Raw genomic sequence first — 461,373 nt, 5'->3', positions numbered from 1 at the left:
AGTAAGAAAGGAGATATTTCCATGTTCTTAAGAAAATTAACCGAAAACCAGTTAATCACTATTGATTATTATGATTTAAATGTAAATCACCGGTAAACGAAACAAACATAATAGTACAACAACATTAGTGGATAAGAATATTAGTTTTGCAGAAGGGGATAGAGCATCGTTTGTATAAATGATAAGTTTTTAGAAAATTCAGTTTTGTGGTTGCGTATTGCGATGTTTGTTTAAACAGGCCAATTCTATTCATATAGAAAATTTTTATCCTTGTTGTATTTGAATATGAATGAGGTATTTATGCCAAGGAATATAGGTGATTTTATATAGATTATGATAGATAAATTTTTGGTATGGAGTGATAATATGGAAAGATTTTTTGTAGAGTTAGTCGGATCAACAAATGATTTTTTATGGTCTAAATTGTTAATTATTATGCTTGTTATTTGCGGAATTTATTTTACATTTAAATTGAATTTTGTACAGTTTCGAATGTTAAAAGAGATGGTCCGTGTATTAATGGAGGGGAAAAGTGGTTCTAAAGATCAAATCTCTCCTTTTCAAGCGTTTTGTATTGGTATGGCAGCCCGTGTTGGAACAGGGAATATCACAGGAATTGCGATTGCAATTGCATTAGGTGGTCCTGGAGCTGTATTTTGGATGTGGATTATTTCTATTATTAGCTCGGCCTCCAGTTTTGTCGAAAGCACATTAGCACAGATATATAAAGTAAAAGATAAAACTGGTTTCCGCGGTGGTCCATCCTATTATATGGAAAAAGGGTTGAATAAACGTTGGATGGGAGTATTATTCTCTATTTTAATCACAATTACTTTTGGTCTTGTATTCAATTCAGTACAATCAAATACAGTTACAATTGCTTTTCAAAACTCATTTGGTACAGATCGTCTAACAGTTGGGATAATCATGGCCATTGCTTTCGCTGCGATTATTTTTGGTGGTGTACAACGTATTGCAAAAATGGCTGAATACAAGGTGGTATTTTTAGCGGTATTATACATTGGAGTTGCATTATTTGTTGTAGTTACCAACATATCAAAAATGCCGGAAGTTCTTTCTCTTATTGTTCAAAACGCATTTGGTTTTAAACAAATAGCAGGCGGTTCAATTGGTGCAGCACTTATGAATGGAGTTAAACGTGGTTTATTTTCAAATGAAGCTGGTATGGGAAGTGCACCAAACGTTGCCGCAACAGCAACAACAAGTCATCCGGTGAAACAAGGACTGATTCAAGCATTTGGTGTATTAACGGATACACTGATCATTTGTACTAGCACTGCCTTTATTATTTTGCTGTCTGATGCATATAAACAACCGGGGTTAAATGGTATTGCACTTACACAAGCAGCATTAAGTGAACACATAGGTCTTTGGGCATCGGGTTGTCTTGCTATCTTTGTTTTTTTATTTGGATTTGGTGCGTTAATTGGCAACTATTATTATGGTGAAACAAATATTCGCTTCTTACATACAAGTAAAGTGTGGTTAATGATATACAGAATAAGTGTGTTGGCTATGATTGTATTTGGTTCTGTTGCAAAGATTCAAATTGTATGGGATTTAGCGGACTTATTTATGGGCTTTATGGTTATTATTAATTTAATTGCTATTACCTTACTTTCAAAAGTAGCATTTGCGGCGTTACAAGATTATATAAACCAGAAAAAAGCTGGTAAAGATCCTATTTTTTATAAAGAAAACATTAAAGGGCTTGAAAATATTGAATGTTGGGATAGTTATGAGAAAACTTCAAAAAAGAAAAGTGTGTAATAAGAAGGATATTCAGACTGCAATATGTCTGAATATTTTTCTTGGTTCTAGTGCAAATAGTATTGATTATAGTAAAGAAAAAATCATTCTATATAAAGTTAATAGTACGGGGGAATATGATTAAATGATAAAGGATTCTAGCGTTCAAGTTGAGGGTCAAGAAAAAGTTTGCTTAGATCAATGGGTAGCTCATTATCGAGCGTATGCAGCTAAGGGAAGAAGCGCCAGTTATATTCCCGCTCTGGGGGAAATGAATGTATCGCAGTTAGGTATTTGTATAGTAAAGCCAGATGGAACAATGATAAAATCAGGAGATTGGGAGATACCTTTCACATTACAAAGTATATCAAAAGTAATCGGTTTTATAGCCGCTTGTTTAAGTCGCGGTATTTCTTATGTATTAGAACGAGTTGACGTAGAGCCAACTGGAGATGCCTTTAATTCAATTATTCGTTTAGAGATACATAAACCAGGAAAACCTTTTAATCCTATGATCAATGCTGGAGCGATTACGATAGCTTCACTTTTGCCAGGGACATCGGTGCAAGAAAAATTAGAATCTCTATACGTATTAATTGAAAAAATGATAGAGAAGCGTCCCGCTATTAATGAAATAGTATTTCAATCAGAATGGGAAACGGCTCATCGTAATAGAGCATTAGCATACTATTTAAAGGAGAATGGTTTTCTAGAATCAGATGTGGAGGAGACACTAGAGGTTTACTTAAAACAATGTTCGATTGAAATAAATACAGAAGATATTGCCTTAATAGGGCTTATACTAGCACATGATGGATATCATCCTATTCGCAAAGAACAAGTGCTCCCTAAAGAAGTAGCTAGGTTAACAAAAGCTTTAATGCTAACTTGTGGAATGTACAATGCTTCTGGAAAATTTGCTGCTTTCATTGGATTACCAGCTAAGAGTGGGGTATCCGGCGGAATTATGACACTTGTTCCCTCAAAATCTAGGAAGGATTTATCGTTCCAAGATGGATGTGGTATTGGTATTTACGGACCAGCCATTGATGAATATGGGAATAGTTTACCAGGAATTATGTTGTTAGAACATATTGCAAAAGAATGGGATTTAAGTATATTTTAAAAAGGAGCACAGATATTTTGGTGTTAGAGCGAGTCCAAAAGTGTTCAGACCTTATATTGTGTCTGAACATTTTTGGGTTATAAAGTATCTTTCTAAAGTAGAAGGTTGTAATGAATACTCACAATCTATAATGCTTTCGTTTATATCTTATTTATCAGTTTTTGAAAAAAATAGAGTAAGTATTGTATTAATGCAAATAGGTTTGTATACTGACTGTTAGGCGAAAGTGAGAAGTGATTATTTTGAATCTTAGTAATTTATTAAAAAAAGACATCTATATTCTCGTTTTAATGATACTTACAGTACCCTTAGTAGGTGAAATAAAGTCATTTCCCTTAAATGAAACATTTAGAATGAGCTTTGGCGCACCAACATTTTTCTTTTTTTTGTTATTGTTTCGACGAATTCCAGCATTTTTACCGGGTTTTTTAACAGCGATAGTCGTGGTAGTATTTCGTATCTCAATGGATGTCATTATAAAGGGAAATATGGATTGGCTAGCCGCTTTTCATACTCACTATCCAAGTTTTTTCTTTTATTTTACTTATTCGTATCTCTTTCATTTAGCAAAAATCAAACGTTTTTATCATCAACCACTAATGATTGGTTTTATTGGTTGCATGATTGAAATACTGTCAGACTGTGTGGAATTAATGATTCAATATTTCGTATTAAAAACATCGATCACATCCGAGGCAATAAATGAGATCATTGTTATCGCATGTTCCCATAGTTTTATAGTTCTAAGCTTTTTCAATATGATGAAATTGTATGAAGCGCAATCAAGGGAGAGACATATAAAGAAGCAAAATGAACACATGCTCATGCTTATCTCTAATTTATATGAAGATGCTGTTCATTTAAAGAAAACATTACAAGATGCTGAGAATATAACAAAAAAATCCTATGATTTATATAAAACCTTAGACTCTTTTGAGCACAAACAGATGGATTTTCAGTTTGAAGATTTAAGGCAACAGGCATTACAAATTGCTGGTGAGGTCCATGACGTTAAAAAGGATAACCAACGTATTTTTGCGGGACTTTCAAAATTAATTTCTGATGAAAGTTTTACAGATTATATGTCTGTGCATGAACTAGTAAATATCATTATACGGGCAAATACGAAATATGCACGGTTGCTAGAGAAAGACATCCAATTTGTGTATAAAATTGATGGTGTGCATCCTCATTATCATATTTACACAATCTTATCTATTATAAATAATATCGTTACAAACGCTGTAGAAGCTATCCAAGGTATGGGAACCATCACAATTGACATTAATAAAGAACACCATTTTGTTGAATTTCAAATAGGCGATAATGGTCCTGGTATTTCTTCAAAATATAAAGATTCAATTTTTGAGCCTGGGTTTACTTCTAAATATGATGATTTAGGCAACCCATCGACAGGTATCGGATTATCGTATGTTAAAGAAATGGTCGAACAACTTGAAGGTGATGTTACGCTTGAGGACAGAACCGAAGGAAAAGGATCAATTTTTATAATTAGATTAGGGATTGATCATATAATTTCGAAAGGGTGATTGTATGTATTTTTATATAGTAGATGATGAAAAAGCGGTTCGCTCAATGTTGGCTCAAATTATCGAGGATGAAGATCTTGGGGAGGTTATAGGTGAAGCTGAGGATGGTTTATCTTTAGAGCAACAAATGCTAACCCTTAAAAATATAGACATTTTATTTATCGATTTGTTAATGCCGATTCAAGATGGAATAAAAACAATCCGTCAAATAAAACCTTCGTTTAAAGGGAAAATCATCATGGTCTCTCAAGTAGAATCAAAAGAATTAATTGCTGAAGCTTATTCGCTTGGTGTTGAATACTATATTATTAAGCCAATTAACCGGATTGAAGTATTAACAGTTGTTCGGAAAGTCATTGAACGAATTCGTTTGGAAAAATCAATAAAAAACATTCAAGAATCGCTTAATATGGTACTAAAATTGGATAGTAATTCAAGTGTGCAAGAAAAATACCGTAATGAAAAACATTTAAATACTTTCAATCATTTTCAAAATTCCATTCATTTTCTTTTGTCTGAATTAGGAATAGCCAGTGAAAGTGGAAGTAAAGATTTAATGGATATGCTAGATTATTTATATAAATATGAACAAGATAACACGTTGGAACAAGGCTTTCCCTCACTAAAAGAGATTTTTATGAATTTGGCTCAAAAAAAACTTGGGGATTCAGCTGAAGATGCCGAATTAAAAAGGTTCATAGAAGCTTCCAAACAACGGATTCGGAGAGCAATTTATCAATCATTAAACCATTTAGCATCCCTTGGACTTACTGATTTTTTAAACCCGAAGTTTGAAAATTATGCTTCTAGATTTTTTGATTTTACTACCGTAAGAAGAAAGATGACAGAATTGAATAATGAACCAACATTACCTGCTCGTATTGATACGAAAAAGTTTATTCAAGTTCTTTATTTTGAAGCAAAACGAATACACTTGGAGTTAAGATGATAAACTCTTGCTAAGTATTATTTTTAATTGATAGATTGATAATAATTTTTCTTTTTATTCTCCTTTATTTCATATTAGTTTTAAAATCAGAAAATTCCGTATCGATTCGGTAGAAGTGTATGAATTTAGAACAAAAGAATATGTATTTTTTATTTTTTTAAACATTAATATTCATTAAAAAAAACGAGTATTTTCACAATAAAATATAAATACATAGTAAGTTGAATTTAAAAAAAGATGCTATCTTCTAGCATCTTTTTTTCTTTAAGAGGGAATATCATTGATCCTTATATTATTTGAAATTCAAATGCGGGCATATAAATAAGGGAAAAGGAGATAATATTTAACAAATTATAATTGGAAATGGTATTTTAGGTCAGAAATGTTTTTATACTAATTAGGTTATTGGTACTAAATAAGCATAATGTCTCGCTTTTCTGCTCTTTAATCTTATAGTTATTTTTTATTAAGTACATATCGTTTTTTAGAAATCTCAATCCTAGCAGAGTATATAAATTGGGTGATAAAAATGTGGAACATAATTACTTCTTATCTTCCAGATTGGAAAGTCTTTGTACAAGCTTTTATCTTGTTTTTAATTCCGTATACTATCTCAAGATTTTTTCATTGGGTTCGTATGGCAGAGAAAGAGTGGGAAGAATGAGTTGGTGGAAGTCAAGAGACAAACAAGTGAAAAAAAATAATATTCAAAATAAAACGAAACAAGATCATAAACCATCTCAAAATGCAAACGTTCATTTCACAAATGATTTTGCCTCTAACTTAGAACTTATAAAGCAACAAATCGGACATAATTCTGATGTTCGCTTTCGGAAGTTTAATATTGGACGCACAGATATTCAAGCTGGGATCGTTTTTGTTGATGGTCTATCAGATAAAGAGATAATTGACAAACATATTATGAAATTACTAATGGATGATTTTTCTGATGAATATAAAAATGAATCTTCTTATGTGGAGGGGACTGTTTCAAAAGAATATATTAAAAATAAAGTTCTTACAATTAGTGAAGTAGCAGAAGTCCATTACATAAAAGAATTAATACCAAAAGTATTGATAGGTTCAACAGCTCTTTTAATTGATGGTTTAGCAGATGTGTTTATTCTTGGTACAACAAAAGCAAATAAACGAAACATTGAAGAACCAGTATCGGAGGCATTAGTCAGAGGGCCACGGGTCGGTTTTACTGAAGTATTAAGTGATAATACCTCACTTTTGCGACGACACTGTGCGGATGAGAGCTTATCATTAGTAAAGCTACCAGTAGGAGAACGTGCAAAGAAAGAGTTAGTCGTCGCATTTATTAAAGATCTTGCTAGTACAGAATTGGTGGATGAAATAAAAAACAGAATTCAGAAAATTGACATAGACAGTGTACTCGAATCTGGTTATATAGAGCAACTCATTGAAGATAATTATCTCAGTCCCTTTCCGCAGATTCAAAATACAGAACGACCTGATCGTGTTATTAGTGCTTTGATGGAAGGTCGAGTAGCTATTTTGTTAGATGGAACACCATTTGTTTTAATTGCTCCAGTTACATTTAGTATGCTGCTGCAATCACCAGAAGATTATTATGAAAGGTGGCTTCCTGGTACGCTTCTCCGCTTATTACGCTTCATGACAGCTTTTGTTTCATTATTTGCTCCAGCACTGTATATTTCTTTTATTTCATTTCATCCAGGATTAATTCCCACTAAGCTCGCTATTTCTATTATCGGATCGCGAGAAGGAGTTCCTTTTCCCGCTTTAATAGAAGCGTTAATTATGGAAGTAGCTATCGAAGTTTTGCGAGAAGCAGGTTTACGTCTGCCTAAACCGATTGGACCTGCAATGGGAATTGTGGGCGGTTTAATAATTGGTCAGGCTGCCGTAGAAGCAGGAATTGTTAGTCCAATAATGGTTATCGTTGTTGCGGTAACAGCTATTTCTTCTTTTACTATTCCGCAATATAGTGTGGGAATTACGTTACGCATTCTTCGTTTTGTAGCTATGTTTTGTGCTGCGATATTTGGCTTGTATGGTGTTATTCTCTTCTTTCTTTTACTTTGCAGTCATTTAGTGAAACTGAAAAGTTTTGGCGTTCCTTATACTAGCCCTGCTGTTCCGTATCGATTTAGTGACTGGAGAGATTTTATGGTTCGCATGCCATTAAAAATAATGAGACGTCGACCGAAAATAATGCATACCAAAAAAACTATCCGCAAAAGGTAGCTGATGACGAAAGGAAGTGGCCTTCAGTGATTACGAAACCTAAAGACCGAATAACAACTTCGCAAGCAGTTGTTATTATTGTAAATTACATACTTGGGACAGGAATTCTCACTTTGCCTAGAGCATCTGTGGAAAAAGTGAAAACACCAGATGTATGGCTAAGTGTTATATTAGGTGGGATACTCGCAATGGTTTCAGGAGTAATTATGGTCAAATTAAGTCAGCAGTTTCCAAATAAAACATTTTATCAATACAGTCAAGATATTGTAGGGAAATGGATAGGCAGGTTGCTTAGTTTTCTTATTATAGGGTATTTTCTTACAACTTCAGCATTTCAAATTCGTTCAATGGCAGAAGTAATAAGCTTTTTTTTGCTAGAAGGAACCCCCACATGGGCTATTGTTATGCCTTTTATGTGGATAGGTCTCTATTTGATTATGAGTGGTATTAACTCGATTGCACGGATGTTTGAAATAATATTTCCTATTACTTTTTTTATTTTTTTACTCATTTCCTTTATGAGTATCGGAATATTCGAGATAGATAATCTCCGTCCTGTATTAGGTTTGGGAATTAAACCAGTGTTAGATGGGATAAAAACAACGTCTCTCGCATATACAGGTCCTGAAATTATGTTGATTCTTTTGGTGTTTATGGAACAACGAAAGAAAGCAGTAAAAGCTATTTTAGTTGGAATTTCAATTCCGTTAATCTTTTATGTAATAACTGTTGTAATGGTCATTGGTGCATTATCAATTGATGGGGTTGTAACAAGAACATGGCCGACAATTGACCTTATGCGCAGTTTTGAAATTTCCGGATTGATATTTGAACGTTTTGAATCTTTACTGCTTGTAATATGGATTATGCAAATATTTGCTACATATACGATTAGTTATTATGCAGCTGCATTAGGATTAGCGCAACTCTTTAAAAAGAGTATTCATCCGTTTATTTTGGCTTTGATTCCAATCATTTACATCATTGCTATGACTTCGAAAAATATAAATGACTTGCTTAAATTGGGGGATATGCTCGGTAATGCTGCTTTATTTTTATTTGGTTTACTGCCACTGCTTCTTCTCATTATTACGCGATTAAAAGGAGGAGTAGTGTGAAACATAAATTTAATTATATGCGGTTCTATTTGGCTTTGTTAGGGACGCTTTTGCTTCTATTTTTAACAGGATGTTGGAGCAGTAAAGAAGTAGAAGAGTTGAGTTTAACTGCAGGTATAGCACTAGATAAAGGGAAGGATTCAACAATCGAGAAAGAGGATGAGGAAGGAGGTTATCCTAAAAGAAATCTTATAACAGCTACTTATCAAATTGTTAGTTCGCAAGCACAAAGTAAAGGAAACGGACAGCAAAAACGTTATATAAATGTTTCTGAGACCGGTGATTCCATTCATCAAATTGTTCGTGAGTTTTCATTGAAAAGAGAGAGCACAATGTTCAGCCCACATTTAAAAAACATTGTTATTAGTGATAGACTTGTACGTACATACAGTTTAGAACAATTACTTGAACAGTATCTCCGTGACAATGAAGTTCGGCTTAGCTGTATGCTCTTAATTAGCAAGGGTCTAGCGAAGGAGGTACTGGAATCAAACAAAAAAGGAGAAATCCCAGCATTTCGTTTGTCTGGAATTGCAGATAATAGAAATAGAACAACAAGGATTTTACCTCCTGTATCGCTCGCTAAATTGGAAGGAAAGATGCGGTCAGGGTCCAGTTTTCTTTTGCAAAATGTAATCTCGATAAATGGGGAAACAAAATTTGCAGGAGCTGCTGTAATTAAAGGGAAGACAAAAAAGTTGATGGGCTTTTTAAATGAACAGGAATTGGAAGGAGTAGTATGGATAAACGGAAAAAGGAATGGTGGTGTGGTAAAAACTTTTGATAAAGAATCAAAGAAACTGATTATATACGAAATAAAGTCAATAAAAAGCAAAATCATACCACAGGTTAACGGAAATAATATTTCCTTTGATGTAAACATTGAATCAGAAGGGCGTTTGTCTGAAAATTGGATGCAATCAGGAAAAGATTTTGAAAATGAATTTTTAAAAAAGGAAGAAAAATCTATTGAAAAAGAAGTAAAGCACTTAGTACATCATGTTACAAAAAAAATACAAAAAGAATACCAAGTCGATATTGCGGGTTTTGGCAACCAATTAAGAATTAAACACCCGAGAACATGGGAGAAAGTCAAAAAAAATTGGGATCAAACATTTAGTAAGGTATCGATTAAATATCATATAAATGTAACTATACAAGATTATGGAGCGTCAAGTTTAAAACGGTGAGATACCTTAATTGAAATTATATTTGCATCAAAACAAAAAGTTACAAAAATTTTAATTTAAAAATTTTTGTAACTTTTTGTTTTTTTATGTCCTTCTTATTATAGATTAAAGAAATGATTTTATCCGGCTATTTGCCGGGCAGTAAGACCCCCACCTCAAAATTCAGCGAAAGCAAAGAAGTTATTAGAGGTATATGTAAGCTCTATATAGGAAGGAGAATTTTGAAATTCTATTGATAAACCAAGTAATTGTAATAGCCCTTATTTAGAATAATAATTTCAAAATCAATAAAAATTAGAGTAGAAGGAGCAAGAGCAAATTATTATGAATAAACAAATAGGATTCATCGGATGTGGAAACATGGGTATTGCTATGATAGGTGGGATGATTAAAAAAAATATAGTTTCTCCGGATCAAATAATTTGTTCAGATTTAAACGTCATTAATTTAAAAAATGCTAGTAATGAATATGGCATAACTATAACTACTAACAACAATGAAGTCGCTAACAGTGCTGATATTTTAATTTTATCAATCAAACCAGATTTATACTCATCGGTAATTAACCAAATAAAAGATCAAATAAAAAATGATGTAATCGTTGTAACTATTGCTGCAGGAAAAAGTATTAAGAGCACTGAGAATGAATTTGGTAGAAAGTTAAAGGTTGTTAGAGTAATGCCTAATACACCGGCACTTGTTGGAGAAGGAATGTCTGCGTTATGTTTTAATGAAATGGTTACAGAAAAAGATATAAAAGAGGTACTTAACATATTTAATATTTTCGGCCAGACGGAGGTCGTAAATGAAAAACTAATGGATGTTGTTACATCTATTAGTGGTTCTTCTCCAGCATATGTGTATATGTTTATAGAAGCCATGGCAGATGCTGCTGTACTTGGCGGTATGCCGAGAAAACAAGCTTATAAATTTGCGGCTCAGGCTGTATTAGGTTCTGCAAAAATGGTATTGGAAACAGGAATACATCCAGGTGAATTGAAGGATATGGTTTGTTCTCCAGGTGGAACGACGATAGAAGCTGTAGTAACGCTAGAAGAAAAAGGTTTAAGAACAGCTATCATTTCAGCTATGAAACGTTGTACGCAAAAATCTATGGAAATGTCTAGTTTAACTAGTAAGTGAGAAGCGAATTTATATAATATTTCAAATCTATTTAATGTAAAAGAAATATTATGAGGCTAGTTAATAACTAAGTAAATTTATATACAACACTAAAGAGAAAAACAAACCTTATTTTAAAGGGGATACAGAAAATATGAGTAATTTACTAAAAAAGAAATCCGTTACACAATTGTTAGAGCATAATCAAAGCAAGACTTTAACGAAAACATTAGGAGCATTTGATTTAATTATGTTAGGGATAGGCTCGATAGTTGGAACAGGGGTTCTTGTGTTAACTGGATTAGTAGCAGCAAGAGATGCTGGTCCAGCAGTTATTTTTTCATTTGTACTTGCAGCAATTATATGTGGATTTATAGCATTATGTTACGCAGAAATTGCTTCCACACTCCCGGCATCTGGTAGTGTGTATACGTACTCATATGCAACAATTGGTGAGTTTGTTGCTCATCTAGTAGGTTGGTCATTGCTGTTAATATATATCGTGGCAACAGCGGCTGTCGCTGCTGGATGGACAGGCTATTTCCACAATTTAATAAAGGGGTTTGGATTAGAGATACCTAAAGCTCTAGTAAGGATTCCTTCGCATGGTGGTATTGTGAATCTACCAGCAGTAATCATTACATTGATATTAGCATGGATGTTATCCCGTGGTACGAGGGAAAGCAAACGAATCAATAATATAATGGTATTGATTAAAATTGGAATGATTTTGTTGTTTATTACGGTTGGTATATTCTATGTAAAACCAATGAACTGGATACCAATTGCACCATACGGTTTAAGTGGAGTTTTTACGGGTGGAGCAGCTATTTTATTCGCTTTTACGGGTTTTGATATATTAGCAACTTCAGCAGAAGAAGTAAAAGATCCGAAACGTAATCTTCCGATCGGTATTATTGCATCGTTAATCATATGTACAATTATTTATGTTATGGTATGCCTTGTTATGACAGGAATGGTTTCCTATAAAGAATTAAATGTTCCTGAGGCGATGGCTTATGTAATGGAAGTTGTAGGACAAGGAAAAGTCGCTGGTGCAATTGCTGCAGGTGCTGTAATTGGCCTTATGGCTGTTATTTTTTCCAATATGTATGCGGCAACACGAGTATTCTTTGCAATGAGTCGTGATGGATTGTTACCGAAATCATTTGCGAAAGTTAATAAGAAAACTGGAGCACCCACTTTTATAACTGGATTGGCAGGAATAGGGAGCTCTATAATAGCTGGGTTTATTGATTTGAAAGAATTAGTTAATTTAGTTAATATCGGTAGTTTAGTGACGTTTGCGTTAGTTTGTCTATCAGTTATTATCCTTCGTAAATCACACCCAAATTTAAAACGTGGATTTATGGTACCTTTTGTACCTGTATTACCATGCGTTGCAATTGTATGCTGTGTGTTTTTAATGCTAAATTTACCGTTAAGGACATGGGTGTACTTTAGTATTTGGATTACTATTGGGGTAGTAGTATATTTCCTTTATTCGATAAAACACAGTAATTTAAATGAGGAAACGATCTCGAAATTACATGATAAAATTGCGAGATAATAACGATCGAAAATTTTATTAATAATCATATTGAAAGTTGAGTAACATAGAAACAGTTTTTTGACATTTAGCAAGAGATAAAATAAGAGATGCTAGGGCAGCTAAGTACTTTTTTAGAAACCTTGCTTGTTTTTTACGATTTAAAACTGCTAAGGAGAGAGAATTATGAGTGAATTGCATTTTATGAGTATAGAAGAATTGGATAATAAATTGAAAAAATCTGACAGTGGTATTTATTTCATTAAAGACTATAATGACAATATTATTTATGTAGGCAAGGCTTTTAGTATAAAAAGTAGAGTATTAGCTCATTTTAATAGTTATTCCAATATTGAGGAATATGTACATTTATTTAATAAAGTAGCGTATCTCATTGAAGATAGTTTGTTAAAACGCTCATTGTTACAAGTTACTTACATGATTAAATATAAACCAGTATTAAACAAAGAAGTACAAAAAGAATTCCCAGAGTTGTATACTCAATACATTAAGCAGACAAATAAAAAATCCATGTTGTTAGAAATTGATGAAGCTAAAGAAAAAAGGGATGAGTTAAAGAATAAATTAGTAAAATTAGTGGGTGGAAAAACTATGTTTTATGACATAATTTCTCTGTTAAACAATGGGTATAACTATCATGTCCTCGCAAAAGTATTGAGCATAGAACTTCAAACTTTAATTATAATAAAAGAACACCGAAATAAATTCCCGATACCACATAATTATAAGAGGACAATAAAACATCAAGATATAATGTATGCTTTATCTGGAAAAAAGAATTTAAGTACTTCAAGGTTAAACACTTAACTTTAAAATAGTAAATTCGTTGCTTTTGTAGCTTTTATTGTTATATTGAAATGCAATGTACATTCGTGTTTCAAATTTAATTGGTGGAATAAGGGGAGGGAAAGGGTTCCTATAAAAACACTGGAATAAATTAGGTTACTTGTGCGTAAATAGCATAATTAGGCACATGTTATTTATAAATATTCAAAGATACGAAAGTAATACAAATGAAATTCTTATTTCTGCTACTACAAGTACTATTGAGCAAATGAAGTATGAAATTGCTTTTGAACTAAGAGTCACACTGGGACCTGATACATCACATCATCTGCAAATGGTTCGGATCGGTGGAGAGATTACAAAACGCTTAGTTTGAATGGCTGAAAAACAGTTAACAGGTCAATACAGATTACACTAAGAAAATAATCCGTATATATACGGATTATTTTTCCTTTAATTTACAAAAAAATAAATTTCGAAATTGAAAAAACCTCTCAGATTCCTTTGTAATAATCTTTTTTAGTTGTGTTAATGACATAGGTATTGAAAGGCGATAAATTCGATACGAACAATGTATAAGCCCTTAAAAGGGTTTTGGTGTTATTTATAATTTTAATTCCATAATACTTAAGCCGATATAATAAAATGTTTTATGTCTAAATCGATATAAAGGAATAGTTTTTAAGTGATATTTCTTTTTTATAGAATAAGCAAAACCTGATATTGTAGTAATTATTGTTTTGAGGTCAATTTACTGTGCACCTTGGTTATTGAAGTTTTTTGTTGATTAACAACTATTGTATTTGGAAATTATTAATAAGTTTATCTCGCTATTTGCCGGGCAGTAAGACCCCCACCTCAAAATTCAGCGGAAGCAAAGAAGTTAGGTGGGAGTCTTACTGCCCGTAAAAGCCCGATTGGTGTGGGCTAATAATCAGTGGGGGATGAACAAAACCCCCACTGATTAAAGTTTCACTTTATGTGATGCGGTAATAAAACTATCTAGTTTGCTATTTTTAGTATTTGTAAAGTCCATATATATTTTCCTCTTTTGTGGAAAGTAAAACTAATGTTGCGACCAGTAATATAGTGTCATTTTTTTGAATATTCCATTCGTTTTTTTATGTTTAGTTGAGTACTTGAATTTCCTCCACCTTGTACTTTTCAAAGCATAGTGCTTCAAAAATAACCGTATCGCTTTCATCTGTTTCCAATTTCAAAACTTCTTTATTATCTTTTTTTAAAATTTGGAGCAAAATAGTTTTTCAGTTTCATATTTAAATTAGCAGTATTTATTTTTTGAATTCAATTTGTATAAGTGATTGAATTGGAACTTTGACTGTTGTTTCTTGCGGTGGTACAGTATCTCCTGTTACTTTCGCTGTATTTTAAATCTTTTTCCAGCTTGGTCCTCGCATTGACTACCACTGTATTTTGTAGTACTTCACTGTTTTCTCAAGTTCAATAATTATATCTTGTAGAATTAAGAAAAGAACTTAACTTATTTCATTTACTTATCTACTCTGATGTTTAGATGCTAACTACAATTAAATAATATATGATTTTTATAAAAAAGATATAGTAATATTTTGTTGTGAATTGTACTAATTTGATATTTTATAGTATTATTTGTCGTGAATTATATCTAACAGAATATATTTTATGGATCTATAAAGGAGAATGTAATGAATACTTCTATCGATATACAACACTTGTGTGATCTTGCACATAAAGCATTTAATGCCCCTGTACATATTTTATCTGCAGACAGAAAAATTTTATATCATTCTACATCTGATAATGTTTGTAGTCCTTTTTATTCTTCAAAAGAAGAACATCTTAGTGATATTTATCAAGAAAACGATCCCTTTAACTTGCCACTTTTTCGAAGTAACAACTATCTTGAAAATTTTGTTCTAATTCATATAGAAAATCATGATGATATTAAAGGGACTATTATAATCGGTCCTACTATACATCCAAAAGATTCAGATGATATGATCATAAAATTTCAGAAAGAATTTAAATCAAATGATAACATTCAAGAAAGACTTGCCTATTATCAGTGTTTATCTGAGATTAAAAAAACTACATTAATTGATATGGGAATTTTATTACATTACATGATTTTCAATGAAAAGTTAGATGTAGATATTGTCTTGGAAAAAAATAAAGTACTAGAGGAAATTCCTAATAAAAATGTGAAACCTGATTTATATATTTTAAAACGCCGACAAAACAAACCTAAAACGCACAATATGGCATTAGTAAATGATTTCTTTTCGACTATTAAAGAAGGCAATAAAAAAAAGTTAATACAGTATATGTATGCGGTTTCGCAAGAAGATGTTGAACTTATGCTAATAGAGGATCCGCTCAGGAATCAAAAAAATCTTGGGATTATTGCGATTACCTTAGCCACTCGATATGCAATAGAAGGAAACCTGCCACCAGATATTGCTTTTGCTCATAGTATTTTATATATACAAACCCTGGAACAATTAGATAATGTAGAATCTGTAAAGCGATTGTCAGGGGATGCTTTACGTACTTTTGCAGATCGTGTGAAAGAATACAATGCAAAAAAGTATTCTTACGCGGTTACTACATGTATAAAACATATTAATAAAAATGTTTACGATGGAATATCTCTGAATGAACTTGCTAATCATTTAGAAATTACGCCTACTTATCTGTCTAAACTATTTAAAAAAGAAATGGGAATTACTTTAAGCGAATATATTCAAAGGGAACGAGTAGAAGAAGCAAAGAAATTATTAACACTCACTACTTATTCGTTATCAGATATCTGTGCTTGGCTTAACTTTAATGACCAAAGTTATTTTATAAGAGTTTTCAAAAAAATCACTAGCATGACTCCTAGGCAGTACCGTGAAAAATATACAATAATATAAGTTTGTTATCTACTGTCTCCAATGTAAAGACTTAAACATGGGTGTAAGTATCCAAAAAGATGAAAATACTGAACTACCTGATATTATCTTGTTAGCGGAACAGTTTCAATTTTTATAACAATCATGTGCTGAATTTATAGGTATAGTTTTATTTTTGATAAACACTAGTCTGACGTCAGCTCAAACAAATAGCTCTTGAAGATTTGATAAACACATATGTGAGCAAAAGCTCAATGGAAATGTTTGTACCGTACAGTTAACTTGAAAAATACACTAACCGTTATTTTGCTAAAGAAAACAAAAAGACAGAAGGCTGCAAAGTGTTTCAAGTAAGCTTTGCAGCTTTTTTGTAATTTAAAACCTACGTTTATAACGAAGATAAGTTTATAGGCTAATATCTTCATATTATATATTTATTAATAAAAATATTAGGGTTTTTTGTAAAAAAATCAACAATATAACATATATTACTAAATATATCTACATTTTATGCAATTATACATAACTAAATAAAGGTAAAAAAGTATAAAAAGACCTATTATATTATTCTATAAGTATTTTTTCTAAAATAAAATTTCTTGGTTGAGCGAAAATAGTTATTTTTAACCGTATACACATTAATTTGTAATCATTACAATTACAGAAATGAAATTTACGAATAACTATATTTATATAATTTTTTTCGGGACATATTTTTATTTAACAGTAAATTATCGAGCTTAATCGACAAAATTTTTCTATTTACGCATTAAAAATTTAATGTTTTAATGAACAACATAACTGGTATGACCAGACAGAAAGGAGAAGGTTACGCTAATAGGAATTATAGTGAAGTTGTAAGTAACATTATGTCGAAAATAATTTTCCGAATAGTAAATTTATTTACAAGAGGTTAAGAATCAAATTTGTAATAAACGTGTTCTAAGTTTCTGCATAACAAAAGTGAAGTTATTCCGCAATAAAAGTATAAGCGATGTACAGTATAATTTCACCTTTTGTTGTCTAGTAAGGAGTTTGCTGACAAAACTGAGAGTTATATTAGGGAATTTTAATTAAACAATGTTATGACAAGATTAACTGTAAGTAGTGGTATATTGATTCTCGCGGTTCTGTAAGTTAAAACGCAATTCTAGGGAAGAATTAATAATTTACTATTCATAGGGTGCTTGATTCAAATATAGTTAACAAATTTTTTATGTTTGAAAAAATAGAGTATCGAAATGAGAGATAAGTAAAATCCTTACATCCTATTAGAAGTAAAAAATAACGATATTACCCTATCTGAAAGATTTCTCCTTCCAAGCCAGTTTACAAAGAGAGAGGTCGTACAAGTTATATGAATTAAGTTATAAAAACAATGGTAAAGGAGTGTACGGAATGAAAACTAAAATAATTACAGGATTATTAGTCACATCCATTGTAACTGGAGGAAATATTCCTATCAATACTCTTGCAACACCAATCGTTCAAGCGGAAACTCAACAGGAAGGCATGGATATTTCCTCTTCATTACGAAAATTAGGTGCGCAATCTAAATTAATCCAAACGTATATTGATCAATCTTTAATGAGTCCTAATGTACAGTTAGAGGAAGTCACAGCTTTAAATACAAATCAATTCCTAATCAAACAAGATATGAAGGAATGGTCATCGGAACTCTATCCACAGTTAATTCTATTAAATTCAAAAAGTAAAGGATTTGTAACAAAATTTAATAGCTATTACCCGACATTAAAATCGTTTGTAGACAATAAAGAAGATAGAGAAGGGTTTTCGGATAGACTTGAAGTACTTCAAGAAATGGCTATGACGAATCAAGAAAATACGCAACGGCAAATCAATGAATTAACAGATCTTAAATTACAACTTGATAAAAAATTAAAAGATTTTGATACCAATGTGGCAACTGCTCAAGGCATACTAAGTACAGATGGAACAGGAAAAATAGATCAGTTAAAAAATGAAATATTAAATACCAAAAAAGCAATTCAAAATGATTTACAGCAAATTGCATTAATACCAGGGGCTTTAAATGAACAGGGATTTGCTATATTCAAAGAAGTTTATAGTCTTTCAAAAGAAATTATTGAACCAGCTGCTCAAGCAGGGGTGGCAGCGTATAACAAAGGAAAAGAAATTAACAACTCTATTCTAGAAGCTGAGAAAAAAGCAGTGCAAGAAGCAACAGAGCAAGGTAAAACTGCTCTAGAGATTGAATCAGCAAAAAAAGCAGCTCGTGAAGCAATTGAGAAAAGCAAACAAGGTGAAATAGCAGCCGCAGCCGCAGCAAAAACACAAGAGTATGACCTGATGAAGGTCATTGATACCGAAAAGATTAAGAAAACATTTGGCGTTTTTGCTGAAGTAAATAAATTAACAGCAGAACAGCGAGCATATTTAGATGATTTAGAGAAACAAAATCAAAAAATATATGATTTAACAACGAAATTATCAATAGCTGATTTACAAAAATCAATGCTTCTTCTTACACAAAATGATTTGCATACGTTTGCAAATCAAGTAGATGTAGAACTTGATCTACTAAAGCGCTATAAAGAAGATTTAAATCTAATAAAAAATAGCATTACAAAATTATCTACTAATGTTGATACAACTAACGAGCAGTCTCAAAAAGATACATTAAGACAATTAAAAAATGTAATAAGTTACCTTGAAGAACAAGTATATAAATTTTGATATTGCGTTTTTTCAGAATTCATAAAGATTATAAGCATTTAGCGAAAGAAGGAGAATAGTCATGAAAAAATTTCCATTCAAAGTACTAACTTTAGCTACATTAGCAACTGTTATAACTGCTACTACCGGTAACACTATTCATGCATTTGCACAAGAAACGACCGCTCAAGAACAAAAAGTAGGCAATTATGCATTAGGCCCCGAAGGACTGAAGAAAGCATTGGCTGAAACAGGGTCTCATATTCTAGTAATGGATTTATACGCAAAAACAATGATTAAGCAACCAAATGTAAATTTATCTAATATCGATTTAGGGTCAGAGGGCGGAGAGTTGCTCAAAAATATTCACCTTAATCAAGAGCTGTCACGAATCAATGCGAATTACTGGTTAGATACAGCGAAGCCACAGATTCAAAAAACTGCTCGTAATATTGTAAATTACGATGAACAATTTCAAAATTATTACGACACATTAGTAGAAACTGTACAAAAGAAAGATAAGGCAGGTCTAAAAGAGGGTATAAATGATTTAATTACTACAATCAATACAAATTCAAAAGAAGTTACAGATGTGATTAAGATGCTACAAGACTTCAAAGGGAAACTATATCAAAATTCTACAGATTTTAAAAATAATGTTGGTGGTCCGGATGGGAAAGGTGGATTAACTGCAATATTAGCAGGTCAACAGGCAACCATTCCACAACTTCAAGCTGAAATTGAGCAACTTCGTTCCACTCAGAAAAAACATTTTGATGATGTATTAGCATGGTCAATTGGTGGTGGATTGGGAGCAGCTATTTTAGTTATTGCAGCTATTGGAGGAGCGGTAGTTATTGTTGTAACTGGCGGTACAGCAACACCGGCTGTTGTTGGTGGACTCTCGGCTCTTGGCGCAGCTGGTATCGGTCTAGGAACTGCGGCTGGTGTCACAGCATCTAAGCATATGGACTCCTATAATGAAATTTCTAACAAAATCGGAGAATTAAGTATGAAGGCAGATCGTGCTAATCAAGCAGTTCTTTCGCTTACTAACGCGAAAGAAACATTGGCATATTTATACCAGACTGTAGATCAAGCGATATTGTCTCTAACAAATATTCAAAAGCAATGGAATACAATGGGCGCAAATTATACAGATTTATTGGATAATATCGATTCTATGCAAGACCACAAATTCTCTTTAATACCAGATGATTTAAAAGCCGCTAAAGAAAGTTGGAATGATATTCATAAAGATGCAGAATTCATTTCAAAAGATATTGCTTTTAAACAGGAGTAGAACTGAAATTTAAAACCTAAATTGGAGGAAAATGAAATGATAAAAAAAATCCCTTACAAATTACTCGCTGTATCGACGCTATTAACTATTACAACTGCTAATGTAGTTTCACCAGTAACAACTTTTGCAAGTGAAATTGAACAAACGAACAATGGAGATACGGCTCTTTCTGCAAATGAAGCGAGAATGAAAGAGACCTTGCAAAAGGCTGGATTATTTGCAAAATCTATGAATGCCTATTCTTATATGTTAATTAAGAATCCTGATGTGAATTTTGAGGGAATTACCATTAATGGATATGTAGATTTACCTGGTAGAATCGTACAAGATCAAAAGAATGCAAGGGCACATGCCGTTACTTGGGATACGAAAGTAAAAAAACAGCTTTTAGATACATTGAATGGTATTGTTGAATACGATACAACATTTGATAATTATTATGAAACAATGATAGAGGCGATTAATACAGGGGATGGAGAAACTTTAAAAGAAGGGATTACAGATTTACGAGGTGAAATTCAACAAAATCAAAAGTATGCACAACAACTAATAGAAGAATTAACTAAATTAAGAGACTCTATTGGACACGATGTTAGAGCATTTGGAAGTAATAAAGAGCTCTTGCAATCAATTTTAAAAAATCAAGGTGCAGATGTTGATGCCGATCAAAAGCGTCTAGAAGAAGTATTAGGATCAGTAAACTATTATAAACAATTAGAATCTGATGGGTTTAATGTAATGAAGGGCGCTATTTTGGGTCTACCAATAATTGGCGGTATTATAGTGGGAGTAGCAAGGGATAATTTAGGTAAGTTAGAGCCTTTATTAGCAGAATTACGTCAGACCGTTGATTATAAAGTAACCTTAAATCGTGTAGTTGGAGTTGCTTACAGTAATATTAATGAAATGCACAAGGCGCTTGATGATGCTATTAACGCTCTTACTTATATGTCCACGCAGTGGCATGATTTAGATTCTCAATATTCGGGCGTTCTAGGGCATATTGAGAATGCAGCTCAAAAAGCCGATCAAAATAAATTTAAATTCTTAAAACCTAATTTAAATGCAGCGAAAGACAGTTGGAAAACATTACGAACAGATGCTGTTACATTAAAAGAAGGAATAAAGGAATTAAAAGTGGAAACTGTTACTCCACAAAAATAGGGAAATATTAATTCTGTTGTAAAGTGAACTAAAACATAGAAAGTCTATGATTACACTGTTAAACAGAAAAGTAATAATTAATAAATCCTTATATAACAGAAAGGCGGAGTCTCATTAAAGACTTCGCCTTTCAATTATATATAAGTATGATTCAAATATAAAATAACCTTGTAGTTTAATTGCTTTTTTAAAATTTGCAACAGAATTGGTTAATTTGAAGCAGATTATATACATTTTCTTTACTACTTAATAATTTGAAGGCTGCTAAAGAAAGTTCAAACGATACTGATAAAAGATGTAGAACTCATTTTGAAAGACATCGCTTTTTAATAAGATTAGAACTTGAAACCATACCTTATATAGGAGGAATACGAAATGATGAAAAAAATCCCTAATAAACTACTCGCTGTATCAGCGTTTTTAACTATAACAACTACTTATGCAGTCATACCACTAGAAACTTTTGCAATTGAAATTGAACAAACGAACACTGAAAATATGTCTCTTTCAGCAAATGAAGAACAGATGAAAAAAGCTTTGCAAGATGCTGGTTTATTTGCAAAAGCTATGAATGAATATTCTTATTTGCTAATTAATAATCCAGATGTGAGTTTTGAAGGAATAACTATTAATGGAAATGCAGATTTACCTAGTAAAATTGTACAAGATCAAAAGAATGCAAGAGCACATGCTGTTACATGGAATACACAAGTAAAAAAACAGCTTTTTGATACATTGACAGGCATTATAGAATACGATACAAAATTTGAAAATTATTATGAAACATTAGTAGAGGCGATCAATACTGAAAATGGAGATACTTTAAAAAAGGGGATTACAGATTTACAGGGAGGAATTCAACAAAATCAAAAGTCTGCAAAAGCATTAATAGAAGAATTAATTCAATTAAAAAATGCTATTGGAGAAGATGTTAGAACATTTGGAAGTCATAAAGAGACATTGCAATCGATTTTAAAAAACCAAGGTGCTGATGTGGAGGCTGACCAAAAGCGTCTAGAGGACCTTTTAGGACAAGTAAAATATCAGAAAGACATAGAATCTAAGGGGTTAGACATGGTGAAAATCCCCTTTATTCCAACCTTGATTGCTGGTGGCATAATGATAGGTGATGCAAGAGGTAAGTTAGGTTGGCTAGAACCTGAATTAGCAAAATTGCGTCAGACTGTAGATTATAAAATAACATTGAATCGTGTAGTTGGAGTTGCATTTCATAATATTAGTGATATGCATAGTATGCTTGATAGTGCTATCACTGCTCTTACTTATATGTCTACGCAATGGGAGGATTTAGATTCTCAATATTCGGGTGTACTGGGACATATTGATAAAGCTGATCAAAAAGTTGATCAAAATAAATATAAATTCTTAACCCCTAGCTTGAATGCAGCGAAAAACAGTTGGAAAACATTAAAAACAGATGTTGTCACTTTGCAAGAAGGGATAAAAATTGCAGAGAAAAAAGAACAGGATTTTTTGAATCAGCTTCGTCCATCAAACATTTTCTACTTTTATAAAAAAATTCATAACGCATACACTTTTGAAATAAAGACTGGAACAAATGCGCCAAATGCGTCTTATAAAGTTATGAATTTAACTAAAAACACTGTTCATAATATGTGGAGTGGGGGGGCTAATACTAGCATGTGGGCTGATTGGCTTTCATTCAATCCAAATGATGAATTTGCGGTAGTAGCAGTAGTGGATGGTAAAGAATATGTTGTGTATAAAGACAAAGTACAAAATATAATGAACTGAATCTGAAAGTAACGAAGTAATTGGAGCTGGAGAATAAACTAGACACCAAGTTAATTGAAAAATCTCCTTATATCCTAGAATATTTTGCTCAAGAAAAAGAATTTGTTCAGCGAAAAAGTAAATATTGAACCCAAGGAGTTAGTTGTATTATGTGTATGGTTTTACCGAAAGGTTTCAAGTACATTACTCATACAATTATGTAGTTATCCTGAAGCATCTATAGGTGTTCTTATCGAACTTGAAGAACTACTTAGCTTTCTAAGGGGAGTAATTTTATGCAAAATTAAGTGAACGTTTTTGTACATAGATTAGTTGACATTCATATAGATTTTTTCCATTTTCATAGATAGTTTTGTTTTTTATGTTATTTTTCAAAAATTACTGCTGAAATTTCTATATTCATGACTCAGCATATAATCATTGTTCCATGAAATGACATACCACGTCCCTTAAAGTTTCAGACATATTACGATAACTTAAAGAAAAAAGATAATAGTAGTCAACGGTTACTATTATCTTTTTTTAACTATTTTTCATTAAAATATCTCATCTGCTGTGCTCCTTATTTACTTTTCTAGATTTTATCCTAGTTTAAAATTTATGCATTTGAACTGTTTATACAATTTGTAGGATTTTTAGCTTTTTTGTCGAATACACTTAATGCAAGGAGGGACATTACATGATTATTAAAGATTATTTCATCAACCTTTCTATTTTTTCTTTATTAGTTAGCGCAGCAATATTTATTCAAGTGTTTACAAGTAATTCTAGTCGATATTTCGAAAAGCTCTATGGAGGGATTATTGCAGTTACGTTAATGTTCTTTTCTTTTCCATACATGGGATTTTCCTACGATCTTCGAGTTGTTCCTCTTATTCTATCTTTTATTTACTTTGGTCGTATTGCTGGTTGGATTACGTTAATTAGCATAATTGTAATGCGTATCTTTTACATTGGAGGGTATTGGGAACCCCCTGTGATTGCTTATTTATGTATGGGAATTCTATTTTCTACTTTTAAAACTTATTTTAAAAAACTACATCCTTTTAAAAGTGCATCTTTCTATTTTTCTGTTTTTATTGGAATAAAGTGGTTAGTTGGCGTATTATTTAATACTACATTACTTTACACAGGAGGCTTATTATATATAGCGTTAGGGCTTTTAATTGGGCTATTTCTTATGGAAGCCTACCAGAGATTGTATTATTTAACACAGGACTTATCTAAAATGAATCGAGAATTAAAAAAATCGAAGCAAGAACTTACAGATACCGTACATGAGCTTCAAGGAGGAATTTTTAAATTTAAAAAAGTGGGTAAGCACTTTATACACACTTTATGTGATGGACAGTTTTATTATCAAAACGGATTTTATTCTGAACAGGTGGTAGGAAAAAGCTTACGTACTATTGATGCTTCTATTGTTCCTCCACATTTAGTTCCACAATTGATGAAGTACTATCTTAAGGCATGGGAAGGAAAAGAAATTATATTTGAATTACCTTGGCCAAATGATAAAACTATTATTCTTATTGCGCTTAGGCCGATTAAACGAAATGGACAAGTTATTGAAGTTGTTGGTTCTACAGTTGATATAACCGAAAGGAAAAAGGTAGAATCAGAATTAAGCGCTACCAAAGAATTATTAGAATCATTTATAAAGCACAATCTAGATGCTATTACTATTTCTGATCGAGAAGGGCATATTTTACAAGCCAATAAAGCTTATGAAAAGATATTTGGGTGGTCATCGCAAGAAATCATAGGTAAGAGATTACCTTGTGTACCAGATTTTTTAATGGAAGAATCGCTTAAAAATATTCAGAAAATTCTAACGGGCGAATCTGTGGTTACTAGATTAGAAACTGTTAGACAACGGAGCGATGGGGGTCTTCTTGATGTCAGTCTGACAGTTTCTCCTATACTAGATGTAAGAGGGAATGTGATAGCTTTATCAGCAATTTGTAGAGACATCTCTGAAAGAAAACAAGCAGAAAGAGAGCGGCATCGATTACACCAGCAATTAAGAGATAGTGAAATGAAGTACCGTGCACTAATCGAACAAGCAACTGATGCGGTATATGTAGTAGAGCTGAATGAAGATAATGCTCCAAGTCGATTTATTGAGGTAAACCCTGTTGGGTGTAGAAGATTTGGGTATAGTAGAGAAGAGTTGCTCTCCTTATCATTTTCAAATATAGTACCACAAGATTCTCAAATAATCGTAAGGTTATTAGAAAAAATTAAAAAAGGACAAACTTCCTTCACTTTGCAAGATGAATATGTTTTTCCAACAGGAAAAATAATAACAACTGAGTTTAGTGTTCGTGTTTTTAACTTAAATGGTAAAAAAGTTTTCCTAAGTATTTCTCGTGATATCACTGAACGGCTAAAAACAGAAGAATTATTACGAAAATCTGAAAAACTTGCTGTTGTAGGACAATTAGCGACTGTAATGGCTCATGAGATTAATAATCCATTAACTGCAATGAAAGGGTTCATGCAATTACTAAAATCAACGGAAAATGAGAATAATCAGGGTTATATTAATATAGTATCATCAGAGATTGAGCGTATAGAGAGCATTACAACTGAATTTATGGCGGTAGCCAAACCACAGGTGGTAAAAATACAACCTAATGATATTAGTGTGCTAATGGATCAAGTTTTAATGCTACTACAACCTCAAGCAATGATGAATAATATAAAAATTAGAATCGACCTTAACCCTGGTATTCCATTGATTTCATGTGAAGGAAATCAATTAAAACAAGTATTTGTTAATATATTAAAAAATGCAATTGAATCTATGCCGATGGGAGGGGAAATTCTGATTCAATTAAATATACTTGATAATAATCAATTAAGCATTCGTTTTATCGATCAAGGGTGTGGGATTCCAAAAGAACGTATACCATACCTCGGAGAACCTTTTTATAGTATTAAAGAAGAGGGGATTGGCTTAGGGTTAATGATTTGTTATAAAATCATTGAAACACATCAGGGAAAGGTATTTATTGAGAGTGAAGTGAATAAGGGGACTATAGTTGAAGTCACTCTCCCTATTTGCACACTTCAAAATTAATATATTCTTTTTACTGAAATTTTTTAAGAAACCATACAAAATGTAATGTAATGTTATTGACACTTAATGAAATAATAAAGAGAAGAACACTGGTAAAATGTACCCTATAGAATAGACACTTGAAAAATCCTGTTATAAAAACAACCTTTCTTTAGTACCAATACCAAAAGAAAGGTTGTTTTTAATATCGTAATTCCACTTAAAACATTTCTAATTTTTACTTGTAATACATTTTTTAACTAATTTTGGTTAAGTTATTTTCAAAGGCTTTATTATTAATTCAATAAGTATATTTATATATCACCATCCCTAATTTTAAAAATAGCAATTTCCTGAAAACTATATATAGTTTCTTTCTGAAAGGAAGGGTATTATCAATTGAAACCACATGAAAGAATATCTGTTTACTCTATAGAATCTTTGCAGGATTTAATGAAATTACTAAAAAACCTAAAGATTTTATAACGTTGGAAATTGCTTCTAATAATTCCGCTATAGTCATTTCATATTTTAGAACATTAATCGATGTAAATATATTTCATGAAGAGGTTTTGACTTATATAAAAAAGAAGAGCTTCGATTCGTTACAAGATACTCAGTCTGTCTTACCCTTTGAGAATTCAAAAATAACAAATCAAATGGAAGATATTCAGGATAGTATTTTAAATGGCTATATACTTATTCAGTTCGATACAGATAAATTAAATTGTTTGTTAGTAAATGTGTCAAAGAAAGAAAAAAGAGATATTACAAAAGCTGAAATTGAATACAATATTGTGGGTCCGCAAATCGCATTTGTCCAAGATTTAGATGTAAATTTAAATTTAGTACGTAGAAAGCTTCCAACACCTTATTTACAAATGGAGGAATTGAAAGTAGGATCTCTCTCTAACACAACTGTTGCGATTGTATATGTAACGCGAATTTCATGAATCCTTATTTGTAGTCGAACTGGTCCTTAGGGCAATTTAGAGTAGACTTGAAACAGCATAGATTCTCTTAAGCTGAATATCTTATTGTAGAGGCAATCTTTATTACATGGGGGAGTCTGCATGGGATACTTAATACCTGTTGAATCTGATGTAAGAATTTTTGTAGAAGATATAAATCCGAAAGGTAAGAAAATAATACTTTTTATACATGGGTGGCCATTAAACCATAAGCAATTCGAATATCAGTACAATGTACTTCCAGCAATGGGATATCGATGTATAGGAATTGATTGGAGGGGGTACGGCAATTCAGACAAACCATACAGTGGATACAATTTTGATAGATTGGCAGATGATATAGCAGTAGTAATTAAAGCGTTACAGCTTAAAGATGTCACACTAGCAGGACACTCCACAGGTGGTGCAATTTCGATTCGTTATATGGCTCGTTATCAAGGATTTGGAGTATCCAAATTAGTCCTAATTGGTGCTGCATCTCCAACTAGTGTGGAAAAAGGGATTGCGAATAAGTTCATTACAGACACACTGAACGATCGCCCTAATATGTTGCAGGGGGTAACAGATCAATTTTTCTTTCAGAAAATCACTGGACCATTTTTCGAATGGTTTCTACAGTTAGGATTGGAAGCGGCTAGTTGGTCGACAGCTGCGATTATGAGAACATTGAGAGATGAAAATGTGTATAGCGATCTTGGTAAAATAAATGTACAGACGCTAATTATTCACGGTATTCACGATAAAATTGTTCCATTTACTAAGGGAGAAGAGACGCAAAAATTATTGGAAAATGCACAACTTGTACCTTTTCAATTCAGTGGTCACGGCACATTCTGGGAAGAGCGGGAAAAGTTTAACCAGGTTTTAATCCAATTTATTGGATAATAAAATACACTATGTAATATGTACGTAGGCTAAATAGTAAGTAATAAAAGGAACGCACTTGATTAAAAACTCTATTCTGAGAGTTCCCTTTATTTTCAGCTATTCACTTCATCCAAAGTTGTATGAGAAGGGGAGCAGGATTATTTCTTCTTCAGACATTCAAAAATATGAACTTCTGATTATAGTAAAAATAAACCTTACTGATACACAATTACTAAAGATATAAACTTTATTTTTTTGTATAATATTCGATTTTGAATATTTTATTTGTTATCTATCTTGTCTCTTATTACTTGTATCTTCCAGCCACTTAGAAACAGATTCTTGCATACGAGATTCTAATGATTGAATCGTTTCATTTGAGATAGTGAGTGCTTGATCCGCATATTTTTTCGGGAACATGTTGCGCAAAGTAGGTTCATTTTCAGTACCATCTCCTGGTTCACGGTAATCTTCAATGATGTAATCATCCCCATTTTTTATGACTGTCACACGGACTGGAAGTAAATGTCCTGCTTGAGAAACTGTCTGTGTTTCGCGGTCGTATCCTTGCATGAGGGAATGAAGGTAGACATACATTTTTTCATCCTTCATTTCAGTTCCATAGATTACATGCGTCTCAAATTGTTTTTCTGTATGATTTAATTTGTCTTGGTTCCAGGCAATGACACTTTCTGAAATAAGGGATTCTAATTTGTTGTTTAGCGGAATCTCCGTTACATCCTTTGCATCATTTTGGACAGAATCACCCCCTGTTGCCATGAAAACGAGTATGACAATGCTTACGGTAATCATTATCTTTCTCAAAATCTTATTTTCATATGTTAATGCAAAACGTCTGCTCATTAATTCACTCCATTTCTCTTCATGCCAATCATCCACTGACATCAATCATTTATATGACAATAGTAAAATTGACTTCAAACTAGAAACTTATTCTATCCAAAGAAATATATTGAATTATATAATACATATTATACCATTCTTATACATAACCGGAGAGACTCTATGAGAATAGTTATCATGTATTGCGGGATCTTTATTATAATTCTTTTAAGCGGTTGTGTCCGATTCGGAAAAGACACTACAGATACCATTTATCTCATTCCAGAAGCATACAAAGGAGACCTTTTGGTTCTATATAATGTTCCAGGAGCTGAGTTGTTGCCAGAAGAAGATGGGTTTCGTGTTGTTACTTTTTCTACAGACGGGACCGCAGTGACATCAACAGTTAATATGAAATATGGAGAAGTCAATGACACATATTACACGGTTAACAAGGAAGGTAAGCGCACCAAACTTGACGAAAGCTGTATACACGTTGGTTCAAATGGAGGCACTACTGAAAACATTGGTAAAGAAAATGAGCATACATTCTCATACGCGAAATTGGAAGTCACACCTAGTGCATGCTCACAAATCTTCTCATCATACGGGAGAGAAGTTCCAGAAAATCAAGAACACCCTGCAGAGAATAAGCTGAGGGACTTACTAGCTCATGTAAAAGAGAAGTATATGAAAGTGAAGGGCTAAATTTTAAAATTCTAAAAAAGGTGAATGGATGGATGATGTTAGGCAAGTTGTAAAGCATGGTTATTATAATAAAGTGGTTCATAGGCAAATAAAGAATAGTGTTTCATAAAAAAAGTGCTCCTATATAAATGTAGGAGCACTTTTTTATGGAGAGAATTTCCACAAAGAATTTTTTTGTCTGAGGTATACAATTTTTATATGCAAATACGTTTTGAAGATATTTTCTTATTTGTTAATTAATAATTTTTTCAATCTTTATAGCTGTTATGGATTTAAAATATTATTCATAAAAATTTTACATAATTTTATTGAAAAGAAAAATACTAATACTTGTTTTAATACTTTACTTCGAGTTATTAAAACAAATTTACTAACTACGAAACAAGGAGGCATCACTGTGGACATTCGTGAAGGATTAATTCCAACAGCTTTAGGTACAGCAGTGACAGCAGCAGGTTATGCTCTTAAACAAACTCGTGGAACTAATAAAATGATTGCAAATACAGTATTTGGTTTTGGTTTAGCACACGTCGTTTTAGGTGTAATCGATCTTGTTGAACATCGTCGTTAGAACGAAAGGCAAGCATTGATATATGCTTGCCTTTTTGGGAGTACATTTATTATTCATTTTTCAAAATATGTTTGTATGACGTAATCATTATCAATGTAATTAAATAGTTACACTACAAGGAAATTAGAAAGTAAAACTGTGAGCATTGAATTTTATGAAATGAGATGGTGATGGAATGGAATTTTCTTCTGAAAGTAATACGTATCATGCTGGTGACATTGTTTATATTTTTTACCGAAATCCTCATACTCAAGACGTAGCTAACATACAAGCTGCAGCAGTTGTAAATAATCCTGAAAGACCTAATGAATTAGCGCTATTTCTTTACGAAACGTATTATCCACTAACAAATGAGATGGCTATATATGCTACCGAAGATGAGGCAAACCAAGCTTACACTTACTATTATGGTGATATTTCAGAGGGGATGTTAGAATGAATAAGCCATTTATGCCTAAGCTCGTATATTTTGAACCGAAAGCACTAGATTATCCTTTGGGGAAAGAGCTGTTTGAGAAGTTTTCAAAGATGGATGTTGAAATTCGACATACTACTTCTCATAATCAAGTAAGAGATTTGCCAGGGGATAACGATTTTCAAAAGTATCGAGTAGCAAAATCCACGCTGGTTGTTGGTGTTAGAAAAACACTGAAATTCGATACTTCCAAGCCTTCAGCAGAGTATGCAATTCCTTTTGCAACGGGATGTATGGGACATTGTCATTATTGTTATTTACAAACAACGATGGGAAGTAAGCCTTATATACGAACGTATGTAAATGTTGAAGAAATTTTAGAAGCTGCTGATAAATACATGAAAGAGCGTGCACCTGAAGTAACAAGATTTGAAGCGTCGTGTACTTCAGATATTGTAGGAATCGATTATTTAACGCATACCCTTAAACGGGCCATTGAGCATTTTGGAGAATCTGAATATGGGAAATTGAGATTTGTTACGAAATTCCACCATGTAGATCATTTACTTGATGCTAAACATAATGGAAAAACAAGGTTTCGCTTTAGTGTAAACGCTGATTATGTGATTAAAAACTTTGAACCAGGAACTTCTCCCTTAGCGAAACGAATTGAGGCAGCAGGAAAAGTAGCTAGAGCTGGATATCCTCTTGGTTTCATTGTAGCTCCTATTTACCTGCATGAAGGCTGGAAGGAAGGATACTATCATATGTTTGAACGCCTAAATGCTGAATTACCTCTTGATGCACGGGATGATATTACATTTGAATTTATTCAACACCGTTTTACAAAGCCAGCTAAAAGGGTTATTGAAAAAAACTACCCAATGACAAAATTAGAATTAGATGAAGAGAAAAGAAGGTATAAATGGGGGAAATATGGAATCGGAAAATACATTTATCAGAAAGAAGAAGAAGAGGATATAAAAAACTATCTGTATTCCTATATGAAACAGTTCTTTCCTAATGCAAAACTAGAATATTTTACATAAAAGAAAAAAACAAAATTTATTACATCATCAATCTAAAAATTACTCACTCAGAAAGTGATATTGGTCAACAATTCGCTAATAACTCATTTGAAAAATTTATATACGAAAGTCTTTTATGTAAAAATATGTTTCATTATGAGCTGAATCCCAACAGTTAAATAGAAAAATAAAGCGGTTGTATGAATATAAGTCCGGTATTGTACCGGGCTCATTCTTTTTAACGGTGCATCAATTATTTTGTGAATATAATTATCTCAATCTCGCTTAAAATGTTCCATATTCTCAAATTCTTTGAAGTGATAGTTTTTTAGTTATTCACATTTGTAATGTAGTCTTAGAAATTTTAGAAAATCACATTCACATATTCAATGTTTTTATTATAATATAAATCGATTTCTATTTTATAATCACAAACTATATTTCTTTAATTTGAATGGTGGCAGTACCTTTTAATAGAATTTCCTCCTTGGTTTAACAAATATATTTTTGTAAATAATATATTTGTTAAACCATTAATTAAGGGGGACTAGTATGCCGCAGGATCGAAAAGAAGAAGTTCAAAACGATACATATGAAGAAAAAGAGATTATGCCAGATAATCCACAATATCTACCGCGTCATGTGCAAATGGAGCTGCCTCCCGAATTTTCTATAAATCCTCTGTTTGCCCGCAAAGGAGAATCAGTCGTTCCGCGATTTAACATGCCTGATGAAGGCATGTTACCAGAAACAGCGTATCAAATCGTCCATGATGAAATTACTCTAGATGGCAATGCACGCTTGAATCTTGCAACGTTCGTTAGCACCTGGATGGAGCCTACCGCAGAGCGGCTATATGCTAAATCATTTGATAAGAACATGATTGATAAGGATGAATATCCACAGACAGCTGAAATTGAGGAGCGGTGTGTTCGCATTTTAGCCAATCTCTGGCATTCCCCTAGCCCCCTTACAACTATGGGCGTTTCAACAACTGGATCGTCGGAAGCATGTATGCTCGGGGGGCTTGCGTTAAAGAGACGCTGGCAAAATGCACGCAAAAGAGAGGGGAAGTCGGTGGATCGGCCTAATATTGTGTTTAGTTCTGCTGTTCAAGTCGTTTGGAAAAAATTCGCGAACTATTGGGAGGTTGAACCACGCTATGTAAAGGTTAGCCCTGAGCATTCCCGATTGGATCCTCAGGGGGTCATTGCAGCCGTGGATGAAAATACGATTGGTGTGGTACCGATTCTCGGTGAGACTTATACCGGACGTTACGAACCGGTTGCTGCCATTGCAAAAGCGTTGGACGATTTACAGGAGAGGACGGGACTTGACATTCCTATGCATGTGGATGCGGCTTCGGGCGGATTTATAGCCCCGTTTCTTCAACCAGATTTAGTCTGGGATTTTCAATTGCCGAGGGTAAAGTCCATCAATGTATCCGGACATAAATATGGATTAGTCTATCCTGGATTGGGTTGGATAATTTGGAGGGAAGCGGATGATCTCCCTGAGGATCTAATCTTCCGCGTCTCCTATTTAGGCGGCAACATGCCAACTTTTGCCCTGAATTTTTCACGTCCTGGTGCACAAGTACTCCTGCAATATTACAATTACCTGCGTTTGGGGAAAAGGGGGTACTATGATGTCCAAAGGGCTTCTCAGAAAGTCGCTCTTTTTCTTAGCAAGGCGATTCAAAAGATGGAACCTTTCGAACTTTTGTCCGATGGTTCGGATATACCGGTTTTCGCTTGGCGACTGAAAAATGGTCACACATCAAACTGGAATCTTTATGATTTATCTCGACAATTGCGTGTGTTCGGTTGGCAAGTACCTGCCTATCCATTGCCTCCAGATCTAGAAGCGGTGACGATTATGCGCGTTGTGGTTCGAAATGGATTTTCCGTGGATCTCGCGCATTTATTTTTGAGAAACCTCAAACAGGCTGTTGCCTTTTTGGATTCCCTGGATGGGCCTATGCCTCATGATACGAAATATGATAATGGGTTTCATCACTAATTGGGGGTAGCTCCCGTCGTCGTTAAGTTGAGCTCAACACCCATAACTTTTCGAGCTATTCACTGGGAAGCGGTACAGAAAAGCTGATGGTTTCAACCAAGGGATACATGATGATAGGTGATGAACAAATTGATGCCAGAGGGCTTTACAATATCAAATCATACGCCCGGTTTGCAGAAATCTATTGGCTTTTTTTCTAATTTCGAAAGATGGCTTGAATTACATAGAGTTAATGAAGAACTATCTGTCATAAACCGAATGAAACATTTGAATTCTATTCAGATTGCCTCCTGTGAACACCTTTTTGATTAAATTTTTTTGAAAATGGATTTTTACATTTGCTATTAAAAAAGGCTTAAAGCACTTTTTTATCAATTTTTATTTCAAAGCTAAATGGACCTCTACGGTTATCATTCAAAGGAGTGAACAGTCGATTCACTCCTTACTTTTATTATTCCCTACTGAAATTTTTCAAGAACTTTCTGGTCAATGAGGACATGTAACGTTCCTTGATTCAAATTGCAACGATTCTGGTCTGGAGGGAAGGACTGTCGCTTTCCAGACTACTGTGGTTCGCCAGCTCAAACGCGGATTTCGGGATGATTCCTATGCTGAGGCTGCCTTTCGAACAAGTCTCGTGGATCAGCTGGTCGAATCAGCTGATTACATATGAAATTCATAAGTTACACCGAAAAATAAAGGTTTTTACTGAAAATAATACAAAGAGGAAATATGTTACTGAAAAGTAAGGAGACAAATCATTACTTTTCTAAAGAGTAATTAGGTCCGTACAATGACGCATTAAAGTGATTCATAAGGGATGCTGGATGCTAAGAGAGTGAAAATGAATTAAAAAAGAAAGGTGCGTAGGCGCCTTTCTTTTTTGAAGGGAATTTTTGTTATGAGTTAGTACAAAATTGGGTTCAGGGGGTACTATAAAATTTTAGCTTGATGGCAATGGGGGAGCAACCACGTCTATCAACGTCACTACACCTATATTTAATACTGGGTTACGTACCTTTAATCAAGTGAAAAACAAGACTCATTTTGTAAAAATTGAAACCAACGTTTTCTAAACTGAACTTGAGCCATATCTGCATGAACATGGGCCTCCATTTTTAAAGCTTCTGGTATAGGCCTAGGATGTTGACTTTCTACAATAATTTGATCCTCTTTTAGTACTCTTAAACTAAATTTAGCTAAAATTTGGTCTAGTAAAGGGAAGTACTTTAAAAATGTCCTTCCGGTATATCCCATAATTAATGTCTCTTCTTCATCAATTGGTGTAAATGTAATGTACTGAATAAATGACTCTTTCTCCTGTTTGCCACTGTGAAGCATCCATTGATGTGGGAATTTGTATTCAAGGTAAGCATCGCCATTTGAGAATATAAACTGATCCAGTGTTCCCTCCAGCTTATAATTGGTTGAATCAGCTTTTGTTTTTCTACCAATCGTTTTTTTATGTACATAAGCAAGGTGAGCAATATCCAGCACAGATTCGATTGATCGAGTAAGGTGTGCATTCCAAGTGGCGTGGAAGGAAGAGAGTTTAAAAGGAGTGTTCTCCATTACATGAAAAGTTTTCCATTCAGGTGGAGTTTCCTCACTATTAGGGTATATCCAAATCAATCCAATCTTTTCTTTTACAGGGTATGAGAAGGTATGAGCAAATTTCGGGATAGGTTTATTGGGTTGGGATGGAATTCTTACACAAGTACCACAACTATCGAACTCCCAACCATGGTAGGGACAGACTAGTTTACCATTTACTACTTGTCCCAGTGATAAGTCAGCGCCACGATGAGGGCAGTAAGGTGATAGAGCCTGAACTTCGCCTTTTTGATCCCGATATAATACAAAATCTTTGCCAGCAACTCTTTTTTTTACTGGAATCTTTTTTATATCTTTTGAATAACTCACAGCATACCAATTACGTGGGAATACTCTATTTATATTTAGAGTCATTTATTTTCTCCTTCTTTTTTATTTACCTAGTAGATATTAATGGTATCTACTGCATACTGTCTATTCTATGCTATAAAATATTTTAAATGTTCGTTTAAAATTAAGAAATCTACAGTTTGATCAAATAATTATGAAAGCCTGTATACTCTCTCTAAATGTAACAAAAATGACTATAGTACAATAGATTTTAAAAAGAAGAAAGTAAACAAACCCAGATTCACTGATAAATAGGATCAAAAAGAGAGGGGATTATTTTTATGGAACGATACAGCATTTCAGATACGGTGACACATGTATAACCATTGTTTTTAAGGTGGATCAGGATGTTTTCTAATGCTTCAACTGTCTGAGATGTCTCAGAAAATTCGCTACCATTCCAATCATGAAGTAGAATGATATTTCCAGGCTGTACTCCTTTTATGATATGCTTTGAAATTTTGCTAGCTGCTGGACTCCTCCAATCTTGGGGATCCTGATACCACGATCACAAGATTACAAGTTTTCCGTTTTGTATGGCTGTATTAATAATTAAATCATTATGTAGCTCTCCAACAGGACGATACAGAGTTGGCTTATAACCAGTAATTTTCTTGATAACTTCATCCGTTTGATTTAATTCTGATGTTAATTTAGCTGCAGTAATGTTTTTATTATAAATGTGATTATAAGTATGATTAGCAATTTCGTGTCCTTCTTTTACCTCCCTTATTATAATAGCGGGGAATCTTTTACCTTTATTACCTGCTACGAAAAAGGTTGCTTTTGCCTTGTATTTGGCTAATATATCAAGTATTTGAGGTGTGAAAACAGGATGAGGACCGTCATCAAATGTTAGTGCAACTATTTTTTCTCTTGTATTTACTTCCAAAATTACCTTCCCTGTTTTTTCATTTGCCATACTACTATCTGTAAAAGCATATATGGATATTGGCTTGGAACAAAGAGAAATTATAAAAAAATGAGGAATATCGAATTTTTTTCAAAACTAATACACTCCTATGAGATACAAATAAGTTTAGTTTATGGAGTTATTACTAAATTATTTAATAAAAAATTTTTAAATGGTAGCTTGCAAATAAAGAATATAAAGACTTGAAAGAACTAACTTTTGATCAGAAAAAAATGAATGTTCAATATGAAGGGGATGTATGGCTATCTCCGCATCGTGGTGGATCCAACGTAATCCTATTAATTGTAGAGGATACATTATTCAAAGAAATAAATGGGAAAGAAAAAACTAGACAGATTCTATCTTTTAATAAATCTTTTGGAAATCTTAATTTAGTCAATCAAGGGAAAGCACCAGAATTAAGCAAGGAAATAGATAAAGTGAATACGGCGTTAGGTACTGAGGACAAGAGAGCCGTGAATTTTATAAATATTACAGAAAATTAAAAATAGTCTATATGGGTAGAATCGCATCACCATTAGATCAAGAAAAATAAATCTAATTATTAACGGCTCGAAGTGATGAAAATAACACTTATACCCTAAGTGATTTTTGATATTTATTGATATAGAATCCTTATTATTAGGATTCTATTTTTTGTTTCAAAATATCTATAAAGAAAAAGGTGAAATCGGCGAAAACGAACTAAAAGGTATTTTAAATGAATTTTTCAAAACACCACTAATAATGATAACGTTTGCTAAATATAGATGTTCCTTAAGCTTGTAAGAAGCTTACAAACTTCCCTCTTCTAATGCAACTTAAGTGTAAATTTATTTTTTTGTAAATATGGAACAATGTCATTACTTAAAATGTCTATTAAGCGTTGAAACATTTTTTATTTAATAAATTAAGAAAGGAAAAATGATTTTTAATTAAGGGAGAAGATTGAATTGAAAAAATTATGGATGCTGCTTTTCTTTTGTTTTGCAGTTATGTTGGTAGGATGTAATAAAAACGAATCGCCAAAACAATCATTTGAAGAATATATAAATTTATGGAATGATAGAAAATTTGCAAATATGTATGATCATTTATCAGAACATGCTCAAAAAACAATTTCTAAAAAGGAATTCACAGAGAAATACCAAAAAATTTATGAAGGTATTGGCGTTAAGAATTTAAAAGTTAAAACGAAAGGAGAGAATACTAAAGATAAAGAACTTTTTCTTTTTGAAGTTAAGATGGATACGGATGGAGGACCAGCTTTATTTATCCATGAAGCAAAACTCGTGAAAGAAAAGGAATCTTGGAAAATAGATTGGACACCAGATTTCATTTTTCCAGGTATGAAAAAAGATTACAAAGTACGTATGCAAATAGAACAAGGAAAACGTGGAGAAATATACGATCGAAATGGGAAGGGTCTAGCAACGAATGGTAAAGCGACTGAGGTTGGAATTATTCCAGAGAAACTAGGCGCAACGGCGGCACAAACAAAAGAAACAGTAGCGCAGTTATTTGATATGTCTATAGAAGAGGTTGATCAGAAGCTTACAGCGAAATGGATAAAACCAAATTCTTTTGTACCAATTGGGATTTTAAAAGAGGGAACTAGACAGAATGATTATATTGAATTAGAAGGAGTTGCTTCTCGCCCAGTGAATATTCGTTCGTATCCATTAAGAGAAGCAGCCGGACACTTAACGGGATATATAGGAAAGGTGAATGAAGAGGAATTAAAATCGCTTCAAAAAAGAGGTTATCAAGCTGATGATTTAATAGGTAAGACAGGTTTAGAGAAAGTACTGGAGAATAAATTGCGTGGTGAAAAGGGTGGACGCGTATTTATAGAAGATGGAAACGGGAAAGAAATTAAAAACGTAGCCAAAAAAGAAGCGAAAGCAGGGGAAAATGTTACATTAACAATTGATGCTGCAATTCAAGAAAAAATCTATAATGAGATGAAAAATGAAGCCGGCTCTAGTGCAGCGATCAATCCTAAAACAGGTGAAACAATCGCGCTTGTAAGTAGCCCTGCGTATAATCCAAATACAATAGTTAGAGGAGCATCAAAGGCCCAACGAGAAGCATGGAATAACGATTCGAAACTACCAATGATGAATCGCTTCACAAAAGCATTTGTACCAGGTTCCGTATTTAAAACGATTACAGGTGCAATTGGTTTGGAAACAAACATAATAAATCCTAAGGAAGAATTTAATATTCAAGGATTAAAGTGGACAAAAGATTCAGCTTGGGGGAATTATTATGTAACACGTGTGAAGGATGCAAGTCCAATTGATTTTGATAAGGCAATGAAGTACTCTGATAATATTTATTTTGCTCAACAAGCTTTGAAAATGGGAAAAGATCAGTATGTGAATGAATTTAAGAAATACGGATTTCATGAAAAATTACCAATTGAATACGAATTTCCTATTTCAATCATTGCAAGAGATGGGATAAAAAATGATATTCAACTAGCAGACACGGGATACGGACAAGGGCAAGTATTAATGACACCACTTCATTTAGCATTAACATATGCATCGATTGTGAATGAAGGGAATATTCCGTCGCCTCATCTTTTAAAAGAAGCAAAAGTTACGGGGAATTGGAAAGAAAATGTGATTTCTAAAAAGAATCAAGACATATTAAAGAGTGCATTAATCAAAGTGATTAATGACCCTGATGGCGCGGGGAGAATTGCTAAGGTTGATGGTGTAACTCTTGCTGGTAAAACAGGTACAGCAGAATTGAAAGAATCGAAAGAGGCAGACGGAAAAGAAATCGGATGGTTTGCAGCTTTTGATGCAAATGAGCCAGACATGATTGTAACCATGATGATTGAAGATGTAAAAGGAAGAGGAGGGAGCAATGTTCCAGGCGAAAAAGTAAAACATGTTTTTCAGAAATAATAGCTTATCATAAGGTGAAATCTTCTAGTAAATTCACTATATGTTTGCTTAACTCAAAGGTATAAATTGCGTGAAATATAGAACAAATATATTTTAAAAAAGCATTCTTGCTAGTCGAGAATGCTTTTTTACTGTGGCTACAGAAAGTTGATAACACATCTTCATTTTCATTTTTGAAAGGTTGACATTGTAAATAGTAAATAGAAGAATAAAACAAAATGAAATGGACAAGTTTTAAAATTAAACAAAACAGTTATTTAGTAAAACATAAATAGAGCACACAAATAAGCATTCTCAAGAGGATTTTTCTATCAAAAAAAGATAAACAATGGAACAAATGAAATTTGTATCTTGTCTATATATTGAAACCATAATAAAAGTGAGGGCAGTTTTATGTTTATTCAAATAAGTTTGAGGTGTGGAAATGGAACAGACGTTTATTGAAAAGTGTAATCATGATGAGCTGGACTATGTTATAAAAGATTATTGGCAAGATGTATGGAATTATTCATTTATTATTACGAAAGATCCACACTTATCAGATGATATCACGCAAGATGTATTTATAAAGGTATTTAAAAATTGGAATTCATTTCGAAAGGAGTCATCTATTAAAACGTGGATATTAAAAATCACAAGAAATACGGCAATAAACTATTTGAAATCATCTTATTTTAAAAGAATATCTTTAGTAGGTTTTTTTAGTGACGATAAGCAAACTGTGTCGGCAGAACAAGAATTTTTTAAGCAAGAAGAAATGAATGATGTGTGGAAAGTTGTATTAAAACTACCTAAAAAGCACCGTGAAATAATAATATTGGATGCAAAATATGAATTATCTTATGAAGAAATGGCTGAAACATTAGGAGTATCCATTGGAACTGTAAAATCTAGATTAAGTAGAGCAAGAAGTAAGGTTTCAAAATTAATAGGGGAGGGTAGTAGTGATGAACAATAAACAAAATCCTGACTGGTATAGAAAATTAAAAAAAGGCCCAATGGAACACCGTAAAAACGAAGAAGAATATATTTATAAAATAAAGCAATCTATATATGAAAGTAATGAGGGAGGCTCTCTAAAACAAACAAGACGATTTCGTAAAAAAGCATTGCCAATTGTTGTGGTTTTAGCGTGTACATTTTTATTTTTTATTGTTCAACAACCTTGGCTTGATGATAATAAATCACCGGTACAAAGTAGTACACAAATTAAGCCTAAAACAAAAGATGAGTCTGCTCAAGATCCAACATTAAAACAATTCATGAATGAGTTATATCAAAGTACAAATGTAAAAAATAAAAATGAATTGTATAAAGCGTTAAACGATGAAGTTCAATTTAAAGGGAAGAGCTATAAGAAGGATGAATTGAAGTTTGATGAAGATATTTTTCATGAGTTGCAAGTCGCTCTTACAATGGGGGGAGAATTTGCAAATGATACAAAACATGTATATAAAGTACCAAGTGGATTGACAGAAAGTAACCAACCAAAGCAACCTCATTTTATATATGCAACTGTTACTGGAAATAAAACGAAAATTTTAGCTGAACCAAAGCGAGAATCACAAGTTTTATATGAAGTATCTAATGAAATGGTAAAAGCTTGGATTCCAGAAAAAGTGCAGAAGGATGAATATATAAAAATATCGACAATTAACGGTAATACTGGATATGTACAAAAAGAGTATGTTTTAACTGACATTAAATACTCATTTATGTTTGAAAAGAATAATGAAGGTGAATGGAAAATAATAAATATAGATTCTATTTGGTAAAAAAGGAAGGTTCATTAAAGTGAACCTTCCTTTTGGTTTTTATTCTCTTTTTGAAGAGTATTCCAGGACTCTAAAATTTCTGATGTAACGAGAGCAGCAATGTTTTTTTCTGAATTACTACCAGGAATAACGACAGAAACGGCAATCTGTGGATCTTCGGTAGGAGCATATGCAATGAATAGAGAATGATTGATCATTCTTGCTTGCTCATTCGGAAAACCTGTAATACCTGTTTTACCAGCGACGTCGAAGGGCAACTTTTTAATCTCCTCTATATTTTGACTCATTCCACCTTGTACGACACTCCAAAAGTTCATTGGGTAACGATTTGAACTTTCTAAAATTGGTTTAAACTTTTTTGTTTCTTTACCATCTTTACCAATAATAGCACTTACGATTTGAGGTTTATATTTATCACCTTTACTTGCTAAAGTTGCTGCATATTGAGCAAGTTGAAGAGGAGTATGCACTTCATTTCCTCCCCAAGAGGCATTTAATAAAGCGGAAATTCCATTTTCAAACTTATTAGAGGGATGGAATTCATATTGTCCGTCTTCTTCAAAGGGTAAATCAATCCCGGTTTTAGAACGTAGGCCGAATTGCATTAAATAATCTGTCCATATATGTGCCACTTTTTCTATATTTCCATTATTTTGGTTGAATAAGGGCAAAGCTACTTTTGCTGTCATAAATGTGTTAGATGAATTAATGATAGCCTGCCTCGGTGTAATCTCACCTGTTGGTGTTCCAGGTGCATTCGTAATATTATTTTGAGTATCATACTGAAAAGTACCCTTATCTAAGTAAGTATCTTCAGGTTGAAAAAGTTTTTCGTTTAATCCAATTAAAATAGTAAGTGGCTTTATAGTAGAAGCCATATTTACATAAGATTCACCATACTTTAATTTTTGAATTGCTTTATTTTGCGAAAGTGATTTTATGTTATCTATTTTAGTTGATACATGTGTATGTAATATATTTGGATCAAAAACTGCTGAGTTGGCCATAGTTAAAATTGCGCCAGTTTTTGCATCGCTCACTACAGCATAACCAGCTTTAGCATCAGGTGTTTTCTTAATTTGAGACTTTAATGCTTCCTCTGTTTTTTGCTGCAACTCATAGTCTAAAGAAAGCCGGACATCTTTTCCTTTTTGTACTTTTTGAATGTTCCATAAGAACTTTTTATTATTCAATTTAAAAATAAGAGTTTTACCCGGTTTTCCTTTTAAATCATTTTCATATTGCAACTCAACCCCGCTTTTTCCAACAGCCATATACTTTGAATTAAGGTCATGTTCTACATACCCAATTACCTGTGAACCAATTTCATGTTTAGGATAATAACGTATTACTTCATCTTTAATTATTACATTTTTGGGTTTGTTTTTGTTTATGAATGCAAGTTCGTTCTCAGTTATGTCAGAGTATAACGGTATATCATTCATAGTTTGCTTTTTACAAGATTGTTGTAATTGAGATTTTATATTCTCTGTAGAAATATGATGTTGAAACTCGTTTGAAAATTGATTAAAAAAAGCTAATGTGTTTGCTGTATCTTGTTTCGATAGCTTGTCCTCATTAGAAGTGCAATATAAAGACTTAACTTTCTTATTTGTAGCTAGTATTACACCATTTTGATCAAGTATTTCTCCTCTTTCAGCTGAAGAAGTTTCGGTAGTAATTGAAACGAAATGGCTTTTTAATAAAATGATTAAAATAACACCTACAATAGAAATAATCGCTATAAATCTCCATCTTTTTATTTTTGTATGTAACATAAAACCCTCCCTTTTTAGCCTATTTCATATTATAGTTAATTATTTTTTTTGTAAATGTGGAACAACTTTATTATTTAGATTGTCTATTAAGTATTACAGCATGAAGAAAGGAATAAATAGTATGAAATTTTACTTTTAAGATGAGTCGTTATACAGTGTAGCATTTCTAATGCAAACGACAAAAAATAGAGAGAAAACAAGACAGGAGAGTTTTGAACTACGTAGCAAAACGAAAAGAAATGGATGCTTACAATGGTTTAGTGAAAAAGTCGAAACGATATTTATCCCGCTATTTGTCGGGCAGTAAGACCCCCACCTCAAAATTCAGCGGAAGCAAAGAAGTTAGATGGGGGGATCAATTGCCCGTAAAAGCCCGATTGGTGAGGGTTGATTAAAGTTTCACTTTATAATCGGCCATCGTTACGTAATATATAAGCAAATATATGGAGGATTTATGGAAAAGCAAAAAGGAAATAAGAAGACATATATATCTATTCGATTAAATATCATGTTCCTTTGTATATTTTTACTATTCTCAGCTATTATTATGCAGCTAGGGAAAGTACAAATTGTTGAGGGAGAGGCTTATAAGAACCAAGTGGAAAGTAGTCAAAATGCAATAACGAGTATTCCAGTTCCACGTGGACAAATTTTAGATCGAGAAGGGAAAACAGTCGTTAATAATAAATCTCTTCGCACAATTACGTATACAAGGGTAAAGGGGATTACGAGTGAAGCTATTTTAAAAACAGCAAAAGACTTGGCGGAAGTACTTGAAATGCCCGAACAAGATATAAATAAATTAACCGATATCGATAAAAAGGATTTTTGGATGCAGTTGAATACGAAACGTACGGAAACAATGATTACGAAAAAAGATATAGAAAAGTTTAAAGAAAAGGGAATAGAGGGAAAAGAGTTAGATAAAAAAATAGAAGATTTAAGACGAAGTCGCGTTACAGAAATAGAATTGGGTGAGTTAACAGAACAAGATTTAAAGGTGTTAGCTATTAAAAGTAAAATGAGTTCAGGTTATCAACTAACACCACAAATTATTAAAAAAGATGTAACAGATGAAGAGTATGCGCGGATAAGTGAAAATCTTGCGGATTTTCCAGGAGTAGATGCAACGGTTGATTGGGAGCGCAATTATGTAAATGGTGATTTATTTCGTTCCGTGTTAGGTAATATTACGAGTAGTGAAGAAGGTTTGCCAAAAGAAAATTTAGATTCTTATTTAGTACGCGGATATAACCGTAATGATCGTGTAGGGAAAAGTTACATTGAACAACGATATGAGGATGTGTTACATGGCACAAAAGAAGAAGTGAAAAATATTACAGATAAATCAGGAAATATTATAAACACAGAAATAATTTCTAAAGGAAAAAGTGGTAATAGTTTAACATTAACGATTGATATGGAATTACAACAGAAAGTGGAAGAAAGTTTAGAGAAAAATTTGAGAGCTTTTAAGAGTTCAGAGCCACTATTGGACCGAGCTTTTGTTGTTATGACGAATCCGAATAACGGACAGATTTTATCTATGGCAGGCAAAAAGATTGTAGAAAAAGAAGGGAAAATGGAAATCGAGGATTTGGCATTAGGTAATATGACAACTTCGTATGAACTAGGATCAGCTGTAAAAGGTGCAACTTTATTAACTGGATATGAGACAGGGGCAATACAACCAGGAGATCAATTTTATGATGCACCGATGAAATTTAAAGGTACACAAGCTAAGAAATCGTGGAATGTATCCGGATTTGGTAATATTAATGATTTACGAGCTCTACAAGTATCTTCGAATGTATACATGTTCCAAACAGCTTTAAAAATTGCGGGCGTTCATTACGTACCAAATGGTTCATTGGATATAAAACAAGAAGCATTTAATACGATGCGCTATTATTTTAAGCAATTTGGCTTAGGAGTTCCTACGGGTATTGATTTACCGAATGAAATAATTGGACAAACTAGAAAAGTAGATAGCCAGCCTGGGTTTTTACTAGATTTTTCTATCGGGCAGTATGATACGTATACACCATTGCAATTAGCACAATATATTTCAACGATTGCGAATGGCGGTTATAGAATGCAACCTCAAATTGTACAAGAAATACGAGAGCAATCAATAAAAGAAGAGGTTGGCAAAGTTATTCGTTCTATAGAGCCTGTCGTATTAAATCGAATTGATATGAAGACAGAGCATATTGATCGAATAAAAGAAGGGTTTAGATGGGTATTCCAAGAAGGTGATGGAACTGGCGTGAAGCATTTCAAAAATGCTTCATACAAGCCAGCAGGAAAGACAGGGACAGCTCAAACTGTATATGGCGGAGAAGACCCAATTGGCAGAAATGCAAAAGGAGAACGTATGGAATGTTACAACTTAACATTAGTTGGATATGCTCCATACGATAATCCAGAAGTAGCGTTCTCAGTAGTAGTTCCGTGGCTTCATAATGATAAAAGTGGAATTAATTCTATAATTGGAAAGGAAGTTTTAGATGCATACTTTGATTTAAAACAGAAACGTATACATGGTGAAGCTGCTAGTACAGATGGTTCTAAGTAAAATTAGTAATATTCGAGTGCTTTTCTCAGGGAAGAGAACCTGTTTATATAAAGGTATTTATAAGTGGAAAATGAGATGTGAAATAAGAGATAGCGGCGATCATAGCTACTATTTCTTATTTTGTTAATAACTCTCATACTAATTATAAATTTTTTAGTTTATGGAACAAATTTGTTTCAGTGATTGTCTATTATGTGTACGTATAAAGAGGTATTAAGAATTTGAAAGGAATGATGATTTTGAAAAACAAGAGTATACTAAAGATAGGAATATGCGTTGGTATATTAGGTTTAAGTATTACAAGTCTACATGTTTTTAAAGGAGAGACATTGCAAGTTGAAGCGAAAGAAAAGACTGGAAAAGTGAAACATAAAAATCAGGCGACGCATAAAGAGTTCTCTCAACTTGAGAAGAAATTTGATGCACAATTAGGTGTATATGCGATTGATACTGGTACAAATGAAACAATTTCTTATCGACCTAACGAAAGATTTGCCTTTGCATCAACTTACAAGGCTTTAGCGGCAGGAGTATTGCTACAGCAAAACTCAATTGATACATTAAATGAAGTTATCAAATTTAGGAAAGAAGACTTAGTGGATTATTCACCTATTACAGAGAAACATATAGATACTGGAATGACGCTAGGAGAAATTGCAGAGGCTGCAGTTCGTTATAGTGATAATACTGCAGGAAACATTTTATTTCATAAAATAGGCGGACCGAAAGGGTATGAAAAAGCGCTTAGACAGATGGGGGATCGGGTTACTATGTCTGATCGCTTTGAAACAGAATTAAACGAAGCTATTCCAGGAGACATTCGTGATACTAGTACAGCGAAAGTAATTGCTACGAATCTTAAAGATTTTACGGTCGGAAATGCGCTTCCAGATGATAAACGTAAAGTACTTACAGATTGGATGAAAGGGAATGCAACTGGAGACAAGCTTATTCGTGCGGGCGTACCAACTGACTGGATAGTTGGAGATAAATCGGGTGCTGGCAGTTACGGTACAAGAAATGATATTGCTATCGTTTGGCCGCCAAATAGATCACCAATTATCATCGCAATTTTATCTAGTAAAGATGAGATAGAGGCTACCTATGATAATCAACTCATTGCAGAGGCGGCTGAAGTTGTCGTTAATACTTTTAAGTGATAATCTCTCAATTCTTTATGTAATGTAATTGAAAATATGAACTTGGAAAGCGATTCTTTTTAATGTGAAAAGAATCGCTTTTTGTATTCCTAATACATTTATAATCCAGCTAACAAAAGAATTAAAGATTTTATATGTAGTATTACGAATAGCTATACTGGTTAAGATTCCTATGAAGGCGCTTTATCAGTAAGAGAAATATGTAATTATACATATTTCTTTTTTATAATGTTTTTATATACAAAATCCCTTACATATGCATTATCGATTATATTCAAAATGTCACAGGCCTTGATATGTCTGTAAAAACGTATCAAAATTTTACTTTAAGACACACGGTATATAAATTTTTGATTGGGCAAATTCCTCTTTTTTAGGAAGAGTAAAAACACCTACTATAAAAATTTTCACAACAGAGCCAGATAACGTGATAAAGTATTTATTGCTGTGCATGTAAATATCAAAAAAAGCCTTACAAAATGATGTTTGTATTGGTGTAGCTTATACAATTTTAGGAAATTAATAGCATTTTATGACGTTATTATTAACCTAGTTTTCAAGAAATAGAGGTGAGTGTAGGATGACTAAACCTTTTAAAAAAAATAGTCGTTATATGGTAGGGTTGGACAGTCTAAGGGGTCTAGCTATACTAGGTGTTATTTTGTATCATATTAATTTTAATTGGATGCCTGGAGGGTTTTTAGGAGTTACAGTATTTTTTGTACTTTCAGGTTATTTAATTACAGATATTCTAGCCATGGAGTGGAAGAGAAATAAGAGAATTGATTTGAAAAAATTCTGGCTTAGTAGGGCAAGAAGATTGCTTCCAGGAATGCTTGTTATGCTCGTTATAACATTGGCATGGATTACGATTTTTCATAGCTCTTTACTTGAAAAAATGCGTGGAGATTCATTAGCGGCATTATTTTATGTTAGTAACTGGTGGTATATATATCATAAATTATCCTACTTTGATAATTTTAACCAGATTTCGCCATTAAATCATTTTTGGTCGTTAGCAGTCGAGGAACAATTCTATGTTGTCTGGCCGTTTATTATTAGTTTAGGACTTTACTACATAAACAAACAATCCCGTATGATTTTATTGATTTGTCTAGGAGCATTTGCTTCAGCTTTAGCAATGGCAATTTTGTATGAACCTGGAGTTGATCCGAGCAGAATATATTATGGTACAGATACGAGGGCCTTTTCATTACTTATTGGAGCGGTACTTGCCTTAGTTTGGCCAAGCAATAGGCTTGCTAATAAAATTATCCCGAAGGCGCGTTTCATTCTTGATGTAGTGGGTGGCATTGCTCTTATTATTATTTTGCTTATGTTTTGGAAGACCAATCAATATGATCCATTTCTATACAAGGGAGGAATGGTTCTCTTATCAATTGCAACAGCATTGTTAGTGGCAAATCTAGCTCATCCAGCTAGTCGCATTGCTCAATTTTTACGATTTAGACCTTTACGTTGGGTAGGGATAAGATCGTATGGCATATACCTCTGGCATTATCCAATTCTGACATTAACGACTCCAAAAGTAAATGCAGGGGATTTTTCAATAATAAGAGCAATCCTTCAATTTCTTCTAATAATATTGATTGCGCAAATTTCATGGAAGTTTATCGAAAAACCAATCCGACAAGGTGCGCTCCGGAACATTCAGTTTAAGAACTTAAGACTTCAAAATGTCACTTTAGGTGTTAAGTTAGCTTTAGTTTGTTCATTATTCTTTACGTCAATGGCAGTTTTAGGCTTATCAAATGCTAGTAAGGCTAAGGGGAATTATCAACAAGATAAGGTGGAAGCAGTACAAACACAACCGGCGCCACATCCAGTTGCTGTTTGGGAAAAACCAAATCAAGAAACGCCTCTAAATCAAGGGGAATCAAAAGAAGTAAATTCTGCACACCCTAAAAATCCGCTCACAGTTACTGCGATAGGCGATTCCGTTATGATTGATATTACTCCATATTTAAAAAATACTTTTCCTGATATTAGGATTGATGCGCAAATTGGCCGTCAGCTGTCAAAAGCGATTCCAGTAGTTGAACAATTAAAAAATGAAGGGAATTTAGGAAACTATGTCATTATCGGATTAGGTACAAATGGAGCCTTTACTACTGAGCAACTTGTTTCATTAATAAAATTAATTGGAAACGAACATAAAATAATATTTATTAATACGAGAGTGCCACGTCCGTGGGAATCAATTGTGAACGAGAGACTGAAAGTAACAGTAACTAAATATCCTAATGTAACTCTAGTTGATTGGTATGCAGCAAGTGCTGGAAAGAAAGACTACTTTGCACCTGATGGTGTTCATTTAACCAATGTAGGTGCAGAAGCATACGCAGTCCTTGTGGCTAAAGCGGTTAATCAATAATTAATTATATTTGATCAAATTCTTTTGCAAAGTTAGCTGAAATAAAAAAGATCTATGTTTGAAGAAATAAACTTTTGGCATTTAGCAATAATTCCTGTAATTCATAATACAATGACAAGCGAAGTTTGGTTGAAGACTTCGCTTTTTTGTACAGGACATGAATGGTCTCTATACCTTTTACTATACCATAACAAAAATGTTGAATTCCTGTGGTTTTAACAAAATGGTTGTCACTTTATATGTTAATAATCCTGTTCTGTAGGGTTCGCCGTTTTTTATTATATGTTATGTTGTAGTTTTTATATAAAGCATATTAAAAAGTGAGCGTTTCTTTCTGATAAATTTTGGGGTTAATTTACTAAGGACTATGACAAATTTAAGAACAAGAAGAAAAGTATTTGATACTAGAATTCTGGAAGCGCTAGGATAGAAATTAAATGTTTTTGTAAAAAAAGAATTGACTTATATACTAGTTGTAACTAGAATAGTTACACGAATGTGTAATCAAATAAGTTACATATGGTGTCTGCTTTTTGAAAAAAATGTGCACAGTTATCTTTTGTTAAAAATCAAATTTAATCTTTTTTGAAAGGGTTAGTTTTGAAAAATATATTAAGGTAACTAAAAAAAGAACAAGATATAAAAAGATGTACTTATATAAACCCGAAATTTAGCTGAGCTGGATAATAAAAATAAAGGTAGGAGATTTAAATGGAGACGAAACAAGATAACCTTATTTATGTATGGGACGCTTATTGTGGATGGTGCTATGGCTTTTCAGAAAGTATTAAAGGGTTTTACAAAAACCACACTGAAATACCGTTAACCGTTTTATGTGGAGGTTTATTTTTAGATAATTTACCAATGAAAAATTTCTCATATATAGAAGAGGGAAATAAAAGAATTAATCAACTCACAGGTGCAGAATTTGGTCCTTCATATCAAAAATTGGTGGAAGAAGGTACTTTTAAAATGAATTCGAAAGATGCTGCAATTGGTTTTTCGGCATTACGCTCATTAGCTCCAGGCCGTTTGTTAGAATTCACTTCGGCTATGCAAAAAGCGTTTTATTATGAGGGACAAAGTCTAAGTGATCCTGAGACATATCGTAAGATTGCAATCGAGCATGGTTTGGACCCTGAACAAGTATTAGAACGCTTAAACGCTCAAGAAACAGTAATAGATGTCCAAAATGATTTCAATAAAGTTCGACAGCTTGGTGTTAATAGTTATCCTTCATTACTTTTACAAAAGGATAATCAAATTATTCCTATTGGTGGCGGGGTAATGACGCCAGATAAAATCGAAGCACGTTTTAAAAGTTTATATTAAAAAATCTTAAGCTACAGTATATTGCATGTAACGTTTTAAGAAAAACTACTATAAGTAAATGGACTAAACCTTTTTTATAATAGTTGGTTTCAATTTGTATTTAAATAGTCCAATTTTATTATAGGCCATAGTAATAAACATATTATCTTACACCAACTGACATTTATCTCCCGAATAAATGTTTGTGCTGTCACACTTTCAGGTGAATTGAATAGGGAGTTTCTATTTGAACAAGAAAAAATGTGTGATTTATTTCATAACTTTAACAAAAGGAGAGAAACATTCTATGTTTAAAACAATCGATACAAATCAAAAAGATGTAAAATTGACGGTGTTTAGTTGAGACGAAAAAAGTTTCATGGTCACTGCAACCTTAGTTGAGAAAGCAGGACATGCATTTTTAATAAACTCAAAATTTACTCAGTCTGATTCGAAAGAAATAATTGATTATCTGAAAAAAAATAGCTTATCTCTAGATAAAATCTTTATTATTCATGGGGATCCAGACTACTATTTTGGATTAGAGAGCATTAAAGCTGCTTATCCAGAAGCTATAGCGTATGCTACAGAGTCTACTGTTGAACATATTGTTCATTCTGTCTTAGGAAAATTAAAAGTTTGGAAAGATGCACTTGGAGAAAATGCACCAAGTAATGTGATATTACCTCAAGTGTTTAAGGAAAAATCTATTGGTTTTCAGGGACTAACATTTGAACTAGTAGGCTTAGATCATTACAGAACTAGCCTGTTTAATAAAGAGCTAAAATTATTAATTGGTGGTATTGATGTATTTAACGAAATACATGTATTCTTAGCAGATACTAGTTCAAAAGCAGCAATGGAGGCATGGATTGAGAACTTGAAAGTGTTACAAGCATTACAAGCTGACGTAATTGTACCTAGCCATGGATCAATTGAAAAATCATTAAATAATCAAGCAATTACTGAAACTATGGATTATTTAAGAACTGCAATTCAAGCTTCTGAGGAAAGTAAGAATTCAAAAGATTTTGTAGCAAAACTTGATGCAGCATATCCAGGCTATGCAAATAAAGGTGTATTAGAATTAAGTGCAAAAGTTGTAACAAAAGAAATGCCTTGGGGTTAATGCTATGAATGAATATCAAAAACTATTACACGAAACGTATGTGTTAACTGGCGAAGGAAAATTAGATACTTTTAAAACGTATTTAAGTGAAAATATATCTTGGACAGAAGCTGCTGGGTTTCCATATGTGGGCACTTATGTAGGTCCTGATGAAGTAGTTAAAAATGTACATGAACGTCTTGGGACTGAATGGGATAACTATAGCGATAAAGATGAAATTTATGCTTTTAATAACAATACTGTTATCGTGTATGGAAAATATAGTGGAACGTATAAAGTAACAGGGAAATCATTTGTAGCAGATTTTTGTCATCTTTATGAGTTTGATGAGAACGATAAGGTTAAGAAGTTTATTCAAATTGTGGACAGTGCAACTGTTAATGAGGTATTAAGTTAGGATTACTAGTTTCTAACATGCCTCGTATAAGGAGTATTGTTAGAATAAATGTGTTTTCCTAACAATATCTCTTACATCACATTATGGGAAAGATTTTTCCTGTATCAAAGGTTTTAACGAAGATGAATTATAAAATTAGAAGAGGTAGGTATATATGAAAGTAGAGAAAAATTTAATAGTAATAATTATTTCTGTGTTTATTTTAGGAATTGTGTCGACTTTGATATTTCAAGCTTCAACTGGTAATACCAAAGGTCATTCAACAAAGAGCGAGAATGTTGCAACAGTATCTAAAGATAATGTGACAGAAAAAGAAAAGAATAAAAAGATGGTAGTCGATTTCTATAATGAAGTTTTTAACAAACATAATATCGATATTATCCCTAAATATGTAAGTGAAGATTATAAGCAACATAATCCTTTTGTTGCTGATGGACGAAAAGCCTTCATGGATTTCTTTAAGGAAGACTTTGTAAAAAATCCAAACTCTTCTGCAGAGATTAAACGTGTAGTAGCTGAAGGAGATACAGTTGCTCTTCATGTACATTCACGTACTAATTCTCAAGATAAGGGAGTTGCTATAGTGGATATTTTTCGTATAAAGGATGGAAAGATTGTTGAACATTGGGATGTAATTCAAGAGATTCCAAATGAAGCCGCTAATAATAATACGATGTTTTAGGTAGAAGATATCTCTAATATTTGTTTAATTGTTAGAGATATATATAATCTTGAAATTTAGACAAGTTATGTTTTAAGATGAGTAAAAATAAAGGGATGTCCTAGATATGTTACTAGGACATCCCTTTTTGTTTTAATAAGATTTAATCTAATATGATGTATAGGGTACTTATTGTATGTATTTTTTATCATTAAATCACTTCATGATTAATGACAATCGCTTATGTCTTGAAAAACTATTCATTTATTTGAAATATAGTTTCATCAGGTCTAGAGAATCCATACAATTTCCTTGCGAACTTTAAAATACCTTTTTCGCTCTCTGTTAAAGTTTTAATATCGTTTTCATAATAACGTCCTATGAGTTCTAATTCAGACAATCTTTTCTTTTCTTTATTTAGTGTAATTTGTTTTTCTTGAATCATTTGTTCTTGCTTATAAATGGAGATTTGAATGGAAATAACCATAGGTAGCATAAAAGCAAGTGCTAATAAAAGGCGACGTCTTAGCTTTTTATTCGTTTGTGGGTTCTTGCTAGGATTAATTTGTATTTTTGAGATTGATTGTTGTGGTAGTGAATTTGGGATACTCCCCATTTTAATGCCTCCATTACCTATGTATAGAATTTAAACTGCTTAAAAGTATTATATATGCTAAATAGATAATTTTGAACTTATTTTTGTAAAGAGAAGTTTTATGAAATTTTAAAAAAATCTCTATTTAGTTGCAAATAAAAAGCGCCATAAAAGGTGCTCAATAACTACCACTGAGTTGATCATGATTATTTTACGTATGTTCCTGATAAATGTGCATTTTTGTATAAAAACTTTATTTTATCAATTTGTAGGTTGATACAGTTCCCCAAACGAAAAGAACCAAGTAAAAAAGTCTTTGTAGTAGGCCTGCAGGTAAGGGGAAAAGAAAAACAAGTGAGATAAGGATTGTTATTACTATTAAGCTTAGTAAACAGAAATATGTCCATTTTCCATCTTTTTTAAGATTCTTAGCAAAAATAAATAATCCAGGAAATACAGTAAGCATACCTATCCAAACTAGAATAGAATGTCCAATTAGGTTTATATCTGCAGGGATTAATCCTGAAACTATAGTAGAGACTCCTATTATAAGTATAAAAAATGTTGCTATTTTATTAATTTTTGTTTTTTCTAGATGTTGTGAAATAAATAGTACTCCAATACAAAATGTTATTCCATTAAGAATAAAGAGTAAATTCATCCAAAAGTGATTAGGGGAGCATATTTCATAAGGCGCTATTTCGTAGGTGAATTCTCCACAGGTTGTTACACCTAGGTCACTCATTGCATGATGCAAATAGTTATAAGGTGCTGTAGAAGTGAAAATAAAGAAAGGTTCAATTAAAAAGTATAGGCAAGTTGCAATCCAGCTAAATAAGCCAATCCTATTTGATATATACATTAGATTCCTCCCTTGAAAAAGTATAGTTCCATTATAGATGGTTACAATATTGAAAGTGAAAATTGTAAATTGAGAGTCGATAATTCTGTTCAATAATATAGGATTTTCTGGACAAATATGCTTAGCGGAAAGACGTATAAAAAATGGATGGAGCAAAACTTAACAAAATAGTTATTTGAAAATAACTAACGGCAAAAACGTCAGGCAAACAATTAAGTTGCCTGACGTTTTTGCATGGTAAAGGATAGATTCCTCTACAAAGGAGAGAAATAAAGAAAAATGTTTTTAAATGAAATTCATAAAAGATTGATAGGCACTAACGAGGGAAAATACCGTAGCTATCGCATGTGCAGTCCATTTAGGCTATTTAATTTTAATATGGTGTTGTGTAAGATTCTGTATACGATATAAATGATCAATACAAATGCAATTAATTGAAGTGCTAACAAAAATAGTGGTTGTTCTAAAGCACTAAAGTCAAGTTGTTCCATTAATTTATCACACTCTTCATTTAATATATTAATATAATTAAAATAAAGGGTGTGAAGGTTTTTACTATAAAGTTTCAAATCTGTATATATTTGATGGTAGATAAGTGAATGTTAACCAAAACCCTACTGTATAAAAAGGAGAAGCGCTTAATCCGGACGCTCCTCTTAATGCCAATATACAATAACTATTCCATTATAATGTATAAGCGTAAAATATTTAACAATTAGCTATGTGGTAAAAATTTCATTTTGTATTAGTTTAAAAATAAAAAAGAGCACTTAATAAAGTGCTCTCGTGACGAGATACATTTTGTAAAGACTATTTTATAAAGAAAGGAACACTGAATATTATATGTGCGTGCATTTAATTGAGTTCGTTTTTTACAAAAAAGAGCAGTTAGTTAAAGCTAACTGCTCCAATCATGGAATATGGTTCGAATTGGGTTGTCTATATTATTGACGGAATATTAAGTTTTATTCAGGGGTACCTAAAGGTTTTCTTTTTAACTTAATCCATATACCACAAACAAAATAATGGCTAAAAATACAGATAATGAAAATGTCAGAAAGACTGTTATTATACTCCTGAGCATCGCTTTCCAGTTGCTTACTTTAGTTGTGTTCTGCCATTATGGTGAGATTTGTAATTCTATTAAAAATAGTAACAGCTCGTCCAAACTTATCTAATCTATCTTACATAGTATGTAGTAATAAATTTAAAGGAGGAATCTAGTATGTCTTATTACTACGATGATTATTGTAAGGATTCCAAAAAGAAATATCATGACTGTCATAAAAGCAGTAAGAGTTATGACAAATGTGATAAAAAGCATAAGGAAAAGCCTTGGTTTAATGTAAAAGTGAATTGTTGTTCTGATGATAACGGATATAATCTTGTAAGAGCATCTGCTTTTAGAGCTGTGAGTACAGTTAATCAAAATTTGCCAGCAAATACATTTGTTAAAGTTTTATTCCAAAATGAACAATTTGATTTAGCAAATGAATATAACCCAGCAACATCAATTTTTATACCAAAGACAAGAGGTGTTTACTCTGTTATTGGAACAATTGCGTTCATTCCCAATAATCTAAACGTGAACTATAGAGCGCGGGTAGAAATTCGTGTTAATGGGAATCCGGCAATTGCAATAGATAATGATTTTTTTGGCCCAATAAACTTTGCTAATGTTGTAGCTGTTTCATCGATAATTCAATTGAATGCAGGGGATATAGTTGAGGTTTTTGCACAAAGTAGCGTAGCTGGAGTTATTTCAAATGTAGAAAATAGTACGCATTTTGAAGCCGCAAGATTCCCGTCTCCACAAGTATAAGTAGTATGAAATCTTGTCAGTAATTTTATCTAAATAAAGTCCCTAATTTATATTTGCCCTGCATAAATGCAGGGCTTTTTTTTTGTAAAAAAGTCATTCGAAGAGGAAAATAAACGAATTTCTTCCTAGTTGTATAGAAAGTGGTGGGTGATATGAAGTGAAGCAAAAACACGTGTTAGCTCAAGAAGATTACATGAAAGGTATGAAGTACAAGGAACTGGCTGAGAAAAAAAGCATGGTTGGAATCGAAAAGGGCTGCACCTAGATGCCTAAAGGTGAAAGAACAAATTGTTTGGCAGTAACATTGCAAACTTATCAATCTATTCTAGGGTTTGTTACAGGGTACGATGAAACTAAGAAGTTCTTAAAATTGAAAAAATCCCCTTAATAATGTTAAAGAGACCTTGCTCACGCAAATAATCTGTAAATCAATTCATTTTTGATATACAGATCATTTGTATGATAATATTTATAAAGAATGAAATTACATAAATGCTTTTAGAAGTTCTTGAATTAATGGGATTGCTCCACCAATAAATTTTAAAACTGCCATTGCGATTTCCATAGTATTCTCTCCTCTGTTTTTGTATTAAGATGTGTGAATCTTTATAACTTTATTATAGTAAGCGTTTTCATTTATAACAATACATTTTTGTATGCAATATTGCATATTTATACGTTTAGACAAAAAATAGGCTCTATTAGTCATTCTTTAATGGTATCATATCGAGGAGTGAGTCTTTAAGGGTTTTCACTAATAGGAGGAAATATGGAAAGAGTACAAGTAATTTACAGAAATCTGAAAATTAAAATTTGGGCTAAACAGGTATTAGCTGTAGGAGGAATATTAGGTTTCTGCTACTTGGTGTTATATGTTTTTAGTTTCTTAGTTGTTATGTAAATATTATATAACCAAACTAGTATAGTCTTGCCTTGCCTAGATAGGTAAGGCTCTTTTGTTTTTATCTGTGATGAGCAAACTACATACAAAACCTCTCAAGTTTGTCAGATACTATGTATGGTGCCTTATTTCTCTATGTTTTAGAACGGCTAACCCCTATCATTGAAAGTAAATAAACTTCTATTTAAAAGTTTCCATTTATATTGAAAACACAATTGTATTGATAAAAAATGTGTTTTTACTAGATACATCTTAAAAAGACAAGCATAAGTTATATTACGTTTTGATAAAATCTTTTTATCTTTGAAAAGAATTTAAATCTTACTAATAGATTTGATCCCTTTCTGTATACCGTAATTCTTATATTACCATATAAATATAATATATTGAAAATGATTTAAAAGCAAGAATATTAGTAGGGTCCGCCACATGCCCATCAACTTAAGGTTTTAAAGTAGCCCCTAAATGAAGAATTTTTAATGTTGATGTATTAAAATGTATAATTGTATATTTTAATACAAAAAGAGAGAGGGAAGATAATAAAACGTTCCTTATATGGGGACGGCTGTCCAATTAACATGTGCTGGAGTTTGATCTCAATGGCATGAGATGTCTTCTCTAAATAGTATGAACAAGAGATTTTAAGATAAAAGTGCAAATAATTAAGTTACCTGCCTGTTCCTAGCAGATACGGAGGGAAGAGCCCGTTTTGAAAGAGTGCAGTCAATGGGGGGAAGGCACTCTATGAGTAAGGAGTGTATCGAAAGTGATACTCAATAATTAATAATGAGATAATCATGATTAGTGTATGTACATTTTTAATGTATATGAAGTCTTTATTTTATAACAAGAGAAAGAGAACACCTTGTATAAGTGCCCTTTAAAAAATGTCACAAGATAATTACTACATACTTAATTAACTGTAATATTTATGGCAAGAGTGGTTTTCACTATTCTAAAAAACCGAATAAAAACGTTATTTTAAAAGGTATTCTTTGAATTTCTATTTATACTAATATAAATAAAAAATGAATAATCTTGATATAACATACAAAAGATTGTTCAAGAAAGCGCAATATCTATAATAACATTTGGAGGTAGCATTATGATTGAAAATTTAAAAAGACACCCTCATTATGGTCACACTTTAGCTGACCATCCTATGGAGCATCATCGTCATCCATTATCACATCACGGTCCTATTGTTCATGTTAAAGGAATCATAAAACAAGTGGAAGAAGATGATACAAACCCTCAAGGGGGTACTCATCAACATATTATAGTTGATCAAGTAGAACTTATTGATGCTCATGGATTACCAGAATCATTAACTATCGATACGATAGTATTTTGTGCAATTCGTTATGGGGATACTTTAGGAATACCAAATCGTATCCCAGATTTAGAAGAGGGAGAAGAAATTGAATTACAAGGTGAGTATTTAGATAAAACTACTGCGACTCCAAGCGAAGGTAACCCAGGGTATGCGGTAATACACTTTACTCATCGTCCTGTAGGATTTATTAAGTATCATGGGAAAGAGTACAGATAGAGATTTGAATAACAGAAAAAAACAAAACTAATTTCCAATTTGTTGAATGGAATGTATCACATGTAAGTGATACATTCCATGAATTACTTTATTACTAAGAAGTATTTTATATTTTAACGTTTCGCATATCTTTACTCGAACTTTATGGGTGGAAGAGTTAAGGAGGAATCATAGATGAAGAAGGAGTTGAAATTAGCATTTTCTGGAGGTGGGTTTAGAGCGACTTTTTATGCATTAGGGGGATATAAACGTTTAGTTGAATGTAAGCTAGATCATTGTGTAAATAGCATTAGTTCTGTTTCAGGTGGCAGCATTACTGCCGCCGCTATTATGCTTGCATTACATAAAGGTGGATCATTCCGTAATGTAAATGATTTTGAAGAACGTGTAGTGAATCCGTTGGTAAAATTAGGACAAATAGACCTTCGTACAAAGTTACTTACAAATTCGTTTACAAAACAAGCATTGTCTTTCAAGTCTATTCGTGAAAAATGCAGCAAAGCCTTTCCGACAATGTTAGATAAATATTTATGTCAAGGGGTAAGAATGAAGGAATTAGAAAATTCCCCTATCAAATGGTACTGTAATACAACTTGTTTAGATACGATGAGAATGTTTTATTTTTCCAACCAAGAAATATATGGAACACTTATTGGAAAATCAAATGATTTTGATGATATTACAGTTTCTTATGCTGTTGCGACCTCAGCTGCTTTTCCAATTTTATTCGCACCTATATCACTATCATTAGAGGGAAGAAATTTTAGTGATCCAGAAAATAGGATGCAGGGGAATCCTTTGTTGAAATTTGACACACTTTGGTTTTCTGATGGAGGGGTATTTGATAATATCGGGACTGAGCCGATATTAATATCAGATGGTGATAACAAAAACAGTAGTTCTCCTTCAAATACAAAACATAGAAAAGAGCCTATGAAATTTATTCCCGATCCAGACGCAAGTATTGATGAAATTTACCTTGTTTTAGACGCTTCTGCATCTGAGAAATTTTGGAAAGAAGATGAAGTACCTTCGCATTTTGAATTAACGAAACGGATTTTAGATACATCTAATAGTCAAATTGTAGTTTTAAGGAGAAGACTATTAAAAACCTTAGATCCCCAAATATACCCAGGATTGCAACTTATTCTTAGTAAACCTATTCAATCTTTATTCGAAAAAAATAATAATCCTTTTTATAATGATAAAACTTCTTTACCCGATTATAAATTACCAAATCGTTCTAAGGATGTTGAAAGTCTGTTAGCTGGTCTTCGCACTGATTTAGACAGCTTTCATGATAGTGAGATTAATACTTTAATGCGTGCGGGCCAAATAAGAATGGATATCGCGTTAAGATCGTTATTACCTGAGTACATGGAGAATATAAATACCGTGCCTATTCCTGTATTTCCTTCGGAAGATATGGATGGTCTAGAAAAAATATTACGCCGGGGTGGAAAACATAGATTTACGGGAGGATTTTTTGAGAATTTACATGATGTAGATAAATTTTAAAATAATGAAAATCTTTTGTGTAATTTTTATTATTTTAAAAATACTAATGATATTCATACGCTTGTAGTTTGAAATTATCAAATGGGGAATTTTAAAAAAATAAATTAAAATAGCCAAAATGAGAATTAGTTAAATCAAACAATAGATAAAACTGAATATTATGTTGATAAAAGAAAATCATAGTTGTCATGCATGAGTTATAAAGTTAATCAAAAGAAATTAATAACTTTTAGAAGAGGGATTTTAAATATTATATAGTCCGACTAGAAAACTAGAGGGCATCAATTCATTAAAGTAGCAATGAAAGCTGTTTTAGGAATAGGTGTTCTTTTTATTATGAAAAAAGAGATGAGAAATTGAAGGTATTAAGAGATCAGTTACGTGAGTAAAAAAGCAATCCAAGAAAAGAAAGAAGAAAAAACAAAAAGAGAAATTAAGTACTCGTGAAATTGGGGGAATGGGGATGCATAGTCCTTATTATGAACGTAGACGCGAAGCGTTAAGACAAAAGTGATTTTAAAATAAAAAGCAGTGGTTTTACATGATTAAACAATTATCTTTCTTACCAAAAACCGATAGATTAGCAATGCAAGGGTAGTTAGAGGGTGTTCTTATATAAATAGTTAGGAATGATTCGTAAGGAAATGAAAGTCACTACTCCTTATGAAAGGAGAGAACGTGGCCCTATACATACTGTTGGAAAGGCTTTGGAGGATATAGCGATTGCAAATTTGCAATAAAGCGGGCATGAAGAGTGGTTGGAGTCAATGTCATTCCGTATTGATTAGTTTTTAAGCCGATTAGGTCATGGCTGTACTGGTAGGATGTAGAGGGAGATTATTAATGAAGGAGAATCTGTATGTGATTATATGGTCTATAGCGAAATTGGAATGGCTGAACGTATTTATCATCGTTGGAAGTTGAGAGCAATTTCTAATTTCGCTTTTGCCCTTAAATTAGAAATTAAGAAGTAATTGATTTAAAGCCAAAAAAAGACCACCCTTTTAGGCGGTTTTCTTTTTCAGATATTTGTATCACAATTATTTTTTTGTATGTGGTTAAAACTAGTTTTTAAGAAGCATATGCTTTAGCAACTGCAGAAATTCTTTATCACTTTTATCATCTTTTATATAATCCTGTTCATAGTTAAAAATCATTCGTACTAACATAAATGCTGTTAGCGGTAAAGGTACCTTATGCAAAGCTCCTTGCTGATAACCTTTTTCGAGCAAATTACTTATCATTTTAATTGCTTCTTCTTCAGATTTTTTAAAACAAGCTGTAATTTCAGGTGAATGGTACTCTTTATATTCTTGAAAGAGTGTAGAAACAAAGGGATCTTGATGATATTCTAGGCTGATATAATGAAGGATTTTTTGTATTCGAAGTAAAACATCTTTTTCCTCTTTATATAAATCAAATAATTGTGAGCGTTTAAGCTGAATATGACGCATATAGCAGTCACATAATATTTCAGTTTTATCTGTATAGTAATAATAAATAGTTCCTTTACCAACTTTAGCTTTTTTTGCAATTTCATCAACCGTTGTGTTACGGACACCACGCGTAGAGAACAGTATTGTGGCAGATTGAATGATTTTCTTTTTTTTATTTTCTTTTTCTAATTTGATCATTGTCTACACCCTATCCTTGAAATATTTAGCGAAGTTTTCTTTCATTACATTCTCTATCAGTCTATTTATCATTTTTTAACGCCTAATAGAAAGTCCCCTAGTTGCTCCTTATAGAATAACACACATCATTCATATTTCTAGTATATAACTATAATAGAATACAACTTTATAGCTTAGGATAAAGGTGAAAGTTTAAGTTAATAATTTTTTAATCGGACGATGAGAACTCAAGTGAAATGGGAAAGTGATTTCTTTATCGATTGAATTATTTGATTTTTCATTCGATTCATTTTATTATATAAACATGACTAAAAGATGTTTTTAGTCGGATTTTTTTACGAAAAACCGACTGATATCTGATTTTAGTCGATTTCTATACTATTTGAGAGAAGGTAGACACTATGTGTGGAATTGCAGGGTGGATAGACTGGTCTAAAGACTTGTCTAATGAACAAGAAACGTTAAAAAAAATGACAGATGCTATCATTCACCGAGGACCTGACGCAGAGGGGCATTGGTTTTCAAAACGAGCGGCATTAGGTCATCGACGTCTCATCGTCATTGATCCTGAAGGTGGCCTTCAACCTATGCTGTATAAAGATGGAAATGATACGATTGGCCTTACGTTCAATGGAGAAATTTATAACTATCAAGAATTACGTAAAGAACTTGAGGAGAAAGGTCATGAATTTCAGACACAGTCTGATACAGAGGTATTACTACATGCTTATTTAGAATGGCAAGAAGATTGTGTTCAACACTTAAATGGGATTTTTGCTTTTGGTATTTGGGATGAAAGATTTGGGAAATTGATACTTGGTCGTGATCATCTAGGGGTGAAGCCTTTATTCTTCGCTCAAAGAGGGAGTGCAATTCTCTTTGGTTCAGAGTTAAAAGTTTTACTTTCGCACCCGCTTGTAGATGCAGAAGTAGATAAAGAAGGACTTTCTGAAATATTCTGTCTTGGACCAACACGTACTCCTGGTCATGCTATTTTCAAGGATATACATGAAGTGCGTGCTGGCCATTATATGACGTTTACCTCTAATGGCTCGACTACGACACAGTATTGGAAACTTGAAAGTAAAAAACATGTAGATGATATTGATACAACAGTCGAGACAATCCGCTCCATTTTACAAGATACGGTTAAACGTCAGTTAATTGCTGATAAACCAGTGGTATCTATGCTTTCCGGAGGTTTAGATTCCAGTGGTTTAACAGGTTTAGCAGGAAATGAATTTGGGAATAAAGGGGAACGCCTTCATACATATTCCCTGAATTTCATCAATGATGAAAAAGACTTTGAGCAAGACTTCCTTCGTTTTGATCGTGATGAACCTTGGGTGAAACGTGTGGCTGAATATGTAGGAACAAAGCATCACTCTATAGAGTTAGGATCAGATAGTTTAATAGAGTATTTATTAACTCCAATGCGAGCGCGTGATCTACCAGGGGTTGGAGAACTAGAAACGTCTCTTTATTTGCTATTTAAGGAAATGAAAAAAGACGCAACAGTTGCACTTTCAGGCGAATCTGCAGATGAAGTATTCTCAGGATATCCATGGTTCCATCAAGCAAAGTTTTTAGATGCAGAGATATTCCCTTGGAGTGTTAATTTATGGTATAGTACAGAAATTTTATCAGAGGATTTTAAAGCGAAGATTAGCCCTGAAAAATACCAAACACAAAAATTTGAAGATGCGGTTGCTGAGGTTCCCTTTTTAGAAGGTGAAAGTGATCTGCAAAGGAAGCAACGTCAAATGTCTTACATGTTTATTACACGTTTCTTGCCATTTATGCTAGAACGAAAAGATCGCACAAGTATGATGAATGGCTTTGAAGTACGAGTTCCATTTTGCGATTACCGGCTTGTAGAATACTTATGGAATGTCCCATTCGAAATGAAAAGTATAGACAATATTGAAAAAGGTATTTTACGTCGAGCTTTTGAAAATGTACTTCCAGAGGATGTACGTTATCGCAAAAAAAGTGCATATCCAAGCACAAAGGATGCCTCTTATCTACAAGGTATTAGTGAAAGGATGTTACATGTGTTGAACGATCCTGAATCACCTATTTTGCCATTAATTAATGTAGAAAGAGTCCGTGCTATTGCAGAAGGAAAAGACGAAGTAATTTCAGGTAATGATGCACGAGGTATAATAGATTATTTACTTCAAGTTAATGGTTGGCTTCAGGAATATAATATTAAATTAGTATGGTAGATGTAATTTTCAAATAAAGAGAATAGCTGAAACATCAATGACCTAAGTGAACCGCACCTTCAATGTATTAGATAGTTATCTAACAATTGGAGATGCGGTTTTATTATTTTGATTTGCAATAACCCTAATCATTTAGTCAATTAGGATCAAATAAGAAACATAGAAATAGAGGAAATAATATGAATTGGTGGTTCCATTCTGAGAGTAGGAAGTCTATTTGAACTCGCTACCGATAATCAAATGATATGTTAATTAGATTTGATTACTGTATGCATCGTCTTTTCTTCAATAAATATAAAGTGTTAAACTTCATATTTATTATATAAGGAGATTATCTCATGGGTTATTTGCAAATATTAGATGGGGAGTATTTGACACCTGCATAACCTAAGGATTTAGATGAAATTAATATAGATAAGTATTTACGATTGCCTTCCTATTTTTCTTAGAATTCTTTTAGTGAATCAAAATTTGAATTGCGTATACATCTTTTGTACTAGTAGACTTAAGTCTAAAAGTATGTACAATTACACCATTTGACTAATGGGTAAACTTTACAAACTAATATATACTAGTATTGTGTCTTGCCTTTTTAGGTGCAGTACACAGCCGGTGATTGGCTAGTGGATGTTCTTCCATTTTGCCAGTGCCGGTTTTTTGTTGGATAATAGAGAAAATGAAGTTTTTATAAAGAAAGAAGGGGTTGTTTTGAAAGATGTAAATTCTATCTTTATGAGAGAAAAGATTGCTAGTACTTATCTTTATTTTATTTCTTTTCTTGGTTTGGTTACTATAACTATATCTTTACTTGAAATTAAAATCCCTTCTCATCCAACAATACTCATATTGTTGTTACTATTTATGGGGATCGCAGAGTATTTTCCTGTAAGATTTTGGAGAGGAACTAGTTCGCTTACCTTTCCGATCATTTACGCTATGAATTGGCAGTTTGGAATCCATATAACTATTATTGCTATTGTACTCGTAACGCTAATTATTCACCTGCATCGTCGTTCACCGATACAAAGAATGTTATTTAATAGTACTCAGCATGCACTAAGTTTGATTTTGGCCGAATGGTTTTCAAACAAATGTATGTCCTTATTCATTACTACGATAGATATATCAGTTCTGTATGAAAATTTAATATCTTTGTTATTATTTTGCGTGTTTTTTTGTTTTTTCAACAATCGTTTTTACGATTTGTTAATGATACTCCTTCCGCAGCCATATTCAATCCATCAGTGGTATAAAAAAACTGTAACGGTATTTCTTTGCGAAACTTTTGGTTTCTCTTATTCGGCACTGATGCACGTATTAATTAGTACATATAGTGTGGAGGTAAACGAGATTACAGTACTGTTTTTCTTTTTTCCACTTGTAGCAACTTCTGTTATTAGTTCTTTTTCTGTACGGATAAGGATGGAGAAGGAACGATTATATGAGTTATTTCTTATTACGACCGAAATTAGTCGAGGATTAACCGGAGGAAACTTGAAACATATTAAACAAGCACTTAAAGGTTTTTTTGGCATACAAGCATATGTAATTTGGACAAAAGATGATGAAAACTGGAATATTCTGTTAAAAGATGGGAAAGTCTGCGCTGATATACCTGATGATTCAGAAAAGTTAAGGGGGTTTGAGGAACTTTCTAAAAATCTTGTATTGAATGATTGGAAAATTGGTACGGCTCCTGGAGATGAAATATTTGATAGTGTTATACGCTCACTTGTATATTTTCCTCTTATAGTAAATGATGAATTAGTCGGAATGTTTGTTGCAGGGAAAAGTAGAAATGCAGGTTTCTTTCCGGAGGATGTACAGTCGTTAGCTACATTTTCTAACCAATTAGCTAACGTTGTTAAAACAAGGATATTGATTTCTGAACAGGAAAAAAGAATGATCTTAGAAGAAAGAAATAGAATCGCCCGTGAAATTCACGATGGTATTGCGCAAACATTAGCCGGGCTGATATTCCAACTAGAATCCGCGCAGAAAAAATACCGTGATAAATCAAAAGATATGCAGCAAGTAGTAGAGAAAAGCATAAAAGATTTAAGAGGAAGCCTAGGAGAAGTTCGCTATTCAATTTATGCTTTAAAACCATATCCGACAGAACAATTAGGTCTTAAGCAGGCAATAGCAAGTAAAATAAAATCTTTAAAACAAGAATATGAACTAGACATTACCTATCATGAAAGAGGTCATGCACGTGCGCTTAGTTTTTCAAAAGAAAGAGTTATATTTGATACATTACAAGAGAGTTTGCAAAACATTGTAAAACATGCACAAGCAAAAAAGGCTGATGTTTTACTCAGTTATCAAAGTGAGCACGTGCTTTTAAGGGTTAAGGATAATGGAGTTGGCTTTTCACTATTTGAGTCTATGGTTAAAACAAAGAATGAGCCACATTATGGTATATTACATATGAATGAACAAGCTGACCAATTAGGAGCTACTTTACAGATTGATAGTTCTGTAGGGAAAGGGACAGAAATTACACTGTTAATTCCAGATTCACAAACAAGGGGTGCGTAAAATGATTAAAATATTAGTAGTAGATGATCATGCTTTTTTACGAGATGCAATTCGGAGCATACTAGAGGACGAATCTGATATGAAAGTCGTTGGAGAAGCTAGCTCTGGGGATGCAGTATTGGGAAAAGTAGAAAAATGTCGACCAGATTGTATTTTGATGGATATTAATCTTCCAGGGAAAAATGGGATTGAAGTTACAGAGTTAGTGAAGAAAAATTATCCGAATTGCCGAGTACTTGTGTTTACAATGTATGAACATGATGAGTATTTAATGGATGCACTTCAGGCCGGTGCTGATGGTTATTTATTGAAGGATTCCTCATCAGAGCAGGTAGTAGCAGCAATTCGAATGTTATACCGAGGTGATTCAGTTATTCATCCGCGTATGACTAAAAAATTAATTACATATCATCAGCAAAAAATGAAAGTAGAATCAAATGAAAATGAACTGACGGAACGTGAAAAGGAAATTCTCTTTGAACTAGTAAAAGGACTTAGTAATAAAGAAATTGCTGAAGTTTTATATATTAGTGATAAAACAGTTAAAATACACATCAATAAAATTTTTAAAAAACTAAATGTAAAAAGTCGATCGCAAGCAGTGATTTATGCAGTACGAAATCAATTGGTTCCGCTAGATTAAATAAGAAATCTATCAAAGAACTATCGTGTCGTTTTATTCTGTATCACAAAGAATAAAGGACAAGGTAGTTCTTTTGTACTATGTAGGCATAGAATTCTTACAGAAAAGATACTCCTTTTGTTTAATTTTCAGAATAATCAAAATGTGAAATAATAAAAATGGAATTACATTTTAATATTGTTAATAATTCATTTTGTGAAAATCTTTTGTTGGGAATAAATGATAGGGGCTCTTATAGAAAGAGTAAAGTGAGTGATTAGCTATATGAGGTATGGGGATGGTAGTAGTGTTGGAAATCTTTCATGATACAAAAGATTAAGATTAATAGAGTTTCCAATGCTAAATAGGAATGTAAGAATCAATTTGTTTCAAAAATAATATGTATAATGGGGAGATGCAATATGAAACGAGGGAAATTTGGAAAGATTCTTATTGGAACGTTAACAGTTGGAATGTTATTGTCTCAAGGAATTCCATATAACGTATTAGCGGAAGAGGTAAATACATCTACTTTAACTGGAATTGATGATGCAAATGCTATCTTAAAAAGCCTTACAAAGGAACAACGTAATGCCTTAAAAACGTTAGATACAAAACCAGGTTTTGTTATTTCGCCAGGTATCAATACAGCAAGTCCTGATAATGTGAATGTGATTATAGAATTTAAGCAAGCACCTAGCAAAATTGAAGTACTAAAACAAGCGGCTAAAGGGAAAAAGGTAGCTCTTTCAAATGCGGAACAAAAGGTAGAAGCATCACATAAAGGATTTAAAGCAGAGCTTGAACAGCTTCAAAAGAATAAAGAGAAAGGGACAACTGTAAATTCTGCAAAGATAACAAGAGAATATAAAAATGCTTTTAATGGTGTAGCGATTTCTTTACCAGCAAATATGATCGAAGACTTAGTTCGTACCGGTATTGTTAAGCGCGTATGGGAAGATCATGAGGTTAAAATTGATTTGCCGAAAGACACAGCTAAGACTGCTGTTGAACCGAAAATGGCAGATAGTGTACCGCAAATTGGTGTGGACAAGCTGCATGATGAAAAAATAACAGGTAAAGGAATTAAGGTAGGTGTACTGGACACAGGAATTGATTACAACCACCCGGATTTGAAAGATGCATATAAAGGGTATCGTGCAAAACAAGGTGAAGATCCGAGTAAAATAGATCCGAACTCAATAAAAGGATGGGACTTTGTTAATAATGATGCTGATCCAATGGAGACAACGTATAAGGATTGGCAAAATTCTGGAGGATATCCTGAGATTTATGAGGGAAGTGCATATTATACATCCCATGGTACGCATGTAGCTGGGACAATTGCTGCAGACAAACAGAATAGTGTGGATTATGCAGTGAAGGGCATTGCTCCAGATGTAGATTTATATTCATATCGCGTATTAGGTCCATATGGAAGTGGACAAACAAGCGGTATTCTTGCTGCGATTGATAAAGCAGTGAAAGACGATATGGATGTTATTAATTTATCACTAGGAGCATCTATTAATGATCCGTTATATCCTACCTCTGTCGCAGTGAACAATGCGATGTTAGCTGGTGTTGTTACAGTAGTAGCAGCCGGTAATAGTGGTCCGGGAGAAGGTACCATTGGATCACCTAGTGCAGCGGCACTTCCAATTACAGTTGGAGCCAGTGACGCTGCAATGAATATCCCAACGTTTTCCGCCGATGCAGGTGATGTACATGTAGATAAGATGATGCTACTTGGAAAAAGCTTTACTGATAAGATTGAAGATTTGAAAGGACAATCCTTATCGGTTGTATATACAGGGCTTGGGAAATCAGGTGATTTTACAGGGAAAGATGTGAAAGGGAAGTTAGCTCTTATCCAACGCGGTGAGATTACATTTGATGAAAAAATTAAAAATGCTAAGGAAGCAGGTGCAAAGGCAGTAATTGTATATAACAATGTAGATGGGGAAATTACAAGTTATCTTGGGGAAAGTACTTCATCTATTCCTTCGTTCCGCTTAACAAAAGTAGATGGTGAGAAATTACAAGCAAAAGCTGTACAAGGAGATGTGTCGTTAGCGTTTGGGGAACTTAGTAATATAAAAACAGAGGGAGATCACTTAGCTGATTTTAGCTCCCGTGGTCCTGCAACTAAAACAGATGATATTAAGCCAGATATTGTAGCACCAGGTGTGTCTATTTTCTCAACTGTCCCTGAATATATTAATGATCCAAAGGATGGAGAAAATTATCCGGTAGCGTATGGACGTATGTCAGGTACATCTATGGCAACTCCTCATACTGCAGGAGTTGCAGCACTCATTTTACAAGAACATCCAAACTATAGTCCATTTGAAGTAAAAGAAGCACTTATGAATACCGCGGTTGACCTAAAAGAAGAGCGTTCTGTATTTGAAGTGGGCTCAGGACGAATTGATGCATATCGTGCAGTTCATGCGGATACATCTATCGAGGTTGTCGATAAAACATCCAACGTTGTAGATGATGAAGAAGTAGAAATTGAAGAAAAAACAGGTTCTATTGCATTTGGGTATAAAAACCAACTCGAAAATGGACCTATTAAAGATAGTCGAAAAGTCTTAATAAAGAACAGCAGTAAAACAGAGGGGAAAGAGTTTAAATTAGAAGTGGAGTTTTCACCTACAAGTGTAGGTGTGCAAGATGCAGCGAAGAATGGTGTGAAGCTAAACGTAAAAGATTCTATTAAAGTAGCTCCTGGTACATCAGAAGAAATTAGCCCTGAAATTATCATTCCAGATAACGCTGAATTTGGTAGATATGAGGGATATATTCATATTTCAAATAAAAGCAATGAAAAAGAAGTATATCAAGTACCATTTGCAGTTAAATTCACAGAAAAAGGGATTGCGTCTGTAGATTTACTGAGAGATGCAATGGCAACAGATGCATCGAAATTCCATCCATTTATGGAGAGACCAAGTTCGCCTTTGACATTTAAAGTAAATAGTCCTCTTGAAACTATTGATGCAGTTGTGAAGGACCGTAAGACAGGGAAGGCATTAGGAGTCGTTGGTACACTTGATGCAAGTAGTCTAACACCGAATGTTGAATATATGATGTTTTCTGGTATGGGAGGGTATGTACTTCCATTTACAGGGGATCCAGCTCATCCAATTGGGGATAAACCTGTTATGTTGCCTGATGGAGATTACGAATTAAACTTCGTTGGATATGATAAGGAAGGAAAATCGTATACAAAAGGCGATAGCATTATCATTGATAATGTTATACCGGAAATGAAATTTAAGGATGTACAACCTGGTATACACGAAGTAAATGATTCTATGTTTAAAGAAGAAGACGGCCAACATGCATTATGGGTGCATGGTAATATTTATGATTCTACAGTAGATGCATTAAAAGCAAAAGGCTTGCAGTATGATCAAAAAGCGAATCAAATTGTATATTATCAAAACTCAGCCTTCCCATCAGGTTGGTTGAATACAATTCAAGCAAATGGTGATTTTAAATTTGGAGTACTTCCAGAGGAAATAAATGAGCCGTTAAATTTAAGATTATTTGGATATGACCTTGCCACTGCGGGGAATATGGCAACTGGATATAAAGATTATGTCTTTGTAAAAGAAGGGACAGAATACGCTGTTCCAAGTTATGACAAAGATAAAATAAAATTAGGTGAAAAAATTACGTTAACTTTGAATCTCAATAATGTAAAACAGCTTATGTCAGGTACATTTGAAATTCCTTATTACAAGCAGCTCTTTAAATTTACAGATGTGAAACCAAATCCAGCACTTACGGAATATGTAAAACAACATGGACTGAACCTTAAATTAGAAGATCCGAAGGTAAGTGAAGAAGGAGCTTGGGAAAACAAGGTAAAAGTTGGCGCGTCATTGGAAGGAAAAGAATTTAAAGGATTAGATGGAGATACACCATTTTTAGATGTTACATTCGAGATGACGAGTGATGAATACTTTAATGATTTAACTGCATTTGGAGTAGATAAGTTCTCTTATACAAAAGTTGGTGCAACAGAAAGCAATGAGATTCCTGTGTTTAAAGATAAATCTTTTGCGATTGTTTCGAAACATTCAACGGTTACAGGATATATTGGTCCGGAAGCTTTCTTGAATGAAGAGGGCTATTTAGGTAAGAAAGACTATACAAAACTAGGAGCAAAAGTGTACGCAGTTGGCAAGGATGGAAAGAAATATACAGGAACGATTGATGATAACGGGCATTTTGAGATTCATAGTGTTCCAGTAAGCGATAAAGAATATGATATTTTCGTAGAAATGCCAGGTCATTTAAATAGTAAATTAACAACAAAAATAGGGAAAATGCAGGATGGAGAATTAGTAGGACAAAACTTTAGAGCTGACATAGATGATAACCCTGCAGGTGATGTAAATGGCGATAAAATGGTTGATATTCAAGATGCTAGAATAGCAGCTTTATCGTATGGAAAAGGAACAGTATCTGTAAAAGATGGAGATATAAATCAAGATGGTGTTGTAGATGAAACAGATATTCGTTTTATCGAGAAAAACTTCTTGAAAAAGGGTCCAGATGCTAAAGAAAATCAGAAACCGAAAGAAAATGTAGGGCCAGTGACATTAGATAAAATCTTACGTTCTATTGGCTTAGAACCAAAAAAATAAGTGGACAAACTTCTAGAGTAAATAATGCAATCAGACAATGAATAGTAAATGAAATGAGATTGGCTAACAAATAACCGGTAATGATATACGGTAACATTACCGGTTATTTTAAAAGTAATAGTCGTTGGGGTACGTGAAGTGACTAGTTTAAAGAGTATTTACTTTCGTTATGGAACAAGGTAGTTGCTTAATGATTATTGTTTGTGGGATGAAAATAAGGATTGTAGTTTGAACTTTAAAAATAGGGGGACTTGTGAAATGAGCATAAAGAAAAAACTTGGTATGGGTGTTATAACTGCAGCGCTGGGCTTATCTTTAATTGGTGGGGGAACATATGCGTATTTTAGTGATAAGGAAGTATCACAAAACACGTTTGCAGCGGGTACTTTAGATTTGAGTGTAAATCCTGAAGTGGTTATCAATGTCGACAATCTGAAACCGGGTGATGAAATGGAGCGTGGTTTTCAATTAGTTAACAAAGGAACCTTAGCAATAGGAGATGTGAAACTCCTGACAGATTACAGTGTAATCGATGCGAAGGGGGATAATGGAAATGCTGATTTTGGTGATCATATCCGTGTGGACTTCTTGTGGAATTTGGATAAAAATGAGGTTCCAATTTGGTCTACTACATTATCTGAATTAAAGGTAGCTACGGAAAATGGAAGTATTCCTGACCTTGTAAAGAAAGGTATTGTAGATCGAGAAGGAAATGGACTTGCTCCTGGTGATGATGATACCTTTTATGTAATGTTCACATTTGTAGATAGTGGTGAAGACCAAAATGTATTTCAGGGAGATGCATTGAAATTAAATTGGACGTTTAATTCCATGCAAGCAAGCGGTGAAGAAAAGTAAGTGTAATGATTTGTATACTGTATGTTTAAGACGTATAGTATTCGATTAAAAGAACGGTACTAAAATTGAAGAGTTTATCGTGAATGGTAAAGCTCCTCATAAATATATAGATTAGAAAACTGATGACGATTTCGCTTTTATAATACATCGTAAAATATATTTTACGATGTATTTTGTTGTAAGTTGAATAGTATAGGAATATTAAATAATTGTTCAGCTTTTGAGATGCCTTGAGGGAATTTAGCGCTTTACGCTAGCTTTGCAGCTTTCCTGGCCCTTTATCCCCAAAAACTAAAGTATTTACTAAAGTCTTTATAAGGAGATAAAAAGCTTTTTAATTCTTGACTAATATCTTCTAGATTCCCATATATATTATCTGCGGCTAAATTTATTTCCTCATTAAAATTATATAGCTGTTCATCTACATAACTGAATCCATCACAGCAATTATTATGTATCAAATTAGATATAAATGGTTTTATTTTCAATACATTTTCTGCATTTAGAATAAATTTATCCCATAACAGTCCCAGTATTATTTTTACGGGTAATTTTTTATCATACGTTCCTTTTACATTTTTTAATTTAGGTACGATGTCAACCAACTTATCATTACTAGATAGAGAAACTTCTATAATTTCAATAGAAGGGCTATCTAATGCTTCAATTGTCTGATCAGCCCAATCAATTATTTCAGTTTTTGAAAATAAACCAATTTGTAACCCAATACTCAGAACCTCAGCTATTATTTTTATATTACCCATATATATAACTCCTTAGATTTCTTTGGTAATTATACATCACAGTAACCTAAAATTCAAAAGGTTGTTGCTAGTATGTAGTAACTACAGGGGTTTATAAACTTAGGCTCCCTTCACATTGTTACCAAGCCATAAGATAAAAGCCCTCCTAAAACGAAAAAAGATGAACAAAATAATAAAAAAGATTCATTTCTATTTCTTTTTAGTTTCTATTCTTTAGTAAAAGAACTTAGTAGATGAAAAGGGTAGATTGTACAATTAATTGGGGGATAAGTATAAGTAACTTTGAACAATATTAAGTTCACCATTTTTATGATGCCGCTTTTTCTATAATGGTAAGTTCAAATTATGTTTCTATTAAATAAAAAATACATCCTTATAAGGATGTATTTTTTATTTAATGATAATGTTATAAATTATTCTACATGAACCGATATGCTTTTAGATAATACTTGCATTGAGAAAGGAACTCTAGCTTCAAAAGCTATAGTGTTTGTTGAATTTGGTGTATTTGAGAAGATGTACGAATCTTTGATACGTAATCTAAATGTTTTTTCAGATCCGAATGGACCAGTATAAGAACTGACTTCGTCTAAAGAACTTCCTGCATATCTAATACCATTAATAGTTAAAGCTTCTGAATATGAATCCGGTGTACCTATTTCACTAACTTTAACATAAAGGTAATCGCCCTTAAGAACAGGAATAGATAAGTAAGAACTTAATTCAAGAGCTCGGGAAATGGCTGCTAAAAAGGGATATAAACCAGGATCTAAAGAATATAACGAACTATTTTCTAAAATTGATCCTCGTGGTATGACACCAAATGTGGTTGAAGATATTATCAAAACTGGTTCTCGTTCTCCGGGTGATAAACCAGGAACTTGGAAACATAGTAGAGCAGATGGTTATGTTATACTTAATGACAACGGGGATGTAATAACAGCTGTTCCCGCAAAGAAGGACAAATAAATAATATTTTACGTTGCAAAAGGTTGGTTACAAATAGTGGATATTAAATATGATGAATACGAACTTTTAGAGCTATTCGAGAGTGAACCAGAAGACTTTTTAATTTAAGTCTTTCTTATAATGAAGGATGTGTATTTGATGTTAATATGGAATCCGTAGAACGTGTCTATACACGTAATGATATACTTTATATTCAGTGCTCTGAAGAAAAAAAAGCGATAGAAGTGAGATTCAAACCGCACTTTGCCATTAATATTAGAGAATTCTAATAAAAAACCGTGGGAAATAATTATTTTCTACGGTTTTTATTGTATCAATTTGAATATTTTCCTAGAGTTTCCTTTCATAACCTGAATCGTTTCTATACCCCGTTCACGATTTATGAAGAGGTCATTATACATTGAAAAGATACTTCAATTTTAATAGGTAAAACAAGAAATTCGTATTAATAAAATTCATTTTCGTAGCTTAGTTTCATGCTTTTTGTAAACCTATTTAAATACTTATATTATTGTTTAACTATGCTAGCGACCATATGGTCCAGAAGATTATGCGTGGGGTACACTGGCCGTGACGTTAGGGTCATTACTAATGGTAAAGGTGATGTAGTAACCTGTTGTCCCTTATTAAGGATAAAAGGAGCCATTGCGATGGGAATTATTTATGATGAATTGGAATTGTTAGAGATTTTCTGCAATGAACATGAGGTTATAGATGCTGATGCAAGTATATTTAGTTACAAATCGATAGATACGTTAGGATATACCTTGGAATTATTTATATCTGTTCATGAAAATTATGTAAGCTTTGAATTGACGCATGAGAACTTAAAATCGGTTATTTACGATATTGTAGTGGTTAATGTAAATAAAATAAAAACTTGGGAAAATACTTTGAAAGTTTACGATGAAAGTGAAAAACAACTATTACAAGTTGCTTTTAAACCCAATTTTTCATTACAGACTAAGTTTTAAAATAATAAAAAGGGTCATTTTTTTGATCCTTTTTATTTTTAAGACCTAGAACACCTTGCATACCTTGAACATGATATAAAAAAGTGAGGCATAACCAAACGTCTGCATATTAAGTTATATTTACCGTAATAATGAAGGTTTATTACCAAGTGCTCCAAATAGGACTTGGGATGAAGCGAATATAAATTATATATCAGGGTATGGAGGAAATGATAGAATTATTTATTCTAGTGATGGATTAGTGTATAAGACTTCGGATCATTATAAAACGTTTACCGAAGTAGAATAGGAAATAGAGGGATTAAATTTATGGAAATAGTAAAATTGGATGGAAGAAAATTCACTAGTAAAGAAGTATTGCATCAAACATTAAAAAAACAATTAGATTTCCCTAGTTTTTATGGGGAAAATGCGGATGCTTTGTGGGATTGTTTAACTGGGTTTATAGGTCTTCCTATAACAATAGAATGGGAATTTTTCAAGAGTACTCAAAAGATGTTAGGACCTTATGCAGATTTAATTTTAAAAATATTTCAAGATGCACAAAATGAAATGCCTGGTAAGTTCTATATTGTTGTAAAATAATTTAAAGAGCCTTAAGTAAACATAAAAACCGTAGAAATATTTGATTTCTGCGGTTTATATTATATCAATTTAATTCGTTTTTATATTGGTCCTTCATACTTCAATCCGTTTCTATACCTCTGCAATATTATGAATCTCTTTTTAAACGATATGCTTGTTATAATCAAGCATTAGATGTGGGGCAGGGGAAATGGTTGAATTTTAAGTTTAAAGATAAAAATAAATAAGGGGAATATGTTATGAAAGTAACTTGTTTATATAATACCGGTAATGACCTATCTAAGGTAACAGAGGAAACATTTAATTTAACCATTGAAAAAGAGTATATTGTTTATGGAATCTGCAAATTACAAAGTGGTGAATTAACATATTTAATCTTAGGAGAACGTGAAAATATGCCATCATGGTATCCAGCAGAACTATTTAAAATATCCGATGCGCTACAACCTTTAGAATGGTATTGTGCAGAACATAGACATGTTAAAGATACAACTATAGATTATATATGGGGATATAAAGAGTTAGCCTTGGATAATACACATGCTCTTGGTTTAATAGAAAGAGAGAATAAGGATATGGAACTATTTCTAAAGCGTAAAGCTGAAATTGATGAATTTGAGGAATTGTAATAGTAAATGAATTGATTAACCTATAAAAAACGTAGAAATTAAATATTTCTACGTTTTTTGTACATAACATTAAAAAAACAGCTTATTTTTTGAAAAAGTTGAAAGATGTCATTTATATTGGCGTGAATATCTATTACAATGTACTTTATATAAAAAAAGTAGCTGCAAGTGCAACTACTTTTTTCACAAAAACATTATTATTCAAATAACACCTCTAGCGTAAACTTGCGCTTAATGGTACTTGAGAATAAACTGTGAAATTGTTACCATAAGTACCGTGCCTTGAAAATGAGGAAGAAATTGAACTGTTCCAACTTTTGTAGGTAGACCCAGATGTATCTGCTCTTAGAAGTACATTTGAAAAGCTAGCTTGGCTAAAGGAGTTACGTCCAGTATCTTCGACTCCTTGAACCATTTTTACTGGTTCATATTGAGAAAATGAGCCATATACAGGCTGATTTGCATATCTAGGATTTCCATTTACATACATAGTAACCGTACCATTTCCGTTATTAACAATTTTAAGGTTCACTCGATCACCATCTTTAATTGACGCATCAAACTGTGTGTTCCAATACTTACTGTTTTGACCTGATTCATTATATCCTGAATTTAGAAATACTTTATATCCACTTGGTGTTTTGGAAATACCACCCTCAACTTTAGATGCTCCAATACCTAAATACCAATTCACATATCCATCTTTAACAACAACTGATTTTGGTAGATTTATATCAGCTGCAATCCCAGTATAGGTACTATTTGTAACACTTTTTACAGCACCTTCTGTAGCTGCAAAACTAGTAGTTGAAAACATTGATAGAGAAATTAGAAGTGAACCAACTAGATACATCATTTTTTTCTTACTTTTCCTTAATACTTGATTCATGTTAGATCCCCCATATTTTAAATTATTAAATTGTATGGAAAGTTGGCCAACTAACTACAACTTACAAATTAAAGATATATCAGGTTTTATTTAATGTATATATTTTCCTGTTATAAGTCATTGAAATGTCAAATAAATTTGATTTTTTATATTTATCAATATAGATGGAGTTGACAGAATAAAGTAGTATGCCTATTTAAATGTAAGAAGATTTTGTTAAAAAATATAAAAACCTATAAGTGTGTTGGGGATAGTATGTACTACGATTTATTTAGGAGAGAGAAATATGGAATGAATATAGTCTTTTTCAATGGGTAGATCTGAAATATTTAGAAATAGATTAAAAACAAAGGAAATAAATGAATCGTTTTTCTTAAGGAATTCATTGAAATAGTTCGTAGATGAAAGGAAATATATGATTTATAAGACATGGATTTCCTATATAAAAGAAGAAAGGGGATCCAGCTATGGGAATTACAAATACAAGATCGAAGTTAGATAATGCAGCTATTGAAGAGGCTATAGAGGCATTAAAAGATGAAAATGAATGTTTATGTATGGAAATCGATTACTTAAAAAAGTTAAAGGCCTTCCTTCAAAAAGAGATGGAATTACAGAACAAGACAAAGTAAAAGTAATTTATCTTACAAAATTCGAAGGTATGGAACAGATTAAGATAGTATTAGATAATTATAGAGGTCATTACAATCGCAAAAAAAATCAAAGTACACTTAAAAGGAATGAGTCCAGTACAATACCGGACTCACATTGAAACAGCCGCTAAATTTTTGTTTAATTCTTCAGGTTCACATCATAGGCGATCGATTGTTGGCTTGCTACGCGTAGTGATTGTTATTTTTTAACCCATCTCATATTACGTTAGTTTAAGTATTGAGAGTAAAAGAATAGGAATTGAAAAATTAATGTTTTACTAAATAATCTATTAAAGAAACTTAAAGGAATAACAAGTTCTCCTATTGTAAGGATTTTAAGTGTATCCTTATTTAGTCCTTTTATTAATTCTTTTAATGTTTGGAAGTTTATTTTATTAACGAAAGACCAACTTGGCACAGCTTTTGTATCTGAACCTATTTTGAAAATGATATGAATACTATGTGCATGAAAACCGCTTATTATTAAAATAAGCATAAATCCTAAAATAATGAACCAAGTCATTTTTCAACATCTCCTTTCAGTATCTAATATTAAGATATTAAAACTGTTGAGAAAGTGTGCTGTTGTCCATGAAAAATATTGAGAATTTGTTGAGGGAACGTTGAAAATGTTGCAATGCTATTGAATTTAGCGGAGTTAATAACGCTTGTCATATTATATCTGTGAAAAAAGGAAATAGGAAAGAGAACAGTTGCGTAGACTGTTCTCTTAAGGAGCGGAAGCGCTGAACATTTTCAATGACAATGATTCAACCATTCCGCTAATAGTATGTGCAAATATTTATAATCCATACAAGAAAGGCCGTTAGAAAAAATAACCGCCTGGCCTCAGGGAGAATTCAAGAAAATTAGAGATTCATTATGGATACAGATTGGCTGTTACCAATCTATTCGTAGTATTGGAAATAATTCCATAAAGGATTTAATTATAGCATTCTTAAGTTTTTAAATAGAGAATTTAAAGAACAAGAAGTCAAGTATATAAGATTCAATTATCTTGGAGGTTTTGACAATATAATTGATGAGAATCAATTAAATCTAAATAACATTGAATTTGCGTTAAATAGGGACAAGAATAATTCATTGACAGCACTAATGGATATAGAGGCTATGGTGGTAAATGGTGCACTAAAGATAAATATTATCTACAGTAAAAATAGATTTAAAGATGAAACGATCCAAAAGTTTATTGAAAGTTATGTGAATACTTTGAAGCTAATTTTACATAAGTGCATAGAAAAGGATTTCAAGGAGTTCACTCCATCGGATTTTGATGCTGTAGAAATTTCACAAGAAGATTTAGATGCGTTGTTTAATTAGAATTTACGCAAGGGGTATATTATTATGAAAAAATTAAGATACTTGTTAGTTATACTTAGTGTTTTTCTCAGTATAGTTGTATTACCACTTAAGGGATATGCATTAGACAAAGAGGTTGAGCAGATAAGTTTATTAACAAATGATACAAAACTAAAGATAGAAAAGTTTATAGAAGAAAATATGGATAAAGGTAAGGTTCCAGGACTAGCAGTTACCTTAGTTAAAGGTGATAAGACTGTTTATCAAAGAGGATTTGGATATTCAGATATAGATGCTAAAAAGTCAGTTACTTCTAAATCCCTGTTTGAAATAGGATCTAATAGTAAAGCATTTACTGCTTTGGGAATTTTTAATTTAGAAAAAAATGGACAAATTAAACTTGAAGATGAAGTAACTAAATATATACCATGGTTAAAAGTTAAATATAAAGGTAAGGAAGCTTCAATAACTATAGAACAATTATTACATCAAACAAGTGGTATACCTTTTAAAACGATAGATAAGATACCAGTTTCTAATGAAGATAATGCACTTGAAGAAACAGTTAAAACCTTAATTAATATAGAATTAGATAGTGAACCAGGTAAGGATTTCCAGTATGCAACTATAAATTATGATGTTTTAGGGTTGGTTATTGAAAAAGTGACAGGGAAATCTTATGAAGGCTATATTGAAGAAAATGTCTTAAAGCCATTGGGTTTACATAATACTTATCTTTATAAAAATGAGATTGTTAATGAATATATCGCTAAAGGGTATAAACTCGAATTCTTAAAAAATGATGTATATGATGCGCCTGTGTATAGAGGGAATAAGCCGGCTGGGTATATTATCTCCAGTGCTCAAGATATGGCTAAGTGGCTTAAGATTCAGCTGGGCACTTTAAATGATTTGAAATTTGATAAAGACATAGTTGGAAAATCTCAAGAGGCCAATCGTACAGTTAGACCATTAAGTGATGGATCATTCTATGCTAGTGGTTGGTTCATTTATCCAAAGGGTGAAAATCAAATTTCACATGCCGGGAATAATCCTAACTATTCTTCATTTATAGTATTTAATCCTAAGGATAAAGTCGGGGTTGCAGTACTAAGTAATACGAACTCACAATATGTAGAACTTATAGGTCAAGGTATTAATAAGATTTTAGAAGAGGGCACTTACAATAAAAATATAATAGATTTAAATAAAGGCGCAGATACAATAGCTAGTGTAATTATATGTATTTCAATTTTAATAGTTTTAAGCATATTATTTTTTACATTAAAAGCATTAAAAGCAATATTAAATAAACAAAGGTATTTAAATACAAATGGAAAAAAGAGTTTGTTAAAGCTTGTTTTTTCTTTTCTGTTCATGCTGGGAATAAGTTACTGTATATATTTAATTCCATATGTCCTGTATAGAGGAGTATCATGGGAATTTGTTTTTGTATGGCTTCCTAATAGTATTGAAGTTGCACTTTATTTTGTTTTTACCAGTGTATGGTTAGTGTATATATACTTAGTATTTATAAGCTTTTTCAAAAAAGACAACGATAAGGGAATATTTTTGTTATCTATAAAGCGTTATTAGTGGTTTTGGTAATGCGCTTATAATTTTCACTATTAATCTGGCTGTAACAAGTAATAATGCGTTAAAGATTAAGCTGTTAATGTATTTCGTTTTAGGAATTATTCTTTATGTCTATGGGCAAAAGGTTATGAGGGGGAAATTAATAGAGTTAACCAATGAAATAGTATATTCAAAAAGAATGAAAATTCCAAAAAATACCAGGATCTTCTTATAGCAAGTTTGAAGAAATTGAAAAGGGAAGAATTCAGTCCATTATATGAAAGATTATAAAGAAATTGGTATTATTTTTTGTGTGATAAAGATCGAAAAACTCAGAAAAAATCGATGAGTTATTAACTAGAAAATAGGGGGGAGTTTAATGAGAAAAATAGTATTATACAGTGATCAAGTACAAGAAGATAGAAAATTGGATTATGAACTATTAAGGTTGTTAAATAAAGAAAATCCTTCATTAGCATATCTTCGAGCATCTTCAGATGTAACAGGAAAATATTTTAATTATGTAGTTAAATATTATAGATATTTAGGAATTAATAATGTGAAATATTTTGATTTAGACAAAGAATACGATGAAAGAAAGGTTAATGACATATTTAATTATGATGGAATACATCTTTCTGGTGGAAATACATTCCGCTTTTTATATTCCTTAAGAAAAAGAAATTTATTGCATTCATTAAAATCATATTTGAAAAATGGTGGAGTTTTGATTGGTGTTAGTGCTGGTAGTATAATAACAACTAAAAGTATTGATACAGCCCAATTTTTAGACGAGGATATTATAGGACTAGAGGATAGAAAGTCCCTAGGTATTGTAGATTTTGATTTTATGCCTCATTGGAGCGAGGAACAAAGTGAGAAATATTTAGATTTATTAAAAGATTATTCTGAGTTGAAAAGTAGGGAGATTTATGCTTGTAAAGATGGTGATGGGATAGTTATTGATGGAGAAGAGATTAAATTGATTGGTGATATTTTGAAAATCTAATTTAGTTTCAATTTATATTAACAAAGAAGAAACTCTTTTCGGTTTCTTCTAAGGAATCATGTATAAAACCATCTCCTTTATGCTTATAAATTGAGGAACAATTATGTTGAAACTATAGAAGAAGAGTCCTGTTAATACAGGACTCTTCTTTATTTTTATGAATGTAATTATTAGAGATATTAGTGAACTACTTGCCACTTAGCAAAGCTTGAATTGGGAGCTTCTCAGCTCCACGATGAAAGAAACCTTTCGACTCCCTGAGCGTTACATCTAGATGTTCAACGCTGGGACGCTCTCTGTATACGGTTGATATTTTAAGCAGTTACCGAATAGCTTGGTTTTCGTACTCTATTTTCTTCCTGAAACCTCCTATATCAAGCTATCAAAGAACTTCAGATAGCTAGTATATCAAAAGTTTTTTGCTATACCAAACCGAAATTCATCTCCCCCTACGGTTTGGCTATCGCCCTTCACACGCTTGAGGAAGGAGAATTCTTCCGGTAAATTCATTAAAAAATTCCTCCTGTGTACCAAGAAGCAAAATATTTTTATGATAAAATATAGAAAAAGATGATTAAGAAGGGATAATTAAAGTGAAACCAACAATTTATGATGTTGCGGAAAAAGCAGGTGTATCAATAGCGACTGTATCCAAGGTAATTAATCAAACTGGGCGTATTAGTGAAAAAACAATAAACAAAGTAAATCAGGTAATGGATGAACTAGATTACCAGCCAAGTAGTGTAGCAGCGGCGTTAACAGGCAAAAAAACATATACAATTGGGGTACTTGTCCCAGATATCTCAAACCCATTTTTTGCTGAAGTAGCAAGAGCGTTTGAAAATAGTGCACGAGAATCAGGGTATACACTCATTTTATGTAGTACAGACCATCAAACAAAACGTGAACACGAGTACATTGATCTATTATTTAAAAAGCAAGTAGATGGCATTATTATTGCAACGGAGTTAAATGATTATAAACTTGTAAAAAAAATCGTGAATCGAGATTTGCCACTTGTATTATTCACTGTAGATCATCCTTCCATCACGACTCATGTTGTGACAACTGATGATATGAGGGGAGGCTATCTAGCTGGAAGTTATCTAACACAGAAAGGCCATACATCTTTAACGATTATGATGGAGAAGGATAGAAAAAGTAGCTTAGGGAGATTGAATGGTTTCAAACAAGCCCTTACGGATTCAGGGATTTCGTTAGATGATGAGGCTATCATTAGTTGCTATTCGACAGTGGAAGATAGCAAACGTGCAAGTAAAGAGTTACTTCATTTGCCTAACAGACCTACAGCCGTTTTTGCTTGTACAGATTTGATTGCTATATGCCTTATGAATGAAGCAAGAAAACAAGGACTTTCAATTCCGGAAGATTTATCAATAATCGGATTTGATAATACAATCTATGCTGAGATTGCAGATCCAGGGTTAACAACAATTGAGCAGCCAATTAAACAAATGGCAGCCTGTACGTTTGAACAACTGCTAAAAACGATGGAAATGAAGGAGCATGCTAAGCAAAAAATTACAATTATTCCTCAGTTAGTAGAGCGATCCTCAGTAAAGGATATTACATGATAACTTTTTTACAAGTCTATTTGAATGTAACAAAAGAAGGTCATCGTAACTAAGTATAGTTAGGATGACCTTCTTTTATATATAGGATTTAGACAGAGAATTGCTCACCGCTTTTCGTATTTAAATCCTGATCCATCTCATTTTCCTTTGGAATAGTAAGGAAATGAGTTAAAAATGCACCAAAGAAGTACAAACCAGCAAAAATCCACATCACGCCGCCAACACCTAATGGCCCGATGAAGGCAGTTACTACTAATGGTCCAACAAATGCTGATAATCCTGAACCTAAATTTAAAACAGACATTGCAGCTCCTTTATTTTCAGGAGATAAAGATGGGACTAATGCTGTAAGAGGTACATAACCGGCGAGTGTTGCTCCGTAGCAACAGGCAACAAATAATATTGCCCAATAATTATGTCCTACCATTTGTGGTACATAATAGAGTGCAAGAGTTACAATTCCGCAACCGACTCCTCCGAACCATTTAATTGTATTTACCCAACCAAACTTGTCTCCAACAATACCAAAAATAATATTAAACACCATATTTACAAAGAATAGAGTACCCCAAATTTGAAGCCATTCAGTCATCGTAAAATTATATTTCATCATATAGGTAGGTAGGAAAACAACAAATCCAAACTGAGCGGCCGAGTTTATAATTTTTACAATACCACCTATACCAACTTTAGGATTTTCAAATGCGATGGTAATGCCTTTTAGTAATTCACTTGATTTGTTAGCGCTTACGGTTTGTGCTTTAAACCTGTCCTTATTTACAACAATTGAGAATAATCCACCGACGACAACAAAAATTAAAGCACTCCATAATGTAGCGATTTCTCCGATTTTAGGAACCATATAGCTAGAATAAAAGGCTCCTATAACACTAAGCCCCAGCTGGAATACGAACCAGAACCAGCCAACTGCTCTTGAAAGCATTTGTTGAGGAGTACTGTAAGATACCCAAACTAGAAAAGAATAAGCAAATAAAGGATAACCGAACCCTCGTAGGGCATAGCAAATTAATATTACGGGATAATTCATATGTTGAATTCCTATACCTATGAACCCGATTGAACCTAAAATGAATGATACTAAACCAAACGTCATGACTTTTCTTGGTCCCCACATTTGTACAAATACCCCCGAAAACCAAGAAGAAGCAGATACAGTAATTCCGTAAATAGTAAACAGGAAAGCAGCGTGTTCTAGCGTTAATCCTTTTTCAACGAGATAAGGGGATAACCATCCCTGTTCTAAACCGTCCCCAATCATAAAAACAATAATCCCTATGTATCCCCAAGTTAAATTAGAAGGGATTCCAATCCTGTCCATAAATGTTTTGTTTGAACTAATAGCGTTCATTCTCCCACCACCGATAAGTTATTTTTTGGTTAAGCGCTTAATTCTTTTTGATAAAAAAAGTATACGCTTACATTATGAGGTCGTCAATTAAATTTTTTGACAATTTACAACTTTCTTTTATAGGGGCATTCTATTTACTTATCGGACAATAAAATAATGGTGAATATGAAAACAAAGAAATACCTTATAGATAGGAGTTTAGACTTTGAAGGGCTTTGTTTTCTTTGTTATATCAGTATTTTAAAAGAATATATTTGTAGCTTTTTAGAGTGTGTATTTCTAATTATTAATTTTTATTTTTATGTAATACGTATATTGAGGGAATGTAAAATTCAGATGTAAAGAAAAGTATTCAAAAAAATAAAAATGTTTTCAATTTAGAATCAAGTGTGTATAATGAAGAAAAATAGGGAAAGCGCTTAACTGATTTGATACGCTAAACCCTATAGACTTTCATTTCGTTTCTTAAATTTTAATATAGAGGGAGAAATCATATGAACGTTTTAAAGATTGGGATTATTGGTGCTGGACGAATTGGGAAACTGCATGTTGATAATTTGCAGCTTATGCCACAAGTAAAAATTAAAGCGGTTTCAGATGTAGCGATTAGTCATCTAGAAAAGTGGGCCGAGGATAAAGGGATTTCCACTCTGACTACAAACTATCAGGATTTATTAGCAGATCCAGAAATTGATGCTGTATTTATTTGTTCACCAACAAATACACATGCGCAAATTATTAAAGAAGCGGCTCTTGCGAAAAAACATATTTTCTGTGAAAAGCCTGTTAGTTTCTCAGTAGAAGAAACATTAGATGCATTAGAAGTAGTAAAAGAACAAGGAGTATCACTTCAAGTAGGTTTTAACCGCCGTTTCGATCCTAACTTCAGAAAAGTCTATGATCTTATTCAACAAGGAGAAGTGGGACACCCACATATTTTAAAAATTACGTCTAGAGATCCACAACCGCCAAGTATAGAATATGTTCGTTCTTCAGGTGGATTGTTTATGGATATGATGATTCATGATTTTGATATGGCTAGGTATGTGATGAATAGTGAAGTTGTTGAAGTATTTGCATATGGAACAACATTAATTGATCCGTCCATTCAGGAAGTAAATGATGTTGATACAGCAATTGTCACATTAAAATTTGCGAATGGAGCTTTAGGGGTAATTGATAATAGCCGCCAAGCTGTATATGGATATGACCAGCGCGTTGAAGTATTTGGTGAAAAAGGCGCGGTTGCTGCGGATAATTGCTGCCCGACAACAGTTCAAGTGTCAAAAACAGAAGGTATTGTAAAAGATAAGCCGCTGTATTTCTTCTTAGAGCGCTACACGCAAGCTTACATTGAGGAAGTAACACAATTTACAAAGTCAGTTATAGAAGGACAAGCTGTTATTTGCAGTGGTAATGATGGATTACAAGCAGAGCGAATTGCGCAGGCTGCGAAGGAATCCTTACTAACAGGAAAACCTGTACAAATTGAACATAAACAGCCTGCATTAAATCAATAAAGAGAGCGCTTACTTCTAGATGGATAAAGAGTAATTTGTCGGAAAACGATAAAGCATGGGAGGTAGTAATAATGAATCCACTTATTTTTAAAGAAGATCGTCCATTGGACCTAATTGCAGTTGGACGTTTATGCGTTGATTTAAATGCCAATGAAACACAACGTCCAATGGAAGAAACAAGAACGTTTACTAAATATGTAGGAGGTTCTCCTGCGAATATTGCGATTGGTGCTGCACGTCTTGGCTTACAAACAGGATTTATTGGTAAAGTATCTGATGACCAAATGGGCCGCTTTATTACGGGGTACCTAAAGGACAACAATATTAATACAGATCAGATATGTATCGATCGTACTGGTGCAGTGACAGGTTTAGCATTTACAGAAATTAAAAGCCCTGAGGATTGCAGTATTTTAATGTACCGCGACAATGTCGCAGACTTAAACCTAGATCCAACAGAGGTATCTGAGGACTATATTAAACAATCAAAAGCACTCTTAATTTCAGGAACAGCTTTAGCAAAAAGCCCTTCTCGCGAGGCGGTATTTTTAGCGCTAGAATATGCGCGTAAACATGATGTAGTTGTATTTTTTGATGTAGATTACCGCCCTTATACATGGCAGTCAGAAGCTGAAACGGCTGTGTATTACAATCTAGCGGCTGAAAAATCTGATGTCATTATTGGAACGCGCGAAGAATTCGATATGATGGAAAAACTATTAAACTACGAACAATCTAATGACCAAGTTACGGCTGAAAGATGGTTTTCTCATCATGCGAAAATCGTTGTAATTAAACACGGCGGGGATGGTTCAATCGCTTATACGAGAGACGGTCAATCTCACCGCGGCGGTATCTTTAAAACAAAGGTGTTAAAGACGTTTGGCGCTGGCGACTCGTATGCTTCTGCGTTTATTTATGGCCTAATGCAAGGGCTTGAGATTCCTCAAGCGATGCGATTAGGTGGCGCTTCTGCTTCGATCGTTATTTCTAAACATAGCTGTTCTGATGCAATGCCAACAAGGGCAGAGATTTCTGCATTCATGGAAACGGCTGAGGAATTGGTATAGAAACGTCATGAATCAATAATCAAGTAAGGGCGTATCCTATTGGACGCCTCTACATTACATAAAAGGGAGAGAATGAATATGACAGTACAAACAGCACAAATTGTAAAAAACTACATTGGCGGCGAATGGGTAGAATCTATTTCAACTAAGATGGAAGATGTATATAATCCAGCAACAGGGGAAGTAATCGCCCAGGTACCACTTTCAACAAAAGGAGATGTTGAACAAGCTGTATTAGCAGCAAATGAAGCGTTCAAATCTTGGTCTAAAACTGCTGTGCCAAAACGCGCTCGTATTCTATTTAAATATCAACAATTACTAGTAGATAACTGGGAAGAGTTAGCGAAACTTATTACGATTGAAAACGGAAAAAGCTATAACGAGGCTTACGGTGAAGTTCTTCGCGGTATTGAGTGCGTGGAGTTTGCAGCAGGTGCTCCTACATTAATGATGGGAAAACAGCTACCTGATATTGCAACAGGTATTGAGTCTGGTATGTATCGTTACCCAATTGGTGTTATAGGCGGAATTACACCTTTTAACTTCCCAATGATGGTTCCATGCTGGATGTTCCCACTTGCGATTGCTTGTGGTAATACATTTGTGTTAAAACCATCAGAGCGTACACCACTTCTAGCAGCAAAATTAGTGGAACTAGCTGAAGAAGCTGGCTTGCCAAAAGGCGTTTTAAATATCGTAAATGGCGCTCATGATGTAGTAAACGGTCTTCTTGAACACAAATTAGTGAAGGCAATTTCATTCGTAGGTTCCCAGCCAGTTGCAGAATATGTATACAAAAAAGGAACAGAAAACTTAAAACGTGTGCAAGCATTAGCGGGTGCGAAAAACCATTCCATTGTATTAAGTGATGCGAATCTTGAACTAGCAACAAAGCAAATTATTAGTGCTGCATTCGGTTCAGCCGGTGAGCGTTGTATGGCTGCTTCTGTTGTAACAGTAGAAGAAGAAATTGCAGATCAATTAGTTGGAAAATTAGTAGAAGAAGCGAACAAAATTGTCATCGGAAATGGTCTTGATAAAGATGTATTTTTAGGACCAGTTATTCGTGATAACCATAAAGAGCGCACAATTGGTTACATCGATTCAGGTGTAGAGCAGGGCGCTACATTAGTTCGTGATGGACGAGAAGATACAGCTGTAAAAGGAGCTGGATACTTCGTTGGTCCAACAATTTTTGACCATGTTACAAAAGAAATGAAAATCTGGCAAGATGAGATTTTTGCTCCTGTTTTATCGATTGTTCGTGTGAAATCATTAGATGAAGCGATTGAAATTGCAAATGAGTCTCGTTTTGCAAATGGAGCTTGCATTTATACAGATAGCGGGGCAAGTGTACGTCAATTCCGTGAAACAATTGAATCAGGTATGTTAGGTGTGAATGTTGGGGTTCCGGCGCCAATGGCATTCTTCCCATTCTCTGGCTGGAAAGACTCTTTCTACGGTGATCTTCATGCGAATGGTACTGACGGCGTTGAGTTTTATACAAGAAAGAAAATGCTTACATCACGTTGGGAAAAGTAATCATTAAGAGAGAAGTAGAATCTCTCTAGTTGCTTATAAGCAAAAGTAAGGGAAGTAGTAAAAGATAAGAAGGAAGTATTAGGAGTCTATCAAATTCCTAATACTCCTTTTTCATATGCAGAATGACTGATAGAGATAGAAAGGAGCAAATCATATGCAAACTGTTAGAATGACGACGGCGCAAGCATTGGTGAAATTTTTAAATCAGCAATACGTAGAGTTTGATGGAAAACAACAAAAGTTTATTAAGGGAATCTTTACGATTTTTGGTCATGGAAATGTAGTAGGCCTAGGTCAAGCTTTAGAAGAAGATGCAGGGGAATTAGAGGTATATCAAGGGAGAAATGAACAAGGAATGGCAAATGCTGCGATGGCTTTTGCGAAACAAAAACATAGAAAACAAATTATGGCATGTACTTCTTCTGTTGGTCCTGGATCAGCAAACATGATTACCTCTGCAGCAACAGCTTCTGCAAATAATATTCCCGTTTTATTACTTCCAGGAGATGTATTTGCAACGAGACAACCTGATCCTGTTCTTCAGCAAATTGAACAAACACATGATTTATCTATTTCTACGAATGATGCTTTTCGTGCAGTAAGTAAGTACTGGGACCGGATAAATCGTCCTGAACAATTGATGACTGCTATGATTCAAGCCATGCGTGTTTTAACGAATCCGGCAGATACAGGAGCTGTAACAATTTGCTTACCACAAGATGTCCAAGGGGAAGCATGGAATTTTCCAAGTTACTTCTTCGAAAAGCGTGTTCACCGTATTGAACGTCGCCTACCTACAAAAGCAAGTTTAGCGGATGCGGTTGAAATGATTAAGAGAAAGAAAAAGCCAATTATGATTTGCGGTGGTGGTGTAAGATACGCCGAAGCGGCAGAGGAGCTGAAACAGTTTGCTGAGGCATTCCACATTCCATTTGGAGAAACACAAGCTGGAAAAAGTGCGATAGAAAGTAATCATCCATATAATCTTGGCGGCATTGGGGTAACCGGAAATTTAGCAGCTAATACAATTGCAAAGGAAGCGGATCTTGTTATTGGGATTGGGACGAGATTTACTGATTTTACAACGGCATCTAAACAATTATTTCAAAATGAGGAAGTTGAGTTTCTAAACATCAACATTTCAGAATTTCATGCGAACAAGCTTGATGCGTTGAAGGTTATAGCAGATGCGAAAGAAGCACTTCTTGCTCTAATAGCTGAACTACAAGTAATTGATTATCAATCTAGTTACACTGCAGAAATCACTGATGCAAAAGAGGCTTGGGAAACAGAATTAGCACGTCTACATAATATTCGCTTTACAGGTCAAGGTTTCACACCAGAAGTTGAAGGTCATTTCGATGAGAATTTAAATGAGTATGTAGAGGCACTTGGTACACAATTAACACAGACTGCAGTCATTGGAAAAATGAATACATTACTTGATGAAGATGCAATCATCGTTGGTGCGGCAGGAAGTCTTCCAGGTGATTTACAAAGAATGTGGGCACCTAGAAAACCTAATACATATCACATGGAGTATGGATACTCTTGTATGGGCTATGAGGTTGCCGGCGCGCTTGGTGCAAAGCTAGCTGAACCATCGAAGGAAGTATATGCAATGGTAGGGGATGGAAGTTACCAAATGCTGCATTCTGAGCTTGTCACAAGTCTTCAAGAAAACAAAAAAATTAATGTTTTATTGTTTGATAACTCTGGATTTGGCTGCATTAATAACTTACAAATGGGTAATGGAATGGGGAGCTTTGGAACAGAGTTTCGCTACCGAAACCAGGAAACTCGTAAATTAAATGGGGCTATTATGAAAATTGATTTTGCAGCTAGCGCGGCTGGATATGGCGTAAAAACGTATCAAGTTACATCAATAGAACAATTACAGGAAGCGCTTAAGAATGCGAGAAAACAAACAGTTTCTACATTAATTGATATTAAAGTATTACCAAAAACAATGACAAATGGATACGATTCATGGTGGCATGTAGGTGTTGCAGAGGTATCTAATAGTCAAAGTGTACAAGCTGCGTACGAGGATAAAATAAGTAACTTGCAAAAGGCAAGATCGTATTAGATTAGGACACAAAGAGGGCTTTTTATCTACATGCATATTTTTTAGAAAGCCCCCTTTTTAACGGACAGATAAGAGAAGTTGGCGAAATTCTATCACATTTTGCAAAGAGGAGAGATAAGGGAATGTTCAAAGAAAACACGATTAAGCTTGGAATTGCACCAATCGCTTGGACAAATGATGATATGCCGGAGCTAGGGGCAGAAAATACGTTTGAACAATGTATCAGTGAGATGGCACTTGCTGGATTTAATGGAAGTGAAGTAGGTAATAAATATCCGAGAAATACAGTTGTATTGAAAAAATCTTTGGAATTACGAAACCTGGAGATTGCTAGTGCATGGTTTAGTACGTTTTTAACAACGAAGCCGATTGAAGAGACGGTAGAAGAATTTATTAAGCATAGGGATTTCTTACATGACATGGGTGCAGAAGTCATCGTTGTTTCAGAGCAAGGGCATAGTATTCAAGGTTTAATGGATGTACCACTATTTAAAAATAAGCCTGTTTTTACAGAAGAAGAGTGGGAAAAGCTAGCGGATGGGTTACATCACCTCGGTAAATTAGCTCAGGAAAAGGGGCAACATATTGTATACCATCATCATATGGGTACGGGTGTTCAAACAACGGCAGAAATTGAAAAGTTAATGGACATGACTGATCCAGCGCTTGTATCTCTGCTTTTTGATACAGGTCATCTTGTTTTTTCAGGAGAAGAGCCGCTTTATATTTTAAAAAAATATTTACCTCGTATTAAACATGTACATTTAAAAGATATTCGCCAGGAAGTAGTAGATGTTGTAAAGGAAAACGAATTGAGCTTCTTACAGGCAGTGAAGAATGGGGCATTTACAGTTCCCGGGGATGGCGTAATTGGATTTGATGAAGTGTTTACTATCCTTGCAAACTCTGATTATAAGGGTTGGTTTGTGGTAGAAGCAGAGCAAGATCCAGCTTTAGCGAATCCTTTTGAATACGCATTAAAAGCCCGAAAATTTATACAAGAAAAAGCAGGTCTGTAATTTAAGCATTTTAAGATTATCCCTAAGTAAATGGTATGGTAATCAACATGTCTTCTTACAAAATGGATAAAAAGACGTGAAGGTTGGTTTTACATGTAATAAATAATATTGAAATAGGGGAGTATGTAATGCCATTAGTTCAAATGAAAGATATTTTAATTAAAGCAAATCAAGAGAATTATGGGGTTGGAGCTTTTAGTGTCGCTAATATGGAAATGGTAATGGGAGCTATTAAAGCAGCTGAAGAGTTAAGTTCACCGCTTATTCTACAAATTGCGGAAGTTCGCTTGAATCATTCGCCAATTCATATGATTGGTCCTTTGATGGTAGCTGCAGCAAAAAAAGCAACTGTTCCAGTAGCAGTTCACTTTGATCACGGTATGACATTTGAAACAATTAAAGAGGCGTTAGAAATTGGTTTTAGTTCGGTTATGTTTGATGGATCTCACTATCCATTAGAAGAGAATATCAAAAAGACAAAAGAAATTGTAGCACTTGCGAAACAATACGAAGCGACAGTAGAGGCTGAGATTGGCAGAGTTGGTGGTAGTGAGGATGGATCAGAAGATATTGAGATGTTGCTAACAAGTACTAAAGAAGCAAAACAATTTGCAGAAGAAACAGACGTAGATGCGTTAGCTGTTGCGATTGGAAATGCGCATGGTATGTACAATGGAGATCCCAATTTACGATTAGACCGCCTACAAGAGATTAATGAGGTAGTCCATATCCCACTCGTTTTACATGGCGGCTCTGGCATTAGCCCAGAGGATTTCAAGCAATGTATTCAACATGGTGTTCGTAAAATTAATGTAGCGACAGCCACATTTCAGAATGTAATTACTGCGGTTAACAATACCGTCCTAAATACTCCGTATTCAGATTATTTTACGTATCACCAGGATGTTATTGAGGCCGCATATGAAAACGTTAAAAGTCATATGCAAATATTCGGAAGTGAAAACAGAGCATAATCAGAAAAAATTTCTTCATTACTAGTTAGAAGAAATTCGGAATGTAGTTAGCTGACAAAAGTGGAGAATGCTAGTGAAGCCATTAATTAAAAGGAGGAGAAAGCCATGTTAGGAAAATTAGGTGAATTACATGAAGGATATAATGTATTAACAGAAATGAACGGTCAATGCAGTGATATGTTAATGGATATAGGCATATATAAGATGTCTAATGGAAAACAAGAATTGCTATTTGATAATAAGAATGAAACAGCAGTTCTTTTACTGGAAGGGGCAATACGTTTAGAGTGGGAAGGAATGGAACAAGTTATTCAAAGACAGTCTGTGTTTGAAGAAAACCCTTGGTGTTTACATGTATCTAAAAATGTGAAGCTTACAATTACTGCTCTTTCAGATAGTGAAGTGCTTGTTCAAAAAACGGATAATGATCAAGAATTTGCTTCTAAGTTATATACCCCAAATGAGTGTCAAAGTGTTGTGACTGGAGAAGGAGTATGGGAAGGAACAGCACAGCGTGTTATTCGTACGATTTTTGACTATAACAATGCAGCATATTCTAATATGGTAGTAGGAGAAGTTATTTCTTATCCAGGGCGATGGTCCAGTTATCCACCTCATCACCATGATCAACCGGAGGTATATTATTATCGCTTTAACAAGCCACAGGGATTTGGATGTGCAATGGTTGGTGAGGATGCTTATCGCGTTGTACATAATAGCTTTATTACAATTCCAGGTGAACTAGACCATCCGCAAGCAACTGCGCCTGGATATGCCATGTATTTTTGTTGGATGATTCGACATCTTGAGAATAATCCATGGAATGATCGTATCATGGAGGAAGACCACAAGTGGTTATTAGAACCAAACACGAAAATTTGGCCAGAAAAGGAATAGACGAAAATAAAAACGAGCAATCCTATTCATAGTGATAAGGTGCTCGTTTTTTTATTTGTGTGTGGAAAGGAAAATTCTTCTTACTGTTATCGCCGGATTATTGTCCTGCGAACATTTAAAGAAGGAGAATTCTTTCAGAAATTATGTAAAATAAATCTTTTATTTTGGTCTGTGTTTCTGACTTGTTAGTTATTTACTTTTTGTTTGTTGTTCTATCTACATCTGAAATGGGTAAGTCTGTGCCATATAGGTCTTGGTTAATAACTTTATTGCTAATGTTTGGATTATGTTCCACTTGAGATGATGTTTCTAGCATTTGTTCTTGTTCCTTACTAGGGGTATTCAGAGCATCCGATGGGACACGATTCATCTGTTTGTTTACTAGCTTTTCTTTATCCATATAATACAGCTCCTTTTTGAGATGAGATTAAAAACAATGGAATTATGAATAGACACTTCGATATTTTGAGCCTTTGAATGGAATTATATACAAACTTATATTGCAAAGATTGCTTTTATTCGTTTCTTGTTTTGGTTTACATTTTGTTTCGTTACAAGTTTTGTTGTTAAATTGGCACAACAACAGATATGATAACCAATAGGTAGTGAAGGATAATATTTTTTCATAGAGAATAATGCTAGAGTAGGAATTAATCTATTTTGCTTTTAGATGAAAGGGGAATTCTCATGAATACACTTGTTAATGATAAGTTTTATGATACGCGAAATCATTTATTTGAGGAAATTACTTTGTTAAGTGATACTCAATTTAATAAGAAACCAGATAAGGATAAATGGAGTATAGCACAAGTATGTCATCACTTAGTGTTATTAGATGAAAGGGTTATAAAGGTCATTTCATCTGGACTAAAAAAGATGGATAGTACACAAAATGAGCGTAAAGAAATTCAATCTATATTATTAGATAGATCTATAAAATTTATAGCCCCAGAAATGATTCAACCAAACATAGAGCCATTTGAAGTGCAGCAAATGGTCGAATTGTTAAACGACGCTAGAAAAGAATTAATGCGTTTCCTAAGTACAATAGAAGATGAATCTATATTAGCGAAAAAATCAGTGATGCATCCAGCTCTTGGAGAATTACTTCTTGATCAGTGGATAGAACTGATTTATTTGCATGAACAGCGCCATATAGAACAAATTAAGGAGATAAAATTATTTTGTGAAGTTGGAAAGTAAAAATCATTGTCTATTTTTAGAGAAATGTATGCTATTAAATTATATAAAAAAGAATTCAAATAATTTTTATACCAAAAAGTAGTGTAAATTCACTACTTTTTTATTGCTCTAATTATTAAAATAAAAGAAGTGAAAGTGGGGGGAGTTTAATTTCTCAGGAAGATGAATTTCATACTATCGGACAATTATGGAATACAAAAATGCAACAACTATTAAGCGACGATATTGAAATCCATCTTGTAGAGATACCGAAATTAGTAAAACAATGGCGTGAAGAAAAAGTAAACCCTTGAGAAAATTCATTTGTTTGTTGGATGTTATTACTACCAGCGCATGGAGATGAACATTTAACTCAAACATTGTATTGGAGGGGATTGATATGAATCAAGATCCAATTTTACAAAAGACAATAAATAAATGGGAAAATATGAGCCATGATTCTTCTTTCCGAACAGCATATGAAGCTCGCGAGAAATTGCTTTTAGATGAACAAGCTAAGCTAGCACATGCAGAACAAGAGGGCATGGAAAAAGGTAAGATGCAAATGATCCGAGGAATGCATGAAATTGGTGTACCGCTTGAAACTATTGCAAAAGCAAGTAAGTTGAGTGTAGAGGAAATAGAACGTATCTTAAAATTAAAGTGAACATATATGAACCTATAGTACTCATGAATAAGAGAAAGTAGACACTCATTGTTATAGTACGTTTAATAGAAAAGCATTGCTGAACAATTCGGCAGTGCTTTTCTATATCATTTTTTGTTTTTCATGCAGAATCCCCCGTAAAATTACTTTTTGTAGTTGAAGTTTTCCGAATAATAAGTTACATTTTTAAAGTTCAAGCAACTATATGACAGTACAAAAGGGGAGAAATATTGTTATTATGCAAAAAATGAAATGGAAGAACTATTTATGTTATTTTGTTATTCTTATACTTCTTGGAACAGCGGTAACAGTCAAACCATCTATCTCAAAAGCTGAGGAACCTGATGTTAATATTACACTGTTAGGTACTGCAGATATTCATGGTAGATTTATGCCCTGGGATTATGCGCTTGATGGTGCAAATACGAGTGGAAGTTTAACGCAACTCTATACGGTTATAAAGAAGGTACGTCAGGAAAATCCAAATACCATATTAGTAGATGCTGGGGATACAATTCAAGGAAATTCAGTAGAGTTATTCAATGATCAACCACAATCGCCAATGATGGTAGCGATGAATGCAATGGGATATGATGCTTGGGCATTTGGAAATCATGAATTTAACTTTGGATTAGATACATTGAAAAAAGTTAGTGAGCAATATAAGGGCAAGACACTAGCAGGAAATATTTATAAGGAAAATGGAGAGCGTTTTCTTCCTGCATATACAATTGTTGAAAAAGGTGGAATTAAAGTCGGGATTATTGGTATGAATACACCAATGATTAGTGATTTTGAAAAAGGGACAGATCATTTGGATGGTTTAGTGGTGAAAAATCCAGTAGAAGAGACAAAGAAGGCCATTAAAGAGTTAGAAGGTAAAGTAGATGTAATGGTAGGCGTTATGCATATGGGACTAGAAAATGAGAATGGAATCCCTGGTACTGGGGTTCAAGATATTGCGAATGCTTGTCCGGAACTAAGTGCTATTTTTGCAGCCCATATGCATAAGCTTGTTAAAAAAGAAGTTGTAAATGGTGTCATTATTACAGAACCAGATAAATATGGAACACATATCTCACGTATTGACCTTACTTTTACAAAGCAAGATGGAAAGCTGGTTCTAAAAGATAAAACTGCTACCGCTATACCTGTAAAAAATAATGATGGAACAACAGTAGTATCTGATCCTACACTTGAAGACACACTGACACCTTTTCACGAGTATGCGAGGGGTGATGCAAATGTTGTAGTCGCTCAATTAAAGGGCAGAAACCTTGTTCCTGAAAATGAAATAAAGGGTATTCCAAGTGTGCAGATTCAAGAGACACCTTTATCGGATTTCTTTCATGAAGTCATGCTCTACTACAGCAAAGCAGATGTAGTCGCCCATCAAATTGATAACGATAATGCCCGTTTGGATGTAGGGCCTATTAAGAAAAAAGATATTGCATATAATTATCAATATGCTTTGGGTGAAATTACGGTATATAAGGTAACTGGGAAAGACTTAAAAGACTATATGGAATGGGCAGCGGGGTACTTTAACTCATCTCGTCCTGGAGATGTAACAGTTAGTTTTGATAAAACCCGTCGTGCATCTAAATACAGTACGAACGATTTCTTTGGAGGCGTAAAATACGAAATTGACTTAACAAAACCATATGGAAGTAGAATAACAAATTTACGTTCTATTCGTACAAATAAACCAATCAAAACGAATGATGTTATGACGCTGGGAATGAATGCATATAGAATGGAGGCTCTTCAGGCAAAAGGTGGAGCTTTAGAGGGGCGTAAGTTTGAACAAATTTGGTCATCTAAACAAGAGAATGCATTCGGGGAAACTGGTGGAACCATTCGTAACCTTGCTATTACATATTTAAAAGAGGTAAAGAATGGTGTATACACACCTAAAGTTATGCATAATTGGAAAATTACTGGTGTGAATACACAGTCTTCAGAGCATAAGGCTGTAGTGGATCTGGTGAATAAAGGGATATTAGAAATTCCCAAAACTGAAGATGGAAAATATACAAATATAGCATCTATAAATACTAAAGATTCAATTACAAAAGAAGAGATTGTATCACTCTCACAAAAAGCAAATATTAATCCAAATCAGTTTAAGCATATAAAAACGAAAGGTGAATTTTACAAAAAACTTAGTAAAAGTGTGGAAAAAATATAAGAAAAATGACTCTGGTGCAAAAAAATTTAAATATAGAATTGTGATTTTTCTAAGTAGTAGATTTAAATTTTTAACTAGAAGTGTAAATATATACAAACGAGCATCCCTATACATGGCGATAGGGTGCTCGTTTTCTATTTATGTATAGAAAAACTTCTCTATTTTTAGTCTGTCATCCTACACACAATTATAGTAACGTGAGTAGTCCGAAACAAATCTGTTTCGGACTGGGAGTTTAATATTTTATCTACTATATTCAACTTTTTTTGTATTTGTAGTATGAATTTTCTGATTTTTTAAGCGAGAAAACTGGATTACGTTAATTAATAGATACTCCACCAGAGACACTCAGTTTTGTTGGTGCAGGCGTATCTCCACCATTAAATGAAGAGTGTTGTGATACATTTAAACTAATCATGCTACATGCTAATGTACTTACTATTATCGTACTGAATAACAATTTTTTTATTTTTTTCATTACTTTAACGCTCCTTTTCTTAAATGTTTCTTATCAGCATGATTGCTAATATAGAAATACTCACTCGCTTTAACATGATTATTTGCTTCGTAAAATTGCAGTGCTAAAATCTCTGCATATTCTTTAACACAATCCCACATTTCCTCTTTTTCAAAATAAGAAATGGCATCAGTAACTACTTTTTCGAGTTTAATTCTAGGCAGTTCTGTGATTAGTTCATTTAAAACTGCGAAGCGGTGTATATATTCTTCATTTCCTGACTCATTTGAATATTTCATTCCTTGCTCGATATATGCTCTTGCTGTTTCAACGCCTTCTAACTTATAATATGCTCTTGCTAAGACAAATAATGCTTTAAAATGGTTCGGTATGGTATTTATAATTTCAGAACTCTGTCTAATCGCTAATGGATATAAATCTTGAATATTATATAACCAGCCTAAATTGGATCGTACTCGTAATAATAATTGTTCTTCATCATACTTCTTAAAAACATCAATGACCATATTGAGACATTCTTCCGCTCTTTCAAATTCTCTTAGATCTATACAAGCCAGTCCATATACATTGTCGCACAAAGCGATATTAATTTTATAGCCTACATGATTTAAATATATTTCTCTGGCTTTTACTGCATGTTGAATCGCTTCAAATGGTTGATAAGATTGATAACAGTATGTTGAAAATCTATACTCAAACTCAGCTTTTTCTATTTCGTCAGGTATATCTTTTAAAAGTCCTTCCGCCTTTTCATAGTGTGCTTTTGCCTCAGTATAATTTGCTATAATCGTAGAGTGGATTGCCTTAAAGAAATAATAATAGTAAGCTAAAAATGAAAATTCCTCTTTAATATGAGGTAGTTTTTCTATTTGATTAAAAGAATCTTTTGTAATACTCATTCCATCTACCAAAACTTTATATCTAAAATTTAGTAGGGAATAATAGAATAATACATATTGGTCTGTTTCTATTCCTTTTAAACTTTCTTTTACTTTTAGATATGTTTGTTTTGCTTCTACTACATGATATAAACGAATTTCTTCATACCATTCATGTAATAATTCCATCAATTGTTTATTACTTTTTTCTTGAACAGTCATAATATCCCCCATTTCTCTGTAAAGGCTTATTCTGATAATAACAGGAATTCGATAAATTAAATTTAATCACGATTTTTTTCATAAATATACAGAATATTCTGAATTTATAAGTTGTCCATACTTTTAAATTTGAAAAGTATAGGTAAGGTAGTACAAGTTTCGTTAATGTATTTTTTGATTTTTTTACAGTTTTCTATTAAATACTTCTTATGAGAGGGAGCGTAGGTTAATGATTTTCCTGTTTATATTCTTTTGACTGGAAAGTCTATACATACACTTAATTTCGTAAATTTTTTTTATAGAGATATAAAAACTTTTTTGTTGCTAATTATTCATCTTATGTAATAATTAGTCACTACATTATTAATATGGTTACCTTACAAAAATGTAAGATTTTTTTGATTGACACTCGTACATATAAGTAACTATACTGGTTACACGAGCTTGGTAAACATATCAAATAGTCCCTTATTATAAGTGTATGTCTATAGATTTTTTTCGAAATAATAGTTTAAATTAACTAATTATTATTTACCTGTATTATAGTGAATTTGCCAACCTACTCTATTGTTTAAACTAAGTCATATTACTTATAAGATTCACTATAAATGATAAATTTACTAAGCTGTAATATTATTTTAGGAGTGTTACATTTTGAAATACAAATTAATTGCTACAGGAATTCTTGCTGGAAGTCTACTATCCTACTCATCTAGTGCATTTGCAAATACTCACAAATTCCCAGATGTTCCTGCATGGGCTGACAAATCCGTTAATTATTTAGTTGATAAACAGGTATTGAATGGTTATCCAGATGGAACTTTTGGTTCTAGCGATACATTAGATAGAGCTTCTGCAGCAACCATTATGACAAAAGTTCTAGGTATACAAGTTGATACAAGTGCAAAACCTTCTTTTACAGATTCTCAAAATCATTGGGCAAGCCCTTATATTGCGGCTGCTGAAAAAGCAGGAATTATAAAAGGTGAAGGGAATGGATTATTTAATCCTTCTGGAAAAGTTACTCGTGCTGCAATGGCAACAATGTTAGTAAATGCATATAAGCTACAAGATAGAACAAATAGTAATGGGCAAAGTAAATTTGATGATTTAAAAGGACATTGGGGTGAAAAATTCGCCAATATTTTAATTGATTTAAAGATTTCTGTTGGTACTGATAATGGTTGGCAACCAAATAAATTCATAACACGTGCAGAAGCTGCACAACTTACTGCCAAAACAGATACCCTTCAATCCAGTCCGAAAAACCCTTTAGAAAGTAAAACAATCATTATTGATCCTGGACATGGTGGTGCAGATCCTGGAAAGCCCACAAAAGGATTGTCAGAAAGTAAAATCGTATTAGATACTTCTTTACGCCTACAACAATTGCTTGAAAAGCATACACCATTTACAGTTTTACTAACACGTGAATCTGATACTAGGCCTGGACATGACCAAAAAAGCTCTTTACAGGAACGTGTTAAATTTGCTAAGCAAAATGAGGGTGATATCTTTATAAGCATTCATGCAAATGCTTTTAATGGTAATGCAAAGGGGACAGAAACATACTACTATAATTCTTCTGAATCCGAAAAAACAAATCCTCATGTAGAAGAAAGCCGTGTTTTAGCGGAAAAAATTCAAACACGTTTAGTAGAGGCTCTTCAAACGCGTGATAGAGGCGTTAAACATGGAGATCTTCATGTTATAAGAGAAAACGATATGCCAGCTGTGTTAACGGAATTGGCTTTTATAGATAATGGTATCGATTACAGTAAACTATCTACAGCAAACGGCAGACAGATTGCAGCAGAAGCTATTTATGAAGGGGTTTTAGATTATTACGAATGGAAAGGAAATAATGTATCTGAATATAGATTATGATAAGCAAAAGAAGATTTAGCAATTCTAGTAATAAGTAATTTATAAATTGCTAAAGTATAGTTTTGTTATTTGTAATGATTTTTAGTTTTATAGTGTATACTGGCGCCGACTTATTAAGAATTATAAATAAGTCGGTGTTTTAGTTAGAGTCCTTCATGAGTCTATAAAAAGTTATGGACAAAAAAAGATGAATAGTTCGACTAACAATAAGTTATTTTGAAAGAAATCTTTTGAAATGGACATAATAGAAATAATAATTAGAAACAAATTTAATAAAAAATGATGAAAGACTTAAGAAGGTGAATATATTGCGTAAACATTCACATGTGCATTTTTATGTATTGATATTGGCTCTAATAGCTTATTTAAGCTTTTGCTTTATATTTTTATTTGTTTTTCCGAATCAGTATTTTGTATCAGATTTTAATATACGATTCTCATCTTTAGTTGTTGAAACTATTGTACTTATTTCATTACTCTATTCTATAGTATCCAGAAAAGTTAAGTTAGGAGTGTTTTGGGCTAGTATTACTATTGCAATAGGGTGTTTCTTGATAGGGAATTTTATATCTGCTTTTCAAGTACTTAATATAGAATTACCAATACAAAATTTTAATATCTCTGATGTATTTTTGTTGTTTTTCTTATTCTTCTTTCTCTTTGCGTTCTTTTATAAAATCATGATGGAATGTAACAAATGGGAAAAGGCGTATTTGATTTGTGATTTATGTATTGTTGTTACTGCTATTTTCACCTTAGAGTGGTACCTATTTAATAAACCTTCTGCAAATATTTTATTCTTATCAATTGGAGATGTTTTTCTTTCATTTATTTTCCCGATTATAGATCTATTGCTTCTTTTACTAGGCATTAGCCTTATCTTTCGACCAGCAATTTTTAATGCGAAAAGTAAATTATTTATTTTCATCTTAGTATTAACTGGATTGTCTATTACGGACTATTTATATTTCTATTTACAAGATGATTTATCAAATCGTTCACTCATATTATTAAGGTGTTTATATAGAGTTTTTCTATTATTTATTGCCATTGCCGCTACTATCCCAAGGAGTGCATCTTCTAGAAGAAATTATTTTATTATTAATCCGACATTTGGAAAGAAACTTCTTGTCATATTTCCTTATCTTGCAGTTGCAATCTTAATTGGTTTTACTTTAAAAGAGCAAACTTCTTCAGCTACACTGATTACGGGCAATTGTATTGCCTTTGTATTTGTACTGATTCGTCATACAATTGTACGAATGCAAAACAAAGATTTAACCGAAACATTAAAAGTGTTTAATAATCAATTAGAGCAAAAAGTATCTCAAAGAACAGCGGATTTAATAAAAAAATCTAATGATTTGGTGAAAAATCAAGAGAGGTTTAAGTCCTTATATGAGTACCACCCAGATCCTATTTTAACGATTGATTCAAATGGTACCATTTTAAATATAAACCAGTCTGGAAGTATATTATTAGGGAAAGACAGTGCTGCATTAATAGGAAAAGAGTGCTTCTCTATTTTTTTTGATGAAGATAAATCTGAATTGGAATCGGCTATAAAGAAAGGGAAACGATGTAGTTCATCTTCGTTACAGTTACGTGTGAAAAATAACAATGAGAAGGATATACTTTTTTGGTATGTCACTATAGTTCCTATTATGATAGAAGGACAACCCTTTGGGAGCTATGTAATGGTAAAAGACATAACGAGGATGAAACAACAACAGGAAGAGATAAATTATCTTGCATTCCATGATACGGTGACGGAGATTGGAAATCGTATATTCTTCCAACAAGAATTAGATAGATCCATTAAGCGTGCACAAAAAACAAAGGATAAGTTTGGCCTCTTGTATATAGATTTAAATCGTTTTAAGACTATTAATGATACACTGGGTCATTCGATTGGTGACAGGGTTTTAAAAGAAGTTGCTAAACGTTTTAGGACATGTCTGTCACCGCCTATTCCTCTAGCAAGAATAGGTGGAGATGAGTTTGCAATCATTGTCCATAACCACACGGAACAGCAGCTATTGGATTTGTGTAAAAATCTATTTCGTATAACTGATGAACCATTTGTAGTAAATTATCATAGTTTTTACTTATCTCTTAGTATAGGAATAGCAGTGTATCCGTTTGGAGGAATAAATACTACTACACTTTTACAACACGCTGATATCGCTATGTATAGTGCAAAGGAAAAAGGTAATAATGCTGTTTGTATGTATGACGAGACATTATCTCAAAAAGTAACTCGTCGATTACGATTAGAACAGGATTTACCAAATGCAATTGAAAATAATGAATTGTTTTTATTGTATCAACCACAAATTGATAGTAAGGAAGGAAAGGTTATTGGTGCAGAGGCTTTAATACGTTGGCAACATCCAGAGCTTGGGCTGATTTCTCCTTTTGAGTTTATACCTATAGCAGAAGAAACGTCGCAGATTATTTCAATTGGGAAGTGGACGTTACAGAAAGCGTGTCAACAACTGAAAGAATGGCATTCTATGGGCTTTTCAAATCTAAAGATGGGGATAAATTTATCAGCTATAGAGTTTGAACAGAAAGATTTTGTTCAAACGATTATTTCTACTATAGAAGAAATAGGAGTACCAGCTAACTTGATTGATTTGGAATTAACAGAGCGAATTGCCATGGTAGATGAGAAAGAAACTTTATCGAAGTTAAAAGCCTTAAAATCATATGGTGTACATTTATCAATTGATGATTTTGGTACAGGATATTCTTCATTAGCGTATCTACCTTTGTATCCAATTGATACTTTGAAAATTCCAAGAGAATTTGTGAATAGAATTGGAACTTCAAATGATGGAGATGAAATTATTCAAACAATTATTTCGTTAGCCCATACTTTAAATATGAAAGTAATAGCAGAAGGGGTAGAAACGAAGGAGCAATTAACAGTGTTACAACAAAATGCATGTTATCTAATTCAAGGTTATTACTACAGTAAGCCTGTAAATGAAGATGAATTTATTAATTTTTTAAATACGACACAAAATATATAAGTCCCAAAAAATATATGAATTAAAGTGAGAAGACGTTCTACTCATATGGAGTAGAACGTTTTTCTTATGTTTACTTTCAGAAGGTATGCAGTTAAGTTTCTGTTTTTGAGAGTAAATTTAGTATCCATATTCTCATTATTAGATTTGTTTTGAACTACACGCTTATTTAAGTGAATAAAAGTTAGAATAGTTAAGGAAAAGGATAATTTTGTTCTCAATTAACATAATTTTCAAAAATAAAATCTGCGGATGTTAAGATTTGTTATATAATATAGTTGTCAAAGTACTACCCCTGTAGTTTCTATGATGAATTGGTAAGATAGTTTGTTTGTCCCATATATTCATGTGATATAAAAAAACTTGTAGAGATTCCTGCAAGTTCTTTTTTTAAGGATTAAATGTGAATCTGAAATAAAGTAACGAGTTTTTGAGGGGAGAAAAGTAAATGTTTATAAAAGCAGAAAGATTACTAATACGAAAATTTGAATTCAAGGATTGGGAAGCTGTTCATGAGTATACATCAGATAGCGATGTTATGAAATACATACCTGAAGGGGTTTTTACTGAAGAAGATACAAGAAATTTTGTAAATAAAAATATGGGGGAAAATGCTAAGAGCTTTCCTGTGATACTAATAGGTGAAAATATCCTGATTGGTCATATTGTTTTTCATAAATATTTTGGTGAACATACTTATGAGATTGGGTGGGTATTCAATCCTAAATATTTCAATAAAGGATATGCTTCTGAAGCAGCACAAGCTACATTGAAATATGGGTTTAAGGAAATGAAATTACATAGAATTATAGCTACATGTCAGCCAGAAAATACCCCATCATATCGAGTGATGGAGAAAATTGGAATGAAGAGAGAAGGCTATTTCAAGAAGTGTATACCCCATGGAAATGAATGGTGGGATGAATATTATTACGCCATTTTAGAAGAAGAGTAGTGTCTCAGAACGTATTATTAAAATCAAAATCATAATTAAAATTGTGCTATCATTTTTTGAGAATTGCTTGGTCTATAAAATAATTAAAATGTGGGTGGTGCTCTATGCCTATCAAGCTAACATTATACAAGTTTAATTTCATGTAAGATTTTTTCTTTTTTCTAAAGATCCAGTGTAAGTTCTTTAAAAATTTGCATACTAAATAAATCCTATCGGGCTTCAATTTTTTTGATTACGCTACCTGATTGTGGGACATAGAAAAATTATATACGATGCCTAAGATATCAATGACTGTTTTCTTCTTATACCTATCGGATTTTCGTCCGTTTTTCTGTAAGAGATTAAACAGATGAAACAATATCTTTGTTAATTCTTGGGTTTCTTTTGTAAAGATTGATAAAGAAGTGAAAAATATTCTTTTATGATATAAATCGCTTTATATTCGCTTAATTTTCGTTTCTTTTTGCTGAAGAGTAATTGGTGCATTTTGAAACATGGTGGAGGAATAAAAAAAGGTGCTAATTAATTGTCCATATAAATGACATTTAAGTCGTCCTTAATTGATGTACACCCCAAATGTTAGACACGAACAACAATTGGAGTGTACTTTTTTATGGTTAAATTTACACGAGAGGAAAAAGTAAAGATAGTAAGAAGGTTAGATAAACATGATGGAGTGAAGAGATTTGTAAAATCTATAAAGGTTCATCCAAGAGTGAATTAAAAGATATAAAGCAGTGCGGTATTTCAAAACAGTTTATTCCGCAAAATACATATGGATTGATGCTGTTATCCATTCCAATCTTTGTAATAATCTGATGTAGACGTTAGCGCAAAAAAGTCCGCAATCTATTATTAGTAATTCATGAAGATGAGAATAATAAAAAAATATTTCTTAATTTTAATATTTAAAACTTATGTATACGTGTTACAATGAAATCCTCCAATTTATTTTATTCTTCTATTTAGAATTTATGGTTTAATATCTGATAAAACAAAAGTGACTGTAGTAAATAGATAAATGAATGAAGTGAAACGGTCAGAGTGGTTTAAAGGCTGTTAAGCATAGTTATTCAAAAAATAAATTCACTTAGTTAAGTTGAAGAAAATTTAGTATGGTAAGGGTTTCATTCAATGTGAATCGTTCTAAATTAAACTTTTGATTCAATTAAAGCTAAAAATTATCTTTTAAATGAAGTCTATGTTTCCTCCAGTTAATTTAGAAGAATTCGTAGTCCTAACATTACTTACTGTGAACTACTCGCCACTTAGCAAAGCTTGAAGTGGGAGCTTCTCAGTTCCACGACGAAAGTAACCTTTCGTCTCCCTGAGCGTTACTTCGGGGTGTTCCACCCCTAGATGTCCAACGCATGGATGCTCTTTTGGTACGGTTGATATTTTACGCAGGAACCGAATGGCTTGGTTTTCGCACTCTATTTTCTTCCTGCAACCTTCTATATCAAGTTATCAAAGAACTTCATATAGCTAGTTTATCAAAAGTTTTTGGCTATGCCAAACCGAAATTCATCTCCCACCTATCGTTGGGCTACGCTCTTCACACGCTTGAGGAAGGAGAATTCTTTCGGGGAATACGATAATAAAATACATATTTGAAAGGGGGATAGATACAACTTCACTTGTAAAAAAACGAATCACTATATGAGAAGATACGGGTAAAGAGATGTAACGGTAATTTCATTTCGAATAATACCATAAATGAATGTAGAAAAAATAAAGGAGCAAACAATTAAATAAACTATATCAGTTGTAAGAATGAAAGGGAGAAGTAGATAGTGTTTAAAATAAAAGAAAGATTGGAACAAATGAAGCTTAAAACGAAGTTGTCTATGGCATTTATTGCAATATTAATTATACCAAGTCTTATCGTAGGAGTATCGTCTTATGATAAAGCAAAAACAGATCTTAATGAAACAATTCTACAAACTGCGAAAGATAATGTGAGTATTTTAAATAAGATAGTTGATGATGAATTAGAAAATAAACATGTAGATGTAACTCATTTTGCAAAGATACTTACACAAGGTGATTATAACGCTGACCAATTGCAAAATGTGCAAGGTAAATTTGATCAATATATACAGTTACATCCAGAAATAGAAACGATTTATACTACATCCAGTAATAATCAATTTATTCATGCGCCCGTTGGAAAAATACCTGAAGGATTTAACCCGTTAGAAAGCAGTTGGTATAAAGATGCAGTAAAAGCTAATGGAGAGATTATTGTTTCGTCTCCCTATAAATCAAAAGCTACAGGAAATATGGTAATAGCAATTGCAAAGCAAAATGCTGATAAAAGTGGTGTCATTGGTGTTGACTTGAATATTAATGATATCGTAAAAACATCTAAAATGATAAAAATAGGAAAACAAGGCTTTGTATCTATAGTAAGTCAAGACAAGACTATAGTTGTTCATCCTACACTTAAGCCAGGGGAGAAATTAGAGAAATCATTAGCAGATGAACTATACAAGAAAGAAGATGGAGTAATTACTTATAGCCTTAATGGTGAGGATCGAAACATAAGCTTTAAAACAAACAAAAAAACAGGTTGGAAAATAGCTGGTGTAATGCCGATTAAAGAAATTGAAGAAGCTACCAATCCTATTTTTTATAAAACGCTCACTATAATAGGGGCTTCATTATTGTTAGGTGGAATTGTAATTTTCTTCATTCTTAAATCTATTATAAATCCATTAAGACAATTAGTTATTTCAGCTCAAAGAATTAGTCATGGAGATTTAACTGAGAAAATAAATATTCGTTCAAAGGATGAACTTGGTCAATTAGGTGGTAGTTTCAATACAATGGCAGAGTCGTTACGTAATATTATTTCTCAAATTAACACATCTGCAGGACATGTGGCTGCTTCGTCTGAGGAACTAACTGCTAGCGTAGAGCAAGCAAGTGTTGCGACAGAACAAATTACAAAAGAAATGGAAGAAATATCGAATAGTGCAGAAGTTCAAAATAATGAAGTGGCGTCTGGAGCGAAATTAATTGGTGAGGTAACGCGTAACATTCAATGCGTAGCTGATAATGCTTCTGAAGTATCGGCCTCATCCTTATACACAAAACAAAAAGCCAATGAGGGTGAACAATTAGTAGAACAAACTGTAACGCAAATGCAGTCTATACATCATTCTGTTTCTCAATCCGATAATGTAATTAAATTATTAGATAAGAAATCGCAGCAAATTGGAAGTATATTAGAAGCAATTCAAACTATTGCAGAACAAACAAATTTATTAGCATTGAATGCAGCAATTGAAGCGGCTAGAGCAGGAGAACAGGGGCGTGGATTTGCAATTGTTGCTGACGAAGTTAGGAAGTTAGCGGAGCAATCATCCGAATCTTCAATGGAAATTGGAAGCTTAATTAATGAAATACAAGCAGATGTACATGAGACTGTAAAAGCTATGAATGAAGTAGGAGTTGAAGTGCAGTCGGGAATTCAGGTTGCAAATGATACAAAACAAAGTTTTTATGAAATTTCAAAATCTGCAAATGATATCGTGTCAAAAGTACACGGTATGGTGGAATTATCAAATAAAATGACAAGTGATGTAATAGAAGTTGATACATCAATTAATCAAATATCTATGGCTGTGAAAGAGAATTCTTCAAGTATGCAAACGATAGCCGGCTCATCTGAGGAGCAACATGCTTCTATGGAAGAGATAAATTCTTCAGCAGTACAATTAGCACAGATGGCCGAAGAACTTCAAGAATTAATTGGTGGATTTAAGATATAAGTTCAGATTCTAAGATAGAATCCTAGATAGTGTGTTTAAGGATAGAAGTTAAACATCTTATAACGATAAAAGGAGCAAATTAATTTGCTCCTTTTTCACTTGAATTCTACATGAAATTTAGTATCAATGATTCCAAAAGCAAATACTGAGGATCTAATCAGAAGAAAAAGAACCCTATTGGGTTCTTTTTCAAGGCATATTAACAGTAAGGAGAATCATGAAATGTTACTTCAAATCTTTATTAGGGGAAAGATTTTGAAAAAGCTCAACATATATCTATTTTTTACATAAATATAATATATAGTAAATTAATAATCTTTATACTTACTATTACTAACATTCAATTAAGATAGTTAACGCTATGTGTATAGTGTTAACTAATGTTTAGTGTAGTATACATTCAGAAATCTAGTATTAGATTACAATTTTCAAAAAAGCTAGTAAAAGTAAATAAAATAAACAAAGATCCTGTAAAAAAATACAGGGTCGATTTCTCTAGTAATAAAATACGAGGCTATTTTTTATTTAGTTTGCTCATTTGTAGAAGAGATTTTACAACAAAAGAATTACAAGCACTTGATATTGGTTACGGTTATACAGCTGATGGGGGTAAGACATTCCCGTTTCGTGGAAAAGGGATTAATCTTATGCCAACACTTGATGAAGTACTTACCCATTTTCCAGACCGTTCTTTTCTTATTCATATTAAAAGTGATGATGAAAATGAAGGAATCCAATTGGCTACTCACCTCAAGAAATTACCAGCGAAGCGCCTTAATCAACTAACTGTATATGGTGGCGATAAACCAATTGCTGCGATAAAAGAGCGCATCCCTAGTTTACGAACATTGTCAAAAGCGACCATGAAAAAAATCTTATTACTTATATGGCATTAGGATGGACTGGCTACATACCTTCAAGCCTGAAGCATGGAGAATTACATATACCAGACAAAGTAGCTCCTTGGCTTTTGGGGATAGCCAAATCGTTTTCTTAATCGAATGGATAAAGCAGATACTCGAGTTATCATTGTAGGAGGAAATGGGTCTGGGTTTTCAAGTGGATTTGACTCATCTGAAGATATAAAACGTCTTCCTGAAGATTATACAGGTGGAATTTGGACAAATTGCATTGATAAAATAGCACATGTATATAAGAAATAAGGGATAATATAACAGTCGAAGTTTTTTCATCTGTTTAACCATTTATATTTTAATAGAAGACTTATTAATAATTTTAAAGGTTTATATACCGATAAACACCCCTAATTTCCTATGAATAATGGAAATCAGGGGTGTTTTTTGGATGAATGGAACTTATTTTATAAGATGGTTATCATTCAATAGCTGACATTACGGCGAAGTTTTCTGTTAATTCTGGAACGATTAAAAGCTTGGAAAAAGAAGAGAAAGATAGATTTGAGCTTAGAGAGAATTTGTAATTAAAGTAAGATAGGAAGAAGACTAGCATTGAGAAATATAAAAGATGGAAGTAACATAGGAGATTTACGCATAAAGTAATATTGACAGCTAAATTAACAAAATTTTCATTTTAATCAAATAAATACATGGTGTTTTTAAATTATAATAATGTTATTACGATGAAAATAAGGCTACTAAATAGTTATTTTAAAAATCAATTTTAGATAGGAAGAGGATAATGAAGACCAGAGATAGTTATAAAATTATTGTAATTGGTGCTGGGACTGCTGGAATATCTTCTACTGCACATTTGTTACGAAATGTACCCCTATTGAAAGAAAGTATTGCAATTATTGATCCGTCAAAAAAACATTTCTTTCAACCACTATGGAGTTTAGTGGGGGGAGGAATTGTTTCAAAGGAAATTACGATGCGTGATCAAGAATTGCTTATTCCAAAAGGGGCAACATGGATCCCTAAAAGTGTTATTAAGTTGTTTCCGGATGAAAATAAGCTACTTTTAGATGATGGACTGCTGCTTGAGTATGAAATTCTTATTGTAGCAGCCGGTATACAAATAAATTGGGACGGTATTAAAGGTTTAAAAGAGTCTATTGGGACTAATGGGGTTTGTAGCAATTACTCTTATAAATATGTTGATTCTACTTGGAAAGAAATTAAAAAATTTAAAGGAGGAAATGCGGTTTTTACCCACCCCAATACTCCTATTAAATGCGGTGGTGCCCCACAAAAGATTATGTATTTAGCAGAAGAGTATTTTTCTAATAACGGTGTAAGAAACAAAAGTAAAGTAATGTTTTATACCGCGAACGCAAACATATTTCAGGTTCCACGATATGCTAATACATTAGAGCAAGTACTAGAAAGAAAGCAAATTATAACAAATTATAATAAAAACTTAGTAGAAATTATTGCCGAAAAGAGAGAAGCAATTTTTGAAGATACACAAACACTGAAAAGAGAAACTGTACCATACAGTATGATCCATGTTGTTCCACCAATGGGGCCACCTAATTTTATGAAAGAGAGTGAAATAAGTGATTCTCAGGGGTGGGTAGATATAAACCCTTATACTTTACAACATGTGCAGTATAAGAATATTTTCGGACTTGGAGATTGTACCAATTTACCCACCTCTAAAACTGGAGCGGCAATTCGAAAACAAATACCTATCTTAAAACAAAATATTATGGACGTACTTAACGGAAGAGACTTGCAGGCTAAATATGATGGGTATACATCTTGTCCGATTATTACTGGTTATAAAAGTCTGATACTCGCTGAATTTAACTATAAACATGAGCCTCAAGAAACGTTTCCATTTAATCAAGCGAAAGAACGGTATAGTATGTTTTTACTAAAAAGATATATGTTGCCCTATATGTATTGGAATTTTATGTTGAAAGGGATCCTATAAGAGAAAAGAGAGAGTGGTTATAAAAATTAAAATTGAAAAGCAATTTGAAATAACTAATTGGAGGGAATAGCTATGCTTTTAAAATATTTTTATGATGAAAAATTAGCACATGCTTCCTATTTAGTAGGTTGTCAGAAGGAAGGTGTAGCAATTGTAATAGACCCGGGTCGCTATATAGAACAATATATAGAGTTTGCTAAGAAAGAGGGGATGGAAGTAATAGCTGCGGCTGAAACTCACATTCATGCAGATTTTCTTTCTGGGTCTAGAGAACTTTCTACTCTTTATCATGCCAATTTATATGTATCTGATGAAGGGGATTGTGATTGGAAATATCAATATCTTAACGAAGGTCGATACAAATTAGTTAGAGAGGGCTCAGAGTTTAAAGTAGGTCATATAAAATTTAATGTAATGCACACGCCAGGGCATACGCCTGAAAGTATTTCTTTTTTAGTAACTGATACAAGTCAAAATAATTATACGAATGATAAGCCAATAGGAATATTCACAGGTGATTTTATTTTTGTAGGAGATATAGGAAGGCCGGACTTATTAGAAACCGCTGTAGGTATGAAAGATACTGCAAAAATAGGAGCGAAACAATTATTTAATTCTATACAAAAAATAAAAATACTCCCTGATTATTTGCAGATATGGCCATCACATCGTGCAGGAAGCGCATGTGGAAAAGCATTAGGAGCAATTCCAACTTCTACATTAGGTTATGAAAAGATGTTCAATTGGGCATTTCAGTGTAATGAAGAAAGTGATTTTGTATCGACTTTATTGACGGGACAGCCAGAGCCTCCAAAATATTTTTCATTAATGAAGGATTTAAATAAGTACGGTCCACCAATTCGTAAGAAGAGAGAAGTTTTTGCTATTAAAACAGTAAAAGAACTTCAAGAAGTTATGAGGAGTGTTCAGCAAATAGTTGATATAAGGGATGTAGAGAGTTTTGCTTCTGGTCACATCGAGAAATCAATTAACATACCGTATAACAATTCCTTTACAACCTGGTGTGGATGGTTACTAGATTATAAAACAGAAACTATAATCATTCTAGATGAGGAAAAAGTTAGAGTTGAGGAGGTTATTAGAGACTTTGAATCTATTGGGCTAGATAATATTATTGCTTTTGCACCCTTACAAGTTATACAAAGACTTGATAGGTTTGAAAGTTACAAAGAAAAAACATCAATTGAATTATATCCACATATAAAAGATGGAAGCGTTAAGGTAATCGACGTGCGTAGTAAAAAAGAGTGGAAGGAAGGACATCTTTATGATGCAATACATATCCCTTTAGGAAATCTATTTAAGCAGCTAGATTGTATACCAAAGGATTGCTCAATCGTTTTACAATGTCGAACCGGATTGCGTTCCGCTATAGCAGCTAGTATTTTACAAAGAGCTGGTATAAAGGAAGTGGTTAATCTAAAGGGAGGATTTCTTGCATGGAAAAAAGAAGAGCTTCCTTATACAACTTGTAATCTCAATGTGTAGGGAAATAATTTTTTTAATTTATCCGATAAGGAAAATTACGGATTACATAGGAGTATATCTACAAATAGGAGAAATAGATAATTTATTCTATAGACCTAAATTTATTCAGAAGCAACTAGATATAGTTTTATCAGGACACGCTCAGGGTGGACAATTTAGTTACTATTTATCAGCAAATTAGTGGCTCCAAATCAAGGTGTTTTACCTAAATATACAGTCGGTTTATATAAAAAAACAAAATACGTCTATGGTAGTGAGTATAGGATTAGGTAATAGTATCATTCCGCAAAGAATTTTTAATAGGCCAGAACTTGTAGTCGTACAGTTAAATTGAACTGTACGACTTTTCTATACAGAAAAAATAGGACATATGCATTTTATACAAGTTAACATTACAATTTTGTTAAAAATTTTCTACGTTACATAAAGTAACAAAATTTGACCCGAAGAGTTTGTTATAGTGTAAATAATCAAAAAACTTAAAAATTAGTCGAGTGAAAAATGTGATAAGTAACTCATGTGAAAAAACTTAAAGGGGTGTACACATGCATAAAGAATATGAAATTGAAGAATATACGGCGATTGAGGAACAAATACATTATTATTGCAAATGTTTATTAGTAAGTCATCCTGATCAAATTATAAAGTATTTAGAAAAAAGGTTAGAAAAATATGCGGAAACATTACAATATGCACATTTATATCCTGACACAGTTATTTTACCGTTACAGCAATTAGTTATCGAATATTCTTTAGATGTTGCTAGAATTAGGAAATATATGAATTTAAAAACGTAAAGCAAATTATATAATTTAAATGAAACAGAGTCGACTTTAAGAAAGGATATTCTAATGTCGACTCTGTTTCATTGTTTAATATTGTTGACGGAAAACCATACTAATCAATGAAGTTTGACATATAATTACGCAAGAGTAAAATAAAAGTGAGTACTCACTCATTTTGAAAAAGGGGGAAGAATACGTGCAGCAACCTGCCATTATTTTACGGACTGTATCAAAAAGTTTTGGAAAAAAAGAAGTTTTACACAATCTTTCATTACAAGTTGAAAAAGCAGAGATATTTGGTTTAGTTGGGCCTTCTGGTTCAGGGAAAACGACACTTATTAAATTGATTGCTGGTATTAATGAGCCGACTAAAGGTGAGGTGTTTGTTTACAACACGAACATGCCTAATTTAAATGAAATGAAAAGAATTGGTTATATGGCTCAGGCTGATGCATTATATGAAGAATTATCAGCATATGAAAATGCAGATTTTATGGCAACAATGTATGGATTAAAGGGAAAGCATAAAAAAGAAAGAATTGAAGAGGCTTTTGATCTTGTTCAATTATCACAACATATGAAAAAGCAAGTACAGCATTTTTCGGGTGGTATGAAGAAGCGTTTAGCATTAGCAATAGCACTCATTCATGAACCTGAAATATTAATTTTAGATGAGCCAACAGTGGGGATAGATCCACTTCTTAGAAAAACGATTTGGGAAACATTTTATGATTTGAAAAAGAAAGGTACAACGATAATTGTAACGACACACATTATGGATGAAGCTGAGTTTTGTGAGCGTCTAGGGTTAATTAGAGAAGGAAAGCTAGTTGCGACTGGAGCGCCTGAAGAATTGAAAAATCTGGTATCATCAGGACGGATTGAAGATGTCTTTTTGTTGGAAGAGGTGGCCCTATCATGAGAGTTACTGGTGTAATTATTCGTATTATTCGCCAATTTTTTCGAGATAAGCGTTCGTTAGCCATGATGTTTGGAGCACCTATGTTATTACTTTGGTTATTATCGCTAGTGTTTACACAAAAAGACTATGTACCGCATATCGCAGTTGTTGATATGCCGGCTCAGGTAGTAAAAGTGATGAAAAATCAGGAAGTGTCAATTTATGAATATAGTAAAGAAAAGGCAATGTCTGAGCTAGAAAATCAAATGGTAGATGCAGTAATTCGTTTAGAAAATGGAAAAATGAATATTGTATTAGAAGGTAGTGATTCGTCAAAAAATCGTGCTGTACTTCAAATATTACAAAAAAGTACAGAGAAGAACGATGTTTCGATAATGAAACCTGAAGTGAATTATTTACATGGCTCTAAAGACTTTACAATGTTTGATGGGCTTGGTCCTGTATTAATCGGTTTCTTTACATTTTTCTTTGTATTCATTTTATCAGGGGTGTCTTTCGTAAGAGAACGTTTAAGTGGTACGTTAGAAAGGTTATTATCCACTCCAGTAAGAAGATGGGAAATAGTCGCAGGGTATATTATTGGTTTTGGAATCTTTGCCTTTATACAATCTATTAGTATCGTAAGTTTTTCCGTTTACATTTTAGATTTGTATGTAGCTGGTTCCATATGGCTAACCCTACTTATTACATGTATGCTTTCTTTAACGGCATTAACTTTAGGGACGTTTTTATCAGCGTACGCAAATAATGAATTTCAAATGATCCAGTTTATACCGCTTGTCATTGTGCCACAAATTTTCTTTTCTGGTTTGTTTCCAATTGAATCTATGAATAAGTGGCTTCAAATGTTAGGAAAGTTATTTCCGCTCACATATGGCGCTGACGCAATGAGACAAGTGATGATTCGAAATCAAGGATTTACAGAGATTGCATTAGATCTTACTGTATTATTACTTTTTTCACTATTATTTGCAGTAGGAAATGTATTTGCTTTAAAGAAACATCGCAAAATATAATAATGACAAAAAGGAGCTTTATAAATGCAGAAAGATTGGCTAGAAGAATTAATTGTTGCAACTAATACGGATAAACGAAATGAACGTCAAATGCGTATATTAGAGGCGGCTGTTGATATGTTTGGAGAAAAAGGCTACGCTTCAACTTCAACAAGTGAAATTGCAAAGCGGGCTGGTGTAGCGGAAGGAACAATCTTCCGCTACTATAAAACGAAAAAAGATTTATTGTTAGCAGTCGTTATGCCGACATTAACGAAGTTTGCTGCACCATTTTTCGTACAAGCATTCGCAAAGGAAATATTTAAATTAGAGCATGAATCATATGAAGGGCTTCTAAGAGTTGTTATTCATAATAGATTTGAATTTGCAAAAAAGCATTTTCCAATGATAAAAATATTAATTCAAGAAGTACCATTTCAGCCGGAACTGAAAAATGAAATACAACAGTTAGTTGAAACAGAATTATTTTCACATTTTAAAAAGTTGATTGCAAAGTTTCAAGAAGAAGGGGAAATTATTGAAATGCCCCCAACTGCTGTTTTACGACTTACTTTATCAGCTGTATTAGGTTTATTATTAACACGATTTTTATTATTGCCTGAAGAAAAATGGGATGATGAAGCAGAAATTGAAAATACGATTCAATTTATATTGTACGGATTAACACCAAGAATTTAATCGTTGAAGTGTGAATCACATGCTTTCCAATTTAAGTGGAATGATAAATCGCCTTTAAAAAGGCGATTTATATCCATTATATATTTTTGATAAATAAGTACTTGTTTACGAAAAACATTCTAGATTAACGTACTTCTTTGTCTCTTCTTCTAAGACCTAATAATCCTGCTAGTCCTAATAAACCGAGCCAAGCCCAATTATTATTTCTATCACGATTATCATTTAAATCATTTGTCGTATTTACATTTCGAGTTCTCACATCATTATTAACTCTGTCTAAGTTATTGTCATTAACTCGAGTTGAAATATCAGTGTTATTAACTCTATTCATATGATTTCCATCGTATTCAGCTTGGGCAGATGTACCTAAAAACATAATAGATAGTGCTAAAACACTTAAAATAGATGATAATTTTTTCTTCATAAATTTCCCTCCTTTCTTACGTATTACATTCTCCAACTCTTTTGTGCATTATTCATTTGTGATAGTATCAAACCATGATTTTAAATCGAACATCTTTACGTCGTAGAGCTAAATAACTGTTAAAATGGCATTGGATATGTGCATTAAAATATAAATAAAACAAACTTTGATTACGATACTAAACTTAGTACAATTTATATAGTACGGACTAGTACAAAGGAGGTAATGAAATGCGACAATTCGCAAAACCAACAATTGTTGTAAGTAAATGTTTAGAATTTGATGCTTGTCGTTATAATGGAGAGATGATTCCGGATGTAACAATACGAAACTTACAGCCATTTGTTACATTTATACCTGTTTGTCCAGAAGTCGAGATTGGATTGGGGACTCCTCGTGAAACGATACGAATTGTAGAAGAAAATGGTGTGAATAGACTTGTGCAACCGTCGACACGAGAAGATGTAACTGAAAAAATGGAGCAGTTTTCAAATGACTTTTTACAAACGATATCAGATGTGGATGGTTTTATTTTAAAGAATCGTTCGCCAAGTTGTGGTACGCGTGATGTGAAAATTTATTCTGGTTTTGAAAAAGCACCAGCAAAAGGAAAGGGACCTGGTTTATTTGGCGGAGCAGTAATAAAAAATTTTTCGCATCTTCCAATTGAAGAAGAAGGTAGATTGTCGAATTTTATTATTAGAGAACATTTCTTTACAAGGTTATTTACAATCGCATATTACAAGATGATGAAACGGAATAAAAATATGAAAGACCTCGTATCATTTCAATCGGATAATAAATATTTATTTATGGCATATAATCAGGTAAAACAAAAGGAATTAGGACGTATTATTGCAAATCACAAAAATGAAAAGATTGAAGTTGTATTTGAAAACTATGAGAAGACTTTATATGAATTATTTATGCGCACACCCCGCTATACATCGAATGTAAATGTATGTGAGCATATTTTTGGATACTTTAAAACAAAGCTGAAAAAACAAGAAAAAGATCATTTTTTAGATCTGATACAAAAATATAAAGAAAAGAAAATTCCGCTTAGTAGCTTACTTGCAATTTTAAAATCATGGGCTCTTCGATTTGATGAAAAGTATTTATTAAGACAAACATATTTCGAACCATATCCTGAAGCTTTGGTAGAGATTTCAGATTCAGGTAAAGGTAGAGATTATTAAACAAAAAATTACATAATTCGACAATAAAACTCCTATGTTGTTGTAGAACAATGTAGGAATTTTTTTGTGCATTAGTACAGAATCTGTTTTAAAATTAAATTATGACAGAATTATAACAATTATCTAACTAATATTCTTGTCTTTTCATTCGTAATGTTTGTAGTAGAAACTCGCACGCTGTCGAAACTCAATATTCGATAAGGGGTGTGTAGCGGAATGGAATTTACTCTAACTCGCGAAAAACAAATGATTAAAGAAATGGTACGTGACTTTGCTGAAAAGGAAATCGCACCGAAAGCTGTATATTATGACAAAACTGCAGAATTTCCATATGAAACATTTCAAAAAATGGGCGAACTAGGATTATTAGGTATCCCATTCCCAGAAGAGTATGGAGGTTCAGGTGGCGATACTGTATCGTACGCGTTAGCAGTTGAAGAAATTGGTCGTGCTTGTGGTGGAACAGGATTAAGTTACGCTGCAACAATTTCATTAGGTGCTTCTCCAATTTATTATTTCGGTACAGAAGAACAAAAACAGAAATATTTAGTTCCAATGGCATCAGGCAAAACGTTAGGTGCTTTCGGACTAACTGAGCCGAATGCTGGATCTGATGCAGGTGGTACACAAACGAAAGCTATATTAGATGGAGACGAGTATGTTATTAGTGGTGAGAAGTGTTGGATTACAAATGCAGAGTATGCAAACACAATTATTGTAACCGCTGTCAACGGTGTTGAAGAGAATGGTAGAAAACGTATTTCTGCATTTATCGTACCGACTACTAGTGAAGGGTTAACGATTTCAAGCCCTTACGATAAGATGGGCGTACGTGCTTCTAATACATGTGAAATCGTACTTGATAGTGTACGAGTACCGAAAGAAAACATACTTGGTGATGTAAATAAAGGATTTAAACAATTCTTATATACACTTGATGGAGGACGTATTTCAATCGCAGCATTAGCTGTTGGTATTGCGCAATCTGCATTTGAACGTGCACTGCAATATGCGAAAGAACGTCAACAATTTGGAAAGTCAATTTCTAATTTCCAAGCGATTCAATTTAAATTAGCTGATATGGCGACTGAAGTAGAGCTAGCGCGTAATTTAGTACATAAAGCAGCTTGGTTAAAAGATAACGATAAACCTTTCGGTAAAGAAGCGGCTATGGCAAAACTTTTCGCATCTGAGGCTGCTAGTCGCATTGCAAATCAAGCGGTACAAATTCACGGTGGATACGGCTATATGCGTGAATATGAAGTAGAACGACATATTCGTGATGCAAAACTATTAGAAATTGGTGAAGGAACTTCTGAAATTCAACGTCTCGTAATTGCTAGACATTTAGGATGTAGATAAAAAGGAGGAATCACTATGTTTCAAAAAATATTAATTGCTAATCGCGGGGAAATCGCAGTTCGTATTATGAAAACTTGTCAAAAACTTGGCATTCGCACTGTTGCTATTTATTCTGAGGCAGATGAAAATGCCTTGCATGTAAAAATGGCAAATGAAGCTTACTTAGTAGGTGGGCCGCGTGTCCAAGAAAGCTATTTAAACCTTGAAAAAATTATTGAAATCGCTAAGAAGACAAATGCTGAAGCAATCCATCCAGGATATGGATTATTATCTGAGAATCCATCTTTTCCGGTTCGTTGTAAAGAAGAAGGAATCGTATTTATCGGTCCATCAGAAGAAATCATTACGAAGATGGGAAGTAAAATCGAATCACGTATTGCGATGCAAGCTGCAGATGTCCCAGTAGTTCCAGGTATTACTACAAATATTGAAACTGCTGAAGAAGCAATTGAAATTGCTAAACAAATTGGTTACCCATTAATGTTGAAGGCATCCGCAGGCGGCGGAGGCATTGGAATGCAGTTGATGGAAACTGAGCAAACGCTCACCAAAGCATTTGAAAGCAACAAAACAAGAGCACAAAACTTCTTCGGTAACGGAGAAATGTATTTAGAGCGCTATATTGCAGATGCACATCATATTGAAATTCAACTTTTAGCAGATACACATGGTAACACAGTGTATTTATGGGAGCGTGAATGTTCAGTACAGCGCCGAAATCAGAAAGTAATTGAAGAAGCACCTTCACCATTTTTAGATGAAGGTACACGAAAAGCGATGGGTGAAGTTGCTGTACAAGCTGCTAAAGCACTTGGTTATACAAATGCAGGTACAGTTGAGTTTCTTGTAGATGATCAGAAAAACTTCTATTTTTTAGAGATGAATACGAGATTACAAGTAGAGCATCCAGTTACAGAAGAAATTACTGGTTTAGATCTTGTAGAACAACAACTTCTAATTGCATATGGTGAAAAATTATCGTTTACACAAGATGATGTAAAACGTAGTGGTCATGCCATCGAGGCACGTATTTATGCAGAAGATCCGAAAACTTTCTTCCCATCACCTGGGAAAATTACAGATTTAACGCTTCCAACAAATGTACGTATCGATCACTTTTTGGAGAATCAAGTAACGATTACACCTTTCTATGATCCAATGATTGCGAAAGTCATTGCTCATGGTGAAACGCGTGAAGAAGCAATTTCCAAATTACATGATGCATTAGAAGAATTAAAAGTAGAAGGTATTAAGACGAACACGCCAATGCTACTTCAAGTATTAGAGGACGAAGTGTTTAAAGAGGGCATTTATACAACAGGTTTTGTAACGAAACAACTTGTTAAAAAATAAGATTTAACAATACTAAGGGGGAAAAATGATGACGAAAGTATATGCATCGATGGCAGGAAACGTTTGGAAGATTGTTGTAGGAGTAGGGGATACAGTAGAGGAAGAACAGGATGTCGTCATTTTGGAATCTATGAAAATGGAAATTCCAATCGTTTCAGAAGAAGCTGGCACAGTTATGAAAATTAATGTGCAAGAAGGCGATTTTGTAAATGAAGGAGATGTATTACTAGAAATTGAATAGGGAGATATAGGGGGGAAGCGAATTGAAACTACCTAATTTTGCTGTCATTAAAGAAGTCGGGCCACGTGATGGCTTACAAAATGAAAAAAAGATTGTTGGCACAAAAGATAAAGTAAAATGGATTCAACTACTTACAGAGGCTGGATTATCGTACGTTGAAGTTTCCTCATTCGTTCACCCTAAATGGGTCCCTGCATTAGCAGATGCAAATGATGTGTTTTCTGAGCTGAAAAGGGATCCAAATGTTACATATGCAGCGCTTGTTCCAAATCAAAATGGTTTGGAACGAGCTTTTTTGCAAAATGTAGATGAGGTGAATGTTTTTTTATCAGCAAGTGAATCTCATAATAAAAGTAATATTAATAAATCAATTCAAGAAGCATTAGTTGTAATTGAAGATATAACAAAACAGGCATTATTCGAAGGGAAAAAGGTAAGGGGCTATGTTTCTACTGTATTTGGATGTCCTTATGAAGGGGATATAAGTCTCGTAGCAGTTGACGAATTATGTGATCAATTATTTTCATACGGCATTTATGAAGTATCTCTTGGCGACACAATCGGAGTAGCGAATCCTTTACAAGTAGAGCGAGTATTAGAGCATTTATTAAAGAAATATAATGCTTCACAGTTTGCAATGCACTTCCATAATACGTACGGAATGGCTCTTGCGAATGTAGTAAAGTCTTTAGAATATGGTATTACAACATTTGATAGTTCTTGTGGTGGTCTTGGCGGTTGTCCATATGCACCAGGAGCATCAGGAAATGTTGCAACTGATGACTTAGTTCATATGCTCCATAAGTTAGGTGTCCAAACGAATATTGATGAAGAGAAGTTATTGAGAGCGAGTCAATTTATTCAAAGTAAATTAAATATCCAATTACCGAGTCATGTGTATAGAGCGCTTCAACATAAAACGATAAGTAGGTGAGAAGATGCTACAATTACAAAACATTTCAGTTGATTATGTAACACCTCATGTTGTAAAGATTGCGTTATATCGTGAAAGACAAGCCAACTCATTATCTTTAGCGTTATTAGAAGAGTTACAAAACATATTAACTCAAATAAATGAAGAGTCAAATACTCGTGTAGTTATTCTAACAGGTGCTGGTGAAAAAGCGTTTTGTGCTGGTGCTGATTTAAAAGAACGCGCTGGTATGAATGAAGAACAAGTTCGCCATGCTGTTAGTATGATTCGCACTACTATGGAAATGGTTGAACAATTACCACAGCCAGTAATTGCTGCTATAAATGGAATCGCGCTTGGTGGTGGTACGGAATTAAGTTTAGCTTGTGATTTTAGAATTGCGGCTGAATCTGCAAGTCTTGGTCTTACTGAAACTACACTTGCAATTATACCAGGAGCGGGTGGTACGCAGCGATTGCCAAGATTAATTGGTGTTGGTAGAGCGAAAGAATTAATTTATACAGGAAGACGTATTTCAGCACAAGAAGCGAAAGAATATGGTCTAGTAGAATTTGTTGTACCAGCTCATTTACTTGAAGAGAAAGCAATTGAAATAGCAGAGAAAATTGCTAGTAATGGTCCTATTGCTGTTCGATTAGCGAAAGAAGCAATTTCAAACGGTATTCAAGTTGATTTACATACCGGATTACAAATGGAAAAACAAGCGTATGAAGGTGTAATCCATACGAAAGATAGATTAGAAGGATTACAGGCATTCAAGGAAAAACGCACACCAATGTATAAGGGGGAGTAAATATGTTAGATCAAAAACAACAATCGGATACATTTGAAGAACGAGTTGAAACGATTAAACAAGGCGGCGCACCAAAATATCATGAACAAAACAAAGCGAAAGGTAAACTATTCGTTCGAGATCGCTTAGCTCTTTTATTTGATAATGGTGAATATGTAGAAGATGCATTATTTGCAAATTGTGAACAAACAGGGTTACCCGCTGATGGTGTTATAACAGCAACGGGTAAAATACATGGTCGTACAGCATGCGTAATGGCAAATGATTCAACAGTAAAGGCTGGATCATGGGGCGCACGTACAGTCGAAAAGATTTTACGTATTCAAGAAACGGCAGAAAAATTACGTGTTCCATTATTTTATTTAGTTGACTCTGCTGGAGCACGTATTACTGATCAAGTTGAAATGTTCCCAGGACGCCGCGGTGCAGGAAGAATCTTCTATAATCAAGTGAAATTATCAGGTAAAGTTCCGCAAGTATGCTTGTTATTTGGACCTTCTGCAGCTGGTGGTGCTTACATTCCAGCCTTTTGTGACGTTGTAATGATGGTTGAGGGAAATGCATCTATGTATTTAGGATCTCCTCGTATGGCTGAGATGGTTATCGGTGAGAAGGTAACGTTAGAAGAGATGGGCGGAGCTCGTATGCATTGCTCTGTATCAGGATGCGGAGATGTTTTATGTAAGACAGAAGAAGATGCGATTACACAAGCAAGACAATACATTTCATATTTTCCAAATAACTACTTAGAAAAGACTCCATTAGTTACACCTCAAGAACCGAAACAATTCGATAAAACGTTAGAAGAAATCATTCCAGAAAATCAAAATGCTCCTTTCAATATGAAAGATCTTATTAATAGAGTTATTGATGAAGGTTCTTTCTATGAAGTGAAAAAATTATTTGCTCAAGAACTAATTACAGGTTTAGCACGTATTGATGGTAAGCCAGTTGGTATTATTGCAAATCAACCGCGAATGAAAGGCGGCGTATTATTCCACGATTCAGCTGATAAAGCAGCGAAATTTATTAATTTATGCGATGCATATCATATTCCGTTACTATTCCTTGCAGATGTACCTGGATTTATGATTGGTACAAAAGTAGAACGTGCTGGTATTATTCGTCACGGTGCAAAAATGATTTCCGCAATGAGTGAAGCAACTGTACCGAAAGTTTCTATCGTTGTTCGTAAAGCATATGGTGCTGGTTTATATGCGATGGCAGGTCCAGCTTTTGAACCAGATTGCTGCCTAGCATTACCAACAGCTTCTATTGCGGTAATGGGTCCAGAAGCCGCGGTCAATGCTGTATATGCAAATAAGATTGCAGCTTTACCTGAAGAAGAGCGTGATAGCTTTATTGCTGAAAAACGCGAAGAGTATAAGAAAGATATTGATATTTACCATTTAGCATCAGAGATGGTCATTGATGGTATTGTTCATCCGAACAATTTAAGAGAAGAGTTAAAAGGACGATTCGAAATGTATATGAGTAAATATCAAGTGTTTACGGATCGTAAACATCCTGTTTATCCAGTTTAAAAGCCCTATTTAGGGCTTTCTTGCTCAAAAAGCCAAGGAGGGGAAAACATTGAAACAAGCAGTTTGGTTTCCAACAGAAGAGTATAAAGAAAAAACACGTTTATATGGTTGGATGAAATCATTGGGGTATGAAGATTATGAAACGTTTTATAATAAGTCAATTGAAGAAACAGCTTGGTTTTGGGGAGAAGCTGAGAAAGCAGTTGGCTATCAATGGATGAAACCTTATACAGAAGTGCTAGATTTAGAAAATGGTACGCCGTTTGCACAGTGGTATAATGGCGGAACATGTAACGTTGTAGAATCAGTGTTATCACGCTGGCTTGCAGATGATGAAACGAGAACACAACCAGCACTTCAGTATGAAGGAGAAAATGGAACTTCAAAATCATTTACATATGAAGAACTCGATAGCTGGGTAAGTCGCGTTGCAAACGGTTTGAAACATGCGGGTATTGAAAAAGGTGACCGTGTCACAATTTATATGCCGATGATTCCAGAAACAGTTGTTGCGATGCTAGCGGTTATGAAGATCGGAGCAATTATTTCACCAATATTCTCAGGATTTGCATCTGATGCAGTCATGACACGTGTACAAGCGGCAGGGTCTAAAATGATTATTACTGCAGATGGTTTTTCACGCCGAGGTAAAATTGTTTCATTAAAAGATGAAGTAGATAAAGCTTGTGAGCATTGTCCAACTGTTGAAAAAGTTGTTATCGTGCGTCATGCAGGAAATGATTTTACACCGCATAATTATGATTTCTCATGGAGTACGTTAGAAAAAGAAAAGCCATTTGTACATGCTGAAGAAATGCATAGTGATGATCCATTAATGCTCATTTATACATCAGGTACTACTGGAAAACCGAAAGGGACAGTACACACTCATGCTGGATTTCCTTTAAAAGCAGCTTTTGATGCGGGGTTTGGAATGAATATCAAACAAGGTGACCGCGTATTATGGGTAACTGATATGGGATGGATGATGGGACCATTTTTACTATTTGGTTCTCTCATTAATGGAGCAACGATGGTTATGTATGAAGGTGTTCCGGACTTCCCAGAAGCAGATCGTTTATGGGAGACAGTTGATAAATATGAAATTACACATCTCGGTATATCACCAACATTAATTCGTGCGTTAATGGCAAAAGGTGATAAGTATGTAAATAAACATTCACTTAAGAGTTTAGAAGTATTTGCTTCAACAGGTGAGCCTTGGAATCCAGATCCTTGGATGTGGCTATTTGAAACAGTTGGAAAAAGTAATGTACCAATTTGTAACTATTCAGGCGGGACTGAAATTTCTGGTGGGATTTTCGGGAACGTCCTTATTAAACCAATTGCACCGATTAGCTTTAACGCTTCTTTACCAGGAATGGCTGCGGTTGTGCTCGATGATCAAGGCAATCCGATTCGTGATGCAGTTGGAGAATTATGTTTAGAGAAACCTTGGGTTGGTATGACGAAAAGTTTCTGGGAAGACGATGAGCGTTATGTGAACACATATTGGTCACGTTTTGAAAATAAATGGGTTCATGGTGACTGGGTGGTTTATGATGGTGAGCAATATATTATTACAGGACGCTCAGATGATACGCTAAACATTGCCGGAAAACGCATTGGACCTGCTGAATATGAATCTATTCTAGTAAAGTATAATGATGTCATAGAAGCTGCCGCGATTGGAGTACCAGATGATGTAAAAGGTGAAGTTTGTCATTGTTTTGTAGTATTAAGAGACAATGTAACATTTACTGAAGAATTAAAGAAAGAATTAATGAGTTTAGTAAACTCTCATATTGGAAAAGCATTATGTCCAAAAGATATTCACGTTGTAGGAGATTTACCGAAAACGCGTAATTCTAAAGTAATGCGACGCGTCATTAAAGCCGCTTATTTAGGAAAAGAATTAGGCGATTTATCATCACTTGTGAATCCTGAAGTAGTTCCGTTTATTCAGGGGTTGCAGTCTAGTAAATTATAAAGTTAGAAAGGAGCTCTATATAAATAGTGCTCCTTTTTTATTTTTATGAAAAGAGAAGAAGTGCAGTTGATGAAGAAGAAAAATTCTACTATTGGTGTTAAGTATGTTTTATAGTTTTAATCTAAATACGATATTATGGGATGTTTATTCGGAGAAATACTAATTTACAACAACAAGGTGATGACAAAGCGTGACTGCTTATATGTCTGTTTAAACCTTTACGCGTTAATATATAAAAAGCTGACTATACTCAGTCAGCTTTTTATATATTACATTCTAGTATTTATCTTGCTATTTGCCGGACAGTAATGCCCCCACCTCAAAATTCAGCGAAAGCAAGGAAGTAGGTGTGGGATCAATTTTCCGGAAAAGCCCGATTGGTTCCAAAAGACATATTCTTACCTTTAAGTTGACATCGAAAATATTACCAATTTTTCTTTTTTCAATGGCAACAAATAAAGAAACATTTACAACGACACTTATTTCGTTTAGAACTCCAATCATCATCACGATGACACTTTTCTTTAGATTTCCACCAATCATCATTACAATGTTTTTCCTGAGAACTCCAATCATCATCACAATGACACTTTTCTTTAGATTTCCACCAATCATCATTACAATGCTTTTTCTGAGAACTCCAATCATCATCACAATGATGCTTTTCTTTAGATTTCCACCAATCATTACAACAATGCTTTTTTTGAGAACTCCAGCAATCATTTTTCCAGGACATTCATTTCTACCTCCTTTCAATAGTGTTCATATAATTCTATGTTTTAATAAAAAAATGGCTTGTTTATTAACCTACTATTTTACCTTTATATGATAGAGTGCTTTCTACTTGATATAGAATTCATACAAACTATGCTAATTTCCAAGAGATAGTAGAGAGAACTATTATTTATGATATTGTTCAATAAACACTTGTTGAAGAAAACGTTTTGATTATAAATAATATCTTATTTTTAAGTACGCTTTTCTGAATGTATATTTCATAATAGCGAAGGAAAAACATACTATATTAGCGCAAACAAAGTCTATGTATATGTGAAGCGATGGAGAAATCTGGTGCACCTTTAGGGAGTGACTTATTTAAAAGAAAAAAGATTTGTTTTAGAAAGTGATGCTTAAACATTAAATGAAGTAGGACTAAATTCACGGCCTCTAATTAAACAAGCTTTTAATTAGGAGAGGTATGTTTTTATAGTTAATAATGAAAGAAAAGTTTAGTACAATCGTTTGTTTTTTTCTTTCTATGTGTTTGCCTCGTACTCTTTTAAGCTAGTGGACATACTTTACTAATAGAAAGGATTAGGGGGTGAGGTATTGGGTTCTCGATTTAATAATTGTAAAAAGAAGTGTACATGTAAACAGGATGATTGTTGGGAAGTATTCGAAGAGTGTAAAAAAGAACAGCATGAGAAATGTAATAATTCTTGTGTACAAGGAATTAGAGATGAACTTAAGAAATTAATTAATCGAACAGTTCAAATTAATACAGAGGGACGTACTTATGTAGGTACTGTTTCGTCTGTAAGTTGTGATGTAGTTAAGCTTGCAGCTATTCCTGGATCGGTTGGAGTAATTATTTCCATTTGCAAAATTGAAGCAATTTTCCCACCTGTTACAACGGTTACTGCTGAGTTTGATTTTAACGGTGTCGATGTAGCAAATAAAGCATAATTATGCTGTTTATTTGTAAAGCCATTCATATGAATGGCTTTATTTTAATTTTGTATAAAAGGAGAATCTATTCTTTACGTAGAATTAAGGTTGAGGCTAGAAATAATGCTTTAAGAAAGGAGAATAGGAATGATTGGACTAGAGCCTTTTAAAAGAAAGGATTTTAAACAGTTAATAAACTGGATTCATTCTGAGGATTTTTTAATACAATGGTCAGGAAATGCATTTACATATCCTTTAAATAATCAGCAATTAGAACAATATATAGAAAGTACAAATACACTTCCATTCAAAGTAATAGATGAAGAGAGCAAAGAAGTAATTGGTCATATTTCACTTGGGCGAATAGACAACATAAATAAGTCTGCAAGGATTGGAAAAGTGCTAGTTGGTGATACGAAAATGAGAGGACGTTCTATAGGGAAACATATGATGAAAGCAGTTCTTCATATTGCATTTGAAGAATTAAAACTACATAGAGTCACTCTAGGTGTCTATGATTTTAATACGGCGGCCATTTCATGTTATGAAAAAATAGGATTTGTAAAAGAAGGTTTATTAAGAGAATCAAAAAAAGTAGGGGAAACGTATTGGAATTTATGGGAAATGAGTATGTTAGAATATGAATGGAGTGAAGAAACTAATAGTTTTTTATAATTATGTTATGTTAATTAAAAGGGGTATGGTGGGAAGTTATGAATAAAAATACTAAAGTAATTTCAATTGCAGCTGTTTCAGGCGGAGGTAAAACTACTGTTACAGAAAGATTAACAAATGAGTTGAAAAATTCAAAAGCTCTTTATTTTGATAGTTATAAATTTGATAACTGTCCTGCAGATATTTGTAAATGGATTGATGATGGAGCGAATTATGATGAATGGGTACTCACGCCATTAATTAAGGATATTCGGCATCTTATACGAGATAGTAATGTAGATTATATTATTGTAGATTATCCTTTTGCATACTTAAATAGTGAAATGCGACAATTCATTGATGTAACTATATTTATCGATACGCCTTTAGATATTGCGATGGCTAGAAGAATTTTGCGAGATTTTAAAGAGGATACAATGAGTGAAATACATAATGATTTAAAGCATTATATAACATATGCTAGAAAAGCTTATTTAGAGGCGCTTCATACTGTAAAGCCAAATTCAGATATTGTTTTGGATGGATCTTTATCTGTGGAGGAAATAATTAATCAAATTGACGAGGAACTGAATCAGAGAGAAGTAATCGTCAATGGTTAAATGTATAGAGGAATATATACAAGTTGATGATTTTAAAATGTATTCAAAAGTATTCCAAGGAAAGAAGTTGCAACCTGTTATTATAATGGAGGCAGGTTATGGCGATTATTCAAAGGCATGGGATCATATTGCTGAAGGGCTGACTGAATATGGGACGGTACTTACATATGATCGAGCTGGATTGGGGAAAAGTGGGAATAGTTCCAACCGACGTATTAGTTCTGAAATGATAAAAGAATTAAGAAGTTGCTTAGAGAAATTGCAACTGAAACCGCCCTATATTTTCATAGGACATTCTTTTGGCGGTATAAATGCACGTTTATTTACGACTTTTTATCCCGAGAATATGATGGGAGTAGTTTTAGTTGATTCGACACCAGAAAATTATAAAGAAGCTTTTTTGCCGATCATGTCTCCTGAATTTCAAGAAGCTTACTATAAACAATTTGTACATGAAAGTTCTTATGAAGAGTTTATGTTTAGTCTAGGTGAAGCAGATAAACATTGTCAGTCAATGAGAAATATTCCACTTATCGTGTTAGCTGCTGGTAAAAAAGCCTTTTATTCGCAAGAAGCACAAATGAAATGGTTACAATTGCAAGAAGAATTATTACGATTATCGAGCAATAATAAGTTTGTAATTGCAGAACAAAGCGGTCACTATATTCAAAAAGATGAGCCACATTATATTATAGATGCTATTAAGTGGATAATTGAGGTAGGGGAGAGATAAATGTGTACACTTTATTGCAATATAATTGGCAAGTAAGAGATGATTGGTTTAAGTGGTGTGAGCAACTTTCAGAGGAAGTATTACTTCGCAAGCGTGTTGGTGGTGTTGGAAGTATTTTAGAAACATTATTTCATATTGTTGATGTTGAGTATAGCTGAATTAATGCGCTTAAAGGAAAAGAAGATAGTGAACCGCAGTTTAAAGATTATCAATCAATCCAGAAAGTGAAAGTGTTATCTGATTTGTATAAACGAGAATTAGAAGGTTTTTTACAAGTATGGTCAGCTAACTTAGAATGTAAAATATTAAAAGCTTCGTGGACAGATAAAACATATACATATGGTGAAGTTTTGAGACATGTAATTGTGCATGAAATTCACCATATTGGCCAGCTATCTATATGGGCGAGAGAGTTAAACTTTCAGCCTGTTTCAGCGAATTTAATTGGAAGAGGACTATAGATTTAGAAAACGGCTTGCACTGTAAATGCAAGCCGTTTTTTATATAAGAAGATTTCCTAATTTAAATCCTCGGATTTTTTCTGACGTATATGTAAAAACATTAAAATTGTAATAATGAAGAAAATCAACAATGTTTGTATAATTAAATTTTTAAACTGAAGCAAAACTGTCCAAGATGTAACAGCATCTTGGAACGCTTGGAGTGCAGAGTAAGAAGAAGGATCAAAGCCGTACTGAAGTAACTTTTTTGTTTCAATAAACGTACTGTTTTCATTTTCGGCGTCTAATATTACTGAAATAAGTCTAGTATCTCCTCGTTTTGCGGTACTGACAAAACTATAATTACCATTAGTTGAAAAACTAGTTTGTAAGCCATCAACACCTTGGAGTTTAATGTTTTTATTAAGGGAATATATCATTTTATTAGTGTTGAAAACTTTCGTATCTTTGAAGGAGAACTGGTAAGAGGTTAGTTTTGTAACGTTCAGTACATCTGGAAAGTCTGTTACTAATTCTGTTGCTAGTTTAGCAACTTCAATTGCTGTTGTAGTTGAAAGTTTATTTGTATCGTTATTCATTCCAGAAGCGTTTAGAAACGGAGATGGTTGTGATAACTTTAGACGTTTTGCTTTTTCATTCATTAACTGTGTAAAATTATCTTCGTTTCCAGCAATATGTTCTGCAAGGGCAAGTGCGGAACGATTATTCCCTGTCAATAACAATGCATGTAGTAAATCACGAACCGTCGTTTTATCTTTCGAAGTTACTTGTATAGGACTCGTTTCTGCTTGGAAAACTTCGTTACTTATTTTTACGACTTCATCTAACTGTATATTTCCTTCATTCAGTTGTTCTAGTGCGATATATTCTGTCATTAATTTAGATAAAGTAGCCGATTGTATAGGAGTTTCTTCATTTTTTGTATAAACAACTTCACCTGAATGAGCATCTATTAAAATAGCTGATTTAGCTTGAATAATTGGGCCATTTACATAAAGGTAAAAATATAAAACGATAAGTGCGGTAATAACAAAAGATAATAATAAAATTGTGAATTTTTTTAAGAATTGCATAAGCGATCCTCCTATTATGACGTCGATAATAATATTGTAAAAAGGAATGCTTAATTAGGAAGAAAGAAAAGGTAAAGAATTTCTAAAGAATTATAAAGGATTATTAAAATTTGGATGTTGCTGGAAAATGAAAGGTCCAATTTCTTATATTGTAAGAAATTGGACCTAAAATTAAGCTGTATTAACATTTGTATGGTTGTAGTTTTACAGTGAATGTTGTTTTTTTGTCATCACTATACACTTCAATTGTTCCTTTATGCAATTCGACAATACTTTTTGCAATTGCCAATCCGAGTCCAGATCCACCAGTGTTTGTAGAGCGCGATTTCTCAACGCGATAAAAACGTTCAAAAATATGAGGTAAATCGGTACTAGGAATAGGTTGGCCGTAATTGGTTATATCGATTGCGATCATATTATTACTTTCATAAGCAGTAATATCAATATAATCACCATCGTTACCGTAAGCGATAGCATTAATAATTAGATTTTCAAATACGCGCACTAATTTGTCTCCATCAGCTAATACCATTAACTTATTTGATGGGAAAAAGGGGCGACAATTAATATTAGCCTCTTGAAGCTGTATTCGAAATTGAACAGTTAATTGTCCAAGAAGTTCTACAATATCAATAGGGACAGAATATAAACTTAATTCTTTATTTTGAACACGCGTATATTCAAACAAATCATTCATTAATGCATTAAGACGAGTTACTTTATCGTAAATGACTTGTATATAATGCCGTAATTCTACTTCATCTCTATAATTATCATGGTGGATTAAATTCACGTATCCAACTATAGAGGTAAGAGGAGTACGTAAATCATGCGATACATTTGTAATCAATTCGCTTTTTGCTTGTTCTGCCTGTCTTTCTTCATCAATCGAGACTTTCAATTGTTCAACAATTTGATTAACCCCGCTTGCTAACTCTTCTAGATAATTATGGTTTACGATAGAAACTTTATGATTGAAGTTTCCATTTGCAATATAGCGGATCTCTTCTATCATTTTTTTAATACAAGTTTCATAGTAAAGCTTTCGTTCATGACGATAAAAAATGTATAGGTAGGATGAGAAAATAGAAAATAAAAATAAATAAGAGACAATCATCATCCATAGAGATTCTTTTATTCCTTTATATTTTTCATAACCAAAAATTCTAATGAATTCTTTACCAAGTTCGCTTAACGTAAGCGAACTCTCAATTACACTCGTAACGAGGCGATATATAATTAATTCAGTAATAGGAGTGAGTGTGATAGCTAATAAGAGCCAAAAAATGAGTTTCCATTTCGGGATATCTTTTAATATATCAAATGCTTCATTTCTCAATTTTGTAGCCTACTCCCCAAACAGTATGAATAAACTTTTCTCCATTCATTCCTGTTTCAAGCTTATCTCGTAAATTACTAATGTGGACCATTACAGTTTTATTTGAACCATAACCATCTTCATTCCAAACACGTTCAAATATTTCTTCAGAACTAAATACTCTTCCTGTATTACTCGCGAGTAAATATAAAATATCAAATTCAATAGATGTAAGCTTAATATATTCGCCATTTACTTTAACGGTATGATTATGTTTGTGTATTTCAGCAGAACGAATGCGAATCATACCATCTTCATTCTTTTGGGAAGTGGCCTTTTGGAAAGCTGATCGTCGTAGCAAAGCTTTCACTCTAGCTACTAATTCTAATGGATTAAATGGTTTAATCATATAATCATCAGCGCCTGTCATAAGTCCTAATATTTTATCCATATCTTCTGCTTTTGCACTCAGCATAAGAATAGGTACAGTATTATTTTCACGAACTTCTTGACAAACTTCTAATCCATTTCGTTTTGGCATCATAATATCCAAAATCATAAGGTCAACTTCATATGTAGAAATCATTTGTAATGCTTCATCGCCATCATATGCTTTATAAATGTTATAGCCTTCATTTCGCAAATAAACAGCAAGTAATTCAACAATTTCTTTATCGTCATCAATAATTAATATATTTTTATTCATTATGTAGTTCCTTTCCTTACAAATCATTAACATTACTATAATATCAAACATTTATGTGTTTTGTAGCAATGATTCTACATAAAATTTCATGTAACGTATAAAAAGGGATTAAAACATTCATAACGAATACAAATAAAAAGGATATTTAAATACAGCGTTATATTGAAGGTTAGGAAGAAGGGGACATACGATGCTATATAAGGATATATACTCATTTACTCCAACTGGAGAAATTGAAAATGATATAAAAGCTTTTCTATTAAAATACAAGAAAGAAGTTACATATAAACATTCAATTCGAGTCGCAAATGAGTCTCGTAAAATTGCAGTTATGTATCATGTAAATGAAGAAAAGGCAGCAATTGCAGGATATTTACATGATATTAGTGCAATCTTTCCGAATGGAGATCGGATTGTAGTTGCTGAGCAATTCGGAATAGAGATATTACAAGAAGAGCGAGAGTTTCCAATGATTATTCATCAAAAATTGTCGAGAGTAATCGCAGAACAGATATTTAAAGTAACAGATGAAGAGATTTTAAATGCAATTTGTTGCCATACCACGTTGCGTAAACATGCAACGAAGATGGATTTAGTGTTATTTGTTGCTGATAAAATAGAATGGGATCAAAATGGGACACCACCATACTTAGTAGAAGTAAAAAAGGGGATAGAAAAATCTTTAGAACATGCTGCTTTTGCATATATTTCATTTTTGTGGGAAAGAAAAGAAACGTTGAAAGTTATACATCCTTGGCTAAAAGATGCATATTGGCAGTTAAAAGAAATTATAGAGTAGAAAGGGTATACGAATGCAATTAAAAGAATATGTGAATCAAACATTCCCTGGGGTTACATTAGTGCCGTACATTTAATAAACACTTATTTGAAGATATATTTTCAAAAGAAGATAAAGTGTTTTTAATAACAAATGGTTATCGATTGAAAAAGGAAAATGTGGAAAATCTACAGAAAATAAATATATAGACGATTTATTTAGAAAAGAGACTTAAAGCATCATATAAGGCAAGAAACAATGCCATTTTTATTTAAAGATGAAGAAGTTGACTTGTATTGTACATATCATTTTTCATTAAAATGGTTCACTGGTGATATAAAGCATAAGCGGCCTATTTAAACACCGAATCATAAAGATCTTCCAAATCTTTTTCCTCGTTTTGGACGAAAAAAAGAAACTTCTTATCCAGATGTATTTCTCATAAATATAACAAAAGATATTATTATGTTTATGTATGATGATAGAGGAAGTGAAGTAATTACGAAGAATAAAGAAATAATACGAAGTTTATCCCGCTTTAATGGGCAGTAAGGCCCTCACCTCAAAATTCAGCGAAAACAAAGAAGTTAGGTGGGAACCGGGCTGCCCATAAAAGTCCGATTGGTTCAACTAATAATCAGTGGGGGATGAAGAAAACCCCCACTGATTAAAGTTTCACTTTATATGAGCAATATAAAGAGTGGATTCCAGATTATGAACGAGAGAGTATAGATAAAGTATTTACATGATAACAATAGGGGAAGTGAAGCGTGTAATGAAACGTATTGCAATCGTAGCAGCTTGGGAACCTGAACTTACGTATTTGCATCAATATTATCCAAGTAAACGCATTGAAAAAAGAGCAGCTTGGGAATTTCATTTTCATACTATAAATGATCTGGAAATTATTTCAGTTATAACGGGAGTTGGGAAAGTAAGCTGTGCAAGTTGTGTACAATTATTAATTAGTGAGTTTCAGCCAGATGAGTTGTTTATGACAGGAATATGTGGAAGTCTATCAAATAAGGTGAAAAATGGACATATTGTAGTAGCTCTTAATGCAATACAACACGATGTTACTGCTGCTGGTTCGGGGGAAGATGTTTTTAATTTATATAATGGTAGGACAGCACCTATTGAAACAACAAAGTCGCTTGTAAGAAGAATAAAAAAGATACGATCATATGATCCGATTCATTATGGTACATTTTTATCTGGAGATCAACGTATTCGTAGTTCAGAAATGAGATATTTACTCCATACTGTATATGGAGCATTAGCGGTTGATCAAGAAGTGGCAGCTTTTGCTTATGTGTGCCAAATCAATAACAAACCTTTTCTATGTTTAAAAGCTGCTTCAGATCAAGCGAATGATAAAACGAAAGAGGAACAAAAAATCTTTAAAGTGTTAGCATGTGAACGAGCATGTGAGCATTTAATTGCTTTTTTACGTGTATATGAGATTAATGTAGTAAATCATAGATAGTAAGAGGGGATAATATTGGAAAGTACAAATAAAATAGCTATTTTGGGCGCGAACGGAAAAGCTGGGAAATTTCTTGTAAACGAAGCGTTAGAAAAGGGATATCAAGTAAAAATATTAACAAGAAATTCTAATAATATCAAAATAACAAATGAAAATTTAGAGATTATTAATGGAGATGCACGTGATTTTGCTTCAATACGTAAATTACTTAAAGGATGTCGAGCTGTAATTAATGCAGTAGGTCAACCCAAAAATGAATTTTATATTTTTAGCACAGTAACGAAGCATATTTTAGAAGCAATGAAGGAGTTTGAAATAAAAAGATATATTGTAATTTCCGGAGGTTCTTTAAATGTTACAGGAGATCAAAAGGGAATTGTAAATAAAATAGGGGCTACCTTATTTAAAGTTTTTTTATCCAAAATGATGCAAGATAAATATAAGGAATTACAAATTATCCAAAGTAGTGAAGTAGATTGGACAATTGTTAGATTACCATTTGTTATAGAGGGAAATGGTATTGGACATATAAACGAGAGTTTAGTAGATATGCCAGGAATCAAAATTCAAAATAGTGATATTGCACCGTTTGTTATAAAACAAATTAATAGTGACAGATATGTGGGGAAGTGCCCGTTTATTTCAAATTAAATGGTAGGATTAAAAATTAAAGAATGATGGGTAGAGTAGAGCTAGTACATTTTATGTATTTGAATGTTAAGTTTAACACGAGTAAGTGGGGGTAATTTTATATGATTCAATACAAAAGGTGCAGTGAAGTAAGTATAGATTTAGTATATGAAGCTTTTAGAGATGGCTTTTCAGATTACATTATTAAAATGGAAGTTTCAAAAGAAGATTTTATAAAAAGATTTTTTGGAGCTGAAGGGAATTCGTTAGAACACTCGTTTCTTGCTGTAGACGGTGACAAATCAGTTGGTGTAATACTTGGTGGAATAAAGGATTATGAAAACATAAAAACAATGCGCTGCGGAACATTAGCGGTTCATCCGAATTATCGCGGTATTGGTGTGAGTCAAAAGTTATTTGAACTGCATAAAGAAGAGGCGATTCAAAATGAGTGTAAGCAACTTTTCCTTGAAGTCATTGTAGGCAATGACCGAGCGATTCGTTTTTATAATAAATTAGGCTATGAAAAAGTATATGATCTATCTTATTATAATTTAAAAGATATGACTAAAATAATAAATAAAGATTGTAAGGGAATTGAAGTAAAACAATTAAATTTTCCAACTTTTAAAGTTGAAATTCAAAAATGGTTACATTTCCATATAAATTGGCAAAATGATATGGATTATATTGAAAAAACAAATCATACATTTTATGGCGCATATGTCGATAATGATTTAAAAGGCTCAATATGTATGAATGAACAAGGTAAAATTAGTTTTCTTTTCGTAGACAAAGACTATAGAAATCGTGGTATTGGATCAAGATTATTACAAATGGCAAGAGAAAACTTAAATGTGTCAAGTTTATCAATTGGGTTTCCAAACAATAATTTACTAGAAGGATTTTTAAAGAAAACCGGATTTGAAAAGAATGCTTTAGCACAATATGAAATGTATGTATTACTGTAAAAAGCGAAAGAAGTTATTCTTTCGCTTTTTATTTTTGTACTATATTGATATTTTACTTTGTATAATATTCTTTTTTTATGTAGAATAGATAGGATGGGAGGGGATGAAATGAATAATGTATTAAAGTTTAAGATTTTTGAGTTGCATTGTTTCGTTCAAAAGACTTATTCTGATATGAAAATATCATGTGATATTGCTATTTACCAAGAAAACACTTCTAAATATTTAATTTCATTAGGGTTTTTAAATAAATCATATATAACTTATATAGAAGCAAAAAGATTTTATCGTGAAAATGAAGAACTTGTAAGTGTAGAATTTGATAATTTCTTTGATACATATGATAAATTAGAGCAGGAATTAAAAAAAGTTATTTCAACTGAAGATAAAAATCCTTCATTGCTACATAGTAGATTTGATCAGTTTCAGCAGAAAGTTGAAAATATAAATGACCTAATAAAAGTATTGCAAAATGCTCGTTAATGAATGATTTTTCTGTTTTATATAGAAATTATGCATTAAAAATATATTAGGTATATTACATATTGAAGAGATGACTTTTGTTGATTACAGAGGTCATCTTTTTATGTTAGGAATAGATTATATAAATTTTAGCGGTTTCATATTTCAGGAAATGATACGAGGGGAAAAACATGAAAAATAAAAAAGAAATAGCTATAGTTGCATTAACAACAGGTTTAGCTTTAACAAGCGTAACACCATCTGGAGTAGGTTATGCAGAGGAAACGATTCAAATGCAAGTTGATGTTCAAGAGGATTTGTTCCGCACAGGAGAACTTACACAACCATCACAAAAGACGCCAGAAAATGTAGTGAAAGACGCACTTAAGGAAAAGACGGAGCATGCTTTGTCTCCAAAACAAGTTAGTGGAGACAAAGGGGTAGATTATAAGGTTCTTCAAAAACGTGTTTCATATGATGGGACTACACTTGTGCGTATGCAACAAATATATGAAGGAAAAGAAGTATATGGACACCAATTGACTGCTCATGTAGATAAAAAAGGTATTATTAAAAGTGTTTCAGGGAACAGCGCACAAAATTTAGCAAAAGCAAATTTAAAGAATCCTATCAATTTATCAAAAGAAGAAGCAAAACAATATATTTATACGAAGTATGGAAATGATATTAAATTTATTTCTGAGCCAGAAGTTAAAGAAATTATTTTTGTTGATGAAAATAATGGACAGGCTAGTAATGCATATCAAGTTACATTTGCTGCTGTAACACCAAATTATGTATCTGGAACTTATTTAGTGAACGCTCAAAATGGTGATATGTTGAAAAATATGGTACAAGAATCAGCTTTAACAGTAAGTGAAGAGCATGTTGAGTCTTTAAAAGAAACTAGAAAAAGCAATTTCATATCATTAACTGGAACGGGAAAAGATGATGTCGGTATAACTCGCACATTTGGTATTTCAGAACAGAGTGACGGAAAATATGCGCTTGCTGATTACACAAGAGGACAAGGAATTGAGACGTATGATGTAAATTATAGAGATATTACTTTTGAAGGAAGGTATTATCCGGGTATATTAGCAACTGGCACTTCAACAACATTTAATGATTCAAAGGCGGTAAGTGCCCATTTCTTAGCAACAAAGGTATATGATTTTTATAAAGATAAATATAAGCGTAATAGTTTTGATAATAAGGGGAAAAAAGTAGTATCAGTTGTGCATGCATGGGATTCTGGAGAAACAGATGATCCTAAAAACTGGGGGAATGCAATTAGTGCTAATATTAACAACGTTAGTATGCTTATATATGGTGATCCAATGGTTAGAGCGTTTGACATAGCAGGCCATGAATTTACACATGCGGTTACATCTAGCGAATCTAATCTTGAATTCTTTGGGGAATCGGGGGCAATTAATGAAGCATTATCTGATATTATGGGAACGGCTATTGAGAAATATGTAAATAATGGAGAATTTAATTGGACAATAGGAGAACAAAGTGGATCCGTTCTTCGTAATATGAAAAATCCATCTTCAGTCAAATTTTTTGATGGAGTACCATACCCAGATGATTATACCAAATACAGTGATTTAAACGGAGAAGATAATGAGGGCGTTCATTTTAACTCAAGTATTATTAATAAAGTCGCGTATTTAATTGCACAAGGCGGCACTCATAACGGTGTAACTGTAAATGGTATTGGTGAAGATAAAATGTTTGATATTTTCTATTATGCAAATACTGATGAATTGAACATGACTTCTAATTTCTCTGAATTAAGATTAGCATGCCTTAAAGTTGCAACGAACAAATATGGTGCGAATTCAATTGAGGTTGAAGCGGTTCAAAAAGCATTTGATGCAGCGAAAATTAAAGGAACAGTGAAAGAAAATGAAAAAACTGAGGCAAATCAAGTCCCAGATTTAACAGTACCACCAACAATTATACTACGTGTCGGTGATAAATTTGATCCAATGAGCAATATAAAAGCTATTGATAAAGAAGATGGTGATTTAACAAATCGAGTAGAACATAAAGGTGATGTAAATACTTCTAAACCAGGAAAATACATTGTGGATTACTCTGTCGTTGATTCTCAAGGTGGGAAAGCAACGGCAACACAGACTGTAATTGTAGAGGGAAATGGAGAAACATCAGATTTAAACCCTACATTAACAGTTCCTGATGCAGCGACAATTACTGTAGGAGATTCATTCGATCCAATGGTAAAAGTAAAAGCTATTGATAAAGAAGACGGCGATCTTACTTCTAAAGTAAAAGTTGAGGGTGAAGTAGATACCTCTAAAGCCGGTACTTACGTAGTAACGTACACAGTGACAGATTCTCAAGGCCATGAAGTAACTGCGAAACAAACTGTAACGGTCAAAGTTAGAGAAGAAGTTGAAAATGAATTACCAATACTAAAAGTACCTGCTACAACTACAATCACTAAGGGAGAAAAATTTGACCCAATGGTAGGAGTATCAGCTACTGATAAAGAGGATGGTGACCTTACCTCTAAAGTAGCGTATGAAGGAACTATAGATACCTCTAAACCTGGTACACTCGAAATAATATATAGTGTCAGAGATTCTGCAGGTAATGAGGTAAAAACAATACAAAAAATATTTGTGAAAGATAAAGACACTAGCAAAGCTAATGGTCTTGTTAATAACACTAATAACAGTAATATGCAGAACAACAGTAACTCCGATAAAAAAGAATCTACAGATAGAGAGCTTCCCCATACGGGTGCAAGTACAACTAACAGTGCAGCAATGGGCATATGGCTGGTTATTGCTGGTACAGTACTCACCTTCGTTCGCAAATTTAGAAAGATACAAAAATAATAGTAGGGATTATTTGTTGGATGAAAAGAGTTCATTATCCAAAAGAAATAAAGTAGAAAATAATTAAAACGCAATAAGGAAGTCTGCCTTAGGCGTAAATTATGTGATGGGTACCGATGAATGAATGTCACTAACCGAAAAAAGTTTAGGTTTATTCTCGCACAATAATTATTTGATGGATTTTTTACTTAATAAGATTTTAGTAGTTAAGTGGTGTATTTGGCTGCTTTTCTGTTTGCGAAATTACATGACCTATAAAAACACGTTACTATTCTCAATCAAATAAAAGAATAGTAACGTGTTTTTTGATTTATAAATAGCCTAAACTCAAAAGGTCATGAATGTGGGAGTAATTCAAATCTTTCATTGATAAGTTACTGAAAACACTTTGTTTTAATGGAAGATTCACTCTAAATGACAACATGAGATTGTCGGTATTTACCAGGTGTTTCGTTGGTAAATTTTTTAAAAATTTTAGTGAAATAGCTTTGATCACTAAAATTAAGCGAAGCACATATGTCTGATAAGGGATAGGTTGTGAAAGTTAATAATTTCTTCGCTTCTTCAATTCGTTCACGTTGAATGTACTCAATTAATGATATACCGACTTCTTTTTTGAATAATATAGATAAATAATCTGAATTCACATTTGCAAATTTAGCAATTTGTTTAACAGATATTTGATTGTAAATATTTTTGAAAATGTAGTTTTTACAAATAGAAATAGTCTTTGAATGTTGCTGTACTTTTTGTACTTTTACACGGTCTGCAAAAGCACAGAAAACATTTCTTAATAAATCCCAAATAGATTCTGTGTCTTTTAAATCTTCTGTCTTTTGAATGTATAGATCGTAAATCTTGTAAGCAATCCCGGAAGGAAGCCCTCCTTTTATAGCATATCTAGTAGCAAGTGTGATGGATGAAATACAAATGTTTTTATGACGTCTTAATTGATGAAATGAAGATAAAGATGAAAGAGTCTCTTGTTGGAACTCGTAATAATATTTGAGTACGGTTTCTTTATCCCCGTTTTCTATAGCTCCAAGTAGTTGTTGCTCTATATACAAGTTATGACAAATAGATTCGTCTTTTTGCATTGAAAAATATATATCTTCGCTTAAGATTCTGCTATGACTTATATGAAATGAGTCACTGTTATTTGAAAAGGTACTTACATCTGAATTTTTTTTATAGAGAATGTTATAGAATAATATTGCTATATTTACAAAGAAATTTTGATCTTTGATTGACAATGAAAAATAATGGTTAATTGTTTTTTTATAATTAGCAATAAAATTAAGGTCACTATTTGTTTTACTTGTAGAAAAATTTACATGTGTTAAGGGCCCAATAATAACAGTACCGTTCACCATGTAATCACTTTTTATGTGAATTAAAATAAAGTGCCCTAAATGATGGTGAGTTCTGAAGATTGGGAAATTATATGAATCATTTTTCTGTAAAAGCACATGTAACTGCTCTATGTTTGGTGGATACCACGAATGTGAATCATTTTTTGATGTAAACTCTATAAGAATATTTTTGTTACAATCTAAAAAACAAACTGGAATTTCAAAAGATTGGAAAAACATATTACAAATATACTCTATCTCGACTAGACTGAGCTTTTTAGTCATATTCTTCCTCCTTACAGTTGTGCGTAATAGTTGAATGATTACATATTCCTTTTTTTCAAAAGTAGAAACGGAAAAACTTTATCTATAAAAATTATAAACTTCTAAGAATAATACCATAATTTAACATGAATAGCACATATTATTTGAATATACAGGTAATAGTTTTAAAGAGTAACGTAAAATATGACTCGTCACACTTATTTGCTTGTTATTGCTTATATGTATCAAAAAATGATTTAGATTGAATTTTAAATAGGGATAGGAAGGGAGAGATTAATGGATTGACGCAAAGTATTTAATGAAATTTAGCCATGAAAGTTAATATGTAACGATTTTTGAAGTAGGGATATAAGTGTAATTTATGGGTGAGAACTACATTTATCATACGGAGAGACAACGTAATAATAGAAAAGAAGAAGAGTAAATAAGTGATTGTAAACAATGGATTGTTGGTCGGCTATGTTTTATGTTATTTGTTTAGATCTGATACTTGGCACACTATTGCTTTCAAGAAGGTAATAGTAATTAAGAGATTTTTAAAATGATAGAAGTAGTAAAGGGGGATAAGAGAAATGAAAAAAATATTTAGTGTGCTTTTAATGTTTTTCTTAACATTTTCTACATGGTCTAGTGTATTAGTAAAGGCAGCGTCACCATCCAAAGGTACTTTAACCATTCATAAATATGAACAAGAAAAAGATGGAGCACCAGGACTAGAAGGTGACGGCTTTGCAAATCAAGAGGTGCCAACAAATGCGAAACCGTTAAAAGGTGTAACGTTTGAAGTGAAAAGGGTTGCATCGTTTGAAAAAATTTCAAACGATGGGAAAATCGTAAAAGAAGATGTGAAACCTGTAATGGGAGCAACTCCAACTCAAGTAGTAACAGATGATAATGGACAAGCTGTATTAAAAGAACTTCCGCTAGGGCGTTATGAAGTGAAGGAAGTGGCAGGACCTTCACATGTTAACCTAAATCCAAATACGTATACAGTGGATATTCCATTAACGAATAAAGAGGGTAAGGTGCTAAACTATGATGTTCATATGTATCCGAAAAATGAGATTAAACGTGGTGCAGTTGATTTAATAAAAACTGGTGCAAATGAAAAAGCGTTAGCAGGTGCAGTATTCTCTTTATTTAAAAAAGATGGTACGGAAGTGAAAAAAGAGTTAGTAACAGATGGTAATGGGCATATTCGCGTGCAAGGATTAGAGTATGGGGAATACTATTTCCAAGAGACAAAAGCACCGAAAGGGTATGTAATAGATCCGACTAAACGCGAGTTTTTTATAAAGAACTCCGGAACTATTAACGAAGATGGAACAATTTCTTCTGGTACAGTTGTTAAAATAGAAGTGAAAAACTATGAAGAACCCACTATTGATAAAAAGATTAACGGAAATTTGGAAGCGCTGCCAATTAATCCGTTAACTAATTACAATTATGATATTAAAACAATAATCCCAGAAGACATTAAAGAATACAGAAAATATGTAGTAACAGATACTTTGGACAATCGTTTAGTGATTCAAGGAAAACCAATCGTTAAAATTGATGGAGCGGAAGTAAATGCAAGCATTGTTGAGGTAGCTGTAGAAGGGCAAAAAATTACAGCTACAGTAAAAGATTTCACACAATTAGATGGTAAAAAAGAATTCCATTTGCAAATTAAATCACAAGTAAAAGAAGGCGTACCATCTGGTTCGGAAATTTTAAATATAGCAAAAATTGATTTTATAAATAAAAATGATGTAATTGGAGAAAAGGAATCTAAACCTGTAGTTGTTGTTCCGACAACTGGAATAATTGAGTTAACAAAAATTGATGGTGCTAATAAAAAGAAATTAAAAGGTGCAGAGTTTGTACTTAAAGATAAAAATGGGAAAATAGTTGTTGTAGCAGGAAAAGAAGTCACTGGTGTATCAGATGAAAATGGTGTTATTAAATGGACTAACATTCCGTATGGAGACTATCAAATTTTTGAAACGAAAGCACCAACATATACAAAAGAAGATGGTACAACAGCTTCTTATCAATTATTAAAAGACCCGATTGATGTAAAAATTAGCGAAAATAATCAAACGGTTAAATTAACGATAGAAAATAATAAAAGTGGATGGATGCTTCCAGTAACGGGTGGTATAGGAACGACTTTTTTTACTGTAATAGGTCTTGTGTTAATGGTTACAGCAGCATTTGTTTTCTTTAGAAAAAAGTTTGCTAATAATTAAGGTTTTAGGAACATGTAACCATGTGATTTGAAAAGGGGAGAAGCAAAATGCTTCCCTCTTTTCGATATTTTAGTATATGCAGAGGTGGAAATATGAAACGAAATCTTGTTTTAGGTGGTATTTTTTTATTTGGATTAGGTATTTTTTTATATCCTACTATTAGTAATTGGTTGGCGACTCGTGCACATTATTCTGAGGTTAGCTCTTACGATAAGAAGATCAAAGCACTACAAAAGAAAGAACTCGAACGAAGAGAAAAAGAAGCAGCCGAATATAATAAACAAGTTCAAACTTCCGTGAAAACATTTGCAGATCCATTTTCTGAAGAAAAAAGTAATCATCAAGCGTATGCCGATGCCTTAAATTTAGGTGATGTAATGGGGTATATTGAAATATCGAAAATTAATATAAAACTACCAATCTATCAAGGGACCTCTGAGGAAGTATTAAGTCGCGGGGTAGGTCATTTAGATTATTCTTCGCTCCCGGTAGGTGGAGAAAATACGCACACTATTTTAACAGGGCATCGTGGTTTACCATCAGCAAAATTATTTACAGATTTAGATAAGTTGAGTGAAGGAGACCGTTTTTATATTCACTCTTTAGACAAAGTTCTTGCCTATAAAGTAGATCAAATTAAAATAGTTTTACCACACGAAACGGACGATCTACAAATTGTAGAAAATAAAGATTATACAACATTAATTACGTGCACGCCTTATGGAGTAAACACCAATAGATTGCTAGTTCGGGGTGAGCGTGTAGAGTTCGACCAGGAAGAAAAACAAGGAATGAGTACAGAGGTATCTATGTTTAATAAGTGGACGGTAATAGTTCCAATCCTATTGTTATGTATGCTTCTGGTCGTAATTTATAAGAAAAAAATAATTAGATAGAATGTATTTATCCCGCATTAATGAATAGTGTATCCAAAAATTTAGGGAAAAGCAAAAAAGGTATATAGGGAAGAATCACTAATAAAAGTGCACTTTATTCGACTGTAGAAAAAATACGGTAAAGGTGGGAACAAAGGAATTGAGGCTACTATTAAAACTGGTAAGTATTCATTTTATGGTTTTGTTAATGTTATGTGTAAGTTTTGTCGTCTATGTACCAAAAGAAGCATATGGATCCACGATAAATTTAGAAGGTCTAGGTGATATATCGCGTTATAATGCTGTTGTCTTTGGTAACCATAAAGCAGTAGGTGGCGATATTGAAGGAGCAATCGCAGTTCAAGGTGATATGGATGCATCAGGTTATACGATTGTAGGTGCTGCAGCAGGAACATCTAATATAGTAGGTGAAAAATGGAGTGATGAGGGATATCCATCCTTGTTATTGTCTGGAAAATTCAAAAAATCAAGAGAGGAATCTTTTATCATTCAAAACGGAATAGTCGTAATGACAAAAGAGAGTGATCCAGATCGTATTATACAATCTTCTTATGATCGTATCGTTTATAAAGAAAAACTAGAAATTGACGCGAAATTTAATGAATTTCGCAACATAGTCAAGCAAGTCGGTAAAAATGCAGGTCAATATAAAACGAATATCCCCATTCCAAATATGAGTTATGGTATTGGAAAAGATATAAACAATCCTAATATTTATGTTTCATCAGAATTGACCGGGAAAATCAATTTAGATATAAGAGATGTATTTTTACCCAATGCTAAGGGTAAAGATTTTATTGTTATGTATTCGGATGCAATAGAAGTTACATTTAAAAATGGATCCATTCTATATGACACGAACAATATTGGAAGGGCTACGGATATAGTTCCTACATCTCAACCCTATTCTCCTAATTCACCGTTTACTGAGCTATACGGGAAAGTGATTTGGGTTTTTCCTAATGCGAAAAAAATCACAACAGAGGGATATGGTGTTGTTGGGAGTGTGTTTGCTCCAAATGCTGTATTAGAAACAAAAGGCGGCTCAATTAATGGACAAGCATTTGTCAGTACGATACTACAAACTGGTGGATTTGAATTTCACAATTTCAAATTTAACTGGCAACAATGGAACAAGCCTAGTACAGGAAAAGTAAAAATAAAAAAAGTTGATAGTAATAATGATAATGAAAAATTGCTCGGAGCAAAGTTTCATATTACAGATTTAAATAAAAAAGTAGTTGGGGAGTTAGTAACAGATGAAAAAGGAGAAGCGATATCAAAAGATTTGCCAATAGGTAACTATACCTTAGTGGAAGTAGAAGCACCAAAAGGTTACGAATTATTAAAAGATAAAATAGCTGTAAAAATAGAAAAAGATGTAGTAGTAGAAATTAAAATAGCAAATAAGAAATTACCAGATCCGATGGGGAAAATGAAGTTAGTGAAAGTAGATACGAGCGATAAAAATAAACAGCTAGCAGGAGCAAAATTTCATATTGAAGATTCAAATAAAAAAGTAGTTGGGGAGTTAGTAACAGATGAAAAAGGAGAAGCGATATCAAAAGATTTGCCAATAGGTAACTATACCTTAGTGGAAGTAGAAGCACCAAGAGGTTACGAATTATTAAAAGATAAAATAGCTGTAAAAATAGAAAGAGATGTAGTAGTAGAAATTAAAATAGCAAATAAGAAATTACCAGATCCGACTGGGCAAATTGAAATTGAGAAAGTCGATGATAAGGACATTAATTTAAAACTAAAAGGTGCTGTATTTCAAGTCTTAGATAAAGAAGGTAAAGAAGTTAGTAGATTAACAACGGATGAAAAAGGAAAGGTGATTTCCGACCAATTAGCACTTGGAAAGTATACGATTCAAGAAATAAAAGCACCAAACGGATATATGTTACTTAGAGATCCAATAGAAATAGAAATTATAGAAGAGGTAAGGACACAAAAACTAACAGTGAAAAATGTGAAAAATAATTGGGTAATCCCTAACACTGGTGGCAGTGGAACAACAAGTTTTTACGTGATTGGTTTTATGTTAATGTTTGTTGTTTTATGTTTATGTAAGAAAAATCGTATATAAATTGTATAAAAATAGTTGTATTTCATGAACTGATTCTATAAAGTTAGAAAATCGTTTTGTTAGACGAATTTCAGGCATGAGTTCGGTATTGTACTGTACTCATGCTATTAAATTGGTTGAAGAAGGAAAGATAATACTAAACATAGAACATATTAATAAATTAATATGTTTATGAGGTGAAAGTGTTGGCAATAAAACAAGACGAAATTAAAGTAGTAGTCGGAGCTGGAGAGTTTAATAATAATCCAGGCTGGATTCAAACGCAAGAAGATGAACTTAACCTACTAGATAAAGCTACGTGGGAAGAAAGATTTGAATACAACTCTATTTCAGCTATTTTAGCAGAGCATATATGGGAACATCTTACTTTTGAAGAAGGTGTAAAAGCAGCTGAAATTTGTTATGAATTTTTAAAGCCAGCAGGGCACATTCGGTGCGGTGTTCCTGATGCATTTTTCCGAGATGAAGCGTACCAAAATATAGTTCAAATAGGCGGACCTGGCCCGAAAGATCATCCTGCAGCAAGTCATAAAATTGTTCATAATTATAAAACATTAACGAAAATGTTTGAAACTGCTGGATTTGAGGTGGTTTTACTTGAATATTGTGATGAAAATGGTCAGTTTTATTACAATGAATGGGATGCAAACGACGGTGTGATTTTCCGCTCGAAAAGATATGATTCTAGAAATAAAGGCGATAAACTTGGTTTTCCGTCTTTAATTGTTGATGCGATTAAGAGGTAAATCATTCAACAAAAGCAGGAGTTAATTTTATAATTTCATGAGTCGCAAATGCGGCTCTTTTTATTTGTGCGTAAGTCTATATTTAATAGAGAAACGTACATACATGATAATTAATTCTCACGATTATATAACTCGATTTAGAAAATATTTAAGTTTTTCTCATCACCATTAACTTTAAATTAATACTTCATTGACATAAAGATTTATTTTATATTTATATTCGTGTAAAATGAAATAAGAACATACATTCTATAAAAGGGGCAATCAATATGATAGCTGAAATTGGAAAACTAACTAATGGATATATTGTAAAATTTGAACGCGAATTTCCATATACAATAGAGGAAGTTTGGTCTGCTTTAACAGAAACCAGTAAGCTGAAAAAATGGATGTCTAATTTACAGGTTGAAAGCCTTAAAACAGGTGGAGTCATAAAGTTTGATATGATGGATGGTTCATTCATAAATATTGATATTTTAGAATGTCAATTAAACTCAGTACTTGAATTTACTTGGGGTAAAGATCGTGTCCGATTTGAAATACATAAAGAGGAAAATGGTTCTCTTTTACTTTTTAAAGAATACATTCATGAATTAACTGATCATACACCGAAAGATATAGCAGGTTGGCATATTTGTTTAGATCTTTTTTCTGCCGTTCTAGAAGGAGAAGAAAAAGAATTTTCTAAAGATGAATGGCAACAATGGTTTGAAATATATAAAGATAAGGTTATTGAAGTAAGAGGATAATTACCTTAAAGGTTATATTCATTGTGTAATTATTATATTATAAAAGTGATTATTAAGATTAAAAACAGTTGATAAGTGGTATTGTTGTTTGTTAATCTTTTCGTTTTATTGTCTGTTTTTTTGCATTTAACAGAAATATATACTTGAATGAAGTATATATTTCTGTTAAATTTATCCTATGGATAGAACAAGCTTAATTAAAGGTCATTTAGAAATGTGTGTATTATCTATTTTGTCAAAAAAGAAAAGTTATGGTTATGAGATTATGAAAGAACTTGAAGTAAACAATTTAAAATTGAAAGGAGTAGGAAGTATTTACCCCATTTTAACTAAGTTGAAAAATCAAGAGTGGGTTAATACTTATCAAGAAATAACAGACAGTGGTAAAGTTAGAATTTATTATGAGATTAATGAAAATGGGAAAATACGTCTTGAAAAGAAAATTAATGAGTGGTTAGAATTGCAAGCAGACATTCAAACACTATTAAAAACCGGTTTGAAAGGAGAACTTCTGAAATGAGGAATGGATTGATAAGTAAAGAAAAGCAATTTTTAACAGACGTACTAAAGGAATTAAAGCAATACGATATTAGTTTAGAAGAGAGGGAAAATATTAAGAGACAAATATTAGAACACATTCAAGAATGTCGTGAACATGGTGAAGATAGTATAGATGATTTAGGTACACCTCAATTATTTGTTCAAGATTTTATAGAAATAAATGAAATTGATTTGCAAGTTAAAATGAAACAACTTCAAAATGAAAAAGGAAAATCTAACACACTTATCTTACGTGACATATTCATCGCAATTATTACTTACCTCGTCTCGCAAACTATATTTTCAATATTTTTAACTGAATCATTTAATCCAACTAATAGTAAAAATGCATTTCAGTATAATCTTTTATATCGCATATCTGAGAATCAATGGTGGAACGCATTATTAATAATGACTAGTTTGACGCTCTCTGTATTGGTATTTATTAGCTTAGTAAGTTATAAAAAAAGAAAGCATCTAAAGTATAATGAAGAATACGATCTATAAAATGTCTCTAATTTGTCTTCTTTGTAATGTATTAATATTATGTATCACACCTTCAAAAGTTTACGCTCAGCAAAAAGTTAAAGTTACATTAGATAAGTATATTGAAAAATTTATAAAGGAGCAGAGCATTCCGGGAGCTTCTGTTGCAATTGTACATAATAAAGATATATTCTTCACTAAAACGTGGGGGATTACTGGAGAATCTGAAAAAAAGGTAACTAGTAAAACTCCATTTGCAATCGGCTCAATAAGTAAATCTTTAACAGCTTTAGCTATCGTGAAATTAATAGAAGATAAAAAAATAAAATTAGAAGATCCCGTTCAACGATACCTCCCCTGGTTTAAACTAAAAGATTCTCAAATATCCTCAACTATAACAATCCAACATCTACTAACTCATACAAGTGGAATAAGCACATATGAGGGCTTATTATTATCAGATAAGCAATCCAAAAGTTCTACAGCATTAAAAGAAGATGTAATGAAGCTTTCAAATGTAAAAGTAACTGCTCCACCAGGTGAAAAATATCAATATAGTAATGCAAATTATATTGTTTTAGGCGCACTTATTGAAGAAGTCGCAAATGAAACATATTCATCATATATGCAAAAGTATATTTTTCAGCCATTAAATATGAATGGCGCGGCAGCAAGTAAAGAAACTGCATATGAAAAAGGTTATTTAACAGGTTATCAGTCTTGGTTTGGCATTCCAAGAAAAAGTGTAGTGTCCTATGATAATACCGGGGCACCGTATGGCTATATTACTGCAAATTTAGAAGATATGATTCAATATATTATGTTTTTGAATCGTCCAGAGGATCCTCAATTATTAAAGAAAGAAAACATGGATCTTTATCTATCACCACTCTATAAGATAAATTCAGAAAAAAGTTATGGTTTTGGATTAAGAACAACAAATATAAATGAAAGTGAAACGATGATTTGGCATTCAGGATCAACGCCTGATGCTCGTGCAGAAATATTTATTTTAAATAAAAGTGGCTGGAGTGGTGTGATTTTAACAAATAAAAATCATGTATTAGAAGAAACCGCACTATCAGTATTGAAAAAGGGGATTATTAGTATTTTGAATGGAGAAGAATCGGTTGATATACCTAAAAACATACCATTAACACAAATTATTTTGTTGATAGTTACTCTCATACTTTTCATAATATCAATTATGTTAATTAAAAAGTATAAACATATAAAAACTGGAAAAAAGGTAATTTGGTTATTCATAGGGAGTCTATCCCTACTAATATCTATTGTTTTCATCCCACTACTTACTTATAGTACAAGTTCACCATGGCGTACGATTAAAATATTTGCGCCAGACGTAGCTTTATTTACAAGTATTATTGTAACTTTATTAGCTGTGAACGGACTAATATCAATTCTTATAGCCTTAAGAAGGAAGTAAGTATAAAGGGAAAGAATGAAAGAAATATAATTTAAGTGTTATAAACAGTTGACTCTCACACAATGTCATTGTTTAAGATGAAGTTGAGCTTCGAAGTAGATGTAACTTATAGGAGGAAATCATGTTTAAAATAGGAGACTTTTCAAAACTATCTTCAATTAGTATTCGGATGTTGAGACACTACGATAAAGTGGAATTATTACAACCAATAAAAGTTGATGAGCAGAGTGGTTACCGATACTATTCAGCAGCCCAATTAAAGAAAGTAAATCAAATTCAAACGTTAAAAGATATGGGATTTAATATCGCTACCATTAAAGAAATAATAGAATGCGATAATATAGATGGTATTAAGGAGCAATTTTTAAATCGTAGTGCTCAAATTAAAGAAGACATGACTAACCTCCAAAAACAATTACGTCTCCTCGAAGATTCAATGAAATCGATGAGAGAGGATGTAGTTGAGATGAACTATCATGTTTCAATAAAGGAAATTCCAGAAAGAAATGTAGCTAGTGTTAGAAAGATTATTCCATCTTATAATCGCGAAGAGGATTTATGGGGTGTATTAATGCAAGAAATACAAATGAAAAATATTAGTATTGCCCATCCGAGTTATAGTATTGCAGTTTTCCATGATCGTGAATACAAAGAAAATGATGTAGATGTAGAAATACAGCTAAGTATTTTAGGGAATCAAAAAAATACAAAAGACGTTACATTTAAAAATGTAAAATCAACCAATGTAGCTTCCATAACGGTTAATGGAAGTTATGAACAAATGACAGCTGTAAATGAAGCTGCGGCAAAATGGATTGAGACAGAAGGTTACGAATTAGCAGGCCCAATGTTTAATATTTATCATGTGAGCCCAGCGATGGAATCGGATCCTAATAAGTGGGTTACAGAAGTTTGTTATCCAGTAAAATGATGATAAAGAAAAAGGCATTATGATATGCCTTTTTTCTTTATCAACTTATCCGTAATTACAATTAACCAATCATATATAATTATCTTTCCTTCTATTATAGTTTTCGTATCGGACTATATAGTGCAATAAAAACTTCAAGTAGCTTCGTGAAAGCAGCTAAAGCAAATACATACACTGGATTATAAGCTGAAAGAATGCCTCCTACTAATGCCCCGAGTGGCATAGCTAATCGTGTAAGTACACGTGAAAATCCTAAAACTCTTCCTTGCATATTTGATGGAACTGTTTCCTGACGGACTGAGGCTACAATGGTATTCCATGCAATATTGCAAGTCATTGCAATACCGAAAGCAATTCCGGGAGCGAGCCAATATGTGCTCCAAAGCGCAAAAGTTAAGCCAATTGCTCCAACAAATAGGAGTAAAGGAATTAGTATACCGCGCTGCAACCTCTTTTCTAAAGGAACTGCAAACAAGCTTCCTAAAAGACCACCTATTCCAATTAATGAATAATTAACCCCACTTTGTTCTGGGGTAAGTTGTAATGTGGATAATAAATAATACATGAATATACCTAAAACTGCACTTGCTCCAAAGTTTCCTATCATAGCTTGAAAAGATAAAGCTAAATTTAAGCGGTCATTTTTGAGCCATTTAAATCCATTAACCAAATCAGATAGTATATTTTGAAGTGTATTTTTATCTTCACATTTTTTATTTGTGGTTTTCATAGACGGTAATAACATCACAGCAACTAATGTTGCAATAAATGAAAGAACATTAATCCAAAGCAAATGAAAGCCGCCAATAAAAGAAATGAAGACCCCAGCTATCATTGGACCAAATAAACTAGCCAATTGATTGACCATTTGATAGAAAGAATTGGCCTTCGTTAAGGATGCTCCAGCAATTTGCGGAATGACTGTAACAGTTGTTACATCAAAAAGCATGGACATAACTGCTAAGATAAAAGTAATTATGTATAAATACCAAATTTCTAATAGATGTAATGAATGTAGTATTGGAACAAGACTTACTAAAATAATATTGGTAATATCCGCTACCAAAAGTAACTTTTTTCGATCATAACGATCAATTATTACACCAACTAAAGGACCAAATAAAACGATTGGCAATACGTTAATAGCAAATAAAGAACTCATAATGACAGCTGAACCGGTTAATTGATAGGCAATCCAAGGTAACGCAAAAGTATACAATGAGTCCCCAATTCGTGAAATAAGTAAACCAAAAATAAAAATCTTATATTCTTTAGAAAAAGTTGTCTTTACGGTAAGGCTACGTTCTTGTATAGGTTTCACACTGTTTATACCACCTTTATGATAGAGGAATTTGAAAATCATCCGTCCAATACTTGTTATATTTATAATTCTGTAATTTTTTGGTGAATCCTACTTTTTGCATGTATTTTAAGGAGGAAATAAAAATAAAGGCTTTGGATTGAAGATTATTTAAAAACATAATAAAATTATAGTAAACTGGATTGTGAGATGGTTAATTTTGGAGGGGGAATATTGATACATATAGATAAGAATGTACGAACATCTGGTGCATATGTAATGTATAAGAATTTATTTGATTTTCAAGTTGGACCAACGAGTAAAAGGGATACATTAGGTGTAGTAAGACTTGGAGGACATATAGAAGCGGATGAAACAGCAGTAGAAACTGCTAAAAGAGAGGTGGAAGAAGAAGCTTCTATCGATATTACTATATTAAATTCACCAACTACATATTATAAAGAGAGTTGGAATGCACAATCTAAGAAAGTAAAAGTAGAAAATGAAGTCAATCCAATATTAATTATTGATAGTCCAGATGAGAGTTTATCTATCATGTATGTTGCCTATTCAAAGATGCTACCTAAACCATCTTCTGAAACGAATGGACTACTGTTACTTTCATTGAATGATATTGAATTAATTTGTACGGGGAAAATAACATAAATGATTATATAAATCAAGGCGGAGTTTCTATATTGAAAGAAAAAATGGATAATGAGTTAATTTTACAACCTTTTCCACAACTTATGTTTTTATCAGAACTTTTAAAAGAGGATCCTGTATTACTTCAGCAGTTTGTAAATTAGCAACGAAAGATACCTTAATAAGGGGTTTTTGTTGCTAATAATTTAGTGGTATGTGTATTGTCCATCAGGAAACAATACATTGTCTGTAGTAATCTATTTTACATAAAATATAGTTTATCTGAACATGGAAAAACAGTTAGTATTATGTTCCATAGTAAGTGTAGTTGGGGGAGAGGAAATTTAGAATATACAGTTAGAAATAAAGCATAAAATTATTATGTAAATTAAGTGTGGTATAGAATAGGGTTTTCTTGTAATCTTTATTTTATTATATTTTAATAAATAAATTTAACGATTACTATTATTATTAAGTATAATAGTAAGTAAAAATATTTTGGTAGTTATTGAATGTAATTAAAGGCGGTTATTTGGAAGGAGTGATGTTTTATGAACAAACAGAAGAAAACAAAATATGCAAAAAAGCTCTACATAAAGAAAAAAGTAAAAGATATCACCTGTTCTAGCGTTTTATAAGGCTTGGCTTGCATATTTAGAATAAATAATTGATGACTCATTTTCATTAAGAATCTATAGAATATGTAAGCATCAATAAAGGGGGAAGTATAAGGTGAACGAATTAGAGTACAAAAGCTTTTATGATAAAGTAGGAAGATTAAATGGATGGGATTTTAGTAAAATAAAATGTGAAACTGTAGGAGATACGTGGGACTTTTATGGAGAAGTGAAAGAAAGATGTAAACTATCAGACACTCTACTTGATGTTGGTACAGGTGGAGGAGAAAATGTACTTAACATAGCATCTTCAGCCAAATTATTAATTGGAATAGATAATTCTAATGGCATGATTGAAAAGGCACATTCCAACTTGAAAATATCAGGTGTACAAAACGTTGAGTTTTTTCAAATGGATTCTGAAGCATTAACTTTTCCGCATGAGTATTTTAATATTGCTTCTAGTTGTCATGCTCCGTTTATAGCATCTGAATTAGCAAAAGTAATGAAACAAGGTGCTTTTTTCTTAACGCAACAAGTTTGCGAACATGATAAATTAAATCTTAAGGAAGCATTTGGACGAGGACAATGCTTAGGTGAAAGAGATGGCACATTAAAAGAAAAGTATATGAGTGAACTTATTAGTGCAGGATTTGAACTCGTGCAAGTACGTGAATATGATGTGACTGATTATTACAGTACGCCTGAAGATCTTATTTTCTTATTAAAACATACGCCTATTATTCCTAATTTTGGAGAAGAGGCAGAAGATTTTACTATTTTACAAAGTTTCATTGATGTTAATAGTTCTGAAAAAGGGATTCGTACGAATTCAAAAAGGTTTATGATTATTGCTGTAAAATCATAATATGTTTTATTGTAAAAGCTGCTCTTCGTTTAAGAAAAGGCAGCTTTTTTTGTATGGAAACAATGCAGGATAAACTTAAATATTCATACTAAAGTTGTAGTTTTCATTTGAAAAATCCATCCTTCCGTTTGATTCTATCTATTTATAAATGTAATACAATACGAATAGATAATAAGAACGAGGGGGAATGTAGTGTGATTACACATATATCAGATATAAAACTACAAACAGTTTCTATAGAAGGGGTAAAACAAGTTTATAGGGAAGTATTATCTTTTCCAATAAAAAAAGAAACAGCATCCTACATTCAATTTGAAGTAACACCGTATACAACAATTAGTTTTCAAGAAGTGTATGAGCCAATTGCACCTGCGCACTTCGCCTTTGAAATCCCATATTCAAAATTTCATGAAACTGCAAGATGGCTAAAAGAGTCTGGATTACTTATTGCGAAATGGAAAGATGGTCATACAATTGATGAAGAGGATGGCCGATTCAATTTATACTTTAAAGACGGAGATGGAAACCTTCTTGAAATTATCGCACATAGTTATGTTAAAGAGGAGGTATTAGTACCACAGTCACCTTTAAACATTTTATACGTAAGGGAAATTGGTCTTCCTGTTAAAAGTGTTCCTGTTTTTAGGGAATGGCTGAAATCAAATCTAAATATGAAAACGATGGAAGATGGGGACATTTTTAACTTTGTAGTTGGAGGCACTGCATATATTGTTGCAACATGGTGGCAGCGACCTTGGATTCCGATTGCGATGAAAGCTTTACCACCGAAAGTACATGTTTCTTTCGGAACACCGGATCCCGCATTTTTACAGCAGGTCCAAATCAACTTTAAGAAAAATAGTATACCATTTGAATGTAAGAATAATGAAATATCATTTATTGAACGGGGATATACATTTTCGATTGTGCATACACCAGAGTTTCCTTCCGATATTCCTAGTAAATTAAACTTACCGCTTTCTATTTAAGGATAGAAAGTGGTAAGTTTTTTATATTTTCATGGAGAAGGGTTTCAGCTTAATTACACTGAATTTATAGAGTAGTATAAGATGTTAGCTTAATTTACTGTAAGGAGAGAAATAAATTGAATTTAGGAAATCCGATAGCAAAAGGGAATACTGCGGAAATTTACCTCTATGAGACTAAAGTTGTAAAATTATTTAAAGAATATCTTCCAGATACAGAGTCTATGAATGAAGCAAAAAAACAAAAATATGCTTATTCATGTGGGCTACCAGTTCCAAACGTATTTGAAGTGACAAAGATACAAAATAGACAGGCAATTATTATGGAATACGTAAAAGGAGACAGTATAGGTGAGCTCCTGCTTAATAATCTAAAAGAGGCAGACTATTACATAAATATTTGTGTGAATGAACAAAAAAAGATTCATTCTATTTGTGTAAAGTCAGATGAAATAGAATCAATGAGAGAAAAGTTAGAGCGTCAAATTAAATCTGTACATAAATTAGATGAAAAACAAAAAGAAAATATATTGAATAAGTTACATTCAATCAAATTTGAGCCTAGATTATGTCATGGGGATTTCCATCCGTTTAACTTAATTATGAGTAATAATAATGTGAAAATTATAGACTGGGTAGATGCTAGTTCAGGTGACATTCGCGCAGATTTGTTTCGGACATACTTGTTGTACTCACAATCTTCGGTAGAATTAGCTGAAAAGTATTTGCATATTTATTGCAGAAATACTGGATTATCGAGAGATGAGATTTTTCAATGGGCACCTATTATTATTGCGGCTAGAATATCTGAAAATGTAACTGCTACAAACATTGAATATTTAAATGATTTGGTAGCGCAGTATTGTAATTAAAGAAAAGCTCTTCCTAAATTTATTTTTTATTATATCCGTTCTAACAATGCAAATGGATGAGTAAGGTTATTGAGATTTGTAATCGGTTATTACATTTGTAAAGAAGGAGTCCATTTTATGAAAACTGGTGAACCAATTTCAATGCATACTGAATTTGAGCAAGTTGCTCCAGCACTACAGCTTTCGAAACTATATAAGCGTTTCGGAGAATTTATTGCAGTTAATCATATTAATTTAATTGTGCCAAGAGGATCTTTTTACGGAGTTGTTGGGCCTAATGGAGCAGGAAAAACTACATCTTTATCGATGGCTGTTGGTTTGTTACGGCCGGATGGAGGGAACGCTAAAGTTTTTGGGATTGATGTTTGGAGTAATCCAAAACAAGCTAAAACGCTGATTGGAGTATTACCAGATGGATTAGCTTTACCGGAAAGACTTACTGGTCGCGAATTATTAACATATATGGGATTGTTAAGAGGGATGAATGCCAAGGAAGTTGCTAAGCGGACAGAAGAACTACTTACAATATTAGAGTTAAATAATACTGAGGGAACTCTCGTTATTAATTATTCTACTGGTATGCGTAAGAAAATCGGCCTTGCACTTGCACTTCTTCATGCGCCAAAGTTACTCGTTCTTGATGAACCGTTTGAGGCGGTAGATCCCATTTCTGCAGTTACTATTAAAAAGATTTTACAGAAATTTGTTAGTTCGGGTGGTACTGTAGTATTTTCAAGTCATGTCATGGCGTTAGTTGAACAACTTTGTGATCACGTTGCGATTATTTCGAAAGGGGGAGTGGTTTCGTCTGGAAAGATGGAGGATATTTGTGGTGAAGAAAAACTAGAGGATATTTTCATTCGATTAGTAGGAAAACCCGCCGTTAAAGGAGGGGAATTGTCTTGGTTAGTGTTCTAATGCAAATGAAGTTATCAATACTTAAACATTCAATGAATGGTGGCAGGAAAGTTCTATTTATTATGACAGGATTAATAGGTTTATTGCTAGCAATTGGAACCATTATTCTTTTTTCCTTTTATCCTACGGAACAAGCCATATCAAAAAACATTCTATATGTAACGTTCACAATTTGGACAGTAGGATGGATGTTAGGTCCGATACTTAGTGGGGGAGATGGAATATTGCGTACAGAATATTTTGTATTGCTTCCACTTAATCCTTATAAATTAGCTAGAACGCTTCTCGTTGTATCTTTTATAGGATTAGGACCAATCGTTAGTTTTATTGCTTTTATAGGATTATTAATTTACGCAGCCAGAATTAGCTTATATGCAACTATAGTTGCAGTTCCAGCAATTATTTTACAGTTAATTTTTGTGGTGTTGTTATCGAAAGTTATAATTAGTCTTATGGGGGAAGCGATGAGATCAAGAGCAGGTATGGAAATAGGAGCGATGTTTATTGGTCTCATCATTGCATTTTTAAATGTGGGTTGGTATGCACTTCCAGTAATCAATAGAATAATATTTCATGATACCGCGATATTTTACATGCTTCCATCTAGTTGGACAATACTTGCTGTAGAATATGCAATTCAATCTAATTGGTTATTAGTTTTTGTATTCTTAAGTGCGATAACAATATTTTGTTGGTTTCTTTTATTTATATGGACTACATTATTGACTAGAAGTACAGTAAGAAATTCTAAAGAAGTTCAAGGGAAGATTACTAATAAGCATTATAAAAAAGTTTTTAAAATCTTTTATGAAACTAAAATAGGAGCAATCATAACAAAGGAGCTAAAAAGTTGGGGGAATGATCCACAACGAGGTCGATTCTTACGGATGGGCATATGGATAGGCGTATTTTATGGAATTATAGTTACAACTGCTGATATACCATACTTAATACCCTGGGCAGGGGTAATTATGATTGTATTTACAAGTATGTTCACTTGTAATTTATATGGCTTCGATGGAAGTGCATTATGGTTAACATTGCTGACACCTGGGGCAGAAAGGATTGACGTGCGTGGTCGTCAATTAGCTTGGTTGATAGCTATTGGTCCTGTAGCAATTTTAACTACAATAATTTTCACTTTTACTAGCGGACTTACTTTCGTTTACCCATGGGTCTTTGCAGTAGTCCCAGCTTTACTTGGTGGGGCAGTCGGCCTTATTGTCTTATTTTCTGTAGTTAATTTAATTCCAATTACTGATCCACATCGTCGTGGAAGAGGAACGATAATATCTGGTGACGATATGAATGCGAGTAAAATGTTTATAACCACGTGGCTCATGCTGCTGATGGTGCTAGTAACTACGATACCCGCTTTACTAGTTGTATGGTTAGGAACATCATTACATATACAATTCATACAATGGTTAGGTGTACCGACTGGAATTTGTACGGGGGTGTTTTTAGCATGGCTATTTGGGCGCATCGCTTACACAAAACTTGAAAGGAATGGCCCTGAGTTGCTATTTGAAATGAAAAGTGGGCTGAAAATTAACAGTGATAATCACAAAAAGAAATTTTACAATAAAGCAAGTGAATTACCGAAGAACAAACTTGCTGTTGTTGTTCTTCTTGTGTTTATGGGAATCTTTTTCTTAGTTCATCAAAGTATAGTGCCGATTGTCTTTGAAATGTTTGATGTGGAAGAAAGAGTCCGTCTTTTCTTTCTTCCGCGCTACCTTCCTCATATTGCTCGTATTCCTGTAAGTATCATTTTCGCTGTACTAGGTATTACGTTTTTGTATAAAGCAATATTAATTAAGAAACAGCACGTAAAAGAATCACAACTAATAAAAGATGATATGTAAAACATTCCTAATCAATCGAGTTTTTAGCGGATGTTGTTCAACTATAGTTACGTAGTTAAACAACATTCGCTTTACATATTTATTAAGGAATAATTATTTTCAAGTTTTAACCTATAAAGATTCATTATCCGTATTTGTTCCTCAGTTAATTCCTCTTTATTCCAATACATATGCATTAAACTATATTCAAAAATCTCCTTTAATTTTATAAACAATGGAAACTTGTCTATCATCTCTTTTGGGAGTTCATTTTCTTCTTGATATCCTTCAAATAGTGCTTTTGTAATAGAATGCTCGTAGTCAACGATATTCCCATTTCCAACAAATGAGTATTCTATCGCACTATAAATAGGAACGGCTAAATCGAATATATAAAAATGTTTTTCGCAGTCTTGAAAATCTATCATTGTTAAGTTTGAATTATTTTCGACTAAAATGTTTTCTAACCATAAATCTCCGTGAATTAAGCCGTAATTTGAAGGAGATTTTTGGAGCTCTTTTATGGAAGTTAAAACGTCAGATGCAATTTCTCTTATTGTATTTTCCACTTTAGGGATATATTTAAGAAAATTATATTCTTCATTTTCATACCAATCGTTTATATGTTTTACTGGTTTAATCTTTTCAAAGCTTTTAGATATACAATGTAATTTTCCAATTTGTTTACCAAGCTTTTTAAATATATTAGAATCCCATTCGTACTTTGGTAAATGTATACCAGGCGCAGCTTTATATAATACGGCAAAAATCTCTTTATCTAATGTTAACTTTTCTACAAAATTCCCTTGCAATGAAGGGATGATTGGTGGAACAGCTAAACCGTTTTGGTATAAAAAATTCGTATATGTAACTTCTTCTAATTGTTCTTCATACGTTTTATAGTTTGTAATTCTAATGAAGTATGTACCTTGTTCAGTGAGACATTTATACATTTCATTTGTTATTGGTGTAATGTTAATAAAATTCAATGGATATAGTTCATTTATGAATTGAAGTATTTCTTTTTCTAGTTTGTTCATTGTAACGTCCTTTCTAAACTTTTATTTTTTAATTAGAGAATTAAAAGGATCTTATTTTACAAAATTCTAGTTTCATTTTTGAAATCCTTTAAAATGAAATATGATGTAAATTGACCTTTAATGATTAGTTAGGTCTTGCCAGCATACGAATGAACACTAAATTGAAAAATGAATAGAATGTATGTCAAAATAAGATAGGTAAAAAATATAAAACTAATACTCATATATAGATTTTACAGAATGTCTCATGTTATAAAACACAAGAAATATCAAAAGAATGAAACACACTTCTCTTATACTTTTAAATAAGGAGTGAAGGAAATGAATGAACATATACAGCAGATGATTGATTGGATTGAGAGCAATTTAAAAAAGAGATTTTCATTAGATGAATTATCTCGTTACATGGGATATTCTCCTTATTATTGCTCTTTTAAATTTCATCAAGTAACGGGTTTCAATATTAGACGTTATATTCTTCTTAGAAGGTTGTATTTATCTACGGAAGATTTAAAGAATGGTAGGAAAATAATTGAGATCGCATTGGATTACGATTACTCTTCCCAAGAGGCTTATAGTAGAGCTTTCAAAAATGTTTTTGGAATGAATCCAAGAGAATACCAACTTAGCAAAATGCCTATTCAATCATTTGTTAAACTCAATTTAAATAATGAAGGGGCGTTTCATATGAATATTTCTAGAAAAATAGAGGTTGAACAGTTGCAAAATAGGAAGAGTGAGCTATTTGATAAAGAGGTACTTAACATATTAAATGGTCAACTTATGTATGAAGAATTTAAAAACGAAAAGCTAATGGGTGATTCTGACTATGCGCCATTTAATGAGGCGATGTGTGTGAACCCAGTTACTAAACAAGTTTTTAATGAAGATTTTATTAAAATAAGAGCAGAAGGACACAACAGTTCAGTAGAAAGTTATACAAAAAAGGTTATAGATCCGTTAGAAAAACTTTTTATGAAAAAGTATAAATGTATTGTTTTATGGTTTGGTGAAGATATGTTTTGCCAAATGAACCTACTTACCATACTTTCTCACCTTGAACAGTCTGCTTATGAAGGGAAAGTATACTTAAATAACTTTAGAGAGGATGAATTTAAAGTAAATCAAATTGAACTTGAAATGGGGAATTATTCTTCTATATACAATGAAGTATTAGTAAACCATAAAAAGCCCTCCCATAAGGTACCGCCTGTCATGTATCAGGCTATAGATTTATTTTTAGAAATGCTAAAAGAAGATAATGCTGTATTGAAATTTATCTCTAAAAATAAAGATTTATCAACTCGTGAATTATTAATAAAGTTGTTTCATCTTTTTCCAACAATCGGATATGGAGATACTCAGTACATAGAGCTGATTAATAAAATAAAGAAGAAAGCTACACCTAAAATATAGGTGCAGCTTTCTTCTTATATTTGTTCAAGTACTTCTAACTCTTTTTCCACAAATCGCATCAGTTCTTTAATTGTTTCACCAGAAAAATCAAAACGAATTCCAGCTGCATCATACACTTCTTTTATAGATTGCGAGCTTCCTAGTGATAATGCCTTTTTATAATTTTCTAGTGCTTGCTTAGGATCCTCTTTATATTGTTTATACATTTGTAATGCACCAAGTTGGGCGATTGCATATTCAATATAATAAAATGGTACTTCAAAAATATGGAGTACAGGTAACCAACTCGTTGCTATCCAGTTTTCGTAGCCATCAATATGTATGACGTTAGACTGATAATGTTTTTGAAGTTGTAAGTATTTTTCATTTCTTTCTTCAGAAGTATGAGTTGGATTTTCATACAGCCAGTGTTGAAATTGATCCACAATAAGCATAACAGGTAAATATGAAATAACATCTTTAAAGAAGTTAATTTTTGCTTGTTTTAAATCTTTTTTGTCTGTATAGAAGGTATCCCAATAATTAAGCGAGAATAATTCCATTGTCATACTGGCTAGTTCAGCTGTTTCAGCGGGAATTTCTATATACTGTCGTAATTTTAATGATTTTATAAGTTCGTTATGAATACTATGCCCCATTTCATGTATAAAAGTGATAATATCATCCTGTGTATAATTTAAGTTCATAAAAATAAATGATAATTGTGAAGCTGGTAAGTACTCACAAAAGCCTCCAGCTGCTTTTCCTTTGCGGCTTGTTAAATCAAGACAATCGTGTTTATTCAATCGGTTTAATAGTGTTGAAAATTCAACATCTAGTTTATTAAAGATATGAGTGCTCTTTTCAATTAAATCATTTTCATCTGCAATTGGTTTAAGTACTTTTTGATCTGGAGTTACAGCTGATACATCCCACGGGCGAAGCGTATCCACTTGTAGTTTCTCTTTTTTCTCTAGTAATATTTTATCTTTAAGAGGTACAACATACTTACGTATGGATTCAGCTAGTTCATAGCAATCTTTTGCTGAATAATCAAAACGTTCGTATTTCTTGAACATATAATCACGATAATTCTCTAGTTGAATATTTTTTGCTTTTTGGTGGCGAATTTCAATTAATTGATTTAATATGTTTTGGAGTTCTTTTTCAACAGATAAAAATTGTTCAGAAATAATGGTTTTTGCCTTTTTACGGATGACACGATTCGAATCTTGTAAATAGGATTGTAATTCTGTTATCGTTTTTTCTTCTCCGTCCCAAATTCCACTTAATCCTCCAGTGATTTCAAAATACTCTGTGACTAATTTGTCTTCCTTTATTTCTAATTCGATATTTTCCTCACAAAATAACTTTTGAGCATTTTTTATTTTTGTATCTAATAAACCATATACGTTAGAATCTAATTCCATTCGAAAAGGTGACTCTAAATATTTATTATCCAATAAATTTTGGTACCGCTTTAAAAGTGGCTTTACAAATTGTTGATCATGTTCAAAAGTATCCTTTGTTTTTTCATCATCCGTATTACATTGAAAGGCGATATAATGTGATCTTAATTGTTCTTCGATTTCCCAAATTACTTTTGACTGCTCTCTTAACCAGTTTTCTAGGTCTAGTTTTGAAGAAATCATTTTATTTAATAAAGACGAAAGAGTTTCTTCTAATTGTAGTACATTACTAATATCAATCATATTTACACGTTGCATTATATATCCCTCACTTTTTATTTATTCATGAAAATATTCTACTTATTAATTGTAATTTCCTTTTTAAGAGGAGGAAATGTGAAATAATGTTAAATCTTAAAATTATAGAAGGTATTTATATGTGAAAGTAAAAGTTTATCGTAAATGAAAATTTACGGAGGGAAGTACAATGAAAAGAGGAAAGAAGTTGATTGTATTTTTATTTTCAATTGCTTTATTGTGTGCTTGTGAGCCTGAAATGGAAGAATCCAAAAGTGAAGATTCTATAGTGATAGATATTGCTACAGCTGCGGTAAAGGAGGAATCTTTTTTTAGTGCTGCTATATGGGATGGAAAAGCAAGAATAGTAGATTTAGAGATTGCTGATAGTGAAAATGCTAACGAAATAAAAAAAGAAATTAATAAAAGATTGCAAATTCAAGGCATTATGTCCTATAAAGTAAATATATCTCAAAGAAACAAGGAGATTGTAGATACAGAACAAAGATGGCAGTTAGTTTTTGGACAGATATTTGATGACGTATTCAGAAAGAATGGATATGAAGGGGTTGGTATTCAGCAAATAAATTATAAAAAGAATCAACCTGTTACCATAGATATAAAAACTAAGATTAGCGATGATGAAGTAGGGGCGAGAGAACTTGGACAGAAAATAGAAAAAGAAGTTGAAGGTGTACTTAAAACAGAGGTAGTAAAGAAATGGATTGAAAATGATTCATATGCTATTTGGATTTACGATATAGATGATCGGAAAATTAACTAATTGAGGAATGAATGTTATGTAAATTAAAAATCTATATAATTACTGAAGGAGGTGTAATATGTATAAGTATTTACATATTTTAAATGATATAGAAAAAATGATTCAACATGGAGAGATAAAAGAAGGACAGAAATTACCATCAATACGGTCACTTGTTGCGCAATATGAATGTAATAAGGCGACAGTTATACGTGCGCTTCATGAATTAGAAAAGCGTCATATTATATATTCTGTCCCTCAAAGTGGATACTACGTTGTTAAGAAATCTGGGAGTACTATAGAAAATAAAGAAATCATTGATTTCGCTTCTTCAGCACCTGATCCAGATGTTTTCCCGTATTTAGATTTTCAGCATTGTATTAATAAGGCAATTGATACTTATAAAAATGATTTGTTCGTATACGGAACACCGAAAGGATTACCATCTTTAATTCCAGTCATTCAAAAACAGTTGGCAAATTATCAAGTGTTCACGAAAGAAGACAATATTTTTATAACCTCAGGTGTGCAGCAAGCACTTGCAATATTAACTTCAATACCATTTCCAAATGAAAATGAAACAATATTAGTTGAACAGCCAACGTATCATTTATATATAGAATATCTAGAAATAAATAAAGTTCCTGTAATCGGTATTAAACGTACGAATGAAGGTATTGATTTAAATGAATTGGAGCGTATTTTTCGAACTGGTAAAATAAAATTCTTTTATACAATACCAAGGTACCATCATCCACTTGGAACTTCTTATTCTAAAGATGAGAAAGAAAAAATCGTACTATTGGCTAAGAAATACAATGTATTTATAGTAGAAGATGATTATTTAGCAGATTTAGAAACAGCTTCACAAGCCGATCCGTTATATAGCTTGGATCATGGTAATCATGTTATATATTTAAAAAGTTATTCGAAGATTATTTTTCCTGGTTTACGAGTTGGTGTAGCAGTTATCCCACCGTCTATTGCAAATGATTTCTATACATACAAAAAGATATTAGATATTGATAGTCCAATGATATCTCAAGCTGCTTTAGAAATTTATATAAAGAGCGGTATGTTTGACCGTCATAAAAGTAAAATTAATTTTTCCTACTACAATAGATCAACAAAACTAGCAGAAACATTAGAAAAAATACAAAATGAAAATCCATCTTTATTTACATATAATAGACAGAACACATTTGGAATACACACTTGTTTAGAAATACAGAAAAACATAGTTGCAGAAACACTTATACAAAAATTAGGGAACATTCAAATAAGTATCGATACTATTGATAAGAATTATATGAGGAATTTTCCTAAAGAAAAACTGTTAAAGTTAAATGTTTCGAATGTAAAAGAAGATAAGATTGAAGAAGGTATTCGTAAAGTAATTGAGGAAATCAAGCAATCAAGACAGTTGAATTTTCAGTTTAGAAAAGAATAATTTGAATAAGGAGGTTTGTTGTGAGACGCTTATATATTTTTTAAGAGCACTCTTAGCAAAGGGTGCTCTTTTTCATCATAAATATTTACTTAGCATCTTTTTAAAGTGATTTTTATCATAATTTACATATTGTGTAGCTGTATTTCGTATGGGATCTCCCGCGTAAAATCTTTCGTATAATTCGTGTCTTGATCCTAATGGGCTTCCAATAATATCCCAGGCTAACTTAAATAATTTTGTGCGTTGTTCGGCATCTATATTTGTTCCTTTAAAGTGCTTTTTTAATAAATCAGCTATTGGACTCTGGAAATCAATCGAGCTTGAAGGAAGTTGAATGAAGCCACCTGCTCCAATTAATTGTAAAATTTCTATTGCACGGGGATAGTATTTAGAACCAAGATTCCTTGCAGTCTCGATATATTTAAAGTTTGGTAAATAAGTTTTTGTTTCATTTGTAGTACCTTCAACTTCTGCAGCAATTAAAAGTGCGCGAATTGTTTCGATTTGCATAATTAATTCTCCGAGTTTTTCTTGAACATGCAAATAAGTGTGAGCTCCAATTGCCTCAGCAATTTCAAAAGCAATCGCAGTTATAAATTCTAGCTTTATTAGTAATCGTACTATAGCTTGATGATAAGCTAAACTACTAGAGGCTGTATCTGATTTTATAGCCCATATTGCTTCTGGATTATTATAAAGTAAAACACGTTCCCAAGGGACAAATACATTATCAAAGATTAATAGTGCATCCATTTCATCGTACTGTGAGCTAATGGGGGAATCAACTGTGCTTGAAGTTGTATTCGCATACGGTTCTCTACAAACCATATGTAATCCTGGAGAATTGGCTGCCACGATAAGAAAGTGAGCTAAATCTTTTTGAGCGTCAGTCAGTTTTGTTAATGGGTAGATTAATAAATCATTTGAATACGGGGAAGCAGTTCCTATCATTTTCGCACCACTTAAATAAATTCCATCAGAAGTTTCCTTTGTAACTCTTAGCAACCCTAAGTCATTTGCATTCAACATTGATTCTGTTGAGCGATTTATTTGTGGATCACGTTGGACTACACTTAAAAACAAGTGATTATCCCTAGCTTTTTCGTAATAAGCTGCTATTTTATCTGGAAACTGTGCATCGCACTTTTTATAAAAATCTCTTGATACGTACCAGCCAGTAAGTCTCGATCTTGCGTAATCAGATAGTCTACTCATTACACCGTCTGTAGCATAACTCCATGTTTCAAATGCAGTTCTTCTCATTAATAATTCATTATAGGAATTCGGAACTAAAAATGATTTATGAACAAAGTCTTTCGTTTTTGGGCTCACATATCCAATAGAATCTCTCTGTTTGGGATCATCAAATAACGAAAATAAATTAGAAATGGTACATAGTGTCCCCGCAAAATTGTTGTCTGTAGTTACATCTACTTTTTTTCCATAGAGCCAAACATTTCGACCATCTTGTAAGCTCTTTATATAGTGATCCTTTAAATTTTGCATATTTCCTCCTTTTAAAGACTACTCATATATTTGTACATCTTTTAATGGTGGTGAATATACATGGAATGTTATTGCTGTTGAATCTGTAGCATTATACATTTTATGCACAGTATCTTTTTTTACGGTGAAAATATTTCCCTCTGTAAACTCTTCAATCCGTTCTCTATTTTTTTCGTACGTAATATTTTGTAGCGTACCATTGACTATTAATATACATCCTATAGATATTCCGTGATCATGAATAAGAGTCTTTGCTTTGCTAGGGAAATTTAATACTAAAATCTCCACAAATTCAGACTTATAGATAACATTTCTTCCGTATTCAAGGTTAAGTGGTGAAGTAATAAAAGGAGATATTTTATGAAGTGTAATATTTAATGATTGAATAGCGGATATTAGATTTGCCGTATCGTAGTCACATAAGTTATGGAACGCTTTTTTTATGTTATGAATCAATTGCATGTAAAACTTCCTCCTAAGCATGTACATTAAAAGAAAAAGTAATCTAATATTATATAGAGCGTAGTTAATTACATAATATTGTATTGAAACATTAAAAAAAAGTGACTTCTTTTACTTAGGAAGATTATTTAATTTGAAAATTAAGGTAATTACTTCCATTAACATGATATGCTTGAACTATATACTTTTTTATTGGAAAGGTGATGAAATAAATGGCAGTTCTTTTAGTGGAAAATCTATATCAAATGTCTATTGTTTTATTACTTCTATGTTCATTTTGTTTTTATAGATATTTAAAGAAAATCAAAAGGGAAAGAAAGCTTACAGGTTTTGAAATTACGATGTATATCATGACGCAACTTGCGTATTTCATTTGGGCGGCAACAACTTTTCTTAAAATGTTATCAGAATAGTAATCGTAATGTATGGTTAATTGTTTTATTAAATGCTGGGCAAAAATGTACAATAAACAAAGGCAAAGGACAAGGATAGGCTTATCAATTAGGTAAATAAATATAGTCGTTATCTAAATCGATTACAATATCACTTATAACGTCTTTACAAAAAGAGTGGGGAATACGTTCATAATTATGTCGAACACAAAACAGATCGATAAATGACCAGATACAACGAGTTGTGTAAACAAAGAAGAGGTTTTGCTTTTCGAATATGTACAAATAGCATATTATCTTTCTCAATGTACATATTAAGTAAAATGTTTCATATCATGTACATAAAAGGCGGGGTAATATGGATGAAAAAAAGAAAAATGAAGAATTGATTAAATTTAAGAAACAATGGTTTAATGAAGATAATCAACCAGTAGCTGGAATAGAGTTAGCTTTACCACCTGATATAGGCAGCATGTTAGACTCCAAATCAGTTGATGATGAAAGTGAAGAAAGTAATAATGAATAAGTTTAATCTATATGCATCCATTCGGGTGCTTTTTCTTTTTTTGACAATGGAAGATGGACCATCAAATCCTTATTGAAAAAGGTTGATTAAAATAAGTTCTTTTTCAGTATATGTAAGTTTGATTTTTACAAAAAAGTTTAATTAAAATACATTTAGAATGCTATATGAAATGGGAATGCTAGTAACATTCTCCATTAAAGGATTGGGCTATTATGAATATGATTTTTGAAAGTATTATTTTAATTTTCACTGGAATAATTGCATTAAAAATGACAGGCAGTACATCTGTTAGCCAAATGACAAGAGCTGAAATCATTATAGTAGTATCCATTGGACGTATTATTGTGGAGCCTGTATTAAGTAGGAAAGTAGGCCCATCTATATTTGCAGCTGTAATATTTGCAAGCATACTTCTTATCATTCATTTTTTAGAATTGAAATCAAAGAAGATGGAACAATTCCTAAATGGCAGCAGCATTATAATAGTAGAAAATGGAGAGATTGTAAAAGAGAATTTGATGAAGGCGAAAATGTCGGAACAACAACTTTATATGCAATTAAGAGAAAAAGGAATTCATGATTTAAAGAGTTTACAACAAGTTACAGCTGAGCCGAATGGACGTATTGGTTATCAATTAATAGAGAAAGCTCAACCAATAACTTTAGAAATGTTAGAAAAAGTAATAGATCAGTACAATATAAAAAGATAATTTATCTTAAGAAAAACCAATACTACAACGGAAGTATTGGTTTTTCTATTTTTTTACACACTAATATAGGGGGAATAATAAGCCAATCTTAAAATTAGATATAGGCTTATTATTATGCTATATTCAATGAACATATAGTGAATGTGGTAAAAAAATTAATTTGGCATAGGTAGCCGCAGCACTAAAATTTATAAGTTTTTAATGTGATACTAAAAATAGAATTAGAACAAGGAGATAGAAACATAATGGAATTTTGGGAATCAAGTTTTATTGAGAAACAAACGATGTGGGGTTTTGAACCTACAGAATCTGCAATTTTGGCAAAGGATTTTTTCCTAGAAAAAAACGTTAAAGATATATTAGTTCCAGGTATTGGATATGGCAGAAATGCAAAGGTGTTTATCGATAATGATATAAATGTAACAGGGATTGAAATTTCAAAAACAGCTATTGATTTAGCGAAACAAAACGGATTAGAAGATATTAGTATATATCACGGCTCGGTAAACGAAATGCCTTTTGATAATAAATCTTATGATGGGATATTTAGTCATGCTCTTCTTCATTTGTTAAGTGAGAAGGAAAGAGTGACATTTATTAAAGAATGTTATAATCAGTTAAAACCTGGTGGATATATGGTTTTTACAACTGTTTCTAAAAAAGCTCCAATGTACGGAAAAGGAAAACAGTTGGATCAAGATTATTATGAGATAATGAAAGGCGTAAAAATGTTCTTTTATGATTCTAAATCTATAAAAAAAGATTTTAATCAATATGGATTAGTACAAGTTTCGGAAATTGATGAACCAAATAAGAACATGGCAAATAAACCTTCAATCAACTTTTTAACGATAAAATGTAAGAAAGAACTATAACTAAAAGTTATTAAGAATGATTAAATATGTTTATATATTAATTATGCACAAATAAAGAGGACAAGCATATAATAGAAATACCTTTTAACTTTAAGTAACCTTAACTTTCGTTAATAGGGTATCTCAAAATCCCCAAAAGAGCACTTGCGGAAACAAGTGCTCTTTTATTTTTGTTTAATAAATATTAAAAGGTAAAAATCTCATTCAATAAAAATAAATTAGAAGGAATGAGTCACATCTTAATTATACGATTATTTCTGAACAACAAACGTAATAGCATTTGTTTTTAATTGAATATGCCTTTCATCGCGAACAATATCATAGACTAATTCTTTTATTTCAACTTTAATTTCTTTCCATTCCTTATAAATACTTTTTAATAAATGTATTATATCTTCAGTAGGAAGGTTAATTTCAATTAAAGCATCTAATTCTTCATTTGTATGTAAGTCAATTTCTTGTATGTTCGAATTAATAATTAAACAATTAATACCGCCGCTTTTTGTACCTTCTTTCATAGAATGGAGCACGTTTTTTAAATCTTCTTCTGATTGAACATGCTCTAAACTGGATACTGCAACGATATAATCATAAGTATTACGTTGGATGTAGTAGTTTTCAATTGCTGCTTGTTCTGTTTTAATATTATTAATTACACCATATTCTTTACTATAAGTTTGTAATTTTGTTAAAGCAGAATTAAGTAAATCCACACATGTAACAGTACCACTAGAGTTTTGAAGCTTTTGGGCAATTGGAATACTATTTCTTCCAACGCCAGAGCCGAGATCAAGTACTTGCAAGTTTTTTTGTCCTTCAAAGTAATCCATTAAATCCATAACTGTTTTAACCGGTTTGTACAGCCAAGAACCAGTTTCAAATAGTTTGTATTGTTCATAGCAAAGGTCGTGATATTTCTTTTCTTCTTCTCTTATGTAATCGATACGGTTCATATTGTTTCTGCTCCAATATTTTTATTGCAAAATGAATAAGTGAGGCAGCCTTTAACATTCGTTTGAATTCGGAAAATACCACCAGCATGTGGATATTTCTTTAATTCGTCATCCGTCATTCTTGTTCGGGCTGTTGTAACATATAGGTCGGTTAAATTAGGACCTCCAAATGTACAAGATGTTACATTTAGCGCTGGAATAGGGATACTTAATATTTGTTCTCCAGTTGAAGGGTTCCATCTAGTAATCTTTGAACCTCCCCAATGAGCAATCCATAAACAACCTTCTTCATCAATTGTCATACCATCAGGTAAACCTTCATTCTCAGAAAAAAGGATTACATCGCTTGGATTGCAAATTTCTCCAGTACTTATATCATAATGAAAACGAACTATTTTTTTAGTAGGTGTATCAATAAAGTAAAGGCATGTATGATCAGGTGACCAAGCAATTCCATTTGGTGTATTTACATGTGAAAATTTTTTCTCTACCTTTAAATTATTATTTAAACAATACAAGGAACCTGCAGCATTAATACCGTATGTATCTGTAGTACCTGCCCAAAAACGTCCTGCTGGATCGCATTTTCCATCATTAAAACGATTATCAGATAAATGTGGTTCAGGGTCAAAAATATGTGTCAGTTTTTCTGTTTTGATATTAATAGAATAAAAGCCATTTTCCATAGCTAGGAGTAGTATGTCATCTAAATATGGAACAACACAGCCAATTTGTTGATTGAGAGCAATTACTCGGTTTGTATTAGCGGTAGGACTAAATATGCATAATTGTTTCTCCACAATATCAACCCAGTATAAAAGTTGCTTTTTTTCATCCCAACATGGTCCTTCGGCTAAAATTGCTTTCGCATCTACAACTAATTCTATATTACTTACCAAGATGTTCACCTCGCTTTATAAGATATTTATATAATTCGATAAGAATAGAGGTAAACCTTTTAATCAGAAAATATTAAGATTTGTACTATGGAAAAACTAATTTTCTCGAGTGATTAAAAAATGTATAATTATGGAGAGGGAAATGCATATGATGTTTTATGAAATTGTTTGCTTTTCTTGTAAAAATATATTTTGTGTTTATGAAGGTAGTGAAAAATATAAGCGATTTAAAGAGAAACCAAAAGGGGTATATTGTTGTGATGAGTGTAGCCACAAAATTCAATTAGAAGCGATAAAGAATTTTTTTAGATAATTATACTGTTTTATTCCGGAAAAGTTTGACAATAAAAGTGTTATAAATTATCATATGAAAAAACTAATATTTAAAATGGCATGGAAGAGAAGAGTAGTTAAGAAAAGGATACGTACAGAGAGCTCTGGCAGCTGAGAAAGAGCAGTATACATCTTAATGAAAAAAGACTTGGAGCTGCGCAAGGAACTAATTTATTTAGGGATGGTGCGACGGGATCTCCCGTTATAGAGATAGGGTATAAGTATATTTTGCCGTACCTGAAGAGGTTAATATGGCGACATATTGACAAACTGAGGTGGTACCGCGAAGCTAACAACTCTCGTCCTCAAGATGAATAATCTTGGGGGTGGGAGTTTTTTTTATTGTATAAAACTGAAAATCTGAAAACAAAAAACAATTGAGGTGAGTAACATATGCATTGGGCGTATGAAGTAGCACACGAATTAATTAGAAAACATCCAAACAAAGAAACTTTTGTTTGCGCATCTGGAATTAGTCCATCAGGTTCTGTTCATATTGGGAACTTTCGTGAAATCGTAACGACTTATTTTGTTGTAAGGGCGCTTCAAGATTTAGGGAAAAAGACTCGGTTTATATTTTCATGGGATGATTACGACAGGTTTAGAAAAGTCCCTAAAAATATTGATTCATCTTTTGCGAAATATATTGGTATGCCATACTGTGATATTCCAGATCCATATGGTTGTCATAACTCCTATGCAGAGCATTTTGAAAAAGAGTTTGAGGAATCGCTTCAAGTATTTGGGATAGAAGTGGAATTCATATATCAACATGCTGAATATAGAAGCGGAAGGTATAACGAAAATATATTAGAGGCTTTTTATAAAAGAAAAGAAATATATGATATTTTAATAAAATTTAAAACGGGAGAGTGTAGTGAAGAAGAGCGAGAGAGTTTTTATCCAGCTACATTGTATTGTGAGAGATGCGGGAAAGATACAACAACGATTACACATTTTGATGAAGTATTAAAAACAGTTCGGTATGAATGTGAATGTGGAAATCAAAATGAATTATCTATACTAAATACAAATAATATGAAATTGAATTGGAAAGTCGATTGGCCGATGAGATGGATGATAGAGGATGTTGTTTTTGAGCCGGGCGGAAGAGATCATTCATCAGAAACGGGTAGTTATAATGTATCAAAAGAAATTGCGAGAAAAATATTCAATCGTGAAGCGCCTCATTACGTTGCTTACGATTTCATTGGTATTAAAGGGAATCATGAAAAAATGTCTAGTTCTTCAGGGAATAGTATTACACCTAGCGAGTTGCTAAAAGTGTATTTGCCCGAAGTGATTCTATTTATGTTTGCAAAATATAGGCCAGACGCAGCGTTTCATATCGGTCTTGATGAAGATGTGATTCGCAATTATACAGAGTATGAACGATTAAAAGATAGTTATAAAAATAAAACGCTCAAAAATGAAGATTTATTTGATGCAATTAAACTTTCTAGAGTTGATAGCGGATTTAAAGAATATCCGAAATTTAATCAAGTAGCAGGAACGTTGCCGTTATTAAATTTTGACTCATTTATTTTACAAGAGATATTAGAGAAAATAGATAGGAGCTATGCATTAGATGAAATGAGATCGATAAGTAATCGTGCAGAGTATTGGATAAGAAACTTTCAAGCTGAAAAATTAATTGCGGTAAATCAGGAGAAAAATAGAGAGTTTTACAACACATTAGATGAAAGACAGAAAGAATGGTTAGTAAAAGTTTGCAATATACTTCGTTCTAACAAAGATTACTCTAACTTAATGGAGCAATTGTATTCGATTTGCCATCATGAAAATAAAAAAATAATGAAAGAAAATCAAAAACAATTATTTATTATAATTTATAGGCTTATTATGAATCAGTCTAGTGGCCCACGTATCCCGTTATTAATACATGTTGTAGGAGTTGAAAAATTTATTACATTATTAGATTTAAAAAAAAGCTAAAAGAAACGCAAGTACTTAAAGGTCTAAGTACTTGCGTTTCAAATTTTGCTACCGTGAATACATTTTCGGACATTCATCACCACTAGGTTCATAAAAACAGTGGCTTTTAAATTGTCCTACAAATGGCTGGTTATACCATTCAGGTGGACAAGCACCAACTGGACGAAAATACCAGAGAGCCCATCGTGCTGGCCATCGCCATTCACCTTGTAAAACTTTTCTAGCAATATCTTTTTCTGATTCACGAGCGCGTTGATAAAAATATCCGTATTGCACTGCTTCAAATCCACCGGGACTTTGATATACTGCATCACGTACAGTTCGAATTTGTTTAAAATCTAAGCAATCACAAAATACACGATTAACTACTACGCAGCCAACCAGTTGTTCACCTTGCCGACCTTCTCCTTCAGCCTCAGCACGAATTAAACGAGCTAGCAAATCAACATCGCTTTCATTATATGGAATAAGGGGCATAGTACAACCACCTTTCTTTACCTGTTATAGTAAAGAGTGTATGTATGAAAATAAGCTAGGTGCTTTTCTATATGTAAATTTATTAATTTTTTAACAGGAGCTTTTACGAAAAAAGCTAATTAGTAATTGTAGATTAATATAAAGAGGAGAGATAATATGTATCGAATTCAGAAAGAACATATCATTTACGCAATGTCACCAGAAAATAAACCATGTATGGAAGTGGAAATTGGGAGTCGCCTTATATTTGAAACATATGATTGCTTTGAAAATCAAATTGATCCTGAAGATGTTGTGTTTCAAGAATTAGATTGGAACCGTATTAATCCAGCGACTGGCCCGGTATATATTAATGGTGCAGAACCTGGTGATATATTAGTTGTTACGATTGAAAAGATAAAAATTGCAGAGAAAGGCGTTTTAACTACAGGTGCAAATCTTGGTGTAATGGGTGAAGAGCTACATGAAAATACAGTGAAAATTGTCTCAGTACATAATGAACATGTTTTGTTTTCAAATGAACTACAAATCCCGATTAATCCAATGATCGGTGTAATTGGTACTGCGCCGAAAGAAGAGAGCATTTCATGTGGCACACCGCATGATCACGGTGGGAATATGGATTGTAAAGAGATACAAGAAGGGACAACATTATTATTACCTGTAAATGTTCCTGGTGCTCTATTAGCATTAGGTGATTTACACGCAGCGATGGGTGATGGTGAAATTGGTGTTAGTGGAGTAGAGGTTGCTGGTGAGGTGACGGTAATAGTTCAGATTATAAAAGGAAAGAAATGGCCACTACCAATGGCTATCCAAAATGAAAAAGTAATGACGATTGCTTCAGAGAAATTGCTAGATGATGCAGCGAATCGCGCTGTACGTAATATGGTGACATTTTTACATGAAGAATTAGAAATGTCTAAAGCTGATGCCACTCTTTTATTATCAGCTGCCGGCGATTTAAAAGTTTGTCAAGTGGTTGATCCGCTGAAGACTGCTCGAATGGAATTAGGGATGAATTATGTGGAGAAATTGGGGTTTACTATGAGTGAATTCCATATTAAATAAGAAATGATAGAAGAAGGATGCTTTTGTATAAAAGTATCTTTTTTGATTTACGGATTATATAAAAAAAGGTAGTATTTATTTTATATAGTTGAATATAAGATTGTGGGTCGAAAAAGGAGTAAACACATGGTTAAAATTATGATTGTAGAAGACGATATGAAAATTGCAGAACTATTATCAACACACGTTGCGAAATATGGGTATGAAGGAATTATTGTATCGGATTTTCAAAATGTATTAAATATTTTTTTAGAAGAACAACCAGAGTTAGTTTTATTAGATATTAATCTACCGAGTTTTGATGGGTACTATTGGTGTCGTCAAATTCGCGGAGTTTCTACATGTCCGATATTATTTATTTCAGCCCGTGAAGGTACAATGGATCAAGTTATGGCGCTAGAAAACGGTGGCGATGATTTCATTTCAAAGCCATTCCATTACGAAGTTGTAATGGCTAAAATTCGAAGTCATTTAAGACGTGCTTACGGAGATTATGCACCGAAAATAGAAGAACGGATGGTTGAACAACATGGTCTTTGTTTATATCCTGAAAGGCTTGTATTGAAGCTTAAGAATCAAGAAATTGATGTAACGAGAAATGAAGCTATTTTATTAGAAATGTTAATGAAAAATTATCCGCGTGTTGTGGGTAGGGAAGTGTTGTTAAATAAATTATGGGATAGCGAATCTTATGTTGATGATAATACATTGAGTGTAAATACAACGCGTGTGCGAAAAAAGTTAAAAACGTTACATATTGAGGATGCGATTGAAACGATTCGTAGTGTTGGATATAGATTGCATATTACTTGGGATACAGGTATAGAAAAATGATAAAGCTGTTTATACGTGATCATATACCTCTTATTTGTTTTACATCAATCCAACTACTATCCATATTTCTCGTATATTGGTTTGATGGACATAAGCATATCGCGACGGCATTGTATGCAATGTTTTTAGGTGCCTTTTTTATGGTAGGCTATTTAGTATTTCGTTACTTTACTCATCGTACTTTCTATGAACGATTAGCAAACCCGATGCAATCTTTAGATGAATCGGTTCAAAAATCTGATTTTGCAGCTATATCTGCTGCTCTTCAAGACTTGCTTGAGGTACAATATCGCCATTATCAAAATCAACTCCAGATACAAGAGAGAAAAAATAATGATCATTTAACTTTTATGAATCAGTGGATTCATCAAATGAAAACACCTTTATCTGTAATAGAATTAATTACACAGGATGAAGTGGATCCACGTTTTGAAAGTATAAATGAGGAAACAGATAGGCTGAAAAAGGGATTAGAGATGGCACTGTATGTCGCACGTTTAGAAGCATTTACACAAGATTTTTATGTGGAAAGAGTACAATTACATAAAATAGTGAATGATTCTGTGCATGAACATAAACGCTTCTTTATCCGGAATTTTGTATATCCAGAGCTTAAAATTGATAAGGACATTACAGTAGAAAGTGATGCGAAATGGTTACAATTTTTAATTGGACAAATACTATCAAATGCGATTAAATATTCATCTGGTAGTAGAGAGAAGATTAAAGTAAGAGCTTGTAAGGAAGGTAATAATGTTATACTTGAAATTGCCGATAATGGTGTAGGAATACCGAAGCAAGATTTACCAAGAGTGTTTAAACCTTTCTTCACAGGAGAAAATGGTAGAGATTTTAAAGAATCAACTGGAATGGGGCTATATCTCGTATATGAAATTACGAAGCAATTAGGACATAGTGTAGAAATCCATTCAGAAGTTGGTAAAGGTACCGTTGTACGTATTAAATTTTAAATGTGTAAAATGACTCAGGCTAAACAACTTTTGAAATAAGTTTTTTAGCCTTACTTTATATGGATTAAATGAAATGATATAAAAGACTGGTATGATTCTAATAAAAGGTCGTGTAAGTATGTGTAATGACACAATAATAAATAAGGCTGTTAAATGAGAGGGTTTTAATAATTTATTAATATATAAATAGTTTTTTATAAGAAAAAAGCTAGCTCTTTGAAAGAGCTAGCTTTATGAATTTTAATTAAGTAAACAAACTTAATAATTTATATCCAATTAATCCTAAAATAGTGATAGGAACCATCATTAAGAAAGAAGAAATTCGATTAGCATTAGAGCGTTCTAATACAAGAATCAAGATAATCCCGACTATGACTTCGGTATATCCAACAGGTAACATGTGATTATAGTCTTCAAAATTTAAAAGAATGTGAAGTCCATCTGTTACAAAAACTCCACCAATAAGTGCACTTCCTAATTTATGAAGTGGATTTGTAGTATCTTTCCATAGAAAACCTGCAATTCCAAAGATAGTTCCTCCAATGAATGCACATGTTATCCATACAGAAATAAAATAAATAGAATGAGATACATTTTTAAATATTATTGCATAACCATAGTAGCCTAGTACCATACCGAGTAGTGCAAGGATACCAGAAAGTATAGCTGTACGCTTAGAATAACTAAAGCTAGCCACAAAAAAGGATGGAACTAACCAAACGCTTCCTAGGTTAGCTAATGAATTCCAATGTCCTGGAAGTATACCTTGCCCCAATTTCGTTAGTATACCAACAAGTATCCCTACTATAATCGGGAGGATAAAAATCCTTACAAACATATTTAACTTTGTGATTTCTAATGTCCTGTCCATAAATTCAATCCTTACATTAATATTTTCTGTAAAGATATAATAGCTTATTACAAGAGGATAATCAATAAAAATTTATCGAAAAACAATAAGTGGTTATTGGATAACGAATAAGATTTTGTTTTTATATAAAAATTATTACTGGGGAAATCTAAAGGACGTATTGCAATCAATGTAATTTGTGCTTATTCAACATGAAGTTAAGGAATGATAAATAAATCTAAAAGAAAGCAATCTTTTTAACGGCACATATAATTGCATTTACTCATACAGTACTAGTATGGTACAATATGGTTATTAACGACGGAAAGGAATGATGGGTGGACGATGATTAACTAATCTTATTTTTAAATGTTGAAATTCAATATATTTCAATTTCTAAAAAATAGGATTAGTCTGCCCAATTTCCATACAAAGGTATTGCTATTTATGTTGTACAATAGCCTATTTGGGTATAAATATTTTAATGACTAATCCTGCCAAATTTATTTGGGAGGATTTTTTTATTCTTCCTTAATGAAAGGGATCGGTATTATGAAAGAATTATTAAAATTAAATGATGTTTATGTTGAAATAAAGGAAAATACTTTGTTAGAGAAAATGAATGTGACAGTAAGACAAGGGGATGTTATCGGATTAATCGGCAAAAATGGGGCTGGTAAATCAACGTTACTTCAATTAATAAATGGGAAGATTGAACCATCAAAAGGTACTGTTGAATGGATGCAAATGAATATGACAACAGCATATGTTGAACAAGAAAAAGAATCTTTCGTTAGTAAGGATATAATTGCAAAAGAGGCGGAACTTCTTGCGAAATGGGGTGTGCCAACGAATGATTTTCTTACTTTAAGTGGTGGTGAAAAGCTAAAAGTTCGATTAGCAAAAGGATTTGCTGAAAATCCTAATGTCTTAATATTAGACGAACCGACAAATCATCTAGATGAGATGAGTACGGAATTTCTTATTAAACAAATAAAAAATATGAAAGGTACAGTTATCGTCGTATCGCATGATCGATATTTTTTAGATGTTGTCGCGACTAGAATATGGTCAATTGAGGATAAGAAATTAATTGATCATAGCGGTAATTATACAAGTTATATGAAAGCACGTGAGCATAAAAGAATGACGCAGCAGCGTGAATATGAAAAACAACAAAAAAAGATAGAACAAGTAGAAACTCATATAAAAGAACTAAGTTCATGGTCACAAAAGGCACATGCGCAGTCTACAAAACAAGAAGGAGTTAAAGAATTTTATCGTGTAAAAGCGAAGCGCATGGATGCACAAGTGAAGTCGAAACGAAAACGTCTCGAAAGAGAGCTAGAGAAAACGAAGGTAGAACGTGTGAAAGAGGACTATTCAGTTGACTTCTCTATTCAAGCGAGTAAAAAAGTAGGGAAACGTTTCTTAGAAGTAAAACAATTGCGGAAAGAATTTAATAATCGGACATTATTTGAAAACGTTAATTTTACCATTCAGCACGGTGAGAAGGTTGCGATTATTGGGCCTAATGGTAGCGGGAAAACAACTTTATTGAAGATGATCATGGGAAACGAAACTGCTAAAGGAGAAGTATGGATTTCACCATCAGCAAACATCGGTTATTTAACACAAGAAGTATTTGATTTACCACTTGATAAAACACCAGAAGATTTATTTTATAAAGAGACATTTGAAGAAAGAGGAAAAGTCCAAAATTTAATGAAACATTTAGGGTTTGAATCGTCCCAATGGAAAGAGCCGATTCGATATATGAGTATGGGCGAACGAGTGAAATGTAAGCTAATGGCTTATATTTTAGATGAAAAAGATGTACTTATTTTAGATGAACCTACGAATCACCTTGATCTTCCTTCACGTGAACAGCTTGAAAATACATTAGCTGAGTATAATGGTACACTCGTTATCGTTTCTCACGATCGATATTTTCTGGAGAAAACAACTAATACAAAACTGGTGTTTGTAAACAATACGATACAAAAGCAACTTGAAGAACCTACGAAAACAAGAGATGAAATTGAAGAGCTACGTTTAACATTAGAAACAGAGAGGCAAGAAGTATTAGGTAAATTAAGCTTTTTAACTTCTAAAGATAAAGAATATAAAGCACTGGATGAACGATTTAAGGAACTTACGAAGCAGATTAAGGAACTTTAATGTAAGTAAGGGGGATTAACATGGGAGAAGAGAGTTTGACTAAGTTATTTAGAATAGATTGTGGAGATCTATACCTACAAGAGTTTACGGTCCATGATGCAGAGAGTATTTATCAAATAGCAAATCAACCGGAGATAGAAAAATTTTTACCGGACTGGAAATCAACGAAAGAACAACGAATTGTTTGGATTGCAAATTATGAAACACCTGCAAACAAAGCGTTTCTTGATGCTGTAAGAACTACGAATAACATAGATGACCATATATTAAAGCTAGGAATATTCAAGAAATCGACTAATGAATTTGTTGGATGGTGCTGCACAGGTATGAAAGACGAACTTCCTTCACCAAATAGAGAAATTATGTATGCTGTTTCAAGTGAATATCATAATAAAGGTTATGCGACGAAAGCGACAAAAAGCTTGATTAATTATTTGTTTAAAAATACAAATGTAGATGTCCTTAACGCAATTGCAGTAATAAACAACGCACCTTCAAATAAAGTTATTGAAAAATGCGGGTTTATTTATTTGAGTCAACAGACGATAGAAAATCAAATTTATAATCATTATGTATTGAGTAAATCCGTATGGATAAAAAATAGTGCTCTTTAAAAGGAGCGAGAATGCAAAAAAAGCTTAGAGCTAAAACTCTAAGCTTTTTTACATTTTGTGCTTTTCACCAAAAACAGATGTATCAAGTTGTACAGGCAAGAACCATTTTATAAACAACATATTCGAAAAGGGGTTTGGAAAATTTTGTCGAATGTATTCATCTGTGAAAACACTAAATTTTTACTCGAATTATTCTGTAAATGAATTACTTTAAGCTTTAATAAAAGCATAAAGGGAAAAAAGAGTTTGTAACTAAAATTAACGGTAAAGTTTTAGTGGAGTACATTTCTTAAAGTATGAAATAGTTTAAAAAAGGGGGAGAAAGCATATTATAATTTGGTTTCGTAACTTACCACAAATAAGTATGGATTTATCAGAATGGAATCCTTTTATACAGAATAATTGGCATAGGAAACATTATATGAAGTTTGTATATGTACTTCAAATCATTATTTTTCTAATTCCGAATTATTTTGGAGTAAGTTTCACTGATCTTAATATATTTTATCTTATCATCATAGGCATTTTGGTCTTCATTATTCATGAATGTCTACATATTATTGTCATAAATAATAAAGGTGATATTAGCTTAACCCGTAGTGGAATATTTTTTTGGCTAAATACGAATGCAATTCTATCCAAAGCGAGATTTTGGACATTTATGAGTTTACCTATTATTGTACTATCGGTCATTCCGGCCATTATATCATCTTTTGTATCAGGCAATATTAAATCAATCTTATTATTTGTATGTTGGATAAATTCAATAATTTCTGCTTCAGATATATACAATTCTTTGTTAATTGCAATGAAACCGAAGCACTCAATTTTTTGTAGAGGGTATTATAAAGTGAAAGAGAATTAAAATGGTGAGTCAAATACATTTCAATTAAAGGCGTAAGTTAAAAATATAACTTTGGGAAGGAAAAGATCGATAAAGTAATCGGTCTTTTCTTTTTCGTATAATAAAGATAGGATATTGTATTTCCTACCACTATACAATTATTATAAGATAGTTATGCGTTAATTTTAATTTGTAAATAGTGTTATTATCAGTTTTTTTAGAAATCTTACAAGCGTGTAAGATAAATGAAAGATGAATCAATATGAGCTATAAGAGAATTCATTTACACTCTATTGTGAGAAGTGCAAATGAAGGGAGAATAGAAATGGAAATTTTACATGCGAAAAATATTAGTAAAGTATATAAAGGGAAAATACCTTTTAAAGCATTAGTAGATATTGATTTATCAATTCAAGAAGGTGAATTTATAGGGATCATGGGGCCATCTGGTAGCGGGAAAACAACGTTATTAAATATGGTATCTACTATCGACTCTCCAACATCGGGAGAAATAGTAATAAATGGTACGAATCCTTTCCAGTTATCATCTGAAGATTTGGCTTTATTCCGTAGAAAACAATTAGGATTTGTATTCCAATCATTTAATTTACTTAGTACGCTTACAGTGAAGGAAAATATCGTATTACCGATGACATTAGATGGTGTTTCTGTGCAAGAAATGAATAAACGAGTAGAAGAAATTGCAGAGAAATTAAATATTACAGATATATTAAGTAAAAGAACGTTTGAAATTTCAGGGGGACAAGCTCAAAGAACAGCAATTGCTCGTGCAATTGTTCATAAGCCGCAATTATTACTTGCTGATGAACCGACCGGGAATTTAGACTCTAAATCTTCAAATGATGTAATGGAGATGCTGGATACGCTTAATAAGGAAGAAAAGGCAACGATGATGTTAGTTACACATGATCCGTATGCTGCGAGTTTTTGCAGTAGAGTAATATTTATTAAAGATGGTCAACTATATAACGAAATTTATTGTGGTGAAAGCAGACAAGCCTTTTATCAAAAGATTATGGATGTTCTTTCTTTGTTAGGAGGGAAAAGGCATGACTTTTCGTCAGTTCGCATTTAATAATATTTTTCGAAATAAGCGTACATATGCTGCCCATTTTTTAAGTAGTGCATTTTCGATTATGATTTTCTTTACATATGCCCTTTTATTATTCCATCCTGATTTACAGGGGGAGTTGAAATCGACAAGTAAAACAATAAGTACATTTGGTACATTAGGATTTCAAATATCCCAAGGTTTGATTTTTGTCTTTTCATTTTTCTTTATTTTATATTCAGTGAGCTCGTTTTTAAAAACGCGTAAGAAAGAATTTGGCATTTTAATGATGCAAGGTATGTCAATGAGACAGCTTAAGCAGCTATTGTTAATTGAAAATATGTTAATCGGACTTGGTTCGATTTGTATTGGGATCCTCATTGGCCTCATATTTTCTAAACTAGTTTTACTAATCAGTGCCAGTGTATTAATGATTAGTAATGGTTTACCTTTTTATATACCAGTGCAGGCTGTATTATTAACAGTTTTCACGTTTCTTGTCTTATTTTTAATCGTTTCGTTAGTTACATTTAAAACGGTTAAAGTAACCGAACTTGTGGAACTTATTCAAGCTGGAGAAAAGCCAAAGCCTGAACCGAAAGCTTCAATAATATTATCGTTACTTTCTTTAATTAGTATAGGGTATGGATATATTTCAGTATTTCGCTTTATTCAAAATCATAGTTTTATCATGCTCGTAATGGGTGTGCTCTTAGTAATTATAGGAACGTACTTTTTATATACACAATGTAGCGTTTATATATTGCATCTTGCGAAAAGGAGTGAATTTTTCTTTTTAAAGAGAACAAATATATTAACGTTTTCAGAATTAATTTACCGTATGAAAGATAATGCAACTATGTTTTTTATAGTGTCTATTATTTCAGCAGTTGCTTTTACAGCAATTGGAACTACCGCTGCTATTGGGAATAAAGAATTGGTAAGAATGACAAACCCATATACGTTTCTTTATATAGGTCCTGAAAAAGACAAAGTGGTGGATAAACATCTCTCTATTATAAAAAAACATCTTGCTGATGCGAATATTCCATATCGAACAGCTTCATCTTCTTATAAATATACAGAAAGTAATGTATATGTAATGAAATTAAGTGAATATAACGAACTTGCGAGAGCGCTAGGGTATCAACAAGAAACGATTGAAAAAGAAGATGAAATATTACTAATCCCTGGAATGGTATCACAAAAACAAGAATTTAAAAATGGTGACTATAAAAAGAATATTGAAGTCATTGAAGGAGATTGGATAAAGACATTTCGTGTGAAAAAAGCTGTAGAAAATTTAGTTTTACCACATGATACTAGCGGTATTTTTATCGCGGTTCAAGATCGTGTATATGATGGTATTCCTTTTAATATCAATCAAGATGATGTAGTTATTCAACATCGTACATACGGATTTGTTGTAGATGACTGGATAAAGACGAAAGAAATTTCAAATCAATTAAATAGTATATTCAATGCAGATGCAAGAGAAGGTAATTTCTATTTTCAAGCTTTGACTTTAAGTTTGTTAGAGGCAAAACAAACGAATGGATTATTACTTATGGCAAGTGTTTTAGTTGGAATCGTCTTCTTCACATTTGCCGCTAGTTTTATTTACTTCCGGTTATATACTGATTTGGATCGGGATCAACAACAATATAAAATGATTTCGAAAATGGGATTAAGTAAGCGAGAGTTGAAAAAAGTTGTAACGAGACAGTTATTATTAATGTTCTTTTTACCGATTACCATTGCAGTAATACACACAGTGGTTGCTTATATGGCATTGCAACAATTAGTCGATTTTTCTATTTTAAATAGTTCTATTATAATTTTAATTTCATTTATCTGTATACAAGTTTTATATTTCTATATAACTCGTTGGCGTTATTTACAAAAGCTTTATAAAACTATGGAACAGTAGGGAATATGAGTAAGTAAGACTGCATAAAAGCATGTAAAAACAATTTGATTTATGAAAGGAACTGTGATGAAGAAAATATTATCTATTTTCATTTTAAGTATATTAATGTTAATAAGTTTAAGTGCATGCTCTAAAAATGAAAACAGATTTCCAGCTAACGGTGTATTAATCATTGGAGATGAAAATAATACTTTATCAATTATGAATCGTTATCAGGAAATTACGAAAGAAAATGAAGTGTTTTCTGTAAAAACGGGTACATTCGGAAATGGACAAGTTTTAATTTTAAATGAATCTACAGCACAAGCGTTGATTAAAACAAAGGTTTTTCGTGAAAGAGAGAATGGATCCAAATTTAGACCTATAGATACGTTACCTAAGTTACCAAAAGAAGGCTCGATTTTGTTAGCACAAGAAGATGAAAAAAATTTAAAAAGTATTGAATTAGAAGGAAAGGAGTTTACTGTTAAATACGGTAGTGATGCTTGGATAGGTAACACTCGTAAATATCCAACACAAGCGTATGTAATTGTAGCAAAAGATAGTGTGTATAAAGAATTAAAAGCAAATGAAACGAAAATGCATCTTCTCCACCTGAACAAGTCTTTAGGTGATGAAAAACCTAAAATGTCGACAGATAATACATTAATAAATGAAAAAGTAAAAGTAGAAAAGTTAATTAAAGATCATCAAGGAGAAGTATCATTTCAGTTTGTAACGATTGGAGAAAAATCTTAAAAAAGAGTTCGAGGTTGATAGAAATTTTATCAATCTCGAACTCTTTTTACTTTAGAGCATTCATATAACATAGATTACATTACTTCATTTAATCGAGTCTCGCTCGTTTCTTCAATCGCATTTGAATTTTGAACTGAATTATTTTGAGCTTCTTTTTCTTTACGGGCTTTTTGTAGCATTTCAAGGATGATCCATAAAGGAACACCTTTATCCTTTAACATCTTCCATAAATCTAATTCATTAAATTTATGTTCAGGCTGTTTCATTTCTTTTTCGGATGAACGAATATCGAACTTGATAGGATCATTTACTTTCTTACTTTCAAGTTTAGTAGAAGAGATAGTATTATGCTCAAGATTAGATGGAGTTATTTTAGTAGGTTGAGATAATGTATGAATATTTAATCCGATTTGCATGCTTTTTCCTCCTTTTCAAGTAATGAGATTAGTTTTCTTATGGTTTTTAAATCTTTTTAACATGAGGAAACTATATCTAATTATAAATTCAAATAAACAGATTTACAAGGTGTATTGTAAAAAGTAAATGTTTACTTGAATTAATATTTATCAACATTTGTATATGTTTTCTATATATACAACGTATATAAAATACTTTACATTATGTTTAAGTTATTAAAGCATGCTGTAAAGTGAAAAATGTAAACGTTTTATCAGGGGGAGGAAATATGGGGAAGTTATTTTTAAAAATATGTTTTTTTGCATTAGTGGCTGTTTGTTCATTGGTAGCGAAAATAACATATGCTGAAGAGAGTCAACAAAATAATTATCCGATCATTTTAGTAAATGGGTTTGCCGGATGGGGTAGAGAGGAAATGCTAGGGGTTAAATATTGGGGGGGTGTTCATGATATACAAGAAGATTTGAAACGTAATGGTTATACAGTTCATACTGCAGCTGTTGGACCAGTTTCTAGTAACTGGGACCGTGCATGTGAATTATATGCCCAAATTAACGGTGGAACAGTAGACTACGGTGCCGCACATGCTGAGAAACATGGACATAATCGTTTTGGTAGAACTTATAGTGGTTTTGCGCCGAATTGGAGTGAAACAAATAAAGTTCATTTAGTTGGGCATAGCATGGGTGGACAAACGATTAGAACATTAGTACAGCTATTAAAAGAAGGCAGTTTTGAAGAAAAAAATTATGTGAAAAATCACCCAAACACCAAAATATCACCATTATTTGAGGGCGAGAAATCATATGTTCATAGTGTTACAACATTAGCAACTCCTCACAACGGTACAACACTTGCGGATGGTAGTCTTCTACTACCGTTCCTTAAAGATTTACTCATTACAGCTGCAAGTTTTGGAGGAAACGATAATTTATCACTATATGATTTTAAATTGGATCAATGGGACATAAAGAAAAATGTTGGAGAGTCCTTTTTCCAATACAGTAATCGTATTCTAAATAGTTCACTTTGGAAAAATACAAAAGATATAAGTCAATGGGATTTAAGTACAGATGGTGCAAAGGAGTTAAATAATTGGGTAAAGACGCAACCGAATGTGTATTACTTATCCTATAGTGGACATGCATCACAAGCGGCACCTATAACAGGTTTACATTTGCCTCATATAACGATGAATAAAGTGTTAATGGGGAATGCATTTTTCTTAGGTTCCTATGCAAGGTATGAAGAAAATCGTCCATTAATTGATACTACTTGGTGGCAAAATGATGGTGTAGTAAATACAAGTTCTATGATTGCACCTTCTTCTAATGCTACCGTAAATAATAATGAGTCATTACAGATTGGGAAATGGAATCATATCGAAACGAAAGCAAATTGGGACCATCTCGACATGGTAGGATTAAGTATTTCAGACACGTTAGGTTTTTCTAACATTCAAGAGTTTTATAGAACAATTGCTGAAAAGCTATCACGTTTACCGAAATAGGTAATAATAAAGCGCTCTCGATGGAATTCGAGGGCGCTTTATATTATATTGAAAGAGGGATTTGGTAGAAAAATATGGGGGGATATTATGAAAATTAAAGTTGTACTATCAGGATATGGAACAGTAGGAAGAGAGTTTATAAAATTACTACATGAAAAATGTTCATATATATATGAAACATATGGTATAGAGTTAGTTGTAAGTGGCGTATTAGGTAGAAATGTTGCAATACATAAGGAGGATGGATTATCTATTCATAACTTATTAATGTATGGTAGCAGTAGTGCTGCAATTGAAAAGTATATAGAATATCATCCGGAGGAACGTGCAACAGATAACATAAGTGGTACAGTGCTGGTGGAATCAACAGCTACAAACCTTAAAGATGGAAATCCAGGGAAACAATATATAAAACAAGCGATTGAAAAACAAATGGATATAGTAGCAATTTCAAAAGGTGCGCTTGTTACAAACTGGAGAGAAATAAATGAAGCTGCAAAAATCGCAAATGTACGAATTCGATATAGTGGTGCAACTGCTGCGGCATTACCGACACTTGATATTGGTCAATTTAGTTTAGCTGGTTGCCATATTGAAAAAATAGAAGGAATATTAAACGGGACTACAAATTATATTCTTTCGAAAATGAATGAGGAAGATATTACGTTTGAAGAAGCACTGAAAGAAGCGCAAAGTAAAGGGATTGCTGAAACGAACTCAATATTAGATGTAAGTGGTTCTGATAGTGCGTGTAAATTGTTACTTTTGACAAACAGTTTAATGGGAACAGAACATACGCTTACCGATATACAAATAAAAGGAATTGAACATGTTACACAACAACAAATTCGAAATGCTAAAGAACATAATAAATATATTAAATTAATAGCTTCAGCATATAAGGATAAGGATGGTAAAGTGGCTCTTCATGTGGAACCGCACGAAATAGATAAAGATCATCCGCTAGCAAATGTAAATGGGACAGAAAAAGGGATTACGTTCTTTACAGATACGATGGGACAAGTTACTACAATTGGTGGTGCTTCTAATCCACGTGGAGCCGCAGCAGCAGCTTTAAAGGATGTTATAAACTTATATCGAAAAGATTTGTCCTAACTGGTGAAGTCTAATAATCAGTGGGGATGAATATTCTCACTGATTAAAGTTTCATTTTATAAGGCCGTACCGCCCTTAATAAAAAATACATATGTAGTGGACCTTTTGAGAATGAAATAAATATGCAAAAATGATTGCAGGGGGTAAGGAATTGTTTAAAGATTTTAAAGTTGTGAAAGATCGTCCCGTTTATATTCAATTGAAAGATTATTTGAAAAAGATGATTATGAAAGGGCATTTGCTCGGGGATCAAAAAATCCCTTCAACAAGGGAACTAAGCGAATTACTAAGTGTGAGCAGAAATACTGTACTCGCTGCTTATGCCGATTTAGAGCAAGAAGGACTCATTTATGCAGTTAAAGGAAAAGGAAATTTTGTTGCGAAGGTTGATATTTCAAACACTTCGTCTGTTGAAATAGATTGGAAAAATAAACTTAATACAGTTACCTTATTAGCGGATGAATTAGATTTAATGAAACATGGTGTCCGCTGGGAAAAAGGAATGATTGTTTTTAATAGCATTGCTCCGGACGAAAAGCTATTTGACGTGGAAAATTTCAAAAGAGCTTTTCTTACTCGTATGTCCATTGAAGGTGATGTCGTATTAAACTACGGCTACGCAAAAGGTTATAGACCGTTAATGAACTATCTACTTCATTATATGGAAATGAAAGGTGTAGATATTTCAAATAAAGATATATTAATTACAAATGGATTTACCGAAGGATTGGATATTGTACTTTCCTCATTATCGAAGAAATCAGGGCGGGTTATTTGTGAGAATCCAACTCATCATGCTGCGTTGAAGCTTTTTCGTTTACATGGACTTGAAGTGCATGGAATAAATATGAATGAAGATGGCATCGATACGAATGAAGTAGAAAAAAGTTTGCGTAAAAAGGATTTTGATTTCGCGTATTTAATTCCTTCTTATCATAATCCAACTGGTATTGTCACGAGTTCGGAGAAAAGAACGGAACTGATGAGATTATTTTCAAAATATAAAATTCCTATTATAGAAGATGGATTTAATGAAGAACTACGTTATTCAGGTTCACATTTAGCACCATTATTAACTTTTGCTGGTGCTGGTAATAATGTGATTTATATTAGTAGCTTTTCGAAGGTACTTTTCCCTGGTTTACGTGTAGGATGGATTATTGCAGATAAAGAACTAATTCATCATTTAGAAAGTGTAAAAAGAGCAAGAACGATTCACACTTCTACATTAGATCAAGCTGTTCTATTTCAATATTTACATGAAGGATATTTTGAAAAATATTTAAAAAAGGCAAGATCAGTTTATAAGAAAAAATATGAGTTAGCTGTTGGGGCATGTAACGAGTACATTCCGTTTCAAAGAATGACCGGTGATGGTGGCCTCCATTTATTTATAGAGTTAGAAGAAAAAATTCATGCCCGTACGCTTTTGCAAAAGTGTTATGAGCAAGGGGTTACATTTTCTCCTGGAGATGTTTTTTATTCTGATGGAGGAGGAGCGAACACGTTTCGATTAGGATTTTCACGTCTGAAAGAAGAAGACATAGTTCGGGGAATCAAAATAATTGGTGATACAATAAAAAATGAAATTTGGAGTTGAGGAAATGAGAATTGGCGTTATTATGGGTGGAGTATCTTCTGAAAAACAAGTATCAATTATGACTGGAAATGAAATGATCGCACATTTAGATAAAAGTAAGTATGAAATAGTTCCAATTACGTTAAACGAAAAAATGGATTTAATCGAAAAAGCGAAGGACATTGATTTCGCGCTGCTCGCATTACACGGAAAATACGGAGAAGATGGGACAGTTCAAGGAACGCTTGAAAGTTTAGGTATTCCATATAGCGGAAGCAATATGTTATCTAGCGGTATATGTATGGACAAAAATATTTCGAAAAAGATTTTACGTTATGAAGGAATAGAAACACCAGATTGGATTGAACTTACAAAAATGGAGGATCTTAATCTTGATGAATTAGATAAATTAGGATTTCCTTTAGTGGTAAAACCAAACTCTGGTGGATCGAGTGTTGGGGTGAAAATTGTCTATGATAAAGACGAATTAATTTCAATGCTAGAAACTGTGTTCGAATGGGATTCTGAAGTAGTAATAGAGAAATATATAAAAGGTGATGAGATTACATGTTCCATTTTTGATGGTAAACAGTTACCTATCATTTCAATTCGACATGCAGCGGAGTTCTTTGATTACAATGCGAAATATGATGATGCAGGTACTATTGAAGAAGTTATTGAACTTCCAGCTGAATTAAAAGAACGTGTAAACAAAGCGTCACTGGCTTGCTATAAAGCATTAAAATGTAGTGTTTATGCAAGAGTTGATATGATGGTGAAAGACGGTATTCCATATGTAATGGAGGTTAATACATTACCAGGGATGACACAAGCAAGTTTACTACCGAAAAGTGCAGGTGCAGCGGGAATTCATTATAGTAAACTATTAGATATGATTATTGAAACTTCATTAAGAGTAAGAAAAGAAGAAGGGTTTTAAGTAGTGGTATTATGAATACTTTTGACAGTAACATGAAGTGTGTTATGATGAATACAATACGATAATTAAATATTTATCCACTAGGGGGGCCTATTATAGGCTGAGATCAAATGGGAATTTGAGACTCTTAGTACCTGATCTGGTTAATGCCAGCGTAGGGAAGTGGAAAAGACATTGCTATTTTATGTATAAATACTGTCAATTTCACTTTCTTTACGCCTGTAAAGAAAGTTTTTTTATTTTAAAGCGTTAATAGCTGTGGATAAATACTTATATTAAATGAATTATTGGAGGAATTTAAATGACTTTTTCACAATCATTGCGTAAAGAAGTAGATTCAATTTGGGAAGCTAGTTTTCATCATCCTTTTGTAAAAAAACTTGGTGAAGGAACGTTAGATTTAGCTAGTTTTCGCTATTACGTGCTTCAAGATTCATATTATTTAAGTCACTTTGCTAGAGTACAAACATTAGGAGCTGCAAAAGCACTGGAATTAGAAACGACAGCTCGTATGGCACACCATGCCCAAAATACATATGAGGCGGAATTATCATTACATGAGAATTTTGCGAAGAAACTAGGGATAACACAAGAAGAAAAAGATAATTTTATCCCTGCTCCAACTGCATACGCATATACTTCACATATGTATCGTGCTGCGTACGAAGGACATTTAGGCGATATCATTGCAGCCATTTTACCTTGTTATTGGTTATATTATGAAATTGGTGAGCGTTTAAAAGAGTGTCAGCCAGAAGAGCCAATTTATAACGAATGGATTTCTGCTTATGGATCTGATTGGTTCCGTACATTAGTTGAAGAGCAAATTACACGGTTAGATACTATCGCTGAAAAAGTAACTGAATCAGACCGTAAGCGAATGAAACAACATTTTATTATTAGTAGTCAATATGAATATTCATTTTGGGAAATGGCTTATACTTTAGAAAAGTGGCCAGTGGATACAGACGTAAAAGATGTAATTGGATAAAAATGAAAGTAACATTATAGATAGGTATGGATAATGCCTATCTATATATTTTTTCTTGCTAGATTTGCGTAAAGTTGATAGTGTTACGGATACGGCAAAATGTCATATCGATAAGTTAGTTAAGTTAATTTTTTGCGCATTAACTGGTTAAACTTCTGCCACATTTATCCCGCTTTAATGGGCAGTAAGACCCCCACCGCAAAATTCAGCGAAAGCAAAGAAGTTAGGCGGGGATCAACTGCCCATAAAAGTCCGATTGGTGAGGGCTGATAATCAGTGGGGATGAAGAAACCCCCCACTGATTAAAGTTTCACTTTATATTACAAACAAACGGATTAACATATTTCGTTACTGCTCCAACTTCAGATGAACAGCGTAATGGAATGAAATTCTACCTTGAACGTAAAGGGTACGGCATCATGGTTATTGAGAAATGAATTGAACTTAGTAAGCATGAAGATATAACACTAGAATTCAAATTTTATAATTTCTATTTATAAAAATGAGCCCATAGTAAAAATAGGTACATAAACAAGGTGCATCATCTAGTGTTAAGTCATACTTTGTTGGTGTATGAATTGAACTTAGTTTATAGCGCTATTTCTACTTAGATTTAACGAACAGAGATATAGGAAAGCATCGATGAGGTTTTATTTTATAAACGGAGGTTATGAAAATGAATCAGTTTCAACAAGAACTACAAGCGTTAAGCCTTAATGATTACCGGTCTGGAGATATTGTGTATTGGGATCAGCAAAACCAATATCCATATTACTATATTGAAGATGCTGCTCGTCGCTGTGGCGGTTGTGGTCGCTGTGGAGGTTGTGGTCGTTGTGGCGGTTGTGCAGGTCGCTGTGGTGGATTCCGTTGTTTTGGTTGCTTCGGTTGTTTTGGTTGTTTTAGTTGTGGCGGTTGTGGCAGCTGTGGTAGTTGCTCTAATTGTTTTAATGGTACTTCTGATGCTATTGTAATATATGAATATTGACTACATTTATTAATAAAAAACATTAGCTTTATACATGTACATGCCGACAAAGAATATAGCTATCGCTAATGGATATATAGGTGTAAATCAAGGTGAGGTAGATAAAGCGATGATTAGATTTAAAATCTAATCATTGCTTTTTTTATGGATTTATCATCAAATGTCTGTCTAATTTAAGGAGTGATTTCTACTAGCTAGTGTGTAGCTAATGAAATTATTACAAATATGTAAGGTTAATGTAATGTTAATAGATAGTAAATTAAGAGGCTTGAGTGTATTTTAAATAGGATTAAAAAGTACTGTTTATCTATATAATAATGGGTAAATAATATTTAATTAGGAAGTGTATTAAAATGATTGAATTTAAATCTATTATCCATTCGTACAAACTAAAGAGAAAAATAGCTAAGGATTTATACGGAAAAAGAGATGAATTGACAATGTTATTAAATGAACTTAATTACATGAAAAGTACTGTAACATCTGAAAAGAAGAAAGATAATATATTATCTCGTTTAGAATTAATTTATCAAAATATGAAATTAGATAAGCTGTATCCTCTTCCAGTTGCTTGTAATAGTAAATTATTGGAACGATTAGAAAAAGAATCTCTACATACTATTGAGGATGGTGTAAACTGTCTACATTACATGTTAGATATGAATTATGAGAAAATAAAACAATATGGATCGAATACAAGTAGGTCATTTGTTCCGTTATCGCAGTCTTCCATTTGTCTTGCTGATTGTATTTGTTTAACAGGATTTGTATTAGGTTTACTAGGAGCAATTTCATTTGGAGGATTCATATTATCCTTATGTTCAATTACATAATGGTTCATATTTTTAAGAAGAGCACCGACTTAAGGTGTTCTTTTTTAGTTTTATTGTAAAGTTATTGTAAATGATAAATACATTAAGTTATTTATATTGTATAATTTGTATGTATTGAAATATTGTTTTAAGGGGGCTGTATATGATAATTACTTTTTATTTTAAAATGGGCTGTTTCAATAATATATGATTCGGAGAAATGTTTTTTACTTTTCTTTTAAATACTTGATTTAAATGGATTAGAGCAAGTGCTAGTTTTTTGACAATCAAGACAAATAAAGAAAGGAAGTAATGATTTTATGAACAAACTAAGACTGTTAACATTTGAAAATATAGTAGAACCTCTTTTAAACGAAAGCGTATCATTTATATATTTTCCTATTGAATGGCTCGATATTGTAGAGATACATTATAAGACATTTTTATTAACGAGTAAGTTGAAACGATTAAATGAAAGATTATATGATATGTTTTCTGATATATTATTTATTCAGCATAATCCATATGTATTAAACGAAAATACACCATGGATTGTATGTAAAGAACCTATTAGAAAAGAACAACTCGATTATATTTTTCAAAGTTGGTATGAGATTATTCATGATTGGAAACCGAATAAATTAATAGAATCGCCAAAATATGAATGGCATTACGATTTAATTTCTAATTTAACAGTACTACATGATAAGGAAGTATATACTAAGTGGGTGCCCGCTTTAATTTCACATATTTTTTGTGAACGTCCTGTACAATTAGAAAATATACACGAAGAAGATATATATTTTTCTCCTCTTAGATCACAAAATATTTGTGAGGCGATGTCAGAGCCTATTAAAGATGAAAAAACAGAAGACTATTTCGCCTATGTATTTCGGTTCGAATATATAACGCGTGGAGGAGAGAACATTCCATTATTAAATGTTTCAATAGGAATTCGGAGGTTTTATCAAGAATATAACCATCCAGATATTCCTTTGCTTTTGAGACGAAAACGGGGCATGATATTAATTTCTACTCCAGAATTTGCATTGAATAATAAAAAATTACGGTTTGTAAAACTAAAAGTACAACAAGCTACAAATGGTATTAAGTGGATTAAAATATTTAGAAATTTAAAAGATGATTTTCATATAGGTGGAGAAGTTGAATTAGAACATATTCTTCAATATCCGAAAGATTATATGCTAGGAGCAAATCTTAGAGTGTTGCTTCCATACAATGAGAGAATATATAAAGTTCAAGGTACTAAAATAAAATCTGGTATAAAAGCAAAAGAAAGAGAGTATCTATTTAAAGGGTTTCAGCAAAAATTTTCTTATTTCACATTACTACCAGAATGTAAAAGGATGGAAACGGATAATAGGAAAGAATTATTCCCTTTAATTGCACCAAAAGGATTAGAGACTATAACGCTAGAAATATGGTCTGAAAAAATATCGCTGGAAGTAGAACAAGCTTTATTTGAAAGTGAAATGGTGTTAGCTCAAATCAGTGAGTCATCATATATATTAAATGCAGATTCTCCAGTATTGTTAAAAATAGTAAGATGTAATATTGAAAAGGTATTGCAAAATCCATATAAAATGCAATACTGCCAGAAGTATAAAATGAATTTAGTAGAGGATGTTATGAAAGCGGTTTATGCTACTGCAGGTGAGCGCAATGATGCGACTTTGGCGTTAATTGCAATGAAAAATTGTGATGGACGTGAAAAAATTGATCCAAAGCAAATTGTTAGAGAAGGATTTGCAAGAACAAACCGTATTTCAGCATTTATAAATTTATTTATAGGCCAAAGTGTATCTCGTAAAACGATTATAAATGGTATTTTGAGTTTATTAGAACAAAAAGGATTTTTGAAACGTAGTTGGAATAAGATAAATTTACCTTGTACATATGTTAATTTATCAATTGAACGAATCTCGAAATTTGATTTCTTACCTATTTTTTCACAAATTAAAGGAAAAGAAATTTTATATAAATTATATGGGAATACAGAGTGGCAAACGATTGATCGTCTATTATTGAATATAAATAAACATACTACCTTTTTACCGCAGCCTTCAAAAAGAAATGATATGGGCATTCAATTTAAACAATTTGTTTCTGAAACATTAGCGGAAATTTTACAACATGCAAAAGAGCAAAATGAGCAAGTATACTTCATTATAGATGCGAATGTAAGAAAACATTGGATAAAAGAGGTGCAAAATGAAAAAATTGATATAGATACTTTCCCTGACATTGTTCCAGATGTGCTAAAGGTTCCAAACTTAAATGCTGTAAGAATAAATACATCTTTTGATGTACCAAAATACGGTGTGATAGAATGTGATGACGTACTGGATAGTACGAGTTTATATATAGATCAAAAGGGAATGTATTATAGCACTGGTGAGTATCTGTGTAATGATAGTGAAACATTGCATCGATATATACTTGAAATATTACCTCTAGGTGTAAAAGCTGTTGAAAGGAACTATATTGCCAAAATGGTACATTATATGTGCTGTAATTCAAGTATGCTTTTGGAAAAGAATATACACATGCCATATTCTATGCATATGGCGAAAGTAATAAAGAGCTATATGACGGATATAGATGCAAGAGAGTTTAAAGAGTTTGATGATGAATTGGATGTAGATATTCTAAAAATAGAGAAGAAAGATTCAATTATTCTACTTTAAATAATAATAGACAAATCCTGTTCATTATATAGGTCAGGATTTGTCATTTTTTCATGTAAATAAGGATATCTTTTGTCATGTATCTTCTCTTTTACATATTTACTTTATTTCCATACAGGATTAAGATGTTTTTTAGAAATGAAAAACTACACCATGTGGAAAAGCAATATGAATTGACTCAAAAGAAATTTGAAAGGAATGAGGAATTGTGAAGAAATTAGATGTGCTATTAATGCTATTAAGCGGCCTCTTTCCAGTTGCAGGAATTATGAAACAAATCCCACTAGAACAATCTTTATATATTGGAGGCCTTTTATTTTTCACCAGTTTCGGTAGTTATTTTGCGAAAAAAATATATTCACGTATATGTAGTTGGATAGCGTATGCGCCATTTATTACACTACTGTTAGTCATTTGGCATCAAGATATTTCAACAAGTTCAATCATAGAGAATGCAAAAATTGCTGCTTGTATCGCTTTAATCCCATGTTTATTCCGTTTTCGTACATATGGGCTTACTTTCGGTTTATTCGCATTATGGGCTGCTTTACTATGGGATATTAAAGAAGTGCAGTCGTTAGTCATACTTGAACGTATGTCGAGTTTAATGACAAGTAATTTCAAATATCTTATGCTTTTAGTTGGTGGACTTATATTAGGTGGATTAATTGCTATGTTATTACACCGTAAAGAAGAGGATTATAAAGAAAATATAACTTTATTTCAACAAAAAAAGAAACGTAAAAAGCGATCATTTAAGATTCCGATCCCAAGATTACCGAAATTTAAGTTAAAATTATTTAAGTTCGGTGGAAAAGTATCGAAACAAAAAACGCCTGAAAAAATACGTGAGCATAATTACGAAGAACCCACTGCAGTTGCAACATATGAAATGGCAGAGCAAATACCTCAATATAAAGAAGAGACTTCTCAAGGACAAACGAGGATGGAACGTCGTAGAAATAGGTATAATGCATAATGAAATTAAAAGCCCTTTAATGATTAATCAATTTTAAGAAAAATCATTAAGGGGTTTTTTATGTTATTAAAAATAGATTGCTAAGGTGAAATTTATAGCATACTCTAAAATCGAGGACTAAAATAAAATAATGGGAGGACAAAATGTTTATTATTACATATATTTCTGTCTGTATATTATTTTTAGTTAGCTTTTTACATGTTTATTGGGCTTTTGGAGGTAAGTGGGCGACAAATAGTGTCATTCCAACAAAAGCTGGAGAAAAGGCTTTTACACCAGGTACAGGGATGACTTTGTTCATTGCGTTTTTACTAAGTATGGCAGCGATAATTTTATTACAACAAACAAATATTGTTCATTTCGCATTTCCTAATATTATTGTTCGAATGGGATCCTGGGTTTGTATGGTTGTTTTTTTTCTAAGAGTAATAGGTGAATTTCATTATTTTGGTATCTTTAAACGAAAAAAAGATACACGTTTTGCTAGAATGGATACTGTTTTATTTATACCACTTTGTGCATTTCTATCTTTATCATTTTTACTCGCAATTATAATATGAACAAATAATAGTATCAGTTTTTTTCATATTAAATATAAACGTAAATTGGCAAGTGTAAAAGTGTAAAATCTAGTATTAAATAAAAAGGATGTAAGCGCCTTTTTATCGAATTATAGATTATTATGAAAGGCGGGTGCACGATGAAGTATGTAAAAGTCAGTATGAATGGCGGAAGTGAACATAAATTTTCGATGACTTTAGAGCGGTTTGAAAAACTTATTACAACAGAGAATGGACTATTAGAAAATAAATTAGTTAGTATTGAAAATGTAATGATTAATCCTACTAATATATCTTCTGTAGTTGAAAAAATTGGTGTACCGGCTAAGTTTATGGAAGCTTAAAAATTGGTACATAAAAAACATCCACGGAGGATGTTTTTTTTATGTATAAATATATTAATTGTACAATGAATTTATGAGGAGAATTTAAAGTGATACTTCGTACATGCACAAAAAATAAGTACAAGCATATATTAGATAGTGGGACAAGACCTTCGTGTCCTACTTAATACTCAGAAAAACCTCTATCACATGAGAGCATCTGATTGCAGGGTGCTCTTTTTTTATCCCACTTTAATGGACAGTAAGACCCCACCTCAAAATTCAGCGAAAGCAAAGAAGTTAGGTGGGGGTCGGGCTGCCCATTAAAGTCCGATTGATGAGGGCTAATAATCAGTGGGGATGAAGAACCCCCCCTGAGTAAAGTTTCACTTTATCCGGATCTTTAACTTTTAATTTTAAACATGTCTTTGATGCTCATAAATATTAAAAATAAAATAATAGCAAAAATTAAGTTAGATAAATAGAAATCTTGATGAAATAGTAATTCAAAGATGACATCAAAAGCATACAAAAAGGCGATAGTAGGTAATATACAAATAAATATAAATCTCCAATTTTTTAGATAATGTTTATAATTAGGAAATATTTTCTCCATAAACATAGCTCCTATAATTTTTATTTTCTATATAATTATACATTTAAATAAAAAGATTTACAAAAGGTTATTTAGCAATCTTTCTAATACATGATTTGACTAAAAAACTTTTAATGAGTAACACTTAAATGATACACTATAATCTACGTTATTTTTGAAATGAATAGAGGGATTTACATGATAGATAAAATTAAAAATGCTGTAGAGGATATGCACGAAGATGAGGCAAAACATTTACTTCAAAGTATTCTAATCCAATTAAATTTATTAGAAGAAAAGTATAGTGAAGATACTATTAAAAATTTGATGGATATTTCTAGGCAACTAACGAGTAATACATCTTATAAAAGAAATGTAAAAGAAAGCTCACACGTACATATTGCTTTTGATGATTCAACAGCTGGATGTTTAAAGCATATGCTGGGTCAAGAAGAACGATTGGAAGAGATGGTCGTTGCTTTTTCTGAATTCTTTTCAATTGGGCCGATAAATAAGTTACATATGAATGAAGGGCAACTAGCAAGACAGGAATGGTTAGTAAACAACTTAAATGCTTATGAAAATTATTTTGAAGAAGAGTATTTACCAAGGTTTTTAAAAACTATAGAAGAACTACATGCTATACCTATTGAAATCCCTATTACAATTTGGAAAGCCGATAACGCACATGAACATGTAGGTCTATGTTTTGTAATGGCGCAATTAAAAGATAAGAAAAATATTCGCGTTATGAATACATCTGATGCAAGTAAAAAAATATTAAAACTAGAGTATGCGATTCGTGGAACTGGAGAGTTAGCACCTGAAAGTTTAGCTCTAATTCAAAAAAGTTTTGTAAAATTGCCGTATTTAACTGTAGAGAAACGTATGCAGTTTGAACAAGAGTGGGATAGTCTATCGAAAAGTACGGAATTTTTAAGAGTTTGGACAGACAATGAAGTACGTTCTGTACAAGAAAATTATTTTGATCAATTTATTATTGAATGCGCGAAAAGTATAGGCGCTGATCAAGAATTCCGAAAAGCTCCTAGAGTAATTGGTGAAGCACTTGGTCTTGTAGAACAATCAGTTGGCGATACGTTTTTAGAATATCGCTTAAAGGAATTAATTAAACAAGAAGTATTTGAATTTGAAGGTTCATTAGATGAAATGCGTTTCTATAGTGTGAAATTAAGAAAATAATACATCTATTCTGTTTATGAAGAAGCTCGTATTTTTAAATACGAGCTTTATTTTTTGTTGAATTTAGGCTATACATAAGCTTCCCAGAGAGGGCATATCACATATGAATGGTAAAGACAATGAATAAAAAGAAGGTGATTTATTAATATGTATAACCAGCAAAATTATCCATATGATCAAGCGATGTATTATAATCCACAAAACTACGGGTATGAACCTACAAATGAAGTGAGAGATATTGAACAAGAAGATTACAGACCAGATGATGCGGAAGATGCTCCAACGTCACCACCTCCGTCACAAGCGCCGTCGTTACCGTCTACATTTGCTTCTCCTGCACAACCAGGTAATATGAAATCATGGATGTGTAACTGTCTAGGAAGATGGGGCTATTTACGCTTACATCGTCCTGGTCCTTTTGGAAGGGATTTATGGTTCTTCCCGACTGAAGTGAGAAGAAATGGAGTATCAGGTTACACGTGGCAAGGTGGTCGTCGTCGTAAAGTAAGTTATCGCTATCAACAAATTAGTAATTTTATGTGCTTCGCATAAAGAGAAGTGAGGGAGTGAAACGATTTTACTTTCTCACTTTTTATTTTTCAATATACGAAGTAAGATTTTGATTAAAAATTTACAATTTTCGCGTTTTTATTAGAGTATAATGCATATGTTGGGTTGGTTTTCAACAACAAATGAGAGTGAGGGAATACAATGTCAATGAAAAATAAAGTTGGGTTAAGCATAGAGGATGGCATTAATTTAGCTTCAGCTCAGTTTAAAGAAGATGCGTATGAAATTTATAAAGAATCGAGAAAAAAACAACCAATATTATTTGTAAACCAAGTTGAAATCGGTAAAGAATGGCTTATTACTAGATATGAAGATGCTCTGCCACTTTTAAAAGATAATCGTTTAAAAAAAGATTGGACAAATGTGTTTTCTCAAGATACAAAGAACATGTATCTTTCCGTTGATAATAGTGACCACTTAACAACACATATGCTAAATTCAGATCCACCTAACCACAGTCGTTTACGATCTTTAGTTCAAAAAGCTTTTACACCGAAGATGATTGCACAATTAGACGGAAGAATTCAGAGAATAGCAGATGATTTGATAAGTGATATAGAGCGAAAAGGTACATTAAATCTTGTGGATGATTATTCATTTCCATTACCAATTATTGTGATAAGTGAGATGCTCGGTATTCCAAAAGAAGATCAAGCGAAATTTAGAATTTGGTCTCATGCTGTTATTGCATCACCAGAAACACCTGAAGAAATAAAAGAAACTGAAAAACAACTATCTGAGTTTATTACATATCTTCAATATTTAGTTGATATGAAACGAAAAGGGCCAAAAGAAGACTTGGTGAGTGCTTTAATACTTGCAGAGAGTGAAGGGCATAAACTGAGCGCTCGGGAACTATATTCAATGATAATGCTATTAATTGTAGCAGGACATGAGACGACAGTGAATTTAATTACAAATACGGTATTAGCACTTCTTGAAAATCCAAATCAATTACAGTTATTAAAAGATAATCCAAAATTAATTGATTCGGCTATAGAGGAAGGATTACGTTATTATTCTCCAGTTGAGGTTACAACTGCAAGATGGGCAGCAGAACCTTTTCAAATTCACCATCAAACAATACAGAAGGGAGATATGGTTATTATCGCATTGGCTTCAGCGAACCGTGATGAAACAGTATTTGAAAATCCAGAAATATTTGATATTACACGGGAGAACAACCGTCACATTGCCTTTGGCCATGGTAGTCATTTCTGCTTAGGAGCTCCACTTGCGAGGTTAGAAGCAAAGATTGCTATTACTACTTTATTTAATCGAATGCCTAAACTACAAATAAAAGGGAATCGTGAAGACATTAAGTGGCAAGGTAATTATTTAATGCGTTCTTTAGAGGAATTACCATTAACATTCTAGAATATTTATTGTAAGACATGCATACATAGAAAATGATTTACATAGAGTATGTATGTGTTATTTAAATTCGAAACGGAAGGGTGAAAACATCCCAATGATCAACTAATTCTATTTGTAAGAGATCTTCGTTAAAAAACGAAATATTCTTCTGAATAGGATTAGTCTGTACATTTTTAGAAAAGGGATGTATTTCGCTCTGCGAAAAATATAGTCTTTTCATATGATTTGTGCTGCCTCCTGTTCAGAACATGAAATAGGAGGCTTTTTTATGTCGACAAATGTAGAAACGAAACAAAATAATGGGGTATCACAAGTATTGAAGAATAGATTTGTACAGGGAATTTTAGCTTCAGCATTATTTTTACAAATTGGAATATGGGTTCGGAACTTTGCCGTATTACTATATGTAATGGAAATGACAAAAGGTGATGCTTTTGCTATTTCGATGATTTCAGTGGCGGAATTTGCTCCAATTTTCATCTTTTCCTTTATTGGTGGAACGTTTGCTGATAGGTGGAAGCCGAAGAAGACAATGATATGGTGTGAAACGTTAAGTTCTATTTCAGTATTTGCTGTATTAATTACTCTTATGTTTGGTACGTGGAAAATTGTGTTTTTTGTCACGCTTATTTCTGCAATTCTTTCGCAATTTTCTCAACCATCTGGTATGAAATTGTTTAAACAGCATTTATCAACGGAACAAATCCAATTAGCGATGTCTATATATCAAACAATTTTTGCGATTTTTATGGTGCTAGGACCGATTCTGGGGACATTTATTTTCCATAGTTTTGGAATTTATATTTCAATCATCATAACAGGTATCGCTTTTTTACTGGCAGCAGCTGTGTTGTTATTTCTTCCGAAAGATCTTGAGAATGATAATGAGAAGAAAGAAATCACTTTATTACAGGAAATGCTGGACGGTATTAAATACGTAAAAAAGAAAAAGGCATTAACTTTGCTAGGGCTTTGTTTTATGGCAGCAGGACTAGGAATTGGTTTAATTCAGCCGTTAGGTATTTTTATTGTAACTGAGCAGTTAGGATTATCAAAAGAGAGTTTACAATGGTTACTAACAGTAAATGGTGCAGGAATGATTGTTGGCGGTGCTTTAGCGATGGTGTTTGCAAAAAACGTTGCGCCGCAAAAGATGTTAATTATCGGTATGTTTGGTCAGGCAATCGGCATCGGTATTATAGGTTATTCCACCAATTTATGGGTAACACTCACAGCACAACTTTTTAGCGGTTTAGCTCTTCCTTGTATTCAAATAGGTATTAATACGCTCATTATTCAAAATAGTGATACTGATTTTATTGGTCGTGTAAATGGCATTTTAAGTCCGCTATTCACCGGTTCAATGGTAGTAACAATGAGTATTGCTGGTTCATTAAAAGAAATATTCTCATTAAGTACGATGTATGAAGGCACAGCTTTACTATTTATAATTGGATTATTATTTATTTTACCTATATACAATTTAAAGCCAGTAATAGCGGTAGAAAGTGAAATGGATAGGAAAGGAAGTGCTGTGCAACATGAATCCTAATCCAAATGTTAAATACCCTATCGAAGGAAATAAAAATGTTCACTTTATAAAAAATACAATAACGAAAGCTAATATACTCGCCGGAGACTATTCATATTATGATGCGAAAGATGGAGAAACATTTGAAGATCGAGTACTCCATCATTATGAATTTCTTGGTGATCACCTTATCATTGGAAAGTTTTGTTGTATTGCAAATGGAGTTACCTTTATTATGAACGGAGCGAATCATCGTATGGATGGATTTTCAGCATATCCATTTAATATATTTGGAAATGGGTGGGAGAAGTATACACCTAATTTGTCTGATTTACCTTACAAAGGAGATACAGTCATAGGTAATGACGTTTGGATTGGTATGGATGCAACCATTATGCCCGGAATCAAAATAGGGGATGGTGCAATCATTGCAGCTAAATCTGTTGTGACTAGAGACGTTGCACCATATACAATTGTTGGTGGAAACCCTGCAAATAAAATAAAGGAACGATTTACAAATACAATAATAGAGGAATTACTGCAAATTCAATGGTGGCATTTTGATATTGAAAAAATAACTGAAAATATAGATGCTATTGTACAAGGGGATATAGAGCCATTAAGAAAGCTAAAAATGGAATGAAAAATGCATAACAAAGAGTATCATACCTCCGAATTTTGTTAATGATAATAGAACAAGGAGGTGTGATACTATGGCACAAGACGTTTTATGTGAAGTAAACAACTGTAAATTTTGGGCTAACGGTAATAAATGTAGCGCAGACGCAATTTATGTAGTAAGTCATAAAGGGAAACAAGCATCGACTACAGAAGAAACAGATTGCAAAACTTTCGATCCGGAAGTATAAATTTTTGAAGGGTAGCCAAATCGTGGTTGCCCTTTTATTAATTATAGTATTGATAATAAATCTCATTTTCATTCATTGTTTTTAACTTTTCTTTTATTTTTTCATATTTTCTTCATAAGTGATGTAATCCAAAGCAATTCATGTTCGATACGTGATTTACTGAAGTCAATGACTTCTGTAATAAAAAATGAGTTAGCATCAAGAGATTGAATAGCAGTAAGTTGTTTATGTAGTATGTCTTGGCGTATTGTTAAAACTTCTTTTCTCTCTTCATAATCAAGTTTTTCAAATAGCGCGATACGAACAAGAAATTCAATATTGTTTGTCGCGAGTTTTTCGGGAAACTCGCGCAACATTTCAGAAAAGATCTCTTCTCCTGTTTCAGTTATGTCGTACATATTTCGGTTTGGCTTACCGACTTGTGTATGTACTTTTTTCGTTATAGCCCCCATATTCTCAAAACGTCGAAGAGAAGGATAAAGCATATTATGATTTAATTCAAAATTCTCTCCTAACCGATTTTGGATATTTTTCTTTATTTCATACCCATATTTTGGCCCTGACGTCAATTCTGCGAGCAATAAAATATCAACATACATAAAAATCCCCCTTATTTATTTCTCAAGTTCTCCTACGAAAAATCCCCTTTAGTATATGTTAAAATAACATATGTTAGATTATACAACTTTGAATTACCGACCTATCACTTTTATTGTAAAAGAAAAGGGAGGAAAGGACTATGGCTTCGCCTGAAAATGTGATTTTAGTTCATGAAATTTCAAAGCTGAAAACGAAAGAGGAATTGTGGAATCCGTATGAGTGGTATCAATTTATGAGGGATAATCACCCAGTACATTATGATGAAGAGCAAGATGTTTGGAATGTATTTTTGTATGAGGACGTAAATCGTGTTTTATCAGACTATCGCCTGTTTTCAAGTAGAAGGGAGCGAAGACAATTCTCAATCCCTCCTTTAGAAACTAGAATAAATATAAACTCTACTGATCCACCAGAACATCGCAATGTACGTTCTATCGTTTCTAAAGCATTTACTCCAAGAAGTTTAGAACAATGGAAACCTCGAATACAGGCTATAGCAGATGAACTTGTACAGCAACTTGAAAAATGTAGTGAAGTTAATATTGTTGAACAGTTCGCTGCACCTTTACCTGTTACCGTTATTTCTGATTTATTAGGCGTACCCACAACAGATCGTAAAAAAATTAAAGAATGGTCTGATATTTTATTTATGCCGTATAGTAAAGAAAAGTTTAATGATCTGGATGTAGAAAAGGAGATAGCATTAAATGAATTTAAAGCATATCTTCTACCAATCGTTCAAGAAAAGAGATTCCATTTAACCGACGATATTATTTCAGATTTAATACGAGCTGAATATGAAGGAGAACGGTTAACCGATGAAGAAATTGTTACTTTTTCTTTAGGACTATTAGCGGCTGGCAATGAAACAACTACAAATTTAATTATTAATAGTTTTTATTGTTTCTTAGTGGATTCAGCTGGAACATATAAAGAATTAAGGAAAGAACCTACATTAATTTCAAAAGCTATTGAGGAAGTATTACGCTATCGCTTTCCAGTTACATTAGCTAGGAGGATTACAGAGGATACAAATATATTTGGACCTCTTATGAAAAAGGATCAAATGATTGTTGCGTGGGTAAGTGCAGCAAACTTAGATGAGAAAAAGTTTGCACAAGCCTCTAAATTTAATTTACACCGAATCGGAAATGAAAAGCATTTAACCTTTGGTAAAGGTGCTCACTTTTGCTTAGGCGCACCACTTGCACGATTAGAAGCTGAGATTGCATTAAAAACATTTATAAATGCTTTTGAAAAAATAGAGTTGTCTTCATCTTTCAATTTAGAAAAATGTATATTGGAGAATGAACAAACTTTGAAATTCTTACCTATCTGCTTAAAAACTCAATAAGCTGTTCGGCAAGGTACAGATTTATTGTACCTTGTTTTTTTATTTCTCAATTGTAAAATTTTAGTGGGTTATTTAGTGTGGAAGTGTGTGAATAAGAGTATAGGAGGATGCTTATGTTAACGTGTAATGGAAGTAAGACGTTCCAAACATTTATTAAAGCTGTAACAGATTTAATAAATAGTAATTTGTTAGAAAATCAAATTGTTTGTGGAATTGAAAAATTATTAGAAGAACTTTTAGAAAAGAAAACATGGCTTCCGTTAGAAAAACAGAAGGCGAATTCGGCTCAATATGCACGACACTTATTATATGAAGATCCTTTAAATCGTTTTGAAGTACTAGCTCTTGTATGGAAAGATGGACAATCGACTCCTTTACATGACCATGATGGCACATGGGGAGTAGAAGGCGTATTTACAGGAAGAATAATGGTGCAGAACTTTATACAAACTAAGCAGCTTGAAAATTCACTTGTTTATTTAACTCATACAGGAAATCTTTATTTGGGAGAAGGAGAAACAGATAAAGTCATTCCACCAGCTGATTGTCATATCCTTGAAATAGCCAAAAATAAAAGCGTTGTCACTATTCATGTTTACGGAAAACGTTTAGAAAAGTTTAAAGTATATGTCCCAACTAAAGAAAAGAATGTATACACGTGTGAGACAAAATATATTTGTTATAATTCATAGTTTAAAATCCAAAGCTCTTGCTTTGGATTTTATTTATAATTATTTCTTGACCTGAAACGCTTTTCATAAATTATAAATAAGGAGTACTTTACGAGGTCGGCATGAAAACGATACCTTTCATTTAATATGAGCTCGTGTATATATAGAAAGTGGTGAAGAAATAATGAAATTAATCGCAATTGATTTAGATGGAACTCTTCTTTCGGGTAACAAAATGATTAGTAAAGAGAATGCAGAAGCAATTCGAAAATGTCAGGAAGCTGGCCATGTTGTAGCAATTTGTACAGGTCGTTCTATCGTCGATATTGAACGATTATTATTAGAAGTTAATTTAGAGTGTCCAATTATTGCTGAAAACGGAGCGCTTATATATAAAGATAAAAAAATGATGAGGAGATATCCAATTCAAAATATGCAGGCACTCAAGATTGTAGAATATCTTGAAGAGAATGGTTTATATTATCAGCTTTATACTGATAAAGGTGTGTACGTACCGGAATATGGAGTAGAGAGTGTACGCAATGAAATCGATTATGTGAAAAATTCAAATGAAAATATCGACTTGAAAGAGTTAGAAACGATTGCAGCATTATACCTTGAACATACAGCATTTCATAGTGCTGAAAGTTGTAAACCGATTGTAGAAACAGATATACATGTGCATAAGCTTTTACCATTTTCTTATGACATGGAAAAATTAAAAAAGTTAAAAGAAACGTTTCTGCATAATACTGATTTAGCCATTACATCTTCCTATTGGCATAATTTAGAGATTAATCATCGAGACGCTCAAAAAGGAAATGGACTATATACTTTAGCGGAACATCTGAATATTCCAGTTGAAAATACTGTAGCGATAGGTGATGGGCTAAACGATGTATCCATGATGGAAAAAGCAAATCTATCAATTGCAATGGGAAATGCAGTTGAAGAAATAAAAGCGATGTGTCAATATGAAACTTTGACTAATGAAGAACATGGTGTTGCACATGCTTTGCATATGTATGTATTAGCATAAAAAGTAAAAAAGAATCCAATGAGGATTCTTTTTTACTTTTATTAGGGGTAAGGTATTCTATGAGTTTCATAGAAGCCTTATTACATTTTATTATATAGAATATATTGGAATAAATGTTTATATTTTTCATGATAATTGTGAAAATTTTATGAACTTTATATGTAATGTATTTTTATACTGCTACTAGTACGTATGAATCCATGTCAAAAATTAACGAATGTAAGGACGTTAAGGAGAGTTCTTGCACAAAGAAAATCATGATTGGATCGGATAATAGTCAATCGGAGATGAATAAAACTTACTGATTAGAGTTTCAATGTGGACAGATATTCTTTTCTGATTTTAATTGAAAAATAAAATTTGTTCGAATAATTATTCTTCAGCTATATACCTACAGGCACATTCTTCGTATAATGGAGAAGTATGAATTTTAAATTTGTATGAATTTTACATATTGAGGTGAAAAAGGAATGAATGCGCGGCTAATGGAACTTATTGATGTGAGTACAATAGAAACCATGGCAGAACAATTTTATCAATTAACCAACATATCACATCAACTTCTTGATGCTGAAAAAGAATGTATATTTTCATTTGGAATAAATGAAAAGAAAATATGTAAACTTCCCAAAATTGAAATCCCCATTTTTTTATACAATCAATATTTAGGATCTTTTGTTGTATGGTCTCAGAAAAGCGAAATTTTCAATTGCCAAAAATACTTTGAAATGCTTTCAAATTTAATTATAGATGGAGTAATGAAAGGATTTCAAAATAAAAATACAACGTTACTTACTCGAAAAGAGGAGGAACTACATACAATCTTACAAAACATGCCTGTTATGGTTGATGCACTCGATTATAATGGAGATTTTGTTTTGTGGAATCGCGAATGTGAAATTGTGACAGGCTATACTGCCGAAGAGATAATTGGAAATCCAAACGCACTTCGATTACTGTATCCGGATCATGATTATCGTCACGAGATACAAAAGAAATTTTTGACTCGCGGAAAGAACTTTAGAGATTGGGAAATGCGCTTAACATGTAAAAATGGTGAAATTAAAACAATAATGTGGTCCAATATATCAGAGCAGTTTCCTGTAAATGGATTTAGTTATTGGGCTGTTGGTGTAGATATTACACATTTAAAAGCAATAGAAGAGAAATTAATACAACAAACGTCTGAATTAGAATTAATTTTTCAAGCTTTACCAGATTTATGTTTCTTAACAGAAGATGATGGAACAATTATTGATTATAAAGCAGGATCCCCTACAAAATTTTACGCACCCGCAGAAGCTTTTATGGGAAAAAAGTTTTACGAAGTATTACCATCTTCAGTAGCACAAAAATTTCAAGAAGCAATTTATCAAGTGAAAGAAAAAGGAACAAATGCAATTGTTGAATATCCGCTTACAATTAATGAAAGTATCGATTTCTTTGAAGCTAGATGTTTACCGTTATTACATGATAAAATTATGATTATTGTACGGGATATTACAGAGCGGAAAAAGACAGAAGAATTGCTAAATAAATCAGATACACTTGCAGCAATCGGTCAATTAGCAGCTGGTGTAGCTCACGAAGTTAGGAATCCATTAACAGTCATTAAAGGGTTTATACAGTTATTCCAAATTAATAAAGAAGATCAAGAAAAATATTTTGATCTAATGCTTTCTGAAATTGAAAGAATAGAAGCGATTCTTCAAGAATTTTTGTCGATTGCTAAAACAGACGAAATAAGTACCGAAAAGAAAAATATTTATCAAATATTTAAAAATGTCGTCTCATTAATGAATACAAAAGCAATTATGACAAATATTCAAGTTGAATTATATGCAGATTCTAAAGAGATAATTATTGAATGCTCAGAAAATCAACTGAAACAAGTATTTATTAACATTTTGCAAAATTCAATCGAAGCTATGCCAGATGGTGGAAGAATTTCAATTCACATTAAAGAAATTGGTAAAGATGGTATCATTATTAGTGTAATTGATAAAGGAATAGGAATACCTGAAGAAAGAATTAAAAGATTAGGTGAACCTTTTTATAGTACGAAAGAAAAAGGTACCGGTATTGGATTAATGTTAAGTTATAAAATTATTGAAAGTCATCAAGGGAAAATAAGTATTATGAGTGAGGTAGGTGTCGGAACAACAGTAACTATTTACTTACCGAAAGTGCAAAGTAAACAATCTATTTCGAATTGTGACGATCAATGTATAGCAATACGCACTAGTGGTAATTCTTAAGTCCTTTAATACCCAATAACAAAGCGATTAGTGAAAGCTAAGTTTTGTTATTGGGTATTTTTATATTTAATTTAGTAATCTTTACCTTTTCTTTACCTTTGTTTTAATTTCTATTAAGTTTTAAGCATTATATTAATATTTGTATAAAGAAATGTATGGAGATTGTACATTTTTTTTAATATAGAAATGTGATTATTATTTGGAATATTGTAAGGGGGAGAATATAACGAGGTGAAAAAACAAGAGAAGAAAAATGGTAGGGTAGTATCTCTTCGGCTAAATATATTATTCTTTTGTGTATTTTTATTATTTTCTGGCATCATTATTCAGTTAGGGAAAGTGCAAATCTTTGATGGAGAAACATATAAAAATGAAGTAGAGAAGAGAGAAAATGCAACTGTGGGCCTTTCTGTACCACGTGGGAAAATATTTGATCGTGAAGGAAATCCAGTAGTTGATAATAAATCTTTACGTACGATTACATATACAAAGGTGAAAGGTGTAAAACAAGAAGAAATATTAAAAACAGCAAGACAACTTGCAGACATAATAGAAATGCCACAAGACGATATAGATAAGTTAACAGAGACTGATAAGAAAGACTTTTGGATGCAATTAAATCCAAAACTTACTCAAGACTTAGTATCAAAAAAAGAAATAGATAAGTTTCGAGATAAGGATATTACCGGAAAAGATCTAGACAAAAAAATAGAAGATTTAAAAAGGAAACGCGTTACAGATAAAAATCTTCAAGAACTAACGGCTAAAGATATAGAAGTGTTAGCTATTAAAAGTAAAATGACTTCAGGTTTTCAAATGGCACCTCAAATTATTAAAAAGGACGTTAGTGAACAGGAGTATGCGGTGATTAGTGAAAATTTAGCGAACCTTCCAGGGGTAGACGCATCAGTTGATTGGGAGAGAATCTATGTAAATGATGGTCTATTCCGTTCTGTTCTTGGTAACGTTTCAAATGCTGATGAAGGATTGCCACGTGAAAGATTAGAATATTATTTAGTGCGTGATTATAGCCGAAATGATAGGGTCGGCAAAAGTTATATCGAACAGCAATACGAAGATGTACTTCATGGTACAAAAAAAGAAGTAAGAAGCATTGCTGATAAACAAGGAAATACTATTAGAACGGAAACTGTTACTGAAGGGAAAAGCGGTAAAAATTTAACTTTAACAATAGATATGGAATTACAAAAAAAAGTAGAGGAGAGCATAGAAAAAATATTAAAGGCATATAAAGGGTCTGAATCTATGTTGGATCGTGCTTTCGTTGTAATGATGAATCCGAAAAATGGACAAGTATTATCAATGGCAGGGAAAAGGCTTGTAGAAAAAGAAGGGAAAATGGAGGTTGAAGATTATGCTTTAGGAACGATGACAAGTTCATATGAGCTTGGGTCAACAGTTAAAGGGGCAACAGTATTAACTGGATTTGAAACGAAAGCAATAACACCAGGTACTTATTTTTATGATGCACCTATGAAGTTTAAAGGAACTAGAGAGAAAAAATCTTGGAAAGCGTTTGGAAATATAGATGATCTAAGAGCTTTACAAGTTTCTTCTAACGTCTATATGTTTAACACAGCATTAAAAATTGCAGGTGTAGATTATGTGAAAAATAGCTCGTTAAATATTAAACAGGAAAGTTTTGATAAAATGAGATATTATTTCAGGCAATTTGGATTAGGTGTTCCAACGGGCATTGATTTACCAAATGAAACAGCTGGACAAATTGGTAAAAAAGATAATCAACCTGGTTTCTTACTAGACTACTCAATCGGTCAGTATGATACGTATACACCGCTTCAGCTTGTACAGTATATTTCGACTATCGCAAACGGTGGTTTTCGTATGAAACCACAAATTGTTCAAGAAATTAGAGAACAGACTGTTCAAAAAGATGAAATTGGTAAAGTGGTGCATTCAATAAAACCAATCGTTTTAAATAAGATAGATATGAAAGAGGAATATATAAATCAAGTAAAAGAAGGATTTAGAAGGGTATTCCAAGAAGGTGATGGAACGGGAGTAAGGGCGTTCCAAAAAGCTTCGTATAAACCAGCTGGTAAAACAGGTACTGCACAGACTGTATACGGTGGAGAAAATGATATTGGAAGAAATGAAAAGGGCGATCGAAGAGACTGCTATAACTTAACATTAGCAGGATATGCGCCATATGATGATCCAGAAGTAGCATTTTCTGTTGTAGTACCGTGGGTTATAAATGATAAATCGGGCATTAACTCCGATATTGGAAAAGAAGTTCTAGATGCTTATTTTGATTTGAAAAATAAGCGATTAACTGGTGAAGCGCCAAAAACAGATGATTCTAAAGAGAATTAACATGTACGAAACGTCTCTAGCATTCCTGTAAACTAGAGGCGTTTTACATAGGAACGGATTAGAAAAGAGGTATATATGAAGCAATTTATTCTAAAAGAAATGGTATTTCGTCCATTTGATCATATAAAATGGATGAAATAATTCTATTAACTATTCACGTTTTATAAAAAAAATCATATATTAATTGCATAGGACAAGCAGAAAAGCTTGTTCTAACCTCACAGAACACTCCTTATCACGGTTAGGCATCTACATGGGTAGATGCTTTTTTTATGTTGATGACTGAGAATTATTTATCAACAGAATGTAGCAAGCATATTAGGACTATTAGGAGAAGATTACTTGTACAAATAACAGTATGCTGAATTAAAAAAGTGAAATGTAAGGAGTGAGAAATAAGTGCTAAATATTTTAGTGGTTAATTTTCCGGCAGAGGGACATGTGAATCCTACATTAAGTTTAGTCAAAGCCTTTACTGAACGGGGTGATCACGTCCATTATATTACTACAGAACACTTTAAAGACAGAATTGAAGATTTGGGAGCTAATGTATATACCCATCCAGATTTATTAAAGGAGATTTCTATTGATACTGAAACTTCAAATGGGCTGGACTCTTTCTTTCATGTACATGTTCAAACCTCTTTATATATATTAGAAATTACGAAAGAATTATGTGAAAGCATAAATTTTGATTGCGTAATTTATGATATATTTGGCGCTGGAGAGTTAGTAAAGGAGTATTTGCAAGTTCCAGGTGTAGTTTCTTCTCCTATATTTTTAATTCCTACTGAATTTTTGGAGACATTACCTTTTCATCCAAATGCAGAAATGCCATTCCAACCTGATGAAATTTCTGAACAGTTACTATATCGAATAGAACATGAATTTGGGGTGAAGCCTAAAAATAATCTTCAATTTATGCATAACAAAGGAGATATTACCCTCGTGTACACAAGTCGTTACTTCCAACCTAATAGTGATTCTTTCAGAGAAAATAATATTTTTATTGGGCCGAGTATTTCAAGTCGTAAAACAAATGTAGAGTTTCCACTTGAATTGCTTAAAGATAAGAAAGTTATTTACATTTCAATGGGGACACTCCTTGAAGGACTCGAACCATTCTTTAATACATGTATTGATGCTTTCTCAGATTTTGATGGGTTAGTTGTAATGGCAATTGGTGATAGAAATGATCGTTCTAAAATTAAGAAGGCGCCAAACAATTTTATAATTGCTTCATACGTACCCCAAACAGAAGTATTAAGTGAAGCAGATATTTTTATTACACATGGCGGTATGAATAGCGTACACGATGCTATTCATTTTAATGTTCCATTTGTTATAATTCCACATGATAAAGACCAGCCAATGATAGCACAAAGATTAACCGAACTGGAAGCAGCAAATCGGTTATTGAAAGAGCATGTTAATGTGCAAACGTTAAGAGAAGCGGTAACAGACGTTCTTTCAAATGAAAAGTATAAGCATGGAATACGAAAATTGAAAGATAGTTTTTTAGATTGTGGTGGTTCAAATGAAGCAATTACAATGATTACATCTCTTTTAAATAAATAGTGTGGGTCATATAAAAGCATAGAGGTGGCACCTTTATGCTTTTATATGATTATCCAGCAAACTGCACAGCAGTATTTGCATGTAAAAAAGTAGTATCAAAAACAGGAACAGTAAGATCGTTTTGGGAAATGAGCAATGGTATTTCGGTGCAACCTAGTAGTATACCTTCTGCGCCATTTTGAATTAATGACTTTGTAATTTGTAATAGCTTTTCTTTTGATACTTCTGAAATAATTCCTTTACTTAATTCATTTAAAATAACATGATGAATAAATTTTCTTGCCTCTTTATTTGGGATGATTGTTTCAATGTTATAATTTGCTAAACGTGATTTATAGAAGTCTTGTTCCATTGTTTGTTTCGTACCTAATAGTCCAATACGCTTTATATTATGTTCTACCATTTTCTTTGCACTTACATCACCAATGTGGAGGAGTGGAATGGATATTGCTTGCTCTACTTCTTCAGCAAATAGATGTACTGTATTGGAACACATTAATAAACATTCAGCCCCAGACTTTTCAACCTTTTTTGCAACGGTAACTAATTCGTTTTTCACTTCTTCATATTGATGATTTTGTAATAAATTAGTTACTTCACCGAAGTCCATGCTATATAAAACAAGCTTTGCATTTTGATCATATTGAGAGAGTGTAAGTGTATTTATATGTTTATAGTATAACGATGTAGATTCCCAACTTAGCCCACCAATTAAACCGATTACTTTCATCGTATATTCCTCCCGTAACTATTTTGAGTTCATTATTTCATAATTCCGATGAGAATACAATGATTTAAATGAATCATTTAGCAAAAAATAAAAATAATTAGAAAAGTATTGTAATTTATGTTTCTTAGTGCCATAATACGAATTACAAATTAATACTTATCCAGAGAGGTGGAGGGAACGGCCCTATGAAACCTCAGCAACCCCTATATAAATGTATAGGAAGGTGCTAATTCCGCAGAGAACACGATGTGTTTTTTGGAAGATAAGAGGATTCTTGAATGTGAAAGAAAATGACCTCTTATGTAAGAGGTCATTTTTTGTTGTATAGAAAGGGAGTGTCGATGCATAATTCATTTTGAAAATAAATATAGAGTAATAAAAGTTGACTATTAAGAGAGGGGAATTGTAATGAACAAATTATCAACAAAATTAGTAGTGGCAATCGGAATTGGAGCAGCACTATATGGGATATTAGGACTATGGGGATTTTCTATTGCACCAAATACATTTATTAAACCTGCGTTAGCTATTTTAACCATTTTTGGAGCGTTATTTGGCCCAGTGGCAGGACTGTTAATAGGACTTATCGGTCATACCGTAACAGATACAATTGCTGGCTGGGGTATTTGGTGGGGATGGGTTTTTAGTTCAGGTATTATCGGCTTTGCAATGGGGCTTATTCAAAAAAGAGTTGGCTTTAGTGTGAAAAACGGGACATATAATAAAGGAGATATTTCTTATTTAGCTATTACTGGGTTAATTGGTATCGTCATTGCTATTATATTTGCTGGGGCATTCGATATTATTGTGATGGGAGAACCGTTTGACAAAATTGTTATACAAGTATTAGGTGCAACAATTGCTGATGTTATTGTATTTTTAGTTCTTGGATTGCCAATTACAATAGGATTAGCTAAATCTAATAAGAAACATACACATTTAAAAATTGAAAAGTAGGGATGTTAACATGCAACCAATTATTTCTTTTGAACAATTCAGCTTTCAATATAAGCATGCAGCGCAGCCTACTGTTAAAGACGTTACATTTCATATATATCCTGGGGAAAAAGTGTTGATTGCTGGGCGAAGTGGTTCAGGGAAATCGACATTAGCTCATTGTATAAATGGGCTAATCCCATTTTCTTATGAAGGGACTAGTACTGGTACTATTTTAATTGACGGAAAAGACCCGAGGAAAGGAAGTATTTTTGAACAGAGTAAACAGGTTGGAACAATTTTGCAAGATCAAGATGCACAATTTATTGGTCTTACAGTAGAGGAAGATGTAGCTTTTTATTTAGAAAATGAATGCGTAAATGAAGATGATATGAAAAAGATTGTTTCGGAATCATTAAAAAAGGTAAAGATGCATAATTTTCATAAACAAAGTCCACATGAGTTATCAGGAGGGCAAAAACAAACTGTTTCTTTAGCAGGTCTGTTAACGACAAATGCTAATATATTATTGTTTGATGAACCGTTAGCGAATTTAGATCCAGCTAGTAGCTTACATACAATAGAACTTATTAAAGATATACATAAACAATGTAATAAAACAATTGTAATTATTGAACATCGAATAGAAGAAATGTTAAATCTGGATTTAGATAAAATTATTTTAATGGAGGAAGGGGAAATCGTTGAGATAGGAACACCAGAAGAGATTTTGGCCTCAAATATATTACCATCTATTGGCTTAAGGGAACCTATGTACTTGGAAGGATTAAAGAGATTGCATTTTGATAGTAATAATGACGTAATATACCCATTTGAAAATCTTCAAAGAGAAAATGTTAGTGGTGTAATAAATGAGTGGATGGAGAAGCAAACTTTTTGTAAAGATACTCCTACAAAAAAAGAATTATTGAAAGTAGAGAATTTGTCATTCTCATATCCTAATAAACAAAAAGTATTAGACAATGTAAATTTCTCTCTATATAAAGGGGAAATAGTAGCACTCTTAGGTCATAATGGTGCTGGAAAATCAACATTAGCTCATAGTCTTATAGGGATAAACAAAACAAAAAATGATAGAATTTTAATTGATGGAGTAAATATCAATTCTTGGTCTATTCGTAAACGTGGTGAGGTTATATCTTATGTGATGCAAAATCCAAATCATATGATTACACAAGCTACTGTAATGGAAGAGATTTCATTTCCATTACAATTAAAAAATTTTTCGAAGGAAGAAATTAAGCTTAGAGCAGAGGAAACATTAAAAATTTGTGGCTTGTATCCATTTCGAAATTGGCCAATTCAGGCATTAAGTTATGGTCAAAAAAAGAGATTAACGATTGCATCTGTACTAGCAATAAATCCAAAACTTATCATATTAGATGAACCGACAGCGGGACAAGATTATTATCATTATAAACAATTTATGACGTTTATTAGAAAACTAGCTGTGAAGGGAATATCCTTTATTTTTATCACACACGATATGAATCTCGCATTAGAATATGCAGACAGAGCAATAGTTCTACATGAAGGAGAAATTATTGCGAATAATCCCGCGTCTATTGTATTAGGACATCCAGAAACATTAAAAAGAGCGAACTTAAAGGAGAGCTCTTTATTTAAACTCGTTAAATTTAGTGGTATTACAAATCCTGAAAGATTTATGAAACTTTATTTTGATGATATTAGGAGGGAGGAAGGTGTATAATACATATTTTCATCGCATGGACGAGGCAGTGAAATTGTTGTTATTTATTTTTTGTATGACACTTACTTTTTTATTTTTTGATTTTCGCATATTGCTATTCGTATTTATGATTGGATGTATCGGACTTCTAGTTGCTAAAATTCCATTTCGTAAAATTTTTATTGTTTTTACTGTTATATTCACATTTAGTTTATTAAATTCTGTCATGATTTTATTTATTACACCAACCCATGGATCTGAATTAACTGGATCGTATACTTCATTTGTGTATATTGGATATGCAACAATTACATACGAAACCTTATTTTATGCAGCTACACTTTCGTTAAAGTATTTTACGTTATTACCATTTACACTTATTTTTATTTATACGACTGATCCAAGCAAATTTGTGAGTAGCTTAAGTAAATTTCGAATTCATTATAAAATTACTTATGCGATAAATATTGCATTACGTTATATACCTGATATACAGTCCGAATATAAAGTTATTAAAAATGCCCAAGAGGCGAGAGGAGTAGCTTTTGAAAAAGGAGAAGCAAGTTTGTGGATTCGAATACAAAACCGTGTCTTAATTTTCTGGCCTTTAATTATTCATTCTTTAGAGAGAATTGATACAGTTTCAAACGCAATGGATTTAAGAGGATTTGGAAAGAAGGATACACGTACGTGGTTCTATACAAATAAAGCGAAAAGCGGAGATTTCATTGCTTTATTTGTAGGTGTTTTTATTTTAATTGCTGCAGTATATTTAAAGTTACATGTATTTCAAAATTTTTGGTATCCATTTTAAAGCACTCTCAAATGAGTGCTTTTACTTATTTTTATATAGACATGCTCAAAAAAGGGATACTTACATAATGTATAATACGAACCAGTTAAAATGATCAACTACCTATTAGTTTTCAAACCAAAAGGAGGAGAAAGAATGAGTTACGGTGGTTCTTGTGGTTTTGGTGGAGGTTTCGCTTTATTAGTTGTGTTATTTATTTTATTAATTATCGTTGGATGCAGCTGCTGGGGCGGAGGGTACTAATTTTTAATTAGTCTCCACAAATGTAAACTAAAAAAACATAGAAGATACTTATGTATCGAAACAAATAAAAAAGGAGCATAATTGCTCCTTTTTTATTTGTTGTTAGATGCGTTTGTATTACATTTCGGGAATGTAATTGTCAAAGTAGTACCTTTATTCATAACGCTTCGGATTTTCAAATTACCTTGCATCGTTTCAAGGATCTTAACAGCAACCATTGTACCTAAACCTGTACCTTTCGTTTTTGTACTAAAATACGGTTCGCCAAATCGATTTATTTGCTCTTGTGACATACCAATTCCGCTATCTTCAATTCGTATGATAACTTTATTATTACTAATAGAAGAGGAGATATTTAAAGTGCCACCATTAGGCATTGCTTCAATACCATTTTTTATTAAGTTTAAAAAACATTGCTGAAAGTGCTGCTTATTACCAACTATTGTTGCATTGGAGAAATCTTTCGTAATATGTACCGTATTCATATTACATAAGGGCACTATCATATTAATAACTCTATTTAACTCTTGTTCGACTGAAATATGATCTAATTTTTCTGGAGCAGGTTTGGCAAATGTTAAATAGTCATCAATAATTTCTTGAGCACGATTTAATTCTTCAAGTATATGGTCAATATATTTATCTCTCGATTCAGGAGTCAAATTGGATGTTTTCAAAAGTTGTGTAAATCCTTTTACGACAGTTAAAGGGTTTCTTACTTCATGTGATATACTAGCAGCGAGTTGGCTAACAATCTCCATTTTCTCCATTTTAATTAATTTTGATCGCATACATACTGCATCTTTTATAACTTCATTTATATAAACAATAAATAGCATCAGAGTAGTCGGTAATATTATGAAGTAAATAATATACAAATTATTTACTTCAAAATCTGATAAAGTTAATACAATTACAGTTGTAAATATTGCTAGGAAAAAGGTTAAAAACATGGAAAAAGCTACTTTTATTTTTCTATTATATGTATTAAATTTTGCGGATGCGAATGCTGTAATGATAAACATTATGCCATAAACTAGCATTGTTAACATGCTAAATCCATAAAATGAAAATCTTATAATTAATAAAATAGCAAACAATGTTATACCGACAGGAAAGCCACCATAAAGTGTACCTATTATAACCGGTATTTGTCTTAAATCATGAATACAACTTTCATCCATATAGATAGGATAACGCATACATAAAATAAGAGGGATACTCGTACAAAGTATAATAAGTAGTTTTTTATATTTCTTCACATAGCGCCCGCTATCATATATAAAATAAAAAATAAATATACTACTTAAAATGTATAAAAGATTATTTAACACGTGTTGATTGATATACACAAAGTTCATAATATTTGCCTCGTTATTTTTAATTTCCTTTTTATATATATTATCATGATAATAGTATAAACTATATATTTGTTTGAATAATATAGATTTATATCTTTTTAGTATTTAACACGTTTACCCACTCTTCATAAAATTCTTCAACTGATGTATATCGTTCGGCTCGATTTTCATTTACTGCACGATACGCTATTTCATATAAATCCCTACTTGCTTCCCATTTTGTAAAGGAGCGATCTTTTCCACCACCTAAAATTGTGAAAGCCATTGCACCCATATTAAATACATTTGTTCTCGCATCAATCATAGCGTTTAGCTCAAATTCTTCAGGAGACATAAAACGTGAGGAACCCCATAATCTTCCCATTTTATTTACGTATGGTTTTTTAGAATATAAATCAATATCACAAATTTTCGTTTCATTTGTATTAAAATTATATATAATACTACCGTCATAAAAATCTATCGCTACATAGTTTTTCTTTTCGACATATGTATGGAAAGAAAAAATGGAATTTAAGGATTGAACACGTTTTCTAACAGGTAAATGCTTAAATTTATAAAATGGAGAGTTTGGATTTTTATATTTTTCAGGAGGCGGGAAACTCCAGTGCGAATGAAGACATTCACCATCAAACCAATCGAAAATTAGTACATATCCAGATTGAACTGGAAAGTGTTCAAGTAGTTTTATAAGCGAGTTGTGTTTTAATTCCTCGTATAGGGAAACTGAATTTTTTAACCGTTCAATAGCGTCATTTATTGTTCCTTCGTATGCAATTGTTTGTGCTCCTGCGTATTTAATGAATTTTTTATGGCCATTTTTTTCAACACCAAAACTTATATTACCTGAATCTTGCTGGTCAAAAACTGCAAATACGGTTCCTAATTTCAAGAGCCAATCAAAATTATGATGTTCTTTTAATTGGAATGTTATTTGATTTAATTGAATTTCAACTGGTTTAGCTTCCATAATATACCTCGCATTTATTATAATTAAGTTGTATATTTCAGTATTCGACATATTTTATAAAAATCCTATGTGAATCACATGAAACTTTATAAATATAATAATAAATAATTATAAGAAGGTGGATAAAGTGGAACAACAAATCGTTATTAAACCATATGAAAAAGATTGGCATGAAGAGTATGTAAAAGAAAAAGAGAAATTTATTTCTTTATTCGGAGGAGATTGTATTGCTATTGAACATATAGGGAGCACATCTGTACAAGGTTTAGGAGCGAAACCTTTAATTGATATGATGATTGGCGTAACAGATTTGCAAATTATCGAAAAGTGGATTGATGATCTATTAAAAATTGGATATGAGTATGTTCCAAAAGAAATCCCTAATTGGCGTTTTTTTAGAAAGGGAAAATGGAGAGCGGGCACTCATCATTTACATGTTTATATATATAATAGTGACGAATGGAAAAACAATCTTTTATTTCGAGACTTTCTAATAAAGCATGAATGGGCACGTAAAGAATATAGAGAACTAAAAGAGAGACTTGCAGCTACATATCCTTTTGATCGTGTTTCTTATACAAATGCAAAAGCACCGTTTATTCAAAAAATAATAAAGGAAGCAAAAAGAATTAATTGATCTTGAAATTCTCATTTTATTTTAATCTTTCTTTCATGTTCCTTTCTTTTTTATTTGATATTCTGCTTGTTACAGAAGCTTTTTAAGAAAGGAGCTTTAATAAAATGGAAAAGCTACTAAGAAATAAATCTTTTCACATGTCTGTAAAAATCATAGGCTTTACTATTATTTTTTGCAGTGTAGCATTGTTGCTTATTAATGTAATATACGGCAACGTAGTAAATCTTAAAGGGTTAAATAAGAAATTAGGTTCTTTCGGTGAGTATGGGGCAATTTTAGCTGCATCGTTATGGTTTTTACGTCATGTATGGTTATTTTTTAAAAAGAAAAATATAATTGGGGTTAAATTGATAAAAGACTTATATTTGTTCATTAAAGAATTTCACGTATTCATTGGATATACTGTATTAGCTGTCTCAATTACTCACGGTGTTTATTTTTTATTAAAAGGAAGTCGACATATACTTATATTTTATAGTGGTATATTCTCCCTATTTATTTTAATTATACTGGGTGTCATTGGATTTTTCTTACAGAAACATAATAAAAAAACAAACTTGATATTGTATAGAAAAGCACATCAAATCATTGCATTGATATTTGGGTTAGGATTACTCATTCATTTAACTTTATAGGAGGAATTACGGTTGCAACACATATTAATCATTGAAGATGAAGAAAATTTAGCTGATTTTTTAGAGTTAGAACTAAAGTATGAAGGATATAAAGTCGATATACAGTTTGATGGGCGGAAGGGTTTAGAAGCTGCACTTGAAACAAATTATGACCTTATTCTATTGGATTTAATGCTACCAGGATTAAATGGAATAGAAGTGTGTCGTAGATTAAGGGCAACTAAAAATACACCGATTATTATGCTGACTGCACGTGATAGTATTATGGACCGGGTGACAGGTTTAGATAGTGGAGCCGATGATTATCTTCCGAAACCATTTGCAATTGAAGAGCTGTTAGCACGTATGAGAGTTATATTTAGACGAGAAGAACATATAGAAAACAAACATTCATCTCTTACCTTCAAAGATTTACAGCTCCAGATTGAATCTCGAACTATTACAAAAGGAAATGAAGAAATTGAACTTACAAATAAAGAATTTGAACTCTTGCTTATGTTTATGAAAAATATTAATAGAGTACTTACCCGTGATGTTTTATTAAATCAAGTATGGGGATATGATGCAATGGTTGAGACGAATATCGTTGATGTATACGTTCGTTATTTACGTAACAAGTTACATAGCGTAGATAAGGAGGAATATATCCAAACGGTCCGCGGTGCTGGATATATAATGAAATGATTAAAAATATTTTGCATCGAATTCGAAATCTACCTATAAAGTGGAAATTAACACTTTGGTCCACTACACTAGTATTTATTTTATTCATTTTATATAGCGCTTTGCAGTTTATTGTAATTAATAAGTGGACTATAGATTATGAACAGAAACAAATAAATAGGCAAGTGACAGAAGTAGCGGCATATTTCCAAGATAAAAGTGATACCCTTTCGAGTAAAACGTTTGAAAACAGGAAAGATTTTTTAAATAATATGATTGATAAGCATCAAATGATTCGTATTATCGGTATGGACGGGAAACCAATTGTTACTGTTTCTCGAGAGTTTAATGAATCGTGGATAAAACCAAAACAAGTTACACATGAGGAATTATTTATAAAAAGACATGTAGAAGATCGCATATTAGTTAAGCGTATACCAATTCAAACAAAAGAGTTCACTGGTACAATTGAACTTACGAAAAACTTAGAGGCTTTCGATCATTTATTAAAAATTATTCTAGTGGTAATGGTTATTGCCGGAATATGTGGATTAATCTTTAGTTTTTTAGGTGGGCTACTAATCACGAAAAAACTATTATCAAGCGTTCAAAATATAACGGATACGATGAAACGTATAAAGAAAAACGGTCTAAATGAACGGGTTCCAGTACGTGAAAATAATGATGAACTTGCAAAATTATCGTTTCTTTTTAACGAAATGATGGATGAGGTAGAAACTTCTTTTACACAACAGAAACAGTTTGTAGAAGACGCATCCCATGAACTGAGAACACCACTAACAATTATTCAAGGACACTTGTCTATGTTAAATCGATGGGGGAAAAATGATCCAGCAGTTTTAGATAAATCGCTCCAATCCAGTTTAAAGGAAGTCGATCGTTTAAATAAGTTAGTTTTAGAATTGCTAGAACTATCAAGGGCTGAATCAGAACAGATGCATGCAATCGCAGCAGATCCAGTCCATGTAAATAGTATATTAAAACAAGTTACACAAAATTTTACTGTACTTCAAACTGAATTTCAATTTGATACGAAACTGGATGGAGATGCAGCATATGTTTCAATACCATCATCTTACTTAGAACAAATTATTATTATCGTAATGGATAACGCAGTGAAGTATACAAAAGAAGATAATCGATATATTTGTATTGAATCTAGTGTGCAGTCAGGAAAAGTTAACATTCGTATTATAGATCATGGACCGGGAATACCCGAAGCTGATTTGCCTTTTGTTCTTAACCGCTTTTATCGAGTAGACAAAGCAAGAAGTCGAAAACAAGGTGGAAACGGTCTAGGTTTATCTATTGCTAAACGACTTATAGAGAAATATAACGGAACTATTCAAATAGAGAGTAAAGAAGCCGAAGGAACAATAGTTACGATTACACTGCCTACCGTTTCACTTTAATAATTCAAAAAGAAGGGATGTTTTGTGCATTCCTTCTTTTTTACGGTCAAATTATTTTGTTTATTTCGAACTTTCTAGTACATTAGAAATATGAAGGGGGAATAAAAATGAAAGCTATCGTACAACAATATAAAGCAGGATTTGAAGGGGTAGAATATAAAGTATTACCTGAGAGAAAACCTAGCGCTGGAGAAGTGAAAGTAAAATTAAAATCAGCAGGATTAAATCATCGAGATTTATTTATAATGAATAATAGAAAGGAAATGCAATTACCATTAGTTCTAGGATCAGATGGTGCAGGTATTATTACGGAAATTGGAGAAGGTGTTTCAAGAACTATATTGCAAAATGAGGTTATTATTAACCCTAGTATTGGATGGGATTATATTGCTGAAATACCCGAGTTACCAGAGGTGTTAGGTGGGCCCAAAGATGGAACGTTTGCTGAATATGTCATTGTGCCAGTAGAAAATGTAGTGGCAAAACCATCATATCTTACTTGGGAAGAGTCTGGTGTTTTATCTTTATCGGCATTAACTGCATATAGAGCGCTTTTTACAAAGGGTAGATTAAAGCGTGGCGAACATGTTTTAATTCCAGGGATAGGCGGCGGTGTAGCGACGTTTGCTATGTTATTTGCAAAAGCAATTGGTGCAAAAGTAAGTGTTACTTCAAGGGTAGAGAACAAAAGGAAGCTTGCCGAAACATATGGCGCAGACTTTTCCTTTAATAGTTCTGGAAATTGGGAAGAGAGTTTACGCGAAGAGAAAGTAGATTTAATAATCGATAGTATAGGGCCAGCAACATTCTTAAAATACTTTGATGTATTAAAACAAAATGGGAGAATTGTTAATTTTGGTGCCAGCTCAGGGGATAAAATTGAATTACCATTACGAGCATTATTTTATAATCAAATCGATATAATGGGAACATCTATGGGTAGCAGTGAAGAATTTAATGAAATGATTAAGTTTATAGTGAAATATAAGATTAAACCAATTATGGATAAAGTGTATTCGTTGGAAGAAGCGATTCAAGCGTTAAGACGTATGGAACAAGGCGAACAATTCGGTAATATTGCACTTCGTATGTATTAAAAATATGATTTTACAACAAGTATATTTAAGTAACTATGTTACGTATTTTATTCATGAATAGTATGTAAGTCGTATTGTTTTAAAGGTTTTTCAGCTTTATACATAATTAGCCGTTATAATTAGTCTCAATATTGTCAAATGAGTAATAGTAAAATGAGAATTAGATGAGAAAAGTTTAAGCCCATTTTCATATTGATGTTGTATACTGTGTAAATCAAGAAAGCTTTTATTTAAGGAGAGAGAATTATGAATCACACAGTATTTCAATGGTTTAATAATTTAGCTGGATCGTCCAAACTATTAGATACGCTAATGATTGCTATTACAAATAGTGCTGTATATGTAGCAATTTTGTTTATGTTTATCTTATGGTTTAATAATGGAAAAAAAGTCAATGCAATTAAAAAACAATACACAGTGTTATATACGACACTTTCAGTCATTATCGCATTATTAGTAAATGTTGTGATACATGCGGTATATTACCACCCACGTCCATTTGTATCACATGATGTACATCAATTAGTACCACATGCAGCAGACTCATCATTTGTTAGTGATCATTCAGTACTTGTATTTTCCATTGCATTTGTATTTTTGCTTAGAGGAGAAAAACTTAAATATGTCGCTCTTATTTGGGCAGTATTAGTCGGTGTTTCACGTATGTACGTAGGTGTTCATTATCCTTTAGATATACTGGGTGCTGCTTTCTTAACATTTATCACAAGTGGCTTAGTAGTGCAAAGTACACGTATGTTGGAGCCGATAGCGAAACTTGTATTCAAAATGTACGCATTAGTAGCAAAACGAATTCCTTTTTTAGAGAAATATAATCATATAGCTTAATTGTTATAAATAACTATTCGTAGTTTTTTAAGTTCTCCTTTGGAAATCCAAAGGAGAACTTTTTATTATGTACAAGATAAGGATATACGCATTAAAAGAATGATGAAGGAACAAATGAGCTAGTATCAAAAGTTTTTATTAAATTTGTAGATTATAATAAGTCAACCTAAGAGCGTCTGAATATTCGAAAATTTCATGCACCGCAATGTAAATAGATAAATAAAAAAGAAACAATGGATACTTTCAGAACGTTTTAAAGGGATTAAAAGGAAAAGTTCGAAACATATAGTATTGAAAGCAAAAACTACATAATTTATAGCACACCATCGCAGTAATTAATTGTAATAGAAAGGAGATAAATATGCATAAACTTCAAACGAATAAAGGCGCGCGGTATTTTATGGTTGCTTTTATTGTTTTGTTTCTTATTATGCTTTTGCGTTTTTTCTATATTCAAGCAGTAGGGGTCGTGCATAATGTGGATGTAAAGGATCTTGCAAATGAACAACATAATAAAAAAGGTGTTTTGGAAGCGAATCGTGGCACGATTTATGATCAAACTGGAAAAGTGCTCGTTCAAGATTCAACAACGTATCGTGTTGTGGTGAATTTGAAAGGTAATGACAAATTGAAAAATAAAGATGAAACTGCAGAGCAATTAGCTACTGCGCTTGAAATTGATAAAGAGGACGTATTAAAAAATTTCCATGAGGGGCGTACGCAAGTTGAAATCGGAAAAGTTGGCCGGAATTTGTCTAGGGAAAAGAAAGAACAAATTAAAAAATTGAAAATCCCGGGTGTTTCTTTTATGCCTGAGAAAGCAAGAGTGTATCCAAATGAAGATTTTGCATCTTATATACTTGGTTTTGCTAGACCAGACAATAAAGGAAATACAGAAGGGAAATTTGGACTTGAAAAAAGTTTGGATAAGTATTTGCGCTCGACAAATGGGAATATAGAATATGTGGGAGCGCGAGGAGGTATCCCGCTTACAAATGATATAGGAAAAATAGAACCCGCTAAACATGGAAATAACGTATATCTTACGCTTGATAAACAAATTAATAGTTTTTTAGAAGAAGCGATGAACAAGGCGCAAGAGCACTATGATCCTTCTATGTTAGTAGGTATTATAGCGGATCCAAAGACGGGGAAAGTTTTAGCTATGTCTAGTAAACCTAGTTTTAACCCTAATAAAGGGGATATTGAATACTTTCTAAATGATCCAATCGCAAATGCATATGAACCAGGTTCAACGATGAAAGTATTTACGTTAGCTGCTGCAATCAATGAAGGTGTATATAACGGGAAAGAATATTTTCAATCCGGAAAGTATTCAGTAGGTTCAGCGGATATAAAAGATCATAATGGTGGGTTTGGATGGGGATCTATAACATTTGATGAAGGTTTTGAAAGGTCATCAAACGTAGCTTTTTCTATTTTAGAAGATCAGTTATTAAAGCCAAATAAATTTAAGCAATATATGAATAAATTTGGTTTTAACCAAAAAACGGGAATAGATTTACCTGGTGAAAGTAAAAATACTTTATTATTAAATACACAAATTCAACAAGTAACAACTTCTTTCGGACAAGGTTCTACAGTAACTCCAATTCAATTAATCCAAGCTGCCACCGCTATAGCAAATGACGGGAAAATGATGCAACCATATATCGTTGACAAAGTTGTAAATCCAACAAACAAGCAAGTTATTATGGAAAATCAACCGAAAGAAGTTGGCAATCCGATAAAAAAAGAGACTGCGGACAAGGTAAGAGACTTAATGGAGCGTGTTATTACGTCTTCAAAAGGTACAGGTACAATGTATAAAGTCGATGGTTATCCAATAGGAGGCAAGACAGGAACAGCCCAAATTCCGAACCCTGAAAATGGACGATATATGGAAGGAAAAGAAAATTATATTTTTTCATTTTTAGGTATGGCTCCAATTGATGACCCAGAGTTAATTGTATACTTAGCTATTAAGCAGCCAAAGTTAAAGGGAGATGAATATGGGGCTCAGCCACTCGCTGAAATATTTAAACCAGTTGTGAAAAATAGCCTTGAATATTTAAAGGTGAAACCATACACAGAACAACAAATGGCCGATGCAACGAAAAAATCCCAATTAAAAGTGCAAAACTATGTTAATCAATTAATAGATACGGTAGAGAATAATGTAAAAAAAGAGAAACTCCAACCGATAATTTTAGGAGAAGGAAAAATAAAAAAACAATATCCACAGTCTGGTGAATTAATGAGTGAAGGTGATCGTATATTTTTATTAGGAAACAACGCAACAATGCCCAATTTACAAGGTTGGTCAATGCGTGATGTTATGTGTTTTTCTAAACTATTAAAATTAGATTTAAAAACTTCAGGTACGGGATATGTAACAAATCAAAGTATTGAAAAAGGACAATCTATACAAGAAGGCGATGCATTAGAACTAAAATTAGAACCACCGTTACAACCGTTAGCAGAGGCAAATACAAATTAATTCGAGCAATGTGAAGGGGCTATATACAATAGGCTCTTTTTTTATAAAGTTTAGTAATTTCACGCACCGTAATTTTTATAAAAAATAATAAATACGAAACTTAACAGTTACTAAAACAAAAAAACTTACATATATTGAAATTAGAACGATTGTTCAATTTTTTTGTATAAAACGACGGAAGGAGTCTACATTGAATAAAAGACGATACGATAGCGATTTAGCGAAAGAAATAATAGCAGAGAAGGCGACAGAATTATTTTCCTTAAAAGGATATACAAGAACTTCGATTGATAACATTGCAAAAGCCTCTGGTTATAGTAAAGGGCATATATATTATCATTATAAAAATAAAGAAGAATTATTTGTTTATTTAGCTAAAGACAGTATGAGAAACTGGCACGGTAAATGGGAAATAGCAGAAAAACAGTATACAAATGCTACTGGGAAATTATATGGAATGGCTAAATTTGTACTTTATAATTACAAAACGCCGTTATTAAGGGCGGGGCAAGAACTTGCCTCTGATCCGAGCACGAATCCCTCTACAGTTCAACAGCTTTATGGTTTAGCTGTTGTCCCTTTAAATGCATATCAAAAAATTTTAATTGAAGGTATACAAAGCGGCGAATTTAATATAAAAAACGTTGAGAATTCAAGTCTTTTATTAGGTTCATGGCTAGGTGGGTTATGCCAATTTATTCATTCCATTGAAACAGAGAAATTAGAAGCTTTATTTAATGAAGCCATTACAATTTTTTTACTCTCTATTTCAAAGAAACATGTGTAGCGTTTTAAGAGAATTAGAACGATTGTTCAAATACTTACACTCGTCCGTTTTCATTATATGTATTAACAACAGGAGGTTTTTTATATGGATGAACAAAGAGTCGCAATTATAACTGGCGGAGCTTCTGGTATCGGTAAAGCTTTAGCTCTTCAATTAGCAAATAAAGATATATTTGTAATTATCGCAGATATTAATGAAGCATGTGGTCAAGAACTTGTGCATAATATGAAAAATAATAATCAACTAGCTAGGTTCGAATATTTAGATGTTACTAATGCTGAATTCGTAGAGGATCTTATTATAAAAATAGTTAATGAGTTTGGTAGAATTGATTATATGTTTAATAATGCTGGAATTGCTATGTATGGAGAAGTATTCGATATGTCTTTGGATAATTGGAAGCATATTATTGAAATAAATTTATTAGGAGTAATCTACGGAACACAATTGGCTTACCAATTCATGAAAAAACAAGGATTTGGTTATATCATTAATACTGCGTCTGCAACCGGTTTAGGACCTGCTCCACTTTGTACGGCATACGCAACTACCAAACATGCTATCGTAGGTTTAACAACTTCATTACATTATGAGGCAGAAGAATACGGTGTAAATGTAAGTGTGCTTTGTCCAACTTTTGTAGATACACCCATATTTGAAAAATCAATTGCAATTAATATGAATAAGGATCAAATTTTAAAACAACTAAAAATTAATAAGCCGATTTCAGCAGACAAGTTTGCTGAAATTGCACTGAAAGCTATCCATAAAAATAAATTAGTAATATGTCCAATGCCGTTTAAAAAAACAATGGACGTATTTTTCATTGTATTTCCTTATCTTCATAAAAAGCTAATGCGTTTCGTATGTCGAATTAGCCGAAAAGCAAAAATGACGCAATTATAAATATCTGATTATTCCTTATTTACAGTCGGATTGAATTGTGATAATATGGAAAAAATCAAATGCAGTGAAGAGAAGAGTAAATAAAATGAATTTTTCACAGAGAGCTCCATTTAGCTGAAAAGGAGCAAAAATTCTTTATTGAACCAAGCCTCTGAGCAGTGCATCGGAACCTTTTATTAGAGGATGGTGTGACGGGAGCTCCCGTTATAGAGCTATGGTATAAGCATAAAGAATGCAGTACCTGATAAGGTTAATATGGTGACATATTAACAAACTAGGGTGGCACCGCGATGATAAATCTCGTCCCTAAGACTAAAGTCTTGGGGGTGGGATTTTTTTATTGGTTTAAAATAATTTGGAAAGCGGGGCCGAAAATGAAAAACTTACTTAACGATTGGAAATATCCTTTATTATTACTGTCCGGAGTTGGTATTGCAAATTTAGGGGCATGGATTTACTTAATAGCACTGAATGTACTTGTCTATAATATGGGTGGCTCAGCCCTAGCTGTTGCTACTTTATATGTAATTAAACCATTAGCCGCTTTATTTACAAACGCTTGGTCAGGGAGTATGATTGATCGTTTAAATAAACGGAAATTAATGATTCACCTCGATATATATCGTGCGGTATTTATCGCTATCTTACCTTTACTTCCATCACTTTGGATGGTTTATGTATTCGTATTCTTTATTAGTATGGCTAATGCAATTTACGAGCCAACTGCTATGACATATATGACTAAATTAATTCCAGTTGAGAAAAGACAACGTTTCAACTCATTGCGTAGTTTAATAGGATCTGGTGCATTTTTAATTGGTCCAGCGATAGCGGGAGTATTGTTAATAGCAAGTACACCAGAGTTTGCAATATATATAAATGCTATAGCGTTTCTCTTATCAGGAGTAATTACATTGCTATTACCTAATCTTGATAAAAAATCCGATATGCATACATCAAATGACACGTTATCTTTAACTGTACTAAAAAAAGATTGGAACATCGTTTTAAATTTTAGTAAAAAATCTTTGTATATCGTTTTTGTATACTTCTTATTTCAAGGGATGATGGTTTTAGCTACCGCAAATGATTCGCTTGAATTGTCATTTGCTAAAGAAGTTCTATTGTTAACAGATAGTGAATATGGATTTTTAGTTAGTGCCGGCGGGGCTGGAATTATTTTAGGAGCTATAACAAATACAATTTTATCTAAAAAATTAGCGCCTTCATTTTTAATTGGAATAGGATCATTATTCATTGCAATTGGTTATTTAATTTATGCTTTTTCAAATGAGTTTTTAATGGCTGCTATCGGATTTCTTATTTTATCTTTCTCTATGGCATATGCAAATACAGGATATTATACCTTTTATCAAAACAACGTTCCCGTTCACATAATGGGACGGATTGGAAGTATATATGGACTAGTAATTGCCGGCATAACCATTTTGATTACGATTCTATTCGGAGTTGCAACTCAATTTATTTCTATACAACTTGTAGTTATTGTAGGATCATTGGTAATGTTACTTATAACTATTATATTGTGTGTGTTTACTTTATTACCTTCAAAATCCAAGGTATATCATGCTGAATCAGTAGATTCTAAATAACTTTTTCTTCCATTTTTCTATTAGTATACATCACTAGAGGATTCTTCCATCTATATATTGAATAATAATTAGGTGGAAGAATCTCTTCTGTATATGACGGTGACAAATATGATTAATGCAAAGGATGTAGTCCAGAAAATTATTATATCTAGATTTAGATTGTTCAATTGATTATATGTCTAAAGCAACAAGGTAGGAGTTAAAAAATTAATAAAAATATAGAGGGAGCTTTTAGATTACATGAATATTAAGATTAGAGCATATGAAAAATCTAATGAAACCGGTTGGGTACGTTGCCGTGTGTTATCTTTTTTAGATACAGCATATTACGATAACGTATTTAGAGAGAAAGAAAAATATGAAAATCCTACAATTGAATTAGTAGCAGTATGTGAAAATCAAATTGTGGGGTTAATAGATATTGAATATGAATTAGAAGAGCGTACAGTATGTTCAAGAGGAACTGGTCTTGGCGGCATGATTTGGCATATTGCAGTTCATCCGGATTTCCGTAGAATGAAAATTGGTAATCAGCTATTAAAGGAAGCGGAGAAGTTAGCGAAAGAACTTAACCTAAATCGCCTGGAAGCATGGACTAGGGACAACCTATGGGTACATGGATGGTATGAAAAGAACGGATTTGTAAACGTAGATTCATATTTACACGTGTATTCCGACCATACAGACGAGATAAAAGGTGTAATGAAAAGTAATATAGGTCAGTTACATCCAGTTCAAACATTTGCTCATTATACAGGTGAAAATAAAGAAGAAATACGAAAACAATTTAAACGGGTTCATGATTGTTTTTGTTTTGAAAAGAATTTTAGTTAACTAGAAATCTTTTATTTTATAAATAAAGGTTTTTTATAATGAAAAATAATTCTATACAAATTAAATTAAAACTTTATATTTAAATTAATAGATATTATTATGACATTAATATGAAGGGTTGTGTTAAAAGTTTATAAATGATTAATGGTAGTATGTTTATCCTATTTGGAGTTATCGGTTATTTGATTGTACGAACTATATTAATTGGAATGAAAAAAAGGGTGTGCATTGGTGGAAAGAGCTAATTAGTTTTTTGTTCGCAATATATATTGGTATGGTTGTTGCAGTCACTTTATTCCCTATACCAATCGGCTTTCCTACTAGTAACGAACACCAAGGTCTTTCAGTCAATATTATCCCCTAAAAAAGTTAAAAAGACTATTTTATTAGGTTTAGTTATATCAATTAGCATTGAATTATTACAACTAATTGAGTCTTTATTTAGTGGATGGGGGCGTATTACTGATATTGATGATGTAATCTGTAACGTTATAGGTTGTATTGTTGGATACTTTATTTATAAAATCACTTTAATGCTAGCAAGTAAATTTAATTTTCGAGTGTTAAATAAAACTAATCCTAAAGGTATGGAGTTAACTGAAAAATAAATGGCTTAAATAGGTATATAAAAATACGAATATAGATACTAAAGATGTACGAGTAAAAAGTACGTCTTTTTATTTTTAAAAATAATGCTTCAGACTGATGAAGAATCACATTCCATATTTTACAATTTAAAGTGACTACCGCATTTTAAGTATGGAGTAAAAAGAGGTGAATATAATTTTATAGGTATACAAGTATAAAGGAGGTTACTAAATGGATATTTTACTTGTTATTCTTATTATCGTATTAATGCAAGGTAAGGAACGTAAAGTGAAAGTTAATCGCATTTGGCTCGTTCCGGCTTTGTTGTGCTTTGTAACAATCCAGTCCATTATTCATATGGGACAATTAACCATATTACAATTACTACTATTTGTTGCCATGCTCGGAATTGGATTGGTTCTTGGGGTTATTAGAGGAAAAGCGTTAACATTTCGAATAGATAGTGAAACGGGTCATGTATTACGAAAAGGAAATTGGTTAAGCACAATAATTCTTCTTATTATTTTAGGTGCGAAAATTGTAATTAAGCAAAGTATGTTTTCTGGCAGTACTCACAACACATTAATGGTTGTAACGAATGCCTTTTTATGCGTCACATTAGGCACAGTAATAAGTAGACGATATTATATTTGGAAAAAATATAATGAGCTAATACAAAAAGTGTAAATACATTTATCTCTTGTTTAACAATGCTGTGAGCGGTAATACTAAATAACATTGAACTTTCACAACAAGGGATGATCATATGATATTTATTTACACAGATTTCGGCGGAACACATTCAACTGCACTCGCTGCAGCTTATCATTTAAATAAATTGCCAACTGACCGTAAGTTAACGAAAGAAGAAATATTAAATGTAGATTACTTTAATAAATTGAAAACCGAAGATATGGGGAAAATTATTTTTCATGGAATAGATGAAAATGGTAATCCTGTATATACAATTGGGTGCGGGGCATCTAAAGTCGTTGTACCTGCGATGAAGCATTTAGGAGAGATTTTGCAAAAACATTATCAAAGTCATGAAAAGATTATTTTTTCTAATACATCACCAACAGTACCTTTACCAATGACTTTTGGCGGGCTGTTTTCTAGAAGGTTTCATATTGACTTTATTGGTGTACCATTACTTGTATGGGGTGCAAAACTTAGCTGTGATAACATACAAAGACTTGTTAGTTATACGAAAGAAGCCGGGCGATTAACAAATGATTATGTTGTGATTTTAGATAATGAAACTTTTAAATAATGTATGAGAAAAAGAAAATCGAGCAAATTTCTTGATTTTCTTTTTAATTTGTGAAAAAGACAAGAAATATTCACATTTATCATCTATCTACTATAGCCAAAACAATAAAGTCCTGTTACTATTACAGGGATATTCTCTTTTCATAACATAAATATATAGAAAAATTAGAAAAGAGGAATTGAATTAAGGGAGGAACAACATGAAGCGTGTTGCTTGGATTACTGATAGTACAACTGCGAGTTTTACAACAGAAGGAGATAACTTTGTTATCCCAATTGAAGTTATTATTGATGGTGTGTCGTATAAAGATTGTGAAGAAGGTGTGCGTGAGCACGTTTATAATGCTTTAAACGAAGGTAAAACTGTCACTACATCACAACCTAACATAGGGGAAATGGTAGAGTTATTTTCGAAATGCAAAGAAGAATATGAAGAGGGATTTGCAGTTGCTATTAGCGGAAAAGTAAGTGGAACCTATCAAAACATGAAGTTAGCTGCAGAAATGGCAGGTTTCCCATTAACAGTATTAGATAGTGAAACAACAAGTTATCCAATGGATGAACTAATTAGAAAAGCGAAATCGTTATACCATGATGGTATGACTTTACAAGATATACACCAAACATTAGTAGATGAAAAAAGAAGACCTTTCCATGTATTCCCGAAAAGTTTAAAAGGCCTTTATGCAAGTGGACGTGTAAAGGGAGTTCAATTTTTACTTGGAAGTTTATTAAGTGTCAACTTAATATTAGAAGTAAAAGGCGGAGAGCTTTTACTTGAAAAGAAAGTTCGTAAAATCCAAAAATGCCGAGAATACATTAAAAATGAACTTGAAAAGGAATTACCAAAAGTACTTCACATGTTCCATGCTAACGATAAACCTGGAGCTGAAGAATGGATTGCAGATATTAGACAAGCATTCCCTGAAATGGATTTCAAACTATATCCATTACCAATTTCATTTGCGGTACATGCAGGTGAAGGTACAATAGCAATTAGTTATTAAGAAGAAAACCCGTGAATGATTCGCGGGTTTTTTATTTGAAAATGGGGACACACCATGTCTACATTAAGCAAAAGAATTCATTTTATCGTTTCCAGGACTAACCAATCACTCGACTTAATTAAAAATATAAACCTTTTCCTACTGGCTGAACAGTTTCTAGTACGATTTCAACCATTTCTTCATTAAGCAGGGTTCTTATAATCCAAGCTGAGAGTTCTTGAGCAGCAAAACAACCCGCAGCAGTTGAAATATTTCCTTCGTTTACGAAACTTTTTTCAATAACGTCTACACCAAATTCTTTAAGTTGTTCTACTGCGGATGGATATGTAGTTGCTTTTTTTCCAGCTAGCAATTTTTTAGCTCCTAGTAGTAATGAACCAGAACACATAGATCCTATTAATTGTCTTTGAGGATCTACGTGAATGCTATTAATATATTCTTGGTTTTTATATAAATCTTGTACACCCTTGCCGCTTGCAAATATTACTGCGTCAGCAGAAGGAATATCAAATATGTTTCCTGTCATAGGAATACGTAAGCCAGACATGGATATATGAGTTTTTTCCGTTCCTAAAAGCTGGACATCCCAATCAGAAATACCGCCAACTAAACGTACACGATTTAATAAATCCCATGGTAGAAAAACATCAATATCAGTAAAGTTATCGAAACAGACTATTGCAATTTTCATTTTCTAATCCTCCACTTATGAATATCAGTTTATTTATAAAATAAGCATCTCCTTTTATGTTCTATATTAAGTTATAAATCCCTGTATATTACACGCATATGAAGGAGGTGTAGTGATTTTTTAACTCCTCTAAACATAGAAAGACACAAAATCTTTTTCTTGGTTTCTATCAATTTTTTGTACAAAACCAAGGTCTGTAGCAATAACTCGTAAGGTATTTCCTTGAGAATCTTTAAAAGTCTCAAAGAAATAGGTGTAATTCATAACACATACAAATAGAAATAAAAACGTCATTCTTTCTTATAAATTCACAGATAGAAACATGTTTTCGTTTGTAGTGGGCATTGTTTCATTAGCTTACTAATCTATATATAAATTGTCGGCAATCAATAAATCATATGATTTTTATAATTTCCGTAAAATAATTTTGACGTATTTATTTTTTCAATATAAAATAATATTCATTCATCCAAATTTAACCAATAGCATATAAAAGATATATCTTTTTATATGCATAGGTATGTTTCTTTTTAGTTTTAAGGGGCAAAGGTTAATATGAAAGTAAAGAAACTAGTCACGCTTGCAATACCATTTATGCAATTATACGTGTCAGTTCAAGTAACCAGAATTCTTTAAGGCAATTTTAACAACTGAAAGAAATCAAAATGGATATTATTTTTTGAGAAAAAGCTTCCAGAGCAACAAAAGGTCGTGAGCAACTTCAAAAAATGTTAGAGGATATACACGGAATTAACTCAGATTAATCGTAGTACACAAGATTTATTTGAATTAATCGATAACATACGGAGTAAAAAGGAAATTTTAAAGGTCGGTTAAAGAAGTACCATAAAAATCATGCAGGAATGAATTATGTGGTAAAGCTCTATAAAGAGGGAGATAGGACTGCAAATCAAATTTGTGAAATTACAAATGTGTCTAGATCCTCATTATATGGAAAGTTATCGGAAAGGAACAGTTGATGAGTTATACCAAAAATCAAAAATATATAATAGAAAATAAGTTTCATATAGAGGGGGAATTATATGCCTAAAATTGACAATATGTTAGCAATTCTATGGATGCTTCGTTCAGGTGAAAAAATTACTGCAAAACAAATTTCAGAAAAGTTAGAGATTAACATAAGGACTGTGTATCGTTATATTGATACAATTTCAACAAGTGGCGTACCTATAATTTCAGAACCAGGACATAACGGTGGATACTCTTTATTGAACAATTTTATTGAAGCTCCTCTTTTTTTTGATTTTGAGGAGCAAACTTCACTATTTCACGCAGCTGTTTTTGCGGAAGAAGCTGGATATTATGGAGGTGAAGCATTAGATAGGGCCATTTCAAAACTAAGTAAATACTCAAATCAAGAGCAGGAAACAAAGATAAACCAACATTTAACTAGTCTTGAAGTAATAAGTCGATTAAGCGCACTCTCTATAGAAACTTTTTTGAAGGAGTTGGAGCAGGCCGTAGCTGACGGGTACTCAGTAAAAATTCTTTACCATAAAAGTGGCGAAAAGCAATTAAATTATAGATTGGTCGATCCATACAGAATTATCTATTGGAATAATAAGTGGTATGTGATTGGATTTTGTCACCTTAGGGAGGATATCCGTAGTTTTAGAGTAGATCGAATTGAAAGTCTAATGCTAACCGAAAATAAGTTTAACCAGCCAGAAAATTTTTCAGCACGGGACTTTTTTATAAAAAGTCTTCTTCCACCTATAGAAGATAAGGAAAGTATTATTTCTTTGGTTATCAATGGGGATAAAAGTGTATTGGCTGATATTTGCCAACATTGGTTTTTAGGACATTATTTACAAGAACGGACTTCAAATCAAGCAGTTTTTCTTCTTGAAAAAGATCTAATACATAAATATGTACCTTATTTACTTTTACCGTACAATAAATCTATTAAAGTTATTGAGCCAATAAGTCTTAAGAATAGACTAATTGAAGTTCTGTCGGAATTAATAAAATTTCATCAAGTATGATAACTTCCCTGACGTTAACTGTCAGGGAAGTTATATTATAATAGCTATATAAATTGTGATTGGAGTGTTATTGGATGCAAATAAAAAAAGCTTTTCTATATGTATTTAATACAATGTCAGACTGGGAATATGGATATTTAATTGCTGAACTAAACTAAGGAAGATATTTCAAAAAAGATATACCACCTTTAAAAGTAATTACAGTAGGAGCTAATAAAGAAATGATTACTACTATGGGAGGATTGAGCATAAAACCAGATATTTCCCTTGATGAATGTACTTTTGAGAGTAAAGATCTTTTAATTTTACCAGGAGGGACTACTTGGAGTGAAGAAATTCATAAACCTATTTTAGAAAAAATTGGACACTCTTTAAAGCTTGGCACTATTGTTGCTGCAATTTGTGGTGCAACTGATGCCCTCGCGAATATGGGATACTTGGATACTAGAAAGCATACAAGTAATAACTTAGAATATACTAAAATGGTATGTCCTAACTATAAAGGAGAAAAGTTCTATGAGTTGGGATCTGCGGTATCTGATGCAAATTTAGTTACTGCATCAGGAATAGCTCCTCTGGAATTTGCTATGGAGGTACTGAAAAAAATAGATGTATTTACACCAGATGCATTACATTCATGGTATAATCTAAATAAGACTCATAAACCTGAATACTTCTTCCAGTTAATGAATTCCATAAATAAATGAAATAACTAAAAAGCTCAACTTCTCTGTAAATCAAAATAGAGAAATTGAGCTTTTTAATTTAGAATTCCTTTATCGTTGTAAATCGGCATTTTTCTGACGCTACCCCTATGTAACCTTCTACATTAACCCTACTCCAATAGTTCAATAAAGTAATGCTATAATGTCCATTTATAGGTACATTTCATTAAGTAGAATATAATAAATCGATTGAGGTTTAATAATTTTGATACTGATAATTTGACATACATAAAACCAAAAGTTGCATGTTATATTATTAGGTATAACAATATATAAATAATACCATTTGTTCATCCCGCAAATAATGTTGATAAAAAAGGGAAAGGATTTTTAAAGATAAAAATAGAAATCTATATAAAAAAATATTTAAATGGTAGGGATATTATGAAAATCGGTAAGTTTGGAGAAGTAAATAACATAAGTATTGATACAATTAGACATTATATGGATCTCAGTCTCATTATTCCTGAAAAAAAAGGGGGGCACTATTTTTTTGATGAGTATTGTCAAAAAGATTTAGAACTTATATTACATTACAAAGACCTAGGATTTAGTTTGAATGAAATTAAAGAACTATTTTTTTATAAAAATTTAGCGAAATCTATGAATTACGAAAAAGATATTTTCTACCAATCTTTATTTAAATTGAAATATAACAAGATGGAACAGGAAATAGAACTTTTGAAGAAGAAACGGGACAAATTAAAGGGAGTGTTACATGACTTATTATTAACAAACGAAACTTCCAATACAGTGATAGGGCTAGAATTAAGTGTACTACATTTACTTACATGTTATAAGTGTAGCAAAAAACTAATTCTTCAAGATGGAATAATTACTAACAATCAAATTACAGAGGGGAAGTTAATTTGTAATTGTGGTAAAGAATACAATATTATTTCAGGAATTATAACTGTTGGTAAATCATTTAAAGCAAATGAACGAACGTCACTTGAAGATACTATTTCGGATTATATTCATGAAACGGATACTGCTTTTTTAGAGAATATACAAAAAGGTGGAGAATGGGCGAAAAAGAAACTAATGCAGCTAGATTTAAATAATAAGATACTACTTGATTTAGGATCCGGCCTCGGATTCTTTTTACGGAATAGTTATGAAGAACTACCGGAAGATTGTTTATATATTTCTGTTGATCGAGATTTGAATAAACTTTTATTTTTAAAAGATGTAATTGAAAAAAGAAATCCTAAAAGAAACATTTTATTTATCTGTGCTGATTTTTTAAACATACCTATTCAAAAAGATTCTGTTGATATTGTAATTGATCAGTCTGGTACAAGTAATTATAGTTTTGAACATGAGGCTTTTTTATTACACGAATTAAATTCGCTTTTTAAACACGATTGTTATTTATTAAGCTCATTTATTTTATTTAATAAATTTAGTGTAAATAGCCAAATTACAACTAGGTTTCGAGAGAATTTTAAACTTTCAAAAGTAATGAAAGAAATTCATAATCTAAGGTTTCAATCCATTGATGAACGAACGTCAAATTATTTGGAACGGGGCGGAAAATACGAGGATTTCTTTGTTCAAGGAGAAGAAATTTATACATATTCATTTTTCGGAAAAAGATGGGGTTAACCCCATCTTTTATTTATTTTCCCTTCAAACTTTTCAAATCGTACATATTGCGATTGGGTTGACCCGAGAACTTACAATGTACGTAACACAAAATTAGGCAGGGGGAAAAGTTATGGCAAGTTTACGATTACATTTAGAAAATAAAAAAAGAAACCAAGAACTAAAAAATATTTGTCTATATTCAATTGCAAAAACAGTATCACTATTCGGTAGCTCTATTTATAATTTCGCATTAGGATTATATGTTTTGCAAATAACTGGATCTGCTTTAAATTTCGCGATTACGCTCATATTAGGGACAATTCCAATGATTGTTATGAATCCATTTGCCGGTGTAATTGCTGATAAGGTTGATAAAAAGAAACTGGTTGTTTGTATGGATTTACTAAGTGGCAGCATATTAATAGCTGTTTATATATTAAGCAGCCATTATGGGTTAAACTTATTCATTATTTATACTACAACCTTTCTTATGACAGTATTTACAACCTTTTTTGGAATAGGATTAGAAGCTGCAAAACCCAATATCGTCTCTAAAGAAAGGCTTATGAGTATTAATTCTATAAGTAAAATTATCGATTCTGTATCTTTAATTCTTGGCCCTATGTTAGGTGGCATCGTTTTTTCAGTATTTGATATTCAAACTTTTATAATTATAAACGGTATTTCATTTATTCTTTCGGGGATAGCATTACTATTTATTCATTTTAAACTGTTCGAGTGTAATATAAATGAGGAAAATTCAAAAAGAAGAGTTAATTTTATTAAAGATATAAAAGAGGGGTTTTCTTACTTACTTGAAAAGAAAAACTTAAAGAATACGTTTCATATTTTACTTTCGTTTAATTTCTTCTTAGGCTTTGCTGTAACTATTCCATTGCCATACATTATTAATACAGTTCTCAATCTTAGTTCTAAACAATTTGGTATGATTCAAGGGACTTTTCCAGTAGGGATGATAATTGGTGCAATTGTAGTAAAAAAAATAACTGATCGTTTTTCTTACTCCTATCTTTTGAAAAAGCTAAGTTCTATGTTGTCAGTTATTATGATTATTTCAGGGATTCCAGTTTTATTCAAAAGCTTTGAAGTGAATGATTTTGTATTCGTTATTACGTATTGCGTTATTATGTTCTTTTTAGGGCTAATGATAGCATTAATCGATATCCCTTTAATTTATTTCGTGCAAAATGAGATTCCTGATCAATATAGAGGAAGAGTTCTTAGTATTGGATTAAGTATAGGTAAAATGATGCAGCCGATAGCGCTGGTATTATCAGGTCTATTATTAAATCATATTCCAGCCTACACGATTCCAATTGGAGGAGGCATCGTATTTCTTATTTTGAATAAAATTTATTCAAATAAGTTGAATTTAGAAATTCATTCAAAAGGGTATAGTGTTGAACGTAATTAAATAATATTGAAAAAGCGCTGGATCATCATCCTGCGCTTTCCTATCGTAATTCAGCTGTTTTTCTAATAACAATCTTATCAATATCATCTTCTTCATCACCAATAAATAACCCGCGTTCTTTTAAATAGGCCTCAAAATATAAATCTGCTTCTGCACGTTCATCATATGGTTTTACAGATAGAACGAAACCTAATTTGTTTTGTTCCTCTAAATGAGAAGTAGAGATGTAGGCCGGTACATTGTGGCGTAAAAAGAGTTCTTTAACCGGAATAATCATATCTTTCATTAATTTCGTTAACATACCCATTTCAAACTCGAAATTAAAGCGATCTATACTACATAAATCAGCGAATACTACACCGATAAAACCTGTATTAAATACTTCTTGATATTCTACGTCTTCATCATGATTTCCGTAAAAATTCTTTTCGATTAAATAATTTACGAAATAAGCAACACCGTCACTTTGTTCAAATGGTTTCGTTGAAAGAACAAAGCCGATTTTCTTTTGTTTATGTAAATACACACATGACATGTATGCTGAAATTTTATGTTCTTTAAATAGAGAACTTGTTGCCCCAGAAAGACCATCAAGTACGTGATGAACAATTTGAAGTTTTTTACGAGCGAAATAATAGGATTTCTTTTGTAACTCCAATGTATCAATAAAGACAGAGCCGATAAAGCCTGTATTTGAAATGATAGGTGTTTGCTTTTTTCTTCCTCTGCGCTTTGCTTGAGCCATTGTAAAAATCATCCCTTCATGTACAATTAAAATAAAAAAGAACGTTTGTTCGTATATTTATATTTTACTATTAAAACGCTATAAAGTAAAGGGTTTTTGACGAAAAAAACAACAAAAAAGACACCTGTAAAAGGTGTCTTAAACGCTGTAGGGAAGAGGGTTCATCCATACAATTTATATTATGATACAGAAACAATCTCTTCTGTATCTTCTACATCTAAATGACAGTCCATAGTACGAACATCTTGATCTTCATGACTTCCGAAATAAATAGTAATTTTCATATGTATCGCTCCTTTATTCTAGGAATACCTAAAATAATTACTAGTAATGTTAATATTTATTATATACCACTTTTTTCATTCCGACAACGTTATATCGTTTTTTATTCTTTTAGGGCGCAAAGAGTGATGTAAAGAGATATTTTTATAGAAATAGGTACATTTCTTATATGTTATATTTAATACTGAAGTATTCGAATACAAATTTTATGAAAGGAGCAAAATGAATGAATTTTAAACAGTTACTAATTGATAATTTTACATATAAAACTTCATATATTGCGCAGCAGGCACAGGGAATGAATGTGAAAGAAACGAAGGATTACATTGCTGTCGACTGTGGTTTGCCTGCAGATACATTTAATATTATTACTTTACTAAACAATAATGTAACAGAAGGTATCGAGAAATTATATAAGGAGGTAGCATACTTTAATCAAAAGAAATATCCAATGAGTGTTTGGTTTTGGGATGAGAAGCTAGAGGGTAATATAAAGAATGAATTAATAAAGCTTGGATTAAAAGAAGCAGAACAAAATATCTCGATGGTAGCAAACTTACATACAATACTTCCAACAATAAACTTGCCAGAAGGTTTTACGATACAAAAAGCATCTTCGTCAGGACAAATTAAAAAGTTTGGAGAAGCGTTAGCTAGTCTATTTGGTACATCCGAGGAAGGTATACATGTACAAGCATTCTACAATCAAACTGCTTCTTTCCATTTATGGAATAGTGAAAATATGAAACTGTACTTAGGGTTTTATAAAGATGAAGTCGTATCGGTTGGTTCATTAGTATGTACACAAGATAGTATTGGTATTTATGATATAGCAACGAAAGAAAGAATGAGAGGAAAAGGATTTGGCTCTACTATGTTTAATTACCTGCTGCAAGAAGCAAAGGAATTAAACGTTGCTCAATGCGTATTACAAGCTTCACCTGATGGGATTAATATTTATAAAAAAGCTGGTTTTCAATCTGTTGGACAAATGACTGTATTTGAAAATCGACATTTATTTGAATAAATTATCCAAGCCAAATTGCTTTCATGTAGGAGTCAATACATCATTATGAAAAAGATATATATCGTTACAATCATTTTCGCCTTTATAGTAATAGGTACTTTTGTTTATCATAAAGTAAATGAACGTAAGTACACGAAAGCTATTAATCAATCAAATCACATAAAAAATATTGCACATAGAGGCGCCTCTGCGTATGCGCCGGAACATACAATACCAGCTTATACATTAGGACAACAATTAAAAGCAGATTATATAGAAACTGATCTTCAAATGACAAAAGATGGACATTTAGTAGCTATGCATGATGAAACAGTAAATCGTACTACAAACGGTACGGGGCTAGTTAAGGAACATACATTAGAAGAATTAAAGCAATTAAAGGCAAGTTCTTTTTTTAATGAAAAACATCCAACTTTAGCAAAGAAAGAATATGAAAATGCTAAAGTTCCAACACTCGAAGAAGTAATTGAAGTGTTTGGGCATGACGCGAACTATTATATTGAAACAAAATCACCTGATGAATATCCAGGAATGGAAGAAAAGTTATTAGAAATTATCAATCACTATGAAATACAGGATAAAGTTATTATTCAATCATTTAGTGAAGAAAGTCTGCAAAAAATTCATAATTTGAATGTTAATATCCCCCTGGTGCAATTACTATCCTATAAAAAGGCAGTTCAATTAACTGAACCAGAGATAAAAAAGTATAAAACATACTGCATTGGTCTTGGGATGAACTATAAATATATTGATTCAGCTTATGTAAAGAGAATAAAAAAACACGGATTAGAAGTTCATCCATTTACTGTAGATAATGAACAAGATATGAAAAAGTTACTTTTATGGGGCGTTGATGGAATGTTTACGAATTATCCGGATCGATTACATTCAGTTTTGAAGTTAAAAAACTCATGAATTAAAAGTAGAATTCTTAAAGGAATAATATAAGAGGTTATTAAAAAACGATGCAAGGATCCACTGTTATTCAATAATAGTTCGTCATCCAGATGATAACATCATTAAATATACAAAGCCGATATTGAAATGAAATCCAAAAAAGAATCCAAGACTTATATTGGATTCTTTTTATTTAGCTCTAAATGACTAACTTAAAGCAATACGACCTTCAATTTATAAATAAAATATTACATTGAGTATGATTTTTCATAATAATAATTAGAAAGTAACGAAAATGTAATGAATTTTAACTACGCTTTTTATATTTTTTTGATACACTGGCTACGAGAGGAATACCGATTAATGTAGGTAAAAACCAAAACCATATAGGCGGCAATAAATTAATTATGGGGATATGAATACCTACGTTTACTAATAGTGCAGTAACGGCACCAATATAAGAGCCTAACATACCTCTAATATGGTGGTGAAGCCAATTTTTCCAACGCTTTTTTCGTGCAAGGTAGCCATAAATCGCAAATGAATAAGAGAAAATTGCTACATAAAATAAATATGCGATTTTATCCCAGTTTATAATGGATAATATAATTGCAGTGAGGGTAATGACAACATAGGATGCATGATATATTTCGCCCCATTCCGTATGTTTTCCTTTCTTCTTTTGAGCAACCATTGCTACAATACCAGTGATTAAACATATTGTCCCAAATAATATGTGGATGGTTAAAAGAACGTTGAAGATACTCATAATAATTCCTCCTTTTTTTATTTTTATAGTATTGCAGTATAGGAGAAAAGTTGAAACATATTGTTTATTCGTCTTAATATATTGAAATAAAGGTACTCTTAGAACAAATTTAAACGGACAAATTTTCTTGAATTTAGTGAGTCACGTATTACGTGAAATGAAGGAGAGACTTCCATGTTTACATCTATTACATATTTACAATCAGGGAATGACAAGCAACAAAAGGTATATGATGTTTTGAATAAACTAAACATCATGGAGGATTTAGCTTTGTATAGTCCCGTTCTTTGCGGGACTATACCTATAAGAATTGATACGCTTCAATCTGACTTAGATATAGTAATGGAAGTACATAACTTTGATGTTTTTGAACAAGAAATGAGATCTTTATATGGTTCTTATGAAGGATTCAAAATAAAAAAGAAAAAAATTAAAAATACCGAATCAATAAAGATGAATTTTAAATTTGAAGGTTTTGATTTTGAATTATTTGCCCAACCTAAGCCAGTGCGTAACCAAAATGCGTATAGACATATGATAGTAGAACACATGTTATTAATGCTGCATCCACATATAAGGGAAGAAATTATTCGCTTAAAAGAGAACGGTTTAAAAACAGAACCTGCTTTTGCTCAAGTATTAAATATTGACGGAGATCCTTATGACGAACTTATTTTATTGGGACAGGAAATGAGATTGTGGTAAATAAGATATACAAAAACTCCTCTATAGAAAAAGAGGAGTTTTTGTTATGCCATTAGCTTACGAATTAATTCACTCAACAATTTAATCCCGTTAGTGATGTGTTCAGGGGAAGCATATCCATACGATAAACGTATGTACTGATCTGATTCTTCTTCATAGATACGTCCTGGGTTTAATAGAACCCCTTTTGATAGTGCCTCTGAAAATAATTTCTTCATCGGAATGCTAGGCACTACCTTTAGCCATATAAAAAATCCACCACTAGGAATATCCCACGTTGCAACATCTGCACAATACTCATTTAAAGCCCGTATCATGATTTGTCTTCGTTCTTTTAGTTGAATTCTTACGTTTGCAACATGTTCCTCATAAAAACCTTTATTTATCCATTCAGCAGCAACTCTTTGAGATAATGAACTCGATCCATAGTCTGTTTGCATTTTTATATCTGACAATCTATCAATAACTGGTTCAGGTCCAATAATCCATCCAATTCTAAGTCCTGGGCTAAGTGTTTTAGATAGGCTACTAATATATAATACATGTCCATGTTTATCTATCGACTTTAAAGGGACTGGAGGTGGTTCATCAATCCATAACTCGCGGTAAATATCATCTTCAATAATAGGTAACTGTTCCTTTTCACATATTTTTATTATTTCTTTTTTTCGCTCTTTAGACATTAATATCCCTGTTGGGTTTTGAAAACTAGGGATAGAATATAAAATGTTTTTCTTTTGACTATATTTAATGCGTTTTAATAATTCGTTAGGTAAAACACCGTGATGATCCATAGCTATACCAGATAAATTTATATTTGCTGATTGAAATACATGAAGCGAATATAAGTAAGAAGGTTGTTCAAGTAAAACGGTGGACTCTCTATGTAAAAGACCAATTGATATTAATTGCAATGCTTGTAATGCACCCGAGACGATTAATATGGAACTTGGTGATGCTTGTATTCCAAATGATTTTACGTATTTACTTATTGCTTCACGTAACGGATAAAACCCTTTTTGTTCCTCATATCCAAAATAATCTAACTCCTCACTTACTTTTTTCATAATGGACTGCATCGTTTTTAACGGAAAAAGATGAGGAGCAAGTTCGCCTTTACTAAGATGGATAAGTTTGTTATTTGCTTCTGCTTCATTGATTTCTCGTACCATTAACTTGCTTGGTTTATGAATACCGGCCTTTACATATTCACTCCAATCAGGTGGTGGATTCGTTGCTAATAATGACCATGTATTATTTGTTACAATTGTTCCTGCTCCAATTTTCCCTTGAATCAATCCATCAGCCATAAGTTCATCTAGTGCAGTTATTACAGTGCTACGATTTACTTGAAATGATTTTGCTAACTGCCTTTGACTAGGGATCTTACTTCCAATTGGCCATTCTCCGTTTTCAATTTTTTCTTTCATATAATCTACTATCTGCCGATACTTAGGCAGTTTTTTATTAATTGTCATAAAAGAACTCCCTCGTTCACTTTAGAAATGCTAAGTGGTTGGTTTTTACGATAAGTAACTGGTTGAAGACATTGTATCAACTATTAAATATGATGAAAAGAAATAATTGGTAATTTGAAAATGGTTGGTTTATTAGGGAGGGAGAAACAACATGCATACTAAAAAATGGGATTTACGCATTATATGTGCTCACGCTTTTACGATTCTTATATGGGGATCTGCTTTTCCAGCAATCCGTATGGGGCTTGAATCTTATACGCCTGAGCATCTTACTTTACTACGTTTATTAATCGCTTCATGTATACTTCTAGTGTTCTCTTTTATATACAAACTACGACTCCCTGATTTAAAGGATATCCCAGCAATTTTTATATTTGGTGCTTTAGGGTTTACTATTTATCACATCGCATTAAATTACGGCGAAAAAACAGTAAATGCTGGGTCTGCAAGTTTAATTATTTCAGTCACACCTATAGTAACGGCAATTCTGGCTTCTATTTTTTTGAAAGAAAAAATGAAATTAAACGGTTGGATCGGTGGGGGAATTAGTTTTATAGGAATTGCTCTCATATCATTTAGCCAAGGAGATGCTATTCAATTAAATAGTGGGGGATTTTTTATACTATTAGCAGCGACTTCAGAAAGTTTATATTTTGTTTTCCAAACTTCTTACTTAAAAAAGTACGGCTTCTTACCATTTACGATATATACAATTTTATCTAGTACGGTATGTATGCTTATTTTCTTCCCGGGAATGTATACAGAAATACTAGCAACTCCTCTTGAAGTGAATATGAGTGTTATATATTTAGGTTTATTTCCAACAGTACTCCCATATATCGCATTGGCTTATATCATATCTCATTCTGGTGCTGCTGAAGCAACAAGTTCTCTATATTTAACGCCAGTAATTGCGTGTTTTGTAGCTTGGATATGGTTAGGAGAAGTACCGACTTTTGTTTCAATAATTGGCGGAGGGATTACTATACTTGGAATTTTGATTGTTCATATACCAGTATTAAGAAAAGAAAAACATAGGAATTTAGCAAATGATCAATCCGTATAATGTAATTCAATCATAATTTTATGATACTTTTTCATATAGTTTCTTTCTTATGTTGATAAATATAATATTTTGTATTTCAGTTAAATATTGTATGTTACATTTTATGTAGTAAGCATTTTAAAAGGAGATGACAACATAATGAATGGAAAAAGAAATATTTTCACATGTATTTCTATTATAGGATTTGGACTAGCTAGTTTTTCTAATTCTAGTTTCGCAGCAATTGTAACGGACAATTCAGTACAAAATTCTATTCCCATAGTTAATCAACAAGTAGCTGCTGTAAAGGAAATGAAACCATTTCCCCAGCAAGTTAATTATGCAGGTGTTATAAAACCGAATCATGTTACACAGGAAAGTTTAAATGCTTCTGTAAGAAGTTACTACGATAATTGGAAAAAGAAATATTTGAAAAATGATTTATCTTCTTTACCTGGTCGTTATTACGTAAACGGAGAGATTACGGGCGATGCGGATGGATTTAAGCCACTTGGAACTTCAGAAGGTCAAGGGTATGGGATGATAATTACAGTATTAATGGCTGGTTATGATTCGAATGCTCAAAAAATCTATGACGGTTTATTTAAAACAGCAAGAACTTTTAAAAGTTCTCAAAATCCTAATTTAATGGGATGGGTTGTCGCAGATAGTAAAAAAGCACAAGGTCATTTTGATTCTGCTACTGATGGGGATTTAGATATTGCGTATTCTCTTCTTCTTGCTCATAAGCAGTGGGGATCTAATGGAACAGTTAATTATTTGAAAGAAGCACAAGACATGATTACAAAAGGTATTAAAGCTAGTAATGTTACAAATAATAACAGACTAAATTTAGGGGATTGGGATTCTAAAAGTTCGCTGAATACGAGGCCATCAGATTGGATGATGTCACACCTTAGAGCATTTTATGAATTTACAGGTGATAAAACTTGGCTCACTGTTATTAATAATTTGTACGATGTTTATACGCAATTTAGTAATAAGTACTCTCCAAATACAGGACTTATTTCAGATTTTGTTATAAAAAACCCACCACAACCCGCACCTAAAGACTTCTTGGATGAGTCAGAATATACAAATGCATATTATTACAATGCTAGTCGAGTACCTTTAAGAATTGTAATGGACTATGCGATGTACGGTGAGAAGCGAAGTAAAGTCATTTCTGATAAAGTATCTTCATGGATTCAAAATAAGACGAATGGAACTCCTTCTAAAATTGTGGATGGTTATCAATTAAACGGATCCAATATTGGTAGTTATCCAACTGCTGTATTTGTGTCACCGTTTATTGCTGCAAGTATAACAGATAGTAATAATCAAAAGTGGGTAAATAGCGGTTGGGATTGGATGAAGAATAAGAGAGAAAGCTATTTTAGTGATAGTTATAATTTATTAACTATGTTATTTATTACAGGAAATTGGTGGAAACCTGTACCTGATAATAAAAAGACACAAAATCAAATAAATGATGCAATTTATGAAGGATACGATAATTAATTAAATTTGAGAATGGTTACTTAAAAAAGGAATTAGCATACGCTAGTTCCTTTTTAATATTTTGTAAAACATTATCCATTCTAAAACTCGCATAGATATACTTGCTTTTTTCATATACATAGTTATTGATAATTCTATGTTTTTGTGAAGGGAGGATATTTCTTGGAAAAAGTATTATTTTTCGGAGACCCAGGTATTGATGACTCATTTGCCATTATGTATGGTTTACTGCATCCCGAAATTGAAATTGTCGGTATTGTAACCGGATACGGAAATGTTGAGCATATACATGCTGCACATAATGCATCGTATATTTTACAGTTAGCAAATAGACAAGACATTCCTGTCATTAGTGGTGCAACAAAACCACTTACAGAAGAAATTACTACGTACTACCCTGAAATTCACGGAGCAGAAGGATTAGGTCCCATCCATGTTCCAGAAAAAGTATTATCTATTCCAATATACAATTTTGGAAGTATTGCTTCAATTCTTGTAAAGTATGGAAAAGATTTAACAATTGTTGATGTAGGAAGATCTACCTCGTTAGCAATTGCTTTTAATTTATGGAATGATTTAATGCTAAATGTAAAAGGAATATATTTCATGGGTGGTGTTTTTTTAGAAGTAGGAAACGTTACGCCATTAGCAGAGGCAAACGTGTATGGCGATCCTATAGCAAGTAAAATTGTTTTCCATCAAGCAAAGAATTTATTAATATTCCCTTTAAATGTAACAAACAAAGCTGTGTTAACACCAAATGTATTTAACTATATTCAAGCTAATACAAAGAATCCATTTCATATGATAATGAAACCAATGTATGATTACTATCTATCCGCATACAAAAAACTTAATCCATCTATCGAAGGACCTTTGCTACATGATGTGGTTGCAATAAGTGGATTAGTAAATCCAAGTTTTTTTGAATTTGTGCATCGTACAGTAAATGTAGATACATACGGAGATACGAAAGGACAAACATTTGCTGATTTTCGCCCTAGCTCTATATCTGAAGGAGCCCATATAGCATTAGAAATAGATGAACAAAAATTCATTCAAGATTTTATAAAAATCATGTTATAAGTTGTTGTCAAAAAAGGGAATTATTTCACTACGTTGAATATAAACATACATCCTCTATATAAGGGAGCTTACAATATTGAATGTCCAGTTAAAGGTTGTTACGAGAGAAAATTGGGAAGAAGCATTAAAGCTACACGTTAAAGAAAATCAGTTGAAATTTGTTCCATCCGTAGCAGTTTCACTTGCTAAAGTATATATAAAACCAGATGGTGACAATGTAGAGTACGTGCCATTTGCGATATATGATGGCGACCATATGGTTGGTTTTATTATGCATGCTGTTGTAAGAGAGACATCGGATATGTACTGGATTAACGGATTTATTATTGATCAATCGCAGCAAGGTAACGGTTATGGAAAAGCGGCATTACAAGAAAGTATATCCTTAATAAAAAATACGTTTAAGGCGTGTAAAGAAATTAGATTAACAGTACATAAAGATAATATCTCTGCTAAGAAACTATATGAACGTTATGGTTTTCAATCATTGGGACATGATTATGATGGTGAGCAAGTATATCGTTTATTCGTTTAATTATTATGTAATAAAGGTGTGAAATGAATTATGCAATTTACTGAAGTAAAAATTGAAGTATTTATCCCTGAAGAATACATTGAAATGTTGAGGAATGCGTTAAATAATATTGGTGCTTGTAAAACGGGAGAATATGATCATTGTTTGTCCTATAGTTCTGTGAAAGGATACTGGAGACCATTAGAAGGTGCATCACCTTTTAACGGGGAAATTGGTCAAATATGTGAAGGGCAAGAATGTAAAATTGAAATAAAGTGTAAACGGGATCTTGTAAAAGATGCACTTGAAGTTATTAACAGAATTCATCCGTATGAAACACCTATGATTTATATTATCCCGATATTAAATGACTATTTTAATCAAATATAAAGTAAATGACTAGGAGGGATAGTAATTGAAAAATAAATTCCATCATATTGTACGAGCAGTTATGATAAAAGATAAAAAATTGTTAGTGGCTGAATATATTGGTCAGCATTATTTTTTACCAGGTGGTCATGTTGAAGTTGGCGAATCAGCTGAGAATGCATTAATAAGAGAACTACGAGAAGAACTCGGAGTAAATTGTAGTATAAAACAATTTTTAGGAGTCATAGAAAACCAATGGCAAGATCGAGAAGCTTTTCACCATGAAATCAATCATATTTTTGAGATAGATTCACAAGAGTTACATATTGATTTCATACCAAAATCTAAAGAATCTCATTTAGCGTTTCACTGGATTGATTATAATCAAGATGCTTTATATACTTATAAAATCATGCCAGTACCTTCAGTTAAAGAGTTACTAGAAAGAAAATTAAGTGATGAACTACTAAACTGTTGGATTAGCAATTTTTAAACGCCTCTATCAATAGTAAATCCGTCCGCCAAATGGAAAATAAGAAAATAGGCTAAAAAACAAGGTACATCACCTAGTGTAAGTTCATATTTTGTTGATGTACGCATTTAGTCTATAGTCTTGTTTCTAGTTTATTTACAAAAATTTATTAACTTTAATATTTGGACGGAATTTACATTAATAAATGGAGGGTTTCATAATGAATCAGTTTCAACAAGAACTACAATCATTAAACCTTAATGATTTTCAAACTGGTAATGTTGTTTATTGGGATCAACAACAAAATCAATATCCATATTATTACATCCAAGGCGATGTACGTCGTTGCGGTGGATGCGGGGGTTGTGGCGGACGCTGCGGAGGTTGTGGCGGCAGATGTGGTGGATGCGTAGGTTGTGCAGGATGTTTCGGTTGCTTTAATTGCTGGAACTGGTGGATCATTTAGGTATAGAAGATCAAAACTATTTTACATGAAAGAAAGGTGTGAAAATTATTATGCACTTTTCTTTCATGCTGTAATTTTGTATTAGTGTTAAGGGGGATTCATTTGTATACATATGATAAGTTGATTTCTTGGGTAGAGAATATAAAAGAAAAAAATCATAGTTCTGCAGCAGCACTTTGTATTATAAAAGATAATAAAATCGTACTAGAGCATTATAGTGGTTATCACACAAATACATCTACAAACAAGAGAGTAACAGCATCTTCACAATTTAACGTTGCTTCTGCTAGAAAAAGTTATTTAGGATTAATGATAGCGTATGCGCTTTACGAGGGGAAAATAAACTCTATTGATGATGAAGCGATAAAATATTTTAAAGACTTTGATCCTGTATTGCTTGGTAAAACGACGATAAGACATTTAGTAACACATTCGCACGGATTAGAAGAAACGAATGACGGGACAATTTTTCGTGAATTTGAACCGGGGCAAGGATGGGCGTATAGAGATATTAATGTAAGAATGATGACACGTCTTATTTATCAGCTATATAACAAAAGTTTTCCTGAATTGTTAAAAGAGCGTGTGTTTAAACATGCTAATTTTCAAGAAACAGGTTGGAGAGTTCAGCAAGATGAAAATTTAGTTGAAGTCGTTAATGATCCAAATGAAGATGCAATTAGCACAAATGGTACAGTAGATGACGGTACTGAAAAAAATCTGTTTGTCTCAGCTAAAGAATTTGCGCAGTGGGGCAATCTTCATTTAAATCAAGGTATGATAGATGATAAACAAATTGTTCCAAAAGAAGTTATAAAAATCGCTACGAGTTTGCAGAGTCCAACATATGCAAATAAAGAGCTACCACAAAATGGCTTGTTTTGGTTCGTTCAAAATGAACCTGCACAATTAAGTGAACTAGGTGAACGCGTACCAAAAGGCTCGTATCAAATATTAGGAATTACGGGACCAACTATATTAGTAATACCTGAATATAATGTAGTTGTTGCGAAAATGTATAATAAAAGATACAACTACGGCGGTGATAATTATTTATATTATTTACGTGAATTTAGTAATTTAGTCGCGGATACATTTCGTAACGGTAATAGGGCATAATTACTCCTATAATGAAAAGGAGTGAGAGAAAGTGAAAGATAAAATAAATAAAAACAAAAAGCAAAACATTAAAGATGTAAATACAGAGCAAAATGCAATTTATAGCGATCCGAAAGATGCAGCTAATATGCAAACGGTACCGCAGCCGAAGGATTTTGATGAAATTGAATATTAATTTTCGTTTATCCGACTATATAATGATTGAAAAATACATCTTAAGTCCCATCTCATCACAGAAATTTTTTAGTATCCTATATACATAAGCATTTGAAAATGTCTTATCTTAACAAAACTTTCTTTAGAAACATCTGATATAACCTGCAAAAGACACTTCATGATGAAGTGTCTTTTTGTGTATATGAACTTAATTTCCATTTTTCACACAGTATCTTGCATTTTATGATGGTTATACTAACTGTGAAAATCTATGTCAAGATAAAAGAAGGGGACCGTTAGTATGAAACAAACTTCTATAAATCCGTTACTAATTGTTCTAGGTACAATCATTGTTCAAATTGGCCTTGGAACAATTTATACATGGAGTTTATTTAATCAGCCCCTTGTCAGTAAGTTTGGATGGAACCTTAATGCCGTTGCGATAACTTTCTCCATTACAAGCTTTTCTTTATCATTTTCAACCTTATTTGCAGGAAAGTTACAGCAAAAATTAGGACTTCGTAAACTTATCGCTACTGCAGGGATTGTTCTAGGACTCGGTTTAATACTTAGTTCGCAAGTTTCTTCCTTACCATTACTTTATTTATTAGCTGGTGTAGTAGTTGGTTATGCAGATGGAACTGCTTATATCACATCATTATCTAATTTAATTAAATGGTTTCCAAATCGAAAAGGACTTATTTCTGGTATATCTGTTTCTGCATATGGAATGGGTAGCTTAATCTTTAGATATATAAACGGAAGTCTGATCGATAGCCTTGGTGTATCACAAGCATTTTTATATTGGGGTATCATCGTTTTACTTTTAGTATTAATCGGATCGTTCTTCTTACGTGAAGCAATAGTAAGTAATACTGTAACTGAGACATTACACAATGATTATACGCCTCGTGAAATGATGCGAACGAAACAAGTATATCTTTTGTTTTTTATGCTATTTACGTCGTGTATGGGTGGTCTATATTTAATCAGTATGGTAAAAGATATTGGGGTACAGCTCGTTGGACTTAGCGCTGCAACTGCTGCTAATGCCGTCGCAATGATTGCAATTTTTAATACAGTAGGTAGAATCATTCTTGGAACGCTATCAGATAAAATTGGTCGAATGAAAATTGTCTCTGCAACGTTTATTATTATTGGATTGTCAGTCTTTGCTTTAAGTTTCATTCCACTAAATTACGGGATTTATTTCGCTTGTGTAGCCAGCGTAGCCTTTTGCTTTGGTGGTAATATTACAATTTTCCCAGCCATTGTTGGGGATTACTTCGGTTTAAAAAACCATAGTACAAATTACGGGATTGTATACCAAGGGTTCGGATTTGGTGCGCTTGCAGGATCATTCATCGGAGCATTACTCGGTGGATTTCAGCCGACCTTTATTATAATCGGTATTTTAAGCGTTATTTCCTTCATTATTTCGATATTAATTCGTCCACCAAAAGCAGAGAAGAAAAAGGAAATAAAGCAGCTACATCGAAAAATAGCTTAATTCTACAAAAGGGTCCTCCTGCTAGGACTCTTTTTTTATTACATTAACTTTGCTAAGAGCAGATAAATGAAATACTCAATTAACTTTTTTATATTTTAAAACAAATAAATGGTAGAATGTAAAAAAGATAGAAAATTCCCATTATTAGAGGTGAACTTAGATGAAAAAAGTAAATGTTACATATGCACTTTTATACGATAAAACAAACGAAAAGATCTTAATGGTAAAAAACAAAGGGAAGAATGGTTCTTACTACACGCTACCAGGTGGTGCAGTTAAATTAGGAGAAACATTAGAGGAGGCAGTCATTCGGGAAGTGAAAGAAGAAACCGGGTTACATATAACTGTAAACGGTATTTGTTACATTAGCGAAGCTTTTTTTGAAGAGAGAGGACACCATGCAATATTCTTTAATTTTTTAGGTGAAATAATCGGCGGGGAAACAAATATAACAAGGCCAAAAGAAATTGAAGAGATTACTTGGATGGAATTACATAGAGCAGAACCGCATTTACGTATACCAGAACACTTATTAAGTATATTACAAAGGAAAGAAACAGTACCTTACTTTTTTAACGGAACAATCATTCATCAATCTTCATAAAATTATCATATCATGTAAGGCGGGGAAAAAATGGAGTTTATCGTTAATCATAAACATTTCACTCAAGCACTTTCAGAAGTAAGTAAAGCAATATCTATCAAAGCTATAATTCCTATACTATCTGGTATAAAAATAACTGCAGATCAATCTGGAATTACTTTAATCGCGAGTAATTCAAACATTTTCATCGAAAAATTCATCCCTAGTTCCATAGATGACGAACAAATTATGACTACCTTAAAAGCAGGAACAATTGTTGTACCTGCAAAATACTTCATTGAAATTATAAAGAAAATGCCAAGCGATATAGTAATAAAAAGTAAGAATGAGAAAATAATTACCATACAATCAGAAGAAATCACATTAAACTTAAATAGTTTTCCAGTGAATGAATTTCCTAGCGTACCACAAATAGACGATCATGCAGAAATACAAATAGAAACAAAACAATTAATTGATGCTTTTAAACAAACAGTCTTTGCAGTAGCGAAAAATGAATCTAGGCCCGTTCTTACCGGAGTACATATCGAGTTAGACCACAACAAATTAATATGCGCTGCAACTGACTCTCATAGACTAGCTATACGTGAAACATTAATTTCTACTAATGTGAAAGCGAATTGTATTGTACCAAGTGCAACCATTAATGAACTTTTAAAATTAATGAACAGCAATTTAGAATTCGTTTCTATTTATCTATCAGAAAGCCACATTATTTTTACATTCGGCACAACTACATTATATTCAAGATTAATTGAAGGGAAATACCCTAATATATCTAGTTTAATTCCAAATAAATTTCAAACAGTCATTAACATAGATAGACAAAGAATGTTACAAGGGGTAGATCGATCAAGCTTATTAGCAAGTGAATGGGCAAATAACAATGTTAACTTAGAAATTGTAAACGAATCTACAATTAAAGTTTCTTCTAATGCTTCTCAGATTGGAAAAATATCTGAGACACAACAGATAGATGCGATTCACGGTGAAAAACAATTACAAATATCTTTCGATGGACGATTTATGTTGGATGCTTTAAGGGCAATAAAAGAAGAAACGGTTACTTTAAGTTTCAGTGGTTCTATGAGACCGATATTAATTGAAGCAGGGGCACAATCTGCAGCAGTACATCTTATATCTCCAGTAAGAGCTTATTAAAAACGTAGGAAGGAATTACATTATGTACAAGCACACTTTATGTTTTATAAAAAGAAACGAAGAGATACTTATGTTAAATAGAGAATATGACCCTGTAAAAGGATTATGGAATGGGGTAGGAGGAAAGATAGAAAAGGGAGAAACACCTTTAGAAAATGCAATTCGTGAAATAAAAGAAGAGACTAATATAAAAGTTGCACATGACCAATTTCAATTTAAAGGCATTATTAAATGGGAGGATTCTTCATATTCTGGCGGAATGTATGTTTATCTAGTAGAGCTATTTAATGAATTTACATATCACACTCCAAAAAAGTCTCAGAAGGAATTTTAGATTGGAAAGAGGTTTCTTGGATTCTTATTGACTATAATTACGGCGTAGGAGAGATGATACCTAAATTTTTAGTTGAAGTGCTCCACAATGAATTAATATTAGAGCATAATTTTATTTTATCTAATCATAAATTAATAGATTATAGGAATAAAGAATTAGCGAAGCAGGACAACTCTATAGATAATATAATTCCATTATAAAAAGTAAGAATCTTAATCTATCATACACAGCAAAATAATTATCACCTAAATATAAAAGCCATAGATTATTCGAAGAGTAGCTAAGGAGAAAATTTATATGAGGATGAGTGTGATGAAGAAAATAAGTATTTTACTTATAGGTATCGTTCTAATTACTATTGCTTTTTATCAATACAACAAAAAAGAAGGTTTAGCTAAAAATGATAAGGTGTATGTAGAAGACTTTAAAGGTAAAAATGATTCAAACAAAATACAATCTGCTATTAATAAAGCAGAATCTAGTAAAATTAAAGCAGTATTTCTTGATGATAAGAAGTATAAAATCACTTCACCAATCGTAGTGAAACAGGGTGTAAAGTTATTATTTGGTTATGGAACACAATTTGTTGTTGAAGGTAATTTTAGAGTTCTAGAGTTAGAAAAAAACGCTTCTATTGAAGGAGCTTATATAGCTATAGATGATCCTACATTTAATTCTGAAGTTATATATTTAGACGGAAAAAATAAGTATTATAACACTTGGCACAAAACAAAAATAAAAGATATAAATATTATCAATTGGACAGAAACGAATAAAGGTACCGGCATTTCTTTGTATTCTGGTGGGAAGGAAAATGAAATTTCATTTATTAATTTTGAAAATATAAAAGTTGTAGGAATGGAAACTGGGGTGAAATTAGTAGCAAAGAAACCACAATCTGGACATGCATGGATAAATGCCAACCGTTTTATGAATTTCTCTCTCGAAGATTGTGTAAATATGATTTATATGGATAGTAATGTAACAACGCCAAATGAAATTAGTGGTAACCTATTTACAAACCTTCAAATACAACCTACAAATAAAACGAAAAGTATTGCAAAGGTAAGTGGACAGCATAACGAGTTCAATGGAATGGTGTGGGATTTACAGAAAATCAATCATGAAAACGAACTCGTTGAACTAACTGATAAGAGTATGAATACAGTGATTGAAATGTCCAGTGTACCAGCAAATAGAATTTTAGATAGCGGGAAATCAAATATAGTGAAATAAGTTTAAAAACAGAAAAAGAGCGAATTCCTTATAAGAGAGTTCGCTCTTTTTCTATTTATAATTAAATTTCTCTCCACCAAGCTGATGAAGGATAGTCTATAGATTTTAAAGTAATAGATTCGCCAATTTGAGGCGTTGTAATTTTAACTCCTAAACGGTTAGCTTCTTTCGTAACACGCTCTATCGGGTCACTCCATTCATGTAATGCTAATGTAAAAGCACCCCAATGAATCGGAAGAAGTAATTCTCCTTGTACATCAATATGAGCTTGTACAGTTTCTTCAGGCAACATATGAATCGCAGACCACCTCGGATCATATTGTCCGCATTCCATCAATGTAAGATCGAATGGACCATATTTATCACCAATTTCCTTAAAGTGAGGGGCATAACCGCTATCACCACTAAAGAAAATTTTAGTCTCTTGACCAAGAATAAGCCATGAACACCATAACGAACAATCTCTATCTGTCATACTTCGTCCAGAGAAATGCCTTGCAGGAGCACATACTAACTTAATATTATCAAACGTAATTTCGTCCCACCAATTATGCTCACTAATTTTACTAGGTGAAACACCCCATTTAATAAGATATTGTGTAACTCCAGTTGGAACATAAAAATGCTTTGCACAATCTTTTAACCGCATAATACTTTTATAATTCAGATGGTCATAGTGATTATGAGAAATGATAATCGCATCAATCTCTTGAAGATCTTCACGCTCTAAAGAAAAAGTACCACTATAACGTTTACTATTAAACAGAGGAAATGGGGAAGAGGCATCTCCAAACATCGGATCTAATAACAATGTTTTACCTTCTATTTTTAATAGTGAAGCAGAGTGCCCAAACCATGTAACACTCTCTAAAGACTTATTGTTTTTCTCCGATAAAACAATAGGTAAATTCTTTATAGGACGCAGTTTAGTTTTCATTTTAAAGTAATCAGTCATTAAACCTATAATATCTTTCGGTTTAAAACTTACATCAGTATGAATTTGATTTATATATTTCTTTTTCATTCGTTCTCCTTTTTACGTTTAACACTATACGTATGTTGTTATTGTAGCTATCTGTAGTTTAAACGAAATCATTTTACCTTTCACCTTAAATACAGTACATTTCATAAATTTGTCAAATTCATTATTTGTGTATATAAAATGTAAATCCTACAGCAGCAGATACAAGGAATATGAAGTAAATGTAAATTGTTTTAATTTAGTAAAGTTCTTCTTATAAGCAACAAAGAACATATGTTTTGTTATATGTTATAGAAGAAAATATGTCTCTAATTATTAAAGGGAAGGAGAGGATGTAAGTGCAAATAGAGAGAAAAAAGAAATCAAAATGTAAACTATCAAAACCTGAAATCATTCATCTGTATGCGGAAGGGAAGGGTACCTCAGAAATCGCTATGCTTGCTAACGTATCTGCAAGGTATATTCGTATGGTTTTAACAGACAATAACGTTCCAAGACGAGCTATAGGGAGCTGGAAGAGAAAGTATGACATAACAGAAGATTATTTTAAAGTGTGGTCAAATAACATGGCTTATATATTAGGGTTTATAGCAGCAGATGGTGTCATACAAAAAGAAAATCAATGTGTCAGTGTATCACAAAAAGAAAGGTATATTTTAGAAGATATAAAAAAAGAACTAAAAACAAGAACTAAAAACAAATCAGCCGCTATACCAAAATAAAAAAACAGGCGTATATATGCTAAACATTAATAGTAAAACAATAAAAGACGACCTTATGAACATACATGGAATTATGCCATGTAAATCTTTTAACATTGAATTTCCTTTTGTACCAGAAGAATATTTACATCATTTTGTGCGAGGGTATTTTGATGGGGATGGTTACGTCAAGTATGAAACTTATACAGTAAGCTTTGTAGGAGGATCATATAGCTTTATGAATTCTTTAAATCAGGTACTACAAAAGCATAATTTACCAGCCGATTTACTAAATCAAAATAAACATTATCGCGTCATTTTAACCGGAAGAAAACCAATACAACTATTTTCAAAGTGGATTTATAAAGACAAAGATATTTATTTGCATAGAAAATATGAAGAATTTCAGAAAGAAAGTCTAAGTCTAGATCAATTAAAAGATCGAAAGCTAAAAAGAACTCAAGCTGCTGTTAAGCAGAGAAAACAAAATTTCCTTAAGGAATATATGAAAAATAAATGTATCGCTAAAACTTGTTCCATTTTAGAAATAAAGGAACCAACTTTTAAAAGTTGGTTAAAAAATGATAATCAATTTAAAAAAGACTATCAAAGAATTCATTCATTATAAAAATGTAAGAAACCTTAGTATATCTATGCTAAGGTTTTTAATTTGGGATTATTAGAGGACACTCATTTTCTTTTATAGAACTTAATAAATACATAGATTTTACAATGAATTTATTAGTAAGGGAGGGAATATGAAATGCTCACTAATAATAGTCCGGAGAATATATTACATACAGCTTATGAAGCAAAAATGATTTCGTCTGGAGATAATTCGCCATCTATAAAAATAAAGGGAACGAAGCTTCAATATTTACTTGTAATGCTTCATCTTGGTTTTGAGTCAAATATTGTGAAAATGGTGCTAGGTTGGACGAATGAGGAATTTGAAGAGCGCATTAATTCATTAGAAGTAGAGGGGCTATTGAAACATTAGATTTTGGACAAATAAATTACATTGAAGAAAACTATAAAAAAAAGAAACGACCTTTAAGAAATAAGAAACGATATTATTATGCTATTCAAGAACAAGAACTAGCAGATATAGAGGCTTTCGGGATGTATGGGAATACGTATTTAGATTTAGGAGAAGTTCAAATTGGTCTTTATGGAAATTCTCGATATTCAACATTAAATTTAATAACAGCAAATAACGAAATATTTGAAGAATATTTTCAAAACACTAATACTGATATTAATTATAAGAAAAAGCAATTAGTAAAAGGTTTCGTAGCAGCAGATACTCAAAAGAAATTAATTATGAAGAGTTTTTTATCTGGTGGTATCACTTTTTCTATACAAAAGTAACTGAAGAATTAATAAAACAAGGTGTAATTATAACAAGCACACAAAAAAATCAAACGTACATAATCCATCAATAACTTTAAATTAAAGTGCTAATATATTTTTACAAATGTAGCAGCTGAATGGAGAAATAATTATTAGTAAATAAGGGAAAATCTGAAATTAAAATCTGATATAAAGAAAATAAGATATTTAAAGGAGAGAAGAATCTTGCAAAAGAAATTTACCAATCCAGAAACGATGCCACCAACGTTTGGATACTCACATGTAGTCGAAGTTAGTAACGCTAAACGAACAATTTACATATCTGGACAAGTAGCAATCAATACCGATGGTCAAATAGTTGGTGTTGGTGATATAGCTATACAAACGCGACAAGTATTCGAAAACATTAAAAGTGCATTAGATACTTTAGAATTACAATTTAATGATGTAGTAAAATTAACATTTTTCTTAACAGATATTTCTCAAATGGCCACTGTTAGAGATATACGAGATCAATACATTGATACTAAAAATCCACCAGCAAGTTCAGCTGTAGAAGTTAGAAAGTTAATTAACGATAACTTTTTAATTGAAATCGAAGCAATTGCTGTAGCAAACTAATTTTAAAAACTTATTATGAATCATATCCATGCAATTCGTTTAATGTGTTCATTTAAAACGAATTGCATTTTTTATTGTCTTAAATATAATTTATATCTGGAGACATTATCATCAACAACTCATAAAACAACAACAAATAAGCACACAATCGATTACACAGAATGAATCCGATGAAAAGGGAAGCGTAACAATATAAACTAACATATAATAAGTTTATTACTTTTATCCAGTTAACATAATATATATTATAGGTAGTTGCAGAAACAAAGCAATATCAGGTATCAAAAACCAAGTAAACTATACTTAATGAGACGAAACGGAGATTTTTAGTGAGATTTACATAAATTCTTATCTAAACGGATTTCTACAGTTTTTACCGTTTGTTTTGCTATACAATCAATCACCGCAAATCTGAATCAATAATCGATTCAGATTAAACGAATTAAAATCACTTTTGATTAGCGAGAAATTTTTATACAGAAAAATCATTTCTAAACAAAACATAAATTAATAATTATATTTTATGTTTTACTGTATGAATTTATTGCTGTTTACACACGTTTTACAACTTCACATTATTTATTGTTATTTCTGCTATTTACGCTTGACTTTTGTTATACCCATTGTTTTATATTCTAGTTAACATAACGTTTATTTTTAACATAAAAAATCTCCCTCACCTTCAGGAAGATTTTTTAACTTGCTAGTATTTCATTTATATATTTTTAATAACAATCCCAATTGTAAATAACATTGGAAAAATCTAGATTTAACAAGTCTTCTTTTTTTATAAAGAAATTTGCAACACCAGAATCTCCCCACATAATATTTAATAAATCATCTGTATCGATTTGCAGTAATAAGATGTCATGCTGTTGGTATTTTTCTTCCCATTCTCTCGGATCTGTCTGTGTGAAAAATGGATATCCACCAATTTTATGTCCTTGATCTTTACATAAATCATCATACAGTTCGCCTAATTCTGTGTTATTTTCTTCATCAACAATTTCTTCCCAATCAATATCCTCACTAAAAATCTTTTCAAATCGATAATCCCCTGACGTTACGGGTTGATAATCCAATTCAAACTTTAATTTCGCTGCTTCAGGTATAATAAAGTCCTCTAATTCTAAAGTGTTTAAATAACTAAAATCAGTAATAACCTTATTTAAGTCTTCTATAATTGTAGAATGATAAATAATTCGAAAGTCTTTTTGAGTTGTTGGCTGATCAAAATCTGCTCCGTAAAGCTCATCAGCAGCACTTACGAAAAACTGTAACATTCCCTCTTGAGGCATATATTCAACATGCGGCATTTCTTCAAAGTTTAGCTGAGCAAGTAACATCATAGGTTGTCCATTTGAATCTTTAGGGTGCTCTTGATCAATAGGTAAATACGGATAACCACCAAACTTACTTTCAAAAAGAGTTGTCTCTGCTAATGTTCCAGACACTTTAATATACGGTTTTACACTTTCTTCTAAAATACTACGATACTGCTCTAGTTCTTTCGGAATTTGAAGTTGATACGTATTCTTCATTACAATTGCCTCTCTTTCATAATAAATTGAAAATGCCTTACTTAATTATATAGCAAGAGATAGCTTCATGAAAAATTGTTAAAAGTCCGTTTTCACTCTCGTTTTTTGCGCACTTGGTGGACAAAGTAAATTATGTTCTAAAACCTTTTTATTAATAGTTCGAATTAAATTCGCTGCTTCTGCAGTATTTGTATTTTCTTTTAGCCTTTCTTTTAAATCATCAATTTCTTTTGAAAGCTCAATCCACCTTGGTAAAACATGATTATTCTTTAACGTTCTATACAGTTGCTTTTCAGGATTGTACGAAAGGTCTTTATCTAGATTTAGAGGTTTCCCTTTACCAGGCATATTATCAAAAGACCCTTTCTTTTCTGCTTCTTTAATGATAGAACTAATATGATCCTCATACGTATAAGACCAAACTTTCTCATCTTTTACTAAAATCTCTTGCTTTTTTAGTTTCTTATCTAGTTCTTCTTGATTCATAGATTCTCTCTCCTTTTTATTTTATAGTGTGTTTTTTGTAAGTTTTAAAGCTTTCAACCCGTCAAACAACTTTTCTCGCCACCAAATACCGTCATGTCCGCCTTGGAACTCTTCATAAGTGTTTTGGTATCTATTTTCTTTTAAAGCTTTATATAGGCGTCTATTAGCCGTTAAAAGAGGTTCGTTTTCAAGTTCATCTACTGCTATGTAAGAATAGAGATGAGTCGTATTAGAATCTATTGATGAAATTTGATTTTCAATCCAAGGAATTTGATTTTCATAACTATCTTTTTTCCAATGTACGGATCCAGACATTGACAACACATTCCCGAAAATATGCGGATTTTGAAGTGCTGCATAAAAAGCTGCTAGGCCACCAAGACTGAAACCTGCAATTGTTGTATGTTTCGCTTCTTTATGCACACGATACTTAGCCTGAATCCACGGAAGTAATTCCTTCGTTAAAAATGCGTTCATTTTATCGTTATAAGTTAGCTCTTCTAATCGGTCAATAGGATCTATAGCAACAGCAATACAAGATGGGATCTCTTTTTTGTAAATTAAATAATTAAGTGTTTTTGCGATTGAAAGGTTATTAATGAATGACTTCCCATCAAATACAATGAGAAGTTCTTGAAGATGTGAAGTGTGAGAATAATCATGAGGCGTATAAATATGAATTTCACGTGTGTTATTTAAAATCGTACTATGAAATGAATATGTTTCAATTTTTCCGGATGGATAATGGGTTGAAGGAAAACGACTGCTATACTTTACTTCCATCTCTATATTTAACAAAGACGCTTTATTGGTACCTTCTCCAAATGTGTTTTTATTAAATTGGTCTAGTTGATACTGTTCACTACGCTTTATCCAATCATTTTCGAAAAAATCGTTTACTGAAAAATAGTAAGTTGAAATAAAATGTTCATTTGTCCTAAACGTTACATACCAAATATCTGTCTGTAACAGTCGTTTTAATTGACTTACAGACAGATCCCAACCGGGAAAACTGCCGAATACATAAACGTTTTCAGTATTTTGATCGCCTAACCATATATACGTTATAAGCTTATGCTGACTTTCTATAGGACATTGTTCTATTAGTGGCGTGTGATTTGACTTTATTTCATGCAAAAAAGTATACAAAGCTTTCTCATTTCCATTCTTTAATTGATTATTAAGCTCCTCTAACTTAGGACTAATTATTGAAGTCACCCATCTTCTTCCTTTGTAGTCTTCTATACGTAGTTTTTTCTTTTTATTAGAATCCCTATATTAAAGCAGTCGTAAATTATGTGTTTAGAGATGTTATTTATTAGAAAAATGATCAATTGCCTGAATAGAAAGTTCCAACGCTTTTATTCTTCTTGTTAAAAGTGTTCTTTGCGGACTACCAGCTTTAGACTTATCATAGGCTCTCTCAATTGATGGAAGTAAACCAGCAAGGACGTTACGAGCGTCTGCTAACTCTTCTTGGCTATACTTATGACTTTCTTGATTCCAAACGTTTTCTAGCACTACTAACCCTATGCAAACAGCTTTAAGTCGTTTTTTCACTAATGTAGTATTTGCACCTTTTTGAGTCATCTGAGAGAGTGCATTTTCAAGTTTACGGATTGTTGACTGTAAAGACTTTATTGATTCTACTTTATCTACATTTGATACGTTTTCCATTTTAAACCTGTCCCTTCTCCATTTCTAAATTAGTTTTCCTGATATTTGATAATACCATTAAGAAACGAATTTTACTCGAAATATTTGAGTTGGACATGAATTGAAAGGAAAACAGCTAACAAACTTCAATCTCCTCCCTCGCACATATTCTATATGTACTTCTTTTTTCTCGTTAAAATACCTACATGGACAAGTTGTAAATATTGTATATTTTATGAACAAAAAACGTACAAGCTGCATGACTTGTACGTTTGAATTTTTATTCAGTAAGATAATAAAGTAATAGCTTCCGGGTCTTTTCATAATTCATGAAATCTCTATACAAAATGGGATACTTCATAATCTCTGTTTCTAGAAAACGATATTGCGGAAACCACTCGAAAAACGATATCCTTAGCCACTTTATTTGATTAAACACAATCTCCTGTTCATTATTATTAAGCACGTAACTTAAAGTACCTGTTGTATGCATCCAATAATAATTTAACTCAGCGCTTATACAATCATCTTCTGTAAACATATTATTAAAATCTTTTCGTATTTTTCGAATGTCACAATTCGGAAACGGTTTATACAGCAGACTATGCATTTTCTGCAATTCATTAAAAATAACCCTTTTTCCTAACTTCAACTTTCCACCCCTTTATTTCTCTATCCAATTTAATAAGTTTTCATAATGATATTGAGCATCTGTATAGCCAAGATTATATAAATTAACGAGCTTTTCTTTACTTCTTTCTATTCCGCTTATTGGAAGCTGTACGCTAGGCTGAATAATATAAAAGTTGTCTTTTTGTTTTATTTGATTCATATAAGATATCGTCTCATTATAAAAACGATAATGTTCTACTAAAGATTCTGCGATATTCGGATATTTCCTATATAAAATTTTAGCTAGCCCAGAAAATTTATTTCGCTGTTTCTCATATCCTTCTGGTTTTGTCATAATTACAACGTTCTTTTCATAACCATCAGTTTGAGCTTTTAAAACTGGTATAGGATCTATAATTCCTCCATCTAGCAATTTTCGATTATCATATTCTACAGCAGGTGCTATAAACGGCACTGAGCTAGATGCACGAATGATTTTTAAAATATCATTTCCATGTTCTGCTTTATTATAATAAACAGCTTGTCCTGATTCGCAGTCAGTCGTTCCTATAACAAACTGTTCATTTGAGTTTAAGAAAGTTTGAAAATCAAATGGTACAATTTTATTAGGTACTTCATCAAATAAAAAATCCATTCCGAATAATTCACGTTTTCGAATCAAATTTCGATAAGATATATAACGATGATCTGCTACTAGCTCTGTATTTACTTTTTTATTTCTCCCTTTTTGACGTGATAAATAAGTTGCTCCCATACAAGCTCCAGCGGATACGCCAACTACATAAGGGAAAAATAAGCTCTTTTCCATAAAATATTCGAGTACGCCTGCAGTATATAAACCTTTCATTCCTCCGCCTTCTAATACTAAACCGATATTTTTCATGCTATATCCCTCTGCTTCTTTTTTCTTACTTACATATTAGCATAAGATATTAAGATGAGGTTATATAAATGAATTGCAACAATAACCAGAAACTACTAAAGTAATATCATAATTTCTTAGTAAATAGCATGGTACAATATAAGTAACACATTCCACAAATAATGGAGGAGGAATTTCCTATGGGTTTATTTAGCGGTATTTTAGGAAATGCATCAAATACGAGTACAGAAAGTGTAGAACGTGATTTAGAGAAGATTATGTTAGACGATGAGAAAGTTGAACATGCTTATAAATTAATTCGCGATTTAATCGTATTCACAAATCGTCGTCTTATTTTAGTAGATAAACAAGGGATATCAGGTAAAAAAACTGAGTATCATTCTATCCCTTATAAAAGCATTACACAATTCAGCATTGAAACAGCTGGGCATTTTGATTTAGATGCAGAACTTAAAATTTGGGTATCTAGTTTGAGTACGCCAATTACGAAAGAATTTAAAGGTGACGATAGTGTTTTAAGCATTCAAAAAGCGTTAGTAACATATACGACAAAATAACGTCTTTTTGTATTTTTATTCATATCTAAAATTACTAACCCGAGTATTTTGGAAGAATATTCATCGTTTGTGTATATTCAATCTAAAATAACATAAAAAGGTAAAGCGTATTTCAAATGCTTTACCTTTCTTTTTTGTAATAAATTAGTGTAGTTTTATCATTTAATTTCTTTCTTACTTCTGTTCTTTTATACCCCATTTTTTCGTACAGAAAACAATTTCTTTCTTCTTCTAAAATCGTAGCAAGTTCAAAACATTGTGCTTTTGGAAACATCCCTTCAATTAAAATAAGTACTTTCTGAGCGATTCCTTTCCCTTGATAGATTGGATGAATAAACATCGGACTGATCCAAAATTTATAAGGTAGTTCTTTTTGGGATATACATATCGCTCCAACAAGTCTCGAATCTATTATCATCTTATAAAAATTACTGTTGGGATTATTTATTCTAAAAATAGTTTTTTCAATAGATTCATTTGCTGGGTTTGTTTCGTAGTCTTTATATTTATTTAATAAAGAGCTAAATGAGTCTATTTGCATTTGAAATAAAACTGCTGCATCACTTTCTGTTGCCTTTTCTAATGTAATCTTCATCTTACCAATTTAGTCGCTTTCTTAATGAAGTGATATGAGCTGTATGATGACGTCCGTGCCATGCGTATAGTCCTATTGCAACAGCAAGTTTTGTTTCACCAGTCTCTGGGTGGTTAAATGTCTTTTCTAGATCTTCAAGTTCTAAAGAATATAAAAGGTTAACCCATCTTTTATGTAATGAATCTAACATTACTAGTGAAACATCTACTGGTAATTTAGAATCAGGTAATTCTGCCCACTTTTCTTCTTTATATGGTTTAATCGTTGGATTCTTTTCTGTTAGTGCTAACTTAAAACGTATGTAGCTATTCATATGGCTGTCAACAACGTGATGGACTACTTGACGAACTGTCCATCCACCAACGCGGTACGGTGTGTCTAACTGTTTCTGATCTAAATCTTTAATTGCCTTCGTTAGTTCATTAGGTAAATCTTCAATTTCTTGAATCCATGTATCAATCATTTCTTCCGTTATAGGACGGTTATATGTAAATTGCCCAATTGGATAACGTAAATCATTCATGAAAAAGTCCCCCTTATTATAAGCGCGAAGTATTTCTCCAAATATAATGTACAAAATTCACATGTTCTCCATTTAATACTACAGATGTTGTATCTGCTTCGTTTTGATAAGAAGAAAATCCGCTTTTTTCTAGTACAATTTGTGATGCAAGATTATTAGTAGTTGTTTTAGCATGAACCTCATTAATTTCATTATTTTTCGCTACGTCTAAAATTAATTTTACAGCTTCTGTTGCAACTCCTTTTTTAGTAAACTTTTCTCCGACCCGATAACCTAACGAACTGATTCGAGTTTCCGAATCTATATCTACTAAATTTATTCTTCCTACAATTTCATTTTCTTCGTTACGAATTAAATAAAAATAAGATTCTCCATCCGCCTGTTCTATTAATAAATCATCTAGTAGTTTTTGGAAATATTCAAAATCAAAATATTGCGAGCCACGATTAGGTACCATTGTTTCAAAAAAAGACTTATTCGTAAGTTCAAACGTAAATAAATCTTTAGCATCGTATTTCTTTAATTGTTCTATGTATATTTTCATCTCGATTACCCCTTCTATATCTACTAACTGTTATATATTCTTTTTTAATCAAATATTTTCCTGCTATTTTTTTTGCTTCAGTAACACAGCAAATAGCACTTTTGGATGAAATAGGTGAAATGGGCTACGAATTAAATTCATCACCTTTACTAATCGAATATAAACGTCAGAATCAGTTGCAGATAGTTGATATATTTGTTTCGTATACCATAGCTGAAATTTTTGTTTTATCGTTGATTCTCTTTTTAGCTGTGGATGACGTGATATTTCCGTTGTTGTCATTTCCCACGGAGTTTGTATGATATGAGCGGTCTCTTTATAAAACTGCTGTGTAAATGCATGATCGAGCTTTTGTCTCCTTTGTAAAAGTAACTGCAATTGGTGAGCTTCCATAGCTGCAACTGAAACACCTTGCCCGAAAACAGGATCAAAACGACAATGTGCATCTCCAACGACTAATAATCCTTCTGGCATATTTGTGGTGAGATCAAATCTCCGACGTACTTGATAAGGAATTTTATACGTTTTGATATCTGAGATTGCTTCAGCTTTATTTAGGAAATCTGTAACATTAGAAATTGATAGGTTTTCAGCAAAATCATAAAACTCATCATCTGTTTGTGGTGCTTTCTCATTTGCATATCCGCTGAAAGTAACAAAATAACGATGATCCTCAATCGTTTGAATAAGAACACCATACGGATTGTCAGGGAAACTTGGAGACATTAGCATATTACAGCAGTCTAATTTCTCATTTTCTTTAAGTTTAAACATTCTCGTTACGTAAAATAAATCAATACGTACTTTCTCTTCTTGCACTTCAATTTCGTATTCTCGTAACCACGCTATGCTTTTTGAACCGAATCCACTTGCATCAACAATAATATCTGCATGAATTTCTTCTTGATTTTCTGTATTTAAACATTCCATTTTTACTCCGCACACTTTATTAAGCTTTTCATTTACTACTAACCCTTCAACCAATGTTTCATATTTAATAGTAATATTTGAAATTTGTTCAATGCGTTTTTGAATATGTGATTCGAGCATAGAACGACTTTGCTGAATCATATGTACTTCTCCTATGAATGGCTGTTTCCATAAACCAAATTGATGCCATTTTAAATCACGAGTAAAGTTATGTACGACACTACCTGCTTCTATTAATTCATTCGTAATATTAGGAAACAATTCCTCAATGGCTTTTTCTCCACCTTTTAATAACACATGAGGATGATTACTTTGTGGGACTCTTTTTCTCGAGGACTTTCCATCCCATCTTTCACCGGCTTCTATAATGATTACTTCTTTAAAAGCAGTTGATAATGCTTTTGCTGCGAGCTTTCCTGCGATACTTCCACCAATAACGATAGCCTTATTAAACATGTTTTCCCCCTTAATAAAAAGAAATCCTGCCTTATATGAATGAAACAGGATCTTAAACTCATTAACTTCTTTATCATTATAATTAAAACACATGAGTAAATTGTAACGTTAAAATTAAAATACCCAATCCCCAGACGTAATACGCGAATACTTTTAAGGAGTGACGTTTTAAATACTGAATCATCCACGAAACGGCTATGTAACCGAAAAACGCAGCTGATAACGTTCCAACAATTAAAGATGTACTAGAAATAGATTCTGCTTTCCCTTGAAAAACGTCTACAAATTGCAAAATGATAGCTCCAACAATGGCTGGTGTCGATAGTAAAAAAGAAAAGTAAGCAGCAGTTTCGCGGTCTAACTTCCTCCATAATGCAGCGACGATTGTCATACCAGAACGAGAAATTGCAGGAAAAATAGCAACCGCTTGAAATGAACCGATGATAAATGCATCTTTATATGTAATGTCATCCATTTTTTTACGACCATTCTTTTGTTTATCCGCCATGTAGAGAAAGAACCCTGTCACTAAAAACTCCCAACCAATCGTAATACCTGTTTTTGAAATATCCTCAAAAAAGTCTTTAAATAACAATCCAATCACAACCGCAGGTATCGTCCCGACAATAAGTAATAGCATTAGTTTTGAAAATGGATTTTTAATTAAATATATAAATTCTTTTTTGTAATAAATAAACACTGCAAGTAAAGTGCCAATATGCAGCATCGTATCTAAAAACAATCCTGCTTCATCTAATTGAAACAAATGTCTTCCTAAGTAAAGATGACCTGTACTACTTATCGGTAAAAACTCTGTTAAACCTTGTATGATTCCTAATATAAAAGCTTCTAACCAATTCATGATGGTCCCCTTTCTTGTTTGCTTGTACCAATATATGAAGGTTAAATTTTCGATATGAAAAAAACTATATTTCTCTATGAATTTACTTTCATTTTATGGATATATATGTAAAGAGGATTGAGGAGGGTTATTATGTGGAAGCATACAAAATTCGGCAATGTATTACTTTGGCTAGGACCGATCCTTGTGTTTGTAGGATTATGTATGACAAATGTTATTTCTGATATTACTTTCTTTTTGGGAAAACATAAAATGATTGGAATTGTACTTATATGTATAGGAGTATGCTGCTTTATTGCTGCGAATCATTTAAAAAAAGGAGAAAAATATGAGGAATAAATTTAAATAAAAAACAATCCCAGTATATGTACTAGGATTGTTTTTTTATTACTTATTTATAGAATACTTTATCAACGTTATATTTTGCTTTGTATTCATTAATGATATATGTTTCATAAATTTCTCTTTCTGTTGGATCTTCTACGATACATGCATCAATGCGGTATACTTCATCACGGTGATTTTTAATTGGTGAAACATTGTCTTCGAAATGCTTCTTAATACGTTGTCTAATTTTACGAGCTTTACCTACGAAAAGTAGTTCGTCATTAATATTGTAAAACATAAAAATGCCGCCTTTATCTCTAGGGAACAAGTGGAAATCGATAAAACCATTGATTGGCGTAATTCTTGGCTCGTCTCCTCTAATAACTTGTTTACGTTCAGTAATTGTAACATCAACTTCAGGGATACTAATTTTAATCAAGTTCATTCACGTCCTCTTTTATTATAAAGATAAATAATAGCATACATATGTAAGAAAAGCTACGTTCAGAGGCATATTTCATTTTATAATTCAAATATTATAGGTGTATCATGTAAACTCTTCTTCCAAATCATATGATCACTTGATTCTCCCCAATAATCTTTCAGTACATAACTAGGCTCTCCAAACTTCTTTGTCCATATACTTTGCGCTTTTCTGTATCCACTATCTAAACAAAATTCTGTTATTCCTCTGCTAAGTAACGTAAGAAACATTGTATGTAGCAGTAAACTCCCGATACCCTTTCTTTGATACTCTGGAAGTATAAATACAGTTCCTATTTCATACAAATCCTTAAGTACACCACCTGTACAACTAGTAATCAAAGTACTTGCTGGACCAACTTCAATTGTTCCAATGATTTTATCGTTATTTGTATCAATTGCTAATAAAAAGTAACGTTTTTCTCCATTACTATCAAAATCTGTTTTCAAATATTGCTTTTTCATGTTAATTTCATTTTCTATGTCATCCAATAGTTGTGATAATCCTTCGTCTTTATATGTATTCGTAATAACTATACGGAAAAATAAGTGAAGTTCCTCTAAATCATCCAAATTTGGTCTCCTAATTGCAACGTTATACATGTTTTAAGTCTCCATTCTATACAAGTGTTAAAATCATACTCTATATACTCTATTCAACAATATTCTACAAAGCCCTGTATAGATCCAGCAGTATAGAAAGCTCAGTATAAATATAGATAAAATAATTTTTATATCCATAGTTGTATGAATAGCAGGACCAAGTACGGGAAAACGGAAAAGATCTAGAACAATCATAATTCCTATAAGTAGACAAATCGCAGAAAAGGAAATCACCCAAATTCTCCTCTTAAATTGTATAAAGGAAAATCCTAAAGCTATACCTAATAAGCCTGTAGTAAAGGGAAATACAATTAGTTCACTAGGCTCAATAATAAATAATAGGAAAATAGTAAGAAGATAAGAGAGTACTCCCTCACGAATAGAGTAGCAAATAGCCAAAAAAATTGGTAATGTCGCAAAAGGACTAATGAATAATCCTATACCAGGAATTAAGTTTCCAGCTGCTTGAAACATGGTGGCCAAAGCACTCATTAAAGCAGTTATGACTAACTTATTTGCTAGGGACAATTTTCTTTTATGAACAAAGTTCGCATCATTCTCTATCATAAGTTGGCACCAATAACGTACAAACCGATTCATCAAAATACCCCCTAAAGATATCTAATTCATCACTTTCTATCTTATTCATACACTATTGGTTTATGAGCTGCTTTCTACTTGTTATGAGTTACTATACAATAAAAGGCTTTTAGGGGGATAAATTGTACGTTTTAAAACAAAGTGAATTCTTTATATTATTAAACTACGAGTGTATATCGTGTTAAGGAATAATTTCAAAAATGGTACCTTTGTTAAAATCAGTTACTTTCATAGAACCGTAAACTCCTAAATATAACCTAGTTTGATCCAAATTTGTTCCTAAACTCATATAATAAGCTGCTTGCGTACCAAAATCATAATTGGTTTCAATAACATGAAAGTCAGTATGTTTACCACCTATACCGGCTCTAGTATATGCTAAAACACCTTTAACTGGCGGCCGAGATTCTTCTTTCTTAGCAAGATCAGTAAATACAACGCTACCATATAAATTTGGGATTGCAGTTCCCATATATGGCTGAACGCCTGTAAGTGAAGTTCCTCCAAACTTATCTGGTCTCGGGTCTTTATGAAAATAACTAATGAGTGGCTGCATACGCTTTGCGGATAATTCTATTGTTTCATTATAATAAACCATTGTTCTCTCATCTAAAGTAGGATTATCAGCACAGTGCTGTATAAAAGAAGTAGGTAATTCTCCTTCCCATCCTCTCCAACCAAAATTAATAAATCCATCTTGATTAGAAGTCAATCTCATTACATGCATTTTAATAAGTTCGGTAACCGGAATTGGTTTATATTGAACAAATGAGAAAATAGACTCTACAATATCTTGCCCGACATTACCGGCGTATTTGATATATTGATTATAAAATCTTTGGAATGAAATACCGGTTATATTACGAACACCTTTCGCAATTAATGTAAGTGTTTCTTGTATAGATAGAGGAAGTTCATTAAAGCGTGTAACGACTGGGGAATTATTTATGAATGTATCTCTACTTACATCGATTTCAATTATTTTACCCGCTATTTCTAAATCATCTTGACTTAAATTAAACGGATCATAACCCGACCCACCATCTCCATTTGTAAAAACAAGTTTTCCCGTTTCTGGAGAAAAATTTAAAGTATTTACTCCATTATGATTAAAAAATGGGCGTTTTATATTAAGTAATGTTCTTCGTTTTTGAGGTTGACCGTTTGATTGTAAAATCCATTCTTCAATTGTATCAATATGATCATATTGCGTATCTCTATTTGTCCACTTTAAGTTTAACGTTTTCGGGTCACAAGGATTCGGTTTAAATTGTTCAGAAAGTGCACCGGGTCCTTGAGTTCCAGCTACTGAATAATGAAGATAAAATAAACCGTTATGATTAAATTGTGGATGAAATGCTAGTCCAAGCAATCCACGTTCATCATAGCCGCTACTAGCAACACCTTCTTCAAATGTACCTAATTTAATAATTCGGTGACGAATATTTAAAAATGTCTTTATATCTCCGTCTCCTATGTAAAACACCTCTCCTAATTGGGTTGCGATAAATAGTCTTTCAACTGATTCACCTGGAAGTATTGCTGTTTTTATGACAGTCGGTAAATTTATGTTATGAACAATGGGTCGTAAATGAACCTTAACTTTTGTCAATTAACTTTACACCCCTTTATATTCTTTTTAATAGAAGAGTATGATTAGAGTGATCTCATTAGTATCAAATAAGTAGCATTCCTTTTTATTACAATTCTGTATATAATGTAATTATAAATAAACTAGGGGGCTACTTATGACACTTTTACTACAAATCATCTTACCACTTATATTTGCACTATATTTATTTACCCTCTATCGTAATACAACTATTGGAAAAGCTGCTTTTCTTTTAGCGGTCATTATTGGGATTTTTGGATTAGAGAACATTTTTCAGCATGCTAATCTTACAGATCATGCTATTTATCCATATTGGGGCAGTTTGAAGGCTGTTGTTATCGTTTTATCAGTCGTATTTCTATTTAAAAAAGGTGGTTTAACAGGAAAATATTGATTTGTAATGCTATACATATTTTATTGTTACACTGCTTTTGATTTATAAAAAAAGAAATGTTTATGTAAAAACACGAAGGGATGTGTTACATATGTCTATAAATATTATTTCTATAGTTTCTATAATAATATGGATTGTGTTGATTACAGAACTTATAAAACCTTCAAAAGAACAGAATGGACGAAAAATAGTAATGTTATTAACTACTGGTTCCGCATCAACACTTATTTTGACGGTTTCATTTATTCAAAATATCTCGTTTTGGAATTGATAGTGAAATAACTAATAAAAAAATATATAAGATTAGGACCGTATATTTTAGAAATGTACGGTCCTTTTATTTACTAGTGGTCCACTTATAAGTATGTGATCTTTTTACAATTCGAATTTCTTTTTAAGTTTCTTATATTTTCTATACGAACGTCTAACAATGTTTAACATAAAATACGGTATTTTAACAGGGAAAGGCAATTTATAAATGAAAGGCAAATAAAATGTAAAATATGCCTTTTCTAGGTCTCTCCACTTACTATCTTCTTTTGTTTTTAAGAAATCAGATACATCGACTACATATCCCCTTCCTTTTTCCATCATCACATTTTTTCCGTGAACATCACAAGGAGTTAATCCTTGTTTCCTTGCATACTCTAAAGCTTTATTTATATCAAGGATTACCTGCTTAGGAATTTTAATTCCTTTATGAATAGCATCGTATAAGGTAATTTCTTTTAAACGTTTCAATACTATAAAATTTTCTCCTTTATATATAAGCTTTGAATAAGAAGGATGATTTCCGATTCTGCGGTATACTTCTGACTCTTTTTCAATTCCTTCTCCTTCTCGCGCGTAAACTTTCACTACCCAATCTTTGTATTTGCTATGCATGAATACTGCGGCATAATTACCTTTCCCTAAACACTTCCAAAGTCTAGGAATATCTTTAACTACTACAGGCTCAAATTCGTCCTCACTTCTTATGATTACCTCTTTTAATAATTCATCCTTTATCAATCCCACAAAACAATTTACACTCATCATTTCCACTCCGGTTTTGCTAAAAGGGGCTTACCCACATTTTAACGAAAATATACACTAAGCGAATTTTAGCATAAAACGAGTCATCTTTCTTCTTCAATTAAAAAGATGGCTCGTTTTATTTGAACTGTTGAATACTTAATATGTATTCCGCTATTCAGAGCCAAAAACCATACAACAAAAAAATAATTCTAACTATTTTCATTTTTTCAGAGGCAACTGTATAGAGCTTTTCTTAGTGCAAGTTCTCTTGGTTCATTGACCATGCCAAATCCATGTTTGATTTTTAGTAGTGTTCAATTCTTGTTCCTCTACTATCGTTGTTAGCTAACACTTTTATTGATTTAATAGTCTTTTGTTTAATTCCCACAATGCTGTTTTATTGCTATCCCACTTCAAATACGTTACGGCTTCCTCAAAGCATAACCATTTATAATGTAAGTGTTCTTTAGATAATGAGATGTTTTTTGTAGGTACTTTAACTCCAAAAGAAAATTCTTTTATTACATAAACGTCATCTCCCCAAAGGAATCCTCCAACTACATCCTCTACTGGTAGTGAAGACACAGAATCTAATTGTATATATGAACATTCTCTTGTAATACCAGCCTCTTCAAACGCTTCACGTCTTGCTGATTCAATAGGAATCTCACCGTCTTCTCCACCACCAGCTATGCCTTGCCAATAACCATAATCACTTCGGTTGAAAATCGCATATTGAATAGAATCGTAATTTTTTATATAAGGAAATATTAATACTTGATATGGTGCTCTCATTGCTTAACCTCCTCTCGAAAAAAAGCTTTAAATACATATGAATAAAGAGCCGACATCATAATTCTACATTAATAATGCAGGTTTATGGTGTCAGCCCTCTATTTTTGAAGAATTTTATTTTTCATAAACTGTCCAATTCTTCACGAAGAAAAAAACGCTTATTTTCTATCAAATTTGCTTAGTGTATTTTTTTCATACCCGGTGTTATTCAATTGCGCCTGCAACGTCATAATCGTTTAAATCTAATTCAATTGGTTGTCCTAGCGCTAATTTAGCGAGTTCTGAACCTAAATATGGACCAGCAGTTAAACCTGAAGCTCCTAATCCGTTTGCAACAAGAATACCGTCTAAGTTAGGAAGCGGTCCAATAACAGGTAAGAATCCTGGAGTAAACGGTCTAAATCCAACTCTCGTCTCAAGCATAGTAGCATCTTCTAAGCCAGGTGCAACTGTTAATGCTTTATGGAATACTTCATGTAAACCACCAGCCGTTACACGGTGATCGAAACCAGTATCATTCTCATGTGTTGCACCAATTACGACATGGCCATTGTCAAATGTTAAAATGTATTGATCATTTGGCGGCATAACAACTGGCATATTTTCTGTTGCTGTATTTTCCATTTGCAAGTGAACAATTTGTCCTTTTTGGAACGTAACTAAGAAATTAATTCCTAAAGGGTTTAAGATTTCGTTCGCCCATGCACCTGCAGTTACAATAACCTTTTCTGCTAAAATAGTTTCATCGTTTACTATAACTCCCGTAATATGATTACCTTCACGGACTAATACTGCATCTCCTTTTATAAAAGTTGCACCATGTTTTTTCGCAGCGCTTATTAATGCATTACGTAATAATCTTCCATTTACTCTTGCAGCACCACTAATATGAACAGAACTAAATTCTTCTGATAATGCTGGGAATAATTTTTTTGTTTCTTCAGCTGATAAGCGAGTGATTTCACCAATCTCTGGGGCATCTTCACGACGTTTGTACGCTCGCTCTTCCATTTGATCAAGTTTTTTCTCATCGGTATGTAAACTAATTGCACCTACACGGTTATAACCTGTGTCCGTTTCACCGTCATCTTCTAATTGCTGAATTAACGAAGAATAGTAACGTGCACCGCCTTTAACGATTTTATACCATGCTTTATTACGACGTTGCGAAAGCCATGGACAGACAATACCTGCTGCTGCATCTGTTGCTTGACCTACTTGTTGACGATCCACGATAATAACATTCGCGCCAGCCTTAGCAAGATGGTAAGCAGTAGACGCTCCTAAAATACCCGCTCCAACTACAATATACGATTTCATTTCAAACACCTTTTCTCTTTTGCTAATTATTTAAATATAAGAACATACTTTAGTATACTGAAAGGAATCCTTTTTTCAATGTGCCAAATGCAATTAATTGTTGCATCATTATGAATTGCCTAGCCTTACTTTTTCTTTTTACGAAATAATTCAATTGTTTTATATCTTTGCGAAAGAATTTCAATCATTTTCTCAAGACGTTTTTCACGTGTTTTTTCTTGTTTTACAGAAAATAAATTACGTGCCCAATCTTTTTTGTATCCAGGTGTTAAACTTTGATAAAATTTAAGTTCATTTGGGTGATTTGCTAATAAAGCTTCAACATCTTGAATTCGATCTGCATAATCAGCTACACATTGGCTCATTGCAGGCGTTTTTGTCGCTTTTTTCTTCTCACGCTTTAAACCTACAACAGTAAAAACATCATCCATACTTACCATTCGCGCAAATTTAATATCGCTTTCTCCCACATATCCATCTTCTCCAACGTTTAATGCTGGAAACATCTCATCACGGTGAATAAACGTACTGTAGCGAGAATTACCTTTTTTCGGATATGCGAAGAATACGTATCCTTTTTCAATTAATAATTCTTCATTACTAATAATATAATTCGTTTGTTTCACCATTTCATCCAGTGTTTCTACAAAAATAAAAATGGCATCGTGTTCTTTTGAAAATACAGTTTCTTTTCCTTTAAAAACTTCGTAATCACTTGGTTCATTAATAACAACCATATTCGTATACTTATTAAGTTTCAATTTATCGATAATTGACATGAAAATCTTCCTTTACATTCAAAATTCATTGTTTATAATTTTTCATACTGTTCTAGTGTATTATATCTATTAAGAAAATCAAACTTTAATAGTTGTTTTAAATTAAAATTAATAAAATAGCCGGTTCTGAACAAGAACCGGCTAGCTATTTGTGTTATCATAACTCAATAGCAAATAAAGTATATAAAAGCTCTCTATATTGATCTTCTGTAATTTCACGTTTCGTTTTTTCACCATGAACTATTTCAGTGAAACTAGTATTGGTTAAAGAGACATGGCCAGATTCCGTCAATTTGACTGCAATCGGTCCTTTATTGAAAATAGATTTCTCATCTTCTACTACTCTTTTTTGAACGTCATACACTACTGCCTCATCAATGATACGATTATAAAAAGCATGACATACTTTCCACTCACCGTTCGTATCTTTTCTTTCTAGAACGTAATTCCCTTTACTCGTATCTTTTCGTCTCACTCGATACGTACCATTTTTAGAAGAAACAGGCTCACCAGTAAAAGGTACCGGGACTAGAGGTACTAATGAAGCGATACCTACATCAATTACGTATCGTACGTTATCATAATTTAGAATAATCGTTATATGTCCATCCTCAAGTGCCCATGCCTTTATATCATTTTTATATACGGTACCTAATGCGAGTCGTACATCATAACCACAATCTTTTAAAAAGTAGTAAAAAAGAGTATTTAATTCATAACAAAGTCCACCGCGGGATCTAGTTAAAATTTTATCCTGTAAATTTTCCATAGTAATTGTATTCGTATTACGTGCTATAACATCTAAATTCTCAAATGGTATAGTGTGTGCAAATGCAAAGAGAATTGTATTTAATTCCTCAAATTTCACTTCAGTACGCTTTGCAAAATTCAATCTTGTAAAAAGCTTATGTTGTAGACTTGTCATAGTCAGCACCCCTTAAAATGTATAAGTTAAAATAGTATATACTGATTGTAATTTTGATAGGGTACTGAAACAATGTACATTTCGTTTAACTGTACCGGTACAAAAATTCTAACCAACAAGATTACTTAAGATAAGAAGCTACGAATACAAATGTAATAGTTTGTCTATAGGTAAATTATTATGATCGCTTAAATCAACAAAATACTGAAGCTGCCACATTTGGCTCTTTTTAGCTTGATTGCTGACAGGGTTATCCCATATAGGATAAATTCTCATAGCCATCTTGCCTTTTTGGTTTTGTGTTCTCAAGATTTTTTCCTTAAGAAGAATCTCTTTTGGGAAAATAAATTGTCCTAGTTTATTATCATCTATACAATTGATAACTAATAAGTCAGGAGCAGCGTCATAAGAAAACGCTTGATTTTGCATATTGTCATCTTTCTCCCAAAAAGAAACAAATTGACCAATTTTATTAGGAGTAATTTTTGATTTTCTAAAACGAATGGTTTTGTTATTTAAGTGAAATATACATCCTGCATATTCTACGTTTTGCTTTTCTTCTTTTACATTCGTTATCATTAAATTAATAGGTTTGTAAACTATATTGTCTAAATTTCGGATCGTATCATTATAATTGTTCAAGAAAACTCCCCCTTTGTTCATTTCTTAGTTTAACACAAACATCAGTTCTTCTACATTGTATAGAATGTATATAATCATGAGTGACATGAAAAAGGGAAGATATAATTATTACTTTAATTTACTTTTTACTTAAATAAAAAAGCCTCCATTTGGAGGTTTTTTTATGCAAACACTTCAGGATATGTTGTCGCTAAATACTCTTTCCAATAACCATTGTCTCCATCCATATCATGTAGCCACCAATACATCATTAGCGTTTCTTATTCTTGTTTCTTGCCTTGTATAAATGCCTTATGGGGTAATTTTCTGTACAAAGCGTCTATATTGAATAGATTTTTCCGCTGCATGTAATCATATTCAAACCCTTGTCACTTGTCCTTACTCTTCTTTTTATAATTCCCACTTTACTTTAAATAAAATGTGTTTAACTATTCGTGGGATGAAGAGTGTATTTTTGTAAATAATAAGTTTGTAAAGTATTAAATTGAGGAGGGTTTGTATGCAACATCTTAAAAAAGCTATAAAGTCTGCTTCTAATATGAAATCAGATTTTGCTACAACTGATGCGCAAAAAGTAAAACAAGAAATTCAAAATGATGTAAGAGCAGGACAAGGAGCAATGACTTCTCGAGAAGCGGGGGCAATGCGAGATTAAGAATACATTCCTTACTTGTATTTTTAGTTTGTTTATTTCTTAAACATTTACCAGTAATGAGTGTTTCCATAAAGTCACTGCCCTTAAGTAAAACTTTAAGTGTTTCTTTGTTTTTACTTACAATGCGGTAAATGAAATCTTTCTTAATTATTTGTTTAGAATATAAAAATTCATTACTCCGCAATATTTTTACTTATTATAAAAAAAATGCGGAGTAATATAACTTAATAAACTATCAAAAGTGTCAATCTCAGAATACGGTTTTATTTCAGTCTTATTTGTGATTCTATGAGGATTAAACCATATCCCTTTTATATTTACATTTTGAGGACCAGCAATATCCTTTTCTAAGTCATCTCCAATAAATAATACATCTTCTGGTTGTACATTAAGCTTATTTAATGCTAGTTCAAATATACGCTTATCAGGTTTACTAAATCCCACTTCTTCAGAAATAATGATCGTATCAAAGTAATTGTTTAAATTCGTGTTACTTATTTTAGCCTTTTGCCTTTGAGTTGAGCCATTTGTTATAATTCCAACTTCAAAGTGCTTCTTTATATGATGTAAGAAATGAATAGTATTTTTGTCTATTGAAAAACATTTAGGGAAATTATGATTCCAAAAATCTTGGATATAATTGCGTTGTAACCTATACTTTGGTGGGAATTCATCAAACAATGATTCTAAAACTATCGTTTTATCACTCATGCCGTATTCCCTTTTATCATATTCTTTAAATTTTCGTAGCATATTGTTTTTAACTGTATCACTAACATTCTCATAACACTTTTCTAAAACAAATAAAAACAATTTATCTACTGCCTTATCCCTATTAAGTAACGTATCATCTAAATCAAACAGCATAGCTTTATAACCCATTAAATAAATTCACAACCTTTCTCACATGATTTAAATAATCCTTAGTTCGCATCTTAGACCTTTACTAAATTAGCAAAAAAACTACAAAGTTTGTGGCGTACGCTCTAGAATTTCGCTTGCTTCTTTTATATTTAAACTCATCTCCCTTCTAGTAAAGTATCGAAAGTGTATTTTCAAACAGTTAAAAAAAACTACATGTAATTTACATTATTATACATTAGTTTTTCGTAAATATTAATCGTTCAACTTTTTATATGATAAGTTTTTTCAAGCACACAAATATCCTTCCATAAAAAAGGAAGATCGGTAATAATCCTTTTTACGGAGAATACACAATCTTGAAAATGGAGTTAATACGTTAAACGTCTTATAAAGTTTCCTATTGTATCTCCACATAAACTACAGATAGTACGGCTATAATGACTACCAGAGGTGATATTATGAAAAACTATCATATCCTCGTGGTTGAGGACGATCAGGAAATTCAGGAATTAATTAAACAATTTTTAATGACACAACAGTATACAGTGGTAGTTGCTTCAGATGGACTAGAGGGTATGACACAATTTAATAAGCAATCCTTTGATTTAGTTCTTCTAGATGTAATGATGCCCAATCTTAATGGATTTGAAGTTGCTAAAATGATTCGAAGTCAGTCAAACATACCAATTATTATGCTAACTGCGTTAGAAGAAGAGGAAGATCAAATGAAAGGGTTCGATCTTGGGATTGATGATTATATAACAAAACCCTTTTCGTTTCATGTTTTGATTAGACGAGTCGAAGCTGTACTTAGAAGAAGTTATGATAACAATGTAAATAATCATTTGATATTTAAAGAAGTACGCATTGATGTTGATGCATATCGAGTATATGTAGATGATGTTGAAATTTTCTTAACGACAAAAGAGTTCGAAATTCTACAACTACTATTTCAAAATGAGAGAAAAGTACTGACAAGAGAAAATATCGTAGAGAAAGTTTGGGGATACGATTATTTTGGAGAAACACGAATAATTGATACACATATTAAAAACCTACGTAAAAAACTAGCTATCCCCTACATTAAAACAATAAAGGGTATTGGTTATAAAGTTGATGAATAAAATTTTAAAAATCATGAAGATGAAACGAATTACTTATAAACTCTTTATGACTACATCCCTCATTTTGTTATCCTTTGCAGTGTTGATTTATTTAACTTTATATTTCTTTCTTCCTACGTTTTATGAGCAATACAAAACAGATCAACTTCAAACAGGGATAAAAGAAATAATTGATAAGTCCAAAAATCTTACGTTTCAAGATGCGATACCACTTTTTGATGAATACGCAAAAAAAAATAACGCGATGCTTTCGCTTCAAAATAAAGAAGGAGTAATTATTTACTCGCCTTCATTTTCTTTTATTCAAAGTGGTACACAAACAACAGTAGTTACTAAAGCCACACGATTTGAGAATGCAGGTACCATTAGCAATTCATATAATGTTACGGAACCAATTCAATTCCAAGATGGTAGTTTAACGCTTGTAGTGTTCGCAACATTTCAACCGATTGATGAAGCTTCGCAGGTATTAGTGCGCTTTCTCCCCTATATTAGTATCATTGTGCTCGTAATTGGTATAGGGAGTGCTTATTTCTATTCCAGGTTTATTACAAAGCCACTAATTTATATTAATGAAGGTGCACAAAAGATGGCAAATTTAGATTTCTCCGAAAAAATTGAGGTTCGCTCTACAGATGAGTTAGGAGAGTTATCTAATAGTTTGAACGACATGTCTATTAACTTACAACAAGCTATGTTCGATTTAAAAAAAGCAAATGAACAACTAAAAAATGATATTGAAAAAGAAAGAGAAATAGAAACAAAACGCAGAGAGTTTTTTGCCATTGTAGCACATGAATTAAAGTCTCCTCTTACTGTAATGAAAGGGTACTTAGAAGGGATGATATACAATATTGGCCCTTATCAAAATCGTGATCAATATTTAAAGAAAAATCATCAAATTATTGAAAGTATGCAACAATTAGTTCGTGAAATTTTAAGTATGTCAAAGTTAGAACAACACACTTTTAAACTAAAAATAGAAGAAGTTAATCTTTCAAAGTTATTAGGTACAATCACAAAAGATCTCGAATTTTTCGCTTCTCAAAAAAGCATCCAAATAATAAAAGAAATTGACTCTGACTTTTCTGTTTATACAGATCGTGTTCTATTTGAAAAAGCATGTAAAAATATTATCCATAATGCAGTTATGTATTCACCACATGATGAAAAAGTCTATATCAAGTTAAATAATGATTCTAAACATGGTCAAATCAAAATGCAAATTATAAATACAGGTGTCAATATTAAAGATGAAGATATACAACAAATTTTCAAACCATTTTATCGAATTGAAAAATCAAGGAATCGAAATACTGGGGGAAGTGGTTTGGGACTATATATTGTTAAACAAATTCTTGAAACGTTAAATATAAAGTATACTATAAAAAATATGGAACATAGTGTGCAATTTTGCATGAACATTCCTTTATCTAAAAAACAAACAAACAAACTCCCCTCTTAGTATGGCGAGTTTGTTTGTTTTTGTAGCAAGTATAATCTTATTAGGAATCAATTAGGGGGACTTTTCGTTTTTTAAGCTCTTTATTTCTACCATCCAACTTTAAAATGAAATCAGTAGTTGTTATTCCTTATTCTATCCGAGACGAGGTTGTTATATATGCGCTATCCAATTGAAATTCCCGTTACAAGAAAAACTCACTCTAAATCCATATTAATTTAAATGGAGTGCAAAAAAATGGAGTTTGCGATGCTTAAAAACAAAGATAATAGATATATTAAAAAGCTTAATCATAAATGGAACAAATGTGTTACTAAGATTGTCTATTAAGTATAAAAAAGGTGTTCTTGGTAGTCCTCTCATTTTGTACAAGAGGAGTGCTATCCAGTGCATTTGTTAATTGTATAGGTATGTAAAAACCTATACAAAATCCATATATTCTTGAAAGAAATTGAAAATATATGATAGTTTCAAAGAAGTTTTTTCACATTGCACATTATAAAAAGATACTACCTGTAGTATTACTTTCATGTGTAACGCTTATAGGCTGTTCTAATAGTAATATTCAATCCGAACCATCGAAACAAACCAAACATGAAAATACAGAATGGTCTTTCACGTTCGAATCACTTATTTAGAGTTAATATTTTATGTTTCCTTTCACTTTCAACCATTCTAATGCTCAATCATATTACGCTTATTTTTAGATTTTCCATTTGTAGCTATATTAATCGAGACATTTAAATCTAATTCTTTATTTTGAAGAAATACCCCTCCCTCTTTTTTGTGTTTTTTCCATAATTTATTATTCTGACGATATAAAGAATGTGATAACTGATACGTGTCAATCCCTCTTTCGATTCCTTTTCGGTACGTTGTTTTAATTTCTTTTTCAACTTGGGCCTCTGCAATTTTTTTAATATCATTTACGGGCATAGAGTGTATTAATTGAAAAATATCAGCATCGAAATGGATGTTCATAAGTATGCGTAACTTTCCATTTTTCACAAAATGTTTTGTATCTATCTTCGGGTTTTTCAATACTATATGTCCAATAATTTTCTGATTAAATTTTAAAAGTAATGGAGCTCGTTTCGTATTTCCATCCGTCCAACGAATCCCAGCAATATCATGGCTGTTTAAATGATTTATATATGATTTATCACTTATAAAACCATAACCACTAAATTTTAACATTGGAAATGATGTATGCCCTTTTTTCCAATATGCTTTAGTCGTAGCTATGAAAGGAATACGAGTTGTCATCCCAGGTTCATAATAATTTCTTTGAAATTTATATAAAGGTAAAGGATCTATTATTGTATATTGCTTGGTTATCTCTTTTGGTAAATTAATGATTGTATATAATTGAGAAATATTTAAAATATTATTGTTCGCTAATATATTTTCTAAAGGTTCCTTAGTTCCAAATATCCACATAGTATCTCGAAATTGAAAAAAACGAGAGAAAAAATCATTAAATTGATTTATGTCACCATGTTTTAAAAATCGCTCTGTTACAACAATTGTTTTGAGATGCTCCCATGAGATTTCTTGTTGAGCCCCCTTATAAAAATCAAATGCTGCCTCATCTAAAATGGAGCCTTTTCCCTTTCCAATATAGGCCTGGCTATAATTACGGGTAGTGCTCCCTTCTTGTTTAGCTATGTTAGAGAAATTAATAAATTGCGGACGGATGATATAATTATTATCTTTAAAATCGATACCTAGACTATTTATATATAGAACGTGATGCAACTCTCTTTGATCCCAACACCCTGTTAGAAACGTACACATCATAAAAAGAAATACAACTATTCTTTTATTTTTCTTCATCTGTACTCTCTCTTTTCCTTGTATTATCTTGCGTATGCAATTCTTCAGGTCTTTTTTTCATATACGTGAAAGGAATTCTAAATGTGGCTGCTAGCATACTTTTAAATACAGGGGGTGAATATGGTGTAAAGAATGGGACTCCAAAAGATCGTAAATTCACTACATGTATCGCCATCACAAGAACACAGAAGATAAATCCTACTATACCTAATAAAGAAGACACTACAAATACTATATATCGCAATATACTTATTATCCCTGTTACCGACTGATTAGTTAAAGCAAATGTCGAAACAACCGAGATTGCTATTATAATGACCATAGATGCTGAAACAATTCCAGCACTAATAGCGGCTTGTCCAATAATCAATCCCCCTACCACAGATAATGTTTGACCAAATACCGCAGGAACACGCAATCCTGCTTGCCTCAAAACTTCAAATAAGGTCATCATTATTAGCCCTTCTAAAGGAGCAGGAAAAGGAATCCCTTCTCTTGATAAGCTTAATGTAGCTAACAACGTATAGGGAATCTGATCTGGATGATATGTAATTAATGCTATCCAAATTCCTGGAAGAAATATAGAAATTGCTATCCCCAAAAGACTTACAAGCCGTACAAAGCTACCGAATATATAGAAAAAATCTTGATCTTCAGATGTATTCACAAAAAAAGGAAACGTAACTGGAGCAATAGTGGCTGTCGGTGACCCTTCGACTAATAAAATAAAACGCCCATACAACAAACAATTCACAGCATAATCAGGACGTCCTGTATATTCAACTAAAGGAAATACACTAAATTGATTGTTTGTAATTAATTCTTCAATCTGTGCACTTGAAACAATCCCATCTATTTTAATTTGTCTTAATTTTAATCGAACTTGATTAATGATATCTTGGGATGCAATATCTTTTAAATACAAGAGGGCTACTTTAGTTTGTGTTCTTTCTCCAATAATAAATTCTTCATAACTAAGAGAACTTGTTTTTAGCCTTTTTCTAATTAATCCTATATTTGTGTTTAACTCTTCAACAAATCCATCACGTCCACCACGAATGGTCATCTCTGTATTTGTTTGCTCAACTGATCTTGTAGGTATTTGGGCAATATCAACTATATACCCTTGTTTATATTCTTCAAAAATAATGAGGAGGTTACCTTCAAATATAATTTTAGATATAGTTTCATTCGAATTTACTATATCTAATTTTTTTACTGATAACTGAGGAATTAATGTTGAAAGGTTAAATTCTTCTATAGAATTACTTAAAAGCTTTTTGCAAACTTGAGATGATGTGGCTTGTTTTAATTTTGTATTATCAATTAAGTTTTGACAATACATAAACAATACTGAACTCGTTTTTTCTTCCTCGTCCAATTCATGCTTTATTATTTTTACATCGTTGCATCCTTCAAACCACTCTAGTATTACCTTCTCGTTTAATTCTACTCGTTTGTTCATCTACGTTGTCTCCTTCAAACTCAGCAACCTCATATAAATTATATACTCATACTCTTTCAAGAGCTTTTCTTAAATTTAACAACCCATACAAACACCATTAGTAATATAGAAAACAAAAATAGTCCTATTGCTGAAACTGGCAAAACAATTTGAGATACAAACCAATAGAAACTAGAGTCACTGATGGGTAGTATACTTATTACTAAAATACATGAAAGTATTGCAAACATAACCCGATTTCTTGTTTTCCGATTTGTAATTGATAACAAATCTGGAATGAGAAAAACAACAAGCGATAGACGAATAAAGATCCCTACAAGCCACTGATACACGGAGAGAAAGTCTAAATTTTCAATGTACCTTCCTATTGACACAAGTCTCCATTCTTCAAATGCTGGATATCGTTGGTTTGCTGCTGCGAAAGGACCAAATTCTATAATAGCTGCCATAACTGGGCCTATTGTGATACCAATAATAACAATACCTAAAGCAATCAATTGATATAATTTTACTTTTGAACAAATATGATGTTGTAAAAAAAGAATAAAAATTAATTCTAGAAATCCTGCTGCAGGATAAACCATCCCCCTAAATATTGGATTCATTCCATTTTCCATCATTGGCTGAAGTAAAGAATAATCTTTATGTGGAACATTTGCAAACATTACAAAAAAACCAAGTAAAAATACAATTGGCAACAAAACACCTGTTGTAAGTGCAATAGATTGAATTCCTTTTGTAGCATTATAGAGACAAATCAACAAAAAAAGTATTCCTAATACAAAGTGAGGTGTTTCTGGTAAATAAAAAGAGAAAAAGGTTAAGGTTTCTTTTAGTGCAACGACACCAATCGTTATTAAATAAAGTGCAACTATGAATATGATTGGATATACACTGAATTTCCCGAAATTATTTTTTAGCCACAAAAACAAATGTTCATTTTTTATTTTTTTATATATGATGAATATTATTGAAATCCAAAGCAAGTATAGGATGCTTACTAATATGATAGAGATCCACGAATCTCTACCTGATGTATCTAATAACATAGGAATCATAATGACATGATTAATTATCCCAATACTACCAATGAGTATCATAGAAACTTGAAATAAAGTAATTGTTTGCTTATTCATACTTACCACCATGTTTAGTAATGAAGAAATATTACATAGTATAACTGATACATTACTTCTTTATTCCAAATGGTTAGCACTTAGAGACATGGACAATTAAACTTTTTTTACATTAGATGTAAGTTAGCTCCTTCTATTCTATACATAATTTCTTTAGGCAGGTATACTATAAACACAATAGTTCTAGAAAGGTGATGATGTTATGTATGAACAACAAAATAATAGAGATAGAGATCAAAAAATGATGTTTTCTATGCAAGGAGTTCCCACAAATAAAATTAACATGAATCAATTACCTAAATGGATTAGAATCTTCGGCTATTGTGCATTTGGCTGGATGATAGTATTTAGTTTAATTATGATAATAGGTTTAATTCTTCAATAACTATGCAGATAAACAGTTAAACGGGACAGTAATTAGATCATAGATCTAATTACTGTCCCGTTTTTTATATGTAATTCTTCAATAATATAGGTAACTGATCATAGCAAAAAGAACCTGTAGAATATCCTACAAGTTCTTTTTCAAATTTAGTTAAAAAGGAAACAACAAAATATCTTAACATTCAATACAGGGAGACCATTTTGATTATGGCTTGATTTTATTATATATCAAATATAAGCTTTTGAAATGAGTGATATTTGAAAATTATGTGAATTAAAAAGCTAAGATGTTTGTATTAGATTTGGTTTACGACCAACTTCTTCTTACTTAAATACACTGCACGATCTGATTTTTTAGCAACTTCCTGTGAATGCGTTACAACAATAATACATTTATTCTCTTTATGTGCAAGTTCTTGAAACAGTTCTATAATATCCATTGCCGTTTCTTCGTCGAGGTTTCCTGTCGGTTCATCTGCAATAAGTAAATCAACATTACAAGATAACGCTCGAGCAATTGCTACACGTTGTTGTTGCCCGCCACTTAGTTGCAGGACGTTTCGTTTCGCTTCAACTTCTGTGAGTCCTACTTTCTCTAATAATTCTAATGCCCTTACCATCTTATTTTTCACTTTGACACCTGTAATTTCCATTGCTGTTAGGACATTTTGAAGAGCAGTCATATAGGTAATCAAATTATAAGATTGGAAAATTACAGATACATTTTGATTACGGTATCGATCCAAACCAATTTTTCGAATATCTTTGCCATTATACAGTACGTAACCATTTTTAGGGACATCCAGTCCACAACCTAAGCTTAGAGTTGTGGTTTTTCCAGATCCGGATGGTCCTAAAATTGTGTAGAAATGACCTTTTTGAAAAGAAAAGTTAACATTGTCTAGTATCGCTACATTTTTTCCATTACTTTCATAATAATAATCCAAGTTTTTAAATTGTAAAATCGTTTCCATATCGCGCCTCCTTATTCATCTTTTAAAAGAATTTGTTTTGGATTTAAACGTAGAATAGATAATGCCGGAAGAAGCGTTGCAATTATAGCAATAGCTAGTCCAATTCCACCCATTTTCCCTACATCTTCTCCTGTTACACTTACATCAATTTTATCAATTGGATTTTCTTTTTGATTTTGTAGAGTACCACCAGGCCCAGCCATCATTACAGTACCATGTTGCGAGGTATCTGTTTCTTCGCTCGCAGTAGCAATTTCACTCGAAAGTAAATTATTCCCTATAAATTGAGAAACTTTGGCTCCTGTTGTTATGGATAATCCAAATGCTAAAATAGCGATACATACTACTTCTACTACGAACTGCGCCATCAGTTTCCACTTTTTCTCTCCAATAGATAACAAAATCCCCATTTCCTTACGACGCCCTTTAATTGATAGCATAATGATTAACCCTAATATAATCGCACCTGCAATCGATACAATATAAATAATCATTTGAGAAGTAGAAGAGATATTTTCGATAGGACCAATCATTTGTTTGTACAATGAATCATGTGCATCTAATTTAAAATAATTAAAATCAATATTAGATTTTTTTGCTTCTTTTTTAAATGCATCAATGTATTGTGGGTCATTCAAGAAATACACGACTTGAACACTATTTATACCTTGATCTACTTCTAATTTTTTCATAGTTGAATGCGGCATATATAGTTTATTAGCTGGATCCATTATAGGAGGGGCCTGTTGACCCATTGCTTGCTCATTCGTTTCGTAAATACCGATAATTTCAATCTCGAGGGTTTCCTTCTTATCCCCTGATTGCACTTTTACTTTGTCTCCTACTTTCAAATTGTTTAATTCCGCTAATCGTTTTTCCATTAAAGCTACATTCTGATCTTTCATCTGTTCTGTAATTGGTTTTCCATCTATGATTTTACTTTTTCCATTTTTAAAGCTTTCTTGTAATGCTGTCTTGCGAACTCCCTCAATCGTAAAAGATGCATTCATATCTATTTCTGTACCTGAGCTTGAACCGCCTCGTACAGCCGCCATTCCCACTTTACCTTTGCCTTCTTCTTCATCTGAGGCTCCTACTAGTTTAAGTCCATCAGAAATTCCGAAAGTGTTAGTTATGTAATTATAGTCTTTTACATATTTTGACTTCGCTAATTGATCTGTTTCTTTTATATTGAGCTGCGGCGGTTTTGGCATTTCTCCAGTTTCTCTAGCTTTTTGACCTAATTTGTCAAAATCAAGACTTAAAGTAACATCTGCACCTAGTTTTTTTCTTGCAGCATCAGCTGCTTTTTTTGATGCATTTTGGATTGTGAACCCTGAAAGAACCAAATTTGTAACAATTAGAAAAACTGCCATCAAAATTAATGATGTTCCTATTCTTTTTTTCATACTGAGAATTGCACGTTTTATAAAATTCATTTTTTCTTACCTCCTTGATAACTTGTATTCTATATATGTTATCTAGAGTCTATATGGAGCTAATCGGTAGTTTATCTAGAGATATAAGGAGTTTATGTGTAGTTATTTATTCATTGGCCTAATCAAGAAAAACCGAAAAAACAAGCCAAAAGCGTAAACGGTTTTGAATATCGGTAAGAAGTTTGTCCATTTAAGGGACTTATAGAAAAAGAAAAGGAGGTTAAGTTTAATTTAATGTATGTAACATGAAAAATATATTTATTGTGCAATTTCTACACGATAAACATAGAAATCACGTCATTTTAAAAGGTGAACCCTTTAATAAAAAATAAGCTATTTTGAATGGTTGGATAGAGTTGAAGAAACTTATATTTAACTATGGGGTCCCGATACATCATTATCAATCTAATATTTTGCAATATCGATAAAACGAAAAAGACGTTATCCTTTCTGTAGAATTTTAGGAAAGGATAACGTCTTTTTTATACTTGTATACTCAAAGTTCCTTTGAATTGTTTTTGGATGGTAAAACATGTTTCTCTACTCTTTCATATTGAGTAAGTAATTGCCTAATAAAAGATAATTTCGGTACTAACCAATACGAAAATACCGCTGAAATACATCCTATTAAAGCCCCAATTGCAACATCAAAAGGATAATGAACCCCTACCCAAATTCGAGAGATTGCTACACAAAGTGCAAGTATAAGCCATAGCCATCCAGTTTTTTTACGAACAAGCCAAAACGAAAAACAAATTGAAAAAAAGAGAATCGTATGGTCACTAGGAAATGAATTATCTACAGCATGGTCGACAAGTTTATTAACATCAGGCAATACTGCAAACGGTTGATAATTTAGATGGAATTTCCCTGCTATTTTCCCGATTACCTCAGCAATTACAAAAGCAACCATCGCTTGAATTACCATCATTCTACTTTTTCTGGACCCAGTAAACCAATAAGCTAAAATAATTAAAGCAAAAATATATACCATATATTCAGCCAAAAATACGATGGCCGGGTTTAGGAATGAAAACTGTTTACCTAAATCATTAATTGTTCGAAAACTATCAATATTGAATTGTGAAAAAGTCATTTTCAACTCCCTCCTTTTTAGTAAGTTGTTTTACGGAATGCCATATACTTTCGTTACATAAATAGTTTTGGTTATTGTACGCATATTAAAATATCAACCTCTTATGACACCGCTTTCTTCTTATTCACTTTAATAAAAAAAGAAAAAAGAAAACATCGAACTTTCTTACAAATATTCGTGCATTCTTACAGTTTTGTCATTTTCTCGTCACTTTGTAAATAGGTTCATCATCTTTCCTTTTGATATATTCATAAACTCTCATATCTACAATTGTGGAAACTCTAATTACACATAAAAAAGAGAAGAACCTTGGTAAGTTCTTCTCTTTTTTTATTAAATTGTAATATAATTACAGTATGTGAAATTATACTATTTTAAGTTTAAAAGCGAAGTGAAAACAATCTTCCGTCCACTTTTGGCATTTATTTAATCGGTTTCTCTGTTTTTAAAACAAATGAACTTAATCCAGGACCTTTAATTTTATTGTCATGGACAACATAAAGTGGTTTACTTCCCGCCTGCTTCCCGTCTACTAGCACTTTCCAAGGACCTTTCGATGGAAGTGTTATTTCAACAGCTTCTCTATTTGCATTGTGAGCCACCGTAAAGTATTCATTTTTATTACCCTCTATTGTATAAGCTACAGTATTTTTAGGAGCATCAATAAATGATACATGTGTTTTTATTTGCTCTGCAGATGTCATTCGAAAAGCTGAGTACTTTTTGCGTAATTCTATTAACCCCTTCATATAATCTACTTCATTGTTAAATGCTACACGGCGTAACCAATCCATTTGGTTAATTGAATCGGGAGATTTGTAACTGTTATGATCACCATATTTCGTGCGCATAAACTCTTGTCCCGCATGTAAGAACGGAATACCTTGTGATGTTAATAAAATCGAAGAAGATAATTTATGCATTTGTTTTCGCACTTCTTCACTGTCACTTGGATTAGTCAACTCAAGTTTATCCCATAATGTATGATTATCATGCGCTTCCACATAAGTTAATACCTGTTCCGGATCTTGATAGGTAGACGAATTTGTATCGTAGTCAATGCCTGCCGTAATGCCTTTTTTCATACGGTCTTCCATGTTTTCCTTTCCATTTACGAATCCATTTTCTTTCTCTTCAAATACACTACCTTTTAATCCATCACGTATATTATCGTTAAAATGAGCAATCCCTTTCATTTTCTTTGCATTTTTTTGATTTGCTTTCAACTCTGCTGCAAGAGGTGTATTTAAATCCCAACCTTCTCCATGCAGTATAATAGAAGGATCAATTTGATTAACAGCTTTACGTATTTCATTCATCGTTTCATAATCATGAATACCCATTAAATCAAAACGGAATCCGTCTAAATTGTACTCTTTTGCCCAATATGTGACGGAATCTATCATAAATTTCCTCATCATTTTTCTTTCTGAAGCAGTATCATTTCCTACTCCGGTTCCATTTGCAAATGTTCCATCTTCATTGTAACGATAATAATAACCTGGAACTAACTTATGAAAATTAGATTCAGTAGCACTATACATATGGTTATACACTACATCCATTACAACACGAAGATTATTATCATGCAGTGTTTGAATCATTTGCTTTAATTCTGTTATTCGAACAGTTGGCTCATATGGATTTGTAGAATAGGATCCCTCTGGAACATTAAAATTTTTCGGATCATATCCCCAGTTATATTGTGGTTCGTTTACATTCTCTTCATTTACTGAAGCATAATCAAATATCGGTAAAAGCTGAACATGTGTAACACCAAGATCTTTCATATGATCAAGTCCTGTTTTTACACCTTCAGGACCTCTTGTTCCTTTTTCTGTTACTCCTAAATATTTCCCTTTCTGCTTAATCCCACTTTCAGGTTGGATGGAAAGATCGCGTACATGTAATTCATAAATAATAGCATCTTCCGGATTTTTTAATTTAGGCTTTTTGTTAGTGTTCCATTTTTTCGGATTTGTTTCTTCTAAATCAACAACCGCACCTTTATCTCCATTTACAGAAGCAGCACGTGCATACGGATCAACTGCTTCCGTCCACTTATCACCAATTTTCACCTTATATGTATAATAGAGACCTTTTTGGTTCCCTTTAAGTTCTGCTTTCCAAGTGCCCTTTTCACCTTGTTGCATGTTTATTTCATTACCTATTTTATCGTTCCATTTTTTATATGTAACTAATTTTGCTTCACTCGCAGTAGGAGCCCATACACGGAACTTTGTATGTTGTGGTGTATATATATTCCCTAAATCGTTACCACCATAATAAAATAAATGATCAAACTCTTCACTACGAATGACTTTACCGATTTCAGTATTTGTATCAGCTACGTTTTCAATTTTAACTTTGTATGTCTGCTTTAAATCAATTTTCTGCTCCGTAATTACTTTCACCTTATTCGTAACATTTCCACTGTTTATATCATAAGGACTAATATTCTTAATTTTAATACCTTCAATTTCAATTTTCTGTTCCTTAATATGAAATGGGACATTAGTCGTTACAGTGATTTCATTGAAACTATCAATCGTTGCTTTTTGAATTGATAGATCCGAAGAAGGCTTAGCGTTATATACCTTTTCATCACCAGAAAGAATCCATACTTCAGCACGACCGTCCTTTATATTTTTAATCCAACGATCCCCACCATCTTTTTCCCACTCATTTGTACGAATGATGAATCCTACACGATTATAGTCACCATCTATATTAATCTTAGCATACTTTCCAAATTCATCTTCACCAGTAAATTCATAAGATGTACCATTTGCACTTTCTCCCCATAACCAAATATTCCAGTCTTTTGTATTTCCAAGCTTCTCTTTGTAATGAATGATAACTTCAGTTGTTTTCGAATTTGAAACTGCATTCACACTTTGAATAGAGAAAACAGATGCGAACATAACAATTATAGTAAGTAATAAAACTGATTTGTTAATTATTCTTTTTATCATTTGCACTACATACACCCTTTCTTTAAATAGCATGAACCTTATATTCTGCTCGTACTACATTACAACTACTTCAATTAATCTAAAAATCTCTTTTATTTCACCCCCATATTGGCTGATTTAACATATGTATTTCAATGATCTTTTAATACGAAAACGTTTGCATTAATGTATAAAAAAATAGGTTTGTTTATGTCTTCATATATTTGTAAATACGAAAAGATCAGGGAAATCATTATAAAACAATCGTTTGTTATCGCTTTCATTTTATAGTACTTTCCGTTAAGAGGTCAATATATTGTTAATTTTCTGTTTTTATACACTATAAACCTTTCATTTTTGACGTAACTTTTAAAGATACCCTCCCTAATTATTGTTAAGTAATTATATTTTCACTAATGCATAGTTACGTAAAAAACAGCTAATGTCCTTTTAAGGATATTAGCTGTTTTTTCATAATGTAATAATATATGAATGATAACTATATTTCTAACTTACTTAATTTTTGCTGCATCAAATGCCTTTTGTACCGCTTGAACTTCAGCTGTATTCGCACCATATTTATTAGTTGCCACTCGAATACATGCTGATCTCAATTCTTTGAAATTAGAAGTCATGTTTAACTCATCTGTATTTGCATAATAGAAAATATCAAACATTTTATCTTCACCAATTCCTTTAACAGTTACTCCGTTATGAGTTCCGCCTTTTGCAATAAGATATGCAACTTTATTAATAATACTTGAATTAAAATGAACGCCACCTTGATCCCATCCATTAAAATCGTTAAATTCACTGTAATCATCTGGATAAGGTACTCCAAGTGAAGATGGAACAGAAGCTGGGTTTTCCATATCACGGAAGACAGATCCAGTTTGTTCTCCCATCGTCCAGTTAAAGCTTCCATTATTTACGTATTTCTCAATAGATGTTCCCATAATATCAGATAGTGCCTCATTAATCGCACCAGATTCACCGTAATATTCAAGATTAGATTCACTAGAAGTAACAGCATGTGTAAATTCATGCCCAGCTACGTCATATGCTTTGACGATAGGATCCCCATATACAAGCATACTACCATTATTAGCACTTAATGCATTCTGCCAATTTTTCGGATCATTCGTATCTCCAGAATCCCAAGCATGTACAACTGAAACTACCTTTTGTCCCTTATTATCAAAGCTATTACGATTGTATTTATCTTTATAAAAATCAAAAACTTTTGTTGCTAAATAATGAGCACTTACTGCTTTTGGATCGTTAAATGTTGTCGAAGTACTAGTTGCTAATGTACCAGGATAATAGCTTTCTTCTTTCGTAATATCTCTGTAATTCACATCATATGTTTCAATTCCTTGCCCTCTTGTATAATCAGCAAGAGCATATTTGCCATTACTTTGTTTAGAAATACCAAATGTACGTGATATACCTAAATCATCTTTTCCTGTTCCAGTTAATGATGTAAGATTGCTTTTTTTACTTTTCTTTAATGCTCCAACTAGTTTTTCACTTGCTTTCAAGTTAGACTCTTGTACCATATTTTTTAACATATCACCATTTTGTGCATTTACTAAATATGTTCCGGAAACATATTTTGGTGTTGCCGCTTCAAATGTAACCTGGTATGCATTGCTAGCCTGTCCATTATTTTCATCAACAAAAATAACTTCCTTAACTTCTGGCTCCGAAATAAAATTGATATCGTTCCCGTACTTCGTATAAATATATTGTTTCGCTTCATCTTTTGATAGATTGATAGGTTTTTTTAATTCTTCTTGTTTCAAATTTTGCGCGCTATCACCTGAAACACTTTTAATAACACCGTCATTATCTACGTGTGCAGTTAATTGATGGCCATATACTTCTTTTCCTTCATATGTTTGCTGTATACGTACAAGTGTAGTCCCATCATATGAATCACGTTTTTGAAGAACTTTATAATCTACTCCAGTTTCTCCATTGACTTGCTTTGAAGAAAGGGCTTGTTTGGTTTTCTCCTTAAGAGCATCTTTTACTACATTCTCTGGTGCCTTTTGTGACGGTTGTGTAAGTTCACCTGAACGGAATGATTCCTCCTGAATTTGAACTTGTAGTTGATCTGTTTCCTCTGCATGACCTACTCCATACGGTGCTACTGCTGTTAAAGCTAAACCTGTTGTTAATGCTACCTTAGTTAACGTCTTTTTGTTTTTCATTTTTTCACCTCGTATAATTTTGAAATAGAAAGCTTGTACAAAGTATACTTCCTGTTTCTGTCGAAAAAAAGGGAAAATACACAATTTATGTAACATTATGCAAAATTACATAATATAAGGACGATGATTCAAATTAAGAACAACTTATATAAGTGCATGAATTTCAATAAAAAAAAGAGCACTTTAAGGTGCTCTTCAAATACGATTATAAATTATGTATTGTGTCATTTATTAGTATATGCTCGTCTCATTTAATTGTTTATTTAATGATTTCTCTACTCAATAACCTTTTAAAAATACATCATCCAATACACCGGTATCCTCTGTTACTGTTTGATTAGCAAATAAAAAATATAGTAAAGATAATGCTAGAAAAAAACATACTACTTATTTGCATTCATATTTATTGGTACTTTTTTAATTGGCACAAATAAATCAACCTTTAATTTTCCTTCTAAATCTTCTGCAATATTATTTAAGCAAAACTCTAAATTATCTCTATCATAATCTGCATCATACTCACTATTTGGTAGCCACTCTGCGTACATGTATTGATACGCTACACTTAATTTATGAGGTTCATCATAGAATTGGTATAGAGCGTATAGACCGCTATCTACACTTTTAAATTGCACATCCTCATGTTGTTCTTTTTCAAAGTTTTCAGGTATGGTCACGCAAGCATCATGTCGGCACATATGGCTTGCAACAAGTTCAGGATTATCTAATGAGATTCCGATAAATGATTGCTCCGGTGGATAAAGTTTATTTTCATTTGCCCACTGTAATAACCTTCCCCAGTGATCTTGTGGTTCAAAATAACTACCAGTTCGTCTTATATAGGCTACTTTTAATGGTGGTAATTTTTTTATAGTCACTTTCATTTACATCAACCCCCTTTAACAAATCTCTACTCTATTTATTTAGCCTTTATTTTCATATATTCCTTCGTAAATAAACAAATTCTATAAATGCATATTCTTTAATTAAAACATAAGTCGTTGTTTTTGAATTGATACTACATTACTAAATTTGTAGAAGTTATAGGTATGTAAAATTTTATTTCAACTCTAAATAAAGAATCTCTTTCATCGTTCTAGCAACTTACTAGAAATATAATAATGAAAAGCAATGTTCTTTTAATTTATCATTAAATAAATGTAAAAAATGCCTCTATTCACTCATTTTTCATGCGTATGTATGTACATTTGTTAATTTATTCGATATATTATGTGTATTGAATGATTACGAAAAGCTTATAGGTCGCTAAAAAACACCTTATATTTTTATATCCATGAAAACTACAAAATGTATAAAATTCCATTTGTCAAATGAATTTAATGCGGAAGGAGGTTTGTGGTTACTTCATCGGGATATAATAATCAGTTTTAAACTGATAAAAATATAGGAGGCGACATTATGTTTCGTACGATTTCAAATTTCATGAGAGTAGCTGAGATAAGAAGGAAAATCCTTTTTACATTAGCGATGTTAATTGTTTTCCGAATTGGCACGTTTATTCCAGTTCCTCATACTAACGCAGAGGTATTAAAAGTACAAGATCAAGCTAACGTTTTAGGTATGCTAAACGTATTTGGTGGAGGAGCACTGCAACACTTCTCAATCTTTGCTGTAGGTATTACACCTTATATTACAGCTTCCATCATAGTACAATTACTACAAATGGACGTTATACCTAAATTTTCGGAATGGGCAAAGCAAGGAGAAATGGGCCGTAAGAAGTCAGCTCAATTCACTCGATACTTTACAATCATTCTCGCATTCATACAAGCCATTGGGATGTCTTATGGCTTTAATAATATAGCAGGTGGACAATTAATAACAGATCAAAGCTGGACTACATACTTATTTATTGCGACAGTTTTAACTGCAGGTACTGCATTTTTACTTTGGTTAGGTGAACAAATTACCGCTAACGGAGTTGGTAATGGTATTTCGATGATTATTTTCGCAGGACTTGTTGCAGCGATTCCAAATGTTGCGAACCAAATTTATTTGCAACAATTTCAAAATGCAGGCGATCAATTATTCATGCACATCATAAAGATGGTCTTAATTGGTCTCGTAATTTTAGCGATAGTTGTTGGGGTTATTTACATACAACAAGCAGTGCGTAAAATACCGATTCAATATGCAAAAGCTGTTTCAGGCAACAATCAATATCAAGGAGCAAAAAACACTCATTTACCTCTTAAAGTAAATAGTGCTGGTGTAATTCCAGTAATCTTTGCTTCTGCATTTTTAATGACGCCGCGTACAATTGCGCAGCTTTTCCCTGATTCAAGTGTATCAAAATGGATAGTTGCTAATCTGGATTTTGCACATCCATTTGGAATGACACTTTATGTCGGTCTTATCGTTGCTTTCACATACTTCTACGCATTTATTCAAGTAAATCCCGAACAAATGGCTGAGAATTTGAAAAAACAAAATGGATATGTGCCTGGTATTCGTCCTGGTAAGTCAACAGAACAGTATGTAACTAAAATTTTATACCGTTTAACATTTATCGGCGCGATTTTCTTAGGTGCAATTTCAATTTTACCGCTTGTATTCACAAAGATTGCTACATTACCACCTTCTGCTCAAATTGGTGGTACAAGCTTACTTATCATTGTCGGTGTAGCACTAGAAACTATGAAGACTTTAGAAAGCCAGCTTGTAAAACGTCATTATAAAGGCTTTATTAAAAAAGTGAATTAATTATAAAAAACACACTATGGTTTAAAGACATAGTGTGTTTTTTATTTTATATAAATATCGCCATTAATTCTTGATTTTAAAATCCTTATTATTGTGCATGTAAAATACCTTGAAGTACAACCTCTAATCCCCAGCGGAACCTTTCTTCTCCACCAGACAACATATCCTCTTGTAAACTTACAATCATCGGATACTTTACTTCATCTAATGTTTCGTACGAAGCGCGAATTGCGTCAAGTGTAGCTCCCTTTTCTTTACGTGCTGTTTGTTCATATGCGACTGAAGCAGCATATAACAGTAGAATATCTACTCCCCATGCTGATGATTTCGCATTCACTCCTCCTACGTATAATTGGTGCAAAATCTGTTCGGTAAGAGCTAACGAATTTGGTCCAATTGGAATTGTCATTAAAGCCAATTCCGCCATTCCAGGGGAATTAAACAAAATTCTGAAATATGAATATACAAGTTCAAATAATGCTTTTTTCCATGCCTCATTTTTGACATCTATTTCTTCAATTTTTCCTAGACCATAGTCTAATACAAACGCTCTTAATTCATCAGCATTTTTAACATAAACATATAAAGAAGATGGTCCTGTATCTAGCACTTTTGCAATTTTTCTCATACTAAGACCTGATGTCCCTTCAGATTTCAGGAGGTTATATGCAGTTTTCACAATAATTTCTTTACTCAATGGTTCTTTTGCTGGTCGCGAACGACGGCTATTCGTTGTATTTGTTTTCTCTTTCATAGTTCTCCTTAATTACATTCAGTTTTATTGTTGTTCATGAAGTTGATTCATAAGATTATACATTTTAATAGCAGCATCTTCTGAAAAACAAATTTCCAGGTTATCATTTGAAATAGTAGCAGATTGTGAAGAATAATCGTACATTTTTCCTTCATAATTTTTGATTGCTTCGTTCAAATCGTCATATTTTACAATAGCTAGTGCAAGTTCTGCCGCATCACGCATAGCTAGGTTCACACCTTCTCCAGCAAATGGAGACATTAAATGAGCAGCATCACCAATTAAAGTAACACCAGGTGTACTATTCCAGGTTAGCCCCACAGGTAACATATAAATTCGTCTAGGAAAAATTGCACCATCTGCACATCTAATATAATTTTTAAGAGTTTCATCCCAGTCCTCAAAATATTGTAGAAGTTGACTCTTTGCTTCTTCTAAATTTTCAAATGCAATCCCACAATTATCAAGCCATTCTTTATTCATTCTAAAACTTAAGTATACTCGAATACTGTCATCTCCATTTAACTGTGCCAAAATACCTTTTTGATCCGAAAGTGCAAAGACTTTACCACGTCGATTAAACTCCGCTATTTCCGGATGTTTTTTCGTGACATTTTGTAAATTCAATTCAATCATACTAATTCCAGTATATTGCGGTACCGAATCTGTGACAAGTGGGCGAATTCGTGAAAAAGCTCCATCTGCCGCTACAACTAAATCCACAATATCTACATGTCCATTTTCAAAATGAAGTTTATGCATACCGTTTTCTAGAGAAACGGCTTTTATTAAATTATATCCCCAACGTATACATTCTGAATCAACAGAGTTTAAAAGCAACTCACGCAAAGTACCACGATCTATTTCAGGACGATCCCCGCCAGCTGAATCTGCTTCTTCATCTAAATATATATTTCCACTCTTATCAAATAAACGAAAGTCTTCTCCCTCATATCTAGCAAGTTCATAAAATCGCTCTAACAACCCTGCTTCTTTTAACGCCTCTTGACCAGAATCATGATGGATATCTAATGAACCTCCTTGTTGACGACTCATTGGTGATGTTTCTTTTTCATACACCACACTTTTTAAACCATGTTTTTGTAATATACGAGCTAATGTTAATCCTCCTGGTCCAGCACCTATAATGGCAATTCTTTTTTTCGTATTGTTTGTTCTTTCCATCATTAATCACACCTTATATGTTTTTGAATTACTTGTTCTATTTAAAACACAACGAACACCGTTCGTAAAGTACACCGTTCGTTAATGTCACAAGGAAATTATGGAAACATATCCAATAAAGAAAACATGCTACAAATTGGTAATAGCATGTTTTTTGTTTCATCTATTTATTTAAGTTTTTAAAATACTTCAGGCGTTTCTATTTAAAGCTCCTTCTTTAATAACTTCCCTTGCTTAAAATAAGCTCCAATTGTTGTACGGTTTGCTAAAAATACACCTATCAAAATGAAACAAGCACCTAATCCCATTGCTGGATTTAAGGGTTCTCCTAATACGATATACCCTACGATAATTGCTATTAATGGTGATACATATAACCACGTCGATGGAAATACTGGATTTGTTTTTGATAAGAGCCAATAATATAATCCGTGCCCACCAATTGATCCGATAAAGATAAGATATAAAATAGGCCATTGTACACTCCATGAAGTTAATACAGTTACATTTGGCTGTTCTACAATTATTGATGCAATTAGTAGTAAAATCCCTCCATAAAACATTTGAATACCGTTAATAAGAAAAGGTGATACATTTGATAAATCTGAAAGTATTTCTTTCGAACGAATAGAGCCTATTCCGTAAAATAACTCACCTATAACTAAAACAATACAAGCAATACTCCATATAAAACTTACTTGTTGATGCATTCCTGGTAAAGAAACAAATGTAACACCTATTAGTGCAATAACTAAAGCGACAAGTTGTTCCTTTTGTAATTTCTCCCTATTCCTCTTTGTCTGTATTAACAAAATCATCATTGGTCCTGTAGCAGAAAGAACAGCAGCTAATCCTGAAGAAATATATTGTTCTGACCAATACAAGCTTGCGAATGTCATGAATGTTAAACAAAATCCAGCATACATAATACGTTTTGAAAATACATGTGGCATAATTTCTTTTCGCTTTAACTTAAATATAACCATTAAGATTACTCCTGCTAAAAAGAAACGAATTCCCGCTGAAAATAATGGGGGCGCTCCTGCTTCAATTCCAATCTTTATCGTTAAAAATGTTGTCCCGAAAATAATACATACTAAAATGTAATTAAAAATGACCATTTTTCTTCCTCCTTTTTACTCTTAAAATGAGTATAGAGGGTATGGTGTATAACAGTGTATCGGTACATATAACAGTTACTTCAAGTTGTAGTTGATTCCCTATATATTTTTCGATTTAATTAAATTAAAAAGAAAAATAGGTGAAACTATGAAGATTGTATTGCGTAAAGAATCAAACATACCGTATTACAAGCAAATATATATGCAAATTGTTGAAAGAGTACAAAGTGGTATGCTTTCACATGGTGAATCCCTTCCCTCTTTACGTTGTATGGCCACAGATTTACAAATCAATGTATTAACTGTTCGTAAAGCATATAAACAGTTAGAAACGAAAGGGTATATACACATCGAACAAGGAAAAGGTGCTTACATATATAAACGGGTAAAGAAAGATTTCAAACCAATCCCGTATAAATGGCAACAAACGAAAACGATTAATGTTATGCGTTCTCAATATGCAATGAATAAGCACCGTAAATATTATAATTTTTCACAAGCGATTCTGTATCCTCGTCTGTTACCAAATCCATTTTTGGCAGACGAAATGCATAAATTGCTGGATAAAAATCCGATGTTGTTAGCAACTTATGGGCCAGTTCAAGGCGATTATGAACTGCGAGTTGAAATAGCAAATTACTTACATGAACACCAAAAATTAGTGACAGATCCATCTCAGTTATTAATTACAAGTGGAGCACAACAAGGCATTGATTTAATTGCTCAAACATTATTAAAACCTGGTGATATTGTATTAGTAGAAAGTCCATGTTACAGTGCTGCACTTGATATTTTCATCAATAAAGGTGTTCAAATCATTCCCGTTTCTCTTGATGAGCATGGAGTTCGCTCCGACTTAATCGATGATATTTGTCAAAGTAAAAATCCCGTTTTATTGTATACGAATCCAACTTTCCAGAACCCAACAGGTTCAGTAATGAGTAAAGAACGGAGAATGGAACTTATAGAACTAGCAGAGTTATATCAATTTTTTATCATTGAAGATGATTCTTTCGGTGAAATATATTTTGAGGGTGCGACTGTTCCCCCTCCTATCAAAAATTTTGATACAAATGGCCATGTACTATATATAAAAGGATTTAGTAAAACGTTAGCACCAGGATTGCGTATCGCAGCACTTATTGCCGATGGCCCTATTTTTGAATGGCTATATGCAGTAAAAGGTTCAATGGATATCGGTAGTCCTTTATTAACACAAAAAGCACTTCTACCGTTTTTACGTGCAGAACGTATGAAAAACCATTTAGAAAAATTACGTACAGCTTTACAAATGAGACGTGATTTAACAATTGATATATTATCGCCATTAAAAGAACTGAACTTTGAAATACCAAATGGTGGTTTTAATTTATGGATTACTCTTCCCGATTCGATAGATCCCTTTACCTTATTACAAAAAGCAAATGAAGTAGATGTCTCTTTTTTACCAGGAACAGCTTGTCTATTAAATCCCGAAACAAATAATAATCATTTAAGAATTAGCTATTCGATGTTAAATGAAAAAGATATGATAATTGGATTAGAGAGATTACATGATACAATGCGAAAGTTTATGCTATAAAAGCAAATACCCCAAAATATTTTGGGGTATTAAATTCTGAAGCGTTCTAATTGCTTTTTATTACATAAAACTTACCATATAAATAATATTTTCATTATCATTCCATTTTAATTACAATTTTACCTCTAACATGCTGACCTTCACTCAAAATATGAGCTTCTCTAATCCCTTCCTCACTAAACGGTATAACTTTACTTATAATTGTTTTTACTTTTCCATGTACAATTAAATCTGATAATGCTTCTAATTGTTTTCCGTTTGGTTTTAGCCATAAAAAACCTGATTTTATCTCTTTTACTTTTTGAATTGGTTCATGGACAATCGAAACTAATACACCACCAGGTTTTAAAATTTGAAAGCTTTTTCCTTGTACTTCCCCACCTATTGTATCTAATACAATATCAAAATCTGATAGTAATTCTTCAAATTTATCTTTTTTATAATCAATAACGAGATCTGCCCCTAAAGACTTTAAAAACTCTTCATTCTTACTACTGGCAGTTGTCGCAACAAAAGCTCCAAATGATTTTGCGATTTGGATTGCTAAACTTCCAACTCCACCAGCTCCAGCATGAATAAGTACTCGGTCATGTTTTTTTATTTTTGCGTAATCTACAAGACTTTGCCAAGCAGTAAGTCCTGCAAGAGGAATAGAAGCTGCCTCTTCAAAACTCAGATTTGTAGGCATATAGGATACTAAATCCGATTTTACTGTAATGAATTCAGCATAAGAGCCCTGCCCTATATTTTCAGGTTTCGTATACACCTTATCTCCTATTTTGAAACATTCTACATCTTCCCCAATTTCTTCAATAACTCCTGCTACATCTAGCCCTAAAATGATTGGAAATGAAAAACGCAACTGTTCTTGTAAGTCTCCTTTTCTTATTTTCCAATCAACAGGATTAATAGATGTTGCGAGAATACGTATTAATACCTCGTTATTCTTAACAACCGGTTTTAAAACTTGCCTTTCTTTTAATTCTTCAACACTACCATATTGATCTATAACAATCGCTTTCATTTCCTCTCCCCCTTGCCGTTTATTTTAATAACATACAAATATTTCTCAAATTTTTTTGCCTTGAATTATCATAAACTTATTTTTGGGGGTAATTACGCAAGAAACATAGAAAATCTTACACACACCTTAGAGTCATTCAAAATTGTATTTTTAGTTAAATTCAAAAGAAATGGAGAGAACTCTATGACTGAAAAGATATTTAAAATAAACGGGATTGATATATGTACAGAAAGCTTTGGAAACCCTAAAAATCCTGCTGTTTTATTAATTATGGGTGCTACGTGTTCAATGGTTTATTGGGATGAAGAATTTTGTGAACGATTAGCTAACAGCGGGAAATTTGTTATTCGTTTTGATAACCGTGATGTGGGACGCTCTGTTGCATACGAGCCTGGAACTTCCAATTATACAGTTACAAATATGGCTGAAGATGCAATTGGGGTACTTGATGCTTATCATATTGATCAAGCGCATCTATTTGGGATGTCTTTAGGGGGTATGATTGCTCAAATTGCTGCTGTAAAACATCCCGAAAGAATTTTATCGTTAACATTATTAGCTACAAGTGTAATAGGCTCTGACGATAACACGCGTGATTTACCTCCGATGGATGAAAGAATTTTAACACATCACGCTAATGGTGCACATTTAGATTGGACAAATGAAAAAGTAGTAGCAGAATATTTAGTTTCAGGGTCCCGTCTATTATGCGGGTCCAAACGAACATTTGATGAAAAAAGAGTCTATAAACAAGTAATACAAGAAATAGAACGAGCTAACAATTTATTAAGTATGTTTAATCACGCTTTACTTCAAGGGGATGATGCGTATGAAGGGGTGCTTCACACTATACAAGCACCTACATTAGTCATTCACGGATCAGACGATACAGCACTCCCTTTTGAACATGGTCTCGCACTTATTGATGAAATTCCTAACTCAGTCCTATTAACCCTTGAAGGCGCAGGACATGAGAATCATCCTGATGACTGGGAAGACATCATTCATGCTGTTACTGAACATACAGCTAAAATAATAGATAAATAACGAATAAAAGGGGCACGCCACAATTTGTGCCCCTTTTATTTATTACATGTAAAAAAGCCCATCACTGTATCCGTATGTATAGTGATGGGCAATACTTATATTTTTCTATGTTTAAAAAAATGGACAATCTAATTGGTCAACAGCTTCCCATGATCTTTTTTTAATATTATCGGTGGATTTATTTGCTTCTAGTGGTACGCTTTTAAAAGGATTAACTTCTACTTTTAATAAGGATGATGGCTCCACGTATAACGAGAAAACATGGCTACTTGGTATAGCTTTTGACACATCAATATCTCCTACTTGTTTAAAAAGTTGCTGCGCTGCAAAGAAAAAGAAGTTGGTTGGATTTGATTGTTTATTCAGCCATGCAAGCATTTCAGGTGATACTGACTTATGAATATTAATTTTTACTCGGTCACCACGTTTATATCGCCTAGATCGCATACTTCCACCAACTAACTTATTGTTAAGTTTGTAAATCCTAACTCTTTTTGCTTATGCTCTCTATATTTTGGTGAACAAGTGTAGACTAATAATCCACGTGCATTTGTAAATAATGGATTATCTACAAAGATTACATTTGTTAAACGCCCTTTTTGTTTTAAAATCATTTTCAGACTATTTTTTATGATAACTGCGCCCCCGCCATAAATAAATACATATGGATCGTCTTTCATATCATCAATTTTGTTAATAATATCCGTTGCAACACGCGCTGCTAAACCTAATAGTGCTGGTTGTGATTCCTCAACTAATAATGCATTTCTAGGGTGTTTATCATTTAAATAAATTTGATTGAATTCTGTAATACTATCAATTGTCTTTGTTGGATACTTCCGGTTCCATCTCGTAATAATTTGTAGTAACGTTTCTTTCACACCGTACGATAAACCCTTACTTAGTTGTGGTCTAAAGTTTACACCTAGTGAAACGACTTCTTCTGTCGTTCCTGCGCCAATATCAAAAGATAATAGTGTTTTATCAACAAAATCAATTTCTGACACTTTATTTTGTTCACATTCTATTTTATGTTTCACAACATTTCCTTCTTCATCATATACAATGCCCCATGTCCCAGAAGCACCCTCAGGTAGGCATTTGCAATATTCGATGGAAATATTAATTGTAACATCACGTCCGTTTGGATAATGGAACACAACCTTATGATTCCCCATATAACGTTTCGCATTTTCCGCAGCTATTTCTTGTGTAATAAGCTGCATAGGGAGAGCAACAGATAAATCATAACGAATGTTAATATGACTAGAAGTTGGACTTTGACGCATAGCACTTACCGCTAAACCAGATAGAATCGTAATAACCATTAACTCATCAGTTGACTTATTCGATTTCTTCTCAACTTCAGTACCTTTTAATTGATCTTGAATGACTTTTTCTCCAACGATATACCGCACATTATTTAACATTAACGATGGAGAACTAATGGTCACGTCAATGTGATTTTCTAATTCAGATAATGAAACATCTCCCTCATCTAACAATCCTGTAGGCTCTCCTATATATAAAGCATATATACTCGGAATAAAAATAGGATCTTGCCCTTTCACCATTAACTTCAAACCGTTATTTCCTGCATCAGCACCAGCTTTTAAAAGAATAGACATAACTACCCCCTAAATTAATCTGACATCCCTTCCAAATATATGCGAGCCCATTCTTTTACATTCAAATGTAATGTAATTTTTTATTAATCGCAAAAATAAAATATTATATTATTCCACCCTTTATATAAAAAGTATTTGACATAAAATTTTTCCAATTTTATACTATTAATGTAAAGAGTTTTTTACAACTATGGAGGTGCTATTTCTAAATTGAATCATAAAAAAATTATTTTCATAATTATCGTTTTATCATTAATCGGAGTCCTCATACATGGCGCATATAAATATGTAACAGAAGGTTCCATTTTGGGAGGAACACTATTCGCTATTTCGTTAATACTTGGTAATTTAATTAATCAAATTACTTGGGGAGATCCAAACGGAGTATCGAAAGAAAGCCAAGATGAAATGGGCCAGCAAATTAAATATAAAAGTTTTAAAGTTGCTTATTTTGTACTTATATGCCTTATGTTTTTAATTTTAATAGTATCAGAAGGATTTGCATTTCTATTACTTGATGAAATAAAAAACCTTCCTCTGTTCATCGCGCTTTGTTCTTCATTTTTTATTTACCCTATTGTCGAACTTATAGTCGCAAAACAATATAAATAAAATAGATGAGATTTTCTGTTAGCGGAATGAGAATCATTATCTAATTTTGTTGTCTTACAATCTATTTCCTCTTTATCTACATGATATCATAAGAAAAAAAGAAACAAACATTCGCACTCAAAAAATTACTATGGGGGAAACAAGAGAGTTCAGCCTACCTTCTGACGGCAATTCATCTCCACCTGAATTGTTGGGTTTCACCCGTAACACAAATCAGATGGAGTTTTCTTGCCGAAAAGGACAAAATAATAGATTCACTTGAAAAATGATGATATTGATTCGGTTTACAATGTGCTAAATCATTTTTATAATTCCAAAATTTCTTGTCTAATTCATTAATCAGTTTAAAATGTTCCTCATCTATTTTATTACAATGATTTCTTAATATTGAAATTATAGAATGAATTGTTCGTCGTAAAATCTCTTTTTCATTTTGCGACCAGTCACTAAAAAAACTTACTACTTTGTGACGCAAGGAGTAAGTTTTTCTTTTCATTATTTTATGATAGGTAAATGCATTATGATTTGTTGACCAATTGGTCCCATTCTTCTAAAACCTTTATCTTGGAAGCCAACTTTTTCATATAAATGTTGTGCAGGAATATTTTTTTCATTCACAGCAAGTACAACTTCATTTTTCATCGGAAAATAACGTTGTACAAACTCTTGTAGTAGTGCCAATGACTTTTTGGCATATCCCTTTCTTTGTCTATTGTGGTTTATAGAAAATGAAGTTAAAAGTAAAGCGTTCTCATTTCCTGTGAACTCCTGCACTCTATCTCCTGTTTGCAATGCAAAAAGACCAACAGGTACCCCATTGTAATCTAAAATAACAATCACATTTTTTGTACAATCATTTTTTGCTTTTTTCAATAATTCGGTTGGGTCCGATGTAAATTGAACTTGTTCACTTGGTAAAGTAAATGTTTGTATAACTTCTTTATATTCCTCTTTATACGGAACTAATTGAATTTCCCCTGTATGTATGTTCATGATAAACTCTCCCATTTTCAACTTATTAACTTAAGCCTTGCTGCGCTTTAGAATGCACTTTTCCATCTAAAAAGGTAATTTCAACTAATGCAGTTGGATTGCTTCCTTTCCAAGCAAAAATTTGTTTAATTTGTGTAGAATGTTCTACGCCTTCTTCTATGAGTAAATCCCCTTCAAAACCAATTAAATCTTTCACTTCTTTATAAGTCATTCCTTCATTTATATTTGAAAAATGATTTATGTTAATAGATTCTTTCTTCTGATTTTTCATCACAGTAGAAGAAGTCGCTGTTTGCTTTTTTACTTCTTTCTTCTGTTCACACGCTGTCATACTGAAACCTAAGCATAAACTACATAATATTATTGTGCTTTTTTTCATCATAACAGTTGTCCCTCCCATAATAATTAAACCATATATTCCCTTAAAAATAAACTGAATATTTAATATTATAATGAAAAACCCTGCACAATTTAGTACAGGGTTAAGGTTAACTCTATTTATTCAAATGCTTATTAGATTGGTCATCCTGTTCTTTTCTCAGTTCTTGTTCCTCATCTTTTGGTAATTGTTTATCATTATCTTTAATTGGATTCGTTTCTTTATTTTCAATCATATCATTTGGAACTTGTGGCATTACTCGGCCAACAATTGCTGCTAACTCATCCAGTATACCTTCACCTGTTTTTCCTTTTTTAATTTGTTTTCCAATTTGTTTCAGTCGTTCGTACGTATCAACATCTGCTACAACGACTGCATTAGCACCATCAGGATCGTTTTTTAAACTTTCTGCAACAGAGTATTTAATGGACTCAACGCGAGTTCGATCAAGTTTCGCTTTTACATCAATTCCTACGATAGCATATTTCCCAACTACTACCGCTGTCGCATCATTTACACCTGGCACACTTGCCGCTAAAGATGCTAAATGGTCCGCTGCTTTTTCATTTGGCTTATTTGACTTATTTGTATAATTAACATTTTTCATTGAAACATTTTTTTGCTCGGGCTTTTCGTTTGGATTATCCTTTTTTCCAATACTGCATCCAGTTATTAATAAACAAACCATCAACATATATATTAAAATCTTCATTATTCTCACCACTTTACCATTCAAGTTTAATCATAAATTTTTTCAACAGCTTGCATTTTCTTCACTTTTTCTTCTGCCCCGCTATTTGCATTAATGAAAATTTGGTACGTATCTTTCCCTAAAGTACCTACAAATTCATAGCAAAGTACTTCGTTATGCAAATCATTTACTACCATTGCTTTTCGCTCTTCCATTACCTTTACATCAGGATTTATTTTTTTTCTTGCTTCTGCTGCAGTTAGCTTTGCCGAAGGGATTGTTCGTTTTTGGTGTGATGCTAAATATTCTTTCGCCGAAAATCCGACGATAGAACCGTCATCTAAAGCAATTTTCATTTGAATTGCTTCTGGATAAATTCGTACACCCTTCTCATTTACTACATACGTAAATACACCAACATTATCATATTGTGAGCTATCATAAAGCTCCATATTATGAAACTTATGGTCCTTTAAGAATTTCAAACCTTTACTTCCTGCATCGTTTAAACTAATTTTCTGTTCTTTAATTTCTCGATTATTCATAACCCAAATTGGATATCCGCCTTTTCCGGTAATATCCATATAAAACTCATTATTCGTTGCCTCATCTTTAATTTTTACACTATAGAAAGATTCTTTCGCACCTTTTCCGCTTTTCTCGACTTCTACTTTTTCATTTCCTTTTAAATTTAAAAACGATTTTGCAATTTTCGCCGCTTCATCTTTTGAAATTGCTTTTCCTTCTGCTTCAAATCCACCTTTTTTATTTTTTTGTGCACTTGTAAAGGTAGGTCCGAAATTTGTAGATGAATACGATGTTACATTTTTTTCTACTGTCTTTAATCCGTCAATAATTGTATTGTCTGCAGGATCACGATTTGATGCGAGCGCCATCTCAACATCCATCCAGCGTAAATTGTTTTTCAAAACAAGATGTTGCACTTTTCTTAGTTCATCTTGTATATTTCCTGCATTAGAATATAAAGTTTGTAACGTTTTGTATTCTTGATCATTTAACGGCTCTTTTTCTAAATCACGAATAGCTGCACGGTAACTAAAATCACCGATATTCGCTAAAAATTCTTCCGTTTTATTAAAAGGCATTAATGTTAAAGGAAGTTGCCCTACATCTGAACGAGCTTCAGATGTTAATCTCCATACATCTGCTAATGCAGGTGATAAAGATTGACGTGAATTCATCGCAAGCGTTGTTCCAATTTTATCGTGCAATAAATCTACCTCGTACGCTAAATCGTGAAATGCACGTTGATAGCTATTTTCTGCCCGAATTAATACTGCATTCTTCTCTTGATGCTCTTTATAGCCCCAGTATCCTGTCCCAACTACACCAACTGTTAATAATACGATTATAATACCTCGTAACATAGTTCCACCTCCGCTCTATTTACAGAAAATATGTTTCCCGATCTTTTTAATTTGTGGACGAGTCCAAATCCATTTACTTGTTGCAGTATCTGGATTGAAATAATACAATGCGTTTCCTGTTGGATCCCATCCATTTATTGCATCTAATACAGCTTTTTTCGCTGTTTCATTTGGCGTTAAATATATTTGTCCGTCTGCTACCGCTGTAAATGCTCTTGGCTCAAAGATTACACCTGAAACTGTATTAGGGAACGAAGCGCTTGTAACACGATTCAAAATAACCGCAGCGACTGCAACTTGTCCTAAGTACGGCTCACCACGAGATTCTCCATATACTGCGTTTGCCATAAGCTGAATGTCATTTTGGGAATAACCATTTGGAACATTTGTCCCTTTATTTTGAGGTGGTTTATTTTCTTGTGCTGTACCACCACTATTTCCTTTATTCGTTGTCGTTCCTTTATTAGCAGTTGACCTATCATACTTCGTTGCCTTCACGAGCATTTGCTTCGTTTTAGCTCCAGCTAAACCATCAACCGGTAAACCAAATTTCTCTTGAAAATTCCGAAGTGCCCAGTATGTACCCCATCCAAAAACACCATCTACTTTTCCCGTATAAAATCCGTTATATTTCAAACGAGATTGCAGTTCAATGACATCTTCACCAGATGCTCCCCTTTGAATGACTTGATTAGAAAAGGCTTCTACATTTTTTAGTTGTATACTACTGACCATGAAAGACAGTCCTATGAACGCAAGCAAAACTGCTATTTTAAAAATAGCTTTTTGGCGCATAATTTTCCCTCCTTAATTACGGAAATGATTTCTTGGTTATGTTTTGTAAAAGCCTCGCTTTTATGTAAAGAAGACAAAAAAATCCAAACTAATATCGTAGAAAGAATATGTAAACAATATAAAAAAAGGATAAAAGGAGTTCATCATGAAGAATTTTTTTAAGAGTGTCGCACTCGTCCTTCTGTTCCTAACAACATGTTCAAATGTATATACAGGCTCATCAATTGTTCATGCACAGCCGCCGTATGCCAAATGGGGTAAGCTTGCTGTAGAGAAAACGAAAGAACAGTACCCAAAAGCGGAGATTATTGATTACCTTCATATAGGTAGAAAACCAAAAACCGTTCAAATAACAGTTGAAAAATTTAAATTGTGGCTACGTGAAGACGGAAAAGAATATGGTGTTTTTATTGATGTAGAATTTGAAACGAAGACGGAGAAATTTATTAAAATATCGTTTCAGAAAACGAGTAGATAAAATGAAAGAAACCCGGCTGTTATGAATTTAAACAGCCGGGTTTCTTTCATTTCTAAAATTTCGATTTCCTAAAAATCTTACCAATATACAAATAGCGCCAATTACAACTGCTATCCCTATACTGTATAAAAGTACTCTACCATATCCACCTATTCTCGGATCTAAAAATGGATAAGGATACCAATTCACGATTGGACCACGAATTAAGCTATATAAAACGTAAAAAAACGGGAATAAGAGCCAACTTGAAGCTTGTTTCCAAGTGATTTTCTTATTTGGTGAATTTAAAATCCAATCTAAAAGCATGGCAATTGGCATGATATAATGTAACACCGTATTTACCCATGGTATTGCGGTTTGAAGTGATTCTTCTAACCCTCTTAATAATAAAAAATAAATGAGTCCAGTCGTAAGAATGTATACCGTTGCTGCACCACGAAGTATACCAAACTGTTCTGATTGACCAAATGTAGCTATTCCGATACTACTTAAAAGGAGAATACATGCAACTAAAATGTTACTTTCGATAGTGAAGAAACTAAAAAAGTTAACTGGATTGAACGGTTTCACTTGTGCCCGTATTATAAATTGCGTAATGATTGCACTAAATGCTAGAAGGCTTAAACATAGTCTAAATAAAGATAATGTTTTTCCATCTCCCATACAGTCCCTCCTCTTCTTATACAAACTTATAATTCTCCTGTACATGCTCGATAAATAACTTTAATGGAACGAGCCCACGTTTAGGCATATGACTACTTATTACAGCAACTACCTCTAACTGCGGAATGATAAAGATGTATTGCCCTCCATATCCCATAGCATAGTATATACAATACGGTATGTGAAATCTTTCGTTATTCAATACCCACCAGTGATATCCATATGCCCCGACATGTTCATACGTTTCAAATAGAGCCGCACTTGATTCTTCTAACCATTTCGATGATACAATTTCATTCCCCTGCCAATACCCATTCTGTAAACATAATATTCCTAACTTTAATAAATCTTTAGACTTCATTTTCATTCCGAAGCCGCCGACATGTATTCCTTGCGGATCTTGTTGCCACTCATATTCGGTAATTTCTAATGGATCAAATACATATCTTTTCGCAAACTGCTCTGTCGGCATTCCAGTAGCTTTTTGGATAATGTAACTAAGTAAATGCGAAGAGCCAGAGTTATAATTCATTTTTGTAGCCGGTTCTTCAATTATTGGTTTTTCTAATATGTACTGCACCCAGTTATCAGATTCTACAAAATCATTTGGGAACACTACTCCATTTCCGAACTCTTTCCAATCCTCACCAGTAGTCATTGTTAATAAGTGATATAGTGTTAAAGCATGTTTTTCCCCAGGTACTTTTTCAATCCACTCTGTAATTGGTGTATGTATATCATTTATATAGCCCTTATCAATTGCAATACCAATTAATAAAGATACGATACTTTTTGTAATCGAATTTATTTTATATAAGTTATTTGCACATTCGGGTGTTTTATAATACTCAGTTGTTAATTCTCCTTTTTGATAAACAAGGAATGTATTCACTTTTTTCTTTTCGAATTTACTTTCTAGTTGCTTGAAATCCAAAAACTTTACCTCCATTTAAATAGTTACTCCATTTATTATATCTTGTTCCTTCATTTTAAACATAATTGTGCTCAAATAAAAATAAACCTGTCAGCCATAATGAACTGACAGGTTTATTTTTATAATTTCGTACGAACATTCCAAAGCTCTGGGAAGAATTGTTGATCAAGTACTCGTTTTAAATAAGAAACACCCGAGGATCCACCTGTACCCATTTTATGTCCAATAATTCTTTCTACTGTTTTCATATGACGGAAACGCCATTGTTGTAGCCAGTCTTCAATATCAATCAATTTTTCAGCAAGCTGATATAAATTCCAATATTTCTTCACGTCCGCATACACTTCTATCCAAGCTGCTTCCACAGTTGCATCTTCTTCATAAGGCTGCGTAATATCACGATTTAACACATCTTTATGAATAGGGAATCCTTCTTTTACAAGTGCTTGAATTGCGACATCATACAAACTTGGTGCATGTAGCGCCGTATGAAGTCGAGCATGTAATTCTGGATCTTTTTCATAAATTTTTAATGCATGTGGCGTTTTATAACCAAGCGCATACTCAATCATACGATATTGATACGATTGAAAACCTGAAGCTTGACCGAGCGAGTCACGAAACTCAATGTACTCAGATGGTGTTAATGTCGCAAGAATATCCCAAGATTGAATAATTTGAGACTGAATTTTTGATACACGTGCTAACATTTTAAAAGCAGGTTGTAATTTATCTTTTTTAATAGATTCAATCGCCGCATTTAGCTCATGTAAAATGAGCTTCATCCAAAGTTCACTTGCTTGGTGAATAACGATGAACAACATTTCATCATGGTGGTCTGATAATCTCTTTTGAGAAGATAGTAAACTATCTAATTGTAAATATTCCCCGTACGTCATATTCTCTTTAAAGTCCGTATGAATCCCTTTTTCCATAATTACCTTTTCATTTTCTTTCATATTAGCCAAACGCCCCTTTTATATATTTCTACTTATATTGGTCTAATAACTGCTCGAACTGGACTTCCATCTGCTTCTGTTAAGGCAAGAGGTAATGCGATTAATTCATAATCACCATCTGTTACGTGATCTAGTACGACATTTTCTAAAATGTGTATTCCATGTTTAAACAATTGATGATGCGCTGCTAATTCTTTATCATCTAACGGATCAACTGACGGTACATCTACCCCGATTAAACGTATACCTTTCTCTGAAAGAAACGGTGCTATATCCGCACGTAAATGCGGGATTACATCTGGGAATTCATTCGCTTTACCATGTGAAGATGTGCGTAATAACAAGCGTTCTACTCCTTCTAAATGAAAGTTTTCTAATTCCTTTTTCCCGATGCTTTCAAGATTAGAAACATCAATGATTCGCGTAGGTCCGACATAAACTTGAATATCTAAATCTATTACTTTTTTTCCATCATTATCAAAATGAAAAGGTGCATCAATATGAGTACCTGTATGAATACTCATCGTTAACTTTCCGACATTTACTGAGCCACTCTCTTCTTTTGACCATGATACTTCATACGAGAACGGTGTATCCCCTGGCCAAGTAGCAATATCATTATTTAGCGGTTGTGAAATATCAATCCACTCTGAAGTTTTCATACTTATGCCACAACCTCTCTCTTATTTTCAAACTGCTTATACTCTTCATCTTTCATGATTTTCTTTAATATTTGTACAGATTTCCACACTTCTTCGTATGTGTTATATAAAGCGACTGGAGCAAGTCTTACTCCATTAGGTGCACGAAAATCAGGGATAACTCCATTTGCTTTTAACGCTTTACATATACGTGCTGCTTCTGCATGCTCTAAATAAATATGCCCGCCTCGTTTTTCATCCTCTAATGGATTTCCAATTGTAAATCCAAAATCTTTTAATTCATGATCAATTAAATTAAGCATGTATCTTGTAATATGTAGGGATTTTTCACGTAAACGTTCTATACCAGCATCTTTAAAAATTTCAAGAGAACCGATTAACGGCGCTGTACTTAATACGTGAGGGGTACCAATTTGATACGCACCTGCATGATCAGCAGCTGTTAATGTATGTTCCATATCAAACTGCTTATCTTTTCTAGAACTAAACCAGCCAGACAAGCCCGGAAGTCTATTAAAATGTTTTTTATTTACATAAAGGCCGGCAACACCACCAGGTCCTGCGTTTAAGTATTTGTAATTACACCAAATAGCAAAATCAACATCCCATTCTTTGAAATGATGCGGAATAGAACCGATTGAGTGACATAAATCGAACCCGATATGAATACCACGCTTATGTGCTTCCGCTGTTAAACGTTTCATATCAAGTATTTGGCCACTTCTATATAGTACAGAAGGTAATAAAATTAACGCGATATCATCTGTCATTGCATGAATAATATCATCTTCAGAAAGTGTTCTACCATCTCGGCTCTTTACTCGTACTAAATGCTCATCTGGATCTAAGCCTTTTAAACGAATTTGACTTTGAAGTGCATATATATCAGACGGGAATGTTAATTCATCAGCAAGAATTTTTGTACGTATTCCTTTCGGTTCATAGAAAGTTGCGATTACTTGATGAATATTCGTCGTCGTGGAACCGGTTACAATCGTTTCTTCCGGTAAAGCTCCAATAAGGGATGCTGTCAATTCACCTAATTTCTCCGAAAGAAAAAACCACGGATGCTCACCCTCAGTCCAGCCGTCAATGCCATACTCTTTCCATGAATCTAGCAAAGTAAGTAACGATTTCTCTGCTCTTTTTGAAAGTAGCCCTAATGAGTTTCCATCTAAATATATAGTTCCTTCTTTTTTATAAAATTCAGTTTGAAAATCTTTCAGTTCATCATGTTTATCACATTCAAGCGCATACTCATAAGTTGATTGGAATGGTTCTTTATACATGGTGGCACCTTCTTTTAATTTTCTTTTTATTCTAACTAATTGAAATATATCACCTTAGTTGATATAACGTCAATGATATTATGTCAGTTGACTTTATATATGAATTTCTTTTACAATACAGTTATATTTTCAGATATTTCAGTATAAAGAGGTGATTCTTTGAAAAACACTACTCTTTCAGCAAGAAAACACCGCTCCTTAGAAACAAAGAAAAAACTTTTACACTCTGGTTATACGACTTTTATACATAACGGATTTCAAAATACAACAATTACACAAATTATTAAACATGCAGAAACTGGTTATGGAACAGCATATGTATACTTTAAAAACAAAGATGATCTCCTCATCGTTTTAATGGAAGATGTTATAAATCAATTTTACGACATTGCTGAGCGCTCTTTTTCTCCTCAAACAAAAGAAGAAGCACGTAATATGATTCAAAACCAAGTGAGAGCATTCCTCCAACTAGCAGAGAAAGAACGGGCTATTTTACAAGTCGTAGAAGAAGCGATCGGGTTATCAAAAGAGATACGTCAAAAATGGGACGAGATCCGGGAACGCTTTATAAACAGTATTACGCAAGATATTACATACTCTCAAGAAAGTAAATTAGCGCATCCTGAATTAAATAAAGAAATTGTAGCACGTGCTTGGTTCGCAATGAATGAGATGTTTCTTTGGACGATTGTGCAAAATGATAAAAAGATCGACTTAGAAGAAATTGTGCATACATTAACTGAGATGTATACGACCGGGTTATATAAATAACACACCTTCAATAAGTAAGGTGTGTTATTTTACATCTATAAAAATATACTATCTGGGTATGGTATTGCTAAAGTAGGCTTTTCAGAAAATGAGAAATATTGTAGTTTTAAAGATTCACCATCTATCGATTTCAGTTTTCCACTAGTAATTTCACATTCAAACACAACAACAATATATTCTACTTGATCGCCATTCGGATATATATGACGGAACCTTTCCCCTCCAAATACCCCTTTTTGTTTTTTTACTTGCACTTTCAAACCCGTTTCTTCCCACACTTCCCGAACTACCGATTTTTCTGGAGTTTCTCCAGGTTCAATTGCTCCAGCTGGCAAGCTCCAGTATTCTCCTCCAGGATATTGAAATAAGATTTCTCCCTGCTCATTTTTAATAACTGCAGCTACACTCGGTATTAGAATTAGTTCATGGCCTAATTGCTCCCGGATCTTTTTATAATATAGCGACATAGACATATAATTCTCTCCTACTCTATAAATAACTGTATTCCCTGACATTTATTGTATAATAATACCAATAACAATAATAATTCCTATATAGAAAGGATAAGAAAATGTCTCAAGAACAACTAGTAAATAGCTTTCTATCATTTTTAGGTGCTACAAAACAGCCTACTAGCTTAAAGTTTTTAAATGAATTTATTAAAGCTCATCAAGAAAAAGTAAAGTGGGAAACTCTTACTAAAATAATTGACTGGAAAAAGGTAATGAAACAGCGGATTATTTTCCTTCCGTTGAGACATATATAGGCCGTATTACAACAAAAGGTCTGGGCGGCACTTGTTGAGTGCACTCGATTGGATTTCATTGGTTATTATCAAACCTTGGTTTTGACGTTTATTATTTGTATATGAATCCCGGACATTTATGCTTGCGGGTTAACTTAGAGCAGCCTTACTATGTTGATGTTGGTTACTGTGCACCTTTATTCCAAGCTTATCCACTTTATGAATCATTTCAAGTAAGTAATGTACGAGAAACTTTCACTTATAAAGTCTCAAATAATAGGATAAAAATTACTAGAAATTCAGGTCCAGCAAAAATTTTACATACAGAGCCAATACATTTATCAAGTATGAAAGAACTCATTTTAAGGTCTAACGATTGGCGTACATCTACTGTATTAAAGAAAATTCAGATTTTCGGTTATATCGATGGCATTCCGACTTCTATTAATAATAATGTTTTAAAACAATATTCCCAAGGTAAGAAAATAGAACAAAGCCTTACATCTTCTGGACTTAATTATTGGATAACAGAAAGATTTTGTATTAATCAAGAAATATGTGAAAGAGCTATTGAGATTTTCAATGAAAAATCTTCAAATTTCTTCAGCAATGTCCTTAGAAATCTCACCACGATTTTCAATAATATCCCAAGCAATATTAATTGAAGTCCATCTCATCAATGAATTCTTTTCAAATTTTAAAAACTCTATTATTTCCTCCTCTTTCATTTCACTTAGAATTGCTTTTAATTCACTTTCTTCTAATTTGCTTCTTTGATCATAATCAGTTTGATTTTGTATTTTTACATATTCCTTACTTTCTTGATAAAAAGCAATCTTTACTTGTTCTGGTGATAAATCCGCTAATAGGTTTTCAATTTCTTCAGCGCCTATTTCTTTACCTTTATTTATACATTTGAAATAAATATGTTTTAATCCTGCTCGGTCTTCTTTGTGATACCAAGATAATATCCCACAACTTAATATCCAAATAGAAATTAACTCTTCAATATCAGTAGCAATCTCCACAAAATCAAATAATTGATTATATATTAAATTTAAAGAGAAACGAAATTCTTCATCATGTTGTCTAACTTGCCATATATCATTAATCCCACTTTTTACTGCAGCAGTTGCAATTTCTTTTTGTATATCGTACGAGGCTCTATTACTCCCCTTTATATCTGCTACACTAGATAATTTATACAGTTCTAAACCTCGCGTTTTCCATTCTTGTGAATCTTGTTTAATTATCTTTTTAAAACATTTTAGTAGTGGCCATAAAGCATACTCCTTATGATCTACATAACTAACAACATCCCATTTTAACTTTTCATTAATTTCACTCATAAGTTCGGGTATTACTACTTAACCATATTTTTTAAAACATTCATGAGTTTCTTCGTAATTTTAAAATAAAGTTTGATTAAAAATATCGTGTTAGCCCGTATTCTATGGTAAATAAAAAGAATCCATTTTGAAAAAGATTGATCAAAATGGATTCTTATCCAGCAGGTTTATGTTTTGGTTTTATAAAAAAGTTTGATCATTTTCTATCAATGAAAACAATTAATTGACTATTTTTATTATGAAAAGGTCGGAGCAGGAAATTCATCAATTTTGATACGAAGTAAACTATAAGGTTTCTGTCGTAAGTCTTTTCCATAATGAAATCTAGGCTGTCGATGTAATTGGTTCACAATGACATACAAATATTGATCCGGACCAATTGAAAAAGTATCCGGCCACAAAATTCTCGGATCATGTGCAATAGTTTCCATTATGCCATTTGGCAATATCTTACGGATACTGTTGTTTTCATAATCTCCAGCATAAACATTTCCCTTTGCATCGGTAATCATTCCATCAGACGCACCTTTTTCTCCCCAATACTCCACATGATAAGGTAAATTCATGTCCGGTATCGTTCTGTCTCTCAGGGCTTCTGTTGAGATCGAGAACAAATGCCGACTGGTTAGTGGAGCAAAAAATAATATCTTTCCATCGGGAGAAATCGCAAGACTATCAGACGCCAACCTAAATGGAGAAGTTGAACCGTCTTTGTTTCGATTCATTAAAATTTGACCTTCTACTTTCGGTAAAAAATAGGGATCGGGTGAAGTTGAATTTGCTCCATTTAACCGTCTAAACGCGTTTCCATTTGATAAATCTACGACGATAATAGCTCCTGGTCCTCTTGAAGAAGAATCCGTTATATAGGCATAACCTGCTTTTCCAACACGAAAATCAAAACGGACATCATTCAGATAAGTTGTAGGCAGGACAACATCTTCTGTAAAGGTATATACTTTTCTTATTGTATTGGTTTCTAAATCAACAGCGACTAATTTTGCCCCCCCTTTAATAGGTTCAGAAAAATTAGGTGCCGCTGTATCTAATATCCAAAGCGTTCCCCTTCCATCAGCAACTACACTTTGGACACTGATGAAAGTCATGAGGATATTCTCGGGGTTAACCAAATTGGTTTGTAAATTAGGATAAGGCTGCAATTTATCCTCAAAAATTTCCGCCACCGTAAATTTAACATCGTCTCCCCATTTCGGAAAGCAAATGAAAATACGACCGGTTTCTGAAACAGTAACACCTGTAGGCATAGCCCCATAAAATGCATAAACTAGTTCTAAATTACCGAAATATTTTTCACTAGGTAACATAGGTTTCATAATATCCTCCTCAAGCATTCAAACGGGATATCTCCTATATATGATTTATATTTTTTCTAGTGCATGTTTCTTAATAAGTTTTTCTATACGAAAAGATGATTGAATTAATTGTTTTCGAAATTTAATAAGTCTGTCAGAAGAAAGGAAACATTTTAATTTAAAGGTCTCCAGATGAAGTAGAATTCAATTAGCATGTAGCGAAGTTCAATATTCCCGAATCAACGTTAAGCTGGTATAAAAAATGGGGAAATTTCTCCCTTTAAATTTGTGAAAAAATGTACTTCAGCTAATCTGCCCGTTAGTTTAAGGGTAACACTTCACAAACAATCTTTTGAGTATTCTTATTATTCCTGTTTCCTCAACAATCTGGCCCTTTAATTGAACGATACAACTGAAATTTAAGGGGGAAAAGAAAAACCTTATATTAATACAGGGTTTTATTAATCTTTTTTATAAATTATCAAACTTTATTTTAAATCAATACCACACTTCATTCCATGTACCATGAGTGACTAACGGGTGCTTTGAACAAGAAAATAAAGGTGAGTACATATTATACATGACTAATATGCGCTCACCTTTATTTTTTAGGATTTTTAGCTTTTAGGTCTTGATAATAATTTTTAGTGGTTTTATTTACAATTTATATTTAGTAAAATTGCTTTTCATGAATTGGATATAAGTCAAAAGAATTTCCTGGTCAATATAACTACGCGTGCTAGCCCATTTTTTCTTTATCCAGTCTACTTACAATTCCAACTATAAATTTATATTCAACCCTCTTCTTCTTAACCTTTTTAAACCCTTCTTTCGTATCAAAAATTAAACACGTTTTCCGAAACCACATTCGTACGTATAGTGACTCAAAATAAATAGGTTTTATAATTCCTCTTTCTTCAAATTCAGTTCCATCTTTATTTTCAGTTTCTGTTCGAACGAACCACCTATTTCCGAAGCCAATTTCAATATACTTCACATTAGTCCCCCTTTCGGAAATTACTTTCTAACTATTCTATTATTTCCCCGGTAAGCGCACATTCCGACAGAACATGAGCCCACAAAGAAAAAGTAGATTACAAAAATCTACTTTATAGCTTATATTTTTGCATTCGTTTATAAAATGTACTTCGAGGTACATCTAACAGTTTTGCAGCTAACGAAACATTTCCATTCGTCTTTTCTAGCGCTTCAATCATGCTGTCACGTTGTATTCTTTCGCGGAAATTTAATGTGTTCTCTATTTTATTTTCTGCTTGCAATGTAAGTTGATGTTGATTTCCCATCATTGTTTGTAATAAAAAAGGGATTTGTTTTTCGCATATTTCCTGTCCTTGCGATAAAATGTAAATGCGTTCTAATACATTTAATAATTCTCGAATATTTCCGGGCCATGTATGCTGATAAAATTGATTACAAATACTTTTTGGAAATACAACATTCCAATTCTTTTGTTCACAAAAATGTTTTATGAAGTACGGAATATCCTCTTTTCTTTCTATTAACGTTGGAACATAAAGCGGATAAACATGTAACCGATAATATAAATCTTGACGAAATTTCCCTTCTTCTACTAATCGCAATAAATCTTTATGTGTCGCAGTAATAATACGAATATTTACCGGTACCTCTTTTGAACTGCCAATTGGGGTTACTGTTCGTTCTTGCAAAACACGCAATAATGCGACTTGCATCTCTGGAGGCACTTCACCAATTTCATCTAAAAATATTGTTCCTCCGTCTGCTTGTTCGAATTTCCCTTTATATCCTTGGCGCCGTGCACCTGTAAACGCTCCTTCAGCATAACCGAACAATTCACTTTCCATTAATTCTTTCGGTAATGAACCGCAGTTAACAGCTATAAATGGACCATCTTTTCTTGGACTATTTTCATGAATCGCTCTCGCTACATATTCTTTCCCTACACCTGTTTCCCCGCACACATATACACTAGCGTCAGTTGGAGATACAAGCTTAATTTCTTCTAAAGTATGTTGAAATGCACTGCTTGTCCCAATAACTCCAGGGAAAGTAATTCCGTTTATAAGTGAGGCAGTTGAAAATAAATTTCCTTGTTTATTTTCCTTTACATAAATACATTTTCCTATCATTCTATCATTACTATATACCGGTACTTCTAATTTAGGTTTCAATCCATTTTGCATGAAATCTTCAAGTTTCATTCGTGACCAATTAGAAACTCGTTCTCGAACACTCTTGCTTGCAGAAACGATAACATCACGATGATTACAAATAACTACTTGTTCGTCACTATCAATGACATCTATAAAACGATGAATTAAGTGTAATTCATTTTGATGAACTCTTATGCTACACTCACGTTCTATCGCATGTGCAATTGAAGTTACCATACCGAGCATATATGGATGCGAAAATTCAATTGGACAGGAGAAATCTAGAACACCAATTAATTTCCCATCATCATTATGAATAGGAGCAGCTGCACAACTCCAGCTATGAGATGCCACGGAGTAATGTTCAGTACCACTTATCATAATAGCTTCTTCAATTTCTAGCGCTGTTCCAATTGCGTTTGTCCCCACAGCTGCTTCCGTCCATTTTACACCTTCAATAAAATTAATATGTTTTGCTCGCTTTAACGTTTGTTGATTTCCACTTAAGGATAGAACATAACCATCTGGATCGATTAATAATGCCATCATTTGTAGTTCATCAATGGTTTTTCTCATATTTTGTATTTGAGGTAGTGCTATATCAAGGAAAATTTCACTCTTTTTCTTTTGTTCTCGAAAAATACGAGAAGACAAAATTTTCTGACCTTTATTCATATGAGGATTCACATTTGCTTGTTTACATCGATGCCATGACTCTGAAATTCTTTTGTTTATACGGTTCGAATCAAGGACCCCTTCATCAACAAACTTTTTCCATGTATGTAAGTAAAACGGTGAAGCTAACATTGTATCATCTCCCTATTCATTATTTTGGAGATCTGTAAAAACATACTTTTATTATAAAACTGAATAAAAGCGTTTTCAATAAAACTAGAAAGACGACACAAATATGTTAATAATTTGAATATCTTAATGCGCTTCTTTGTGCTTTTTTAATAGCACTATGTTTTGTATAATGGACGCAAAGAAAATACATAACCAAAACCACTTTTGTGGATTACCGTTTATACAGAAAATAATCACGGCTATTGCAAATAAAATAGTGGATGCTACACTAAAATATAATTTTGTTTTCATTCCCCTTATCCCTCACCTCTCTATCACTTTATAGTACATACTAACTCTTCATTTTTCATCTCTACTATATACTCCTGTAAAACATATTCTTTCCCGCCATGTTTTTCATACCATTCATGTATTTTTTTAGTATGCTTCTCGTCACTTCTAATTTTTGATTCAATTTCTTTATACTGTTCATAACTATCATATTCCCATATGGCAAACACTTCAGTCGTACCATTCTTATTATCTTTCATCCAGCGTCCTATTAGCCTAGATCCATGCTTTAACTGATTTGGTAAGTTTGTTTTATTAAAATGCTCATTAAATATTTCTATAAATTCATTCTTTACTATATAGTACTTTCTTCTATAAAACATACATTTCCACCTCTTTTATAAGCACCTCAAATACACCTTCCCATTATTACCGTATTATAATACTTCCCATCCGACAGCCTTTTATCATTTTTTAAAATACCTTCTACTTCAAAACCAAATTTTTTATAAAGCAGAATGGCTTTTTCGTTTGTTTCTAATACTTGTAATGATATCTTTTTAATCTCATTTTCATCAGCCCAATGAATAGATTGTTGCAATAGACTTTTACCTATTCTATATCCCCAAAACTCTTTTAAAATACAAACGCCAAATTCTACTTTATGAGATAATCTCTTCAAATTTGACCCTTCGCATCTTGAAAACCCAATGATTCGGTTGTGCACTTCTGCAACTAAAAACAGATTCTTTGTCTCTTCACTATCTGTTTTTATTATTTTTTGAAACCCTGTCTTATCTATAAATCCCTCCCCAGCTTCTCTATCCATATTTTCAGTTTCTCCATCAATCTGAACTCTAATTTCCGATAACTGTTCCGCATCTGTTTCAGTTGCCGAACGAATTGTATAAACTAATCCGTTTATGTGGAATTTTTGTCCTTTTATAATCATTTCAAGCTCCTTTTAAAAGTAGTCTATTGATGCTATTACAATCTCTTTACCTTGTTTCTCAAATTGTTGAATCGTTTCTTTACTAGTCTCTGAATCTGTTATTATAAGGTCAATTTCAATCAGTGATTCTCCTTTTATAAAGTAGTCTATTCCAAGTTTATTATGAGGAGCTAAACAAATATTTCGTCTAGCAATCTTATTTACTGTTTTACTAAAATAAGCAACTTCAGGCGTTGCAGTACTTATACCATTCAATGAAATGCCACCACCTGTAGAGAAATACAGATCAATAGAGAATCTACTTATCAATTCTGAGGCAAGTGTATCTGTCATATTTCCTGATGGTTTCACCTTTCCACCAATTAAGTACGTATCGATGTTCTTATATTCCCGTAACGTACTAGCAATTTCTATAGAATTTGTAACAACTGTAAATGATGTTTCAGGTAAATATTTTAACATGGCATAATGAATAGAAGTCCCACCAATAAAAACGGAATCTCCTTCTTGTATATAAGAAGCTGCGATTTTTGCAATTGCGTCTTCATATACAGAACCATTACTATAACGCTCAAATCGCTCAGCAGCTAAATTCCTTACTCTAGCAAGTTCAATTGCACCTCCATGTGTTCTTTTTAACAAGCCATCCTTCTCCATAATAGACAAATCTCTTCTTATAGAATCGATAGACATATCGAAACTTTCCGCAAGATTCTTTGCGATTACCCTTCCATCTTTCTTAAGTAACTCTAAAATTTTCTCTCTACGCTCTTCAGTAAACATGTGCCCACCGCCGTTATTGAAGATTCTGAAATCTCATCCTTATTTTAATTATATGCATGTCTCTTCCGTTTTACAATATTTTCAATTCTTATTCACTCCGTTTTATTCAGCTTTTTCCCTCTTTCTATTCAGTTAACTGGACAACGAAATAAATGCATATTTGCATATTCCGCAAAGATACTTCCATTTATCTTCCTATTGATGTAAAATTATTCCTATGTTTTACTTTTTAACACAGAAAGGAATTACTATGAAATCTATAATGAAAGCAACTTGTACAGCATTATTATTTACAGGACTAATGGCAGGATGTAATGGGAATACTGCACCAAAACAAGAAAAGAGCGCTCTTGAAAAGAATGCAATGCACTATGGGGAAATATTTAAAAACGAATACTATAGAGCAACTGTTGAAAATGCTAAATTCGAAAAAATAGACAAAGAGTGGCGTCTCACAGCTCGCGTTACTATAAATAACGCTCGTGTTGACGGACAAACGATAGATCTTTCAGAAATAAAATATTTCATAAAAGATGACAAAACGGGTGAAAAATACGAAGGTGAAGTTATACAAAATGAAAATGCTAAAAAAGTTCCATCTGAATTTTCTTTAACTACTGACATTGAATTTAATATGAAAACTTCACCAAAAGATTTAAATAATATGTATTTATACATAGATAGCAAAGCCGCGCCGTTAACAGATACATATTGGAAACTTGATAATTTAGCAACTAGATAAAAAACAGTCAAATACGACTGTTTTTTTGTTTGTAAAGTAATCAAGTTTACTAGTAAGCTATCTCCAGCAATACATCTTTTGCACAAATCGTTACTGCTTTAGCTTCCCTCCTAAAACATTTTAACATCCAACAAAAGCGATATATCTATTTATTATATCATTCCAATAACTATTTTTTCTAAAGAAAAAATGCAAAACTGTAAATATTCCATCTTTTATTTCTAAAACTTCAGAATATTTACAATAGTTGATAATTAGAATACATTTTACTAGTACAAAGATTCACCTGTACAAAAATCTAAACAAAAAGGGATGGTTATATGTTGAAGAAATTAGTAGCAGGTACATTAGTAGCGGGATTTGCATTAACTGGAGGACTAGGAGTAGCAAGTGCTGAAGAAAAAGGTAACACAATTAAGTCTTTTGATTATTTAAAAGTGGATGAACAGAATGTTAATTCTCTTACAAAATTAAGTGATCAAGATAAGAAAGACATTCAAATTACTATGGTATTACCAGAGCAAAATGAAAATGGAGATTGGCTAGCTTATGGTTTTACTAGCCGCGAAACATTAGATGCTTATATTGAAAAGGATAAAAAAGTACTTAAAAATAAAATTAATCCTTTAGGTAGCGGTGCTGGTAGTACTGATTTTTATGAACATAAAGATAAAGGTGGCCAATATATTTACTGGAGCAGCGGCTTTAAAAACTTACCATCTAGCTGGAACGACAGAATTTCCTCTGTAAGTACAGCATCACCTTCTGCAAGTTATTCAACGACACTTTGGGAGCATACTTCTACACAAGGATATGGAAAAGGTGTTATATTTAAACACGCTGATTGGTACGGTAAAACTGCTAATTTAGCTGCTGATTGGAACGATATTACTTCAGCGATTGACGTAAAAAAATAATAGGATATTCAATTTCTTCTGTAAAAATTCAAACCACTATTCTCTCATACATTTAGAGAATAGTGGTTTATTATAATTCCATTTAAGCATGTACAGCATGTCCTACCGCTTGCAATAGCGCTTCATGAATCGCTTCAGATAAAGTAGGATGCGCTGCAATATAATCTCTCATAATATCGGCAGTAACTTCTGTATGAATCATTACAGTTCCTTGTCCAATCAGTTCGGTTGCACGTGGACCAATAATAGAAATCCCTACAATTTCTTGATATTTAGGTTCCACAATGACTTTTACTTTACCCGTTTGTTCTCCAATAATAAGCGCTTTTCCATTTGCTGAAAAAGGAAACTCTCCGATAAGAATATCACCATATTGCTCTCTTGCTAATTTTTCACTTAAACCGACACTAGCAATTTCTGGAGCTGTATAAATACAGCGAGGTACAGCATGATAGCTTACTTTTACATCTTCTCCACTTGCATGTAATGCTGCTGTCGTTCCTTCATGGAAGGCAACGTGAGCAAGCTGAATTCCACCAATCACATCACCGGCTGCGTAAATATGTGATACGTTCGTTTGCATATGTTCATTCACAGCAATCCCTTTATTTGAAAATTGAACCCCTGCCTTTTCTAATCCTAATTGTTGCACTCGTGGTTTTCTTCCTACAGAAACAAGAACAAATTCTGGAGTTACCTCGTGAGTAATTCCCTCGTATTCAAATGAAGCTTGCTTCTTATAGTTATTTAAGCCTTTTAAAACTGCTCCCGTAAAAATTTTCACCCCATCTTTTTCTAATTTCTCTCTTAAAGTATTCGCAATATCTTCATCTTCACCAGGTAGTAATTGCGGTGCCATCTCAACTATCGATACTTTTGTGCCAAGTCTACTATAAATACTTGCAAACTCGCACCCTATTACACCACCACCAACGATTAACAATGAAGATGGTACACTCTCAAGAGACATGGCATGGCTACTATTTAAAATCCATTTTCCATCGAACGGAGCGAATGGTAATTCTGTAGGTTCGGAACCAGCTGCGATAATAAAGCTCTCTCCATCAATTACTTCTTCTTTATTTCCTTGTACAACTCGCACGCGATGATCTGTTTCGAATTTCGCTTTTCCTTTTACAACTTTAATTTTATTTTTCTTCATTAAATATTGTATTCCTTGGACGAGCTGCATTACGATTTGTGATTTCCTCGCCTGTATTTGATCCCAATCAATTGATATACTTCCTGTATTAAGCATAACCCCATAATCATTCGCTTTTCTCACAATGTCATGTACTTCAGCACTTTCTAACAATGATTTTGTAGGCATGCACCCAACAGTTAAACAAGTTCCGCCAAGATCAGCTTCATCAATAAGAGTCACTTCTTTTCCATTTTGAGCCGCGGTAATTGCTGCTACATAACCAGCAGGCCCACCTCCAATAACGACTAATTTACTCATTCTCTCACCTTCTTTTTATAAAAGAATTGTTACAGGTTCTTCTAAATAACGTTTAATTGTGCGTAAAAATGCAGCTGCTGGTGCACCATCTAATACACGATGATCGAATGTTAAACTTAAAGGTAACATACTACCTTTTTTTAATTTTTTCCCTTTATATACAGGAACATGTTCAATTGCACCAATACCTAAAATACCAGTCTCAGGTGTATTTAATACAGGTGTGAAATATTCAATACCAAAGCTACCTAAATTACTAATTGTAAATGTCGTTCCATGCATATCATCACCACTTAAGCTACCTGCTCGTGCCTTTTGTGCCACATTCTTAATCTCTTTAGACAACTCTACTAAAGTTAAATTATTTGCAAAGCGAATAGCTGGAACGATTAACCCTTTTTCTAATGCGACTGCCATGCCTAAATGCACATGTTCAAATTGATGAATTGCATCATCTATATAAGAGCTGTTCATTTCTTTATGCTCTCCAAGTGCTAATACAGCAGCACGCGAGACGAAATCCGTAATGGTTAATTTATTATCATATCTTTTTTGTACAACTTTCGCTATTTCTTTATGTAAAGCAACTAAATCTGTAACATCTACTTTCATCGTTAATGTTAATTGCGCACTATTTTGTAAGCTTGCGTGCATACGATTTGCGATTGCTTTCCGCATACCAGTAACAGGAATGACTTTACTTTCTTTTTGTTCAAGTACTTCTGGAATTATTACTCTTTCTTTAATTGCTTTTAATACGTCTACTTTTGTAATCCTTCCGCCAGGTCCTGTACCAACTAATGCTTTGATATCTAGATTTTCAGACTTTGCAATTTTCTTCGCTACAGGTGAAATTTTGATTCTTTGTTTTGTCACATCTATCGCATATGATTCAGGATGTTGAACCTTTTTAGGCTCTAGATTCGGTGTTTTTTCTTGTACAACTTGAGTACTTTCATTTACTTCTACTTTTTCATTTGGTTTACCGATATAGCAAATTATAGTGCCAGGTGGAACTCCCTCATCTTCACTTATAGCTATATCAAGAACAGTTCCATCAGCTGGTGCTTCTATTTCCGTTTCGATTTTTTCCGAGTTAATACTAGCAATTAGTTCACCTTTTGCTACATGATCACCTGCTTTAATATTCCAGCTCGTAATAATACCTTCTTTCATCGCCATACCCAACTTCGGCATTACAACTTCTACAGCCATGTTTCTCTCTCCCTTCTCATCGTTTTATTACACATGTAATAAAGATTGGTCTCCAATCATTTCTGATACAGTTTCAATTACTTTTTCTGGCGTTGGCAAATACAACTTTTCAAGTGGTGGTGAGAACGGAACAGGTGTATGTGGTGCTGTAATTCGTTTAATAGGTGCATCTAGCAAATCAAATCCTTTATCCGCTACAATTGCTGCAATATCTGTTGCGATACTACATCTTGGATTTGCTTCATCAATAACAATAAGGCGATTTGTTTTTTCAACTGATGCTAAAATCGTATCTTCATCCAGTGGTGATAAAGAACGTGGATCAATCACTTCTACTTCAAGTCCTTTTTTCGATAATTGCTCAGCAGCTGCAAGTGCTGTATAAACTTGTTTTCCAATGGCGACGATTGTTACATCAGAACCTTCACGTTTTATATCTGCTTTCCCTAATGGAATTGTATAGTATCCTTCTGGCACTTCACCTTTCATATTGTAAAGTGTTTTATCTTCAAAGAAGATTACTGGGTCATCATCTTCAATTGCCGCTAATAATAAGCCTTTTGCGTCATATGGAGTAGAAGGAACGACAACTTTTATACCTGGAATGCTCGTAAATAACGCATACAAACTTTGTGAATGTTGTGCAGCTGCGCTAAAACCTGCACCATGCATCGTACGTACTGTAACTGGCACTTTCGCTTTACCGCCGAACATATAGCGGAACTTTGCACCTTGGTTTAATACTTGATCAAGACAACTACCGATAAAATCATTAAACATTAATTCAGCAATCGGACGTAGTCCTGTTGCCGCAGCTGCCATTGCTGCTCCCATGTAACCCGCTTCTGAAATTGGTGTATCTAAAATACGATTTCGGCCAAATTCTTGTACAAGGCCTTTCGTAACACCGAGTACACCGCCCCATGCTTCATCATCTTGCAAGTGATCAACTTGTGCACCACCTGCAACGTCTTCTCCTATTAAAATTACGTTTTCATCACGACGCATTGAGATTTTCATCGCTTCATTAATTGCAGTTGACATACTTACTGTTCTAGTCATTATTTTTCACCCTCCTCTTATTTGTAAGAAACGTATACATCTTTTAATAACTCTTCATCCTCTGGATATGGACTATTTTCACTAAATTCAATTGATTCTTGCACCGCTTCATCTACTGCCTTTTCCATATCTACAAGCTCAGATTCAGTTAATAAAGCTTCATGAATTAAATGCTTACGGAAATTCACAATCGCATCTTTTTCATTTAAATGTTCTTCTTTTTCTTCTGAAGTTTTATACGTTTGTGCTTCACCTTCGAAATGACCGTAATTACGATATGTCATACATTCAATTATTGTTGGACCACCGCCATTACGCGCACGTTCTACTGCTTCTTCCGCCGCTTTATACACTGCAAGCAAGTCCTTTCCATCCACTTGAACACCTGGAATATTGTAAGCTTTCGCGCGATCTGCAATGGAATTACAACTTGAAGCATATTCAAATGTCGTTGCTTCACCGTAACCGTTATTTTCTGCGATAAAAATAACTGGTAACTTCCAAATCGCTGCTAAATTAACCCCTTCGTGAAATGTTCCTTCATTATTTGCTCCATCACCGAAGAAACAAACACTTACATCTTTCGTTCCTTTATATTTAGCTGTTAATGCTGAGCCGCAAGCAAGTGGAAACCCCCCGCCTACAATCCCATTTGCACCAAGCATTCCTTTATCTAAATCGGCAATATGCATAGAACCGCCTTTACCTTTACATAACCCTGTCGCTTTCCCAAAAAGTTCAGCCATCATACCGTTTAAATCACAACCTTTTGCGATACAATGCCCATGTCCTCTATGCGTACTTGTAATACTGTCGCTATCCGTTAAGTGGGCACATACACCAACTGCTACCGCTTCTTCACCTGCGTATAAATGGACGAAACCTGGCAGCACGCCTTGCGCAAACAATTCATGTACCTTATCTTCAAACTTACGAATCTCTAACATTTTTTTATACATCCAACGAGCTTGTTCTTTCGTAATTTCATTCCCTTTACTTTCAGTTGTTTTTAACATGTCCAGCCCTCCTATTTTCTTGTTCATCTTTTATTTTGCAAGTACCGTGCCAAATTCTAATTCTTGATTTAATAGGTTTTCTCTTTTCTTTCAAAATAAAAAAGTGGACAAATTGAGACATCTGTCTCGTTTTGTCCACTTTTGTTCACCTAATTTGAGAATTATTATTTTATTCATGATCAAAACTCTTCTGTAACTTCCGAATGTAAATAATTTGACCAATATGATAAGCATTATGAGCTGTGACATTTGCTAGCACTTCCCACAACTTTGCACATACTGGAAAACCAACCACATCACTTTCAACCTTTTCTTCATTTATGAGATTTTGCCATTGTAATAGTTTCTCAAGTAGTTTTTCTCGTAATTCATCGAAAGTTTGATTATCTGAAAGCATAAAACTTTTGTTATTATCACCAATAGCAGGCACGGCATTCACATTCGATTCTTTATACCTAGTTTGCCACGTAGAATTCCAATACAGTAAATGTTGTACAATTTCAGCTATACTGTTACTCTCTTCATTCGGTTTCCAGAAAGCTTCCCTCTCAGATAAATCTTTCACTGCATCTGAAAATGGGATATACCAACTAGGATCATTTGCATTCCAACAATTGATCTGCTAATACATCTTTCATATGGGCCATTTTTCTTCCCTCATTTCATAAACGTATTCAAACTCACTTCTCTATATACGATAAGTTCGTATAATTCCCTCTTTAAAAACCATAGAATATAGAATTAACATGAATAGCTTTCAAAGAAAGTGTAAGAATAATAGATTTTCTTATCATAACTCGTTATGATAAAAGAAAAAGAAAGCTGGCAGAAAATGAATAAACAAATCGCAGTTATTACAGGAGCTTCAAGTGGATTCGGACTATTAACTACACTCGAACTCACAAAAAAAGATTATTTAGTTATCGCAACAATGAGAAACCTTGAAAAACAAGGAAACTTATTATCTCAAGCTACTCAACTCAACTTACAGCAAAACATAAAAATTCAACAATTAGATGTAACCGATCAAAACTCTTTACATAACTTTCAATTATTTTTAAAAGAAATAAACAAAGTGGACCTCCTCATTAATAATGCAGGATATGCCAATGGGGGCTTTGTAGAAGAAATTCCAGTAGAGGAATACCGTAAACAATTTGAAACGAACCTATTTGGAGCTATTTCAATTACTCAGCTTGTTTTACCTTATATGAGAGAACAACAAAGTGGAAAAATTATTAATATAAGTAGCATTAGTGGCCAAGTTGGATTCCCTGGTCTATCTCCTTACGTTTCTTCAAAACATGCATTAGAAGGATGGAGTGAATCCCTTCGTTTAGAAGTAAAACCGTTCGGAATAGATGTTGCTTTAATAGAACCAGGTTCTTATAACACGAATATTTGGGAAGTTGGTAAACAACTAGCTACAAATCAATCTGATACTACTTCTCCTTACAAAGAATATATGGATAAAATACAAAAACATATTAATAACGGCAGTGATACATTTGGCAATCCGATAGATGTTGCTAATAAAATTGTAGAAATTGCTGAAGCTAAGCGTACGAATTTACGTTATCCAATCGGTAAAGGTGTAAAATTTATGATCTTTGCAAAGAAAATTCTTCCTTGGAGATTGTGGGAATATCTTGTTTTGAGAAGCTTTAAGAAAATGTAATTACTTTTATTGAAAACCATTTTAAAAGAGGTGCTAAACAAATGCTAGGTTTACCGTACGGGAAAGTATTTTTAGTTCCGTGGACTGAGGAATGGGAATTGGAGTTTATGAAAGAAAAACAATTCATTGAGAAACAAATTGGGAAACATATTTTAGCTATACACCATATTGGCAGTACTGCAATTCCACATTTAAGTGCAAAGCCAATTATTGATATTGCAATCGAATTAGAAGATTATAACGATGGTTTAAACTGTATTAACAAGTTAGAACTGCTAAACTATAAATATAGAAAAGATGTACTGCCTGAACGATATTATTTTAATAAAGGTGAGCCAAGAACTCATCAAATTCATATGTATGAACAAGGGAATTCATATTTAATAGAACAATTACAATTTCGAGATTACTTAATAGACAATAAAACTGCTCGTATACAGTATGAACAGTTGAAAATTCAACTTTCACAAGCTAATCCTAATGATAAACATCAATATGCAGAGGATAAAACAAATTTCGTTACATCTATTTTAGCTAAAATAAAGTGAAACTTTAATCAGTGGGGGTTTTGTTCATCCCCCACTGATTATTAGTTGAACCAATCGGGCTTTTACGGGCAGTTGATCCCCCACCTAACTTCTTTGCTTCCGCTGAATTTTGAGGTGAGGGTCTTACTGCCCGTTAATGCGGGATAAATGCTTAAATAAATAAGAAACCATTTAGCAGTAGATGGTTTCTTATTTATTGGTTATTTCATTATTTGTGCTATTATTAATGAATTTATTATGTAGCAGGTGGAACGAAATAAAATAGTATCGAGAGCATCAATATAAAAGAAACCATTCCCGTTATCGAAAGTATATATTCTTTTGATTCTCTATCATATTTCCATTCCATCCATGCTCTTAAAGTCCATGATATACCTAAATAAGTGAACATGAGATAAGCCATTTTAGCGTTTTCAAATTTAAACATATAATAACAACTACTTATTACATAAATAATAATAAGCCCTATTTCTAATTTTACATGTAAACTATTCACATGCTTATATCCAAAGAAGCCCCTTTGCTCCATATTCAATTTTCTTCTTAAAAACTGTTCTATAAAGTAACCACCTATACCAAGTCCAATAATAATAATCAAAATTGTAGAAGTACCCATTACTATCCCTCCTATTACTTTATTTATCTTTAGTAATAAAGTGGACTATATTACAGTTATTCTCTTCTAAATAACTTACAATTCCTTCAGGATATGTTGGTTTCTCTTTTAATTCCTTTATACTCTTCCACATTATTATAATATCTTCATGTTCTTTATGCCTTATTTCATTTGTAACCATCTCTTGAACAGTTCCCCAATGTATTAATGTACAATGATGTCCTTTTTCGTTGTTCCACTCGAAAATATGCTCATTTACAACAGCTAGCCCTTGGACATCAATTTTCAAATCGTATTCTTCCATTAATTCTCGTATTATCGCTTCTTTTGCTGTTTCACCAAATTCAATAGAACCTCCTGGAAAACGATAAAATGTTTCACTTAAATCACATTGTACTAGTACTTTAGAATGATCTTTATTTACAATCATTGCTTCAGCACGTAATTTAGGCATTTTCATTTTGTCTCCCCATTCATTCCATATATAATTAAATCCAATATCTATAAAAGAAAAGATTAAGCATAATTCCTGTTATTATTAATAACGGAACCGTTCCGAAAGAAATGACATATTCCCTCGATTCTTTATCAAATTTCCATTCCATATATGATTGAAAGCAGTATAAGGTTATTAAAAATAAAATGGGTAAATTACTAATATAAATAGGATTTAAAGTAGCACATATCAGCGTAACAATTATATAAGAAATGATAAGAGCCCTAGTGCCCCATTTATGAGCGTTGTTTACATATTTACTATTCCAGTCTGTTTGTTTCGGTATATTTAATTTTTTTCTCACTACTTTTTCCAAAACAACTAAGAATATGATCCATACTATTAATAAAATTCCTTTAACTAAAAACAGTGATGTCTCCTCCTTTACTTTTTATCTGGCTGATCACTCGGATAAGTAGCTTTTCCTTTATTATCAATGTCCCAACTAATAATTGTCGCACTATCGCGTCCGAATTGATGATGAACGTGCTCTAATACATGATGAACACTTTCTTCAAGTTTTATATTATTTCTATTCATATCACTATACAGATTTACAGGAGTTTCATACCGACGTTCCCCGCATTCTAATACTCCATCTGTCACCATTACAATTCGATTGTTGCCATTACGTAATTCACGAATGCCTGTTGAATAACAAGGAACAGGTAAATCAAATGTGTTTACATTTCCAATCCATTCGTAAAAATGACGTTGATTTAATGCGTATTGTCCTAATTTGTGTAATTCATCATGAAATACATACACTAAACAGTCGCCAATAGATAACCACCATATGTAGTTTTCTTTTCTTACACATAGTAAGCAAGCTGTTTCACCTTTAATTCTTTGACACTTTTCCTTAAATGAAGAAGATTGAAAGATAGTAAGAATATGATTTTCAATAGACCGAAATACTGTATCAATCGATTCATTCATCATTTCTTTTATATTTTCATATTCTTTTTGAATTGTATTTACTACTAAATCAACACTTTCTGCACTATTATGTCCATCTAATATAGCTGCAAATTCCCAATCACCATTTGACCAAACTAACGCACCATCTTCGTTCTTTTTTGCTCCAGCACTTATATTCCCACCATATGTACCGAGCACGATGTCACCATATTGTTTTACTGAAACTTCGTCTAAACACATTTCACTACTTCCAACCCATGAATGTTGTCTATTATTTGTTGTATGCATATTCACTCACCATATACTTTCGTAATCTTTCGCATAGTTTTTTGATTTTTTCTGCGTCACCATAAGGCGCACCGTTCCATTTCGCTACTTCAGTCGGTGACCAAAACTCTTTTGGTGTATTTTCATAACGCGGTATGATGTGCATATGCATATGTGGTACACCATTTCCTGAAACAAAAGTGTAAATATGTTCCGCACCTTCACTTGCTTTTAGCGCTTTACTTACTCTACTTGTTATAAGTCCGAACGCTTTCGCTTCTTCATCTGTTAGTTCAGCGAGGCCAGGTACATGCCTTTTTATATCTATCATTACATAACCCAAGTATGTTTCTTCACTATCCCAGTGGACATGTCCAACGTAAACCAGTTCATCTTCGTAAATAGCTCCACCTGGAACTATAATATTTCCTTTATGCTTTTCACAAATAAAACAGTTTAGTTTTACTTGATCGTTTGTTGACATATTCATCACCATCCTTTTCATATATAATATCATAAAAAAAGGAAAAACAGGATTTATATTCCGAAGATTCACTCTTTTGATACAGCAATTTTTGAAATGAATTTAAACCTCATTATTTCTTCAAAAACGCAATCCCAATTACGATCCCAATCACAATTCCGATTACTAAATTATTTGTAAAATAACCTTGGACTACACCGATTACAACTCCTATACCAATACCTATTGCCAAAGCATCATTTTTATTATTTTTAGCCAAAATTACATCTCCTCCCATCATTTCTCGCTAAACAACATACACTTACTTGAATGTATTAATATATTCTCTATCTCACTTGAACATTTCCAAAAAAATGTACTTTAACTTTACATATAGCATTTTCCATTTTCTGTATATACTCCTTTTACACTAAAAAAATTTCAAGTAACCATTAAATATATATAGGCATTGACTATAGTAATTTATTTAAGAAGGAACGATTCAAATGCATCCTCATTGGAATCCAAATATAAATCAACAATATGTTTATTCTCCTCATCCCGTAAGGAATACATTGCATCATGATTCACAATATATGATGCAGCGTATTGCAAGTCTTGAAAATCAATTAGCGAAATTAATCTCATTAATTGAAGAAAATAATCATGTAATTGAATCAATGGAACAACAGCAAAACCAAGTTTGTGCGCCAGCTGGCGGTTCTGTTATTTGTTTGTATGTAATCTTATTCAAACAAAAAAACACACTTTATATAATAAAGTGTGTTTTTTTGTTATCTTCTTTTTTGATGAAATCCTTGTGTAATGCGGTCTAATATAATCGCAATGACAACAATAGCTAGTCCGGCTTCAAATCCCATTCCGATATTAACTTGTGTTACAGAGCGGTATACATCAACCCCAAGACCTGGTGCTCCTACAAGAGATGCTGTTACTACCATAGATAAAGAAAGCATAATGCTTTGATTCACACCAGCCATGATTGTTCCAGTTGCGAGTGGTAATTGTACTTTAAATAATTTTTGTGATGCGGTTGAGCCAAATGCATTCGCTGCTTCAATTAAATCCTCTGGAACTTGTCTAATTCCTAAATCAGTAAAACGAATTGTCGGTGGCATTGCAAAGATTACTGATGCAATAATCCCGGGTACTACACCTACTCCAAAAAATGTAATCGCGGGAATAAGATATACGAAAGCCGGCATTGTTTGCATAAAATCTAATGTCGGTTTTAAAAATTTTGAAAAACGTTCATTTTGCGAAGCTAAAATGCCAATTGGGATACCTACAATAATTGAAATAATAACAGATGTAAGTACAAGAGCTAATGTCTGCATCGTCTGTGCCCAGTAGTTAATATTCAAAATAAATAATAATCCGATGAGTGTAAAAATAACTAAAGATACTTTTCTCGTTGTGTACCAAATGAGGAAACACAAAATAATAATCATCAATATAGCCGGTATTATTGTTAAAAAATTAGTGAGTAAATCAACGAATCCGCCGATAATATAAGAGAATCCTCGGAATAAGCCTTCAAAGTGCTCATATAAACTTGCAACAAATGAGTCGACCCATTCCCCTAATGGAATACGCGGTATACTATTCATCGTCTTTCACCTCTTCTTCAATGTTTCCTGCAAGAGCTTGAATGACACTTTCACGTTTAATAATTCCTCTTAGCCTTTTTTTCTCATCGATTACTGGTAACGGATATTTCATCTCCGCCATTTTTGCATATGTCTCTTCCAGTAAAGTATCCAAATACACATGTGGAATATCATTAAGTAATAAATCAGCAATCGGCCACTGTTTTTGTACTGCTTTACTCGCATCATCCGCCGTTAATATACCTAAAAACTCATACTTTTTGTTTACAACATATACAGTTGAGACACCAGCATTCCTCATAATTTGAAGGGCTACACGAGGTCCACGATCAATTAATAAAGTTTCTGGTCGTTTTAAAATAGACTCCGCCGTAATTACTTTTCCTAAATTCACGTCCGCAACAAACTTTTCTACAAATTCATTAGCGGGGCTCATCATAATTTCTTCTGGTGTTCCAATTTGGACGATTTCTCCATCTTTCATTAATGCGATACGATCTCCAATTCGAAGCGCTTCATCTAAATCATGCGTAATAAATATAATCGTTTTTTCCATTTTATCTTGTAACTCTAACAATTCATCTTGCATTTCTTTTCGAATAAGTGGATCTAATGCACTAAATGACTCGTCCATTAGTAATACATCTGGATTATTCGTTAGTGCCCTTGCGATTCCAACGCGCTGCTGCATACCACCACTAAGTTGACTTGGATAATTATCTTTATGATGATCGAGTCCTACTAACTGTAGCGATTCTAACGCTTTTTTCTCTCGCTCTTCAACCGGAACTCCTTGTATTTCTAAACCATATGCAACATTTTGTATAACTGTGCGATGCGGAAATAGAGCAAATTTCTGAAATACCATACTCATTTTCGTTCTTCTTACTCTTCGTAACTCTTCTTTTCCCATCGTTGCGATGTCTTCACCATCTATGTATATATGACCTGCAGTTGGTTTAATCAATTGATTTAACATACGCACTAGCGTAGATTTCCCGCTACCAGACAACCCCATAATAACGAAAATTTCTCCAGAATATACTTCAAACGTTGCTTTTTTCACCCCAACGTTCATTCCTGTCTCTTTTAAAATTTCCGATTTACTTTTTCCTTCTTTTAATAAGGAAAGGGCTCTTTGCGGATGTTTCCCGAATACTTTTGTTACGTTTTCAACACGCACCTTTGTATTATCCATGTCACTACTCCTTTTCTACCCATCTATTCACATAGTGTTGCGATTTTACAAAGAAATATTACATAAAAATGACATTCATAAGATTTCTTTAAAATTCTCGTTTCCGTTCATAATAAGAATGCTTACTTATACATTTATTTTATAAGGCAAACGTTACTTAGGAGGTTTTCGATGCGAAAGAAAATTTGGTTTATATGCCTTGCATTATTTATTACTATGATTTTCACTTCATGTAATGCAACAAATGCAAATTCGAAAGGGAAAATTAAACTTGGTGTAACAAGTTGGAAAGAAAACATTGCAACTGCAAACATGTGGAAAGTTCTATTAGAACAAAAAGGCTACAAAGTTGAGCTTATGTATTTAGAAAAAGCAGCAATTTGGACCGGTGTTGCTCGCGGTGATGTTGATGCTAATTTAGAAGTATGGCTACCCGTTACGGATAAACCGCTAAACAATCGTTATAAAGATGATATTGTCTTAAAATCAAAATGGTATGAAGGTACCGGACTTGGCCTTGTCGTACCTTCTTATATGAAAAACATAAACAGTATCGAGGATTTAAATGCGCATAAAGATGAACTAGATAACAAAATTGTCGGTATAGAACCCGGAAGTAGTCTTATGAATTTAACAAATAAAGCAATGAAAGAATATGATATAAAACTAAAACTTGTCCAATCTTCTGAAGCGGCGATGATGAGTGAATTAAAGAAAGCATATACGAAAAAGAAACCAATCGCTGTTACGCTTTGGAATCCACATTGGGGCTTTTCAGAATTTGATTTAAAATATTTAAAAGACCCTAAGAAAGTATATGGTGAAAAAGATGACATTTATTACTCTGTTCGTAAAGGTTTCGAAAAAGATCATCCAGATATCATAAAATACTTTGACAAATGGAAAATGAACGATGAACAGCTTGGTACATTAATGGTCGAGTTAAATAAAACAAAAGATTCCGAAGAAGCGGCGCGAAAATGGATTAAAAAGAATCAAGCGTTAGTCGATGAATGGATAAAAGATTAATAAAACAGGCTAGAGAATATACTTTACTCTCTAGCCTGCTTTCTGCTATTTTTTCGTAACAACATCATCTACAATCCCATATGCCTTCGCTTCTTCTGCAGTCATAAAATAATCTCTTTCTGTATCATGTGCTACTCTTTCAATCGGTTGCCCTGTTTTTTCTGCAATCATTTTATTAATATCATGTTTTAACTTTAAAATTCTTTTTGCTGTGATTTCAATTTCCGTTGCTTGCCCTTGTGCACCACCAAGCGGCTGATGAATCATAATTTCACTATTTGGGAGTGCAAACCGTTTTCCTTTTGCACCTGATAATAATAGCAATGCACCAAATGATGCTGCAAAGCCCATGCATAGCGTTTGCACGTCTGGTTTGATTAAATTCATCGTATCTAATATGGCAAAACCTGCTGTCGTTGATCCGCCTGGGCTATTAATGTATAAAAATATATCTTTCTCTGCATCTTCTGCTTCTAAAAATAATAATTGAGCTACGACACTACTCGCTACTTGATCATTTATTTCTGAACCGATAATAACAATACGGTCTTTTAATAACCTTGAATATATATCATAGGAACGTTCTCCTAATTTCGTTTGTTCTACAACATATGGAATTGCATTCATTTTAAATTCCTCCAATAATTGTTATGCAACGCAAAGCATACAACTGTAGGAAGAAGGTTGTTTCACATTAAATAATAAGACTGGCTGTTTAGATGGTAACTTAGTAAAATCTATTGTCGGAAGAAGTTTCGTTAACAATTCTGGTCTTTCCTCACGAATAGATGTTACAACAACTTCCATATCATCTGTGAATTCGACTATCTCAATCCCTTCTTCACTTACAGTTTTCACCCTATTTCTACTCCGAAACAAAGAAGCTTTTACTGCCCCTTCCGATACGGAACATACTTTAGCAATATCAGCGATACTATATCGAAAAACATCCTTTAATAATAAAATCGTGGATTGCTGTACATTTAATGAAGATAATACTTTCCCTACCATTTCATGCAAATCTGCAATATTCTCTTGTGGCTCTTCAAAAGTGATTTGTTCTCTTATTTTTTCATGAACAGACTTAGACTTCATCTGATCTAACCAACAATTTCTTGCTATTTTATAGACGAGTGTCATACAAATATCTTTATTTCTATATTTTTGAAGTACTTTACACACTGTTTCTTGGGCGAGATCTTCCCCATCCCATTTGTTTTTCGTTAAAAAAGTACAGTATCTTTTTAACTCTCCATATTGCTCAATTAAAAAATTTATATTTGAATGATTCATATCGATATGATTCTTTAAAATATGAGTAACTTTTGTGCACAAAATAACCACTCCTTTTCAGCGCTTACTTAATTAACGATTCAACAAATAAAAAAGTTACGGGGCATAAAAAAAAATTATGTTTATGTTCAATAATTCGCGGTCATAAATATGTTATGTACCATTTTACGTGAGGAGGAACAAATTTGCCAAAATTAACAATTGAAGGTACGGGAACTTTTGATGTAAAAGAAGGCACAAAATTAGTATTAGCAATTGAAGACAACGGTGTAAACATACTCCATCGTTGCGGCGGAAAAGCACGTTGCACAACTTGTAGAGTAGAAATTATAGCAGGTGATTTTTGTGAAGCGAATGCAAATGAAAAAAATGCGATGACGGAAAAAGGGATTGAAGATCATTTACGATTATCTTGTCAAATGCGTGTACATAAGGATATAGTCGTTCGTCCGGTACTTACAGTTGAAAATTCAGGTCTTGATGCTGGACCACGCCCGGCGGAGTAAATCGATGAATTTAAAACAACTCGCTGGTGAATATACTGCAGCCTTCGTAAAAGATGGAATGAAGATTGGGCTTGGTACAGGTTCTACCGTATACTGGACGATAGAAAAATTAGGTGAACGTGTAAAAGAAGGACTATCATTTCAAGCTGTCCCGACATCAAAAGAAACTGAAGTATTAGCTCAGCAACTAAATATCCCACTAATTTCATTAAACGACATACAAAGCCTTGATCTTACAATTGATGGAGCGGATGAAATTGATTCAAATTTACAATTAATAAAAGGAGGCGGTGGCGCATTACTTCGTGAAAAAATCGTTGCCTCCTCATCTAAAGAACTACTTATCATTGCTGATGAATCAAAACTTGTAACGCATTTAGGTACTTTTCCATTACCTGTTGAAATCATACCTTTTTCATGGAAACAAACCGAAAGTAAAATTCAATCTTTAGGATGTCAAACAACGTTACGCTTAAAAAATAATGAAACGTTTATAACCGATAATAATAACATGATTATCGATTGTATATTCCCTAATCATATTTCTAATCCTACCCATTTACACACTGAATTAAAAATGATTACTGGTGTAGTTGAAACTGGATTATTTATAAATATGACGAGTAAAGCAATTATCGGGACTGAAAATGGGATAAAGGAGTTATAACGAGGGCTGACTGTTTAAAGTCAGCTTTTTAATATGCTCTTCTTCTCTTAATAGCACTTTATTATGATATACTATGAAAACATACGCACATCACACTAGAAAGGACTGAACAATTTGCACTCCAAACTCATAACAGAACTTACAGATTTAGAAACTGCATTTCACATTCGAAAAGAAGTATTTGTAAAAGAACAAAATGTCCCACTTGAAGATGAATTCGATATGTTTGATGAAATCGGAGAGAAATGTAAACATATTTTAGTTTATTATAATGAGCTTCCTGTAGGTACAGGCCGTATCCGATTTGTTGATGGCGCTGGTAAATTAGAACGCATTTGTATTTTAAAAGACTATCGTAAATTCGGTTTAGGAAAAGTAATCATTCAAACGTTAGAAGAAATTGCTCGTAATGAACAAGCTACAAAAGTGAAACTACATGGTCAAACACAAGCTGAAGGATTTTATAAAAAACTAGGTTATCAAACTTCTTCTAATGTATTTATGGAAGATGGCATTCCGCATATACTTATGACGAAAATGTTATCATAATAAAAAGAGTAGTATATGAAACTACTTTATGTATTCATATACTACCCTTTTTTATTAATAGAAAAATGAATTCTCAAGATGTCCTTTTGCATCAAAGCCCATTATCTCTTAGTTTATATCTTAGTAAAGCTTATACTGTTTTCCATAATGATAAGGCATAAATCCAGTTTGGATCCCCATTTCCTTTATAACTCTGGACTGCTTCATATACTTTTCCCTCGTATAGAACTCTATCTCCCTTTTCATATGCTTTCGTTGCATTCCATTCTTCATATGAAGCGCTTTCAGTTTTTGTAGTAATTGTGAATATATCACTCTGTACAGATTCATTTCCAGCTACATCAACAGCTTTTACTACATATTTATAAGTAGTATTAGAGAGTAAATTTTTATCCATATAAGAAGTCGTATTGGATGTTGCAATCTTTTTCATTGATCCTTCTTCTTCTCTATAAATATCGTAATGGTCTACACCAATGTTATCGTCAGAAGGACTCCACATTAGATCCACACTTGAAGATGTTGTTCCCATACTATGTAATCCTTTTGGTTGTGTTGGTGCTTCTGTATCGGGAGCCTCAACTGCCGTTTTTACTGTAAGCGTTACACTTTCTTTCGAAGCATTTCCAGCTGCGTCAATTGCTTTTACAGTATAAGAATATTCCGTGCTTGGTTGTAATTTTTTATCAATAAAATGAGTGCCCGGTACTGTATCGATCATTTCTCCGTTACGGAAGATTTGATATCCTTTTACCCCTACATTATCCGTAGAATCGTTCCAAGCTAGTTCTATACTATTCGCTGTTACTTTTTGTGCCTGAATTCCATTTGGAATACTTGGAGCCTCCGTATCTGTTTTTATGTCATTGATGAGATTAACATCAATAACATTATAGAATGCATTTGCTGTATCAGCTACATCCCATACTGCTAAAATCACATGATATCCACTACGATCAGTAGGCACATTGATTTTGTGCGTTAAATGATTTGAAGCCGCAGAACCATCATGTTGTACAGTTCCAATTGGTTCAAAATCTGCTCTTGTTAGCGCTTTATTTGGGTTCCATCCTTTTTTAGTAATATAGTAATGCCATTTGCTCGTTAAGTGAGGCGCTGTATACTTCCAAGTAAATGTATTTTCTCCACCAGTGATTGTATTTTTAAACCAACGATCTGCTGTTTGTTGATCTAAAATACCACCAAATTTACCACCTGCAGAAGCAATTTTTCCATCAATTGGGCCACCCTGCGGGAAGCCTTTTGGAGCTTCTAAACTTTGTGGTTCATACATAATACTTCCGCAGTTTACATTCAGTGCACCATAGGTTGGACTACATAAAGCAGATCGGCTGCCAGGCTTTTCAACAAAACCGTGCGCGTATGCGTTTTGAGGAATAAGTGTCGTGCCAATAATTCCAGCTGTTAATGCAACAGCTCCTAGACTTTTTTTGTTCATTTTCATGTTTTGTAGTTGTTTTAATAATCGATTATTCATATTCCTGTCCCCTTCTTGTTATACTTTGTAGTGTAATGTGGGCTTCGATGTAAAAGAATAACAAGAGACAATCTTGCATCGATGTATGTGTTACTTATGCATACACCGCAGTGAAAATATATTTCTTTTTATGTGAAATATTTCACTTAATGAATATATCATGACATAGAAATCACCAAAACATGTGCAGAAGTTGTGCAGAAACTGTGAAAGCATTACTAACATGTAAAACTATGGCCAGAATTTATAAAACAAGATATTTAATCTTTCAAAACAATTGATTCTCCGCTTCATATAACAGAAGAGTGTCTATATCATTTCATATAGACACTCTTCTCATGTATAATATTCCATTTATTACTGACCTATAAATGTAAAAATCTCATCAGTAGCTTCCTTATAGCCACCAGATTTTCGAAATGACTCCTTCAAATGCAACGCAGCTTCTTTATATGATGGATTATTTAATACAAGTTCTACACTTTTACGTAGTTGTTCTACAGTTAATTCTTTCATAGATAACTTAATTCCAGCTCCTAGATTCTCTACTTGCTTTGCGATTACTGGCTGATCTGCACTTTGCGGAATTACAATGAGTGGAATCCCGTTATATAGCCCTTCATGTGTACTGTTCATTCCACCATGTGTAATAAACAACTTTGTATATGCAAGTAGTTTCGTTTGTGGTACATAGTTTTTCACAATGAAGTTTTTAGGAATGTTACCTAAATCACTTATGTTCGTTTTATTACCAATAGACATCACAATTGTATGCTCGCTATTCTCGAACGCCTTCATACAAAGTTTATAAAAATCAAGCGCTTCATTAAAAACAGTGCCTAGCGAAATGTAAATCGGGCTTTTTTCTTCAATTGAAGTAAAATCAAAGTCTTCATTTTTTACTTGTGCAGAAATAGATGGGCCTACAAATTTATATGTTTCATTAAACGTATCACCGAAAGGTTGAAACTCTTTAACCGTATACACAATAGTGAGTGGCGCTGGGTTACAAAAAACTTCATACGGTGAGTTTATTTCAACACCATATTTTTCTGAAATTCCTTTTGTTAAGCGTTCAAAATCATTATGTATGTTATCTTGAACTTCCACTGGTATATTTTTAGACAAGTGATCTAACATTTGTTCAAATGATCTTTCATCCTGCGCAAAAGATGTACAAGAATTTATTGCTGGAAGCTTTAGAATTTGAGCAATTAAACGACCGCACCCAAACATCGAATCGTGAATGATGTAATCAAACTGCTCCCCTTCAATTTTCTCTAGAACACTAGGTATTACAATATCTGCTGTATATAAGAGACCATTTATTCTTTCTTGCAAATAATTTCGACCACCGGAAAGAAATGCTTTTATAAATCTTTGTTCGTCAATTGTTCTTACAATAGCCCCTGTTTTTTCAATACGTTCTCTGAAAGCTTCTATTGAAAAATAAACTACCTCTTCCCCGCGCGAAACTAATTCTTCTACAACTTGCAACGTTGGATTTATATGTCCTTCTGATCCAGTATTAATGAATAAAACACGTGCCACTTTAAACACTCCTTAATTTAAATCTTCTCTATATTATTTTGCTCTTATAATTCTTCTAAATGGACTTAGCGAGCCTAAATCCAAGGTCATCTATATAAAATGTTGGATGACTACGGCGACGACAAGTCGCGCCACAACCTCTAGCTTTTTCAGCCCAACTACCACCTCGAAAAATCCGGTATGATCCATACACCTTTTCATCATACAAATCATAGCACCATTCCCAAACGTTCCCTACCATATCATAAAGTCCCCATGCATTCGGTTCTTTTTTACCGACGGCTTGAATTTCTCCATTTGAATTTTCATTATACCACGCTATTTTCTGGAGTTCGCCATATGTATATCCTGGTGTGCCTGCTTTACATTCATATTGCCACTCTGCTTCTGAAGGTAATCGGTACCCATTTGAATCTAAATTGCAACTAACAATTTGACAACCGTCATTAATAGAATAATATTCTTTTAACCCCGCTTTTTTTGAAAGTAGATTACAAAACATAATGGCATCATTCCATGAGATATTTACAACTGGTTTGTTTTTATCTTTGGATAAATTTGAGGTATGATTTGTAATCGCATCATACAATTCCATCGTTACAACATACTTTGCAAGAAGAAACGAATTAACTTCGACTTTCCATTCTTTCTTTATTCGATCATCTCTTAATTCTACTTTTCCTGCTGGAATTTTCAACATATTAGAATCAACTAGCCTAATAAATCTATCCAATTCTATACCCCCAGGTTATTTCTTTTTATAATCTAACTATTTATAGCATCGTACTTCTCTAAAAATAGTCTTACTTCATTTGTAGATTTTAAAATAATAACATCTTTATCCTTACTCAATTGATTTAACTTCTTTAAAATTGTAGGTCGCTTCGTCTTACGATATTCCCATATCCATTTAAAAAATTGCAAATCAAACCTTTCTTCACACCCAGCCCCCATATCTGGTCTTGTTTTATTCCGATATTGTACAATCCTTTTAAAAGCTCGATATATACATATTGTTCTATGAATATCAAGAAAGATAATGGTATCAGCTGCGTTCATTCTTATGTCCATAGTCCCGCCATAATTCCCATCAATAATCCACTCATCTTCTTTAACTAATTCATTTTGAACCTTTCTTTGCTCTTCTTTCGGTACCCCTTCCCAGTTCGGTTTCCAAAATAGTGCATCAAGATGATGTACTTTAATATTTAGTTTATTTCCTAGCTGTTTTGCTAATGTAGATTTTCCTGAACCACCAGAACCAATTAATATAATTTTTTTCATTTTCGTACGACCCTTTCTATTGACTCTTCAATAGCCTCTTTATTTGCAAAAATCCAAAAAAATATCTCTTCATTTAACTTTAGTAAATCTTTTAGCTGGACAAAATAAGCAATAAATATAACTTGAATAGAAAGCATGACATACCAAATAGATTGTAGTTCTTCTTTCGTTAAACTGTTTTGTTTATTATACCCTTCAAAGATTTTGCTGATGATATGTTTCCACTTCTCTCTTAATGCTTCATCACTCACTATATAACTCACTCAAAATACTCGTACAGCAATAACATAAATCAAATAATCTTAAATTACTTTCTACTAGTTCAAAATCTATAAATCCTTGAAATTCATTATCTTTAAAAATCACATTCGATAAGTGCATATCACGATGAATAATTTGTTTTCGTAATGGGTGGACCTTTTCCTTAAAATCTGTATGTATTTGATTCATTTTTCGAATTACATCCTGATGAACATGCTCATTCTTTTCTAAATTAGGTAAAGCCCATTCGTATACCAATTTATACAAATCTCTTTTTGCTAACTCATTATTACTATTCACCGAATTAAGTGCTTGGTGTAGATTAGCTATTTCTTCTCCAATTAAGCTTCCTAGATTTTTCAGATTTTCTGGATCCTTTATTTCAAGTACACTTCCAACAACATATTCGTATAGACAATAATACCTCTCTTTATAAACTACATACTTTTCACTATTACTTGTTTTCACTAATTTTTGTACTTTAACCCCTTTTTCCTCAAGCTGTTCTAATGCGTTTATTTCAACTAAAAGCTGTTTTATCGATCCCTTCTCCTTTAAAATATAGGATTTATTATTACAATGAATCTTTATTACATTTGCTTTTATTTCAGTAGTTGTGACATCATAATCATGAAACCAAAATTTCACAATTTCTAATATATCCTTCATAATAAATATCCCCCATTTAAACTCACTTATTTCTTCCGTAAAATCAACTCAAAAAGAAATCCTATTCCAACACCAATTGTGTAAGCCACTAAATCACTCCACAAAAATCCATAACCTAACACGAGTCCACCTAAAGTCGTTGCACGAATGCTATCTATCCATTCGGCATGGTACAATTGGCTCACTTCAATCCCGTAGCAAAACATTAAACTAATAAAAGCCAATTTCTTCGTTTCTATTTTAGGAAATAAAAATCCGAATCCAATGAAAATCATTAACGCCCATAAAGCATCACCTAAATAATCATTTAATAGAGTCGGCAGCGCAAAAGCAAGCTTTCTTGAACTAAGCCCTAAAATAATAACAAGGATTGTAAACGTTGCGTATAGTAATCTATTTCGTTTCGTATTCATTTCAAAACTCCTAATTCATCATTTAAAACTGCAAAATAGCTAGTAAAATATAATCATTTTACTAGCTATTTATTAACTGCTTTAACAATAAGAAAATGTGGATTTGTATTTAAATAGTGATAAGATTTTTCATTTACTTCTTTCATCTTTTCAACTGGCCTCGGTTCAACCATTTTTTCTATCACAAAACAATTTGTTGTTTCATTAATTATGTCTTGAAGTGACCTTCTAAAAAAACTAACTTCTATTGTAATATTTTGTTTAACCCAAGTATCTACCAATAGTTGTTTTTCGAAATAATTTTCACAAGTAAACTTTGTAAAGTCCATAAAAGGATGATGAATAAAGTATATAAATTCTCCACCTGGCTTCAGTACGCGACGAAACTCCTGAAATACTTGATTCCAATTTTCTAAGTAATGAAGAGTTAACGAACTTACAATTACATCAAAAGTATGATCTTCAAACGGTAATACTTCTTGCAAGTCATGACAAAGAAACGTTGCCTTATCACCCATACTTTCCTTTGCAGCTTTTACCATTTCAGAACTTACGTCAATTGCTGTTACATTTGCTCCACTTTCTACAAATTGAGAAGTATACCATCCAGCTGCACACCCAGCATCTAGCACACTCTTCCCTTCTAATTTCTTTGGAATCATCTCTATCATCGCTGGTCTTTCATAATAGCTGTTATATGGATTTGCGACATCTAGATTTTCTTTATATGTACTCGCTAATTTATCATATGTATCTTTAATCGTGTCTTTCAACACACCCACCCCTTATCCATATTAATCTAATAACTCTTGCTGCTTTTTCTTTGAAAATGACTGCAGAACTAAATCATACGACCAATCAATCATCTTATTAATTTGCTCCTGCTCTACATCTTTATGTATATACACTGTATTCCAATGTTTTTTATTCATATGATACCCTGGAATGATTGTTTCTGAATACTCTTCTCTTAATCTTAGCGCAAGTTCTGGATCACATTTTAATGTTATTGCCGCTTTTTCGCCTTCTTCATGGTTCAATATCGCAAATATTTTATTGTTAAGCCTCATACATGTTGCATTCCAACCATCAGGAGAATCTTCTGTCGCTTTTCTTTTCGATAAACAATATGCTCTTGTTACCTTCATTCTAATTCGCACCTCATATTTCTTTCACTATTTGATTACGATGCATCACAATTTGTTTCGTCGCTTGAAATTGCTGTTGACCATAAAACTTTATAAGTTTCTCTCCACAAAATAGGCTCACAATATCGATATGAGATATCTCTTCAAGCAACATTGTAAGCATCTTCTCACCAATACCTTTATTTCTTACACTCTCATGCACAACAACATCTTCTATGTACGCTCGAAAAACACCATCTGAAACAACTCTAGCAAAACCAATTAACTCATTTTCTTTCCATACCCCAATTGCTATACTGTTTTTTAACATTTTTTGAATATCGATTTCTTTTCTTTCTGGCCACCAACCGACAGAATCGTAAAGCCTCTTTAATTTTTCTGAACAGATTGGTTTCTCATCTTGTAATTTATACGTATACATTTTCTTTCTCCCATCTAACATAATATAAATTATTATAAACGATTTTATAAATTTATATTATGGATTTTACAATTGCAATATAAACAATTCTCTAATACCTTTCCTATCTCCTCTATTAAGTTAGATTATTTCAAATTAACGAATTTATGGAAATACAAAACAACTAATAAAATATTTACCTATTAAACTTTGAATCACTTGTAAGAAATGGTAAAGTTAATAAGGTAAAAAATACATTAAGTGAGGCGATTTTTTGAAAAAGTTTAGTTTATTACTAACAGCATTTGTCATGATTTTAACATTGTTCATTCCAAATCTTACAAGTGCTAAAGCTTTCCCAGATGTCCAATCTAATCATTGGGCACTTAAGGAAATTAACTATTTATCGGATAAAGGTATCATTAAAGGTACACCAGAAGGAACTTTTAAACCGGGTGATGATGTAACTCGTGGACAAATGGCCTTAATGCTAGATTTATCATTAAAATTAGAAAAACCATCTAGCTATAATCATATTTTTTCCGATGTAGCCAAAGGTATCTATTACTATGATTCTGTACATAAGTTAGCACATAATAACATTGTACAACGTGAAACAAACTATTTCCCTGACCGTTCATTAACTCGTGCAGAAATGGCAGTAGTTTTAGTTAAAACTTTTAATTTGAAACCTACAGGTGCAGACGTCAATTTCCCTGATGTTCCATTTAATCACTGGGGTTACAATTATGTCAAAATTTTAGCGCAAAATAATATTACCGCTGGATTGCCTGATGGTACATTTGGTCCAGATGTAAAAGTAACTCGTGAGCAATTCGCTGCATTTTTAGCCCGTGTATTAGAACCAAATTTCCGTCCTGCTCTTCCTAAGCCTAAAGGAGAGTTAGAAGTTCATTATATTGATGTAGGACAAGGTGATGCTACTTTTATTAAATCTCCAAGTGGCGAAACGATCCTTATTGACGGTGGTAACAACGGAAAAGGTAAAGTAGTAGCAAATTATTTAAAAGGATTAGGATTCCAAACTATCGATTATATGATTGCTACTCATCCTGATGCCGATCATGTAGGTGGATTGGATGAAGTACTTTATGCTATGAATGTAAAAAACGTTTACGCACCTAAAGTAAGCCATACGACACAAACGTTTAAAGACTTTTTAACTGCAGTAGCTAACAAAGAGTTAACTATTAAAGAAGCGAAGTCTGGAGTAACTTTACCAATCAATGGTTTAAACTCACAATTTTTAGCTCCTGTTAAAGAATACGGTAACGATCTAAATGAGTGGAGTGCTGTATTAAAAGTAACACATGGCAGCAAATCTTTCTTATTTACTGGTGATGCTGAATCTAAAAGTGAAAAAGATATGCTTGCAACATATGGTTCTAACCTAAAATCTGATGTATTAAAACCTGGTCACCATGGAAGTAAGACTTCTTCTTCTCAACCATTTTTAGATGCAGTGAAACCAAGTATCGCTGTGATCAGTGCAGGTGCAGGTAACCGATATGGCCATCCCACACAGGAAACTTTAGCAAAGTTAAATGCAATGTCTGTTAAAATATACAGAACTGATTTAAACGGAACTGTAATTATTACTAGTGATGGTTCTAACATTTCTGTAAGAGCGGAGAGATAATTATGAAAAGAGGTATTATTGACCGTTTTGAAGGCGAACTAGTAGTTATTGAAGTGAATAACGTAACAATTGATGTACCTAAATCCAAACTCCCTTCCACTGCAAAAGAGGGTGATGTTCTTATAATAGAGGATGATACGTATACAATTGATAAGGACGAAACAGATAAAAGAAGACGTGAAATACAAGATTTAATGAATAAGCTATTTGAATAGTAAAAAAAGAAAATCCTTGTAATACGAATCGAACTATTTCTTCGCATAATTGCATCAGATTGATTAGTTTCTATAAACTAAAAAAAGCATCGCCCTATTGGCGATGCTTTTAAAATCCACTTTTCTTGCAAAACACGAATACTATAACCTCTTCTCTAAAAAGTGTTGACTATGCCCTTTAGGATGATCTTCAACAACACCATATTCTCGGTAGCCATGCTTTTTATAAAACTCTGGCGCTTGAAAACTAAATGAATCTAATAATATTAATCTACAACCTTTTTCCTTCGCAATGTCTTCAATTTTATGTAATAGTTGACTACCATAACCATCATGACGAACTGAATCATCAACCCATAAAAAATCTATATGAAGATGATAAAAATACATCGTTCCTGTTACTCCGCCAAAGATTTTCCCAGCCTCATCTTTCAGAACAAAACTTACTTGTTCCATCGGCTGTTTTGCTTCATCTGTTAAAATAGACATGTTATATTGAATGACTTTATTCTTTATATATTCTCCTTCTATGCGAGTACCATTCTCTATGCGTTTCATATATCTCTTCCTTTCAACTTAGTAAGCTACCTCTCATTTTTACTTTTCCTTTTTAAAATACTAATAAATACGAAACCACCATAAATAACAAAGCATGAAAAGCCAATTATACCTGGTACAGAAACATAGCCTATTCTTATGTAACTTATAACTGCAAAACAAGCGATAGACAGTAAAATAGATGGCCAAAATAAAAGAGCTGTTTTTCTTCGTCTCTCTTTCTTCTCAGAAACACGTGTACCAAAAAGTAATACAATACAAATGAGGATCGCTGCAAAATAAATAGTATCTAATGACAAATTGTGATCGTATAGTGCGATACCCACTTCAAGAGCAATAATCGTTACAATTAACATAATGATTGTTGATGTCTTTAAGTTTCTTTTCAATTACTCACTCCTAGCGTACTTTCACTATATTCTTTGTATATGTACTTCAAAGCTACTACAAAAGCTTCATCTACCTCTTTATTTTCACGTCGATTCGGTAAATCTTTTCCCCCAATAACATAAAGAAACGGGAATTCGTTAAATATTCCTATTATACCAATATTTATTGCAGCTGAAGATAGTCCACCTGTCATATGAGCTAAGTGATATGAATGTATTCCTTCATATTCACCTTGCTGTCTTACCATGCCGCTAATAATTGGTTCCCATAATTCTGCTTCTGATTTATAACCCTGAAAAATATGTACTAAAAGTGAAAGAACTTCATCTAATTCTCCAATATTTTTCTCATCTTTAGCGTCCTCTTGTATATGAATTTTTGACAAGTACGTTTGGGCATACATTTTCACAGCATCCCATCCACCACAGTACATTACAACTGACTGTGCAACGTAACTATCATGACATGCTATCATCACTTCTACTGCTTTACTAAGTGTTAAAGTCCTTCTTCCTTGTAAATGTGGATACAACTGCGCACTATCTTCATTTGGATTAAATTTAACATGATGAAGTATATCATGCCAATTACGTTTATTTTCCTTCACCATTTGCGCTACTACAAATCCGATTACTACTTTTGCTGCCGATGCTAACGGAATATTTAATTCACTATTATATGAAGCAACTATACGATTACTTTTTGTAGAATAAATAGCTATCCCAACATGATCAGATTGTATCTCTTTCATTTTTTGAATGACAGTTTCCATTTTCATTCCTCATTTCATATCGTTTTATCACCTTTAATCATTCAATATAGAATGTAAAAACCCCTTTTTTGCAGATTAAATAGGCTTTTACAATAAGAAAAAGGTAGCATGAATTACTCCTTGCTACCTAAAAGATACATGTTTACGAAAAATCTCTATTCTTCTAAAGGATTTTTAGGACCATTAAGCTCCAATTGATAAAAAGCTAAATCTAGCCATTTATTAAACTTATAACCAGCCTTTTTAATCGTCCCTGCATGAACAAATCCATAGTTTTCATGTAAAGCAATACTTTTCTCATTTTCCGCATCAATTCCAGCAATTAAAGTCATATATTCTCTTTCTTTTGCAATTGTGATCAATGCTCTCATCAAAGAAGTTCCAATCCCACATTTTCTATATTCCTTATCAACATACACAGAATGCTCAATTGAATATTTGTAGGCAGGCCAAGCTCTAAACGGACCGAATGTCGCAAATCCTACTACTTTATTATCTAGTTCGTATACAAAAATCGGATAACCATCAGCCTTTTTTTGTTCATACCAATCTATTCTATTTTCAAGGGTTACGGGTTTATACGTATATACAGCAGTTGTATTCAGTATCGCATCATTATAAATATCTAAAATGTATATTACATCTTTTTCCGTTGCTTCCCTTATCATCCTTTTCTTCCTTTCATATACGTTCTCTTTTTAACTACCTATTTGTTACACGAACACTAGCTTTTCGAAAGCCATCATAAATGTTTAATGCAGCAGATAAAACGTAAATGAGAATACCCCCACCAATTAGCCACTTTTTAAGTTCTTCCGGAGAAATAGTGAACACATTTGCCACAAACGTAATAAATCCATCGGTAAATATGTGTGGATTTACTACAATTATAATGAATACTATCGTTCCAGCTATTTGGAGAATAGTATTCCCGATTGCCAATCTTTTCGTCCATTGTCCCTGTACTAACTTATAAAGAGATATCGCTATTTCAAAAACAATTATCATCACAACGATTGGCCAATACTGAAGTAACACATCTTGATTAAACGTTGGTGCGACAAACTTCAATCCACTTCCCGTACCACTGTATACGCCAACGAGATGATTCGCATAAAAATAAAGTGTAGCCCATATTGCCGTCCACATTAACCCTCCAAAAACTTCAAACTTGGAGATTGCTTTTTTCTTCGGAATATGCGAAATGTTTTTCAAATCATCTGGCGTCCACTTTTTTAAATTTGTCGTCAACGGCTCGGTATCTTTGTTTTTATCCGTTCTTTCTAAAATAGCAAATACGAGTGTTAACCAGAAAAATACATGGAGGGCTACTTCAAAAATTTCTCCAATGCCTTTACCTATTACTTGTAAAATAACATTTAATACTGCTTGATCACCAGTATAACTTAAAAAATTTTCTGCAACCATTGCAATGAGGGCGATAACGGCTGCAATTGGAATGATCATTTTTAATAATGTCGTATATACATCAAAATAACGCGGTCCAATTAAATGCATCGGTCTATCCAAATATCCATTAGCTAATGAAACCGGACTCCCCAATTTTTCAAGAACTCTTTTTTCATCATCTTCATTATAATCATCAGGCAACATATCCTCAATTGTTGACCGTAGCTCAAGAATAATATCTTCACGATTTTTTTCAGGTAATCTCTTCGCTACTTCCTCGACATAAATATTAATCAAATTCATTCTTGTCCTCCTCCTTTAATAAGTTATAAAGTTCTTTCGAATCCTTTATCCATTCCTTTCTCAACTGCTGGAATATCTCTAATCCGTATTCAGTTAAAACATAATATTTACGAGGTCTACTCTCTGTTTTATCCCAACTACTCGTCACTAGCTCTTGCTTTTCTAACCGGCGAAGTAGTGGATATAAAGTACTTTGATCGATTACGATTCCTGATTTCTCTAATAATTGGACAAGTGAATATCCATACTGCGGCGTTCTTAATTGGCTTAAAACTGCTAATGTTAATGTACCTCTTCTTAGCTCAGTAATTAATGAATTTAATAAAGTATCCATGTATTCACCTCATTTCCATTACTATATGTCATACAGTATATGTTTTATACTATGTATCGTACAGTATTATCGTGACAAAAACAATAATTATTTACCAAAAAATAGATAATAAAAAGCACAAACTATACGATTTGTGCTTTTCTAACTAAATTATTAGTTTATACCATTCTTATTTTTGTACCTATGGTAAGGTAAACTCTCCGTTTTCTTTAGGTAATGTAACAACATCTATAATCGCATCAACATTAATTACTCCATATACGTGCGGATATTCTTGACCATTAGAAGCAGGTTCATATTTTGTTTCTGCTTTTACAAGGGCTGGATTAATTGTAAGTAATAAAACATCTTCTTCATGAACGAAATGTTTTTGAGCAACGTTTAAAGCTTGTTCTAAAGATGAACAGTGTATAAACCCCTCTTCTTTTAGTGAAACTTCATTAATCTCTCCATTTATCTTTGCGATTTCCCAATTTCTCTTTGTTATTACTTTTGTAATCATAGTTATTCTCTCCCCGTACCTGTATATAGAAAAACAAGAGGTCCTTCTTTTTGTTACTAGAAAAGCCTCTTGCGTTTCATTTTTATTTTAATCCGTTAATTAAAGACGATGCTTCTCCGCTATGGAAAATCCATAAATCATGAAGTGACCTTGTACATCCGACATACAATAACTTTGCATCGTGTTTTGTATTTTTGTAATGTTCTTCATCAACATCAATTAGTAGAACAGCGTCAAATTCTAGCCCTTTCGCCAAGTATACAGGTACTACTGAAATACCACCTTCATATTTACTTTGACCTGCTTCAATGACGTTTACAGCTACTCCTGCCTTTGTTAATTTCTCATATATATCGCGACATTCATCATCTGTTCTTCCTATTACCGCAATTGTTTTCACATCATCATTTTGTAAATGTTTTAACGTCTTCATAATCTCATTTAACTGATCTTCTGCTTGGATTACTTTGACCTCTTCACCACTACGAAAAACTGGTGTCGCAAGCCCTACTGGAATCTCGGCATTTTTAATTATTTCGTTCGCAAATTCAATAATTTCTTTTGTAGAACGATAGCTTCTCGTCAGTTCATAATAGCCTGTTTCTTGGAATACTTCCTTAAAAGCACTCCAATCGTCAATCCCTTGGTAATCATAAATCGCTTGAGATAAATCACCTAATATAGTGAAAGAATTACCTAGTGTAATTTCTTTTAATACATACACTTGGAATGGTGAGAAATCTTGCGCTTCATCAATAACGACGTGATGAAACTTTTGTCCAATTTCAATACCTGTGATGCGGTGATGTATGTATATTAAAGCTGGTAAATCTTCTACATACACTTCTTTTTTACGACAACTCTTTTCAGTTTCTTTCACAAGTTCTTCAGGTAATACTTCGAGTATTTCTTTACTTTTCAATATTGAACTATATATTGAAAGTGAGCTCATTTTCGGCCAAAACTTCATATAACTGTTCAATCTCTTTGTCGCTTCTTTTTTTAATAATTTCTTCTCGTTTGTTTCTCCATACTTTTTCAGTTCAATTTCAATCCAGCGTTTCATACGGCCAACTAAACGTTCTCTTCTTTTCTTTAATGGATAATGTTTATACTCAACTTGCATCCATTTTTTTATATCTTCCACTGGAATAACAGCGTTATCCCATGCCTCAAAATTACTTGTTGGTACTAGTTCTTTTTCAAATTGAACCATTTGCTCTTCAATAAAGGACTTAAATTCTAGCGTACCTTTCAATTTGCCAAGCATAACCTTTCTTTCATCACGATTAATAGAAAATGCTTCTTTCAATTTTTCATCTGTCTGCTTTAGTTTCACCGAATCATCTAACGTACGTAATGCCCAGTCCGGAAATGTTGTTTGACTAATATTCCCGACACCTAATTCAGGAAGCACACTCGAAATATAATCTAAAAACAAACTATTCGGAGCGAATACAATCATTCTTTCAGCTTCTAGCTGCTCACGATATTCATAAATTAAAAAAGCAAGGCGATGTAAAGCGATCGTTGTCTTTCCGCTCCCTGCAACGCCTTGAATTAATAATGGCAAGTTTCTTTCTGCACGAATAATATCATTTTGCTCCGATTGTATCGTCGAAACAATATCCTTTAGTTTATTATCTTTATTCTCACCTAATCGATATAGAAGAAAATCATCGGCATGCGAGACATCTTCATTTCCTTTTACATATGTATCAACAACACGTTCTAATTCTCTTTTTCGAATAGAGATATTTCGCTTTAAATAAACATCACCTTCTACTAATCCATCCGGTGATTGATAAAACGCTAATTCTTCACCGCCGGTAAATGAATAAAACATACTTGCGACAGGTGCCCGCCAATCAATTACAATTGGTTTCATCGTATCTTTATGTGAAACACCTACTTTACCGATATAAATCGGCATAACGTCTTCCTTTCCATCCTCCTGAAAATCTAATCTTCCAAAGTATGGCTCTTGTACACCGATACGTAAGTTTTGCCTATTAGATTCTCTCATACTTTCAAGAATTTGTTCTTTAAAATCATCTCCATAATAAACTGGAATTTTTTCAAGCTGTTCTAATTGATCATCCATCGTACGTAATGTATCTTTCATTTTTTGTAACTCTTCTTCAAAAATGTTGTTCATTTGATGATTCCCTCCTGTCCGTTCTAAATTTTCAGTCGAAATACAATTGTATTAAAAATCTTTTTATAAAGTCAAGGGTTTTAGTTAGAATTTTTCGAACAAAAAAGAGTAGAGATTAATCCCTACTCTTTTCTATTTTAATTCGATACGCCAAACATTCGTTTAAAGTTGCTAATTCTTTATATTTTCGCTTTTCAAAGTCATATGCTCCTCCTGGAAAGAATCCTACAATACTTAGACCAGCTTCAGCACATAGATTACTAATCTCATCTACCGTATAACAACGTAAAGACTGTGTAACTATATCATTTGGATTATTAGGATGCCACCAATGATCTAACATTCTTTCATTTATGCTATCATATTCATATTTTCGCATAGCTGAACTTAAGGGCATTTCTTGTCCACTTACCTTTTTCCAATACAATGGTTGATAAATATCAATAAGTGCACATCCATCATCCTTCATCCAATTTTTAATCCGTTTTAATAGAATCAATTGTTCATCATCTGTTCCTACACCAAACCCATCTAAATAACTAACAACATCAAACTTTTCTTCGAAATTAATTTTATAAAAATCAGCGCAATGAATAGCAATATCATTAGTAGAATGCTCTTTTGCAAACATAACTAACTCTGGTACAAGCTCAACAGTAGTCATCTTTACACGTAACTTAGACATCGCCCTTGCAAAACCGCCATTTCCTGCTCCCAGTTCTAACATCGACTGAAATGGATGTCCAATTTGCTCTTTAACTTCTTTCGCAAGCTGCTCTAACCAGCTTTCTGTATTTATATCGTAATTCGACAATTCAAATTGTTTTTGGTAAAATTCCCTCACATCTAATTCTTTCATTATTCTCCTCCTGCAATAAGTTTTCCCGTTGTAGGTGACCGACTAATTTTCTGACACCTACGAAAAAACATATTTTATTTCCCCATATTTACAATTTATCAAAATAATAAGAATTTTGGAAGTAGTAAAACGAAAAGCAGATAATAGGAAATCCCATTATCTGCTCTACGGCTGCTCTTATTGTCCTTTTTGATATTCTACCCAATCACCAGAAATGATAACTTTCTTCAGCATCTCTTTGTCTTGAGCAACATACACAAATGCACGTATTTCGCTATCACCTAAATATATTGTTTCGGTGATTCGGTCATATAAATCACTCTCTGCATTACCTGTGTATTCTTCCAATTCATCTAATTTTTGCAGAACATCATCATTTACTTCATAAACTTCTCCATATACCTTATCTTTATTTGAACAAATCATCGCTGGATACCCTTCGTTTGTATCAAATAATTTCCCATACGTCCATGCTTCGTCTGCAATGCATATTGCACCTTGCATATAATGAGCATTCGCTTGCTCTTTTCTTAACGTGCCATACACAAAAACGTGATGCATAAATCCCTATCCCCTTTACATGTCACTACTTTCTAATTTGTAAATAAGCACGAATCATAAAGTAACTCACTTCATTCGGAAGTTGTTCCTTAATCGATTTCAGACCACCATCAGCATTTTGCACAGCAGTTTCAATCAGTTGTTCGTATTCTGCAGGAACAAAACTGTTCCAGTCTACTTCCATTCCATCTTCAAAACAACGAATTAAATGATTTTCAATCGTTTGTCTTGATAATCCACGTTCTTTCGCAATTTCATCTAGATTAATACCTTGTTTATACATTTCATACGTTTCCAAATGAGAATTTGCTGAAGCTTTCCCTGACTTCTTCCGCTCTGACACCACTTCTGTTTTAATAGTTTCAGCATAGTTTGGGTTTGCATCAATAAAGTGCTGAACTGCTTGTAAGAAATGCGAACCATACTTCACAAGTTTATGTTCACCAATCCCTTTCACAGTTAAAAGTTCAGAGTCACTTTGCGGCATTTTTGCGCACATATCTTTCAACGTTTGGTCAGAGAAAATAACGAATGGCGGTACACCTTCTCCTTGCGCAATTTCTTTACGTACTTCACGAAGTACTTCAAATAAAGGATGATCTTGAACGATTTGTCTTGTCTCTACTCGTTCTTTACGTAATACATTCTCATTACCTAGTAACACTTCTTTCCCTTTTTCCGTTACTTTTAATGTCGGATAAGTACCATGTTCAACTGCAATTAGCTCGTCTGAAATTAAAAACTCAATAAATTCACTCACTTCTTTTACACTACGATTTGATAAAAGTCCGTAAGTTGGCAAAGTATGAAAATTAAATTCAATGACTTTCTTATTTTTAGATCCAGTTAGTACTTGTGCAATCATTTGTTTACCAAATCGTTGGTTCGTCCTAATCATACAAGATAAAACCATTTGCGATTCTCTCGTCACATCGATACTTTCTCGGTCGTCTGTACAATTACCGCAGCGGCCACAATCTTCTTTCGGTTCTTCTCCAAAGTATTGTAAAATAAATGATTGTAAACATTGTTCTGTATGACAGTAGTCAGTCATATTTTGCAGTTTTTCAAGTTCATTTGAAAAACGAGACTCTCCGGTCGATTGATCAATCAAAAAGCGCTGTACTTGCACATCTTGAGAAGAATACAGCAATATACATGCACTATCTAATCCGTCACGGCCAGCACGTCCTGCTTCTTGATAATAACTTTCCATATTTTTTGGCAGTTGATAATGAATAACATAACGAATATTCGATTTATCAATCCCCATCCCAAACGCAGATGTAGCTACCATTACACTCACTTCATCACGTAAAAAGAGTTCTTGCTGCTCATTTCGATCGTTATCACTCATACCGGCATGGTATTTTGAAACAGAAACTCCCGCTTTCATTAAATCCTCATACAACTGATCAACTACTTTTCTAGTAGCTGCATATATAATCCCAGACTCTTTTTGATTTTGACGAATATAATCCGCTAAATATGCATTACGATCTTGTCCTTTAATAACAGAAAATGATAAGTTCTCGCGCTCAAACGTTGTCATAATCGTGTTTTCTTGATTAATTCCAAGCGTGTTGCAAATATCATCACGAACTTGTGGTGTTGCCGTAGCAGTTAATGCTAATACGAGTGGCTTTTCTGGAAGATAATCTAATATACGGTGTATATGTAAATAGCTCGGACGGAAATCATGTCCCCACTGCGAAATACAGTGCGCCTCATCAATAGCAATCATCGGGATTTTCATATCGATAAGTTGGTCAACAAACTCCATTGAATCAAGTCGCTCTGGCGCTACATAAAGTAACTTATAATGGCCCTGTTTCGCTAATTGAATTCGTTGATTCGCTTCTGTAATCGAAATAGAACTATTAATGTATGTAGCTGAAATACCATTTTGTACTAATGTATCTACTTGGTCTTTCATAAGTGATATTAAAGGCGATATAACTAACGTTGTTCCTTCAAATACTAATGCGGGAATTTGATAACAAATTGACTTACCACCACCTGTAGGCATAATACAAACTGTATCTTTCCCATCTAATACATTTTTAATTGTTTCATCTTGTCCTCTTCGGAATGACGAATAACCGAAATAAGACGCTAAAAGTTCTTGTGCTTTTGTAAACAAAAAAGAGTCACCTGCTTTACTTTATCTTTCATCTACTCCTATTATATCATCTCTTATGCGTCATGAAAGTGATGAATACACGACTAATTTCCTGCTTTTTCATTATTTTATGCTTCTTTACGTTTTAGAGATTGATTAACAACTATAACGAATTTCAAAATAAATACACATTTTATTGATTCTCCTTGAATACTACTAATCTTATACATATGAATTCAGGAGGTTACTTTATGAAGCATCGTAATATTAGTTCCATCAAACCGAAAACCGTATCGAACCAACTCCAATTCTCAAATAATGACGCATGGAAATATGAATCATATTATAAGTATCAACCATTATTTTCTTATAGAAAGCTTTTTCATTTTCTTTCTCACCTTTTTAAACCTTAATACACGTGCGAAATAGATCGTTCATAATAATTTTCTCAATATGAACCTTATAGACTTAATACAATACAGTTGTTAACATATAAAATATTCTGTTGGATAAATCCCTTAAGTTGACCTGCTTAATTGTGCAGGTCTTTTTTAATTTATATATATTTCAGTACACTTTTAGATGTGATTGTAAATCTTTTCTCCATTTTATAACCATACTCCACTCACAACAAATGATGATAATAGCAAGAAGTAAAATATAAGTTCTTAACATTTAATAAAGTAAATCTTTTTTTCTCAATACACAAAACGAATTTCACTTGTTACTATTAAAGTACTCCAGATGAGTTTTTGCTCATCGACATTATCTAGTTAAAGGGATCTGCCGCGGGAAGCAGATCCCTTTGACTTTATTAAAGATACACTTTCATTTGGACACATTTACCAGGTTTTTTTAAGCGAATTTTATGATAATATTACGTAGTCGAGTCCGACATCTCGGCAATACCCTTTTGATGCTCTGCAACTTCCCTTGCAGAGCATCTTTTACTTTATATTCGTTTTATCTATATATCAAAATTAAAACACTCATTTTTTAAAATAAGCGAGGACACGTAACTAAATATAAATTCCCATCATACTTTGAGTTATACATGTTCAAAGGAGTGTTACCGTTTATGTATCCTTATTGGCAATCGTATTACTCCCCCTATCATAACCCTTATGTACACTTTGATACATCTGTACGTAATTACCGAATTAGTAAAAACGAGAATTTTTTAAAAGGTTATATGCGTTCCTTATGGGAACAACACGTTGCTTGGACGAGATTAGCTATTATAAGTATTGTTTTCAATTTACCTGACGTAAACATTACAGTTGGGCGGCTTCTTCAAAATGCAACACATATGGGACTGTCACTTGAACCATTCTATGGTGAGGATGCAGTGAAAAAATATAGTGCACTAATTAAAGACCACTTAGTAATTGCAGCGGATCTTGTTAAAGCAGCAAAAGCTGGTGATCAAAATTCAGCTACTGCTATAGAGAAAAAATGGTACGCTAACGGAGATGAAATTGTTGCGTTTCTTACTAGCATTAACCCATATATTGATAAAGAAGCATTTAGAAAAATGTTTTATGAACATTTAGCACTAACTAAGGCAGAAGCACTGGCATTCCTAAATAAAGATTATGAAGCAGGCGTAAAACTGTATGATAAAATTGAAAAAGAAGCTTTAGAAATGGCCGACATGATAACAAACGCAATCGTAAAGCAATTCCCGCAAGTATTTCAATAACAATAAGCCGATTTGAAAACAAAATCGGCTTATTGAACTTTCTATCAATGATATTTCACCTGTCCTCTTTACATTTAACGTATATCGATATATTTTATTAATATCCGTTTTTTATAGGAGGAAACAGTTTGATTAACGCCATTGGTCTCGTATTTATACTCACAAATAAACATGAGAAAAAGAAGAAAGTTTATCTAAATGAAAAATTCGCATTAATAGACATTATTGATTCTAAGGAAGTAATTGATGATGAAGGAAACTCACTAGTAGAACTAACATGTAAATACAGTATATATTTAGATGAAAAATATTACTGTAAATCTCTTGATGATTATACTGGACAAGTCTTTCCTTTCTTAAGTGCTAAAATAGGAAAAGGAATTCTCAGAAACTTAAATTATTATTTTTCTTACGTTGATGTATACGATAAAAAACCACCAGTTAAAGAAATAAGACCGCTTATGAAACAAGTAACTAACAGATAGCAAAAAATACAAAAAAAGAAAGCATCTAACTTTGAACTGCACCTCCAACTGTTAGACACAGTCTAACAATTGGAGGTGCAGTTTTTCTATGGCTAAAATAACCTTGTCTAACTTTTAGGGGCACTTCACATGACGGCCTTTTATTTAGCAAACTATTCTGTTGTATAAAAATATTTGAGTCCCTTAGCATCTAACCACGCTGTCGCTCGATCTAATTCATTCCCTTGGCGATATGCTGTTTCAAATCTAACTAATCCTTGTTTATCTCCATATGAGATAATACGAGATTCATACCCAAGAGCATCCATCATTCCTAACATTTCTACTACTAACGATGTACCAAATTCATACGTAACAACTTTACTAAATTTATTCACTATAATTCCAACTCCTTCTTGTTTTGTCGATTGTTCAACAGTTTGATTAGTAAACCAAACTAACGGTTTATTTCCCATTAACTTATTTAAATCACATTTTCCTATGCCGGCTACATTCCCTGTTTCTGTGTATTGCCAAATATCACATGGGTAGGATGGTTTGTTACCACCATAACGAGGAATCCATACAAAATCACAATTGACATTTGCCATTCCAAATGGAGCATACATATGATGAGCGATGTATAAACCGACTTTCTTAGCTCCTAATCTTCGTAATTCATCAATAAAGGCTTGTGTACCTGCCCTCATATCGTTCATTGTTTTTACTTCTACATCAGCTACCCAAACTGTCGCATTTTTATCACCACGGTTCCAAAAGTCTCTCGCCTCTATCCGTGCATCCTCTACTGAAACGAAACGACAGAACGCATAATTACCAAACGGAATATTTCTTACTTTCATTGCTTGTACATAATTTTCATATAAAGGATCTACATAATTTGAACCATCTTGCACACGTGCAATTACAAAATCTAATTGTGGAGCCGCGATATCCCAATTAATGTTGCCATTCCATTTCGAAATATCTACAATGTAACCCATTATTTAACATCACCTTTTTCGTTATTATATTCAAATCTTGTTTTTTTGCTAGTATCATCTAATAAATAGTATGAGAGGTATTGTATTATTTAGTAATCATTTAAAATTCGGCTTATGTATTGAGAAAATACAATATTATTACGGGTTTAATAAGTAAAGACTTACAAAGCTCTAAACTATAATCAGTAGGAGGCTACAAACAGTGCAATTCCCAGCTAATTGCTTAGCTTCATCCGAATTTTGAAGTATGAATTTTACTGCCCATTAAAGCGGGATACACAAAACCACCTTTCTGACAGGTGGTTTTGTGTACTACTTTACATATACATTATTCATATTTATAGTTACATAATTAGTAATTACTTAATATACTTGTTAACTAAAAATAAGACAATTTTTAGTTTTTAATCAAACTAATTTTCGTTTTATCTCAAGTACTCATAGTACCATTTACGTGCATCTAACCAAGCTGTAAATTTATCGATATTTCCGGACGGATAGCCATTCGTTATAGCATAACCAATGCCATCTTTCTGAACGACAATTTGTCCATCAATACCCGCATCAACCATCGCCTGAGCCAAAGCTTGTAAATTGCTAAATGCTACACCACCAGTTTTTACTTTGAGCATGTCCGTTGCACCTCCTCCAGTTTGTCCTGTAAGAGCAAATACAATAGAATTAGCGATTTTATCAACATTCCATTTTGCCATGTCAGATTCATTATCAATAAATCCTAATTCAATAAGAATAGCCGGTGCCTTCGTTCCATTTAATACTGCTAAATCTGTACGTTGTTTTGCACCTCGATCACGCCATCCAATATCTTTTGCTAGTTGAGCTGATATTTTAGCCGCCAAATCTTTCTGATCATAATACAAAACCTCAACACCCTGTCCATTTCCATCACTTGCATTAAGATGAAAAGAAATAACTAAATCCACAGCATGGGAATTGCTATTCCGAATGATATTATTTAAATTCTGCGATTGAGTTGTCCCTACCTCATCCGTATCGTCATAAACCGTGTGTCCTAGGGATCTTAACTTAGTCGCCACAGCATCTTTAACTTGCCTATCTAGAACGTGTTCTTTCCGATTCCCAAAATTAGCCCCTTGAACAATACTATTGTGCCCTCCGTGCAAACTATATCTGGCCATTATTTATCAACATCTCCTTTCTTAATATCATATTCAAAACTTGTCTTATTGCTATTCCCTCTTATAATCTTAACTGTCCCCATACATCCTACATTTTCTAAAGGTGAAGGCAAATCGTTTTCAATATAAAGTTCAACTAATAATCAGTGGGGGTTTTGTTCATCCCCCACTGATTATTAGTTGAACCAATCGGGCTTTTACAGGCAATTGATCTCCCACCTAACTTCTTTGCTTCCGCTGAATTTTGAGGTGGGGGTCTTACTGCCCGCAAATAGCGGAATGAAAAGTGATGTCACTTCACAAATCTGATGCTTCGTTCTCTAAATTGCATTAACTTGAATGATGACACGAACAAAAAGCATCACCTTTTTGGCGATGCTTAAAAACTCTATTTTACGTTTTAGCTCCCTAAATAAAATTTAAGATCATGGTGACTGAAACTATACTTATATTTCCTCCTCTTCCTTCACTGCCCCTTTCAACCTCTGCAACATATACCCAATCCCTTTACATCCTGCTAACGGATACGTTATGATTTCTTCTGGATATAATTGTGTCACTACTTTCTTATGCTTCTTCCCTGCAAGTAAAACAATTTCATCAAACTGAAGCAAGTCTTTTTCTATCAATTGTTGTTTTAATTGTTCCATACTAATAATTTCATCGCTCTTTGAATTAAAGGCAAGATCATAGTTTTCTAGTACAATATCACTCGGCCTTAAAAATCCATGCTTCGCCGATAATATAACCCAATTCTCGAAAAACAGAGTTGCATACGCCTGACACGCTTTTCCGAACGGGCTAATATATACATCTCTTGCCTCCATAGGCCCGTAATCCGGATACTTATCCCAAATTTTCTTCTTTCCGCATGGAATTATGCATAACCTTTTCATCTTTATTTCTTACCTCATTTCTAACTTTTTACATATAAAAATAGAGAATTCTCTACCTCTTCATACTCAGCTTCTATATCTCCAATCCCCACTACGTTCCAACCATTATTTGTTTCTATCGGTTTTTCATTCATTATAATATGAATTTGTGTCATATTTTTAAAATCTTCTTCAAAAGATGCTAAAACAGGCTGATTTAGCATATATGTTTTATAATGTATACTTACATTTAAAAATGTTTTATGTAATGCTTTATTTCCGTTTAACTTTACATTCATTGGATTAAACGAATTTAATTTTATATCCCCTACTATATACAGATCATACCCTTCTTCACCATAAAATTGCTTAATATCCTCGTCTCTTTCATTTTGAACAAAATGAAGGATTTGCTTCGTTTCTTTACTTATTGCAATTTCATTATTTAAACTTAAAACAACATTTATATTTTGTTTTAAAAAGGTATATAACGATTTATCACTATTAAAGAAGCTCATTTACCATTCAGGAAGGATTTCGTCTAATATTAAACATAAAAGCATTCCTGAGCTATAGCAGCTCTTTCTAATGTTACAATTAGCATCATATGCATCTAAAATGAATCCGCTATATTTTCGTAATGTTTCGCTTGGATTATTTTTACATACTGCAATGTAAGCATTCATTTCAACATACCAAGCAGGCCCCTCTATGCTTTCAACCATACATTCATATGCTATAAACTCTTCTTTCATAAAACTAGCTCTTTGCTCCCTTAGTTCAATAAATTGTTTAATATAATTATTTTTCTCAGCTTGTGTTTTACAATGAACAGCATCATATAAACAAATTCGTTCTCTATTTCGTAATTCTATATTTTCTTCTGTTATTGGATATTGAAATCCTAAAGACTCATTTGGAAATCTACTTTCTTTATGCAAATATTGATAGCAATGAAAAAGTTCATGCACCACAATCGCAAGTAAACTTGCATAATCTTTATATCTATTCATATTTACGATGGCAGTTGGATAATCTTTGAATAGAATACAAGTATCACCTTTAAATTGTTCATCCCACTTTAAAACTCTATACTCATCATTATCTTTCAAAAATAGAGGATGATGAAATACATACACATGTTCATCATCCTATAATGCAAATGCAGCCCTCTTAAAACCAGGCCATAGCCCATTTAATAAATCCAAATCTACATCTTGCTTTATTCGATTTAGTATATTGTTCATAATATATAACACCCCTATATCATTCTACATACACCTATTCTATTCCACTTAAAAACAACCCTTTTATTTACATAAATATTAGAAAAACATATATGTTATCTCAAACTATAATGTATTATGTAAATGTACATGTGATGATTTTATGAAAAGGAGGTGAACAAATGAAAAATATAACCCCTGCACTAGTACTCTATATTATTGTTTGCATAATCGCTATGCTTGCTCCAGCGTCTGAAGGCTATAATCATGTGGGCTGGAAATTGTTTGTTGGGCAAGCGTATGCCCTACCTATTTTCCTAATTACAGCTATTATTACATTTTATATAAACAAGAAAAAATCTACGAATAAACAGTTATAAGGATAGCGAATGCTATCCTTATTTTAATTCGCTAATCAGTTCTAAAATAACGATTGCAGTACTTTCAATCCTTTCTTCCGAAAAATCAAACGTAACACCTGTCTTTTCATATATTTCTTGTATAGGTAGGTTCCAATCTGCACTCGCTCCCTCTTTAAAGAAAGTAATCGCTTCTTCTGGATCCTCTCGATATGTTTGAAACAATTGCATTGCTCCTATTTGTGCAATTGCGTATTCAATTTTATAAAAAGGAAACTGAACAAAGTGAAATGTCTCTAACCAACTCGAACCAATTTCCTCCTCTAATCCTGCAATGTCAACTGATGAATATTGATACCTTTTGCATAGTTCTGCGTATTTTTTATCTCGCTCTTTAGATGTATGGTTTGGATTTGTATAGATCCAATGCTGGAATACATCTCCTGCAACTGACGATATTAATAAAGACAAAGTACGATATAATTGTACTCGCTGCACTTCTTTATATTCATCTTCTTGCTTGTAAAAGATATTAAGCTTATCCATTACTAGTAACTCAAGGCTGAGAGAATACAGCTCAGCCACCTCTTCACGAAGATATTTTTCTTGCATGCTACTTTCATTATTAAATTGTTTATAAAAATGAAATGCATGCCCCAATTCGTGTATCAGTGCATGAATTGCATAAAAAGATGGACTAAAATTAGAATACACAAAAACCTCTTTACTATGAGGCAAGGTAAAACAAGCAGCTCCTGGTGCTTTATTTTCACGTTCTTCTACGTCAATAAATCCAGCTTTCCTTATATGAATAAATTTCTCATAAAAATATAAATCAGTCTTCCGAAACATTTCTTCCACCCCATCCAATAAATCAATGACATTTTGGAATGGGACTTTTGGTAAATTACATGGAGAAAGATCCCAAGGGCGATACGTTTTTACACCGAGATTCTTTTTAGAAATACTTCCTAACTGTTTCCAAATTGGTACAACATACTTTTCTATAGATTCATGGAGCTTATAGCAATCTTCAATACTGTAATCTCTGTTTTTTTGTTTAAAAGCATATTCACTATAATTATGAAACCCTGCATATAAAGCTATCTCATTCCGCAATTGAATGAGTTCATTCATAATACAATCTATTTCCATTTTCACTGCATTTCTTGCTTTACATAAAGCGTACCAAGCTTTTTCACGAATAGCTCTATTGGGATTATCTAGCTTTGCTTTAACGTATGCATACGTCTTTTGCTCGCCTTCCCAATTAATAGATATGTTTGACATTATTTCTCTATATTTCGTAATAAGCTCTTGCTCTTTAATAGAAAGAGCAATGTTCTTTTCATTAAACATTTTACTTTTTACTACTCTTACTTTTTTCATAAATCCATATTTCTGCTCATCTAATAAATTAGAAAATGGACACTCTCTAAATTTCTGGTCAAATTTTGCATTGTACCTTTTTAAAAGTGGTTGAATTGTATTTTGATTATTCATATGTAAATTACGTTTATTTCTGTCATTTGTATCTCTATACGTGGCGATTAAACTAGTTGTTATTTTCTCTTCTACTTCAGCGTTTACACACAATTCTTCCAAAAGCCAACGCTCTAACTCTGAAACAGAAGTAATATTTCGATCTAAAAGTGACTGTAATTTACTTTCTAAATTATTAAGCATACACAATCCTCCTATTTTGAATTTTCTGTTTTTTTGTAGATGAAAAAGGACAAGTAGCCAATCTGACTACTTGTCCTTTTTGTTAAACCATACCCAATTATATTAAGCTTGGAATGCTTCTGTTAATACTGGTACGATTTGTTTTTTACGCGATACAACACCTTTTAAAGTAGCAGTGTTGTTTTCTAGAGATACGTTGTATGCTTTCTCAACAACGTTTGCTGCTTTACCGATTGCAAGACCGACAGAATCGTTAGTTAAGATATCAGTTACAACGAATAAGAATAGGTCTAAACCTTTTTCTTCTACTACTGCAGAGATAACTTTTTCAAGTTCTGCTTGGTGTACAAGAACGTCGTTTGTATCAACAGCGTTTACTTGTGCGATTTCAACTTTCGCATTACCCATTTGGAATTCTTTAGCGTCAAGAGAGATTAATTGCTCCATCGTTTTTCCGCTTAAGTCAGCGCCAGCTTTTAACATTTCTAAGCCGTAGTTATCAGCATCTACACCAGCGATTTCCGCTAATTCACGAGCTGCTGCTACGTCTTGCTCTGTGCAAGTTGGAGATTTGAATAGTAAAGAATCTGAAATGATTGCAGATAACATTAAACCTGCAACTTCTTTACGAATTGTAATGCCGTTTTCTTTGTACATTTTGTTTAAAATTGTAGCTGTACAACCAACTGGCTCACAACGGTAGTAAATAGGATCGCTTGTTTCAAAATTAGCAATACGGTGATGGTCAATAACTTCTAATACACGAACAGATTCGATATCGTTAGCACTTTGTTGACGCTCGTTATGGTCAACTAAAATAACGTTGTCCACTTCGTTTGCTACTGTCTCAACAAAACGCGGTCCTGCTACTTTAAAATAGTCTAACGCAAATTGAGTTTCACCGCTGATTTCGCCTAAACGTACAGGCTCAGCATTCATTCCTAATTCTTTTTTCAATTCTGCATAAGCAATTGCAGAACAAATTGCATCTGTATCTGGGTTTTTATGCCCGAAAACTAGTACTTTTTCCATGTTTTCCACCTCTTCATGAAAAGGATATCTTAAAGAAGCAAATATGACAATATTTAAAGCATAATTTTTTATAAATAATTGCACTTTCTTCTATATTTTTCATCGTTTTTCGTAAAAAAGATCATCTAAAATGAATTAGATGATCGAAATGTATACTTTATTTAAAATAAAGTAGGAACTTGCGCTACATGATTTAGCACGTTATTTGGTGCTAAACCGTTATTTACAAGGTTAACATCTATAACTTGATAAAATGCATTTCCAGTATCTGCGATTTCCCACACAGCTAAAATAAGGTGATATCCATTTCTATCAGTAGGTACATTTGCTTCATGTGTTACGGAAGTTCCAGGTCTAGCTCCTCCATCATTTTTTACATAGAAAGGCACTAAATCTAAATCAGACCTCGTTAAAGGCTTATTTGGATTCCAATCTTTCTTCGTAATATAATATTTCCACTCTTTCGTACTATGTGGAGCCGTTAGTTTCCACTTGAATGTATTCGTCCCACCGTTTAACGTAACTTTCTTCCACCTATCTACAGTCTGTACATCTAAAGCAGGGAAATGGCCAGCTCCTGCAATTTGACCATCCGAAGGTCCTAATTGCGGGAATCCACCTATTCCTTCTACACTTTGCGGCTCATATTGAATCGGGCCGCAATTTACATTTACCCCTTGCTTACATAAATAAGAACGGCTCGCTGGTGATTCTACATATCCATGTGCTGAAGCTTTTTCTGAAAAACCGAAAGTTAACAATCCTGTAAGTAATATCCCACCACTTAATATAACTTTCTTCACCTTCTGTAAACCTTTCGTTTTCATCTCGTCATCCCCTTTCCCATAATAAAGCGAAAATAACTATAGTTGCCTAGTCATCTTCTCTACATCCATTATAAGTCGAGGAACATTACGAAAAGAACCCTCTAAAAACTTTCTCAAATTCAATTAGTACATTAAACAAATCCAAATAGCACAGCTACATAAATATAGCGGTGTTATTTGAATTTGAGCATAATAGCTATAAAATTTTATAATAAATAACTGTGGCATCTAAACCACCACTCGGAGAAATTGCGTATTCTGGTATTTTTCCAACTTCTTGATACTCTAATGATTTATACAATCTATTGGAAGGATCTCCTTCTCTCGTATCTAGCACTATAAGGGACCTATTTTCTTGCTTTGCTCGCTCCTCTGCTTTTTGCATAAGTAAACGTCCAATACCATTACGTCTAAAGTTTGGATGCGTCATTAACTTACAAATTTCAGCTCTATGAATCCCATTGGGCTTTGTAACTAAATGTAATTGAACACTCCCTGCTACTTCATTATTTATTTTAGCAATATACAAGATCACTTCTGGTGCTAAGACGTTTTCCCAATACATCGCCGATTCTTTTTGTTCCAGTGGTGGTAAAAAACCAATTGACGCCCCATCATCTACAACCGTTTTCAAAAGTTTAGAAAGCTCCTCAACACCATCTTTTATTTGCTTAATCTCTTCAATTACTACATTTTGCATTACTAATCCCCCTTTTATTTCATTGTACCAAGTTTTAAGGAAGGAAAAACGAATTAATAAGATGAAATTATTTAAAGTACAATTTTTTAGAGAAAGGATACTTATATGAAGTATATATTAGATAGGACATATGCAAGAGAATTACTCGAGTGGGCATATGAACAAAACCCAGGTCCGTGGTTCGAACATTCATGTAATGTTGCCCTTGCAACTGAAAAGATAGTTGTAGAACTTATTCATAATGGGTATGACCTAAATGCTGACATAGCATATAATGCTGCCCTCCTGCATGATATAGGAAGGTATAAAGGTTTTACTAAATCTGTTATTCATTCCTATGATGGTTATATGTATATGAATGATTTAGGGTATAAAGGAAACGCGATTATTTGCGTTACACATTCATTCCCGTGTAAAAATGAGCATTTAGATATAGCAGCGGAGTGGTCCATTGTTCCTGATTATATGAAAAGACGATTAATTGAAATATTAAATGAAAATAGTGACTACGACTTATACAATAAGGTCATTACCCTTTGTGACGCACTTGCTGATGCGGATGGCTTTACTACTCTTGAAAAAAGATTGATTTCAGTTGGTTTACGACATGGAACAACCTCTCATTCTTCTTTACATTGGAAAGGTTTCTATACAATTAAGAATGAATTAGAATCTTTAATCGGTAAGAGCATTTACAGAGTTCTTCCTGACGTAGAAAAATCGATTTATAAAAACATGGAATGTTAAATTACATATAACTTAAAAAACGATAAAATCTGTATGCGTACTTCTAAAAACTCATTGAAAAGTGGAGGGATTAATCATTAGCAAAATAGGGTTTGAATTAATAAATCAAGAGGATCACTTTGATCTTGGATATGAAGATATCAAGGCGATATGTAAGAGATGTAAATTTTCTAACTGCTCCCACACAAATGAACCACACTGTGCAATTAAAAAAGCTATTTCCGATGGCATTATTACAGAAGACATGATGAATAGTTATTATAGAGATAAGAATGAATTCGAATATGTATGTAAACAAAAGAACAAAACAAAAGCTATTGATTACATGAAACAATTGAAACTTTTTCGGAAAACTTAAAACTAAATAAATAGTTGTTATTCCTCATTCCCACTAAATTTAAAATTCTTACTTTAATACATCACATACAAGGTAATTTTCATACTCAAATTTAATCTCACGTAAAAGAACGTTTTAAACATAAAGTTTAAAACGTTCTTTTTATATTCAATGATTTTGATTTTTCAGTTCTGTTAAACATTCCTGTACTAAAGTTACCGCTTGACTCATTGCAGCTCCGCCAGCAAATGCTGCTGATACACCACATGCTTCCAAAATCTCTTTATCTGAACACCCTTGATCAAGACAACCTTTTGTATGATAAATCGTACAATATTCATCTTGCGTTGCTAGACTAATTCCTAATGCGATAAGTTGTTTTTCTCTTTTTGTTAAAGCACCCTCTTGAAAACAAGCTTGCGTGAATGCATTATATGTCTCAGCAATTTCAGGAATTTGGTTTGTAAAACTACCGATTCCTTCTTTATAATGATGTAGAACGTCATTTACCGAACTATAATGTTGTTCGTATTCCATCTTATTATTACCTCCATTCAAATTATCTGTATCTATTGTAGTATGTGATGAAAATAAGGCAATATACCCTGATAAATAGAATGAATATTCAGTTTATTTGAGCTACAATTTCAGACTATCATCCACTACTGATTGTTCCTTATAGTTTTTCCTTTCAATCTCTTTACTTCTCTCTTCCCAAAAAACTAATTCTTCAATCCCTACATTTTTAGGATCAAATACGGGATCTTTTCCTTCTTTTTTCTGCGCTTCATAATCTTTTAACACTTTTAATGCAATTTTACTTAATAGTAAAATCGCGATTAAATTTAACCATGCCATACTACCAATTCCTAAATCTCCAAGATTCCATAAAAGTGACGCTGATTCTACGCTACCGATGTAAACCATAATTAAAAATCCAATTTTTAAAACTGGTTTTAACCAGCTATATTTAACCTCACGATCTAAATAAGTAAGTGTCGTTTCAGCGATATAGTAGTAAGCAAGTAAAGTTGTAAATGCGAAGAAGAAAATTGCGATTGAAATGAATAATGGACCAAATCCCGTCATAACAGTTTCAACTGCTTGTTGTGTATAGATTGGACCTGCATCAACATTCCCTATATTCTTTACAATAGCACCTTTTCCTTCAGGTATAACATTATACATACCTGTTATTAAAATCATAAGAGCTGTCGCTGTACAAACAACAATTGTATCGATATATACAGAAAACGCTTGAACTAACCCTTGTTTTGCAGGATGGGATACTTCAGCCGCAGCGGAACTATACGTCGCTTCTCCAACGCCAGCAACATTTGAAAATACAGCCCGCTTCACGCCCCATGTAATTGCTGCACCAACGATTCCACCAAACATTTCATTTACACCAAAAGCACTAGAGAAAATTAAAGCAAACATACTTGGAATTTCCGTTACATTCGCAATTAATACGATACATGTAACAATTACATAGCCAATTGCCATAAATGGAACAAGCATTTGCGAAACGCCAGCAATTCTCTTTACGCCGCCAAAAATGATTGCTGCTAATAATATGACTAACAATATACCAGTTATATATTTGCTAATACCGTTAGAGTTTTCGAATCCAACTGCGATACTACTTGATTGAATACCTGGTAATAAAACGCCATATGAAAGTGTTACAACGACTGCGACAATGACTGCAAACCATTTCATTTTTAAGCCTTTTTCGATGAAATATGGTGTACCACCGCGATATTCATTTCCGACTTTACTTTTATATACTTGAGATAATGTTGATTCAACAAATGCACTCGCTGCTCCTAATAGTGCCATTACCCACATCCAAAATACAGCTCCAGGTCCACCAAAAGCGATAGCTGTCGCAACGCCTGCAATATTACCTATTCCAACCCTACCAGATAACGCTAAACAAAATGCTTGAAAGGATGAAATTCCCGTCTCAGAGCTCTTCCCTTCAAATAATAGTTTAATCATTTCTTTAAAATAACGAATTTGTAGAAAACGAGTTGCAATTGTAAAATACACACCTGCTCCTAATGCGAAAATAACTAATCCAATACTCCATACTTGCCCTACTAACCACTCTACTAATTGCTCCATCCAAATCCCCCTTATCATTCTTTTGAAAACTATTTTATATATAAGAAAACGGACAACTATTATGAAATCTTCCAGTTGTCCGCCTATCTCATTATTTCATTCCTCTATTTATTAACAGTTAGATTCTCTATTACTTTATATTTACCCAAACACTTTTCACTTCTGTGTAATTATCAAGCGCATATGAACCTAACTCACGACCGATTCCAGATTGTTTAAACCCACCAAATGGTGCAGCTGCATTTTCTAAGTTATAATCATTAATCCATACTGTTCCTGCCTTTAATTTATTGGCAACTTGATGTCCGGTTTTAATATTTTGTGTCCATACACCTGCAGCGAGTCCGTATGACGAGCGATTTGCTCTTTCGATTACCTCTTCTGTTGAATCAAATGGAAGTACAACGACAACTGGTCCAAAAATTTCTTCTTTCACAATTGTCATATCATCAGTAACATTTGTGAATACCGTTGGCTGTACAAAATAACCTTTTTCAAATGCACGTTCACCACCAACAGCAACAGTCGCGCCTTCAGCTTTTCCTTGTTCAATGTAATGTAGTACACGCTCTTGTTGCTTTTTAGATACGAGTGGACCCATTTCCGTTTCCTTCTCCATACCTGCTCCAAGTTTGACGTTATTCGCCATTTTCACAAGTTCAGTTACGACTGTTTCGTAATGTTTTCGGTGAACGAACACGCGAGAACCGGCACTACAATTTTGGCCGTGATTATACATAATGCCTTGGAATGCGCCGTTAATCGCTTCTTCTAAATCAGCGTCTTCTAAAATGATATTTGGTGATTTACCACCAAGTTCTAACGTTACATGTTTAATTGTTTCTGCAGATTGACGCATAATATATTTCCCTGTAACAGTTGAACCTGTGAAAGCTACCTTATCAATATCATGATGGTTTACGATTGCAGCTCCCGCTTCAGGGCCGAAACCTGGCACAAAGTTTACGACACCGTTTGGAAAACCGGCTTCTTTAAAGAGTTTCGCTGTATATAATAACGATAAAGGCGTTTGTTCTGCTGGTTTTAATACGATTGTACAACCTGTTGCTAATGCTGCTCCCATTTTCCAAGAAGACATAACGAGCGGAAAATTCCAAGGGATAATTTGACCTACAACCCCAACAGGTTCATGGCGTGTGTAATTTAAGTAATCTTTCGAAATTGGAATTGTTTGCCCAATAATTTTTGTAGCCCATCCAGCATAATAACGATAATTTTCTACAGTCGCTGCAATATCATCATCCAGTGCTACTTGATATGGTTTCCCATTATCTAAAGCTTCTAACTGTGCTAATTCTTCCCCATGCTCTTCAATTAAGTCTGCTAATTTATAAATAAGATGTGCTCTTTCAGCAGTAGTCATTTCTGCCCAAGGTCCTGATTCAAATGCAGCTCTTGCTGCTTTTACTGCAACATCAATATCCTCTTCTTGCGCTTCGCATACGACAGCTAGAACATCTTCTGTTGCTGGATTGTATGTCTCAAATGTCTTCCCGCTAATGGAAGGTACAAATTCACCATTAATAAACATTTTAATTTCTTCATTTAAAAACGCTTTCACTTTTGGTCTCAGCTCAATGTTTGTCGTTAACATATATGATCTCCTCCTTTTTTAAACAGCTGCTTGAGCAGCAATTTTTGAAATAATCATTTGAAGCTTTTGATCTTCTTCTTCAGTTAATCCGAGTCTTGGATAACGAGAAGGTCCCCCTGCTTGCCCGTGTAATTCCATTGAGCGTTTCACGATTTGTACATATTTTCCTGACCCTTCAAGAAACTCACAAAGAGGTAAAATCGCATCGTTTATTTCCCAAGCTTTTTCTAATTCACCATTTTGGAAATGCTCATACATTTTTGTAACAAGTCCCGGTATGATATTACCTGCTACTGAAACCCAGCCCGTCGCACCAACTAAATAAGATTCCATAACTAAATCTTCAGATCCACAGAATACTTGAAAAGCACCTTCGCCTTGTCTTACTAAATCTCTTGCTTTTCGAATATCTCCGCTAGATTCTTTAATATGTGTAACATTTTCACATTCTTTTCCAATACGTAGCATGAGCTCCGTACTCATATCAACACCAGATGTAAACGGGTTATTGTATAACATAATTGGTATATTTACAGCGTTTGAGATTTCTTTAAAGTGAAAATAAATTTCCTCTTCCTTCGGTTTACAATAGTATGAGTTAATAATTAATGCACAGTCCGCTCCGTACGCTTCCGCATGTTTCGTATATTCAATCGTTTCTTTCGTCGTTTCTGCTGCAGTCCCAACAATAACCGGAATACGGCCATCAACTTCTTTTAATACTGTTTCTACCATTTTAAACCGTTCTTCTTTTGATAAACTAACAAACTCTCCTGTACTTCCATTAATAATAATGCCAGCTACTTTTTGATTAATAAAATAATTTACGTTTTGCTTTACACCGTTCCAATTAATTTCTTGAAACTCATCCATCGGTGTGATTAATACTGGAAATGCCCCTTTAATATTTTTCATATTTATCTCTCCCTTTACTATTTTATTTTAATAAAAATCCTGTCGGAAACGGATCTGTAGGATCTAATAGAAACGTCTGCATCCCTGTAATAAATCCTCTACTTTCAAAACGGAAAATGTAACCCATTTCTTCCTTCTTCACTTTTTCAACAGTTATAAAGTTATTAAATATACTTTCATTTATAAAAGGGTTATCCGCTATATAATCATTTTTAAATAATGTATGAACAAAAGACACAATAGTAGAGACAAATCCTGGCGAACGTACGATAAAGTTATCTTCATGAAATGTAATCGACTTTATATGGTTCTTTTCTTTTTGCGTGGAATCTACTAAAATAAGTCTTTTTATAAGTGACTGTTTTTGTATAGCTTGAAGTGTAGCTTCTCCCCATCTTTTCAATTCTGAAATGTTTTCAATACGAATTTCTGGCGAATGCGCACCTTTTTCTACAACTGCGTATACTTTATCTGCCTGTATGAGAGAGTAACTTATATTACCAACTTGTAAATTTTTCTCAATCATATAACATAGTTTACTTTCAAACGAAACAGATACAACTTCATCATTCTCTACATACGCATAGACTGAGAATATGCCAGATAACGTTTCGATTTTGTATTGATTCGTCTCTCTCTTTTTTACATACCCGCTTTCTAGTAACATCGTTATGACTGCGACAATACCTCCGTAATGAAGAGGAATTGATCCTTCATGATTAAAAAATATTACAGCTGCATCGACTTCCGTATGAATAGAAGGAACGACGATACATCCATTTAAACCGATAAAACCACGCGGTTCATTTAATAAAAGCTTCATTTCTTCTGCTAATTCACCTGAAAATTGATCGTTTAATTGCTCTAAATTGTAGTAGTACTTACATGGTACATCTTTTATTACACGAAATGCCTCGCCATTTACGTGTACGTCTACTGCTGTATACATTTTTTGAATGTTCATTTTACATCCTCCGTTTCATGTTCCATCGGCGGAATTAGCAAAAAGCCTTCTTTAAGTGGATCCTTTTCATTGTAAAAAAATCTATGCATACCCATGAGCCAAGCTGAACCTGTAATTTTCGTTACGACCGCTTCAATATTTTCAACATTTGTCGTATTTATGACACACCCTTTAAATAAAGAACCAACGATACTCTCATGAACAAACTCTTCATTAATCTCTATTTTTTGATTTGCGTATAATACAGCTAACTTTGCTGATGTTCCTGTACCACATGGAGAACGATCGATTCCTCCTGGCGGAACGACAACTGTATTTTTTACATGAGCACTTTCATGAGTAGGATCTGTATAAAATTCAACATGGGTTAATCCTCTAATAAACGAATGCTCTGGATGAATGATTTCAAATTTCTCATTAATCGTATTTCTTATAAGGATCGCTTTATCGATGATTGTAGATGCGTTTTCTGGTACTAACTCTAACCCTACCGATTTCGCATCGATAATGGCATAAAAATTACCTCCATACGCAATATCAGACTCTACAGTTCCAATGTCTTCGACGTCTACAGTAATTTGTTTCAGTAAAAAAGCTGGTATGTTACAGAAAGAGACTTCTTTCGCTTTTCCATCTTGAACAAAAATATCCACTTCTACTAAGCCAGCTGGCGTGTCTAACTTTAACGAAGTAATCGGTTCAACTACCGGAATTAAACCTGATTCAATTAAAGCTGTACATACACCAATTGTATCGTGACCACACATCGGTAAATATCCACCTGTTTCTATGTAAATAACACCAATATCTGCTTCAGGATGACACGGATCTGTTAATAGTGCTCCTGACATTACATCATGACCACGCGGTTCATTCATTAACAATTTGCGAATCCAGTCATACTCCTTTTTCATATGTAACATCTTCTCTGCCATCGTCTCTCCTATTAACTTTGGAAGTCCGCTTATCAATGTCCTCGTTGGATTCCCGCCCGTATGTGTATCAATCGTCGTAAAGACTCTTTGTGACCTCATCCGTTTAACACCCTTTCTGTAAAACGACTCAAACGAAGTGGTTCAATTGGAATGATTGTTTCTTTTTCATTTAATAACTCTTCAATCACTTTTCCAGTAACCGCTGCAAGACTAATGCCATCCCCTTCATGCCCTGCTGCTATAAAGTAGTTCGGGATATGTTCCACACGTGAAATGATCGGCAAATGATCTTCTGTCCACGGGCGTAATCCGGCATAGGAACGAATCACCATCATATCCGCCATTTTTGGATAAAAACGTATCGCTCTGTTCGCAATACATTTAATAACCTCGTTGTTTATCTTCGTATGAAAACCTACAAACTCTCTACTACTACCAATTAAAAAATTTTGGCTTTCTGTCGGTTCAAACACAAGAGCTACCCCATATTTCTCAGTTAAAGCATCCACTTTTCGTTTTCCGCCAAATTTAGAAATTAAATAACCAAATTCCATTACTTTACGGCAACCAACGTGTTGTTGCCTTGAAGCTACAATAATATGTCCTTTTCTTGGTTCAATTGGGATATTTATATCCAACATTTCTCCGATTTTCGGAGCCCACACACCAGCTGCGTTCACCACTTGCTTCGCAGTAAACGTCCCGTTAGTTGTTTCTACAATAAAGGAACCGTTTATATCTCTTTTCATTTCTTTTACTTCCGTATGATTAAAAGCTTTCGTACCAAATTTCTTCGATTCTGCAAGAAGTGCAAAAGCAAGAAGATATGGATTTACAGTCGAATCTGTTGCGCATTCTAACCCGCCTAATAAATCATCTGCGAAAAATGGTGATTCTTCCCTTATATCTTTCCTATCAAGCATTCGAAACGGTAAGCCGGCTTCTTTTTGACGATTTACCCATTGCTGCGCTGCTTCCATCTCTTCATCCGACTCACATACGAGAATACTTCCTGGTGCCCTATATTCAAATGAGTGTTCTAACTCTTCGCTTAAACTAGTCACTAACTTTTGACTTACTAACGACATTTGACTATCGAATCCTGGGTCTTTATCAATAGCCAAAATATTCCCGTCACACCGTGAAGACGTCCCACTGACAAATTCTCCTTTTTCAATAATTGTTACGTCTCTTCCGTATTTTGATGTGTAATAAGCAATAGAACAGCCTATAATACCACCGCCTATTATTAAAACGTCACAGTGCCTCACGTAGCACCCCTCCCTTCTTTTTAATCCCTCACTTTCTTTATATGCAATTGACGTGCCAACTCTGCATATATACACTTTTTATAAATAATATTTTTATTTGTAAAAATATTTTAAATTTATCGTAAATAGATGTATTATTTTTTTATCACTGTCAAAATTTTTATACATAATAGGAGGACAATATGGCATTCTCATTTCCCACAATAAAAGAATTTCTAAAAATTTTATCCATTGATCATACATACTGCTTGCAACATATTGAGCAAATTAACGAAAAGTATTATTACCGCCCTTCTACTACAGAAGAATATAACTGCGCAGTAATATATGAAGATGACTCATTCACCGCTTTAATTGACGCGTTTTCCAATGAAATAGTCGTTATCATAATGAACGAAAATAAGGAGCCTATATGCTGTATAACGACTCAGCAAATTATTCCGTTTCTTGTTAAGTCGTACAACGAACTGCAATCTTTTTATAAAGCCGTAATACAAACAACGGATTCCTCCGTTACAGTCATCGATGATAAAGAACGCGTTTGCACCTGGACAGATGGCGCCGAAAAGATCTTTTCAGTCAAGCATAATGAAATTATCGGGCAACCTATCACTCGTTTTTTTGACTATAAAGATTTGGAAATTTTGCAATCACTACATGACGGAAAAAGTATAATCGCTCAGTTCCATCAACCTCGTCCAGATTTGTTCGTATTAATTAACTCAAATCCAGTTTATTGTAACGGTGAAATTATAGGAGCAGTCGTTTCAGAAACTGACGTTACAAATCAAGTCGCATTAAATGAAAAACTATTCAATATGTCACATGAAATGCACCGTTTAGAACAAGAAGTAGCAAAGTATAAAGATGAATCAGATCCTTTTCTTGCGATGAACGGAAAGAGCCCTGTTATACAAAGAACAATACAATTAGCTAGAAAGGTTTGCTCGGTGAAATCAACTGTTTTAATACTCGGCGAAAGTGGTGTTGGAAAAGAAGTATTTGCGAAAGCAATTCATGAAGCTAGTGAGGCAGCGAAGGCACCTTTTATTTCAATTAACTGTGGTGCTATTCCAGAGGCGTTATTTGAAAGCGAATTATTCGGGTATGAGCGCGGGGCGTTTTCTGGTGCAAATAGTAAAGGAAAAAAAGGGAAAATAGAGCTCGCCCAAGGCGGCACATTATTTCTTGATGAAATAGGAGAAATGCCGCTCGATATGCAAGTGAAGCTTTTGCGCGTACTACAAGAACGAAAATATTACCGAGTTGGTGGAGAAAAAGAGATTCATATTGACTTCCGTATTATCGCTGCTACCAATCGTGATTTACAAGAAGAAATGAGAAAAGGCACGTTCCGAGAAGATTTATACTATCGCCTAAATGTAGTTAGTTTGTATATTCCACCGCTGCGCGAAAGACGCGAAGATATTATTGAATTAACCTATTCTTTCCTAAACGATTTTTCAATCAACTATAACAGACCCATTCGCGACTTACCTTCAAGCATTATGCATGAACTGCTTCATTACAATTGGCCAGGTAATATTCGCGAGCTCCGTAACGTTATTGAAAGACTTGTCGTATTTGCGACTGACGGTATTATAAAGCAAGAATATTTACCATTTCATACAACTGAAACGTTAGACAATCATACGACTCATTCCCTATTACTCAGCAACAATCATACAATCCTCTCTTTGCAAGAAGAGATGGATGAACATGAGAAAAAAGTAATTGAGAGGGCATTACGTATTTTGAATGGAAATAAATTAGAATGCGCGAAACAGCTTGGTGTTACGAGAGCCACCTTATATAATCGTTTAAAAAAGCTTGGGTTACAATAAAATGAAACTTTAATCAACTGTCACCAATCGGGCTTTTATGGGCAGCCCGCCCCCACCTAACTTCTTTGCTTTCGCTGAATTTGGAGGTGGGGGTCTTACTTCCCTCCTCTATATTGGCATAGTTTTTGCATTATATAATTTGTGCAAACCGAACTAGAGGAGGAATTCATATGACGAATAAAGATCACTTAATTGTTTGTCGATGCGAAGAAGTTACATACGGTCAACTTCAATCGACAATTGCTGATTATAAATGCTCGGCAAGAGAATTAAAACTAAGAACACGTGCTGGCATGGGATTTTGCGGTGGCCGCACATGTAGAATGATGATAGATCGAATGATTGAAAATGCAAATCCAGGCGTAACTACAAATGCTATTCCATTGAAATATCAACCACCTGTACGAGCAGTTACTTTTGGATCGGTAGGTGAAGCTAAATGAGTAGAATTACACATCACCCTATTTTAGGGAGTTTACATAATCGTAATCGCATCACTTTTCAATTTAACGGTCAACAATATGAAGCATATGAACATGAAACGATTGCAGCCGCATTGCTTGCAAACGGAATAAGAACATTAAGAGTGCACGAAGATAGCGGGACACCACGAGGTATTTACTGTAATATTGGACATTGTTCTGAATGCCGCGTCACAGTAAACAATCGAGCAAACGTACGAGCATGCTTAACTGTTGTAGAAAACGATATGGTTGTTATTAGTGGCAAACAGCATCCAAATATCGTGAGAGAGATGGTGAAAAAGCGATGAATGATGTCATAATTATCGGAGCTGGACCAGCAGGTTTATCAGCGTCTATCTCTTGTGCTCGTTTTGGACTAAAAGTACTTGTTATTGATGAATTTATGAAGCCTGGCGGACGGTTGCTCGGACAATTACATCAAGAACCTACTGGAGAATGGTGGAATGGAATAAAAGAATCTAAACGACTTCATGAAAAAGCGAAATCACTTTCAGTCGATATTCGATGCGGCATTTCCGTCTATAATTTAGATAAAGATGAAAGTTCTTGGTTCGTTCATACGAATATCGGTACGTTAGAAGCACCTTTCGTTTTACTTGCTACTGGCGCTGCTGAGTACTCTATCCCTCTTCCTGGTTGGACACTTCCTGGGGTGATGTCAATTGGAGCAGCTCAAGTTATGACGAATGTACATCGTGTTCAAGTTGGGAAAAAAGGAATCATTATTGGTGCTAACATATTGTCATTTGCCATTTTGAATGAATTACAATTGGCAGGAATTAAAGTGGAACATATCGTACTTCCTGAAAAAAGTGAATTAAGTCAACAGGCTGGTAAACCAGAAGAAGTTTTAAATTCTCTCTTATACGCTGCACATCTTGCACCGTCACCTTTATTACGTATTGGTAGTCGATTGATGCAATATAATTGGGCGAAACAAGCTGGATTAAAGTTTTATCCTAATAACGGTATGAAAATAAACGGTACACCTCTTCATCTTCGAAAAGCAGCTCTTGAAATTATCGGGACAGATCAAGTTGAAGGTGTACGCATTGCTAATATTGATACGAAAGGAAACATCATCACTGGATCGGAACAAATATATGAGGCAGACTTCGTTTGTATTGCAGGTGGCTTATATCCTCTTGCTGAGCTGGCTGCTGTAGCTGGCTGTCCTTTCCGTTACATTCCGGAATTAGGCGGGCATGTTCCTCTCCATTCCGAAGCGATGGAAACCCCTCTTCCCGGTTTATTTGTAGCCGGCAATATAACTGGCATTGAAAGCGGGAAAATTGCAATGGCACAAGGAACTGTTGCTGGATATTCAATCGTAAAACAGGCAAATAAAAAATCCCATTCGGTGGAACAACAATTGCAACAAGCAATCCAACATGTACATGCCGTACGTCAACAAGCTGCCATTCAATTTAGCCAGGGTGTTGATGTCGGTAGACGGAAAATGAATGAAATTTGGCGTGATTATTCCCTTGCATATGCACATACTAAAAAGAGCTGCTGAGAATACTCTCAACAGCTCTTTTCCTACTCATCTGAGTTATTAAATTTCGCTAACGCGTAAATACCTTCTTCATCATCTAATTCAAGTTGTAATCTCGCCGCAAATGAATTGACGTTATATTCTCTGTCAAGTAATAAGCGTAGTGCTTCGATTAAGTTCGCTTGAATTAAAATTTGCTGGCGACCATTTACCTCTACTTCAGCAGAGAAACCGTAGTCATCGTCGTACATGAGTTCAACTAAAACTTCTTCTGGACCAACTTGTCTTTTTTCAGCGATATATACGCAAAGCGCATTGATCAGTTCTTGTTCAGAAATTTTTATCATTTCCATGCTACTTCATCTTCCTTTTTCTTGCGTTGTTCTTTGAAGTATTTAAATGCACGAACTGCTAACATTACGATACCAGCCATTACTAACATATTTACCATAAACGCTAATACAGAACCAAGAGCTCCCATATTTGCAAATAAGCTACCCATTAGTAAACCACCAAGACCACCTAGTAATAAACCTTTCATAAAGCTTCCTTTATTACTTTTTGGTGCTGTGTTTGTTGCTTTTGTTTTTGAATCTGGAGTCGTTTTTTGAGAATTTACATTTGAATCTTTTTTGTTTAAATCAACTTTTGATTTTTGACCTGAACTTGGTGTAAATGATTTTTTACCAGATTTGTAACTTTTCGCTGCCGCATGATCTACGAACATAAAGCTACTAGCCCCAAAGATAACCATGAATGCTGTCATTACTGCTACAAGTTTTTTCAACATATTATATCCATTCTCCTTTTATATAGATATATGTGAAATCTACCTTTCTAGTAAATTTAGAATGATAGATTTATTTTTAAGAACATTTAAAGGTTCTTATGAACTTATTATATGAACTTTTGTCGAAATATGCAAGTGTTATTTACTTCCGACAGTTTGGTGACAAAGGAAAAATTAAGCAAAACAGAATTGACTTTAAATGAAACAAAACATATTATAAGTTCATAAGAACTTTTTATTATTTATGGAGGTGAAAAGATGGAAACATTTCATCTCACACGAAACGAAATGGCTACCCTTCTTCTATCATTAAGAGGATGGAATACGAAAAAGCCTCTCGGTATTTTACAAGAAGCTTGGGCAAAGTCACATAAAAAAGATATTGAAAGCGGACAAAGCGTAACTGCTTTTATTACGACCGCACTTTCACCTATTTTTGAAAAACTAATTAAGATTGAAGATACGGACGTTGGTTTTTCATTAAATGAAATCGTTGCGCTTGGAAATCAAATTGAAAATACAAGTTTCTCAGTAACGGCCATGCAGAACTGGGTGAAACGAGATATAAAAGAAATGATTGGCTCTCCTCAAAAAGGAAAAAAATACTCAATTGAACAAGCAGCCTTACTATTCATTGTTGAAGATTTAAAAACAGCACTTGATTTTGAATCCATTCGTAAGCTATTACGCCTTATCGTAAATGACCCAGCCGATCGAAGTGATGACTTAATCAATCCTGTTCATTTATATGGAGCATACTCTTCTCTATTTGAAGAACTCAATCAAGGGAATTGCTTACAATTAAATGCAACAGATACAATCCATACAATTGAAAACATCGTAAAAGAAAGAGCTGATAAAATTGCAAGCAAGTTCGATCAGGTTAATAACGAACAACGTGAAGCAATTCGTAACGCCATTATTATCGCCACACTTTCTGTACATACCGCATATGTACAAATGTTAGCGAAACGTTACGTAACAGCAACTTTATTTTTACAAAATTTAGATGTGAAACCGTAAAAAAACAAGCATCCCCCTATCTTATATGTAGAACTGGGAGATGCTTGTTTTTTATATCAATATAAGATGCAAAAACCGTTTATATATAAATTTTCATTTTACAATTGCTCTTGATTATGTAATTATCATTACTAATCTATAATTCATTCAACAATTTTCATTTCGTGCTATTAAATTCCTATTAGATTTTCTCGATAAACTTAATTACATCATCGTTGTAATTGTATTTATCATTAATTTCTCGCAATAATTCAATATCGTGAGTATGAGTTTTTCCGGTCTCGAGCAATTCGCAATATAAATCAATATAAGGAAGATTTTTACTAATAGCGTTTTTTAATTCCTTTTCTACATCATAAGAAACTTTTTTAAATCTCACCTCCGCAATCCCTGCCTCATCAATTTCAAGAATTGCATACTGCGCACGTAAGTCAGAGTTTAGCATATTCCACTTGTAAAAAGGTTGTCCAACTGTTCCTGGGTTAATAATTAATTGATCATTGCTACTATAGCGTAACAATTGATGATGGGTATGAGCGTAAATCGCGATATCATATTCACGATCAAATAACCGATCAAACTGTTCCTGATTATTAGTGGGCCACAAATCTCCTCCGTAATTTTTATTTTGTAGATTATGACTAATACTGATTGATAAATCATTAACCTGTTTTGTTATCTGTAATGGTAAATTTTTAATATGCTTAATATAGTTTTTATCCAAGTTTTCACATTGATACTGAACTAATCTAGAAACATAAATATCAGTTGCGTTATGAATATCAATGTTTTTATTAAGAACGTCAAGAAAGCTATCTTCCCAGTTTCCTTGTACATAAGTATCAACGTTAATACTTTCTAACATTTCAAATAAATCATTTGATCCAGGACCAGGCATAATTAAATCTCCTAAAAACCAATAATCAGTCACATCTTCTTTCATAGAATCTTCGATAACTGCTTTTAAAGCAGTTGCATTTCCATGTACATCTGCCAGTAATGCAATTTTATGTTTCATTTATTTTATTCACTCTCCCTAATTCACGCTATATTCAGAATTAAATACACGTGCTTTTTTTCTTTCTAAACTGTGTCCTCTTTCTTAACTCTAAGCATTTCGTACACTTCCACTTGATTCTCTACATACGATTTTACTTTTTCAAATCCAGCTTTCTCATAACAACGAATCGCCCTCTTGTTATCTTCCCTAACTTGCAATAGAACAGCTTCTATATCAGGGTCTAAAAATGATTTACTAATAAAATACTTTGTAATCTCCGTTCCAAGCCCTTTTGAATATAAATTCGAAACGCCAATGAGAATAGAGTATTCCATCACATATATATCATCATATTTCGTCTTTTTTAATCCAACTCTACCTATTACTTCATCCTTCACTACTATTACATGATAACTTGCATGAGACCGCGACAATTTTTCTGTCCAGTACTGACGAAGCTCTTCGATTGTATATCGCTTAAATGGTTTTATATCCGCTATTTTATGTAATTCTTCATCGTTATACCATTCTAATATAACTGGTAAATCATCCATTTCTAAAAGGCGTTCTTTCCAATCCACATTTCCACCTCATCCATTTTATGTTTTCAAACCAATTAAATTGAATATGCATATTCTTTTTTAGGTAACCTTACTATCTCTCGAATAATAGGGGATTTTTCTACAATATCCTCTAGCTGCCCCTCACTATAGACGTAAATACCACCTACATATGAACTGTACGCCTTTTTCTCAGTTATTATTGCTAAATTATTATTCTCCCTCTTAAAATCACCCTCTAGCCCTTTTTGAAATGATAAACTTTTAGCACCTGAAAAATAAAGCTGAATTAACGCCACTAATTGTTTGTCCTCTGATTTTGCAAAGCACTGAATTTCATGTAAAATCATTTCATCTTGTAATGGAAGAAAGTCCTCTACTAATAAATCCTCTTCTTTATGAAAGAAATTTTGTAATTCAGGAGTATAGAACTTAAGGTTTTTCTCAGTTATCTTTTGAAAAATGGATTGCAACAATAAATCTTTTCCTATTACAAACGGATGACCAAAGCCATTATTATAAAGTCCTTCTTTCATTTTCATTAGTTGTTCGATCAAAGGGATTCCCGATTCTTCAATGACAAGTTTACCGTTTATAAAACGCATACTAGCTATCAGTTCTTCTATCTGTAATCCACCTATCTCAAGCGATGAATAATATAAATCCCTATTCCAAAAATCTAATTGATCCATTCCTAATGAATTAAACAAGAGCTCATCTATAATTGGAAAAACACCATCTTCTGTTAAAGCTTTCGTTACATCATCTAATAATCCGGCGGTCTGATTTAAAATCGTTCGTATTTCTTCATCCTCTTGAATGATTCGTATAGTCCACTCACCATGATCTTCACCTGATATTTGTTGAAAACAATGCGAATATGGGCCATGGCCGACATCGTGTAGGAGTGCTACAACAGATAATAATTCCCTCTCATATTCTGATAAATGAATATCACCAATATCCGTAAGATGTTCTATCATTTTATTTACAAGTACATATACACCTATTGAATGTTCTTTCCTCGTATGTATTGCGTTTTCGTGTAAATAATATGTATGTCCCTGCTGTTTAATATAAGCCAACCTTTGAAATGCTTTTGTATCTATCAATCGAAGGATATGTCTATCACAAATAGTAATTGTTCCATAAATCGGATCATTAAATTGCATGTATTCTCCTCCTGTTTTTATAAATTAAAAACTCATATAATTATACTTAATTTTCAGTTTACTTTCATTAATATATGAGAAATTTTTAATAAACTTTTCATTATCTCTTCATGAAAATTGAACTTATATGCTTTACTATAAATACTTATAAAGGACATAAAAGAATTGAAATAGCAATCCCCTATACAAATAAGGTATAATATACATATAGTGAACCTTTTACGTAGTTAAATAAAGGGGCATATATTCAAAAATACATAAACTAGAAGGTGCAACAATGGTAAGTAGTTTTATTCATTCAGTATTAACGTTTTTTGAAGGATTAGGTTATTGGGGCATTATGCTTGGTCTTATGATTGAGATTATCCCAAGTGAGATTGTCCTTGCTTATGCGGGATTCCTAGTATTCAATGGTAGTATCTCATTTGTAGGTGCAGTTGTATTTGGTACAATTGGCGGCGTTATTGCTCAAATCTTTATTTATTGGCTTGGACGATACGGTGGACGACCTATATTAGAACGTTACGGAAAATATATTTTCATTCATAAAAAACATATAGATGCAGCAGAAGATTGGTTTAATCGTTACGGAACTGGCGTCATTTTTACAGCACGCTTCATTCCAGTAGTGCGTCATGCGATTTCAATTCCTGCCGGTATTACAAAAATGTCATTCCTACGTTTCACTACATTAACAGCACTTGCAATCATCCCTTGGTCTATCATTTTCATTTATTTAGGTGAAAAACTAGGCGAGAATTGGGAAAACATTAACGATGTCGCTGGACCTTATGTGAAATCGTTCGCAATAGGTGGCGTCATACTTATTGTTTTATACTTCGTTATAAAAAAATGGACAAAAAAGCGTAAAAAATTTGCTTAAGATAATAATAAAAACCGCTAATAATTCATTACGGACTTTAGCGGTTTTTATTATAGATTTGATTATGTATTAAAAATTGTATTATTTCTTCTTTATGCTTTAAGTCATGCTGAATGAGTGAGGAAAAATAATGGTTTAGCCTCACTTTTTTAGTACCAAATTGATAGTCATTATAAAAATATTGGGTTGGAATTCGCTCAATTTGATCTATTAATTTTTTACGAGTAACACTAAATTGATCTAATATTTCTTCTTTTGAAATACCAGATCTCGCATATTTTATTGCTCCCTTATTCATTTCCTCAACATCTATTGGAACATTTGGTACAGATTGTCCACTTATAAAGTATGGAATTCTATGCATTATTAAAAACGTATCCCAAACGATAAAATGTGAAATCACATCTGCAATTCCCCACGAACCATTTTTAAATGATTGAAGCCACATATCATCACTTAATCCCTTCAATGTTTGACACCATTCTATTAAATTTAATTTTTCTTCCAAAATATTCTCTTTCTTCATTATTCAATCCTTTCTCGCACTTATAATTCATTCATATTAATATCTTCTAGAAATTGTATAAAAAGCCTTCATAATTATATGGATAAGCTACAATTCACTCATTCATTTCGTATATTATCTCAAAAAGGAGTGATTCGCCTATGCATTGGCAACAAAAAATACAATACTTAATCGGACGCCCTATCGGTATTTCCTTCATTAATGGGCAAGGAACCTCTGGTGTATTATGTTCAGCACATGATGGTCAATTGTATGTATATGAATACCTTTATCAAGCGCAGTTCGCAATGAAACATTATGATTTTAGACAAATTCAAGATATACATGCCTTTCCGAACTGCCCCCATCAAAATCCTCTATTCTAAAAAAAGGAACAGCTTATAGCCGTTCCTTTTTCTCCACACTTATTTTTCAGTATAAAAGTTTTGCACTGCTTCATCAAAGTAAATCCAGCCTTTCCAACCTAAATGAATTGTATCTTTTAAGAAATACTTATCATATTCATGGCCAGAAAAATCAACTACTGAGTATCCTGCTTTCTCAACTTGTTCCCGAACTTTTTTATAATACACTTCGCGGCGTTCTTTAGGGAAACCAGCGTAATCATACCACGGTCCATTTACAGGTACAGAAATAAATAGTGGCTTAACATTTTTCTCTTTAAATATATTTAAAACAATTTGTAAGTCATCATATTCTGGTGATTCTTCATATGATTCATTTGCTCTAAAGTTTTTTAAACCTTTTAATTTTTTCTTTAAATTATGTTTATAGTAATATGGATTTTCAATTCCGAATGTGTTTGTAGTAGATTCCGCTTTCCCTTCTTCTTCTGCATGTTTACGTGCATCTACCCAAGAAATTGAACGTAGTCCTACATTTGTTTTTTCTTTCATCGGCTCAATCTTAAATATGGAGTTAAATAAATCTCTATGATCTAAAATATTTCGATGCATATAAGCAAGTGGTTTAACTAAACCCGCTTTTATATTATGTTTCGTATCATTATATACAATACCTTCTAATGAATTTTTTAATATATCATCTTCTTGAACAACTTTATAATCTAAAAGTCGTTTCGCAATTTGCTTCTTCATTTCTGCATTTATTTTATCATTAAAAATAAAATGATATGCCTGTTGTTTGGAGAAATTGTTCGTAAAATCCCCTTGGGAAACCCCAGTCTTTGTAAACCATTGTGGCGATAAAACAAAGACTACTTTTTTACCTTCTAACTCATCCATAGTAGACGTCATATTTAATATATGAGCTAAACTTTGTGTACCGCCAATCCCGATTAAATATGGCGTAAAACCTGCAGGATTCACTTTGAAGTAATTAGATGGATGATATGCATCCATTCGTAAAAATTCAGATGAACCGTACATCGGTAAATACTGCGAATTCTCTAACATTTTCTGTTGCAAGAATACACTTTGTAATTTTTCTTTTTGTAAGGAAGTTGCCGCATCTTCTACCTTCTTATCACTAATAATTGATACTAAACTTTTCGATGGGATGAGTATGATAATGAAAAAAAGCACACACGCTAAAATTATCGGACCAAAAGCATGCTTCATTTTCATCGTCTCTTCCTCTTTCTCTCACAATTAAATTGTAACCCTTGTCTTTGACACGCCATCATTTCTCTCCTTTTTCTCTATACATGTTCCATTCTATTTATCTATTATATACATGTATGTATTTCTTTCCTTGTTCTATTAAGCCCTATATAACAACACAAGAAAATGTTTCCATAGAAACATGTTAATTATACAAGATTCTACATAAATTTCACACTGCAATTTTACTAATAATTTTATTTTTAAGACATGAAAAAATATATGAAATGTCCATAATCCATCAGGTGCTATATTGAATTCAAAATAAGATAAAAAATAAACCACTTAGACAAGTGTCCAAGTGGTTGGAAAGAGACGCTATAGCATCTCCTTTTTATTACTATCCTTTCAAATTCAGTATCATATGTAGTAGATAAGCCGAATTTAGAAAAAACTATTTGATATACATAGAATCAGGTACGGACATTAAATAATAGAAAAAGACTCCAATTATTCCACTAGTAAAAATAATAAATCCCATATTGCGTATGCCTTTAATTTTTGACTGTAAACCTATAAGCCCTAATAGTAGCCCAGTTAAAGAAAATAGGATCCAATATAACTCGGTTGGGACATCAAGATATCGACTACCCTCAACGCCCAGCCCCCCAAAAATATAGGGCAGTACGACAAAGGAAACACTGAGTAATCCCATAATACTCACGAGTAATTTATGATATTTGACCCCTGTTATTATTAAATAAATCCCACCCGCAAATCCGCATAATACGAGATAAGGTGTGTATAGTATCCAAAGAAGACTTAAGATGAGCATATGTAAGTTCCTCCTATTTTTTGGTCATTATAGTCTATTGATTTTCTGAATCTGCTACTAATTTTTCAAGATGACCGAGTGCTTCTTCTAAATCAAACGAGTTAAACAAACGATAATCTTGTTTATCTAAAATACGATAATGCTGACTAATTAAATTTTGTTGTAAACGAAAGTTCCCTTTTTCTTGAATCTGTTTCCACCATACTTTTCCTCCCAGTGTTTTCTGTTTGGTATTGCTCATGTTTTTATGTGCTAAAGTTGCAATGACTACTAATGGATCATCTCCTAGACTAGACTGTAAAACCTCGCTATCCCTAAACAATGCACAAATTGCTACGGTATTGGTCCACCCTGCATTTGTTCGTCCCTTCTCAATTTGAACGAGTGTTTTTTTTGAAATACCAAGAACTTCAGCCATTTTATCCTGTGTGTATCCTTTCTCCGTACGAATTAACTTTATTTTTGTTGATATGAGTTCGATTGTAAGCTCTTTATTCAATTCCTTAACCTCCGTAAGTAACTTTTGTTTTATTTAGTGTAATTTTACACCATATCTATTTTATTATCAACTTATTCTCTTTACGTTAGCTTTTGTCACTTCAATGTATTGAAACTAATTCTCATTTACGATTATCATCTTACTAATTATTCTTTTTACTCACATAAGCTCTATTGCATATTAAATGGATTTTTTTGCTACTTCTGACGCATATCCATTCCCCCAATATTTCGAATCAAGTAGATTATATCGCGAGCAATTTATATAACTTTACATAAGAAAAACAGACTACCACACACGTGGAGTCTGTTTTTTTCATCCTTTATTTTTGTACATCTGCCCACTTTAAACTTGTTGCTGGTCCAAATTGATGTACGTATAAATCTTTCACATACGGCTTTTGTAAGTAAGATAATCCACGCTGGAATACTGGCGCTATTACCGCATCATCCAGCAACATCTTTTCAGCATCTTGCAATGCTTTCCAACGAGTTTTTTCATCATTACCTAATTCTGTTTTAATCTTCTTAATTAACGCATCATATTCTGGATTTGCATATTCAGTATTGTTCACACTGCTTCCAGAAAGAAATACTTCTAAATATGTCATTGGGTCTGGATAATCTGGTAGCCAACGTGATAATGACATTTCATATTCTTTCTTCTTCTCTAGCGCTAGCTTTTGCGTATGTGGCTGTAATTTTACATTTACCTTTAAGCCTGGTAAGTTTTTCTCTAGCTGTTCTTTAATGTATTCTCCTACTTTCTTAAAGTTTTCTAAATCATAGTTTAATAACTCAAGCGTTACTTCATTTGTACCAGTCTCTTGCTTCGCCTTTTCCCAATATTCTTTCGCCTGTTTTACATCCGTTTTATTAAACTCACCTGCCGTACTTCTAAAATCTTTATTATCTGGACCTTTTAAAAATCCTTTTGGCACGTAATAGTTTGCAGCAACCGATCCATCATTTAAAAATGAAGTCGCAAGTCCTTTCTTATCAAACACTGTACTAAGCGCAAGCCTTGCATTTTTATTTTTAAGAATCGGTACATTTTCATTGAATCGGAAGAAGTACATAACCGGATCTGTATATTGTTTAAGCTCTTTATTATTTTTATATTTATCTACGAATTCAGTTGAAATGACAGCTCTATCAACTTTATCTGTTTCATATAAATTTACCGCAGTTGAAATTTCTTTAACAATTTGATAGTTTACTTCATCTAACTTCACATCTTTTTTATCCCAATACTTATCGTTTTTCTTCATTGTAAAGCTCGCTTCATGCTTCCAATCAGATAGTGTAAAAGGCCCATTATATACCGCTTTATTTGCTTCTAATCCGTATTTATCACCTTGTTCTTTCGCATATTTTTCGTTAATCGGATAGAACGATGGTAAAATAAGTAATTTTGTAAAATACGGTACAGGATGTTCTAACTCTACAACGAACGTTTTATCATCCTTCGCTTTCACTCCTAATTCCTCTAACCCTAGCTGTTTCTTATTTATTTTCTCCGCATTTTTCACATCGTATGCAATGTATGCATATTGAGAAGCAGTATCCGGATTAATAAGCTGCTTCCAAGCATATACGTAATCTTGCGCTGTTACTGGATCTCCGTTAGACCATTTCGCATCACGTAAGTGGAATGTATATGTTTTTCCATCTTTGCTCACTTCATATTTTTGTGCTCCAGCTTCAATCACTTCATCATTTTTCGATAAGCGGAATAATCCTTCCATTACGTTATTTAAAACGTTAAATGATACTGCATCTGTTACTTTCCCTGAATTCAATGACGGAATTTCACCCGTTTCTAGTAACTGTAATACTTTCTTCTCATCTTTTGGCTTTGTCGTTGTTTTTTCTTTTGCGCAACCAACTAAAATTGAAGAAACTAATAGAGTACTAACTAATGAGTAACGAACAACTTTTTTCATTAAAAAACCTCCCTCTATTTTTTAAGGTAAGTAACGACGCGCACCAGCGTATTCTTCTATATATCCTGGTGTATTTAGTGGTATAATCTCTACCGATCTTTCAGCTCTTGGTGAGTGAATCATATTTCCGTCACCAATATACATAGCAACGTGATGAACACTACCTTTCCCTTGATCATGTGCGAAGAAAATTAAATCTCCTTTTTGTAAATGTTCTTTATCAACTGCAACTCCATTTCTCGATTGCGGTCCAGAATCTCGCGGAATGGTAATACCGTGCGATTTATAAATTGTATGTGTAAATCCAGAGCAATCAAATCCGAAGCCACTTGTACCAGCCCATATATACGGTAATCCTAAAAACATTTTCCCTGTGTTTATTAAATCATCGGCTGCCGGAGTTGGAATATCATTTTCAGAACGGTAAACCGTTCCATCATTTTTTCGTAGCCAAGCTTTCTGTCCATTTGGTAACAACACGCGATATGAAATTGTATCTTCACTTAGTAACGGCAGTCGCGTATTATAGCTCACTTCAAGCGATTTATGTTTTTCAGAAGGATTTATATATAAAATTGCTGTCGGTTTCGTTACTAATACGAAAGGTTCATTTGTTTTATCTGCAAATTCTTGATTATAAGTTAACTGTTTTTCAGGCACCCACCCCGGGTAACCTTCCTCATTTCGTGGTGTTGGCTGACCATGGACTAACACTTTCACCCAGTCCCCTTTTTTATCCACAACTGTTACTTCTTGACCTAATAGCGCTTGCGTTTCTAATTTATTTGCATTTGTTAACCAAAGTTTCTCATCAAGCGTCATCGATTTCGTCCACTTCCACAAATCAACTGGATTTGTAGCGCTTGGTACATCAATTGGTCGTAATGAATCAGGCGTGGTCCAAAGTGTTGCGGCAGATACATCGATAAACGCTTTGCTATCTCGCTTCTCTTCAGCATGTGCTGATGTAAACGATGAAAATATAAATAAAGTTGTTAAAAATGCAGTTCCTACTTTTTTCATACATATCCCCCTTAAAAGATAGTTTACTAGTCTTTTCTCCTAAGATTTACTATTCACTGTCGATTGAAGGTTTACCTTTGACCCAGAATAAGTCATTCCTTCTGGTTCTTCCATTAACCAAAGCGGTGCATCGAGATCGAAGTAATGAATATTAGGATGTGCAGCTGCTAAATGGGCTACAGCACTAACGGAAAGTGAGGATTCCATCATACTTCCGACCATACATTTTACACCAGCTGTTTCTGCGATATCAGCAATACGCCACGCTTCACGTATACCACCGCATTTCATTAATTTTATATTGAGTAAGTCTGCATATCCTCCTTGAACGATTTTCAATGCATCGCTCGCTGAAAATATGCTTTCATCTGCCATAATAGGCGTTTGTACATGATTTTTGACGTACTTTAAACCATCCCAATCTTTCGCATGAACAGGTTGTTCAATAAATTCAATATTTAAATTACGATTTTCCATCTCTTTAATGATAGAAACTGCCTCTTTTGGATTCCACCCTTGATTTGCATCTAATCGTAACGTCGTATTTTTTGGTACGCTATTTCGAATCGCTTCAATACGTTCTAAGTCTAAAGGAGCAGATTTCCCCACTTTAATTTTTAAAGTTTGAAATCCTTTTTCTACATGTTGCTTTGCCTCTTTCGCCATAATGAACGGCTCATCTACACTTACGGTAATGTCTGTGTGAATTTCTTTTTTTCCACCTAATAATGCATAAAGTGGAACGTTATGATATTGACAATACACATCGTATAAAGCGATATCTACCGCCGCTTTTGCACTTGGATTTCCAATACAACTCATTTGAATGTGCTGTAGTAACTGCTGAAACTGAATGATATCTTGACCAATTAAACTTGAACGCATCGGCCCTAAAATTGCTTCTTCAATCCCGTTAGCGAAATCCCCCGTAATAACTGGTGTTGCAGCTGCAGCACCCTTGCCAACAATTCCTTCATCTGTATGAATATATACATCTATACTTTCTATTTCGGTGACAGTACGAAGCGCCGTTTTAAACGGTGTATGCAGATTTACACGTCTACGATTTACTTTTACATCGGTAATTTTCATTTTGTTCATCCTTTCGTTGTCTCGCAAAATGGAACCTTAATTCTCAATTATTTTTGGGCAATATTCTCCTCTTTTGCTTACTTTTCTTGTAGAAGGTTAATGGGAAATAAAAAAATCCAGCCATAAGAAGATTCTTACGGCTGGATTTTGTCTATGAATGTGTAGACAAAGCAGCGATTTGATTATATTTTTTCTGTGCATCTTTTAATGCTACAAGTAGTGCTTTTTGAGACGAACCGAAATAACGATCTTTTATTTCCATTACTAATTCTGGGTCATTAATATTTTTATGTAGAAATAAATATTTAACAAATTGAGATGTTAATGCAATTGTCGCTGAGCAATCTGCATCTACAATTTCCCCAGTCTCCTTAACAAGTACAAACGCTACAAAATAGCTTTTAAACTTTTCGGTAATGGGATTATTTTGAGGTGCTTTCGCATCCCCTACGACATAAATTGTATTTGAAGCGTACACAGCTCTCTTCCTTTCTAATACGGGATAACGGTTTTCTTAATAGTCGTATGAGTGATAAACTCAACATGGATTAAAAAATGTATCCGCTTACCTTGTATTATAGTACAATTGACAGAATTTTAACAACATTTATTTTCGTATATATTCCATAAGTATAAAAACAGCTCGAGCTCTTCATTTTTACAATATGTAATTGTTTCTTGTACCATGACATTCATACATGAAAAAACAGCTAGCTATTGCTAACTGTTCTATTACACTACTTCGGCAACACAAATATAGTTTCATTTGATTTAGAAAATTGATATTCTTTTCTCGCAAACTTTAAAATTTCTTCTTCATCGTCTGTTAAATTTTCTATGTTAGTCTTTAAAGAAGCCTCATCTTTCTTTAAAGAAACCAATTGTTTTTTTTGGTTCGTTATTGTATCTTTTTTTTCTACAATTACTTCTTGTTGTTTCGTTAAAATAAATTGAACGTACAAAGTAGCCGCCGCAATAAATATAAACATGAATATAAATCGCCTTAGTTTTTTCTTATTAATTGCTCGATTCTCATTAGACTGTGATAGTTGTTCTTGTATATTAGGAACATTTATTCGCTTGAGTTTCCTCATTATGAAATCCCCCTAACACATATATTTTCACTACCATCGGCATGATTTCTTATTAACTTTAATTCTATTCTTATAAAATAAGCTCCTTCACAAAAATATCTCACTAATTAACCAATTAAAGATAGCATTCGACGACATTTCTATATTTTTGTTGCATTTTTTTATGTATACTGCCATAAAATAGTAGTTTCTGTTATTCTTTTTCTACTATTGTAGAAGAGTTTTTTTACATACAAATTTCTCCTTGTTTTAACATGATTACAAGGAGAAAAAAATGCATTGTCGTACATTTGATAAAACCAGAATGACTATTTAAGAGCTTAATTTTAGAGCATCATAGATCATACCTATATACACTTAAAATAAGAAAAAAGCCCAAATTGGGCTTTTTTAATTTTGTAAATCAATATCATATTCCATACTTTTGGCCGTTTCTTCAGCAACCTCCACACCTAACAAATTTTTCACAATATGAAATGACATGTTAATCCCTGCTGAAATCCCTGCCGATGTAATGATGTGCCCTTCATCTACAAATTTCACATTCTCTATTACTTCTACATTCGGAAAATCTTTTTTGAAAGGTTGAATACTAGCCCAATGTGTTGTTGCTTTTACCCCTTCCAGTAAACCAGCTTTCGCAAGTAATAACGCTCCAGTACAAACTGAAGTCATTAGCTTTACTTCTTTCATTTGCTGACGAACCCAATTTATTATAATATCATTTTTCACTTCATTTTCCCGAACACCTTTGCCACCTGGAATGATTAGAATATCTACTGGTGGTAAATCTTCAATACTATAATCGGGCTTTACCTTTAATCCGTTTCTTGCTGTAATCATTTCTCCATTTTGACTAACTGTATAAACAGTAAATGGTTTTTCTTCATCCGCTTCGGTTACAGAAAAAACTTCAAATGGCCCTGCAAAGTCTAACACTTCTACATCATCAAATAAAAATATACCTACACTCCATTTATTCATCCTATGTTCACTTCCTAGTGCAAATAATGTAAAAGGTGCTCATATCCTTTTTCTAATGCAATATCATAGGCTGTTTTTCCATCATTTTTCTCAATCATCTTATTAGCTCCATTTTTAAGAAGCAATACAATAATTTCTTCATTCCCTAATAATGCTGCTTCGTGGAGACCCGTCCAACCACCACTTTGTATAACATTTACATCTGATCCTTTTTCAATTAAGAAAGCAACAAGTTCAATTTGCTTATTCGCTATTGCCGCTTGTAAAGGTGTATTTTCATTTTCGTTTTTTGCTCTAATATGTATATCTGCACCACTTTCTAAAAGGAAACTTGCTAGCTTTTTTTGTCCAAAATAAGCCGCTAAATGAAGTAGCGTCCACCCATCTTCACTAAATTCGTTAACTGCACTTGGATTCGTCTTTATAAACTCCACCACTTTTTCCTTATTACGACTTATAACAGCTTGTGTTATTGATTGTAAAATCTCCATAATAATCTCCCATCATCATTCAGAATATTTAATTACACTCTTCTATATGTTCTATTGATTATTATATTTTCCTCTTAAAATATCAGTTTACATAACAATATTATCTATCCTATTTCTATCTTTTATTTTAAATATTAAAATTTTCTGTTAAAATGGCGATAATCATGTTTTATAAGGAGGAGAAATTATGTTACAAGTAATGCCTTTAAATTGTGAAGACTATGATTTAATTACAGCTGCTGAGAAAATAATTGAAAAAAACTATAAATATGGCCGTCATCATATCGGTTCAGCCGTACGCACTAAAACAGGTAATATTTTTGCAGCAGTACATGTTGAAGCGAATGTTGGAAGAATAACAATATGTGGTGAAGCCATGGCAATAGGAAAATCTATTTCCGAAGGTGATCATGAATTTGATACTATTGTAGCAGTTGCACACCCACACCCTCATGAAGATATAGAAAAATGTTGGGTTGTTGCTCCATGTGGTATGTGTCGAGAATTAATAAGTGATTACGGAAAAAATACGAATGTTATACTCTCTTATAATGGTGAACTTGTAAAATGTAACGTAATGGAATTATTACCTGAAAAGTATACAAGTGAAGTAGAATAATCATTCCTGTTTTCCATTCATTAAATAATATTATTCCAATAAAAAAACAATCCATTTTAAAAGCGGATTGTTTTTTTATTTCTGTTTTTTGCAGTTTATTTTATTTTTCTATTTTCAATACCGATAGAATTACATTAATAAAAATGAAATTCAAATATGCAAGCAAGCCTCGCCCTGTATTTTTCATTTGAAAACCAAAATAGAATTTACCCTTACATTCAAAAAACATTAATATAAGATCTCTAAAATGAGGAATCTTATCACACCAATCTATAACAATTCTGTCTTCTTCCCTTGCCTGTTTCCTTTAGTACATATGATTTTAAAACTAGTGCTGTTAATGAATCCGTTAATGTTTTATATGATAAATTAGATAATGCTAATAGATCGTTCGTATATAACATTCTATGCTTCTCTAATAATAATAGTACTAATCGTTCAGACGGTTTTAATGCCTCATCACTTTCTAGTATAAAGTCGATATTTTTCATTTCTCTAATTATTACTCCTTATATAAAAAATACTTACACAACTAATTTAATATAAAAATAATACACAACAAAATCTGAAATATATTAAAATAATATTGTTTTGAAACACTATTATACTATAACATAGAAAAAGCATTTCCCGAAATAGGAAATCCTTTTTTATATTACATATATAATCCTTCCAAACTTACATTATATTTCGAATTCGTATCCGTTCAATTTCCTCTTAATTTTTTATGAGCATCCTTATGTATTTGTAATAAAGTGATACTTCACCTCATCAATCAAGCTTTAATTAGCCGTTGATTCCCCACCTAACTTCTTTGCTTTCGCTAAACTTTAAGTTTACGGGTTTACTACCGATAAATCCAGTTTTTCTAAAATGATTTAAACAGATAAAAACAGTTAGTCTATCATGCTCTACACATGAATGACTAACCGTTTTTCCAGTGTTTTGTTCTACATTAAATATTTCTTGCGATATGCGGCTTACTGTAATGACTTGTTCCACCGCCACCTACTACTACTTTACCGCCTTTTTCAAAAATTAATAATTTACTTGAACCATCTGCAAGAAGTACTGTTACTTCCGCATTATTACTTGTTGCTACATAAATTACATAACCACTTTTTGAAATACACGTTTCCCAATTCGCATCAAATTCTGATCTTACTACACGATTTGAATACACTTGATTCTCAATTCTATCTTGTTCTACGTTTTCCAAATTTATCCCCCTATTTCTCCAAAATAACATTTATAGAAAAATAACAGTTCTATTTAAAATAGTGACTGTCTCTAATATAAATAGCATATGTAGTTAATAGAAAGATGCTTGGACGATGAAAACGAAATTGCATGTAAGTAATATACAATTAAAACAAGGCAATCGATATTATGTCGATCGCCTTGTTTTCTTAGATAATTCTTTATTTTTCTTTTCGCACGGCTTCAAAAGTAAACATTTGATTAGCATTTGACGGTTCTTTTTCATAAACATAATCAGCAGAGCAAGTAATGTTAGAGAAACCCATACTTTCTAACAGAAGTTTAAACTCTTCTATTCCATACCATCGCAGTGCGAAGCGTTGTAGTTCTGTTTGTACTAACTGTCCTTTACTCCATTTTTCATATTTTAAATACGATAGAGTAACTTGGTTTAGCCAATCTATTTCAATTGATTTATTTTCTAATGTAATTCCGTCTCCGCTTGGCAAAGAAAAAGTCGATGTATGAATTTCCCCAGTCTTCCAGTCATGCGGTAGCATAATATCTACAATTAATCGTCCGCCTGGATTAAGATGTTCATAAAAACATTTCAATGCGTTTATCGAATCCGTACGATTTTCAATTAAACAAAAAGATCCAGTTGGAATTATAATTGCCTCATATTTATGTGGCAGTGAAAATTGTTGTAAGCTTCCTTCATATAATTTAGGATGTAAGCATCTCTCTTTACATCTTATGCGGCACGATTCTAGCATTTCAGGTGAATAATCTATCCCATCTACTGTAAAACCAGCTTCAAGAAGCGGGATGATGACACGTCCTGATCCTACTGCCGCTTCGAGAATTCTTCCACTACAATTTTTTAAACGTTCTTCGTAATACTCAATATCACCATTTAAAGAATAACCGACAGGCTTTGTGTAATCATAAAGTTCCGTGCAAAGTGTACTATAAAAACTAAACATTTATTTTCTCCTCCGTTTTTTACGTACGGAAGATTTCCATTCAACTAATCTTCCTGTACCTTTATTTTTAATAAAAATTCGAAAGAGCTGACTGTCATAATATATCACTCGCTTCCCGTAAAATATAATTAAATTGTATAATATTACATTAAAAATTAACATATAAAAATTCAGACTTTTTACGAAAGGAGGATGTGATGAATTCATTAATTGGAATTATTTTTCTTCTTATATCTTTTAATACAATCATTTTCTTAATAGCAAAGCAGTATAAACGAATATGGAAAATATCCAGTGGCATTTTCATACTTTCTTCTCCCGTTGTTTTCTTTTCCACTTTGCACGTTATTGGTGAAAAAGTAGGAGATGAATTCGCTGGAGGCTTTGCTTGCCTTACCTTTACTGGTCTATTAATTTTGAATGCAATTTTTTTATTTATTATAAGTATTTTTGTATCTTCCATTAGAAAATCATAATCCCTCCCTTTTTCAAAATGTAAAGAGCTTACTTTGCAGTAAGCTCTTTATTCATCACTATTTATTTTACAATTGGTAATATCACTTCACTTAATTTTACTGTAAGCTTCGTGCCCGCTTTCGGTCTAATTGTATAATCATAGTCGCTAGCAATTAAAACGACCCCTATTTGATGACCAGCTTTAAATACATAATCATCCGGTTGCATGTCCCATGTAAATGTATAATCTTTGCCTGGTTGAAGTGCTGTTGAATTTTTTATACTATTTAAGTTTTGAGGATCCATCCAACCTCTCGTAACGATTTCAGGTTTCACTCCGCCGTAATCAACAAGTAATGCTGTTAAATTTGATACAGAGCGATCAATATTGCCTTTAAATGAAATCTTCGGTGTACCGCTAATACGCATATCTTTTTGCAGCACAGGCATTGTGTACACTAATCGATTTGCTACCTCTAGCTCCGGTTTTTCTACTAATTGATTTGACTTTATTTTTGCGTCATCAACGAATGAGAAAACTTTATTAATAGATCCCATACCTAATGGTAAATTGACTGCTTTATTACTTAAATACATACGAATTTTTGACGGTACAGCAGCTGGATCTGGCCAGTTTTCTAATTTTTGCCATGTTTTATTTTCACGTTGTACATCAACCATTGGTTCATTCATAATGCCATTTTCAATTCCATACAACCAATAATCGAACCATTTATTTTGTGTTTTTTGCCAGTCATTACTTGACGTACCACCATGTCCACCTTGATGTAACCACATTTTACGAGGTACATTATTTTCTCCAAGCGCATCCCACCATTGCGCGAACTGCTTCGTTTTTACGTTCCAATCGTTTAAACCATGAACGACGAATACGCTTGCTTTTATATTTTTAGCATCTTTAATATAGTTTCGTTTATCCCAAAAATCATTATAATCACCAGTTTTCCGGTCTTGTCCAGCAGTGAGTTCTTTAATTATGGGAGCACAAACTTCTGGATTCTTTCTTGTTAGCACTGCTTCTGCCATATTATCTGTATCTTCCCCTTGATATCCACCTGGAGCAATGACTGCACCATTTGCGCGATAATAATCGTACCAACTACTAATCGCTGCGATTGGAATAATTGTTTTTAACCCTTCAACGCCTGTCGTTGCAACAGCATTTGGTAATGTACCATTGTAAGAAACCCCTGTCATACCTACATTTCCTGTAGACCAATCAGCCTTAACTTCCTCACCATTTTCTGTATAGGCTTTCGCACGTCCATTCACCCAATCAATGACCGATTTCGTCCCTAATATTTCTTGCTCATCCCCAGTCGTCGGACATCCATCTGATTTCCCAGTTCCAATACTTTCACCCAAAATGACTGCATAGCCTCTTGGTACATAATAATTTCCGTATGAGCCAAGATTAACAGCTCCATACGGTTTTCCTTCATATGCATACAATTCTTCATCTACATTATATACAGGAACGTCTTTTAAACCAGATCGATATGGGCTCATTTCATATATAACGGGCACTTTCACATTAGGATCTGTTTTTGGGCGCATAACTTTTACTGACACTCGGTCTTTTTTTCCATCTCGATCACTATCAACTTCTGTCTCTACAAATAAATTTTCAATAATTGCTTCATCAAGTGAGTAAATCGGTTTTGTCATCCCATTTTCTAATTCAATTTTCGTATTTGATTGTAACCCTTCTGCAACTTTCTCATTTATGTAGTTTTTTTCTTTATTGTCTGCATACGCAGTCGTACTCGAAACTCCTGATGTAATTGATAAAGATAATATCGCTGATAGTGTAGCTATTTTCTTTTTCCCCATACTCTTTCCTCCCTATATATTTCTCTTTTTACTATACAATAAAATAACAGAAAATTCAGTTTATACTTATGCAACAACTTGAGAAATTTGTAGAACACTCTTTCAAGGTTATATAATCTGACTTACTACTCTCATATAATCAAAAAAACATCGCCTAATAATAGACGATGCTTCTAATAGTATTGAATTATACATTCTTCATATCAATATAAAATCGTATTTCTCCATCTAGAGTAGATACGCCATAGTCAAAACCATGTCTTTCTAAAATACTTTTCACAATCGCTAAGCCTAGTCCTGTACCCGAATGCTCTTTACTGCGAGAAGATTCTAAGACGTAAAAAGGTTCCCAAATTTTATCGATATCCTTCATATATTCAGCATTCATACCATTTTGAATTTGAAAATATACACTTTCATTTCGATCTTCTAAAGTAATTTTTATATTTTGATTTGTTGTATATTTTATCGCATTAGAAATTAAATTTTGTAATACCATACTCATTTTATTTACATCTGCGTAAATAATTGCATCGCCAACATTATAATTCACATGCAAATCAATTTCTTTCGACTCCAGTTCAATCTTATGCTTATCTATAATACTTTGGAGTAGTGATTCAATAGAGAATTCTTCTTTTTGCAAAACATCTCTTTCCAATTTAGAAAATCGTAATAATTCTTCAATTAAATTTGATATTTGATCTGTTTGTTTAATGATTGTATCTATGTACGTACCATCATCTAGATCATCTTTTATTCCCATAGAATATGCTTTTACTAGTGCTATTGGTGTTTTTAATTCATGCGTCACATCACCCATAAATCGTTTTAAATGTTCATTACGATCTGTTAAATCTTGATGTGCTTCATGTAGTTTTTCACTCATGATATTAATACTATTAGCTAAGTCTCCTATTTCATCATTTGTTTTCACTTTTGTTTTTTTAAACTGTAAACGTGAAATATCTTCTGCGACATCACTTAATTCTTTCAGTGGTGTTGTGATTGTTTTTGACAATATCCATACAAGTACAATAATAAGAAAAATCGTAATACCTAAAATGAATAAATAAAATGAATTCAACGTTTTTATTATTTCATTTGAATGTGCAATCGAAACCCCTACCAAAAACAACATATCGTCTTTCGCAATGTATTTCACAAAAAAGCTAGATTTGATTTTCTCTTGATCATATATTTTGTTAGATTGTCCGAAGTTCTTTACTTTCATTATTTCTTCTTTTGTAATCCAAAGTTTATTAAGGGCAACTCTTTTCCTTGTAAGTTGCATACGTAACTCATCATTAATTTGATCTTCCGAATTATTAATTGACGTATACGCAATCGTAACAGTTCCTTTATTTTCAGTGCTAGAAATTGCTTCATCTAGTTGTTCGCTCGGTATGGACTGTATTTGTGCTGTAATACCTTCTAAGCTTTCTCGCGTTTTGTAAATGTTATATTTCGGTAAAAGATAGTTGATTAATAATAAAGAAATCGTAAAAATAAGAATAACGGTTAAAGAAATGCTGAGAAATAGCTTTTTTCCAAGTTTATTCACTCTGTTCCTCCAAACTATATCCTAGCCCGCGATGCGTCTTTATAATATTTTCTCCAACTTTTTTTCGTAATCTTCTTACATGGGTATCAACAGTTCGCTCTTCTCCAAAATAGTCAAATCCCCATACGATATCTAACAATTTTTTACGAGTTAAAATCATGCCTTTATGATTTAAAAAACACTTTATTAATTCTAGCTCTGTTTTTGTAATATCTAACTCTTTGTCATTTTTATAAACTTTATTTTTAGTAAAATCTATTTTCAAATCTTGAACTTGAATGACATTATCATGCTGTATAAGCTTTTTCGCCCTAGTGATTAATACGCCTGGATGAAATGGTTTTTTTACGTACTCATCTGCCCCGCTTTGAAGCGCTGCTAATTCATCTTCACTTTCACTTTTCGCCGTAAGCATTAATACTTTTACGCTTGAATTCTTTTTTATTTCCTTACAGACAGTAATGCCACTATGTTTCGGCATCATCCAATCTAAAATAGCTAAATCAATTTTCTCATCATAAAATATTTGAAGTGCTTCCTCTCCATCTTTCGCTAATAACACTTCGAAGCCTTCTTTTTCAAAATAAGCTTTTAAAATCCTTAACATATCTTGTTCATCATCTGCAATTAATACTTTCATGAATGATCCTCCATTGCTTTTAAACAAAAACCAATTGTATTATACAACTTCTTTGTTACATAAATGTGACAGAAAAATATTTGAACTTTTTAAGGGTATAGTAAAGACGAGGTGTTGTATTATGATTAAAAAAATCGGAGTCATTACTCTTCTTTGTTTCTTATTATCGACAAATGTGTTCGCAAATACAAATCAACAAATTGAAGTATTTGATTGTCAAAAAGAAATGGTCGTTCAAAAACAATCTTTAGATCCAGCTATTCAAAAAGAAGCTGTTCAATACGCTAAATCCATTACTGGTCCATTCAAAAACTTAAACGTCGTCCCAAAAGATGGTCACATGATAAAAATCCCTTTATCTAAACCAGTTTCTATTACAAATCAATGGTTACATACAACCATTGATGAAGTACTTATTCTTCTTCCACTTAATGAAAAATCTTATATTATGCTTTACGATGATGAAAATAATCCTCATTTCTATTATGTAAAAGGTGATCCGAAGGGATTATTGAAGAAAATGAATGTAAAAACATAATTGAATAAAAAAGAGATCTCATAAGCTTATCTTTAGAAACTGAGGTTTCTTTTTTATACCATCATTTCGGTAAATGAAATTAAAATTCCATTTTACGAATATTGGAACTCGAGACTAACAAAATATTGTTTTGACAGCCTTTTCTATAATACTTTATAGTGACTAGATCCTATATATAATTCCCCTTTCACAAATCCATTTGCAGTATAAAATGCATCGCCTTGCTTTGTATCTGTATGTAAAAGAACTATTTTAAAATTCTTTTCCGCATAAGATAATAGTTGGTTTAATAACAACTTCCCTAGACCTATACGACGATAGTCCTTTGAAATATAAAATCTCCTTAATCGGCCAATCTTATTATTTTCTGTATAAGGATCCTCATTCAACCCTCCTATTCCAATTAACTTTTCCCCTTGAAAAATACCATATAAACATTCACCAGTTTTATTAAATGTGTTTATTTTATTTTCATATTCACTTATTAGTTTTATTAGGAAATTAAATCCTTCTTCTTTGCTTTCCTGAACAAGGTAATTGTGTTCGTATATCATTAAATCTTCAATTTGTTGAATATGTATATCTTTCAAATAAATTCCCCCTTAATATGAAAATACATAAAAATGCTCAAGAATTATTTATTCTGAGCATTTTTATGATTGTTATCTTATTCAATTCGTAGTATGTGTATTCTTCACTTCAGATGTAAATCGATAATATAGTTGTCTAAGTCTTATTGAACTAAAGCAGCTGTTTGCTTAAATAAATACTCTTACATTTATAGTGTCTCTCAAAAATAATATCAGTTTATAAATTCACCATTCTACTCTAACATGTTCAAGTTAAGTTATAATTTGTTAATCTATATGTTTGTATAACCACTGTTCAAATACCTTTAACTGTTCCTCATTATGAAAATAATGTTCACCTATCTCCACGACCTCTAATTCACAACGATGCTTTTTTGTAAAATAGTCTATAGTTTCAAATTCACACAGTTCATCCTTAGCTCCATACATAATATATGTATCTGTATTCCATGTACTAATAGGATTCTCTTTTACATAGCATAAATAATCCCAATATAACTTTTGACCAATCGGTGTCTCTATAATCATTTCTTTTTGCAAAAGCTCTGATGTTACATTAAACCATTTCATCATATTTTCGATAACTCGTTCCATATTAACTACTGGTGATAAAAATAACGCCTTTTCTATCATATCATTTTGATAAGCTAAAAGGCTAAAATACGCACCTATACTACATGCAAACACACTTATTTCTTTCCAATGTTCTTCTGCATAATTCATAATTATAGATAATTCCCTAACACAAAACTGTACTTTGCAAGGAGTATCATCATTTTTTCTTTCTCCATGCTCAGGTAAATCAAAGCTTAATACTTGATAACCTTTTTGATTAGCTTCTTCAGCTAGTATTTGAATAACTGTATCTTCCTTATTTGACATATTTCCATGTACTGCAATAAAAATCTTCTCACTCTTATCTCCCCATAAAACTACAGGAATATTACTAATTTTAAAATTATTTTTAAGCATATTCCCTCCATAGAATAAGACATATAGAACTTGGTAAAAAACGCACACACTACATAATCCAAATCAAACTATTACTAATTTATCACAAATGAATTATACTATCTCTAATTCTTTATTACAGAGTCTACTTTGTATTTAACATCTTTCTTTTTTCCATTTCTTCAGAAGCCAAAAGTACTTTTTGGGGTTCCCTATTGAGCTAATCTATTCCGTTAGTGGAAAGAGGATTTTTAAACACATTTATTATCTCTGCACAGCAGATAATATCCCCTTCAACTCCATTAAATCATCTATTACTATATCCGCCTGAACAAGTTCATCTTCTTGTGCAAAATCAAAATTACAACCAACTGCAATCAAACCATTCTCTTTTGCTGCATTTATATCAGATAAACGATCCCCGACTACCGCTGCTTCTTTTATATCATATTTGTTTAAAATACTTTTTACTAAGTCGCTTTTATTAAGCGAGTTTATTTGTTCAATACTAAATGTTTCAGTAACCCATTGGTCTAAAGCATAATAAGATACGATTGCTCGTAAATATCCAGTTAAACCATTACTTGCAATATAAATGGAACAATTATTTTCTTTTATATATGTAAAAATCTCTTTTACATTCGGATATAAAGCACCTTTTCCACTCTTAATGTTTTCAATTAATCTTTCTAAAAAATATGCATCTGTTTGTTCTCTTACTTCAAGAGAATGATTCGGTAGTAACGCTTCCCAAACTTTCGGTAACGGCACGCCCATAATTTCACGGTACTTATCAATAGGTGTTACCGTATCCCATAATTGTAATGAACGTAAATAATCAAAAGTATCATCTAACGATAATTCTAAAATTTTATCTGTTTGAAATAACGTTCCGTCCATATCAAAAATTAATGCTTGTAACATTTCATTCTCTCCTTTTGAATTATAATACAGTTTTACTTGATATATTTTTAAGCATCTCAACGATAATTTCTGAACAATAGTTTGCGGCCGTTTTCGCGAAGTCATCATAAGAAATTTGTGCTTCATCGTCTGCACTGTCAGAAATACATCGTATTACGAGAAACGGTACTTCATTTATGTAGGCAACATGTCCAATTGCTGCACCTTCCATTTCTGTACAATGCGGTGCATATTCGTCTATTAATTTCGCTTTTAGTTTTGAATCTTCAACAAAACATTCACCACTTACAATTCTTCCTTCATGAACCTCTATGTCTAAATTACTACTATTGCATGCAATACGTGCTAACTCCATTAATTTCTTACTTGCGTAAAACTCCTCTTGGAACGGGAATAAGTTTTTCATTTGAGTCTTACTTACATCATGATGAGTTACATTCGTTGAAATAACTATATCGCCAACTTTTATATCTGGGTGTAATCCGCCAGCAACACCGGTATTTATGATAGCATCTACATCAAATTTATGAACTAACGTTTGCGTACATGCGGCTGCATTAACTTTCCCTACACCACATCTTGTAACAATTATTTCTGTTTCCATGAATTCACCAATGTAAAAAGGCATTCCCGCAATTGTTTGTTCCTCTTGTATAACTAATTTTTCTAAAAGTAAGTCTATTTCAATTTGCATTGCTCCAATAATGCCGATTTTATTCATGAATATAGTCTCCTTTTTCACTTATAGGCCTGCCAATATATTATGTAATGCACCGTAATTTTCAGCTATCCAATTCATTTCATTCGCAAAACGTGAAGGTGGTACACTATGCTGATCCATATTGGCATGAATCCACCAAGTACTCTCCATGTACCAAAGCATTTGAATTGCCCGAACAATATTCCCTACTGGAAAGTCTAATTCATTGCGGTACCCTTCTAAAAATGATGCAACAAGACTCTTATTTAAATCCCCATCATGTAAGGCACAAGATATAACCGCACGCCCAATATCGAATTCTACATAATCATAATCCATACGATCAAAATCTAGAATTGCTGAGACTTTATCGTTATGAAATAAGAAATTATCTACCCATAGATCGCGGTGCACCCATCCCTTATTACTATTATAAAATTGATCTATATTTACTAATTGTGTTGCTTCTTGCTGTAATTTTATATGGGAGAGAATATGTTCTTTTCCTAGCTTCTCTGCTTCTCTCCTTTTCTCTTCCCAATGTGTTAACCTTTCCTCTTTAGTAGGCGGAACAAATTTAGGGACTCCTCCTTCTATTAAAGTTCCGTCATTTAATAATTTATGCATATGACCTATTGTCTGACCAAGAGAGTGGATTTTCTTTTCATTCACCTTTCCCGGTGAGACTAGATTACCTTCTTTATGTTCTAATACTATAAATCTTTCATCACTCTTTGATATATGCATTACATTATTTTTATAGGTTAACAACTTTGGACACCTTACACCATTATTATGTAATCTTTGCTGTTGTTGTAATGCTTGCAATAACGTCAATGGGTTATATAACTTATATCGTTCTTTATTATATTGCTTTAATACAAAGTTCCCTACATCCGTTTCGAGTTTCCACTTCAAGTTTAACCAACCACGATGAATTGGAATTACTTTTTGTATTTTAAACTCAAATAAAGATTCGCACTCTACTTGCAGCTCTTGTAATATCATTTTAGCTTTTTCATTAGATAACGGCTCTATCATCTTTTTTATCCTTTCTTAAGTTGCTGTTCCTTTCATTCTCTCTACCAAAACTGAAATTAAAAATTTCGGAAGTACAAGTTGTCTCTTAAATCTTTTCGGCTGCGAAAGTAACCTATACAGCCATTCAGTTCCAGTATCCCTCATAATTTTTGGTGCTCTTTTTACTGTACCAGATAATATATCGATCATACCTCCAATACCAATAGATAGTGGAACGTTTAATGTTTGTATGTTTTCATAGATGAATTCTTCTTGTTTTGGTGAACCTAGTCCTACTAGTAGTAAGTGCGGCTTGAATTGCTTAATTTTCACTTTCACTTCTTCTATTTCTTCGCCATTTACAAATCCATGCTTTCCTTTAAACTGTGCTCCCGGGAACTGCTCATTTAATTTTTTTAGTGCCTTTTTATTACTTTCTGGCGCAGCTCCAAAAAGAAAGACACGATATTCATTGTCATTACAATATTTTATTAAATCGTGAGTGATATCTGCCCCAGTAACACGTTCTTTCAAAGTTCCTTTTAATATTTTTGAGCCTATTATGACGCCAATCCCATCCGCTGTTATTAAATCTGCAGAAAGTAACATCTTTTTAAACTGTTTTGATTTAGCCGTGCTTTCCTTTGCAGACATAACAATTTCAGGATTTGCAGTTACTACAAATCTTGGTTTCTCTTGTTGTTCATGTAGCCAACGTTTTAATAAACTTATAGCTTTTTCATATTCTAAAGTTGAAAAAGGTATCCCCTTTATAAGTTGGTTATCCACTATACTCTCCCCTTACATCAGTTGCAAATATTCATCAACATCTTTAGAAATTTGTTTAAAAGCTTTATCCCAGAATACATAGCTTGTTATATCGATTTCAAAATGTTTTTTCATAAGCTCTTCCACTGGAGCTTTTCCTGTTTCTCGTAAAAACTCCTTATATTTCGAATGAAAAGTACTCTTACTTTCTTTAGCTATTTCTAATAAACTAAAACTAGCTAAATACCCAAATGTGTATGGATAATTATAAAAAGGAACATCTGCAATATAAAATTGAATGTATTTCATCCACACAAAGGGCTGATATTTTGATAACGCATTCCCATATGCTTTTTCTTGCGCTACTATAGATAATGTCTCTATTTCATCAGCACTTAATGGACCTTCTTTACATTTCTCGTAAAAGTTCTTCTCAAATTCGTACGATGCTCGAATTGCCATTACATAATTAAAACAGTTTCTTATTTTCCAACTAAGCAATGACTTTTTCATATCTATACTATCTGTTGTTTGAATTAGATAATTTATAAGCACCGTTTCAAAGAAAATAGATGCTGATTCAGCTGTACTCATTGGCAAATAATCATCTAAAAAAGAAGAGGATTGTTCAAAACTCATATTATAAAAATGCCAAGCATGTCCTAGTTCGTGGGCAAGTACTCTTACACTATCAATACTTCCGTCGTAACGCATTGAGATTCGAGATTCTTTTTCACTGAAAAAAGGAGCACAAAAGCCACCTGGTGCTTTACTGTCACTTGGCTCCGCATCTACCCATCCATTTACAATTGCATCCCGTGCAAACTCTGCTAATTCTTCATCTATATTTTTAAATGCATCGTATATGTTTTGTATTGCTACTGAAAAAGGAATAATAGCCTCATTATTTTCCTTTACTGTCATAAGTTCATGCCACGTCATCGAAGCTTTCCCTTTCTTATACACGTTTAAAGCATTTACTAATTTATCAAGATTTTCTTCTGTCGTATTCCACATTTGCAATAATACAGTTTCAGAAATACCATTTGAATGTAGAGATTGGGTTAAAATCTCTCTATCTACTAATCCATTACTCTTTGTATTACGCAATCTCCCTATTTGATTCAATACAGTAGCAAAAATTTCTTTTTCCTTATGTAAGGCATTTGTTAATAACTCGAATACTTCTAATCTTTCCTTTTCATTATCACTATTCATTGCAATATGATTTGCTTGTCCAAATGATAATTGCTTATTATTGTACTCAATTTCTATCTTATTTCTTAATTGTATGTACATATTTTCCCATGCATTTAGTTCATCCTTCATTAACCGAGTATTAATATTATTAGCGGTTTCCACTTCACTTTGTTGTATTACCTGCTGTACTTCGCTTTTTAGTTCCTTTACCTTCACAGTCAATCTAGTATTGTCAGATGAAACACTTTCTTCAGCCGATCGACAATACAAATAGTATTCTGCTTTTTCAATAGCTTGTATAAGTTTTGAAAGAATCTCTACATTTTTTGTCACATAATATTGTTCTTTCAACCCCAGTATTGGAGTTAGAATATCCTCAATTGGATACAATCGATCTAAATCCCACCTAGCAATTTCGTGCATTTTTATAGCCGCCTCCTATTTTTACAAATAGTTACAGATATTTCTCCCTACACAATTATATATGAAATAGAAAAATTTTAATATCTTTAAATATTTAGATTTCCACAAACTCATTCTTATTTATATTCTTTTCTTCTGCTACTGAAACGCATATAAAATAAACATATGAATGCTACGGCTACTGGAATCAGTACTACTCCTCCAATAAAAGGGTAAACAACTACGCAACATGTAAAAGCTACTATAGAAAAAATTTTGCCTAACCTATTCTTTATTAATTTCATTCCAGCCGCAGTACCGACAATGTATGTAACAATCCCTAACGAATTCGGTATTAAAACAATTTTATCTATGCTAATATGGAAAACGAAACTTATTAGCAAACCAATTATTGCAATACAACCTACAACTTTTATTGCATTTGTTGGCGTTTTTCTTTTTATATTAATATGTGCTAAATAACGTGGCGCAACTTTTTCCTCCCCTAATGAATAACCTAAACGTCCCATACTTGCAATAAATGCATTTGTTGTCCCTAAACAAATAATAAAAGCTACAAATCCGGTTATCCATCCAAATTGGTCGCCTAAAGTTTGCTTGATTACAAGCACTAAAGCTGTAGTATTATCAGTGTTTATATGATAGGATTTCGTTCCAATTACTGATAATGCAATACCAATATATAAAAATCCAATAATAACAATTGCAAATCCTGTAGACAAAATAATATTTCTTTTCCTAGGTGTTTTAAATTCTGGAGCTAAACTTGCAATAGCTTCCCACCCAAAAAACGACCAAAAAATTAATAATGATGCATCTATAATTGGATTTATTTCTAGCATAGAAATATGTATATTTATATGTTTCATTTCAATATAAGGAAGTGAACTTATAATTGTTATGATTAAAATAAAGGAAGTTAATACACCTATACATACTTGAAACAATCCACTCATTTTTAACCCGTATAAATTGAAGCCAATTGAAATACTTAAAATAATTAGCGCTATAACGTATGAAAAATATGATGGTAAAGCAAATACTTTCACTATATACATGCCACCGGTCAATGATACAACGATTTGTCCAACGCTACCCGCTATAAAAAAAGACCAACCTATAATGGCACCTATATTTTTGCCAAAAGCTTTTTCTGAAAAAGTAGCAATTCCACCTGCACTTGGATACTCAATTGATAAAAAAGCAAATGTGAATGCAAGTGGAATACTAAGTGATATCATAGCAAGCCAAGAAACAATGGCATTCCCTTCTGCTACACTTGCTGTCATACCAGGTAATATAAGAACTCCTGACCCTAAAACCGCTCCGACATATAAAGCTGTTCCCTTTTTAATTGAAATTGTTTCATTAAAATGATTAGACATTACATGCACCCCCATTTATATTTTAATTATAGAAAGTTATCAGTCTATTCAACATTAAAAAGTGCATGTAATCTGGCATTATATTTTATATTATGTATTTATTTCGGAATTTTACTTTCACATTTGTAAAGGAGCATAATTCATGGATGAAATCGATAAGAAAATAACCCTATTATTACAAGAGGATGCCAGAATGACAATTACAGAAATGACTGAGCATCTACACCTCAGCCGTCCTAGTGTCACAGAAAGACTAAAAAGGTTACAAGATGCAGGGATAATTGAAAAGTATACTGCTCGGATCTCTCTAGATGTCATTGGAAAATCACTTCAAGCATTTTTAAGAATCGAAAATTTAAAAATTCCATGCAAAAAATTTGAGGAGAAAATATACGAAGAACATAGAATACTTGAATGTCATCGAGTAACAGGTGAAAGTAGCTATTACTTAAAAGTAGCAGTTCACTCTATGAAGGAATTAGAGGAATTAATTGATATTGTTATACAATTTGGTACAGTCAAAACTTCGATGATTTTATCTTCACCAATACCATATCGACCTGTAATTATAGAATAGCAATAAAAGAGGTTATCCAAAAAGTATAAAATACTCTACTCTTTTGGATAACCCTTTACAATTTATAAGAACTTTTAACTAAACTTCTTTATAAATCCATTTTATTTTCAGCTGATATTTTAAAATACTTCGCAGATAATTTATAAGAGCGATTTTCATTATAAAAGTTACCTAATTCATAGGATAATTCAGCAACTAAACGATGTTGTTTTTTTTCTACTCCCACTTCAATTGCCTTTTGCATATTTTTCTCATATTCATAATAATCCCCACGTATTTTGAAGACTTTAGCTTTCAAACCATATAGTTGAACATGTGCAATTGGTACATCATAAATTGATAAAAAATGAAATGCTTCATTCATAACCTTATTAACATTTTTCCAATCTTTAAGTTCTATGTACATCTCTAACATGTTTCGTAATGCATATACCTTTTGATCTTTCTCCGATAAAAATTCACTTAATTCCAAAGTTTCTTCATAGTATTTAATGGCATTCGCATAGTCTTTCAAACCTTGATAAATTTTGCCGTAATCATAAGAAATTATAGGTAAATACTTTGAATCACCATTAATAGCCAAACTATTTTCTACTTGTTGTAAACTTTCAAGTGCCTTTTCATATAATTCATCCATAATATACAATATTACAAGCATTAAAAGTGTATTTACTACGTTCTTCTGCATACCATTTTTTCTGTATATGTTGTAAGCTTTTAAGGCATACAAACGACTAATACTTTTATCTTTATAAAGCTCCTTATATACATGACATAAATTATAGTATATATGACCATGTTGTTCAGTTTCTTCTGCACCCAGTAAACTCTCAGCCTGTACATATATATCATGAGCAGCACTGTAGTCTTGTTTATTATAAAAATATAAACCTCGAGCTTTTAAATAATAAATATAATCTTCAGGATCTTCTATTTCAACCTGACTTGGTATCATTTGCGAAGCTTGAACTAGAAGCGACTTCACATATAACATATTTTTTTGCCGGGCATGATAGTATATAAGTACACCATATACCTTTAGTAATAAAGGGATTGAATCTACTTCACGAACGTAGAATTCTAACAAAGATAAGTCAGCTTCTGTAATACTTTTATCTTTTTTATATTTATTACATACTTTAAAAATAGTAATCTTTATTTCCTCATAATTTCCATTTATAAGATAATCGCTATCTACATCTAACTTCTTAGAAACTTTTTTTATAAAAGAAGATGACGGTTTTATTTTTCCACTTTCTATTCTACTTAAATATGTTATTGAACATATTCCTGATACGAGCTCCCCCTGTGTTAATCCTTTATGCATTCGAACATGGCGAATACGTTCCCCTATTTCCATCTTTCTACTCTCCCTGCTTAACCATTTCTTACTTTTTACCAAATCAGCCATTATGTATTGCTTAATCTTTCATATTAAGAAAATGTATAATTTCACAAATGTAAAAAAATGTATCACACATTGTAATTTTACATTCATACTATGATTATTTCTAGATGGCTTGTTAAATTTTATGGTTAAAATTTGGGTTTTTCGTCCATTTTTTTCATGAGATTTTACTACTTGTTATTAACAAAGACAGAGTCATATACTTGAATTACGATAAACTTAATGAAAAGGATTTAACTACATGTAAACTATTATTATTCATTTAAGATAGTTATAGTTCATTACATTTATCTAGTAGATAGAAGATATCTATTGTAAACAAGAAAATCAAATAAATTTAATAGATGGATTATCAATATCAAATCCTAGAAATTAGTTTGTCGAATTATTTAATAAATACGAAAGGATGATACACATGTTTGTAAGACTTAAAGATGCATCTTCACGAAAAATAGTAAGATATGTTGGAGGCGCTGCTTTACTTTTAATATTCGCTTCTTTCATTTTTCAGTGGAAAAACGACTTAGTAATTGATCAAACTGAACGATTCGGCTTTGGACTAGCGATTATCACTTTCCTATCTACCTTCTTACCTTTTAAAGAGAAAGTTAATAAATAATTACATATAAAGTGAAACTTTAATCAGTGGGGGGTTTGTTCATCCCCCACCTAACTTCTTTGCTTCCGCTGAATTTTGAGGTGGGGGTCTTACTGCCCGTTAAAGCGGGATAAATTAGATTAAAAAAGGATTGATCAAATGATCAATCCTTTACTCTACTTCATTTAAGAAAAACAACGTTATAACGCCAGGTCCTGTATGTGCTCCGATTGCTGCACCAATTGTATTTACGATAAATACTTCACAGCCAAATCTTTCTGTAATTAATGCTTTTAATGCTTCAGCTGTTTCTAAATCGTCACCGTGAGTTATACCGATTGTTTGACCTTTAAGTTCTTTTCCACGCTCTTCCATTATATCGACAATTCGGCCAAGTACTTTCTTTTTCCCTCTTACCTTTTCAAGTGGTACAAGTTTTCCTTCTTCCACGTTTAAGATCGGTTTAATGTTTAGTAAACCACCGATAAATCCTGCGACTTTACTTAAACGTCCACCTCTCACTAAGTACTGTAAATCAGCTACAGTGAAGATATGTTCCATATGGTTCATTAGAAAATCAACACGCTTTAAAATATCTTCTTTTGATGCACCGTTTTTCGCCATTTTAGCAGCTTCTAATACGACAAGCCCTTGACCGAGCGAGGCACATTTCGTATCGATAATTTCTAAATCTAAGTTAGCATATGTTTCTTTTACTTCCTCTTTAATGAGAACTGATGATTGATATGTACCAGACAGTTCAGATGAAAAAGCTAAATATATACAAGGATTACCTTCTTTTGCATAAGAAACAAATTTTTCCTGGAAAGTTTCAAGTGAAGGCAATGACGTTCTATAAACAGCGCCTTCTCTCATATTTTGCAATAATGTAACTGACTCTAATGTAACTCCATCTAAATACTCTGTTTCTGCTTCATCATAAACACGGAGTGGAATTAAATCAATATCATATGCTTGCAGCAATTCTACCGGTAAATCCGCCGCACTATCCGTAATGATTTTAACACCCATTTTTAAACCTCTATTCTGTTATAAATATAAAAAATATAAAATAAAAATAGTACTTTTAAATTATATACGTAAAACTTAAATGAAGAAAGGAAAACACTTTATATTGTATGCACTATTCTTCAAAACTTGAACTGTTAATGAAAATGATTCTATTTTAAACACCTTTTTCTTATTATTTTTCTAAAACACGAATAATTTTATAAGTATTTTGTATCATTATATTTTAATTCTTTATCTTAATATAATCTTTTCAAATTCATACCGTTTAAAATGTAAAAGCCAAATCCAATAAAGGAAATGGCTTTTACATTTTCATAAAATAACCAAACTTTATTTTCCATCACATAGTTTGTTTACATTCATACTTTGGTGATGGTGAATATTAGTCCAGTTATGATAAATATTTATAGCCTGTACTATAATTAAAACAGTGAATATTTACCTGTAAGATGCACTATATCTAAAAAAGGTTAAACATTTTATAAAATATTTAATTTTACTAGTAAAGCTAATAAAATTTGGAGAAGAATTTGAACATTTACTGCTATGTCTGTATCCGTAGTCGTAACTGTAACATTTCTAGAATTTCTAATAACAGTTTCTTGTTTATTAATTTGTTTAATAGATGATTTTTGAAACAATTCTTGTGCTACGCGGTCAGCTTTTTCACTATCTGCTATAGAAATACTTATTATAACCACGATAGCTGCTTGTAATGCTGCTTGAATAGATAAAGCAGCTTTTGTATCTGTAGTAGTAACTTCTACATCTGCTGAATCTACAATTGTAATAGATTCTTCAGAAATTTGGTAAGTTTTACTTTCTTGCGCAGCTGCTTCTGAAACGCTAGCATTTTTAAAAGACGGATGAGGATTTGAGGAATCTAATGCACTCCACTTTTTATTTTCATCTGAATGACATTTTTTGTCCATATGTTCACCCCCTTTCAATCTAAATAATTATTAACTTGTGATTGTATTTCAGAAACAATACTTTTAATTTGCTGCTTTTTTTCTGGTGATAAATTTTTTAATTTTTCTTCATTTATCCCATGCCTATTAAAAATATCTGAGAGTAAAAGGTCTATAATTATATTCTTTTGATCCTTATCAAACTTAAAGGAAGAAAATTTATTTAAATCATCCATTTACAATGTTCACTCCTATCAGTTTTCTATAAAAATTTCAATTAACTACCAGCATTATATGCATTTAAATAAAAATTGCTTGGACGAGTAACTTAATCTTCTATTTTCACTTCTTTTTACTAATAAAATCAAAAAGCTGTCTTCTAATACGAAGACAGCTTTCCTTTACTTCACATATATAAGTTTTATTCACTGTTAAATAATAAGTTCACCTTTGTTATTGTGTAGTTTTCCACACTTAATTTCCCATCAATCTTGAATATTAATTCAGCCATAATGAGAAGTCCAAGCTTGTACCACATATTACAACAAAAAATATTTACTTAGAGTGAACCCTTGTAGCTAAATATAAATGGGATAGACACTTTATAAAATGTTTAGTTTAACTAGTAACGCTAATAAAATTTGAAGGAGAATTTGAATATTCACTGCAATATCTGTATCAGTAGTTGTTACGGTTACGTTTCTGGAATTTTTAATAAATGTTTTTTGTCTATTAATTTGTTTAATAGATGATTTTTGAAATAATTCTTGTGTTATTTTATCTGCTTTTTCACTATCTGCTATAGAAATACTTACTACAACCACAATAGCTGCTTGTAATGCCGCTTGGATAGATAGTGCAGCTTTTGTATCTGTAGTAGTAACTTGTACATCTGCTGAATCAACTATTTCAATATATTCCTCAGAAACTTGATCGATTTCACCTGCTTGGATAGCTTCCTCTAACAAATTTGCATTTTTACTAAATGAATAAGAATTTACTGATTCGGAATCCTGATTTATTGGCTCAGAAACCTGTTTTTTTGGTTCAGAACCCCGATTTAATGGATCACGTTTTTTCTTTCTTCTACAAACTTCACAATCACACATAAAATCACCCCTTTTAGTCTTAAAAATTAGCAATATTAAAATATTGACTAACTAATAGCATTTTATGTATTTTTTAAAAATTTGTTTGGACAAGTAACCTAATCTTCTACTTCTTTTTCTAATAAAAGAAAGCTGCCTTCAAATAAGAAGACAGCTTTCTTTGTGATTACTCAATAATAGATTTCATACAATATAATTGTTCCTTCCTTATAACCTGAGTTCGTCACTTTAGTTATAAAAATGTGGGTATATCCTATAACCTTTTTTAGGGATCATCCATAATTTATTTCATAAAAAGTGCTTTGTTTTACTGAAAGGTGGTTGCGGAAACAACCGCCTTTTTATTCGGGACAAAATAAAACTTTTATATAAAAGGCCCATAATTAAATACACTTAACTTCATATGATATATTGCATCCTTTCTTTTTAGAATGAGTAGTCGTTACTGAAGGGCACTTTTCGAAGTGCTCTTATTTTTAAATCCCATTCCCTTTCTCAGAAGGAGTTTTTTACTAAATCCTAATACGATTTTTATCACTCGGACTGTTGATTATCATATTTCCTTACTAGTTCCAATAAATATAGTAGCTATCAATTAAAGTAAGTCTATAAACTCTATACGCTTAAACAATAATGCATTACCAAACACATGAACTACTATTCTTTTTGACTATGTAACACTATATTCACAAGGTTATTTTCCTTTGCTTGGTGAAGCCATCATTTCACCCCCAACAAACCCACGCCTTTAACTAATAACTTAAACAAATGTGCTATAGCTAGGTTCTTTTGATATAGCATCTTATGTTCTATATAATGGAGATAGAGCTAGTATTCGGAGGGAGGATGTATATGAATATTCAACTGGCCACATCTAATGATCTAGAATGGATTAATAATCAATATGACTCAATAGGATTTGTACGAAGTGATTTAAATCGAGATATGGTGGCAATCATTACATACGACAATGTGTATGCAGGTGTTGGTCGATTAGTCCAAATAGATAAAGATACGATAGAAATGGGTGGAATTTTTATTCTTCCTCAATTTAGAGGGTTACAATTAGCTGGGGAACTTGTATCATTTTTAGTAGTAACTGCGCAAAAATTACAAGTAAAAAATGTATATTGTCTTCCTTTTGAAGAATTAGAAAACTTTTATAAGAAATACGGCTTTACTGAAGTTGATGCTACAAAAGAGGTTATCCATCCAATTATTCTAAAAAAATATAACTGGTGTTTGGATACTTATGATAAACATGTTTTACTATTCAAGTTGTGAGTTTCTAAATTAGGATTTAACACCTTGTATTTCCCCACATGTAAAAAAGATTTATCACGTTTCACCTAGTTAATTAACGTATTGTTAATTACTACATTGGCAGTCTTTCACTTCCAATACATGTTAGCTAGCTTGTTTGCAGACTTGCTAGCACTTTTTGTGTTTCTTTATTACAAACTCCTAAAAAAATTCAACTGATTGATAGCGATATAATCATTTATGTAATTCGCACACGAACTTCCTGTTCTTGTAATAATTGGACGTTTAGTTCCAATATAATATTTTGCATTAACTGGTAGATCTTATCATGATTTTCACTTTGTTCTGATGTAAATTCAATACACTGAAATATATAGCCTTCTACACGTAAGCTTCCTTTTTCAATTATAGATGGATTTTTTCCTTTCTTTATTATTTTTGGCAATAAGAATTCTTTGTTTGTTACAATAATTTCCTGTGATACTTCTTTTATTTCTATAACTGTTTCTTTAAAAACAATCTTTTCTATTAAACTAATTTCACCTTTATACCTCCCTATTTCAATTGGTAATTTCGCAGTTATATAATTATTTACATCTGCTTCAACTTCCTTCTCTAATATTATACCGTGGATAGGAATCCATGAAGATGAGCCTACCCAACTCTCTTCAATATTCCCTTTTTCTTTTTGATTAGAAAGTTCTAAAAGTACCCTCTTTTCATGAAGGTTTGAAGAAACTAAATTACAATCAATTTCTCCATGATAATATTCCATTGTAGTTAGTAACGTAGAATCCAGCTCACGTCCTCTTGCATCTTCTTCATTACGAAATACATATACTTCTTGATTTTTCACATTCATATTAGGGGATTTTTTAAAACTAGTAACATCTGAAATAATAGAAAATGGGGTTTTCACTTCTATTGAACGTTCTGAATTCGCTATTTTTGATTCAGAATCTATACTTTTGCCCTCTAATCCACTCGTTTTATGTTCTTTTCCTAGGACAATTTTTTCATTTTTTTTCTCAGAATCATTTGCTTTTTCTTCCTTTTGGGACTCTGGTTCTTTATTTTCTTTCTCTGCTTGTATTGCTTTTTCTTCTTTTTTTGACTTTGGCTCTTTACTTTCTTTCTCTGCTTGTATTGCTTTTTCTTCTTTTTTTGACTTTGGTTCTTTACTTTCTTTCTCTGCTTGTATTGCTTTTTCTTCTTTTTTTGACTTTGGCTCTTTACTTTCTTTCTCTGCTTGTATTGCTTTTTCTTCTTTTTTTGACTTTGGCTCTTTACTTTCTTTCTCTGCTTGTATTGCTTTTTCTTCTTTTTTTGACTTTGGCTCTTTACTTTCTTTCTCTGCTTGTATTGCTTTTTCTTCTTTTTTTGACTTTGGTTCTTTACTTTCTTTCTCTGCTTGTATTGCCTTCACCGTACGTTCTGGTCCTTTACCTTCTTTCTCTACTTGTATTGTTTTCTCTTTTTTCTCTGACTCTGTTTGTTTACTTTTCTTATTTTCTCTTATTTCATGAGATTTCTCTAGAGCAATCAGTATTTCCCCTTTGTAAACTTTGTTCCATATTTTCTTACCAACCCATGGATTTTTCATCACCATCCCCCCACTAATGAAACTAATAAAAATATATTTTTGTACACGACCATTTCATTATCATATGTTTTATAAAACTAAAAAAAACATTGTCTTTTTATCAAAGACAATGCTTTTTTAGTTTTACACTTGTACTTGTTGCACTTGTAAAACTTTCACAGTAAGATCCAGTACAATTTTCTCACGAAGAGTCTCAAATGATTCGTTTAATTCAGTTGGACAAGGAGAAAAGTCTAATTCAAAAAATTGAGCGCTAACTAATTCGCAATATGGTTGTTCGTTATAAAAAACAGTATTTTCAAAGAAGTATTTGTCTAAACGTGGTAAGTCACCGTTATTAGGATTAATAAAGTGAGATGTAGTATCTGAGGAAGAAGCTACTATTGCTAGTGATAGAAAATCTGTTTCTGTTAAATCTGCAAAACCAGAAAATGGAACATTTGCGATACGATCAAATAGTACTGAATTACATCCACTACCTGCATATTCAATGTTTTTACGAATATATCCTTGTACAAATAACTTTGCTCTTGTAACTCGGCGGTAATTTGTACCTGGTACTGGAGTGAATGCTACTGGAACTAACTTACACTGTGTTAAAAATACGTTTTTTAACACACGTTTAATTTCGGATGCTGCAGGTGCTAATGGAACATCTGATTCTACAACAATTTGAATTGTTCTTTCGGCTAATACCACTGGAATTTTTACAATCGGTGCTCCTGGTGTAAGAATTGGTGCTGCTGCCTCATCACTTAATGGTGTTTGGGTTTGTCCTACTACCTGACATGGTACATTAATTGGACATTGTTCACTCATAATATATAATCTCCTTTATAAAAAAAATTAGAGTTTTTCAACTCTCTATACTGTATATGTACTTTTTCTATTAATGCGTGGGTTTGTATCATAGTCACTTTTATCATTTGCAAAATAAGAGATTCATTTCCCCTTGATAGTTAAAAACACATATATTAATAAAAGGAGCCTATACTGATATCTACCTATATAAAATAGAATTTCTCGATTTTTTTCTGTTAGAGCTAATAGGTGTTCCAAAATTAATTTTTCAAGAGTCTTTTATTCGATCTAACAAAGGATAATATTTAATAAGAACCATTTACCGACTTTTTAATATCCACAAAATAGAAGATCACGACTAATTTATCTTTTTATAAAAAATAAAAACGGACTAAAAAAGCCAGTTTTTGCACTCAATATATTATAAAATATTCTTATTATTGAACTAATTATTTTATTTTTTAATGTTTTGATAGAGTTTTTAAAAACTCTATCAAAACATTCTAGTCATCTGTCTTTCCCTTTAAACTCTTTACTTTGTACACATCTTACACTCACTGTCCATTCATCTATTATCCACAAAATACGTATCATATGCCTTATCAAAAACATATCCTAGTTTTTCAGCTAGTTTTGCAGATGTAGTATTCGCTGCATCCCAGTTTGGGTATATCTCTTTTTCTAAACAGTCCAAGATTAGTGCTGCACTAACTACAGTTGCCAAACCTTTTCTTCTATGATTGTAATCAGTCGCAACTTCAATTTCAATTACATCATTATAAATACTATACGAGGATGCACCGCATACAACTTCTCCATTATATAAAATGCTATAACCTATACCACGGTTTATATAATCTTCTACCGAATGAAATTGACTTGTAAAATCTTCAGATATCTTATGTAATGTAGGGCTATTTGCGATATGCTCATCTATTCTTCTTAACTCATATTCTTTTGGAAGTGTTGATATAAAAGATTGTAATTTTGAACGATTAAAAACTTCTGGATTTCGTTTGAATTTATAACGTAAAAACTTATCTATTTTTCTTTCATGGAATGTTTCTAAGCGTTGTTTCCACTCTTCACTATTTACGATAACTAAAATTCTTTCTGGAATATTACGTAATAACTCTTCTGTTTCTTTCGTATTTGGGTCTCCAGCGTAAAATGTAAAAATCCCTACCGTAACTTGTGCTACTGTTGGGTTTTCAAGATCATTTACCCAAGCAGTACCCATATGCCCTTGTAAATAAGAAAGTAAAACAACGTTATTGAAATCCTCAAACATAGAAACTAGTTTTTTTCTTGTATGTATATTCGCTACATATATCATTTACATTCCCACCTTTTTTAGAATCAACTACTCTTAACATTTTCATGAGCGTTCCATAATTCGTATTCATATACACACCCATCTGTACATCATAAAAAGCCATTGACTATTAAATTAAAACTTCGAATATTTATAAAATATCAGTAAACATAAAATGATTATAACATCTACTAACTATGAAATGATCAACCTAAAAAATAAGTCAACAATAAATATATTTCTTACTCATTCACAAGCGTTTTGAAGAATCAATATAATTAATTATGTAATAACCCCCAACAATAGTTTGAGGGTTCATTTAAATACACATATTATAATTCAGTCTTATAAATAAAAGATTCCGACTCACCGTTTTTATATACTTTAGTCAATTTAACAACTGATTTGTACGTATTATCGTCATCCATTATCATTTTTTTCATCTCTTCTATTTCGGCATTACCAGTTCCACCCTCTATTTTTAAGCAGTTCGAAATGGAGAGAAATCCGCTTGATGCCAATATAAAAATAAAAATTGTATCAGGGAAATTAATAAATAATAATCCGTAGTTTAATGGATCTTCCGCTGGATGCGACAAAAGCAGTCGAAAACCTACTAGTTCAGGCACTTGAACAAAATCCCTAGAAACAATCGCCTCACCTACTATAGTAATTTGCTTTACTACATTCCCAAGTTCATCTGTAAATTCAGTACATCTAGGTGGATTAATTGTTGTTGCTTGTAAAGATACATTTACTTCAGAATTATTAAAATCAAAAAAGATTGTACTACCCTCCGTTAAACATTGCGGGCAAACATTTCCTAGCAAGCTAAAGTCCTCTTCAATATATTTAACTTTCGTTTTACAACTACAAACTTTTCCTATTCGAATTGCATCAATCTTTGAACAATCTACAAAAATAACCTCATCGTCCTCTTGTACGAAGGATACGATACCATTCCTCTTATTAAATGAAAGAAAATAAGATACAACAATTTCGTTTCCGGCAATTACAATACTCTCAACTTTTGTAAAAGGCTCTAGACTTCGCAAAAATTCACAAATATTATTTTGGCAGCATCTATCATTTCGCTTCGGCTCACACCCCACTTACACTCCATCCCTTCCCTATATGTTTTATCTCATACACATAATATGAGCGGGATATGAGAAAAGCTTGGACAATATAACTTTAACGTGGGAATATATTTACCTACTTATCGCATTAAAAATGAGTACTAACACATGAATTTCCCTATAAATACATATAACAATTTTATCTTTCATAAAAAAAACGTTATAATGAAGTGTAGCCTCTACGATTACGTTATAAAGGAGATTAAAACAATGGCTAAAATTAAAGTATACCAAGCAAAAGAAGAAAATATGGAAGCAGTAAAAAACATCATTGATGTTGAAGAACAAAATCCAACTGCTGAAAACTTACAAAATCTATACGCATGTGTATTAGATACTGAAGATATGGCATTGCCTGAATCATACATTGAAGAAGATATCTTAATTGATTCTATTGAAGTTATGGTAAACGCATCTCAAAGCAAAGAAAGAGACCTAGGTGCTTACGATGTAATCGAAGTTCAAAACAAAGGTAAGAAAACACAAATTTTATTATTAGCAGACGAAGAATACGAAATTATCGAAGGCTAATCTACATCCGTACATACGAAAAAGCTCCTTTCCAATTAGAAAGGAGCTTTTTCATTACGCTTTTGATGTTTCGCTCTTTTTATTCGTTTGTTGTTTCTTAATTACCATGCGCTCATTTCCCATAAAGAAAATAAATATGAATGCTAAACCAGCTGGTACCAATGCCCACATAAATGTTTGGACAATTGAGCTAGAAAGAGCGTCAATAATTTTATCTAATATTTGTGGTGGAATTTGAGATCTTGCCGATTCTGATAGAATAGCTCTTGAATCTCCTAAAGCGTTTGTATTCATTCCCCCGCTCATCCCTTTAAATGCTTCTTCTAATTGATCTTGGAAACCTGTTCTTTGGATCATTCCGAAGATTGTAATACCTAGTGTCATTCCTAATGAACGAATGAAGTTACTCGTTGAAGTTGCAGATCCACGCTGTTCCATACCGAAGTTATGAATTGAAGCCATACTTAGTACAGAGAATGAGAAACCTACTCCAAATCCGATAATAATCATATAAACCGTTAATAATGCACGACTTGTTTCTGGCGTTAATGTACTTAATAAGAATAATCCGATTAACATAATAACAGCAGAAATAATCATAATGTTTCGGTAGCTCAGCTTAGTCGTTAAAAATCCGCCTAACTGCGCTGTTACGACTGAACCTAGCATCATAGGTAAAAGTAATAATCCTGAGTTTGTTGCAGTCCCGCCGTATACACCTTGAATGAATAACGGAATGTACACAGTTGCTGACATAAATGCAGCACCGTAACATAATGCAATAATGGTACTCATTCCGAATAAGCGTTGCTTAAACATCTCAAATGATATGATTGGCTCTTCTACTTTTCGTTCAATAAAAATAAATGCAATAATTAAAATAGCGAATCCACCAAATAAACTTAAAATAAAGCTAGAATTCCAATCATACTTTTGTCCGCCAAGTTCTAAAGCAAACATTAAAGAAACTACTGCACCAACTAAAGTAATTGCGCCAAACCAATCAATGTTTTGCTTTCTATGAACTCGTGATTCTTTATAAAAGAATGTAATAAAAATAAGTGCTAAAACGCCAAGCGGTAGGTTAATATAAAATACCCAATGCCAGCTAATATAATCTGTAATATATGCGCCAAGTAACGGCCCGAAAATACTTGATAAACCAAATACCGCTCCGAATAAACCACCCATTTTCCCGCGCTTTTCAGGAGGGAAAATATCAAAAACGATAGTAAACGCGATCGGCACTAATGCCCCGCCGCCAATACCTTGAATGGCACGATAAATACCTAACTGTGTAATATTTTCAGCAGTACCACAAAGTGCCGAACCAATCATAAAAACGATTAAACCAAAAATAAAGAATCTCTTTCTACCATACATATCTGATAGTTTACCGAATATCGGCATGCCTGCCATTTCTGCGACCATATAGGCAGAAACAACCCATACAAAGTTTTCAAGACCTCCTAAGTCACCAACAATTGTTCCCATCGCTGTTACGACAATGGTATTATCCATTGATGCCATTAAAATACCTAGCAATAAGCCCGCCACAACAAAGCCGAGCTTATTATTCTTCTCAACCATATAACCTTGCTCTCCCTCATACTACTTATATTTGTTTATGTTCTTTTACGACTGTATTACCCTTTTGATTAAAACTAGTATGATATTCTACAACACTAATTTCACAGCCAGGGCCAATTGTGACGTTGTTTCCTCTCACTACGTCAGCAATCGTATGTTCTAAATAAATATCATCTCCTTCCACAATTGAAGTTTGGAGGTTTCCAACATGACTAATAAAAGGAAGAAATCTCGCTTTTTTACGAATCGTAATGTTTTTACCACCAATTTCTCTTACCTTACTTCCTTCATAACGAAGTGAGATTTGAATATTTTCAGCATTAAGTAATCCATCACTTTCAAGACCACCAGTTAATGATAAATCTTCTACTTCAATATTTCCCCTAACATTTAAACCACCTTTTACATCGACAAAATCACCTGAAAACTTCCCAGCAATATCTATCATACCTCTAACTTTTGTTTTTTCAATATGTGCATCACCATGAATTTGTGTATTACCGTATACTTTTACATATTCTGCATCTACATTTCCTTGTACTTCACTATCTCCATACACAACATAATTTTTCACTTTCATATTACCCCGTACATCACTCGTGCCGTACGTTTTAAATTCATTACAGCTCATATCATTAGAAATCGTTCCTTCACCGCGAATCTTCACTTTATTATAATCTCCGCCTGCTGAATTGCCAGAACCATTTACTGTGAGACTATGTGGATGTTCCATATTGCTTTCTCCCTCCCATTAAACCTGCTTAATTTCTTTTACATTTGCGCTTTTATCAACAGTAAGAACACCCGTATATTCAATGAGTTCAATCTCACAGTTCGGCCCTACTGTAATATTGTTTCCTCTTACCGTTCTTATGTGAGCATAATCAATATCAATATTGTCACCTTCTAATAGTTCAGCTTCTAACTGCAAGCCAAATACTGTTTTAAATAGCCTACTTAATGTACCTGATCTATGTCTTACTTTAATCGTTTGACCACCAATTTCTTTCGCACGACATGTACCGTGAATATTAATATTTATTTCATCAGCGCTTAATAATCCGCCAATTGTAAATTGTCCTTCTGAAGAAAAAGTATCTACTTCACAATTACCGTCAATTGTTGCTTGACCATTGACTTTAAATTCTTCACCTGTGACATTTCCACCTATCGTACCTTTTCCTGCAATTTTCAAACTATTTGCCTTTACATTTTGCGTAATTGTAGCTTTTCCATCAATTCGCATCGTTTCAGCATGAACTGTGCCATCGACTTTACCAGATCCGCTAATTCGTGCACTATTACTTTTCAAATCGCCAGTAACTGCTCCGTAACCGTTACATTCAAATTGCTCACATTCAACATTTCCATTCACAGTTCCTTTTCCGTTTAATTGCACTTTATGAAATTCGCCGCCATTCGATGAACCGTAACCATTTATAATCAAATTATCTGTACGCATACTTTCTCCTCCACTACAACAATTTAGTTTTTAATGCTTCGGTATATTTCATAATCGCTTCGCGTAAAACGATTTTGGTGCCTTTTTCAAAAATTAAGTCGTCCACGTTTGAAACTAATAAACATGTAGAAATCCCTAACTTTCGGATAATGATTAAGTCACACGTTTTATGTTTAATTGCTTCATAATTTTCACGTAAAACTTGCAAGACCATTTTTCCTTCTTCTAAACTAATCTCTCCCGATTGTAGCAATTCTTCTAACATGTACACATAAAGAATATCTACAAATTGAAACTCCGCTGTTTTATTCGTTTGTTCTATGAAAAATTGTAAAACTGGTTCTGATGCAATCCCCTTACGTAAAATGTCTTCCTTCGTTAAAAGAATTTCCCTCACACTCGGCGAAAACATATTTGCTAGTTCATCAAGTGATAGATCCTCTTTCATCGTTTGAATTTTATCAATACGCTCTAATATCTTTTCTTTCGGAAAAAATGTTTCCTGACCCGTGAATGTAGACTTTCGTACAAACCAATCTTCCGGTATTAAATTTTTTCTTTTCCACCTATATAATTGTCCATATGAAATACCAGTAAGTTCTAATAAATCTTTTTTTGAAATTAAATCTGTACTCAACTGTATAACACTCCTTCCTGATAACAATGTAACATAACACTGTTACGCTGTAAATAGACTTTTATCACAGGTAGCGTAACAATGTGTAAAACAACCCTGTTTCAAAAAAAAAACAGGGTTCTCACGCATCTTATAAAATGCGTAAAAACCCTTATATATCAACATGTAAACCATATTTCATAAAAATCAATCCACCCTTGTGAATTAATCATTATATTTTGTACTTTTTCATGAGAAGTTACTTGTTGTTTGTTACGGTATAAAGGAATTATATGAATGTGACGTAACAAAGTGTCTTCAATATCGCGTAACAATGTAACTCTTTTCTCTACTTGTTCTTGTTTAAAATAAGAGGACAATGATTCATGAAAGTCCATGCTGCTTTGCCCATGAATAAAGCTGTCTTTTGTAAGAAACATATATAGTAAACTATCTTCTATTCGTTCGCTAATTGTCGCGCTATCATGCATCATATCCGCCTTTTGTATCGTACTTATTTCTAGCAGCTCTTCTATTTTAAGAAAATTATTTTCTACACGAATCCCGTACTTCTCACACTCTTTTTGTATCCATTGTGCATCTTCAACGTGATCTCGTCCTATAAATGTATAAAGTTGTAGCACTTCATTATGATACGTACTTTTCTTAATTAAACTTTCGATATCTTCCTCAATTTCTACTATGCTTTCATTTGCTAATATTAGTTTCTTTGCCACTTCTCCACGTTCTCCGCCGAGTTCTTGAATGATTTTATCGCCATGAATAATTTTATATAGCGCTTTTCGAAACAGTTCATCTTGCATTGGCCCTTCTTTTACAAGATTACACGTTACATATGTCACGTTCGATTCAAGCCGTGAAAGTTCTTTATTGAGATTTTTTTTATCTTTATACTGCCCCTTTACTAACACGTCATAAGTATTTACATTTTGCTCCACATTCAATAGTTCAATTCGGTCAAGAAAAGGTCTTTCACGATAATATAAATCATGTACTTCTAATGCAAATAAATGTGTATTCTTCTCTCGTAATATAAAAGGCCCTGTACCTATGAAGTTCCCTGCTTCATCTTCAATTACGATAGAACACTGTTCTGCGCTTAGCATATGTAAAAACATCCTATTTACCGTATGTAATTGAATTTCAACAACAAATTCATCCACTGCACGGAAACTTTCAACATGTTGTAACATCCATGCGTGTGGATTGTTTTCAGCTTTCATAAATCGATTCAATGAATGTATAACATGATGTACAGTAAGTCGTTTTCCATTATGAAGACGAACACCTTTTCGCAAATGAAAAGTCCATACCTTTTCAGCATCATTATATTCCCAGTGAAAAGCAAGCCTTGGTTCTATAGAGTTTGTTTCCTCATTTACATATACGAGTGTATCAAAAATATGTTTAACCATATGACATTCTGAGCGCATCGTAGCGTAAACCGGATCTAAAGCGATGTCCAGGTTCATTTGTACTTGCAAACGAAGTACGTCTTTTCTTCCTTCAGATGTCCGTTCTATTTGATGACCAAATATGGAATCTACCCAAGCTTCATACTCTTTCTTTACTACAGGAAATTGTGAGCTGTAGCGTTCTACAAATGAGATTCCACTTTTCACATCTCCTTTTTTCGTTAATTCTTTTCCTCTTTCTAAAATTAGTGGAACTGGTTGCTTTTGAAATATTAATTTAGAACGATTCCCTCTCCCGCGACCTGGAAACCAAGTGATCCAATGTAACTCTTCTAATTTTTTTATAATTAATTTACTATTACGCTCTGTACAAAATAATGTTTCTGCTATCATTTGTACGGTTACTTCTAATCGTTCTCCTTCTCGTCTCCCTTTACCGTAGACACACCATAGTTCAATATATTGATCTAAAATAAACATCATACTCCCCCTAAAAGGTGAAAAATAACCCCTTTAATTTCTACCCTTTTTCTCTTTCTCCTTTCATCTTATCATTTCAATATAGAAAGGAGGAATTAATATTGACCAATCTCTTACTACGTTATAACAAACCAATTATTATAAGAATGTGCGGCGAATTATTAACCCGAACAACAGAATCCATGTTAGCCATCATTATGATTATTTACGTTAATAAAATGTTAAACGGTAATATAATAATAACTATGCTAATTTTCGGATTACAACCACTTTCAGACATTGTATTTACACTTATTGCTGGAGGAGTGACTGATAAGTATGGGCGAAAGAAAATTATGTTACTAGGATTGTTACTACAGGGCGTTGCAATCGGTAGTTTCATTTTCGCTCAATCCGTTTTTATCTTTGCATTATTATACGTTATAAATGGTATTGGCCGTTCCTTATATATTCCTGCTCAACGTGCACAAATTGCTGATTTAACAAAACATGGGCAGCAAGCAGAAATTTTCTCTCTTCTGCAAACGATGGGAGCAATAGGTACTCTAATCGGTCCTTTAATTGGTACTATTTTTTATAAGACTCACCCTGAATATGTATTTATAGTGCAAAGCATTGCACTTATAGCATATGCAGTCGTTGTTTGGACGCAGCTTCCAGAAACTGCTCCGGCAATGACAACACCAACGCAAAAGCTTGAAGTATCATCTCCAAAGCAATTTGTACACAAACATTACTCCGTATTTGGACTAATGATTACTACACTTCCTATTAGCTTTTTTTATGCACAAACTGAAACAAATTATCTTATTTTCGTGAAACATACACTTCCGGATTTCGATCGCATACTCGTTTTTATTACAACATGCAAAGCTCTTATGGAAATCACTCTACAAGTTTTCCTTGTGAAATGGTCTGAACAATTTTCTATGGCGAAAATCATACTTATTGCTTACACCTGCTTTATGATAGCTGCAATTGGCTATGGATTTTCAGCAACAATCTTGTCACTATTTTTCACATTACTCTTTTTAGTCATTGGAGAAAGTGTTGCTTTCAACCATTTACTTCGATTCGTTTCAGAAATCGCTCCTACAGATAAACGTGGATTGTATTTTTCAATTTACGGGTTACATTGGGATATATCTCGAACGTGTGGTCCTGTACTTGGTGCGGTTTTATTAAGTCAACTAAACGGTAGCATGCTATTTTATATTTGCGCTTGTTTCTTAATAGCTGGAGGCATTATTCAAGCACTGTTTATTCAAAATATCGAACGTAACAAAATGAAAAAAGACATTTCAGAGCATACTCCCCATGTTTTATAAGCTGCATTCCTCACCCTTTTAACAGTAAAAAGAAGGATGTCACAAAAGTCTCGATGACCTTTGTGACATCCTTCTTTATTACCCTGCCATTTTATTAATACTATCCTCAGGCGAAAATACCGAAATATGATTTACTTTACCAGTCGATTTTGGAATAATGAATTTTAACTCAAACTGATTGTTTACTTTATATACATATATTTTATCTTCACCATTTCCTTTAACTGAAGTTGGTTTTCCTAATGCTTTTTCTATTTCTTGTAATGTAATTGATTTTAGTTCTGCATGATAGGAGCGTACATCAAAAACTTGTGATCCTTTATTAAAACCGAAGGAAACATTTTTATTTGTAAAGGTAGCGTACATTCCATTTCCTGCTTGTTCCATTTTATCTGCTTTCCCCCACGCTTTTTCTATTTCTTCAATATCTCCTGTATGCGCTGCAAACGGAATGTTAGGTACTTTTCCTTCTTTCGATAGTTCAAACAATTCTTTAACGTGGTTAATTGATTTTTGATTGATTACTGTATCTTTCGTGCTTGGATCTGGCTTTGGGTTTGTTAATCCTTCATTATTTGATTTTTCATCAGGTTCTTTCTTTTCTTCAGAAGTATTATTCTGTTCATTTTTACTATTTTCTGTTGTTGGATCTGTTTCCTTTTTTTCGTCCGTTCCTTTACATGCTACTAATGCAAAAATGCATGTAAAAGCGAGAAATAACATACCTATCTTTACATACACTCTCATACATTTCAGCCCCCTATCATAATCTGATTCATGTCGATAACCAATCCATTACATCTCTTTTCAAATTGTGTTTGTTCCAAAAAGTAAATACTTCACTCTCGCCCAATGCTTGTGCAACATATTCTACAAAAGCTGTTCCTAAAAAATAACCGAGTCGGTTGTACCCAAAATATTGTCCACCAGATAACCGAAACCACTCTTTCTCTTTTTCAAACGTCCACCCTTCTATATAATCTTCCAAAAAACGTTTCTTTATTTGTTCTTCATTTTCTATAGAATATTGTAACCAACGTTCACCATCATCGTCATATGAGTAATACACTGATTCATTTAAACCTTTCACAATTTGCTTTGATACATATGTTGCAACACCTTCACGATACAAATTAACTGCCGCATCGGTCCACTCAGCTTTCTCCCAATCCATTCCATTATTTTGTAACATAACATTATGATATATATGCCCTATTTCGTGAGCAACAATAACACGAAGATGATTCAAATCTGGAGATAATTTTTCTACCGCAAAAAATATATCTCCAATGATCTCCCTCTCTACGAATGCATTAGATCCAAAAGCTCCAACAAATATGTGGAATTTCATATTTACATCAAAGCTATATTTATTACGATATTCATTCGTTATCTCTTGAATAATAGTCGGTAATGATTCTGCAATGATACGTATATCTTCTATTTTTGCGGGATATAGGTTAATGGCATTAGAAAGACGTTCTTTCGTTTTAGGACAATGATACTTAAAGTATTCTTCAAATATCTCTGGATGCGAAGTGCAGTATTGATTGAGGACTGCTAATTCTACGTCGGTGCTTTCCCATAATTTTAAAAAACTTGGAATTGTATTGTTTATCATTTTTCCATCTCCTTATATATCCCTTCTCTCCATTTACGTTGCACTCCTTCCTTAAATAGAAAAAAGCTGCCCAAAAAGGACAGCTTTACATATGTATTTTTACACTTCGATTGACTTACCATCTTCAACAATATGATAAAGTAAGTGAGCTAAATGATGAATTGGACCGTACTCTTCCTCTTCTTCATCTGTTTCACCTTGGAACTCAAGATCGTTTAAGTATAGTGCTAAAAATTGATAGTAAAGTTTTAAATCAAATCCGTAGCACGCAGTTGGTTCTTCATGATCTCCTTCATATTGTAGCATTAAGTATTGATCATTTCCTTCTGCATCTTCTGCGTCAAAGAATACGAAGAATCCAACGTTTGTATCTAAATCAAATAGATGACGAGTACCCTTTTCTGTTGCTTTGTTGAAGTCCTCTTCACTTAATTTATGTACTGTTGTCGCTTTTGCATTATCTTCTTGATGAAAATTTACTGTAAATGTTTTCAATGCTGACACCTCCTGATTGTATAATACTAGCATAACATATAAAAAGGACTGCTTACAAATGTAAACAGTCCTTACATTCATTTTCGCATTGCTCGCAATAAGAAACTTACGATGAAGATTAAAATAATCGCACCAATTAAAGCTGGAATAATTGCATATCCACCGATTACTGGGCCGAAACTACCAAGTAATTTCCCACCAATCCAAGAACCAATAATACCAGCAATAATATTACCAATTACACCGCCTGGTACATCCCTACCAGTAATTAAGCTAGCAAGCCACCCTAATATACCACCAACGATTAAAGACCAAATCATATGATAACCTCCTTTATAGTTTACCAATCAAAATATAATTAGAAACAATTGCTTACCATTAGTTATGCTACATTTTTCATAAGTTATTCATACGGCTTCAACTATTAGATTATTTCAAAATAATGACCAACTAGTTTTTGGATTAGTAGTGGAAACCCTTCGTATTTCTCCTATTATGGGCAATCAGGCTTCAATATTGTACGCATAAACTCTTCCTTAAATGCAGGATAGTTAAAACCAACCGCAATTCTTTGTATTGGCCGATCATCAAACCTTGTTGGCTCAGCTATTTTTCTAAAGTCAGCTACACTTTGCCCTCTTGTTACATCATTTGTCGTACTAATCCAAACTGCAGATTTTTTATATTCAAAAATATCATCATTTATAAATGAAATGAACGGAAGTAAATCGTGAATCGGGCTTCCAGCAATACCAGGGTATTCTTTTTTATAAAAATTCTCATAATAAAAATCAATCATTGGTTTAATAAGCTTTGCCTGCCCTGTTCCTTCTTTATTAATAACATCCACCATTTCAGGCGTAATTAGGGCCTGTTGCGTTACATTTAACGGATAAATTGTCGCATTCTTTGCGTACTTCATTACAATATTTGCAGCAATTGGATCTCCATAAAAATTTGCTTCTGATACAGGAGTAACGTTACCGGGAAATAAAAACGCACCGCCCATAATATAATACGAATATACTTTATCCATGACATTTGGATATATTAAAAATAATGTTGCCAATGTTGTTAATCGTCCTGTCGCTACGATAATAATATCTTCTGGACAAGGCTCAATTAATTTAATTAATTCACAAAAATTTTCCCGTTTACAAATCCTCATTTCAGGTGGAATAATTGGCCCTAAACCGTGATCCCCATGAATTTCAGGAAAGAACAAAGGTTCTTCAGCTGTCATCGGTCTTGCTGCACCCTCAATGATCTTTACTTCTGTAGCATAGTATCTTTCTAAAAAGTACACATTTTCCGTTACAATTTTTCGCGATACATTTCCATATTCAGCAACAATACCTATAATATCTAATTTACATGTTTTATTTGCATAAATTAACGCCACAGCATCGTCAATACCAAAGTCTCCAAAAAAGATGATTTTCTTATTAACTATCCTCACCCCTCTTCAGCATAATCTACTATTATTATTATGTAAAAAAGACAAGGCTGTGAAACAGTGCAAACTAAAAAAGCCGCCTATTTATTGGCGACTTCAATCTTTTTATAAGATAAATATGCTAGTACATTCTTACTCGAATCATATTTTGGATTATTTCCTTTTCTCGGTTCTCTCATATGTGTTTTTTCAAATCCAGGAATATCTGGCATTTTCTCCATAAATTCAAGCATTTCTTCTTCAGTTCCTTCAATACGTACGCGAATCATTATTACTTTTCCTCTATTCTCATTTTCTCAGTACTAAGTATATCGTACTTTGAAAAGACTTCAAGAAATTTATCTTTTTAATGTCGCACTTTTTTTACATATAAACAATGCCATTTCAGTATAAAACGATATAATTTTATTATTTTCATATTGAATGTTAAAGAATTCTTGCATTTCAAGTGATGTTTTCATCATACATTCTGTTAACTTCTCTCGTTTTTGCAAAGGGACATTCATCATATCGCACCACCAGTCAAATTCAAATTTCTTGTCAAAGGTAAGACATGACTGCATTTGCAAACTATTTTTTTCTAACAAGGTAATCCATTCTGTTTTTTTCAACGCTCGTTCATGACTCGGATCCCGCTTTTTTTCTATAAAATTATAAAATGTATCGTATTCATTATTTTCCGGTGAAACATTATCTATTAAAATAAACAATCCATTATCTTCTAACGTCCGATTTACTTCATAAACAAACTGATCTGGATTCGTAAAATGATGTGCTGCAATTCGGCATGTTATCACATCAAATGAACGATCAGAAAACGGTAAACTTTCAGCATTTCCAGCGACAAAAGATACATTTTCATGTCCATTACTTATAATAAAGTTTTTCGCATTCTCTAACATTTTTTCTGTTAAGTCTAAGGCAACTACTTCTTGAAACAATGGAGCTAATACATTCGCAACATGTCCTCCGCCAGTAGCAATATCAAGAAGACGATTATTATGACGAGACTCAACTTGTTGAACTACATATTGTAAATCCGGTCCTTTAGCATGAATTTTACTTTTTACATACTTCTCCGCATTATTACCAAACTGTTGTTTCACAAGCTCTTCTTTACTCATTTTATCATCTTCTTTCTATTATTATTTACATATAGAATTCATATAATAATTAAAGTTCTCTTTATGTATTTTCAAATCCTCTTTTCAGCTCACTTCTTATCATACAGTCCTCCCCTACATAGTATCTATTTTCCGTTTTCATATTAAACAAAAAAAGGCTACGGGAACTTGTCCCCTAACCTAACTAAATATCAATTACATTTTTACTTTTTCATCTACATCTATATAATATAAATCCTCTTTCAACTTCATAATAATGTCTACTTCGTTATAAGTAGCCTCACGAGCATGTAAACCAAATTGATCCATACCAATCCATATCCATCCAGGTGTATGATATAGAACATCTATGTTAAAATAATCTAATTTAGCAAGCTCCGATGTAATAAATTTATCTTTATTAGCGATTTGTTTATTTATTAAACCATATTCTTTTCCATTTTCCAATAGCGATATAAATTTCCCTACAATTGGATGTTCACGAACAATAAAGTGATATTCCTTTTCCTCTATCTTTACAACAATCAAACAAGAATTAGATAAATTATTCCCTAAATTCGACATAGTTATTTATTCACCCCCTTTATTCGATTTACAAACATAATAACAAATGAATATTCAAATAAAATTAATATAATGTAAAAACTATAAAAGCTGATTTCCCTTTAGAAATCAGCCTTTATACTTTGATTATCTATATACTTTTACAAACTATTATAATGTTTCTTTTTCCTCATCCTTTCCGGAAACTAAATTTCCAATAGCATCTGCTGTTACCTCCACCACAAATTCACAAATACCTGCTACTACTTCTCCAATCACTTCCTCCATCTTTTTACCCCCTTATTTTATGTAACTTATTTGTAGTATAGAAGAAATTGGTTATTTTTAACTATCGGAAAACGTGACAACAACATTACAGTTTTGTAAGCTTTTTTATTTTGTTTCGCTTCAATCCTTTGAAACTTCAAGTATGATTCACATACTTATAGGCCATCATAATATTAAGTAAATACTAATTTCGCTAGAGGAGGCGTGTAAAATTTACTACGTAAAATTAATTAAAGGTCAATCATTCTATGCTTTTGATCATCGTTTCTTAATGTGTGAAGAAGAAGAGGTTTCCGAGAAAGTTTATAATTACTTACGTCGCAATGAATTTTTCGAAGTACGTAAAGAAGAATATTCAGCCTAAGTACAAAAGCACCAAGAAAACCATCACTGTATTTTGATATTTTCTTGATGCTTTTTTGTGAATTACTCCTTTTCAACAATTATTATCGACTCTATTAAAATATTCTATTATTTGTCCAAGCTATTTCATTGCCATTTTCATATTTTAGTATATGAGGAGGTGACGAATATGACTCATATCATTGATTACCAAGCTACTCAACCTATAAGTAAAACGGGTGAAACCACTTTTGCAATCCCTGCTTCTCCAAATAAAGCAATTCTAGCAAATTTGAAAGTAAGAATTTCAAGTAGAGATTCACGTAATAATCGAGTAGAATTAATCGCTACAGTCGGAGTTGAAGGTATAACTGAGATTTCACAAGTTTTATTCCGAATTTTCCGTGATAATGTTGAAATTTTCAATACACAAGTTGGTATTGAATCTACAGATTCCGAACAATTCTACGTACAAACATTTCAAGCTATAGATCAAAACATTGGCAGTGGAACACACCAATATTCATTAACTGTAGAAAACTTAACTAGTGGTGCAAGTGCAGAAGTTGTTGGTCCTCTATCTTTTAGTGCTTTAGCTATTGGACAAGAGCGTAAATGTTGCTAAGTGAATCAAATATTTAATTTTGCACTTGAGAAAGCAAGGCGTAGTTATACGTTCTTGCTTTTTTATATTTATACTTACTTTCTATTAGCTTTAATCATAAATTTTTTACTTTATGATTCACTTATTTCATCAATTAACACATCAAATTTTTGACAAATCAAAAAGATTGAAATCCAATTATGAAACACGTAATATAGACTCTGACTCTAAAAAAGTTCGTATGAAAAGAATACATAAATAAGGAGGTTTTATATACGAGTTTTTCATTTTAAAAGACGGAGAGGTTTTATATTATGTGGCGTAATAAAAATGTTTGGATTGTTTTAATTGGGGAGTTTATTGCTGGTTTAGGGTTATGGCTTGGCATTCTTGGCAACCTTGAATTTATGCAAAAATATGTCCCTTCTGATTTCATGAAATCAGTTATATTATTTATCGGACTATTAGCCAGTGTTCTAGTTGGACCCATGGCTGGCCGTGTCATCGATCAGTATGAAAAGAAAAAAGTTCTTCTTTACGCTGGGTTTGGTCGAGTTTTAAGTGTTATTTTCATGTTTTTTGCCATCCAATTTGAAAGTATCGCATTTATGATTGCATTTATGGTTGCTCTTCAAATTTCAGCAGCGTTTTATTTCCCTGCATTACAATCTGTAATCCCACTTATCGTTCGTGAGCATGAGTTATTACAGATGAACGGTGTACATATGAATGTAGGTACGATCGCTCGTATTGCAGGTACTTCACTAGGTGGAATTCTTTTAGTTATAATGAGTTTACAGTATATGTATGCTTTCTCAATGGCAGCGTACGCTTTATTATTCCTCTCAACTTTCTTCCTACAATTCGAGGATAAGAAATCCACAACACCAAGTAAACAAGCTGCAAAAGATAATAGCTTTATGGAAGTATTTCGTATTTTAAAAGGAATTCCTATTGCTTTCACAGCACTTATATTAAGTATTATCCCTCTATTATTTATAGCTGGATTTAATTTAATGGTAATTAATATTAGCGAAATGCAACATGATCCAACGATTAAAGGCTTTATATATACAATTGAAGGTATCGCATTTATGTTAGGTGCCTTCGTTATTAAACGTTTATCTGACCATTTCAAACCTGAAAAGTTACTATATTTCTTCGCAATTTGTACCGCTTTTGCACATCTATCATTGTTCTTTAGCGATATAAAATGGATGTCTCTTACATCATTTGGTTTGTTTGGTTTTAGTGTCGGTTGCTTTTTCCCTATTATGTCGACAATTTTCCAAACGAAAGTGGAAAAAAGCTATCACGGCCGTCTCTTCTCATTCCGTAACATGTTTGAAAGAGTTATGTTCCAAATCGTTTTACTCGGTACTGGTTTCTTCTTAGATACGATTGGATTACAGTACATGGTCTTAATTTTCGGCGTCATTTCATTATTAATTATTTTCATATCGCTATCTAAACAAAAACAATATGAAAAACAGCCTTCGCAATCTGCGAATTTATAACATAAACAAAGACGCATGGATCCTATTAGATTAATCCATGCGTCTTTGTTATATAAAAACTTATTTATTACGCTTATTGTAATTATTTAAAGGAGTACCCCCTTTCGCTTTTGAATACAGTATACTAACATGATATATATAGGGGGTGCGCAATTGTCTGATGGTATGCAGTTATTTATTATATTTATTTTTGTATTAGCTCTGTTTAGCATCATAAACTTTTTAGCTATTTCCTTATCTGGACATTACTTTAAAAGAAGAATTATCGCCGGTTTCATATTTTTACTGATAACTCCTATTGTTTTTTTTACTACCGTAGCATTCGCTTCTATATTCGATGAAGCTGGATTTGGCGCAGGGGGCCTTGCCTTTATTGTTGCAGTTGTATATATTTTAAATGGAATAGTGATCCTACTTTCCTCTTTATTTTTCCTCAAGAGAAACATAACATAGACTATACTACTCGGCATGAATCTGACTTTACACTAGATTCATGCTTTTTCAATTCCCCTTAAATTTTTATATGAAATTAAATAATTCTTTATAAAAATTTAAACTTTATTTACTACAATATTCCTATCGTATTCGCACGTTTATTGAAAATGAAAAGAAAGGAGTACAAAATGAAAAAATTTCTATTACTTATTCCATTATTCGTCATACTACTTAGCGGATGTAGCAATAATGATATTTACGGTTCTTGGGAAGTCGTTGACAACAAAAATGGTCTTTGTCCTGCGTCTTATAAATTTGAAACAGTTGTAAAAGAAGAAAAGAAAGAAAAAATCATTCAAAATTTAGTAGAAATGCAAACAACGAAGAAAAAAGAAGATTTATACAAAGGTTCCTTTGTAAAGGATTCTAATGTATATCACATTGATTATGGTAATTCATTTACATCAGATCAAACTTTAAAAGTTGTCGATGGCAAATTAAACGTATACTTTTATGCAGTGGAAAAATTATGTACATATAAAAAGAAATAATTACTCTTCATTTAAAACGCAGAAAATATTTTCTGCGTTATTTTTATTTTACAAAACCTCCCCAAAAACATTTCTCTCTTTTAAATCTTTAAATTTAGATGTAATATTACATAATAACAATATTTTAATGTGAGGTGCTTTTTTTGAGAAGTTTAAGTTCATTAATTGTATCAACAATCTGTTCCATTCTCCTAATCCTATGGAATGCACATTCATTTTATGAAAAATTCACGACAGGAAATTCATACTATTGGCTTAGTGGTATATTAGGCCTCGTTTTCGTGTACTTTTTCATCCAAAATATGCGGGATATACTTAACAAAAACTACAAAACATCCTAAACCATCTAGAAAGATATAATAGGCAGTTCAGTTTACCGGTACTTATTTACACCTCCCTTTTCAAAAAAGACTAATCCTCCCTCTAAATTTGTCAATCGTTTTAATTTTCATAAAAAAATGATAAAATGTACTCATGTGTTTTCAGAATAATTAAAAACGCAGAAAGAAAACACTGTTTTTAGGAGGGGTTTTGATGACTTACACGTTAGCAACTAGAATGAAAGCATTCCAATCTTCTATATTTAGTGAATTAGGGGCCTATAAAAAAGAAAAGATTGCAGCAGGTCACAAAATGATTGATTTAAGTATCGGGAATCCTGATATGCCACCTGCTGATTTCGTAAGAGAAGCATTGGTACATACAGCAAATCAAAAAGAAAGCTATGGATACACATTAAGTGGTATTCAAGAATTTCACGAAGCTGTAACTGAATATTACAACAACACTCATAATGTTATATTAAATGCCGATAAAGAAGTTCTATTATTAATGGGGTCACAGGACGGACTCGTCCATTTACCTATGGTTTATGCGAATCCGGGAGATATTATATTAGTTCCTGATCCAGGATATACAGCTTATGAAACAGGAATCCAAATGGCTGGAGCAACATCTTACTACATGCCTCTAAAGAAAGATAATGATTTCTTACCTAACTTAGAGCTAATTCCTGAAGAAATTGCAGATAAAGCGAAGATGATGATTTTAAACTTCCCAGGGAATCCGGTTCCAGCAATGGCTCATGAAGATTTCTTTAAAGAGATAATTGCATTCGCGAAAAAGCATAACATTATTGTTGTCCATGATTTTGCTTATGCTGAATTTTATTTTGATGGTAACAAACCAATAAGCTTCCTCTCTGTGCCTGGTGCTAAAGACGTTGGCGTAGAAATCAACTCTTTGTCAAAAAGTTATAGTTTAGCAGGTAGCCGTATTGGTTATATGATTGGTAATGAAGAAATTGTCGGGGCACTTACACAATTTAAATCTAATACAGATTACGGAGTGTTTTTACCAATTCAAAAAGCAGCATGTGCTGCACTAAGAAATGGCGCTGCTTTTTGTGAGAAAAATCGCGGTATTTATCAAGAACGTAGAGATACTTTAATCGATGGGTTCAAAACATTTGGCTGGAATGTCGATAAACCAGCTGGTAGTATGTTCGTTTGGGCTGAAATTCCGAACGGCTGGACTTCTATAGATTTCGCATACGCATTAATGGATCGTGCGAATGTCGTTGTTACGCCAGGTCATGCATTTGGACCTCACGGAGAAGGTTTTGTACGTATTGCACTCGTTCAAGATAAAAAAGTGCTACAACAAGTGGTTGAAAACATTAGAAATAGTGGTATTTTTTCTCTTGAAAAAGTAAATGAATTAGTTAAAAATTAATGATAACTCCCCTGCTTAACTGTAGCAGGGGTATTATTTATTGGAGGTATTTTCATATGCACATTGAAGACACTCTTCCTCATCGTTATCCATTTTTAATGATTGATAAAGTAACAAATGTAAAACATGGTGAATCCGTTACGGGATATAAACTCATTACAAATAATGAATGGTTTATAAATGATAGTCAAAAACATATGCCTCATATGTTAATTGTAGAAGCACTTGCTCAGCTTAGCGCATTTGTACATACGAGTGACTCTGAAGGATTAGGCTTTCTCTCCTCTTTAGATGGAGTTACATTCCACGGAAAAGCATATCCCGGTGATAAACTTGATTTGCATTATGAGCTATCTCGCAATCGCCGAGGTTTTATTCTCGGTACAGGTACTGCAACTGTTTATAATCAGCCGATTGTAACTGTGGAAAAACTATTAATATATCAAGCTGATTAGAGACGATGTAATCCGCGGGGTATCTACCTCCTACAAATTCGTCTCACCATCATAAACAGAGTAAACAAATTACTTGGTAAGGAGCAGGCAAATGGAAAGTACGATCGGTATCGATGCTGGTGGAACATTAACGAAAATTGCTTATTTGAACGAACAAAAGCAATTAGCTTTTGAAAAATTTTATTCAAATGAACATGATAAAATAATAGATTGGCTTAAGAAAAATACTCGTATAAAACAAATATGTATTACAGGTGGTAAAGCAAAACAATTACAGCAACTACTTTCTGACTCATATAAAATAGTAGAACTAAATGAATTTGAAGCTACTCTTATAGGTGTCCGATACATATTAAAAGAAGAAAAATATGATATAAACAACTTTATATTAACAAATATCGGTACAGGCACTTCTATTCATTACGTTTATAATGACCAATATATTCGCGCTGGCGGAACTGGTGTTGGCGGTGGTACTATTATGGGGCTTTCAAAATTGTTAACAAATATAGACCATTTTGAAGATGTAATTCCTTTAACAAAAGTAGGTTCTAGAAAAGAATTAGATATTACAGTTGGTGATATTTATGGCGGTATTCTCTCCCCTATTGATAATAGTTTAACTGCAAGCAATTTTGGTAAAGCTGCTACTATAGAATTAAATTATAATAGCTCAGATATACTTGCTACTGTACAAGGACTCGTCGGTGAAGTCGTTACTGCATTAAGCCTTCAATTTGCCGAAACAAAAAACATTGACCATATTATTTATATTGGTTCGACTCTATGTAATAACATACACCTTCAAAATATTATTAGTAGCTACACAAAATATCAAAATAAAATACCTATTTTTTTACAAGATGGTGGTAATAGCGGTGCGATTGGTGCTTTACTTTATGTTGCGAATAAAAAAAGCTGACACTTGTCAGCTTTTTTGCAACGGTACTTCAAATTCAATAATCGATTCCCCGTTCTCTCCAATTCGCTCTACACTAATTCTATCAATTACACATTGTAACGTTTCAGGTAAACTATGAATATCCTTGGCTACTTCAGCAGCTAACTCAGCATTTTCTTTTCTCCCGACTGTTACATGTGGTGTGTATGGAATATCTTCTTTTAAAAATTGTATTAAAGGTCCTGTATACAGCAAGTCATGTAGTTCTTCTATTTGTTCTTTCCCTTCCTCAACTTCTAAAAACAAATAGTTTCCTACACTAGTGATACGATTTGCAAACTCAATTTCAATTTTGCCTATCCCTTTTGATAAATTCAAAATATGAGATTGTAATTCATCATTTGAAATATTACTCTTAAATGGAAATACGATTGTTACATGCGGTGGAATTAATCCAAATAAAGGATCATGTTTTTGTCTAATGTCCTCTATTTTATCGATGGACATGTTATTTAGAAAGACTAAAATAGTACGCATTTTTATCCCTCTACTTTCCTCTTATTTTAATATGTATCATATTCTATGACAGCCTTGAACATCAACAAATTATTTTGCTTACATGTAAAAATAAAAACTTCTCAAACGAGAAGTTTTTATTTAACATGATTACTATTCCCCCGCCAAACTTTCCTAAACTTTATATAGCAAGCAATTCTCCATGGAATAATATACGAGACAGCAACAACATAAAATAATAAACCAATTGTTTGTTGATCTAAGTCTACAATATATTTCCTTGAACCATACCTTAAAACGACAAGTGCAATAAAAGTAATTAAGAAAGCAGCACTTTTTTTCGTATACATATTCCCATCATCTCTTCGTTCATAATTTGTTAATACTATAAGCGGCACAGCGAAAAGTCCCCCAATGAATACCGCTATAACTACTTGTAATATAGCTGGATGTACGGGACCAAAAAACCATACAACACCTGGTGTTAAAAATAATAATGGCCATAAAATACGTTTTCCTGATCCCTTTATCGGCTTATGCATGGAGCGATAACGACGCCAGAATATTAATAGTGCAATGCCTAAAAAGACTGTAATGAGTGAAGATGTGTCTCCCATTTGCTATCCTTCTCTCTATAGTAATCTAATAATATTTCAAATCGTTTTTTCGAATGATACTTTACGAATAAATATACTACTGGTTATGATATAAAGAACAGTTAATCCAATTGAAATAACAGTAAAATATGGAATATCTACTAAAGATCCATCACTCGTAAATAGTAAACTGGTTACCCCTGCTTCTCCATAAAGTACACTATTTGTTGATAAGAAAAGTGTTCCACCAATCATAAGACCAATCCACTGAAATCGTTGTTTAAAAACTACTACCACTTGGAAGAAACATGCTGTTGTAACATAAAATAAAAATTGCAAAATAAATTGTTGCACCGACTGCTCCCAAAAACTAACATTTACTAAATTATATTTTATATCTTGTAAAAGCATAACTTGAAGAAATGAAAATAATGCAGATTGCAATACGATATAACAAATTGCCCCGATAAAATATTGTATTCTCGTTACACCGAATGAAACAGCTAAACGAAAAAGCTCATCTTGAATGATGAAAACACTCCCTACTATAAATAACATAATTGCTATTGAAGGGTTATTTATAATTTTGGGTAAATAACCAATGTTCGCTCCATTTAAATGAGCAGCATTTAAAGCCCCTTTTATTAATAAAGCTATAATCCAAAATATTAAAATTGCTTTATAATGAAAATTAATATGTAACTTTAACTGCTTCATTAATATCGTCATTTCACTTCACCACCAGTTATGTGAATAAATAATTTTTGTAATGTTATTCCATTAACTACTAACCCTAATTTTTCAATAGAGTCATAATCTTCATTAGACAATTCTTCCCATATAACAGCAATACCCTTATTTCCATAAACTTCTCGATTTAATACTTTTTTATTAATCAAGAACTTGTCCACTTTATCCTTTTGGCCTGAAATAATCTGAACTTGTTGTAATAACTCTTCCACTGATGATTGAACAACTAGCCTTCCTTCTTTTATAATAATTACATCTTCAATCACATGAGTTACTTCTTCTACTAAATGTGTGGATAATATAATAGTTCGTGGATACTCACCGTAATCTTCTAGAAGTAGACTATAAAATAATTCACGGTTTGCTGCGTCTAAACCTGTAGTTGGTTCATCAAAAATTGTTATTGGTGCTCTACTTGCTAATCCTTGAATAATTCCTACGACTGTTTGCATACCATGGGATAGTTTATGGTATTTCTCTGTCATATTCAGCTTAAATTTATCTGCCAGTTCTTCAGCATAAGCTCCATCCCAATTTTTATAAAATATGCTACACATCTTAAAAATTTCTTTTACTTTATAGCTTAAATGTGCTTCTTCTTTCACTCTAACAAAACACATACTTTGCATCGCTTTACTATTTTCAAAAACATATTCACCAAATATTGATACGCTTCCACTATTTGAAGTAATTTGGCCTGCAAGTAAATTTAATAATGTCGTTTTTCCTGCTCCATTTCTACCAAGCAAACCATATATTTTATGCTCTTCCAATGAAATCGTTACTTCATTTACTGCTACTTTCTTTTTGTATTTTTTCGTTATATCTTTCGTTTCAAGTGCAATCATCCCTCTTTCCCCTCCCTCGTAATTTTTTGAATCATATCCATCAATTCATCTTTGGATATTTCTAATACTTTTGCTTCTTCCCACACTTTCGGTAAATATTCGGTCATAAAAGTATTTTGTCTTTTTTTAAGTACGACTTCTTTCGCTCCTTTTGCAACAAACATTCCGATCCCTCTCTTTTTATATAAAATCCCTTCATCCACTAATACATTTACCCCTTTAGCTGCAGTAGCTGGATTAATTTGTAGCATCTTCGCAAATTGATTTGTTGATGGCACTTGTTCTTCTTCAAGTAATATATCTTTTAAAATATCAGATTCAATCGTTTCTGCAATTTGTAAGTATATTAATTTATTTTGCTCCAGAGTAGGTTTCACAATTTCACCACCTTAGGTTCTTAGGTTCATTACTTATGTAATTAACCATATCACATAAAAATATTTATTTCCATAAATTCCTTTTACAAAAAAAGAGAGTCATTTATTTAAGAATGACTCTCTTTCTAAAATTTCGATGTTTCAACTCTTGTTCTTAAATTCTTTTCATTTATACCATTTTGACAAAAGTTAAATTGTTGTCCTTTTATTGACTTTGTACGATCTACTATTTGCCCTAAATGATAACTTGTGTGCTCCACTAAATGTAATAAACCATGAAGTTCAATATGTCTTTTTTCTTCCCATGATTGTATATATGCCTTTCCCCATTCATCAAATACTTTTTCAACGTACTGTAGCAAAACTTCAGAACCTTGTTTTTTTACTGGAAAATACTCCTCAATTCCCTTTTCAAAAACTATAGTGGGATTTTTATAACGACTAGTATTTCTATAAATATGTTCACAAATATGCAATACGATTCCACCAATTGAATTAACAGAGTTCCCTTGCTTCCACAAATCTTCTTCACTAACGAGGCTAATTGCCTTTACTATCTTAGGTAAATAATGTTCCTGCATTCGATGATAAGTAATTTTGTATACTAACTCCACCTTTTCTCCTCCCATTATTTCAACTGCTGCACTGGATGTGTAGCAAATAAAGATTTCCGAAACTCTTTATCATTCATAAGCATTGTAATTTCTTCGTTATTTTCGTTAAGAAACTTTACTACTTTCTTTTTATCCCATATATCATTTTCTTGTGGGAAATTATCAAATTTTTCATACAGGATTGATAGTATTTCTTCTCTTTTTATCGTGAATTTTTTATTTTCTACTTGAAACTCGTAGCTTTTCGCATTTGGTACTAAAATCGCTAGATAAATAACGTTAAAGAGAAAATTCTTCTCCATCGTATCCTTACCATCAAACCAATACGTCTCAACCATGTCTTCTGTCAAAGTTCCATTTCCTTTTGCACCATAGTACACCTTTATACTTTCATTCTCTAAACTAATACTTTGAAATGTATCACCACCGGGTAAATGATTAACAATTGCAACCACATCTGAGTTATTACCAACATATGTTCCAGCATATTTCTTAAAGTCACCAGGTTTCACATCAGATATTTCTTTTATTCTTTCTCCGCTAGAACAAGCAGTAATAAATAAAAAAATTGTTAGCATAACAACTACATTTCGATGCATATATTTCATTTAGCATCCCCCATTTTTATCGATATTTCGTTAATTACAATACACCTTCTCAAAACCCTTTAAAATATACGCATTTTAATCAAAATTAAAAATTTTCGCTTTTTATGTTTACAATTATCCATTAATTGTATATACTTACTAACGTAAGAAAAATATTCTAAAAGGAGGTCGAAGGAAATGATGAAATTACAATTACATGCTTTAACTTTAGCGTTAACTGCACCTGTGTTTTCTGGACAATTAAATATGAATTCGACCACCCTAATGGAGAATTGAAAATCGTACATTATTTCGATTAATTCATAAATTCGCCACAGGAGGTCGTATACTTTCCTGTGGCTTTGTCACGCCTGGCCATAGGAGAACTATATCTTCCTGTGGCTTTTTTGTGCGATTTTTTAGTCTCTTACATTATTTTTTAAAGAAAGGAGCAACATTCGATGACTATTAGCGTATTGTTTTTAAGTATTACGATTCAAAGAAATAAAATTTCTAAAGATAAAATGTTTCATAATGAGCAAATAGAAAAAGCTATGAATGATGTTAAGGAGCGCCAAGCACTTTATTGTGATCACATGTAATTCCTTTTCGAAAGGAGGAATTCATTTATGACTTTTCATATTTTCTTTTTTACGACTGTACTTCAGAAAAACACTTTAACTGAAGCTGAAATCCATCGTAAACAGCAAATAAAACAACTGACTGATAAAATGATTGACATTAAAAGTTCATATTATACGCATATGTATTAAAAATATATTTTTAAGGAGAAATATCTTCATGAAATTTAAAGCATTCTTTTTAACCATCACCATTCAAAAACGTAAACTTTCACAGAA

438 protein-coding genes, 38 pseudogenes, 2 riboswitches and 2 other annotated features are annotated in these 461,373 nt (G+C 32.7%); of the genes and pseudogenes, 265 read left to right on the top strand and 211 right to left on the bottom strand.

Features of this window, described 5'->3' with window-relative positions; genetic code table 11:
- The first annotated feature begins 366 nt into the window (after positions 1–366).
- The 12 genes from AC0NJG_RS02380 (at position 367) to AC0NJG_RS02325 (ending at position 13,792) form a co-directional block, all read left to right on the top strand.
- A complete protein-coding gene (locus AC0NJG_RS02380; RefSeq protein WP_087952644.1) occupies positions 367–1,791 on the top strand; it encodes an alanine/glycine:cation symporter family protein in 1,425 nt (474 codons plus the stop codon).
- A 124-nt stretch (positions 1,792–1,915) separates the two neighbouring features.
- Positions 1,916–2,896, top strand: a complete 981-nt coding sequence (gene glsA, locus AC0NJG_RS02375; RefSeq protein WP_087952646.1) for a glutaminase GlsA — start codon at positions 1,916–1,918, stop codon at positions 2,894–2,896.
- Between the two features lie 233 nt (positions 2,897–3,129).
- Entirely contained in the window at positions 3,130–4,446 is a 1,317-nt protein-coding gene (locus AC0NJG_RS02370; RefSeq protein ID WP_087952648.1) for a sensor histidine kinase, read from the top strand.
- A gap of 4 nt (positions 4,447–4,450) precedes the next feature.
- Entirely contained in the window at positions 4,451–5,395 is a 945-nt protein-coding gene (locus tag AC0NJG_RS02365; protein ID WP_087996864.1) for a response regulator, read from the top strand.
- Positions 5,396–5,924: 529 nt separating this feature from the next.
- A complete protein-coding gene (locus AC0NJG_RS02360) occupies positions 5,925–6,059 on the top strand; it encodes a hypothetical protein (RefSeq protein WP_087952651.1) in 135 nt (44 codons plus the stop codon).
- Positions 6,056–7,630, top strand: coding sequence for a spore germination protein (locus AC0NJG_RS02355; RefSeq protein ID WP_140421333.1), 1,575 nt, complete (start codon positions 6,056–6,058; stop codon positions 7,628–7,630). Before AC0NJG_RS02360 ends, AC0NJG_RS02355 begins: the two co-directional genes overlap by 4 nt.
- 26 nt (positions 7,631–7,656) lie before the next feature.
- Positions 7,657–8,748, top strand: coding sequence for a spore germination protein (locus AC0NJG_RS02350; protein WP_087952652.1), 1,092 nt, complete (start codon positions 7,657–7,659; stop codon positions 8,746–8,748).
- Positions 8,745–9,938: a Ger(x)C family spore germination protein gene (locus AC0NJG_RS02345; protein WP_474062812.1), complete on the top strand. Its 1,194-nt coding sequence runs from the start codon at positions 8,745–8,747 to the stop codon at positions 9,936–9,938. The genes AC0NJG_RS02350 and AC0NJG_RS02345 overlap by 4 nt, the downstream gene beginning before the upstream one ends.
- 324 nt (positions 9,939–10,262) lie before the next feature.
- Positions 10,263–11,081 (top strand): pyrroline-5-carboxylate reductase, encoded by an 819-nt coding sequence (proC, locus tag AC0NJG_RS02340; RefSeq protein WP_001041296.1) that lies wholly within the window; start codon positions 10,263–10,265, stop codon positions 11,079–11,081.
- A 133-nt stretch (positions 11,082–11,214) separates the two neighbouring features.
- Complete coding sequence (locus tag AC0NJG_RS02335) at positions 11,215–12,630, top strand: amino acid permease (RefSeq protein ID WP_087952656.1); 1,416 nt, start codon at positions 11,215–11,217, stop codon at positions 12,628–12,630.
- 165 nt (positions 12,631–12,795) lie between these two features.
- The gene (locus tag AC0NJG_RS02330) at positions 12,796–13,437 is read left to right on the top strand and encodes a GIY-YIG nuclease family protein (protein WP_063547308.1); all 642 of its coding nucleotides are present in this window, start codon (positions 12,796–12,798) and stop codon (positions 13,435–13,437) included.
- 166 nt (positions 13,438–13,603) lie between these two features.
- On the top strand, positions 13,604–13,792 hold the full coding sequence (locus AC0NJG_RS02325) for a small, acid-soluble spore protein, alpha/beta type (protein ID WP_000897404.1): 189 nt from the start codon (positions 13,604–13,606) through the stop codon (positions 13,790–13,792).
- Positions 13,793–14,543: 751 nt separating this feature from the next.
- Here AC0NJG_RS02325 and AC0NJG_RS02320 read toward each other — a convergent pair.
- Positions 14,544–14,672, bottom strand: coding sequence for a peptidase (locus AC0NJG_RS02320; RefSeq protein WP_087996869.1), 129 nt, complete (start codon positions 14,670–14,672; stop codon positions 14,544–14,546).
- Between the two features lie 429 nt (positions 14,673–15,101).
- Here AC0NJG_RS02320 and AC0NJG_RS02315 point away from each other — a divergent pair, with 429 nt between their 5' ends.
- The 8 genes and pseudogenes from AC0NJG_RS02315 (at position 15,102) to AC0NJG_RS02280 (ending at position 28,170) form a co-directional block, all read left to right on the top strand.
- Positions 15,102–16,331, top strand: coding sequence for a helix-turn-helix domain-containing protein (locus tag AC0NJG_RS02315; RefSeq protein WP_063547309.1), 1,230 nt, complete (start codon positions 15,102–15,104; stop codon positions 16,329–16,331).
- A 1,377-nt stretch (positions 16,332–17,708) separates the two neighbouring features.
- Positions 17,709–19,028, top strand: coding sequence for a hemolytic enterotoxin HBL lytic component L2 (hblC, locus tag AC0NJG_RS02310; protein WP_000850152.1), 1,320 nt, complete (start codon positions 17,709–17,711; stop codon positions 19,026–19,028).
- Positions 19,029–19,089: 61 nt separating this feature from the next.
- The gene (gene hblD / locus AC0NJG_RS02305) at positions 19,090–20,310 is read left to right on the top strand and encodes a hemolytic enterotoxin HBL lytic component L1 (RefSeq protein WP_000714435.1); all 1,221 of its coding nucleotides are present in this window, start codon (positions 19,090–19,092) and stop codon (positions 20,308–20,310) included.
- Positions 20,311–20,346: 36 nt separating this feature from the next.
- Complete coding sequence (hblA, locus tag AC0NJG_RS02300) at positions 20,347–21,474, top strand: hemolysin BL binding component B (RefSeq protein WP_000591969.1); 1,128 nt, start codon at positions 20,347–20,349, stop codon at positions 21,472–21,474.
- 375 nt (positions 21,475–21,849) lie between these two features.
- The gene (gene hblB, locus AC0NJG_RS02295; RefSeq protein ID WP_474062811.1) at positions 21,850–23,250 is read left to right on the top strand and encodes a hemolysin BL regulatory component HblB; all 1,401 of its coding nucleotides are present in this window, start codon (positions 21,850–21,852) and stop codon (positions 23,248–23,250) included.
- A gap of 679 nt (positions 23,251–23,929) precedes the next feature.
- Positions 23,930–26,335, top strand: a complete 2,406-nt coding sequence (locus AC0NJG_RS02290) for a PAS domain S-box protein (protein WP_474062810.1) — start codon at positions 23,930–23,932, stop codon at positions 26,333–26,335.
- Between the two features lie 378 nt (positions 26,336–26,713).
- A pseudogene (locus tag AC0NJG_RS02285) lies at positions 26,714–27,261 on the top strand (spore germination protein); the annotation flags it as partial.
- Between the two features lie 126 nt (positions 27,262–27,387).
- Positions 27,388–28,170, top strand: a complete 783-nt coding sequence (locus AC0NJG_RS02280; protein ID WP_474062809.1) for an alpha/beta fold hydrolase — start codon at positions 27,388–27,390, stop codon at positions 28,168–28,170.
- A 270-nt stretch (positions 28,171–28,440) separates the two neighbouring features.
- On the opposite strand, the gene AC0NJG_RS02275 is transcribed toward AC0NJG_RS02280, so the two are convergent.
- Positions 28,441–29,016, bottom strand: coding sequence for a peptidase M56 (locus AC0NJG_RS02275; protein ID WP_474062878.1), 576 nt, complete (start codon positions 29,014–29,016; stop codon positions 28,441–28,443).
- Between the two features lie 162 nt (positions 29,017–29,178).
- Here AC0NJG_RS02275 and AC0NJG_RS02270 point away from each other — a divergent pair, with 162 nt between their 5' ends.
- From AC0NJG_RS02270 to AC0NJG_RS02235, 8 genes and pseudogenes are all read left to right on the top strand, one after another.
- Positions 29,179–29,703, top strand: coding sequence for a DUF6843 domain-containing protein (locus tag AC0NJG_RS02270; protein WP_087996876.1), 525 nt, complete (start codon positions 29,179–29,181; stop codon positions 29,701–29,703).
- A gap of 28 nt (positions 29,704–29,731) precedes the next feature.
- A pseudogene (locus tag AC0NJG_RS02265) lies at positions 29,732–29,812 on the top strand (DUF2187 domain-containing protein); the annotation flags it as partial.
- 288 nt (positions 29,813–30,100) lie between these two features.
- Positions 30,101–30,274, top strand: coding sequence for a hypothetical protein (locus tag AC0NJG_RS02260; protein WP_000354585.1), 174 nt, complete (start codon positions 30,101–30,103; stop codon positions 30,272–30,274).
- A gap of 175 nt (positions 30,275–30,449) precedes the next feature.
- Entirely contained in the window at positions 30,450–30,713 is a 264-nt protein-coding gene (locus AC0NJG_RS02255) for a transcriptional regulator SplA (RefSeq protein ID WP_000396091.1), read from the top strand.
- Complete coding sequence (gene splB, locus AC0NJG_RS02250) at positions 30,710–31,738, top strand: spore photoproduct lyase (RefSeq protein ID WP_087996879.1); 1,029 nt, start codon at positions 30,710–30,712, stop codon at positions 31,736–31,738. Before AC0NJG_RS02255 ends, splB begins: the two co-directional genes overlap by 4 nt.
- 531 nt (positions 31,739–32,269) lie before the next feature.
- On the top strand, positions 32,270–33,739 hold the full coding sequence (gad, locus tag AC0NJG_RS02245; RefSeq protein WP_474062808.1) for a glutamate decarboxylase: 1,470 nt from the start codon (positions 32,270–32,272) through the stop codon (positions 33,737–33,739).
- 653 nt (positions 33,740–34,392) lie between these two features.
- Positions 34,393–34,473, top strand: a pseudogene (locus AC0NJG_RS02240) (Ger(x)C family spore germination C-terminal domain-containing protein); the annotation flags it as partial.
- Positions 34,454–34,519: pseudogene (locus tag AC0NJG_RS02235) on the top strand (HXXEE domain-containing protein); the annotation flags it as partial. The pseudogenes AC0NJG_RS02240 and AC0NJG_RS02235, both read left to right, overlap by 20 nt.
- A gap of 240 nt (positions 34,520–34,759) precedes the next feature.
- Here AC0NJG_RS02235 and AC0NJG_RS02230 read toward each other — a convergent pair.
- Together AC0NJG_RS02230 and AC0NJG_RS02225 are read right to left on the bottom strand one after the other, a co-directional pair.
- Positions 34,760–35,707, bottom strand: a complete 948-nt coding sequence (locus tag AC0NJG_RS02230) for a Rieske 2Fe-2S domain-containing protein (protein ID WP_474062807.1) — start codon at positions 35,705–35,707, stop codon at positions 34,760–34,762.
- A 217-nt stretch (positions 35,708–35,924) separates the two neighbouring features.
- Positions 35,925–36,697, bottom strand: a pseudogene (locus tag AC0NJG_RS02225) (polysaccharide deacetylase family protein).
- Between the two features lie 81 nt (positions 36,698–36,778).
- On the opposite strand from AC0NJG_RS02225, the pseudogene AC0NJG_RS02220 reads away from it, so the two are divergent.
- The 4 genes and pseudogenes from AC0NJG_RS02220 to AC0NJG_RS02205 all read left to right on the top strand — a co-directional run.
- A pseudogene (locus AC0NJG_RS02220) lies at positions 36,779–37,102 on the top strand (lipoprotein BA_5634 family protein); the annotation flags it as partial.
- A 447-nt stretch (positions 37,103–37,549) separates the two neighbouring features.
- The gene (locus AC0NJG_RS02215; RefSeq protein ID WP_474062806.1) at positions 37,550–39,517 is read left to right on the top strand and encodes a penicillin-binding transpeptidase domain-containing protein; all 1,968 of its coding nucleotides are present in this window, start codon (positions 37,550–37,552) and stop codon (positions 39,515–39,517) included.
- A 424-nt stretch (positions 39,518–39,941) separates the two neighbouring features.
- The gene (locus AC0NJG_RS02210) at positions 39,942–40,475 is read left to right on the top strand and encodes an RNA polymerase sigma factor (RefSeq protein ID WP_000438333.1); all 534 of its coding nucleotides are present in this window, start codon (positions 39,942–39,944) and stop codon (positions 40,473–40,475) included.
- Complete coding sequence (locus tag AC0NJG_RS02205) at positions 40,465–41,292, top strand: anti-sigma factor (RefSeq protein WP_087952680.1); 828 nt, start codon at positions 40,465–40,467, stop codon at positions 41,290–41,292. The genes AC0NJG_RS02210 and AC0NJG_RS02205 overlap by 11 nt, the downstream gene beginning before the upstream one ends.
- A 14-nt stretch (positions 41,293–41,306) precedes the next feature.
- On the opposite strand, the gene AC0NJG_RS02200 is transcribed toward AC0NJG_RS02205, so the two are convergent.
- Positions 41,307–43,070 carry a peptidoglycan D,D-transpeptidase FtsI family protein gene (locus tag AC0NJG_RS02200; RefSeq protein WP_088328175.1) on the bottom strand — a complete coding sequence of 588 codons (1,764 nt, stop codon included), beginning with the start codon at positions 43,068–43,070 and terminating at the stop codon, positions 41,307–41,309.
- 169 nt (positions 43,071–43,239) lie between these two features.
- On the opposite strand from AC0NJG_RS02200, the gene AC0NJG_RS02195 reads away from it, so the two are divergent.
- The 3 genes from AC0NJG_RS02195 (at position 43,240) to bla (ending at position 46,808) form a co-directional block, all read left to right on the top strand.
- On the top strand, positions 43,240–43,377 hold the full coding sequence (locus AC0NJG_RS02195) for a hypothetical protein (protein ID WP_173601498.1): 138 nt from the start codon (positions 43,240–43,242) through the stop codon (positions 43,375–43,377).
- Between the two features lie 147 nt (positions 43,378–43,524).
- A complete protein-coding gene (locus AC0NJG_RS02190) occupies positions 43,525–45,648 on the top strand; it encodes a peptidoglycan D,D-transpeptidase FtsI family protein (RefSeq protein ID WP_087996888.1) in 2,124 nt (707 codons plus the stop codon).
- Positions 45,649–45,860: 212 nt separating this feature from the next.
- The gene (gene bla, locus AC0NJG_RS02185; protein ID WP_372514601.1) at positions 45,861–46,808 is read left to right on the top strand and encodes a class A beta-lactamase Bla1; all 948 of its coding nucleotides are present in this window, start codon (positions 45,861–45,863) and stop codon (positions 46,806–46,808) included.
- A 7-nt stretch (positions 46,809–46,815) separates the two neighbouring features.
- Here bla and AC0NJG_RS02180 read toward each other — a convergent pair.
- Positions 46,816–46,982 (bottom strand): annotated as a pseudogene (locus tag AC0NJG_RS02180) (undecaprenyl-diphosphatase); the annotation flags it as partial.
- A 406-nt stretch (positions 46,983–47,388) separates the two neighbouring features.
- Here AC0NJG_RS02180 and AC0NJG_RS02175 point away from each other — a divergent pair.
- The 5 genes and pseudogenes from AC0NJG_RS02175 (at position 47,389) to AC0NJG_RS02155 (ending at position 52,722) form a co-directional block, all read left to right on the top strand.
- The gene (locus tag AC0NJG_RS02175) at positions 47,389–49,203 is read left to right on the top strand and encodes an acyltransferase family protein (protein ID WP_087952687.1); all 1,815 of its coding nucleotides are present in this window, start codon (positions 47,389–47,391) and stop codon (positions 49,201–49,203) included.
- Positions 49,204–49,914: 711 nt separating this feature from the next.
- A complete protein-coding gene (locus AC0NJG_RS02170; protein WP_048554401.1) occupies positions 49,915–50,535 on the top strand; it encodes a DsbA family protein in 621 nt (206 codons plus the stop codon).
- A 286-nt stretch (positions 50,536–50,821) separates the two neighbouring features.
- Positions 50,822–51,643 (top strand): annotated as a pseudogene (locus AC0NJG_RS02165) (MBL fold metallo-hydrolase).
- Between the two features lie 4 nt (positions 51,644–51,647).
- Positions 51,648–52,040 (top strand): nuclear transport factor 2 family protein, encoded by a 393-nt coding sequence (locus AC0NJG_RS02160; RefSeq protein ID WP_087996894.1) that lies wholly within the window; start codon positions 51,648–51,650, stop codon positions 52,038–52,040.
- A 154-nt stretch (positions 52,041–52,194) separates the two neighbouring features.
- Positions 52,195–52,722, top strand: coding sequence for a nuclear transport factor 2 family protein (locus tag AC0NJG_RS02155; RefSeq protein WP_474062805.1), 528 nt, complete (start codon positions 52,195–52,197; stop codon positions 52,720–52,722).
- 235 nt (positions 52,723–52,957) lie between these two features.
- On the opposite strand, the gene AC0NJG_RS02150 is transcribed toward AC0NJG_RS02155, so the two are convergent.
- The 3 genes and pseudogenes from AC0NJG_RS02150 to AC0NJG_RS02140 all read right to left on the bottom strand — a co-directional run bounded on the left by AC0NJG_RS02150 (position 52,958) and on the right by AC0NJG_RS02140 (position 54,649).
- Positions 52,958–53,317 (bottom strand): FtsB family cell division protein, encoded by a 360-nt coding sequence (locus AC0NJG_RS02150; RefSeq protein WP_087952269.1) that lies wholly within the window; start codon positions 53,315–53,317, stop codon positions 52,958–52,960.
- Between the two features lie 232 nt (positions 53,318–53,549).
- Entirely contained in the window at positions 53,550–54,158 is a 609-nt protein-coding gene (locus AC0NJG_RS02145; protein WP_087952268.1) for a DUF998 domain-containing protein, read from the bottom strand.
- A 285-nt stretch (positions 54,159–54,443) separates the two neighbouring features.
- A pseudogene (locus AC0NJG_RS02140) lies at positions 54,444–54,649 on the bottom strand (hypothetical protein).
- A gap of 734 nt (positions 54,650–55,383) precedes the next feature.
- Here AC0NJG_RS02140 and AC0NJG_RS02135 point away from each other — a divergent pair.
- Entirely contained in the window at positions 55,384–55,980 is a 597-nt protein-coding gene (locus AC0NJG_RS02135; RefSeq protein ID WP_474062804.1) for an ABC transporter permease, read from the top strand.
- A 484-nt stretch (positions 55,981–56,464) separates the two neighbouring features.
- Here the strand turns inward: AC0NJG_RS02135 and AC0NJG_RS02130 are convergent.
- Positions 56,465–56,650 (bottom strand): annotated as a pseudogene (locus tag AC0NJG_RS02130) (hypothetical protein).
- Between the two features lie 99 nt (positions 56,651–56,749).
- Between AC0NJG_RS02130 and AC0NJG_RS02125 the strand changes: the two are divergent.
- The 4 genes and pseudogenes from AC0NJG_RS02125 to AC0NJG_RS02110 all read left to right on the top strand — a co-directional run bounded on the left by AC0NJG_RS02125 (position 56,750) and on the right by AC0NJG_RS02110 (position 60,925).
- Complete coding sequence (locus tag AC0NJG_RS02125; protein ID WP_276570625.1) at positions 56,750–56,881, top strand: hypothetical protein; 132 nt, start codon at positions 56,750–56,752, stop codon at positions 56,879–56,881.
- A 1,105-nt stretch (positions 56,882–57,986) separates the two neighbouring features.
- Positions 57,987–58,433 carry a hypothetical protein gene (locus tag AC0NJG_RS02120; protein ID WP_014893727.1) on the top strand — a complete coding sequence of 149 codons (447 nt, stop codon included), beginning with the start codon at positions 57,987–57,989 and terminating at the stop codon, positions 58,431–58,433.
- A gap of 174 nt (positions 58,434–58,607) precedes the next feature.
- A complete protein-coding gene (locus tag AC0NJG_RS02115) occupies positions 58,608–59,951 on the top strand; it encodes a patatin-like phospholipase family protein (RefSeq protein WP_256489234.1) in 1,344 nt (447 codons plus the stop codon).
- Positions 59,952–60,492: 541 nt separating this feature from the next.
- A pseudogene (locus tag AC0NJG_RS02110) lies at positions 60,493–60,925 on the top strand (ArpU family phage packaging/lysis transcriptional regulator).
- Between the two features lie 90 nt (positions 60,926–61,015).
- On the opposite strand, the gene AC0NJG_RS02105 reads toward AC0NJG_RS02110, so the two are convergent.
- On the bottom strand, positions 61,016–61,585 hold the full coding sequence (locus AC0NJG_RS02105; protein WP_000593067.1) for a TetR/AcrR family transcriptional regulator: 570 nt from the start codon (positions 61,583–61,585) through the stop codon (positions 61,016–61,018).
- Positions 61,586–61,986: 401 nt separating this feature from the next.
- On the opposite strand from AC0NJG_RS02105, the gene asnB reads away from it, so the two are divergent.
- From asnB to AC0NJG_RS02080, 5 genes are all read left to right on the top strand, one after another.
- On the top strand, positions 61,987–63,813 hold the full coding sequence (gene asnB / locus AC0NJG_RS02100; protein WP_474062803.1) for an asparagine synthase (glutamine-hydrolyzing): 1,827 nt from the start codon (positions 61,987–61,989) through the stop codon (positions 63,811–63,813).
- Between the two features lie 708 nt (positions 63,814–64,521).
- Complete coding sequence (locus AC0NJG_RS02095; protein WP_474062802.1) at positions 64,522–66,354, top strand: GAF domain-containing sensor histidine kinase; 1,833 nt, start codon at positions 64,522–64,524, stop codon at positions 66,352–66,354.
- Between the two features lies 1 nt (position 66,355).
- Positions 66,356–66,997 carry a response regulator gene (locus AC0NJG_RS02090; RefSeq protein ID WP_087952265.1) on the top strand — a complete coding sequence of 214 codons (642 nt, stop codon included), beginning with the start codon at positions 66,356–66,358 and terminating at the stop codon, positions 66,995–66,997.
- A gap of 401 nt (positions 66,998–67,398) precedes the next feature.
- A complete protein-coding gene (locus AC0NJG_RS02085; protein WP_087952264.1) occupies positions 67,399–71,640 on the top strand; it encodes a S8 family serine peptidase in 4,242 nt (1,413 codons plus the stop codon).
- 258 nt (positions 71,641–71,898) lie between these two features.
- Positions 71,899–72,498: a CalY family protein gene (locus AC0NJG_RS02080; protein ID WP_000023360.1), complete on the top strand. Its 600-nt coding sequence runs from the start codon at positions 71,899–71,901 to the stop codon at positions 72,496–72,498.
- A 278-nt stretch (positions 72,499–72,776) separates the two neighbouring features.
- On the opposite strand, the gene AC0NJG_RS02075 is transcribed toward AC0NJG_RS02080, so the two are convergent.
- Together AC0NJG_RS02075 and AC0NJG_RS02070 are read right to left on the bottom strand one after the other, a co-directional pair.
- A complete protein-coding gene (locus AC0NJG_RS02075; RefSeq protein WP_474062801.1) occupies positions 72,777–73,262 on the bottom strand; it encodes a hypothetical protein in 486 nt (161 codons plus the stop codon).
- A 413-nt stretch (positions 73,263–73,675) separates the two neighbouring features.
- Positions 73,676–74,107: a hypothetical protein gene (locus AC0NJG_RS02070; protein ID WP_087952272.1), complete on the bottom strand. Its 432-nt coding sequence runs from the start codon at positions 74,105–74,107 to the stop codon at positions 73,676–73,678.
- Between AC0NJG_RS02070 and AC0NJG_RS02065 the strand changes: the two genes are divergently transcribed.
- The 6 genes and pseudogenes from AC0NJG_RS02065 (at position 74,001) to AC0NJG_RS02040 (ending at position 76,419) form a co-directional block, all read left to right on the top strand.
- Complete coding sequence (locus tag AC0NJG_RS02065) at positions 74,001–74,231, top strand: hypothetical protein (protein WP_087952262.1); 231 nt, start codon at positions 74,001–74,003, stop codon at positions 74,229–74,231. The genes AC0NJG_RS02070 and AC0NJG_RS02065 overlap by 107 nt on opposite strands.
- Positions 74,232–74,267: 36 nt before the next feature.
- Positions 74,268–74,500 (top strand): annotated as a pseudogene (locus AC0NJG_RS02060) (hypothetical protein).
- 381 nt (positions 74,501–74,881) lie between these two features.
- Positions 74,882–75,205 (top strand): hypothetical protein, encoded by a 324-nt coding sequence (locus AC0NJG_RS02055; RefSeq protein WP_087952271.1) that lies wholly within the window; start codon positions 74,882–74,884, stop codon positions 75,203–75,205.
- 106 nt (positions 75,206–75,311) lie between these two features.
- On the top strand, positions 75,312–75,494 hold the full coding sequence (locus AC0NJG_RS02050; RefSeq protein ID WP_306299052.1) for a ribonuclease domain-containing protein: 183 nt from the start codon (positions 75,312–75,314) through the stop codon (positions 75,492–75,494).
- Positions 75,495–75,514: 20 nt separating this feature from the next.
- Positions 75,515–75,790, top strand: coding sequence for a barstar family protein (locus AC0NJG_RS02045; RefSeq protein WP_087952261.1), 276 nt, complete (start codon positions 75,515–75,517; stop codon positions 75,788–75,790).
- Positions 75,791–76,029: 239 nt separating this feature from the next.
- Positions 76,030–76,419 carry a hypothetical protein gene (locus tag AC0NJG_RS02040; protein WP_014893722.1) on the top strand — a complete coding sequence of 130 codons (390 nt, stop codon included), beginning with the start codon at positions 76,030–76,032 and terminating at the stop codon, positions 76,417–76,419.
- Between the two features lie 214 nt (positions 76,420–76,633).
- Here AC0NJG_RS02040 and AC0NJG_RS02035 read toward each other — a convergent pair whose 3' ends face one another.
- A complete protein-coding gene (locus tag AC0NJG_RS02035; protein WP_097864866.1) occupies positions 76,634–77,308 on the bottom strand; it encodes a hypothetical protein in 675 nt (224 codons plus the stop codon).
- Positions 77,309–77,775: 467 nt separating this feature from the next.
- Between AC0NJG_RS02035 and AC0NJG_RS02030 the strand changes: the two genes are divergently transcribed.
- Positions 77,776–77,940 carry a hypothetical protein gene (locus AC0NJG_RS02030; protein ID WP_176364554.1) on the top strand — a complete coding sequence of 55 codons (165 nt, stop codon included), beginning with the start codon at positions 77,776–77,778 and terminating at the stop codon, positions 77,938–77,940.
- Between the two features lie 247 nt (positions 77,941–78,187).
- Here the strand turns inward: AC0NJG_RS02030 and AC0NJG_RS02025 are convergent, their stop codons facing one another.
- The gene (locus AC0NJG_RS02025; protein WP_000219734.1) at positions 78,188–78,484 is read right to left on the bottom strand and encodes a hypothetical protein; all 297 of its coding nucleotides are present in this window, start codon (positions 78,482–78,484) and stop codon (positions 78,188–78,190) included.
- Positions 78,485–78,906: 422 nt separating this feature from the next.
- Between AC0NJG_RS02025 and AC0NJG_RS02020 the strand changes: the two are divergent.
- The 4 genes and pseudogenes from AC0NJG_RS02020 to AC0NJG_RS02005 all read left to right on the top strand — a co-directional run.
- Positions 78,907–79,302: pseudogene (locus AC0NJG_RS02020) on the top strand (condensation domain-containing protein); the annotation flags it as partial.
- A gap of 24 nt (positions 79,303–79,326) precedes the next feature.
- Positions 79,327–80,877 carry a serine hydrolase domain-containing protein gene (locus AC0NJG_RS02015; RefSeq protein ID WP_242268388.1) on the top strand — a complete coding sequence of 517 codons (1,551 nt, stop codon included), beginning with the start codon at positions 79,327–79,329 and terminating at the stop codon, positions 80,875–80,877.
- Between the two features lie 358 nt (positions 80,878–81,235).
- Positions 81,236–81,865 (top strand): Type 1 glutamine amidotransferase-like domain-containing protein, encoded by a 630-nt coding sequence (locus AC0NJG_RS02010; RefSeq protein WP_087996919.1) that lies wholly within the window; start codon positions 81,236–81,238, stop codon positions 81,863–81,865.
- A 593-nt stretch (positions 81,866–82,458) separates the two neighbouring features.
- On the top strand, positions 82,459–83,460 hold the full coding sequence (locus AC0NJG_RS02005) for a LacI family DNA-binding transcriptional regulator (RefSeq protein WP_000805151.1): 1,002 nt from the start codon (positions 82,459–82,461) through the stop codon (positions 83,458–83,460).
- Between the two features lie 88 nt (positions 83,461–83,548).
- Here AC0NJG_RS02005 and AC0NJG_RS02000 read toward each other — a convergent pair whose 3' ends face one another.
- A complete protein-coding gene (locus AC0NJG_RS02000) occupies positions 83,549–84,829 on the bottom strand; it encodes an MFS transporter (protein WP_087996921.1) in 1,281 nt (426 codons plus the stop codon).
- Positions 84,830–85,323: 494 nt separating this feature from the next.
- On the opposite strand from AC0NJG_RS02000, the gene iolG reads away from it, so the two are divergent.
- The 7 genes from iolG to AC0NJG_RS01965 all read left to right on the top strand — a co-directional run bounded on the left by iolG (position 85,324) and on the right by AC0NJG_RS01965 (position 93,940).
- Positions 85,324–86,349, top strand: a complete 1,026-nt coding sequence (gene iolG, locus AC0NJG_RS01995) for an inositol 2-dehydrogenase (RefSeq protein ID WP_429680576.1) — start codon at positions 85,324–85,326, stop codon at positions 86,347–86,349.
- A 71-nt stretch (positions 86,350–86,420) separates the two neighbouring features.
- Positions 86,421–87,419 (top strand): 5-dehydro-2-deoxygluconokinase, encoded by a 999-nt coding sequence (iolC, locus tag AC0NJG_RS01990; RefSeq protein WP_087996923.1) that lies wholly within the window; start codon positions 86,421–86,423, stop codon positions 87,417–87,419.
- A 78-nt stretch (positions 87,420–87,497) separates the two neighbouring features.
- On the top strand, positions 87,498–88,961 hold the full coding sequence (locus AC0NJG_RS01985; RefSeq protein ID WP_000218129.1) for a CoA-acylating methylmalonate-semialdehyde dehydrogenase: 1,464 nt from the start codon (positions 87,498–87,500) through the stop codon (positions 88,959–88,961).
- Positions 88,962–89,115: 154 nt separating this feature from the next.
- The gene (gene iolD / locus AC0NJG_RS01980) at positions 89,116–91,050 is read left to right on the top strand and encodes a 3D-(3,5/4)-trihydroxycyclohexane-1,2-dione acylhydrolase (decyclizing) (RefSeq protein WP_429680575.1); all 1,935 of its coding nucleotides are present in this window, start codon (positions 89,116–89,118) and stop codon (positions 91,048–91,050) included.
- A 122-nt stretch (positions 91,051–91,172) separates the two neighbouring features.
- Positions 91,173–92,069, top strand: a complete 897-nt coding sequence (iolE, locus tag AC0NJG_RS01975; RefSeq protein WP_429680574.1) for a myo-inosose-2 dehydratase — start codon at positions 91,173–91,175, stop codon at positions 92,067–92,069.
- Between the two features lie 128 nt (positions 92,070–92,197).
- Positions 92,198–93,043, top strand: a complete 846-nt coding sequence (locus AC0NJG_RS01970; protein WP_087952285.1) for a class II fructose-bisphosphate aldolase — start codon at positions 92,198–92,200, stop codon at positions 93,041–93,043.
- Positions 93,044–93,148: 105 nt separating this feature from the next.
- Positions 93,149–93,940: a 5-deoxy-glucuronate isomerase gene (locus tag AC0NJG_RS01965; RefSeq protein ID WP_087952286.1), complete on the top strand. Its 792-nt coding sequence runs from the start codon at positions 93,149–93,151 to the stop codon at positions 93,938–93,940.
- Positions 93,941–94,133: 193 nt separating this feature from the next.
- Here AC0NJG_RS01965 and AC0NJG_RS01960 read toward each other — a convergent pair whose 3' ends face one another.
- On the bottom strand, positions 94,134–94,340 hold the full coding sequence (locus AC0NJG_RS01960; protein ID WP_087996928.1) for a hypothetical protein: 207 nt from the start codon (positions 94,338–94,340) through the stop codon (positions 94,134–94,136).
- Positions 94,341–94,627: 287 nt separating this feature from the next.
- Here AC0NJG_RS01960 and AC0NJG_RS01955 point away from each other — a divergent pair, with 287 nt between their 5' ends.
- The 3 genes and pseudogenes from AC0NJG_RS01955 to AC0NJG_RS01945 all read left to right on the top strand — a co-directional run bounded on the left by AC0NJG_RS01955 (position 94,628) and on the right by AC0NJG_RS01945 (position 97,980).
- Positions 94,628–95,143 carry a DinB family protein gene (locus AC0NJG_RS01955; protein ID WP_474062800.1) on the top strand — a complete coding sequence of 172 codons (516 nt, stop codon included), beginning with the start codon at positions 94,628–94,630 and terminating at the stop codon, positions 95,141–95,143.
- Positions 95,144–95,289: 146 nt separating this feature from the next.
- A pseudogene (locus AC0NJG_RS01950) lies at positions 95,290–95,789 on the top strand (Rpn family recombination-promoting nuclease/putative transposase); the annotation flags it as partial.
- Between the two features lie 238 nt (positions 95,790–96,027).
- Positions 96,028–97,980, top strand: coding sequence for a bifunctional metallophosphatase/5'-nucleotidase (locus tag AC0NJG_RS01945; RefSeq protein WP_474062799.1), 1,953 nt, complete (start codon positions 96,028–96,030; stop codon positions 97,978–97,980).
- Positions 97,981–98,299: 319 nt separating this feature from the next.
- On the opposite strand, the gene AC0NJG_RS01940 is transcribed toward AC0NJG_RS01945, so the two are convergent.
- Together AC0NJG_RS01940 and AC0NJG_RS01935 are read right to left on the bottom strand one after the other, a co-directional pair.
- The gene (locus tag AC0NJG_RS01940) at positions 98,300–98,458 is read right to left on the bottom strand and encodes a Phr family secreted Rap phosphatase inhibitor (protein ID WP_048524871.1); all 159 of its coding nucleotides are present in this window, start codon (positions 98,456–98,458) and stop codon (positions 98,300–98,302) included.
- The gene (locus AC0NJG_RS01935; protein WP_474062798.1) at positions 98,458–99,558 is read right to left on the bottom strand and encodes a response regulator aspartate phosphatase; all 1,101 of its coding nucleotides are present in this window, start codon (positions 99,556–99,558) and stop codon (positions 98,458–98,460) included. The genes AC0NJG_RS01940 and AC0NJG_RS01935 overlap by 1 nt, the downstream gene beginning before the upstream one ends.
- A gap of 654 nt (positions 99,559–100,212) precedes the next feature.
- Here AC0NJG_RS01935 and AC0NJG_RS01930 point away from each other — a divergent pair.
- The 3 genes from AC0NJG_RS01930 to AC0NJG_RS01920 all read left to right on the top strand — a co-directional run bounded on the left by AC0NJG_RS01930 (position 100,213) and on the right by AC0NJG_RS01920 (position 105,435).
- The gene (locus AC0NJG_RS01930) at positions 100,213–101,445 is read left to right on the top strand and encodes an N-acetylmuramoyl-L-alanine amidase (RefSeq protein ID WP_262723965.1); all 1,233 of its coding nucleotides are present in this window, start codon (positions 100,213–100,215) and stop codon (positions 101,443–101,445) included.
- A gap of 308 nt (positions 101,446–101,753) precedes the next feature.
- Complete coding sequence (locus tag AC0NJG_RS01925; RefSeq protein ID WP_474062797.1) at positions 101,754–104,483, top strand: putative bifunctional diguanylate cyclase/phosphodiesterase; 2,730 nt, start codon at positions 101,754–101,756, stop codon at positions 104,481–104,483.
- Between the two features lie 445 nt (positions 104,484–104,928).
- Entirely contained in the window at positions 104,929–105,435 is a 507-nt protein-coding gene (locus tag AC0NJG_RS01920; RefSeq protein WP_070806058.1) for a GNAT family N-acetyltransferase, read from the top strand.
- A 232-nt stretch (positions 105,436–105,667) separates the two neighbouring features.
- Here the strand turns inward: AC0NJG_RS01920 and AC0NJG_RS01915 are convergent.
- A pseudogene (locus tag AC0NJG_RS01915) lies at positions 105,668–105,988 on the bottom strand (IS4 family transposase); the annotation flags it as partial.
- Between the two features lie 1,240 nt (positions 105,989–107,228).
- Here AC0NJG_RS01915 and AC0NJG_RS01910 point away from each other — a divergent pair.
- The 9 genes and pseudogenes from AC0NJG_RS01910 to AC0NJG_RS01870 all read left to right on the top strand — a co-directional run bounded on the left by AC0NJG_RS01910 (position 107,229) and on the right by AC0NJG_RS01870 (position 116,980).
- The gene (locus AC0NJG_RS01910; RefSeq protein WP_474062796.1) at positions 107,229–109,211 is read left to right on the top strand and encodes a methyl-accepting chemotaxis protein; all 1,983 of its coding nucleotides are present in this window, start codon (positions 107,229–107,231) and stop codon (positions 109,209–109,211) included.
- Positions 109,212–109,756: 545 nt separating this feature from the next.
- Positions 109,757–110,374, top strand: a pseudogene (locus AC0NJG_RS01905) (PI-PLC domain-containing protein); the annotation flags it as partial.
- Between the two features lie 496 nt (positions 110,375–110,870).
- A complete protein-coding gene (locus AC0NJG_RS01900) occupies positions 110,871–112,070 on the top strand; it encodes an FAD/NAD(P)-binding oxidoreductase (protein ID WP_088328291.1) in 1,200 nt (399 codons plus the stop codon).
- Between the two features lie 72 nt (positions 112,071–112,142).
- Positions 112,143–113,579, top strand: a complete 1,437-nt coding sequence (locus AC0NJG_RS01895) for an MBL fold metallo-hydrolase (protein WP_143881132.1) — start codon at positions 112,143–112,145, stop codon at positions 113,577–113,579.
- 82 nt (positions 113,580–113,661) lie between these two features.
- Positions 113,662–113,913, top strand: a pseudogene (locus AC0NJG_RS01890) (metallophosphoesterase); the annotation flags it as partial.
- Between the two features lie 211 nt (positions 113,914–114,124).
- Entirely contained in the window at positions 114,125–114,376 is a 252-nt protein-coding gene (locus AC0NJG_RS01885) for a hypothetical protein (RefSeq protein WP_000548621.1), read from the top strand.
- Between the two features lie 184 nt (positions 114,377–114,560).
- Positions 114,561–115,286 (top strand): ABC transporter ATP-binding protein, encoded by a 726-nt coding sequence (locus AC0NJG_RS01880; RefSeq protein WP_088328290.1) that lies wholly within the window; start codon positions 114,561–114,563, stop codon positions 115,284–115,286.
- Positions 115,283–116,302, top strand: coding sequence for an ABC transporter permease (locus AC0NJG_RS01875; RefSeq protein WP_143881133.1), 1,020 nt, complete (start codon positions 115,283–115,285; stop codon positions 116,300–116,302). Before AC0NJG_RS01880 ends, AC0NJG_RS01875 begins: the two co-directional genes overlap by 4 nt.
- Before the next feature lie 24 nt (positions 116,303–116,326).
- Positions 116,327–116,980 (top strand): TetR/AcrR family transcriptional regulator, encoded by a 654-nt coding sequence (locus AC0NJG_RS01870; protein ID WP_087953720.1) that lies wholly within the window; start codon positions 116,327–116,329, stop codon positions 116,978–116,980.
- A gap of 124 nt (positions 116,981–117,104) precedes the next feature.
- Here AC0NJG_RS01870 and AC0NJG_RS01865 read toward each other — a convergent pair whose 3' ends face one another.
- Positions 117,105–117,404 (bottom strand): WGxxGxxG family protein, encoded by a 300-nt coding sequence (locus tag AC0NJG_RS01865; protein WP_000728148.1) that lies wholly within the window; start codon positions 117,402–117,404, stop codon positions 117,105–117,107.
- Positions 117,405–117,634: 230 nt separating this feature from the next.
- Here AC0NJG_RS01865 and AC0NJG_RS01860 point away from each other — a divergent pair, with 230 nt between their 5' ends.
- The 8 genes from AC0NJG_RS01860 to AC0NJG_RS01825 all read left to right on the top strand — a co-directional run bounded on the left by AC0NJG_RS01860 (position 117,635) and on the right by AC0NJG_RS01825 (position 126,820).
- On the top strand, positions 117,635–118,603 hold the full coding sequence (locus AC0NJG_RS01860) for a YbgA family protein (RefSeq protein WP_087953719.1): 969 nt from the start codon (positions 117,635–117,637) through the stop codon (positions 118,601–118,603).
- Positions 118,604–118,819: 216 nt separating this feature from the next.
- Entirely contained in the window at positions 118,820–119,965 is a 1,146-nt protein-coding gene (locus AC0NJG_RS01855) for an acyl-CoA dehydrogenase (protein WP_087953718.1), read from the top strand.
- 15 nt (positions 119,966–119,980) lie between these two features.
- Positions 119,981–121,318, top strand: a complete 1,338-nt coding sequence (locus tag AC0NJG_RS01850) for an acetyl-CoA carboxylase biotin carboxylase subunit (RefSeq protein WP_087953717.1) — start codon at positions 119,981–119,983, stop codon at positions 121,316–121,318.
- Positions 121,319–121,343: 25 nt separating this feature from the next.
- Complete coding sequence (locus tag AC0NJG_RS01845) at positions 121,344–121,559, top strand: acetyl-CoA carboxylase biotin carboxyl carrier protein subunit (protein ID WP_001985297.1); 216 nt, start codon at positions 121,344–121,346, stop codon at positions 121,557–121,559.
- 22 nt (positions 121,560–121,581) lie between these two features.
- Entirely contained in the window at positions 121,582–122,493 is a 912-nt protein-coding gene (gene mvaB, locus AC0NJG_RS01840) for a hydroxymethylglutaryl-CoA lyase (RefSeq protein WP_087953716.1), read from the top strand.
- Between the two features lie 4 nt (positions 122,494–122,497).
- Complete coding sequence (locus AC0NJG_RS01835; RefSeq protein WP_087953715.1) at positions 122,498–123,286, top strand: enoyl-CoA hydratase; 789 nt, start codon at positions 122,498–122,500, stop codon at positions 123,284–123,286.
- Positions 123,287–123,288: 2 nt separating this feature from the next.
- Positions 123,289–124,830, top strand: coding sequence for an acyl-CoA carboxylase subunit beta (locus AC0NJG_RS01830; RefSeq protein WP_087953714.1), 1,542 nt, complete (start codon positions 123,289–123,291; stop codon positions 124,828–124,830).
- 49 nt (positions 124,831–124,879) lie between these two features.
- Positions 124,880–126,820, top strand: coding sequence for an AMP-binding protein (locus AC0NJG_RS01825; RefSeq protein WP_087996954.1), 1,941 nt, complete (start codon positions 124,880–124,882; stop codon positions 126,818–126,820).
- 291 nt (positions 126,821–127,111) lie between these two features.
- Here AC0NJG_RS01825 and AC0NJG_RS01820 read toward each other — a convergent pair whose 3' ends face one another.
- Positions 127,112–127,543 carry a hypothetical protein gene (locus tag AC0NJG_RS01820; RefSeq protein WP_474062795.1) on the bottom strand — a complete coding sequence of 144 codons (432 nt, stop codon included), beginning with the start codon at positions 127,541–127,543 and terminating at the stop codon, positions 127,112–127,114.
- Between the two features lie 606 nt (positions 127,544–128,149).
- Here AC0NJG_RS01820 and AC0NJG_RS01815 point away from each other — a divergent pair.
- The 5 genes and pseudogenes from AC0NJG_RS01815 (at position 128,150) to AC0NJG_RS01795 (ending at position 130,956) form a co-directional block, all read left to right on the top strand.
- Positions 128,150–128,506, top strand: coding sequence for a hypothetical protein (locus AC0NJG_RS01815; protein WP_087953712.1), 357 nt, complete (start codon positions 128,150–128,152; stop codon positions 128,504–128,506).
- A 129-nt stretch (positions 128,507–128,635) separates the two neighbouring features.
- On the top strand, positions 128,636–129,163 hold the full coding sequence (locus AC0NJG_RS01810; RefSeq protein ID WP_087953711.1) for a GNAT family N-acetyltransferase: 528 nt from the start codon (positions 128,636–128,638) through the stop codon (positions 129,161–129,163).
- Positions 129,164–129,201: 38 nt separating this feature from the next.
- Positions 129,202–129,762, top strand: a complete 561-nt coding sequence (locus AC0NJG_RS01805; protein WP_087953710.1) for a nucleoside/nucleotide kinase family protein — start codon at positions 129,202–129,204, stop codon at positions 129,760–129,762.
- Positions 129,755–130,495, top strand: coding sequence for an alpha/beta fold hydrolase (locus AC0NJG_RS01800; protein WP_087996959.1), 741 nt, complete (start codon positions 129,755–129,757; stop codon positions 130,493–130,495). The genes AC0NJG_RS01805 and AC0NJG_RS01800 overlap by 8 nt, the downstream gene beginning before the upstream one ends.
- A gap of 2 nt (positions 130,496–130,497) precedes the next feature.
- Positions 130,498–130,956: pseudogene (locus AC0NJG_RS01795) on the top strand (DinB family protein).
- A 56-nt stretch (positions 130,957–131,012) separates the two neighbouring features.
- Here AC0NJG_RS01795 and AC0NJG_RS01790 read toward each other — a convergent pair.
- From AC0NJG_RS01790 to AC0NJG_RS01780, 3 genes are all read right to left on the bottom strand, one after another.
- On the bottom strand, positions 131,013–132,029 hold the full coding sequence (locus tag AC0NJG_RS01790; protein ID WP_088327145.1) for a D-alanyl-D-alanine carboxypeptidase family protein: 1,017 nt from the start codon (positions 132,027–132,029) through the stop codon (positions 131,013–131,015).
- Between the two features lie 181 nt (positions 132,030–132,210).
- Positions 132,211–133,368 carry a sensor histidine kinase gene (locus tag AC0NJG_RS01785; RefSeq protein WP_474062794.1) on the bottom strand — a complete coding sequence of 386 codons (1,158 nt, stop codon included), beginning with the start codon at positions 133,366–133,368 and terminating at the stop codon, positions 132,211–132,213.
- A complete protein-coding gene (locus AC0NJG_RS01780) occupies positions 133,358–134,053 on the bottom strand; it encodes a response regulator transcription factor (RefSeq protein ID WP_087953706.1) in 696 nt (231 codons plus the stop codon). The genes AC0NJG_RS01785 and AC0NJG_RS01780 overlap by 11 nt, the downstream gene beginning before the upstream one ends.
- A 190-nt stretch (positions 134,054–134,243) precedes the next feature.
- On the opposite strand from AC0NJG_RS01780, the gene yqeK reads away from it, so the two are divergent.
- The 7 genes and pseudogenes from yqeK (at position 134,244) to AC0NJG_RS01745 (ending at position 141,253) form a co-directional block, all read left to right on the top strand.
- Positions 134,244–134,852 carry a bis(5'-nucleosyl)-tetraphosphatase (symmetrical) YqeK gene (gene yqeK, locus AC0NJG_RS01775; protein WP_087953705.1) on the top strand — a complete coding sequence of 203 codons (609 nt, stop codon included), beginning with the start codon at positions 134,244–134,246 and terminating at the stop codon, positions 134,850–134,852.
- A gap of 13 nt (positions 134,853–134,865) precedes the next feature.
- Positions 134,866–135,383: pseudogene (locus AC0NJG_RS01770) on the top strand (DUF3885 domain-containing protein).
- 196 nt (positions 135,384–135,579) lie between these two features.
- On the top strand, positions 135,580–136,317 hold the full coding sequence (gene mtnN / locus AC0NJG_RS01765; protein WP_140421213.1) for a 5'-methylthioadenosine/S-adenosylhomocysteine nucleosidase: 738 nt from the start codon (positions 135,580–135,582) through the stop codon (positions 136,315–136,317).
- Positions 136,318–136,332: 15 nt separating this feature from the next.
- Complete coding sequence (locus tag AC0NJG_RS01760) at positions 136,333–136,968, top strand: SDR family oxidoreductase (protein ID WP_087953702.1); 636 nt, start codon at positions 136,333–136,335, stop codon at positions 136,966–136,968.
- A 101-nt stretch (positions 136,969–137,069) separates the two neighbouring features.
- Positions 137,070–137,918 (top strand): GNAT family N-acetyltransferase, encoded by an 849-nt coding sequence (locus AC0NJG_RS01755; RefSeq protein WP_087953701.1) that lies wholly within the window; start codon positions 137,070–137,072, stop codon positions 137,916–137,918.
- Between the two features lie 108 nt (positions 137,919–138,026).
- Positions 138,027–138,401, top strand: a complete 375-nt coding sequence (locus AC0NJG_RS01750) for a hypothetical protein (protein ID WP_087953700.1) — start codon at positions 138,027–138,029, stop codon at positions 138,399–138,401.
- Between the two features lie 170 nt (positions 138,402–138,571).
- Entirely contained in the window at positions 138,572–141,253 is a 2,682-nt protein-coding gene (locus AC0NJG_RS01745; protein WP_474062793.1) for a M4 family metallopeptidase, read from the top strand.
- A 410-nt stretch (positions 141,254–141,663) separates the two neighbouring features.
- Here the strand turns inward: AC0NJG_RS01745 and AC0NJG_RS01740 are convergent, their stop codons facing one another.
- Positions 141,664–142,890 carry an AraC family transcriptional regulator gene (locus AC0NJG_RS01740; RefSeq protein ID WP_474062792.1) on the bottom strand — a complete coding sequence of 409 codons (1,227 nt, stop codon included), beginning with the start codon at positions 142,888–142,890 and terminating at the stop codon, positions 141,664–141,666.
- A gap of 572 nt (positions 142,891–143,462) precedes the next feature.
- Here AC0NJG_RS01740 and AC0NJG_RS01735 point away from each other — a divergent pair.
- The 9 genes from AC0NJG_RS01735 to AC0NJG_RS01695 all read left to right on the top strand — a co-directional run bounded on the left by AC0NJG_RS01735 (position 143,463) and on the right by AC0NJG_RS01695 (position 153,011).
- Entirely contained in the window at positions 143,463–145,124 is a 1,662-nt protein-coding gene (locus AC0NJG_RS01735) for a SpaA isopeptide-forming pilin-related protein (RefSeq protein ID WP_474062791.1), read from the top strand.
- Positions 145,125–145,216: 92 nt separating this feature from the next.
- On the top strand, positions 145,217–146,020 hold the full coding sequence (locus tag AC0NJG_RS01730) for a class C sortase (RefSeq protein WP_080489158.1): 804 nt from the start codon (positions 145,217–145,219) through the stop codon (positions 146,018–146,020).
- A 139-nt stretch (positions 146,021–146,159) separates the two neighbouring features.
- Positions 146,160–148,112, top strand: coding sequence for a SpaA isopeptide-forming pilin-related protein (locus AC0NJG_RS01725; protein WP_097610124.1), 1,953 nt, complete (start codon positions 146,160–146,162; stop codon positions 148,110–148,112).
- 185 nt (positions 148,113–148,297) lie between these two features.
- Positions 148,298–148,858 carry a class I SAM-dependent methyltransferase gene (locus AC0NJG_RS01720; protein ID WP_048554525.1) on the top strand — a complete coding sequence of 187 codons (561 nt, stop codon included), beginning with the start codon at positions 148,298–148,300 and terminating at the stop codon, positions 148,856–148,858.
- Positions 148,859–149,127: 269 nt separating this feature from the next.
- Positions 149,128–149,607 carry an SRPBCC family protein gene (locus tag AC0NJG_RS01715; RefSeq protein ID WP_474062790.1) on the top strand — a complete coding sequence of 160 codons (480 nt, stop codon included), beginning with the start codon at positions 149,128–149,130 and terminating at the stop codon, positions 149,605–149,607.
- A gap of 178 nt (positions 149,608–149,785) precedes the next feature.
- Positions 149,786–150,127, top strand: coding sequence for a PadR family transcriptional regulator (locus AC0NJG_RS01710; protein ID WP_087953695.1), 342 nt, complete (start codon positions 149,786–149,788; stop codon positions 150,125–150,127).
- On the top strand, positions 150,124–150,654 hold the full coding sequence (locus AC0NJG_RS01705; protein WP_087953694.1) for a DUF1129 domain-containing protein: 531 nt from the start codon (positions 150,124–150,126) through the stop codon (positions 150,652–150,654). Before AC0NJG_RS01710 ends, AC0NJG_RS01705 begins: the two co-directional genes overlap by 4 nt.
- On the top strand, positions 150,635–152,080 hold the full coding sequence (locus tag AC0NJG_RS01700) for a serine hydrolase domain-containing protein (RefSeq protein ID WP_474062789.1): 1,446 nt from the start codon (positions 150,635–150,637) through the stop codon (positions 152,078–152,080). Before AC0NJG_RS01705 ends, AC0NJG_RS01700 begins: the two co-directional genes overlap by 20 nt.
- 121 nt (positions 152,081–152,201) lie before the next feature.
- The gene (locus AC0NJG_RS01695; protein WP_087953692.1) at positions 152,202–153,011 is read left to right on the top strand and encodes a MerR family transcriptional regulator; all 810 of its coding nucleotides are present in this window, start codon (positions 152,202–152,204) and stop codon (positions 153,009–153,011) included.
- 94 nt (positions 153,012–153,105) lie between these two features.
- Here AC0NJG_RS01695 and AC0NJG_RS01690 read toward each other — a convergent pair whose 3' ends face one another.
- Positions 153,106–154,332 (bottom strand): MFS transporter, encoded by a 1,227-nt coding sequence (locus tag AC0NJG_RS01690; RefSeq protein WP_173601650.1) that lies wholly within the window; start codon positions 154,330–154,332, stop codon positions 153,106–153,108.
- A gap of 213 nt (positions 154,333–154,545) precedes the next feature.
- Here AC0NJG_RS01690 and AC0NJG_RS01685 point away from each other — a divergent pair.
- The 7 genes and pseudogenes from AC0NJG_RS01685 to AC0NJG_RS01655 all read left to right on the top strand — a co-directional run bounded on the left by AC0NJG_RS01685 (position 154,546) and on the right by AC0NJG_RS01655 (position 161,085).
- A pseudogene (locus tag AC0NJG_RS01685) lies at positions 154,546–155,120 on the top strand (NUDIX domain-containing protein).
- Between the two features lie 102 nt (positions 155,121–155,222).
- Positions 155,223–155,330, top strand: a pseudogene (locus AC0NJG_RS01680) (winged helix-turn-helix transcriptional regulator); the annotation flags it as partial.
- 358 nt (positions 155,331–155,688) lie between these two features.
- The gene (locus AC0NJG_RS01675; RefSeq protein ID WP_087953689.1) at positions 155,689–156,441 is read left to right on the top strand and encodes a class I SAM-dependent methyltransferase; all 753 of its coding nucleotides are present in this window, start codon (positions 155,689–155,691) and stop codon (positions 156,439–156,441) included.
- Positions 156,442–156,635: 194 nt separating this feature from the next.
- The gene (locus tag AC0NJG_RS01670) at positions 156,636–157,430 is read left to right on the top strand and encodes a VOC family protein (protein WP_474062788.1); all 795 of its coding nucleotides are present in this window, start codon (positions 156,636–156,638) and stop codon (positions 157,428–157,430) included.
- A 116-nt stretch (positions 157,431–157,546) separates the two neighbouring features.
- On the top strand, positions 157,547–158,299 hold the full coding sequence (locus AC0NJG_RS01665; protein ID WP_087996975.1) for a phosphotransferase family protein: 753 nt from the start codon (positions 157,547–157,549) through the stop codon (positions 158,297–158,299).
- Positions 158,300–158,416: 117 nt separating this feature from the next.
- Positions 158,417–159,217 carry an ABC transporter ATP-binding protein gene (locus AC0NJG_RS01660; protein WP_087953688.1) on the top strand — a complete coding sequence of 267 codons (801 nt, stop codon included), beginning with the start codon at positions 158,417–158,419 and terminating at the stop codon, positions 159,215–159,217.
- Positions 159,202–161,085: a hypothetical protein gene (locus AC0NJG_RS01655; RefSeq protein ID WP_087953687.1), complete on the top strand. Its 1,884-nt coding sequence runs from the start codon at positions 159,202–159,204 to the stop codon at positions 161,083–161,085. Before AC0NJG_RS01660 ends, AC0NJG_RS01655 begins: the two co-directional genes overlap by 16 nt.
- A gap of 71 nt (positions 161,086–161,156) precedes the next feature.
- Here AC0NJG_RS01655 and AC0NJG_RS01650 read toward each other — a convergent pair whose 3' ends face one another.
- Positions 161,157–162,104, bottom strand: coding sequence for a phosphotransferase enzyme family protein (locus tag AC0NJG_RS01650; protein WP_087996978.1), 948 nt, complete (start codon positions 162,102–162,104; stop codon positions 161,157–161,159).
- Positions 162,105–162,425: 321 nt separating this feature from the next.
- Here AC0NJG_RS01650 and AC0NJG_RS01645 point away from each other — a divergent pair, with 321 nt between their 5' ends.
- Positions 162,426–163,520 (top strand): helix-turn-helix domain-containing protein, encoded by a 1,095-nt coding sequence (locus AC0NJG_RS01645; protein WP_087996979.1) that lies wholly within the window; start codon positions 162,426–162,428, stop codon positions 163,518–163,520.
- Positions 163,521–163,534: 14 nt separating this feature from the next.
- Here the strand turns inward: AC0NJG_RS01645 and AC0NJG_RS01640 are convergent, their stop codons facing one another.
- Entirely contained in the window at positions 163,535–165,226 is a 1,692-nt protein-coding gene (locus tag AC0NJG_RS01640; protein ID WP_173601646.1) for a M3 family oligoendopeptidase, read from the bottom strand.
- A gap of 169 nt (positions 165,227–165,395) precedes the next feature.
- On the opposite strand from AC0NJG_RS01640, the gene AC0NJG_RS01635 reads away from it, so the two are divergent.
- Both AC0NJG_RS01635 and AC0NJG_RS01630 read left to right on the top strand, forming a co-directional pair.
- Positions 165,396–165,989 (top strand): DUF4030 domain-containing protein, encoded by a 594-nt coding sequence (locus tag AC0NJG_RS01635; RefSeq protein WP_474062787.1) that lies wholly within the window; start codon positions 165,396–165,398, stop codon positions 165,987–165,989.
- Positions 165,990–166,047: 58 nt separating this feature from the next.
- Positions 166,048–167,418 carry an aminotransferase-like domain-containing protein gene (locus AC0NJG_RS01630; RefSeq protein ID WP_087996983.1) on the top strand — a complete coding sequence of 457 codons (1,371 nt, stop codon included), beginning with the start codon at positions 166,048–166,050 and terminating at the stop codon, positions 167,416–167,418.
- A 75-nt stretch (positions 167,419–167,493) separates the two neighbouring features.
- Here the strand turns inward: AC0NJG_RS01630 and AC0NJG_RS01625 are convergent, their stop codons facing one another.
- Positions 167,494–168,924, bottom strand: coding sequence for a 4-hydroxyphenylacetate 3-hydroxylase family protein (locus tag AC0NJG_RS01625; protein ID WP_087953682.1), 1,431 nt, complete (start codon positions 168,922–168,924; stop codon positions 167,494–167,496).
- Between the two features lie 18 nt (positions 168,925–168,942).
- On the bottom strand, positions 168,943–169,386 hold the full coding sequence (locus tag AC0NJG_RS01620; protein WP_087996987.1) for a cysteine dioxygenase: 444 nt from the start codon (positions 169,384–169,386) through the stop codon (positions 168,943–168,945).
- A 212-nt stretch (positions 169,387–169,598) separates the two neighbouring features.
- On the opposite strand from AC0NJG_RS01620, the gene AC0NJG_RS01615 reads away from it, so the two are divergent.
- The 4 genes from AC0NJG_RS01615 to AC0NJG_RS01600 all read left to right on the top strand — a co-directional run bounded on the left by AC0NJG_RS01615 (position 169,599) and on the right by AC0NJG_RS01600 (position 171,889).
- Entirely contained in the window at positions 169,599–169,799 is a 201-nt protein-coding gene (locus AC0NJG_RS01615) for a hypothetical protein (RefSeq protein ID WP_048554549.1), read from the top strand.
- 337 nt (positions 169,800–170,136) lie between these two features.
- Entirely contained in the window at positions 170,137–170,304 is a 168-nt protein-coding gene (locus AC0NJG_RS01610) for a hypothetical protein (protein WP_029438441.1), read from the top strand.
- A gap of 212 nt (positions 170,305–170,516) precedes the next feature.
- Positions 170,517–171,014 carry a DUF421 domain-containing protein gene (locus AC0NJG_RS01605; RefSeq protein ID WP_087996989.1) on the top strand — a complete coding sequence of 166 codons (498 nt, stop codon included), beginning with the start codon at positions 170,517–170,519 and terminating at the stop codon, positions 171,012–171,014.
- 245 nt (positions 171,015–171,259) lie between these two features.
- Complete coding sequence (locus AC0NJG_RS01600; RefSeq protein ID WP_474062786.1) at positions 171,260–171,889, top strand: class I SAM-dependent methyltransferase; 630 nt, start codon at positions 171,260–171,262, stop codon at positions 171,887–171,889.
- A gap of 251 nt (positions 171,890–172,140) precedes the next feature.
- On the opposite strand, the gene AC0NJG_RS01595 is transcribed toward AC0NJG_RS01600, so the two are convergent.
- Positions 172,141–172,842 carry a class I SAM-dependent methyltransferase gene (locus tag AC0NJG_RS01595; RefSeq protein WP_474062785.1) on the bottom strand — a complete coding sequence of 234 codons (702 nt, stop codon included), beginning with the start codon at positions 172,840–172,842 and terminating at the stop codon, positions 172,141–172,143.
- Positions 172,839–173,741, bottom strand: coding sequence for an SMP-30/gluconolactonase/LRE family protein (locus tag AC0NJG_RS01590; RefSeq protein WP_474062784.1), 903 nt, complete (start codon positions 173,739–173,741; stop codon positions 172,839–172,841). Before AC0NJG_RS01590 ends, AC0NJG_RS01595 begins: the two co-directional genes overlap by 4 nt.
- A 142-nt stretch (positions 173,742–173,883) precedes the next feature.
- Between AC0NJG_RS01590 and AC0NJG_RS01585 the strand changes: the two genes are divergently transcribed.
- Together AC0NJG_RS01585 and lysS are read left to right on the top strand one after the other, a co-directional pair.
- Entirely contained in the window at positions 173,884–174,054 is a 171-nt protein-coding gene (locus tag AC0NJG_RS01585) for a DUF2197 domain-containing protein (RefSeq protein ID WP_113742667.1), read from the top strand.
- A gap of 72 nt (positions 174,055–174,126) precedes the next feature.
- Positions 174,127–174,384 (top strand) — a binding site (T-box leader).
- 83 nt (positions 174,385–174,467) lie between these two features.
- Positions 174,468–176,030 carry a lysine--tRNA ligase gene (gene lysS / locus AC0NJG_RS01580; RefSeq protein WP_474062783.1) on the top strand — a complete coding sequence of 521 codons (1,563 nt, stop codon included), beginning with the start codon at positions 174,468–174,470 and terminating at the stop codon, positions 176,028–176,030.
- Between the two features lie 48 nt (positions 176,031–176,078).
- Here lysS and AC0NJG_RS01575 read toward each other — a convergent pair whose 3' ends face one another.
- The gene (locus AC0NJG_RS01575) at positions 176,079–176,507 is read right to left on the bottom strand and encodes a cell wall hydrolase (RefSeq protein WP_087953673.1); all 429 of its coding nucleotides are present in this window, start codon (positions 176,505–176,507) and stop codon (positions 176,079–176,081) included.
- Between the two features lie 156 nt (positions 176,508–176,663).
- On the opposite strand from AC0NJG_RS01575, the gene AC0NJG_RS01570 reads away from it, so the two are divergent.
- From AC0NJG_RS01570 to AC0NJG_RS01560, 3 genes are all read left to right on the top strand, one after another.
- Positions 176,664–177,578, top strand: coding sequence for an acetamidase/formamidase family protein (locus AC0NJG_RS01570; RefSeq protein ID WP_474062782.1), 915 nt, complete (start codon positions 176,664–176,666; stop codon positions 177,576–177,578).
- A gap of 126 nt (positions 177,579–177,704) precedes the next feature.
- Entirely contained in the window at positions 177,705–178,412 is a 708-nt protein-coding gene (locus AC0NJG_RS01565; protein WP_143881146.1) for a response regulator transcription factor, read from the top strand.
- The gene (locus AC0NJG_RS01560) at positions 178,409–179,383 is read left to right on the top strand and encodes a sensor histidine kinase (protein WP_143881147.1); all 975 of its coding nucleotides are present in this window, start codon (positions 178,409–178,411) and stop codon (positions 179,381–179,383) included. The genes AC0NJG_RS01565 and AC0NJG_RS01560 overlap by 4 nt, the downstream gene beginning before the upstream one ends.
- A gap of 244 nt (positions 179,384–179,627) precedes the next feature.
- Here AC0NJG_RS01560 and AC0NJG_RS01555 read toward each other — a convergent pair whose 3' ends face one another.
- A complete protein-coding gene (locus tag AC0NJG_RS01555; protein ID WP_000376247.1) occupies positions 179,628–180,254 on the bottom strand; it encodes a DUF6518 family protein in 627 nt (208 codons plus the stop codon).
- A gap of 531 nt (positions 180,255–180,785) precedes the next feature.
- Between AC0NJG_RS01555 and abc-f the strand changes: the two genes are divergently transcribed.
- From abc-f to AC0NJG_RS01525, 6 genes are all read left to right on the top strand, one after another.
- Positions 180,786–182,414, top strand: a complete 1,629-nt coding sequence (abc-f, locus tag AC0NJG_RS01550; RefSeq protein ID WP_474062877.1) for a ribosomal protection-like ABC-F family protein — start codon at positions 180,786–180,788, stop codon at positions 182,412–182,414.
- Positions 182,415–182,434: 20 nt separating this feature from the next.
- The gene (locus tag AC0NJG_RS01545; RefSeq protein ID WP_474062781.1) at positions 182,435–183,028 is read left to right on the top strand and encodes a GNAT family N-acetyltransferase; all 594 of its coding nucleotides are present in this window, start codon (positions 182,435–182,437) and stop codon (positions 183,026–183,028) included.
- Positions 183,029–183,392: 364 nt separating this feature from the next.
- Positions 183,393–183,893: a DUF3267 domain-containing protein gene (locus AC0NJG_RS01540; RefSeq protein WP_474062780.1), complete on the top strand. Its 501-nt coding sequence runs from the start codon at positions 183,393–183,395 to the stop codon at positions 183,891–183,893.
- A gap of 304 nt (positions 183,894–184,197) precedes the next feature.
- On the top strand, positions 184,198–184,968 hold the full coding sequence (locus AC0NJG_RS01535) for an ABC transporter ATP-binding protein (protein WP_000404258.1): 771 nt from the start codon (positions 184,198–184,200) through the stop codon (positions 184,966–184,968).
- Positions 184,943–186,874 (top strand): ABC transporter permease, encoded by a 1,932-nt coding sequence (locus AC0NJG_RS01530; RefSeq protein ID WP_087953667.1) that lies wholly within the window; start codon positions 184,943–184,945, stop codon positions 186,872–186,874. Before AC0NJG_RS01535 ends, AC0NJG_RS01530 begins: the two co-directional genes overlap by 26 nt.
- Positions 186,875–186,940: 66 nt before the next feature.
- Positions 186,941–187,612, top strand: a complete 672-nt coding sequence (locus tag AC0NJG_RS01525; protein WP_474062779.1) for a lipoprotein BA_5634 family protein — start codon at positions 186,941–186,943, stop codon at positions 187,610–187,612.
- Positions 187,613–187,686: 74 nt separating this feature from the next.
- Here AC0NJG_RS01525 and AC0NJG_RS01520 read toward each other — a convergent pair whose 3' ends face one another.
- The gene (locus tag AC0NJG_RS01520) at positions 187,687–188,028 is read right to left on the bottom strand and encodes a DUF3914 domain-containing protein (protein WP_087953665.1); all 342 of its coding nucleotides are present in this window, start codon (positions 188,026–188,028) and stop codon (positions 187,687–187,689) included.
- A 269-nt stretch (positions 188,029–188,297) separates the two neighbouring features.
- Here AC0NJG_RS01520 and AC0NJG_RS01515 point away from each other — a divergent pair, with 269 nt between their 5' ends.
- The 12 genes and pseudogenes from AC0NJG_RS01515 (at position 188,298) to AC0NJG_RS01460 (ending at position 200,556) form a co-directional block, all read left to right on the top strand.
- A complete protein-coding gene (locus AC0NJG_RS01515; RefSeq protein WP_474062778.1) occupies positions 188,298–189,539 on the top strand; it encodes an esterase/lipase family protein in 1,242 nt (413 codons plus the stop codon).
- 87 nt (positions 189,540–189,626) lie between these two features.
- Positions 189,627–190,655 (top strand): homoserine dehydrogenase, encoded by a 1,029-nt coding sequence (locus AC0NJG_RS01510; protein ID WP_474062777.1) that lies wholly within the window; start codon positions 189,627–189,629, stop codon positions 190,653–190,655.
- 151 nt (positions 190,656–190,806) lie between these two features.
- Positions 190,807–192,255, top strand: coding sequence for a MocR-like pyridoxine biosynthesis transcription factor PdxR (gene pdxR / locus AC0NJG_RS01505; protein ID WP_087953662.1), 1,449 nt, complete (start codon positions 190,807–190,809; stop codon positions 192,253–192,255).
- Positions 192,256–192,259: 4 nt separating this feature from the next.
- Positions 192,260–193,174, top strand: coding sequence for a D-alanine--D-alanine ligase (ddlB, locus tag AC0NJG_RS01500; protein ID WP_087953749.1), 915 nt, complete (start codon positions 192,260–192,262; stop codon positions 193,172–193,174).
- Between the two features lie 72 nt (positions 193,175–193,246).
- Positions 193,247–193,352, top strand: a riboswitch (TPP riboswitch).
- 123 nt (positions 193,353–193,475) lie between these two features.
- The gene (gene tenA / locus AC0NJG_RS01495; protein ID WP_087953661.1) at positions 193,476–194,165 is read left to right on the top strand and encodes a thiaminase II; all 690 of its coding nucleotides are present in this window, start codon (positions 193,476–193,478) and stop codon (positions 194,163–194,165) included.
- Positions 194,166–194,479: 314 nt separating this feature from the next.
- Positions 194,480–194,602 (top strand): annotated as a pseudogene (locus AC0NJG_RS01490) (N-acetylmuramoyl-L-alanine amidase C-terminal domain-containing protein); the annotation flags it as partial.
- A 239-nt stretch (positions 194,603–194,841) separates the two neighbouring features.
- Positions 194,842–195,153: a heterocycloanthracin/sonorensin family bacteriocin gene (locus AC0NJG_RS01485; protein WP_070806115.1), complete on the top strand. Its 312-nt coding sequence runs from the start codon at positions 194,842–194,844 to the stop codon at positions 195,151–195,153.
- Between the two features lie 353 nt (positions 195,154–195,506).
- Positions 195,507–195,986, top strand: coding sequence for a homoserine dehydrogenase (locus AC0NJG_RS01480; protein ID WP_172801685.1), 480 nt, complete (start codon positions 195,507–195,509; stop codon positions 195,984–195,986).
- Positions 195,987–196,285: 299 nt separating this feature from the next.
- A complete protein-coding gene (locus tag AC0NJG_RS01475; protein ID WP_242229586.1) occupies positions 196,286–198,673 on the top strand; it encodes an RNaseH domain-containing protein in 2,388 nt (795 codons plus the stop codon).
- 208 nt (positions 198,674–198,881) lie between these two features.
- Entirely contained in the window at positions 198,882–199,652 is a 771-nt protein-coding gene (locus tag AC0NJG_RS01470) for a DUF3959 family protein (protein ID WP_140168771.1), read from the top strand.
- Positions 199,653–199,795: 143 nt separating this feature from the next.
- A complete protein-coding gene (locus AC0NJG_RS01465) occupies positions 199,796–200,212 on the top strand; it encodes a DUF3995 domain-containing protein (RefSeq protein ID WP_087953600.1) in 417 nt (138 codons plus the stop codon).
- 140 nt (positions 200,213–200,352) lie between these two features.
- Positions 200,353–200,556, top strand: coding sequence for a hypothetical protein (locus AC0NJG_RS01460; RefSeq protein WP_014893685.1), 204 nt, complete (start codon positions 200,353–200,355; stop codon positions 200,554–200,556).
- Positions 200,557–200,938: 382 nt separating this feature from the next.
- On the opposite strand, the gene AC0NJG_RS01455 is transcribed toward AC0NJG_RS01460, so the two are convergent.
- Positions 200,939–201,151, bottom strand: coding sequence for a hypothetical protein (locus AC0NJG_RS01455; RefSeq protein WP_087953599.1), 213 nt, complete (start codon positions 201,149–201,151; stop codon positions 200,939–200,941).
- A 177-nt stretch (positions 201,152–201,328) separates the two neighbouring features.
- Between AC0NJG_RS01455 and AC0NJG_RS01450 the strand changes: the two genes are divergently transcribed.
- The 6 genes from AC0NJG_RS01450 (at position 201,329) to AC0NJG_RS01425 (ending at position 206,680) form a co-directional block, all read left to right on the top strand.
- Positions 201,329–202,333 carry a DUF1835 domain-containing protein gene (locus tag AC0NJG_RS01450; RefSeq protein ID WP_087997316.1) on the top strand — a complete coding sequence of 335 codons (1,005 nt, stop codon included), beginning with the start codon at positions 201,329–201,331 and terminating at the stop codon, positions 202,331–202,333.
- A 147-nt stretch (positions 202,334–202,480) separates the two neighbouring features.
- Entirely contained in the window at positions 202,481–202,885 is a 405-nt protein-coding gene (locus AC0NJG_RS01445) for a hypothetical protein (protein WP_000282687.1), read from the top strand.
- Positions 202,886–203,044: 159 nt separating this feature from the next.
- Complete coding sequence (locus AC0NJG_RS01440) at positions 203,045–204,280, top strand: cytochrome P450 family protein (protein WP_087953597.1); 1,236 nt, start codon at positions 203,045–203,047, stop codon at positions 204,278–204,280.
- 268 nt (positions 204,281–204,548) lie between these two features.
- Positions 204,549–205,832: an MFS transporter gene (locus AC0NJG_RS01435; protein WP_087997314.1), complete on the top strand. Its 1,284-nt coding sequence runs from the start codon at positions 204,549–204,551 to the stop codon at positions 205,830–205,832.
- The gene (locus AC0NJG_RS01430) at positions 205,822–206,454 is read left to right on the top strand and encodes a Vat family streptogramin A O-acetyltransferase (RefSeq protein ID WP_087997313.1); all 633 of its coding nucleotides are present in this window, start codon (positions 205,822–205,824) and stop codon (positions 206,452–206,454) included. The genes AC0NJG_RS01435 and AC0NJG_RS01430 overlap by 11 nt, the downstream gene beginning before the upstream one ends.
- A 70-nt stretch (positions 206,455–206,524) precedes the next feature.
- On the top strand, positions 206,525–206,680 hold the full coding sequence (locus tag AC0NJG_RS01425) for a DUF1540 domain-containing protein (protein WP_000046091.1): 156 nt from the start codon (positions 206,525–206,527) through the stop codon (positions 206,678–206,680).
- Between the two features lie 101 nt (positions 206,681–206,781).
- On the opposite strand, the gene AC0NJG_RS01420 is transcribed toward AC0NJG_RS01425, so the two are convergent.
- Positions 206,782–207,279, bottom strand: coding sequence for a PadR family transcriptional regulator (locus tag AC0NJG_RS01420; protein ID WP_087953594.1), 498 nt, complete (start codon positions 207,277–207,279; stop codon positions 206,782–206,784).
- 140 nt (positions 207,280–207,419) lie between these two features.
- Here AC0NJG_RS01420 and AC0NJG_RS01415 point away from each other — a divergent pair, with 140 nt between their 5' ends.
- The 6 genes from AC0NJG_RS01415 (at position 207,420) to AC0NJG_RS01390 (ending at position 216,538) form a co-directional block, all read left to right on the top strand.
- Positions 207,420–208,634, top strand: a complete 1,215-nt coding sequence (locus tag AC0NJG_RS01415) for a cytochrome P450 (protein ID WP_087953593.1) — start codon at positions 207,420–207,422, stop codon at positions 208,632–208,634.
- A gap of 113 nt (positions 208,635–208,747) precedes the next feature.
- Positions 208,748–209,326: a cysteine dioxygenase family protein gene (locus tag AC0NJG_RS01410; RefSeq protein WP_474062776.1), complete on the top strand. Its 579-nt coding sequence runs from the start codon at positions 208,748–208,750 to the stop codon at positions 209,324–209,326.
- Positions 209,327–209,489: 163 nt separating this feature from the next.
- A complete protein-coding gene (locus tag AC0NJG_RS01405) occupies positions 209,490–210,344 on the top strand; it encodes a Cof-type HAD-IIB family hydrolase (RefSeq protein WP_474062775.1) in 855 nt (284 codons plus the stop codon).
- Between the two features lie 470 nt (positions 210,345–210,814).
- Positions 210,815–212,602 carry an ATP-binding protein gene (locus tag AC0NJG_RS01400; RefSeq protein WP_474062774.1) on the top strand — a complete coding sequence of 596 codons (1,788 nt, stop codon included), beginning with the start codon at positions 210,815–210,817 and terminating at the stop codon, positions 212,600–212,602.
- A gap of 231 nt (positions 212,603–212,833) precedes the next feature.
- A complete protein-coding gene (locus tag AC0NJG_RS01395) occupies positions 212,834–214,960 on the top strand; it encodes a peptidoglycan D,D-transpeptidase FtsI family protein (protein ID WP_474062773.1) in 2,127 nt (708 codons plus the stop codon).
- Positions 214,961–215,359: 399 nt separating this feature from the next.
- Positions 215,360–216,538 carry a macrolide family glycosyltransferase gene (locus AC0NJG_RS01390; RefSeq protein WP_087953588.1) on the top strand — a complete coding sequence of 393 codons (1,179 nt, stop codon included), beginning with the start codon at positions 215,360–215,362 and terminating at the stop codon, positions 216,536–216,538.
- 49 nt (positions 216,539–216,587) lie between these two features.
- On the opposite strand, the gene AC0NJG_RS01385 is transcribed toward AC0NJG_RS01390, so the two are convergent.
- Positions 216,588–217,268, bottom strand: a complete 681-nt coding sequence (locus AC0NJG_RS01385) for an aspartate/glutamate racemase family protein (protein ID WP_474062772.1) — start codon at positions 217,266–217,268, stop codon at positions 216,588–216,590.
- Positions 217,269–217,421: 153 nt separating this feature from the next.
- Positions 217,422–217,537, top strand: a riboswitch (SAM riboswitch).
- A 139-nt stretch (positions 217,538–217,676) separates the two neighbouring features.
- Between AC0NJG_RS01385 and AC0NJG_RS01380 the strand changes: the two genes are divergently transcribed.
- The 4 genes from AC0NJG_RS01380 to AC0NJG_RS01365 all read left to right on the top strand — a co-directional run bounded on the left by AC0NJG_RS01380 (position 217,677) and on the right by AC0NJG_RS01365 (position 220,972).
- The gene (locus AC0NJG_RS01380; protein WP_001038197.1) at positions 217,677–218,225 is read left to right on the top strand and encodes an ECF-type riboflavin transporter substrate-binding protein; all 549 of its coding nucleotides are present in this window, start codon (positions 217,677–217,679) and stop codon (positions 218,223–218,225) included.
- 10 nt (positions 218,226–218,235) lie between these two features.
- Positions 218,236–219,936, top strand: coding sequence for an ABC transporter ATP-binding protein (locus tag AC0NJG_RS01375; RefSeq protein WP_474062771.1), 1,701 nt, complete (start codon positions 218,236–218,238; stop codon positions 219,934–219,936).
- Complete coding sequence (locus tag AC0NJG_RS01370) at positions 219,929–220,729, top strand: energy-coupling factor transporter transmembrane component T family protein (RefSeq protein ID WP_140168769.1); 801 nt, start codon at positions 219,929–219,931, stop codon at positions 220,727–220,729. Before AC0NJG_RS01375 ends, AC0NJG_RS01370 begins: the two co-directional genes overlap by 8 nt.
- A gap of 135 nt (positions 220,730–220,864) precedes the next feature.
- A complete protein-coding gene (locus tag AC0NJG_RS01365; RefSeq protein ID WP_000120182.1) occupies positions 220,865–220,972 on the top strand; it encodes a YjcZ family sporulation protein in 108 nt (35 codons plus the stop codon).
- 92 nt (positions 220,973–221,064) lie between these two features.
- Here AC0NJG_RS01365 and AC0NJG_RS01360 read toward each other — a convergent pair whose 3' ends face one another.
- Together AC0NJG_RS01360 and AC0NJG_RS01355 are read right to left on the bottom strand one after the other, a co-directional pair.
- Positions 221,065–222,333 carry a sensor histidine kinase gene (locus tag AC0NJG_RS01360; RefSeq protein WP_087997309.1) on the bottom strand — a complete coding sequence of 423 codons (1,269 nt, stop codon included), beginning with the start codon at positions 222,331–222,333 and terminating at the stop codon, positions 221,065–221,067.
- 88 nt (positions 222,334–222,421) lie between these two features.
- On the bottom strand, positions 222,422–223,303 hold the full coding sequence (locus tag AC0NJG_RS01355) for a protein kinase family protein (RefSeq protein ID WP_474062770.1): 882 nt from the start codon (positions 223,301–223,303) through the stop codon (positions 222,422–222,424).
- Between the two features lie 127 nt (positions 223,304–223,430).
- On the opposite strand from AC0NJG_RS01355, the gene AC0NJG_RS01350 reads away from it, so the two are divergent.
- The 15 genes and pseudogenes from AC0NJG_RS01350 to AC0NJG_RS01280 all read left to right on the top strand — a co-directional run bounded on the left by AC0NJG_RS01350 (position 223,431) and on the right by AC0NJG_RS01280 (position 238,121).
- On the top strand, positions 223,431–223,940 hold the full coding sequence (locus AC0NJG_RS01350; protein WP_087953582.1) for a GrpB family protein: 510 nt from the start codon (positions 223,431–223,433) through the stop codon (positions 223,938–223,940).
- 104 nt (positions 223,941–224,044) lie between these two features.
- Complete coding sequence (locus tag AC0NJG_RS01345; RefSeq protein WP_087997308.1) at positions 224,045–224,575, top strand: hypothetical protein; 531 nt, start codon at positions 224,045–224,047, stop codon at positions 224,573–224,575.
- A 12-nt stretch (positions 224,576–224,587) separates the two neighbouring features.
- Positions 224,588–225,259, top strand: a complete 672-nt coding sequence (locus tag AC0NJG_RS01340; RefSeq protein WP_087953580.1) for a response regulator transcription factor — start codon at positions 224,588–224,590, stop codon at positions 225,257–225,259.
- On the top strand, positions 225,256–226,671 hold the full coding sequence (locus AC0NJG_RS01335; protein WP_087953579.1) for a HAMP domain-containing sensor histidine kinase: 1,416 nt from the start codon (positions 225,256–225,258) through the stop codon (positions 226,669–226,671). The genes AC0NJG_RS01340 and AC0NJG_RS01335 overlap by 4 nt, the downstream gene beginning before the upstream one ends.
- 107 nt (positions 226,672–226,778) lie before the next feature.
- Positions 226,779–227,768, top strand: coding sequence for a zinc-binding dehydrogenase (locus AC0NJG_RS01330; RefSeq protein ID WP_087953578.1), 990 nt, complete (start codon positions 226,779–226,781; stop codon positions 227,766–227,768).
- 246 nt (positions 227,769–228,014) lie between these two features.
- The gene (locus AC0NJG_RS01325; protein ID WP_429681065.1) at positions 228,015–228,614 is read left to right on the top strand and encodes an undecaprenyl-diphosphatase; all 600 of its coding nucleotides are present in this window, start codon (positions 228,015–228,017) and stop codon (positions 228,612–228,614) included.
- Positions 228,615–228,975: 361 nt separating this feature from the next.
- Positions 228,976–231,114 (top strand): penicillin-binding protein, encoded by a 2,139-nt coding sequence (locus AC0NJG_RS01320; protein ID WP_143881154.1) that lies wholly within the window; start codon positions 228,976–228,978, stop codon positions 231,112–231,114.
- A gap of 190 nt (positions 231,115–231,304) precedes the next feature.
- Positions 231,305–231,901 (top strand): TetR/AcrR family transcriptional regulator, encoded by a 597-nt coding sequence (locus tag AC0NJG_RS01315; RefSeq protein ID WP_087953575.1) that lies wholly within the window; start codon positions 231,305–231,307, stop codon positions 231,899–231,901.
- Between the two features lie 84 nt (positions 231,902–231,985).
- Entirely contained in the window at positions 231,986–232,807 is an 822-nt protein-coding gene (locus tag AC0NJG_RS01310) for an SDR family NAD(P)-dependent oxidoreductase (protein WP_087953574.1), read from the top strand.
- A 55-nt stretch (positions 232,808–232,862) separates the two neighbouring features.
- Positions 232,863–233,118: a binding site (T-box leader), on the top strand.
- A 63-nt stretch (positions 233,119–233,181) separates the two neighbouring features.
- A complete protein-coding gene (locus AC0NJG_RS01305; RefSeq protein ID WP_087953740.1) occupies positions 233,182–234,420 on the top strand; it encodes an MFS transporter in 1,239 nt (412 codons plus the stop codon).
- Between the two features lie 240 nt (positions 234,421–234,660).
- Positions 234,661–235,254, top strand: a complete 594-nt coding sequence (locus tag AC0NJG_RS01300; RefSeq protein WP_474062769.1) for a GNAT family N-acetyltransferase — start codon at positions 234,661–234,663, stop codon at positions 235,252–235,254.
- Positions 235,255–235,391: 137 nt separating this feature from the next.
- A pseudogene (locus tag AC0NJG_RS01295) lies at positions 235,392–235,862 on the top strand (VanZ family protein).
- Between the two features lie 211 nt (positions 235,863–236,073).
- Positions 236,074–236,529, top strand: a complete 456-nt coding sequence (locus tag AC0NJG_RS01290) for a CcdC protein domain-containing protein (RefSeq protein WP_087953572.1) — start codon at positions 236,074–236,076, stop codon at positions 236,527–236,529.
- 79 nt (positions 236,530–236,608) lie between these two features.
- Positions 236,609–237,115, top strand: a complete 507-nt coding sequence (locus AC0NJG_RS01285) for a DUF3189 family protein (protein ID WP_014893677.1) — start codon at positions 236,609–236,611, stop codon at positions 237,113–237,115.
- 199 nt (positions 237,116–237,314) lie between these two features.
- Positions 237,315–238,121 (top strand): DegV family protein, encoded by an 807-nt coding sequence (locus AC0NJG_RS01280; protein ID WP_087953571.1) that lies wholly within the window; start codon positions 237,315–237,317, stop codon positions 238,119–238,121.
- A 118-nt stretch (positions 238,122–238,239) separates the two neighbouring features.
- Here the strand turns inward: AC0NJG_RS01280 and AC0NJG_RS01275 are convergent, their stop codons facing one another.
- On the bottom strand, positions 238,240–238,812 hold the full coding sequence (locus AC0NJG_RS01275; RefSeq protein WP_087953570.1) for a DJ-1/PfpI family protein: 573 nt from the start codon (positions 238,810–238,812) through the stop codon (positions 238,240–238,242).
- Between the two features lie 590 nt (positions 238,813–239,402).
- Between AC0NJG_RS01275 and AC0NJG_RS01270 the strand changes: the two are divergent.
- From AC0NJG_RS01270 to AC0NJG_RS01250, 5 genes and pseudogenes are all read left to right on the top strand, one after another.
- Positions 239,403–239,792: pseudogene (locus AC0NJG_RS01270) on the top strand (helix-turn-helix domain-containing protein).
- A 63-nt stretch (positions 239,793–239,855) separates the two neighbouring features.
- A complete protein-coding gene (locus AC0NJG_RS01265) occupies positions 239,856–240,818 on the top strand; it encodes a helix-turn-helix transcriptional regulator (protein ID WP_087953569.1) in 963 nt (320 codons plus the stop codon).
- 74 nt (positions 240,819–240,892) lie between these two features.
- Positions 240,893–241,525 (top strand): annotated as a pseudogene (locus AC0NJG_RS01260) (type 1 glutamine amidotransferase family protein).
- A gap of 402 nt (positions 241,526–241,927) precedes the next feature.
- Complete coding sequence (locus AC0NJG_RS01255) at positions 241,928–243,151, top strand: methyltransferase domain-containing protein (protein ID WP_474062768.1); 1,224 nt, start codon at positions 241,928–241,930, stop codon at positions 243,149–243,151.
- Positions 243,152–243,263: 112 nt separating this feature from the next.
- Complete coding sequence (locus tag AC0NJG_RS01250) at positions 243,264–244,568, top strand: MFS transporter (RefSeq protein ID WP_474062767.1); 1,305 nt, start codon at positions 243,264–243,266, stop codon at positions 244,566–244,568.
- Positions 244,569–244,608: 40 nt separating this feature from the next.
- Here the strand turns inward: AC0NJG_RS01250 and AC0NJG_RS01245 are convergent, their stop codons facing one another.
- Positions 244,609–245,325 carry a hypothetical protein gene (locus AC0NJG_RS01245; RefSeq protein ID WP_140168767.1) on the bottom strand — a complete coding sequence of 239 codons (717 nt, stop codon included), beginning with the start codon at positions 245,323–245,325 and terminating at the stop codon, positions 244,609–244,611.
- 496 nt (positions 245,326–245,821) lie between these two features.
- On the opposite strand from AC0NJG_RS01245, the gene AC0NJG_RS01240 reads away from it, so the two are divergent.
- Together AC0NJG_RS01240 and AC0NJG_RS01235 are read left to right on the top strand one after the other, a co-directional pair.
- Positions 245,822–246,622, top strand: coding sequence for a GNAT family N-acetyltransferase (locus AC0NJG_RS01240; RefSeq protein WP_143881163.1), 801 nt, complete (start codon positions 245,822–245,824; stop codon positions 246,620–246,622).
- A 45-nt stretch (positions 246,623–246,667) separates the two neighbouring features.
- Positions 246,668–247,540 (top strand): glycerophosphodiester phosphodiesterase, encoded by an 873-nt coding sequence (locus AC0NJG_RS01235; protein ID WP_143881164.1) that lies wholly within the window; start codon positions 246,668–246,670, stop codon positions 247,538–247,540.
- A 289-nt stretch (positions 247,541–247,829) separates the two neighbouring features.
- On the opposite strand, the gene AC0NJG_RS01230 is transcribed toward AC0NJG_RS01235, so the two are convergent.
- The gene (locus tag AC0NJG_RS01230; RefSeq protein WP_087953562.1) at positions 247,830–248,291 is read right to left on the bottom strand and encodes a DUF2306 domain-containing protein; all 462 of its coding nucleotides are present in this window, start codon (positions 248,289–248,291) and stop codon (positions 247,830–247,832) included.
- Between the two features lie 174 nt (positions 248,292–248,465).
- Between AC0NJG_RS01230 and AC0NJG_RS01225 the strand changes: the two genes are divergently transcribed.
- The gene (locus AC0NJG_RS01225) at positions 248,466–248,996 is read left to right on the top strand and encodes a DUF4269 domain-containing protein (RefSeq protein WP_143881165.1); all 531 of its coding nucleotides are present in this window, start codon (positions 248,466–248,468) and stop codon (positions 248,994–248,996) included.
- A 44-nt stretch (positions 248,997–249,040) separates the two neighbouring features.
- On the opposite strand, the gene norG is transcribed toward AC0NJG_RS01225, so the two are convergent.
- Positions 249,041–250,474 carry an efflux pump transcription regulator NorG gene (gene norG, locus AC0NJG_RS01220; RefSeq protein ID WP_474062766.1) on the bottom strand — a complete coding sequence of 478 codons (1,434 nt, stop codon included), beginning with the start codon at positions 250,472–250,474 and terminating at the stop codon, positions 249,041–249,043.
- A 151-nt stretch (positions 250,475–250,625) separates the two neighbouring features.
- On the opposite strand from norG, the gene AC0NJG_RS01215 reads away from it, so the two are divergent.
- The 14 genes and pseudogenes from AC0NJG_RS01215 (at position 250,626) to AC0NJG_RS01150 (ending at position 262,067) form a co-directional block, all read left to right on the top strand.
- Positions 250,626–251,540 carry a DMT family transporter gene (locus AC0NJG_RS01215; protein WP_474062765.1) on the top strand — a complete coding sequence of 305 codons (915 nt, stop codon included), beginning with the start codon at positions 250,626–250,628 and terminating at the stop codon, positions 251,538–251,540.
- A gap of 138 nt (positions 251,541–251,678) precedes the next feature.
- Positions 251,679–253,040, top strand: a complete 1,362-nt coding sequence (locus AC0NJG_RS01210; protein ID WP_474062764.1) for a family 8 glycosyl hydrolase — start codon at positions 251,679–251,681, stop codon at positions 253,038–253,040.
- A 162-nt stretch (positions 253,041–253,202) separates the two neighbouring features.
- Positions 253,203–254,126, top strand: a complete 924-nt coding sequence (locus AC0NJG_RS01205) for a nucleoside hydrolase (protein WP_087997300.1) — start codon at positions 253,203–253,205, stop codon at positions 254,124–254,126.
- 76 nt (positions 254,127–254,202) lie between these two features.
- Positions 254,203–254,661 (top strand): GNAT family N-acetyltransferase, encoded by a 459-nt coding sequence (locus AC0NJG_RS01200; protein WP_087953556.1) that lies wholly within the window; start codon positions 254,203–254,205, stop codon positions 254,659–254,661.
- A gap of 30 nt (positions 254,662–254,691) precedes the next feature.
- The gene (gene cutA / locus AC0NJG_RS01195; protein ID WP_474062763.1) at positions 254,692–255,030 is read left to right on the top strand and encodes a divalent cation tolerance protein CutA; all 339 of its coding nucleotides are present in this window, start codon (positions 254,692–254,694) and stop codon (positions 255,028–255,030) included.
- Positions 255,031–255,055: 25 nt separating this feature from the next.
- On the top strand, positions 255,056–255,502 hold the full coding sequence (locus AC0NJG_RS01190) for an NUDIX domain-containing protein (protein ID WP_474062762.1): 447 nt from the start codon (positions 255,056–255,058) through the stop codon (positions 255,500–255,502).
- Positions 255,503–255,701: 199 nt separating this feature from the next.
- Positions 255,702–255,947: a heterocycloanthracin/sonorensin family bacteriocin gene (locus AC0NJG_RS01185; RefSeq protein ID WP_001071372.1), complete on the top strand. Its 246-nt coding sequence runs from the start codon at positions 255,702–255,704 to the stop codon at positions 255,945–255,947.
- A 102-nt stretch (positions 255,948–256,049) separates the two neighbouring features.
- A complete protein-coding gene (locus AC0NJG_RS01180) occupies positions 256,050–257,066 on the top strand; it encodes a serine hydrolase domain-containing protein (RefSeq protein ID WP_087997299.1) in 1,017 nt (338 codons plus the stop codon).
- A 31-nt stretch (positions 257,067–257,097) separates the two neighbouring features.
- Positions 257,098–257,241, top strand: coding sequence for a hypothetical protein (locus tag AC0NJG_RS01175; RefSeq protein WP_000653324.1), 144 nt, complete (start codon positions 257,098–257,100; stop codon positions 257,239–257,241).
- A gap of 282 nt (positions 257,242–257,523) precedes the next feature.
- Positions 257,524–258,732, top strand: coding sequence for an L-lactate MFS transporter (locus AC0NJG_RS01170; protein WP_087997298.1), 1,209 nt, complete (start codon positions 257,524–257,526; stop codon positions 258,730–258,732).
- A 160-nt stretch (positions 258,733–258,892) separates the two neighbouring features.
- Positions 258,893–259,336 (top strand): NUDIX hydrolase, encoded by a 444-nt coding sequence (locus AC0NJG_RS01165; protein ID WP_474062761.1) that lies wholly within the window; start codon positions 258,893–258,895, stop codon positions 259,334–259,336.
- A gap of 30 nt (positions 259,337–259,366) precedes the next feature.
- Positions 259,367–260,497 (top strand): DNA polymerase III subunit beta, encoded by a 1,131-nt coding sequence (gene dnaN / locus AC0NJG_RS01160; protein ID WP_474062760.1) that lies wholly within the window; start codon positions 259,367–259,369, stop codon positions 260,495–260,497.
- A 22-nt stretch (positions 260,498–260,519) separates the two neighbouring features.
- Positions 260,520–261,031: pseudogene (locus AC0NJG_RS01155) on the top strand (NUDIX hydrolase).
- 97 nt (positions 261,032–261,128) lie between these two features.
- Positions 261,129–262,067, top strand: coding sequence for a hypothetical protein (locus AC0NJG_RS01150; protein ID WP_087953550.1), 939 nt, complete (start codon positions 261,129–261,131; stop codon positions 262,065–262,067).
- A gap of 61 nt (positions 262,068–262,128) precedes the next feature.
- Here AC0NJG_RS01150 and AC0NJG_RS01145 read toward each other — a convergent pair whose 3' ends face one another.
- On the bottom strand, positions 262,129–263,091 hold the full coding sequence (locus AC0NJG_RS01145) for an MBL fold metallo-hydrolase (RefSeq protein ID WP_087953549.1): 963 nt from the start codon (positions 263,089–263,091) through the stop codon (positions 262,129–262,131).
- A gap of 296 nt (positions 263,092–263,387) precedes the next feature.
- On the opposite strand from AC0NJG_RS01145, the pseudogene AC0NJG_RS01140 reads away from it, so the two are divergent.
- The 3 genes and pseudogenes from AC0NJG_RS01140 to AC0NJG_RS01130 all read left to right on the top strand — a co-directional run bounded on the left by AC0NJG_RS01140 (position 263,388) and on the right by AC0NJG_RS01130 (position 265,724).
- A pseudogene (locus AC0NJG_RS01140) lies at positions 263,388–264,378 on the top strand (LAGLIDADG family homing endonuclease).
- Between the two features lie 135 nt (positions 264,379–264,513).
- Positions 264,514–265,195: pseudogene (locus AC0NJG_RS01135) on the top strand (hypothetical protein).
- A 133-nt stretch (positions 265,196–265,328) separates the two neighbouring features.
- A complete protein-coding gene (locus AC0NJG_RS01130) occupies positions 265,329–265,724 on the top strand; it encodes a RidA family protein (protein ID WP_087953548.1) in 396 nt (131 codons plus the stop codon).
- Positions 265,725–266,449: 725 nt separating this feature from the next.
- On the opposite strand, the gene AC0NJG_RS01125 is transcribed toward AC0NJG_RS01130, so the two are convergent.
- The 6 genes from AC0NJG_RS01125 to AC0NJG_RS01100 all read right to left on the bottom strand — a co-directional run bounded on the left by AC0NJG_RS01125 (position 266,450) and on the right by AC0NJG_RS01100 (position 270,923).
- Entirely contained in the window at positions 266,450–267,265 is an 816-nt protein-coding gene (locus tag AC0NJG_RS01125) for a YwqG family protein (RefSeq protein ID WP_087997296.1), read from the bottom strand.
- A gap of 78 nt (positions 267,266–267,343) precedes the next feature.
- Positions 267,344–267,751 (bottom strand): DnaJ family domain-containing protein, encoded by a 408-nt coding sequence (locus tag AC0NJG_RS01120; RefSeq protein ID WP_087997295.1) that lies wholly within the window; start codon positions 267,749–267,751, stop codon positions 267,344–267,346.
- 21 nt (positions 267,752–267,772) lie between these two features.
- Positions 267,773–268,969, bottom strand: a complete 1,197-nt coding sequence (locus AC0NJG_RS01115) for an alpha/beta hydrolase (protein ID WP_474062759.1) — start codon at positions 268,967–268,969, stop codon at positions 267,773–267,775.
- 93 nt (positions 268,970–269,062) lie between these two features.
- A complete protein-coding gene (locus AC0NJG_RS01110; RefSeq protein WP_087953545.1) occupies positions 269,063–269,428 on the bottom strand; it encodes a hypothetical protein in 366 nt (121 codons plus the stop codon).
- A 259-nt stretch (positions 269,429–269,687) separates the two neighbouring features.
- On the bottom strand, positions 269,688–270,059 hold the full coding sequence (locus AC0NJG_RS01105; RefSeq protein ID WP_087997293.1) for a YxiJ-like family protein: 372 nt from the start codon (positions 270,057–270,059) through the stop codon (positions 269,688–269,690).
- 12 nt (positions 270,060–270,071) lie between these two features.
- A complete protein-coding gene (locus AC0NJG_RS01100; protein WP_087953543.1) occupies positions 270,072–270,923 on the bottom strand; it encodes a patatin-like phospholipase family protein in 852 nt (283 codons plus the stop codon).
- Between the two features lie 179 nt (positions 270,924–271,102).
- Here AC0NJG_RS01100 and AC0NJG_RS01095 point away from each other — a divergent pair, with 179 nt between their 5' ends.
- A complete protein-coding gene (locus AC0NJG_RS01095; RefSeq protein ID WP_000522480.1) occupies positions 271,103–271,480 on the top strand; it encodes a PH domain-containing protein in 378 nt (125 codons plus the stop codon).
- 121 nt (positions 271,481–271,601) lie between these two features.
- Here the strand turns inward: AC0NJG_RS01095 and AC0NJG_RS01090 are convergent.
- The 5 genes and pseudogenes from AC0NJG_RS01090 to AC0NJG_RS01070 all read right to left on the bottom strand — a co-directional run.
- Positions 271,602–272,075: pseudogene (locus AC0NJG_RS01090) on the bottom strand (GNAT family N-acetyltransferase); the annotation flags it as partial.
- Between the two features lies 1 nt (position 272,076).
- Positions 272,077–272,598, bottom strand: a complete 522-nt coding sequence (locus tag AC0NJG_RS01085; protein ID WP_308899967.1) for a YfiT family bacillithiol transferase — start codon at positions 272,596–272,598, stop codon at positions 272,077–272,079.
- A gap of 16 nt (positions 272,599–272,614) precedes the next feature.
- A complete protein-coding gene (locus tag AC0NJG_RS01080; protein ID WP_087953540.1) occupies positions 272,615–273,142 on the bottom strand; it encodes a GNAT family N-acetyltransferase in 528 nt (175 codons plus the stop codon).
- A gap of 63 nt (positions 273,143–273,205) precedes the next feature.
- Complete coding sequence (locus AC0NJG_RS01075) at positions 273,206–274,528, bottom strand: FAD-dependent oxidoreductase (protein ID WP_088325682.1); 1,323 nt, start codon at positions 274,526–274,528, stop codon at positions 273,206–273,208.
- Between the two features lie 82 nt (positions 274,529–274,610).
- Positions 274,611–275,390 carry an undecaprenyl-diphosphate phosphatase gene (locus AC0NJG_RS01070; protein WP_061182519.1) on the bottom strand — a complete coding sequence of 260 codons (780 nt, stop codon included), beginning with the start codon at positions 275,388–275,390 and terminating at the stop codon, positions 274,611–274,613.
- Between the two features lie 132 nt (positions 275,391–275,522).
- On the opposite strand from AC0NJG_RS01070, the gene AC0NJG_RS01065 reads away from it, so the two are divergent.
- On the top strand, positions 275,523–275,729 hold the full coding sequence (locus AC0NJG_RS01065; RefSeq protein WP_088325684.1) for a hypothetical protein: 207 nt from the start codon (positions 275,523–275,525) through the stop codon (positions 275,727–275,729).
- A 52-nt stretch (positions 275,730–275,781) separates the two neighbouring features.
- Here the strand turns inward: AC0NJG_RS01065 and AC0NJG_RS01060 are convergent, their stop codons facing one another.
- The 4 genes from AC0NJG_RS01060 to AC0NJG_RS01045 form a co-directional block, all read right to left on the bottom strand.
- Positions 275,782–276,162, bottom strand: coding sequence for a nucleotide excision repair endonuclease (locus AC0NJG_RS01060; RefSeq protein ID WP_001048949.1), 381 nt, complete (start codon positions 276,160–276,162; stop codon positions 275,782–275,784).
- 77 nt (positions 276,163–276,239) lie between these two features.
- Positions 276,240–276,803, bottom strand: a complete 564-nt coding sequence (locus AC0NJG_RS01055) for a GNAT family N-acetyltransferase (protein ID WP_087953537.1) — start codon at positions 276,801–276,803, stop codon at positions 276,240–276,242.
- Positions 276,804–276,836: 33 nt separating this feature from the next.
- Positions 276,837–277,403, bottom strand: a complete 567-nt coding sequence (locus AC0NJG_RS01050) for a YybS family protein (protein ID WP_088325686.1) — start codon at positions 277,401–277,403, stop codon at positions 276,837–276,839.
- Positions 277,404–277,584: 181 nt separating this feature from the next.
- Positions 277,585–279,015, bottom strand: a complete 1,431-nt coding sequence (locus tag AC0NJG_RS01045) for a PQQ-dependent sugar dehydrogenase (RefSeq protein ID WP_088325688.1) — start codon at positions 279,013–279,015, stop codon at positions 277,585–277,587.
- A gap of 136 nt (positions 279,016–279,151) precedes the next feature.
- Between AC0NJG_RS01045 and AC0NJG_RS01040 the strand changes: the two genes are divergently transcribed.
- A complete protein-coding gene (locus AC0NJG_RS01040; RefSeq protein ID WP_087953534.1) occupies positions 279,152–279,409 on the top strand; it encodes a hypothetical protein in 258 nt (85 codons plus the stop codon).
- 91 nt (positions 279,410–279,500) lie between these two features.
- Positions 279,501–279,680, top strand: coding sequence for a hypothetical protein (locus AC0NJG_RS01035; RefSeq protein ID WP_103626718.1), 180 nt, complete (start codon positions 279,501–279,503; stop codon positions 279,678–279,680).
- A gap of 104 nt (positions 279,681–279,784) precedes the next feature.
- Here the strand turns inward: AC0NJG_RS01035 and AC0NJG_RS01030 are convergent, their stop codons facing one another.
- From AC0NJG_RS01030 to AC0NJG_RS01005, 6 genes are all read right to left on the bottom strand, one after another.
- Complete coding sequence (locus tag AC0NJG_RS01030; RefSeq protein ID WP_173601659.1) at positions 279,785–280,447, bottom strand: protein kinase family protein; 663 nt, start codon at positions 280,445–280,447, stop codon at positions 279,785–279,787.
- 333 nt (positions 280,448–280,780) lie between these two features.
- A complete protein-coding gene (locus AC0NJG_RS01025; RefSeq protein ID WP_087997285.1) occupies positions 280,781–281,221 on the bottom strand; it encodes an NUDIX hydrolase in 441 nt (146 codons plus the stop codon).
- Between the two features lie 204 nt (positions 281,222–281,425).
- On the bottom strand, positions 281,426–282,541 hold the full coding sequence (locus tag AC0NJG_RS01020; protein WP_087997321.1) for an NAD(P)/FAD-dependent oxidoreductase: 1,116 nt from the start codon (positions 282,539–282,541) through the stop codon (positions 281,426–281,428).
- Between the two features lie 125 nt (positions 282,542–282,666).
- The gene (locus AC0NJG_RS01015) at positions 282,667–283,320 is read right to left on the bottom strand and encodes a YdeI/OmpD-associated family protein (protein ID WP_087997284.1); all 654 of its coding nucleotides are present in this window, start codon (positions 283,318–283,320) and stop codon (positions 282,667–282,669) included.
- A 157-nt stretch (positions 283,321–283,477) separates the two neighbouring features.
- The gene (locus AC0NJG_RS01010; RefSeq protein WP_087953529.1) at positions 283,478–284,245 is read right to left on the bottom strand and encodes an arylamine N-acetyltransferase family protein; all 768 of its coding nucleotides are present in this window, start codon (positions 284,243–284,245) and stop codon (positions 283,478–283,480) included.
- Between the two features lie 138 nt (positions 284,246–284,383).
- Positions 284,384–284,887: a MepB family protein gene (locus AC0NJG_RS01005; protein WP_173601620.1), complete on the bottom strand. Its 504-nt coding sequence runs from the start codon at positions 284,885–284,887 to the stop codon at positions 284,384–284,386.
- Between the two features lie 499 nt (positions 284,888–285,386).
- Here AC0NJG_RS01005 and AC0NJG_RS01000 point away from each other — a divergent pair, with 499 nt between their 5' ends.
- A complete protein-coding gene (locus AC0NJG_RS01000; protein WP_173601619.1) occupies positions 285,387–285,542 on the top strand; it encodes a hypothetical protein in 156 nt (51 codons plus the stop codon).
- Positions 285,543–285,731: 189 nt separating this feature from the next.
- Here AC0NJG_RS01000 and AC0NJG_RS00995 read toward each other — a convergent pair whose 3' ends face one another.
- Positions 285,732–286,424, bottom strand: a complete 693-nt coding sequence (locus AC0NJG_RS00995) for an HAD family hydrolase (RefSeq protein ID WP_087997283.1) — start codon at positions 286,422–286,424, stop codon at positions 285,732–285,734.
- A gap of 440 nt (positions 286,425–286,864) precedes the next feature.
- On the opposite strand from AC0NJG_RS00995, the gene AC0NJG_RS00990 reads away from it, so the two are divergent.
- The 3 genes and pseudogenes from AC0NJG_RS00990 to AC0NJG_RS00980 form a co-directional block, all read left to right on the top strand.
- On the top strand, positions 286,865–287,530 hold the full coding sequence (locus AC0NJG_RS00990) for a response regulator transcription factor (RefSeq protein WP_000800744.1): 666 nt from the start codon (positions 286,865–286,867) through the stop codon (positions 287,528–287,530).
- Positions 287,523–288,995 (top strand): sensor histidine kinase, encoded by a 1,473-nt coding sequence (locus AC0NJG_RS00985; RefSeq protein WP_087953526.1) that lies wholly within the window; start codon positions 287,523–287,525, stop codon positions 288,993–288,995. Before AC0NJG_RS00990 ends, AC0NJG_RS00985 begins: the two co-directional genes overlap by 8 nt.
- 458 nt (positions 288,996–289,453) lie before the next feature.
- Positions 289,454–289,597 (top strand): annotated as a pseudogene (locus AC0NJG_RS00980) (class A beta-lactamase); the annotation flags it as partial.
- A gap of 70 nt (positions 289,598–289,667) precedes the next feature.
- Here the strand turns inward: AC0NJG_RS00980 and gerXC are convergent.
- From gerXC to gerXB, 3 genes are read right to left on the bottom strand one after another with little or no spacing between them, the layout of a single operon-like run.
- Positions 289,668–290,828: a spore germination protein GerXC gene (gene gerXC, locus AC0NJG_RS00975; protein ID WP_474062758.1), complete on the bottom strand. Its 1,161-nt coding sequence runs from the start codon at positions 290,826–290,828 to the stop codon at positions 289,668–289,670.
- Positions 290,815–292,293, bottom strand: a complete 1,479-nt coding sequence (gerXA, locus tag AC0NJG_RS00970) for a spore germination protein GerXA (RefSeq protein ID WP_071716335.1) — start codon at positions 292,291–292,293, stop codon at positions 290,815–290,817. The genes gerXC and gerXA overlap by 14 nt, the downstream gene beginning before the upstream one ends.
- A gap of 56 nt (positions 292,294–292,349) precedes the next feature.
- A complete protein-coding gene (gerXB, locus tag AC0NJG_RS00965) occupies positions 292,350–293,429 on the bottom strand; it encodes a spore germination protein GerXB (RefSeq protein WP_071716334.1) in 1,080 nt (359 codons plus the stop codon).
- Positions 293,430–293,631: 202 nt separating this feature from the next.
- On the opposite strand from gerXB, the gene AC0NJG_RS00960 reads away from it, so the two are divergent.
- Entirely contained in the window at positions 293,632–293,814 is a 183-nt protein-coding gene (locus AC0NJG_RS00960) for a hypothetical protein (protein WP_071716333.1), read from the top strand.
- A gap of 295 nt (positions 293,815–294,109) precedes the next feature.
- On the opposite strand, the gene AC0NJG_RS00955 is transcribed toward AC0NJG_RS00960, so the two are convergent.
- The 6 genes from AC0NJG_RS00955 to AC0NJG_RS00930 form a co-directional block, all read right to left on the bottom strand.
- The gene (locus AC0NJG_RS00955; RefSeq protein ID WP_000447846.1) at positions 294,110–294,787 is read right to left on the bottom strand and encodes an ABC transporter ATP-binding protein; all 678 of its coding nucleotides are present in this window, start codon (positions 294,785–294,787) and stop codon (positions 294,110–294,112) included.
- Between the two features lie 11 nt (positions 294,788–294,798).
- Complete coding sequence (locus AC0NJG_RS00950) at positions 294,799–296,226, bottom strand: ABC transporter permease (RefSeq protein ID WP_087953523.1); 1,428 nt, start codon at positions 296,224–296,226, stop codon at positions 294,799–294,801.
- Between the two features lie 496 nt (positions 296,227–296,722).
- On the bottom strand, positions 296,723–297,322 hold the full coding sequence (locus AC0NJG_RS00945) for an undecaprenyl-diphosphatase (protein WP_087997281.1): 600 nt from the start codon (positions 297,320–297,322) through the stop codon (positions 296,723–296,725).
- A 422-nt stretch (positions 297,323–297,744) separates the two neighbouring features.
- The gene (gene pulA, locus AC0NJG_RS00940) at positions 297,745–300,303 is read right to left on the bottom strand and encodes a type I pullulanase (protein WP_474062876.1); all 2,559 of its coding nucleotides are present in this window, start codon (positions 300,301–300,303) and stop codon (positions 297,745–297,747) included.
- 485 nt (positions 300,304–300,788) lie between these two features.
- Positions 300,789–302,492, bottom strand: a complete 1,704-nt coding sequence (locus AC0NJG_RS00935) for a M4 family metallopeptidase (protein ID WP_087997279.1) — start codon at positions 302,490–302,492, stop codon at positions 300,789–300,791.
- A gap of 383 nt (positions 302,493–302,875) precedes the next feature.
- Positions 302,876–303,376 carry an AraC family transcriptional regulator gene (locus AC0NJG_RS00930; RefSeq protein ID WP_087953519.1) on the bottom strand — a complete coding sequence of 167 codons (501 nt, stop codon included), beginning with the start codon at positions 303,374–303,376 and terminating at the stop codon, positions 302,876–302,878.
- A 535-nt stretch (positions 303,377–303,911) separates the two neighbouring features.
- Here AC0NJG_RS00930 and secY point away from each other — a divergent pair.
- Positions 303,912–305,216 carry a preprotein translocase subunit SecY gene (secY, locus tag AC0NJG_RS00925; protein ID WP_087997278.1) on the top strand — a complete coding sequence of 435 codons (1,305 nt, stop codon included), beginning with the start codon at positions 303,912–303,914 and terminating at the stop codon, positions 305,214–305,216.
- Between the two features lie 88 nt (positions 305,217–305,304).
- Here the strand turns inward: secY and AC0NJG_RS00920 are convergent, their stop codons facing one another.
- The 3 genes from AC0NJG_RS00920 to AC0NJG_RS00910 all read right to left on the bottom strand — a co-directional run bounded on the left by AC0NJG_RS00920 (position 305,305) and on the right by AC0NJG_RS00910 (position 308,276).
- Positions 305,305–305,970 (bottom strand): TetR/AcrR family transcriptional regulator, encoded by a 666-nt coding sequence (locus tag AC0NJG_RS00920; protein ID WP_087953517.1) that lies wholly within the window; start codon positions 305,968–305,970, stop codon positions 305,305–305,307.
- Between the two features lie 24 nt (positions 305,971–305,994).
- Entirely contained in the window at positions 305,995–307,158 is a 1,164-nt protein-coding gene (locus AC0NJG_RS00915; RefSeq protein WP_474062757.1) for an FAD-dependent oxidoreductase, read from the bottom strand.
- Positions 307,159–307,358: 200 nt separating this feature from the next.
- Complete coding sequence (locus AC0NJG_RS00910; RefSeq protein ID WP_087953515.1) at positions 307,359–308,276, bottom strand: DMT family transporter; 918 nt, start codon at positions 308,274–308,276, stop codon at positions 307,359–307,361.
- Positions 308,277–308,424: 148 nt separating this feature from the next.
- Between AC0NJG_RS00910 and pdxR (AC0NJG_RS00905) the strand changes: the two genes are divergently transcribed.
- Positions 308,425–309,858, top strand: a complete 1,434-nt coding sequence (pdxR, locus tag AC0NJG_RS00905; protein ID WP_087997276.1) for a MocR-like pyridoxine biosynthesis transcription factor PdxR — start codon at positions 308,425–308,427, stop codon at positions 309,856–309,858.
- A gap of 97 nt (positions 309,859–309,955) precedes the next feature.
- Here the strand turns inward: pdxR (AC0NJG_RS00905) and AC0NJG_RS00900 are convergent, their stop codons facing one another.
- A complete protein-coding gene (locus tag AC0NJG_RS00900; RefSeq protein WP_087953513.1) occupies positions 309,956–310,882 on the bottom strand; it encodes an NADP-dependent oxidoreductase in 927 nt (308 codons plus the stop codon).
- Between the two features lie 183 nt (positions 310,883–311,065).
- On the opposite strand from AC0NJG_RS00900, the gene mle reads away from it, so the two are divergent.
- A complete protein-coding gene (gene mle / locus AC0NJG_RS00895) occupies positions 311,066–311,929 on the top strand; it encodes a BCA family alpha/beta fold macrolide esterase (RefSeq protein ID WP_087953512.1) in 864 nt (287 codons plus the stop codon).
- Positions 311,930–312,040: 111 nt separating this feature from the next.
- Here mle and AC0NJG_RS00890 read toward each other — a convergent pair whose 3' ends face one another.
- Positions 312,041–312,376 (bottom strand): hypothetical protein, encoded by a 336-nt coding sequence (locus AC0NJG_RS00890; RefSeq protein WP_087953511.1) that lies wholly within the window; start codon positions 312,374–312,376, stop codon positions 312,041–312,043.
- A gap of 11 nt (positions 312,377–312,387) precedes the next feature.
- A complete protein-coding gene (locus AC0NJG_RS00885; protein WP_000025611.1) occupies positions 312,388–313,557 on the bottom strand; it encodes a ParM/StbA family protein in 1,170 nt (389 codons plus the stop codon).
- 210 nt (positions 313,558–313,767) lie between these two features.
- Here AC0NJG_RS00885 and AC0NJG_RS00880 point away from each other — a divergent pair, with 210 nt between their 5' ends.
- The gene (locus AC0NJG_RS00880; RefSeq protein WP_087953510.1) at positions 313,768–314,169 is read left to right on the top strand and encodes a hypothetical protein; all 402 of its coding nucleotides are present in this window, start codon (positions 313,768–313,770) and stop codon (positions 314,167–314,169) included.
- A gap of 172 nt (positions 314,170–314,341) precedes the next feature.
- On the opposite strand, the pseudogene AC0NJG_RS00875 reads toward AC0NJG_RS00880, so the two are convergent.
- From AC0NJG_RS00875 to sleB, 6 genes and pseudogenes are all read right to left on the bottom strand, one after another.
- Positions 314,342–314,614, bottom strand: a pseudogene (locus tag AC0NJG_RS00875) (hypothetical protein); the annotation flags it as partial.
- A 50-nt stretch (positions 314,615–314,664) separates the two neighbouring features.
- Positions 314,665–315,162 carry a GNAT family N-acetyltransferase gene (locus tag AC0NJG_RS00870; protein ID WP_087953509.1) on the bottom strand — a complete coding sequence of 166 codons (498 nt, stop codon included), beginning with the start codon at positions 315,160–315,162 and terminating at the stop codon, positions 314,665–314,667.
- Positions 315,163–315,187: 25 nt separating this feature from the next.
- The gene (locus tag AC0NJG_RS00865) at positions 315,188–315,544 is read right to left on the bottom strand and encodes a DUF3862 domain-containing protein (RefSeq protein WP_087953508.1); all 357 of its coding nucleotides are present in this window, start codon (positions 315,542–315,544) and stop codon (positions 315,188–315,190) included.
- 112 nt (positions 315,545–315,656) lie between these two features.
- Positions 315,657–316,253 carry a YhcN/YlaJ family sporulation lipoprotein gene (locus AC0NJG_RS00860; RefSeq protein ID WP_087953507.1) on the bottom strand — a complete coding sequence of 199 codons (597 nt, stop codon included), beginning with the start codon at positions 316,251–316,253 and terminating at the stop codon, positions 315,657–315,659.
- A gap of 26 nt (positions 316,254–316,279) precedes the next feature.
- A complete protein-coding gene (ypeB, locus tag AC0NJG_RS00855) occupies positions 316,280–317,620 on the bottom strand; it encodes a germination protein YpeB (RefSeq protein ID WP_087997273.1) in 1,341 nt (446 codons plus the stop codon).
- A gap of 15 nt (positions 317,621–317,635) precedes the next feature.
- Complete coding sequence (gene sleB / locus AC0NJG_RS00850) at positions 317,636–318,415, bottom strand: spore cortex-lytic enzyme (protein ID WP_087953505.1); 780 nt, start codon at positions 318,413–318,415, stop codon at positions 317,636–317,638.
- A gap of 145 nt (positions 318,416–318,560) precedes the next feature.
- On the opposite strand from sleB, the gene AC0NJG_RS00845 reads away from it, so the two are divergent.
- Positions 318,561–318,893, top strand: coding sequence for a DUF3889 domain-containing protein (locus AC0NJG_RS00845; protein ID WP_087997272.1), 333 nt, complete (start codon positions 318,561–318,563; stop codon positions 318,891–318,893).
- A gap of 27 nt (positions 318,894–318,920) precedes the next feature.
- On the opposite strand, the gene AC0NJG_RS00840 is transcribed toward AC0NJG_RS00845, so the two are convergent.
- The 5 genes from AC0NJG_RS00840 to kynU all read right to left on the bottom strand — a co-directional run bounded on the left by AC0NJG_RS00840 (position 318,921) and on the right by kynU (position 323,400).
- On the bottom strand, positions 318,921–319,556 hold the full coding sequence (locus AC0NJG_RS00840) for a Pr6Pr family membrane protein (protein WP_087953503.1): 636 nt from the start codon (positions 319,554–319,556) through the stop codon (positions 318,921–318,923).
- 16 nt (positions 319,557–319,572) lie between these two features.
- A complete protein-coding gene (locus tag AC0NJG_RS00835) occupies positions 319,573–320,490 on the bottom strand; it encodes a serine hydrolase domain-containing protein (protein WP_087953502.1) in 918 nt (305 codons plus the stop codon).
- A gap of 119 nt (positions 320,491–320,609) precedes the next feature.
- Entirely contained in the window at positions 320,610–321,449 is an 840-nt protein-coding gene (kynA, locus tag AC0NJG_RS00830) for a tryptophan 2,3-dioxygenase (protein WP_087953501.1), read from the bottom strand.
- Positions 321,450–321,481: 32 nt separating this feature from the next.
- A complete protein-coding gene (kynB, locus tag AC0NJG_RS00825) occupies positions 321,482–322,111 on the bottom strand; it encodes an arylformamidase (protein ID WP_087953500.1) in 630 nt (209 codons plus the stop codon).
- 2 nt (positions 322,112–322,113) lie between these two features.
- Positions 322,114–323,400, bottom strand: coding sequence for a kynureninase (kynU, locus tag AC0NJG_RS00820; protein WP_087953499.1), 1,287 nt, complete (start codon positions 323,398–323,400; stop codon positions 322,114–322,116).
- A 159-nt stretch (positions 323,401–323,559) separates the two neighbouring features.
- On the opposite strand from kynU, the gene AC0NJG_RS00815 reads away from it, so the two are divergent.
- Entirely contained in the window at positions 323,560–324,171 is a 612-nt protein-coding gene (locus AC0NJG_RS00815) for a TetR/AcrR family transcriptional regulator (protein WP_087997269.1), read from the top strand.
- Positions 324,172–324,206: 35 nt separating this feature from the next.
- On the opposite strand, the gene AC0NJG_RS00810 is transcribed toward AC0NJG_RS00815, so the two are convergent.
- Positions 324,207–324,644, bottom strand: a complete 438-nt coding sequence (locus AC0NJG_RS00810; RefSeq protein ID WP_087953497.1) for an NUDIX hydrolase — start codon at positions 324,642–324,644, stop codon at positions 324,207–324,209.
- A gap of 98 nt (positions 324,645–324,742) precedes the next feature.
- On the opposite strand from AC0NJG_RS00810, the pseudogene AC0NJG_RS00805 reads away from it, so the two are divergent.
- Positions 324,743–325,581, top strand: a pseudogene (locus AC0NJG_RS00805) (arylamine N-acetyltransferase family protein).
- Here the strand turns inward: AC0NJG_RS00805 and AC0NJG_RS00800 are convergent.
- The 7 genes from AC0NJG_RS00800 to AC0NJG_RS00770 all read right to left on the bottom strand — a co-directional run bounded on the left by AC0NJG_RS00800 (position 325,510) and on the right by AC0NJG_RS00770 (position 332,543).
- Positions 325,510–326,265: a hypothetical protein gene (locus AC0NJG_RS00800; protein WP_206766435.1), complete on the bottom strand. Its 756-nt coding sequence runs from the start codon at positions 326,263–326,265 to the stop codon at positions 325,510–325,512. The pseudogene AC0NJG_RS00805 and the gene AC0NJG_RS00800 overlap by 72 nt on opposite strands.
- Before the next feature lie 236 nt (positions 326,266–326,501).
- A complete protein-coding gene (locus AC0NJG_RS00795; protein ID WP_087953737.1) occupies positions 326,502–327,599 on the bottom strand; it encodes an L-dopachrome tautomerase-related protein in 1,098 nt (365 codons plus the stop codon).
- A 718-nt stretch (positions 327,600–328,317) separates the two neighbouring features.
- Positions 328,318–328,575: a DUF3977 family protein gene (locus AC0NJG_RS00790; protein WP_087953495.1), complete on the bottom strand. Its 258-nt coding sequence runs from the start codon at positions 328,573–328,575 to the stop codon at positions 328,318–328,320.
- Between the two features lie 112 nt (positions 328,576–328,687).
- The gene (locus tag AC0NJG_RS00785; protein WP_087953494.1) at positions 328,688–330,538 is read right to left on the bottom strand and encodes a sigma-54-dependent Fis family transcriptional regulator; all 1,851 of its coding nucleotides are present in this window, start codon (positions 330,536–330,538) and stop codon (positions 328,688–328,690) included.
- A gap of 314 nt (positions 330,539–330,852) precedes the next feature.
- Complete coding sequence (locus tag AC0NJG_RS00780; protein WP_087953492.1) at positions 330,853–331,191, bottom strand: NIPSNAP family protein; 339 nt, start codon at positions 331,189–331,191, stop codon at positions 330,853–330,855.
- A 26-nt stretch (positions 331,192–331,217) separates the two neighbouring features.
- Positions 331,218–331,760: a GNAT family N-acetyltransferase gene (locus AC0NJG_RS00775; RefSeq protein WP_474062756.1), complete on the bottom strand. Its 543-nt coding sequence runs from the start codon at positions 331,758–331,760 to the stop codon at positions 331,218–331,220.
- Between the two features lie 12 nt (positions 331,761–331,772).
- Positions 331,773–332,543 (bottom strand): DeoR/GlpR family DNA-binding transcription regulator, encoded by a 771-nt coding sequence (locus tag AC0NJG_RS00770; RefSeq protein WP_087997267.1) that lies wholly within the window; start codon positions 332,541–332,543, stop codon positions 331,773–331,775.
- Between the two features lie 250 nt (positions 332,544–332,793).
- Between AC0NJG_RS00770 and AC0NJG_RS00765 the strand changes: the two genes are divergently transcribed.
- Entirely contained in the window at positions 332,794–333,285 is a 492-nt protein-coding gene (locus AC0NJG_RS00765; RefSeq protein ID WP_474062755.1) for a hypothetical protein, read from the top strand.
- Between the two features lie 320 nt (positions 333,286–333,605).
- Positions 333,606–334,202 carry a hypothetical protein gene (locus tag AC0NJG_RS00760; protein WP_087953488.1) on the top strand — a complete coding sequence of 199 codons (597 nt, stop codon included), beginning with the start codon at positions 333,606–333,608 and terminating at the stop codon, positions 334,200–334,202.
- Positions 334,203–334,284: 82 nt separating this feature from the next.
- Here AC0NJG_RS00760 and lpdA read toward each other — a convergent pair whose 3' ends face one another.
- The 5 genes and pseudogenes from lpdA to AC0NJG_RS00735 form a co-directional block, all read right to left on the bottom strand.
- The gene (gene lpdA, locus AC0NJG_RS00755) at positions 334,285–335,664 is read right to left on the bottom strand and encodes a dihydrolipoyl dehydrogenase (protein WP_087953487.1); all 1,380 of its coding nucleotides are present in this window, start codon (positions 335,662–335,664) and stop codon (positions 334,285–334,287) included.
- Between the two features lie 15 nt (positions 335,665–335,679).
- On the bottom strand, positions 335,680–336,879 hold the full coding sequence (locus tag AC0NJG_RS00750; protein ID WP_143881191.1) for a dihydrolipoamide acetyltransferase family protein: 1,200 nt from the start codon (positions 336,877–336,879) through the stop codon (positions 335,680–335,682).
- A gap of 27 nt (positions 336,880–336,906) precedes the next feature.
- A complete protein-coding gene (acoB, locus tag AC0NJG_RS00745) occupies positions 336,907–337,941 on the bottom strand; it encodes an acetoin:2,6-dichlorophenolindophenol oxidoreductase subunit beta (protein WP_143881192.1) in 1,035 nt (344 codons plus the stop codon).
- Positions 337,942–337,958: 17 nt separating this feature from the next.
- Entirely contained in the window at positions 337,959–338,957 is a 999-nt protein-coding gene (gene acoA, locus AC0NJG_RS00740) for an acetoin:2,6-dichlorophenolindophenol oxidoreductase subunit alpha (RefSeq protein ID WP_439194757.1), read from the bottom strand.
- A gap of 169 nt (positions 338,958–339,126) precedes the next feature.
- Positions 339,127–339,604, bottom strand: a pseudogene (locus AC0NJG_RS00735) (DinB family protein).
- A gap of 185 nt (positions 339,605–339,789) precedes the next feature.
- Here AC0NJG_RS00735 and AC0NJG_RS00730 point away from each other — a divergent pair.
- Together AC0NJG_RS00730 and AC0NJG_RS00725 are read left to right on the top strand one after the other, a co-directional pair.
- Positions 339,790–340,635: an SDR family oxidoreductase gene (locus AC0NJG_RS00730; protein WP_474062875.1), complete on the top strand. Its 846-nt coding sequence runs from the start codon at positions 339,790–339,792 to the stop codon at positions 340,633–340,635.
- Positions 340,636–340,676: 41 nt separating this feature from the next.
- Positions 340,677–341,183, top strand: a complete 507-nt coding sequence (locus AC0NJG_RS00725) for a GrpB family protein (protein WP_429681041.1) — start codon at positions 340,677–340,679, stop codon at positions 341,181–341,183.
- 235 nt (positions 341,184–341,418) lie between these two features.
- Here the strand turns inward: AC0NJG_RS00725 and AC0NJG_RS00720 are convergent, their stop codons facing one another.
- The 6 genes from AC0NJG_RS00720 to AC0NJG_RS00695 form a co-directional block, all read right to left on the bottom strand.
- Positions 341,419–341,799: a DUF4181 domain-containing protein gene (locus AC0NJG_RS00720; protein ID WP_087953480.1), complete on the bottom strand. Its 381-nt coding sequence runs from the start codon at positions 341,797–341,799 to the stop codon at positions 341,419–341,421.
- Positions 341,800–341,818: 19 nt separating this feature from the next.
- The gene (locus tag AC0NJG_RS00715; RefSeq protein WP_087953479.1) at positions 341,819–342,259 is read right to left on the bottom strand and encodes an NUDIX domain-containing protein; all 441 of its coding nucleotides are present in this window, start codon (positions 342,257–342,259) and stop codon (positions 341,819–341,821) included.
- A 28-nt stretch (positions 342,260–342,287) separates the two neighbouring features.
- The gene (locus AC0NJG_RS00710) at positions 342,288–342,611 is read right to left on the bottom strand and encodes a DUF4181 domain-containing protein (protein WP_087953478.1); all 324 of its coding nucleotides are present in this window, start codon (positions 342,609–342,611) and stop codon (positions 342,288–342,290) included.
- Between the two features lie 68 nt (positions 342,612–342,679).
- Entirely contained in the window at positions 342,680–343,504 is an 825-nt protein-coding gene (locus tag AC0NJG_RS00705; protein ID WP_087953477.1) for a PP2C family serine/threonine-protein phosphatase, read from the bottom strand.
- A complete protein-coding gene (locus AC0NJG_RS00700) occupies positions 343,488–343,979 on the bottom strand; it encodes an HIT family protein (RefSeq protein WP_002021523.1) in 492 nt (163 codons plus the stop codon). The genes AC0NJG_RS00705 and AC0NJG_RS00700 overlap by 17 nt, the downstream gene beginning before the upstream one ends.
- Positions 343,980–344,079: 100 nt before the next feature.
- The gene (locus AC0NJG_RS00695) at positions 344,080–344,244 is read right to left on the bottom strand and encodes a glycine zipper domain-containing protein (RefSeq protein ID WP_140168773.1); all 165 of its coding nucleotides are present in this window, start codon (positions 344,242–344,244) and stop codon (positions 344,080–344,082) included.
- A gap of 208 nt (positions 344,245–344,452) precedes the next feature.
- Between AC0NJG_RS00695 and AC0NJG_RS00690 the strand changes: the two are divergent.
- A pseudogene (locus AC0NJG_RS00690) lies at positions 344,453–344,677 on the top strand (hypothetical protein); the annotation flags it as partial.
- Positions 344,678–344,740: 63 nt separating this feature from the next.
- On the opposite strand, the gene AC0NJG_RS00685 reads toward AC0NJG_RS00690, so the two are convergent.
- Positions 344,741–345,577 carry an ABC transporter permease gene (locus tag AC0NJG_RS00685; protein ID WP_001084762.1) on the bottom strand — a complete coding sequence of 279 codons (837 nt, stop codon included), beginning with the start codon at positions 345,575–345,577 and terminating at the stop codon, positions 344,741–344,743.
- Complete coding sequence (locus tag AC0NJG_RS00680) at positions 345,570–346,775, bottom strand: quaternary amine ABC transporter ATP-binding protein (protein WP_000370606.1); 1,206 nt, start codon at positions 346,773–346,775, stop codon at positions 345,570–345,572. The genes AC0NJG_RS00685 and AC0NJG_RS00680 overlap by 8 nt, the downstream gene beginning before the upstream one ends.
- Positions 346,776–346,946: 171 nt before the next feature.
- Here AC0NJG_RS00680 and AC0NJG_RS00675 point away from each other — a divergent pair, with 171 nt between their 5' ends.
- Positions 346,947–347,804 (top strand): glycine betaine ABC transporter substrate-binding protein, encoded by an 858-nt coding sequence (locus AC0NJG_RS00675; protein ID WP_474062754.1) that lies wholly within the window; start codon positions 346,947–346,949, stop codon positions 347,802–347,804.
- A gap of 45 nt (positions 347,805–347,849) precedes the next feature.
- On the opposite strand, the gene clpP is transcribed toward AC0NJG_RS00675, so the two are convergent.
- Positions 347,850–348,431, bottom strand: coding sequence for an ATP-dependent Clp endopeptidase proteolytic subunit ClpP (gene clpP / locus AC0NJG_RS00670; protein ID WP_000991625.1), 582 nt, complete (start codon positions 348,429–348,431; stop codon positions 347,850–347,852).
- Between the two features lie 21 nt (positions 348,432–348,452).
- Positions 348,453–349,139: an RNA polymerase subunit sigma-70 gene (locus AC0NJG_RS00665; protein WP_474062753.1), complete on the bottom strand. Its 687-nt coding sequence runs from the start codon at positions 349,137–349,139 to the stop codon at positions 348,453–348,455.
- Between the two features lie 143 nt (positions 349,140–349,282).
- On the opposite strand from AC0NJG_RS00665, the gene AC0NJG_RS00660 reads away from it, so the two are divergent.
- The 3 genes from AC0NJG_RS00660 (at position 349,283) to AC0NJG_RS00650 (ending at position 350,819) form a co-directional block, all read left to right on the top strand.
- Positions 349,283–349,603, top strand: coding sequence for a 2Fe-2S iron-sulfur cluster-binding protein (locus AC0NJG_RS00660; protein ID WP_087953472.1), 321 nt, complete (start codon positions 349,283–349,285; stop codon positions 349,601–349,603).
- A 4-nt stretch (positions 349,604–349,607) separates the two neighbouring features.
- The gene (gene rpiA / locus AC0NJG_RS00655) at positions 349,608–350,270 is read left to right on the top strand and encodes a ribose 5-phosphate isomerase A (protein WP_087953471.1); all 663 of its coding nucleotides are present in this window, start codon (positions 349,608–349,610) and stop codon (positions 350,268–350,270) included.
- A gap of 114 nt (positions 350,271–350,384) precedes the next feature.
- Positions 350,385–350,819, top strand: a complete 435-nt coding sequence (locus tag AC0NJG_RS00650) for a GNAT family N-acetyltransferase (protein WP_088328280.1) — start codon at positions 350,385–350,387, stop codon at positions 350,817–350,819.
- Positions 350,820–350,949: 130 nt separating this feature from the next.
- Here AC0NJG_RS00650 and AC0NJG_RS00645 read toward each other — a convergent pair whose 3' ends face one another.
- The 9 genes and pseudogenes from AC0NJG_RS00645 to AC0NJG_RS00605 form a co-directional block, all read right to left on the bottom strand.
- Positions 350,950–352,317, bottom strand: a complete 1,368-nt coding sequence (locus AC0NJG_RS00645; protein WP_087953469.1) for a lytic polysaccharide monooxygenase — start codon at positions 352,315–352,317, stop codon at positions 350,950–350,952.
- A gap of 357 nt (positions 352,318–352,674) precedes the next feature.
- Positions 352,675–353,868, bottom strand: coding sequence for a macrolide family glycosyltransferase (locus tag AC0NJG_RS00640; protein WP_087953468.1), 1,194 nt, complete (start codon positions 353,866–353,868; stop codon positions 352,675–352,677).
- A gap of 55 nt (positions 353,869–353,923) precedes the next feature.
- A complete protein-coding gene (locus AC0NJG_RS00635) occupies positions 353,924–354,568 on the bottom strand; it encodes a formylglycine-generating enzyme family protein (RefSeq protein ID WP_474062874.1) in 645 nt (214 codons plus the stop codon).
- Between the two features lie 65 nt (positions 354,569–354,633).
- On the bottom strand, positions 354,634–355,152 hold the full coding sequence (locus AC0NJG_RS00630; protein ID WP_087953467.1) for a DNA topology modulation protein: 519 nt from the start codon (positions 355,150–355,152) through the stop codon (positions 354,634–354,636).
- Positions 355,149–356,082, bottom strand: a pseudogene (locus AC0NJG_RS00625) (phosphotransferase enzyme family protein). Before AC0NJG_RS00625 ends, AC0NJG_RS00630 begins: the two are co-directional and overlap by 4 nt.
- Positions 356,083–356,108: 26 nt before the next feature.
- Complete coding sequence (locus AC0NJG_RS00620) at positions 356,109–356,495, bottom strand: ribosomal maturation YjgA family protein (RefSeq protein ID WP_474062752.1); 387 nt, start codon at positions 356,493–356,495, stop codon at positions 356,109–356,111.
- A gap of 65 nt (positions 356,496–356,560) precedes the next feature.
- Positions 356,561–357,268: a class I SAM-dependent methyltransferase gene (locus tag AC0NJG_RS00615; RefSeq protein ID WP_474062751.1), complete on the bottom strand. Its 708-nt coding sequence runs from the start codon at positions 357,266–357,268 to the stop codon at positions 356,561–356,563.
- Between the two features lie 21 nt (positions 357,269–357,289).
- A complete protein-coding gene (locus AC0NJG_RS00610) occupies positions 357,290–357,643 on the bottom strand; it encodes an MmcQ/YjbR family DNA-binding protein (RefSeq protein WP_048554798.1) in 354 nt (117 codons plus the stop codon).
- 13 nt (positions 357,644–357,656) lie between these two features.
- Complete coding sequence (locus tag AC0NJG_RS00605) at positions 357,657–358,064, bottom strand: GNAT family N-acetyltransferase (protein ID WP_074602917.1); 408 nt, start codon at positions 358,062–358,064, stop codon at positions 357,657–357,659.
- Positions 358,065–358,317: 253 nt separating this feature from the next.
- Between AC0NJG_RS00605 and AC0NJG_RS00600 the strand changes: the two genes are divergently transcribed.
- Both AC0NJG_RS00600 and AC0NJG_RS00595 read left to right on the top strand, forming a co-directional pair.
- Positions 358,318–359,703, top strand: a complete 1,386-nt coding sequence (locus AC0NJG_RS00600) for an S-layer homology domain-containing protein (RefSeq protein WP_474062750.1) — start codon at positions 358,318–358,320, stop codon at positions 359,701–359,703.
- Between the two features lie 2 nt (positions 359,704–359,705).
- Entirely contained in the window at positions 359,706–359,918 is a 213-nt protein-coding gene (locus AC0NJG_RS00595; RefSeq protein WP_087997252.1) for a DUF3006 domain-containing protein, read from the top strand.
- 141 nt (positions 359,919–360,059) lie between these two features.
- On the opposite strand, the gene AC0NJG_RS00590 is transcribed toward AC0NJG_RS00595, so the two are convergent.
- From AC0NJG_RS00590 to recQ, 11 genes are all read right to left on the bottom strand, one after another.
- Positions 360,060–360,476: a GNAT family N-acetyltransferase gene (locus tag AC0NJG_RS00590; protein WP_044792169.1), complete on the bottom strand. Its 417-nt coding sequence runs from the start codon at positions 360,474–360,476 to the stop codon at positions 360,060–360,062.
- A 26-nt stretch (positions 360,477–360,502) separates the two neighbouring features.
- The gene (locus AC0NJG_RS00585; protein WP_074567961.1) at positions 360,503–360,865 is read right to left on the bottom strand and encodes a hypothetical protein; all 363 of its coding nucleotides are present in this window, start codon (positions 360,863–360,865) and stop codon (positions 360,503–360,505) included.
- Positions 360,862–361,638 carry a serine hydrolase gene (locus tag AC0NJG_RS00580; RefSeq protein WP_474062749.1) on the bottom strand — a complete coding sequence of 259 codons (777 nt, stop codon included), beginning with the start codon at positions 361,636–361,638 and terminating at the stop codon, positions 360,862–360,864. The genes AC0NJG_RS00585 and AC0NJG_RS00580 overlap by 4 nt, the downstream gene beginning before the upstream one ends.
- Before the next feature lie 155 nt (positions 361,639–361,793).
- Positions 361,794–362,306 carry a GNAT family N-acetyltransferase gene (locus AC0NJG_RS00575; RefSeq protein ID WP_000617502.1) on the bottom strand — a complete coding sequence of 171 codons (513 nt, stop codon included), beginning with the start codon at positions 362,304–362,306 and terminating at the stop codon, positions 361,794–361,796.
- A 34-nt stretch (positions 362,307–362,340) separates the two neighbouring features.
- The gene (locus AC0NJG_RS00570) at positions 362,341–363,351 is read right to left on the bottom strand and encodes an HAAS signaling domain-containing protein (RefSeq protein WP_087997250.1); all 1,011 of its coding nucleotides are present in this window, start codon (positions 363,349–363,351) and stop codon (positions 362,341–362,343) included.
- Positions 363,338–363,685 (bottom strand): PadR family transcriptional regulator, encoded by a 348-nt coding sequence (locus AC0NJG_RS00565; RefSeq protein WP_087953458.1) that lies wholly within the window; start codon positions 363,683–363,685, stop codon positions 363,338–363,340. Before AC0NJG_RS00565 ends, AC0NJG_RS00570 begins: the two co-directional genes overlap by 14 nt.
- Positions 363,686–363,866: 181 nt before the next feature.
- A complete protein-coding gene (locus AC0NJG_RS00560) occupies positions 363,867–364,187 on the bottom strand; it encodes a DUF952 domain-containing protein (RefSeq protein WP_140168764.1) in 321 nt (106 codons plus the stop codon).
- Positions 364,188–364,269: 82 nt separating this feature from the next.
- The gene (locus AC0NJG_RS00555) at positions 364,270–366,345 is read right to left on the bottom strand and encodes a HelD family protein (protein ID WP_087953456.1); all 2,076 of its coding nucleotides are present in this window, start codon (positions 366,343–366,345) and stop codon (positions 364,270–364,272) included.
- A gap of 115 nt (positions 366,346–366,460) precedes the next feature.
- The gene (locus AC0NJG_RS00550) at positions 366,461–367,204 is read right to left on the bottom strand and encodes a class I SAM-dependent methyltransferase (RefSeq protein ID WP_087953455.1); all 744 of its coding nucleotides are present in this window, start codon (positions 367,202–367,204) and stop codon (positions 366,461–366,463) included.
- Positions 367,205–367,381: 177 nt separating this feature from the next.
- Complete coding sequence (locus AC0NJG_RS00545; protein ID WP_087953454.1) at positions 367,382–367,765, bottom strand: gamma-glutamylcyclotransferase family protein; 384 nt, start codon at positions 367,763–367,765, stop codon at positions 367,382–367,384.
- A gap of 25 nt (positions 367,766–367,790) precedes the next feature.
- Positions 367,791–369,908: a DNA helicase RecQ gene (gene recQ / locus AC0NJG_RS00540; protein ID WP_087953453.1), complete on the bottom strand. Its 2,118-nt coding sequence runs from the start codon at positions 369,906–369,908 to the stop codon at positions 367,791–367,793.
- Between the two features lie 230 nt (positions 369,909–370,138).
- On the opposite strand from recQ, the gene AC0NJG_RS00535 reads away from it, so the two are divergent.
- The 3 genes from AC0NJG_RS00535 to AC0NJG_RS00525 all read left to right on the top strand — a co-directional run bounded on the left by AC0NJG_RS00535 (position 370,139) and on the right by AC0NJG_RS00525 (position 372,074).
- Positions 370,139–370,300, top strand: coding sequence for a hypothetical protein (locus tag AC0NJG_RS00535; RefSeq protein WP_173601600.1), 162 nt, complete (start codon positions 370,139–370,141; stop codon positions 370,298–370,300).
- A 665-nt stretch (positions 370,301–370,965) separates the two neighbouring features.
- On the top strand, positions 370,966–371,589 hold the full coding sequence (locus tag AC0NJG_RS00530) for an acetylglutamate kinase (protein WP_140168763.1): 624 nt from the start codon (positions 370,966–370,968) through the stop codon (positions 371,587–371,589).
- 128 nt (positions 371,590–371,717) lie between these two features.
- Entirely contained in the window at positions 371,718–372,074 is a 357-nt protein-coding gene (locus tag AC0NJG_RS00525; RefSeq protein WP_000606237.1) for a hypothetical protein, read from the top strand.
- A 152-nt stretch (positions 372,075–372,226) separates the two neighbouring features.
- On the opposite strand, the gene AC0NJG_RS00520 is transcribed toward AC0NJG_RS00525, so the two are convergent.
- The 4 genes and pseudogenes from AC0NJG_RS00520 to AC0NJG_RS00505 all read right to left on the bottom strand — a co-directional run bounded on the left by AC0NJG_RS00520 (position 372,227) and on the right by AC0NJG_RS00505 (position 376,339).
- Entirely contained in the window at positions 372,227–373,057 is an 831-nt protein-coding gene (locus AC0NJG_RS00520) for a GH25 family lysozyme (protein WP_087953450.1), read from the bottom strand.
- A gap of 425 nt (positions 373,058–373,482) precedes the next feature.
- Positions 373,483–374,217, bottom strand: a complete 735-nt coding sequence (locus AC0NJG_RS00515; protein ID WP_087953449.1) for an N-acetylmuramoyl-L-alanine amidase — start codon at positions 374,215–374,217, stop codon at positions 373,483–373,485.
- Positions 374,218–374,663: 446 nt separating this feature from the next.
- Positions 374,664–375,113: a DUF6884 domain-containing protein gene (locus AC0NJG_RS00510; RefSeq protein ID WP_087953448.1), complete on the bottom strand. Its 450-nt coding sequence runs from the start codon at positions 375,111–375,113 to the stop codon at positions 374,664–374,666.
- A gap of 20 nt (positions 375,114–375,133) precedes the next feature.
- A pseudogene (locus AC0NJG_RS00505) lies at positions 375,134–376,339 on the bottom strand (peptide ABC transporter permease).
- Positions 376,340–376,500: 161 nt separating this feature from the next.
- Here AC0NJG_RS00505 and AC0NJG_RS00500 point away from each other — a divergent pair.
- The gene (locus tag AC0NJG_RS00500; protein ID WP_087953447.1) at positions 376,501–376,698 is read left to right on the top strand and encodes a DUF4017 family protein; all 198 of its coding nucleotides are present in this window, start codon (positions 376,501–376,503) and stop codon (positions 376,696–376,698) included.
- Between the two features lie 18 nt (positions 376,699–376,716).
- Here the strand turns inward: AC0NJG_RS00500 and AC0NJG_RS00495 are convergent, their stop codons facing one another.
- The 4 genes from AC0NJG_RS00495 to AC0NJG_RS00480 all read right to left on the bottom strand — a co-directional run bounded on the left by AC0NJG_RS00495 (position 376,717) and on the right by AC0NJG_RS00480 (position 380,922).
- Entirely contained in the window at positions 376,717–378,363 is a 1,647-nt protein-coding gene (locus AC0NJG_RS00495) for a M3 family oligoendopeptidase (protein ID WP_474062748.1), read from the bottom strand.
- Positions 378,364–378,465: 102 nt separating this feature from the next.
- Positions 378,466–379,395 carry a manganese-dependent inorganic pyrophosphatase gene (ppaC, locus tag AC0NJG_RS00490; RefSeq protein WP_087953445.1) on the bottom strand — a complete coding sequence of 310 codons (930 nt, stop codon included), beginning with the start codon at positions 379,393–379,395 and terminating at the stop codon, positions 378,466–378,468.
- 161 nt (positions 379,396–379,556) lie between these two features.
- Positions 379,557–380,222 carry a lytic polysaccharide monooxygenase gene (locus AC0NJG_RS00485; protein ID WP_087953444.1) on the bottom strand — a complete coding sequence of 222 codons (666 nt, stop codon included), beginning with the start codon at positions 380,220–380,222 and terminating at the stop codon, positions 379,557–379,559.
- 196 nt (positions 380,223–380,418) lie between these two features.
- Positions 380,419–380,922 carry a GNAT family N-acetyltransferase gene (locus tag AC0NJG_RS00480; RefSeq protein WP_087953443.1) on the bottom strand — a complete coding sequence of 168 codons (504 nt, stop codon included), beginning with the start codon at positions 380,920–380,922 and terminating at the stop codon, positions 380,419–380,421.
- A 105-nt stretch (positions 380,923–381,027) separates the two neighbouring features.
- On the opposite strand from AC0NJG_RS00480, the gene AC0NJG_RS00475 reads away from it, so the two are divergent.
- Positions 381,028–381,669: an HD domain-containing protein gene (locus tag AC0NJG_RS00475; RefSeq protein WP_087953442.1), complete on the top strand. Its 642-nt coding sequence runs from the start codon at positions 381,028–381,030 to the stop codon at positions 381,667–381,669.
- Between the two features lie 61 nt (positions 381,670–381,730).
- A complete protein-coding gene (locus tag AC0NJG_RS00470) occupies positions 381,731–382,027 on the top strand; it encodes a P-loop NTPase family protein (RefSeq protein WP_087953441.1) in 297 nt (98 codons plus the stop codon).
- A 147-nt stretch (positions 382,028–382,174) separates the two neighbouring features.
- Here AC0NJG_RS00470 and AC0NJG_RS00465 read toward each other — a convergent pair whose 3' ends face one another.
- The 7 genes from AC0NJG_RS00465 to AC0NJG_RS00435 all read right to left on the bottom strand — a co-directional run bounded on the left by AC0NJG_RS00465 (position 382,175) and on the right by AC0NJG_RS00435 (position 389,836).
- Entirely contained in the window at positions 382,175–382,543 is a 369-nt protein-coding gene (locus AC0NJG_RS00465) for a carboxymuconolactone decarboxylase family protein (RefSeq protein ID WP_429681030.1), read from the bottom strand.
- Between the two features lie 102 nt (positions 382,544–382,645).
- Complete coding sequence (locus AC0NJG_RS00460; protein ID WP_474062747.1) at positions 382,646–384,136, bottom strand: alanine/glycine:cation symporter family protein; 1,491 nt, start codon at positions 384,134–384,136, stop codon at positions 382,646–382,648.
- Between the two features lie 130 nt (positions 384,137–384,266).
- Entirely contained in the window at positions 384,267–385,751 is a 1,485-nt protein-coding gene (locus AC0NJG_RS00455; protein WP_088328245.1) for an aldehyde dehydrogenase family protein, read from the bottom strand.
- 18 nt (positions 385,752–385,769) lie between these two features.
- Entirely contained in the window at positions 385,770–386,666 is an 897-nt protein-coding gene (gene dapA, locus AC0NJG_RS00450; protein ID WP_061182933.1) for a 4-hydroxy-tetrahydrodipicolinate synthase, read from the bottom strand.
- A 22-nt stretch (positions 386,667–386,688) separates the two neighbouring features.
- Positions 386,689–387,630, bottom strand: coding sequence for a proline racemase family protein (locus tag AC0NJG_RS00445; RefSeq protein WP_474062746.1), 942 nt, complete (start codon positions 387,628–387,630; stop codon positions 386,689–386,691).
- Positions 387,627–388,664, bottom strand: coding sequence for a proline racemase family protein (locus AC0NJG_RS00440; RefSeq protein ID WP_277485271.1), 1,038 nt, complete (start codon positions 388,662–388,664; stop codon positions 387,627–387,629). The genes AC0NJG_RS00445 and AC0NJG_RS00440 overlap by 4 nt, the downstream gene beginning before the upstream one ends.
- A complete protein-coding gene (locus tag AC0NJG_RS00435) occupies positions 388,661–389,836 on the bottom strand; it encodes an NAD(P)/FAD-dependent oxidoreductase (RefSeq protein ID WP_061182930.1) in 1,176 nt (391 codons plus the stop codon). The genes AC0NJG_RS00440 and AC0NJG_RS00435 overlap by 4 nt, the downstream gene beginning before the upstream one ends.
- A 182-nt stretch (positions 389,837–390,018) precedes the next feature.
- On the opposite strand from AC0NJG_RS00435, the gene AC0NJG_RS00430 reads away from it, so the two are divergent.
- From AC0NJG_RS00430 to AC0NJG_RS00415, 4 genes are all read left to right on the top strand, one after another.
- On the top strand, positions 390,019–391,680 hold the full coding sequence (locus AC0NJG_RS00430) for a sigma-54 interaction domain-containing protein (protein ID WP_474062745.1): 1,662 nt from the start codon (positions 390,019–390,021) through the stop codon (positions 391,678–391,680).
- A 170-nt stretch (positions 391,681–391,850) separates the two neighbouring features.
- Positions 391,851–392,123 carry a (2Fe-2S)-binding protein gene (locus AC0NJG_RS00425; protein ID WP_087953433.1) on the top strand — a complete coding sequence of 91 codons (273 nt, stop codon included), beginning with the start codon at positions 391,851–391,853 and terminating at the stop codon, positions 392,121–392,123.
- The gene (locus AC0NJG_RS00420) at positions 392,120–392,452 is read left to right on the top strand and encodes a (2Fe-2S)-binding protein (protein WP_474062744.1); all 333 of its coding nucleotides are present in this window, start codon (positions 392,120–392,122) and stop codon (positions 392,450–392,452) included. Before AC0NJG_RS00425 ends, AC0NJG_RS00420 begins: the two co-directional genes overlap by 4 nt.
- A complete protein-coding gene (locus AC0NJG_RS00415; protein ID WP_474062743.1) occupies positions 392,449–393,684 on the top strand; it encodes an NAD(P)/FAD-dependent oxidoreductase in 1,236 nt (411 codons plus the stop codon). Before AC0NJG_RS00420 ends, AC0NJG_RS00415 begins: the two co-directional genes overlap by 4 nt.
- Positions 393,685–393,707: 23 nt before the next feature.
- On the opposite strand, the gene AC0NJG_RS00410 is transcribed toward AC0NJG_RS00415, so the two are convergent.
- Both AC0NJG_RS00410 and AC0NJG_RS00405 read right to left on the bottom strand, forming a co-directional pair.
- Entirely contained in the window at positions 393,708–394,016 is a 309-nt protein-coding gene (locus tag AC0NJG_RS00410) for a YxcD family protein (protein WP_474062742.1), read from the bottom strand.
- Positions 394,007–394,453 carry a hypothetical protein gene (locus AC0NJG_RS00405; protein WP_474062741.1) on the bottom strand — a complete coding sequence of 149 codons (447 nt, stop codon included), beginning with the start codon at positions 394,451–394,453 and terminating at the stop codon, positions 394,007–394,009. Before AC0NJG_RS00405 ends, AC0NJG_RS00410 begins: the two co-directional genes overlap by 10 nt.
- A gap of 258 nt (positions 394,454–394,711) precedes the next feature.
- Here AC0NJG_RS00405 and AC0NJG_RS00400 point away from each other — a divergent pair, with 258 nt between their 5' ends.
- Positions 394,712–395,476 (top strand): DUF1836 domain-containing protein, encoded by a 765-nt coding sequence (locus tag AC0NJG_RS00400; RefSeq protein ID WP_000447235.1) that lies wholly within the window; start codon positions 394,712–394,714, stop codon positions 395,474–395,476.
- A 181-nt stretch (positions 395,477–395,657) separates the two neighbouring features.
- On the opposite strand, the gene AC0NJG_RS00395 is transcribed toward AC0NJG_RS00400, so the two are convergent.
- From AC0NJG_RS00395 to AC0NJG_RS00385, 3 genes are all read right to left on the bottom strand, one after another.
- Positions 395,658–396,494, bottom strand: a complete 837-nt coding sequence (locus AC0NJG_RS00395) for a metallophosphoesterase family protein (RefSeq protein WP_143881212.1) — start codon at positions 396,492–396,494, stop codon at positions 395,658–395,660.
- A gap of 65 nt (positions 396,495–396,559) precedes the next feature.
- Complete coding sequence (locus tag AC0NJG_RS00390; RefSeq protein ID WP_088328242.1) at positions 396,560–397,057, bottom strand: GNAT family N-acetyltransferase; 498 nt, start codon at positions 397,055–397,057, stop codon at positions 396,560–396,562.
- Between the two features lie 35 nt (positions 397,058–397,092).
- A complete protein-coding gene (locus AC0NJG_RS00385) occupies positions 397,093–398,208 on the bottom strand; it encodes an HD domain-containing protein (protein WP_087997236.1) in 1,116 nt (371 codons plus the stop codon).
- A gap of 277 nt (positions 398,209–398,485) precedes the next feature.
- Here AC0NJG_RS00385 and uptA point away from each other — a divergent pair, with 277 nt between their 5' ends.
- The gene (gene uptA / locus AC0NJG_RS00380) at positions 398,486–399,091 is read left to right on the top strand and encodes an undecaprenyl phosphate transporter UptA (RefSeq protein ID WP_087997235.1); all 606 of its coding nucleotides are present in this window, start codon (positions 398,486–398,488) and stop codon (positions 399,089–399,091) included.
- Positions 399,092–399,128: 37 nt separating this feature from the next.
- Here the strand turns inward: uptA and AC0NJG_RS00375 are convergent, their stop codons facing one another.
- Positions 399,129–399,617 (bottom strand): DinB family protein, encoded by a 489-nt coding sequence (locus AC0NJG_RS00375; protein WP_087997234.1) that lies wholly within the window; start codon positions 399,615–399,617, stop codon positions 399,129–399,131.
- A gap of 140 nt (positions 399,618–399,757) precedes the next feature.
- Between AC0NJG_RS00375 and AC0NJG_RS00370 the strand changes: the two genes are divergently transcribed.
- Positions 399,758–399,982, top strand: coding sequence for a hypothetical protein (locus AC0NJG_RS00370; protein WP_087953427.1), 225 nt, complete (start codon positions 399,758–399,760; stop codon positions 399,980–399,982).
- 39 nt (positions 399,983–400,021) lie between these two features.
- Here the strand turns inward: AC0NJG_RS00370 and dltD are convergent, their stop codons facing one another.
- The 11 genes and pseudogenes from dltD to AC0NJG_RS00315 form a co-directional block, all read right to left on the bottom strand.
- Positions 400,022–401,203: a D-alanyl-lipoteichoic acid biosynthesis protein DltD gene (gene dltD, locus AC0NJG_RS00365; protein ID WP_087953426.1), complete on the bottom strand. Its 1,182-nt coding sequence runs from the start codon at positions 401,201–401,203 to the stop codon at positions 400,022–400,024.
- 430 nt (positions 401,204–401,633) lie between these two features.
- Positions 401,634–402,014, bottom strand: coding sequence for an ammonia permease (locus AC0NJG_RS00360; RefSeq protein WP_474062740.1), 381 nt, complete (start codon positions 402,012–402,014; stop codon positions 401,634–401,636).
- A gap of 34 nt (positions 402,015–402,048) precedes the next feature.
- Positions 402,049–402,513: a helix-turn-helix transcriptional regulator gene (locus AC0NJG_RS00355; protein ID WP_087953424.1), complete on the bottom strand. Its 465-nt coding sequence runs from the start codon at positions 402,511–402,513 to the stop codon at positions 402,049–402,051.
- 162 nt (positions 402,514–402,675) lie between these two features.
- Positions 402,676–402,756, bottom strand: a pseudogene (locus AC0NJG_RS00350) (GNAT family N-acetyltransferase); the annotation flags it as partial.
- 79 nt (positions 402,757–402,835) lie between these two features.
- Complete coding sequence (locus AC0NJG_RS00345) at positions 402,836–404,458, bottom strand: peptide ABC transporter substrate-binding protein (protein ID WP_087953423.1); 1,623 nt, start codon at positions 404,456–404,458, stop codon at positions 402,836–402,838.
- Positions 404,459–404,479: 21 nt separating this feature from the next.
- The gene (locus tag AC0NJG_RS00340; protein WP_087953422.1) at positions 404,480–405,481 is read right to left on the bottom strand and encodes a C40 family peptidase; all 1,002 of its coding nucleotides are present in this window, start codon (positions 405,479–405,481) and stop codon (positions 404,480–404,482) included.
- 39 nt (positions 405,482–405,520) lie between these two features.
- Entirely contained in the window at positions 405,521–406,582 is a 1,062-nt protein-coding gene (locus AC0NJG_RS00335; RefSeq protein ID WP_140168762.1) for a dipeptide epimerase, read from the bottom strand.
- 142 nt (positions 406,583–406,724) lie between these two features.
- On the bottom strand, positions 406,725–407,051 hold the full coding sequence (locus AC0NJG_RS00330) for a DUF3870 domain-containing protein (protein WP_000271328.1): 327 nt from the start codon (positions 407,049–407,051) through the stop codon (positions 406,725–406,727).
- 259 nt (positions 407,052–407,310) lie between these two features.
- Positions 407,311–407,667, bottom strand: coding sequence for an FtsB family cell division protein (locus AC0NJG_RS00325; RefSeq protein ID WP_087953420.1), 357 nt, complete (start codon positions 407,665–407,667; stop codon positions 407,311–407,313).
- 390 nt (positions 407,668–408,057) lie between these two features.
- Positions 408,058–408,651: a DJ-1/PfpI family protein gene (locus tag AC0NJG_RS00320; RefSeq protein WP_088328237.1), complete on the bottom strand. Its 594-nt coding sequence runs from the start codon at positions 408,649–408,651 to the stop codon at positions 408,058–408,060.
- 14 nt (positions 408,652–408,665) lie between these two features.
- Positions 408,666–409,142, bottom strand: coding sequence for an ankyrin repeat domain-containing protein (locus AC0NJG_RS00315; protein WP_474062739.1), 477 nt, complete (start codon positions 409,140–409,142; stop codon positions 408,666–408,668).
- Positions 409,143–409,329: 187 nt separating this feature from the next.
- Here AC0NJG_RS00315 and AC0NJG_RS00310 point away from each other — a divergent pair, with 187 nt between their 5' ends.
- Positions 409,330–409,761, top strand: coding sequence for a cytidine deaminase (locus AC0NJG_RS00310; protein ID WP_474062738.1), 432 nt, complete (start codon positions 409,330–409,332; stop codon positions 409,759–409,761).
- Between the two features lie 260 nt (positions 409,762–410,021).
- Here AC0NJG_RS00310 and AC0NJG_RS00305 read toward each other — a convergent pair whose 3' ends face one another.
- The 3 genes from AC0NJG_RS00305 to AC0NJG_RS00295 all read right to left on the bottom strand — a co-directional run bounded on the left by AC0NJG_RS00305 (position 410,022) and on the right by AC0NJG_RS00295 (position 411,947).
- Positions 410,022–410,252: a hypothetical protein gene (locus tag AC0NJG_RS00305; RefSeq protein WP_000789031.1), complete on the bottom strand. Its 231-nt coding sequence runs from the start codon at positions 410,250–410,252 to the stop codon at positions 410,022–410,024.
- 464 nt (positions 410,253–410,716) lie between these two features.
- Positions 410,717–410,980, bottom strand: a complete 264-nt coding sequence (locus AC0NJG_RS00300; protein WP_000432426.1) for a hypothetical protein — start codon at positions 410,978–410,980, stop codon at positions 410,717–410,719.
- Positions 410,981–411,182: 202 nt separating this feature from the next.
- Complete coding sequence (locus AC0NJG_RS00295) at positions 411,183–411,947, bottom strand: class I SAM-dependent methyltransferase (RefSeq protein ID WP_087997225.1); 765 nt, start codon at positions 411,945–411,947, stop codon at positions 411,183–411,185.
- A gap of 197 nt (positions 411,948–412,144) precedes the next feature.
- On the opposite strand from AC0NJG_RS00295, the gene AC0NJG_RS00290 reads away from it, so the two are divergent.
- Complete coding sequence (locus AC0NJG_RS00290; protein WP_087953415.1) at positions 412,145–412,423, top strand: hypothetical protein; 279 nt, start codon at positions 412,145–412,147, stop codon at positions 412,421–412,423.
- A gap of 61 nt (positions 412,424–412,484) precedes the next feature.
- Here the strand turns inward: AC0NJG_RS00290 and AC0NJG_RS00285 are convergent, their stop codons facing one another.
- The 3 genes from AC0NJG_RS00285 to AC0NJG_RS00275 form a co-directional block, all read right to left on the bottom strand.
- Positions 412,485–414,257 carry a Xaa-Pro dipeptidyl-peptidase gene (locus AC0NJG_RS00285; protein ID WP_474062737.1) on the bottom strand — a complete coding sequence of 591 codons (1,773 nt, stop codon included), beginning with the start codon at positions 414,255–414,257 and terminating at the stop codon, positions 412,485–412,487.
- Positions 414,258–414,444: 187 nt separating this feature from the next.
- Positions 414,445–415,821 carry a sensor histidine kinase gene (locus AC0NJG_RS00280; RefSeq protein ID WP_308899846.1) on the bottom strand — a complete coding sequence of 459 codons (1,377 nt, stop codon included), beginning with the start codon at positions 415,819–415,821 and terminating at the stop codon, positions 414,445–414,447.
- Positions 415,814–416,461, bottom strand: a complete 648-nt coding sequence (locus tag AC0NJG_RS00275; protein WP_173601590.1) for a response regulator transcription factor — start codon at positions 416,459–416,461, stop codon at positions 415,814–415,816. The genes AC0NJG_RS00280 and AC0NJG_RS00275 overlap by 8 nt, the downstream gene beginning before the upstream one ends.
- 121 nt (positions 416,462–416,582) lie before the next feature.
- Here AC0NJG_RS00275 and AC0NJG_RS00270 point away from each other — a divergent pair, with 121 nt between their 5' ends.
- Positions 416,583–416,999, top strand: coding sequence for a hypothetical protein (locus AC0NJG_RS00270; protein WP_143881219.1), 417 nt, complete (start codon positions 416,583–416,585; stop codon positions 416,997–416,999).
- 143 nt (positions 417,000–417,142) lie between these two features.
- Here the strand turns inward: AC0NJG_RS00270 and AC0NJG_RS00265 are convergent, their stop codons facing one another.
- The 7 genes and pseudogenes from AC0NJG_RS00265 to AC0NJG_RS00235 all read right to left on the bottom strand — a co-directional run bounded on the left by AC0NJG_RS00265 (position 417,143) and on the right by AC0NJG_RS00235 (position 424,960).
- Positions 417,143–417,589: a GNAT family N-acetyltransferase gene (locus AC0NJG_RS00265; RefSeq protein WP_143881220.1), complete on the bottom strand. Its 447-nt coding sequence runs from the start codon at positions 417,587–417,589 to the stop codon at positions 417,143–417,145.
- Between the two features lie 267 nt (positions 417,590–417,856).
- Positions 417,857–418,561, bottom strand: coding sequence for an alpha/beta hydrolase (locus tag AC0NJG_RS00260; protein ID WP_087953409.1), 705 nt, complete (start codon positions 418,559–418,561; stop codon positions 417,857–417,859).
- A 243-nt stretch (positions 418,562–418,804) separates the two neighbouring features.
- Positions 418,805–420,185: pseudogene (locus AC0NJG_RS00255) on the bottom strand (5'-methylthioadenosine/adenosylhomocysteine nucleosidase).
- A gap of 21 nt (positions 420,186–420,206) precedes the next feature.
- The gene (locus tag AC0NJG_RS00250; RefSeq protein WP_087953408.1) at positions 420,207–421,205 is read right to left on the bottom strand and encodes a phosphotransferase; all 999 of its coding nucleotides are present in this window, start codon (positions 421,203–421,205) and stop codon (positions 420,207–420,209) included.
- A gap of 15 nt (positions 421,206–421,220) precedes the next feature.
- The gene (locus AC0NJG_RS00245; protein ID WP_087953407.1) at positions 421,221–421,973 is read right to left on the bottom strand and encodes a WecB/TagA/CpsF family glycosyltransferase; all 753 of its coding nucleotides are present in this window, start codon (positions 421,971–421,973) and stop codon (positions 421,221–421,223) included.
- Positions 421,974–421,985: 12 nt separating this feature from the next.
- Positions 421,986–423,575, bottom strand: coding sequence for a M3 family metallopeptidase (locus AC0NJG_RS00240; protein ID WP_173601585.1), 1,590 nt, complete (start codon positions 423,573–423,575; stop codon positions 421,986–421,988).
- Positions 423,576–423,691: 116 nt separating this feature from the next.
- On the bottom strand, positions 423,692–424,960 hold the full coding sequence (locus tag AC0NJG_RS00235; RefSeq protein ID WP_474062736.1) for an APC family permease: 1,269 nt from the start codon (positions 424,958–424,960) through the stop codon (positions 423,692–423,694).
- Between the two features lie 142 nt (positions 424,961–425,102).
- Here AC0NJG_RS00235 and AC0NJG_RS00230 point away from each other — a divergent pair, with 142 nt between their 5' ends.
- On the top strand, positions 425,103–425,537 hold the full coding sequence (locus AC0NJG_RS00230; RefSeq protein WP_087953404.1) for an Lrp/AsnC family transcriptional regulator: 435 nt from the start codon (positions 425,103–425,105) through the stop codon (positions 425,535–425,537).
- 88 nt (positions 425,538–425,625) lie between these two features.
- Here AC0NJG_RS00230 and AC0NJG_RS00225 read toward each other — a convergent pair whose 3' ends face one another.
- Positions 425,626–426,897, bottom strand: a complete 1,272-nt coding sequence (locus tag AC0NJG_RS00225) for a helix-turn-helix domain-containing protein (RefSeq protein ID WP_087953403.1) — start codon at positions 426,895–426,897, stop codon at positions 425,626–425,628.
- A gap of 463 nt (positions 426,898–427,360) precedes the next feature.
- Here AC0NJG_RS00225 and AC0NJG_RS00220 point away from each other — a divergent pair, with 463 nt between their 5' ends.
- Positions 427,361–427,564 (top strand): hypothetical protein, encoded by a 204-nt coding sequence (locus AC0NJG_RS00220; RefSeq protein WP_000498065.1) that lies wholly within the window; start codon positions 427,361–427,363, stop codon positions 427,562–427,564.
- Between the two features lie 150 nt (positions 427,565–427,714).
- Here the strand turns inward: AC0NJG_RS00220 and AC0NJG_RS00215 are convergent, their stop codons facing one another.
- The 4 genes from AC0NJG_RS00215 to AC0NJG_RS00200 all read right to left on the bottom strand — a co-directional run bounded on the left by AC0NJG_RS00215 (position 427,715) and on the right by AC0NJG_RS00200 (position 430,595).
- The gene (locus tag AC0NJG_RS00215) at positions 427,715–428,575 is read right to left on the bottom strand and encodes a DegV family protein (protein WP_087953402.1); all 861 of its coding nucleotides are present in this window, start codon (positions 428,573–428,575) and stop codon (positions 427,715–427,717) included.
- Between the two features lie 479 nt (positions 428,576–429,054).
- A complete protein-coding gene (locus tag AC0NJG_RS00210; protein WP_087953401.1) occupies positions 429,055–429,507 on the bottom strand; it encodes a spore coat protein in 453 nt (150 codons plus the stop codon).
- Positions 429,508–429,521: 14 nt separating this feature from the next.
- Complete coding sequence (locus AC0NJG_RS00205; RefSeq protein ID WP_000342253.1) at positions 429,522–429,722, bottom strand: spore coat protein W; 201 nt, start codon at positions 429,720–429,722, stop codon at positions 429,522–429,524.
- 366 nt (positions 429,723–430,088) lie between these two features.
- Positions 430,089–430,595, bottom strand: coding sequence for a spore coat protein (locus AC0NJG_RS00200; protein WP_087953400.1), 507 nt, complete (start codon positions 430,593–430,595; stop codon positions 430,089–430,091).
- Positions 430,596–431,447: 852 nt separating this feature from the next.
- Between AC0NJG_RS00200 and AC0NJG_RS00195 the strand changes: the two genes are divergently transcribed.
- Positions 431,448–431,879: a GNAT family N-acetyltransferase gene (locus AC0NJG_RS00195; RefSeq protein WP_087953399.1), complete on the top strand. Its 432-nt coding sequence runs from the start codon at positions 431,448–431,450 to the stop codon at positions 431,877–431,879.
- A 217-nt stretch (positions 431,880–432,096) separates the two neighbouring features.
- On the opposite strand, the gene AC0NJG_RS00190 is transcribed toward AC0NJG_RS00195, so the two are convergent.
- From AC0NJG_RS00190 to AC0NJG_RS00175, 4 genes are all read right to left on the bottom strand, one after another.
- The gene (locus AC0NJG_RS00190) at positions 432,097–433,467 is read right to left on the bottom strand and encodes a BC_2427 family protein (protein ID WP_474062735.1); all 1,371 of its coding nucleotides are present in this window, start codon (positions 433,465–433,467) and stop codon (positions 432,097–432,099) included.
- Positions 433,468–433,584: 117 nt separating this feature from the next.
- Positions 433,585–434,280: a CsxC family protein gene (locus AC0NJG_RS00185; protein WP_087953397.1), complete on the bottom strand. Its 696-nt coding sequence runs from the start codon at positions 434,278–434,280 to the stop codon at positions 433,585–433,587.
- A gap of 547 nt (positions 434,281–434,827) precedes the next feature.
- Entirely contained in the window at positions 434,828–435,598 is a 771-nt protein-coding gene (locus AC0NJG_RS00180) for a GNAT family N-acetyltransferase (RefSeq protein WP_474062734.1), read from the bottom strand.
- Between the two features lie 311 nt (positions 435,599–435,909).
- The gene (locus tag AC0NJG_RS00175) at positions 435,910–436,689 is read right to left on the bottom strand and encodes a BC_2878 family exosporium-associated protein (RefSeq protein WP_087953395.1); all 780 of its coding nucleotides are present in this window, start codon (positions 436,687–436,689) and stop codon (positions 435,910–435,912) included.
- A gap of 237 nt (positions 436,690–436,926) precedes the next feature.
- Between AC0NJG_RS00175 and AC0NJG_RS00170 the strand changes: the two genes are divergently transcribed.
- The gene (locus tag AC0NJG_RS00170) at positions 436,927–437,247 is read left to right on the top strand and encodes a hypothetical protein (protein ID WP_087953394.1); all 321 of its coding nucleotides are present in this window, start codon (positions 436,927–436,929) and stop codon (positions 437,245–437,247) included.
- 54 nt (positions 437,248–437,301) lie between these two features.
- Here the strand turns inward: AC0NJG_RS00170 and AC0NJG_RS00165 are convergent, their stop codons facing one another.
- The 5 genes from AC0NJG_RS00165 to AC0NJG_RS00145 all read right to left on the bottom strand — a co-directional run bounded on the left by AC0NJG_RS00165 (position 437,302) and on the right by AC0NJG_RS00145 (position 442,831).
- Positions 437,302–438,837, bottom strand: a complete 1,536-nt coding sequence (locus AC0NJG_RS00165) for an MDR family MFS transporter (RefSeq protein ID WP_474062733.1) — start codon at positions 438,835–438,837, stop codon at positions 437,302–437,304.
- Positions 438,838–438,862: 25 nt separating this feature from the next.
- Positions 438,863–439,570: a cytoplasmic protein gene (locus AC0NJG_RS00160; protein WP_087997219.1), complete on the bottom strand. Its 708-nt coding sequence runs from the start codon at positions 439,568–439,570 to the stop codon at positions 438,863–438,865.
- Between the two features lie 18 nt (positions 439,571–439,588).
- Positions 439,589–440,299, bottom strand: coding sequence for a bactofilin family protein (locus AC0NJG_RS00155; protein WP_001258377.1), 711 nt, complete (start codon positions 440,297–440,299; stop codon positions 439,589–439,591).
- A 13-nt stretch (positions 440,300–440,312) separates the two neighbouring features.
- Positions 440,313–440,936: a YhbD family protein gene (locus AC0NJG_RS00150; protein WP_074610045.1), complete on the bottom strand. Its 624-nt coding sequence runs from the start codon at positions 440,934–440,936 to the stop codon at positions 440,313–440,315.
- A gap of 158 nt (positions 440,937–441,094) precedes the next feature.
- A complete protein-coding gene (locus AC0NJG_RS00145) occupies positions 441,095–442,831 on the bottom strand; it encodes an ABC transporter substrate-binding protein (protein ID WP_088327806.1) in 1,737 nt (578 codons plus the stop codon).
- A 101-nt stretch (positions 442,832–442,932) separates the two neighbouring features.
- Here AC0NJG_RS00145 and AC0NJG_RS00140 point away from each other — a divergent pair, with 101 nt between their 5' ends.
- A complete protein-coding gene (locus tag AC0NJG_RS00140) occupies positions 442,933–444,159 on the top strand; it encodes an MDR family MFS transporter (protein WP_474062732.1) in 1,227 nt (408 codons plus the stop codon).
- Positions 444,160–444,237: 78 nt separating this feature from the next.
- Here the strand turns inward: AC0NJG_RS00140 and AC0NJG_RS00135 are convergent, their stop codons facing one another.
- The 8 genes from AC0NJG_RS00135 to AC0NJG_RS00100 all read right to left on the bottom strand — a co-directional run bounded on the left by AC0NJG_RS00135 (position 444,238) and on the right by AC0NJG_RS00100 (position 449,419).
- Positions 444,238–444,906 (bottom strand): YjgB family protein, encoded by a 669-nt coding sequence (locus AC0NJG_RS00135; protein WP_429681326.1) that lies wholly within the window; start codon positions 444,904–444,906, stop codon positions 444,238–444,240.
- A gap of 28 nt (positions 444,907–444,934) precedes the next feature.
- Positions 444,935–445,780, bottom strand: coding sequence for a DUF5700 domain-containing putative Zn-dependent protease (locus AC0NJG_RS00130; protein ID WP_087953387.1), 846 nt, complete (start codon positions 445,778–445,780; stop codon positions 444,935–444,937).
- Positions 445,781–445,879: 99 nt separating this feature from the next.
- Complete coding sequence (locus AC0NJG_RS00125) at positions 445,880–446,275, bottom strand: hypothetical protein (RefSeq protein WP_000847587.1); 396 nt, start codon at positions 446,273–446,275, stop codon at positions 445,880–445,882.
- Between the two features lie 77 nt (positions 446,276–446,352).
- Positions 446,353–446,595 (bottom strand): GlsB/YeaQ/YmgE family stress response membrane protein, encoded by a 243-nt coding sequence (locus AC0NJG_RS00120; RefSeq protein ID WP_000638307.1) that lies wholly within the window; start codon positions 446,593–446,595, stop codon positions 446,353–446,355.
- Positions 446,596–446,768: 173 nt separating this feature from the next.
- Positions 446,769–447,734, bottom strand: coding sequence for a nucleoside hydrolase (locus AC0NJG_RS00115; RefSeq protein WP_087997215.1), 966 nt, complete (start codon positions 447,732–447,734; stop codon positions 446,769–446,771).
- A 77-nt stretch (positions 447,735–447,811) separates the two neighbouring features.
- Positions 447,812–448,000, bottom strand: a complete 189-nt coding sequence (locus tag AC0NJG_RS00110; protein WP_000621879.1) for a DUF3970 family protein — start codon at positions 447,998–448,000, stop codon at positions 447,812–447,814.
- A gap of 69 nt (positions 448,001–448,069) precedes the next feature.
- A complete protein-coding gene (locus AC0NJG_RS00105) occupies positions 448,070–448,855 on the bottom strand; it encodes a class I SAM-dependent methyltransferase (protein WP_087953385.1) in 786 nt (261 codons plus the stop codon).
- 195 nt (positions 448,856–449,050) lie between these two features.
- On the bottom strand, positions 449,051–449,419 hold the full coding sequence (locus AC0NJG_RS00100; protein ID WP_087953384.1) for a hypothetical protein: 369 nt from the start codon (positions 449,417–449,419) through the stop codon (positions 449,051–449,053).
- A 478-nt stretch (positions 449,420–449,897) separates the two neighbouring features.
- Between AC0NJG_RS00100 and AC0NJG_RS00095 the strand changes: the two genes are divergently transcribed.
- From AC0NJG_RS00095 to coaW, 9 genes are all read left to right on the top strand, one after another.
- Positions 449,898–450,050, top strand: a complete 153-nt coding sequence (locus tag AC0NJG_RS00095) for a YqbF domain-containing protein (RefSeq protein WP_071725777.1) — start codon at positions 449,898–449,900, stop codon at positions 450,048–450,050.
- A 168-nt stretch (positions 450,051–450,218) separates the two neighbouring features.
- Positions 450,219–450,653: an exosporium protein ExsC gene (gene exsC, locus AC0NJG_RS00090; RefSeq protein ID WP_071725732.1), complete on the top strand. Its 435-nt coding sequence runs from the start codon at positions 450,219–450,221 to the stop codon at positions 450,651–450,653.
- A 293-nt stretch (positions 450,654–450,946) separates the two neighbouring features.
- A complete protein-coding gene (locus AC0NJG_RS00085) occupies positions 450,947–452,149 on the top strand; it encodes an MFS transporter (protein ID WP_474062731.1) in 1,203 nt (400 codons plus the stop codon).
- A 153-nt stretch (positions 452,150–452,302) separates the two neighbouring features.
- The gene (locus AC0NJG_RS00080; RefSeq protein WP_087997213.1) at positions 452,303–452,602 is read left to right on the top strand and encodes a hypothetical protein; all 300 of its coding nucleotides are present in this window, start codon (positions 452,303–452,305) and stop codon (positions 452,600–452,602) included.
- Positions 452,603–452,772: 170 nt separating this feature from the next.
- Entirely contained in the window at positions 452,773–453,135 is a 363-nt protein-coding gene (locus AC0NJG_RS00075; RefSeq protein WP_087953381.1) for a hypothetical protein, read from the top strand.
- Between the two features lie 134 nt (positions 453,136–453,269).
- Complete coding sequence (locus AC0NJG_RS00070; RefSeq protein WP_372514618.1) at positions 453,270–453,476, top strand: DMT family transporter; 207 nt, start codon at positions 453,270–453,272, stop codon at positions 453,474–453,476.
- A 193-nt stretch (positions 453,477–453,669) separates the two neighbouring features.
- Positions 453,670–454,869 carry an LL-diaminopimelate aminotransferase gene (locus AC0NJG_RS00065; protein WP_140168758.1) on the top strand — a complete coding sequence of 400 codons (1,200 nt, stop codon included), beginning with the start codon at positions 453,670–453,672 and terminating at the stop codon, positions 454,867–454,869.
- Between the two features lie 56 nt (positions 454,870–454,925).
- On the top strand, positions 454,926–455,324 hold the full coding sequence (locus AC0NJG_RS00060; RefSeq protein WP_087953378.1) for a 3-hydroxyacyl-ACP dehydratase FabZ family protein: 399 nt from the start codon (positions 454,926–454,928) through the stop codon (positions 455,322–455,324).
- 91 nt (positions 455,325–455,415) lie between these two features.
- Positions 455,416–456,246 carry a type II pantothenate kinase gene (coaW, locus tag AC0NJG_RS00055; RefSeq protein ID WP_087953377.1) on the top strand — a complete coding sequence of 277 codons (831 nt, stop codon included), beginning with the start codon at positions 455,416–455,418 and terminating at the stop codon, positions 456,244–456,246.
- Between the two features lie 6 nt (positions 456,247–456,252).
- Here the strand turns inward: coaW and AC0NJG_RS00050 are convergent, their stop codons facing one another.
- The 7 genes from AC0NJG_RS00050 to AC0NJG_RS00020 all read right to left on the bottom strand — a co-directional run bounded on the left by AC0NJG_RS00050 (position 456,253) and on the right by AC0NJG_RS00020 (position 460,534).
- Positions 456,253–456,762 (bottom strand): 2'-5' RNA ligase family protein, encoded by a 510-nt coding sequence (locus AC0NJG_RS00050; protein WP_088327814.1) that lies wholly within the window; start codon positions 456,760–456,762, stop codon positions 456,253–456,255.
- 116 nt (positions 456,763–456,878) lie between these two features.
- Entirely contained in the window at positions 456,879–457,358 is a 480-nt protein-coding gene (locus AC0NJG_RS00045) for a CcdC family protein (RefSeq protein WP_143881229.1), read from the bottom strand.
- 36 nt (positions 457,359–457,394) lie between these two features.
- On the bottom strand, positions 457,395–458,066 hold the full coding sequence (locus tag AC0NJG_RS00040) for a DUF4052 family protein (RefSeq protein WP_087953374.1): 672 nt from the start codon (positions 458,064–458,066) through the stop codon (positions 457,395–457,397).
- Complete coding sequence (locus AC0NJG_RS00035) at positions 458,063–458,935, bottom strand: ABC transporter ATP-binding protein (protein WP_474062730.1); 873 nt, start codon at positions 458,933–458,935, stop codon at positions 458,063–458,065. The genes AC0NJG_RS00040 and AC0NJG_RS00035 overlap by 4 nt, the downstream gene beginning before the upstream one ends.
- Positions 458,932–459,312, bottom strand: coding sequence for a GntR family transcriptional regulator (locus tag AC0NJG_RS00030; RefSeq protein WP_087953372.1), 381 nt, complete (start codon positions 459,310–459,312; stop codon positions 458,932–458,934). The genes AC0NJG_RS00035 and AC0NJG_RS00030 overlap by 4 nt, the downstream gene beginning before the upstream one ends.
- A 125-nt stretch (positions 459,313–459,437) precedes the next feature.
- Entirely contained in the window at positions 459,438–459,926 is a 489-nt protein-coding gene (locus AC0NJG_RS00025; protein ID WP_087953371.1) for a DinB family protein, read from the bottom strand.
- Between the two features lie 14 nt (positions 459,927–459,940).
- Positions 459,941–460,534, bottom strand: coding sequence for a DUF4825 domain-containing protein (locus AC0NJG_RS00020; RefSeq protein ID WP_474062729.1), 594 nt, complete (start codon positions 460,532–460,534; stop codon positions 459,941–459,943).
- A 440-nt stretch (positions 460,535–460,974) separates the two neighbouring features.
- Here AC0NJG_RS00020 and AC0NJG_RS00015 point away from each other — a divergent pair, with 440 nt between their 5' ends.
- The 3 genes from AC0NJG_RS00015 to AC0NJG_RS00005 form a co-directional block, all read left to right on the top strand.
- Entirely contained in the window at positions 460,975–461,115 is a 141-nt protein-coding gene (locus AC0NJG_RS00015; protein ID WP_000156180.1) for a YrzI family small protein, read from the top strand.
- Positions 461,116–461,142: 27 nt separating this feature from the next.
- The gene (locus AC0NJG_RS00010) at positions 461,143–461,286 is read left to right on the top strand and encodes a YrzI family small protein (RefSeq protein ID WP_087953368.1); all 144 of its coding nucleotides are present in this window, start codon (positions 461,143–461,145) and stop codon (positions 461,284–461,286) included.
- 28 nt (positions 461,287–461,314) lie between these two features.
- On the top strand, positions 461,315–461,373 hold a 59-nt coding region (locus tag AC0NJG_RS00005; RefSeq protein ID WP_474062873.1), incomplete at its 3' end, for a YrzI family small protein.

It is taken from the genome of Bacillus sp. SSR7, assembly GCF_055902415.1.
This window is presented reverse-complemented; position numbering and strand designations above follow the sequence as displayed.

Coding starts and splice junctions, on each gene's coding strand:
- AC0NJG_RS01810 (WP_087953711.1), top strand. CDS start 128,636: ATGATTGGACTAGAGCCTTTTAAAAGAAAGGATTTTAAACAGTTAATA.
- AC0NJG_RS01920 (WP_070806058.1), top strand. CDS start 104,929: ATGTTTATAAAAGCAGAAAGATTACTAATACGAAAATTTGAATTCAAG.
- AC0NJG_RS00335 (WP_140168762.1), bottom strand. CDS start 406,582: ATGAACAAAATGAAAATTACCGATGTAAAAGTAAATCGTAGACGTGTA.
- AC0NJG_RS01170 (WP_087997298.1), top strand. CDS start 257,524: ATGAAACAAACTTCTATAAATCCGTTACTAATTGTTCTAGGTACAATC.
- AC0NJG_RS02230 (WP_474062807.1), bottom strand. CDS start 35,707: ATGACTCTAAATATAAATAGAGTATTCCCACGTAATTGGTATGCTGTG.
- AC0NJG_RS00065 (WP_140168758.1), top strand. CDS start 453,670: ATGACTTACACGTTAGCAACTAGAATGAAAGCATTCCAATCTTCTATA.
- AC0NJG_RS00160 (WP_087997219.1), bottom strand. CDS start 439,570: ATGGAACATCCACATAGTCTCACAGTAAATGGTTCTGGCAATTCAGCA.
- AC0NJG_RS00235 (WP_474062736.1), bottom strand. CDS start 424,960: ATGTCTAATCATTTTAATGAAACAATTTCAATTAAAAAGGGAACAGCT.
- AC0NJG_RS00475 (WP_087953442.1), top strand. CDS start 381,028: ATGAAGTATATATTAGATAGGACATATGCAAGAGAATTACTCGAGTGG.
- AC0NJG_RS01055 (WP_087953537.1), bottom strand. CDS start 276,803: ATGTATAACGTTGCAATTAGGAGACCAAATTTGGATGATTTAGAGGAA.
- AC0NJG_RS02195 (WP_173601498.1), top strand. CDS start 43,240: ATGCAAACGACAAAAAATAGAGAGAAAACAAGACAGGAGAGTTTTGAA.
- AC0NJG_RS01780 (WP_087953706.1), bottom strand. CDS start 134,053: ATGAATAAAAATATATTAATTATTGATGACGATAAAGAAATTGTTGAA.
- AC0NJG_RS01955 (WP_474062800.1), top strand. CDS start 94,628: ATGAATACACTTGTTAATGATAAGTTTTATGATACGCGAAATCATTTA.
- abc-f (WP_474062877.1), top strand. CDS start 180,786: ATGAAAGAATTATTAAAATTAAATGATGTTTATGTTGAAATAAAGGAA.
- AC0NJG_RS00495 (WP_474062748.1), bottom strand. CDS start 378,363: ATGCTTAATAATTTAGAAAGTAAATTACAGTCACTTTTAGATCGAAAT.
- AC0NJG_RS01525 (WP_474062779.1), top strand. CDS start 186,941: ATGAAGAAAATATTATCTATTTTCATTTTAAGTATATTAATGTTAATA.
- AC0NJG_RS00190 (WP_474062735.1), bottom strand. CDS start 433,467: ATGGTGATGAAAAATCCATGGGTTGGTAAGAAAATATGGAACAAAGTT.
- AC0NJG_RS00510 (WP_087953448.1), bottom strand. CDS start 375,113: ATGAAAAGGTTATGCATAATTCCATGCGGAAAGAAGAAAATTTGGGAT.
- AC0NJG_RS01080 (WP_087953540.1), bottom strand. CDS start 273,142: ATGAAAATATACATAGAACAATTAAAGAAATACGATGCTAAAGATTTA.
- iolE (WP_429680574.1), top strand. CDS start 91,173: ATGTTCAAAGAAAACACGATTAAGCTTGGAATTGCACCAATCGCTTGG.
- AC0NJG_RS00085 (WP_474062731.1), top strand. CDS start 450,947: ATGTGGCGTAATAAAAATGTTTGGATTGTTTTAATTGGGGAGTTTATT.
- AC0NJG_RS00675 (WP_474062754.1), top strand. CDS start 346,947: ATGCGAAAGAAAATTTGGTTTATATGCCTTGCATTATTTATTACTATG.
- AC0NJG_RS00195 (WP_087953399.1), top strand. CDS start 431,448: ATGAATATTCAACTGGCCACATCTAATGATCTAGAATGGATTAATAAT.
- AC0NJG_RS01730 (WP_080489158.1), top strand. CDS start 145,217: ATGAAACGAAATCTTGTTTTAGGTGGTATTTTTTTATTTGGATTAGGT.
- AC0NJG_RS01355 (WP_474062770.1), bottom strand. CDS start 223,303: ATGGAAGCTAAACCAGTTGAAATTCAATTAAATCAAATAACATTCCAA.
- AC0NJG_RS01885 (WP_000548621.1), top strand. CDS start 114,125: ATGCATAAAGAATATGAAATTGAAGAATATACGGCGATTGAGGAACAA.
- AC0NJG_RS01245 (WP_140168767.1), bottom strand. CDS start 245,325: ATGATTTTTACAATGGCTCAAGCAAAGCGCAGAGGAAGAAAAAAGCAA.
- AC0NJG_RS00420 (WP_474062744.1), top strand. CDS start 392,120: ATGAGTAGAATTACACATCACCCTATTTTAGGGAGTTTACATAATCGT.
- AC0NJG_RS01285 (WP_014893677.1), top strand. CDS start 236,609: ATGATATTTATTTACACAGATTTCGGCGGAACACATTCAACTGCACTC.
- AC0NJG_RS02000 (WP_087996921.1), bottom strand. CDS start 84,829: ATGAACGCTATTAGTTCAAACAAAACATTTATGGACAGGATTGGAATC.
- AC0NJG_RS00990 (WP_000800744.1), top strand. CDS start 286,865: ATGAAAAACTATCATATCCTCGTGGTTGAGGACGATCAGGAAATTCAG.
- AC0NJG_RS00985 (WP_087953526.1), top strand. CDS start 287,523: ATGAATAAAATTTTAAAAATCATGAAGATGAAACGAATTACTTATAAA.
- AC0NJG_RS00110 (WP_000621879.1), bottom strand. CDS start 448,000: ATGATTCGCGTACGTATTGAAGGAACTGAAGAAGAAATGCTTGAATTT.
- AC0NJG_RS02190 (WP_087996888.1), top strand. CDS start 43,525: ATGGAAAAGCAAAAAGGAAATAAGAAGACATATATATCTATTCGATTA.
- AC0NJG_RS00695 (WP_140168773.1), bottom strand. CDS start 344,244: ATGGGAGGAGATGTAATTTTGGCTAAAAATAATAAAAATGATGCTTTG.
- kynU (WP_087953499.1), bottom strand. CDS start 323,400: ATGTATAAAGAACCATTCCAATCAACTTATGAGTATGCGCTTGAATGT.
- AC0NJG_RS01560 (WP_143881147.1), top strand. CDS start 178,409: ATGATAAAGCTGTTTATACGTGATCATATACCTCTTATTTGTTTTACA.
- AC0NJG_RS00860 (WP_087953507.1), bottom strand. CDS start 316,253: ATGAAGATTTTAATATATATGTTGATGGTTTGTTTATTAATAACTGGA.
- AC0NJG_RS01450 (WP_087997316.1), top strand. CDS start 201,329: ATGATAGATAAAATTAAAAATGCTGTAGAGGATATGCACGAAGATGAG.
- AC0NJG_RS00120 (WP_000638307.1), bottom strand. CDS start 446,595: ATGATTTGGTCTTTAATCGTTGGTGGTATATTAGGGTGGCTTGCTAGC.
- AC0NJG_RS02360 (WP_087952651.1), top strand. CDS start 5,925: ATGTGGAACATAATTACTTCTTATCTTCCAGATTGGAAAGTCTTTGTA.
- AC0NJG_RS00260 (WP_087953409.1), bottom strand. CDS start 418,561: ATGCTTAAAAATAATTTTAAAATTAGTAATATTCCTGTAGTTTTATGG.
- AC0NJG_RS00685 (WP_001084762.1), bottom strand. CDS start 345,577: ATGAATAGTATACCGCGTATTCCATTAGGGGAATGGGTCGACTCATTT.
- AC0NJG_RS00295 (WP_087997225.1), bottom strand. CDS start 411,947: ATGTTTAGTTTTTATAGTACACTTTGCACGGAACTTTATGATTACACA.
- AC0NJG_RS01430 (WP_087997313.1), top strand. CDS start 205,822: ATGAATCCTAATCCAAATGTTAAATACCCTATCGAAGGAAATAAAAAT.
- AC0NJG_RS00340 (WP_087953422.1), bottom strand. CDS start 405,481: ATGAAAAAAGTAGGAACTGCATTTTTAACAACTTTATTTATATTTTCA.
- AC0NJG_RS01320 (WP_143881154.1), top strand. CDS start 228,976: ATGCATAAACTTCAAACGAATAAAGGCGCGCGGTATTTTATGGTTGCT.
- AC0NJG_RS00375 (WP_087997234.1), bottom strand. CDS start 399,617: ATGAAGAAAGAGAATATTTTGGAAGAAAAATTAAATTTAATAGAATGG.
- AC0NJG_RS01745 (WP_474062793.1), top strand. CDS start 138,572: ATGAAAAATAAAAAAGAAATAGCTATAGTTGCATTAACAACAGGTTTA.
- AC0NJG_RS01100 (WP_087953543.1), bottom strand. CDS start 270,923: ATGAAAAATATCGGTTTAGTATTAGAAGGCGGAGGAATGAAAGGTTTA.
- AC0NJG_RS02115 (WP_256489234.1), top strand. CDS start 58,608: ATGAAGAAGGAGTTGAAATTAGCATTTTCTGGAGGTGGGTTTAGAGCG.
- AC0NJG_RS01895 (WP_143881132.1), top strand. CDS start 112,143: ATGCTTTTAAAATATTTTTATGATGAAAAATTAGCACATGCTTCCTAT.
- AC0NJG_RS00550 (WP_087953455.1), bottom strand. CDS start 367,204: ATGAAAGAATTAGATGTGAGGGAATTTTACCAAAAACAATTTGAATTG.
- AC0NJG_RS00020 (WP_474062729.1), bottom strand. CDS start 460,534: ATGAAATATATGCATCGAAATGTAGTTGTTATGCTAACAATTTTTTTA.
- AC0NJG_RS00545 (WP_087953454.1), bottom strand. CDS start 367,765: ATGCATCACGTTTTTGTGTATGGCACGTTAAGAAAAGAGCAAGCGAAT.
- AC0NJG_RS01790 (WP_088327145.1), bottom strand. CDS start 132,029: ATGCAATTCTTAAAAAAATTCACAATTTTATTATTATCTTTTGTTATT.
- AC0NJG_RS02280 (WP_474062809.1), top strand. CDS start 27,388: ATGGGATACTTAATACCTGTTGAATCTGATGTAAGAATTTTTGTAGAA.
- AC0NJG_RS01710 (WP_087953695.1), top strand. CDS start 149,786: ATGGATAGAACAAGCTTAATTAAAGGTCATTTAGAAATGTGTGTATTA.
- AC0NJG_RS02170 (WP_048554401.1), top strand. CDS start 49,915: ATGGAGACGAAACAAGATAACCTTATTTATGTATGGGACGCTTATTGT.
- AC0NJG_RS01465 (WP_087953600.1), top strand. CDS start 199,796: ATGTTTATTATTACATATATTTCTGTCTGTATATTATTTTTAGTTAGC.
- splB (WP_087996879.1), top strand. CDS start 30,710: ATGAATAAGCCATTTATGCCTAAGCTCGTATATTTTGAACCGAAAGCA.
- mle (WP_087953512.1), top strand. CDS start 311,066: ATGACTGAAAAGATATTTAAAATAAACGGGATTGATATATGTACAGAA.
- gerXC (WP_474062758.1), bottom strand. CDS start 290,828: ATGAAGAAAAATAAAAGAATAGTTGTATTTCTTTTTATGATGTGTACG.
- AC0NJG_RS00425 (WP_087953433.1), top strand. CDS start 391,851: ATGACGAATAAAGATCACTTAATTGTTTGTCGATGCGAAGAAGTTACA.
- AC0NJG_RS00635 (WP_474062874.1), bottom strand. CDS start 354,568: ATGTTGAAAATTCCAGCAGGAAAAGTAGAATTAAGAGATGATCGAATA.
- AC0NJG_RS01700 (WP_474062789.1), top strand. CDS start 150,635: ATGAAGAATACGATCTATAAAATGTCTCTAATTTGTCTTCTTTGTAAT.
- iolG (WP_429680576.1), top strand. CDS start 85,324: ATGAACGTTTTAAAGATTGGGATTATTGGTGCTGGACGAATTGGGAAA.
- AC0NJG_RS00220 (WP_000498065.1), top strand. CDS start 427,361: ATGTTTGTAAGACTTAAAGATGCATCTTCACGAAAAATAGTAAGATAT.
- AC0NJG_RS01400 (WP_474062774.1), top strand. CDS start 210,815: ATGAATGCGCGGCTAATGGAACTTATTGATGTGAGTACAATAGAAACC.
- AC0NJG_RS02065 (WP_087952262.1), top strand. CDS start 74,001: ATGGCTGCTAAAAAGGGATATAAACCAGGATCTAAAGAATATAACGAA.
- AC0NJG_RS00410 (WP_474062742.1), bottom strand. CDS start 394,016: ATGGAAATGATAAAAATTTCTGAACAAGAACTGATCAATGCGCTTTGC.
- dapA (WP_061182933.1), bottom strand. CDS start 386,666: ATGAAAAATATTAAAGGGGCATTTCCAGTATTAATCACACCGATGGAT.
- AC0NJG_RS00310 (WP_474062738.1), top strand. CDS start 409,330: ATGTTACAAGTAATGCCTTTAAATTGTGAAGACTATGATTTAATTACA.
- AC0NJG_RS01185 (WP_001071372.1), top strand. CDS start 255,702: ATGAATCAGTTTCAACAAGAACTACAATCATTAAACCTTAATGATTTT.
- AC0NJG_RS00645 (WP_087953469.1), bottom strand. CDS start 352,317: ATGAATAATCGATTATTAAAACAACTACAAAACATGAAAATGAACAAA.
- AC0NJG_RS01410 (WP_474062776.1), top strand. CDS start 208,748: ATGTTAACGTGTAATGGAAGTAAGACGTTCCAAACATTTATTAAAGCT.
- AC0NJG_RS01030 (WP_173601659.1), bottom strand. CDS start 280,447: ATGATGAGTGTAAATTGTTTTGTGGGATTGATAAAGGATGAATTATTA.
- AC0NJG_RS01435 (WP_087997314.1), top strand. CDS start 204,549: ATGTCGACAAATGTAGAAACGAAACAAAATAATGGGGTATCACAAGTA.
- AC0NJG_RS00480 (WP_087953443.1), bottom strand. CDS start 380,922: ATGCAAAATGTAGTAATTGAAGAGATTAAGCAAATAAAAGATGGTGTT.
- AC0NJG_RS00945 (WP_087997281.1), bottom strand. CDS start 297,322: ATGACTTTTTCACAATTCAATATTGATAGTTTTCGAACAATTAATGAT.
- AC0NJG_RS00325 (WP_087953420.1), bottom strand. CDS start 407,667: ATGAGGAAACTCAAGCGAATAAATGTTCCTAATATACAAGAACAACTA.
- AC0NJG_RS01075 (WP_088325682.1), bottom strand. CDS start 274,528: ATGTTTAATAAGGCTATCGTTATTGGTGGAAGTATCGCAGGAAAGCTC.
- AC0NJG_RS00180 (WP_474062734.1), bottom strand. CDS start 435,598: ATGATATATGTAGCGAATATACATACAAGAAAAAAACTAGTTTCTATG.
- hblA (WP_000591969.1), top strand. CDS start 20,347: ATGATAAAAAAAATCCCTTACAAATTACTCGCTGTATCGACGCTATTA.
- AC0NJG_RS01645 (WP_087996979.1), top strand. CDS start 162,426: ATGAATGAACATATACAGCAGATGATTGATTGGATTGAGAGCAATTTA.
- AC0NJG_RS01695 (WP_087953692.1), top strand. CDS start 152,202: ATGTTTAAAATAGGAGACTTTTCAAAACTATCTTCAATTAGTATTCGG.
- AC0NJG_RS01635 (WP_474062787.1), top strand. CDS start 165,396: ATGAAAAGAGGAAAGAAGTTGATTGTATTTTTATTTTCAATTGCTTTA.
- AC0NJG_RS00305 (WP_000789031.1), bottom strand. CDS start 410,252: ATGAAAAATATCGACTTTATACTAGAAAGTGATGAGGCATTAAAACCG.
- AC0NJG_RS01070 (WP_061182519.1), bottom strand. CDS start 275,390: ATGAATTGGTTAGAAGCTTTTATATTAGGAATCATACAAGGTTTAACA.
- AC0NJG_RS00765 (WP_474062755.1), top strand. CDS start 332,794: ATGAAATCTATAATGAAAGCAACTTGTACAGCATTATTATTTACAGGA.
- AC0NJG_RS01480 (WP_172801685.1), top strand. CDS start 195,507: ATGATTGAATTTAAATCTATTATCCATTCGTACAAACTAAAGAGAAAA.
- hblB (WP_474062811.1), top strand. CDS start 21,850: ATGATGAAAAAAATCCCTAATAAACTACTCGCTGTATCAGCGTTTTTA.
- AC0NJG_RS02120 (WP_014893727.1), top strand. CDS start 57,987: ATGATTGAAAATTTAAAAAGACACCCTCATTATGGTCACACTTTAGCT.
- AC0NJG_RS01165 (WP_474062761.1), top strand. CDS start 258,893: ATGAAAAAAGTAAATGTTACATATGCACTTTTATACGATAAAACAAAC.
- AC0NJG_RS00570 (WP_087997250.1), bottom strand. CDS start 363,351: ATGAATTTGATTAATATTTATGTCGAGGAAGTAGCGAAGAGATTACCT.
- AC0NJG_RS00610 (WP_048554798.1), bottom strand. CDS start 357,643: ATGAAGGTAACAAGAGCATATTGTTTATCGAAAAGAAAAGCGACAGAA.
- AC0NJG_RS01800 (WP_087996959.1), top strand. CDS start 129,755: ATGGTTAAATGTATAGAGGAATATATACAAGTTGATGATTTTAAAATG.
- AC0NJG_RS00225 (WP_087953403.1), bottom strand. CDS start 426,897: ATGGAAATAGGGGAACGTATTCGCCATGTTCGAATGCATAAAGGATTA.
- AC0NJG_RS01050 (WP_088325686.1), bottom strand. CDS start 277,403: ATGAATCGGTTTGTACGTTATTGGTGCCAACTTATGATAGAGAATGAT.
- AC0NJG_RS01610 (WP_029438441.1), top strand. CDS start 170,137: ATGGATGAAAAAAAGAAAAATGAAGAATTGATTAAATTTAAGAAACAA.
- AC0NJG_RS01820 (WP_474062795.1), bottom strand. CDS start 127,543: ATGATTGCTGGAGTTCTCAAAAAAAGCATTGTTGTAATGATTGGTGGA.
- AC0NJG_RS00715 (WP_087953479.1), bottom strand. CDS start 342,259: ATGAAAATGCCTAAATTACGTGCTGAAGCAATGATTGTAAATAAAGAT.
- AC0NJG_RS01965 (WP_087952286.1), top strand. CDS start 93,149: ATGTTAGGAAAATTAGGTGAATTACATGAAGGATATAATGTATTAACA.
- AC0NJG_RS00560 (WP_140168764.1), bottom strand. CDS start 364,187: ATGATTACAAAAGTAATAACAAAGAGAAATTGGGAAATCGCAAAGATA.
- AC0NJG_RS00015 (WP_000156180.1), top strand. CDS start 460,975: ATGACTATTAGCGTATTGTTTTTAAGTATTACGATTCAAAGAAATAAA.
- AC0NJG_RS01475 (WP_242229586.1), top strand. CDS start 196,286: ATGAACAAACTAAGACTGTTAACATTTGAAAATATAGTAGAACCTCTT.
- AC0NJG_RS00565 (WP_087953458.1), bottom strand. CDS start 363,685: ATGGATACTTTATTAAATTCATTAATTACTGAGCTAAGAAGAGGTACA.
- kynB (WP_087953500.1), bottom strand. CDS start 322,111: ATGAAAACTTCAGAGTGGATTGATATTTCACAACCGCTAAATAATGAT.
- AC0NJG_RS00705 (WP_087953477.1), bottom strand. CDS start 343,504: ATGCATACAACAAATAATAGACAACATTCATGGGTTGGAAGTAGTGAA.
- AC0NJG_RS01945 (WP_474062799.1), top strand. CDS start 96,028: ATGCAAAAAATGAAATGGAAGAACTATTTATGTTATTTTGTTATTCTT.
- AC0NJG_RS01265 (WP_087953569.1), top strand. CDS start 239,856: ATGCCTAAAATTGACAATATGTTAGCAATTCTATGGATGCTTCGTTCA.
- AC0NJG_RS01000 (WP_173601619.1), top strand. CDS start 285,387: ATGCAACATCTTAAAAAAGCTATAAAGTCTGCTTCTAATATGAAATCA.
- norG (WP_474062766.1), bottom strand. CDS start 250,474: ATGACAATTAATAAAAAACTGCCTAAGTATCGGCAGATAGTAGATTAT.
- AC0NJG_RS00720 (WP_087953480.1), bottom strand. CDS start 341,799: ATGGGTACTTCTACAATTTTGATTATTATTATTGGACTTGGTATAGGT.
- AC0NJG_RS00605 (WP_074602917.1), bottom strand. CDS start 358,064: ATGTATACGTATAAATTACAAGATGAGAAACCAATCTGTTCAGAAAAA.
- AC0NJG_RS01230 (WP_087953562.1), bottom strand. CDS start 248,291: ATGAGTATCTTCAACGTTCTTTTAACCATCCACATATTATTTGGGACA.
- AC0NJG_RS02325 (WP_000897404.1), top strand. CDS start 13,604: ATGTTATTTATAAATATTCAAAGATACGAAAGTAATACAAATGAAATT.
- AC0NJG_RS02090 (WP_087952265.1), top strand. CDS start 66,356: ATGATTAAAATATTAGTAGTAGATGATCATGCTTTTTTACGAGATGCA.
- AC0NJG_RS02365 (WP_087996864.1), top strand. CDS start 4,451: ATGTATTTTTATATAGTAGATGATGAAAAAGCGGTTCGCTCAATGTTG.
- AC0NJG_RS01150 (WP_087953550.1), top strand. CDS start 261,129: ATGAGGATGAGTGTGATGAAGAAAATAAGTATTTTACTTATAGGTATC.
- AC0NJG_RS01755 (WP_087953701.1), top strand. CDS start 137,070: ATGATTCAATACAAAAGGTGCAGTGAAGTAAGTATAGATTTAGTATAT.
- AC0NJG_RS01405 (WP_474062775.1), top strand. CDS start 209,490: ATGAAATTAATCGCAATTGATTTAGATGGAACTCTTCTTTCGGGTAAC.
- AC0NJG_RS02315 (WP_063547309.1), top strand. CDS start 15,102: ATGAATACTTCTATCGATATACAACACTTGTGTGATCTTGCACATAAA.
- AC0NJG_RS01575 (WP_087953673.1), bottom strand. CDS start 176,507: ATGCCCCTTATTCCATATAATGAAAGCGATGTTGATTTGCTAGCTCGT.
- AC0NJG_RS00530 (WP_140168763.1), top strand. CDS start 370,966: ATGTATCCTTATTGGCAATCGTATTACTCCCCCTATCATAACCCTTAT.
- AC0NJG_RS01330 (WP_087953578.1), top strand. CDS start 226,779: ATGAAAGCTATCGTACAACAATATAAAGCAGGATTTGAAGGGGTAGAA.
- AC0NJG_RS00230 (WP_087953404.1), top strand. CDS start 425,103: ATGGATGAAATCGATAAGAAAATAACCCTATTATTACAAGAGGATGCC.
- AC0NJG_RS01735 (WP_474062791.1), top strand. CDS start 143,463: ATGAAAAAAATATTTAGTGTGCTTTTAATGTTTTTCTTAACATTTTCT.
- AC0NJG_RS01305 (WP_087953740.1), top strand. CDS start 233,182: ATGAAAAACTTACTTAACGATTGGAAATATCCTTTATTATTACTGTCC.
- AC0NJG_RS01535 (WP_000404258.1), top strand. CDS start 184,198: ATGGAAATTTTACATGCGAAAAATATTAGTAAAGTATATAAAGGGAAA.
- dnaN (WP_474062760.1), top strand. CDS start 259,367: ATGGAGTTTATCGTTAATCATAAACATTTCACTCAAGCACTTTCAGAA.
- AC0NJG_RS00445 (WP_474062746.1), bottom strand. CDS start 387,630: ATGAACATTCAAAAAATGTATACAGCAGTAGACGTACACGTAAATGGC.
- AC0NJG_RS00145 (WP_088327806.1), bottom strand. CDS start 442,831: ATGTTTATTTTAGATCAATATATTGAACTATGGTGTGTCTACGGTAAA.
- lpdA (WP_087953487.1), bottom strand. CDS start 335,664: ATGAGTAAATTAGTCGTTATTGGAGGTGGGCCTGCTGGTTATGTAGCA.
- AC0NJG_RS02355 (WP_140421333.1), top strand. CDS start 6,056: ATGAGTTGGTGGAAGTCAAGAGACAAACAAGTGAAAAAAAATAATATT.
- AC0NJG_RS02330 (WP_063547308.1), top strand. CDS start 12,796: ATGAGTGAATTGCATTTTATGAGTATAGAAGAATTGGATAATAAATTG.
- AC0NJG_RS00315 (WP_474062739.1), bottom strand. CDS start 409,142: ATGGAGATTTTACAATCAATAACACAAGCTGTTATAAGTCGTAATAAG.
- proC (WP_001041296.1), top strand. CDS start 10,263: ATGAATAAACAAATAGGATTCATCGGATGTGGAAACATGGGTATTGCT.
- AC0NJG_RS00870 (WP_087953509.1), bottom strand. CDS start 315,162: ATGAACATACATACAGGGGAAATTCAATTAGTTCCGTATAAAGAGGAA.
- iolD (WP_429680575.1), top strand. CDS start 89,116: ATGCAAACTGTTAGAATGACGACGGCGCAAGCATTGGTGAAATTTTTA.
- AC0NJG_RS00105 (WP_087953385.1), bottom strand. CDS start 448,855: ATGAGTAAAGAAGAGCTTGTGAAACAACAGTTTGGTAATAATGCGGAG.
- AC0NJG_RS01940 (WP_048524871.1), bottom strand. CDS start 98,458: ATGAAAAAAATAAAAAAATTGTTATTCAGTACGATAATAGTAAGTACA.
- AC0NJG_RS01555 (WP_000376247.1), bottom strand. CDS start 180,254: ATGGACAGGACATTAGAAATCACAAAGTTAAATATGTTTGTAAGGATT.
- AC0NJG_RS01510 (WP_474062777.1), top strand. CDS start 189,627: ATGAAAATTAAAGTTGTACTATCAGGATATGGAACAGTAGGAAGAGAG.
- AC0NJG_RS01120 (WP_087997295.1), bottom strand. CDS start 267,751: ATGAATCAAGAAGAACTAGATAAGAAACTAAAAAAGCAAGAGATTTTA.
- AC0NJG_RS02025 (WP_000219734.1), bottom strand. CDS start 78,484: ATGACTTGGTTCATTATTTTAGGATTTATGCTTATTTTAATAATAAGC.
- AC0NJG_RS00415 (WP_474062743.1), top strand. CDS start 392,449: ATGAATGATGTCATAATTATCGGAGCTGGACCAGCAGGTTTATCAGCG.
- gerXA (WP_071716335.1), bottom strand. CDS start 292,293: ATGAACAAACGAGTAGAATTAAACGAGAAGGTAATACTAGAGTGGTTT.
- AC0NJG_RS01460 (WP_014893685.1), top strand. CDS start 200,353: ATGAAGTATGTAAAAGTCAGTATGAATGGCGGAAGTGAACATAAATTT.
- acoA (WP_439194757.1), bottom strand. CDS start 338,957: ATGTTAAAAACAACTGAAAGTAAAGGGAATGAAATTACGAAAGAACAA.
- gerXB (WP_071716334.1), bottom strand. CDS start 293,429: ATGAATAAGCAAACAATTACTTTATTTCAAGTTTCTATGATACTCATT.
- AC0NJG_RS00165 (WP_474062733.1), bottom strand. CDS start 438,837: ATGGTTGAGAAGAATAATAAGCTCGGCTTTGTTGTGGCGGGCTTATTG.
- AC0NJG_RS00840 (WP_087953503.1), bottom strand. CDS start 319,556: ATGGGAGATGGAAAAACATTATCTTTATTTAGACTATGTTTAAGCCTT.
- AC0NJG_RS02150 (WP_087952269.1), bottom strand. CDS start 53,317: ATGGGGAGTATCCCAAATTCACTACCACAACAATCAATCTCAAAAATA.
- AC0NJG_RS01900 (WP_088328291.1), top strand. CDS start 110,871: ATGAAGACCAGAGATAGTTATAAAATTATTGTAATTGGTGCTGGGACT.
- AC0NJG_RS01520 (WP_087953665.1), bottom strand. CDS start 188,028: ATGCAAATCGGATTAAATATTCATACATTATCTCAACCTACTAAAATA.
- AC0NJG_RS00290 (WP_087953415.1), top strand. CDS start 412,145: ATGAATTCATTAATTGGAATTATTTTTCTTCTTATATCTTTTAATACA.
- AC0NJG_RS01445 (WP_000282687.1), top strand. CDS start 202,481: ATGTATAACCAGCAAAATTATCCATATGATCAAGCGATGTATTATAAT.
- AC0NJG_RS02275 (WP_474062878.1), bottom strand. CDS start 29,016: ATGAGCAGACGTTTTGCATTAACATATGAAAATAAGATTTTGAGAAAG.
- hblC (WP_000850152.1), top strand. CDS start 17,709: ATGAAAACTAAAATAATTACAGGATTATTAGTCACATCCATTGTAACT.
- AC0NJG_RS01240 (WP_143881163.1), top strand. CDS start 245,822: ATGAATTTTAAACAGTTACTAATTGATAATTTTACATATAAAACTTCA.
- AC0NJG_RS02125 (WP_276570625.1), top strand. CDS start 56,750: ATGGAAAGAGTACAAGTAATTTACAGAAATCTGAAAATTAAAATTTGG.
- AC0NJG_RS00320 (WP_088328237.1), bottom strand. CDS start 408,651: ATGAATAAATGGAGTGTAGGTATATTTTTATTTGATGATGTAGAAGTG.
- AC0NJG_RS01530 (WP_087953667.1), top strand. CDS start 184,943: ATGACTTTTCGTCAGTTCGCATTTAATAATATTTTTCGAAATAAGCGT.
- AC0NJG_RS00680 (WP_000370606.1), bottom strand. CDS start 346,775: ATGGATAATACAAAGGTGCGTGTTGAAAACGTAACAAAAGTATTCGGG.
- AC0NJG_RS01585 (WP_113742667.1), top strand. CDS start 173,884: ATGCATATGATGTTTTATGAAATTGTTTGCTTTTCTTGTAAAAATATA.
- ypeB (WP_087997273.1), bottom strand. CDS start 317,620: ATGTTACGAGGTATTATAATCGTATTATTAACAGTTGGTGTAGTTGGG.
- AC0NJG_RS00915 (WP_474062757.1), bottom strand. CDS start 307,158: ATGATGGAAAGAACAAACAATACGAAAAAAAGAATTGCCATTATAGGT.
- kynA (WP_087953501.1), bottom strand. CDS start 321,449: ATGAAAGAAAATGAAAAGGTAATTATGGAAAAAGGGATTCATACGGAC.
- AC0NJG_RS00515 (WP_087953449.1), bottom strand. CDS start 374,217: ATGGCCAGATATAGTTTGCACGGAGGGCACAATAGTATTGTTCAAGGG.
- AC0NJG_RS02085 (WP_087952264.1), top strand. CDS start 67,399: ATGAAACGAGGGAAATTTGGAAAGATTCTTATTGGAACGTTAACAGTT.
- AC0NJG_RS00385 (WP_087997236.1), bottom strand. CDS start 398,208: ATGCAATTTAATGATCCGATTTATGGAACAATTACTATTTGTGATAGA.
- AC0NJG_RS02015 (WP_242268388.1), top strand. CDS start 79,327: ATGAAAAAATTAAGATACTTGTTAGTTATACTTAGTGTTTTTCTCAGT.
- AC0NJG_RS01875 (WP_143881133.1), top strand. CDS start 115,283: ATGAGAGTTACTGGTGTAATTATTCGTATTATTCGCCAATTTTTTCGA.
- AC0NJG_RS00955 (WP_000447846.1), bottom strand. CDS start 294,787: ATGGAAACGATTTTACAATTTAAAAACTTGGATTATTATTATGAAAGT.
- AC0NJG_RS01740 (WP_474062792.1), bottom strand. CDS start 142,890: ATGACTAAAAAGCTCAGTCTAGTCGAGATAGAGTATATTTGTAATATG.
- AC0NJG_RS02335 (WP_087952656.1), top strand. CDS start 11,215: ATGAGTAATTTACTAAAAAAGAAATCCGTTACACAATTGTTAGAGCAT.
- AC0NJG_RS00270 (WP_143881219.1), top strand. CDS start 416,583: ATGATTAAAAAAATCGGAGTCATTACTCTTCTTTGTTTCTTATTATCG.
- AC0NJG_RS00185 (WP_087953397.1), bottom strand. CDS start 434,280: ATGAGTGAACAATGTCCAATTAATGTACCATGTCAGGTAGTAGGACAA.
- rpiA (WP_087953471.1), top strand. CDS start 349,608: ATGAATTTAAAACAACTCGCTGGTGAATATACTGCAGCCTTCGTAAAA.
- AC0NJG_RS02270 (WP_087996876.1), top strand. CDS start 29,179: ATGAGAATAGTTATCATGTATTGCGGGATCTTTATTATAATTCTTTTA.
- AC0NJG_RS00960 (WP_071716333.1), top strand. CDS start 293,632: ATGTATGAACAACAAAATAATAGAGATAGAGATCAAAAAATGATGTTT.
- AC0NJG_RS01040 (WP_087953534.1), top strand. CDS start 279,152: ATGACACTTTTACTACAAATCATCTTACCACTTATATTTGCACTATAT.
- glsA (WP_087952646.1), top strand. CDS start 1,916: ATGATAAAGGATTCTAGCGTTCAAGTTGAGGGTCAAGAAAAAGTTTGC.
- AC0NJG_RS01600 (WP_474062786.1), top strand. CDS start 171,260: ATGGAATTTTGGGAATCAAGTTTTATTGAGAAACAAACGATGTGGGGT.
- AC0NJG_RS01095 (WP_000522480.1), top strand. CDS start 271,103: ATGGGTTTATTTAGCGGTATTTTAGGAAATGCATCAAATACGAGTACA.
- AC0NJG_RS02290 (WP_474062810.1), top strand. CDS start 23,930: ATGATTATTAAAGATTATTTCATCAACCTTTCTATTTTTTCTTTATTA.
- AC0NJG_RS00780 (WP_087953492.1), bottom strand. CDS start 331,191: ATGTTTTATAGAAGAAAGTACTATATAGTAAAGAATGAATTTATAGAA.
- AC0NJG_RS01275 (WP_087953570.1), bottom strand. CDS start 238,812: ATGAAAATTGCAATAGTCTGTTTCGATAACTTTACTGATATTGATGTT.
- AC0NJG_RS02200 (WP_088328175.1), bottom strand. CDS start 43,070: ATGTTACATACAAAAATAAAAAGATGGAGATTTATAGCGATTATTTCT.
- cutA (WP_474062763.1), top strand. CDS start 254,692: ATGCAATTTACTGAAGTAAAAATTGAAGTATTTATCCCTGAAGAATAC.
- AC0NJG_RS01855 (WP_087953718.1), top strand. CDS start 118,820: ATGGAATTTACTCTAACTCGCGAAAAACAAATGATTAAAGAAATGGTA.
- AC0NJG_RS00795 (WP_087953737.1), bottom strand. CDS start 327,599: ATGAAACCTATGTTACCTAGTGAAAAATATTTCGGTAATTTAGAACTA.
- AC0NJG_RS00700 (WP_002021523.1), bottom strand. CDS start 343,979: ATGGTGATGAATATGTCAACAAACGATCAAGTAAAACTAAACTGTTTT.
- AC0NJG_RS01420 (WP_087953594.1), bottom strand. CDS start 207,279: ATGTATGTTGATATTTTATTGCTCGCAGAATTGACGTCAGGGCCAAAA.
- AC0NJG_RS00060 (WP_087953378.1), top strand. CDS start 454,926: ATGCACATTGAAGACACTCTTCCTCATCGTTATCCATTTTTAATGATT.
- AC0NJG_RS00045 (WP_143881229.1), bottom strand. CDS start 457,358: ATGGGAGACACATCTTCACTCATTACAGTCTTTTTAGGCATTGCACTA.
- AC0NJG_RS01325 (WP_429681065.1), top strand. CDS start 228,015: ATGAATCACACAGTATTTCAATGGTTTAATAATTTAGCTGGATCGTCC.
- AC0NJG_RS01060 (WP_001048949.1), bottom strand. CDS start 276,162: ATGAACTTGATTAAAATTAGTATCCCTGAAGTTGATGTTACAATTACT.
- AC0NJG_RS01250 (WP_474062767.1), top strand. CDS start 243,264: ATGGCAAGTTTACGATTACATTTAGAAAATAAAAAAAGAAACCAAGAA.
- AC0NJG_RS01345 (WP_087997308.1), top strand. CDS start 224,045: ATGGAAAAGCTACTAAGAAATAAATCTTTTCACATGTCTGTAAAAATC.
- coaW (WP_087953377.1), top strand. CDS start 455,416: ATGGAAAGTACGATCGGTATCGATGCTGGTGGAACATTAACGAAAATT.
- AC0NJG_RS01440 (WP_087953597.1), top strand. CDS start 203,045: ATGTCAATGAAAAATAAAGTTGGGTTAAGCATAGAGGATGGCATTAAT.
- AC0NJG_RS00345 (WP_087953423.1), bottom strand. CDS start 404,458: ATGAAAAAAGTTGTTCGTTACTCATTAGTTAGTACTCTATTAGTTTCT.
- AC0NJG_RS01850 (WP_087953717.1), top strand. CDS start 119,981: ATGTTTCAAAAAATATTAATTGCTAATCGCGGGGAAATCGCAGTTCGT.
- AC0NJG_RS00400 (WP_000447235.1), top strand. CDS start 394,712: ATGGAAACATTTCATCTCACACGAAACGAAATGGCTACCCTTCTTCTA.
- AC0NJG_RS02380 (WP_087952644.1), top strand. CDS start 367: ATGGAAAGATTTTTTGTAGAGTTAGTCGGATCAACAAATGATTTTTTA.
- AC0NJG_RS01335 (WP_087953579.1), top strand. CDS start 225,256: ATGATTAAAAATATTTTGCATCGAATTCGAAATCTACCTATAAAGTGG.
- AC0NJG_RS00845 (WP_087997272.1), top strand. CDS start 318,561: ATGAAGAATTTTTTTAAGAGTGTCGCACTCGTCCTTCTGTTCCTAACA.
- AC0NJG_RS00535 (WP_173601600.1), top strand. CDS start 370,139: ATGAAGCATCGTAATATTAGTTCCATCAAACCGAAAACCGTATCGAAC.
- AC0NJG_RS00135 (WP_429681326.1), bottom strand. CDS start 444,906: ATGAGAGTGTATGTAAAGATAGGTATGTTATTTCTCGCTTTTACATGC.
- AC0NJG_RS00440 (WP_277485271.1), bottom strand. CDS start 388,664: ATGAGGTCACAAAGAGTCTTTACGACGATTGATACACATACGGGCGGG.
- hblD (WP_000714435.1), top strand. CDS start 19,090: ATGAAAAAATTTCCATTCAAAGTACTAACTTTAGCTACATTAGCAACT.
- AC0NJG_RS01660 (WP_087953688.1), top strand. CDS start 158,417: ATGAAAACTGGTGAACCAATTTCAATGCATACTGAATTTGAGCAAGTT.
- AC0NJG_RS00500 (WP_087953447.1), top strand. CDS start 376,501: ATGAAAAATATAACCCCTGCACTAGTACTCTATATTATTGTTTGCATA.
- AC0NJG_RS00370 (WP_087953427.1), top strand. CDS start 399,758: ATGCATTGGCAACAAAAAATACAATACTTAATCGGACGCCCTATCGGT.
- AC0NJG_RS01805 (WP_087953710.1), top strand. CDS start 129,202: ATGAATAAAAATACTAAAGTAATTTCAATTGCAGCTGTTTCAGGCGGA.
- AC0NJG_RS01545 (WP_474062781.1), top strand. CDS start 182,435: ATGGGAGAAGAGAGTTTGACTAAGTTATTTAGAATAGATTGTGGAGAT.
- gad (WP_474062808.1), top strand. CDS start 32,270: ATGCCGCAGGATCGAAAAGAAGAAGTTCAAAACGATACATATGAAGAA.
- AC0NJG_RS01385 (WP_474062772.1), bottom strand. CDS start 217,268: ATGAAAGTAATCGGTTTAATTGGTGGGCTAAGTTGGGAATCTACATCG.
- AC0NJG_RS00785 (WP_087953494.1), bottom strand. CDS start 330,538: ATGTTAGCTTCACCGTTTTACTTACATACATGGAAAAAGTTTGTTGAT.
- AC0NJG_RS00900 (WP_087953513.1), bottom strand. CDS start 310,882: ATGAAAGCGATTGTTATAGATCAATATGGTAGTGTTGAAGAATTAAAA.
- AC0NJG_RS00455 (WP_088328245.1), bottom strand. CDS start 385,751: ATGTTAACGACAAACATTGAGCTGAGACCAAAAGTGAAAGCGTTTTTA.
- AC0NJG_RS00275 (WP_173601590.1), bottom strand. CDS start 416,461: ATGAAAGTATTAATTGCAGATGATGAACAAGATATGTTAAGGATTTTA.
- AC0NJG_RS00155 (WP_001258377.1), bottom strand. CDS start 440,299: ATGCGTACAGATAATTTGATTATAAATGGTTACGGTTCATCGAATGGC.
- AC0NJG_RS01595 (WP_474062785.1), bottom strand. CDS start 172,842: ATGAACCGTATCGATTACATAAGAGAAGAAGAAAAGAAATATCACGAC.
- AC0NJG_RS00050 (WP_088327814.1), bottom strand. CDS start 456,762: ATGCGTACTATTTTAGTCTTTCTAAATAACATGTCCATCGATAAAATA.
- AC0NJG_RS00430 (WP_474062745.1), top strand. CDS start 390,019: ATGGCATTCTCATTTCCCACAATAAAAGAATTTCTAAAAATTTTATCC.
- AC0NJG_RS02175 (WP_087952687.1), top strand. CDS start 47,389: ATGACTAAACCTTTTAAAAAAAATAGTCGTTATATGGTAGGGTTGGAC.
- AC0NJG_RS02105 (WP_000593067.1), bottom strand. CDS start 61,585: ATGATCAAATTAGAAAAAGAAAATAAAAAAAAGAAAATCATTCAATCT.
- AC0NJG_RS01380 (WP_001038197.1), top strand. CDS start 217,677: ATGAACAAATTATCAACAAAATTAGTAGTGGCAATCGGAATTGGAGCA.
- AC0NJG_RS01620 (WP_087996987.1), bottom strand. CDS start 169,386: ATGCAATTGATTCATAACATAAAAAAAGCGTTCCATAACTTATGTGAC.
- AC0NJG_RS01705 (WP_087953694.1), top strand. CDS start 150,124: ATGAGGAATGGATTGATAAGTAAAGAAAAGCAATTTTTAACAGACGTA.
- AC0NJG_RS00215 (WP_087953402.1), bottom strand. CDS start 428,575: ATGGGTGTTAAAATCATTACGGATAGTGCGGCGGATTTACCGGTAGAA.
- AC0NJG_RS01425 (WP_000046091.1), top strand. CDS start 206,525: ATGGCACAAGACGTTTTATGTGAAGTAAACAACTGTAAATTTTGGGCT.
- AC0NJG_RS01750 (WP_087953700.1), top strand. CDS start 138,027: ATGAATAATGTATTAAAGTTTAAGATTTTTGAGTTGCATTGTTTCGTT.
- AC0NJG_RS01985 (WP_000218129.1), top strand. CDS start 87,498: ATGACAGTACAAACAGCACAAATTGTAAAAAACTACATTGGCGGCGAA.
- AC0NJG_RS01215 (WP_474062765.1), top strand. CDS start 250,626: ATGCATACTAAAAAATGGGATTTACGCATTATATGTGCTCACGCTTTT.
- AC0NJG_RS00035 (WP_474062730.1), bottom strand. CDS start 458,935: ATGATTGCACTTGAAACGAAAGATATAACGAAAAAATACAAAAAGAAA.
- uptA (WP_087997235.1), top strand. CDS start 398,486: ATGGTAAGTAGTTTTATTCATTCAGTATTAACGTTTTTTGAAGGATTA.
- acoB (WP_143881192.1), bottom strand. CDS start 337,941: ATGACTAGAACAGTAAGTATGTCAACTGCAATTAATGAAGCGATGAAA.
- AC0NJG_RS01280 (WP_087953571.1), top strand. CDS start 237,315: ATGAAGCGTGTTGCTTGGATTACTGATAGTACAACTGCGAGTTTTACA.
- AC0NJG_RS01025 (WP_087997285.1), bottom strand. CDS start 281,221: ATGAGAGCACCATATCAAGTATTAATATTTCCTTATATAAAAAATTAC.
- AC0NJG_RS02075 (WP_474062801.1), bottom strand. CDS start 73,262: ATGGGTAATATAAAAATAATAGCTGAGGTTCTGAGTATTGGGTTACAA.
- ppaC (WP_087953445.1), bottom strand. CDS start 379,395: ATGGAAAAAGTACTAGTTTTCGGGCATAAAAACCCAGATACAGATGCA.
- AC0NJG_RS02045 (WP_087952261.1), top strand. CDS start 75,515: ATGGAAATAGTAAAATTGGATGGAAGAAAATTCACTAGTAAAGAAGTA.
- AC0NJG_RS02160 (WP_087996894.1), top strand. CDS start 51,648: ATGAATGAATATCAAAAACTATTACACGAAACGTATGTGTTAACTGGC.
- AC0NJG_RS01565 (WP_143881146.1), top strand. CDS start 177,705: ATGGTTAAAATTATGATTGTAGAAGACGATATGAAAATTGCAGAACTA.
- AC0NJG_RS01290 (WP_087953572.1), top strand. CDS start 236,074: ATGGATATTTTACTTGTTATTCTTATTATCGTATTAATGCAAGGTAAG.
- AC0NJG_RS01310 (WP_087953574.1), top strand. CDS start 231,986: ATGGATGAACAAAGAGTCGCAATTATAACTGGCGGAGCTTCTGGTATC.
- AC0NJG_RS00890 (WP_087953511.1), bottom strand. CDS start 312,376: ATGCGATCTAGGCGATATAAACGTGGTGACCGAGTAAAAATTAATATT.
- AC0NJG_RS01300 (WP_474062769.1), top strand. CDS start 234,661: ATGAATATTAAGATTAGAGCATATGAAAAATCTAATGAAACCGGTTGG.
- dltD (WP_087953426.1), bottom strand. CDS start 401,203: ATGAAAATGAAGCATGCTTTTGGTCCGATAATTTTAGCGTGTGTGCTT.
- AC0NJG_RS00580 (WP_474062749.1), bottom strand. CDS start 361,638: ATGGAAACTGTCATTCAAAAAATGAAAGAGATACAATCTGATCATGTT.
- exsC (WP_071725732.1), top strand. CDS start 450,219: ATGACTCATATCATTGATTACCAAGCTACTCAACCTATAAGTAAAACG.
- AC0NJG_RS01235 (WP_143881164.1), top strand. CDS start 246,668: ATGAAAAAGATATATATCGTTACAATCATTTTCGCCTTTATAGTAATA.
- AC0NJG_RS00590 (WP_044792169.1), bottom strand. CDS start 360,476: ATGAAACGCATAGAGAATGGTACTCGCATAGAAGGAGAATATATAAAG.
- secY (WP_087997278.1), top strand. CDS start 303,912: ATGTTTCGTACGATTTCAAATTTCATGAGAGTAGCTGAGATAAGAAGG.
- AC0NJG_RS00100 (WP_087953384.1), bottom strand. CDS start 449,419: ATGTCGAATTTAGGGAATAATTTATCTAATTCTTGTTTGATTGTTGTA.
- AC0NJG_RS00130 (WP_087953387.1), bottom strand. CDS start 445,780: ATGATAAACAATACAATTCCAAGTTTTTTAAAATTATGGGAAAGCACC.
- tenA (WP_087953661.1), top strand. CDS start 193,476: ATGACTTTTTCACAATCATTGCGTAAAGAAGTAGATTCAATTTGGGAA.
- iolC (WP_087996923.1), top strand. CDS start 86,421: ATGAATCCACTTATTTTTAAAGAAGATCGTCCATTGGACCTAATTGCA.
- AC0NJG_RS00865 (WP_087953508.1), bottom strand. CDS start 315,544: ATGATGAAAAAAAGCACAATAATATTATGTAGTTTATGCTTAGGTTTC.
- AC0NJG_RS01540 (WP_474062780.1), top strand. CDS start 183,393: ATGGATTTATCAGAATGGAATCCTTTTATACAGAATAATTGGCATAGG.
- AC0NJG_RS01255 (WP_474062768.1), top strand. CDS start 241,928: ATGAAAATCGGTAAGTTTGGAGAAGTAAATAACATAAGTATTGATACA.
- AC0NJG_RS01650 (WP_087996978.1), bottom strand. CDS start 162,104: ATGAACAAACTAGAAAAAGAAATACTTCAATTCATAAATGAACTATAT.
- AC0NJG_RS01035 (WP_103626718.1), top strand. CDS start 279,501: ATGTCTATAAATATTATTTCTATAGTTTCTATAATAATATGGATTGTG.
- AC0NJG_RS01145 (WP_087953549.1), bottom strand. CDS start 263,091: ATGAAAAAGAAATATATAAATCAAATTCATACTGATGTAAGTTTTAAA.
- AC0NJG_RS01065 (WP_088325684.1), top strand. CDS start 275,523: ATGTGGAAGCATACAAAATTCGGCAATGTATTACTTTGGCTAGGACCG.
- AC0NJG_RS01970 (WP_087952285.1), top strand. CDS start 92,198: ATGCCATTAGTTCAAATGAAAGATATTTTAATTAAAGCAAATCAAGAG.
- AC0NJG_RS01360 (WP_087997309.1), bottom strand. CDS start 222,333: ATGAACTTTGTGTATATCAATCAACACGTGTTAAATAATCTTTTATAC.
- AC0NJG_RS00075 (WP_087953381.1), top strand. CDS start 452,773: ATGAAAAAATTTCTATTACTTATTCCATTATTCGTCATACTACTTAGC.
- AC0NJG_RS00800 (WP_206766435.1), bottom strand. CDS start 326,265: ATGAGTGAAATTAATGAAAAGTTAAAATGGGATGTTGTTAGTTATGTA.
- AC0NJG_RS00405 (WP_474062741.1), bottom strand. CDS start 394,453: ATGTTGAAAAAACTTGTAGCAGTAATGACAGCATTCATGGTTATCTTT.
- AC0NJG_RS01630 (WP_087996983.1), top strand. CDS start 166,048: ATGTATAAGTATTTACATATTTTAAATGATATAGAAAAAATGATTCAA.
- AC0NJG_RS00760 (WP_087953488.1), top strand. CDS start 333,606: ATGTTGAAGAAATTAGTAGCAGGTACATTAGTAGCGGGATTTGCATTA.
- AC0NJG_RS00810 (WP_087953497.1), bottom strand. CDS start 324,644: ATGTCTATGTCGCTATATTATAAAAAGATCCGGGAGCAATTAGGCCAT.
- AC0NJG_RS01715 (WP_474062790.1), top strand. CDS start 149,128: ATGATAGCTGAAATTGGAAAACTAACTAATGGATATATTGTAAAATTT.
- lysS (WP_474062783.1), top strand. CDS start 174,468: ATGCATTGGGCGTATGAAGTAGCACACGAATTAATTAGAAAACATCCA.
- AC0NJG_RS00775 (WP_474062756.1), bottom strand. CDS start 331,760: ATGATTATAAAAGGACAAAAATTCCACATAAACGGATTAGTTTATACA.
- AC0NJG_RS01860 (WP_087953719.1), top strand. CDS start 117,635: ATGCGACAATTCGCAAAACCAACAATTGTTGTAAGTAAATGTTTAGAA.
- AC0NJG_RS02135 (WP_474062804.1), top strand. CDS start 55,384: ATGTCTTATTACTACGATGATTATTGTAAGGATTCCAAAAAGAAATAT.
- AC0NJG_RS02255 (WP_000396091.1), top strand. CDS start 30,450: ATGGAATTTTCTTCTGAAAGTAATACGTATCATGCTGGTGACATTGTT.
- AC0NJG_RS00555 (WP_087953456.1), bottom strand. CDS start 366,345: ATGAACAACATTTTTGAAGAAGAGTTACAAAAAATGAAAGATACATTA.
- AC0NJG_RS00460 (WP_474062747.1), bottom strand. CDS start 384,136: ATGGAGCAATTAGTAGAGTGGTTAGTAGGGCAAGTATGGAGTATTGGA.
- AC0NJG_RS00040 (WP_087953374.1), bottom strand. CDS start 458,066: ATGACGATATTAATGAAGCAGTTAAAGTTACATATTAATTTTCATTAT.
- AC0NJG_RS01015 (WP_087997284.1), bottom strand. CDS start 283,320: ATGTCAATTATCGATAAATTGAAACTTAATAAGTATACGAATATGGTT.
- AC0NJG_RS01085 (WP_308899967.1), bottom strand. CDS start 272,598: ATGAATGATTTACGTTATCCAATTGGGCAATTTACATATAACCGTCCT.
- AC0NJG_RS01110 (WP_087953545.1), bottom strand. CDS start 269,428: ATGGAAAACGTATCAAATGTAGATAAAGTAGAATCAATAAAGTCTTTA.
- AC0NJG_RS00200 (WP_087953400.1), bottom strand. CDS start 430,595: ATGTGTGATTGTGAAGTTTGTAGAAGAAAGAAAAAACGTGATCCATTA.
- AC0NJG_RS01935 (WP_474062798.1), bottom strand. CDS start 99,558: ATGACTGTTCAAGAAAAAAGTAATAAACAATTGATGGAATTATTACAT.
- AC0NJG_RS00770 (WP_087997267.1), bottom strand. CDS start 332,543: ATGTTTACTGAAGAGCGTAGAGAGAAAATTTTAGAGTTACTTAAGAAA.
- AC0NJG_RS00920 (WP_087953517.1), bottom strand. CDS start 305,970: ATGAAAGAGAAAACAAATACAACGAATAGCCGTCGTTCGCGACCAGCA.
- AC0NJG_RS00910 (WP_087953515.1), bottom strand. CDS start 308,276: ATGGTCATTTTTAATTACATTTTAGTATGTATTATTTTCGGGACAACA.
- AC0NJG_RS01375 (WP_474062771.1), top strand. CDS start 218,236: ATGCAACCAATTATTTCTTTTGAACAATTCAGCTTTCAATATAAGCAT.
- AC0NJG_RS00170 (WP_087953394.1), top strand. CDS start 436,927: ATGGCTAAAATTAAAGTATACCAAGCAAAAGAAGAAAATATGGAAGCA.
- AC0NJG_RS00210 (WP_087953401.1), bottom strand. CDS start 429,507: ATGGACAAAAAATGTCATTCAGATGAAAATAAAAAGTGGAGTGCATTA.
- AC0NJG_RS00630 (WP_087953467.1), bottom strand. CDS start 355,152: ATGAAAAAAATTATATTAATTGGTTCTGGTGGTTCAGGAAAATCTACA.
- yqeK (WP_087953705.1), top strand. CDS start 134,244: ATGCTATATAAGGATATATACTCATTTACTCCAACTGGAGAAATTGAA.
- asnB (WP_474062803.1), top strand. CDS start 61,987: ATGTGTGGAATTGCAGGGTGGATAGACTGGTCTAAAGACTTGTCTAAT.
- AC0NJG_RS01870 (WP_087953720.1), top strand. CDS start 116,327: ATGCAGAAAGATTGGCTAGAAGAATTAATTGTTGCAACTAATACGGAT.
- AC0NJG_RS01365 (WP_000120182.1), top strand. CDS start 220,865: ATGAGTTACGGTGGTTCTTGTGGTTTTGGTGGAGGTTTCGCTTTATTA.
- AC0NJG_RS00930 (WP_087953519.1), bottom strand. CDS start 303,376: ATGAAAGTGACTATAAAAAAATTACCACCATTAAAAGTAGCCTATATA.
- AC0NJG_RS01210 (WP_474062764.1), top strand. CDS start 251,679: ATGAATGGAAAAAGAAATATTTTCACATGTATTTCTATTATAGGATTT.
- ddlB (WP_087953749.1), top strand. CDS start 192,260: ATGAGAATTGGCGTTATTATGGGTGGAGTATCTTCTGAAAAACAAGTA.
- AC0NJG_RS00885 (WP_000025611.1), bottom strand. CDS start 313,557: ATGTCTATTCTTTTAAAAGCTGGTGCTGATGCAGGAAATAACGGTTTG.
- AC0NJG_RS01615 (WP_048554549.1), top strand. CDS start 169,599: ATGGCAGTTCTTTTAGTGGAAAATCTATATCAAATGTCTATTGTTTTA.
- AC0NJG_RS02155 (WP_474062805.1), top strand. CDS start 52,195: ATGAAAGTAGAGAAAAATTTAATAGTAATAATTATTTCTGTGTTTATT.
- AC0NJG_RS00285 (WP_474062737.1), bottom strand. CDS start 414,257: ATGGGGAAAAAGAAAATAGCTACACTATCAGCGATATTATCTTTATCA.
- AC0NJG_RS01845 (WP_001985297.1), top strand. CDS start 121,344: ATGATGACGAAAGTATATGCATCGATGGCAGGAAACGTTTGGAAGATT.
- pdxR (WP_087997276.1), top strand. CDS start 308,425: ATGAAGATTGTATTGCGTAAAGAATCAAACATACCGTATTACAAGCAA.
- AC0NJG_RS01830 (WP_087953714.1), top strand. CDS start 123,289: ATGTTAGATCAAAAACAACAATCGGATACATTTGAAGAACGAGTTGAA.
- AC0NJG_RS02055 (WP_087952271.1), top strand. CDS start 74,882: ATGGGAATTATTTATGATGAATTGGAATTGTTAGAGATTTTCTGCAAT.
- AC0NJG_RS00730 (WP_474062875.1), top strand. CDS start 339,790: ATGAATAAACAAATCGCAGTTATTACAGGAGCTTCAAGTGGATTCGGA.
- AC0NJG_RS02035 (WP_097864866.1), bottom strand. CDS start 77,308: ATGAATCAAGTATTAAGGAAAAGTAAGAAAAAAATGATGTATCTAGTT.
- AC0NJG_RS00010 (WP_087953368.1), top strand. CDS start 461,143: ATGACTTTTCATATTTTCTTTTTTACGACTGTACTTCAGAAAAACACT.
- AC0NJG_RS01455 (WP_087953599.1), bottom strand. CDS start 201,151: ATGGAGAAAATATTTCCTAATTATAAACATTATCTAAAAAATTGGAGA.
- AC0NJG_RS00520 (WP_087953450.1), bottom strand. CDS start 373,057: ATGGGTTACATTGTAGATATTTCGAAATGGAATGGCAACATTAATTGG.
- AC0NJG_RS00575 (WP_000617502.1), bottom strand. CDS start 362,306: ATGATAAGGGAAGCAACGGAAAAAGATGTAATATACATTTTAGATATT.
- sleB (WP_087953505.1), bottom strand. CDS start 318,415: ATGCGCCAAAAAGCTATTTTTAAAATAGCAGTTTTGCTTGCGTTCATA.
- AC0NJG_RS00465 (WP_429681030.1), bottom strand. CDS start 382,543: ATGGAATACGAACAACATTATAGTTCGGTAAATGACGTTCTACATCAT.
- AC0NJG_RS00935 (WP_087997279.1), bottom strand. CDS start 302,492: ATGAAAAACAAAAAGACGTTAACTAAGGTAGCATTAACAACAGGTTTA.
- AC0NJG_RS02145 (WP_087952268.1), bottom strand. CDS start 54,158: ATGTATATATCAAATAGGATTGGCTTATTTAGCTGGATTGCAACTTGC.
- AC0NJG_RS01570 (WP_474062782.1), top strand. CDS start 176,664: ATGTATCGAATTCAGAAAGAACATATCATTTACGCAATGTCACCAGAA.
- AC0NJG_RS00205 (WP_000342253.1), bottom strand. CDS start 429,722: ATGGATGATTTAAATAAATTTTCTTCCTTTAAGTTTGATAAGGATCAA.
- AC0NJG_RS02030 (WP_176364554.1), top strand. CDS start 77,776: ATGGGAATTACAAATACAAGATCGAAGTTAGATAATGCAGCTATTGAA.
- AC0NJG_RS00750 (WP_143881191.1), bottom strand. CDS start 336,879: ATGGCTGTAGAAGTTGTAATGCCGAAGTTGGGTATGGCGATGAAAGAA.
- AC0NJG_RS02040 (WP_014893722.1), top strand. CDS start 76,030: ATGAAAGTAACTTGTTTATATAATACCGGTAATGACCTATCTAAGGTA.
- AC0NJG_RS01020 (WP_087997321.1), bottom strand. CDS start 282,541: ATGAAATCGTATATTGTAGTTGGAGCGGGTATTTTAGGAGCGTCTACT.
- AC0NJG_RS01640 (WP_173601646.1), bottom strand. CDS start 165,226: ATGCAACGTGTAAATATGATTGATATTAGTAATGTACTACAATTAGAA.
- clpP (WP_000991625.1), bottom strand. CDS start 348,431: ATGAATGCAATTCCATATGTTGTAGAACAAACGAAATTAGGAGAACGT.
- AC0NJG_RS02010 (WP_087996919.1), top strand. CDS start 81,236: ATGAGAAAAATAGTATTATACAGTGATCAAGTACAAGAAGATAGAAAA.
- AC0NJG_RS00950 (WP_087953523.1), bottom strand. CDS start 296,226: ATGAATTTTATAAAACGTGCAATTCTCAGTATGAAAAAAAGAATAGGA.
- AC0NJG_RS02080 (WP_000023360.1), top strand. CDS start 71,899: ATGAGCATAAAGAAAAAACTTGGTATGGGTGTTATAACTGCAGCGCTG.
- AC0NJG_RS02210 (WP_000438333.1), top strand. CDS start 39,942: ATGGAACAGACGTTTATTGAAAAGTGTAATCATGATGAGCTGGACTAT.
- AC0NJG_RS00360 (WP_474062740.1), bottom strand. CDS start 402,014: ATGCTCATCTTAAGTCTTCTTTGGATACTATACACACCTTATCTCGTA.
- AC0NJG_RS01225 (WP_143881165.1), top strand. CDS start 248,466: ATGTTTACATCTATTACATATTTACAATCAGGGAATGACAAGCAACAA.
- AC0NJG_RS01865 (WP_000728148.1), bottom strand. CDS start 117,404: ATGAAGAAAAAATTATCATCTATTTTAAGTGTTTTAGCACTATCTATT.
- AC0NJG_RS01835 (WP_087953715.1), top strand. CDS start 122,498: ATGCTACAATTACAAAACATTTCAGTTGATTATGTAACACCTCATGTT.
- AC0NJG_RS00620 (WP_474062752.1), bottom strand. CDS start 356,495: ATGAATACGAAACGAAATAGATTACTATACGCAACGTTTACAATCCTT.
- AC0NJG_RS00240 (WP_173601585.1), bottom strand. CDS start 423,575: ATGCACGAAATTGCTAGGTGGGATTTAGATCGATTGTATCCAATTGAG.
- AC0NJG_RS00995 (WP_087997283.1), bottom strand. CDS start 286,424: ATGGGTTATAAAGCTATGCTGTTTGATTTAGATGATACGTTACTTAAT.
- AC0NJG_RS01415 (WP_087953593.1), top strand. CDS start 207,420: ATGGCTTCGCCTGAAAATGTGATTTTAGTTCATGAAATTTCAAAGCTG.
- AC0NJG_RS01605 (WP_087996989.1), top strand. CDS start 170,517: ATGAATATGATTTTTGAAAGTATTATTTTAATTTTCACTGGAATAATT.
- AC0NJG_RS01010 (WP_087953529.1), bottom strand. CDS start 284,245: ATGACAAGTCTACAACATAAGCTTTTTACAAGATTGAATTTTGCAAAG.
- AC0NJG_RS01625 (WP_087953682.1), bottom strand. CDS start 168,924: ATGCAAAATTTAAAGGATCACTATATAAAGAGCTTACAAGATGGTCGA.
- AC0NJG_RS00725 (WP_429681041.1), top strand. CDS start 340,677: ATGCTAGGTTTACCGTACGGGAAAGTATTTTTAGTTCCGTGGACTGAG.
- AC0NJG_RS01485 (WP_070806115.1), top strand. CDS start 194,842: ATGAATCAGTTTCAACAAGAACTACAAGCGTTAAGCCTTAATGATTAC.
- AC0NJG_RS01960 (WP_087996928.1), bottom strand. CDS start 94,340: ATGGATAAAGAAAAGCTAGTAAACAAACAGATGAATCGTGTCCCATCG.
- AC0NJG_RS00595 (WP_087997252.1), top strand. CDS start 359,706: ATGAAAAGAGGTATTATTGACCGTTTTGAAGGCGAACTAGTAGTTATT.
- AC0NJG_RS00395 (WP_143881212.1), bottom strand. CDS start 396,494: ATGAAACATAAAATTGCATTACTGGCAGATGTACATGGAAATGCAACT.
- AC0NJG_RS01515 (WP_474062778.1), top strand. CDS start 188,298: ATGGGGAAGTTATTTTTAAAAATATGTTTTTTTGCATTAGTGGCTGTT.
- AC0NJG_RS00485 (WP_087953444.1), bottom strand. CDS start 380,222: ATGAAAACGAAAGGTTTACAGAAGGTGAAGAAAGTTATATTAAGTGGT.
- AC0NJG_RS00250 (WP_087953408.1), bottom strand. CDS start 421,205: ATGATAGAGCCGTTATCTAATGAAAAAGCTAAAATGATATTACAAGAG.
- AC0NJG_RS02205 (WP_087952680.1), top strand. CDS start 40,465: ATGAACAATAAACAAAATCCTGACTGGTATAGAAAATTAAAAAAAGGC.
- AC0NJG_RS01125 (WP_087997296.1), bottom strand. CDS start 267,265: ATGAAGAATACGTATCAACTTCAAATTCCGAAAGAACTAGAGCAGTAT.